Genomic DNA, 374,489 nt, shown 5'->3' on the forward strand with positions numbered 1-374,489 from the left:
AGGTTGTGGTCTCTTCCATGGCCAGTCCGTAGCCGCGGCGCAGGCTGTCTCCCACCCCCGCCAGCAACCCCTCACTGGGCAGCAGCATCAGCACCTCCTGGGGGAAGGGGGTGCTGGCCGCCAGGCTCTGAACCCCGACGAGCACGGCCGCCAGGCCAACACCGACACTCCAGAGGGGGAGACGCAACCCGTGCTCTGGGGAGGGTGGTGGCCCGCTTCCCAGTCCGCCAGTGGTCATGGCCCATACCGTCCAGCCCAGCGAGATTAGGTGCAGCTCCGTTCCTAGGCTTGATCTTCTCGTTGAGGGACGCATGCCAGGCCCCACCGTTCCACTGCAGGATTCGCATCTGGCCTCCCCAGCAGGGGCGTCGCGCCGCCGCCGCCTGATTGCTCTGCTGACCAGCTCCGGTCTGGGCTGCGCGGGGTTGGTGGGCCTGTTTCAGCCCGTGCCGGCGCTGGCCATTCCCCAGCAGGAGGCCATGAAGAAGCTGGCTGTGATCCCTGTGTTCGTGCTCACCGATTCCAAGGGAATCCCCCTGCCCCTGCAAAGGGACAAGGCCCTGGTGCTGCCCCTGTTCCTTGATCGGGGCAAAGCCGAGCAGGAATTGGCAGCCTTTCTCAAGGCCAACCCCACCATCAAGGCCGGGGTGCTGCCCATGCCCATGAACGTGGCCCTGGAGCGGGTGCAGGAGCTCAACAAGTCGCTGAAAGACCGCAAACTGCTTTCACCGGTGATTCCAGCTCCTTCCGACCTGAGCCAGGCTCGCATTCTGCTGGGCAAGCAGGGTCTTGATCAGAAAGCGATTCAAGAAGGTCTCTCCGTGCCGGTGTTCTTCACCACGCCACTGATCACCGTCAAGACGCCCCAGGGGGAACGCGGGCTCTTCTTCTTCGACTACGGCTCGTTACAGAAGGCTATGGCGGCTATTCCAGACCGCAACAAGCTCACCATTAAGGCCGCTGATCTCAGTGCAGTGATGGATCAGATCGTGAAACAGGCAAAGGACACCTACGCCTTTTACCCAACACCGGAGTACTTCCGCTTGGTGCAGCAACAGTCCAGAACCCAGGGGGCTGGCCCAGCTGGGGCTCCCCCGGCAGTGGCCCCACGCCGATGAAACCGATCATCGCTAAGGGGGGCTGACCACCTAGTCCGAGCTAGTCGTCCGAGTTGTCCTCCTGATCGGCCACCGGTTCGGCCTCCGGTTTGGCCTCCGGCAGCAGCTGGGTGAACAGGCCTCCGGCCAGGAGCACCGCAGCGATGGCCAGAGCCAGGGGCCGGTTCGCTTCAGAGCCTTCGCTGTTCCAGAGTGCCGCGCTGAGAAAAGCACCTCCAAGCAACAGGGTTGGGACCAGCACGATGCCTTTGGCAGTGCGATTCAAGCTCATGCTTGCCTGGGGTCGTCCTTGCTGGACGGGCAGCCTTGTGGGCGAATCAGTGACGGCAAGGGCTGGGCCAGGCCTGCGCTGATCAGACCTGAGCCCAGGTCATTGCCTCCCCGCAGCACCTGAACACGGGCGAGCAGCACACCATCTGCGGAGCCCAGGGGACGCAGGTTCACCCGGGTTCGGCGTGGCAGCTCCTGGCGCAGCCAGTCCTCAGCGGCCCTTGACTGCTCGGGGGTGACGCTGATGCAGCCCAGCTGAACCGGGTAGCTGCGGTTCTGATCGCCCACCTGGAGCAACACGCCACTGCGCACCTGCAGTACCTCAGCGGCAGCTGCCGGCAGGGCGGTCAGGGGGTCAAGCAGCAGGCCCAACACCAGGATCAAGGCAAGAAGCAGGGGAAGGGGACTCAGAGCTTGGCCCCGCAGCTGGGACAGAAGAGATGGGCACTTTCGGTGCTGAAGCCACAGGAGCCGCACTGGCGCGTGGTGTCGATCGCCAGCTCCGGATGGGTGGGAAGGCCCACCATCTGAGCATTGCTGGCGCCGGGGGGCACCATTGGATAGCAGTTTTCGTTGCGGCGTACACGCACGTCGATCAGGGCAGGACCTGGATGGGCCAGGGCCTCAGCCAGCTGCTCGCGGAAGCCGTCTCGCTCGCTGATTCCCACCCCTCTCACGCCGAAGGCCTCGGCCAGACGGGGGAAATCAGGCATGCCGCGGGTCATCTCCGAGGCGGAGTAACGCTCGCCGTAAAAGCTCTCCTGCCACTGCCTTACCATCCCCTGCCAGCCGTTGTTGAGGATCACCACCTTCACGGGCAGGTCGTACTGGGAGAGGGTGCCCAGTTCCTGGATGTTCATCAGGATGCTGGCGTCGCCGGCCACACAGATCACCTGGTCGTCCGGAAAGGCCACCTGCACGCCCATGGCCGCCGGGAGCCCGAAGCCCATGGTGCCGAGGCCGCTGCTGCTGATCCAGTGGCGTGGTGGATTGTTCAGGTACTGGGCGGCCCACATCTGGTGCTGGCCCACATCGGTGGTGACGAAGGCATCCGGAGCCAGATCGCGCAGGGCAAGCACCACCTCCTGGGGAGCGATGGCCCCTTCCGGGGTGGGGATCACCAGCGGGTAGTGGCGCTTCCAGCGGTTGATGCGCTCCAGCCAGGGACCAGTGCGACCGTGATCGGTCTCACCGGCCGAGGCCTCCAGCAGAGCCTCCAGGGCCAGACGCACATCAGAGACGATCGGTACGTCAGGCAGGCGGTTCTTACCCACCTCGGCCGCATCGATATCGATGTGGATGACCTGGGCACGGGGGGCGAAGCTGTCGAGCCGTCCGGTGACCCTGTCGTCGAAGCGGGCCCCCGCTGCGATCAGCAGGTCGCATTCGGTGACGGCGAAATTCGCATAGGCGGTGCCGTGCATCCCCAGCATGCCCACCGCCAGGGGATGGCGCTCATCGAAAGCCCCCTTACCCATCAAGGTGGTGGTGACCGGTAGCTGGAAGCGCTGAGCCAGAGCGATCAAAGAAGTGTGGGCGCCGGAGCTGATGGCGCCGCCACCGACGTAGAGAAGGGGGCGGCGCGCCTGGCGGATCAGCTCGATCGCCCGGGCGATCGCCTCAGGGGTGGGACCGCTGGGCAGCTGGTATCCCGGCGGGATGGCCGCTCCCGGCTCCACGGGGGTGTAGTCGAACTCCTCGAGCCCCACATCCTTGGGGACGTCGATCAGCACCGGACCAGGCCGGCCCGTGGAGGCGATCAGGAAGGCCTCGGCCACGATCCGGCCGATGTCTGCGGGGTCGCGCACCACCCAGGAATGCTTCACGATCGGCAGGGTGATGCCGAAGATGTCGGTTTCCTGGAAGGCGTCGGTGCCGATCGATGCGCGGGGCACCTGACCGGTGATCACCACCATGGGCACCGAATCCATCTGGGCTGTGGCGATGCCGGTGACCAGATTGGTGGCCCCGGGTCCAGATGTGCCGAAACAGACGCCGACCCTGCCGGTGGCCCGGGCGTAAGCATCAGCGGCGTGGGCGCCCCCCTGCTCGTGTCGGACCAGCACATGCTTGAGCCAGCCCCGACTCTCGGCCTTGTGCAGGGCGTCGTAGATGGGCAGAATCGCTCCGCCGGGGTAGCCGAACACGTCGGTGACTCCGTGGCGATGGAGCGCATCCATCAGGGCGTCGGCGCCGCTGAGCCTCCCGGGCACAGCTGGTGCAACAGCCTCAGCAGGCATCAGAATCTGATCCGCCGGGACAGGCGCTGCTGTGCTGGCCGAGGTGCTGACAGTTGTCGAAGTCACGGTGGTCACGGTCACTGTGGCGGGCAACACACGTAACGAAGACTGCCAGCGTAGGAGCTCAGTTCCGACCTTGGGAGAACTGTTGCGGGGACTGTGGCTTCAACCGCCGGCCGCGCACCATGGCGCGCAGGATCAGGCCCGGATCGAGCCAGGTGCCCCGGTAGCGGATTCCCCAGTGCAGGTGGGGGCCAGTGGTGCGCCCGCTCAGGCCCACATGACCGATCAGCTGACCGGCCCGCACCGTCTGGCCGGGGCGCAGCAGCACCGGGCCACTGGCGTAAACGCCGCCTCGCACCTCACCGGCCAGGTGGCAATACATGTGCTCATAGTCGCCAGAACGGATCACCACCCCCACGCCGCAGCCACCGTCATGGAAGACGTCCGCCACCCTGCCGCCCCACCAGTTGCGGATGGGGGAGCCCAGGGGAGCGGCGATGTCGAGGCCGGAATGCATCTCCCGGCCACCACCAGGCCCGTTGCGACGGCCGAAATGACTCGTGTAGCCAGCGAAGTGGACGATTGGAAACACCCCGCGCGCCCAGCGCAGATCCGAGCGGGCAGGCGGGATGAGCACCAGCGCCAGCTGCAGACCAATCAGCCCGGTCGCGATGCCTCGTCGTTTAGAGAAGGCCGAGGGCATGGAGCGGGCCACGTCCACTCAGGAGCTCCAGCAGGAAAGCAGAGAACCCGAGCATCGCCAGACGGCCATTCCAGACCTCGGAACTGTTGTTCCAGCCCCAGGCCCATTTGTCCTGGGGGTAGAGCTTCACCTGGGTAGCCAGGGCGGCAGCCTGATCCAGATTCACTTCGGGGCCTGCCTGAGCCTGTTGCACCAGATCGGCCAGGCCCTTGATGAACGTTGGATAGGTATCGAGGGCGGGCACGCGCACGAAATTTCTGATGCCGGCTTCCGTGGCGATTTCCCGGTATTCGATATCGATTTCCTCGAGGGTCTCGATGTGCTCGCTCACGAAGCTGATCGGCACCACCACCAACTCCTGGACCCCCTCCTCACCCAGCCGCACCAAGGCTTCATCGGTGTAGGGCTTGAGCCATTCCACAGGGCCCACCCGGCTCTGGTAGGCCAGGGTGTAGGGATTGCCATGGCCAAGCAGTTGCTCCAGCTTGGCCATCACCAGCCTGGAGCAGGCCTCGATCTCCTGCTGATAGGGGTCACCGGCATCCTCCACATAGCTCTTGGGCACGCCGTGGGCGCTGAAGAACACGTGGGCGGCGGCTGGTTCCTGGCAGCTGCGCACCCCAGCGGCGATCAGCTCCGCCATCGCCAGCACATAACCGGGATGGTCGTACCAGCTGCGGATGCAGCGGATCGGCAACTTGCTGAAGGCGGGATCGGCCTGGCGCAGGCGCTGCAGTTCACGGAAGCTCGAACCGCTGGTGCTGATCGAGAAGTGGGGATAGAGCGGCAGCACAACCACCTCATCCACGGCATCCGCCTTGATGTCGCCCACTGCCGATTCGGTGAATGGATGCCAGTAACGCATCGCCACATAGGTGGTGGCCTGCACGCCCCGCTGGCGCAGCTCACTCTGGAGCTCGCGTGCCTGCTGCTCGGTGATGCGGCGCAGGGGGGAGCCGCCGCCGATGGCGCGGTAGGCCTCCTTGGACTTGTTGCTGCGCAGGGTGCTGATCAACCAGGCCAGGGGTTTCTGCAGCAGGGGCGTGGGCAGCCTGATGATCTCCGGATCAGCGAAGAGGTTGTAAAGAAAGGGGCCAACATCTTCGATGCGCTCAGGCCCGCCGAGGTTCAGCAGCAAGACGCCGACCCTGGCCATAGCTGAACTGATCCACTGAGTGGTTCAGAGCGTAACCCTGCTGCTGCCCGCTGGCGGTAGCCCCAGCTGATCGATATCGTCGGCGCGCCCATCGCCGGCTCCAGTTCCTCTGACCCCATCCCTTGCCGCGATCGATGCGAAGCTGAGCCAGGAGAACGCCCGACTGGCGGCCAGCGGCCTGGCCCTGCGGCTGGAAAGGCGGGGGGGACGGCTTGCCCTGCGCGGTCCCCTGCCCTGCCCCCGGGGCGGTCCCCTGCGGGTGCAGCGCCTGAGTCTGGGACTGGAGGCCAGCCCGAGTGGCCTGATCCAGGCCAGGCGGGAACTGAAACGGGTTAACCAGGCCCTGCGCCAGCAACGCTTCGACTGGGGCGACTGGGGCCGGCCCTGCGCAGCGACATCGGCGCTGGAGCAGCTGAAGGCCTTCGAGCAGGCATTTTTCGCCGATCCCCGCCGTCGGCGCAATCCCGCCGGCAGCCGCACCACCTGGAGCGCCGCTTATCAGCCCTACCTGCGCAAGCTGCGCGACCGGCTGGAGCAGGGTGAGCGTCTGGACAGCGCGCAGCTGGTGGAAGTGCTGGAGGCTTACCCCCCCGCCAGCCGCAGCCGCCAGCAGTGCGGCACCGCCCTGGCGGCCCTGGCCCGGCATTTGGAGCTGCCCCTTCCCGATGACTGGCGCGAACGGGCCGCCGGCTATGGCCTGCACCAGGCCCAGTACCGGCGCCTGCCCAGCGATGCACAGTTACTGGAATGGGTGGAGCGCATTCCAAACCCCCGCTGGCGGCTGGTCTACGGCCTGATGGCCGCCTACGGCCTGCGCAACCACGAGGTGTTCTTCGCCGATCTCTCCGCTCTGGCCCCGGGAGGCGACCGGGTGATCCGGGTGCTGCCCACCACCAAGACCGGTGAGCATCAGGTCTGGCCCTTCCAGCCCGAATGGGTGGACCGTTTCGATCTGCCCATCCTCGGGGAGCACAATGACCGGCTACCTGCGGTCTGCACCGACCTGAGGCATACCACCCTGCAGCAGGTGGGCCGCCGCGTGGCGGAGCAGTTCCGCCGTTACGAGCTGCCGTGCACCCCCTACGACCTGCGCCATGCCTGGGCCGTGCGCACCATCCACATCGGCCTGCCCGACACGGTGGCGGCCCGGATGATGGGTCACTCGGTGGCGATCCACACCCGTACTTACCACCACTGGATCACCCGCCGGGACCAGCAGCAGGCGGTGGATGCGGCCCTGGCCCGCCAGCGGCTGACCCTCTGAGACGGCCTGCGCGCCAGAGTGGCCGGTGGTTGTCGAGTTCAGCGTCCATGTCCAACTCTGCTGCGGCCGACCCGCTCGACCAGGTGGCCGCTGAGCTCGGTCCCGGTGGGGACCTCGCCCCTGAGCGTGACGCCGAGGCCTACCGCCGCCGGATGCAACGCCGCCGGGAGGTGCAGCAGCAGCGGGTGGGTGAACGCAGCCTCGAAAAGGGGCTGGTCCTGGTGTTCACAGGCGATGGCAAGGGCAAGACCACGGCCGCCCTGGGGCTGGTGCTGCGCACCCTGGGTCACGGCGAGGGGGTGGCGGTGGTGCAGTTCATCAAGGGTGGCTGGCAGCCAGGGGAAGCCCGGGCTCTGCAGCTCTTCGGCGATGACCTGGCCTGGCATGCTCTCGGAGAGGGCTTCACCTGGGAGACCCAGGACCGGGAGCGGGACCGGCAGCTGGTACAGCAGGCCTGGCAACGCTCTCTGGTCTACCTGGCGGATCCCGCCCGCAAGCTGGTGGTGCTCGATGAGGTCAACGTGGCCCTCAAGCTGGGCTATCTAGAGCTGGATCAGGTACTTGAGGGCCTCGATCGCCGCCCGGAGCTCTCCCACGTGGCCCTCACGGGGCGGGGGGCGCCCCAGGGCCTGGTCGACCGTGCCGACCTCGTCACCGAGATGAAACTGGTGCGCCATCCCTTCCGTGAGCAGGGGGTGAAAGCCCAGGCCGGCATCGAATTCTGAACCGCGTGGCTGGCGCTTCTGTGCTTGCGAGCGCGGTTGCTACTGTGCCGCCGACTGTGTTCGCCGTGCGCTCAATTCCGATGGCTTACCAGCGCATTCTGCTCAAACTCAGTGGCGAGGCACTGATGGGGGAGCAGGGCTACGGCATCGATCCCGCCATCGTTCAGGCCATTGCGGCGGATGTTTCGGCTGTGGTGAACGCCGGCAAGGAACTCGCCATCGTGGTGGGGGGAGGCAATATCTTCAGAGGCCTCAAGGGTTCTTCAGCCGGCATGGACCGGGCCACCGCCGACTATGTGGGCATGTTGGCCACTGTGATGAACGCCATCACCCTTCAGGACGCCCTGGAGCGGGTGGGGGTGCCCACCCGGGTTCAGACCGCCATCGCCATGCAGGAGATCGCCGAGCCCTATATCCGGCGGCGCGCCATCCGTCATCTGGAGAAGGGCCGGGTGGTGGTGTTCGGCGCCGGCTGCGGTAATCCCTTCTTCACCACCGACACCACCGCCGCCCTGCGGGCAGCCGAGATCAACGCCGACGTGGTGCTCAAGGCCACCAAGGTGGACGGGGTGTATGACAAGGACCCGGCCCGCCACAGCGACGCCATCCGCTACGACCAGCTCACCTTCCAGGACGTCCTCAGCGGTGAGCTGGCCGTGATGGACAGCACCGCCATCGCGCTGTGCAAGGACAACGCCATCCCGATCGTGGTCTTCGACCTGTTCGGGCCTGGCAACATCGGACGGGCCATCGCCGGCGAGCCGATCGGCACCCGCATCGTTCCTGCCGGCTGACGCCGCATTATCCCCGCACCACCCATGGACCTCGACGCCAGCATGCGCAAGTCGCTGGAAGCCACCCAGCGCACCTTCAATACCATCCGCACCGGCCGGGCCAATCCTTCCCTGCTCGACAAGATCAGCATCGAGTACTACGGCTCCGAAACGCCCCTGCGCTCGGTGGCCAGCCTCTCCACCCCCGATTCCCAGACAATCCAGATCCAGCCATTCGACACCGCTGCGATGGCGGCCATCGAAAAAGCCATCTCCATGAGTGATCTGGGCCTCACTCCCAACAACGACGGCCGTCTGATCCGCATCAACATTCCTCCGCTGACGGCTGAGCGGCGCAAGGAGTTCTGCAAACTCGCCGCCCGCTATGCCGAAGACGGCAAAGTGGCCCTGCGCAACATCCGCCGCGAAGCGATCGACAAGGTGAAGAAGCAGGAAAAAGACGGGGAGCTCTCCGAAGATCAGAGCCGCGATGAACAGGAGAAGGTGCAGAAGCTCACCGACCGCTACATCGTTGAACTGGAGAAAAGCCTCGCAGACAAGGAAGCCGACATCCTCAAGGTGTGAGCGTGGCCAGCGCTGCCCCCCGGCCAGCCTGTGATGCCGACGTGGTCGTGGTGGGCGCCGGAGCGGCCGGGGCGGCAACCGCTTACCACCTCGCTGCGCGGGGCTGGCGCGTCAGGATCCTGGATGCTGGCAGCCTGCCGCGGCAGAAGCCCTGTGGCGGCGGTATGGCCGCCTCCGTGCAGCGCCTGTTCCCCTTCGATCTCAGTCCTGCCGTCGATCGGGTGATCACCAGGGTGCGTTTCACCTGGTGCCTGGAGGATCCCGTGATCGCCGACCTGCCTGGGGAGGCACCCTTCTGGATCGTGCGCCGTTCCCGCCTGGATCATCTTCTGGCGGAGCAGGCGGTGGGCTGTGGTGCCGATCTGCTCGAGGCCACGGCCGTGCAGAGAATCACACGGGAAGGTGATCACTGGCTCGTGCACAACTCAGCGGGCGGCTGGATCAGCTGCAGGGCGGTGGTGATCGCCGATGGGGCTCGCTCGGCCTTCGGCCAGCCGCTGGGCCTGGGGTCACTCCAGCCCCGCTACGCCTCCGCCGTTTCGGTGGAGGTGGATGCTGAAGTGCCTGAGCCCAACACGGCCCATTTCGAATTCGGCCTGGTGCGCCATGGCTTCAGCTGGATTTTCCCTCGCCAGGGTGGCCTCAGCATTGGGGTGGGCAGCTTCATCGGCCGCGAGCCCCTCGAGAGCGAGGCCGTGCTGGCTCGCTTGCTGCCCAGCTTCGGGCTGCCACCCGACAGCGGCGAACGGCGGGTGTCTCCCCTGCGGATCTGGGACGGGCATCACCGGCTCCACCACGATGCCGGCGCCCTGGTGGTCGGAGACGCGGCCTCCCTGGTGGATCCCTTTCTGGCGGAAGGACTGCGTCCCGCTCTACTCAGCGGCACCCGGGCCGCCGAAGCCCTCGACCGCTGGCTGGGCGGTGAGGCCGGCGCCCTGGCTGGCTACAGCGAGCGCATGCGCAGTGAATGGGGCCAGTCGATGGCCTGGGGACGACGCATCGCCCAGGTGTTCTACCGGTTACCCCGTGTTGGATATCAACTGGGGGTGAAGCGGCCCACCGCTCCGCGGCGCATCGCCCAGATTCTCTCCGGGGAGATGGGCTACGGCGACATCGCCCAGCGGGTGATCCGCCGACTGATGTTCAACCGCAGTCAGAGCTAGCGCAGGCAGTCCTTGAGTTGGCGCAGACGCTGGTCGATCGAACTCAGTAGCTCGATGGCGAACATCGGCGATTCCTGAACGGCGAACAGGAACTTTTCCCGGTTCATCACCAGGATCCTGCAGGGGCTGATGGCCCTGGCATTGCCAAAACGGCGGTGATCAGGGGTGACCAGCGCTCCTGCGCCGAAGACATCGCCTTCCTTGATCTCCTCATGGCCGGCATCACCGTTCCAGCTGAGTTGCACGCTGCCCTGCAGCAATCCGAACATGCAATCGCCGGATTCTCCGGCCTTGAAGATCAGATCACCTGGTTCATAGTCACGCACCTCGCCCTGGGTGGCCAGGGCACGCAGGGTGTCAAGAGCATTCATGGATCAGGCCTGGAAATGGGAGTCGTGCGGGCTGATCAGGCACCGGCGGCCGTAAGGGCCAGCGGGGCACCCAGGCCACCACGCACATCTTCGGGCACCAGCTTGCCGTCATGGTCGGTGTCGAGGGCATCGAAGACCGCATCGCTGCCCAGCCATTCCTCCCGGGTGATGCAGCCGTCGCCATCCATGTCGTTGAGCAGGAAGATCTCCTGGGCCGCGTGGGCGAAGGCGGCCTCCCCCTCCAGCTCGGCAAGGCGATGGGCCAGCTGGGCCTCGAGGGTCTCAATCGCCTTGCTGAAGCCGCGGATGCCCTCATCGAGCTTTTCGCTGGCCATCCGATCAGCCGCCATGGCGGCGGCGTAACCGGAGCTATCCAGGCTGAAGCGAGCCTCGGTAGGAGCAGGGTTGAGGGGATCGAGCTTGCGCGGCAGGGGCGCTTCGGTCTGACGAAGCTGATCGAGAAGCTTGGGAGAGATCGTGAGCAGATCGCAGCCGGCCAGCTCGATGATCTCCTCGATGTTGCGGAAACTGGCCCCCATCACTTCCGTGCGGTACCCGTAGGTTTTGTAGTAGTTGAAGATCTTGGTGACGGAGATCACACCGGGGTCCTCCGGCCCGGGATAGTGATCACGGCCGGTGTCTTGCTTGTACCAATCGAGGATGCGACCCACGAAGGGGGAGATCAGGGTTACGCCCGCCTCGGCGCAGGCCACAGCCTGGGTGAAGCTGAACAGCAGGGTGAGGTTGCAGTGGATGCCCTCCTTCTCCAGCGCTTCAGCGGCCTTGATGCCCTCCCAGGTGGAAGCGATCTTGATCAGCACCCGCTCTTTGCCGATACCGGCCTCGTGATACAGGCCAATCAATTTGCGGGCCTTCTCGATCGTGGCCTCTGTGTCGTAACTGAGCCTGGCATCCACCTCAGTGGACACCCGCCCTGGAACGATCTGAAGGATCTCCTTGCCGAAGGTGACGCAGATTTCATCAAGTGCTTCAAGCACCACCTCTTCGGCGGGCGCTGCGGACCCGATCACCTTTCTGGATGCCTTGAGGGATTCATCGATCAGTCCCTGATACAGCGGTATCTGGGCGGCCGCCAGGATCAGGGAGGGGTTGGTGGTGGCATCGCGGGGGGTGAACTGCTTGATCGCTTCCAGTTCACCGGTGTCAGCGACAACCACCGTCATGGCAGCGAGTTGATCGAGCAGGTTGGGCATGTCCCCATGCATCAGCATCTCTAAGGAGGCTAGCCAGGCTGAGCCGAGCCCAACCGGAGCGTCCTCAACCCCGCACCGTTGGCTGGCTTGCTTGCTTCTTGCCGGAGCTGGGGGGCACTTTCTCGAGCACGAGCAGAGCTTCGATGATCTCCTTGGCCGCCGGGACCGCCACGGTGGAGCCGTAGGCATTGCCCCCCTGGGGCTCATCCACCACCACCAGCACCACATAGCGGGGATCGTCGATCGGCAGATGGGCCACGAAGCTGGTGATCCGTGCCCCCGGGATATACACCCCGTTGAGGGCTTTCTGGGCGGTTCCGGTCTTGCCACCGATGCGGTAGCCCGGCACCTGAACACCCTTGCCACTGCCCTTGTCCACCACCGTTTCCAGCCAGGCCATCACCTGCTTGGTGACGGAGGGTTCCATAACCTGCAGGCCATTGGCGGCAGGAGCCTGGGCCAGGCTGTCGCCGGAGCGCAGGCCGCGGGTGATGTGGGGGCTCACCAGTCGCCCTCCATTGGCAATCATGGCGTGCAGCTGAAGCAGCTTCAGGGGTGTTAGCGAGAAGCCCTGGCCGAAGGCGGCCGTGGCCGGCTCGATCGGCTGGGTGGTGAACTGCTCGCGGGTCTTGAGCTCTCCAGCCACTGCTCCCGGCAGATCGGTGTCAGGAACGGTGTCGATGCCGATACGGCGCATCCACTCCCAGTAGGTGGAGGGTTTGACGAGGCGCATGGCCTGCACCATGGCCACATTGCTCGAAACCTGCAGAACAGTGGCGAAATCAAGAGTGCCGTTGGCCCGCCGGTCGTGGTTGAAGATCGGCCAGCCTCCGATCGTGAGCTGGCCCACGTCGTTGACGGTGCCGTTGGGCTGGATGGCCTTTTCCTGCAGGGCAATCGCCAGGTTGATCGGCTTGAAGGTGGAGCCGGGCTCATAGAGATCCTGCACCGACCACTCGCGGAACAGCCCGGGTGAGTACTTCCAGAACCGGTTCGGCTCATAGCTGGGACTGGAGGTGAGCGCCAGCATTTCGCCATTGCGCACATCCATCACCATGGCGGACCCGCGCTTGGCCTTCCACTGCTTCAGCTGTCTGGAGAGGGCCTGCTGGGCCACCCGCTGCAGACGGGCGTCGAGGGTCAGCTGCAGCCGCAGATCATCGGTGTAGAGAACACCGGACTGGAGACCGTCGGGCAGGGGCGTGCCGTCGGCGCCGCGGCGCATCTGACGGATGCTTTCCTGGCGGCGCAGGTCTTTGTCGCGGCTCTGCTCAAGGCCCGCCTGGGCGACCCGCTCAAGGTTTAGGAAGCCGACCACATTGGCGAACAGCTGACCCTGGGGATAGATGCGCTGGGGGTAGGGCTCGAGGTCAAGGCCACTGATGCCCAGTTCGCGCAGGCGACGAGCGGTTTCTGGATCGAGATCAGTGGCGAGTTTGACCCCGGATTTGCGGCCGTCGATCGTGCTCATCAGATCGGAGGCGGGCACCAGCAGCACCTTGGCGAGCTTCTGGGCCGTCTCGGAGCTGCTGCGGATCAGGTTGGGATCGTCACCGGGAAAGTTGAAGTAGCGGGGGTGGGCCCAGAGGGTGAAGCGTTCCTCGTCGATGGCCACCAAGCGGCCCTTGCGGTCGACGATCGGCCGGCGCTTGCCGATCGGCTTCGTCTTCTGGGTCTGGATCGCCCGGGCCCGCTGTTGCAGCCGGTCGCCCTCTTTCACCTGAAGCCAGGCCAGGCGTCCGGCCAGACCGACCAGGGCCAGGCAGAGGGTGAGATACACAGTGAGCAACCTGCCAGCTGGCACGGGTTGCAGCTGGATCACCCGACGCCGGCTGCTGCGCGGAGTCTCTGAATCAGTGGAGCTGGGTCCCCCTCGATGCAGGGGTATGGGGGGTGACCCAGTGGCCGAGCGACGCACCACCCTCAATACCCAGCCCGAACAATCTTGGGGTCGAGGCTGATCCGGCTGAGTTCCACACCGAGCGCGCGGGGATCAAGGGATTGGAGGTTGAACGGCTGGGGCTGAGAATGGCTTTGATGCTGGCCGGTACTGGAGTTTTGCTGGCTCTCCGATGCCCTGGCGCTGGGAGAGGGCAGATGGATCAGGCGCTGAAGGCTGGTCGGCACCAGCAGGCCGGGGCGCCTGGCCATCGCCAGGTGGTGTTGCTCCAGGACCGCCGTGGATTCCTGCAGGCGGTGTTCCAGCACCTGGGTCGACTCCAGCCGCTCAAAACTGCTGGTCCACTGTCCCTGCCAGTGCAGGGTGAGGACGGTGAGGCCAACCATCGAGAGGCCTAAGGCCACCAGCAGGCCATCAGAGGCCCTGTGCAGACCAGCCAGCCAGGGGGCCTGACGCACCACACGCCTGGCGGAGAAAGAGCCCTGGATCAGCTCCAGAGAACGGCGCCTGAAGAAGGGCTGGGGCGACGGAACGGCGACCACCGGAACCTGACGAATCTCCGCAAGTGAACCATGGGGCGCAAGGGGCAGCAAGCCAACGATCAGCGAGCCAGCAACAGCAGGTTGGCGAAGGTGAGTCCGTTCCAGAGAGCATGGAGCCCCACACAGGTGCTCAGGCGTCCACTACTGAGACGCAGCCAGCCCAGGCCCAGGCCGAGGGTGAACAGGGGAGGGAACTCTCCGAGGCTGAGGTGGGCGATGCCGAAAACTGCGCTGCTGAGCAACACCGCGGACAGGGGGCCGAGCTCCCGTCCCAGCACCGGCAGCAACACCCCCCGGAAGATGGTTTCCTCGAACAGGGGGGCCAGCACGATCGCCGTGAAGGCGAAACAGGCAAGGGTCAGGCCGTTACCGCTGCGCAGCACCAGCTCCAGCAGAGGATTGCTCCCGCCGATGTCGCTCCAGACGAGCTGCTGCAGCCAGCCGACCAACGCCACCAGGGGCAGCACGATCAGCAGATACTTCAGCGACTTGCGCAGGGCTGAACCAACCGGCCGCCAGCGGAACTGCAGCCAGCCCCCCTGCGGGGCCTCGCCCCTCGAGCGCAGCAGCCAGAAGAGCATCAGCAGCGGCGCGGCCATCAGGCCGAGGTACATGGCGAGAACCGTGACGCCATCAGCGAGGGGAGGCTTGATGGCCAGTGCGGAGAGAGTGGCCTGCAGCAGGGGGCTCAGCAGCACCGGCGTGAGGACTTCCCCCAGCAGCACGAACCCTCCGGCGATCAGCAGCACCACATCGATCACCCCCAGGTCGGGGCCGACCAGGCCAGGCAGCGGCTGTTGCTTGCCGCGCCAGCGCAGCCAGCCTTCCCGCAGAAGCAGCACCAGCCCAACCAGCAGGGCCAGGGCTGGCAGCAGGTTGATGCCCAGGAGCTGGAGCAGGGCGCGCCGCTCGGCAGCAGGCTCGCCGCAGTCGCTGCTGTTCGCCAGCACCTGGCAGCTCAGGCGCCGCACCAGCGGGTCCTCGAGCATGCCCAGCGCCTCGGCGGGCATGGTGCCGGCTTGGGGCAGCATCAGCAGCTGCTCGATCAGGGCCTGATCATCGGCGCTGGCAAGCAGTTGCAATTGCAGCAGCAGGGGGCGGGCGGCGGCCGGTTGTCCCTGGCGCAACTGCAGCAGCGCCCGCTCCAGCAGGCTGATCCTGGCCTCCCGTTCACCGGACGCCTGAGCGGCCGCTGAAGCCGTTGTGCTGTCGCCGCCCTCCTCTGCCTGCTGCTCCAGCTCAGCCAGCAACAGCCCTCCCGGGTCTTCGCCCACCAGGAGCGGCTGCAGCGAGGGCGGAATCGCCGGTGCTGCCAACGCACTCAGCTCCAGTTGCCGCCTGGAAAGGTCGTTACCCACCGATGGGCGCTCCAGACTCTCCAGCAGACCGTTGAGCCAGAGCAGCAGGCTCAGCAGCAGGCTGACCATGGCCAGCCCCACTTTCAGGGACCCGGCCCGTCCTCGCCCTGCTGTTGCCACCCCAACTCCTCGCACTGGCCCGATTCTCCCTTGAGCCCGACAGGCAGCCGTAAGCGGAAGCGGCGATGAGCCGTGCAGGAATCCCTCCCATACGATGACGGCGCTTCCAGCTCCAGACCCCGTGCCCCTCCGGCTCCTGCTCGTCCGCCATGGACTCAGCAGCTTCAACACCGAGCACCGCATCCAGGGCCGGGATGATCTCTCCTCCCTCACCGACGAGGGCCAACGCCAGGCCCGTCTCACTGGCGCAGCGCTGGCGGACCTTCGCCTCGATGCCGTCTACAGCTCCCCCCTGAGCCGTGCCGCCAACACAGCCGCCCAGCTGCTCGAAGCCCATGGGGGTGGGCTCGGCGCCGAGCTTGACGACGACCTGCTGGAGGTGGACCTGGCCCCCTGGTGCGGCCTGCTTGGAAGTGAGGTGAAAGAGCGCTTTCCCGAGGCCTACCGCCTGTGGAGGGAGGCTCCCGATCAGCTGGAGCTGGAACGCTCCGATGGCAGCAGATTCCGGCCGATTCCAGAGCTGATGGACCAGGCCCGCCGCTGGGTGGATCGCCTTGAGCGTGAGCATCTCGATCAGGCTGATCAGGCGGGAGACGATCTGAACACGGTGCTGGTGGTGGCCCACAGCGCCATCCTGCGCTGCCTGGTGCTGCAGTTGCTCGGGCTCCCCGCCAGCCGCTTCCAGGGACTGCGTCTCGATAATGCCTCCCTCTCGGTGTTCAACCTGCAGCGTCAGGCAAGCGGCGTGCAGGTGCAGATCGAATCGCTCAATGTCACCGCTCACCTGGGCACCCGACTGCCGCCCAAGGGACCAGGAGCACGCCTGCTGCTGGTGCGCCACGGCGAAACCGACTGGAACCGCCAGGGTCGCTTCCAGGGTCAGATCGATATTCCCCTCAACAGCACTGGTCTGGCCCAGGCACGCTCCGCTGCCGACTTCCTCAGCGCCGTGCCGATCCAGAAGGCCTTCACCAGCTCGATGGCCAGGCCCCGCCAGACCGCCGAAGCCATCCTCACCGCCCATCCCGAAGTGACGCTCCACAGCCAGGAGGGCCTGGTGGAGATCGGTCACGGCCGATGGGAGGGGCGCCTGGAGCAGGAGATCTCTCAGGAATGGGGGGAGTTGCTGCAGCAGTGGAAAGATGCGCCCCACACCGTGCAGATGCCAGAAGGTGAGAATCTGCAGCAGGTCTGGGACCGCTCGCTGGCGTGCTGGAGGGCTCTGGCTGCTGGTTTGGAGGCGGGGGAGACCGCCCTGGTGGTGGCCCATGACGCCGTCAACAAAACGATCCTCTGTGCCCTGCTGGGACTGACCCCAGCCGACATCTGGATGGTCAAGCAGGGCAACGGCGGGGTGAGTGTGATCGACTGGCCGCCGCCGGACAGTGCTGGCGGAACCCTGCCGGTGGTGACCTGCTTGAACCTCACAACCCACCTCGGTGGCGTGATCGACCGCACCGCTGCCGGCGCCCTCTGATGACTGCCCACCTGCTGCAGGATGTCCAGCTGCTGCAGGGGCCCGACCAGCCTCTCCTGCGCAGCGATGTGCTGCTCGAGCAGGGGGTGATCACGGCGATTGGCGCCGGGTCCTGGGACGGGGCGGCACGCCTGGGGCTCACTCCCCTGCCAGCTGGCTCCTGGCTGTTGGCGCCTGCCTTGGTGGATCCCCACAGCTTTCTGGAGGAACCCGAAGACGGCCGCGCCGAAACCCTTGAAAGCCTGGTCCGCTCAGCTGCGGCAGCTGGCTACGGCACCGTGGCTCTGCTGCCGCGGGCGCGCAACTGGCGTGATCGCCCCGAATGCCTGCGCCTGGCGGTTGAGCCCCCGTTCGAACTGTGCCTATGGGGGGGGTTCAGCCTCGGTGGTCGCGGCGAAGACCTCTCTGCCCACGCCGATCTGCTGGCCGCCGGTGCCATCGGACTGGCGGAGGAAGGGGAGCTGCCGCCTCTGCCCCTGCTGGAACGCGGGCTCAGCATCGGCGAATGCTCTGATCGCCCTGTGCTGCTGGCACCGCGGAACGCCAGTCTTGATCACGGTGGTTTCGTGCGCGAGGGGGTGGAAGCCCTGCGGGCCGGCTGGCCCATGGATCCGCCCCTCAGTGAAACCATCCCCCTGCAGAACCTGCTGGCCCTTGGGGCCTCCCTGCCCCAGGTGAGCCTGCGCCTGGCGAATCTCTCCACCGCCGCTGGTGTGAAACTGCTGCGGGCGGCCGATCCGGCGCCGATGGCCACGGTCTGCTGGTGGCATCTGGTGGCCGACAGCGGCAGCCTTGATCCGGTGGCTGAAGGCTGGCGGCTGGTGCCCTCGCTGGGCACTCCCGAAGACCGCCGTGCCCTGGTGGCGGCGCTTGCTGATGGGGTGATCAGCGCGGTGGCCGTCCACCATCAACCGCTTGATCCAGAAGAGCAACTGCTGCCTCTGGATCAGCGCCGGCCTGGTCTGGCGGGTCACCGCTACGTACTGCCGCTGTTGTGGCACCAGTTGGTGCGGGAGCAGGGCTGGAGCCCCGAAGCGCTCTGGCGCGCCCTGTGCTGGGGACCGGCCCGGCTGCTCGATCTGGAGGAACCAGGGCTCCAGTGCGGTTCAAGGCGCTGGATCCTCTTCGACCCGGAGCTGGAGTGGACCCCCAGTGACGATGGCTATGCCTCCTATGCCTCCAAGGCGGCCAACCAGCCCCTGGGGGGAGAGCAGCTCAGGGGGCGGGTATTGGCGACTGGGCTGCTGCCCCAGCTTTGGCTGGGTCCCCGCTGAGGGGATCCGGATCCCCAAGAGGGCCTGTGCGATCCAGTGGCCAGAAGCGGTAGAAGGCCCTGCCGATGATCTCCTTGTGGGGGAGGAAGGGACCACCGGGCCAGAAGCGTCCATCCCAGCTGTTGGCGCGGTTGTCGCCGAGGGCCAGCACGGCTCCAGGTGGCACCACGGTGTCGAGGGTGCGGCAGGGGCCGGTGCCCTGGCTGTCGATCGGGCAGAAGTTCTGGACGTAGGTCTCGCGGATGGTCTGGCCGTTGATGGTCAGCTGCCCGCGGGGGTTGACCACCACCCGGTCACCGGGGATCGCCACCACCCGTTTGATGTAGGCATCGCATGCCGGTTCCTGCAGGCCGGGGATCGAGCCGATCAGGGGCAGATTCACCAGCAGGCAGCCCAGGGGGCTGGGGCGTCGATTGGCCTGGAGGGCGGGATCGAAGTGGAAGGGGGAGTGGAAAACCACAATTTCGCCCCGCTGGGGGGCACGGCTGCGAAACGAGATTTTCTCCACCAGAAGGCGGTCCTGGATCTGCAGGCCGGGCAGCATGGAGCCAGACGGGATGAAGCGGGCCTCCAACAGAAACTGTCGGATCCCCAGAGCCACCGCCAGGGTGAGCAGCACACTGCGCCAGAAGGCCCAGGCGCTTTCCGTGCCGTGGACCGACTGCTGGTCTGGCTGAGGCCCCTTTTGCGGCTCGGGTTCAGGTGTCCCCGAAGGCGTGGTCGGTGATGGGGAGTCCTCGGCGATCAATGCTCTCCTGCTGGAGCCGGTCACCTTAGGGCTCCGGAGCCGGGCAATCCCCCTCTCTACCCTTGGTCGATCGACGCTGTTCTCCATGGTGCGGCCGCGCTGGCATCTGAGGTCCTCGACAGGCAGCAACCGCCTCGGGCAGCACTGGGATCAGTTCGTGGCCCTCTGGGCTGCCTTGAATCTGCTCTGGGTCTGCTTCGACATCACCTACGTGCCCCTGCGCACGTTCTGGCTGCAGCGCAACCTCTATCCCCTGCCATCGGCGCCACTGGTGCTGCGTCTCGGATTCCTGCCCGACATCACGCCCTTCTACGACCCGGTGAAGGGGATCGAACCCCACCGGGAGACCCAGGCCTATCTGAACGCCTTCGATCAGATGGACCGCGCCCTGCTGGCGGGTTTCCCAGCCAGCGACCTGCGCCGGCGACAGGTTGCGCTCACCGATCAGATGATCGATGACAACCCCTTCCTGTCTTCGGGTGGCTCCGGCACGCTGGAGAAGATCAAGAACCGCCTGCGCGAGCGCGCCGACCAGGACTCAGCCAAGCAATCGGCTGAGCTGCTGCTTGGAGACGACTGGCTGCGGCGCCAGCCCTGGATCGAGGAGCGACTCTTCTGGCAGCAGCAGGTGCTGCCGCTGGTGGCCACCAACTACTGGCGCTCGATCGATGAGAACGGACGTCCAACCGACCAGTTCTGGCGGATTGATCTGGTCATTTTCCAGAGCGTCTTCCTGGCGGACATCCTGCTGAGGGCAGCACGGCTGCGCCGCCGCCTGCCTGGCCTGAGCTGGGGGGATGCCCTGCTGCGGCGCTGGACCGATCTGCCCCTGCTGCTGCCGTTCTGGCGCTGGCTGCGCCTCATACCGGTGGTGGAAAGGCTTCAGACCAGTGGCCTGGTGAACATGGAGCCCCTGCGAGCCGTGATCAGCCGGGCGGTGGTGGCCCTCCTTGCCGTGGAACTGTTCGAGGTGCTGGCCCTGCAGCTCATGGACGGGGCCCAGGGGTTGATCCGCTCCCCTCAGTGGCCCCAGCGGATCCGCCGCCTGCGCAGCCATCAGAGCGTCTCGATCAATGACGAACGCGAGCTGGTCGAACTGTTGCGCATCTGGGGGCCCCTGCTGCTCAGCGAAGTGGGTCCTCGGCTGGCACCACAGTTCCAGGCCGTGCTGGCCCATGCCCTGCAGCAGACGCTTCAGACAATGGTGGTGCCACCGGGGCTGCGCCAGCTGCAACTGCTGATGCAGGTGGAGAAGCAACTGACCCAGCAGCTCGCCTCCGGCATGGTGGACAGCGTGATGGAGCTCTCACGGGGAGCCGGCGCAAGGATGCAGCGGCGCGACAACCGCCAGATCGATCTCCTGCGCGACTGTGTCGATCGCTTCTGGGACGAGCTGGCCGAAGCCCTCGAGAGTGGTCCGGTGCTGGAGCGCAGCCAGCAGCTGGTCTGTGCCCTGCTGGAGGAACTCAAGCTCACCTACCTGGCCCAGATCAACCGCACGGGCATCGATGCTCTGATCCGTGAGCTGGATCAGCTCACGGTGCCGCCGGCTACGGCAGCTGAGAACCAGCCGATGGGAGCAGAGGCTTCAGGGCCTGCTTCCACACCTCGGGATCAAAGCCCGTGAGCACCGCAACGCCTTCCGCCAGCAGTAGGGGTCGGCGGATCAACCTGCCGTCGGCGGCCAGGGCCGTGATGGCTTCGGAGGGAGACATCGCCTTGACATGGGCGGCGCCGAGGGCTCGGTAGCTGGCACCGCTGGTGTTGAACAGCCGGCGGGGATCAGGCAGGCCGGCCCAGACTTTCTCAAGCTGCTCCCGGGTTGGGGGAGAGAGGGTGATGTCCACCAGATCCACCTCAAGGCCCTCCTGTGCGAGCCATTTCAGGGCCCGGCGGCAGGTGGAGCACTTCGGGTAGCTGTACAGCCTTGGACGGCCTCCGCTGAAGGAAGCGTCCAGGCTCACTTCAGGCCGACAAGCGATTTCAGGGCGCCCACCAGGCTGTTGGAACCCTTGCCCACAGCGGCGTCCGGCCGGGTTCGGATGGTCACGTCGCCGTTGACGCTGGTGCGGCAGCTGAGGCGATAGTTGGCGGGGCGATCAGACAGGTAGACCTGCTCGACATCGCTGCGGGGCGAAAGGTTCTGGGCGCCCTCAAGGACTTCGACGACGCAGGTGCCGCACTGGCCAAGGCCACCGCAGTTGTTGAGGTTGTTCAGGCCCTTGTAGGGGTTGATGCCGGCATCAAGTGCCGCCTGGCGCAGGTTGGCCCCCTCGATGCAACCAACCTTCTGGTCTTCATTATCGAAGCGGATGGTGGGCACTGGTCGCAGCGGCTACTGGCGCGAACCAACTTACCGTCTGGCGGGTCTTGGACGACCAGCCTTGCAATGGATGTTGGCCCGGGCGCTGCGGCGTCGCTGCCTACGATCCAGCGGAGCGCGCACAGGTCCATGGCTGCAGCGAACAGCGGTGAACTCTCCGGGTACGACCTGGTGGTGCAGGGCCTGATCCCTGGTTACGCAAGCCTCGCCCGGCTCGGGGTGGCCCTGCTGGCGGCCTCCCCCCTGGCCGGCCAGCCAGGAGCTGAGGTGCTGGTGGCCGGTTGCGGCACCGGCGCCGAGCTGGTGGAGGCCATTGCCCAGCGCCCTGACTGGCGCCTGAGCGCGATCGATCCCTCCCAGGCGATGCTCAGCGCCGCCCAGCAGCGGCTTGGCACAGCGGCGGCAGGCCTCAACTGGCGGCAGAGCACCGTGGAAGACCTGGATCTGGAGGCCGGCTTCGATGGGGCGCTCTCGGTGCTGGTGCTGCAGGCCCTCCCCGATGACGGCAGCAAGCTGGCGTTTCTTTCAGCCCTGGCCCGCTGCCTCAGGCCTGGGGGCCAGCTGGTGCTGGTGGATCTGATGCGCCCCGCCCTTCCACTGCTGGAGGACCAGATGGCTGAGGCCTGGCTCGGTTTCCAGCGGGCCTCCCGGCTGGAGGCACCCCTTGAACTGCTCGAACCTCTCACGCACGGAGCCCATCCTGTGGGAGTGGCAAGGCTCACGGCCCTCGTGAACGCCGCTGGCTTCGGAGATCCGGCACGGGTGTTCCAGGCCCTCGATTACGAAGGCTTCCTGCTGCAGCGCTCCTCCTGATCGGCGCGGGCTGCCTGGATGCAGCGCTCCACCAGGGCAGGCACGGCAGGGGCGTCCTGCCAGCCGATGATCTCGACCGACCGCCCCTCCAGATTTTTGTAGGTGCGAAAAAACTCGGCCACGTCTTCGAGTTGATTGGCAGCGATCTGACGGATGCTGCGCAGGCCGCTCTGTCGGCAGTCGGCCTCGGGCACGCACAACAGCTTGCCGTCATGGGCGCCGCAGTCGATCATGTCGAGGTAGCCGATCGGGCGAGCAGTGATCAGGCAGCCGGCGAAGGTGGGCTCTTCCATGATCACCATTGCGTCGAGGGGAGCGCCGTCCTCGGCAAGGGTGTTGGGAACGAAGCCGTAGTCGAAGGGATAGCGGACCGAGGAATGCAGCACCCGATCGAGAGCCATCAGGCCGGCCGCACTGTTGTACTCGTATTTGTTACGGCTACCGGCGGGAATCTCCACCACCAGATTCACCAAGCCCAGGGATGGCGAGGGGGACAGGCTGCTGATGTCCACGGCTGATGGGTATGGAAAAGCGGGGATCAGTCCGGAAAGAGCCGCGCTCCAGCAGAACGGCAGCCACGGGAACGATCAGAGCAAGCAGGGCAATGATGGCCCCCAGCAGCGGTGATCCGGGATCCAGGAGTCCGTCTGGGCTGTAGGAATCATCTTTGGAACCTCCGCTGGCTGCGCTTGAACCCAGCCCTGACTCGGCAGGGGGAGGCGGGAGCAGGCTGGCCAGAGCGGCCGGTGCAGTGACTGAGGAGGTGACTGTGGAGTTGGAAATTGCGGTGGCCGTGGCCGGGCCGGTTCGTGGAGGTTCGGAATCCATGGATAGGGATGAGGGACCAGCTTCAGGGAGAAGTGTTGGAGCGGCACTCAGGCCGTTCAGAGCACTGGTCCTGGAAGCAGCAGCGGCCTGGCTGAAGGGAAGAACCACCCAACAGAAAGCCCGTTACCGGCTTCAATATGACACCTTCTGCATCCTTCTGCCCAAGCCGCTGACGAATCGCTCAGGCAGCGGGGCGTGACTGCTCCAACTGATCCCTCTTGGTGCTGAGAACCGCCGGTGCCTGATCCAGTCCCTGAAGGCTGAGCCGAATGGCCTGAAGTTCCTGAAGGATTGAGCTCAGCAGCTGTTGGGTAGCCGTGGATGGTGAATTGAGCACCTCGACGGTCACCTCCTTGATTCGCAGCACATCGCGGGCGAAACGGGCCACCTCATTGGGGTGAAACAGCAGTGCCTCCTTCTGATCAGTGCGGTATTCCGGGTTGAGCTTACGCGAGTTGAAGGCTGGGTTGAGGTTGCGGGGATCGGTGTTGGTGTAGCGGTAAACCGAAGCCCTTGAACGATTGAGGGCCTTCTGCACCTCGTCGATGCCGATCAGGCCTTCAGCCGATTCGGTGCTGGGATCGGGAAGGCCGGCAGGCCAGGACGGTGGCACGGTCGGTGGAAGCTCTCCGCTGGAGCCGGCCGTTGGTGCAACCATAAGACTTATCTTGGACGGCTGGGAATTCATGCCGACGCTAGCAGAGGAAGTCTGGGCAGCCAGATCGCTGCAGCGACCCGCCCGGTGGCGTGATTAAACCGGCCCAGGCCCCGGTCGGCAAGACCAGCCCCGGTTCCCGTCCGCCCTGAAAAACCCATGGCCTGTGCGGTGATAGGTTCCCGGGCTGCTCAAGCTGTGTCTTCCTTCCATGCGCGTCTCCCGCCTGATGCTGGTGACGCTGCGGGATGACCCGGCGGAAGCCGAGATCCCGTCCCACAAACTGCTGCTCCGTGGCGGCTATATGCGCCGGGTGGCCTCGGGTGTATACGCCTATCTGCCCCTGCTCTGGCGGGTACTGACCAAGATCTCGGCGATCGTGCGCCAGGAGATGGACGCTACCGGCGCCCTGGAAACCCTCCTCCCCGCCCTGCAGCCCGCCAGCCTCTGGGAACGCAGCGGCCGCTGGCAGGGCTATACCGCCGGGGAAGGGATCATGTTTCACCTGGTCGACCGCCAGGACCGCTCCATGGGGCTCGGTCCGACCCATGAAGAAGTGATCACGGCCCTGGCCGCCGACCTGCTCCGCTCCTATCGGCAACTGCCGGTAAGCCTTTACCAGATCCAGACCAAATTCAGGGATGAGATCCGGCCCCGCTTCGGCCTGATGCGCGGTCGCGAATTCATCATGAAGGATGCCTATTCCTTCCATGCCGACGAGGCCGATCTCAGGCTCACCTATCAGCGCATGGACGAGGCCTACCGCCGCATCTTCAGCCGCTGTGGCCTGCGCACCGTGGCAGTGGAGGCCGACAGCGGCGCCATCGGAGGCTCTGCCAGTCAGGAGTTCATGGTCACCGCCGATGCCGGAGAGGATCTGATCCTCAGCAGTGCGGATGGACGTTATGCCGCCAATCAGGAGCGGGCCTGCTCGTTGCCGGAGCCGGCGGTACCCATGGTCAGCGCCGGCTCCGGCGCGGTGGAACTCCACACCCCAGGGCAGCACAGCATCGAGGCCCTCTGCGCTGCCCATGGCTTCGAGCCCAGCCAGACGGTGAAGGTGCTGCTCCTGCTGGCCCGCTGCGCCGAAGCCAAACCACAGCCCGTTCTGGTGAGCCTGCGCGGCGATCAGCAGCTCAACCCCACCAAGCTGGCCAACGCCGTCAGCGCGTCGCTGGGGGAAGGGGCCGGGGCCCTTTTGGATCTGGAGCCGATCACGCCGGATCAGATCCGCTCCGAGGGGCTGCCTGACTGGCCTCTGGGCTGCCTGGGTCCGCATCTTGGCGATGAACTGCTGGCGGGAGCGCGCAGATGGCAAACCTCGTTTCTGCGCCTGGCGGATGGCACCGCAGCGGAGCTCGAAGCCTTCGTCTGCGGGGCCAACCGCCCGGACACACACCTGGTGGGAGCCCGCTGGTCGGAGCTGGCGGGCGGGCGGCCGAGCGTGGCCGACCTGCGCTCAGCCCAGCCGGGGGAGCGTTGCCTGCAGGACCCCAGCCAGCGGCTTGTGGCCAGCCGCGGCATCGAGGTGGGTCACATCTTCCAGCTCGGGCGCAAGTATTCCCAGGCCCTGGAGGCCAACTTCACCAATGAACAGGGTCTGGATGAGCCGTTGTGGATGGGCTGCTACGGCATCGGGGTGTCCCGGCTGGCCCAGGCGGCCGTTGAGCAGCACCACGATCACCTGGGCATTCGCTGGCCCGTGCCGATCGCTCCCTTCGAGGTGATCGTGGTGGTGGCCAGCGCCCAGGACCCCGTTCAGGTGGCTCTCGGGGAACAGCTTCACGACGAGCTCGAGCGGGCTGGACTTGAGGTGCTGCTCGATGACCGCGGCGAGCGGGCCGGGGTGAAGTTCAAGGATGCCGATCTGATCGGAATCCCCTGGCGGGTGGTAGTGGGGCGCGGTGCCGCCTCTGGCCAGGTGGAGCTGGTGGAGCGCGCAAGCGGAGCCAAGCGAGACGTGGCCGCCCAGGAGGTGGTGACACTGCTGCAGGAGCACATCGGCGCCGCACGCCTGGGACTGGCGACGGGGAGCTCGTAAGATCGGCCATCGACACGCAGAGACGCTGATGACTGTTGTCTGGAGGTCCTTCTTCCGTTCGACTGGGCCAGCCCTCAGCGCAGCTCTCCAGGCCTGCTGGGACAGGCTGTTCTCTCCGAGCTGGTGGAGCCGCACGCTGTCTCCCCTGCTGGCGATCGCGCTCGGGCTCAGCCTCACGCTCACCAGCTGCGGCAGTGCCAGCAACAGCCTCAGCGGTTCCTACGTCGAGGACACCATGACGGTGGCTGAATCCTTGCTGGGAACCATTGCCCTCAGCCAGGATGACCCGGCCCGCTCCGAAGCCGAAAGCGAAGCCCGCGTCCTGATCAACGACTACATGGCCCTTTACAGGCCGAAGGCCCGGGTGAACGGACTGCCCTCCTTCACCACCATGCAGACCGCCTTGAACTCCCTGGCCGGGCACTACACCAATTACGCCAACCGTCCCCTGCCTGACGCGCTCAAGAGCCGCCTGGAAAAAGAATTGAAAAAAGCCGAAACCACCGTTGTCCGGGGCACCTGATTTCCCTCAGGGTCGAGGGCCAGAAACTCTCCAGCGCCCAGCCAGCTTGCCTTCAGGCCCCAGGGCTTTGACGAAAGGGCTGGTCATCTGAGACTCTTGACCCTTGTGCTTAGAAGCGGCTACGGGCCGCTGTGTCCTTGGCCAATGTTGTCGTCATCGGTGCACAGTGGGGCGACGAGGGGAAAGGCAAGATCACCGATCTGCTGAGCCGATCCGCCGATGTGGTGGTTCGTTATCAGGGTGGAGTGAATGCCGGCCACACGATCGTGGTCGACGACAAGGTGCTGAAACTTCACCTCATTCCCTCCGGAATTCTCTACCCCGACACCATCTGTCTGATCGGTTCGGGCACGGTGGTCGACCCGCGCATCATGCTCGAAGAACTCGACATGCTCGGGGACTACGGCATCGACATTTCCGGACTGAAGCTGGCATCCACGGCTCACGTCACGATGCCCTACCACCGCCTGATCGATCTGGCGATGGAAGAGCGCCGCGGTGATCGGCGCATCGGCACCACCGGCCGGGGCATTGGTCCCACCTACGCCGACAAGTCAGACCGGAACGGCATCCGGGTGATCGACCTGCTGGATCCCGTGCGCCTGCGCGAGCGCCTGATGGGGCCACTGGCCGAAAAGAATCTGATCCTGGAGCGGATCTACGGCCTTGAGCCGCTTGATCCCGAGGTGGTGCTGACGGAATACCTCGCCTATGGCGAGCGTCTTGCCCCGCATGTGGTCGATTGCACCCGCACGATCCACCAGGCGGCCCGGGCCCGGCAGAACATCCTCTTCGAGGGCGCCCAGGGAACCCTGCTTGATCTCGACCACGGCACCTACCCCTACGTCACCTCATCGAATCCCGTCTCCGGCGGCGCCTGCATCGGCGCCGGCGTGGGCCCCACCCTGATCGACCGAGTCATCGGGGTGGCAAAGGCCTACACCACCCGGGTGGGAGAGGGTCCCTTCCCCACGGAACTGCAGGGCAGCATCAACGACCACCTCTGCGACCGGGGCGGGGAGTACGGCACCACCACGGGGCGCCGTCGCCGCTGCGGCTGGTTCGATGGGGTGATCGGTCGCTACGCCGTGGAGGTGAACGGACTGGATTGCCTGGCCATCACCAAGCTCGATGTGCTCGATGAACTCGATGAGATCCAGGTCGGCGTGGCCTATGAGCTCGATGGCGAACGCATCGATCACTTCCCCAGCAGCGCCGAGACCTTTGCCCGCTGCCGTCCGATCTTTCAGACCCTGCCTGGCTGGCAGTGCTCCACCGCCGAGTGCCGCGCCCTCGAGGATCTGCCCGCCGCCGCCATGGCCTACCTCCGGTTTCTGGCTGAGCTGATGGAAGTGCCGATCGCGATCGTCTCCCTCGGCGCCCAGCGTGATCAGACCATCGTCGTGGAGGATCCGATCCACGGACCCAAGCGCGCCCTGCTGAACGTATGACGATCCACGCCGACGGCCGATCCCTCGATGTGGTGGGCATCGGCAACGCGATCGTCGACGTGCTGGTCAGCTCCGACGACGCCTTCCTCGAGGAGCATGGACTGAACAAGGGCGGCATGGCCCTGGTGGATGCCGAGCAGGCCCAGAAGCTCTACGAAGCGGCCGGCCCTGGACTGGAAACTTCCGGAGGTTCGGCCGCCAACACCCTGGCGGGCCTGGCCCAGCTCGGCGCCCGGGCCGGGTTCATCGGCCGGGTGCGTGACGACCAGCTGGGGGCGATCTTCAGCCACGACATCCGCTCGGTGGGGGCTCGCTTCGAGACCCCGGCCGCCAGCACGGGTGCAGCCACCGCCCGTTGCCTGATCCTGGTCACCCCCGATGCCCAGCGCACGATGTGCACCTATCTGGGCGCCTCGGTGGACCTTGAACCAGCCGACCTGGACCTGGACCTGGTGCGCCAGGCAGGGATGCTTTACCTGGAGGGATACCTCTGGGATGGGGAGTCCGCCAAGCGGGCCTTCCTCGCCGCCGCTGATGTGATGCGTGCCGCCGGTGGCCAGGTGGCCCTCTCCCTCTCCGATGCCTTCTGCGTCGAGCGCCACCGGCAGAGCTTCCAGGAGCTGGTCGATGGCCACGTTGACGTGCTCTTCGCCAACGAAGCTGAGATCACCGCGCTGTACCAGTGCGATGGTTTCGAGGCGGCGATGGAGCAGGTTCGCGGTCGCTGCTCCATCGCCGTGCTCACGCGCGGTGCCCTGGGATCGGTGGTTCTCGGGAACGGGCAGGTGCATCGGATCGATCCCTGGGTGCTCGGCCCCCTGGTCGACACCACCGGAGCCGGTGATCTCTATGCATCCGGTTTCCTCTACGGACTCACCCGCGGGGAGACTCTGGAGCGCTGCGGCCAGCTGGGATCTCTCTGTGCCGGCCAGGTGATCACCCAGCTGGGGCCACGCCCGCGGGCCTCACTGCCCCAGTTGGTGGCCGAGCACCTGGGCTGATTCCGCTCCAGTGGGCTCTGGCCGTCCTACTTGTGCCAGCAACTCCTCCAGAGGCCACAGACCCGACTCAGGCAGCGGTTCGGCCGGTCGCCTGAGCAGCAGCAGCGTCAGCCCCAGCTCGGCGCAGAGCTGCTGCCAGAGCTGTTCAGTCGGGCCGCCCGACTGGCGGCAGAGCACCGCCGAGATGCCCCAGTGCTCCAGCAGAGCCCGCTCGATCGAACCGGCCGTGGACGCTGGTGGCCCCGTGCCGGGACGGTGGCAGGCAAGGGCACCCTCACCCAGTCCCGCCGCCAGGGCCTGCCGCAGGCTTGTCGGGTTGGGCAGGATGCGGGCGAAGCAGGCACTGGTCGTGGCCAGCGCCACGGCCCTCGCCAGATGGCGGGCGCCGATGGCCAGCAGCAATCGCTCGTCTGCCAGATCGATTCCGGCCAGATCCTCCAGCTGATCGAGCAGGATCAGCCTGGTCCCAGGCCGCTGGCGGACCGGCGGGCGCCGGAGGCGAAGCAGGGGTTGACCGCCGCGGGAGCAGACCGCCGCCAGATCGGCGCTGATCAGGGCGGCGAAGGGGTGGCTGGCATCAATCACCCAACGGAAAGGGGCAAGGGGAGCATCAAGCAGTTCGGCTTCGATCGCCCCGGGGCCGGCCAGTGCTCCCAGGCGACTCTGCAGCCGGGGGTGGGAGGGATAGGCCCGCAGAGCGTCCTCGCTCACAAGAGATATCTGCACACTCCAACCGGCGGCCAGCAGCCGGCTGACGATCAGCGGCCCTTCTCCGGTGCCGCCCAGCAGCCAGATCGATGGCCGCCGTCCTGGTGCAGCAGCGGCGTCCGCCGCCTCAGATCCGGCGATCAAGGGATGGCTCCGTGCATCAGGATGGGGCCCACTGTCGTCGAGGGGGTCGTGAACCACTGTTTGCTGGAGGTGGTGGTGCTCGAGGCACCCCAGGTGCGCTACACCCAGGACAACCAGACACCGGTGGCGGAGATGGCCGTCGAGCTCGACGGTCTCCGCCCAGATGATCCCCCGGGGCAACTGAAGGTGGTGGGCTGGGGCAATCTCGCCCAGGATCTTCAGAACCGGGTGCAGGTGGGACAGCGGCTGATGATCGAGGGCCGGCTGCGCATGAGCACCGTCTCCCGCGCCGATGGCACCAAGGAAAAGCGCGCCGAATTCACCCTCGCCCGCCTTCACCCCCTCACGGCCCAGGGTTCCGCTGCGGCTCCATCGTCGGCGCCTTCCATGGCTGCAGCGATGGCTCAGGGGGGTACGGCTCAAGCGACTGGATCCCAGGCCGCAGGCGCGCCGGTGCGCACGATTCCACGGCCAGCGCCTGCGGCGCCCCGGCCCGTCACTGCGGCACCGCGCCCTGCTGCCGCGGAGCCACCGCCTCCCACCTGGAACACCTCGCCGCTGGTGCCTGATCTGGCCGACGACGACGACGAAATCCCCTTCTGAGCAGATCCCCTTCCGAGGACTGGATCATCCCGGTTCGAGCCGCTGGCGAGCCTGGTCGAGCAGCTGACCGAGCTCCCGCTCCAGCGCAGCGAGATCCAGCCTCAGATCGGGCCAGCGGCCGCCATCGATCTGCTGCAGCAGCCAGAGGCGATCTTCGGCGAGCTGGTCCAGCAGCGTCAGGGTGCTGGGGTCGTTGAACGGGATCTCGGGGGTGGACGAAGGCGAAGCGGGATCGGCAGCGGGGCTGGGGTGATCCATGGCCGGAGGAACTCCTGGGCAACGATCGCCATCCTGGACCGCGCTGCAGGAAGATGGCGCCATGGAAGCACTCACATCGCCCGGCAGCCTGCTGACCATCCTCGGGGCGGCGCTCACCGTTATCGGCTCGATCGCCTACGTCACCGACAGCCCCAACATCAGCCTGGCGGGAGTGTTCTACGGCGTTCCGGTGCTGCTGGGAGGCCTGGCCCTGAAGTCGTCGGAGCTGCCTCCAGCTCAGCGGCTCACGCCGGCAGCGGAGCTGCGGCAGCTGCGCGAGCAACCCGAGAGCGAGCCCCTGCGCAAGCTTCTCAAAGACGTGACCCGCTGGCGTTATGGCCAGAAGGCCCACCTCGAGAGCTCCCTCGAAGCCCTCAAGCTCTGGAACGACGACGCCCCGCCGGAGCTGCTGAGCGTGGCCGAGCGCGAGGTGGAGGGCGGCTATGGCCTGGTGCTCCACTTCCGCTGCCATGGAGTTCCGCCGGAACGATGGCAGGCCAAGCAGGAGCGGCTGGGTCGCTTCTTCGGGCCTGGACTGCGCGCTGAGCTGCGCCTGATCTCAGCCACCGAGCTGGAACTGAGCCTGCTGCCCGGCGCTGATCTCGTCGAGTCCGCTCCAGCGGCCTGAGCCCCGGCCCCGGCGCTCTGCCGGTCCCCACGCCCACCCACTTACCTTCCCCTCTTGAGCCAGGACCCCGTCATCAGCGCTGAGGACACCCTGAGGGTGTCCGTGCTCAGTGAGGCGCTTCCTTATATCCAGCGCTTCGCCGGACGCCGCGTGGTGGTGAAGTACGGCGGAGCGGCGATGGTGCGTGAAGATCTGCGCGAGGCAGTCTTCCGCGACCTGGCTCTGCTGGCCTGCGTGGGGGTGCAGCCGGTGGTGGTACACGGCGGCGGACCGGAGATCAACCAGTGGCTGAAGAAGCTGGAAATCCCCGCCCAATTCCGTGATGGGCTGCGGGTCACCGACCTCGACACCATGGATGTGGTGGAAATGGTGCTTGTGGGTCGGGTCAACAAGCAGATCGTCAACGGTCTCAACCGGGTTGGCGGCCGTGCCGTGGGGCTCTCCGGCAGCGATGGGGCCCTGGTGGAGGCCCGCACCTGGGGGGAGGGTTCCCACGGACTGGTGGGAGAGGTGGCGGCGGTCAACCCCGATGTGCTCGCACCTCTGCTGCAGAGCGGCTACATCCCGGTGATCTCGAGTGTGGCTGCCGATCCCAGTGGCCAGGCTCACAACATCAATGCCGACACGGTGGCCGGGGAGCTTGCCGCTGCCCTTCAGGCCGAGAAGCTGATCCTGCTCACCGACACCCCGGGCATCCTGCAGGACCGGGAGGATCCCTCCAGCCTCTTGCGCCAGATCACCTTGCCCGAGGCCCGGGAGCTGATCCGCACCGGCGTCGTCAACGCGGGGATGACACCCAAGACTGAATGCTGCATCCGGGCCCTGGCCCAGGGGGTCGGCGCGGCCCACATCATCGATGGCCGAGTCCCCCATGCCCTGCTGCTGGAGGTGTTCACCGATGCCGGCGTCGGCACGATGGTGGTCGGCAGCAGCCGCGCCGCCGCCCGAGCGAGTGCCCAGCGGCGTGGCTGAGGATCCACTGGCCCCGGCTCGCGCCGCGCTCGAATGCGGTGAGTACGGCCGCTGCCTGCGCTTGCTGGAGCCGATCGTGGCGGCCCATGCCATCACGGTGCCCCTGGGCGGACGGGCCCGGATGCTGATGGCCACGGCGCTGATCGGCCAGGGGGAGTCTGAGCGGGCGGCCAGCTGTGTGCGCGGCCTCCAGGCCTGCGTTGATCCCGACCTGCGCCGGCAGGCCCGGGACCTCAGCTTGATTCTCGAGGCCCCCAGCCTCAAGCGGCCGGAGAACTGGTCCATCACCTTGCCGCCGATCGGCGGGGTGGAGTCGCTGCAGCAACGGGTGATGCCCCTGGCCCAGGCCCGCCCAGGCCGCGCCAGAGCGGAGTCAGCGCCACCGCCACCGGTGGGTCCAACCCGGGCTCCCCTGGGCTTTGCGATCGTCGTGCTGGCTGTGCTGCTGCTGCTCACGGGGCTGCTGGGGGGCTGCCTGCGCGTCGACACCGAGCTCAGCCTGCCGGCACCGGGTCGGCTCGAGCTCAGTCAGAGCCTCAGCAGCGTCAGCGGCAGTTGGATGCCCTGGCAGAGGCAGTTCGCCAGCACCCTCTCAGCCGACCCTGATCTCAGTCGCTTCAAGTTGTCCCTGGATCCGGATCGGGGCCGCCTCAGCCTCAGCAGCGGCGTGGTGTCGGCGGCGGAAGCCTCCGGCCTGTTGCAACGCCTGGCTCTCGATGCCGGCGCGCTCACGGGGCAGGCACTGCCTGCCCCGGTGCTGAGCCTGCAGGAGCGCAACTGGCTGCTCGGTGTTAGTCAGCAGCTCGGCTTCGAGCTCGACCTGCGCCAGGTTCAGCCCCTGCCGGGCCTGAGCTTCACCCTGAGGCTCCGCTCCCTGGGCGTCGGGACGGTGCGAATGGCCCAGCCGCTGGCCGTGGAGCCCCGGCCCGAAGGGCTGAACTGGCCCCTGCAGCTGGGGGCCATCAACCGGCTGGAGCTGAGCGCCTGGCGCTGGAGCCGCCTCGGCCTGGGCAGCCTGCTGATCGCCCTGTTGCTGGTGCTCAGCCTGGTGCTGCAGCGGTTGCGGCGGCAGGCTGGATTCGGCTGGCCTGAATTGCCCTCCCCGTAGGGATCCCCTCAGAGCTCGATCGGATCGGGATCAATCGAGAGGCTCACGCTGCGGGCCAGGCCGGCGCGCAGCTCGGCTTCTGGAGGCAGGGGCAGGTCGGCGCCGGCGGGGCCGTGCAGCAGCAGTTGCCAGCGGTAGCGGCCCGCCACCCGCGCCACCGCGGCAGGTGCGGGGCCGATCATCTGCCAGCCGGCCTGCTCCACCTGGGGCCGCAGCTGCTCGGCCAGGGCAGCTGCGGCCGTGGCTGTGGCCGCTCCGGATGGGCCAGCCAGACGCAGCAGACAGGCCCGGCTGAAGGGCACCAGCTGGGCCTGGCGGCGCAGCTGCAGTTCCGCCTCGAGAAAAATGTCGTAGCGGCCGTCGATCAGATGCTGGATCACGGGGTGATCCGGCAGGTAGGTCTGCACGATCACCTCCCCGGGACGCTCCCCCCTGCCGGCCCTGCCCGCCAGCTGCAGCAGCAGCTGCAGGCAGTGCTCCGAGGCCCGCAGATCAGGCCGGTGCAGGAGACCATCGGCTGCCAGCACCGCCGCCAGGGTGACCCGGGGCAGATCCATGCCCTTGGCCAGCATCTGGGTGCCCACGAGCACATCGGCCTCCCCGGCCGCGAAGCGTTGCAGCAGGCCTCGGTGCCCATCCCGGCCCCGGGTGCTGTCCCGGTCGAAGCGCAACAGGCGCAGACCCGAGAGTTCCTGCTCCAGCTGCTCCATCACCCGCTGGGTGCCGGCACCGAAGGGCTTGAAGGCGGTGGAACCGCAGGCCCCGCAGCGGGAGGTCAGGGGCTGGCGGTGGCCGCACCAGTGGCAGCGCAGGGTCTGACTGCCATCGCGCAGCCGGTGGACCGTGAGGGACACATCGCAGTGGGGGCACTGAACCACCTCACCGCAACTGCGGCAGCTCAGGAAACTGCTGTAGCCGCGGCGGGGCACCAGCACCACGGCCTGCTCCCCCCGCTCCTGGAGCCGCTCCATCCGCTCCATCAGGGCCCGGCTGATCAGGCGGCGGTGGCCCTCCGCCAGCTCCTGACGCAGGTCCACCACCCGCACCGGCGCTGGCTCCTGGCCACTGATGCGGCGGCTGAGGCGCAGCAGGCTGGCCGGCTGTTGGGGACGCCGGCAGGCCAGCCACGACTCCAGGGAGGGGGTGGCGCTTCCAAGCAGCAGCCTGGCGCCCGCGGCACGGCAGCGCAGGCGGGCCACCTCCCTGGCGTGGTAGCAGGGCATCGGACTGGCCTGCTTATAGGAACTGTCGTGCTCCTCATCCAGCACGATCAGGCCCAGGGGCGCCAGGGGCAGGAACACCGCCGAGCGAGTGCCCACGGCGATCAGCGGCTCAGTGGAGCCGGCCTGCAGACAGCGGCGCCAGGCGGCGATGCGCGCCCGCTCCGAGAGGCCGCTGTGGAACTCGAGGATGCGGCCGCCGAAGCGGGCACGGCAGCGGTCGAGCAACTGGGGGATCAGTCCGATCTCAGGAGTGAGGATCAGGGCACTGCGGCCGGAAGCCAGGCAGGCCGCCGCCGCCTGCAGATACACCTCCGTCTTGCCTGAGCCGGTCACTCCCCAGAGCAGGAACTCCTGGCCGCTGGATCCGGCGAGGATCTGCTCGAGGGCTGCCTGTTGCTCCGGATTCAGGGGGCGGGGTGACTCAAGCGGCCCGCCGGCCAGATCAGGAGACTGCTGGACGGCGCCTGGCTGAGGCGCACCGCCGCCAGAGAGCACCTGTCGGCTGCTGCGCAACCAGCCTTTGGCCACCAGGGCCTGCAGCAGGGAACGGCTGAAACCCCACGCCATGACCGTGCTCTGAGGAGCCGCCGAGCCGGGGCTTTCCCGCAGGCGATCGATCAGCTGGCATTGGCGGCTGGTGAGTGGCTGGGGGCTCTCCACCAGCTCCAACCAGAGCTGGGTACGCAGCTGGGGCTGGGCCCGTCCCGGCCGCTGTCCAAGCCAGCCTGGAGGCAAGGCTGTCTTGAGGGTTCGAAACAGGCTGGTGTGGCACTGACGGGACACCTCCTGCAGCAGCGCCTGCCAGTGGGGATCCACGGCTGCGGCCTGGTGAAGACCTTCCACGGACTGGATCACCGCTGGATCGAGATCAGCCGGAACCTCAGCCAGGGTGTCGACCACCAGGCCGATCTGGGGACGTCCCCTCAGACGCACGCCCACCAGATCCCCGACCGCCAGGCCAAGGGCCGGTGCTGCGGAGTAGGTGAAGATTCTCCCCTCCCGACCAGCCTCCACCCAGACCTGAACCCAGAGCGGGGGCAAGGACATCTCCAACACGGTCGAGATTCGCCTTGCAAACCCCATAGGGGTTTCTTAAGATAAAGGAGTTGAGCAGCTCAACTGGCTGCTGTCGGAACCAGGCAGAGTTCCGTCCAGTGGGAAGACCTGAAGTGCAGGCTGCTTGGAGACCCCCTCCAGCGCGCCTCCCGGTCTGCGAACACCCCTGACAGCACTGCCTGGCCTCCGGGTCGTTCCATGTCGTCAGGTCTTTGATTCCTCCGCTTCCACCCGGCGCCTGATGGGGCCTGTTTTTGATCCTGGTCGGCCAACGGCTTCACTGGGATGCTGAAGAAACGTTTTGTGTCGTGATGTTGTCATCACGCCAAATTGGCTTGGCTGAATTTCCGGCCTGAACTTGTCGGCCCAATTGTTTTCACTTGACCATTCCGTCACCCCGTCGCAGTCCCGCTATGAGCCCAGTCTCCGCCGCCAGCCCCAAGCCGGGCGTTCCTCAGATCCTGATGGTGGCCGCTCCATCGGGAGAGGAAGTGGCGGTGAAGCTCAAACCGAAGGCCAGCGCCGGCAAGGCCAAAGCCTCCCCCAAGTCATCCGCCAAGGCAAATGCCGACCTTGCTGCTCCTGACGCTGCTGACAAGGGCGAGGCCCTGACGGCAGCCAACACCGTCACCAGGACCCGCAAGCCCGCCGCGAAGACGGCTGCGAAGAGCACCACCGCCAAAGTCGGCTCAGCAGCCGCCAAGGCTGGCGCCACCAAAGCGAAAGCAACCACTGCCAAAGCGGCGGCCAAACCCAAGGCTGAAACAGTCAGTATCGACCTCAGCGCGGCAGCCGACGAGCTGCTCGAGGCAGCCGACGGTGCCAAGGACAAGAAGAGCTCCGCCAAGGAAAAGGCCCTGGCCAGCATCAAGGTGGGCCCGAAGGGGGTTTACACCGAAGATTCGATCCGGGTCTACCTGCAGGAGATCGGCCGGATTCGCCTGCTCCGCCCCGATGAGGAAATCGAGCTGGCGCGCAAGATCGCTGATCTGCTGCTGCTGGAGGAGCTGGCCACCCAGTTCGAGCAGGACAACGGCCACTATCCCGACAACAAGGAATGGGCCGTGCTGGTGGACATGCCACCGCTCAAATTCCGTCGGCGCCTGATGCTGGGCCGCCGTGCCAAGGAAAAGATGGTGCAGTCGAATCTGCGCCTGGTGGTTTCGATCGCCAAGAAGTACATGAACCGTGGACTCTCCTTCCAGGATCTGATTCAGGAAGGCAGCCTCGGCCTGATCCGCGCCGCTGAGAAGTTCGACCACGAGAAAGGCTACAAATTCTCCACCTACGCCACCTGGTGGATCCGTCAGGCGATCACCCGCGCCATCGCCGACCAGAGCCGCACGATCCGCCTGCCGGTGCACCTCTACGAAACGATCTCCCGCATCAAGAAAACCACCAAGGTGCTCTCCCAGGAGTTCGGCCGCAAGCCAACCGAGGAAGAGATCGCCGAGAGCATGGAGATGACGATCGAGAAGCTGCGCTTCATCGCCAAGTCAGCGCAGCTGCCCATTTCGCTGGAAACCCCGATCGGCAAGGAAGAAGATTCCCGTCTGGGCGACTTCATCGAAGCCGACATCGAGAATCCTGAGCAGGACGTGGCCAAGAATCTGCTGCGCGAAGATCTCGAAGGCGTGCTCGCCACCCTCAGCCCCCGCGAGCGGGATGTGCTGCGTCTGCGCTACGGCCTCGACGACGGCCGCATGAAGACCCTGGAGGAGATCGGGCAGATTTTTGATGTAACCCGCGAAAGAATCCGCCAGATCGAGGCCAAGGCCCTGCGCAAGCTGCGCCATCCCAACCGCAACGGTGTGCTCAAGGAGTACATCAAGTAGCCCCGATCTCCTGAGCCCTCGCTCCGTCGCTTTTCGGCCCTGAGCGAGGCGGTCCATACGGGCGGCTGCCCGTTACTTTGCCCTGTTCCTTGCCGGATGGCGTGTTGATCACTCAGGGATGGATGACCTGGCTGGAGCGCGATCAGCGCCGGCTCTGGCTGGTGAGCGGCCTCGGCTATCTGCTGTTGTGCTGGCTGGCGTTCTTTCAGAACCTGGGCAGCCTCAGTCTGATGGACAAGACCGAGGCCCTGTTCGTGGAGGTGGGCCGCCAGATGGTTGAGCGGGGGGACTGGATCACCCCGATCTGGAATGGCGAATACTTCTTCGATTACCCCGTCTGGGGGTATTGGATGGTGGCCCTCAGCTTCCGCCTCTTCGGTGTGAATGAGTGGGCCGCCCGTCTGCCGGTGGCCCTGGCGGCCAGTGCGGTGGTGCTGGCGGGTTTCTGCCTACTGTGGGTCAGCGCCTCTGCTGATGGGGGCCTGCGCCAGCGCTGGCAGAGGGCCGCCTTCGGTGCGGCCCTGCTGGCACTCAACCCCGGCTGGATCGGCTGGGGCCGCAGTTCCGTCACCGACATGTTCCTGGCCAGCGCCATCGCCCTGAGCCTGTTCGGTTTCTTCCTCAGCTACAGCCAGCCCGCAGGCAGCAGGGCCCGGCGCCTGGGTTTTGTGGCCATGCCTCTGTTCAGTGCCATCGCCGTACTGGCCAAGGGGCCGGTGGGCCTGGTGCTGCCGGGGCTGGTGGCTCTGGTGTTCCTGATCGCCCAGGGCCAGCTGATCGCCTATGTGCGGCGATTGCCGTTGCTGCCGGTCGTCGTGACCTTCCTGGTGGTTGTGCTGCCCTGGTATGTCCTGGCGGCCCAGGCCCATGGCATGGCCTTTCTGGGGGGATTCTTCGGGTTCAGCAACATCCAGCGGTTCACCTCGGTGCTCTATCGCCACGCCGGCCCCTGGCACTTCTATCTGCCCTGGGTGCTGCTGTTGCTGCTGCCCTGGTCGTTTCACCTGCCTGTGGCGCTGATGCGGCTGAGGTTCTGGAAGTTGAAGACCTGGCGCCGCCAGCCTCCCCAGGCCCAGTTGGCCCTCTTCTGCCTGGTCTGGTTCCTGGTGGTGCTGCTGTTCTTCTCCGCTGCCGCCACCAAGCTGGCCGGCTACATCCTGCCTCTGGTGCCGGCCACAGCCCTGCTGCTCGCCCTCTACTGGTTTCCGCTCGAGAGTGTCGCCCCTGAGGCCAGTGGCGGCAGCGAGCTGGTGGCTGCCCACCAGAGCGACCGGCCCCAGCGCTGGAGCGGCTGGGCAAATGCCCTGGTGTTCGCCGCCCTGGCCCCAGCCGCCGCCCTGGCCCCGCGCTGGGCTGCCACGGATCCGGCCTATCCCGGCTTTGCCAGCGCCCTCAGCCGCTCCGGCCTGCCCCTGCTGCTGGCAGTGATCCTGGCGGGAAGTGCCATCGGCCTGGTCGTCCTGCTGCTGCGTCCAGGCCGACCCAAATCTCTCTGGCTGCCGGATCTGGCCGCCATGCTGCTGCTGATGGCTTTGGTGGTGCCCCCCCTGGCACCGCTGATGGAAGCCCAGCGGCAGCGGCCGGTGCGGGAGCTGGCGGAGCGGGCCGGGCAGCTGGCAGCCCCCGGCGAAGCGCTCTGGGTGGTGGGCTACAAGCGCTACAGCGTGGTGTTCTACAGCGGCCGCGAGGCCATTTTCCTCGACAGCCCGGAAGGTGCCCGGGAGGAACTGAGGCAACCCCCGGCGCCTGGCTCAGCCGCCCGCAGCGTGCTGATCTTCGGAGAGGAATTCCGCCTCAGGGACCTGCCGGAGACCTTGCCTGGGGCCGAGCTGCTGGAGAGCCGTGCCGGCCACCAGCTCTGGCGTGTTCCGCGCACCAGCTGACGCGATGATCGGGCACCATGAGTGACCCAGAACACCAACGAACCGATCGGCTGATCACTTGATCCAAACCCAATCCCCGATTTTCTCCGCGCCGACCCTCACCGCAATCCGCCGCTGGTTCCGGTTGTTCGGCCCAGTGAGGCTGCTGCTCTGCGGCCTGGCGGCCCTGGTGGTGATCTGGATCGAGCAGGTGGTGCTGAGTCAGAAGGAGCCGGCGTTCGATGAGGCCGTACTGGCCTGGCTGGGAGATCGCATCCCCGAGAGCATGGGCCGCTTTCTGGTGATCGTGTATCAGGTGAGCGGCACCCGCTTCACGGCGATGCTGGTGCTGGCGGCCTTGATCTTCCTGTTGATCAAGCGGTCGTGGAACCAGTTGATCTGGGTCGCCATCGGCACCAGCGGCATCCTCCTGATCGTGGATCGCTGGTTGAAGCCCCAGTTCGATCGTGCCCGGCCCCTGGGCCGTCTGGTGGAGGTGATCGGCCGCAGTTTTCCCAGCGGCCATGCCGCCGGGGCGGTGGTCTTCTATTTCCTGATGTGCACGATCCTGGCGGAGCGTTACCCGCAGCTGCGCCGCCCACTGGTGCTGGGCTCCGCCCTCTGGGTGGGCCTGATCTGGGTGAGCACCCTCTATTGCCGTGTGCACTGGCTCACGGACATCATCGCGGGGGCAGCCGTGGGCTTCATCTGGCTGAGCATCTGCCTGACCAGCATGCGCTTCTGCGCTGAGCGTCAGAGTGGCTGAGCCCGAACCGGCCACCATGAACGCCAGCAGCAGCGCAACCTCCAGTGATCTCACCAGCCTGATGGGCCTGCGCAGCGCCCCCAGCCTGGATGCTGCCCAGCGTCAGTCCCTGGGCCAGGAGCTGAAGCAGCGCCTGGCCGCCTGCGACTGGTTCACGATCGGTGTGATGGCCCCATCGGCCCAGGCGGCCCTGGCCGCCATGCGGTCGTGCGAGGCCGCCCAGGGCTGGAGCCCGCTGCAGGGCGAGAGCGAGGAGCTTGTGGAAGGGCCCGTATTCCTCAAGGGGAATCAGCGCACGGGCCGCTTCCTGCTGCGGGCCGAGAGCGGTCTGGGGGAGGGGCTGCTGATCGGCGGCCAGAGCGACAGCAATCCGGAAGCCACCGGAACCTGGGGGCCCCTGCCCCTCGACTTTTTCGGCTGATCACGGTGCAGCCTGCGCTGGCCTTCAGCTGGCCGGCCGGTCCTTAGGCTTGACCGCTGTTCTACGGCCACGCGGCCGGGCTGAGGAATCGATTGATGGCTGGCACCACTCTGCGAATCGCCTCCCGCCGCAGCCAGCTGGCGATGGTGCAGACCCACTGGGTGCGCGATGAACTGACCCGGGCCCATCCGGACCTGGAGATCAGCATCGAAGCGATGGCAACCCAGGGCGACAAGATCCTGGATGTGGCTCTCGCCAAGATCGGCGACAAGGGCCTGTTCACCAAGGAACTGGAGGCCCAGATGCTGGTGGATCAGGCCGACATCGCCGTGCACAGTCTCAAGGACCTGCCCACCAACCTGCCCGAAGGCCTGATGCTCGGCTGCATCACCGAGCGTGAAGATCCCGCCGATGCACTGGTGCTGCACGAGCGCCATCGGGGCTGCAGCCTTGAGACCCTTCCTGAGGGCAGCGTGGTGGGCACCAGCTCACTGCGGCGTCTGGCCCAGCTGCGCCACCACTTCCCCCACTTCCAGTTCAAGGACGTGCGCGGCAATGTGATCACCCGCCTCGAGAAGCTCGATGCCGGCGGCTACGACTGCCTGATCCTGGCGGCCGCCGGCCTGGGACGCCTCGGCCTGGGCCACCGCATCGACGCCCTGATCGATCCCTCGATTTCGCTGCATGCGGTGGGCCAGGGGGCCCTGGGAATCGAATGCCGCCTTGGCGACAGCGCGGTTCTTGAGCAGATCAAGGTGCTGGAGCACACCCCCACCGCCCGTCGCTGTCTGGCGGAGCGGGCCTTCCTGCGGCAGCTCGAGGGCGGTTGCCAGGTGCCGATCGGTGTGAACAGCCGTTTCGAGGGTGAGGAACTGGTGCTCACGGGCATGGTGGCCAGCCTGGATGGTCTGCGCCTGATCCGGGATGAGGCGCGCGGCCCCCAGCAGGATCCCGAAGCGATCGGCATCAGCCTCGCCCAGCTGCTGCGCAGCCAGGGCGCTGGTGAAATTCTGGAGGAGATCTTTGCAGCGGTCAGGCCCGAAGCCTGAGGCAGGCTCCGCCGCACCACTGGAAGGTGATACGCGCGGGCTTCCCTATCAGTGGAGCCTGCTGGCATGGGCCGCGCTGGTGGGGATCCTCACCGGTGTGGCCGTGGTGGGCTTCCACTACCTGCTGGGATTCATCAACAATTTCCTGTTCGGCACCCTGGTGGAGTGGGTGCTCGATCTGGTGAGTTCTCAGCAGCTGGATCCCACCCCGGTGGAGGTGTTCAGCGCCCCTGATCCCGACTCCGGCACCCCCCTGAAGGCCCTGCTGCAGCTCGGTCTGGGCGGGGTTGGCTTTCTGCCACCGCCGCCACCGCCCCTGCCGGAGCCCACTCCCCTGCCGCCGATTGGACCCAGCGGCTGGCTGGCTTCATGGCCGGTGGTCATCGCCCCCCTGCTGGGCGGCGTGGCGGTGGGGTTGTTGCGCCAGGTGGGCCGCGATCTGGGCCCCAGCCTGCCCAGCCTGATGGCGATGGCCGACGGGGCGGCGCCTGCCCTGCCGCGTCTGCCGGGGCTGCGGCTGGTGGCCGCCTCCCTGAGCCTGGGCAGTGGCGCTTCTCTGGGACCCGAGGGGCCGAGCGTGGAGAGCGGCGGCAACCTTGGCCTGTGGGTGGCGCTGCGGGGACGACTGCCGCCCGAATCCCAGAAGGCTCTGGTGGCCGCGGGTGTGGCAGCGGGACTGGCCGCCGGCTTCAAGGCCCCGATCGCCGGGGTGTTCTTTGCCTTCGAAGGGGCCTACAGCGCCATTCCCGGGCGGCCCAGTCTGCGGGCGGTGCTGGTGGCAGCGGTGGCGTCTTCGCTGGTGACCCAGCTGTGCCTCGGTGATGAGCCGATCTTCCGCCTGCCGGTCTATGAGGTTCGATCACCGCTGGAGTTGCCGCTCTACCTGGGTCTGGGGCTGGTGGCCAGCCTGATGTCGTGGGCGTTGGTGAGTCTGCTGGCGGCCGGGCGCAGTGAGCCGGTGCAACAACGGTTTGCCCGTCTGCCCCTGTGGCTGCTCAATGGGCTCGGTGGCCTCGGAGTGGGTGTGATGGCCCTGGGCTTCCCCCAGGTGCTGGGAGTGGGCTACGACACGATCGAGGCCCTGCTCGGCAGCGAGGGGGGCGTGGCGCTCACCACACTGGCGGCCCTGCTGGTGGTGAAGCTGCTGGCCACGGGCCTCAGTAATGCCACGGGGTTCGTGGGCGGCGGCTTTGCACCCGCCCTGTTTCTCGGGGCCGTGCTCGGCAATCTCTACGGCCAGCTGCTGGGGGACAGCGGTTTCGGTCTGCCGGTGGCGGAGCCGCCGGCCTACGCCATGGTGGGCATGGCAGCCGTGCTTGCCGGCAGTGCCAGGGCGCCGCTGACGGCGTTGCTGTTGCTGTTCGAGCTCACCCACGACATTCGCATCGTGCTGCCGCTGATGGCAGCCACCGGCCTCAGTGCCGTGCTGGTGGAACGCTGGCAGGGACTGGCGGACCCGGGCATGCTGGGGCCGGATCCAGCCGAAGAGGAACGGAGACAAGGGCTGGCTGCCCTGCCTGTGATCGAGGCCCTTGAGGCGGAGGCCCCGCTGGTGCTCAAGGCCACCACCCCGGCCAGGGCGGCCCTGGGGCTGCTGATCGAAGCGCACGGCCACTGCCTGGTGGTGGAGCGCGACGGCTGGGTGATCGGTGTGGTGACCCTGATCGACCTGCAACGGGCGATCAGCGCCGGCCACGGGGTTGAAGGGTTGCCGCTGGAGGAGTGCCGCCGCTCGGATCTGCTCTGGCTGCCGGTTCAGGCGAACCTGGCCCAACTGGAGGACCAGCTGGTGCCCAATGGCCTGCGCCAGGTGCCGGTCTTCGATCTCGACGGTCCTGGACTGGCCCAGCTACCAGCCGGCTTGCCGAACAGCGGCTTGCCGGCTCATGCCCTGCTGGGCCTGGCCAGCCGTGATGGCATGGCCAGGGCCCTCGCCCGCAAGCTTCGGATCTGAGCTCAGCGCACCACCACCACTGGCGTTCCCACCTCCACCATCTCGAACAGCTTGCGCACATGCTCATGGAACATGCGCACGCAGCCATTCGTCACGGCGGCGCGGGAGCTCACGGTCCAGGCCCAGGCGTTGGGGGTGCCGTGAATGCCGAACTGATTGGGTCCCTTGGTCTTGAAGCCGATCCAGCGGTCGCCGAGGGGACCATTGGGGCCGAGCACGCCTTTCTTCTGGCCTGAGCTGGTGCTCACGTACTGAGGATTGATCACCTTGTTGGTGACATTGAAGGTGCCGGTGGGTGTGGGGGTGGCGGGATCACCGATCGCCACCGGCCAGGGGCCATAGACCTTGCCGTCGCGCTCGAGGCGGATCTCACGCTTGCCAAGGGCCAGCAGAATCCTGGAGTTGCTGACCGGAGCCGCCTGGGGGGCAACCGGAGCGCCGGCCGGAGCCGGGGAAGCAGCGGGGGGCGCAGGGGGCGGGTCGGCCTGGAGGACGGCTGCCGGGCTGCCGATCGCCGGCGGCGTGGTTACCGGCGGCGTGGTCGCCGGAACGTTGGGGATCGGGGCAGTGGGGGTGAGAATGCCACTGGCCAAAGCCGGGTACGACGCGGCGACCCCGAAGCCGGCCAGACCGGTGAGCAGGCCTGCAGCGAGTGCGGCGGCTGGGGCCTGCAGCAGACGGGAGTGGTTGGAGCGCATGCTGTAGATCGAGAGGCGGTGGATCGAGGCTGAGGAAAGGATCGACGAACGCACGGGGCGGTTCAGTTCACCAGTTTGGCGTCAATCTGCTCTAGATAGCGCGCCTCGCACTCCTTGATGATCCGAACAGCCTCCTGGGTGTTGAGAAAGCCATTGACTTTGCAGGTGCCGGGCTTCTTCAGATCCTTGTAGTGCTCCCAGTAGTACTGGGTTTCCTTGAGCCAGTGGGCGCCGAGCTGCTCGTAGCTGGTGATGTGATCCATGCGCTTGTCATCGGCCAGCACGGCGATCACCTTGTCGTCCACCTCACCGCCGTCGTCGAAGGTCATGATGCCGATGATTCGGGCCTCCACCAGGCTGCCGGGCACCAGGGGTTCGGTGACGCCCACGATCTCAATGTCGAGCGGATCGCCGTCCTCGTCCCAGGTGCGGGGGATACAGCCGTAGGCGAAGGGGTAGGAGAGCGAGGAGTAGCCCACCCGATCAAGCTTGAGATGGCCGGTTTCGGTGATCAGCTCGTACTTGTTGATGGTCATCGAGTTGAGCTCGACGATCGCATTCAGCCGCAGTTCCTCTTCATCGGCGAACGCGGGCAGCACATGCAGCAGGTTGAGCATGGTGCGGCTGGGGGCGTGGTCGATGTTCGCCATGGGGCGTCGCGAAGCGGCTGCGGCGGCATCTTACGGACGCCGGGCTGAGCGGAAGCCAGGCCCGACTCAACTGCTCTCCAGCAGCCGGTCGACCTTGCCGCTGAGGTAACGCAGGAATGGGCTGGCGCTCAGGGGCACCCCGGTGACCTGGGCCACCAGCTCCTCTCCATTGACGGAGCGGCCCAGGGGCCAGACGTTCTCACTCAGCCAGTGCTGAAGCCGCGATTCCTCGGCGGCGCCCACCGCCGACTCAATCGGTCCGAGCTGCTGCTCCATCGACTCGGCCAGCTGGGCACTGATCAGGTGGCCGAGGGCATACGAGGGGAAATAGCCGAACAGGCCTTCGGCCCAGTGGATGTCCTGCAGGCAACCTTCGGCATCCCGCTCCGGCCTGATCCCCAGCAGCTCGCCCATGCGCCGGTTCCAGAGCTCTGGCAGCTCCGACACCGGCAACCCCTGCTCCACCAGGGCCAGCTCCAGCTCGAAGCGGAGCACGATGTGCAGGCAATAGGTGAGCTCGTCGGCTTCCACCCGGATCAGCCCCGGCCGCATCGGGTTGAGCCCTCGCCAGAAGGAGTGGCTGCCGCCCCAGGGATCGCTGCCCAGTGCCCCGCTGAAGCGGCCATGCCAGCGACTGGCAAAGGCCTGGCTGCGCGCCACCCTGCACTCCCAGAACAACGACTGCGACTCATGCACCCCCATTGAGGTGGCCTCCCCCAGGGGCCAGGGGAAGTAGTGGTCGTCGCCGCGGGGGAGCCCCTGCTCATAGAGGGAGTGGCCCCATTCATGGGCGGTGGCCAGGAATGCTGAAAAGGGTTGATCCGGCACCACCCGGCTGGTGATGCGGTAGTCGGCCGGGCCCAGGGTGCAGGAGAAGGGATGGGCCGAGCGGGAGCGCTGGCAGCGGCTGGGGTCGTAGCCCCAGCTCTCGAGCAGCTCGGCGCAGAGGTTCTCCTGCAGCCCCTCCGGGATGGCGACGGCTGGGGCCGAGGGGCTGGACGCAGCAGCAGCAGCAGGGGATGAGACCAGCACCCGCTCCAGCAGCGGCGGGATCCCTTCGGAGAGGGGCTTGAACAGCTCCTGGAGACGGTCCTTGCTGACATCGGGCTCGAAGGGCTGGGCCAGGATCTCCCAGGGGCTGCGGCCGGCTGGCTCGATCGGCGCCAGCTGGGCGGCCTGCTCACGACGCAGCTGCAGGAGCTCCTCGAGCGCCGGCGCGAAGACCGCGAAGTCGTTGCTGCGCCGGGCTTCCTGCCAGACGGCATTGCCCCGGGACTGGGCTGCGGCAAGGCGGGCTACCAGCTGGGGATCCAGGCTGCGCTGCCGCTCCAGTTCCTGCCTCAGCAGCTGCAGATTCCGCCGGGTGGAGGCGGGGGCTGAGCGATCAACCTCGGCCTCGGCCGCTGCCACCAGCCCCGCGTAGGTCTCGCTGCACTGCCGCTCGTGCAGCTGGCTCGCCAGCAGGGACAGCTGCTGACCCCGCCAGTCAGCGCCCGCCGATGGCATCACTGTGTTCTGGTCGTAATAGAGCGCGCTGCTGATGGAACCCAGCAGCCGGGTCTGATGCAGATGCTCACGGAGGCGCACAAGCGCCTGACCCGGCTGGGGCATGGGACGGGAGCAGGGTGACGGCCCCAAGCATGGCGCCGAGCCTCAACCAGCCGCTGGCCTGAGCGTCTCCATGGCCTGCCGGCATGGCGTTGATGTTCTGGCCGGCCTCGGTAGTTTGTGCGTCGAGGGCCGTTGATCCAGGCCTGAGTGGCGGGCTCCATGCTGCTGGCCGAAATCCTGAGCAACCGCAGCCTCAGCGATGAATCGGCCGTGGTGGGCCTTTCCAAGGCGATCCAGCTCTCGGTGGCGCCGGTGTTCCTGCTCACCAGCATCACCGGCCTGCTGGGGATGTTCACCACGAGGCTGGCGCGGATCATCGACCGCACCCGCTTCATCCAGGAGGCGATGGAGCGCAGTGATCTGGCTCAGGCCAGGCGCCTGCGGGAAGCCCTTGAGGTGCAGCGCCGCCGCACCTTCCTGATCAACCGCGCCATCCTCTGCACCACCGTCACCGCCCTGCTGGTGTCAGGGGTGGTGGCGGTCATGTTCATCAGTGCCGTGGCCGCACTCGACCTGGCGGCCATCGTGGTGCCGGTGTTCGTGCTGGCGATGGCCGCGCTGATCGTGGGGCTGGTGCTGTTTCTGCTGGAAGTGCAGCTGGCCATCGGTCAGAACCCCCGCCGTTACTACTGAAAGCAAGGGGAAGAATGGACTCGGGCGGATTCATTGAGCGACAGGCGCAGTCGCGCCGGGAGGTGATGGCCATGCTGGAGAGCAGGAGCCTGATGGTGGTCAGCGGCCGCCGGCTGGTGATCTCTCTGCTCACCGGGGTGATCGCCGATCGCTGCCAGTGGTTCGGCTCCGCCACCAGTGAGTCTGAGGCGATGGAGCTGATGAGCGAGCGGCAGCCGCACTTGCTGTTCGTGACCCATCCTTTGCGGCCCGGCAGTGGCCTTGAGCTGGTTCGCCGTGCCAAGGCTCTGCACCCGAAGCTGCCCTGCCTGCTCTTGCTGGAAGAGGAATCCCCGCCGCTGGTGCGCGCCGCGATGGAAGTCCACTGCGACGGCATCTGTGCCGATCGGGGCGTGGGATTCGGCCATCTGGTGGCGGCCACCAGGGCCGTGCTCGGCGGCGGCTTCTACATGGACCCCCAGCTGAGGGATCTGCTCACCCAGGCCTGTCGCAGCAGCCATGCTCCGGCGGGGCCGGGCCTGAGTGAGCGGGAACAGGAAGTACTCGAGCTGGTGGTGCGGGGATATCAGAATCCCCAGATCGCATCCCGGTTGCACCTCTCGGTGGAAACGGTGCGCAGTCATCTGAAATCAGCGTTTCAGAAGCTGGGGGCCGCGGGACGCACCCAGGCGGCGGTGATGGCGGTCCGTCAGGGGCTGGTGAGCTGGCACCTGCATGAGCTGCCCTGATCGGAAACGGCTCACTTGCGCCGGCAGTAGCCACCGCCCACGTTCATCCAGCCGGAGGGGCAGGCCTCGCCGTTGCTGGGCGCCACCGAATAGGTGGTGACCCCGAGGGTGCTGCACTTGCCGTTGAACAGATCCACATAGCCGAGTGGACACATCTCCCTGAGCTTGGGCACCACCTTCTGGGCCTGGGCCGGGACCTCCATGGACGCGATCGTCAGCGGGATGGCGAGGCTCAGCAGCAGCAACCCATGAAGCCGGCGTGAGGGAGGCGGGGCAGGGGGCATCGGTGCGGGGCTGGAAACTCAGTACGAGCCTAGGTTTGATGGGCGTTCTGAGGGGTCCGGCGAGCGGCTGTCTCTGCAACAAGACGCGACTCAGATGCAACAGCCCTGCAACCCGCTGAACTCTTTTGCCCCCTTCAACCCTGATGCTGCGTCAGCACCTCGACCGGCTTGAGCTCACCACCGCTGGGGAGGGCTTCCATGACCTCACGGCCCGGCTCGGGACCTGCCTGGCGGCCACCGGCCTGCAGCTGGGGGTGTTGCACCTGAGCGTGCTTCACACAAGCTGCAGCCTTACCATCAACGAGAACGCCGATCCGCGGGTGCTGCTCGATCTGGCCGCCTATCTGAGGGCACTGGTGCCCGAGGAGGGCGTGCGTCCCATCAGCGGGGCAGGCCCCCTGCGCGCCTGGGTCCACGACGACGAAGGGGCCGATGACATGCCGGCCCACATCCGCACCGCCCTGACCGCCACCAGCCTCAGCCTGTCCTTCGAGCGGGGCCGGTTGCTGATCGGGACCTGGCAGGCGATTTACCTGTGGGAGCACCGTCGCCGCCCGCACCGGCGCCAGTTGTGCGCCCACTGGATCGGCAGTTGAGATCAGCACCAGCAGCTCGCTCCCAGCACTCCCATAGCTCCATCAGCACCGTCGACGCGTCGAGGTCATCGTGGGAGTGCACCACCAGGCTGCGCAGCTGCTCGGCGGAGCTGAGCGGTTCGGCCGTGCGCTGCTGGTCCAGCAGCACCGCCAGGTCGGCGTCACTGGGGTCGTCATCCAGGCGCTCTCGCCGCTCCAGCCGCCTTTGCAGCAGGGCCTGATCGGCCCGCACCTCCATCAGCAGGGGCACCGCCCCCAGGCGCCGGGCCAGCTGGGTGGCTCGCTGCCGGCTGCCGACCCTCAGATGGGTGGCATCGAGCAGCACCCATCGACCCTGCTGCAGGCTGGCCTCGGCGGCAGCGAGCAGGGCTTCTTCCGTGCGCTGGTGAGCCTCGGGGCTGTAGATCACGTGGCGCTGCTCGCCGCTGGGGCGCTGCAGGGGAGTCAGGCCGTACAGGCGCTTGCGGATCAGGTCGCTGCGCTGGTGGTCGGCCAGCAGCCAGGGGGCGAGGCGGGCGCCCAGGTGGCTCTTGCCGCTGCCGGACAGCCCATGGAGCAGGATCAGGGCCGGCGGCCCCAGGCCACTGCCGACGTAGGCCAGGGCCAGGCTCAGGTAGCAGCGCGCCATCGCCCTGGCGGCCTGGCGCTGCTGGGCGGGGATCTCCTGCTCGCCGCTGGTGGCCGCTTCCACCTTCGCTCTGACATGGGCGCGGTAGGAGCAGAAAAGCCTGAGCACAGCCGGCTCGATCGCCTGCCCATAGCCGGCCAGGAGGGCCTCGATGCGGTCGCCATGGCCGGCCGCCTGCAGGTCCATCACCAGAAAGGCCAGATCCGAGGCCCGATCCACCTGGCGCAGATCGGCGTTGAACTCCACCCCATCCACCACCGCCAGCTGCGGCTCCAGCAACACGTGCTCCAGGCGCAGATCACCGTGGCCATCCACCGCCTGCCCCGCCGCCAGCCGCTGGCGCAGGCGCAACCTGCAGCGGCGCAGGGCCAGGGCCAGGCCGCTCACCAGCAGCCCATGCACCCCTGGGGGAAACAGCTCCGGCACCGAGCGGCGGGTGGCGCGCACGTTGTTGCGCAGCACCGCCGCAAAACGCATCTCGGCGCCGAAGGCCAGCTCCGCTGCCAGGGGGTATTGATCGTGAAAACGGGCGATGAACTGCCCAAGTTGCTGGAGCTGCAGGTCGCTGACGCGATCGGCCGCGAGGTGAGCCGCGAGGGTGGCGCCGGCGGCGAAGCGGTGCATCACCACCACGTGCTCGCCCCCCTCCAGCTCCTCGCCGAGAGGAGAAAGACGCACCTCACCGCTGGTGAGCTGGAGCACGGCAGCCACACCGAGATAGAGATCAGGCGCCAGGCGGCTGTTGAGGCGCACCTCCTCGCGGCACCAGTGCAAACGCCGCTCGGCGCTGCCGTAGTCGAGCAGACCCCAGAAGCGCAGGGGCTTCTTGAGCTTGAAGGCGCGGCGGCTGGTGAGAAAGACCGCGCTGATGTGGGTCTGGATCAGCTCCACGCGGCGTTGATCGGCTGGCTCCTCCCCCCAGGCCTCGTCGGGGTAGGCCCCTGGACGGGAGAGAGCACGGATCAGGGCGGCCAGCTCCGGCGGCGTTGATGAGCCGGGCTCTGAGCCTGCTGAAAGATCGGGTGTAGCGGATGTCACATCAGGTGGAAGCAATTGAACGCAGGTCCGCCCGCGTGGCTCCGTACGTTGCCTGGACGACATCTCTTCGCCCGTGACCCAGCATCGCCCCCGCTGGCTCCGGTTCCGGGCACTCGCCCTTGGCGGGGCTCTGGGGCTGGCATTGCTGACCGGCTGCAGCAACGCCCGGAAATCTGAACAGGCCGGCGGCGAGGGCAGCGCCTCGACATCTGGCCAGGAGGTCAATGTCTATTCGGGGCGTCATTACAACACCGACAAGGAGCTCTACAAGCAGTTCACGGCCCAGACCGGCATCAGGGTGAACCTGCTGGAGGGGAAGGACGATGAACTGATCGTGCGCCTCAAGAATGAAGGGTCGGGCAGCCCCGCCGATGTGCTGGTGCTGGTGGATGCCGCCCGCATTCAGAGGGCCCGCCAGGAGGAGCTGTTCCAGCCGGTCCGCTCCGAGGCCCTCAACCGCGACGTGCCCGCCAACCTGCGCGATCCCGCCGGCAACTGGTTCGCCCTCACCCGCCGGGCCCGCCCGATCATGGTGAATCCGGCCCTGGTGGACCCGGCCAGCCTGGGAACCTACGCCGATCTGACCAGGCCGGAGCTGAGGGGCCAGCTCTGCCTGCGCAACCGCGCCAGTGTCTACAACCAGTCGCTGGTGGCCGACATCCTCCAGCAGAAGGGTGAGGCCGCCACCAGAACCTGGCTGCAGGGCCTGGTGGCCAACGTGAAACCACCCTTCTTCACCAGCGACACGCCGATGCTGCGGGCACTCGGCCGGGGTGAATGCGGCGTGACGGTCGCCAATCAGTACTACCTGGCGAGGATGCTCTCGGATGAGGCAAAGCCGGAGGACCGGGCCCTGGCGCAGACGATCAAGGTGGTGTTCCCCAGGCCCACCCACGTGAACATCACGGCGGCCGGTGTGACCCGCCATGCCCGCCACAAGGAGGCCGCCACCAAGCTGATTGAATTTCTTGCCTCCCCCAGCTCCGGCAAGGGCTACGCGGCCGCCAACAACGAATACCCCCTGCAGGGATTCGGGGATAACTCGATCCTCAACAGCTTCGGCCGTTTCGAGCCATCGCCGGTGAGTGCCGACCAGCTGGCCCGGGGTAACAGTGAGGCCAGTGCGCTGATGGTGGAAACAGGCTGGAAGTGACCCTGCTCGCCCCCAGGCCGCTTCCGCGCGTCACCCCCTCCAGCCGGCCGGTGCTCACCGCCGTGGTGGTGGTGATCGGCGTTTTCGCCCTGCTGCCGCTGGCGGCCCTGCTGCGCGACGCCGCCTTCCAGCCGGCCATGGCGGGGGGGCTGGGCCTGGGGTTCGATGGGGCCGAGCAGATCCGCGGCACCCTGGTGCTGGTGCTGGGGGAAGGGGTCTGCGGGGCGGTGCTGGGCACCGCCATCGGCTGGCTCACGGCCGCCTGCCGCTTCCCCGGCCGGCGCTGGCTGCGGATCGCCCAGCTGCTGCCTCTGGCCTTTCCGGCCTATCTGCTGGCCGCCAGCCTGATCGACTGGGGCAGCATGCATGGCCTGCGTATCCACGGCATGGGCTGGGCTGTGTTGCTGCTCAGCCTGGCCAACTACACCTATGTGTTCCTGCTGAGCACCGAGAGTTTCTCGATCACCGGTGGCCAGCTGCTGGAGGCCAGCCGCAGCCTGGGGGTGGGCCCCTGGCAGGCGTTCCGCCGCGTGGCCCTGCCGATCGCCCTGCCGGCGATCGGCGCCGGGGTGGCCCTGAGCGCGATGGAGGTGGTGAATGAGCTGGGCGCGGTGCGGCTGCTCGGGGTGCCCAGCCTCTCGGCAGGCATCCTCGATCGCTGGCAGGTGGAGGGCGATCCCCGCGGGGCGGCGCTGCTGTCGCTGATCGCGCTGGCGATCGTGGTGCTGCTGGTGGCCGCCGAGCGCTCCCTGCGCCAGCGCAGCCGCCGCTGGAATCTGGGCCATGCCAACGCGGAGGCCCAGGCCTATGTGCTCAGCGGCTGGCGCGCCCTGCTGGCCCAGCTGGTCGTAGCGCTGCCGCCCCTGCTGGCGCTGGCCATTCCCCTGGTGTGGGTGGCGGAGGGCTGGCGCAATCTGCTGCTGGAGCCGCTCGCTGAGCAGCTCACCCTGGCGGGGCGCAGCCTCGGTCTGGCCCTGGTGGCCACCCTGCTGACGGCGGTGGCGGCCTTGCTGCTGGCGATCATCCGGCGCTGGAGCCCCCAGCTGATGGTGCGCCAGCTCAGTTTTCTGGCGGGGATGGGCTACGCCGTTCCAGGCAGCGTCATGGCCCTGGGGCTGATGCTGATCGGGGGGCCGTGGGCACTCAGCCCGCTGCTGCTGCTGATCTGGGGCTACGGGGTGCGCTTCATGGCCGTGTCGAAGCAGGGCCTCGACGCCGGCCTGGAGCGCATTCCCCCCAGCATCGATGAATCGGCCACCAGCCTGGGCTGCAGCTGGACCCAGGTGCTAAGGCGGGTGCACCTGCCGCTGCTGCGCGGGCCGATGATGGTGGGGGCGCTGATGGTGTTCGTGGATGTGGTGAAGGAGCTGCCGCTGACGCTCTCCCTGCGACCGTTCGACTTCGACACCCTGGCCGTGCGCGTGTTCCAGTACGCCAGTGATGAGCGGGTGGGGGCGGCGATGGCGCCGGCCCTGGTGATCATGGCCCTGGGACTGGTGGCCTCACTTGCCCTGATTCCCACCCTCGAGAGCCGCGACTGAAACGCTGTTGCTGTTGCTGCTGCTGCAGCCGGCCTGCCGGCGCGGGGCGAGGCGGGCCAGGCGGTTGGCCTGCAGCGGATTGAAGTTGTCGTCGCTCACCAGAAGCAGGGTGGGACGACCATCTGGAAGGGGAGCCCCCAGGGCCAGTCCCTCCCAGTTGTCGGGGGGGAGACCGGCGGCCAGCAGGTCCCAGCGCGCCAGCGGCTCCTGCAGCGACCCCTCCGGCCCCGGCGGGGACAACTGCAGCAGCTGGGCCCACCAGCTGGCGGGCGGCTCGAAGCCCCGCACCAGACCCAGCAGCCCACCGCTCGTGGGAGCGAGCAACTCGGTGAGCCCCCAGTGGGGGGCGGGTAACAGCAGCCGCAGGGAACCCACGGGCCGGAAGCCCCCTGGTCCGTGCTCCAGCAGACGCAGCTGATCGGGGGGATCCTGCAGCAAGGGGCGCTCGGCCGCCAGCAGCAGGGTGAGGGGAGAGCCCGGCAGACTGGTGAGCGATTCGGGCCCTTGGTTGGCAGCCAGGCCCTGGCCGGGGGCGGCTCTCCAGGGCACAGGCAGAGGCAGGGCCTGGAGCAGGTGGCCGCTGCGGAAATCGAAGCGCAGCAGCTGGGCGGGGCGATCGGCGCTGCGGCGCTCCTCGGTCACGATCCAGAGGTCGTTTCCATCCAGCACCAGGCCCTCAGCATCGAGGGGGGCCGGGAAGGGTTCGCCTGTGGCGTTGCGCAGGGGCAGCCGCTCACCCAGGCGCAGGGGCCGCCGGCCAAGAGCTTCCAGATCCCAGATCGGAACCAGCTCGGGTTCTTCACGGTCGCTCAGCAGCCAGAGGCGCCCATCGCGGGGATCGCTGGCGATGGCGGAGAAGCCTCCGAGGCTGCGGCCATCGCGGCCCTTGGCAGGAAGCACGCCGTGGGCAACCAGCTCCCAGCCAGCCGAAAGCGGGCAAGGCAGCAGGGGAGGCGGCTGGCTCAGCGGCCGTGGCGGCGGTGGCGTGGGAAGGGGAATCAGGCGGCGGCCAGGGGGGCGGATTCCACCAGGGAGGGCGCCAGGCGCAGCCCGGGTTCACCAGCCGGGGCTTCCAGCAGCTCAGCCTGGCGGATCCTGGAGATCAGGCGGGTGGTGGTGACCCGAGTGGTGCCGATCAACTCACCGATGCGCTCGTGGGTAAGGCGGAAGGGCAGATCGCACCAGGGACCGCAACGGCGGCCGAGGCGGCGCACCAGCAGACCGAAGAGGGCATGCAGGCGCTGCTCGGCGGAGCCGAGATGGCGAATGCGCAGCAATTGCAGGGTCCATTCATTGACCGGATCGAAGCCGGTGCCGTCGCTGGCTTCGGCTTCGGAGCGGAAGCAGAGGGGGGTGAGGGCCTCCACGCAGACGCCTTCACTGCAGAGGCGGTCGGTGCGCAGCTGATCACCGGGCTGGAGGAAGGCCAGGGTCATGCCCTCGGTTTCCTCGCAGGGGCAGTAGACGCGGGCGATGCCTTCGAGCACCTGGATCGACGTGCCGCCGGGGCGCAGAGCGGGATCGAGCAGCACGGTCTGGCCGGCCGGCATCCGCACGCAGGAGAGGGGCTGATCGGGCAGGAAACGGAAGCTCACGGGACCGTCGCTATTGCGAATGACTCGCAATCTAAACAGCAAGCCTGCCCTTTTGCAATCGGTTCTCAATAACGAGCTTTGTTGCAAGCCCGGCCCCTTATCCCACCAGTCGCCGAAGGGTCATTGGCCTGTGCCATTTCACGCCCCCATCGGTGACCGTTGGGCCCGGTGCTCCAACGAGCTGGGCCCAGCCTTGGGATCGTTCTCGCACCTCAGCCATGCTCAGGCTCCACGGCGATCGCGCCACCCTGCTCGCTGCCCTCAGCGCCCAATGGGCCGACCACCAGCTGGGGCTGGTGAACCCGCCGCGGCTGGAGTCGCCGTTCAGGCGGATTCGCCGGCCGCGCAACGAGGACACAGGGCCCGCACGTTGAGCACGCACTCGATCAGACGAAAGCCATGGCTGCCGGCGGCCTGGCGGCCCTCGGCCAGCACCACGGCACTTTCGAATTCCTCGGTGCGACCGCAGCCCACACAGACCAGGTGGTGGTGATCGCGATGGGCGTCGCTGGCAAGCTCGAAGCGGCGGCCCCCTTCCGGCAATTCCAGTTCCCGCAGCAGCTCCATCGAGCTGAGCAGGCGCAGGGTGCGGTACACCGTTGCCAGGGAGACACGCTCCTCGGCCCGCAGCAGGCGTTGATGCACTTCCTCGGCACTGAGGTGGCTGCCTTCGCCGATGCGCTCGAACAGGGAAAGCACCTTCTGGCGCTGGGGGGTGAGCCGCTGGCCTCGCCCATGCAGGCTGGAGCGCAGTTCAGTGGCCGGGCCCGTGGAGGCCGGAAGGGCTGCTGCTGCCGGGCTGGATCGCGCCGTCGAAGCTTCCGGCAATCGGGATGGCACTGGATCACCCCGAACGTCAACGACACTGTAACCGCTGTTCTCAACAGGTACAGCAATTGCGAAGCGGAGAGGCGCCTCAGGCTTCGGCCTGGATTCCTGGCTTGATTCCTGGCTGGTTTCCTGGCCGGCGCGGCCGGTCGAGGGCCCCATCCAGCCGGGCGGTGAGAGCTGCCAGCAGATCAGCCGCCGTGACCACCAGGCGGTAGCTGAGCGCCACGGCCAGCAGCGGAGCTTCCGCCACCTGCCCGCCCAGCTGCAGCAGCAGCACCGCCTCGAACACCCCGAGGCCGCCGGGGGCGCCGGGCACCACGAGGCCCGCTGTCCAGGCCAGGGAGAAGCCCAGCAGCCAGCCGACCCAGGGCAGGGACAGCTGCTGATCGAAGGCCAGCACGCAGGCCGCAAACCCCCCGAAGCGCACCAGCACGAACAGCGCCAGCGCCAGCAGCGGCAGCAACGGGTAGCCGGGCAGCACGAAACCGGCTGATTCAGAGCTGGTTGTAGCCGCCGGCTCCGCTTCAGCGGACCGATCAGCCCGGGCCAGCTGGCGCTCGCGCGAGCGCTCGAGCCGCTGGAGCAGGGGCTGGAACCAGCGCGGCACCAGCAGCAGGAGGGGCAGCAGGCCCAGCAGGGGCCAGCCAGCCGTCCAGCCCACTGCCGCTGCGAGCGCCAGCGCCGCGCTGGCCGCCAGCAGCGGATCCAGCAGGGTGGCCGCCAGGGCCAGGGGGGTGGCCACCGAAGATTGAGGGCCAGCGAGCAGGCGCCCGTCCTGGCCGAGCAGGCGCACCCGCGCCGCCAGGTGCCAGATGCCGCCGGGCAGGTACTTCAGCAGGTTGGTGCTCAGGTAGGCGCGCACACTCAGGCCCCAGCGGGGCCTGAGCCGGAACCAGCGCAGGCATACAGCCCAGGCCAGTCCGTTGATCACCAGGCTGAGCAGGCTCAGCCCCACCCCGATCACCAGCCAGAGCCAGCCCTGGGGATCGAGGCGCTGGGCCAGCAGCTGCTCGCCGTTGCCCTTGAGGGCCGCCAGCAGGAAGCCCAGGCTCAGCAGCGTCACCCAGAGGCGTGCGCCACCCGGCAGAGGTGGCAGGGACGGCAGGGGCGGCAAGCGGGCGATCAGCGCCGACCACAGCTGCTGGGGGGACTTCATCAGCTGGTGGGGGGTTGAACCCAGGCATTGTCCCCGGCCGCGGCCTCTTCCACCACCTGGCGCACCTGGGCGAGGCTGAGGCCATGGCGGCGGGCGAGGGCCGCCAGGTCGTCGTGTTCGGCCTTGTAGCGACTGGGGCCGCCGGGAACCTCGGCCTGCTTGACCTGCACCACCCCCAGGCGGGTGCGGAGCGCACGGCTGGCGCGAGGCAGGGCCCAGCGCTGCTGCAGCTGCTCGCGCACCCCGAGGCTGCTGCCGTGGCGCCACCAGATCCGGCGCAGCTCACCGGCCTGATCCGGCCTGGCCAGCACGGTGAGCAGCACCCCCTGGCGGCCCTTCTTCATCTGGATGGCAGCGGTGAACACCTCGAGGGCGCCGGCAAGGCGCAGCTCCTCCACCAGGAAGGCCAGGTCCTCAGGGCTGGCGTCATCGATCTGGGCCTGCTGCTGCAGCACCGTTTCCAGCTGGGCACCTCCGGGAGACTCAGCTTCAGAGGCGGAGGCCCCAAGCCAGAGACGGAGCAGGTTGGGGCGATCCAGCACCCGGTGGCCCAGGCCGATCCCCACCTGCTGCGGCACCAGGCTGGGTGCCTGGCCAAAACGCTCAGCCCAGATGGCCATCAGGGCCAGGCCTGTGGGAGTGGTGAGCTCCCCCGGCGGGAACCCTTCGGCGCTCGCCAGGGGAATGGCGCCGCGCCGCGCCAGCTCCAGCACCGCCGGGGCCGGCAGGGGCAGCCGGCCATGGGCCGTGCTGACGCTGCCATGGCCGGCGGGCGGGGGAGCGCAGATCAGCTGCTCCACCTGAAAGTGCAGCAGGCCGGCGCAGACGCCCACCACATCCACCAGGGCATCGAGCGCCCCCACCTCATGGAAGTGCACCTGCTCGGGGGCGTGGCCGTGCACCGCCCCCTCAGCATCCGCCAGCAGGCTGAACACCGCCAGCACCCGCTCACGCAGGCGGGGCTCGAGGGCACTGGTGCTGATGGTCTGGCGCAGGCCGCCCCAGGAGCGGTGGGGAGGATCCGGCTCGAGCGTCTCGACCGTGAGCCGGCGCCCGCGCAGGCCGCCGCTGCGGCTGTCCTGGTGGTGCAGGCGGTAGCGGCCCTCCAGCCCGAGCAGCGCCAGGGGCTGGTGGATCACGGCCTCAGGCAGGCCCAGATCGAGCAGGGCCGCCAGGAGCATGTCGCCGGCCAGGCCGGTGGGGCAATCCAGAAAGGCCAGCACCATGGAGCTCAGGCGCTGGCGCGCAGCAAGCGGGGGGCCGCCAGCAGCAGGGCCTCGGCGCGGGCCTCCAGCTCGCTCTGGCGGCGGCGCAGCAGCTGCTCCACCTCGCGGCGGGCGCGCCGCTGCTCGCGCTGGGCGGTGTCGACATCGAAGCCGGAGAGCCCCCAGAGGCGCCCGAGCAGGGCCCGGTCGTCGGCGCCACCACGGGCCCGCTCGTAGAGAAGCCGCTCGGCGAGCATGCCGGCCTGCAGCACCCGGCTCCAGCGGCGCAGGTCTTCAGGGGGGAGCTTGGCGTGCTGGGGGGGCTCGAACTCAGTGCTGCCGCTGGCAGCGACGCCGGCCCGCAGGCAGGCCAGGCTGCCCACCAGCACCTGCTTAACCGCCAAGCCTTCCTGCTCTGCCACCAGGGCATGGCCGGCCTCGTGGATGGCGATGCGCCGCAGGCGGGAGAGCCCACCGGGGAGAGTTTCAGCCAGCAGGTGGCCGCCGCGGCCGCCGAAACGGGCCGAATCGACGGTGAGCCCCGTGAGTCCGCCGCCTGCGGCCAGGGCCACCAGCCAGGGAGAGAGACCCAGGGCGGGGCCCAACACCGCCAGCAGGGTGCCGCCCGCCACCACGGCACCGACGCGCAGGGCCTCGGAGGAGCCATCACCGCGCTGGGGCCGGGCTTCCATCTCAGTGGGCGGGACGGCTCACGGGCGTGCGGTGGCCGCCCCGTTCCGTGCGTCCCTTGCCACCGCGGCTGCCGCGCTGGGCCACCGGTCCGATCACCTCAAAGCGCTCCACCAGCAGGTTCTGGCCCTGACGGCGCAGGTCGAGGGCGACGAAGTGACGCAGATGCTCCAGGGGCACCTGGCCACTGAGGGGCAATTTGAACGGTTGGGGGCGGCTGCCATCGGGCCGGGGACGCTGGCGCACCTTCACCACCAGCTCGTTGGAGTCGGGGCGGGTGTAGATGAGCTCGCCCCGCACCGAGAAGTAGTCGTCGCCTTCGGGTAGAGCATCGGCTGGTGGCTCCGCTTCGACGCCTGGCAAGGCATCGGCATCAGCCTCGAGATCTGCATCAGCATCGGAATCCGGCTCGCTGAGGGTGCTGGGCTCCCACACGCCCACCATCTGCAGGTGGAGGGAGCCGGCTTCCCGGCAGCGCGGGTAGACCACCCAGAGGTGGGAGCGGTCGAGGTCGAGGTGGCGGCGCACCAGGCTGAGCACACGGCCCAGCACGACGGCATCGATCTCGCTGCCGTCTTCGGTGCGGATCAGCCCACGGGTGAGCTGCTCGGGGTCGGTGGGGACGTACTGACCACGCACCACGCCGATGGCCCGGTACTGCAGGGGTTCTGTGACCGGGGAAATGGGATGGTGACGCATCGTCGGTGAGGGCATCCATTGGCCCGGGCCGCAATCTAGCCAGGGCACCAGGGGCCAGACTTGCTGAGCCTGGTTCAGGATCGATGCCTTCCCGCCCCTCCACCGCCGCTCTGGGCTCCCGGCCACGGGCGTTGCTGGTGCTGGGTGCGGCGGTCCTGACGGCCCTTTCCCTGATGGCGGGGTGGTGGTTGGGGCAGCGCAGCCTGGGCAGCCGGCCGGTGGACCGCTCCCGGATCGAGCTGGAGAAGCAGGCGATCAGCCTGCGGGCGGAGGTTAGCCGGGGGCAGGCCAGCGAGGGTCAGCAGCAACGGCTGCTGCAGCTGCTGCTGGCCCTCGACAACAAGGCCGAGGCCACGGCCCTGCTGGAGCGCATGGCCGATCAACAGCCCGGGCGCTGGAGCCTGCGGCTGATGCTGGCGGAACTGCGCCGCGACCAGAAGGATCCCAGCGGCGCCGAGCGGGAGCTGCGCCAGCTGCTCAACTTCAAACCCGACCAGATCGAAGCGTTGCAGCTGATGGCGTTGCTGCAGCTGGAGCAGGGCCGGGGAGCGGAAGCCGAGGCCCTGCTCACCAAGGCCTACCAGAAAGCCAGCCGCGAGAAAGCCAGTGAGCAGGCATTGGGGCTGGGGCTGCTGCTGGCCGACCTGCAGCAGCGGCGGGGGCAGACCAAGGCCGCCGATGACCTCTACCGCAAGCTCGCGGCGGCCCACCCGCTCGACCCGCGGCCGGTGCTGGGCCAGGCCCTGCTGCGGCAGCAGCAGGGGCAGACCGCCCAGGCCCTGGAATTACTCGATCGAGCCCGGCGCCTGAATCCGAATAAGCCCGATCTGCGCCTCGATGACGTGGCGGCTGCGTGGGGACTGGAGCCGCTGCGGCGCATCAAGGGGCCGAAGTCAACTCCGTCTGACCAGTCGTCTCCGTCTGAGCAGCAGCCTGCAACTGAGCAGCCGCCTGAACCTAAGGAGCTGCCTGCGCCTCAAGGGCCCTGATGGCCTCATCGATGGCGTCACCGGGCTGGGTGGCGTTGTCGAGGGCACTGTTGCGCCGCAGCTTGTTCATCAGCTCGAGCGGATTCCCGGATTCGAGGATGCCGCTGCTGGGGCGGCCGGTGGGGCTGTTGTCGTAGATCTGCTGCTCCTGCACCGACTGCCCGAAGCTGGTGGACGACGACTGGGCCTGAGCCGGCGGGACGAACAGGGGAGCAGCCAGCAGGGCAAGGGCCGCAAGGGCCAGGGGACGGGCCATGGCAGGCGTGCGACGGGACAGGATGGTGACTTGATGCTAAGGGCCACCAGCGGTGGCTGAAAGTTGCGGCATGCAGATCGCCACCTGGAACGTCAATTCCGTGCGCAGCCGGCTGGAGCAGGTGGTGGCCTGGCTGGAGCGGGAAAGCCCGGAGGTGCTCTGCCTGCAGGAAACGAAGGTGGAAGACGGGGCCTTCCCGATGGAGGCCTTCGCGGCCCTGGGCTACAGCGGCGTGATCAGCGGCCAGAAGGCCTACAACGGCGTGGCGATCCTCAGCCGGCTGCCGCTCGAGGATGTGCGCGTCGGCTTCGACGCCCTGCTGGCCGATGAGGCGGCCCTGGCGCTGGCGGAGCAGAAGCGGGTGATCAGCGCCCGCATCGAAGGGGTGCGGGTGCTCAACCTCTACGTGCCCAATGGCTCATCGCTGAGTTCCGACAAGTACAGCTACAAACTGGAGTGGCTGGCCTGCCTGCGCCGCTACCTCGACGCCCAGGACAACGACGGCGACCCCCTCTGCATGGTGGGCGACTTCAACATCGCCCTCGAAGACCGCGACATCCACGACCCCAAGCGGCTCAGTGGCGGGATCATGGCCAGCGAGGCCGAGCGGCAGGCCCTGAGCCTGGCTCTCGATGGGCGGCTGGAGGATGTGTTCCGGGTCTTCGAGCCAGGATCGGGCCAGTGGAGCTGGTGGGACTACCGCAGCGGCGCCTGGGACCGCGACAGCGGCTGGCGCATCGACCACATCTATCTCTGTCAGGAACTGCGGGAGCGGGCCACCGGCTGCGTGATCCACAAGGCGGTGCGGGCCAATGAGAAACCCAGCGACCATGCGCCGGTGGTGGTGACCCTGCAGTGGCCGCCGGACCCGGACGCGGAAGGGGACGAGGACGACTGGGCTGGCTAGATAGCTGGAGTCGTCGGAATCGAGGCAATGAATCAGGGTGTGCGCTGGGGCCGGCGAGTCCAGCCCTCACCCTGGACCCAACCCCGGCTCTGGTCAAAACGGAGCAAGGCCTGACCGATGCTCCAGCCCGCCCAACTCATCAGCCCTGCCACGACGAAGGCGGTAACGATCAAGGTGGCCTTGAGCCGCGGCGGCATGCAGCTCAAACATGGTGGTGACAAGCCTAAGGGGTTCATCTCGTTAGCCTTGTGCGCATTGAGCCTCCCTGGCCTATGGAGCCGAACGAGCTGGAGGCGATGGAGGGGGCCGAGCCGGCCGAGCTCCGCGCCCTGGCCGCGTCGGTGGCCTCGTGGCAGGAGCTGGGCCAGCGCTACGGCGAGCGGCTGAAGGCGATCACGGCGGCCGGCGGCGGCTCAGCGCCTGCGCAGCGGGCCGAGGCGATCGATCTGCTGCTGAGCCTGGGGGATCTGGCGGGAGCCCGCGAGGCCGTGGTGAGCTGGCTGCTGGCCTGGATGCGGGAGATGCCCCGGCGGGGTGCGCCTGATCGGCTGGTGCAGCCCGAGCTGCTGCGCTGCCTGGCGGACCTGGTGGAGCGCAGCAGCGACCAGGGGCTGCTGACGGTGTTCTGGCAGGGCATGGAGCGGTTCGCCCCGCCCCTGCCCGCCGAGGGAGTGCTGCCCCTGCTGGGGGTGCCGGTGCTGAACCGGGTGGATCTGCTCGAAGCCCTGCTGGCCAGTCTCGATGTGCCGGTGGGGACGCTGGCGATCGTGGATAACAGCGGCGGCCGCTCGGACGCCGACGCCCGGGCACTGCGCCAGCGGCTTGACGCGCTCGAGCGTGAGGGCCATGCCGGCATCGGCCGGGTGCGGGTGGCGCGGGCCTTCGGCAACGGCGGTGTGGCGGCGGCCTGGAACCAGATCCTGCTGAGCTTTCCGGAAGCGGCCGTGGCCCTGATCGTCAACAACGATGTGGTGTTCGCGCCCGGGGTGCTGGCAGCGGCCCTGGGCCGGATCGATGCGGAGCGGGCCCAGTTCATGCCCCTGCTGCCGGCACCGGCCAGTTTTTCCGCCTTCCTGATAACCGCCCTGGCCTGGGACCGGGTGGGGCTGTTCGACGAGGGGTTCCATCCGGCCTATTGCGAAGATCTTGACTTCCAGGACCGCCTGCAGGCCTGCGCCGAGCTGGAATGGATTGTGGTAAAGGGCATCCAGCAGGCCATGGCGCCGCTCAATCCCACCCAGAGCGCCACGATCACCAGTGATCCGGCGCTGGCGGCCGCCAACCGGCGCAGCTTTCAGCTCAACCGGCTCTGGTACCTGTACCGGGGCCGGCCGCTGCAGCGGGGCAGCGGCCAGTGGCGCCGCCGCTGGTTGAGCCAATGGAGCTGAGTCAGTGGAGCTGCTGCAGTGGAGGTGATGAAGTGGAGGTGAGCCCGTGAACCTGATGCCCGCCAAGGGGGTGCTGGGCGTGGCCCGCCTGCTGATGGCAGCGCGTGGGTCGCGGCAGCAAGGCGACATCGACACGGCAGAGGCGGCCTATGAGGACATCCTGCAGGCCCGCCCGCATCTGGTGAGCCTCGAACTGGAACTGGCCGCGATGCGGCTGGAGCACGGCCGGCTCGACGCGGCGGTGCGGCAGCTGCGGCAGCGGCTCTCGTTCGCGCAGATCGGCAGCGACGAGGAACGCCTGCAGCTGGAGGCGCTGCTGCTGGAGGCCCTGTTGCGGCAGGAGCGCTGGGTGGAGGCGGAACCGCTGCTGCGGGCGCTCTGGTCCCGGGGCCAGGCCAGGCCCCATCATCTGCTCGCGCTGGCCCGGGGTCTCGAGGGCATCGGCCAGGACGACCAGGCCCTGGCGGTGCTGGGCACGGCTCTGGAAGGAGACGATCTGGACCCCGAGGCACGACTGGAGCTGCAACTGGAGCTGGCCCGGCGGCTGAGAAAGCTGGGCCGCCTTCAGAAAGCGATCGAGGCGATGGGCCTGGCGGTGCTGCTGGCTCCGGAGCGGCTGCCGCTGGCGATGGAGCTGTCGGAGATCCGTGCCCAGGCCCTGAGCGAGCGCGGGGAGGAGGCCCTGGCCCGCGAAGACTGGGCCGGGGCCCGGCGGGCATTCAGCTCCCTGCTGGAGCTTTGTCCCAATGACACCATCGCTCCGCAGCGGCTGGAGCTGCTGCAGAGCCTCGATCCAGCCAGTCTGCAGCCAAGGCAGCCAAGCTCCGAGCTGGAGCTGGACGATCAGCTGGGCTGGCGCCAGGAGGCTGCGGAGCGGCTGGATCAGTTCAGCCGGCTGCTGGATCGCCTGGAGGAGGCAGCGGCTCCTGAGGGCGAGCCGCCAGCTGAGCCTCCAGCTCCCTGATCCGCCGCTGCTGGGAGAGCAGGAGCGCTTCGGCGCGGGCCAACTGCTGCTCGGTGGCCTGCCAGAGGGGATCGGGCTGGGTCACGGCAGGGCTGGAGAGGGAGTCTCCATTTTCCCTGGTCCAGGCCGGCAAGGGCAGCTTCAGCAACTGGGCTCCATGGCGCTGAGCCCGGCCTGGTTCGAAGGCCGCGAGGCCCAGGTGCTCCACCAGAGAACGACGCAGCACGGGGCTGGCGCCATCGATCAGCACACCATCGACCCAGCAATGGCGAAAGGAGCGGATCACCAGGGCCAGCAGCGCCAGGGGTGGAGGGTCCGGCCAGAGGCTGAAGTCGATCAGCCAGAGCAGGTCGCCAAGTGCCTCGCCGCTGGAGGCCGCGATCTCCCACGGCACTGAGCCGCCGGGGAGCAGGGTGTCCCGCCAGCGGTCCCGTTCGGCTGGGGAACCCTCCAGCAGCAGGCTGAGGCGCACGGTTCCCGCCGGGCCCGGAACCAGCCGCTGGATCGATGCCCCCTCGGGCACTGTCCCTGCTGACCACGTGCCCAGGCTGTCGTCAGCCGCCCGGCTGGTCCCGCCTGTGCAGCGGAGCGGAGCAACATCACTGCAATCCAGCGCGTCCCAGCCCTGCTGCCGGGCCAGATCAAGCAGCCAGGGCCAGGCCAGAGCCGGGTCGGCCGCCAGTTCGGGGGCCAGGTGAGGCGGTGGCGCCCAGGCGCCATGGGGTAGCAACACCCAGGCTGGCCGGGAGGACGGATCGAGGCGTTCCTGGTCATCGGGGCCGGCGCGCCGCCAGGAGCGGCCCCAGACCAGCGCCGGCGTGTCCCGAGCCGCCAGCTCCGCCACCACCTCGAACCAGCCGTCGTCGGGCTCGGCGCCGGGATGGATCAGCAGCAGCGGGCTCGACGGGCAGCGGGCGCTGGCGAGGCGGAGGAGGTCGTCAAGGCGGGGCTGGTCGTCGGCGGTGGTGCGCAGATCAGGAACCAGCTGGTCGCCCGGGCCATCAGGCAGGCCCCATTCACCGAACAGCAGCAGATCGCCGCTGGTGGAGAGCCATCGCTGAGCCACCTGCGAGGCCTGGCCATGATCGTGGGCCAGGGACGGCGTAATCGGCACACAGACGCTGAAGGCAGGCACGGCAAGCTCCCTGCCACCAGAATGAACGAATATGTGGAAATGTGTGGGCGATCAGCCGCTGGCAACCGTGAAACCGCCACCCAAGCCCATCCGCTCCGGCGGGGGGATGCTGGGCCTCCTCGGAGGCGGCGGCCTGGTGCTGGGCCTGAGCGTTGCTCTGGTGGTGGGGCTTCAGCTGGGAGCCCTGCCCTGGAAATTCCGCCGGCAGATGTTCCAGCTGCAGGGGGCCATGGCCGGCGGGCTGGTGGGGTTCGTGGTGGGTTGGAGTGTGGGGAGAAGCCGGCGGGAGCCCGGATCCGATGACAGCTAAGCCGAGCCGTAGAGGAGTGTCAGTAGTGGTAGCGGCCCTGAAGAAACTCGACCCAGTCGGCCTTCACCAGATAGCGCAACGATTAAATCCGGCTGTTCGCCGGTCGGCGCCGCCAGCTCAGGGAGCGGCATGGTGGGCAAGTTTTAGGTTCGGGCTCGCTCAAGGGCGCTCAGCAGTCGCTCGGCATTGCGTGGTGAACGGAGCAGATGGGCCGTTTCGAGCAACCCTTCCAACTCGTCGGCGGCGACCAGTGCCAGGTCACCACCCTTGCGGCGACGCATCCAGCACCACATCCCGATCCTGAACCACCTGATCCATCAGGCTTTTGAGCTGTTTTCTGGCGGCACTGTATGTGGTTTCGATAGGCACGATCAAGGCTGTACAGACATGTTAGAAATCTTAGAGTGAGGATCGGGTCTGGCACCAGCTCAGCACAGGCATCTTCGGGCAGGCCAACTCATCTAGCTGGCATGAATGATGGCTGATGTAATGTGTACCTGCGGATGGAACCATTGTTCGGCATTAATGCTGTTCATGGTCTTCCATCCATAACGACCGATGCCGTTTCTTTTGACCCAGTGAGCATCAGGGTCCCTTTGCCGCATCAATTCCAAGTTGTCTGCCCATATTCTCTTGCGACTTACCCACTTGTAAGATGGATTCTATCATTAATCTCTCTTGGAGCTGCGGGCTTAGCAGCCATAACGGCCAGATATTAAATTATAATCTAACGCTTTAAGGGTCTGCATTTGCCCACAGAATACCCAAAACTGTATACCTCTATACAGATGAGGCCTTGCAGCAAGCGCTTAAAGGTCTTAACATAATGAAGGCATCCAGCAAAATCACTGTGACAACACAAGTATTTTTCCAATTCTATAGCCTTACAGGCAATGGCAATTCCCTAAAAATATCCAACAATCCTAGCTCTGGTCAAGTTATCGCAACCGATCCAGACGGTGGGACATTATCGCCTGGTGAGGCGGTTACAATCGGTGCTACTACATATTATTTTGTTAGTAGCTATGCAGGTGGATTTATCCTATCTGAGACACCCAATGGCACTCCCGCATTTCTGGCCACAAATACCACTTATGCCGCTAACTTCAATATTCCATCCGGCCAGACTTCACCAGATCCAGTCATCCTCTGCTTCCTAGCTGGCACACTGATTGACACCCCGGCAGGCCCCCAGCCGGTTGAGACTCTTCAGCCTGGCGATCTGGTGATCACCGCTTCGGGTGAGCGTCCGGTGAAGTTTGTCTCCCGCAACCGCTACTCTCTCGGGCTGCTCGAATCAGTGGATTCCCTCCCGGTGTGCATCCGCGCTGGTGCCCTTGGCGAGGGTCTTCCCCGCCGTGATCTCTTCGTCACCGGCAACCACGCGATCCTGATCGACGGCCATCTGGTTCACGCTTCGGCGCTGATCAACGGCAGCACCATCGTGCGCACCACGGTTGACGACTGGACCGCGGGTGAGCCGATCTCCTACTACAACGTAGAGATGGACGAGCACAGCATCATCCACGCAGAAGGCCAGCCCGTTGAGTCGTATGTTGACAACCTTCCCCGCAACAGCTGGGAAAACTACGAAGATTATCTCAAGCTCTATGGTGAAAATCAGCCGATCCAAGAAATGGATCTGCCCCGCGTGCGCTATACCCGCCAGCTGCCCGCTGCCCTGAAGCAGAAGTTAGTCCTCAGCGAGGAGCTAAAACTGGCTGCCGTCTGATCTAGATCTCACCTGAACAGGGATTCATCTTGAATTACAGCAAAGCCCCGGTGTCGAAAGATTCGGGGCTTTTTCTTTGGCCTTGTGCTGCTAAAGGCCTGACCGCTTAAAATTGCGGTAGCCGCTCCACAGACTGATCGGCGATTGTGGGGTTATCAAGATCCTTCACCGAGAGCTGCGGCTCCACCCCATCGGGAAGATCAGGCCACTCGATTCCCACACCGGGATCATCCCAAGCAATCCCCTGCTCGGATGGCGGGTGGTAATAGTCGGAGCAGAGGTAGCAGAAATCGGCCACCTCGCTGAGCACCAGGAAGCCATGGGCGAAGCCTGGCGGTACCCAGAGTTGGTGATGGCTAACGTCGTCGAGGATGGCGCCCACCCACTGGCCGAATGTGGCTGACCCGCGGCGCACATCCACCGCCACATCGAACACCGCGCCGCGGGAGCAGCGCACGAGCTTGCCCTGGGTCTGCACCAGCTGGTAGTGCAGGCCTCGCAGGACACCGCAGCGGGAGCGCGACTGGTTGTGCTGCACCAGCGGCGGAATGCCGGCCTCGTCGAGCACGGTCTGGCGGGCGGTTTCCACGAAGAAGCCGCGCTCATCGCCGAACACCTTCGGTTGAAAGAGCAGAACCTCGGGGATCGACTGGGGAATGATCTGCATCTCAGGCGAGGCGGGCGGCGTACTGGGAGTCGAGATAGCTGGCGTATTCCGCGGACAGCAGCGGTTGCCACCACTCGCGATGAGAGAGATACCACTGCACGGTGCGCCTGAGCCCCTCGTGCACCGTCACCTGGGGCTGCCAGCCGAGCTCCTCGCTGATCCGGGTGGCATCGATGGCATAGCGGCGGTCGTGGCCGGGGCGATCGGTCACGAAGCGGATCAGTTCGCGGCTGGGCCGAACCGGCAGCTCGGGTGCGAGTTCATCCATCAGGCCGCAGAGCATGCCCACCAGATCGAGGTTGGCCACTTCGTTGCAACCGCCGATGCAGTAGGTGCGACCGGGTTCGCCGGCCAGCAGGATGCGGTCGAGGGCGCGGCAGTGGTCCTCCACATACAGCCAGTCGCGCACGTTGGAGCCATCTCCGTAGACCGGGATGGGCCGGCCCAGCAGGATGTTGATCAGGGTGAGCGGGATCAGCTTTTCCGGGAAGTGATAGGGGCCGTAGTTGTTGGAGCAGTTGCTCACCAGCACCGGCAGGCCGTAGGTGTGCTGCCAGGCGCGGGCGAGGTGATCGCTGGCGGCCTTGCTGGCGGCGTAGGGGGAACGGGGGCTGTAGGGGGTGGTTTCGCAGAAGGGGGGATCGCTGGGCTCGAGGCTGCCGAACACCTCATCGGTGCTCACGTGCAGAAAACGCCAGTCCGTTGGTGATCCAGCCGCGAGCCAGTGGTCGCGGAAGGCCTCCAGCAGCGTGAAGGTGCCGTTGACGTTGGTGGCCAGGAAGGCACCGGGCCCCGTAATCGAGCGGTCCACGTGGGATTCGGCCGCCAGATGGGCCACATGGGTGATGGCGTGCTCCGCCAACAAAGCGTCCACCAGCGGGCGATCGCCGATGTCGCCGTGCACGAAACGGATGCGGCCCGAATCGATCAGCGGCTGGATCGTGGCCCGGTTGCCGGCATAGGTGAGGGCATCGAGCACCACGATCCGGTCACCTGGATGAGCAGCGGCCCAGTGGTGGGTGAGGTTTCCGGCGATGAAGCCGGCGCCGCCGGTGATCAGCAGATGACGGGTCATTTGGCGAGTGAGAGGGGAATGTTGGGGCTTTCGGGATTCACGTCCACGCTCTGCAATTGCGGGCGCAACACCAGATCCATGTCGTCAGTTAAAACGGGGCTCGGATCAGGCCCATGCGCGTAGGCAGTTGCGGAGATCCTCGCGCCAATCGGGCGGAGGGATGTCAAAGGCGGCACTGAATCGGCTGGTATCCATGCGGGAATTGGCAGGGCGCTGTGCTGGGGTGGGGTAGGCGCTGGTGGGGATCGGGGTGAGGTCCGGAGTACGTGCCAGCAAACCCAGCGCCATCGCCTCAGCAAAGATCGCCTCGGCAAAGCCGCACCAGCTCACGGCCGGTTCGCCGGCGTAGTGATAGGTGCCCCAGGGGAAGGGTTGCTCGGGATCCAGGGGTGAGCGGTTGGCGATGGCCGCTTCGGCCAGGCTGAGCCAGGTGATGGCGATGGCCTCGGCGCTGGTGGGGCCGCCGATCTGATCGGCCACCACGGACAGGGCCGGACGCTCGGCGCCCAGACGCAGCATCGTGCGCACGAAATTGGCGCCCTCCTCACCGAACACCCAGCTCACCCGCAGCAGCAGATGGGGGCCACCGGCGGCTCGCAGGGCCTCCTCGCCGGCCAGCTTGCTGGCGCCATACACGCCGAGAGGGCCGGTGGGATCGTCCTCCCGCCAGGGGCGCTCGCCGTCACCGGCGAAGACGTAGTCGGTGGAGAGGTGAAACAGGGGCAGGGAGCGGGCGGCGCAGGCGCGGGCCAGCACGCCCACGGCGGTGCCGTTGATGGCTGCCGCCAGCTCGGGTTCGCTCTCGGCCTTGTCGACAGCGGTGTAGGCGGCGGCATTCAGAACCAGAGCGGGCTGGTGTTGCTCGAGGAGTTGCTCAACGTTGGCGGCCAGCTCAGGGGCGGGGGCAGCCAGATCCAGCTCAGGCCGGGCGGCCAGCAGCAACGGATGCTTGGGCAGCAGGGAAGGGGCCAATCGCCGCAGGGCAGAGGCCACCTGGCCGGAGCGGCCGATCACAAGCACGGGGGAGGGGCTGGACATGGCGTCAGAGCCCCTCCTGGAGAAGGGCTTCGAGGTAAGCGCCATAGCCCGACTTGCGCAAGGGTGCTGCCAGAGCCGCGAGCTCATCGGCACTGATCCAGCCCTGGCGCCAGGCCACCTCCTCTGGGCAGCCAATTTTGAGCCCCTGCCGGTGCTCGAGGGTGCGGATGTAGCTGCCGGCCTCGTGGAGGGAATCACAGGTGCCCGTGTCGAGCCAGGCCATGCCACGGCCGAGCAGCTCCACTCGCAGGTCGCCGCGATCGAGGTAGAGCTGGTTGAGGGTGGTGATCTCCAGCTCACCTCGGGCCGAGGGCCTCACCAGGCGGGCCAGCTCCACCACATCTGGGTCATAGAAATAGAGGCCGGTGACGGCGTAGTTGGAGGCAGGCTGGAGGGGCTTCTCCTCCAGGGAAACCACCCGCTGATCGCCATCGAAACCCACCACGCCATAGCGCTGAGGGTCGGCAACGCGGTAAGCGAAGACGGAGGCCCCGGAGGGCTGGGCACTGGCGGCCTGGAGGTTGCGGGAGAGATCGCCGCCGTAGAAGAGGTTGTCACCGAGGATCAGAGCCGCTGAATGGCCGGCAAGAAACTCGGCGCCGATCAGGAAGGCCTGGGCGAGCCCGTCCGGGCTGGGCTGCTCGGCATAGGAGAGGGAAATCCCCCAGGCACTGCCATCCCCAAGCAGGGCGCGGAACTGTGGCAGATCGCGGGGGGTGGAAATGATCAGAATCTCATCGAGGCCCGCCAGCATCAGCGTGCTGAGTGGGTAGTAGATCATCGGTTTGTCGTACACCGGCAGGAGCTGCTTGCTCACGGCCTGAGTGATCGGGTGCAGCCTGGTGCCTGAGCCACCAGCCAGGATGATGCCCTTGCGCCTTGTGCTGGAGGCAGAGACGGAAAACATGCAGCTTGTGAAGGAGCGACGACCTTTTACCACGAAAGTGAAGGTGAGGCTGTGCTGCGAATCTTCAATGCCCCGCGCTGAGCCATCTTTTCCTGGATCAGACGCTTCGACTGTCCTCTGGAACCTCTGGGAGCCACCCAGCTGCCTTCGTTGACCTTGACGGGTGTCTGAAGGTGCATGCTCACTCTTCTGCTGAGCTCATGCTGGGTCAGGATTCGCACATCTGTAGGCGCAGGTAAATCGGGATTTGAGAGCGTATCGCCATAGAGGCGGCAAAAGCAGAGACTCAGGACACCGGGCCCAGTGATGAACCAGGGATTGCTGCCCTGGAGATCGAGGATGTTCCAAGCAGCCATTTCAAGTGCCATCTCAATCAGGGGATGACGTGGTGCCGCAGCGATGAAATTGTTGCCGATTGAGCCAATCTCCTCCTGATAGAGAACCAGGCTCACCCGATCTTCAACCAGAGGCGCAAGACTGTGCCTACAACGATCATCAGCGTCTGCATAAATACCGCCGAACGCATAAAGATAACTAAGACGGAACAGATCCGACTGCAACACCGGCGAATTCAAGCAGGAATAAGCCTCCTTAACCAAGTCCGATGAATGTTCAGCGATGAATTCACGAGCCGTACTGGCATCAAAAACTAGATGCTGATAGGATGGGTTGGCAAGGCGCCAGCTCTGCATGAGTGTACGCACACCATCGGGAACTTCACTGGAATTCCAGAACTGAAGAATCAAGCGTGGAATTTGCCGATCATCAGATCGTTCGAAGAACTTTTCAGAGACTTCAGCCGGCCCTCTCCAGCGACGGAGCTGGCCGGATAGGCGAGCTGCAACTAACAAAGAGATTGCAGCGGCCGAGCAATCCGGCTCCTCCAGAAGTAGCGAATGAAGAGGAGCGAGCCGCGATTGTGGAGGCTGCTTACTGATGTCTCTGATCCGAGAACTGGCAAACCGGTTCGTATGAAAGTGCTCCATCAGGCAGCGATGCAAGCCGTGGAAGGCCGTCTCGACCAAACGAGGATTCCCGCTGGCTTGCTTAGTGGCGCGAATCTTGTAAAAAAGAGCCTGAGCTTCCTCAAATCTCATCAGTAGAGTATAAAGTAAGCAAGCCCACTCAGCAGCCTGAAGATCCAGTGGCTCCTTGTCGAGAAGTGTTTCCAAAGGGAGGAGCGCCTCGTCATACAAGTACTGCGTCTTGAGCCAATGACTACGGCTCAGACAAGCCTGACGAATCTGCTCTGTGCTCACCGGATGGAGAGAGTCAAGCGCTTCAGCTGCTCTCCCATCCCCTGTGTTCATCAGCAGGGCGGCCCGCTGCAAGCGGGCATGGAAGCCAACAACAGGATCATGGGAGAGTCCGTCGGCGATGGCCAGAGCCGCTTCATAATCGCCGGCGCCGCGATAGAGGGTGACCTTCGAGAACTGAAGCCATGGTTGCGCGACGAGGCCCTGCACCTCACCGATACGGCGTTCAGCCTCCTGCAACATGTCAAGACCTTCCTCAAAAGCACCGATCTCTGCAAACAGGCTGGCCAAGGCAACAGCATGGTCTGGAGAGATGGGGTCCTTCTCAACGGCGGCCTTCAGCAGTTTGAGACTTTCGGGCAGATGACCCAGCTCACGCTCCACAACACCTCTGGCCTGGAGACCATGAGCAACCAGCACGGTGTCCTCTCCGGGATCAAAGGCATCAAGGGTTGAGAGGGCTTCAGCCAGTCGCCCCAACTGGCGCAACAGGCCGACATGGCGGAGTCGGTGCCAGGAGGTGCCGGCAGGCAGTCTGAGCAGGGAGCTGGAAACCACCAGGGCCTGCTCAAGCTCACCGAGGGCCTGGCAGAGGTCGATCCGGGCGGAGAGCAGCTCGGGGTCGTGGGGTTCGAGCTGGAGGGCGTCCGCCAGCACTTGCTCTGCCTCCTGGGTCTCCTGCGCCGCCACGAGGCACTGGCTGAGGGTGCGAAGCAGAGCGTGGTTCCCTGGCTGGCGTTCGATGGCCCGCCGGTACCAGGGAATGGCGGCGGCCTGGTTTCCCTGGCTGAGCCGGAGTTCGCCCATGCCAAGCACGGCAGCGAACTGGTCGGGCTGGCGCTCGAGGACGGCCTGCAGGATCCGCTCCGCTTTGGCATGGTCTCCCAGCTGGCGATGGCAGCGGGCAGTAGCGGCGAGCAAGTTGGCGTCCTCTGGGGCAAGGATCAGAGCCTGTTGGAACAGGTTGAGGGCAGCTGAAAACCTGCCATTGGCGTAGGCGACTTCTGCCGCCTGAATCTGGTCGGGCAAGGTCTCCGCGGGTGGCGCCGCCATCGGTGCCGCCTGGTGCCACGCTTGGCTCCGGGTCTTGAGGAGCTCCACTGCGCAACGAGCACCTAAGTGGCCGGGATCCAGCTCCAGCAGCTGTTGGTAGGTCTGGCGTGCCTGCTGGAGATCATCCCGCTGGAGCTTGGCCTCCGCCAGAGCCAGCAGAGCGGGAGATGAGGCGGGGTTCTGATCCAGCAACGCGGCGATCAGGGCATCGGCATGATCGCCCTGGCCATGCCGGCGGTGCAGCCGGGCTAGTGCGGCCACGAGAGTGTCGGCCTGGGGCATCCCCTGGTGGGCTCGTTGCAGTGCATCGAGGGCAAGCTCCCAGTTGCCGAGCCGTTCAGCTTCGTACGCCTCTTCGAGAGCCTGGTGGATGAGAACCCTGTGTGGCGTCATGGAGTCAATGGGGCTGAAACGGCAGCAAGAACATCACGATCAGATCGAGTGCAGAATCACCAACGGAATCACCACGGCATAGAGCAGCGACAACGGCCAGCCGAAACGCAGAAAATCCAGGAAGCGGTAGTTCCCCGGGGAATACACCATCAGGTTCGTCTGATAGCCGATCGGCGAAAGAAAGCTCTGGCTGGCGGCGAACACCACCACGTAGATGAACATCAGCGGGGGCTGCTGCAGGCCTTCGGCCAGCTTGGCCACCACCGGCAGCAGCAGCACCACGGTGGCGCCATTGCTGAGCAGTTCGGTGCCCACGAGGGTCACGGCATACACGGCCACCAGGGCGCCGTAGACCGGCCATCCCTCCAGGCGCACGAGCAGGGCATCGGCCGCCAGCTGGGCCAGGCCGCTCTGCTGCAGGGCCGCACTGAAGCTGAACAGGCCTCCCAGCAGCAGGTACACGTCCCAGCGGATGGCGCGCAGGGCGCTGCTGGCATCGAGGCAGCCGCTGATCACCAGCACCCCCACGCCCAGCAGCACCGCCGCCACCAGGGGCATGATCTGCAGGCCGGAGAGCAGCAGCACCGCCAGCATGGTGAGCACCGCCAGGCCCTTGCGGTGGGTAGTGGGCAGATCGCTCTCGAGTTCATCGAGCACCACCAGCTCGCTGTTCTCCTGCAGACCGCGGATGGAATCGAGGGGCGCCTGCACCAGCAGCAGGTCGCCTTCCTTGAGCGTGAGCCGCCCGAGCCGGTCCTGCAGGGTGGTGTTGGCGCGCTTCACGGCCAGCACGGTGGCGTTGAAGCGCTGGCGGAAGCGCAGGTCGCGCAGGGTGGAGCCGGCCAGCTGGGAGCCGGCGGGCAGCAGCACCTCGGTGAGGCGGATGCCTGAGGGCAGGCTGGAGACGCCAGCAGCATCGGGGGCTTCCAGCAGGGTGCCGGCCAGAGCAACCATCTGATCCTGCTGCAGGCGCAGCAGTTCACTGCGGCTGCAGCGCAGCAGCAGGCGGTCGGAGGCCTGAAGACGAAGCTCGGCCAGGGGCGGCTGCAGCTTCTGGCCACCGCGGTGCACCGCCAGCACATCCACGTCGAAGCGGCGCTGCAGGCGGCTGGCATGCAGGGTGCGATCGCAGAGGGGCGAGCGGGAGGGCAGCACCACCTCGGTGAGATAGCCCTGCCGGGTGAGCTCGGTCAGCGACGTGCCGCCGTCGTGGCCGCGATCGGGCAGGAAGCGGGCCGCCAGGAGCAGGTAGAGGCTGCCGATCAGCCACACCGGAATGCCGATGGCTGTGAAGGAGAACAGCTGGAATTCGCCGTAGCCGAGCTTGGCCGACACGTCGCTGGCCAGCAGGTTGGTGGAGGTGCCGATCAGGGTGAGGGTGCCGCCGGTGATCGTGGCGATCGAGAGGGGGATCAGCACCTTCGAGGGGCTGACGCCACGGCGCCGGCACCAGCCTTCAATCACCGGCAGCAGGATCGCCACGATGGGCGTGTTGGGAATCACCCCGGAGAGCGGGGCCACCACACCGGCCAGCAGGGCCACGAGCCGCTGGGGCGAGCGGATCCGTGGTGAGCCGAGCAGTTCGCGCAGGCGATCGAGGGCGCCGCTGTGCAGCAGGCCTTCGGAGAGCACGAACATGCCCAGCAGGGTGATCAGGGCCGGGCTGCCGAAACCGGCCAGGGCATCGCCGGCCTTGAGCACGCCGGTGGCGATCAGCAGCCCGGCGGCCACCAGGGCGACGATGTCAGGGGCGAGCCAGCCGCCCACGAACACCACGATCGCCGCCAGCAGCACCGCGAGGGTGATCCAGCCGGAGGGAGTGATCAAAACCAACACCGGCATGAGCGCAACCAGGATGCCAGCTAGCCCTGGACGCAGAGTGTCCGTGGTCACTGGAGTGAAGGCCAGCGAGCGCGTCACGCTCAAGCAGCTCTTGCGCAGCTATGTGGAGCAGGGGCTCGACCCAGCTTCCATTGCCCTCGAAAAGCCTTAACGGGAGACGCGACAACCGAATTGGCCCGAATCAGGAAGGGAAACGGATCGGGCTGAGCCGAGGAAACCGGCGCTTCGTCCTATGCCATGACCGTAGCGACGACAAGCTCGTAAGGACGCCTTACGACAAGGAGACATGCGGCCTAAGCTATGAGCAGTGACTGGTTTGCCACCGATGGAAGTCGCCACACTCACCGCCAAAGGACAGGTCACGGTGCCGAAGGCGGTGCGTGAGGCCCTGGGATTGCGGCAGGGCGACCAGCTCAGCTGGGAACTGGAGGATGGCTCGGTGCGCGTGCGGGCGGTGACGCCGTTGGATCTGGCCTATCTCCGGGGGCTGGAGAGCAGCCTTAGCGAATGGAGCAGCCCGGCGGATGAGGAGGCGTTCCGCGAACTGTGAGCGCCTTCGAGAGGTACACGGTGGTGCGAGTTCCGTTCCCATTCACTGATCGCCAGGCCCAGAAGCAGCGGCCGGCGTTGGTGCTCTCACAGCCCTGCTTTCAGCAAAGCTGTGGCCATCTGCTGCTGGCGATGATCACATCAGCGCGGCAATCCTCCTGGCCCCTCGATTGGCCCCTTGAAGATCTCAATGCCGCGGGCCTGCCCCAACCCTGCCTGGTGCGCTTCAAGCTGTTCACCATTGATGAGCGGCTGGTGTTGGGTGGCCTGGGCGCTCTGGCCGCCGCCGATTGCACCGGTGTGTCGGCCCAGCTGGGCAAGCTGCTGCCCTCCGGGACCTGAGCGATGCCACACCAACATTCTGCGATAGACATAGACATGCTCAGGATTCCGAAGGCTTGATCTCTTCTATCAATACGGCCGCCGCTTCACTCAGCTGGAGCCGGTTGCGGGAGGTGTCTGCGAGGATGAATCGGCACTGAGCAACAAGGCATCGAGCCTGGATTCGAGATCGGCGAGCCGCTTGTTCTCTGTCTCGAGCTGCGCTATCTCTTTCTCGAGCAGCTTCGTTCGCTTCTCGCTCTCGAGCTCTCGCCTCTCGCTCTCGAGCGCTCTGATCTGCGCATCGATCGTTGGATGCCAGTTTAACTTCGCCAACCAGCGCCGCCACGGCGGCAATGAGGACAGGAATTCCGATTTGCTGATTGACGTTGAAGCGGATCCCGAGGAGATCGACATGGCTGTAGGAGGTAAAGAACGTGATCAGAACGACCAGGCAGCCGCCGAAAAGGGATGCATAGCCGGCGCGATCGAGGAAGGGAAACGGATCGGGCTGACCCGAGGAAACCGGCGCTTCGTTCTCTCCCATGACCGTAGCGACACCAACCCCAAACCGATCAATGAATAGTACGCCAGTACCATTAGCCCGTGCATTCGTGGTTTCACGGAATAGCCACAAGCGCCATGTCGCGAGCGGGCACCGTGGGACGCGCTACCTGCGGCGCTTGCTTTTCACATCAGCCCCTGAGCAGTTCGCTGCTGTCTGCGCCGCCAACCAAGAGGCAGTGGCGATCTGGCAGACCTGAACTCCGGGCCGGGACCAAGGCTCTGCGGCAGCCTCCAGAATCAGGCCGTCCGGCACACCATATGTGGTGTCCTGCCGGGTCTCTGGGCTGATACGTTTCGGCAAACCATCCCCTGCACACTGCCACAGCCATTTCCGTCGCTGCTGCACTTGCGCTAGAGACGGCCTGCTGCAATGGTTCACCCACCAACAAGGCGCTGCGCTGATGCCGAAAACCGCTCTGATCACGGGCATCTCCGGGCAGGACGGCTCCTATCTGGCTGAGTTGCTGCTCGAGAAGGGCTATGTGGTGCACGGCATCAAACGGCGGGCCAGCAGCCTGAACACCCAGCGGATCGACCATCTGTATCAGGATCCCCACGAAAGCGATCCGCGCCTTGTTCTGCACTACGGGGATCTCACCGACAGCACCAATGTGATCCGCATCGTGCAGCAGGTGCAGCCCGATGAGATCTACAACCTCGGTGCCCAGAGCCACGTGGCGGTGAGCTTCGAGAGCCCGGAATACACCGCCAATTGCGATGCGCTGGGCACCCTGCGGATCCTGGAGGCGGTGCGCATCCTGGACCTCACTGACAAGACACGCATCTACCAGGCCAGTACCAGTGAGCTCTACGGGCTGGTGCAGGAAATCCCCCAGAAGGAAACCACCCCTTTCTATCCGCGCAGCCCCTATGGGGTGGCCAAACTCTATGCCTACTGGATCACGGTGAACTACCGCGAGGCCTATGGCATGTATGCCTGCAACGGCATCCTGTTCAACCACGAATCACCGCGGCGGGGCGAAACGTTCGTGACCCGCAAGATCACCCGCGGGCTGGCGCGCATCGATGCCGGCCTCGACGACTGCCTGTTCATGGGCAACATCGACTCCCTGCGCGACTGGGGCCACGCCCGCGACTACGTGGAGATGCAGTGGCGGATGCTCCAGCAGGAGAGTCCGGAGGACTTCGTTATCGCCACCGGCCGTCAGATGAGCGTGCGCCGCTTCATCGAGCTGGCAGCAGCTGAGCTGGGCTGGGGGGCGATCGAGTGGCAAGGCGAGGGGGTGGACGAGATCGGCAGGCGCAGCACCGGCGAGGTGGTGGTGCGCATCGACCCGCGCTACTTCCGGCCCGCCGAAGTGGAAACGCTGCTGGGCGATCCGAGCAATGCCCACACCAAACTGGGCTGGACACCCACCACCAGCCTCGGCGAGCTGGTGACCGAGATGGTGGCCCACGACAAGGAGGAGGCGCGCAAGGAGGCGCTGCTGCGCCTCAAGGGCTTCAAGGTGGTGGGCGGTCGTGAGTGAAAAGCTGATCACCCCAGAAGACCGCATATGGGTGGCCGGCCATCGCGGCATGGCGGGCAGCGCCATCTGCCGGTCGCTGCAGAGGGCTGGTTACGGAGATGCAGCGGCGGCGCGCGCTGCCGGGGGATCGCTGCTCACCCCCGGGCGAGAGGAGCTCGACCTGCTCGACGCGACGGCTGTGGAGGGCTGGTTTGCGACGCACCGGCCGACTGTGGTGGTGCTGGCGGCGGCGAAGGTGGGCGGCATCCATGCCAATGCGGCCTACCCGGCCGATTTTCTGCTCGACAACCTCAAGATCGAGACCCATGTGATCGAGAACGCCTGGCGGCACGGGGCGCGGCGGTTGCTGTTCCTGGGCAGCAGCTGCATCTATCCGAAGTTCGCGGCGCAGCCGATCCGTGAGGAAGCACTGCTCAGCGGCGCGCTGGAGCCCAGCAACGAGTGGTATGCGATCGCCAAGATCGCCGGCATCAAGCTTTGCGAGGCGTTGCGGCGCCAGCACGGCTTCGATGCCATCAGCCTGATGCCCACCAATCTGTATGGACCGGGCGACAACTACCACCCGGTCAACAGCCACGTGCTGCCGGCGCTGATCCGCCGCTTCCATGAAGCCACCGAACGTGGCGACAAATGTGTGAGTTGCTGGGGCACGGGCACGCCCCTGCGCGAGTTCCTGCACGTCGACGATCTGGGTGAGGCCTGCCTGTTCGCCCTGGAGCACTGGAACCCTGATGCCTCCGGCGCGCCCTGCGGGGATGGCGGCGAACCGCTGAGCTTCCTGAACGTGGGCACCGGAGTGGACCTCACCATCCGCGAGCTGGCGGAGTCGGTGGCGGCGGCCACGGGTTTTGCCGGCAGGATCGAGTGGGACAGCAGCAAACCCGACGGCACCCAGAAGAAACAGCTGGACGTGAGCCGGCTGGCAGCGCTGGGCTGGCGGGCGCGCATCCCCCTGGCCGAGGGGCTGGCCGCCACCGTGGCCGACTTCCGCGAGCGGCTGGCGAGCGGCGAGCTGCGGGCGGGGTGAATCGGCTCAATCCATATTGGTGAGCCCCTCCCAGCGCCTGAATCTGGCGCCAGCGCCGGCAGGGCTGTTCGGCTCGGCGGCCGAGGGGCGCACTCAGAGCTGCTTCAGCGGGCCATCGCCCTGTGGCCGGCGATCACTGCGACTGAGCAACAAGGCATCCAGCCTGGATTCGAGTGCGGCGAGCCGCTCGATCTCTTTCTCGAGCAATTTCGTTCGCTTCTCGCTCTCGAGCTCTCGCCTCTCGCTCTCGAGCGCGCTGATCTGCGCATCGATCGTTGGATGCCAGTTTAACTACCCCTTCGGAGAAGACTTCGTCTTCGTCAACCAGCGCCGCCACGGCGGCAAAGAGGACAGGAATTCCGATTTGCTGATTGACCGGGATGTGGATCCCCAGGAGATCAACATGGCTGTAAGAGGTGAAGAACGTGATCAGGCTCAGGCCAGCGCATCACGGATTGCGTCAACAAGCGCACGGGCATGGCAAAGAGCGTCGTCGCTTTGCAGACGACCGAAATGGTCCGTCACGACTTCCACCCCAGACCTGCTGGCCGAGGCAGGCGAAACAGGCCCATTCATGGTGCCCTGCCTTGGCGCTCACCAAGGCCTGGTCCAGATCGGCGTGCGCCTGGTGCAGCCAGTCGGCGGAACGGTTCAGGCCAGCCACTCCTGAGCTAGACCGTCGATGGCCTGAAACTCCGGATCTTTGTGCAGCAGGGTGGCGCCGCAGTGGAGAGCAGCCGCGGCGATCCAGGCATCCGCCAAGGACAGGGCATGGGTGGCCTTGATCTGCGCGGCAGAGATCAGGAGGGGCTCGCTGGCTTCCAGCCAGTCGATCGGTAGCGCCTGCAGCTGTTCGTAGGCCAGTCGGCCGGCCCGTTCACCCTCGTCCTTCCAGACTCGGTAGAGCACCTCCATGCGGGTGATGAAACAGGCCGTGCAGCGCACAGGGCCCACCAGGGCCTGCTCGACCTGATCGGCACCGGGCTCGTCATCTCGCAGGGTGAGCAAGGCCGACGTGTCGAGGCAGAACCGGGTCACCGCGCCTCCAGTGCAGCATCAGCCAGCCGATCGGCCAGCTGGCGCTGGGTGGAGCCCCCGAGCTTCCCCTGCCCCCGAAAGGCCTTCACGGGAGAGGCGGCAACAGGAATGACCCGAATCGAGCCGTCGGCCTCCACGAACCACTCCAGCCGCTGGGAGGGGCCGAGCGCGAAGCGCTCACGGATCGCTGCCGGGATCACGGTCTGACCGCGGGACGTGATCGTGCTTCTCATGGCCAGCAGCTTGAATTACAATTAAGTCTAATCAGTAATTCACTGGCGGCTGAACGGCCATCCGGAGCGACCCCCACCATGCCCGCCACGATCTACCTGCACTGGGCCGCCACGCCCTACACCTGGGTGCGCTCCGGCCTGTATCACACCATCATCAGTGGTGACGGGCGGCTGAATCGCCTGCACGCCTACAGCGTGGACCTGCCGGCCCACACCTGGCGGCGCAACAGCAATTCCGTGGCCCTCTCCTGCGCCTGCATGGGCGGCCAGCCCGATCCCTGGACGATGCCGCCCACCGAGGCGCAGCTCGAAGCGATGTGCCGCGAGGCGGCCCGGATCGCCGCCAGCTGGGGCTGGAGCGCGGGCGACATCTCGCTGCAGACGGTGATGACCCACGCCGAGGCCGCCTCCAACCGCGACGGCCAGTGGATGCATGACAACTACGGGCCAGTGATCTGGGGTGGCAGCGGCGAGCGCTGGGACTTCCTGCAGCTCAGCAGGAACGGACCACCCACCGGCGGCGATGAACTACGCCAGCGCATCCGCCGGTATCTGAGCGAACCGGAGGCGACCGCCTCAAGCCGGCTGGAGTTCCGCCGCGCCAGCACGATGCAGGCCCGCGGCCGGGAGCTGGCGGTGGAGATCGATGCCGGCGGCACCTCCTGGGCCCTGGCCGCCGAGTTGCTGGCGCTCTACGAGATCCCCTACGAATGGGAGGCCAGCCGCCGGCGGATCCTGATCGGCAGCCTCGATGTGGCACCCACGTTTCAGGACAACCAGGTGCAGCCCTCGGTGGGCTGGCCGCTGTTCGAGATGGGGCTGCAGCGGGGGGATGCGCCGTTGATCCTGCGGGGCATCGTGCGTGAGAACCGGGCCTGGTGCCGGGTGCTGGAATTCGCCGAGGAATTCGGGATCAGCGTGAGCTTCGAGCCGTTCAGGTTGTGGGAACGGCGGGGTGGGTGAGTCCGACGCAGCGCCCGCAGTTGCGGCTCAGGGCAACACCTTGTCTGCCAGCCGTTGCAGGCGTTGGTCAGCCGTGAGCAACACGGCCGCTTCCCGGCGGGCCAGGGCGAGGGCTTCAACCTGCACATGGCATCGAGCACAAAGGCCGTAGGCATCAGCGCTCCCGATCGGCACAGATCAGCGCTTCCGGCGACTGAGGCCACTGCAGCGCGGGCTGCTGTTGCCAGCGCTGTGCGATCCGCTCGAGGGCCTGCTGTCGCCGTTGCCGCGGATCACCACCAGCGAGGGCCTCCAGATCGGCCAGGGCCTGTTGGCTGAGGCTGCGCTTGTGGGCGCGGGCCCGGCGCTGAAGCAGGGTGTGCAGAGGTTCGGGAAGGTCGCGGATCTGCAGGGATGGCATGGATCGCGCATAACAGTGCCTTCTTCAACATACTGAGAAGTCATGCAAACTGCATGCCTCCATCAGGAGGCGCGAAGGGCAGAACAGCGGCAACAGCCGAGCCCTGCATGCGGGCCAGGCACCAATCGATGCGACCGCCGGACCGGACGGCATGAGGAGGTGGGGGAGGGTCGAGCACCGTCTGCTGATCGGCATCGACGCGATGTGCTGGACTGTGCCTCCTGATCGGCAGCCTCGATGTGGCACCCACGTTTCAGGACAACCAGGTGCAGCCCTCGGTGGGCTGGCCACTGTTCGAAATGGGGCTGCAGAGGGGGGATACGCCGAGGAATTCGGGATCAGCGTGAGCTTCGAGCCGTTCAGGTTGTGGAAACGGCGGGGTGGGTGACAGGGTCCGCTCGGTAGCTTCAGCGACCTATTTCGAAGGGATTGAGTAGTGGCACCTCAAACGTTTTGAAGTCCGCTCCATTGCGGGTCACCACGGTGAGGTGGTTCACCTTGGCGATGGCGGCGATCATCGCGTCTTCATAGAGGGTGTTGGATTGGCGATGCATCAGCCGGGCCCAGCAGCGAAAGGCTGATCCATCCATCGGCAAAACGTTGTAGCTGAGGCTCACCAGATCCAGCCAGGCTTCGAGCTCGCTGGCTTTGCATGGGTCCTGCTCACGGGTGAGCTCAATACCTGCCTGGATTTCGCCCAGGGTCACCGTGGCCAGATGCAGGTTGGCGTCGTCTACGCCATCGAGCCAGGCCAATACCGCGCCATGGGGGCGTGGTTTGCGCAACTCTGAAACCACGTTGGTGTCGAGGAGATACAACGCAGCACCTACAGGCTGATCAGCTCACGCCGCCGGGCCTTCCCCCGGGGCGGCACCAGGGCTTCGCTGCGTGCCGAGGGGGCCAGCAAGAGCTCTTTGAGGGAAGGGCGGGCCGCAGCCTCAAGGCGGCGCCACTCCTCAATCGGCACGAGCACGGCGGTTTCCGCCCCACGGCGAGACACCACCTGGGGCCCCTCCCGCACGCAGGCATCGAGGAGCTCACTGAACCGCGCCTTGGCGTGCTGCACCGGCCAGATCGCCATCCCTGCTCTTCCCTGAATAACCAGTCATCTGACTAGACGGTACTTGCTCCCGCTCACGGTTGGGGCTACCCAAGCCGCCCTGATCACCGACCCATGCGGCGCAACTGGCTGGCTGGCTGGATCAGGGCGTGGCTCGCCGCTGGGGCCTGCTTTCGGCCAGCATCGGCCAGCACGGCGCCAATCTGCTGATTGCCGCCACTGCAGCCAGTGCGTCAGCAGAGCAGTGCGTCAGCAGAGAAACAGATCAGGTCAGCGCTGCTCTGATCAGGTGATCAAATCAATCCACTCCACGTCGGCGATGCCGCGAAAATCGCTGTCCATGGTGTGCAGCCTGGCCTGGCGATCCCTGGCCGTGGCCAGGATGATGCTGTCTGCCATTGGCAGCTGCAGGGCATGACTGAGCTGGGCTGCCGCCAGCGCAAGCCGGCTGTCGAGATCCACCACCTGGCCGCGCTGCATCACGGCGGCCGCCTGAACGGCCTGAGCCTCCCCGTGTTCGCGCAGGACCCACTTGAACACTTCAAAGATGCTGATCGCGGGCACCACAAGGGAGCTTTCGTCTGCCATCAGGGCCAGGAAGCGCTCGGCCTGAACACCATTGGTGAACACCTCGATCCAGCCCGAGGAGTCCACCACCACCCGCGTGTGCGTCACAGGCGATCACCCTCGCGCTGGAAGGTGTTCTTGCCCTGCAGAAAACCGCGCAGAGCCTCTGGAGACTGGCTGGGCACAAGCTCGATGCGCCCCGGCAAGGCGATCACCTGAAGGGTCTGCCCAGCCCTGAGGCCGAACTGTTCGCGGACCCGCTTGGGAATCACGACCTGGAACTTGGGGGAAACGGTTGTGACATCCATCGCAAGGTCGTCATACCAACTGCAGATCGATCCTAGTCCGTTTTGCGGCAGCCACCGGATTCAGCAGAGCCGTGATGCCGTGAGTGACGGCCTGCAGGTCAGCTCGGATCGACTGAAATCCAGCCAGTCGGAGCAGGTTGAGGGCTGCCGACCGTAGCGATGGGCGTCCTCACGCAGCTGGGTGTCAAGGATCCAGTGCCAGCCCTCATCCAGGTGATGGCACGGCCGTGGCTGATCTCATGATCAGTTGCCACTAAAAGGATGTGGCATTTCCCCTGGAACTGGCTCCTGATCTGGCGATGCAGTGTTTTTGGTTCCCCTTGACGGTCAGGAGGAAGTCGGCCCCCTGCTCCTGGAGCTGCCCGTAAACGGTCTCTGGGTGTGGAGGGCATCCGCCTGGATCAGCACCCCTTCGAGATCCAGCTCCCCGAGCAGTTGCCGGAGCACCGCCCGCTCGTGGTTCTCACCAGTGGCGTAGCAAGGGCTTCGGGCGATGCCGACTGCAGGTGATGGAGAAGATCGACGCCGCGCATCTCGGGGAGTTCATGCACCGCTACCTCAGCCCAGGCTCGGTCGTCGTCAGCGACGCCTTGCAGTCCTACCCACTCGCGATTGCGGACACGTTCGGGCACAAGTCGTTCAACATGAAGCGCTCCGGCCTGCCGGCTCACGAACTACTGCATGGGGTGCTGCACCAGGTGGCGAGCCTGCTCAAGCGCTGGCTTGCCGATACCCACCAGTCCGGAGGCTCCGCCGAGCACCTGCAGGCCTACCTGGATGAGTTCACCTTCCGGTTCAACCGCCGTCATGCACGGGGTCGTAGGTTGCTGTTCCTTCGGCTCCTGGAGGGCGCCGTGCTTGCGCGGCCGACGCCGATGCGGGAACTGATCAATGTCCCGAACCCACACCCCGTCGCGATGCACCCACCGGAAGGGCCGAAGTGCCCCAAAAGCCTTGCGGCAGGCTTACTTGACCGCCCATAGCGAGCCGAAGACCAATCTGATCTACTGCCGACATCCGGATAGCCCATAAATAGAATAGAATCGCGAGGTAGGCTTATAGCGCTAAGTTCTCTCCGATAAGTTCATTGGGATACCTCACGAAATCAATATTCATCTTTTGCCTAACTCCGTCAAACTCTGCCTTGAGTCTATCATGTGATGGCGACGACCATTTAGTTCCGCCAATAAAACCATGTCTAGTTAGCTGAAGACAAAGAGAGTCGAAATCTAAGATTGCACGACCCCTGACAGTAACACTTGGCTCGCTGACGGGCACCCATAGTTCACTTACAGATGGTATGCCAAATGTCTTTTTCGCCCCGAATGACTGAAGCTGCCAATCAAAGGTTCCATGTTTCTTGCGTCTCCATATAATAAATGAGTCTTGATGTATATTGGCAACCAGAGCATAGAGATGCACTGCAGAACCCTCTGCGAAAATAAGTTTTTCTGCTGATCCATAAAGCTGCAATTGACTTTCGATTGAATGCTCTTGAGGATGCAGAATCGTATATCCCTCCTTGATGAGATTGTCTTGAATAGCTGCCTCCAGGACGATTCCACCCTCTCGACCGCCCAGTCTCGATCGTGCTACGTAAAGCTTCTTTGGCCCATTTATCGGATTAGTACAAAGATTGCCAACCATTTCTCTGACAAGGGGATGCCCATATATAAAGCCTTGATTTAAGTCGCCTAATTGACCTGGAACAGCCAGGAACTTAATCTTTGTGGGCTCTGTAATAATTCTGTAGCTATTGCGAGGAAGCAGAAGCGCTAGTGTCTCATTTACAAATTGCGCAACTGGCCGACTTCTCTCTCTCAGATAAAAGACAATGCAATCAGCCTTAGCAAGGTGTTGAGCAGCCCAAAGCCTTGTTAGGCTTTCTGCCATAAAATGACCAAAGTGTTCATTTTGCAGAAGCCCACCAAAGACAAAGGAACCTTCAAGATTCTGACGAACTTCTAATCGGTCAAGAGGTTGTGGCTGATTATCATATGATCCTTTAATCTGAAGGCCTAGACTACATATACTACCATCGCAATAGTGGACACCCCCATCGAAGAAGCCTCTTTTGGTGCCGATGGCAGGGGCAAGCGAAGTCAGTGGTGCGACATAACCATCATTGATAAATTCTATACTCGCGGAAGTATTATAAGTTACCATATCAATTACTGGATCGAGTTGGGGGTAAGATCAACAAATAATAATATTGTTTTCTTTGAGTTCATGTTCACTGTTGAGATGAGTCGCATGGTAACCAGTGCCGAGAATCAGACTTTTGCTACAGTTCTTTCAGAAGCTTCTCCAGCTTGCACCCATGAATATGTGAAGGGGCATATACACGGGCATGGCTGATTCAAAGTGTGTCACAGGCGCTTTGGGCCTGGCTGAAACCAGTTGACCACAGACGATCTGACATTTTCAGTAGTTCCAAAATAATCTAGGAGCGGATTAAGTTCAGGAAAGGCCTAGACAAATTGAGTCTGCTCGCTCTCTTTCAAGATTGAAAAGGTAGATGCTAAAGCTGTAAGTCTATCCGCCGGCTGAAGATCATTAGACGTGAGGAATTCGTGTAGAATCTTTGCCAAGCTAGTTCGGTTATGATCGAAGTGATTTGCTTCTGCCATGCTCCATTTAACAGACGCAAGTATGTCTTCCACCCCCATCTCCATGAATTCGTTGATGCCAATAGACTTGATTCCGGTAGTTGAGGCCAATTCCCTGGTTCGGTTGTCAATGTGGATGCAAAGTGACGGCCTGCCAGCTTGTACGCCAAGTGCAACGCCATGATACCTTGGTCCCAACACAAAATCATAGTGCTGCAGGAAGTCAATCCAGCTTATGGCATCATAAAAAGAATAGGCATTCTTGCGCATCCAGTGCCTGATGCTGACTAGATTGAATCTGCCACCATAAGCCCCTAAAATACTCTCAACTTTTGGGTTTAGTTCTTCCTTTATGATTCCACTTGCAAGTGATAGCATCACATCAGGGTGTTGAACAATGTAAGCGCCTCTGGTGTCATCGACAAGCGCAACCAGCCGTTCTTCAAGTTTACGGGATGCTACATGATAAGGATTTCCTGCGGCAGCCACAATTCGATGGCTTTCAGCTTCAATGTCGTAAGAAGCAATCGTGTTACCTAATCGCTGATCAGATGATATAAAGAGAGATGGGCATCCCGTGACAACCGAATCATAGCCTATGCTTTCTAAAACCTGTTGAGTATAGTGACCTCGAACGCCTATGTTTGGGCTTGTACTTGCCCTGAGAGACTTAACAGTACTCAGAAAAGTCTTGGTCCCTGAAGGAACATCTATGCTATCTTCGTAATTTGTAGTTTGGGCTCCAAGCCCGATTAAAGTTACTGGGAGTGACCATGCGTTCAAGATTTTTGCCCATCCACCGAGATCAACATGGGCTCCAATTTGGTTGGCACAACAGATGACGACATGGTCAAATTGCTTTTGAGCCTCAGTGGGGTTCATGCCCCAGCCTATTACCTGTTGACGATCAGCTATGGCAAGCTTTGCCCCAAGTACAAAAGCAACATTACCTGTATTGCCTCCAACTGCTGAACTGTACCGCGCAGTCGAACATTCCCATGCCTCAATGTCCTTGAATGAGGAGATGCCTGCTAAATTGTCGACAACTGCAAGTCTTTTTGGCATGCTTGGTACCTTTTAGAAGAAGTGGGTTCAGGAGTTAGCTGGAGAATCAAAAAAATGCTGAAGAGACTAATAGGTTTACAGTAATGCCATATCCTTGGTCGCCTCTTTATTTGCAAGAATCTTGCTGTAGATCGCGTTGTGCGAACTTGAGCAGGTTGTATGAGAAGATGGTGGGGGTATGGCATCAAGAAGTTCCTTGTGAGCCAATTGATTACCTACTGAAGAGGCTAGTAGTGTGGCAAGTGAGGTTGGGTTGGAAACCGCAAAGGTATTGCCACCTAAACCTGTAACTTTTTCGGCTGTTCCGCCAATATTGCTTGCAAGCACTGGCCGCCGATAAAATAGAGCTTCTTGGATAACTACTGGTGAGTTCTCCCACCAGATTGATGGCATCACCAGCCAGTCATTCTCAAGCATCAATGCCTCGATGTCCTGCTGCCGGTAGCTGCCCCGCAGGATAACTCGATCTTTCACTGCTTGATGAAGTGTGTAAAACTCATCTTGGAAGTCCTGCTGCTGGTGCTCCAGATTGGCGCCGTTAATGTTCACGATAAAATTCCTGACTCCCTGCTCCTGCAGCAGCGCCACCGCTTGTAGTAGAACCAACACGCCTTTGTAGCGGTTCAGCTGGCCGAAATAGCCAAAACGGTTCAGCTCCGCTGAATAGCTGGCAGAATACCCCTCGCGCTTGCTCTCGTCAAAGCTGGCCGGCAGCCCGTTTTCGATCATCACAAAATTTGGATGGTCGATCCCGCAGGCCCTGTATCGATCAATCAGAAACTGGCTCGGGCTCACCAATGCATCACAGCTCTCCAGAATCGTACGAATGTAGTGACTACGAAGAAACATCTCTTGGGGCGTATGCTCTGGGAAGCACAGCGAGCAGGCCAACGGTGTGGCTTTGTGGCATAGCTTCAGCTTGCCGGTGGTCACCATCTGTCCGTTGTGCATGCACAGGGCCAGATACTCGTGCAGAGTAACCACAATCTTGCTCTTCGGACTGATTGTCTGTAACAATGGAATCACATCGATTCCGAAGTGACTGTAGTGCTGCAGATGGATGATGTCTGGCTTGATGTGATCCAGCAGCCGTTGCAGACTGCGCTTCATCTCTCCGATCGCCACATTCTGAAAGCGGAACCATTCGCAGCTGGTGCCGATCAGGTACTCCCGGTCGGAGCCCTCCACATTCCGCAGTTCCCCATGGGCCAGCACCCCCTGGCTGGTGTGCATGGCCGCCAGAATCCAGCACTCCGTATCCGGCTGATCCTGCATGGCCCGGAACAGGGAAAAAGCAGCATTCTCGGCTCCACCCACCGAAAACTGCTCGTGCGCATGAATCAGATACAGAACTCGCATGGCTATCCCATCGCCTCCAGCCGTGATCGTTTTAGCAGCTCGATTGCGCCGCCCCAGCGTTCCTGCTGGGTCAACGCATTCAGCGCCACCACCTTGGTCTTGAGGAGATCGTTGCTCTCCCCGTGGCCCACGCTCTGCCTCTCCAGGTGGTAAAAGCTGGCCTCCAGATCCACCAGCACCGGCAGCCCCATCGCCCGGATCCGCAGGCAGAGATCACTGTCTTCGAAATCACCGATCACGAAGTCAGTGCTCAGCCCGCCCAGCTCCCGGAACAGCTCGGTGCTCAGCATCAGGCAGGCCGCAGTGGCGGCTTCCACTTCCTGCAGGCAGGCTCGCTCGTCCTCGGCAAAACCAAGATTCAACCCTTTCATCGGATGCTCGTTGAGCCACACATCACTGAGACAGCCGGGCAGATCATCCTGCCGCACAAACTCCATGCCGGCATGTTGAATGCCACCATTATCAAACAACAACCGTGCCCCCAGCGCTCCCACCATGCCGCGGTGCTGTTGGAAGGCACGCAGCAGGATCGCGAAACTTTCCTGCCGCTCGGGCAGCACATCGGAGTTCAGCAGCAGGAGCGTGTCGCCTCGCGCCTGCCGGCTGCCCACATTGTTGGCACCGGCATAGCCCAGGTTGGTGGCATTGATCACCGTTTCGAACGGCATCCGATAGAGCGTGTGGCAGCGTCTGGCCAGGGCTTCGAAGGTCTGCTTCAGGCGTGGATCATCGAGCACATAAATCAGTTGATAGCGCAGGGCTTCATCGCCTCCCCGGCGCAGCCAGGCATTGAACCAGTTCAGCTGGTATTCCATGAAATCGATCCGCCCGTAGAGGGGCACCACGATGCTCAGCTCCGGTTGCTCCGGCACTGGTCCGTAGCGCTTCAGCGTTGGAGGGCATTCCATCTTCCGGCGCAGCTGATCACTCCAGGCAGCCCGCAGCTTCACGGCCGCTTCAGGAGCCAGCAGCTCGCAGCGATCACTGAACAGCGTGTCCACCGAGTGCTTCATCTCTGCGGTGGTGAGCTCACTGCTCACCGGCTGACGCCGCACCAGAAACTGTTCTCCGTTGCGGAGCACCACGAACAGCTCCATGCCTTCACCATGTGAAGACACCATCCGTTCGTCTTCTCCCCGCACCAGGGTCAGCCTGAAGCCGGCTTCGTAGCCTGCGGAACATCCGCAACGTGCCATCTGATCCGCCAGGTCGGCCCGGGATTGGTACTTGGCGGTCCCCAGATTCAGCCGCTGAACGCGTGTGCCCTGGATCAGGCAGAGATGCTCGAGCTGATTCCCGGGATCGATGATCCAGCCCTGCAGGTTCTGTAGGGTTCCGCAGCTGCTGAGCTGAATGGCGTCGAGAGCCATGATGAAGCCGCTGCTCTCGCTCCGATCCGCGATATGGCTGAGTTGGTTGCGGGGATTCTCCTCCAACCACTGCAGGGTCGACAGCACCCGGCCCAGCAGATCAACTTCCGAGCTGATCGTGCTCTGCAAAGGGGATTGCCTCAACCCCTCCAGCGCCTCCAGCGCTTTCTCCCCTTCCCCACAAGCCAGATGCACCCAGGCCAATGAAAGCTTGGCGTGGAAGGCCACCTGCTCACGGGCCTCCTGCAGCGGGCTGGGGCCGTCCTCCTCGGCCACGGCGCCCGCATCGGCCAGGGCTTGCAGGGATTGACGGGTGTGCTCAATCTGTCCGAGCGAGGCTGCGCTGCGCAGACCATAGAGACTCGCCCAGGGGGCCAGTTCTGCTCCCTCCGGATGGTTGCTCACCTGCTCCAGCAGGGCGATGGCCACTCGATGCCGACTCTTCTCGTGGCACCAGTGGCCGAATTGGTAGAGCGAGAGGGGTTCGAGCTCGGCGCACCACTCCCCCACCAAGCTGTGATCAAGGCTGCGGACAGCGGCGTCATAGTTCTGCTCACGCACCTGCTCAAGCCAGTGGTTGCGGTGCTCCCGCAGGGCCGTGCCAAACCGCTCACTGCCGTGGCTGGCAAAGGAACGGCGCAGCGGCCGTGGCCGATCAAGATCGATCGTGGCAACTGCTCTTGGAGCAGGTCGTGCAGGAGGGGGCTTCAACCCATTGGTTGAGACCTGCGTCCTGGTTGGCGGCTGCTGGAGCGGTGGGGAGAGCGGCCCATTCGCCTCATTGGTGTTGGCCAGCAGCGCAGCCAGTGCCGACCAGATCGCGGTGTTGCGCGGATCTTGCAGCAGTTGATGTTGCAAGTGGGCGAGTTCAGAGCGGGTGTTCACCACTGGCATCAGCGTTGCGCCTCCAGCACCAGCACTCCGGGGATGTCATGCCCCAGCACCCCATGCTTCCAGCTGACGATGTGATGCACGGCTGAGGAGCGGAACCCTGCCTCGCTGAGCTGATCGAGCAGATCCCAGCCAGGAATCTGGAACACCACGGCTCCTTCCTCTGGTCGAAGGGGATCTCCATGGAAATCAGGCTCACCCAGAAACTGGATCCTGCCGCTGGCGGCCTCTCTCCTTGCCTTGGTAATGGTGGAAAACTGGCCCAGCGCCAGCGGGCAGGTGGCCACCAGCCGCCCCCCCGGGCGGAGCACCCGGGCGATTTCAGCCAGAGCCTTGGGCAAGTTCTCAATGTGCTCGAACACCTCGCTGGTGATCACAAGATCGAAACTCCGATCAGCGAAATTCAAAGCCTCAAGATTCTGATTAACAATGTCTCCCCAGACAGCCTCACCATCGGGCACTCCATCAAGAAATTCACTGAGGGTGATACCGGGAACCAGCTGCTTGAGGCGCAGGGCAAATCCAGAGATGGCTTCAGCCAGATAAATCGCTTGCTCCCTGAGTGTCTCAAGACCACCGAGGCAGTCCTCCAGCACAAGTAGAATCGCCCGATTGCGTGAAAGGCATCCCCTAGCATGCAATGACTCCCGATAGTTCGGAGCCAAAATACTGAGTTCCTCTGGTGTAATATGCTCTGCCGTGAGCGGCTCGATGATTCCCAGTTTTTGGATCACTTCGATGCAGGAAGGTACGTAGCCTGCCTGGCTCAGCAACTCGGGGATCAGGGGTTGAAATTGCTCGAATGCGGTGAATCGCTCATGCTGATGGTGCAATCTCAGGCAATGATCACTCGGGATAAAGCATGACGTGGACGCAGGGTTTGAGACAGCCACTGAAGCAACTTACAGCGATTGAGCAGAGGATGGGGGAACTGTACTCAGTATGGGGAGTCCAAAATCTGGAGAGACGCCCCATGTGCAGTGGCACTGCTGAATGCTTTCACCCGTGATCCTAAGGCGACGTAGTGCTTGTTACAGCAAGCATGTTCGCTGCTTGGATGCGGACCTGCCCCCCGTGTGTTAAGCAACACGAGGGATACTCGTCCCGTCCATCTGGTCGCACCCTTTCGCCTCCCGGCGCTGATCCCGATCCAGGCCGCTGAGGCCTGGCGCCGATCAGGCCTTGAGGCAGGCCTCCGCCGCGGAACGGTGAATCCACACCACATCAGCGCGCGCCAGGAACGGCAGGTCATCAGAGGCCTGGTTCGTGAAGCGGAACAGCTCATAGCCATAGCCGCGCAGCAAGGCATCCACCTGGACCCAGGGCTGCAGGAACGAAGCCGTGGGAGCTGTGCTCGATACGGAGCACTCCACCTGCACGAAGTCAACAGCACCGATGGCGAGCATGGGCTCGAATCCCCGCAGCACCTCCAGATCATGACCTTCGCAGTCGATCTTGAGGAAGTGGATCCTGTTGATGCCGTGACGTTGGCAGAAGCCGGCCCCGGTGCACAGAGGGACAGATTCGGTTGGTGGCCCGCCTATGGCCGGCTTGGTCTCAGCTGAGGGGGAAGCCATCACCAGATGGTTCACCGTCACATCCGGCTCTGCGGTGATCATGCCTTGGCCATCAGTGGAGCTGAGGGCCAGCCGGCTGATCAGCGTGCGTTCCTCACAAAAAATCGGGAATTTACTTAAATTGGTGTAGCACTCGGCATGGATAGAGGCCACTGGCTCGAACAAATAATAGTGAGCCTGCGGGTAGTGCTGCAGAAAGAGATAGGTGAACCAGCCGTGGTTGGCACCCACATCGAACACCACATCCATTGCTGCCATCGGCAGGCGCTCCTGGATGTAGGCGGCAATGCTGTCTTCCAGGTCAGAGCGGTGGAGAGCAACGGACATCAGGCCACCATGGCAGGTGCAGATTCATCAAGCCAAGTTTATTCTAACAGTGACAGCAAAATAGCCAGCAGAAACAGCTGCTTTCAGCACTCCGCAAACGTGGAGTTCCGCGCCGTCGTCAGCGCTGAGCCATCAGTTCGAGCACCTGATCCACCGTCACGGTCATGTCGGGATAGTTGGGGCCCTGATCGGTCACTTGCTCATCCCCCACCACGATGCTGTGATCAATGCCCAACCGGGAGCTGATCAGCGCAAAGGCCGGCGTGCCATTGCCTGCAGCCATCAGTTCCATGGCCCTGATCGGGGCCCGCTGCCGAAACATCAGCAGGGTGAAGGCCGCTCCATGGGGGCCGATCACCTGCTCGTGGCGGCTGATCAGCTGGGCCTGCTCGCGTACGGACAGTGTGCCGATCGACTCCACCACCTGCAGCCTCGGAGAGTGGCGTTGCAGCCGCTCGAGCAGCTCGGCCTCGTTCAGCACCCGCCTCCGGCTGCGACGGGCCAGGTACAGCACACTTCCCTCAGCTGCCTCCAGATCCCCTGGCAGGGCCAGCAGATCGCGCAGGAACGCCATCGCCCAGGCCGAACAGCGCTGCAAGGGATGCCGGTGCAGAGCCCGCCTCACATAGAACAGCCGCTTCACCCTCAGGCACTGGCCCGGCTCCAACCAGTGGAAGCGGTGTCCATGCAGTTCCTGCGCCATGGCCAGCAGCTCCTGCTGAAACCGCTGCCCGGGCTGACCCACCAGCACAGCCATGGCACGGCGGCAGTCGGCCGCCAGAGCCAGCAGGCTGAGCTCATCGCAGATGAAATGGCAGAAATTGCTGGGGTCGATGTCGCTGGTGGCCACGAACAGCTCGTCGAGCTCTCCCACCACTTGCTCCGCAGCAGGGTCGGCGAACGGGGCCCCCAGCAGAGGGGCGTAGGCGCTGCTTCCATCGGCCACCAGGCCGCCGTCCGTTCGGATCAGGTGAAACCCCATCCAGTTCTCGACGGTGGCGTTCTCCAGCAGGGCCACCTCCACCCGTGGTGGATCAAGCAGCACGGTTTCGGTGGCCAGCGGAAAATGCAGCCGCTCGGGCGTGGGGCAGCGCAGCCGGTAGCTCAGATCGATCGGGGTGCTGCGCACAAGCACGGTGGGCCCTGCCGCGGCAGCAGGCGCTGGTGCCAGACCCATCGCTTGGACGGCTTCGGCCGAGGCCTTGTCGGCTGCATCACCCCAGATGACCCCATCAAGCCCGTAGTGGTGATGGCAAGCCAGCAAACCTCCCAGCAAGTGCGCTCGACGATTCACAGGATCGCCGGCCGGCTGATCGGATCAGACCATTCTGCAACACAAGCATCTAGGGCTGCTCAGCCCAGCAGCTCCACCAGATCGTGTCTCGCCGCCAGTGCCAGGCCTCGGATACCGTGCCGCAGTTGCAGCTCAAGCAGCAGGGGCAACCGCAGGGGGCCGCAGCTGGCCACCACCCAGTCAATCGGCTGCTGCCTGTGCAGGCCAAGGATCTGATCCACCAGAGCGGCCAACGCCTCTTCGTAGCCAAGGCCAACGGGCGGCTCGAGCAGGTGCAGTGGCTCCCGTTTCAATCGCCGGCGCAGGCCATCCGCACCGTTCGTCACCACCACCACATGGCGCTCGGCCAGCAAGGCACTCAGCTGCGTCCGGGTTGGAGGCTCCACCAGCTCCGGCCTGCGGCCCGACCCCTCGCTGAGGGCCTGCAGCAGGGGAAGCACGAACCAGTCGGCGCTGTCGTCGGAGCTCCACAGCACCGCCTCGCCCCACAGGGCAGCCATCATCAAAGGTCCGAGCACCCCATCCGCCCAGCGGCGGCACACCTCCGCCGCAGGCAGGTCCCCAGTGCCAGCCCCGGGAAAGCCCGCCTCAAACAGGCGACCCAGACTTTCAACAGGGTCAGTCGGATCGAACCACCAGGCCGGGTTCCGGGGAAACGCCTCGCCCCCCTGGCGCAGGGTGCTCAGCCGGAGCAGCACCGGATCGATCACCGGCTCCTGCCTCACCAGAGCTCTCACGGCCGCCAGCTCCAGCGGTTCCAGCTCCACCAGCAACTTGAACGATGTCGGCTCGAGTGGGGGCAAGCTGCTGTGCTCCTGCCAGGGACTGCCCACTCCCGCATGGCGATGCCACACCGCGGCGGCATAGCGAAACCGAGCGAAGCACTCCGGCTCGAGCCCGGAGCCGGCGATCCAGAGCACGGACAGAGAACGGAGCATTCCCTCAAGAGCCGGCTCCAACAGGGGCTTCTGGGCAGTAGGCGCCCCGGCCAGAGAGTCCCGAACCCCGCTGAAAAAAGCGCTCACCACCCGGTCGAGGCCAGCCTCATCCCCGTCTGCAAGCCAGGGGTGGAGGTTCAGCTCCAGGCAGCCATCGCGCCAGGCCACGGCCTCCTCCCCCGGCAGCGCCACCAGGGCGAGCTGCCGCAGTAGCTGGCGAGCCCCGGCGGGGGGGCCATCCCGCCATAGCCGTGAGGCCGTGGCGGCCAGCTCGGAATTGGACGGCCGGCTGTGGTTCTCGGACCTGGCCACTGGGGCCGGAACCACAGCGCGAAGCGCCTCAACCTCAGCCAGCACCCAGGCGGGGCATGGATCCAGCAACACAGCCAGACGCTCGTGCAGCTCCAGGGAGGACGCCGCGGCTCGAGCCAGCAGATCCTGCGCCCAACCCGGCTCAGTCAGGAACGACTTCCAGAACGCAGCTCCGTCCTGCACCACCTGCTGCTCCAGCACCGGCAGCCAGTCCGGCGGGCTGACCGGCAGGTGCTGGTGATCAACAAGGATGCGACTCAGTTCCAGGCAGAGTTCAGCCCGCCGGGGCTGCTCCAGCGGCTGGGGGCTGTTCGTGTTCACCACCCCGTGGATCGCGATGGTCAGATCGTTCACGAGTTCCCCGTAGAAGCGGTGCAACTCGCCAGCGCGGTCGGAATCCCCGGGAGCCAGGCTGCCCAGCAGATCTCTCGCTCCCTTCTGCAACTCCAGCGCCGCACTCCAGTCACGCCGGCCGATGGCCTGCCGACTCCCCGTGAGGCTCTCGAGAAAGGTGGCTTCCGCCGCCACGGCTCAGCCCCCCAGCGCCATCCACTGATCAGCCTGTCGGTTCTCGGCCCTCCACCGGGGTACCTCCGGCAGATCCACCCCGAACAGGGCCGTCGTGGCAGCACCCATCGCCACGCCACGCACCCCGCAACGGGCCCGCAGCTCATCGAGCAGAGGTAAGCGGTACGCGCCACAATCGGCCAGCAACAACCCAAAGGGTTTGCGCTGGAACTCCCCCACCACCTGTTTGATCAGGCCGTCGAGACTGGCGCTGAAACCCCGATCCGGCCGCTGGGGATAGTGGCTCTCGGGCGCCGGCACGGCCCGCAGGCCATAGGGCGCAATCGTGCGGTCGAGAAACAACCGGAAGGCCCTGCCGCTGCGGTGCTGATTCAGGATCGCCTCGCTGTGGGGACCCACATAGAGCACTTCCTGCCCGGCCATCACGCGGTAGATCTCGAGGAGGTCAGGTCGTCCCGTGAGCTCCGGCACTCCGCCGGTTTCCGAGCAGAGGGCCTGTGCCACCGGCAGGAAGAAACTGGCGGTGGTCCCATCGCTGCTCCACAGCGCCGCACCGGCCAGGCAGCGGAATACCCCATCCGCCCAACGCACCAGACAGGCCATGTCCGCTCCAGCAGCGGCATAGAAGCCACAGTCGGTGTGCAATCGCTTCAGATTCTCCACCGGGTCCGCCGGACGGAACCACCAGTCGGGCGAACGCTGGTTCCAGAAGGCCACGTTGAGATGCTCCCTCCGCAGCCGCGCCAGGGCAGGTTCCAGCTGCTCACGCTCATACAGCACACCTTGCAGGGCTGCAAGCTCAACCGCATCCAGTTGCACCAGCAGATCGTGGCTGTCGAAGCGCGGGACCGGCAGCCCACTGGGGAGAAGCCGTGCCCCCAGTGAACCCGGTCCGGTGAGCCGGCTCCAGATCGGCAGCGCCTGGTTGATGCGGAAGAACAGCTCCTGGGGCAACTGCTCCCCCACGCGCCAGAGATGCCCCATCGATTCATAGAGGCTGACGATCGAATCGCGGACCCCAAGCTGGGCGGCACGCCCTGATGTCTCCCGCACGCGCACCGGCGCCAGAAAGGCCGCCATCACATCCTCCAGACGCTGCGGGTCTGCCGTGCCCAGAAATGGCCAGAGATTGAGCTCCAGGCGGCTCGAATCCCGACTCACCGGCCCGGCTTCCGGCACGCACACAAGCCCCAGCTGCAGCGACTGATCCGAACCCGCATGGCAATGGAGCCAGTCGTCCACTTCGGCGCTGATCTGCTCCGCCTCCCATGGCGGTGGCTCAGCCGCTGGCGGTGCCGGTAACGGCTGGTACCCCTCCACCCGCAGCGACTCGAAGCCGTTGAGGGTTTCCACGGGCCGAAACGCTTCGAAAACCTGATCGATTTCAGGGTCCGGATCCGGTTCCGGATCGGGTTCCGGATCGGCCACGGGGGTCACCCCAAGCTCCTGGCAGGCCAGGCTCACCCAATCCGGGCAGGGATCCAGTCGCGCCGCCAGACGGGCGAACAGCTCTCCGGCTCGGGCAGGCGCCTCGGCCTCCTGGCCGATGCGTTCCCGCCAGAACATCGCTCCGTCCTGAAGGAAGTAGGTGTGCAGGAGGTGCAACCAGTCGGGGGAGCGGATCGGCAGCTTCAGCTGCCGATCAAGAATCCGTGCCATCCACCAGCACAACCGGGCGCGCTGGGGCTGGGGGGGAGGCGTGGCTGTGGTCTGGCTGTTGACGACTGAATGGAGGGCAGCCGCCAGGCCCTGAACCACCTCCCCATAGGGTGCCCAGAAAGCAACGGCCTGGCCCGATGGCAGCCTGCCCAGCCCAGCCATCTGCCGCTCCAGCTCCTCGCAGCGTTCCAGGGCGAGTGTCCAGTCTTCCTCGGCCTGGGCATCAAGAACGCTGGTGTGGCAGGCTCCGAGCGAGGCAATCAGCTGATGAAACTGCTCCTCTGAGGTCGGAGGGAGGCTCTGCACCACGTTGAGGCTCCCTCGTGCGTCGTCGATGTCCGGGAAACCGTAATCAACCCATTCTGGGGGAACCACCCCGATCAGGGAGGTGAAACACGTCACCGCGCCAAAACCGGGTTGCCTCTACGTTGATGCCGCTCTTCCCCCTCGAGCGAGACACCGCCCCCGTGCAGACCGTTCTGCCCCCAGCGCTGCAGGCTCGTGCCCGTGCCTCGTCCGTGGGCACCTTCGAGGGTCTGACCAGCAACGGAAGCCTCAGCGGCTGGGCCTGTTCCCTGCCCCTGTCACCGGATGGCAACCCCCTGGCCGTTCAGCTGCAGATGGAGGATTTGCTCAATCCAGGGCAGATCACGCTTCTGGGTGAGGTGTTGGCCCAGCTTCCCCGCCCGGATCTGGAGGAGCAAGGGCTGGGTCACGCCTGTGGGTTCCTGCTGCAGGGCCCGCTCGTTGTCACTCTTCCCCCACGGACCACGGGCAGCGTGCTCCGGGCCTACGCCCGCACCGCCCATGGGTTGGAGGAACTCTCCGGCAGCCCGCTGCGCCTCGATGCCGACCGTTATCAACAGCTCGAGAGCCTGTGCCATGCAGCCCAGCAACTGCCGGCAGGGTTCAGGCCCCTCGAAGGTCCCTTCCTCAGTGGCTGGGCACCCCCCGAGAGCGAACTCCTGCTGAGGATCGATGGGGAAGCCCTGCCGCCGGTGCACTCCACCGGCAAAGGCCATTTCATGCTGCCCCTGCCACCGGCCTGTTGTGATGGCCGCGCCCATCACATCGCCCTGCACCACAGCGACGGCACGCTGCTGGCCGAAACCATCGAGCTCACCCCATTCCAGCTCACCCCCTGGCCCTCCCTGCTGGAACATGGGCGGGCTCCCTTTCCCAAGGGTCTCGATCCCCTGGCCCAGGAGCACCACCGCAGCCTCACCACCTGGCTGCACTGGGCCGATGCCGAAGGCACCCCATTGCCCTCTGATCTGCCCCTGCTCCAGCGAATTCTCAGTGCGGCGATCAAACCACCAGCCAATGCCGCCCCCCACCAGGAAGCGGGGCCGGATGGCAGTCCCATCACCCGGCAACCGATTCAGCTGGTCCTGAGCTCCGAGCCCCGCGTCTCGATCGTGGTGCCGGTTCACAATCAGTACGCCGTCACCCGCCGCTGTCTGGCGGCCGTTGCCTACGCCCCCACCCGGGTGCCGTTCGAGCTGATCGTGGTCGACGACGGCTCCAGCGATGGAACCTCTGAAGCCCTGGCCCAGGAAGCCCCGGGCGTTCAGGTCATTCGCCACGACTACGCCCGTGGATTCAACCAGGCCTGCCACAGCGGTGTGGCCGCGGCTCGGGGTGAGTTCGTGGTGCTGCTCAACAACGACACCGAACCCTGCTGCCGCTGGCTGGAAGAACTGCTCGATCCCTTTGAGCGCTGGAGCGATACCGGCATGACCGGCGCCCAGCTGATCTATCCCGATGGCAGGCTGCAGGAGGCCGGTGGAATCGTCTGGGGTAACGGCGAACCGTGGAACTACGGCCGGGGGCGTAATCCCCACCATCCCGGGGTTTCCTACACCCGTCAGGTCGACTACGTGAGCGGCGCCGCCCTGGCGATCCGGCGCGAGATCTGGAGCCGCCTCGGTGGATTCAGCCCTGAGTTCTCACCCGCTTACTACGAAGACACCGATCTGGCCTTCAAGGTGCGTGAGGCCGGCTATGTGGTCCGCTATGCGCCACTCGCCAAGGTGATCCACCACGAGGGCCTCAGCTGCGGCACCGACACCAACCCTGAAACCAGTGAAGGGTTGAAGCGCTTCCAGACCCTGCATGCGCCCCAATTCCAGCGCAAGTGGGAGCATGCCTTCACCGGCTCAAGGGAGCCGAGCTTTGAAGCCGCCGAGATCATCAAGGACCGCGGTGTCGTCGGGCGTGCCCTGTTCCTCGATCACGGCACCCCAAGGCCGGATCGCGATGCCGGCAGCCATGCGGCGCTGATGGAAATGGAACTGGTGCAGTCGCTCGGCTACAAAATCACCTTTCTGCCAGCCAACCTGGCCTGGCTCGGCAGCTACAGCGAAGACCTGCAACGCCGTGGCATCGAAATGATTCACGCGCCCTTTGTGCTCTCGCTGGAGAGTTTCCTGATTGAGAGGGGACACGAGTTTGATCTTGTCTATCTCACTCGCTACACAACAGTGCGCGACAGCCTGGCACTCTTGCGTGACCACGCCCGCAAAGCCAAACTCATCTTCTGCAACGCCGATCTCCACTACCTGCGCGAACTGCGCCAGCTCCAGATGTCCGGCTTGGTCGGCGAGCAAGCCCAGCAGGCCCTGGCGTCCGTGCGCGTCACCCGCCAACAGGAACTCGACGCCATGGCGGCCGTGGATCTCACCCTCACCTACAGCGAAGTGGAGCAGGCGGTGATTGCCGCCGAGAGCCTCGGCCAGGCCACCACGGCCCTCTGCCCATGGGTGGTGAACACCCTGGACGAACCCGCTCCTCTGCACACGCGATCCGGAATCGCCTTCCTGGGCAGCTACCAGCACCCCCCCAACCGCGACGCAGTCGAATCCTTTCTTGCAGAGATCTGGCCAACCCTGCTGGAGCGTCATGGTGATCTGGAGCTCCATCTCTACGGCAGTGGCCTCAGTGGTGAGCTGCAAGACGCCTGGTGCCAGCTGCCTGGTGTGCGGGTCCATGGCTGGGTGGTCAACGCCTCGGTGGTGTATCAGAACCATCGGGTCTTCATTGCTCCACTGCGAGCCGGTGCGGGGATCAAGGGCAAGGTGATCGCTGCCCTGGCCCACGGCATCCCTCAGGTGCTCAGCCCCGTGGCGGCAGAGGCCACGGGACTGCGCCATGGCTCCGAAGTGTTCATCGCCCACGATCGGGATGCCTGGTGCGATGCGATCACCAATCTGATCAGCGACGATCAGCTCTGGCAGCGCTGCAGTGCCACGGCCCTCAGCTATGCCCGCAGCAAATACTCTCGCGAGCGGGGCCGTGGGCTGATGGCCACCGCCCTGGAGCGGCTTGCACTGCCGTTGACGCGATGACCACCACACTCTCAGGTGTCACCCAACCAGCGGTGATCGCCATTGCCTCCGGTCGTCCGCTGCTTTCAGTGGAAGAAACCAACCGGATCCTCCGCCAGCAGGGTGTAGCCCTGGCCCTCGCCCAGGGTGTCGTGCTTGATCTCGTCGCCCGCAGCGTGATGATGCAACCCGATGAGGAGAACGCCCTGATGCGCGCCTATCTCGAAGGCGAAGGCATCAGCAGTGACGAAGCCCTCGAGGGCTGGCTGCGCCGCAAAGGCTGGTCCCTCGACGACCTTCGTTACTTCGCCACCAAGGCCGAACGGGTGAGGCGGTACAGCCACAACAGTTATGGCCCCGAGGCCGAGATTCGCTTTCTCGATCGCAAGCTCGATCTCGATCAGGTCACTTACTCGCTCATGCGTGTCTCCGATGGCGATCTCGCTGAGGAGCTTTACTGCCAGCTCAAGGAAGAAGGTGCTGATTTCGCCACATTGGTGGCCGCCCATGCCGAGGGAAGTGAAAGGGTGACCCGCGGCTTGATCGGCCCGGTGGCCATCAGTGCTGGCCATCCTGCCGTGGCAGAAAAACTACGGGTCGGAAGCCCAGGCCAGCTCTGGCCACCATTCAAAGTGGCCGAATTGTGGCTGTTGGTGCGGCTCGAACAACGCTTCCCTGCTCAACTCGATCAGGACATGCGCTCCGAGATGGTCAATGAGCTTTTCCAGATCTGGTTCAAGGAACAGGTGAACCTGTTGATGGCTGGTGAGCCGCTGATGCCCCTGATCCCTGATCTCAACGCCACCGATCGATGACCGCCTCCACCTCGAGTATTCCCGGCCACCGCGACAGTGGTCTGATCGGCCGTTTCAAACCCTTTGATCGCCTTCCCACCGAGGTGGCCGCCGCCGTGGAGCCCTTGCTTGAGGCAAGGAGGTATCGCCTCGGGCAAACGCTCCTGCGCCCGGATGTGATGCCCGAGGGAGTGCACTTGCTGCGCAGCGGCAGCCTGCGCAACCTGGCCACCAATCCACTCAACGGAGAGCTCCACACGATCGCTCGCCTCGAACCGGGTGACAGCGCCGGATGGTGTTCGTTGCTGCGCAACGACCCCTGCGAGCATCTGCGCGCCTCCTCGGAAGTGGAGACCCTCTTCCTGCCGGCCAGCGTGTTCAAGGAGCTGATCGCCAGCCACGAATCCCTGCGTGCTGGCCTCCAGAACAAGCTTCCCGCCGCTGAATTGCATCGCCTGCTCACCGTCCTCGCGGCCCAGGATCCAACCTGGCTGGCCCTTCTGCGCAGCTGGCCCACCATCCTCAGCCAGGCCACGGTGCGCAGCCTGGCTCCCGGCAGCGCAGGCCCCCTCGACCTCCCCGACCACAGACGCTGGTTCGTCAGCAGTGGTGCCCCGCTGGGTCAGGCCTGGAGCCCACAGGCCCCGGCTCCGGCTCCAGCAACCGGAACCGCCTGGTTGCGGCTGATCGGATTGCCCACGCAGGCCAGCCAGCCAGCGTTCACCACAACCAGCACCGACCACCACCACACCGGCGGCTCGCCAAGCCCCGGGCCAGCAGCGGAGTCCTCCGCCCAGTCGCTCCAGGTGGGCAGCCAGCTGGTGACAAGCGAACCCGCTGCTGTAACCGCCCCCAGCTATGCCCCATCTCCAGACCCTGCCCAGCCCCGGGCTCAGGGCCGCAGCGAAGAATTAAGGCTGAGCCGTGCCACCGGCCCCCGCGATGGCCCGATCGCCATCTGCCAGGCCATCGCCCATTACTTCGGCGTGCCGGTGAATCGCGACGCCCTGGTGGATCTGGTGGAGGGAATCCTGCAACGTCAGGGGCAGCTCAATCTGATCAACCTCGGCCAGGTTCTCGATTTCCTGGGCCTGCGCGTCGTGCTCACCGAACTGCCCGCAGACCGTCTGCAGCGGGCCCCGGTGCCCGCCGTGCTGTTCTCCCAGGGGCACTTCGCCATCCTCGAAGGTGTCGACGACGACGGCCGCCTGCGCCTGCTGGAGCCCGAACTCGGCCCCTTGCTGATCCCGCCCCAGCAGCTGGCATCCGGCCCCGGCGGCCTGGTGGAGCTGTTGCTGCTGCAGCGCAAAGCCGATGCCAAGGAAGAGAACTTCAGCTGGAGCTGGTTCCTGCCCTTCCTGCGGGAGCACAGGCGCCAGCTGGTGGAAGTGCTGGCGCTCTCATTCGTGATCAATCTGCTCGCCCTGGCCCAGCCCCTGGGCCTGCAGGTACTGATCGATCAGGTGTTGCGGCAGCGCAGCTTGAATGCGCTGCTCACGATCTGCTTCGTGCTGCTGCTGGCTGCCCTGGTGGGATCGATTCTCAAGGTGTTGCGCAGCTACATCTTCACCGACACCGCCAACAGGGTGGATCAGGACACCAAGACCACCATCCTCGATCAGCTGGTGCGCCTGCCCCAGGGCTTCTTTGATGCCCGGCCGGTGGGGCAGGTGATGTTCTACTTCAACCAGCTCGACAAGATCCGCGACTTTCTGCTCGGCAGCAGCCTCACCACGGTGGTGGATCTGTTGTTCAGTTTTCTCTACCTGTTCATTCTCTTCGCGATCAGCATCCCGCTCACCATCACCACCCTGGCCACCCTGCCCTTGATGCTGGCCCTCACCCTGATCAGCAATCCCCTGGTGCGCAAGCAGATCAATCGCAGCAACGGTGCCTCGGTGAAAACCTATTCCTACCTCAACGAGTCGATCGGCGGCATCCAGACGATCAAATCCCAGAATGCCGAACTCAAAACCCGCTGGGAGTTCCAGAACCGCTATTCCCGGTACATCGGCGAAGATTTCAAACTCAAGATCACCAGTGAATCAATCAACAACCTCGCCGGCTTCATCAACGAACTGAATACCCTAGTTGTCATCGGTGTTGGCATCTTCCTGGTGATGCAGAACGAGCTCACCCTCGGTGGTTTCATCGCCTTTCGCATCCTCAGCGGCTACATCACCCGCCCCCTGGTGGGCCTCACTCAAACCTGGATCAAGCTGCAGAACACCACCGCCTCCCTCAAGATGGTGGCCGATGTGGTCGATCGCAACACCGAGCAGACGCCTGCGGAGGCGCTCAACATCCCCATGCCCCCCCTGGTGGGCAAGGTGGAATTCCTTGAAGTCAGCTTCCGCTTTGCCGATGATGGCCCGTTGATTCTTCAGGAGGTGAACCTGGAGATTCCCGCCGGCTCCTTCGTCGGCATGGTGGGCGGCTCCGGCAGCGGCAAAAGCACCCTGCTCAAACAGCTTCCCCGCTTCTACCGTCCGCTGTCGGGCAAAGTGCTGATCGATGATCTCGACATCAACAAAGTGGAGCTCTATTCGCTCCGCCGCCAGATTGGTGTGGTTCCCCAGGACAGCGTTCTCTTCGATGGCACCGTTCGCGAGAACCTGCTGCTGGTCAAACCCGATGCCACCGCCGACGAGATGATCCGGGCTGCTCGCATCGCCTGCGCTCACGACTTCATCATGGATCTTCCCAAGGGTTACAACTCCGACGTGGGCGAGCGCGGTGCCGGACTTTCCGGCGGCCAGCGCCAGCGCCTGGCCCTGGCCCGGGCGGTGCTGCAGAACCCGCGCATGCTCATCCTCGATGAGGCCACCAGCGCCCTCGATGCGCGCACCGAACGCCAGGTGTGCATCAACCTGTTCGAGGCCTTCCGCGGCCGCACGGTCTTCTTCATCACCCACCGGCTCTCCACGATTCAGCCGGCCGACTGCATCGTGCTGATGGATCGGGGCGCCGTGATGGAGACCGGCACCCACCGCGAATTGATGAAACGCCAGGGCTGGTATTACGCCCTTCACCAGAGTCAGACCCAGGAAGGAGGATTGTGATGACGGAGCCCAAGCCAGACCAACAGACCGGCACCTCCCTGGTCGATGTCTACGAACGGATCCTCAATCGTCTGCGCTCTCCCCGCGGCCGTCGTCGTTCCACAGGGAATGGCTTCGAGCAGGTGGTGCCCGTGAAGGTGGATCTGGTCGGAGATCCCAGCACCTCTCCGGCGGCCAGCAGCAGCAGCGGTAATGGCAATGGCAGCGGCAGCACGCCTGTCGTCTCCCATCCCTTCCTCACCTCCAGCTCCAGCGCTCCGGCCGGCACTGCCGCAGCCACCAGCGCCCTGGTCTCCGTTTCCGACTGGAGCTTCAACCAGCCCGTGCTGCTGAAGAAGAGTCCGCGGGCCTCCAGCCTGATCGTCTGGACGGCCGTGGGTGGTCTCAGTGCCTTCGGCATCTGGGCCGTGCTCGCACCACTCGGAGAAACCATCGCCGTGCAGGGCAAACTGCAGCCCGGCAGCAAGGTCAAAGCGGTGCAGGCCCCGGTGGCTGGAGTGATCGAAACCGTCTTGGTCAAAGATGGCCAGAGCGTGGAAGAGGGAGATGTGCTGATCCGCTACGACCTGCGCGATGCCACCAGCAAACTGACCGCCGCCGAAGCGATCCGCGCCAAACTTCTCAGTGAGAACCAGATCCTGGCCGCCTCCCTGGGCGATTCCTCAGCCTCAGGTCTGAGCGAGAACCAACAGCGGCAGCTCGACAATCAGGCCGATGATCTGCGCAGCCGGCGACGCCAGGCTGAAGAACAATTGAAGGCCAGCGAAGTTAAAATCGAAGGGCTTCGCACCAGCCTGGCCACAGCTGAGAACATCGCCCAGCGCTACGACGGCCTCTCCAGAAGCGGTGCCGTCAGCGAAGTGCAGGCCCTGGAGAATCGCAACAGGGCCAACGAATTGCGCACCCAACTGGCCACGGAGGAACGCACGGCCGAAGCCTTCAGGGCCGCGCTGGTTGGGGCCGAGGCGGCTCCGGGGGCTGATCTGCGCAGCCGCATCGAACTGAATTTACGCCAGCTCGCTGATCTCGACGGCCAGATCCGCCAGGCACGCCTTCAGCTGCAGTACAGCGTCCTGCGGGCACCGAAGGCCGGCGCCATCTTCGACATCGACATCTCGCAGGGTTCTGTGGTGGAAGCCACCCAGACCCTGCTGAGGGTGGTGCCTGCCGATGCACTGGAGGCCAAGGTCTTCATTCCCAACAACGCCATTGGCTACATCACCCCAGGCCAGCGGGCCGATCTTTCGCTGGAAACCTTCCCCTCCACTGACTTCGGCACCATCCCCGGCAAGGTGAAGAGCATTGGCTCCGATGCCCTCACCACCGAAGAGATGGCGCAGACCCTCAGAACCGATACCAAGGGTCTCTTTTATCCAGCCGTGCTCACCTTGGATCAGCAAACGCTGCCCGGGATGAAAACACCGATTCAGCTCAAGCCCGGCATGGCGCTCACTGCCGATATCAAACTGCGCCAACGCAGCGTGATCAGCCTCTTCACCGGTTTCTTTGGTGATAAACGTCGTGATCTTGAGCGGTTGCGCTGATGCCGAAGCGCAGATCAAAGCCAGCGCCTGCAGACTGGTCGCGCTATCTACCTCCTGAGAAACGCCGCAAGGTTGTCGTGCAGGTATGGCTGCACAGATTCCGCTCCCGCATGCGGCAGAGGAGCGTTCTGCTTCTGTTCATGCTGCTGGCTTATCTGGCCATCTGCCTGGGTCTGGCGCTGTGGGGAGTGCAAACCATCGGTCTGCTTGCACTCACCCCGCTGCTGCTCACACCGCTGGTTGCCTATCTGGCCTACTGGCTGGTTTGGCGGGAGTTTCATGAGTGAATCAGATTCACTCATGAATCAGAGACAGAGACAGAGGCCGATTTCTCAACTGGAAGCCGGCAGATATCTCAACTGGAAGCCGATCGAGTCTTCAACGTGGTCAGCTCCTTCACCAACCAGGATGGCAGGGACCGCTCAACTCCAGCCACGTTCACCTTGCTGGGGGGGTAATACATCAAGGCAGCCACCAGGGCATTGAGCGCCCTGGCATGGCTCAGTTCTGAAACGATCAGCCCCAACTGGCGACGGGCCGCTTCCTCTTCGGGGGGCAGGGGCTCCCGGCAAAATCCTGAGGCGATCAGGTTCTGGGTGAGCTGCCCGAACGGGGTGCGGTAGAGCGCTTCGAGTTGGGGGGTATCCACATCCAGCCACACCTGGGCCACCTGACGCCGCAGACCCGAGAGTTCCTGCTTGAGCTCGGCGTCGCCTGGATCAATGGCGTAGAGGTTGATCAATCCACTCATCCGTCCCAGGAATTCGTTGTTCTGAATCAATGCCATGCCCGCCTCGCCCCGCAGCTCGCCCAGCACCGGCAGGGTCTGATTCGAAGGGCGAGGGGCTGGCTGGGCCTCCGAGGGGGCCAGCAGAGCAGGGCCCGCTGACGATGCCGGCTGGCGTGAGGCCGCTTGCTGCCTCAGGGTGTCCAGCAGCTGGGGATCACAGCGCTCGGCATAATCCCGCTGCAACCATTCCGGCACCTGACGCAGCGGATCAGCCACCCGCATGGCGTTGAGGTCGTAATAGGGAAGCACCGCCAGCAGCAGATTGGTGGTTTCGTGACTGCCGAACGCCTTGAGCAGCTTCTGGGACAGCGCTGCCTTCCAGCGCTCGTCGTCGGCATTCAGGGGCAGGGCCGGCAGGACGCCGCTGAGCATCAGCCGATAGGCCTGGCCGATCGGGCCGGCGTAGAGCGTTTCCAGCTGATCCAGCGGCGCCGAGAGCCAGAAACGGGTGAAGCACATGCGTGCCGCCTGGGCGTCTTCGAGCGCCTGCTGATTCGGCGCCTGCTGCAGCTGGCTGAAAATGGCCTGCAGACGCCGCACCGACCAGGCCACCACCGGCACCGGCAGCAGCTCCTCGTCCTGGGCGAGGGTGTTCACCAGCCGGTTCACCACGGGGGCCGCTGGCACCGCAGGCGGGGCGATCGCACCGACGTGGTGATCGGACCCATGGCCATTGTTGCGGCCGAGCAGGCGGCGAAGGAAAGGCATGGACCGGCGAAATCACGGGATGTTGGGCGGACTTTACCGATTCCGGACAAGATTCCTTTGTCGCGAAGGCTGCCGCAGCGGATGCAGATCCTCTTCATCCACCAGGCCTTTCCGGCACAGTTCAGCAGCTTCGTGGCTGACCTGATCAGCCGGGGCCATGAGGTGCATGGCATCGGTGCCTCCCCGGGCCGAGCGAGTCCTGAGGGTTGCCGCCATCACCTCTATGACGACCCCAGGCCCGAAGACCTGCCTGACGGCCTCAGTGATCCACAGCTGGAAGTCAGCCTGATCCGCGCCGAACGGGTGGCTGAACTAGGCCAGACCCTCAGCCATCAGGGAGTCAAGCCCGATGTGGTGGTGGTCCACAGCGGCTGGGGAGAGGGTCTCTACCTGCGTGATCTCTGGCCAGACGCTCTGCTGCTGGCCTATCCCGAGCTCTATGGCCAACCCGCCCTCCTCCAGCTCGACGATCCCGATGCGCCCCCGCCCACAGACCAGCGCCTGCGCCTGCTGAGGCGCCAGAACCTGCTGGCCCTGGCGGCCCTGGCGGACGCCGACGCGCTCTGGACCCCCACCCTGTTCCAGCGCAACAGCTTTCCCGCACCCTGGCGAGGCCGGCTGCAGGTGATCCATGAAGGAGTCGACACCCGACGCAACGCTCCCCAGCCGGGTCGCCGCATCCAGGCGCGCCACGACCTGGAGCTGGGCTCAGACGATCTCGTGCTCACCTTTGTGAGCCGCAGCCTCGAGCCCCTGCGGGGCTTCTGTCGTTTCATGCGTTCTCTGCCGCCCCTGCTGCAGGCCCACCCACGCCTGCAGGTGGTGGTGGTGGGCGGCGACGGCCACAGTTACAGCCCCCCCAGCCCCCATCCGCTCGGCTATCTCGGCGAGATGCGCGAGCAACTGGGCTCCAGCCTTGATCCCGACCGCTTCCACGCCCTGGGACTGCTGGAACCCGAGCAACTCACGGCCCTGCTCCAGGTGACCACGGTGCATGCCTACCTCTCCCACCCCTACGTGCTCTCCTGGAGCCTGCTGGAGGCCATGGCCTGCGCCGCTGTGGTGGTTGGTTCCGACACCGCCCCTGTGCGAGAGGTGATCCAGCACCAACAAAATGGCCTGCTGGCTCCGCTTCACGATCTCGACAGGCTGGTGGCCACGATCGATGGCGTGCTGCGCGATCCGCCCGCCCACCGTCATCTCGGCACAGCGGCCCGTCAAACGATTCTGAGCCGTTTTCGCCACGACAAAGGCCAACGCAGCTTCCACGACTGGCTGATCAGCCTGCGTCTGCTCCAAACTGCCCGTGGTAAGCCCTGAGCAGGCCATCAATCGCCTGCCGCCAGGATCCCGTGCTGGGTTGGCGAAACAAGCGCAGGCTCGGATACCAGGGGCTGTCACTGCGGTCCCGCAACCAACGTGGATCGGCGCTCCAGGGCAGCAACACCCAGCCCGGCGCGCCCATCGCACCCACCAGGTGGGCCATGGCGGTATCCACGCTGATCACCAGGTCGAGCTGGGCCACCACCCGGGCAGTGGCGGCGAAATCTCCCAGGCCAAGACGGGGTAATGGCAACGGGAACCCCAGCGCCGCCGCCTGCTGCTCATCGTTGCCGTACTGCAGGGAGATCAGCTGGGCTCCGGCCTGCTGCAACCCCTCGAGCAACTGCAGCAGCGCGGCCGGCGGCAGGGATCGTTTGCGGTATTCCCTGTGGGTGAAGGGATCGTCGATCTTGCGACCCGACGCCCACACCAGCCCGACACGGGGTGCGGCTGGATGGCTGGTTGCCTCAGTGGAATCGGTTGCTGGAAGCAACACCGCCCCGCCGCGCCCGCTAGCATCACCCCAGAGCGGGGAGTGCAACGCAAACCGGTTGGAACCTTCACCCATGCAGGGGACGGGCAGGGGTGCCCCGCCCAGCTGGTGGGGCAGGCTCATCAACGGTCCGTGCGGCACGCCGTGGTCAGCCGTCTGGAGGACTTCGGCTTTGGCCAGCACCCGCGGAGGCGTATCCAGCCAGGCCAGCCCCTCCGAGAGCAGGCGCACCAGGTTGGCTTCCACAGCCACGGTGATCGGGGTGCTGCGGCATCCAAGCGCCTCCGCCTGGCGGTCGCGGCGATCGGCAAGGGCCGGCAGCCAGCGCAGGTATTGGAGCGTGTCGCCGTAACCCTGCTCGCTCCACACCACCAGATCAGCAGCAGGATCCAGAGCGTCGAGGCTCAGATGCCCCCCCCACCAGGGCCCTGGCAGAAACGGGGTCCAATCCGAGAGCAGGCGTCGGTCTTCCGCATCGAGGTAGGCCTCCCCGTAGCGCTCCAGCCCGATCAGCACCTGGCTGCGACCCCAGCGCGCCTGGGGGCCATCGGCCTGGGCGTAATGGCCTTCGGCAGCCTCGAACTCACGCAGGTCCAGACAGCAATGGCCCAGGCCGCAGAGCACCAGCGGATGGCTCGCTTCCAGCTGCAGGGCACGGCCATAACAACGAAGGGCTGCAGCGGGCAGGTCGGCCTGCCATAGGGCATGCCCCTGGTTGATCAGAGGCCTTGGATCAGCCGGGTGCTGGGCCTGGAGCTGGGCATAGGCAGCAGCGGCACCGATCCAGTCATGGCGCAGCTCACAACGGCGAGCCTGCTGCAGCGGGCCCTGTCGGGAACCATCAGTGGCGCGCTGAACCAAGACTCCTCGCCTGAAGGCATGGACAGTAGCGAGCGGGAAATTGGATGTCTGAGAACCCCGACGAAACCGAGCCGAGGCCAGAGCAATTGTTTGATAAGTAGTCCTTATCTTGTTTGTAAACTGTATTAAGCTGGCTAGGTCAAAATCGATGGCGGAGGGGAAGTTTCGTCGCTGGCGCTACATGAATGCCAAAACCATGTGGCTTCCACTACATACAAGTCCCAGAGCTTGCGTCGGCAGTCTCAAAGCTGAAGTCCAGAAGAATTCCTGGACAGAAGCTCGCACAGGATTTGTCTGCTAAGTTTTCGCCACGGCTCCAAGGGAGTTGGCTGCTTCTTCGCATTCCGCTGATGCTTCAAACGGCTTGATTCAACTCTCCCTTCTCAATTAATAATCAAATCAATTCACTCACAACCAAATTAAGCCATGGCTGCTACCACCACCACCCTCTCTGGGAGTTATCTTGACAACTGGGAAGACTTCAAGGAAATATTCACCTCAAGTCTCGACCCGGACGGCGATGGGAGAATTGGCTCCGGCAACAGAGGCCAAAGGGTTCAGCAAGTTGAAAGGCGCTTGGATCGTCTTGATCAATTCTTCAACGACAACCTTGGCGCAGAACTTGAAATCTTCGGACCGGGAGTCCCTTCCCGCGAGGATTTCATCAAAGCCGTCGATCCCGATGGTGATGGCACTGTAGGAACCGGTGGCTCAGGAGGGCGTGCCCAGTCGGTAGACAGGGCACTCAGAATTTATGACAACGCATTCAGCCAGTTCAATCGGAATTCTCCAGCAGGTTCGAGTGCAAGCAGTGCAACTCTTTTTGGTGCTCCAGAATCGATCGGGCTGGGCGTTGAAGCCACCACCTCCAAGGGTCCGAAAGGAAAAGATGCTGTGATCTTTGGTGGCGCTGAGCCAACCTCCAGATTCTCCGATCTGGTCGGTTCCGAGCCCCAGGTTCTCTCGTCTCCCGACATTCTCGACATCGGTGGCCAGACCGAAATCGTCGATCCTTTCGCCAACGACCCGGATCAGATCGATCTGTTCAAGAACAAGGGCTGAGTCATTCCATTCCTTTCAGACTCAGTTGCATGCCCCCTGCCGGAGAACTCCGGCAGGGGGTTTTTTCTGGCCTCAGATCAGCGCCGGATTCAGACCAGCACCGGCAACCGTGCCGGTTCGGCCTGCTGAAAGCGCAGCCGCGGCGGCTCCGCTGCAGCCTCCACGTCCACCGCGATCGTGCTGCCCTCGGGGAAGGTGCCGGCCAGGATCGCCTTGGCGATCGGGGTTTCCAGCTGGCGCTGGATCGCCCGCTTCAGCGGCCGGGCGCCATACACCGGGTCGTAGCCCACGCCGGCCAGCCAGTCGAGCGCTTCGCCGTTCAGCTCCAGGCCCAGCTTGCGGTCTTCGAGGCGCTGGCGCAGCCGCTGCACCTGCAGCTCCACGATCTGGCGCAGTTCCTCCTGCCTGAGCGAGTGGAAGATGATCGATTCATCCAGCCGGTTGAGGAACTCGGGCCGGAAGTGGCCGCGCAGGGCCTCATTCACCCGCCGCTCCATCTCGCCGTGGCGGGCGGGATCGCCGGCCAGATCGAGGATCGAGGCGCTGCCGATGTTGCTGGTGAGGATCAGCACCGTATTGGTGAAATCCACCGTGCGGCCCTGCCCGTCGGTGACGCGGCCGTCATCGAGGATCTGCAGCATCACGTTGAACACATCGGGGTGGGCCTTCTCCACCTCGTCGAACAGGATCACCGCATAGGGCCGGCGCCGCACCGCTTCGGTCAGCTGGCCGCCCTCCTCGTAGCCCACATAGCCCGGAGGCGCTCCGATCAGGCGGCTCACGGCGTGCTTCTCCATGTATTCGCTCATGTCGATGCGCACCATGGCGTCGTCGCTGTCGAACAGCTGGGCGGCCAGGGCCTTGGAGAGCTCCGTCTTGCCCACACCCGTGGGGCCAAGGAACAGGAACGAAGCAATCGGCCGGTTGGGATCGCTGAGCCCGGCGCGCGAACGCTGGATCGCATCAGCCACGGCTGTCACCGCCTGCTCCTGACCGATCACGCGGGTGTGCAGCTCATCTTCGAGATGCAGCAGTTTCTCCATCTCGCTCTGCACCAGCCGGCTCACGGGGATGCCGGTCCACTTGGCGATCACCTCGGCGATGTCGTCCTCCGTCACCTCCTCGCGCAGCAGCGTTTTTTCGCCGTCGCCGGCGTTGAGCTCGGCCTCCTTGGCCGCCAGCTTCTTGTTCAGCTCCGCCAGGGTGCCGTATTCCAGCTCGGCGGCCTTGTTGAGGTCGTACTGGCGCTTGGCCTGCTCCACCTGCAGCTGCACCTGCTCGATCTCCTCCTTGATGGCGCTGAGTTCATCGATCGCCCCTTTCTCCTGCTGCCACTGGGCATTGAGGGTGCTCTGCTGCTCACTCAGGTCGGCCAGCTCCTTCTCCAGGCGCTCCAGCCGGTCTTTGCTGGCGGAATCGGATTCACGCCCCAGCGAAAGTTTCTCCATCTCCAGTTGCAGGATGCGGCGGTCGAGTTCATCGATCGCCTCCGGCTTGGAGGTGATCACCATCTTCAGCCGCGCCGCTGATTCATCCATCAGGTCGATCGCCTTATCCGGCAGGAAGCGATCGGCGATGTAGCGGCTGGAGAGCACCGCCGCCGCCACCAGGGCGTTGTCGGCGATGCGCACACCGTGGTGCACCTCGTAGCGCTCCTTGAGGCCGCGCAGGATCGAGATCGTGTCTTCCACCGTGGGCTGATCCACGAACACCTGCTGGAAGCGCCGCTCCAGCGCGGGATCCTTCTCGATGTGCTGGCGGTGCTCATCGAGGGTGGTGGCACCGATGCAGCGCAGTTCGCCGCGGGCCAGCATCGGCTTGAGCAGGTTGCTGGCATCCATCGAGCCGCCGGCGGCGCCGGCCCCCACCACCGTGTGGATCTCGTCGATGAACAGCACGATCTGACCTTCGCTTTCGGTCACCTCCTTGAGCACGGCCTTGAGCCGCTCCTCGAATTCACCGCGATACTTCGCCCCGGCGATCAGGGCGCCCATGTCGAGGGCGATCAGCTGGCGGTTCTGCAGGGCCTGGGGCACATCCCCGTTCACGATCCGCTGGGCCAGGCCCTCAACGATCGCGGTCTTGCCCACGCCGGGTTCACCGATCAGCACCGGATTGTTCTTGGTGCGGCGCGAGAGGATCTGGATCGTGCGGCGGATCTCCTCATCCCGGCCGATCACCGGATCGAGCTTGCCGTCCTTGGCGGCCTGGGTGAGATCGCGGCCGTACTTCTCCAGGGATTCGTAGGTGCCTTCGGGGTTCTGGTCAGTCACGCTCTGGTTGCCACGCACGGCCTTCACGGCATCTTTGAGTTTGTCAGCGTTGGTGCCGGCCTGGGAGAGCAGCTGCTTGCCGCAGCGGTCATCGATCGCCAGGGCCAGCAGCAGGTGCTCGATCGAGATGAAGCTGTCGCCGTAGCTGGCCTTGAGCTGCTCGGCCTGATCGAGCACGCTGTTGAGCCCCTTGCCCAGAAACACGTTCTCGGGCGCCGCGCCCAGGCTCGGCTGGCGTGAGAGGAAGGCCTCCACCGCCTGGCTCAGAGCCGCCACATCCACGCCGGCCTTCTCGAGAATGCGGCTGGCGAGTCCGGGCTGGCTGAGCAGGCTGGCGAACAGGTGCTCACTCTCCAGTTGCTGCTGCCGGCGCTGCTGGGCCAGCTGCTGGGCGGCCACGATGGCTCCCCAGGCCTTCTCCGTGAATGCTTCGGCGGTGGGATGCATGCCTGTTCTCCTCTCTGATCAGATCTGAATCGACGCTATGAACAACTGGCCGGCCAGCACAGGATGGGCAGGCCGAAACAATTGGCGAATCAACCGAACGGCGCCGGCCGGGCCTGTCCTTAACTTCACTCCCATGCCTCACCCCTGCTCGATGCCCATGCCGATGCCGATGACCAGGCCCCTTGCCGCGCTGGCGGCCCTCTCCCTGCTGGGCGCGGGCCTGGCCCCCGGCGCTGCAGCCGCCAGTTGCACCTATCTGCCGGCCGTGGGGGGAGGCACCAGCGTCAGCAAGTCGATCCAGTTGAACGGCCCCCTGGTGTTTCCCTTCGGCCGCACCAACTTCAACACCGATTTCACGGTGAGCCGGGCCTACTCCAGCTACAAGGTGAACTTCAAATCCACCTCCACCGAGCGTGGGCCCTATCCCATTCAGGCCTATCTCAAGTTCAGCGACGGCACCAACCTGCAGGTGGTGAATGAAACCCTGGATGCCCCGCCGGGCCTGTTTCGCCAGTTCGGCCCCTTCTACCCTCCTGCCGGCAAACTCGTCAGCCAGGTGAATGTCAAGGTGGGCTCGGGCTACAACGCCAACGCCACCGGCTTCAGTTACACGATTTCAGTGTTCGGCTGCCGCTGACACCGGGCCGCAAGCAGATCAGCAGCTGACCCGGATCAGAGTCACAGGTCCAGGTTCGGCAGCGCCCGCGGGCAAAGCCTGAGCGGACAGCCATCGGCGCCGTACAGCGCATCCGCCGCTGAAAGACAACCGCCGGCGTTCTTGCGCTGAACCTGCTGCGGCTCGATCCGCAGCGGCTGCAGAACCGAGTCCTTCAGCGGCACCAAACGCTTGCAGGCGGCACGCGGCGGCCATGGCGTGGTGGAAAGGGGCGGTACCGCCAGGGGCTGGGGCTGGGCGGAAACGGCGGCGCCGAGCATCAGGGGCAGCACTGCCAGGCAAGCCCCCCATCCGTGCAGTTGCCGTGCAGTTGCCATGATGTCGCCACGTCAGGCCACGGGACCAGAGTAGGGATGAGCAACGAGGAGAGGGAGGCCCTGGTGCTGCGCCTGGCGCAGGAATCCCGCGACTTCGAGGGCACCAGCAGGGATCCGGAGCGCAATTGCTGGCTGGTGGTGCACCGTCATGCCCACGGCGTGCTGCCCAGCGAGTACGACATCCGCGACGTCCCCGAAGACCTCTACCTCGAGGTGCTCTCCAGGCGCCGTTCGCTCAGCTGAGCCCTCCGTCCGGTCACTGAGCCCAGCAGATCGGCCACAGGGGCAATCCTGGATTGGTCCAGGAACCTGGAGGCAGCTTCCGCCGCACTGGCCTGCTCCAGGTCGGCCCACTCGATCGGGTAACCCAAGGTTCTGGCGCGCTCGATCAGCCGCTGCCAGGGCCGCTCCTGATCTGTCAGCCGCAGCAGGGCCCTCAGCCTCGGTTGCCGCTCGGCGTCGGCCACCAGCCGCCGCAGCTGCTCCATCGACATAGCCACCGTCGCGTCGGTCGAACCCAGCCTCGCCTTGCCCAGCGGGATTGACCAGCGAGCGAACACAAACCACAAAAAAACCACCCCTGGGCAGGGGTGGTGAATGGAAACCAGAGCTGAAGGACCTTGATCAGGCCCAGCCCTTGGCAGCCATTTCCTCGATGTAGGAGGCCACATCGGCGATGTCGGTTTCGCTGAGCTTGCCACCGAAGGCAGGCATGGCGTTCTTGCCGTTGGTGACCTGATAGGCGATGGCCGATTCGTGGTCACTGCTGTAGTTGGCCAGATAGGCCTCGAGCGCTTCGGCCTTGAGCGTGCGCTCGGCGTTCACCACATTGCCGCCGCCCATGTGGCAGGCGGCGCAGTTGGCAGAGAAGATCTGCCCGCCATGGGCGGCGTCGGCGGCGAAGCTGGGAGCGGCTCCCAGCAGCAGGGCCAGGCAGACGGCGAAGAATGAAAGCAGGCGACGCATCAGGGAGGCGAGCAATGGAGCGGGCAACCCGTCAAAAATAGAGTCCCAGAGCCGGCCGAGCGCCGGCTGCGGGAGTGGATGAAACAATCTCGTCACTGAGCACCAGGTGCCTCACTCCACGATCACCTTGCCCACCATGCCGGCACCGCGGTGGGGCTCACACCAGTAGTCGTAGCTGCCGGCCTGATCAAAGGTTTCATCCCAGCTTTCACCCGGCGCAAAGGCCAGGTCGGTGTGGCTGAGTTCATCGTGGCCATCGAAGACGGCGTTGTGGGGGGCCAGCTTGTTGTTCACGAAGCGGACAGTGTCCCCCTTGCTGATCGTGATCACGCTGGGCTCGAAAGCCAGCATGCCGGCGTCGGTGCCGAGCTTCACCTCAACGGTGGCGGCCTCAGCCGGCAGGACCGAACTGAAGCTCACCAGCACCAGCAGCGCCCCGAGCAGGGCAGAAGCGGCCATGGCCTGAATCAGACGCGCCGCGGAGGCCTGCAGAGCTTGGACCATCAGGTTTTCCTAACACTGATGAAACTTTAAGACGTCTTCAGATAGCCCCGCGGTGGGGCAGCCCCGCCAGCTCGAACACCGCCTCCAGTGAAGGGGCATGGCTCACCAGCTCGAAGCGCTCCGGCGGGCTCACCGGCTCATGAACGAAATGGCGCTGGCGGATGCTGAAGCGATCCCAGGCGTTCACCTCGATCGGCAGTACGCGGATCAGGGCTTCAATCCACCAGCCGTTCAGCGACAGCCCCAGCGGCGGCCTCCAGCTGCGGCGCCAGCGGCAGAGGCGGCTCACCGTGTCATCGACCGTGACCGCCGGTTGCCCCAGCACCAGCCGGCGCACCGGCCCCTGATTCGGCTCTGGATTGGGCTGGTGAGGGTTCAGGGCCAGATGGGCGCAGACCAGGGCGATGTCGGCGGCATGGATGAAGTGGAAGCTGGCCTCGGCCCGCAGCCACTTCGCCAGCCACAGCCAGCGCACCGCCTCCTTCAGGCCCGCCGTGAGATAGCTGGTGGGGTGGGAATCGCCAGGTCCCACGGAGCCGCCGAACACCAGCGTGGGGAAGACCGCCACGATCCGCTCGGCCAGGGGATGGCTCTCCAGTTGCTGCAGGCAGAGGGCCTTGGTCTGGATGTACTCGGTGCCGTAGGCAGCCGCTTCCGGCAGCAGCTGCAGCTGGCGATCGAGAATGCTGGCGGTGGAGAAATAGATGATCTGCTCCAGCCGCTCGGGATCGAGCCGGCTCAGCAGCTCCTTGACGGCCACCACGTTCACCTGCTGGGCTCGCTCCGGGTCTCCCCAGGCGGTGGCGGTGTGGATCACCCGGGTGGCCGAGGCGATCTCTGCGGCGTGGGGCGCCTGATCACGCAGATCGCCCACCAGCAGGGTGATGCGCGGATGCTGCCTGGGCACGGCCGTGAGCTTGGCGGGATCCCGCAGCCAGAGCAGCAGCTCGGCATCGGAGCTGGCCAGCAGCTGCTCGGCGATGGCCTGACCGACGCAGCCGCTCGCTCCGGTGATCAGGATGCGGGCCGGACGGCCGTTGCCGCTAAGGAGGCCGCTCTGAGGACCGCTCAAACAGCTGCACCCAGCAGCTCGTTCACCGACTTGCCGGCCTCGAAGAACACCCGGGCGTTCTCCTCGGGCGTGCCCGGCAGAATCCCATGGCCGAGGTTGAGGATGTGGCGGCGGCCCCTGGCCTTGAGCACGGTGTCGACGATGCGCTCGCGGATCGCCTGCGGGGTGCCGAAGAGCAGACCGGGATCCACATTGCCCTGCACCCCGAGGTGCTGGGGCAGGCGGGCGCAGCCGTCGGCCATGTCCACGGTCCAGTCGAGCGAGATGAAATCAACGCCGGTGGTGGCCATCCGCTCCAGCACACCGGCGCTGCCGGAGATGTAGAGAATCAGCGGGGTGTCGGGGTGCTTCGCTTTCACCTGATCCACCACCCGTTTCTGATACGGAGCGGCGAACACGTCGTAGTCGATCGGGCTGAGCTGACCGGCCCAGGAATCGAACAGCTGCACCACCTGGGCACCGCTCTCGATCTGATAGCTCACGTAGGCGGCGATCGAATCGGCCAGATGGGCCAGCAGGCGATGCAGCAGCGCCGGCTCCTGGAACGCCATCGCCTTGATCACGGCGTAGTTCTTGCTGCTCCTGCCCTCCACCGCATAGGCGGCAAGGGTCCATGGGGCACCCACGAAGCCCAGCACCGCCGCCTCGTTGCCCACGCTCTGGCGCAGCCGGCCCAGCACCTCGCCCACGAACGGAAGCGAAGCCGCCGCATCCAGGGGCCGCAGCGCCTCCACCTGGGCCAGGCTGCGGATCGGCGGATCGATGATCGGCCCCTTGCTCTCGATGATGTCGAAATCAATCCCCATTCCCGGCAGGGGCGTGAGGATGTCGGAGAAGAGAATCACCCCATCGGGTTGAAAGGCCCGATAGGGCTGCATCGAAATCTCATAGGAGAGATCGGGCTGCTCCGAGCGCTCCCGGAAGCCGGGATGTCGGTCGCGCAAGTCGCGGTAGACCTTCATGTAGCGCCCGGCCTGGCGCATCATCCAGACCGGTGGACGCTCCACCTGCTCACCTCGGGCGGCGCGCAGCAGCAGGGGGAGCGAGTCGGCCATGGGTGAAGGGAATGCCAGGGGCGAACCTACCCGAGAGCCCCACCCGTTTCGGCGGCTTCGTCACAGAGGGCCTGGCTGCGAACGGGGTCGAGCTTCAGCACCAGCACGCCCAGGGGCGGCAGGCAGAGGTCGAGCGACTGGTCGTAGCCATGGACCGCCCACTCCTCGCTGAATTTGCCCCCCAGGTTGCCGAGGTTGCTGCCGCCGTAGCGGCTGCTGTCGGTGTTGAAGACTTCGGCGTAGTAGCCCTCCATCGGCACCCCAATCCTGTAGTGGGAGTGGCTCTGGGGCGTGAAGTTGGCCACCACCACCACACAGCTGCCGGTGCGGCTCTCGCGGCGCATGAAGCTGATCACCGAATGGCGGCTGTCGCTGCAATCGATCCACTGGAAGCCGTAGTGGTCGAAATCGTCCCTCCACAGGGCCGGCTCCTCGCGGTAGAAGCGATTGAGGTCGTCGACCAGGTTGCGCAGTCCCTGGTGGGCCTCGAACTCCAGCAGGTCCCACTGCAGATCGCCCCAGACGTTCCATTCGGAACGCTGGCCGAACTCCATGCCCATGAAGATCGTCTTCTTGCCCGGGTGGGTCCACATGTAGGCAAGCAGGGCACGCACATTCGCGAACTTCTGCCAGTCGTCACCAGGCATCTTGTGCAACAGATGGCTCTTGCCATGCACCACCTCGTCGTGGCTGAGTGCCAGCATGAAGTTCTCGGTGTAGTGATACATGATCGAGAAGCTGACATTGTTCTGGTGGAACTGGCGGAACCAGGGATCCAGCTCGAAGTAATCGAGCATGTCGTGCATCCAGCCCATGTTCCACTTGAGGTTGAAGCCCAGGCCACCCATGTCGGTGGGCTTGGTGACCATCGGCCAGGTGGTGGATTCCTCGGCGATCGAGAGGGCACCCGGGAAGTGATGGAACAGCACCGAATTGGCCTGCTGCAGGAAGCGCACCGCCTCGAGGTTTTCGCGGCCGCCGTGCTCGTTGGCCAGCCATTCGCCCTCGGGGCGCAGGTAGTCGCGGTAGAGCATCGAGGCCACCGCATCCACCCGGATGCCGTCGATGTGGAACTCCTCGAACCAGAACACCAGGTTGGCCACGAGGAAGTTGCGCACCTCGTTGCGGCTGTAGTTGAAGATCAGCGTGCCCCACTCCTTGTGCTCGCCGATGCGGGGATCGGCATGCTCATAGAGGTGGCAACCATCGAAGAACGCCAGGCCGTGGCTGTCCTTGGGGAAATGGCCAGGCACCCAGTCGAGGATCACCCCGAGACCTTCGGCGTGGCAGCGATCCACGAAGGCACGGAATTCATCCGGCGGGCCGAAGCGGCTGGTGGGGGCGTAGAAGCCCGTCACCTGATAACCCCAGGAGCCATCGAAGGGATGCTCGGCGATCGGCATCAGCTCCAGATGGGTGAATCCCCGCTCCTTCACATAGGGGATCAGCCGGTCGGCCAGCTCGGGATAGGTGAGCAGGCGCGCGCCGGGTTTGAGGTCGGCGGCCGCCACGGGCGGTCTGGGGCTGCCATCGGCCTCGATGTAGGGCTGGTCGGTCGGGCCATGCATCCAGCTGCCCAGATGCAACTCATAAACCGAGATCGGCTGATCGAGGGGATCGCGGCTGTCACGCTCCGCCAGCCAGGCCTGGTCGCCCCAGCGGTACTGACCCAGCTGGGCGACCACCGAGCCGGTCTGGGGGCGGATCTCGTGCTGGAAGCCGTAGGGATCCGCCTTCTGATAGCAGTGGCCCTCGGGCGAGCGCACCTCATATTTGTAGATGGTTCCGGTGCTCAGCCCGGGCACGAACAGTTCCCAGATCCCCCCGATGCGCAGCTGCATCGGGTGATGGCGGCCATCCCAGCTGTTGAAACCACCAAGCAGCGCCACGCTGCGGGCATTGGGAGCCCAGAGCGCGAACTGCACGCCGGCGATGCCCTCGCGCTCACAGGGGTGGGCGCCGAGACGGCGCCAGATGTGATGGTGGTTCCCCTCGGCGAAGAGATGGCGGTCGAGCTCCCCCATCCACTCCTCACGGAAGGCCCAGGGGTCGTGCTGCTGGTGCTCGATGCCCCCCCGCTGCACCCGGTACTCGTAGCGGCGGCCCGGGTCCTCGCCCAGCTCGACTTCAAAGATCCAGGGGTGGTTGGGCGTGGCCATCGGCAGGGCGCGGCCATCGAGCACCAGGTCCACCTGGCTTGCCTCCGGCATCCAGGCCCGGACCACCCAGCCATCGCCATGGGGATGGGGTCCGAGCACGGCAAACGGATGGTCGTGCCGGCAGTCCTGAAGCCTCTGGCCGTCTTGGACCATCCATTCGAGGCTGGTGGAGGGCATCGAGCATCGGCACGCGGAACGGGAGCTTAGGCCGGCCGATCCTGGGGCCCCATCGCTCAGGGCAAGGGGGTGCCGGGCTGGGCGGGATCTTCAGGGAAATCGACGCCGATGATGTGTCCCTCGGGATCAAGGATCACGAAGAGGTTGTCGGTGACCCTCTGGAACTGGGTGGTGACGAGCACCAGCTGCTGGGGTCCCCCTTCACTGGCCACCACGGTCGAGCGCAGGCGCTGGAATGTACCGGTGAGTTTTTCGAGATTCTTCCAGCGGTTGAGCAGATCCTGGGGAGTGATCTCGTCCTGAAGACTCCGGATCAGCAGGCTGCGGGCATCCACCACCCGGCCCTGGCTGAGGGCCGTGATGAAGTTGGTGGCGATCTGCTTGATCGGCTTGTCGTGCTGATCGAGTTCCCAGCCCAGCAGACGACCCCGGCCATCGAGCACCAGCACCAGGGGCCGGCTGCCGCTGGTTCCCCTCAGCTCAGCCTCCACCGTGCTGTCATCCACCCCCGTCGACACCTCGGTGATGCGGCTGCCGAGGATGGTCCCCTGCTGCTGCAGGCGCTCCCGCACCCGCTCAACCGTGGTCAGCTTCTGCAGATCAGGAGCCAGCAGCTCATACACGGCCTGACTGTCCTGGCGCTTGAGGGCATCGAGCAACACCTGCCCGGCTGCTCTGGCCTGGGCGGGCTGCAGCGCGGAGGTGGCCAGTGCACCGCCTCCATGCAGTCCGCAGGCCAGGGCCATCGCCAGCAGAGGGACGCGCAGGTTCACGGAGGTGCGGGCGTTGAGGTCGGCTCAGTCTGCCGGAGAATCAAACGGCCGCAGGCGCAGCCAGGCCTCAGTCAGCTGCAGTTCCAGGGTGATCACCCGGTGGCCGGGGCCCACCGGTCCCAGGGGGGCCTCGCCGCTGCCGGGGTTCACGCACACCTGGGGCCAGGCCGCTGCCGCCAGCGACAGCCGCAGCTGCTCGCCGGGAGCCAGGCTGGCCACCAGGGGCTGCAGGTTCAGGCGCCAGCGCTGACGGCGGCGGCAGTGGGGGCCAAGCGCCCGGAGCACCCCGGTGCTCAGCTGCCAGACACTGCCCTGGCGGATCACCGAGAGGGCGCCACAGAGATCGAAACCGTCCTGGTCAGCGCTGAGTTCCAGCTCCAGTTCCGCTCGCCCCGCCAGCAGCAGCGGCTCGGCCAGGGGCGTGGTGGTGAAGCAGGCCACATCGGCGCGGGCATCGAGATCGGTGCGGTCCACCAGGCCGGCATCGAGGCCCAGATGGCCACCCCGGCCGGGGACCGGCCGCCAGGGGTCATGCACCAGCCAGACGACACCGCCGCCCTCGCCGCCAGCGAGCAGGCGGCCCTCGCCGGCATCGATCGCGGCCAGCCCTTCGCTGCGCAGGACCCACTGGCGCGGCTCAGCGCAGCCAGCCGCCAGGTCCCGCCATGTGCCAGCGCCGAGATCCGCCACCGCTTCGCGCCGATGGGCCTCCAGGCCGTGCCTGTCCCGCAGGTGCCGGTCAAAGAAGGCCAGCTGCAGGCGATCGATGCCTCCGCCCCAGTTCAGATGACTCCAGGCGCCGATCCGCAGCCAGGGATCGGCGCCGGCGGCCTGGGCGCGGGCCCGCAGATCCAGCACCCCGCCCAGGTGGGGATCGTGCCAGCCACCCACCAGCAGCATCGGCTGGCGCAACAGACCCTCCGGCGGCTGATGGCGCCTCCAGCCAGCGGGGCTGGCGGGATCCAGCCGCAACCAGCCCAGCCCCATCCCGCCTGGATCGTGCTGCTCCAGCAGCGCCAGGCCATCGCGCAGGAACGTGCCCCCCTCCAGGCTCAGGCGCAGGCGACGCCAGGCGTTCTCATCCCCGGCGCGGCGCATCTTTTCAGCCGCCAGCTGCAGCGCCCAGCCCAGGCCCAGGGCCCACCAGTGGGCGCCCCCCTCGCTGGCCCAGTGCAGCCGCTCATCCAGGCCCGCCATCGCCGGAGCCAGGGCATCGGGCAGGGGGCTGCCGGGGCTCAGCAGCAGTTGTGTGAGTCCCTGATAGGAAAAGCCGTAGGTCCCCACCCGGCCGTTGACGTAGGCAAGGCTGCGCACCCAGGCCAGGGCCACGGCGCCATCGGCCGCCTCCTGGGCAAAGCCCCTGAACTCGCCTGTGGAATCACCCCGGCCGCGCACGTCCTGCACGGCCACCGCATAGCCCTGGCTGGCGTACCAGCGCGGATGGGCATAGGTCACGGTGGAGGCGATGGCCCGCCCGTAGGGCTGGCGCATCAGCAGCAGCGGCCAGCGTCCGGGCCGCGTCGGTTTCCAGACCCTGGTCGCCAGCCGCACCCCGTCGGGGCAGGGCATCCACTCCTCGAGAAGCTCGGTTTCCAGCGCAGCGACTCAGCGCACGTCAGGGCAGTGAAGCCCGACCACATAGGTGGTGAGAATCTCGGCGTCGGTGGAGCTCAGCCCCTGGCTCCGGGCCACCATGGCGACCGCTTCCGGCGAATTGGAACTGACGCCGCGGCTGTTGAGCTGGCGCAGATCGGCGCAGATCCTTTTGGCCAGCTGCGGGTTCTGCTTGACCGACTCCAGCAGCGGTGAGGCCGCCTGGAGGGGGGTGAGCGGCAGACCGGCACCGATCAGACCGGCCAGAGCAGCCACGGCGAGCTGACGGAGTAAGGGCAAGCGTTGACGTGGATGAGAGAAAAGGGAGAAAACAGGCAAGGACCGTCCACCGCAGGGGTGATCCATCCATTTGACGGTCTCCGTGAGACCGGTTGGAGCAGTCCTGGTCAGTTTGGTGGGCGACCGGTGGCCCGCCGTGCCGCGGCGATCCAGGCGCGCACCTGGGTGGCATCGGGCGACGGCAGCGCGGATCCGGTCAAAGAGCGCTGCAGCCGGCCCAGCTGGCGCAACAGTTGCTGGGGCGATGCCTCGGCCAGCCCGGCCGAACTGGCGATGCCCGCATAGAGGAGCAGAGCGGCCTGCTCAGGCGCCAGACCGAGCTCACTGATCAGGCGTGCCTGGCCCCGCAGCTTGATCAGTCGCTGCTCCGAAGCGCCGCAGCGGGCCAGGCGCCGCAGGGCCAGATCGCTCTGGGCGGCCAGCGCCGGCCAGTCCTTCAGGCCGGCCAGGCTCAGCTGGCTCTGCTCAGCGCTGAAGTGGGAGGGAAGAACCAGCATCAACGCAGCACCTTCACCGCGCCGTCATCGAGGCTGCGGGTGGCCTCCGCCAGCACCACCGGCCGACTGACGCCGGCCCCGGCTGACTCGACCCGCCGCAGGCGCACATGCACCAGCCCATCGGCGCTGCTGCGGCCGCTGCTGCGCAGGTTGAGGGCCAGCTGCTCCACCGTGGGGGCATAGGCCTCGGCAGGAAGATCAGCCGTCGCAGCGGCGATCACCAGGTTGCTGCCGTTGTCGAACACCACCGGCACGGTCACAGCCCCCTCCACCTGGGTGCGTGGCGAGTAGCTGATGGCGAAGGCCAGACAGGAGAGCGAGAGCAGGGCCGTGAAGCTGGTGACACCCACCAGCCGGAAGCGGAAGCCCCAGCCCATGACGAAGGCCAGCACCATCCACACCGCCAGCGCGCCGCTGGCGGCCCCCAGCCAGAGCCCGGCTTTGAGCGACAGCGGATCGACGGGCATGACGGCTGGAGCAACAGGGGGAACCCCTTTATATTGCGGCGACCTCAGGCGGTGACAGCGACGAGCCGATGGGGTCCCCGCCTTCGCCTGAAACGGGAACCCAGTCCCGGAGTCGCCGCCAACGACTGCTGCTGGCTGCCGCCCTCGGGGGAAGCGCAGGTCTGGCGGGAGCCTGGTGGGGGTCCGATCACCTGGCTCGCCGGGTCTACGACAGCTGGCGGCCAAGGCTGCAGGTGCTGATCGGACGGGGGCTGGGCCACCCAGTCCAGCTCGGTCCCTACAAAGGCCTCAGACCCTGGGGGCTGAGCATCGGCCCCAGCCGTGTCCTGAGCGGACCTGCCGAGCGCTCCAACCTGCGCCTCGACGGGATTGGGGTGAACCTGGATCCCCTGGCCAGCCTGGTGGAGCGGGCGCCTGTGCTGGAGCTGCGGCCCAGGGGCGCCCAGCTCAGCCTGATCCCCAACGCCCAGGGGCAGCTCTGGGTGTTCGGGCCGGCTGGAGACAAGCCCCCGCCCAGACTCACTCTCAAGATCCTGCTGGAGCAGCCCGCCCGCCTGCAGCTGGGCTCCAGCGCTCTCGACCTGAAGCTGCAGGGCAGAGCCGGGGTGAGGATCCACAACCGCAGCGTCGACTGGCGCGCCACCGCCAGGGAAAGGGCCGGCAACGGCCGCGCCCTGGCGCGCGGCTCGGCCAACTGGCGCAGTGGCGCGGTGAAGCTCGGCCTCGACCTGCGGCGCTGGGACCTGGCGCCGCTGGTCTCCTTCATTCCCCGTGGCCGTCCTCCGCGCCAGCAGTCGCTGAAGGGAACCGCCGACGGCCGTCTGGAGCTGGATCGCCGCCGTGGCAGCACCAGCTGCCGGGGTTCGCTGCGCATCGGGCAGTTGGAGCTGCGGGATCCGCTGTTGCCGGCGCCGCTTCAGGCCAGACGCCTGACCGTTGGCTGCCGCGGGCAGGAGATCCAGCTGGAGGGGGATCCCTGGCAGATGGCGAACTGGCGCGGCACGGTCAAGGGCTCCCTGGTACCTGGAAGCCGCTTCGATCTGCGCTTCAGCGCCAGCGATCCCCAGCGCGGCGACCGGCTCGGCCTGGGGGTGAGCGGGCCCTGGCGCCAGCCGCTGCTGGCACTCGATGGCCACATCCCCCTCGGCAAGGGCACCCCCACCAGCCCCCAACCGCTCAAACTCAACGCCCTGATCCGCTCCGACTGGCGCAGCAGCCTCCAGTTGCGGCTCGACAGCCTGCGCCTGCGCTCCGGCCGCTCCGAGATCACGGCCAAGGGTCAGATCTGGCCCCAGCTCGACGTGCGCAGCGAGCGGCTGCGGCTCCATCCCTCCCTCTGGCAGCCGGCCGGAGCCGCGGCCCAGGCCCTGCTGGGTAGCAGCTCCTGGCTGGATGGCGGCCTGCTCCTGGCTGGAACCCTGCGGCAGCCGACCCTGAGCGCCAGCTTTCAGAGGCAGGGGAGCACCCTGCTCAACGTCCAGGCCAGTGCGGGGCCGAGCGACAGCCGGGCTGGTCCCCTCGGCCGCATTCAGGCGCGGCTGACGGCCCCCTCCGGTCTGCGCCTGCAGGACACCCTGCTGCTGGGTGCCGCCAGCGCCGATCTGGCCTGGTCCGATGACCAGCTGCGGCTGCTCCGTTTCGAGAGTCCGGAACTCAGCGGCGATGGCAGCCTTCCGCTGCGCTGGCAGCGCCGGCGGGGCCTGGTGGCAGGCGATCTGGGCCTGAACCTGGAGCTCAGGCCCTACGCCCTGGCCCGGCTCGGCCCCCTGCTGGGAAGCACGCTCCAGGGAGATCTCAGCGCCAGGGGCCGCCTCAGTGGCCCCCTGGCAGCCCTGCGCCCCGACTTCTGGCTGTCGGTGCGTCAGCCCGGTGGCGGCCCCCTGCAACTGCTGGAAACCTGGGAAGGTCGGCTCACCGCCCGCAGCGGCGGTGGCGGCGATCTGGCCATGACGGCATTGGCCCCGGCCCAGCAGGGCAGCCTGACGGCCCGGCTGAACCGGTCCTGGCTGCCCAGCCAGGTGGAGCTGCGCCGCCAGCAAGGGGTTCTGAGCTTCAGCGGCGATGCGCGCCGCTACCGCTGGCAGGCGAGCCGCTTTCCCCTCGTGGGCCTGCAGCTCGCCGTTGGTGGTTCCTCCAGGCCCAGGGCCCTCGACGGACTGCTCAGCGGCAAGGGAATTCTCGATCTCCAGCCCCTGGCGATGGAGGGCAGCGTGGCCGTGGAGCGTCCCCTGCTGCTGGGGGTGCGCGGACAGCGGCTCACCGCCTCAGGCCGCTATACGGCAGGCCAGTTCAACTTCAAGGGAGAGCTCACGCCCCTGGCCGGTGGAACGGTGGCCCTCAGCGCCGATGGCGAACGCAAGGGCCGCCTGCGCAGCCGCATCGAGGGGCGAGGACTGCCGCTGCAACTCTTCCAGGAGCTGGCCCAGGCACTCACGATCTGGAGGGGCGGCAGCCCCCTGGCCAGGGGGAAGGCCAGCGACCTGGGCACCCTCGTGATCGACACCCTGGGCGGCACGATCGATGGCCAGCTTCAGGCTCTGCGCGCGGCCCAGGCCCGGCTGGCGGACTTCCGTGGCCCCACCACAGCCGGATCACGGACACGGCTCGAGGACCTGCGCGGTCTGGTGGATCTCGACATCAGCCTGGCCGGCCCCGATCTGGAACGCCTCAACCTGGATCTGGGCGCCAAGGGCCACCTCTGGCTGCGGGCCGATGACCGCGACGAGGCCCTGCGGCTCGATCCTTTCCAGGTGCGGCTGGAAGGACCGATCCGGGGCGGGAAGGGGAGCTTCAGCCTCGAGAACCTTCCTCTGGCCCTGCTGGCCCTGGCCACGCCAGTACCCAGCAGCCTGCGGGGGGGGCTCAATCTGGAGGGCTCCTACCAGCTGGGATCGGCCTCGCGCAAGAGCGCCTTCAGCACCAGCCTGAGCCTGATCGACGCCAGCCTGAACGGGATTCCGCTGCGGCTCGAGGACGCCACGGTGAGCCTGGATGGGGATGCCCTGGCTCTGTCTGCCGCCCTCAGCAGTGAAGGGGCCGACAGCCGCGTCGCCCTCAGCGGCACCGTCCCTCTCGATCCCACTCAGGAGGGGTTGAAGCTGAGGCTCTCCAGCCGCGGCGACGGCCTGCGCTTCATCAGCACCCTGGTGGGGCGTGGGCTGGAGTGGCGCAAAGGCAGCGCCGATCTGGAGCTGCTGATGCGGGGCAGCCTGCTCAAGCCGCTGGCCAATGGCTTCCTGCGCTTCCGCGATGGCGAACTGGTGGTGGCCGGTCAGGAGATCAGCCAGCTCCAGGCCACGGTGCTGTTCGATTTCGAGGAGCTGCTGGTGCAGGAATTCAAGGCCCGCATGGGCAGCCAGGGGGAACTCGATGGCAGCGGCGGCCTCGGGCTGTTCCGCGACATTCCCCAGCGCCAACCCCTCAACCTCACTGTCAAGGACGCCCGGATCAAGGCGCCCCGCCTCAACGCCCTCACCAATGGCAGCCTGGCCCTGCGCGGCAGCCTGCTGCAGCCGCTGCTCAGTGGCGAGCTGAGCCTGAGCAGAGGCACGATCAACGGCCAGCCCGGCACCCTGGCCCAGGCGGATGAGAACGGCGTCATCCAGCCGAAGCAGGCCCGGCGGCTGGTGGAGGAGTCGTGGAACTTCGAGAAGCCCCTGCTGCTGCTGGGGCCGGAGGTGGAGAGCGACACTGCCCTGGACCTGCGCGATTCGATCCCCCGGGTCCCCCTGCTGCGCCTGAGCAATCTGCGCCTCAAGCTCGGCCCCGATCTGGAGGTGGTGGTGCCGCCGGTGGCCAGCTTCAAGACGGGCGGCACCCTGACCCTCAACGGCCGCATCGACCCCAGCCTCAGCGCCAGCGGCGTGGTGCGGCTGCTCGGTGGTCGTCTGAGCCTGTTCACCACCAACTTCACCCTCGATCCCGACGCCCCCAACGTGGCGGTCTTCACACCGAGCCTCGGCCTGATCCCCTACGTGGACATCGCCCTGCGCACCCGGGTCTCGAACACGCTCAAGGTGGGCCAGGGCCGCGAAGCCTTCAACGACTTCGACCTGCGTGGTGGTTACACCCCGCTCGATCAGCTCAACCTGGTCAGGGTGGTGGTGACCGTCAGCGGCCCTGCCGATCGGATCGCCGAATCGCTCACCATCCGCAGCTCCCCTCCCCTGCCGGAGGAGCGGCTGGTGGCCCTGATCGGCGGCAATTCCCTGGCCGGACTGAGCGGCGGCAACGCCACGGCGGCCCTGGCCACGGTCTTCGGCCAGTCGCTGCTCTCACCCCTGGTGGGAACCCTGAGCAACGTCTTCGGCCAGCGGGTGAGCTTCTCCCTGTTCCCCACCTTCTTCTCCCCCTCCGTGAACGAGGTGGGCAGCAACGCCTCGGGCTCCCGCCGGGAGTCGCGGCGCGCGCCGGCCCAGCTGGTGCTGGGCTCGGAGCTGGGCCTCGACATCACCGAGCGCTTCAACTTCTCCGTGCTGGCGGCCCCGAACCGCACCGATATCCCTCCCCAGCTCACCCTGCGCTACCAGGCCAGTGACACCCTGGGCCTGCAGGGATCCTTCGACACCGAAGGGCGCTGGCAGGGCCAGCTGCAGTTGTTCTTCCGCTTCTGAAGGAGCCCACTCAAGGATGGAACTGATCGGCGTGGATCTGGGGGGCACCGCCATCAAGCTCGGCCGCTTCGATGCCAGCGGCGCCTGCCTGGCCGAACTGGAATGCCCCACCCCCCGGCCAGCCCTGCCCGGTGCGGTCTGCACGGCACTGGTGGAGGCGATCACGGCCGTGGACCCTGCTGGCCTGGCCGGTCGGGTTGGGATCGGCCTGCCCGGACCGATGGACCGCAGCGGCCGGGTTGCACGGGTCTCGATCAACCTGCCCGGCTGGCACAACGTTCCCCTGGCCGACTGGCTGGAGCCCCAGCTGGACCGACGGGTCGTCCTGGCCAACGACGCCAACTGCGCCCTGCTGGGGGAGGCCTGGCTGGGCGCGGCCCGCGGCCGGAGCGACGTGCTGCTGCTCACCCTGGGCACGGGCGTGGGCGGCGCGGCCCTGCTGGGAGGCCAGCTGTTCACCGGCCGCGACGGAGCGGCGATCGAGCCCGGTCTGATCGGCGTGGATCCGGACGGTCCGCCCTGCCGCAGCGGCAACCGGGGCTCGCTCGAGCAGTTCTGCAGCATCACGGGGCTGGGGCGGCTGAGCCCGCTGGACCCGGCCGAGCTCTGCCGCCGCGCCGAATCCGGGGATGGCGAGGCGCAGGCAGTGTGGGAGCGCTACGGCCGCTGGCTGGGCATCGGCCTCAGTTCGCTGCTCTATGTGCTCACACCGGAGCTTGTGTTGATCGGCGGCGGCCTCAGTGCCGCCAGCGACCACTTCCTGCCGGCGGTGTGGCGGGAGGTGGAGGAGCGGGTGCTGCCGGAGAGCCGCCAGGGCCTGGAGATTCGCCGCTGCGCCCTCGGAAACGGCGCCGGACGGCTGGGGGCCGTGCGGCTGGCCATAGATGCTCTACCGGCCTGAGCCAGCTCGGTGCTGCTGGAACAGCCGGTGCGGCTGAAATGATGGGTCGATGGCTTCCATTCCATCCGGCGTCCCCGATCCCAGTCCCGAGCTGCTCAGCCGGGCCGGCGCCGTTCGCCGTGCCGCCATGGCCCTGGGCCAGGCCTCGGATGATCAGCGGCGCCAGGCCCTGAGCGCCATGGCCCAGGCTCTGGAGCAGGACACCGGCACGATCGTGGCCGCCAACGCTGCCGACCTGGAAGCGGCGGCGGCCGAGCAGCTGGCACCGGCCCTGGTGGCGCGCCTCAGGCTCGACGCCGCGAAGCTGTCAGGCGCCATCGATGGAGTCCGCCAGCTGGCGGACCTGCCCGATCCGGTCGGCCGCCGCCAGCTCCGCACCGAACTGGATCAGGGCCTGGTGCTCGAGCGGATCACGGTGCCCCTGGGGGTGGTGGGGGTGATCTTCGAGGCGCGCCCCGATGCCCTGATCCAGATCGCGGCCCTGGCGATCCGCTCCGGTAACGGTGCCCTGCTCAAGGGAGGGCGCGAGGCCAGCCGCAGCTGCGCGGCGATCTTCGCGACCCTGCAGCATGGCCTGGCGGCAAGCGCAGTGGATCCGGCTGCCCTCGCCCTGCTCACCACCCGCCAGGAGAGCCTGGGACTGCTCAAGCTCGATGGCCTGGTGGATCTGATCATCCCCAGGGGCTCGAACGAGCTGGTGCGCTTCATCCAGGACCACACCCGCATTCCCGTGCTTGGCCATGCCGATGGGGTCTGCCACCTGCTGGTCGACCGCGCCGCGGATCCCGACCAGGCCCTGCGCCTGGCCATCGACAGCAAGACCCAGTACCCGGCTGCCTGCAACGCGATCGAAACCCTGCTGGTGCATCGCGAGGCGGCTGCCGCCTTCCTGCCGCTGGCCATCGCCGCCTTCGCCGCTGCGGCGGTGGAACTGCGGGGCTGCCCCTTGGCCTGTGAGCTGGGGGTGGCCATTGCAGCCAGCGACGACGACTGGGGCCGGGAATTCTCCGATCGGATCCTGGCGGTGAAAGTGGTGGCCAGCCTCGAGGAGGCCCTGGAGCACATCGCCCGTCACGGCTCCCGCCACACCGACGCCATCTGCACGAACGATCCCGAGGCGGCCCGGCGCTTCCTCGCCGCCGTCGACAGCGCCGGGGTATTCCTCAACTGTTCCACCCGCTTCGCCGATGGCTTCCGCTACGGCTTCGGCGCCGAAGTGGGCATCAGCACCCAGACCCTGCCACCGCGTGGGCCGGTGGGGCTGGAGGGGCTGGTCACATATCGCTATCACCTGCGCGGTGAAGGCCACATCGTGGCCGACTACGCCAGCGGCAAGAGCCGATTCACGCACCGCCGCCTGCCCCTATGAGCCCTCCGGCCAAGCCACTGCACCCATCCCTGCCCGGCCGTGAGGCGATCCATGTGCAAGGGCTGCGGCTCTGGGCGCACGTGGGTGTGCTGGAGCAGGAAAGGGACCTGGGCCAATGGTTCGAGCTTGCCTTCAGCCTCTTCCACGACCTGGGCCCCGCAGGCCGAAGCGATGATCTGGCCCTCAGCCTTGATTACGGCCTGGCGATCCAGGCCCTGCAGGAGCAGGCGCGACTGGTCCGCTGTCTCACCCTCGAGCACTACGCCGAGCGGATCATGGAGCGGATCGAGCAGCTCTACGGGCCCGTGACCCAGCGCGTGATCCTGACCAAATGCGCAGCCCCGGTGAGCGGCTTCAGCGGCCTGGTGCAGGTGGAGCGCTGGCGCCATGCGCCCGCGGCAGGCTGAGCCGATGACCGTCCCGCCTCTGGTGCTGGTGCATGGGCTCTGGGATTCGCCCCGCCTGTTCCGGCGCCTTGAGCAGCACCTGGCGGGAGCCCGCGATCCGCTGCTGGTTCCCCACCTGAGTCACCGGCTCGGTGCCACCCCCCTGCTGGACCTGGCAGAGCGGCTGGGGAAGGCCATCGAAGCAAGGTTCGGAGCCGAGGAACCGATCGATCTGCTCGGCTTCTCGATGGGCGGGGTGATCGCCCGTTGCTGGTTGCAGCTGCTCAGCGGCGAGAAGCGCACCCGTCGCTTCATCAGCGTGGCCAGCCCGCAGCAGGGCACGCTCACGGCCCAGCCCTGGCCGGCGTTCCTGCTGGGGGGAATCGCAGACATGAAACCAGGCAGTCCGCTGCTGCGCCGACTCAACGATGATCCCAACGCCCTGGCCGGGGTGGAGTGCCTGAGCCTCTATACCCCCACCGACCAGGTGGTGGTGCCTGGCTGGAAGGCGGTCCTGCCATTCGGGCCGGCCAGGCCCCTGCCGGTTTGGCTGCACCAGAACGTGCTCAGCGCGCCGGCGTCGCTGGAGGTGATACATCGCGAATTGCTCCGCCCCTGACCACCTCCAGCAGCACTGATCAGGCCGCCACCAGACCCGAGTGGCGGATCAGGGCCTCCGGCGAGGGAGCCCGGCCGCGGAAGGCCTCAAACACCTCGGCGGGGCTGCGGCTGCCGCCGAGGCTGAGCACCGTGTCGCGGAAACGGCGGCCCGTGCTCTGAACAGCTGGCTCATTCCCCAGACCCACCTCCTCGAAGGCGCTGAAGGCGTCGGCGCTGAGCACCTCGGCCCACTTGTAGGAGTAGTAGCCGGCGGAGTAGCCCCCCGCGAAGATGTGGCTGAAGGCGCAGAGGAAGCAGTCTTCCGGGATGGGGGGCAGCACCGTGGTGGTGCGGGCGATCTGCCTGCGCAGATCCTCGGGGCTCTGGCCCGAGGCGGGAGTCCAGGCGCTGTGCAGGCGCAGGTCGACCAGGGCGAAATGCACCTGGCGCAGGGTGGCGCTGCCGCCCATGAAGGTGCGCGCCGCCAGCAGCTTGGCGAACTCCGCCTCGGGCAGGGGCTCACCGGTCTGCCAGTGATGGGCCATGCCCAGCAGCGTGGCCCGGTCGTAGCACCAGTTCTCCATGAACTGGCTCGGCAGTTCCACCGCGTCCCACTCCACATGGTTGATGCCCGCCGCCTGAGGCCGCTCCACGGTGGTGAGCATGTGCTGGAGCCCGTGTCCGAATTCATGGAAGAGCGTCTCCACCTCCTCGAAGGTCATCAGGCTGGGGGTCTCACCCACCGGCGGGCTCTGGTTGCAGATCAGGTAGGCCACCGGCAGCACCGGATCTCCAGCGGCATCAATGGAGCGACCGAGGCAATCGTCCATCCAGGCTCCACCACGCTTGCTGCCGGGGCGGCTGTAGGGATCGAGGTAGAACCCGGCGATGGGCTGCCCGCTGCCGGCATCGAAGACCCGGAAGAAGTGGACATCGTCATGCCAGACCGGTGCCTCGCCATCGGCGGCTTCGATGCGGATGCCGAACAGGCGGCCGCAGAGGGCGAACAGGCCATCGAGCACCCGCGGCAGGGGGAACCAGGGGCGCAGGGCCTCACCATGCAGATCGAAGCTCTCGCGGCGCAGCACCTCGGCCCAGAAGCTCACATCCCAGGGTTTGAGCTCGCTGGCTTCAGGGGCGCCCTGGCGCTCGGCGCAGGCGGCCAGGGCCTGCAGCTCCCGTTCCGCAGCCGGGTAGGAGGCCGCGCGCAGATCCTCCAGCAGGCGTTCCACCGCGTCCACAGACTCCGCCATCTTCGAAGCCAGGCTCACCTCGGCCCAGTTGGCGTAACCCAGCCGCACGGCCTGCTCGCGCTTGATGGTGAGGATGCGCTCGATCAGGGGACGGTTGTCGAGATCACCGGTTGAGGCACGGCTCACCTGGGCCTTGTACAGCCGCTCGCGCAGGTCGCGGCGGCGGCTGTATTTGAGAAAGGGCATGGCCCGGGGTATGTCCAGCCCCAGCAGCCAGGGACCGGCCTCGGCGCTGGCCTGGCTGCCATCGGGCCCGTTCAGCCCCGCCTCCCGCGCCGCCTGGGCCAGCAGCTGGCGCAGGCTTTCAGGCAGTCCCTCCACCTCGTCCGGCGTGTTCAGGGCCAGGGTCCAGCCGTTGGTGGCATCGAGCACGTGGTTGCCGAAGCGGGTGGCGAGCTGGGCGAGCTCCTCACTGGCGGCATTGAAGGCCGCCTGGACCTCCCCCTCCAAGGCCACGCCCCGCAGCTGCATCTCCAGCAGTTCGGCCGCGAGGATCCTCTCCTGGGTGGCATCGAGGGGCAGGCGGCCAGCATTGTGCTGCTCCTGGAGCTGCTCCAGGGCCCGGTACACAGTGCGGCTCTGGCCGGCGCGATTGCCGAAGGCCACCACGGCCCCTTGCTGACTCTGGTGCGCCTCCCGCAGCTCGGGGCTGTTGCAGACGCCATTGAGATGGGTGACCACACCCCAGCTCCAGCGCAGGCGCTCCCCCAGCCGCTGGAGAGGATCCATCACCTCCGCCCAGCCAAGGGGTTCATCCGAGGCCAGGGCCAGCTCCAGGCGCTGCTCCAGCTCGCTCAGGCCGGCATTGAGCTCGTCGAGCAGGCCAGGGATCTGCTGGCTCACCTGCTCGGGAGTGATGGCCAAGAAGTCGGGAAGGCCTTCGCCGCGTAGCAGAGGGGGCGCAAGCAGGGAGGCGCTCATGGACGTGAACCGCGTCAATGGGCCCATTCCAGCGGATCAGCGCCACTGAGGCGGTTCAACCGAGAGCGGAAATCCGCCCGATCGCCATCACGCTGGGGTTGCTGAGCCCTTCCGCCAGGGCGGTTGTGGTGGCCCCATAAAAGTCGATCGCCAGGCGGGGCCAGAAGCCGATCGCCAGGGTGGGCACCAGCAGGCAGAGGCCGATCACCAGCTCCCTGGGCTTCATGTCGCCCACCACAGCCAGCGCCGGAATCCTGGGTCCGAAGAACACCCTGCGGCAGAGCGAGAGCAGGTAGACGGGTGTGAGCACAAGGCCGATCGCCGCCAGCACGATCGTGACCACTCGAAAGGGCACGGTGAAACCATCGTTGGCGGTGATTCCCAGGAAGACGGTGATCTCGCTGATGAAGCCGCTCATGCCAGGCAGAGCCAGGGAGGCGAGCGAACTGGCCAGGAAGAAGGCGAAGGTGATCGGCAGCGCCTTGGCCAGCCCCCCCATGTTCGGGATCGAGAGGGTCTTGGTGCGCTCGTAGAACACCCCCGTCACGAAGAACATTGAGGCGGCGATCAGTCCGTGGCTGATCATCTGCAGCATCGCCCCGCTCATGCCGAGGCTGTCGATGGCACCGATGCCGAGCAACACAAAGCCCATGTGACTCACCGAGCTGCAGGCGATCCTGCGTTTGACGTTGTCCTGGGCAAAGGCATTCAGTGCCCCATAGATGATGTTGACGATGCCCAGCACCACCAGGGCCGGCGCCAGCTGGACATGGGCATCTGGGAGCATCTGCACGTTGAAGCGCAGCAGGGCATAGCCGCCCATCTTCAGCAGCACCCCCGCCAGCAACATCGACACCGGGGCATTGGCCTCACCATGGGCATCGGGCAGCCAGGTGTGCAGGGGGAACATCGGCAACTTCACCCCGAAGCCGATCAGGAAACCCAGATAACAGAGCAGTCCGAAACTGCCGCCATAGGAGCGCTGGCTGAGTTCCTGCAGGTTGAGGGTGAAGCCATCGCCGCCCAGGGCCAGGGCCAGACCGCTGATCAGGATCAGCAGCGAGGCGGTGGCGGTGTAGAGAATGAATTTGGTGGCGGCGTACTGGCGCTGGCTTCCGCCCCAGATCGCGATCAGCAGGTAGACCGGTACCAGCTCCAGTTCCCAGGCCAGGAAGAAGAGCAGAAAGTCCTGGGACAGAAACACCAGCGACTGGGCCGAGGCCTGCAGCAGCAGCAGGCCGAAATAGAGCTGGGTCTTGCGGTTCACGTTCCAGCTGGCCGCCACCGCCAGCAGGGTGACCAGTCCGCTGAGCACCACCAGGGGGGCCGAGAGGCCATCAGCTCCGAGCGACCACTCCAGACCGAGCAGGGGGACCCAGGGCACCCGCTCCACCAGCTGCAGGCCGCTCAGTCCACCGTCAAAACGCTGGCTGAACACCCACATCATCAACAGCAGGTCGGCCAGCAGCACCACCAGGGCGATGGTGCGGGGCGCGCGTGGATCAGTGCCGTCGCCGGGGAGCAGCGGCATCAGCAGGGCGCCTGCCGCCGGCAACAGGGCGATCAGGCTGAGCCAGGGAAAGGAAGCAGGCAGGCCGGACGCAACTGTGAGGGGCAGAGTGGCGTCCATTCGAGACTGCGGAAGGGTCGGTTGTAGCCGGATGAACCGGCTTTCGGGCACTGAATGTATCAGTTAGGTAGTTGTACTCACGAGCACCTGCTCAGGGGCGGTCGGGGAGGTCGTGCCAGCGGCTGCCGCTCACCTGCACCCGCAGTACTTCGGCCCGGGAGGCGACCCCCTCCCGCTCCCAGGCCGACACCATCGCCCGGCTCACGGCAGGGGCATGGTCGGCGCTGGCCAGAGCCAGCAGGCTCGGCCCGGCGCCACTGATCACGCAGCCCCAGGCTCCGGCGTCGAGAGCCGCCTGGCGCACCTGGCGTCCCCCCTGGATCAACCCCCAGCGGTAGGGCTCATGCAGCCGGTCGTGCATGCCGTCGGCGATCAGATCGCCATTGCCGGTGCGCAGACCCTGCAGCAGCAGGGTGAGCGAGCCCAGGTTGACAACGGCGTCGGCAATCGGAATCAGCTTGGGCATCACCCGCCTTGCCTCGCTGGTGGAGAGCCGGATGGCCGGAATCACCACCACCGCCTTGACACTCTCCTGCCATTCACAGCGCACCACCCGCCAACGGTGCGAGGCCGCCCGGGCGGTCATGCAGAGACCACCCAGCAGCGAAGGAACGACATTGTCGGGATGCCCCTCGATGTCGATGGCCAGCTCCAGCAGTTTCTCCTTGCTCAGGGGTTCCCCCACCAAAGCGTTGGCGCCGATCAGGCCGGCCACGATCGCCGTGGCGCTGCTGCCCAGACCGCGGGCCGGGGGAACTGCGAGCCGCACCCGGGCCTCGAGCGCCACCGGCTGCTGGCCCGCCTCCTTCCACACCCGCTGGGCCGAGCGGTAGACGAGGTTGTCCGGTCCACCGCGCAGGTGAGCTCCCTCGCTGCCTTCAATCAGCAGATCGAAGCGTTCACCGTCACCCTCGATGCAGCGCAGCTCGAAGCGGTTGTTCAGCTCCAGGGCCGCCCCGAGGCAATCGAATCCTGGACCCAGGTTGGCGGTGGTCGCCGGCACATCAACCTGTACACCCTGCCCGATGCGGGGCCTCACCATCACAACCTTTCTGCTCGGGTCAGTGTCCCATCCGCCCGTCCAGTCTCAGTCCAGCAGCATCCGCGCCCTGCAGGCGGCACTGAAGAGGCCGGCCTCTGGATCGATCAGGGCCCGCAGCGGGATCTGCTGCAGCACCGGGGTCAGCCGGCCCTTGGCCGCCAAGGGGCCGAGAAAGGCCTGGGAGCGCAGCTGGGGCAGCAGCTTGGCGGCGGTGCCACCCCCCAGCCAGAGCCCACCGCGGCACAGGCTCTGCAGGGCCAGATCCCCCGCCACGCAGCCGTAGGCACCCAGCCAGAGATCGAGAGCCGCAGCGGCGGTTGGATCGCCACTGGCGGCAGCGGCGGCCACCAGTGCCGGCAGATCGGGGCGTTCCGCCTCCCCGCGGAGCTCGGCCAGGGCCCAGGCCCCTGCCGCCTCCGCCAGCCCATGGGGAGCGCCGGACCCGGCCTCGTGCAGGAACCAGCGGAAGACATGGCCCAGGCCGGTGCCACTGACGATCCGCTCGATCGAGACCCGCTCCAGAGACAGATCGTGCTGCAGCCACTGCTTCAGCCGCCACTCCCGCTCCAGCCGCGGCGCGAATTCAGCATGGGCAGCCTCACTGGCCAGCGCGATCAGGCCCTGGGCTCCGGGCACTCCGATGGCCACGCCAAGGCCCGTGCCCGCCCCGAGGATCGCCAGGGGTCCTGGCTGGGCCACTCCTTCTCTCACCACCGCCTGCTGGTGCTCCCCCAGGTGCGGCAGCCCGTAAATCAACACGGCGAAGTCGTTGACCAGCTCCAGGCGCCTGAGTCCGCACTCGTCCGTCAGCTGCCGTTCGTTCAGCTCCCAGGGCAGGTTGGTCAGGCGCACCAGGCCGTCCTGCACCGGCCCGGCAATCGCCAGACAGCCATGACTGGGGGCCTCGGATCCGGCTGGGCCGCCGGCGAGGAACTGGCGTACCAGGGCCGGGAAGTCGTCCCAGGCGGCGGAGACGAAGCGCTCACAGCGGAGCTGCACCAGCCCTCCCGCCTCCAGCCGGTAGGTGGCCAGCAGGGTCTTGGTGCCACCGATGTCGCCAGCCAGCAGGGTGGTCAAGATGCCGTCGCCGGCTCCAGGACAAGGCCGGCCCCACGGGTCTCGCCGGCGGATCGGGCCGCGGCCACCAGGTTCGCGACCGCCACGCTGCCGAGGTCACCGTCGCGGCGGGAGCGGAGGCTGACGCTGCCCAGCTCCGCCTCCTTGGCGCCGATCACAGCCAGCACGGGAATCTTCTGCTGCTCCCCCTGGCGAATCAACTTGCCGAGGCGTTCGCCACTGCGATCGATGACGGCACGCACACCCGCGGAGCGGAGCTGGGCCAGCACCTCTTCTGCATAGGGAATCACCTCATCGGTTACCGGCAGCAAACGCACCTGCTCGGGGGCAAGCCAGAAGGGGAAATCGCCGGCATAGTTCTCGACCATGATCCCGAAGAACCGCTCCAGCGATCCGAAGATGGCCCGGTGAATCATGATCGGCCGCTGGCGGCTGCCATCGGCCGCCACATATTGGAGATCGAAGCGCTCGGGCAGGTTGAAGTCGAGCTGGATCGTGGAGCACTGCCACATCCTGCCGATGGCGTCCTCGATCTTGATGTCGATCTTGGGTCCGTAGAACGCTCCGCCACCCTCATCCACCTTGTAGGGCCAGCCCTTGCGCTCGAGTGCCTCAATCAGGCCAGCGGTGGCCAGCTCCCAGACAGCATCCTCACCGATCGACTTCTCCGGACGGGTGGAGAGATTCACCTCATAGGTGTGAAAGTCGAAGCTGGAGAGGATCGTTTCAGTGAGGTTGAGCACTCCGAGAATCTCATCGCCGATCTGCTCGGGCAGGCAGAAGATGTGGGCGTCGTCCTGGGTGAAGCCGCGCACGCGCATCAGCCCGTGCATCACGCCCGGGCGCTCGTAGCGGTAGACCGTGCCCAGCTCGGCCCAGCGGATCGGCAGCTCGCGGTAGGAGCGCAGGGTGCTGGCATAGGTGAGCACGTGGAACGGGCAGTTCATCGGCTTGAGCTGATACTGACGCTCATCCACCTCCATCGGCCCGAACATGCTCTCGCTGTAGAAGTCGAGGTGGCCTGAGGTTTTCCACAGGCTCAGGTCGGCCACGTGTGGGGTGTAAAGCAGGTCGTAGCCAGCCGCGAAGTGGGCCTGGCGCCAGTAATCCTCAATCAGCAGGCGCATGCGGGCGCCGCGGGGATGCCAGAACACCAGACCAGCGCCGGCCTCATCTTCGATCGAGAACAGCTGCAGGTCGGTGCCGAGGCGGCGGTGATCGCGGCGCAGTGCTTCCTGCTTGCGGTGCTTGTATTCCGCCAGCTGCTCCGGCGTCTGCCAGGCGGTGCCGTAGATGCGCTGCAGCTGTGCCCTGTTTTCATCGCCGCGCCAGTAGGCCCCGGCCACGCTCTCCAGTTCGAAGGCTTTGGGATTCAGTTCGCTGGTGTTGGCCACGTGGGGCCCGGCGCAGAGGTCCCACCATTCCTCGCCCAGGGTGTAAAGGGTGATCGGCTCCTGGATCCCCGCCAGGATCTCGAGTTTGTAGGGCTCGTTCTGCGACCTGATGCGCGCCTCAGCTTCCTCTCGGCTCACCTCGAGGCGTTGCAGCGGCAGCTTGCGGGCAATGATCTTGCCCATCTCCTTCTTGATCGCCTTGAGATCGGCCTCCGTGAAGGGGTCGGGATTGTCGAAGTCGTAGTAGAAGCCGGTCTCGGTCCAGGGGCCGATCGTGACCTGGGCACTGGGGAAGAGCTTCTGCACCGCCATGGCCAGCACGTGGCTCATGGAATGGCGAATCCGCAGCAGCTCCGGGCTCTCGCTCGTGCGCGGCAGGCGCATCCGGGTGACTTCGCCTGCCGGGAGCGTCGACGGAGATGGGGACACGGAATCGGGCCAGGCCAGGGTCGATCCTACGCATCGGTTTCAGCCCTGCCGCCCGATCAATTCCTAAGGTTGGCTGGTGAGTGATCTTCCCTCCACACCGGATGCGACCCCCATGCCGGCCGCTGCGGGCGAGCTGCTCGACCAGCTGCTGGGCTCGCTGCTGCTGGATTTCGACTTCTGGTTCGATCGGGGGCTGCTGTTGCTCCAGCACTGCCCGGAGAACGTGCTCGGCGCCGGCGAGCAGGAGGCTCTCGCCCAGCGCCTGGTCGATGCCCGCAAGGAGCTGATTGCCGCCAGGACCCTGCGCTCAGCCGCCCCGGTGAGCATGGCCCTCGACATGCAGGCCATGGCTCCCTGGCACCGCCTGGTGCTGAACGTCTGGACCCTGTCGGCGGAACTGCGCCAGGCCGGTGTGGTGCTGCCTGAGCTGCCTAGAGCGACCCAACCTTGAAACGACCAGCAGCCCCTGGGATTCGCCAGCAGCGGCGTCAGGTGGCACCCGGCTACCTGCTCTGGGCCCTCGGCCTCTTCGGGGTCTGCGGCCTGCAGCGCTTCTATGCCCGCAAACCCCTGAGCGGCACGCTCTGGTTGCTCACCTTCGGCCTCTGCTACATCGGTCAGCTGGTGGATCTGTTCCTGATCCCGGAGCTGGTGGATCAGGCCAACCAGCCGCTCCAGCTCCAGGAAGCGCTGGAGGCCCTGGAGGCCGGCGACCCCACGAATGCCCTGCCGCCGCTGGACCGCCAGTTGCTGGCCCTGGCCAGACGTGCCGGGGCCGCTGGCTTCACTTACAACGATGCCCTGCTGGAGTGTCAGCTTTCCCGTGACACCCCGCGTGAACGGGTGCGCGAAGAAATTGAGCGCCTTCTCCACGACGATCTGCTCGACGTGGGCAACGACGAACGGGGCCGGGTGGTCTACCGGGAGCCCTGATCAGACGAGCTGGCCGTCAGCCAGTCGCAGAGTCGGCTGCTTGAGCTGCTCGTTGAAGAAGCGGCGCAGCTGGCCGGCCGCCTTGACCGGTTGGCCGTAGGCACTGCCGCCGTGGTGCAAGGGGAAGGACGCCCATTCACCAGCCAGGCGCGCCATCGCCTCATCACAGAGCTGGCCCCTGTCAATCGCCGCCAGGGCGCCACGCTGATCAGCCAGATAGAGGGCTGCCTGGTCCTGGTTGGCGGGCCCGAAGCCGCGCAGACCGAGACGGCGACTGGCCGCCTCCCAGGTGGCTGGCAGCATCTGGTATGCCCCGGCGGCGGCACTGGCGTAGCGCTTCACCACCACTGTGTCGGGGTGACGCTCCAGGGAGGACACCAGCTCGCCGCCGTAGAGGGTGCGGTAGCCATCGGGGGAACCATTCGCCCAGGTGCCCTCGGCGTAGCGGATCGTGGCCAGCAGGGCCCGCCGTTGGCGGGTGAGGGGATAGCGAACTGCAGTCGGGGCAGGTGCACGGACCGTGACAGTTGGAGCTGCAGGACGCGGTTGCGCAGCTGTTGCCGGCTTGGAGGCAAGCGGAGGGGGTGTGGGCAGCGTCGGCGGAACGGCAGCCAGAGCAGCGCCATAGCGGCTGGAGATCAGCGAAGGCAGGACCAGCAGCAGAGCGGTGCTGCCGAGGGCCTGGATGGTTCCGCGGGGTGCTGATGTTCCCTTACCAACCATGCCGTATCAAATTCTTAAAGTTTGCAAAATTGTGATGGTTGAAACACCTATCCGGCGCCGACTGCCTGGCGGGCTGGACAAATGGGGCGCTGCCGTGCTTTTCAATCCACCCGCGAGGTCATCACGCGCCGAAGCAGGCGCCAGCACAGGTGCCCCCATTACTTCAGCTACCACACCCGCCTGGATCGACAAGCCCCCGCCGACGGCTTGAATGATCAGTGCCACTGATCCAGTTCAGGGCAGTGATCAGCGTGCCGGCAGAAATCCCATCGCCGTGCGCACCCGCTCCAGAGATGCCTCGGCCACCGCGCTGGCACGCTCCCGACCACTGCGCAGGACCTGATCGAGGTAGCCCGGCTCGGCGAGGATCTCGTCGTAGCGCTCCTGCAGGGGACGAAGGGCCTCCACGGCCGCCTCGGCCAGCAGGGGTTTGAACTGGCCCCAGCCCATCTGGGCGCACTGCCGTGCAGCGGCCTCTCGGCCCACCCCACTCAGCAGCGCATACAGCCCCAGCAGATTGTCTGCCTCAGGCCGCTCGGGGTTGCCGAACTCCAACCCCATCACCGGATCGGTCTTGGCCCGTTTGATCTTGCGGGTGATCAACTCGGGGGGATCGAGCAGGTTGATGCGAGAACCCTCATTGGGGTCGCTCTTGCTCATCTTGCTGCGACCATCCACCAGGCTCATCACCCGGGCCCCTTCAGCCAGGATCAATGGCTCCGGCACCTTCAGCAGCGGCCGCTCTTCGGGTGCGAAGCGGGCGTTGATCCGTTGCTGGGCGATGTCGCGGGCCAGCTCCAGATGCTGCTTCTGGTCTTCGCCCACCGGCACCAGATCGGCGTCGTAGAGAAGGATGTCCGCCGCCATCAGCACGGGGTAATCCAGCAGACCCACTGAAACGTTCTCCCCCTGCTTGCGCGCCTTCTCCTTGAACTGGATCATCCGCTCCAGCCAGTTCAGAGGCGTGACGCAGTTCAGCAGCCAGGTGAGCTCACTGTGGGCCGCGACCTGGCTCTGCACAAAGACACTGGAGAGCTCAGGATCGATGCCGCTGGCCAGGTAAAGCGCAGCGGTGCGGCGCGTGTTCTCCGCCAGCTGCGCCGGATCGTGGGGAACGGTGATGGCATGTAGATCCACCACACAGAAAAACGTGTCGTGGTCGTGCTGAAGGCTGACCCAGTTGCGGATGGCTCCGAGCCAGTTGCCCAGGTGCAGTGCACCGGTGGGTTGGACACCGGAGAGAACCCTGGGCCTGCCGCTCACGGTTGCGTCTCAGCCGTTTCGGCGGGAGGAACGGACGGATCCGGGCTGTCCTGACTGACGACCTCGGCCTGGCTGGTGGCCTGCTCCGGTTCCGAGATCACCACCTCGAGGGCCTGTTCAGAAGGCTCGGCAGCCTCCGCGGCAACGAGCTCGGGGGCCTCGGCCTCCACCTCGGGGGCAGGGGCCTGGGGACGGCTGGGCCGCGCGAAGGGATCCGGACGGCTGGAGCGACGCTCACCACGACCCTCAGCAGGGGCACGCCGGGCCCGTTGCCCGTCGCGGGGGGCTGCCTCGTTTCGGGGAGCACCGCCCTGGGAACGGTGCTCCGCCAGCAGGGCATCCAGTTGACCCTGCTCCAGCAGCTGGGCCACGGTGCGGATCGAGAAACCGAGGGCCGCCACGGTGGAGCGAAGCTGGAAGGCCTCCTGAACGGCCTGGGCAGCCCTCAGCTCGTTGTCGCTCAGGCGGATGCGAAAGCCTCCGGCCTCCCGCTCACGGCCGCCGCCACCACCGCCACCGCCGCCGCGGCCGGTCTCGATGCGCCGGGCACGGGCGGGCTGGTCCTGCTCAGGCTGGGGCACTGCTGCTGTGTTCTCGTCGGCCATCGCCGGAGCCTTCAATCAGGGGGCAAGTGTGCCGCATCAACGGTTCATGGGGCCATCAGCCAGAGCATTCGGTGGGCTTCGGCGCTGCCGGAGCGGGCGAGAACCAGCAACGGCAACGGCCTTGGGCCGGACATGGCGAAAGCGTGCCGGTAACGGTCGAGAAAGGCGAGGTAGGCCTGCAGGGTCCAGCCGTGGTGGCCCCGCTCCTGGGCCTGCCAGTGGCGTTTCAGGGCCAGCCGGCAGGCCTCCTCACCGAACTCGCGCCAACAGTGGGCCTCAGCCGCCGCCGGGCTCAGGCCATCCCGGCAACAGCGGCGGAAGGCCTCCAGCTCGGGGGCCGCAGCCGTGCAATCCGGCGGCAACTCCGCCGCCAGCCGCTCCACCGCCAGCGCCTCAAGCCGCAACCAGCAGCGATCCAGGAGCAGCACCGGCAGACCCCCGTGCCAGTGCCGCTCCAGTTGCTGCAGCTGCAGAAACCGGGCCAGCTCCTGCTCCAGCCGGGGGGTGAGCATCAGACTGGCGGCCGGGGCCGTTTTAACCATGGCAAGGCCGCTCGACCTGACCAGTCTGGGGGTGATCCGGGCGGCCTGGGCAGGAGTGGGCGGCTGAGCTAGAGAGGCACTGCTTCGGCAGCGCCGCACCAACCTTGACAACCCCAGCCGACTCCACCGCTGCCGCCAGCTCCGCTGCCGGAGACCAGTCGCGGAGCTGGCGGCCTGGGATGCCCTGGATGCCGGCCGCCCTGGTGCTGGCCGGCGGTCTGCTTCTGGGCGACAGCCTGCACGGCAGTGTTTCCGGTGCCGTGGTGGTTGCCGCGGCGGCTGGGGGCCTGTGGTGGCTCAGCCGTGGCAAGGCCACGATCCAACCCAGGCTTCCCTCCAGCTGGAGCGGCTGGATCGAGCGCTGCGACGGGCTGCTGAATCAGTTTGAGCAGCTCCAGCCCACGCAGAACGATCCGGCGGCCGCCGCCGAACAGGAGAGCCGGCGGCTGCAGCTGCAGCAGCTGCGCGAACGTCAGCCGCGACAGCGGCTGCAGGTGGGTCTGGCCGGGGTCTCTCTGCCGCCACAGAGCCTGCAGCCTGAGCTGATCCGTGCACTCAAGGCCCCCCTGCCCCTCTGCCTGCACTGGGGCCATCCACTGCCGAGCCACAGCCCCGACTGGAGCTGGCCCCTGCTGTTCCAGCAGTGCGACCTGCTGCTCATTCACCTGGAGACCCCCCTTAGAGCGGCGGATCTGCGCTGGCTCGAATCCCTGCCCAGGGGCCAGGCCGTGTTCTTGCTGGTGGCGCGCCCCGGCCCAGGACCACAGCCGGATCTCGAGCAGGAGTTGCGCGCCCAGCTGCCCGCGACACTCGCCAATCAGGTCATCCTCTGGAGCGGCGAGGAGAACCAACTCAGCCGTGCTCTTGAACCCTGCAGCCGGATGCTGCGCGCCAGCGGCAGGGCCATGTTGCTGCAGACCGAACTGCGCTGCCTCGAGAGCCTGCACGGCGACTGGCAAGCCAGGCTGGAAGTTCTACGCCGGGGGCGTCTCGATGGCCTGGTGAGACGCACCCAGTGGCTGGTGGCCGGCGGGGTGTTCGCGGCCCCCATGCCCAGCGTCGATGTGCTGGTGCTGGCGGTGGCCAATGGACTGATGCTCAAGGAAATGGCCGAGCTCTGGGATTGCCCCTGGCAACTGGCTCAGTTGCGCGAGGCCGCGACCGAGCTGGCCAAGGCGGCCCTGGCCCTGGGAGTGACGGAGTGGACCAGCCAGGCCTTGCTCTCGGCCATGCGCCTGGAGGGCACCACCTGGCTGGTGGGGGGGGCGCTGCAGGCCCTTAGCGCCGCCTATCTCACCCGTGTGGTGGCCCATGCCATGGCCGACGTGCTCGCCCTCTCCTGCGGTGTGCCCGAAATGGATCTGCAGGTTCTGCGGCAGCAGGCCCCCCTGCTGGTGGCCAGGGCCGCGGAAGCTGAGCGGCTCGACTGGATGGGGTTCCTCAGCCAGGGGCAGACCTGGTGGCGCAGCCAGGCGAGCCGGGGACTGGAAGCAGCAGGCTGAAGCCCGCAATTAAAATATCTTCATGAAGTCTTGATGAAGATGTTCATGAAGTTCTTTTTAAGCGGGAAACGTTTCAAGGCTTTCGCTGGCCAGATGGAAGGCTTTGCTTAACGTCAATGGGTGCCCATAACGGCCAGTCCCAGAATCAGCGCCCTGAGCCTGATCTGGAACTGATCACCTGGGTTAATCCATCCCGTCCTCATTCCTCCAATGACCACGGCCGTTCGCAGCGGACGCGCTGGCAACTGGGAAAACTTCTGTCAGTGGGTCACCTCCACCGATAACCGCATTTATGTCGGTTGGTTCGGTGTGCTGATGATCCCCTGCCTCCTGGCAGCCACCATCTGCTTCATCATTGCCTTCATCGCCGCTCCCCCCGTCGACATCGATGGCATCAGGGAGCCCGTCGCAGGATCATTCCTGTATGGCAACAACATCATCTCCGGCGCCGTTGTTCCTTCCAGCAACGCCATCGGCCTGCACTTCTACCCGATCTGGGAAGCCGCCAGCCTCGACGAGTGGCTCTACAACGGCGGGCCCTACCAGCTGGTGGTCTTCCACTTCCTGATCGGCATCTCCTGCTACATGGGCCGCCAGTGGGAACTCTCCTACCGCCTCGGCATGCGTCCCTGGATCTGCGTGGCCTATTCGGCACCCCTCTCGGCCGCGTTCGCCGTGTTCCTGATCTACCCCTTCGGTCAGGGCTCCTTCTCCGACGGCATGCCCCTCGGCATCTCCGGCACCTTCAACTTCATGCTGGTGTTCCAGGCTGAGCACAACATCCTGATGCACCCATTCCACATGCTGGGTGTGGCTGGAGTGTTCGGCGGCTCCCTGTTCTCCGCCATGCACGGTTCACTTGTCACCAGCTCCCTGGTGCGTGAAACCACCGAGAGCGAGAGCCAGAACTACGGCTACAAGTTCGGCCAGGAGGAAGAGACCTACAACATCGTGGCTGCCCACGGTTACTTCGGTCGCCTGATCTTCCAGTACGCCTCCTTCAACAACAGCCGCAGCCTGCACTTCTTCCTGGCTGCATGGCCGGTTGTCGGCATCTGGTTCACCTCCCTGGGCGTGAGCACGATGGCCTTCAACCTGAACGGCTTCAACTTCAACCAATCGATCCTGGATTCCCAGGGCCGGGTGCTCAACACCTGGGCCGACGTGCTCAACCGGGCCAACCTCGGGTTCGAGGTGATGCACGAGCGCAACGCCCACAACTTCCCGCTGGATCTGGCTGCCAGCGAGATCGTGCCCCTGGCGCTGACCGCCCCCTCCATCGGCTGATCCCAGCTCAGCCCCAAGGGGCCACAGCCAGAATCAGCTCAGCCCCTGCCACCGGCGGGGGTTTTTTGTTGCAGATGCTCTGATCGCTGTGCCGTTTCTGCGACCGACGTTTCTGCGATCGGCGTTTCTGCGATCGGCGTTTCTGCAATCGAAGTGACTGAGATCGACCTGACTGCGATCGCCGCTGCTGCATCCGTGGCTTGTAGATTTGCATCTTGATGAGCAGGGTCTTTGGTCGCTCGGATCGGCGCTGACGGAAGGGCCAAAAGCCGGCATCGTTCCTATGGGTCTCTGGTCCTGCTGGTCGCAGCCACGGTGCTGGCAGCCCTGACCAGTTGCCGCGGCACAGGCCCCGGGGCCTCCTCCCCCAGCACCGGCGCGGACCAGGACCGTCCCCTGGTGATCACCACCTTCACCGTGCTGGCCGACATGGCCAGCAACGTGGCCGGCGATCACCTGCGGGTGGAATCAATCACCAAGCAGGGGGTGGAGATCCACGGCTACGAGCCCACCCCCGGCGATCTGCGCCGGGTCGAGGGGGCCATCCTTCTGCTGGAGAACGGCCTGAACCTGGAGCGCTGGAGCGATCGCTTCCTGGCAGGGATGCCAGAACTGAAACGAGCCACCCTCACCGCTGGGATCACCCCCCTGCCGATCACAGAGGATGCCTATCGGGGAAAACCCAATCCCCATGCCTGGATGTCCCCCCGCCTCGCAGAGATCTACGTGGAGAACATCCGCCAGGCCTTCAGCCAGCTCGATCCGGCCAACGCCGAGGATTACCGCCGCCGCGCCGAGGCCTACCGCGGCCAGCTGAGGGCCCTCGACCAGGAGTTGCGTCGGGAACTGGCCACGATCCCGCCGCCCAGGCGGGTGCTGGCCAGTTGCGAGGGGGCCTTCACCTACCTGGCAAAGGACTACGGCCTCGATGAGGCCTACCTCTGGCCGGTGAACTCCGAATCCCAGGTCACCCCCCAGCGGATGGCGCGGCTGATCGCCACCGTGCGCCAGCGTCAGGTGCCGGCGGTGTTCTGCGAGAGCACTGTCAGCGACAAGGTGCAGCGCCAGGTGGCCGAGCAGACGGGCGCCCGCTTCGGTGGTGTGTTCTACGTCGATTCGCTCTCCTCGCCCCAGGGAGAAGCGCCGACCCTGCTGCAGCTGCAGCGCCACAACGTCCGCACCCTGATCCAGGGCCTGAAGGGAGGGAGCTGAACCCATGGCCACCCACCCGGATCTGGCCCCCAACGCCGAGCGCATCCGCGTCAGCCACCTCTGTGTGAGCTACCACGGGGTCGTGGCCCTGCATGAGGTGTCCCTGCGGGTGAATGCCGGCAGCATCTGTGGCCTGGTGGGTACCAACGGCGCCGGCAAATCAACCCTGTTCAAGGCGCTGATGGGCTTTGTGCGGCCCTCCCAGGGGGAAATCAGCATCAATGGCCTGCCGTTGCGCCAGGCGCTGCGCCGCCAGGCGGTGGCCTACGTGCCCCAGATGGAGAGTGTGGACTGGAACTTCCCGATCCACGTGGCCAACGTGGTGATGATGGGTCGCTACGGCGGCATGAACCTGCTGCGCATTCCCGGCCGTGACGACCACCGGGCCGTGCGTGAGAGCCTCGAGCGGGTGGAGCTCTGGCCCCTGCGCCATCGTCAGATCGGTGAACTCTCCGGCGGTCAGCGCAAGCGGGCCTTCCTGGCGCGGGCCCTGGCCCAGGGTGCATCCGTGCTGCTGCTCGATGAACCTTTCGCCGGCGTCGACATCCGCACGGAGCGGCTGATGATCGAACTGTTCCAGCAGTTCCGCGCCGAGGGCCGCAGTCTGCTGATCTCCACCCACGACCTCTCCCATGTCACTGGCTTCTGTGATGAGGTGGTGCTGATCAACAAGACGGTCCTGGCCTACGGCGACACCTCCGAGGTGTTCACCGAGGAGAACCTGGCCCGTACCTTCGGCGGCAGCCCGGCGCAGTTGCTCACCAGCCCTGGCCTCGAGCCGCGCCCTGAACCGGGAAGCGAACCCTGGAGGAGCGAGCCCTGATGGATCCCCTGCTCTGGCTGCTGGAGCCCCTGCGCCACGACTTCATGGTGCGGGCCCTGCTGGTGAGTGCGCTGGTGGCTGGCGTCTGCGGGCTGCTCTCCTGCTTCATGACCCTCAAGGGCTGGGCCCTGATGGGGGATGCGGTGTCGCACGCGGTGATGCCGGGCGTGGTGATCGCCTATGCGCTCAACCTGCCTTTCGCCCTGGGCGCCTTTGTCTTCGGGGTGGGCTCGGTGGCGGCGATCGGCTACATCAAGCAGATGACCCGGATCAAGGAAGACACGGTGATCGGGCTGGTGTTCACGGGATTCTTCGCGCTCGGCCTCACCCTGGTCTCGAAGGTGCGCAGCACCTTCGACCTCACCCACATCCTCTTCGGCAACGTGCTGGGGATCAGCGGCGAGGACATCCGTCAGACGGTGTTGATCAGCCTGCTGGTGCTGCTGGTTCTGCTGCTGTTCCGGCGCGATCTGATCCTGTTCTGCTTCGACCCCACCCACGCCCGCTCGATCGGCGTGAACACCGGCTTCCTCCACTACCTGCTGCTCTCGGCTCTCTCCCTGGCGGCGGTGGCCGGACTGCAGACCGTGGGCATCATCCTGGTGGTGGCGATGCTGGTGACACCTGGAGCCACCGCCTACCTGCTCACCGACCGCTTTGACCGCATGACCTGGATCGCGATCGGCTCGGCGATTCTCTCCAGTGTGCTGGGCATCTACTGGAGTTACTGGATGGATGCCTCCACAGCCGGCTGCATCGTGCTGGTGCAGACAGGGCTGTTTCTGCTCAGTTTCCTGTTCGCACCACGGCACGGCCTGCTGGCCCAGCAGCGTCGTTGACAGCTGTGGAGCAGCCAAGGCCCAGCCAGAGCTGGCCCTGGTGGCCCCTGCTGCCCCTCTACCCCTACGGCCGCCGTCGCACCCTGGTGCGCACGCTCATTCCCGGGCAGGTGTGGAGTTTCGAGCAGCTGCAGGGAATTTTCTACGTGGCCGTGCCGATCCGGATGACGGTGCTGCGCCTGCGCAAGGGGCTGCTGCTTTACGCGCCGGTGCCCCCCACCGAAGAGCTGCTGGGGGAGCTGCGGGCCCTGGAGCGGCTCCACGGAGCGGTGCGCACGATCGTGCTGCCCACCAGCTCGGGCCTGGAGCACAAGCTGCCGGTGCCGGCCATGGCGCGGGCCTTTCCCGAAGCCGAGGTCTGGGTGAGTCCGCAGCAGTGGAGCTTTCCGCTGCCGCTGCCGCTGCCATGGCTGGGGTTTCCCCGCTCCCGTACCCGGGTGCTGTTTGCGGATGGGGTGCCCCATGGGGAGGAGCTCAGCTGGCATCCCCTCGGCCCCCTCCACCTGGGGACCGGCACCTTCATGGAGGTGGCCTGTCTGCACCAGTTCAGCGGAGCCCTGCTGGTCACCGACGCCCTGGTGGCGATCCCACCGGCGCCGCCCCAGCTGTTCGAGGCCGATCCCACACCGCTGCTCTTCCATGGCCGCGACCGAGGCGACCAGCCGTTGATCGACACCCCCGAGCAACGGCGGCGAGGCTGGTGGCGGATGGTGCTGTTCGCCTCCTACCTGCGCCCCGGTTCGGTGCAGGTTCCAGGTCTGAGGGAGGTGCTCAGCCAGGCGTGGCAACCGGGTCTGCGCCAGTCCAGGTCCTATTTCGGCCTGTACCCCTTTCGCTGGTCGCCAGGCTGGGAGGCGGAGTTCAAGGCTCTGCTGGGCTCCCGCGGCGAAGCCCGGTTACAGGTGGCACCGGTGCTGGAACGGCTGGTGTTCCCCCGCTGCCAGGAAGCCTTGCTCAGCTGGCTGGAGAGCCTCGCCGAGCTGGAGCCGCTGCGCTGGCTGGTGCCTGCCCATTACGACGCCCCAGTGGCCTGCTCCAAAGATGATCTGCTGAGCCTGGCCAAAAGCATTCGGCAACGACCATGGGCCAGCTCCGATGGTTCCTGGGCCTACCTGGCGAGCATCGATAGAACCCTGCTGCGCTGGGGCGTGGTGCCCAGCGAGCCAGGAGGCTGATCAGGGCCGATGCCTGATCCGCGAAACCGAGGCTCAGAGCTTGAGTTCACCCGGATCGGCATCCAGACCACCCTCGCCGAAGAGGGTGGTTTCCAGCTCCATCCGCTGCTCCATCTGGCGCAGGAAGTAGCCTGTCATCATCGCGGAAGCAAGCAGACCAGCGAGGTTGTCGCGGCTGGTCTGAATCTTCACTTCAAACTGCTCACCGGGGAGCATCCCCAGCAATCCCTGAACGTTGTGGCGAATGATGTCCTGGATGTCACCGCTGGCGGAGCGAGCGACCCGCTGAAGCACATCGGGTGACTGGTCCTGCAGGTATTGAATCAGGGAATTCCCGCTGATCGATTCGCTGTCGGTGGTCAGGAACTCCGGGTTGAACATGCCCCTCCGGCGTGATCCGTTTCTGGAGATGCACCTTAACGCAAGGTTTCAGATCATCCCCGGCCGGCCATGGGTGGGAACCGTATCGGGCCGAGTTGGCGCAGGGGCCAGTAACGGAACACGGCGGTGCCGATCACATGGTCGACCGGCAGGGGTCCCCAGAGGTGGGAGTCGAGACTGGCATTGCGGTTATCACCCATCACCAGCAGGTGGCCTGGCGGAACGGTGAGGGGTGGGAACTCATAGTTGATGGGCTCAAGCCGCCATGGTTCGCTCACCACCGCGCCATTGCGCAACAGTTCACCAGCGGCCACCTCGATCACATCACCAGGCACCCCGACCACCCGTTTGATCAGGGCGGCCCGGGGGTCGTAGCCGGCGGCGAGCAGGGGATCGGGCGGGCGAAACACCACGATCGCTCCGAGCGGCAGAACCTGAGCCAGCCGGGGCCTGAGCTTCTCCACCAGGATCCGGTCCTCCAGCTGGAGGGTGGGGAGCATGGAGCCGGAGGGGATCCAGCGGGGCTCCATCACCTGCCAGCGCAGCAGCAGGGCCAGCCCCACCCAGAGCAACAGGGGAATCAGCTGGCGGGCCATCCCCCAGCGGCGGCTGGCGGCGGCTGGGGTCGGTGCCGAAGGGGCTGGAGCGGGATTGGGCATGATCGCTCCATCCTGAAGCGGCGACGGACCCAGTGAGCCAGGAGCTGCCCCCCCTGCAGGGGGATCGGGCTGAGGCCAACCTCAGGGCGGCGGTGTACCTGCTGCTGGAGTTGACGGCCCTTGGCATGGAGCGGGTCGTGCTCTGCCCGGGAAGCCGCTCAGGGCCGCTGGCAGCAGCGGCAGGGCTGCTGCTGCCAGGGGGCCTGAAGCTGCACACGGCCATCGATGAGCGCTCGGCGGGGTTCTTTGCCCTCGGCCTGGCCAGGGCCGAGGGCAAACCGGCCGTGGTGATCACCACCTCCGGCACCGCCGTGGCCAACCTGCTGCCAGCGGTGGTGGAGGCCGACAGGGGCGCCATTCCGCTGCTGCTGCTCAGCGCCGACCGTCCGCAGCGTCTAAAGAACTGCGGCGCCAACCAGACCGTGAATCAGGAGGACTTCCTCGCCCCCTGCTGCCGCTGGTTCGCCCAGGCTGACAGCCGCGGTCTGGCCGCGATGGACCGGGCTGCCCTTCAGGCCCTGGCCAGGCGGGCCAACCGGATGACCCTGGCCGCTCCGATGGGTCCGGTGCACCTGAATCTGCCCTTCGAGGAGCCACTCCATGCCGGGGCGGAAGCCCTGCAGCGCCTGGCCCATGAGCTTGCCGCCATGGGTGGGTGCCCAGCCGGACGTAGCCCTCGTTCCAGTCGGGAGCATGAAGCCGGCGCTGACCTGCTCGGGCTGGATCCCGACCTACCCGGCGTGATCGTGGCGGGGCCCTGGCGGGGCAGTCCTGGACAGTGGCCCGCCTTTGCCGCGGCGCTGGGGCGCTGGCAACGACGCTGTGGCTGGCCGCTGCTGGCGGATGGGCTCTCCGGCCTGCGGGGTCAGGCCGGGCTGGAGCTGGTGGCCGGCTATGACCTGATCCTGGAGAATCCCGACCCCGCTCTGGTGCCCCCCCAGATGCTGAGGCTGGGGCCCCTGCCCGCCAGCCGACGGCTGCAGCGCTGGCTGGAGAGCTGTGGGGGCCATCAGGTGCTGATCAGCGAAGGGGATCCGCGCCCGCTCGATCCCCTGGGCACGGTCCAGGCCAGCCGCAGTGACGGACTCTCGGCCTGGTGCTCTGCCCTGCCGGCCACCTGCTGGCAGGCAGGGCAGACCGCCAAGGCCAACCAGGCCTTTCTGGCCAGCTGGCAAGCCGCCGAGAGCCGCACCCAGACCTGGTTGAACGCCCAGCTGACGCACAAGGCGGCCGGCAGCCGACCCGATGAACCCAGCCTGGCCAGGGCTCTCAGCCAGCTGTTGCCGTCAGGCCTGGCCGTGATGCTGGCCAGCAGCAGCCCCGTGCGCGACTGGGAGAGTTTTGCCGATCCCGGCGGCCCTGCCAGACCCGTGTATGGCTTCCGGGGGGCCTCCGGCATCGATGGCACGCTCTCCCTGGCGGCCGGGCTGGCGGAGAGCCTCGGTGAGCTGGTGCTGCTCTGCGGCGACCTGGCCCTGCTCCACGACGCCAATGGCTGGCTCTGGCACCACCAACTGCGGGGCAGACTCACGGTCGTGCTGATCGAGAACGGCGGCGGCGGCATCTTCGAGCAACTGCCGATCCGGGCCCCAGCTTCCCTGGATTTCGAGCGCCTCTTCGCCATGGGTCAGCCCCTGGACCACACCGTCCTGGCCTCCGCCCACGGGGTGCCCTCTCGCCGGATCGGGTCTCTGGCAGAGCTGGGCGACGCCCTGGCCTGGGCCCTTGAGCAGCCGGTGGCCCTGCTGGAGGTGAGGACCGATCGACAGGCGGATGCTCTGCTGCGCCAGCGCTTGCGTCAGGACGCCCCCGCCCGCGGCTCAGAATGAATCCCCTTCAGCCCCCGCCGCGATGAGCGTCGAGTCGACACCGGACGTTGCCACGGGCTCCGGACCGGTTCTGCCGGGGAGGAACCTGGTGAGATGGCACTCGGCCGCCCAGTACGAGGACATCCGCTTCGATCGGTGTGAGGAGGGGATTGCCCGGATTGCCATCAACCGTCCGGCCAAGCGCAACGCCTTCCGTCCACGCACGGTGGTGGAGCTCTACGACGCCTTCAGCCGGGTGCGCGACGACCCGCGGGTGGGGGCGGTGTTGTTCACCGGCGTGGGACCTGCGGCCGACGGGGGCTATGCCTTCTGCTCCGGCGGCGACCAGAGCGTGCGCGGCGATGGCGGCTACCTCGATGAAAGCGGCCTGCCGCGGCTGAACGTGCTCGATCTGCAGCGCCAGATCCGTTCCCTGCCCAAGGTGGTGATCGCCCTGGTGGCGGGCTATGCCATCGGCGGCGGCCAGGTGCTGCATCTGCTCTGCGACCTCAGCCTGGCTGCGGAAAACGCCGTGTTCGGCCAGACGGGCCCCCGGGTGGGGAGCTTCGATGGCGGCTTCGGCGCCGGCTACCTGGCCAGGCTGGTCGGCCAGCGCAAGGCCCGGGAGATCTGGTTCCTCTGCCGCCGCTACAACGCTGAAGAGGCCCTGGCCATGGGGCTGGTGAACGCAGTGGTGCCGCTGCAGGAACTGGAGGCAGAGGGGGTGCGCTGGGCCCGGGAAGTGATGCAGCACAGCCCCACGGCGATTCGCTGCCTGAAGGCCTCCTTCAACGCCGAAACCGATGGCCTGGCCGGCATCCAGGAGCTGGCGGGCCAGGCCACCCATCTTTTCTACCGAACAGCAGAGGGTCAGGAAGGTCGCAATGCCTTTCTGGAGAAGCGGGACCCCGATTTCAGCGATGCCCCCTGGTTGCCCTGACGCCACTGCAGGTCATCGCCTGCTGAAGCTCAAGGCACCACCGGCCTGCTGGTTGAGATGCTGCAGCAATGGGCCTTTGATCGCCTCAGACTGGCCAGATGATGGCCAACCACCATGGGTCGGCCTGAGTACAACAAAGTGTGCTGCAGATCCCGGCCTGGAGCAATCTCAGGCCCAGCGAATCCGGCGTTCCTGCGCCTGTGAATCATCCAGAATCGTCACGAGTTTTTCGCGAGCGGCCGTTCATGGCACGACTCCGGGATTCATGGCCTTCCACTGACAGGCTGCTCAGGAGCCATTTCGATAACGTAGGTGTCAAGAGCATTTCAACGTTCACCTGGCCGTGCCTCCCCGCTTCCTGTTCCCCCTGGTGACCCTGCTGGTTGGTGGAGGCCTGCTCGCACCAGCCGGTGCCCTGGCCGAGGTGCAGCAGCCCAAGTCCTCGACACCCAGGCCATGGCATCCCCCGATCACGCTCCCCCATACCCCGGCTATACAGCCTCTGCCCCAGAGCCCAACCCCGCAGCAACGCCAGGCGCTGCCCAAGCCAGAACCAGACGCCGCAGTGGCAATTGCCTCGCCGCTGCCTGAGCGCAGCCTGGTGCTTCACCGCGGCAAGCGGCAGGTGGTGGTGGTGGAGAACGGCCGTGAACTGCGCCGGTTCCCTGTGGGTGTGGGCATGCCCGGCTGGGAAACCCCCCTGGGCCGCTTCCAGGTGATCGAGATGGCGCCCGATCCGGCCTGGAAGCACCCTGTGAGCGGCAAGATCTACCCCCCCGGCCCGAACAATCCCCTGGGTAGCCGCTGGATCGGCTTCCACCGCGACTGCGCCGGCAAGCGCGGTTTCAACGGTCAGCAGCACCTGGAAGTGAAGGGCTGCGTCAGTGCCGGCTTCCACGGCACACCCCAGCGGGAGAGCATCGGTCAGGCGGTCTCCCACGGCTGCGTTCGCATGTACGACGAGAACGTGCGCGACCTCTTCGAGCTCGTGCGCATGGGCATGGTGGTGACGGTGCTTCCCTGATCCCCTGGGCTGCAGCCAGGCTGGCCCAGCGGGGCAGCAAACGTAGAGTTCGGCCCTCCCCTGGGTTCTTCCCATGCGCGTGTTATTCGCCGCCGCCGAGTGCGCCCCGATGATCAAGGTGGGGGGCATGGGCGATGTGGTGGGGTCCCTGCCGCCGGCAGTGGCGGCACTTGGCCATGACGTGCGCACGATCATGCCGGGCTACAGCAAGCTCTGGAGCCGCCTGGAGATCCCCAGAGAGCCGGTCTGGCGAGGACAGGCGATGGGCAACGACTTTGCCGTTTACGAAACCCGCCATCCCAGCAATGGGCTGCCGCTCTATCTGGTCGGCCATCCGGTGTTCGATCCGGAGCGCATCTACGGCGGAGAAGATGAGGATTGGCGCTTCACATTCTTCGCTAATGCCGCCGCCGAATTCGCCTGGAACCACTGGAAACCGGAGGTGTTTCACTGCCATGACTGGCACACCGGCATGATCCCGGTCTGGATGCACCAGGACCCCGAGATCAGCACGGTCTTCACCATCCACAACCTTGAATACCAGGGTCCCTGGCGCTGGAAGCTCGAGCGCATGACCTGGATCCCCTGGTACATGCAGGGGGATCACACCATGGCCGCCGCCCTGCTCTATGCCGATCGGGTCAACGCCGTTTCCCCCACCTATGCCCAGGAAATCCGCACGCCCGAATACGGCGAACGCCTCGATGGCCTGCTGAATTTCATCAGCGGCAAGTTGCGGGGCATCCTCAACGGCATCGACACCGAAGCCTGGAACCCGGCCACCGACAGCCTTCTGCCCGCCTGCTACAGCACCACCGACATGGCCCCGAGGGCAACCAACAAACGGGTGCTGCAGGAGCGCATGGGGCTGGGGGTCAGCCCCAACACCTATCTGATGGGAATGGTGAGCCGCCTGGTGGACCAGAAGGGGGTGGATCTGCTGCTGCAGGTGGCCGACCGGGTACTGGCCTATTCCGACAGCCAGATCGTGGTGCTGGGCACAGGCGACCGCAACTACGAATCGGGCCTGTGGCAGATGGCCTCCCGCCATCCCGGCCGCTTCTCCGTCTTCCTCACCTACGACGACGCCCTGGCACGTCTGATCTACGCCGGTGCCGATGCCTTCCTGATGCCCAGCCGATTCGAGCCCTGCGGCATCAGCCAGATGCTGGCGATGCGCTACGGCTGCATCCCGGTCGTGCGCAAGGTGGGCGGCCTGGTCGACACCGTCCAGCCCCATGTGCCAGCCGACCACAGCGGCACCGGCTTCTGCTTCGATCGCTATGAGCCGGTCGACTTCTACACCGCGATCGTGCGCTCCTGGGAGGCCTACCGCCACAGCCACAGCTGGCGGGAACTGCAGTTGCGCGCCATGGCCGTCGACCACAGCTGGACCCGCTCAGCCCTGGAGTACGACGCCATGTATCGCGATGTGCGTGGGGTGAAGCAGCCCACCCCCTCAGCCGCCGATGTGGAGCAGTTCTCCCTCGGCCAGGATGCCGATCCCAGCCTCGTCCAGACCGGCGGCTCTGCCAAGACGGCTGCAGCCGCGAATTCGGTTGCAGCAGTGACATCGGCTGAAACCGAGGCCCAACCCCGCAGGCCAGAAGGGAGCGGTGGTCCCCGCAATCCCTTCTCCGCCCTCCTGCGCCGCAGCCAGAGCTGAGCGTGGAACGCTCCGGCTCCGAGCTGCCGGTCGTTTACGAAAGCCCCTGGCGGGCACTGGGGCGGGATCTGCGCGCCGTGGCCGCCAGCTGCGCTCTGGCCCTGAGGCGGATCTGGCGGCGCCAGTGGCAGGGGGATCTGCCCACGCCACAGTTCTGGCCCCGGCGCCAGGCAACCCTGTTCTGGCCTGCCGCGCTGCTGCTGGCTCTACTCCTGCTGGCGCTGGCGGGGAGATTCGCGATTGGGCAGCGGCACCCACTGCTCGCTGAAAGGCCGGTGGAGATGGATGGGTCAGGGCCATCAGCATCGGTTGTATCGCCTCCGTTATCGATTGATCCGGCCGTTGACCCGGCACAGGCCCCGGAGGCCCCGGTTGAAGCCAAAGAAGACCGCCGGGAGCCGAGGGAGACAGTTGGCACCTCTCCTGAGCCGGTGCCCCCGCCTCAGGCAACCCCCAGCGCCAGCGAAACCCCGATCCAGTTACCGCCGGGATTCAGTGATGAATCGGGGCTGGTGCTGGCGGCTCCCACAGGCGGCCGCGGCGGCGGCGTGCTGAGGCTGCGGATCTCAGAGGCCTTCAATTCCCTCCCGGAGAGCGAGCGGCAAGGGCTGGCGCAGCAGTGGTGGCAGCAGTCCCTTGACCTGGGCTACGAGCAATTGCGGCTGCTCGACACCAGTGACGCAGAACTGGGCCGGAATGCCGTCGTGGGCGGGGGCATGATTCTGCTCGATTGATCCGATGCGGGCGGAAGCGATGCGGCTGGCGAACCTGGTGGAGCTGTGGGGAAAGCCGATCGAAGCGGCTCCCGCCGATCCGGCGGCGAGCTTCAGCCGCATCGGCACCGACAGCCGTGAGCTGGAGCCCGGCTGCCTGTTCGTGCCGCTGGTGGGGGAGCGCTTTGATGGCCATCGCTTCCTGGAGGCGGCTCTGGAGCAGGGGGCGCTGGCCGCCCTGGCCCAGCGAGACCGCCTCAGCGCCGAGCAGGCCGAAGCCCTGGTGGGCGCGAGAGGAGGACGGATCTGGCTGGTGGACGACACCCAGGCGGCTTACCAGGAGCTGGGGCGTCTCTGGCGCCGCCAGGGCAGCGCTCCGGTGATCGCCGTGACCGGCTCAGCCGGCAAGACCACCACCCGCGAGCTGATCCGCGCCGTGCTGGCCCCCCTCGGTCCGGTGCTCGCGAGTGTGGGCAACGAAAACAACGACATCGGCGTGCCGCTCACCCTGCTCAAGGCCGGCGGGGAGCATCGGGCCGTGGTGGTGGAGATGGGCATGCGCGGTCTGGGGGAGATCGAGCGGCTGAGCCGCTGTGCCGAGCCCGACATCAGCGTGATCACCAACATCGGCACGGCCCACATCGGCCGGCTGGGCAGCCGCGAGGCGATCGCCACGGCCAAGTGCGAGATCGTCTCGGCTCTGCGCTCCGATGGGCTGGTGGTGATCCCGGCCGGTGACCCCCTGCTCGAGACCAGCCTCGCCGCCGTCTGGAGCGGCCGGGTGATCCGCGTTGCCCTCCACGACGACCCGCCGGGGCCAGAGCCTGCCCAGGTGCTTGGCCGGATCCAGGCCGGCGCCGACGGCGAGCGCCTCATCTGGGGACTGGCGGAGCCGGGGGCGGCGGAGCACAGCACCGAGTTGCCCTTACCGGGCCGCCACAATGCCCGCAACCTGCTGCTTGCCCTGGCCGTGGCCAGCGAGCTGGGGGTGGATCCACTGCAGCTGCGCCGCCTGGAAGTGGCCCTGCCGGGCGGGCGCAGCCGGCGAATCAGCCTGGGGGGGATCGAGGTGCTCGATGAGACCTACAACGCCTCCCCCGAAGCGATGCTGGCGGCGCTGGATCTGCTGGCGGCCCAGCCGGGCCGGCGCTTCGCGGCGCTGGGCACCATGCTCGAGCTGGGGGAGCAGAGCAGCGAGCTGCACCGCCGGGTGGGAGAGCGGGCCAGGGCCCTCGGGCTCGATGGCCTGGTGATCGTGGCGAGCGGAACCGAAGGGGAGGCCCTGCTGGCGGGGGCCTCCGGCCTGCCGCTTCTGGAGCGGCTCGATTCGCCCGCCGAAGCCGCCCGGACGCTGCTGGGCTGGCTGGAGGATGGCGACCACCTGCTGCTCAAGGCCAGCCGTGGGGTGGCCCTGGAGCGCCTGCTGCCGCTGCTGGAGCGAGGCCTCAGCCCTGCGGCGGGATCCAGTCGGCCTTGATCAACTGACGGGCGCGGCCCAGGGCCAGGGCCCCAGCCGGCACGTCGCGGGTGAGGGTGGAGCCTGCCCCCACGGTGACGCCGGCACCCAGGACGATCGGTGCCACCAGCACCGAATTGGCGCCGGTCTTGCTGCCGGCGCCGATCACAGTGCGGTGCTTGCGCACGCCGTCGAAGTTGGCAGTGATCGTGCCCGCCCCCACATTCACCTCCGCCCCCAGATCAGCGTCACCGAGGTAGCTGAGGTGGTTGGCCTTGCAGCCCGAGGCCAGATGGCTGTTCTTGACCTCCACGAAATTGCCGATGCGGCAGCCGCTCTCCAGCCGCGCACCCGCGCGGAGCTGGGCGAAGGGACCCACCACGCAACCCCCGGCCACACTCACATCGCGCAGCACGGAGTAGAGCACCTCCACGCCGTCCTCGAGCTGGCTGTCCTCGATCAGGCAACCGGGGCCGATGCGGCAGCCACTGCCGATGCTGGTGCTGCCCCGGAAATGGCACTGGGGCTCCACCAGCACATCCCGGCCGAAGCGGGTGCCCTCACTGAGGGTGCAGCTGGCTGGATCCACGAAGCTCACCCCCTCCGCCATCCAGTGGCAGCGGAGCCGTTCCTGCAGGACCGCCTCACACTGGGCGAGCTGCAGGCGGTCGTTGATGCCGGCGATTTCGGCTGAGTCCGCCACCTCCACGTGCACGGCGGGGCTGAGCAGCGCCACGGTGTCGGTGAGGTAAAGCTCCCCCTGGTCGTTGTCGGTGCTCAGCTTCGGCAGCACCTCGGCCAGGGCGCGCCAGTTGAAGCAATAGATCCCGGCGTTGGTGAGATCGTTGCGGCGCTGCTCCTCGCTGCAGTCGCGGTGCTCGACGATCGCCTCCACCTGGCCCTGGTCATCGGTGAACACCCGGCCATACCCACTGGGATCAGCCAGCCGCGCCGTGAGCAGGCTCACCGCGGCCCCGGCGGCCCGGTGCCGCTCCAGCAGCGCCTCCAGAGTGGCGGGCCGCAGCAGAGGCACATCGCCATTGAGCACCAGCAGTTCCCCCTCGAAGTCCGCCAGAGGTTCCAGCAGTTGCTGCACGGCATGGCCCGTGCCGTTCTGCGGTTGCTGCAACACGAACTCCAGACCCTCCAGGCCGGCCAGGACGGAGCGCACCCGTTCGGCCTGGTGACCCACGATCAACACCTGCCTCTGGGGATCGAGGTGGCGACAGCTGGCCAGCACCCGCTCCACCAGGGTGACCCCTGCCAGAGACTGCAGCACCTTGGGCAGATCGCTCTTCATCCGGGTGCCCTTTCCAGCGGCCAGCACGGCAACGGCGAGCATCGGCGGATCAAGGCGGCTGGGCACGGAATCTACCGGCCTCCTCTGTGCAGTCCCCAGCGCCGCCGCCAGGCACTGGACGGCTCCGCCCCGCTGAGGGCCTGGGCCCTCTGGCGATCGGCCAGGATCACGCCGCTTTCTGCCTGTCCCCCGGGGTCGCGGTAGGGCTCGCCGGCCCGGCTGGCCAGGTGCTCCCGCTCCATCAGCGAAAGGGGACGCCACCAGGGCGAGGACATCTCCAGCGCCTGGGCGGCCACCGTGCCATGGCTCCAGACCTGAACGGCACCGGCTTGGACAGCGGCTGCGGCTGCGTCGGAGCGCAGCGCCGCCAGCCGCAGGCCAGCCTCCACCAGGCTGCGGCGTGGGGCGGCGGCCGAGCAGTAGGTGAGCAGACGCCCCCGGGGGGCCAGCAGCGCAACCAGCGCAGCCAGGAACTCCTGGCTCCAGAGCTGGGGGCAATGGCGCGGCGAGAAGGCATCGAGCATCACCAGATCGCAGCGCCCCGCGGCCTGCGCCAGCACCCCCCTGATCTCCTCACGTGCATCACCCCAGCGCATCTCCCCCCGGCCGTGGGGGCTCAGCCAGTGGCTCGTGTCCCGCAGCTGCTGGAGCAGATCCAACCCGAGCGCTGGCTGCCACTGCCGGCGGAAGGAGGGCTCAGCCAGGGCCAGGGCCAGGGGGGCCGGGTCGATCTCCAGGCCGAACCAGCGCAGGCGAAGCCCCAGGGGGACCGCAGCTTCGAGCAGGGCGGCGCTGTTGGTGCCCAGCCCCACGCAGACATCCACCACCAGGAGCTCCTCCCCGGCGCTGAAGCGCTCCAGCTGGGCCGGCTGCACATAGGTGCGCCGCGCCTCGAGCAGGGCGCCACTGCGGCAGTGAAACCCCTCGTCGAACTCAGCGCTGTGCAGGCTGAAACTGCCGTCCTCGGTGACGCGGGGGCTGAGATGGTCCGCCAGCGGAACCCCGGGGTTCACCCAGCCTGACCGCCTGGGTCGGCCTGCAGGCGCGCCAGATCCTCCCAGAAGCCCGGATAGGAGACAGCCGCCGCCTCGCTGCGGTGCAGCCGGGTGGTGCCGCCGGCCACCTGGGCCGCCACCCCCAGGCTCATGGCCACCCGGTGATCGGTTTCGCTGTCGACCTCGGCGCCATGGAGCGGGCGGCCACCCTCGATCACCAGGCCGTCAGCGGTCTCCTCCAGGCTTGCTCCCAGCAGCCTCAGCTGGCGGGCCATCACGGCCAGACGGTCCGTTTCCTTGACGCGCAGTTCCTCTGCATCACGGATTCGGCTCACCCCCTCGGCGCAACAGGCCGCCACCGCCAGGATCGGGATCTCATCCACCAGCCGAGGGATGAGATCGCCACCGATCTCGAACGCCTTCAGCGGGCCATGGCTGACGCGCACATCCCCCACCGGCTCACCGGCCACATCGCGCGGATTGAGCACCTCCAGCCTGGCTTCCATCTGCTCCAGCACCTCGAGGATGCCGGTGCGGGTGGGGTTGAGGCCCACGTTCTCCACGAGGATCTCGGCCCCGGGGGTGATGGCGGCTGCCACCAGCCAGAAGGCCGCCGAGCTGATGTCTCCCGGCACCACCACCGGCAGGCCGCGCAGGCTGGCCCCGGGATGAAGACAGATCATGCGACCCATTTCGCCACCGACCTCGAGATCGGCACCAAAGGCACGCAGCATGCGCTCACTGTGATCACGGGAGCGGGCCGGCTCGATCACGGTGGTGGAGCCGCTGGCCGTGAGAGCTGCCAGCAGCAGGGCCGATTTCACCTGGGCCGAGGCCACAGGGGTACCGATCACGGCGCCATGGAGCTGGCTGCCTTCGATCGCCAGCGGAGCGAGGTTGCCGCCCGCCCGTCCGCGGATCAGCGCGCCCATGCCGGCCAGGGGCTGGCCGACCCGGGCCATGGGCCGACCGCGCAGGGAGGCATCGCCATTGAGCACGAAATGACGGCCGGTGCGGCCTGCCAGCAGCCCCAGCATGAGGCGCATGGTGGTGCCGGAATTGCCGCAGTCGAGCACGTCATCGGGCTCCATCAGGCCATCGAGGCCGACCCCATGCACCAGCACCGGTTCGCCGACATGGATCGGGCTGATCGTGACCCCCATGGCCCGCAGGCAGGCCGCCGTGCTGAGGGGATCCTCGGCGGGCAGCAGACCCTCGATACGGGTCTCGCCTTCGGCGATGGCGCCGAAGAGCAGGGCCCGGTGGGAAATCGATTTGTCACCCGGCACCCGCACCGTGCCGCGCAGGCTGCGCCCCCGGCCGGCGCCGGCGGTGGAGCCCAGGGTCAGGGGGCTACCGGAGGCGGGGGCGACGGCCATGCGATCGGAAGTGGGATGGAACGGGAATCGGGGAGCCTAGGGCTGAGCTTCTTCTGGAAACTCCGCTTCTTCTGGAAACACCGGCGACTGGGAGCCATGGAGCCGATCACCGGCATCCCCCAGGCCGGGAACGATTCGAAAGGCCTCATCCAGCTCGGGATCGATGCAGGCGGTGTACACCGTGAGATCCGGGAAGCGCTTGCCTAGGGCCCCCAGCCCGGGACTGGCCGCCAGGGCCGTGATCACCCTCAGGCGCTGCCCGCTCACTCCCAGGCCCTCCAGGCGCTCCAGCACCTGAATCAGGCTGCCGCCGGTGGCCAGCATCGGGTCGAAGACCATCACCCCCACCCGCTCGCCGATGCGCTCCGGCAGCGTGTCGAGGTAGCAGTGGGCTTCGCCCGTGTGCTCATCCCGCACCAGACCGACATGGGCCACCCGGGCGGAGGGCAACACCGTCTGGGCACCGGCCCAGAGCCCCAGCCCTGCGCGCAGCACCGGCACGGCCAGCACCGGCACCGACGGGTCCACCACCATCCCCTCCGTGACGGCCAGGGGGGTCTGTACCTGCAGGGATCGCTGGGGCAACCAGTCGCGCACAGCTTCGTAGGTGAGCCAGCGGCCCAGCTCGGTCATGGCGGTGGCGAACAGCGGCGAGGGGGTCTCCTGATCCCGCAGCACGGTCAGCCAGTGGGCGATCAGGGGATGGGGTGGAACAACCACCCGCAACGACATGGTCATGTGCCATAGCTTGAGCTGTCACGCTACGTGCGCTTTGCCGTCTGCTCTTCGGGTTTCAAGGCCCCACCCGTCTCGTCGGCGCCGCGTCCTCCGGCGTTGGTTTTCGCTGCTTGCGGGCCTGATCATGCTGGTGGGCAGCTCGCTGCTCGTTGGGGTGGGGAGTGCCTCGGCGATCACAGCACCCGAGCTGCGGGGCCAGCGGTCACTGCAGGATCTGCAGCCCGACATGCACGGCCGTGACCTGCACCAGGAGGAGTTCCTCAAAGCCTCGATGAGCGGCTTCGACCTCAGCGGCAGCGATCTGCGCGGGGCCGTCTTCAACTCCAGCGACCTCACCAACAGCAATCTGAGCGGGGCCAACCTCGAAGACGCCGTGGCCTTCGCCACCCGCTTCGACGGGGCCGATCTGAGCGGAGCCGTGCTGCGTAACGCCATGCTCATGCAGAGCCGCTTCACGGGCGCACAGATCGAGGGAGCGGATTTCAGCGACGCTGTCCTGGACCTCTCCCAGCTCAAGGCCCTCTGTTCCCGCGCTGATGGCGTCAACCCCACCACTGGGGCCTCCACGGTGGAAAGCCTGGGCTGCCGGTAGCATCTGAATCCGGTTCCGGTGGGGATCAGCCACCGGGGGCAAGGGGGAAAGTCCGGTGCAAATCCGGCGCTGTCCCGCAGCTGTGCAGCCCGTGCTCCGGTCAATCGCCGACGCACGAGCCAGTCAGAACACCCGCCGGTTCTCCCTCTTGTGCCGGCGCGGACCGGATTTCCAGACCATGACCTCCCTCTCAGGGGATCCGGCTCGGCTGCGGCAGCCAGCACGGCCACCCCAGCACGCTCACCGACCTACCCAATCCACCTCTGCCACCTCCGGCTCCCGGCGCATCACTGCAGGACCCATCGCTCTGCTGGGACTGGTGCCTCTGCTTTTGGTTTCGTTGTTGGCGGCTCCGGCCTCGGCCCACCATCTGATGGAGGTGTTCGGGCTGAGGGAAGGGGCCATGGCCGGTTTCCTCAGTGGACTCGGCCATCCCCTGCTCGGTCCTGACCATCTGCTGTTTCTGCTCAGCCTGGGGTTGGTGGGGCTGCAGCAACCGCTGCGCTGGGTGATTGCCCTGCTGACGATCGGCCTGGGCTCCACCGCCCTCGGCCTGGTGCTGCCGGTGCTGCCCGGCAGCGAGCTGCTGGTGGCCCTTTCGCTCGTGGCAACCGGTCTGGTGGTGCTCGGCCGCTGGCCCAGCTGGATCCTGCTGCCCGCCATCGCCCTGCACGGCAGTGTCCTGAGCCAGCCGGTGCTCGGCTGGTCGATCTCGGCCCAGATGGTTTACCTGCTTGGTCTGCTGCTCAGCCAGGGCGCTCTGCTGATCACGGCCGTCACCCTGGTGCGCTCCTGGGCCCGGCGGCTTCAAGCCGCCAACCTGCGCTTGCTGGCGGGGCTGCTGATCGGTATCGGCGCCACGTTCGCCTGGACCCAGCTGGTGCCCTGACGATGGAAGTTCCAACCGCAGCCCCGCTGGCGCGGCTCGCCAACCGGAGGCTGCCAGTCACCGTCGTGACTGGATTTCTGGGTGCCGGCAAGACCACTCTGCTGCGCCATCTGCTGCTCAACAGCGGCCAGCGCCTGGCGGTGCTGGTGAATGAGTTCGGCGAAGTGGGCATTGATGGAGCCCTGTTGCGCAGCTGCGGCTTCTGCCCCGAAGACGAGCTGGAGGGTCGGCTGGTGGAGCTGGCCAATGGCTGCCTCTGCTGCACCGTCCAGGACGAGTTCCTGCCCACCATGCAGATCCTGCTGGCCCAGGCCGATCGCCTCGACGGCATCGTGGTCGAAACCAGCGGTCTGGCCCTGCCCGAACCGCTGGTCCAGGCCTTTCAGTGGCCCGAGATCCGCACCCGCACCCGCGTCAATGGCGTGGTGGCGGTGGTCGATGGCGAAGCCCTCGCCCAGGGCAGCGTGGTGGGCGATCCGGCGGCCCTGGAACGCCAGCGGGCGGCGGACCCCAGCCTCGACCATCTCAGCGACCTCGAAGATCTCTTCCGCGACCAGCTGGCGGCGGCCGATCTGGTGCTGATGAGCCGGGCCGATCGACTCGATGCCTCCCAGAGCGCGGACGTCCAGCGACAGCTGGCTCCGCTCTGCCGCCGCGGAGTGCAGGTGCTGCCCATGGTCCGTGGCGAGGTGCCTGCCGAGCTGATGCTGGGCCTGGAGAGGATTGAGCCGGCCGGGGCACTCCACGACGATCATCACGGCCATGGCGATGACCACGACCACGGAGATGCCCACAGCCATGTGCCGATGCAGTCACTGGCTCTGAAGCTGCCCGGCCACTTCGACCGCCAGATCCTGGAACGCCTGTTGATCGAGCAGATCGTGGAGCAGGTCATTCTGCGGCTCAAGGGCTGGTTGCACCAGAGCGGCAAGCCAAGACCCCTGCAGATTCAGGCGGTCGGTCCACGGCTCGACAGCTGGTACGACCGTCAGCCCCTCGAGCCCAGCGCCGCAGCAAACCCTGGCCTGGAGCTGGTGGTGCTGGGCCTGCGCCTCGACAAAGACCGGCTGGAGCAGGTCCTGGGCAGCGCGGCCCTCAGCCCACTGGCCTGACACGGCCCTCAATCCAGCGGGAAGGCCCCCTTGGCACAGATCCCGTCCCAGCAGAGGGCATGGTCCTCCTGCCAGCGGCCGCTCACCGACTGCCAGGGACCGCTGGAACGACGCATCTCAACGGTGCCTCGCCCGTCGTGGCGGAACACGACCCGAAGACCATCGAGGTCGATCTGCCAACGCTCCCCCACCGCTTGCACCGTCATCACGCAGGGGTGCCAGGGTCCGTCCTCGAGGCGACATTCGACCTTGTAGGCGGGTGGCTCGGCCCCCAGCGCCTGTCGCGAGAACCAGCCAAGCCCTGCCACCAGGGCTGCCGCCATGGTCAGCACCGCGACGGCTGACAAGGGCCGACGCCCAGACCATGCCAGGAATGGGCCGTGCATGGCTGGGGTCTCCTCCGTCTCACCCTTTCAAGCTGGATCTGGCCCTGGCGAAGGGGGAACATGGGCTGCCAAGATTTAACAAACGCCCCGGCTGCCTGGTGCCCCGCTTTCACGCCCGTGTGCTGGTCTCCCTGAGGCCCTCGGTTCTGGATCCAGCCGGTGAGGCCACCCGCGCCGCCACCAGCCGCCTGGGGGTGGAGGGGGTCAGCCGCCTGCGCATCGGCAAGGCAGTGGAGCTGGAGATCGAAGCTCCCGATGCCGACACCGCCCGCTCGCGAGTGGAGTTGCTCAGCGACCGGCTGCTGGCCAATCCCGTGATCGAGAACTGGGAACTGGAGCTCAGCGAGATCGCCGCCAACGGAGCGGACCTCTCGGCATGACGATCGGTGTGGTGGTCTTCCCCGGCTCCAACTGCGACCGGGACGTGGGCTGGGCAGCCGAGGGCTGCCTGGGAATTCCGACCCGCTTCCTCTGGCATGAGGAGCGCGACCTGAACGGCCTGGATGCCGTGGTGTTGCCTGGCGGCTTCAGCTATGGCGACTACCTCCGCTGCGGCGCGATCGCCCGTTTCGCTCCTGTGCTGGAGGAAGTGGCGGAGTTTGCCGCCAGGGGTGGCCCGGTGCTGGGGATCTGCAATGGCTTTCAGATGCTCACCGAACTCGGCCTGCTCCCCGGTGCCCTGACCCGCAACAGCCGCCTCCACTTCATCTGTGAACCAACCGCCCTGACGGTGAGCCCTGGCAGCTGCCTCTGGCTCTCCGGCTACGGGGAGGACGAAGAGATCAAGCTGCCGATTGCCCATGGCGAAGGGCGCTATCAGTGCGAGCCGTCCACCCTCGAGGCCATGGAGCAGTCCGGCCAGGTGGTCCTGCGCTACCAGAACAATCCCAACGGCTCCGTGGGCGATGTGGCTGGGTTGGCTAATCCGGCTGGAAACGTGCTCGGACTGATGCCCCACCCGGAGCGGGCCTGCGACCCCCGCACCGGCGGGCTCGATGGTCAGCGCCTGTTCGCCAGCCTGCTGGGCTGAACGCTCCCCCATCAGCGCGCAAAAAAGGGGGCCAGTGGCCCCCTTCGCTGCATCCGGTGCCCGAAGGCCGATTGATCAGTTGACCGCGGCGAAGAACTCCTTGCTGCCGACGGGGTCAGGGTTCATGGTCTTCTCACCCGGCGTCCAGTTGGCGGGGCAGACCTCATCGGGGTTGGCCTTGACATGCTGGAAGGCCTGCAGAACCCGCAGGGTCTCATCAACGTTGCGGCCCACCGCCAGGTTGTTGATGGTGGCGTGCTGAATCACACCTTCAGGATCGATGATGAACAGGCCGCGCAGGGCCACGCCGGCGTCTTCATCAAGCACGTTGTAGGCGGAAGCGATCTCTTTCTTGAGGTCGGCCACCAGGGGATAGGCGATGTCGCCGATGCCACCCTGCTTCCGATCCGTCTGGATCCAGGCCAGGTGGGAGAACTGGCTGTCCACCGACACGCCCAGCACCTCGGTGTTGCGGCTGGCGAAATCGCTGTAACGGTCGCTGAAGGCGGTGATCTCCGTGGGGCAGACGAAGGTGAAATCAAGCGGGTAGAAGAACAGCACCACGTACTTGCCGCGGTACTGGGAGAGGGTGACCGTCTGGAACTCCTGATCCACCACTGCGGTGGCTGTGAATTCAGGGGCCTGCAGACCGACGAGCCGGGACATGCTTGAAAAGTGGGTGACGAACGGGAAAGCAGGGAACTCAGTCCGAACTCGGACCGACTACCACTTGCGACCGCAACAATTTATCACGGAACCCTGGCAAGAGTGGCCCTTACGATGAAGGAGGCGACGACGGCTGATGCCCCGCCCCCGTTCCACAGCCTTGACCTGATGTCCTGGGACCCTGTCCTGCTTCGCAAATACAACAACACCGGCCACTTCCGCCTGCTCAACCAGCTGCGCAGCGAGCTCAAAACCAGCCCCCTCAACCGTGAGGAACCCGGCGACAGCGACGGAGGCGGTCGTTCACGCACCGGCACCCTGGTGCGTGCCGTGGATGTGCGCCCCCAGGTCTATGGCCGTGCCCGGCGCTATGCGGGTCCGGCGCCGGCTCCCAACCTGCCTCCGGCCAGCGCCGGCTCAGAAGGGGGCTCTGCCTCCGTCAGCTTCCGCGAGCGCCTTAACGCCATCGAGATGCGCTGACCCGAACAAACCCGATGGACCTCAATTTGACGCCAGAAATGGCTCGGGGGAGACTTGAACTCCCGACCTTGGGGTTATGAATCCCACGCTCTAACCAGCTGAGCTACCGAGCCCGGTTGTAAGGACTTTAAACGATCGACCTCCCTCTCCCGACCGGGGAAGGGGGAGGTGGCAAGGATGGAGATCAGGCCCTGCCGGGGAGGAATTGAAGCGGATTGACGGCGCCACGGCCAGCGGGGTGGATCTCGAAGTGGAGGTGGGGACCTGTGCTGCGGCCGGTGCTGCCCATCGCCGCGATCTGGGTGCCCTGGGAGACCTGCTGTCCCACCCGCACCAGCACCCGACTGTTGTGACCGTAGAGCGACTTGCTGCCGTCAGGGTGCTGGATCTCCACCAGGTAGCCGTAGCCGCCGTCGTGCCAGCCGGCGTAGGACACCTGACCACCCTGGGCCGCCACAATCGGCGTACCCACATTGCTGGCGATGTCGATGCCCTTGTGCATCCGTCCCCAGCGCCAGCCGTAGCCCGAGCTGAACACGCCGCGGGCTGGCCAGATCCAACCACTGCCGAGCTGGGAAGGAGTCGTTCGCTGATCACCCGGGCGGTTGAAACCGGGAAGCTCGGGCCAGCTCAGACCACCGCTGCCCGTGGGCTTGAGTCCGAGCACCATGCGCGAGCGGGGGGCAGCAGCCCTGGACACACGGATCTGGCTTCCTTCCACCAGGCGAGCCGCTTCAAGCCCAGGATTCAGCCGCAGCAGATCCTGGATGCTGAGCTTGTAACGCTGGGCAAGCTTCACCAGGTTGTCGCCGAAACGCACTACGCCGGTGCTCTCCAGCGGGGGGGGCTCAGAGCGGGGAGCCGAGCGGCGCAGCTCACTGGTGTCGAGGGAGGCAAGCTGTTTGGCCGTCGAAGCTTTGTAGGACGGGAGGACCACCCAGTCGCCCCGGCTGAAGGCGTGATCTTCATTGACGTCGTTGAGCTTGGCCAGGGGGGTTTCCTGAATCCGCAACTGGCTGGCCAGCTCCTCGAGGCTGATGTCGTCGCGGGTGCGGACCCAGAGCTTGTCGCGGAACGAGCTCGGCAACGAGGCCAGCAGTTGGGGTTCGCCGATTGGAGGCAGAGCCGCCATCGATGGATCGGACTCCAGCCGCTCGGGCATCGATTCGAAACCGGGCCGGCGCGCGTCGGCGATGCCTGGGATGGCGCCGACAGCCACGAGGGAGAGAACCGGCATGGTTCCCAGCAGCGGCAAGATCAGATGCGAAGGCTTCATGCAGAAATTCACCCGTTGGACAAGGCCCGGTGGAGAAGCCACCATCCCCGAGCCGCGCCGAGGGTAGCGGCATGAACCATCGGGCACAAGCCTCTGGGGTCAGCCAATGGATCGTCATGGACGATCCAGGAAGCGGCTGATCGCTCAAACACCAGTCTCCAACTGGCGCAAGGCCTCGAACAAGACCACGGCCACCGAGACCGAGAGATTCAAGCTGCGCACCCCTCCACCGTGTCGAACCGAGCCGGCCATCGGGATCGTCAGCCGCAGTTCGGCCAGCTCCAGCAGCTCCGGCGGTAGACCGTCGCTCTCCCGCCCGAACAGCAGCCAGTCGTCGCTGCGGAAGCTGCATTGGTGGTAAGGCTGATCGGCCTGGCTGCTCAACGCCAGCAGCCGCCCTCCACGCCGCTGCTGCTCGGCTCGGAGGGCCTCGAACCCCGGATGGAGGTGCAAGTGCACCCAGGGCCAGTAGTCGAGCCCCGCACGCTTGAGCTGGCGGTCGTCGAGGCTGAAGCCAAGGGGTTCGATCAGGTGCAGCTCCGCCCCGGTGGCCGCACAGGTGCGGGCCACATTGCCGGTGTTGGGGGGTATCTGGGGCTGGAAGAGCACCACCCGGGGAAGGTCGCTCACGATTCCGGCACCGGCTGGCTGAGGGCATGCAGATCCAGGGCGCGGCCCTGGATCACCAGCCAGCTGGCCTGGGCCAGGGGCTGCAACCGCTGCTGCAGCCCCCCCAGCCGATCCCGGAAACGGCCGCCGATCACGGTGGGAGGCACCACCCCCCAGCCGGTCTCCTCCGTCACGATCAGCTGAGGCGCGCAACAGCTCATCAGCGCCTCCAGCAGGCCCAGCTGCCGTCGCTCCCAGGCATCGGCGGTGAGATCGAGGTGATGGGCAAGCCAGGTGCCGAGGGAATCGATCAGCAGGTGGTGGTCGGCGGGGGCACGCCCCAGGGCCGACTCCAGCTCCCCCTCCACCTCCCAGGTGGCCCAGTGACCGGGTCGCCGGCGCCGGTGCAATTGCAGGCGCTGCTGCCAGGCCGGATCATCCACAGCAACAGCTCCGGTGGCGATATAAAGCACCGGTCGGCCACTGTTGGCGACCAGATGCTCGGCCCAGCGGCTCTTGCCACTGCGACTGGGCCCACTCACCAGGGTGAGCCCGGCCCCGGCACGTTGCTCAACCACCCCCATTCATGTTGCGCAGAGTGGCCACCGAAGATGGCGAAACACGGTTGAGATAACGGAAGATCCAATACTTGAAAATCGTTGCAAGGATCACCGGAAATGTGGCTATGAACAAGAGAATGAAATTCTCCCGTTGCGGCAATCCCAGGTGATTGGCCACACCATCGAGCAGAACAGTCCAGCCCTCTGGGCTATGAAAGCCAACAAAGATATCGGTGAACAGGATGATGGCAAAAGCTTTGGCACTGTCGCTCAGTCCATAAACCAGCTCATCAAGGAACCCGCGCAGCACGCGGATTTCCTCCTGCCCGAAGACACAGACCAGAACGAAGCCCGCCATGGCAAACAGATCGGAGAGCACGTTCTTGATGGCGCGGGTGCTCTGACTGTCCGCTTCCTGTTTGAGCTCTTCGGCCCGGAGCGCAAGCGCCTGGTGCAGCTCCTCATTGGTCGGCAGGACAGAGCCCTTGAGCAGGGCGGCGAACTCGATCTCGGCCTTGTAGATCCGCAGTTTCTCCACAGCCGCCTCCTCCAGCTGTGGCTTGGTGTAACTCAGAAAAGGCACATCGGGCGCAAAGCGATCCACCAGGGGGGAGATCACGAAGGAGCGGCTGGCCTGCTGCATCAACAGCGGCACCAGCACCAGCAACAGCAGGACGCGCAGAGACACAAGCGTGGTGTCGCGGCGGCGGCGAAAGCCCGCCACCACGGTGGCCTCGGCTTCCGGATCCAGCTGCTGGCGTACCCGCTCGACGGCACCCATCAGGCTGCGGGGCAGCAGTTCGGGGCTGCGACTGAGGCTGGCCGAACCTGAACGCGAGCTGTAGCGGGCTTCGACGGACTCGATCAGCTGCAGCTGCCGCTGTTGCTGTGAATCCAGTTCATGGCGGCGGGGCTTGAGCTCCTCGAGGCTCTCGCGGCAGAGCTGCAGGGCCGCCCGGAACCGGCGCAACATCTGGTTGCGGACCTGCCGGGGCACGCTCAGCTCCAGGTCCGTGCGGACGGGCCGATCGGCGAAGAACTCGATCTCGATGCTCTGGATCAGCAGGGCGGCCTCATAGGCGCGTTCAAGCTGCTGAACAAGATCGCTGGAGCGTGCCTTGCCGAAAGTACCCATCCAGTCGCGCAGGGCCATCGGTGATCAGCGGGAGAAAACCCACCAGGTGAGCATCGGCACGATCGTGCCCACCACCAGCAGCACGATCACCCACTGGAAGCCTTTGCTGTTGGCCGTCTCCTCCCGGCTGGGGATGTTGCTCACCACGGGGGCGGCAGTCTCTTCAAGGGGCGGTCCAGGATCTTCTCCGCCCTGGAGCACCGTTCCCAGACGATCCAAGGCATTGAGGGAGGCCTGACGGTAGCGGCCCCCCAGCCGCAGCGGAACCGCCATGGTGCTGTCGGCGGTGTCGCGCAGAAGCGAGGCCGGCAGCTGCTCCAGCAGCTCGGGGCTGGCCACCACCGCAGCGGTGTTGGTCTGGGCATCGATCAACAGCAGCAGCGAAACACCGGAGCCGGGCTCGGAGGCCGACCACGACTCCAGGGCCTGCTGGCCGAGGGCATCTAGTTCGAGGCCGTAGTCAAGGCGGGGAACGGTTAGCAATCGCGCCTGGACGTGATCGCTCTCCAGGTCGGCCAGGCGGCGCTCCAGCTCCGCCGAGCTGGCGCGGCTGAACAACCCGGCGGTGTCGATCAGATGCTGCGAGCCTGGCGGCGTGGGCAGGTCACGGATCCCCACCGCCCAGACAGCGGGAGCCGCAGCCAGGAGGGAGATCACCAGCACGGTGATCACGGCCATCAATCGGGGCAAAAGTTGCACGGGCAGCGGAGGACGGATCGTTGCCCCACAGTTTGCCTTCAGCTGGCCAGACTGTCGCGGTTGACGGCCTCAATAGCCGCGGGGATCTGTCCAGGCCTGCCTCCGCTCAGCCAGCAATGTCGCCTGGGAGTGGCCAGGCTGGCAGTCCGAATCCGTGTCAGCGTTCACGCTGAACATCAGCCGTCCCGTGTCGACCATGCCCACCCCGGCCCGTTTCACTCTGGCGGCAGGGTTGCTGGGGCTGGGGCTCTGCCTGCTCAATCAGCTCACCGCTGCAGAGCTGAACCCCGCCCTGGAGCGCGCCGGGGTGCTGGCCAGCCTGATGGCGGTGGGGCTGATGCTGGTGGCCGTGCTCTGGACCCGGGCCGTGCCGCTCACCCCGGAGCGGGTGGAGCTGCAGGGGAAGCAGGGGCTGGAGCTGGATTCCCTGCTGCCCCAGGAGCTGGGGCTGGAGCTGGCCTGGGGCAGCCGCCTGCTGCTCACCGCCACCCCGGCCGCCAGTCTGCTGATCCACTGGAGGGGCAAGACCCTGCTGCGGCGGGGTCTGCTGGGGACCAGCACCTTCGAGCCGGGGGAGATCTGCCGTCGGTCCACCAGCACCGCCCGGGCCATCTCCCTTGTCAACCTGAAGCTCTACCCAGGCCGCGACGAGTTCCGCTGCCTACCGGAGGGAACGCCCGCTGTGCTGGTGCAACCCATCGGCAGTGAGGGCTGGCTGCTGGCTGGCGGCTGGTCGCCGCGCTGCTTCAGCCGCGGCGACGAGCTCTGGGTCGAGGGCTGGGCCGAGAAGCTCAGAACGTCACTGGAGCAGGCGGGCGTTTTTCCTTCGACGGAGGAGGCACCTTCAGCTCCGAGCGCACCCTTCCCCCCGGGGTCATGAACTCAGCCTGGCCCTTGGCTCCGACCTTTCCGAACAGCTGCTCGCTGCGGGTGATCTGCTGGTTCTGATCACGCTCGAGCTGAACGTCCCCCCGGGCTTCGATGGCCTGGTTGTCCCAGCGCCAGAGGCATTCCCTGGCCTGGAGACGCTCGCCGGGCTGGCGCAGGCGGCAACCGCTGGGGATGATCGCCGTTTTCTCGTTCAGAACCAGCCGCAGCGAGTCGCCGGCCACGTGCAGCTGATCGACCACGCCGGTGAAGGGCAGGGCCGTGCTGAGCACCTGCTCCTTGGAGTTCCAGCGGGTGCGCTGGGCATCCAGCACCGCCTTCCGGGAGGGATCGACGAAGCGCACCGGCGCCAGGAGATCCACCACCTCCTCGCGAGTGTTCCCTTCCAGCGCCGAACCGGTGACGGTCTGGACGGTGCCCTTCTCAGCGGCGGGGCGCCGCTCACCCTTCACCGGACCCGCCGCCACCAGGGCACCCGTGTCAGCCAGCCAGTCGGCCTTGCTGGCGCGCAGATCGAGCTCCGGCTGCTGCAGGCGGGTCTTGCCGCGCAACTCCAGTTTGTCCTTGTCGAGCAGGAACTTGGCCGTGGTGGCACTCAGGCGGCTCCGGCCTTCCTTGAGCAGGGGCTTCCCCTCGATCTCCATCACCTGCCGACTTGGCGTCCAACGCACCCGATCACCGGTGATCAGCGAGCCCCTGGGACCGAGCACCAGGATGCGTACCTTGCCTTCCAGCTGTATCACCTCGCCGTCATTGATCACCAGGCCGCTGGTGGCCTCCACCTTGTAGCGGGGCTTGCCGGCGGCGTAGATCACCCCGCGGGGTTGGGTGGCGCGGGCGACCCGCCGCTGCAGGTCGTAACGGGCCTGGGGGCTGGTGAGCTCCCAGGCCGGACGACCCTTGCCATCCTGCTGGCGCAGGTTGAGCGAACGGAACACGAAGGGTTGAGGTTCCTTGGGTTTGCTGGCCTTGCGCTCGCAGCCCAGCAAGGCCACCAGCGGCAGTCCGAGAATCAGGGCAGCTGCCAACACGGCCCTCACAGCGAGCCATCCAGTTCAAGGCGGGCCATCACCGGTTCCGGCTCAGGCAGGAGGGTGCCCGCCACCAGAGCACCCCAGCTCAGACGCTCCTGCCAGGGGACCTGCGCGCCAGTGGGGCTGCTCTGGCCTCCAGGCGCGGCACCACTGGGCGCCGGTGGCTGATTCAGCTGAAGCAGCATGCGCGCGGAGAGGTCGGGGAGGATCGGAGCCAGCAGCAGCGCCACGTGCCTGGCTGCCTCCAGCACCGCGTAGAGGTCGTCGGCCACCTGCTGCCGCTGGCCCTCCTGCTTCATCCGGCTCCAGGGTGCCTGGTCGTTGAGGTAGCCATTGGCGCTGATGGCTAGCTGCAGAGCCGCGGCGGCTGCCTGGCGGAAATCCAGCCGCTCCATGCCATCGATCACCTGCTCGCGCGCCACCAGGGCCGCCTGGGCCAGCGGATGGCTGCTGCCCACGTCCTCACTGGGAAAAGGAATCGCCTGATCGAACCAGCGGCGGGCCATCGAGGAGGTGCGGTTGAGCAGGTTGCCGATCGTGTTGGCCAGGTCATTGTTGACCAGGTCGCTGAAGCGCTGCTGCTGCACATCGCCATCCTCGCCGAAGGGGATGTCGCGCAGCAGATACCAGCGCACGGCATCGGGGCCGCAGCGCTCCAGCAGCTCCCCCGGATCGAGCACATTGCCCAGGGATTTGCCCATCTTCTGCCCCTCCCGGGTGAGAAAGCCATGGCCGAACACCCGCTCCGGCAGCTCCAGCCCTGCCGAGAGCAGCATCGCCGGCCAGTAGACCGCATGGAAGCGCAGGATGTCCTTGCCGATCACGTGGATGCTCGCCGGCCAGCCCCGCTGACTCAGCAGAGCCAGGTCGGGCGGATCGCCAGGCTCCAGCAGGGCCGTCAGGTAGCCGAGCAGGGCGTCAAACCAGACGTAAAAGGTGTGGCCCTCATGGCCAGGCACCGGGATGCCCCAGGGCAGGTCCAGTCGGGACATGGAAAAGTCGCGCAGCCCCTGGGCCACGAAGTTCTCCACTTCCCGTCGGCGACTGGCTGGAGCGATGAAACCGGGTCGCTGGATCAGCTCCTCGATTGCCTGCTGGTAGCGGGAGAGCCGAAAGAAGAGATTGAGCTCGTCACGCCATTCCAGCGGCCGCTGGTGGGTACTGCACTGGGGCGCGCGGGCCTCAGGCGGATCGTCCTTGAATTCCTCGCAGGCCACGCAGTACCAGCCCCGCTGGCGCCCTTCCACCACGTCGCCGGCCGCTTCGACCCGCCGGTAAAACTGCTCCACCAGCAGGCGGTGACGGGGCTCGGTGGTGCGGATGAAGCGGTCGTGGCTGATCTGCCAGCGCTGCCACAGGTCGCGGTATTGATCGCTCACCTGGTCGCAGTGGGCCTGGGGGGTGAGCCCGGCCGCCTCGGCGGTGCGCTGGATCTTGAGGCCGTGCTCGTCACAGCCCGTGATGAACAGCACCGGCCGACCCATCAACCGCTGAAAGCGGGCCAGGGCATCACAGGCGAGCGTGGTGTAGGCGCTGCCGAGATGGGGCTTGTCGTTGACGTAATAAAGCGGAGTGGTGAGGGTGTAAGTCATCGGCGGTGGTGAAGGGCCCGCTGCGCCGCCAGAGCGACCCTGCGCCGGGGACGGATCCTACCGAGTGCCACTCCCAGACCCTCCCCGGGGCAGCGGCGGACCGGTACCTCGGCACAATCGGGGTCGCGAAGTCAGCCACCCAGATGGGAGCACGAGAGGATCAGGCGGCCGTGGTGGTCTGGGGTGGCGGCAGCGGCGGAGTGGCCGCTGCCCTCCAGGCTGCCCGGGGCGGCGCCGACACCCTCCTGCTCACGCCAGGGCCCTGGCTGGGGGGCATGGTGAGTGCGGCGGGGGTCTGCGCTCCGGATGGGAACGAACTCAGCCCCTGGCAGAGCGGGCTCTGGGGAGCGCTGCTGCGAGCCCTGCAGCGGCAGGAGCCCGAAGGTCTCGACCAGAACTGGGTGAGCTGTTTCGGCTGGCGGCCCGCCAGCGCCGAGCGGGTGCTGCGTGGCTGGGTGGACGCCGAGCCCCGGCTGCGCTGGTGGAGCGGCTGCCGGCTGCAGCAGCTGGAGCGCTCCGGCCCCCGGCTCACGGCCCTGGTTCTGGAGCACCGGGGTGAGCTGGTGCGGCTGGCCCTGCAGCTCGCCATCGACGGCAGCGATCGCGGAGATCTGCTGCCCCTGGCGGAGGCACCCTTTCGCCTGGGCTGGGAGGCCAGCGACGACTGGAATGAACCCAGCGCCCCCAGTCGCGAACGATTGGAGCACGATCCCTTTTTCCAGCTCCAGCCGGTGCAGTCCCCCACCTGGGTGGTGCTGGCGCAGGAGTCGGACGGGCCCTGCCCTGCAGTTGGCACCCCAGCTCCCCCGTTCGAGCGGGCCACCCAGACATTCGGCCTGGAGCGCACCCTCAGTTACGGCCGCCTGCCCGGGGGCTTGGTGATGCTCAACTGGCCGCTGCATGGCAACGACTGGCACGACGGCCTGGAGCGGGCTTTCAGCGCCGATCCCGGCGACCAGGCGGAGCTGGAACAAGCCATGCAGCAGCACAGCCTGGCGTTTCTGGCCGCGCTGCGGGAGGCATCCGGCGGTTGGCTGCAGCCGGCCCGTGTGTTCCCTGAGACCGCCGGGGGCGGCTCTGAGCTGGCAGGCCCCTCAGCCCTGGCCCTGATGCCCTACTGGCGGGAAGGGCGGCGAATGGTGGGCCACAGCCTGGTGCTGGAGCAGGATCTGCTTCCCCTGATCCCGGCCGGCACCAAGGGCAGCTCCGACGACAACGGGGCCTGGATCGGGCCGATCCCTGTCGATGGAGAGGGCCGCTGCAGCGCCATTGCCGTGGGCAACTACGCCAACGATCACCACTACCCCGGCGAAGACTGGCCCCTGGCCGCCAAGAGCTGCCGCTGGGGTGGCCGCTGGAGCGGCACGCCGTTCATGGTTCCCTACGGGGCGCTGGTGAGCGCCGATCTCGACAATCTGCTGGCGGCCGACAAGGCCATCAGCTGCAGTCACATGGCCAACGGCGCCACCCGGCTGCAGCCGCTGATCCTCAACATCGGCCAGGCCGCCGGGGCAGCGGCGGCCCTCTGCGTCGCCTCCGGCACGGCGGCGGCCACCCTCGACGTGCGGCTTCTGCAGGAGGCACTGATCAGCGACCCGGTGGCCCCGGCCGGGCCGATGCCCCTCTGGGACACCCCCTGGCACCATCCCGACTGGAAGCAGCGCCAGCGCCGTGCTCTGCAGGATCCCGGGCGGCTGCAGCCACGGGGAAACCTGGCAGCCAGCCAACCGCCCAGTCCCTTCCATGCGCCGGAAGAACCCCATGAAGAAGCCTTCGCCGGCACCCTGGTGCCTGATGGAGCCGGGGGATACACCCTCATGGGCGATGGTCGCCCCTGGCCGCTGATCACCCTGGAGCCGGGTCTGCACCATTGGCTGCGTCGGCAGGAAGCTGCGCGGCCAGTGCGCTTGATCGGTGTGGCCAATCCCTGGGGTCCCTGGCTGAGGGTGTCGCGGCTGGAGGCGGGATCGGCGCCGCCCTAACGGGCCTCCAGCCGCAGCAGATCGGAGAGGGAATCCACCTGCTGGACCTGAACGGTGAGCGCATCCCCTGGCTGGCACGACTCAGGAGCGCGCACGGCCTGATCCATCGCCAGGGCCTCCAAGTGCACCAGGGCCAGGCGGTCCTGGGGCCGGAGCCAGCGCAGGAAGATCGCCTGCCAGCGCTCACCCCGGTGCTGCTCGAACCAGACCTGCTGCCAGTGGCGCTGGTCCTCTCGGCTGATCTGGATCCCCTCGCGAATCACCGGATCAAGCTCTTTGAGCAGCTCCTCCATCTGGGTCGCCTCGAGGGGCTCCTGACCGGCCAGGCTGGCGGCCAGCTGCCGCTGGGCCACCAGATCGGCGTAGCGACGAATCGGCGAGGTGACCTGCACATAAGCCGGCAACCCCAGGCTGAAATGGGGGCTGACCGCTGCGCTCGTACTGCCGCGGCTGAGGCAGCGGCGCAGGGCCGCGTGGCGGACGGGACCATCCGGAAGGGCCTGGAGTTCACTCTCGGGCGGCAACTCACTCACCGGCTGGCCACGGAACGGCATGGCCAGGCCCAGCTCGGCGGCATGGGAGGCCACCACCGAACCCGTGAGGATCATCGCTTCCGCCACCAGGGCCCGCGCCGGCGAGGGATCGGTGATCTCCAGTTCGGCGTGGTCGCCCTTGCAGCGGATCCGTCCTTCGCTCTGCTCCATCGAGAGAGCCCCCTGGGCCTCACGCCAGCGGCGGCGGCGCTCGAGCAGGCGCTGCAGCTGGGCGAGGTCAGGTTCCTCGGGCGGGGCCAGATCGATCAGGGCATCGCCATCGTTGTAGGTGAGGCGGTATGTAGGGCGAATCCAGCTGCGCACGAGCTCATGGCGGGCCACGCTGCCGTCGTCGGCCAGCTCCATCGCACAGCTCCAGGCGGCGCAGCGCTGCCCCTGGCGCAGGCTGAAGGGACCCACCGCCAGGGGCAAGGGGAACATCGGCACCACCCCGGAAGCGAGATAGAGGCTGGAGGCCCGTCGTCTGGCCTCCAGATCGAGGGGGGTGCCGCTCGCCACCAGCCGCCCCGGATCGGCGATGTGAACCCACAGCCGCCAGCCGCCGCCAGCCAGCGACTCCAGCGCAACGGCGTCATCAATCTCCTCGGTGTCGGCGTCATCGATGGTGTAGCTCCGCAGGGCGGTGAGATCCCGGCGGCTCTCATCTCCGGGCAGCTCCAGCTCGGCCTGGGCCAGCAGCCTCTCGGCCTCCTCCAGCAGGGCTGAATCAAACCCCTGCTCCCAGACGCTGCTGCGCAGGGAAGGGAGGGCATGGGGCTGCCACTGGCCCAGGTCAACCAGCAGGCGGCGCACCGGACCGGGTTCGATGGCGCAGTGGGCCGCCTGCAGACAGCGGCGCAGCTCCGGATCGGGCAGATCATCGATCTCGCCGCCGGCGAAGGCCAGCAACTGCTGCAGCTGCCTGGTCTGGGCTGGATCGAGCTCTGCAGGATTCAGGGGGGTGCGCTGCCGCAGCAGGTCGTGCCACTGCTGCAGGCGCCGCTCCTCCAGCACCTGACGGTACCGATCGTGGCGAAGCTGGCGCAGATCGTGCAGCGAACGGGGGTGCACCCTGCCCTGACGCCAGCGGAACAAGTGCTGCTCGCCCTGTTGCAGCCAGCACCAGCAGGCGGCCCGCACAGCCGGACTGTCTGAGCCCGCCACCAGCTCGGTGAATTCGTCAAGGCCGATCCCCTCCTCAGGGGGTGCCTCCACAAGCAGAAGCCATGCCGCCCCTAGATCACGGCGGCCGGGTGATGCAGCCGCCAAGGCGGATGGCACCAGCTGCCAGGGCGGCTGCTCCAGCCGTGTCGGCGGCTCGTGGACCCCTGGCAAGGCAGCCAGCAGATCGATCTGTCGCATCGGGATGGTCTGGGACTTGCCTTCCCAGCCGGTCCTGAGGCGGGCACGGCTGCCAGTTATGGCCTCGATCAGGGCAAGTTCAGGCCCTTTCGAGCCGATCAGACCGACCAGATCTCCCGGTTGCAAATGCCGTGCTCCGCAAGGGCAGGGGAAGGGCCGCTCAGCCTTCGGGGTTCACGAAGGGGAGCAGCGCCACAATCCGGGCCCGCTTGACGGAGTTGGTGAGATCTCGCTGCTGCTTGGCGGTGAGACCTGAGAGTCGACGAGGAAGGATCTTGCCGCGCTCGGTGATGAACTTCTTGAGCAGATCGACGTCCTTGTAGTCGATCGGATCACCGGGCTTGATCGGTGAAAGGCGCTTCTTGAAAAAGGAACTGGACATGGGTTGGCGGAAACGGACGGGGAACGGAAGGGCGAGCTGCTGGGGTCAGTGCCGAGGGCTATGACCCTGTGACCTCACTTGATCTCTTTGTGGACCGTGCTCTTGTTGCAGTGAGGGCAGAATTTCTTCAGCTCCAGCCGTTCGGTGGTGTTGCGGCGATTCTTCTGGGAGGTGTACCGGGACACCCCAGGAGAGCGCTTGGCGGGATTGGACCGGCATTCGGTGCACTCGAGAGTGATCACGATCCGGACGCCCTTGTTCTTGGCCATAGGAAGGACGTGCGCCGCTTGATGCGAGGCGTAATGACAATCCGACACCTTACCCCGCCGTGCTCCGGCATTCCGATCCTTAGGATCTGGGCGTTGATTGATGCAGGCGGATGCGGGTCTCGCTCCAGTGGTTGCGGGAACTTGTCTCCTGTGATGAACCGGTTCAGGAGCTCGCCGAGCGCCTCTCTATCGCCGGCTTCGAGGTGGAGGCGATCGACGACCTCGCCAGCCAGGCCGAGGGCGTGGTCGTCGGCTATGTAGAAGACAGGCAGCCCCACCCCGATGCCGACCGGCTGAGCGTCTGTCAGCTGCGGGTAAGCCCTCCGGGCTCAGATCAACCGCTGCTCCAGGTGGTCTGCGGGGCCGCCAACGTGCGCGCCGGAATCCATGTGCCCGTGGCCCTGGTGGGGGCCCACCTAAGTGCGGTGGATCTGACCATCCAGGCCAGCGAACTTCGGGGCGTGGCCAGCACGGGAATGATCTGCTCCCTCAAGGAGCTGGGTCTGGCCGACAGCTCCGATGGCATCGCTGTGCTTGATGAGCTGCTGGAGACAGTGCCCCCGCTGGGAGCCCCGGTGGCGGCAGCCCTCGGCCTCGACGACCAGGTGCTGGAGCTGGCGATCACAGCCAACCGCCCCGATGGCCTCTCGATGCTGGGCATCGCCCGCGAAGTGGCCGCCCTGACCGGCGGCCAGCTCAGCCTGCCCCCCGCCGCGCCGGTGATCCCCGCCGAGCCGCTGCCGGTGGAGCCGGCCAGCGCGGCGGCGATCGAAACCGGCGGCCTGTTCAGCCTCACTGCCCTCACAGGAGTGCGTGTGGAGCCCTCCCCTGCCTGGCTGCAACGTCGCCTGGAGCGGGCCGGCCTGCGGCCGATCAACAACGTGGTCGACATCACCAACCTGGTGATGCTGGAAACAGGTCAGCCCCTGCATGCCTTCGACCAGGGCCGACTGGCGGTGCTGGGGGGGCGTCCGGCCAATGCAGCGGCCGATTCGGTGGCAGATCCGGCGGACCTCGGGCTGCGCTCCGCCCATGCAGCTGAGGCCTTTGAGGCCCTTGATGGCTCCAGCCATCAACTCAGCCCCGAAGCGCTGGTGGTGACCTACGCCAACCAGCCGATCGCCCTGGCCGGGGTGATCGGCGGTGCCGGAACGGCTGTGCAACCAGACACCGAGACCCTGTGGCTGGAGGCGGCGATGTTCAGCGCCGAGGCCGTCCGCCGCAGTGCCCGCAGCGTGGGCCTGCGCACCGACGCCAGCGCCCGCTTCGAGAAAGGACTCCCGCTCGAAGTCACCCTGTTGGCCGCCGACCGGGCCGTGCAGCTGCTCCAGAACCTGGCGGGCGCCCGGGTGCAGGGCCGCTGGCTGCACCAGCGGCCCCATCAGCCGGCCGATCCCATGCGCCTGCGCCGCGATGCCCTGCACAACCTGCTCGGTCCGGTGCTGGTCGACGGCCAGGAAGAAGATCTGGCCGAAGGCCGCATCGAGCAGACCCTCACCGCCCTGGGCTGCAACCTGCAGGCCGATGAAGAGGGCTGGCTGGTGACGGTGCCCCCGTCACGATCGATGGACCTCACCAGAGAGGTGGATCTGATCGAAGAGGTGGCCAGGCTCGTGGGCTACGACCACTTCGCCAGCCACCTGCCCGACCCGATCGAACCGGGCGGACTCGAGGCCGGCCAGCAGGCGGAGCGGTGGCTGAGGCAAGCGCTCTGTCACGCCGGGCTGCAGGAAACCTGTGCCTTCTCGCTGGTGCCTGCCCAGGGTTTGGTTGAGCATTCGCCAAGGCTGGGGCTCACCAATCCCCTTCTAACCGACTACGGCCATCTGCGCGACAGCCTGCTGGATGAATTGCTGCTGGCAGCTCGCCGGAACCTGCAGGCCTCGATGCCCGGTTTCTGGGCCTTCGAGATCGGCCGTGTCTTCCAGATCGAGTCGGACAGCCTGATCGAGCGCAGCGAGCTGGCCGGAGTGCTCTGCGGCGAGCGGCGCTCGGAACTCTGGAGCAGCGCCGGCAAGGGGCGCAGCCCCGACTACTTCGAAGCCCGTGGTGTTCTGCAGCAGGCCCTGGCCACCTTGAAGATTCCCTGCGAGGACCGCGCCACCAGCCACCATCCCCTGCTCCACCCCGGTCGGGCCGCCGAGCTGCTGGTGGAGGGCCGGGTGGCCGGTTGGTTCGGACAACTCCATCCTGAGCGGGCGGAGGCCCTTGATCTGCCGGAGGCCACCCACCTGTTCCAGCTCGCTCTGATACCGCTGCTCAGCGCCGCAACCCGGCGCAACCGCTGGCAGCCAGCCTTCGCTCCCTTCGCCACCGTGCCGGCCTCCGAGCGCGACCTGGCCCTGGTGGTGCCCGACAGCGTCACCGCCGCCCAGCTGCTGAGCGCGATCCGCAAGGCGGGCAAACCCCTGTTGGAATCAGCGGAACTGATCGATCGCTACCAGGGCAGCCAGGTGGAGGCGGGGAACGCCAGCCAGGCATTCCGGCTGCGCTACCGCGACGCCCGCCGCACTCTCACCGAGTCGGAGGTGGAGCAGGCCCACACGAAGATCCTGGGCGCCCTTCAGAAGCAGTTCGGAGCCGCCAGGCGTTCCTAGGGCTGGTCCTTCCACTCCACTGCACCACTGCACCCCGATGGCTCAGTCAGCGGGGGTTTCCCAGGTGCGTTCCAGCACGGCGAGGGCCTCCACGTGCTGGGTCTGGGGAAAGAAGTCGATCGGCTGAACCCGCAGGAGACGCAGGGTTCCCGGGGCCGTGAGCCTGGCCAGGTCGCGCGCCAGGGTGGCCGGGTTGCAGCTCAGGTAAGCCACCCGCTCGGGCGGTGCGGCCAGGATCGCTTCGCAGACCCGCTCCGGCAAACCCTTGCGGGGCGGATCGAGCAGTAGCCCGTGGGCTCCCTCCAGGGCTTCGGGCAGGGCCAGAGCCACATCAGCGGCCTCAAGGGTCAGACCATTGAGCCCGTTGAGTCCGGCGTTGAGCCGGGCCTGCTCCACGCTGGAGGGGTGCTGCTCCAGGCCCAGCACCCGAGCACCGGCGGCGGCCAGGGGCAGGCTGAACGTGCCGATCCCGCAGTAGGCATCGACGAGGCGGCGGCCAGGGGCAGGGAGTAGGGCCTCGATCAGCAGGGGCACCAGGCGCTCGGCCTGGGCGGTGTGCACCTGGAAGAAGGTGTCGGGACCGATCCGGAGCTCGAGGCCCGCAAAGCTGTCGTTCAGCCAGGGACGACCGGCAATCTCCAGGGTGCGCGGTCCCATCAGAGTGTTGGTGGGCAGGGGCTGGATGTTGAGGCCGACGCCAACCAGCTCAGGCCAGCGCTCCATCCAGATTTCCGCCATGGCCGCCAGGTCGGGCAGGTCACTGTGGCTGCTGATCAGAGTGAGCAGCACCTCACCGCTGTGGTGCCCGACTCGCAGGGCCAGGTGGCGAAGGCCGCCGCCCTCAGTCAGATCCACATCCACAGGCCAGTCGCTCTGCTCCAGATCGCGCTTGAGCGGAGCGATCAGGCAATCGATGCGGGGATCGAGAACCGGGCAGCGGTTCATGTTCACGATCCGGTGGGTGCCGCTGCGGTAGAAACCCGCCCGCAATTGCCCATCGGGACAGCGCTCCAGGGGGATCGTGGTGCGGTTGCGATACCCCAGGGGGGTGGCTGAGGCCAGGATGGGCTCCACCTCAAGAGTCTGACCGCCGATGCGGCGCAGGGCCTGCTGGACCAGTTCCTGCTTCCAGGCCAGCTGGGCCTGATCGCTGAGGTGCTGCACGCCGCAACCACCGCAGTCGGAGGCAAGGATGCAGGGGGGCTGACGCCGCTCAGGGGCATCGTTGTGCCGCTCGAGCGGATGGGCCACCAGATGGCGCTGGGCCTTGTGGTGCACCCGGGCACGCACCCGCTCCCCCGGTAAGGCATCGGGCACGAAGACCACCAGGTCGGGAGCCGTCTCCTCATCGGAGGCGATGCGCGCCACACCCTGGCCGTGATGGTTGAGACCGGAAATGCACAGATCCAGGTCCGTTCCTGGGACCGGCAAGGGAAGTCCCATCGGGATCGGAGCGCTTTGGACGTTGAGCAAACCCTAGATGCAAAGGGGCGTTACATCTGAAGACGTCCTCCGGCAAGGGGGTTCCCGGATCGATAAAGTGATCTGGCGCCTGGTGTCCTCGATGAGCGTCGTTCGGGATCTGATCCTCCAAGCCGATGATCAGCTGCGGTATCCCAGCGGCGGAGAGCTCCGCTCGATGGCGCAGTACCTCTCTGGCGGTCCCCAGCGCATTCGCGTGGCCAGGGCCTTGACGGAGAACGAGAAAAAGATTGTCGACGAGGCCGCGCGCCTCCTTTTCTCCCGCAAGCCCGAGTACGTGGCCCAGGGAGGCAATGCCTACGGCCAGAAGCAGCGGGCCCAGTGCCTGCGTGATTTCAGCTGGTATCTGCGCCTGGTCACCTACGGCGTACTGGCTGGTAGCACCGAGAAGATCCAGGAGATCGGCCTCAACGGGGCCCGTGAGATGTACAACAGCCTCGGTGTGCCCATGGCCGGCATGGTCGAGAGCATGCGAGCCTTGAAGGAAGCTTCCCTGGCCCTGCTCGGCACCGATGACGCCGCCAGCGCTTCCCCTTACTTCGACTACCTGATCCAGGGTATGCAGACCCCTCTCTGAGCCTGGGGGCAGCAGCATCTTTTTTTTCAAGGGCTTTCCGACGCCCGACTAAAACGTTCAAGGTCAGTCAGTCGATTTGGCCTGACTTCTTAATGATGGGCACCCATTCACCCCAGGGGATGCAGTCACCCTTGGGGATACAGGTCATAGCCCCTCATTCATGGAGTGCGATCGGGCTGTGCGAGATCCACCAGTCATGCCAGGAGTCTCACCATGGTCTAAGCATGAGTCTTGATCTTGGGCTCTTATGAGACGCCAGGGATTGGCTTCAGCGCCCTGCTGATGTCAGCCCCAGGAGATCGAACATCACAACCAGCCCCTGCCGACCCTCCCGCAAACCCTCATCGCTCCATTGAGAACTATCTAGGTCGTCTCAGCATTGACCAGAACCAAGCCCCAGAGCGGGACGCATACAAGATCATCACGACTGGTCCAACAGGATGGACCTGCCGCCAGGAGCGTCCTCTGAACGGCAACCGCTTAACCAGACCCCGCAGCCAAAGCAATTTTCAGCGGGGGAGCAGGAGGTCACTCATGAAATTCATCCGTGTCGCAATTCAAGACCTATTCTGCGTCCTGAACTGGACAAACAAGTCCATACCGAGACCAAGGACTGGTCTGATCCTGCTTCTCACTCGAGATCATCCAGAAGGAGGCTGAGCTCGGGCTTGGCTCGTCTCGAAAGGCGTGATTTCAGCATCGCCCCAGGAAGCAGGGCACTGTTCATGCAGCCAGAATCGATGGCGTACCTGTGTCTACAGCAGGTACGCAGAAAGATTGAAGCTGGCTATGACTGGCTTTTCAGCAGTTCCACAGGCCCTGGACTTCGTGTCCAAGCGCAGCTGGACAGGCACTGCTGCCGAAAAGAAAAGAACACCCCGCCCAAGCGCCTGATGCCCTGGTGGCGCTCAGGAGGAGATTGAGCAACCACAAAACAGAATGCGATCGAGCGATCACCAAGCCGAAGAGCGGAATCCTCGATCTCGCCAACACTCCTGGAAGCAGCTCGCATTTCTCATCCGAGACGATTACAGAGACTCATATAGAGTCTTAGCTGAGATGCTCGCGAGAGCTTTGGCGCCCCGTTCAGGCCGGCCGGCGGTAGAGCTCCTTGAGCAATTGATAGGCCTCATTGAGGCGGCGCATCGCGTCGGCGCTGCCTCCTGAATCGGGGTGGTGGCTCATGGCCTGCTCGCGGTAGGCCTCACGGATCTGGTTGAGACTGAGCTGGTGGCCCGGGGCCGTCGGCAGGGCCAGCACCTTCAACGCGCCATGCAACGTCATCGTGTGCTCCAGGCTCTGGAAGGAAGTTCCCTGACGTCGACGGCGGAAGCGATGCACGAAGCGACGGATCAGGGTGGGGATCCGCAACGTGAGTGTGCCGGTGCTGAAGGGATCCTCAAGCAAGCCAGCGGCCACGATCACCCGGTTGAACCTGGGCGGTCCAGGCGACCACCCACTCACGAAGCCACTGATCCACTGTTCCATCAAGGTCCAGGTGAACGGCCTCCCCTCCGATTGATCCGACTGAGCCCAGATATCGCGGGCCAGCCAGAGCATGGCCGCCTCCAACACCGCCTCGTTTGCGGCCGTGCCGTAGAGGCTGAGCCAATGCTCATCAACAGCAACCAACGCCTGATCCAGTTCAGGAGCATCCACTGAGGGCAGCGGTTCTCGGGCAGTGGCAGGCGGTGGATGCAGGCTGCGTCTCAGCCTCGCCGACGACTGACGCACGAAGCCGGGCAGATCAATGCCGGCCGAACCCGCGACGTCACGGGGCTGCTTGGGCAGCGCGCGACTGGGAGATCTGGCCAACAGCTGGAGTGAGGGCTGATCTGAAAACTGAGGCTCTCCATCCCCTGCATCAAGTGTGAGCAGCTCGGCCGCCTGCTCGGTGACCAGCACCAGGGCCCGGCAGCCATCCAGCTCCTCTTCAACCCCGGCCTCATCCTCCTCTCTCTCCTCCTCCAGAGCGTCGGCGTTGGGGAAGAGATCGTCCAGCAGGCGCTCAAGCAGAGCCCCGCGGCTGCGGTGACCCAGCTGTCTGCACAGCTCATCGATCTGCTCCACCTGGGCGACGGGGAGGATCAGCTGAATTCTCTGGCGATCCGCCTTCGTGTCGTCGGGGGGCACGGCAACCTGTTCAGGTCGGGCTAACGGCTCATCAACTGCCTGAGAAAGCGTTGCTGGACCTTGGCGGCCTCGTTGTAGCGATTCCGCAGCGTCTGAGTCTCCTGGGGGGAGGCCGGAGTGGATGTGCCCATGGGCACCTCCGCCACGGTGGATGAGCCTGCAGGCGTTTGGTTCAGCAGCCTCAGCGGTGGCAGCGGCGGCAACCAGGCAGGCACAATCGCGGGCCGCGGCAGCGGTGGGGGCGGTGTGGGCCGGGCGCTGGCGGGCTTGGCAGGTCGACGGACAGGAGCAGTCGGAGCGGGGGTGATGGTCTGGGCAGGGCGGGCTGCGGCGGCTGGAGCCGCAGGCCTCTGACCGCCAGCGACCGCCGGCGGGGCCGCCGCTGGAGTGGTCTTGCGCTTGGCTGCTGCTGCCGCCTCGGCAGCAGCAGCTCGGGCGATCTCAACCTGGCGTTCCCGCTCGCGCAGCTGGGCGAGCTGATAGGCAGGCACGACGCTGAGCAGATGACCCGGGGTGGCATCAGCCGGGTAGACCATGCTCACCTTGACGCGGTTGTTGACACCGGGGCGAAGGTTCAACGAACTCAGGGAGAGGCTTTCACCGGAGCGCATGCCCACATGAACTTCGCGATAGCCCTCGTCGGTTTCGATCCCGATCGATCCGCGAAACGCGGTGAACTGACGACCATTGGCTGTGGGATGGCTGAAAACCAGGTCATGGAAGCCTGAGCCCTTCAGATTCATCTCGACATCGAAGCGCACGCCGTATGTGCCCACGTTGTCGAGAGAGGAATCGACCATGCGGCTGGCCAGGGGATTCACCTGGATATCCCTGGTGCCGAAATGGTGGCGATTGGTGCTGGTAAAGGGCACATGCAGAGGGCCCTGGTTGAGATCGTGGTTGATGCTGGCCTGGAAGGCATCGCCGAGGGCCACCCCACCGACCCTGGAAAACACCTGGCGATTCTGGATCTTGGGGAGCATGCTCAGATAGATCCGGCCTGGAGCCAGTACACCCTGGTCGAGAACAGCCAACAGATCGGAGTCGGTACGTGGATCCTCAGCGGCCACAACCGCCATCTGGAAAGGACCATCACTGCGGCCGCTGAGCAGGCCGTTGGCAATGCCACGGGCGGGAAGCCGGGTGTGGAACAGAACGGCCCGGCTGTTGGCTGGAATCGTGAATCGTTCGGGCAGCTTGGGATCAAGCTGATTGCGCAGCATGATCACAGCTGTGGCATCGCCAGGCCCTGTATTCCAGGGCCTCGGACCCAGGGGCTTGACCCCCATCAGGTGATTCGCCAGATAGGGCGCCTCGAAACTGTTGCGCACAGCGCCACGGTCGAAGCGGAGCGTGACCGGCCTGGAGCCGGGATTCATCACGATCGTGGCCAGGGTGAGCTGCCCACGCACCAGGCCGTAGCCGAGGCGGGTGGCATCTTCGGGGTAATACTTGTGATGCATGTGCAACCCGAATTCACCGTTGAAAGTGAATTCGGTGTTGCTGAGTCTCTGACCGGTTTCCCTGGCCACTGCTGATCCGGGGGCCGTGTTCACCAGGATGCCCGGGCCGAACACCTCTTCCGGCTGGTTGGAGTGCAGCACCGGTACGGCGTTGAAACGCCCCTGCAGAGGGCGCGCTGCCTGCCCTGCCATCAGCTGCACGTATGAGGCCCTAGCAGCAGGTGCCTCCAGAACCGCGCCGGCCCCGGACAGGGTGGCTATCGCAGCGAGACCAATGGGACCAAATCTTCTCACTCTGATTCTCTGCTGGGACGGTGTTTCGGTTTTGCGGTGGCATCTTCCGCAGCCGCTGGGCCAGGACCCTTGACTGGGGCGAGGTCTCGCAGGCACCTGCTCCGTGGCCCCATCGAGGAGGAGACGGCGCATATGGGGTGGACCGCTCGCTAGAACCGTCCTTACACGTGACATTTTCTCATGTTTCCTCCCCTGCCCTGCTTTGGTGGTTCAGGCTGCGACCCCGAAACCAGCCGCCGTCAGCATCAGGAGCGCAAGATGCGCATGCTCACCTACTGGCGGGACGGGGTCGAGCGGCAACTGGCGGCGGTGAATGCCGCGATCAGCACGCTGGAGAAACAGATCGCCCGCGATGCATCCCCGGATCAGGGCTGAAGCTCAGGCTCTCCCCTTCCATCCGTTGCCTCAAGGTATCCAGCGCTCGAGCGAGCAAGCGATGCACCGTCATCGGGCTCACCTGCATCTTGCGGGCCGTGCCCCTGAGGCTCTGGCCCGCAAGCACCACCTCCTGGACGGCGGTGCGTTGGCGCAGCTCCAACTGGGCCAGCAGCGCCATGATCCGATCACCAGCGTCCCCTTCCCCGGGACCTTCCTCCGTTTCAGGCTCGGTGGCGGCGATCCGCTCCTCCTCCCCGTCCAGGCTGGTGAGTTTTCCCAGCTGGCGAAGTTGCTCGAAGCGCTGCCACTGGGCCTCACTCAAGCCCAGCAGCCGCCTCAGGCTGGAGTTGGCCAGGGGCTCCGTGCGGCGGCTGCCTTCGGCGCTTCCGCCGGCCTGGTTCTGCTGCAGCCGGCGCAGGCGGTCCTCCAGCTCCCGCTGTCGCCGGGGGAGCCTGATCACAGGCGCCTGATCACGTAGGTAGTGCAGGATCGCCCCGCGGATGTGATGGCGGGCAAAGGCCTCGAACGGGGTGCCCTGATCGCTCTGGAACAACTCGGCTGCCCTGAGCAGGCCCAGCAGGCCCACCTGAGTGAGATCGTCGCGGCCCTCGCGGCACAGGGAGCTGTAGTGATGGGCGATCGGTCGCACCAGTTCCAGGTGCCTGGCCACTCGGTCGTTGCGCTGGCGCAGACGCCGGCTCAAGCCAGAGCGGCTGGGGCGGGATTGAACAAGGGATGCGCTGGTCATCGGAATCGAGAAAGGTGGATGTAGTTGGAGTTGGAGCCAGATCAAGGAGCCACGACCTCGGGTCGCTGCCCCTTTCCAGATACGGACCAGCCAGCAGGTCTCGGCAACCGTGAAACCACGGAATGGCCCGTTCGGTGGGTTCATGCCGTGTTGATCCGATCCGTCCCGAGCCGATTCGCTCGAGCAAGCTTTCGATCGCAGGTCTCAGCCTCTCGCCGCCGCCGCCTGGAGCAGGGCCCAGGGGCCCTCACGTTGCAACCAGGCCAGATCTGAGCCTTCACTCAGCAGCAGGTAGCCGGCAAACCCCAGAGCATTGACGCTGAAGCCCGCCACATGCTCCCGTTCCCGCCGCACCGTCAGGAACCAGTGGTCACTGAACATCAGGTTGTAAGGATGGCGAGGTCTGGGGTCGCAGGCGGGTTCGCCCAGACCGAGGGCCAGGGCATGGGCGTGGTAGGTGGCAGCCAGAGCTTGGGCTCCTTCGCCGGGCCTGCGGGGGCTGAGTCTGTAGGCCCAGGGCCAGGGTCCATCCGCTCCGGCCAACTGGGCTCGCAGCAGCCCATCCAGTGGGCAGGCCACCTGGTCGCCGTGGCGCGGCAGCAGCTGGAGGTGGCGGTGGGGCTGGCTTGCCCCGGCCTCGGCACAGCTGTTGAAGAACCAGAGCCCGCCGGTGTCGGCATCGACCTTGGCGACCGCTGCCCAGTCGCCGTCCTCGAGCCAGCCTGACTGGGGCTCATAGGCCTGGGTGATCAGCAGGACATGGCCCGCCTGGACGGGGTACTTGTTCAGCAGCACCAGATGGCTGTGTCCCAGCAGGCGCACCTGCAGCGGCGAATCCCAGGGGCGGAAAGGATTGGGCTTGGGACCCTGAGCCCGCAGGTGCTTCGGGGTGGCGGAGAGCAGGCGGCGCAGCTGAAAAGGTTCCCAGCCCTGGGGGGGGATCAGCTCCGTCTCCAGCGGAACGAGACTGCCGCTCTTGAGAGCATGACGGCCACGCTCGAGCGCCTCGACCCAGATGCTCTCAGTTCGCTCCACCGATCTGCAATCGTGCCAGGGACGCCCCCTGGTAGTAGTGACCAAGGATCTGGTTGTAGCGCTGGCCCTGAATGGCCAGTTGCTGGGCACCCTCCTGGCTCATGCTTGCTCCCAGATGTCCATGGGCCTCCAGGGTGATCTGGGAATTGGCCGCGTAGAGGCTCTCAACGATGCCCCCCTGGTAACTGAGGATGAGGCCATTGGTGCGCTCGGTGGCCTCCCTGGTGCGGGCCGTGACCGACTCCAGCCCCCGGTAGGCCTGCCAGCGGGTCGTGTCCCCCAGATGCCAGTAGCGGTTGGCGGGCCGGGCCAGATGGGCCAGGGCGTAGGAGCGGGCCGCCACCGCCTGGGCCTTGAGCGCCTCCATCGACCAGGAACTGGGCATTTCTGCCCCCACCACCGAGGCGATGTAGCGCTCCAGCGGCAGGTGGTTGATCGGGGTGATGCCGCTTCCCTCCCGCAGCAGGCGCAGGCGGCCCTCATAGGGCAGACCATTGACCAGCAAGGCCTGGCCGCCGGCGCTCTCCAACCAGAGATCAGCGCTGCCCTGGCTGCTCCAGTCCACAGATTCACCGGGACCGCCGCGGAGCAGCACCCGGCCATCGCCGTCCAGCAGCTGCCAGGGGCCCCTGGCAGAAAGTGTGGGCCGACCGGCCTGGCGCAGCAGGGCCACCCGCGCCTCCAGGGGAACGGGGCGCCCAGCGGCCGGCTCCGCCAGGGCCAGGTCTCCGCTGGGGGCCATGCCGGAAGAGGGAGGGGGGATGGCCGCGTCGGCGCGGCGCGCCTGGATCTCCTCCAGCTGCCGCGCCTCTGACTGACGGTCGGGGTCGTCGGCAGCCGTGGCCGGCAACAGAGCCTCCATAACCTTGGCGTCGAGGCTGGAGCGGGGCTCGGTGAACGCCTGCTGGGCCAGGAAGCCAAGGCCCAGCGCCACCACGCTCAGAGGCGCGGTCACGAGAACACGGTTCAGCCCTGGCCGGGCAGACAGCAGCTCCAGTCCTCGGCTTCTCCAGCCTCGACACCAGCGCTCAAGCGGCCATCCCACAGCAGTTGACCCGAACCCGACAGGCGGATCATGCCTGAAGACAGCCGTTCGCACACCATTCCGCCGCCCTGGGGGGATGGTTGCCAGCCAACCACCCGCTCGCGGCGCAGCTGATCACACCACCACGGGGCCACCAGGGCATGGGCGGATCCAGTGACCGGATCTTCGCTTATGCCGAGGCCCGGTGCCAGGAAACGCAATTGGTAGTCGGCTGGAAACCCCTGCACCGTGGGGGAATGGCCGCTGGCCGCCACCGCCTGCATCAGCACCAGGCCCTGGCGCACTTCTCCGCGCAGCTCCTGAGCGAGAGAGTCCCCATCCAGGCCAGCCAGGTCCAGCTCCGGCGGCAACAGCGCCACCCAGTAGCCCAGGGCCGAACGCCAGCCGCGAACCGGCTTCACCCCCAGCAACCGATCCAGCTCAGCGGGCAGGGGCGAGGGCTCAAGGCCTGCTGAGGGGAGGACCAGCTGGGCACGGCCCGCAGCGGACTCGCTCAGGCTCACCAGCAGCGGTCCTGAGCGGCTGTGCAGGCGGATCGAGGTACCTCGCGCCAGCAGGCCCCAGTGGCCGAGAGCCAGGGCGGAGGCCAGGGTGGCGTGGCCACAGAGCGGCACTTCACAGCGCGGCGTGAACCAGCGCAGGGCCCACTCTCCCGCGGGCTCAGCCCCAGGCCCGAGGCTGCTGAGGGGCAGCAGGAACGCGGTCTCCGACTGGCGGAGCTGGCCGGCCACCGCCTGCATCCAGGCAGCCGGGGCTGGCTGCTCCAGGGCCACGACCGCGGCACCGTTGCCCTGGAGCGGTCGCTCGGCGAAAGCCGTGATCAGGACGGCGGGCAGGGTGCTGTCGCTCATCGTTCCTCAGCCTTGAGATCCCGCTCCATCAGCGCGCGCACGGCCTCATGGGGGGTGATGCGCCCCTCGATCAGGGCCACCACCTGGGCGCAGATCGGCAAGCGGGCTCCACCCCGCTCCGCCAGGGCCAGGGCGGCGACGGCCGTTGATGGGCCCTCCACCGTGGCATCGATGGCAAGGATCGCCTCCTCGGCACTGAGTCCATCCGCCAGGTGCAGACCGAAGCGATAGTTGCGGCTGAGACGACTGTTCGCTGTGGCCAGCAGATCTCCCAGCCCGGCAAGCCCATAGAGGGTGTCGGGAACTCCGCCCAGCTGCTGGCTGAGGCGGCCCATCTCCGCCAGACCCCTGGTGAGCAGGGAGGCCTTGGCGTTGGCTCCCAGGCCCAACCCATCACAGACACCGGCCGCCACGGCCATGACGTTCTTGAGAGCACCCGAGAGCTCGGTGCCGATCGGATCGGTGTTTGTGTAAAGCCGCAGTTGGTCGCTGCTGAGGCCCTGCTGCAGCGACTGGGCCAGATCAGAGTGACGTGAAGCCAGCACACTGGCCGCAGGCAGCCCCCTCTCGAGCTCGCCAGCCAGGTTGGGGCCACTCAGCACCAGGCTGGAGAGGCTGGGAATCGAGCGCTGCCAGAGCTGGGAGGCGGTGAGGTGGTACTGAAGGTTCAGGCCCTTCGTGCAACTGATCAGGGGCAACCCCGAGGGCCACCGGGGGGAGAGCCTCTGGGACAGCTCCGGCACGCCGGCCATGGCGATGGCGCAGAGGACCACGTCCTGGTCCGCCAGCAGGTCAGCGGGATCACCGCCATCGCGGCGCGACCAGCTGCTGAGCTGGTGGCCACCCTGCTGGAACACCCGGCCAAGGGCTCGGCCCCAAGCGCCTTGCCCGAAGATGCCAATGCGCAGTGCCATCTCACCATGATGGGACATTCCTCTTTCGCCCCTTTCCATGTCGATGCCAGCTCAGGGAGCTGGAGCCTCTGAAGGCGCCCAGGGGCTCTTCCACTGGCGGGGGGATGCCCTGGTGGTGGGCGGCGGCGGCATCGGCCAGGCGTTGCTCCAGGCTCTGGCGCAACGGGCCCCTGCCCTGCGGCTGTGGGCCACCAGCCGGCGGCCGTGGCCGGCGGGGAGAGTGGTGCCGCCCGAACGGGTCCTGGGCCTCGATCTCACGGACGACTCCAGCCTTGGGGCATGCGCCAGGAGGCTGCGGGAGGAGGAGGTGCAGCTGCGGCTGGTGATCAACACCGCCGGCCTGCTCCACGACGGTGACCTGCAACCGGAGAAGCGGCTGCAGCAGCTCCAGCGCAGCTCCCTGGAGCGCCTGTTCAGCGTGAATGCCTATGGCCCGGCGCTGCTGGCCCGATCCCTGGAACCCCTGCTGCCCCGCCAGGAGCCAGTGCACTTCGCCAGCCTCTCAGCCCGGGTGGGCAGCATCGGCGACAACCAGCTGGGTGGTTGGTATGGCTACCGGGCCGCGAAAGCGGCCCAGAACCAGCTGCTGCGCTGTCTGGCCCTGGAGTGGGAGCGCCGTCTGCCCCTGGCCTGCGTGAGCCTGCTGCATCCGGGCACCACCGCCACGGCGCTCTCCGAACCCTTTCGCCGTTCAGTGCCGGCGGAGCGGCTGTTCAAGCCTGAGCGGGCCGCCAACCAGCTGCTCGATGTGATCGCAGCCCAGGGGCCCGGCCACTCCGGCCGCTTCCTGGCCTGGGACGGGACGACGATTCCCTGGTGAGGCTGGGGCCTCAGGCCTGGGGGGAGGGGGAGTGGGCGAATGACTGCAGCAGCTCCAGGGGGATCAGCTCCAGGCTGGAGGCCTCAGTTGCCTCCAGCCGCACCGGCGGTGCCACGCCGTCGTCGTGGGCCTCCAGCCAGCGGGCGGCACATACACACCAGTGGTCGCCGGCTTTGAGGCCTGCAAAGCCGTAGGCGGGCCTGGGGGTGCTGAGGTCGTTGCCCTGGGAGAGGGAATAGCGCAGAAACAGATCGGTGATGACGCAACAGACCGTGTGCCGGCCGTGGTCGGAGGGATCGGTGCGGCAGTGGCCATCGCGGAACCAGCCGGTCATCGGCTCACAACCACAGACCACCAGAGGCTGCCCCAGCACATTCAGCGACAACGGGCTGGGGGCTGTCGACGATTGATCCACGCAAAATCCCAGGCATGAACCCCGAGTCTGACCAGCGGCGGGCACGAAATCCAGCGGAGAGGTTGACGGATTCGGGGGGGCAGGCGTTAAAGCTCATTGAGCTGTGGTGTTGGAAGGCCTCCTTCTGCCGCCCTTCCGCCTTGCCTTCAACACCTTCATGAGCTGGGATTACGCCGAAGACGCTGCCTTCATGGCCCTGTTTGACGCCTTCAAGGAAAGCGGTGAAACCTCCGCCATGGAATTTCTGGCCCATGGGGAGGGGGCCTTCCACTTCCAGGAACTCACCCAGAACGCCGCTGGAGAGGGCATTGATCTGAGCGACTCCAATGACCTGGAGGCCTTCCAGCAGGACGTGATCGACAGCCTTGAATCGCTCTGAGCCTCAGCCGTAGAAGAAATCGATCTCCTTGGCCTTGAGGCCCTCCCAGCCGGCGGCCTTGAGCCTGGCATCGAGGCTGGCCTGGTCCAGATGCTTGGAGCCGGTCTTCACCACCCGGTTGCGCATCGACTTGCGCACGCCGCTGCGGGCTCGCTGAGCCTCCAGCGCCATCACCTCGTTGTAGAGGCTGAGCATTTCGGCAGGGATGGGGCTTCCATCGAGATCGAGGCCGGCGGCGATCGCCGCATCGACACCATCAGGACCGGCAATGGCCATGGCAGAACAGGCAGAGACCAACTCAGCCTGCCACCGCCCCGGCAGCCCTGGAGCCGGTGGAATCAGGCGCTGAAATAGCGGGCACGGCTATGAACAGCCACCAGGGCGGTGGTGCTCTGCTCGGGATCGAGCTGGTCGCTCTCATCCATGGTCAAGCCGATACGACCGGCATCGAGCCAGGTCAGCTGCTGGCGGGAATCGGCCACGTTGGGGCAGGCCGGATAGCCAAAGGAATAGCGGCTGCCGCGGTAGCGCTGAGCCAGCACATCACGCAGGACCGACGGTTCCTCGGCCGCAAAGCCCAGCTCCCGTCTGATGCGGGCATGGGTCCACTCCGCCAGCGCCTCGGCCATCTGAACGCCCAGCCCGTGGAAATAGAGATAGTCGGTGTAGCGATCGGCGGCGAAAAGCTCCCGTGCATAGACGCTGGCCCGCTCGCCCATGGTCACCGCCTGCATCGGCAGCACATCACTGGGCCCGCCTTCACTGAGATCTCGGAAAAAATCGGCGATGCAGTAGCGATTGCCGCCCCGCTGACGCGGCAGCTCGAAGCGCCCGAGAACCCGCTTGCTGCCATCGGGGTCGAACACCACAATGGCATTGCCGTCACGGCCGCATGGGTAGTAGCCATAGGCGACGCGGGGGGTGAGCAGGACCTCCTGCCGGCAGCGCTCGATCCAGCGCTGCAAGACGGGCTCGGCTGTCTCAACCAGCATCGCCTCATAGGCCTGACGGCTCTGCTCCTGGCTCTTGCGGAGCTGCCACTGGCCGGCAAACAGGGCGTTGCGATCCAGATAGGCAAACACCTCATCGAGGGGGATCTCGCTCTCCTGAATCAGGCAACTGCCCAGGAAGGGGGGTTGCACGGCGGGCTCCTCCGGAACCACCTCGGATCGATGGCTGGTGACTTCCAGGTGGCTGGTGGCGTCAGGAGCGATGGCTGCCTCTGAAGTGGCAGCAGCCCCGTCTGCTGGGGAATCAGCAGCTGTGGCCTGATCAGGCTCGTCGATCCGTTCCGCCGCCGGCACAGGCTCGGGTTCGACCTCCTCCAAGCCGAGCCCCGCCGGAGCACCAGCGAGGAAGCCAAGGCGGTCATCCCACTGGCTGGTCTTGCGGGCCTCCGAAAGCGCATCCATGAAGCGCAGATCGGCAAAGGCATCGCGGCCATAGATCACCTGGCCGTTGTAAACCGAGCGGCAGTCCTTCTGCACGAAGCGGGGGGTAAGTGCCGCCCCACCGAGGATCACTGGAACGGTGATGCCAGCCTCATTGAAGGCCTGCAGATTGTCCTTCATGAAAGCTGTCGATTTCACCAACAGACCGCTCATCGCGATGCAGTCTGCCTGGTGAAGATGCTGGGCCTCAATGATCGCCTCTACCCCCTGCTTGATGCCAAGATTGATCACCTCATAGCCGTTGTTGGTCAGGATGATATCAACCAGGTTCTTGCCAATGTCGTGCACATCGCCCTTGACGGTGGCGATCAGGAACTTGGCCTTGGCACTGCTGACTCCATCTACCTTCTCCATATGCGGCTCAAGAAAAGCCACTGCCGCCTTCATCGTTTCGGCGCTCTGAAGCACGAAGGGGAGTTGCATCTGACCGGAGCCAAAAAGCTCCCCCACCACCTTCATGCCATCAAGCAGAAAGGTGTTGATGATCTGCAGCGGCGGGTGGCTGGCCATGGCCTCCTCAAGTGCCGGCTCTAGCCCGATGCGTTCGCCATCGATGATGTGCTGACGCAGGCGCTCCTCCACGGGCAGATCGGCCAGGCTCGGACCCGATGCCCTTGCCTCTTTCGCACTCACCCCCTCGAACAGTCCGGTGAGCACGGTGAGGGGGTCGTAGATGCAGATCGCCCCTGCCGCCTCCGATTCGAAACGGCGGCGATCGTTGATCAGATCACGGCAGACCTGCTGATGCTCCTCGGTGATCTTGGCGAGGGGAAGGATCTTGGCGGGGCTGACGATGGCGGCATCCAGGCCCGCCTCGCAGCAATCGTGCAGGAAGACGGAATTGAGCACGATCCGAGCCGCCGGAGAGAGCCCGAAGCTCACATTGCTCACTCCCAGCACCACATGAACGCCCGGCAGATGGGCGCGAATCAGGCGGATGGCCTCGATCGTGGCGACGGCATTGCGCCGGTCCTCCTCAATGCCTGTGGAGATGGGCAGAGCCAGGGGGTCGTAGAAGATTTCATGGGCTGGGATTCCATACTCAACGGCATCGCGGTAGGCCCGCTGGGCGATGCAGAACTTGCGCTCCGCTGTGCGGGCCATTCCCTCCTCATCAATGGTGCCCACCACCACCCCAGCGCCATAGCGGCGGGCCAGCTCCAGCACCTTGAAGAAGCGCTCATCGCCATCCTCGTAGTTGGTGGAATTGAGAATGCACTTGCCACCAGCCACCTTCAGGCCGGCCTCCATCTTCTGCCACTCGGTTGAATCCAGCATCAGTGGCAGATTCACATTGGTGACCAGGCGACTGACCAGATCGTGCATGTCCTTCTCGCCGTCGCGACCGACATAGTCGACGTTGACATCGAGCACATGGGCATTTTCCTTGATCTGGCCGCGAGCCAGGGCCACCAGACCGTCCCAGTCTTCGTCGTTGAGCAGATCACGCACCTTCCTGGAGCCGCTGGCATTGAGCCGTTCGCCGATGATCAGGAACGAATTGTCCTGGTGATAAGGAGTGATGCCGTAGATCGAGGCCGCCGCCGGCTCCCACTGCAGAGCAGGACGCGCCAGCCGTTGCTCCGGCAGCCGCACGGGCCGGGGGCTGGGGTGCAGATGCGCAGCCAGATCGGCCAGTGCTGCGATATGGCTGGGGGTGGTGCCGCAGCAGCCGCCGATCACCTGCACCCCCAGATCCTCGACGAAGTGAAGCAGCTGCATCCGCAGCTCCAGGGGTGTAAGCCGGTAGTGAGCCACCCCACCCACATTCTCCGGCAGTCCGGCGTTGGGAATGCAGCTGATCACAAACGGACTGTGCTCACTCAGGTAGCGGATGTGAGCCTTCATCTGCTCTGGACCGGTGGCGCAATTGAGGCCGAGCACATCGATCGGGAAGGGCTCCAGAATCGAGACGACTGCGGCGATGTCGGAGCCCACCAGCATCGTGCCTGTGGTCTCCATCGTGACCGAGACCATCAACGGCCGACGCTGGCCGGCGGCCTCAAAGGCCTCCTCCAGTCCCTGGAGCGCCGCCTTGATCTGCAGCACGTCCTGACAGGTCTCGACGATGAACAGATCGACATCACCCGCCAGCAGCCCCGCCGCCTGCTCACGGAAGGAAGCCTTCATCGTGTCGAAATCGATATGGCCCAGGGTGGGCAACTTCGTGGTGGGGCCCATGGAGCCCGCCACGAACCGAGGCTTGGCGGGGGTGCTGTAGCGATCGGCCATCTCGCGGGCCAGCTCGGCGGCCCGTTGGTTGAGGGCGAAAGCCTGATCCTCCAGCCCGTATTCCGCCAGCACGATCGAGGCCGCGCCGAAGGTGTCGGTTTCGATCACATCGCAGCCCGCCTCAAGAAACTGACGGTGCACGGCCTGCACGGCATCAGGGCGGGTGAAGACCAGGTTCTCGTTGCAGCCTTCGAGGGCGGCGCCACCGAAGTCCTCGGCGCTCAGATCCATCTGCTGCAGCGAGGTACCGGTCGCGCCATCGAACACGACCACGGGCCGATCAGGGCCGTGCAGGTGGTCCAGAAAGCCGACCCTGCCGGTTCCTGTCCTTGCCGCCGCCGCCCCGCCAACCAGTGCCGTCATCGCGTGATCGTGCCAGTGACCACTCTAGAAATCAGTCGCGCAGGCGGATGCGGGTGACCCAGTGGTCGTAGCTGGGGTCCTTGCCCATGGTGATCTGGGTGAGCCGCTCCCGCAGCAGCTCCATCACAGGGCGCTCCGTGGGCAGATCGGTGGTCTCGACCCGCCGCACAGGGGTCACCCGTGCCGCAGTGCCGCTGAGAAACACCTCGTCGGCCACGAACAGCTCGGTCTTGTCGACCGCCCGCTCGATCACAGGGATGTCGAGGGCACGGGCCAGCTCCAGGATGCTGGCTCGGGTGATGCCCTCCAGGATGTCCTGATCAACGCCCGGGGTGATCAGCACGCCCTCACGAACGATGAAGAGGTTCATGCCACTGGCCTCACTGACCTTGCCGCGGCTGTTGAGCAGCAGGGCCTCATCGAATCCGCTCTTCACCGCCTCCGTCTTGGCCAGGGAGCTGGTGATGTAAGCGCCGCTGATCTTGCCGCGCAGGGGCAGGGAGCGGTCCTCCTGGCGGGTCCAGCTGCTGACGCGGCAGCTGACTCCATCGGGGGAGAGATAGTCGCCCAGCTCGATGCCATAGATCAGGAAGTCGGTCTCGATGTCGTGCAGACGCGGCGCGATGCCGAGATCACTGGTGTAGACGAACGGCCGCAGGTAGATCGGGGTGGTCGGACGGTTGGCCTGCAGAAAGGCGTCGATGGCGCTGAGAATCGTGCTCTCTTCCAGCTCAGCCAGCAGCAGTCGAGCGCTCTGGCTCAGTCGACGGGCGTGGCGGTCGGCGCGGAACAGCAGAATTTCGCCAGGATCGGAAGGGTTGGGCAGGGCCCGCATCCCCCCGAAGGCGCCGGTGCCGTAATGCAGCGCGTGGGTGGCCACCGAGAGGGTGGCCTCGGCGAACGGAACGCATCCGCCCTGGAACCAGGCGTAGGGGAGAAATTTCTGCATGCGGAGAAGCTTGGCTAGGGGGAGGAGCGGCCGGCTCCGCACCGTGGACGGGCCACGATCTTCTCACCGTCAGGACCGAGGATGGGCCGATGCATCGGCTTGCGGCAGTTCCCGGCGCCACCGGCGACACGGATGGTCCCCTCTATGTGGAGCAGCCGTCGGCTCCCCTGTTGCTGCTCAGCAGCGCCGACACCGACCTGAGCGCCCTCGCGGGCCTGCTGCGCGACGAGCCGGCCCTGCTCAGCCAGGAGGTGCGCGGCCTCAATCTCGCGGCCCTGGATCACCCCGCCGTGATTGACCACTATCTGGCCACCAGCCTGGGGGACACCCGGCTGGTGCTGGTGCGCCTGCTGGGGGGCCGGGGCCACTGGAGCTATGGACTCGAGCAGCTGCGCCGCTGGGCCAACTTCCCAGGCCGCCAGCTGGTGGTGGTGGCCGGCACCAGCGAAGACGAGAACGACCTGGCGAGCCTGGGCACTGTGGATCAGGCCCTGGCCCTGGCATGCGGCCGCTGCCTGCGGGAAGGGGGGCGCGCCAACCTGCGCCGGGTGCTGCTCAGCCTCGGCGCCCTGCTGGTGGGGGAGCAGCCCGAGCCGCCGCTGACCCAGCCCCTGCCCGATCCGGCACCCTACGACTGGCGGGCGGATCCCGGACCCCGGGTCGGCCTGGTGCTCTACCGCGCCCTGCTGCAGGCAGGCGACACCGCCCTGGCCGAGGCCACCCTGAGCGCCCTGCGCCGGCGCGGACTCTGCCCCAGGGCCCTGTGGGTGAGCGGCCTGCGCGATGGAGCGGTGCAACGCGGTGTGGCCGACCTGCTGGGGCGCGAAGGGGTGCAGGCGGTGCTCTGCACCACCTCCTTCGCCTCGGTGCAGTTCGAAGAGGCGGGCCTCGGCGCACCGCTCTGGGAGGCCCTGAACGTTCCGGTGCTGCAGCTGCTCTGCAGCAGCTGCAGCCGAGACCGCTGGCAGAGCAGCAGCATCGGCCTCAGCCCGCTCGATCTGAGCCTGCAGGTGGCGCTGCCGGAGCTGGATGGCCGCCTCACCACCCGGGTGGGGGCGTTCAAGGAGGCCGCCGACCGGGCCGATGAGCGGCTCACCACCGCTCTGCACCGTTACGAGCCGGATCCCGAGCGCCTCGACTGGATCGCCCAGCTGGTCCAGGCCTGGGTGAGCTTGCGCGGCACTCCCCCGGCCCAGCGGCGCCTGTCGCTGGTGCTTGCCAATTACCCCACCCGTAACAGCCGCCTGGCCAATGGCGTGGGTCTTGACACGCCCGCGAGTGCGGCGGCCATGCTGCACTGGCTGGCCGCCGCCGGCTACGACCTCGGCAAAGAGGAGGGGCTGCCTCAGGATGGCCAGGAGCTGATCCGTCGTTTGCTGGCGGGCCGCAGCAACGATGCCGAGAGCAGCCACCGGCCGCCCCTCGACCACCTGCCCCTGGCCACCTACGAGCTCTGGTATGGCGGGCTGCCGCAGCCGGGACGGGATCTGATCGAGCGGCGCTGGGGTTCCCCCGACAAGGACGGCGGACTGGAGCGCACCGCCAGCGGAGCCGGTTTCCCGATCCGAGGTCTGCGTTTCGGCCGCACCCATGTGCTGATCCAGCCGGAGCGGGGCTACGACCGCGACCCCAGCCTCAGCTACCACAGCCCCGATCTGCCCCCCACCCACGCCTATCTGGCCCAGTACCTCTGGTTGCGGGAGGTGGAGGGATCTCAGCTGGTGGTGCATGTGGGCAAGCACGGCAACCTGGAGTGGTTGCCGGGCAAGGGGCTGGGTCTCTCGAGCCAGTGTTTTCCCGAGTGGGCCCTGGGGCCGATGCCCCACCTCTATCCCTTCATCGTCAACGATCCCGGCGAAGGCTCCCAGGCCAAGCGCCGAGCCCAGGCCGTGATCCTCGACCATCTCACCCCGCCCCTGGGGCGTGCGGGGTTGCACGGGCCGCTCCAGACGCTTGAGGCCCTGCTGGATGAGTACTGGGAAGCCTGCCAACTGGGCAGCGGGCGGGTGGCACCCCTGCGCCAGCGCCTGGCCGAGACCCTCGAGACCCTGGAGCTGCCCCTGGAGGCCTGTGATCTGGAGAGCCGTATCGATCGCGCCGACGGCTACCTCTGTGAGCTCAAGGAGGCCCAGATCCGCACGGGCCTGCACATCTACGGCCACTTGCCCTCCCCGGAGCCGCTGCTGGAGCTGCTGCTCTGCCTGGCGCGGCCACCGCTCGCAGAGGGGCCAGGACTGACCCAGGCCCTGGCGAAGGATCTGGGACTGACGTTCGATCCCTGGGCAGATCCGGAAGACGAGCCCCTGGATCCGGCCGACCGGCAGCTGCTGCTGACAGCCCTGGCCGCAGGCGGAGCCACGCCCACAGCGACAACTCCTGGCGGGACAACGACGGAGTCGGCCCAGGCCTGCCGCCGGATCGGTGATGGCGTGGCCCTGCTGGAGGCGTGGGCGCTTCAACTGCTGCGACCCCTGCTGGTGCCGCCAGTTGAGGCGTTGCTGGAGTCCAGGCCGACTCCCATGGTCGAGGCACAGCCCTGCGGCGCCGTCACCCGCTCGGTACTGGAAAGGGTGCGCGGCGACCTGATCCCACGGCTGCTGCGTTGCGGTGAGGCGGAGCGAGAAGCCTTTCTCGCAGGCGTGGCGGGGGAGCGCATCGCCGCCGGTCCCTCCGGGGCACCCACCCGCGGCCGTCCCGATCTCCTCCCCACCGGCCGCAACTTCTACAGCGTCGATCTGCGCGGACTGCCCAGCGAAGCTGCCTGGGACCTCGGACGGCGCAGCGCCGAGTTGCTGCTGGAGCTGCACCTGCAGGAGGAAGGTGAAGATCTGCGCCACCTGGCCCTCTCGGTCTGGGGGACAGCAACGATGCGCAACGGCGGTGAAGACATCGCCCAGGCTCTGGCCTTGATGGGGGTGCGGCCGGTATGGGACGGGCCTACCCGGCGGATGGTGGATTTGGAGGTGATCCCGCTGTCCCTGCTGGGGCGCCCCAGGGTGGATGTGACCCTGCGCATCTCCGGCCTGTTCCGGGATGCCTTCCCCCAGCTGGTGAGCTGGGTCAACCGGGCCACGGCCCTGGTGGCGGGTCTGCAGGAGGCGGAATCGGATAATCCCCTGGCGGCGGCGCTGATGCGCGAAGGTCACTGCGCCAGGGTCTATGGCTCAGCGCCGGGGGCCTATGGGGCAGGACTGCAGGGCCTGATCGACAGCGGCCAGTGGGAGGAGCGCAGCGATCTGGGCGAGGCCTACCTCAACTGGAGCAGCTGGCGTTATGAGGGCAGCGGTGAGGCGATCGCCGATCGCGGCGGGCTGGAGCAACGGCTGCGCCAGGTTCAGGTGGTGCTGCACAACCAGGACAACCGAGAGCATGACCTGCTCGATTCCGACGACTACTACCAGTTCCAGGGGGGGCTGAGCGCCGCCACGGAGCGTGTGCGCGGTTCAGCACCAGCCCTCTGGTTCGGAGATCATTCCCGCAGCCAGCGGCCCCGCCTGCATCGCCTGGAGCGGGAACTCGACAAGGTGCTGCGCTCGCGGGTGCTAAACCCCCGCTGGATCGAGGGGATGCGCGCCCATGGCTACAAGGGTGGCTTCGAGCTGGCGGCCAGCCTCGATTACCTCTTCGCCTACGACGCCAGCACCGGTCGCGTGCCGGACTGGAGCTACGGCGCCATCTGCGACACCTGGCTGGGAGATGAAACCCTGCTGGACTTCCTGCGCCAGGCCAATCCCTGGGCCCTGCGTGACATGGCCGAGCGGCTGCTGGAAGCCCACAACCGCCAGCTTTGGGAGTCTGCAAGACCTCAGCAACTGGAGCTTCTCAGGCAGTTGGTGCTCAGTAGTGAAAGCCTGGTGGAGGGCTGATCAGGAGTTGATCTCCTTGGCCATGTCCTTGAAAGCATCAATGGTGCCGGGCCTGGCCTGCTGCAGGCTGCTGCCAGGCTGCCCATCGGAAGTGCCCCCCGCAGCCTTACGGGCAGCTGGTGCTGCACCGCCAGCGGCGTTGACTCCACCCACGGCAGCTCCCCTGAGGCGCTTGCTCAGCTCCGCCGCGCTCAACTTCTCGGCAAAGGTTTTCTTGACCGGCTTGGGCACACCACCGGTGAGGTTGGTGTTGATGGCCTTCGTCTCGGTGCCGGGCAGGCCCGTGCTGGCCTTCTCGAGCCGAGCCGCCATCGAATCCACCTCCTGGATCATTTCCTTGTCGCCAGGATTGTCGGCATTTCCAGGGAAGGTGTGGCGGATCTTGTTCGAACGCCGCATGAAGTTCACATCACCCAGGCTGCTCGAAGCGTCTGGATCGAGGTAGAAGCTCTCTTCCTGCTTGGCCTTCGCCGGTTTGGCCTTGGGGGCTTTGGAGGAGAAGGCTCCTTCGGAGCGGTTGCCGAGCAGACGATCGAACAGACCCATGGTCAGGGAACGGAAACCTGTAGATGAGCCTAACGGCCGCCAAGCCCCAGGCCATGGGTATCAGTACCGCAACTCCTCAGCAATCCCAGCCGATTCAGCTGGGCCGCGATCGCGTCGCACACCAGCTCTGAGGGGCGCCATGACTCCCCTTGCTCGTAGTCGTAGTAAGCCTCAGCGCCATCGAAGCCCAGTTCCGCCGAGGCCGTGATCAGCAGGTGGTAGGGGAGGCGGTAACGGGCGGGGTGGGCCAGCAGGGCCAGTCCGCCAGCGGCATGGATCGCCCGGCGCACGGCCTCGGCCCGGAGCGCCGGACCCACCACAGCACTGCCCTCAAGGTAAGGGGCAAGGGCGGCATGGCCAGGCTCGAAGCCAAGCCCGAGCACGTGGACCAGACAACCCTCCAGCAGGCAGCTGATCTCCACGCCGCTCCAGAGGGTGGGAACCGTCCAACCCCTCTCCCGGTGCTGGGCCAGCCGTCGTTGCAGGGGCTCGTAGGCAGCCGCGCTGTGGTGATCGGTCACGGCGAAATGCTCGAGACCCAGATCAACCGCCTGGTCAGCCAACCATTCCGGCTGGAGGCTGCCGTCGCTGCAGGTGGTGTGGCAGTGAAAATTCAGCCGCCCTGGGCAACAGGAGGCATCCACCCCCTGCAGGACAGGCACCAGCGGATGATCAGGCGCCACCGGCGAGGGCCTCCTGTTCGACGCGAATGCGGCGCCAACGGGCATAGAACTGAATCGAGCCGGCCATCGCCACCACCAGGGCCACCAGGAACCAGGTGGCCGCGCCGGTGGGGAACTGCCCCTTGAAAACCACCAGCATCACCACCAGCACCAGCATCAGGGTGGGAAGCTCGTTTAGGGCCCGCAGTTGCCGCCCGCTCCAGTTGCAGCTTCCCTGGCGCAGCTGACCCATCAGGCGATAGCAGAACCAGTGATAGGCCAGCAGAGCCAGCACCACGGCCAGCTTGGCGTGCATCCAGCCCTGCTTCAGCCAGATGGGCTGGGCGACCAGCAAGCCCACCGCCATGGCCACAGCAACCACCATGCCCGGGGTGGTGATGATGTTGGCCAGCCGCCGCTCCATCAGGGTGTATTGCTGCTGGAAGGCGCTGCGCAGGGGCTCCTCCAGAGCCTCGGCTTCCACGTGATAGATGAACAGCCTCACGAGGTAGAACAGCCCGGCGAACCACACCACCACCCCCACGATGTGCAGGGTTTTGAACCAGAGATAGGCCTCCGGTGGCAGGGCCGGCAGCGTCATCGGGGCAAGCAACAGGATTTTCACAAGTTAGGGGAGTTGTTCCCCTCATCCCACCGCCAGCGGTTCGACGTCCGACTCTCCTTCCGCCATCTCCTCTGGATCGCCGGGATGGAAATAGCTCCACACCTGCCGGGCCAGGGCTGGGCCTACGCCAGGAGCGGCGGCGATCTGCTCGGGGCTGGCGAGCTGAATGGCATCGATCGAGCGGAAGTGGCCCAGCAGATCCTTCACCCGCTTCGGGCCCAGGCCGGGGATCTCCGAGAGACGGGAGCGTTTCATCCGCTCCCCTCGCTGCTGGCGGTGGAAACTGACCGCAAAGCGGTGGGCCTCATCGCGCAGCCGACGCAGCAGCCGCAGACCGAGCTGATCGGGCTCACTCTCCAGCGGCTGACTGGCCCCCGGCAGAAACACCTCCTCGCGCTGCTTGGCCAGCGAACACACCACCAGCTCTTCGTGCAGATCCAGCTCGCGCAGGGCCTCCATCACCGCTGAGAGCTGGCCCTTGCCGCCATCGATCATCACCAGATCCGGCCAGTCCCCCAGACCGCCGGTGTGCAGGGCGCTGTCGCCGCTGCGCCGCAGCTCGGCCAGGTCGCCCCCCTCGGCCTTCGCCTGTGACCAGCGGCGGAACCGCCTCCGCATGATCTCCGCCATCGCCATGAAGTCGTCGGAGTGGCCAGCGCTGATGCTGCTGCTCTGGATCCGGTACTTGCGGTAATGCTGCTTGGCGGGCAGCCCATCGACGAACACCACCTGGGAGGCCACCGCGTCACTTCCCTGGATGTGGCTGATGTCGTACCCCTCGATGCGTCGGGGCGGCTGGGGGAGGTCAAGCAGCTGGGCGAGGTCCTCGGTGGCCAGCTGATGCTGCTCGGCACTGCGCTGGGCACGGCTGAGCTCGAATGCGGCGTTGCGCTCCACCAGCTCGATCAATTCGGCCTTCTGCTGCCGCTGAGGGTGCGCCACCCGCACCATGCGACCACGGCGCTCGCTCAGCCACTCCTGCACCAGCTGCTGGCGGGGCAGGGGGTGCTGTACCAGCACCTCGGGTGGGATCTCCACCGGCTCCACCTGGCTGTAGTGCTCCTCCAGCACCCGCTGCAGGATCTCCCCCGGAGCGGCGATGCTGGCGTCAGCGGTGTAACCGAGTCGCCCCACCAGTTTGCCGGCGCGCATCTGGAACAGCTGCACCGCCGCCAGTCGCTGATCAGAGGCCAGGGCCAGCACATCTCTCGACACCGAGGCGTCGGGCAGGGTCATCTTCTGCTCGGCCGTGAGCTGCTCGAGCCCTTGCAGCTGGTCACGCACCCGGGCCGCGGCCTCGAAATCCTCGCGCTCGGCGTAACGCTGCATCTGGGCACTCAGCAGGTCCAGCAGCTCATCGCTGCGGCCCTGGAACACCATCGCCACCTTGCGCAGGGTCTGCTGATAGGCCTCCGAGCTGATCTTCTCCTGGCACACTCCCGGGCAGCGGCCGATGTCGAAATTGAGGCAGGTGCGGTCGCGGTAAAGGGGCTGGGGCCTCTGACGCAGGGGAAACACACGCTTCACCAGGAAGAACGTGCGGCGCAGCAGACCCACATCGACGTAGGGACCGTAAAAGCGATCGAGCGGGCTGCGCAGGCGCCGTCGCCGGGTGATGAAGATGCGTGGGTAGGGCTCACTCCAGGTGATGCAGAGATAGGGATATTTCTTGTCGTCCTTGAGCAGCACGTTGAAGTGCGGCTGGTGGGCCTTGATCAGGTTGGATTCGAGCGCCAGCGCCTCTGCTTCGCTGTCGGTCACGATGAATTCGATCTCGCAGACCTGCCGCACCATCAGGCTGATGCGCGGGCTCAGATCATGGGAGTCGCGGAAGTAGCTGCGCACACGGCTGCGCAGACTCTTCGACTTGCCGATGTAGAGGATGCGGTCCTCGGCGTCGCGCATCAGGTAACAGCCCGGCTCAGCGGGCAGCTCCTTGAGGCGCAGGCTGAGGCGATCGGAATCACTCAGGAGGGGCTGGGCGATGCGGCCCATGGCAGCTGGATCCTGGGCCCGGTTCAGCCTCCGTACTGCCAGCCGGTTGGTCCCAATTCCAGGGCCGCTCCATCACGGTGCAACACGGCGGTCTTCACTTCGGCCACGAACACCGTGTGATCGCCATGGGCCACCTCACCCACCAACTCGCATTCGACGGCTCCGAGAGCCGCCTCTAGGATCGGCAGACCCAGTGGTCCCAGGCTGTAGGGAGCAGCATCGAAGCGGCCGCCGATGCCGTTCTGGGGCTTGAAGAACACGGCGGCCAGATCCTTCTGATCGGCCGCGAGCACGTTCAGAGAAAAGCGCCGGGTGCGCTGAATGATGCCGTTGCTGGTCGAATCGGCCCGCACGGCCACCACCACCAGAGGTGGTTCGAAGGAACCCTGGGTGACCCAGCTGGCGGTGAAGCCGTTGATGGTGTCGCCCTCGGCTACCCCGCAGATGAACAGGCCGTGGGGAATCTTGCGCAACAGCGTCTTCTTGGCGGCGGCATCGAGGCCGCCGCTGGCTGCGCTGGGGGGAGCATCGGTGGCCATCAAGGTGTCGCGATCGATACCCCGACTTTAGGCAGCGTGATCAGCGGTGGCGGCGCCATCCATAGGATCCGCGCCATCGCTTCCCTACGGGGGGCTCCATGACCAAGCGCCCATGAAGGCCCTCTATCCCGGCAGTTTCGATCCGCTCACCCTGGGCCATCTGGACCTGATCGAGCGGGCCGAACGGCTGTTTGGAAGCCTCGTGGTGGCGGTGCTGCAAAACCCGAGCAAGCAGGCCAGCTTCCCCCTGGAACAACGTCTCAACCAGATCCGCCAGGCCACATCCCACCTGGAGCGGGTGGAGGTGAGCAGCTTTGACGGCCTCACCGTGGACTTCGCCCGGAGCTGCGACTCAGCGGTGATCCTGCGCGGGCTGCGGGCGATGAGCGATTTTGAATTCGAGCTTCAGATCGCCCACACCAACCGCAGCCTGGCTGCGGAGGTGGAAACCCTGTTTCTGGTCACCGCCGCTCACCACAGCTTTCTGAGCAGCAGCGTGGTCAAGGAGGTGGCCCGCTTCGGTGGGAATGTGCGCCACATGGTGCCGCCGGGAGTGGCGGATGACCTCGCCAGGCTCTTTAATCGGTAATCCCCTGCCCCGTTGAGATGGCCGACACACGGATCAGCGTGCTGGATCAGATCGACCAGCTCGAAGAAATCGTGCTGGAGGGCAGCCGCATTCCGTTCAGTGGTGGCCGCCTCGTCAATGAACAGGACGCCATCGAGCTGATGGACGCGGTGCGGGAGGCCATGCCCGCCCAGCTCGACCAGGCCGAGGAGCTGCTGCGTCAGCGGGAAAGCTTCATCGCCCAGGCCCGCCAGCAGGCGGAGGAGATCATCAACCGGGCCCGTCAGGAGCGGGAACAGCTGATCAATTCCGCCGCCGTGCGCCAGGAGGCCGAGCGCCAGGTCGCCGAACTGCGAGAGCAGGCCCGCCAGCAGTGCGAGCAACTGCTGCTCTCGGCCCGCCAGCAGGTGGCCCAGACCGAACAGGAGCACCAGACCCGCCTGGCCCAGACCGAGCAGCAGTTCAGCAGCCGCCGCCAGCAGCTGGAGCAGGAGGCCATGCAGCGGCGCCAGCAGCTCGACCAGGACTTCGTGGAAATGAAGCGCCAGCTGAGTGAGCAGCACGAGCGCTCACGCCAGCAGAGCCTGCAGGAACTGGAGAAGATCCGTCAGGAGGGTCTGCGCATCCAGCGCGAAAGCCAGAGTGAGGCTGAGCGGCTGCACAACGATGCCCTGCAGTTCCGCCAGCAGACCCAGCAACAGTGCGAAGCGCTGATCAGCCGCACCCGCCAGGAGGCAACCACGGTGCAGGACGGAGCCAACCGCTACGCCGAGCAGGTCCTGACTGAACTCGAGGGACGGCTGGGCGAGCTGAGCAAGGTGGTGCTCGCCGGCCGCCGCGAACTGGTCCGCATCCAGAGCACCGAGGTGTCGGCCTCAGCCGAGAGGCCCAGCACGGCCCAGGCTCCCACCGGTGAGCCTGCGGCCGTGCCGATCAGCCGCGCCAGGCGCGCGGCCTCACGCCTCAGGCAGGTGGCTGGCAGAGGCTGATGTTCTGCACCTGGCGGAGCACTGCACCGATCATGGTGTTGGGTGCTCCAGCCCCGTTCGAGATCAGGCTCACGTAACGGGGGCCATCACTTGTGTTGAGAACCCCACTGATCGAGCGCACACCCGTAAGGGTGCCGGTCTTGCCGCGGAAACGCCCCTCCAGGCTGGTGCCCTTGTACAGGTTGCGGAGCGTGCCCCGCTGTCCGGCCACCGCCATCGAGGCCATGTAATAGCCGGAATAGGGGTGCTGACCCATGTTGAGCAGCAGGGCGGTGAGGAAGCGGCTGGTGAGACGATTGGCCCGATCGAGGCCGCTGCCATCGGCCACCCGGACCCCTTGCAGGGGCAACCCCCGTTCAGCCAGCCACTGCATCTGGGCCTGACGACTGACGGCCAGGTCCCAGCTGCCACTGGCCTGGCGCAACAACACTTCGGCGGTGAAATTGTGGCTTTCGCTGTTGGCCAGGCTGAGCAGGTTATGCATCGGAGCCGAAGGCTCCTCGTGGATCAGCACGGCATCCCGGGAGATGGGTGCATCGGAGGAAACCACGCTCAGCTCTACGGCTTTGCCCCCCTGGCGGACCAGTTCCCGGTTGAGCAGCGTGCGCAGCCGTGAGGTGGGGTTGGCCACTGCCATGTCGATGGCGTTGCTCGTGAGCGCCAGCCTGGTGATCGGCGCGCCATAGGCCTCTGCCCGATCTCCGGGATGCCAGCCCTGGGGCCACCAGGCCTGGGGAGGCAACTCGGCGAGCTGCAGCCTCACCAGGCTGGGAGGAGCACCGTCAGCGCCGCCGGATCCCAGGGCCAGCTTGGCGAAACGCTGCAGCTGGGGCAGAGCCAGGTCGGGATCCCCTTCACCGGTGAGCCGCAGGGTGCCGTCGGAGAGTCGCCAGAGACGGGTGGTGAGGCGGTAGTCGGGGCCGAGGCGATCGAGGGCGAACGCTGTGCTCAACAGCTTCTGATTGGATGCGGGCACCCGCGGCTGCAGCCCGTTCACATCCGCCAGCAGGCGACCACTGCCATCCGCCACCGACACGCTCCAGCGACCGGCTTCCGGTCCCAGGCTGGCCTGAACGCGCTGCTGCAGGGCGGGGCAGCTCACCTGGCTCTGGAGCCGCGGCAGGCCGGCAGCCGCAGGTGAACCGGGCAGGCGGGCCAGGGGATCGGCGGCCAGCACCGGCAGACCAGGCACCAGGCTGAGTCCCAGGGCGAGGCCTGCGGCCAGGGGCCGCTGGAGTCGGGATGTTTGGGGTTGCGACATGATCACCATCTCAGGATTGTCCAAGGAGAAGACCGCTCACGGAGCCGTTGAGGCGATAGTTGCGCCCCTCCAGTTCCACCGGGGCGCCGATCTTGAGGTTCTGGTTACCGAAGACCACCCCGCCATCGGTCTTGCGGCCCTGGCCCTGGAGAACGAAGCGAGCATCGAGCGAACCCACCAGGGCCTGGTTTGGATCCTCTGCGGTGACGACACGGCCGTCAGGCTGGAGGGCCACCAATCTGCGCTGCAGCCTTTGCAGGTCTTTGAGCTTGACGGTGCCGTGAGGCTGGTTGCGGATCACGATGCTCACCTTCCCCTCCTCCCGAGCAGCAGCGATCAAGCCTTCGGGATCCGCCGAAGGAACGCCTCGCACGTCGACGATCACGGTGACTGGCTGCATCGCCCCAGTGGCAGTGGCTACAGCTCCACTGAGCTTCGGGCTCCAGATCACACCACCGATGGCCAGCAGCACGGCGGCTCCGGCTCCGATGTCAACCAACCCCCAGCGGGAAGGGCCGCTCGGTGCCGCGGGGGTGGACTCGGGGGGCATGGACAAGGGGCAGACGTGCAACTTTACGGAGAGTTCCCCGCTCCGGCCAGGGGGGAGCGGGGAACTCTCCGGCGCCAGGAACCCTCCGGTCTCAGTTGTTCAGGCTGCCGATGAAGCGGTCCAGGGCTCGCAGACCAGCCACCACGTCTGGGCCCTGCTCGGTACTGAGGGCCTCCACCTGCTGCTCCGCATCGGGCTTCTGATCGAAACTGGCCGCCGGGCGGTAGCCATCCGGATCCAGGCGGTAGAGCTGCCAGGGCCCGGGAAAGGCGAAACGAAGGGCACCACTCTCGAGCGGAAGCAGGGCATAGGCCGCTCGCCAGGTGGCCAGGAATCCCCGCCGCCGTTCCCGGGCGACGCTGCCGATGCCCACGGCGGCATCCTCAAGGCGTCCATTCAGCAGCACCACAGCGCCGCGGTGGGCCTGGCAGAGCCGCTCCACCTCCTCGTACTCGGCTTGGGCGGGCTCCGCCAGCACCAGCAGGTCCCCGGCGGAGGGATCACTTTCCTGCTCCTGACGCCGCAGCTGATCGCCGAGGGAGCCCAGCTGGGGTGCCAGATCCGGTGCATCGCGGCGGGCCAGCGCGGCGGCCCCGGCATCGGGGAAGAGCAGGCGCACCGGACGCTCTGCAGGATTCAGGGACGCCAACAGCCTCAAGGCCAGGGGCAGCAGCTTGAGGCCCTCGAAGCGCAGCTCCATGGTCCAGCGACCGCTGGGGCTTTCCACCAAGGCCTGCATAAGGGCCTCACGGGCCTCAACTTCGGCTCTGCGCAGATCGGCAGGAAGCACGCGAAACCTCAGCGAAGCCCAGTGACCCTACCCAAGCTGTCCCGCCGCCACGGCCTCACGGGCCCGCTCGAAGCGCTCTGGCACCGACTCAAGCTGCTCCTGGCACAGCCAGGGGCCGAGGCTCAGGCGCAGGCCGCTGGCGGCCAGCTCGGGCTCATAGCCCATGGCCTGCAGCACAGGGCTGCCGCCGGCTCGCCCTCCCTGGCAGGCACTGCCGCTGCTGACAGCCAGCCCCTGGCGCCAGAGCGCGTGCACCAGGCGACGACCCGACAGGGGGCGTCCAGCCCTGTCCCGCACCACCACACTGAGGTGGTGGGGCAGTCGCTGCAATGGGCAGCCAGTCAGCTCGACACCGCCCAGGGCCAGCAGGACCTGCAGCAGGCGGTCACGCCAGGGCTCAAGCGGATCATGGCCGGCGTGCAGCTCCAGCCGCTGCTGCGCGAGCTGGAGAGCCTGGGCGAATCCAGCCGCCAGGACCACCGGCTCGGTGCCGGAGCGCAGCCCCCCCTCCTGGCCGCCGCCCGCGATCATCGGCCGCAGCTCCAGGCCAGGGCGGGCCAGCAGGGCGCCGATTCCCCGAGGCCCCTGCAGCTTGTGGGCGGTGAAGGTGAGCAGATCCAGCGGCATCGACGCGAAATTGATGGGTCGATGGCCCACCACCTGCACGGCGTCGCTGTGCAGGATCACACCGGCCTGGCGGCAGCGCTCACCGATCGCCTGCAGGGGCTGCAGCGTGCCCACCTCGCTCTGGCCCCAGATCACCGAAACCAGCCGGGTGGGCGGCTCCAGCAGGGCCTCAAGCCGATCCAGCCGCAGCCGGCCCAGGTGATCCACCGGAAGGCGCTCCAGCGTCCAGCCGCCGCCGATCAAGCGCTCGGCGGCGGCGGCCACCGCCGGATGCTCCACGGACGAGATCAGCAGGCGACCGGGCGGCATGGCCGCGGCGGCTCCCAGCAGGGCCAGGTGGGCTGCCTCGGTGCCTCCGGAACAGAAGGTGAGCTGCCCGGCCTCAGCACCGAGCTGGGCGGCGACCGCCCGGCGGCTGCGCTCAAGGCTGTCCGCCGCCGCCAGGCCATAGCCATGGAGGCTGGAAGGATTGGCCCAGGCGGTTCGACTGGTGGCGGCCATCGCCTCGAGCACCTCCTCGGCAGGAGGGGCACCGGCCGAGGCATCGAGGTAGAGCTGCTGCGCTCCCCTGCCGGAGGGCCCGGCCGACGTCACTCGGCCGCGCGATCGGAGCCGGCGCAGTCGCGGCTGAAGCGTGCCTGGGTGCGGGTCTCGAGCGACTGAGCCGCCAGGGAAACCAGATCATCGAGGGAGCGGCTCTCCAGCAACTCCTCCACCCGACGGCGTGCCTCAGCGCTGGGACAATTGTCTGGCCGCTGGCAGCCTTGCATGCAGTCAGTGGCGCAGTTGATGTCTTCCAGCTCCGCCGGTCGCGACGGCTGCGACGGCTGTGACGATTCCGGCGTGATGGCCGGCTCAACGACACTGGCCGGTGGCGGCGCCAGCACCCCGTCGAACACCGGTTCGGCGGGCCCAGTCATGAACAGATGGTTCGAACCGGACTCCCAGTCGATCCAGAGCGAGCCGCCGGGAAGATCCAGCCGGGCCGAGCGGGCGCTCAGGCCCAGGCGGTGGCAGGCCACCAGGGTGGCGCAGGCTCCGGTGCCACAGGCCAGGGTGGGACCGGCGCCGCGTTCCCAGACGCGCATCACCAGGTGATCGGGGCTGAGCGCTTGCACGAAATGCACGTTGGTGCGGGCCGGGAAGGCGGGATGCACCTCCAGCAGGGGTCCGAACCGTTCCAGATCCACCGCCTCCACCTCCTCCACCGGGATCACCAGATGGGGATTGCCCATGCCGGCCGCCGCCGCCCCGAAGCTGACCCCCTCCACCTCCAGCTCCCCCTGGGGCAGCCCCGCCGCACCGATCGCCAGGGTGGTGGGCACCTGCTCGGGCACCAGGAACGGCTCACCCATGTCGACGCGCACCGTGCCATCGGCGAGCAATTCCGGCACCATCGGGCCGGCCATGGTCTCCACCTGCCAGGTCCTCCCCGGTTGATCGCCGTCGCTGTCGGCCAGGAAACGGGCCAGGCAGCGGATGCCGTTACCGCACATCTCCGCTTCGCTGCCGTCGGCATTGAAGATGCGCATGCGCAGCTCCCCATCTCCCTCGGGCGGCAGCGCAAGGATCACCCCATCGCCGCCCACCCCGAAGCGGCGATCGCAGATCCAGCGCACCCGCTCCGGGTCGAGACCGAACAGTTCCTGGGGATCGGCAGCCTCGCGCCCATCTACCAGCAGAAAATCATTGCCCAGCCCCTGGTACTTGCTGAATGCCAGCACGGCCCCATTCCCGATTCACATACCCTGAATCCTATGGAGACTCACAACCTGGATCCGAGCCTGCCCGGGGTGCGCCTTCTCCAGAACTGGGTCCGCCGGCGCACCCCCTTGCGGGTGCGATTCCCCGGCGGTGAGCAGCTTGAAGGCTGCCTCGACTGGCAGGATCCCGAGTTTCTGGCCCTCCGTCCTGCCGACGCCCAACAGCCCGTACTGATCCGCCGTTCCGCTCTGGAGACCATTCAGGCTCTGGAGTGAGCGTGCCTGTGCGACCCCTGGGGGGTGTGGCACGATCACAGCCACGCACTCAACGGCTGATGCGAACCGGCCGACTCCGGAACATGGCCGAGTCCGATACCCGATCCAGCACAGGCGCCAGCCCGGACAGCAGCCGCTATCACCCCGACGCGATCGAAGCCGACTGGCAGCGGCGCTGGCAGGAGCAGGGACTCCACCAGACACCCGAACCAGGCGACAACGGCGAGAACAACGGCAGCGGCGACACGTTCTATGCCCTCTCGATGTTCCCCTATCCCTCGGGGAACCTGCACATGGGCCATGTGCGCAACTACGTGATCACCGATGTGATCGCCAGGGTGCAGCGGCTGCGGGGCCGCAGGGTGCTCCATCCGATGGGCTGGGACGCCTTCGGTCTGCCGGCGGAGAATGCCGCGATCGAACGGGGTGTGGATCCGGGCGACTGGACCGACGCCAACATCGCCCAGATGCGCGCCCAGCTGCAGCGCCTCGGCCTCTCGATCGACTGGGACCGGGAGGTGGCGACCTGCCACGCCGACTATTACCGCTGGACCCAGTGGCTGTTCCTCCAGTTCCACGAGGCGGGCCTGGCCTATCGCAAGGAAGCGACGGTCAACTGGGATCCGATCGATCAGACGGTGCTGGCCAATGAGCAGGTGGATGGCGAGGGACGCTCCTGGCGATCCGGGGCCAAGGTGGAGAAGCGACAGCTGCGCCAGTGGTTCCTGCGCATCACCGACTACGCCGACGCCCTGCTCGACGACCTCGATCAGCTCGATGGCTGGCCGGAGCGGGTGCGCACGATGCAATCAAACTGGATCGGTCGCTCAACGGGGGCCCAGCTGCGCTTCCCGATCGTTGCGCCGGCGGCGGCAGACAGCGCAGCCGGCAGGGAGGAGTCGATCACGGTCTTCACCACCCGCCCCGACACCGTCTACGGGGTGAGCTACCTGGTGCTGGCCCCGGAAAACCCCTTGGTGGCCAGCCTCACCGCCCCTGACCAGCGCCTGGCGGTGGAGGCCTTCTGTGATCTGGTGAGCAGCCAGAGCGAGCAGGAACGCACCGCCGAAGACCAACCCAAACGAGGGGTGCCCCTGGGGGCAACCGCACGCAACCCCTTCAACGGTGAGACGATCCCCATCTGGATCGCCGATTACGTCCTGGCCGACTACGGCACCGGCGCCGTGATGGGCGTGCCGGCCCACGACCAGCGGGATTTCGTCTTCGCCCGCCAGTACGAGCTTCCTGTGAAGCGGGTGATCGTGCCCGAGGGTGCCCAGGAGGAGGCCTACGACGGCGGCGCCTGGACGGCGGGGGGATGCCTGGTGCATTCCGGGCCCTTCGATGGCCTTGATTCCGCCGAAGCCCGCGCCGGGATCGTGGCCCTGGCCGAGGCGGAAGGCTGGGGTGAGGGCAAGGTGAGCTACCGCCTGCGCGACTGGCTGATCTCCCGCCAGCGCTACTGGGGTTGTCCCATTCCCATGATCCACTGCGAGAGCTGCGGTGTGGTGCCGGTGCCGGCGGAGCAGTTGCCGGTGGAGCTGCCCAGGGATCTGGCCTTCAGCGGCAAGGGCGGCTCACCCCTGAACCAGCTGGAGAGCTGGGTGAACGTGGCTTGCCCCTGCTGCGGCCAGGCCGCCCGGCGGGAGACCGACACGATGGATACCTTCATCTGCTCATCGTGGTACTACCTGCGCTACAGCGATCCCCACAACACCCGCCTGCCCTTCGAGCGGAGTGCGGCGGACCGCTGGTTGCCCGTGGACCAGTACGTGGGCGGCATCGAGCACGCAATCCTGCACCTGCTCTATTCCCGCTTCTTCACCAAGGTGCTGCGCGACCGGGGCCTGCTCGGCTTCGATGAACCGTTCAAACGCCTGCTGACCCAGGGGATGGTGCAGGCCATCACCTACAAGAATCCCCAGACCGGCCGATACGTGGCCCCGGCCGATGTGGCCGATCCAGCCGATCCCCGCGATCCGATCGATGGCGAGCGGCTCGACACCTTCTACGAGAAGATGTCCAAGTCGAAGTACAACGGCGTCGATCCGGCTGAGGTGATCGATCGTTACGGGGCCGACACCGCCCGCATGTTCATTCTCTTCAAGGCGCCGCCGGAGAAGGACCTCGAGTGGGACGACGCCGATGTGGAAGGGCAGTTCCGCTTCCTGCAGCGCCTGTGGCGGCTGGTGGACGGGGCGGTCGCCCGCGGACTCCGCCTGCCCAATCCCCCTGGCAGCCCCGCAGAGGCCAGCTCACGGGCGGAGCAGGAGCTGCGCCGGGCCGTTCACGGCGCCATCGCCGCCATTGAAGACGACCTCTCCCCAGGCCATTACCAGTTCAACACCGCTGTCTCGGAGCTGATGAAGCTCAGCAATGCCATGGCGGCCCAGCTGGAGCTGGCGAGCGAGCCCGTGGCCATCGAAGCCCTCAACGCCCTGGTGATCCTGCTGGCCCCCTTCGCTCCCCACCTTGCCGAGGAGCTCTGGCAGCGGCTGGGTGGGGCGGGCAGCGTGCATCGCCAGCGCTGGCCCGTGGCCGATCCCGCCGCCCTGATCCAGGACACTGTGCCGCTGGTGATCCAGGTGAAGGGCAAGGTGCGGGGCCAGCTGGAGGTGCCTGCCGATGCCGATGCCGCCACCCTGGAGCAACTGGCTCTCGAGAGCGACATCGCCCTCAAGTGGCTCGAAGGCCAGCCCCCCCGCCGCGTGATCGTGGTGCCCGGCAAGCTCGTGAACCTGGTGCCCTAACCCCGAGGCAGCAGGGCCGCCGCGTGGTGCCGAAGGTGGTCGTCGATGAAGCTGGCGATGAAGAAATAGCTGTGGTCGTAGCCGCTCTGGCGCCTCAGCTGCAGCGGATGACCAACGGCTCGCGCGGCCTCCTCCAGGTCATCCGGTCGCAGCTGACTCTCCAGGAAGGGGTCGTCGAGCCCCTGGTCGACCAGCAGCGGCAGCCGCTCCGGCGCCGAAGCAATCAGGTCGCAGGCATCCCAGGCGCTCCAGCGGGAGCGATCAGGACCGAGGTAGCGGCTGAAGGCCTTCTCACCCCAGGGGCAGCGGCTGGGGTGGCTGATCGGCGCAAAGGCCGAGACGGAACGGTAGAGGCCGGGATTGCGCAGGGCACAGACGAGGGCGCCGTGCCCCCCCATCGAGTGGCCACTGACGCCGCGGCGTCCGTTTAGGGGCAGCTCCCTCTCCAGCAGGGCCGGCAACTCCTCCACCACGTAGTCGTGCATGCGGTAGTGGCGCGCCCATGGAACCTCACTGGCATTGAGGTAGAAACCGGCCCCGTGGCCGAAATCCCAGGCACCGTCAGGATCGCCCGGCACCTCGGGGCCGCGGGGGCTGGTGTCGGGGGCAATCAGGGCAAGGCCGAGGCTGGCGGCCAGGCGATGGGCCCCGGCCTTCTGCATGAAGTTCTCGTCGGTGCAGGTGAGGCCGGAGAGCCAGTACAGCGCCGGCACCGTTGCTCCGCTGAGAGCCTGGGGCGGCAGATACACCGCCAGAGTCATCGCACAGTCGAGCACCTCCGACTGGTGCCGGTAACGCCGGTGGCTCCCCGCAAAGCTGCGGTTCTCACTCAGGGGTATGAGCACGGGGTGGGGCCTCAGGGGTTGAAGTGGATCACCGAGCGGATGCTCTCGCCCGCGTGCATCAGATCGAAGGCCCTGTTGATCTCATCCAGGGGCATGGTGTGGGTGATGAAGGTATCAAGCGGGATCTCACCGCTCTGGAAGCGCTCCACGTAGCCAGGCAGTTCCGTGCGGCCGCGCACGCCGCCAAAGGCCGAGCCACGCCATACACGGCCCGTCACCAGCTGAAAGGGGCGGGTGGCGATCTCCTGGCCGGCACCAGCCACGCCGATGATCGTGGATTCACCCCAGCCCTTGTGGCAACACTCCAGGGCCGCCCGCATCACCTGAACATTGCCGATGCACTCGAAGGAATAGTCGACACCGCCATCGGTGAGATCGATCACCACCTCCTGGATCGGGGCATCAAAGGCGCTGGGGTCGAGGCAATCGCTGGCACCGAGCTGGCGGGCGATGGCGAACTTTTCAGGGTTGGTGTCGATACCGATGATGCGGCTGGCGCCGGCCATCACCGCTCCGATGATCACCGCCAGACCGATGCCGCCCAGTCCGAAGACGGCCACCGTGCTGCCGGGTTGCACCTTGGCGGTATTGAGCACCGCGCCGATGCCGGTGGTGACGCCGCAGCCCAGCAGGCACACCTTCTCGAGCGGTGCCTCCTTGCTGATCCTGGCCACGGCGATCTCGGGCACCACGGTGTACTCCGAGAAAGTGGAGGTGCCCATGTAGTGGTGGATCAGGCGGCCGGCGCTGGAGAAGCGGCTGCTGCCGTCGGGCATCAGACCCCGGCCCTGGGTGGCGCGGATCGCCTGACAGAGGTTGGTCTTGCCGGAGAGACAGAAGCTGCAGGCCCGGCATTCCGGCGTGTAGAGCGGAATCACGTGATCCCCCACCGCCACGGAGGTCACACCTGCCCCAAGCTCCTCGACGATGGCTCCGCCCTCATGGCCCAGCACGGCGGGGAAGAGACCCTCGGGGTCCTGCCCGGAGAGGGTGAAGGCATCGGTATGGCACACCCCGCTGGCCACCACCCGCAGGAGCACTTCACCGGCTGCCGGCGGCGCCACCTCGATCTCGGTGATCTCCAGGGGCTTGCCGGCCGCCCAGGCCACTGCAGCGCGTGAACGGATCATGGGGCCGCAAAGCAGCGGAACCTAGCAATGGTGATTGGTCCAGCTGAAGGGGCTCACATCGTCCGGAACACAAGGCCGGCCGGATCGCCCCAGTCACCCTCGGCGCTGTAGCCGCGGGCGTTGCCGCACAGGTGGCGCAGGATCCAGAAGGCAGCCTCCGGGCTGGGGAGCTGCAGATCTTCCTGGATCGCCTCCAGAGAGCGGGGGTGCCCATCCGCAAGCAACGCCTCCAGCCGACCCTGAAGCTCCAGGATCGTGGCGGCGGCCTTCTTGCCGGCCTCCACCCCGGGCTGGTCGTAGGCATTGACGTTCACCAGCTCGGCGTAGAGACCCACGGCCCGCTCGAACAGGGCGACCAGCGCCCCCAGGCTGCGGGCATCGAAGCGGCGCAGGCTGATCGAAAGGCTCTGGCGGCCTCCTTCGCTGAGAGCGGAGCGAGTGCCCTGCAGGAAGCCATCCAGGAAGTCGCCCGGGTACTCGCCGGCAATGGGAGCCACATCAGCTGGATCGTCGAGGGCTTCGATGAAGGTGACGAAGAAGTTGTCGACGCCGTCGCGGAGCTGCTGAACGTAGGCGTGCTGATCGGTGGAACCCTTGTTGCCGTACACGGCAATCCCTTGGTGCACCTGGCGGCCATCCCGATCAAGCCGCTTGCCCAGCGACTCCATCACCAGCTGCTGCAGGTAACGGCTGAACACCTCCAGCCGGTCTCGATAAGGAAGCACCACCATGTCGCGTCCTCCAGCTCCGCCACCGGCCACATGCCAGGCGGCGGCCATCAGCGCCGCGGGGTTCTCGAGCAGGTTGGCCACGCGAGTGGCCGCATCCATGCGGGCCGCCCCTTCGAGGAAGCCGTGGAGATCGGCGCCGATCAGGGCTGCCGGCAGCAGGCCCACGGCACTGGTGATGCTGGTGCGGCCCCCCACCCAATCGAACATGTCGAAGCGGGCCAGCCAGCCCTCAGCCTCGGCCCGCTGGTCCAGCTGGGAGCCCACCATGGTGACCGCGACGGCCTGCTGGGCCCAGGTTCCGCCGAGGGCCTCGAGGCGGGCACGGGCCTGCTCCATGCCCAGGCGCGGTTCAGGCGTGCCCCCCGACTTGCTCACCACCACCACCAGGGTGGTGCGCAGCCGCTCGCCCAGGGCGGCGAGGGTGCGGCTCATTCCCTGGGGATCGACGTTGTCGAAGAAGTGGAACGGCAGTCCCACCCCCTCTTTTTTGAGGGCGCGCAGGATCAACAGCGGCCCCAGACCTGACCCGCCGATGCCGATCCAGAGCACATCGGTGAAGGGCATGCCCGACGGCGCCTGCAAAGCGCCGCCGACCACCTGCTGGCCGAAGACATCAATCCGCTCCACCTCCGCCTTGATGTGGGCAGCCGCCGCCGGATCAGGCGCCAACTCCGGGGCACGCAGCCAGTAGTGACCAACCTGACGCCCCTCATCGGGGTTGGCGATCGCGCCGGCCTCGAGAGCCTGCATGGCCGTGAAAGCACGAACGAAAGCCGGCTGCAGGTTGTCCAGATGGGCCTGGTTGAGCGCCATCCGGCTGGCATCGACCCAGAGGCCCAGGCCGTCGTGATGCCAGAGCAGGGCGCAGAAGCGCTGCCACTGCACCTGGGGCTCATGGATGCTGAAATCCGGAAGCGTCGTCATGCGGGCGGGTTTCACGAATCGGCTGCCGAGGCTGAACTTATCCGTGGAAGGGCCCCCGAGGAGGCACAGGGGTGCCATGCCACACCGAAGTCCGCCAGATCCGCTTGTTTGGTATGGACGGAAACACAAACGACCCCAGAAGCTGGGACGTCCAAATCAAGCCGCGTTAATCTTCAAGAAATATTCATTTCGGCGGATTTCCTTGACCACAAGCCCTGAGATGGCTTCGTTCTCCCCAAAGGGTGGACCGAAACGCTGGGCTGTTTCCCTGGCCGCCGCTCTTTCGCTGCTGAGCCTTGCCTCAGGCTCCCCCCAGCCCATCCTCTCCAGCGCCTCCCTGCTCACCGAGCCCGGCTTGACCGCCAGCCTCAGCACAGACAGCAGTGACCCGGACGCCTTCACCAGTGAAGGCCAGCGTCCTGATCCAATCGATTTCACTCCTGAGGAACTGAAGGAGCTGCAACGCCGCTTCGGGGTGCACGGACCCCAGGCCCCTCTCGCCCAGCTGTTCACCCGTGGCCTCGATCAACTCACGCCCCTGAGGGCCCTCACCGTCGAGCGGCTTGCGGAGCTGCGGCCCACGATCCTGCAGGAGAGCCGCCGCCACCAGATCAACCCGATGCTGGTGGCAGCGGTGCTGTTCGATGAAATTCAGCACGCCAAACCCGGCGAGGACCTGCCCCTGGCCGCCCAGTCGGGCTTGTTCAGTACCCACGGACCCGCCCAGCTCGGTATCGGCGAACTGATCCATCAGGGTCTGCTCCCCGCCGATCCCACGGCCGATCAGATCCAGGCGGCGCGGCTGGAGCTGCTCGATCCGAACCGCAACGTCACCTTGCTGGTGGGCAAGTTCGCCCGTCTGATCCGCGAACTGGGCCTGCCCACCAACCGCCAGCTGCAGGCCAGCCGCAGCCCCCGCGATGCCAAGGCCCTGGCCACCCTTGCCTACCTGCACAACGGCAAACTCGATTACCCCGCCCGGATCCTGAGCTACATGCAGGACCCCGAGCTGCATGGCCTGATCTACTCGGAGCGGAAGCCCCAGCTCTCACCCCTGATCTGAAGCGTTCGCTTCAGCAGAGCTGTCCGAGAGCCCCCAGCCGGCTCTGGAGAGCAGCCCAGTTGAAACTGCGTGGATCTGCCCGCTCTCCACCCAGATCCACATGGCGGTGGGTGGTGATGTGAGTGGCAGGAATCGGAAAGCGACGCATCCAGTCGCTGAGCACCAGGGCCAGGGCGTCGTACTGCTTGCTGCTGTAGCCGCTGTGTCCAGGATCGTTGTCTTCCCCATCCAGGGGGGTTTCCAGAGCGATGTGAAGGGCGAAGTTGTTGATCGACCCCCCCACTTTGGGGTTGGTGACCACCCAGCGGCCGTTGAAGGCGGAATTACCCGCCCCGAAGGCCCGTTGGCTGGGATCGAGCACATCGATCACCTGACCATCGAGGCCAATCAGGGTGTGATAACTCACCTGATCCTCATCCCTGGGGTGTGGAGTCTGGAAAGTGCGCAGGGCTGAGCCGATGCCGTACACGGTTTCATGCAGAACCACCAGCTGGGGAGTGGGATCGATCGGATGGCCGAAGGCATCGCGCTCGAAGCGCACCCCGTAGTTGCTGGGGTCGATCGACAGACGCCTTCGGCGCACGGGCAACTCCGCGAGCTCCCCCTCCAGCCGCAGCCGCAGCCGTGGCTGCAGGTCGACACACTGGCGGCCCAGGGGACTGACCCATGCCGGCCGTGGTGGCGGCAGGGGCGCTGGCCGGCGGGCAGGCGGTTCACGCGAGGGGGTGGGCTGGGTGACCTGCTCGAGCAGTTGGAGCAGCGATGGGCGGCTTGCGGCTTCCGAGCTGGCGGTGAGGTCACGGGCCAGCCAGCCCAGGCCGGCCAGCCCCAGGATCGCTGCTCCGCTCAGAAGACCCAGGGCCAGAGGGTTGGCCCGCAGGCGCTGCACAAGGGTGTTCAACATGGCACCAAAGCAAGCCACTGGCGGCGGCGCTCCAATGCCTCGGGGGCAGCGGCGGGATCCTCCAGCAGCCGCCAACGCTCGACCGCCGGAGCCGAGGCGGTGATGGCAAGGGTGCGCAGACGCCCCCTACGGCTGATGGTGATCGCCTGACGCTGTCCGGCCTGCAGCAACGGAGCCAGGTCCTCGAGCTTGCGCAGACGCAGACCCTCAAGGGCGATCAGCTCATCACCCACCACCAGGCCGGCCTCCTGGGAGGGTCCACCGCGCACCACACGAACCACCTCCAGGGTGCCTCCCTGGAGCGACGCCGTCAGCCCGACGTGGGGGGACGGGGCCAGCTGAGGCTCCAGCATCAGCCCCACATCCTGGAGGTAGGCGGGCAGATCGGGATCCTCAAAGCCATCCAGCCAGGCCGGAAAGCGTTCGGCCAGACCAGGCGAGCGTGCGCAGAAGGCCTCCAGCAGGTCCTGCTCCCGGTATCCCCGCCCCCAGCGGCCCAGGCGGGCCCAGAGATCACGCAGCACCTGGGCAAGACACGAACCCGAGCGGCGCAACTCCAGATCGAGCACCAACGCAAGGATCGCTCCCTTGAGGTAATAGCTGATCTGGTTGTCGTCGCTGTTGGCCTCACGCCGGTAGAGCTTCACCCAGGCCTCCTGTGCACTCTGGCGCAGGCTCTGGCCAGCCAGACGGCCCGGGGAGAGCAGGAAGCGGCTGAGATCGCTGCCGAAATCGTGCAACACGTCTTCTTCGCTCGATAGACCAGCCAGGTGGGGCAGGAGCTGGTCGAAATAGCTGGTGACCCCTTCGGCGAACCACAGACCAGGCACGATCACGGGCTTGTCGTAGTCGATCGGGCAAAGGGCCGCGGGCCTGAGCCGGCGCACATTCCACTGATGGAGATACTCATGAGCCACCAGTTGCAGCAGCTGGCGGTAACCCTCAGGCTTGAGCAGGGCCTGGCGGCCGAACTGCAGGACCGTGGAGCTGTCGTGCTCCAGGCCGCCATAGCCCTGATCGAGCAGATGCAGCACGAACAGGTAAGCGGGAGCTGCAGCAGGGGCGGGCTCGCCCATCAGCCGGCAGCAGGCCTGACACACGGCAGCCACGTCCTGCAGCAGTGTGGGGTGGGCCTTGAGCAGACTGTCTGGAGCAACGTCGGCAGGCGCGGTGGCATCCCAGCAGACCCAGCGATGGGGCACCCCGGCCACGCTGAACCTGTGCTCACGGTGGGGCCCCGCTTCCACCGGAGTGTCCACCAGCTGATCGAAGTCGACCGCCAGCCAGGATCCATCGGCCTGAAGCGGCAAGGGAACAAAGGCCTGCCAGCCAGCCGGCAGCCGCAGGCTGAGCCGGTGGGAAGACCAGCGTTCCCCCTCCACCTGCAGCGCTAGGGCCGCAAGGGCCAGAAAGCCGTGGTCGCCATCAAGGTGACAGGTGCGCACGCTCAGATCAGCGGCCAGCACCTTGTAGCGGATCTCGATCGGCTCCAGGGACGGCAGCTCCAGCCGCCAGCCGGCGGGATCACTGCGGCTCGGCCGCAGGCTCTGCGTTCCCTGGCGGATCTCCAGGGCTTCGAGGTGGCGGACGTAGTCGCGGATCAGGTAGGAACCCGGGGTCCAGGCGGGCAGCCGCAGGCGCAGCACAGGAGTGGCCGGTGTGCAGCGGAGGCTGACGTGGACCAGGTGGCTGTGGGGTTGGCCCAGATCCAGAGAGAGGTCAACCACCCGTACTTCAGGACACCAGTTCGATCGTGGCCATCGGCAGCTCAAGAGCAGCGTCCTGCAGGGCAAGCCGGGCGGCATAGCCACGGGTTAGCCGGCCCAGAAACGTCTGCAGAGGACGGGAGCGGCTCAGACGCTGCAGATCCCCGAGCAGGGCCAGGCTGCCGTCGGCCTGGCGGCTCCAACCGATCCACTGTTCACCGGCGAAGCGAACCTTGAGATCCACCGGTGTGCTCTCCCCGGCAAAGCCTTCAAGAACTCCGGCTCGGATCGGATCACAGCCGAGGTCAACCAGGGACGCTGCCAGCAGATCCAGATCACGGATCACCGTTGGCAGGATGGAGAGATGGGACAAGACGCCAATGCCCGCTTCAGCAGACCCTAGCGATCCGCCCGGTTGTGTCCAGTGGCCGTTGGCACAGCCCTGGCCCCCCCAGGCCGTCGAGCTGCGGCTTGGGGTGATGGCCTCCGGGGAGGGCTCGAACTTCGAAGCACTGGTGGCTGCCTGCCGCCAGGGTCCCCTTCGGGGCAGGGTGCTCCAGCTGGTGGTCAACAATCCAGGCTGCGGCGCCCAGGCGCGGGCCGATCGGCTGGGGATCCCTTGCGCCCTGGTGGATCACCGCCGGCACCAAAGCCGTGAAGAGCTTGATCGCGCGCTGATCGAGACCTTCAGCGCCACCGGCGTCGATCTGGTGGTGATGGCCGGCTGGATGCGGATCGTCACCCCGCGCCTGATCGGCGCCTTCCCCTCGCGTCTGATCAACATCCACCCATCGCTGCTGCCCAGCTTCCGGGGCCTCGATGCCGTTGGCCAGGCCCTCGCTGCTGGGGTCACCCTCAGCGGCTGCACCGCCCATCTGGTCACCGAGGACCTCGACGGAGGGCCGATTCTGGCCCAGGCCACCGTTCCGGTGCTCCCCGGCGACGACCGCGACAGCCTGGCCTCGCGTATTCACCAGCAGGAGCACCGCCTGCTGCCCCTGGCGGTGGCCATCGCCGCCGCCAGGCTCACGGATAGAACGGCAGCAGCGGCAGACCCATGGCTGACGGCAGTCCGGCCATCAGATTGAGACACTGCACCCCCTGTCCCGCCTGGCCCTTGACCAGGTTGTCGACGGCGCTCATCAGGATCAGCTGGCCTGTGCGACGGTCGACCTGGACCGAAAGCAGAGCCCGGTTGGTCTGGCGAGTCCATTTGGTGGAGGGGTAGACGCCGACCGGCAGCACTTCCACACAGGGGCTGTGGCGGTAGGCGGCCTGAAGCACGGTGGTGCAGTCTTCGGCGGTCAGGCCCGGATCCCGCAACCGGCCGTAGACCGTGGCCAGAAGACCCCGCACCATCGGCATCAGGTGAGGGGTGAACTGCAGCTGGATCGGCTGCCCCGCCACCTGGCTGGCGGTCTGCTCGATCTCGCTGGTATGGCGGTGCCCCACCACGCCATAGGGAGCAACGGCCTCGGCCGCCTCAGCCAGCAGCAGGTTCTCCTTGGCGGCGCGACCACCGCCGGAGGTGCCCGTCTTGGCATCGATGATGATGCCGCTGCGATCGATCAGACCCTGCTTGAGGAAGGGCAGCAGCGGCAGCAGGCTGGCGGTGGGGAAGCAGCCTGGAGCCGCCACCAGCCGCGCGGTGGCTACACGCGTCTCCTCCCACTCCACCAGGCCATAGACCGCCTCCGCACATAGCGCTTCATCGTGACGCTCAAACCGTTCGGCCTCGCTGGAGTACACCTCCTTCCACTGGGCCAGGGAGCGGTAGCGGTAATCGGCGGAGAGATCCACCACCTTCACCCCCAGCTTCAGCAGGGCGGGCACCAGCTGGGAGGCCAGCCCACTGGGAAGGCTGAGCACGGCGAAGTCCGCCTCGGCGGCGATGGCTTCGGGGTCGGGGGCCCGCACCACTGGATTGCCCTTCAGGGGCAGAAAGGGAACAAGTTCACTCCAGGCGCGGCCAGCACTGCGTTCGCCTCCCAGGTAGCTGACCACGAATTCGGGGTGGTGCTGAAGCAGTCGCAGGGTCTGAAGGCCGCCGTAGCCGCTGGCGCCGATCACCGCGACGCGCCGGGCTGCTGTGGGGCTGACCATGCCGGAGGATCTGGGGCGATGATCGTACCGGTCCCCCGCTCACGTTGAACCCGCAACTGATAGAGAATGATCGATACTTGGTCCAGCTGTTCTGACTGTTCGCTCCGAGCGTTCCGCTCCCCTCGCCGGCGCCTCTGACGCCCCTCCACACCCGGATCAGGGCCACGACCCGATCCACTTCGATTCGATCGCCGATGCTCTTGCCGGCATCCGCAACGGCGAGATGATCGTCGTCGTCGATGATGAAAATCGTGAAAATGAAGGTGATCTGATCTGCGCGGCCCAGTTCGCCACGCCCGAGCAGATCAACTTCATGGCGACAGAAGCCCGTGGCCTGATCTGCCTGGCGATGGAAGGCGAGCGACTCGACGCGCTCGAGCTGCCCCTGATGGTCGACCGCAACACCGACAGCAACCAGACCGCCTTCACTGTCAGTGTTGATGCCGGGCCCGAAAACGGGGTGAGCACGGGCATCAGTGCCGACGACCGAGCCCGCACCATTCAGGTGGCGATCCATCCCGCCAGCCGCCCTTCAGACCTGCGCCGGCCGGGCCACATCTTCCCGCTGCGGGCTCGCCAGGGCGGCGTGCTCAAACGCGCCGGTCATACCGAGGCGGCCGTCGATCTCTCTCGTCTCTCCGGGCTCTACCCAGCGGGTGTGATCTGCGAGATCCAGAACCCCGATGGCTCGATGGCCCGCCTGCCCCAACTGGCGCGCTACGCACGGCGCCATGGCCTGCGCCTGATCAGCATCGCCGACCTGATCAGCTACCGACTCGGAACTGAGCGATTCGTGCGCCGCCAGGCCGAAGCCCAGATGCCGAGCGCCTTCGGACAGTTCCGGGCGATCGGGTACCGAAATGAGCTCGACGACAGCGAGCATGTGGCGATCGTCAAGGGGCGCCCCGAGCTGGCCAGCGGACCGGTGCTGGTGCGCGTGCACTCGGAATGCCTTACCGGCGACGCTTTCGGCTCCCTGCGCTGCGATTGCCGGCCCCAGCTGGAGGCGGCCCTGCGCATGATCGAAGCCGCCGGCGAGGGGGTGGTGGTGTATCTGCGCCAGGAGGGCAGGGGCATCGGCCTGATCAACAAGCTCAGGGCCTACAGCCTTCAGGATGGCGGTCTCGACACCGTCGAGGCCAATGAGCGCCTCGGCTTTCCCGCCGACCTGCGCAACTACGGCGTCGGGGCTCAGATCCTCAGTGACCTGGGTGTTCATCATCTGCGCCTGATAACCAACAACCCCCGCAAGATCGCCGGCCTCGGCGGCTACGGGCTGCAGGTGGAAGACCGGGTGCCGCTGGTGATGGAACCGGGCCAGCACAACGCCGCCTACCTACTAACCAAGAAGACCAAACTCGGCCATCTGATGCACGGCGGCCCGGACCGGGATCACACCGGGGCGGGAGGTCCCACGGCGGTGCTCTCCTGGAGCGGCACGACGGTGGCGCCGGAGCAGGCGGAAGCAGAGCACTGGCCCCAGCTGCGGCAGTGGGCCAGCGAGCGGGGTCTTGAGTTGCGGCGGGAGGAACACCCCCGCCTGCTGGCCCTGCTGGGGCAGCCGCAGCTAGCGCTGCTGCTCGCCCAGCAGGCCGGAGGGGACCAGCCCCTGGCCGAGGCTGATCTGCTCTCAGCCCTGACCTTGATGGCTGGCTGGGCCACCACCCGGGCGGTGAGCCTGCTGCTGACCCCCGATGCCCAGCGCAGCGCCCACCCCAGCGCCACCCTGGAGCCCGATAGCCGGCCGTTGCAGGAGCTCACTCAGGTGAGTCCCAAGCTTGTGGCAACTCCTGGGGCTTTCGTGCGCTGGGTCTGAGCTGGGTCTGAGCACCGAGCCGGGGCAGCCACCCTCAGGGCAGGATCGTCACTTTCGTGATGCGGGTGCCCTTGCGGATCGCCAGCACCACGTCCACGTTGCTGGCCTGGCCAAACACGGTGTGGACCCCATCAAGGTGGGGCTGGGCGTCATGGCAGAGGAAGAACTGGCTGCCACCGGTGTTCTTGCCGGCATGGGCCATCGAGAAAGTTCCCGCCAGGTGCTTACGGCTGTTTATCTCGCAGGGAATCATGTAGCCGGGGCCGCCGGTGCCGGGCATGCCGCTGGCGCCAGCGCGGGTGTTGGGACAACCTCCCTGGGCCATGAAGCCATCGATGACACGGTGAAAGGCCAGGCCGTCATAGAAGCCCGATTCGGCCAGCTTGACGAAGTTCGCGACGGTGCCGGGCGCGTCGGTGTCGAACAACTCGAGTTCCAGCGTGCCTGCCTCGGTCTCCATCAAAGCTTTGGTCATGGGGCTCAGAGCAAAGGCGGAGTGTATCGACTCTCGGGTAGAACAGTCCCCAGTCCTGCACCGGGCTTTCCCCTCCGTCGGTCCCCCCCATGAGCCCCACCGCCGCTGCCACGAGCCAGGGCCTCGACCTGAGCCACGCACGCCTGGGAGTACTCGGTGGCAGCGGGCTCTATGCCATCCAGGGGCTCGAGGACGTCCGTGAACTCACGGTGGAAACACCCTTCGGACCACCCTCGGACAGCCTCCGGCTCGGGAGGATCGGTGGGCTGGAGGTGGTGTTCCTGGCCCGCCACGGGCGCCACCACAATCACCTGCCCACGGAGGTGCCCTACCGGGCCAACCTCTGGGCCCTGCGTTCGCTGGGAGTGCGCTGGATCCTCTCCTGCTCCGCCGTGGGATCCCTTCAGGATCCGCTGCGGCCCCTTGACATGGTGGTGCCGGATCAGTTCATCGACCGCACCCACTCCAGGCCCGTGAGCTTTTTCGGCGGCGGGGCGGTGGCCCATGTGGGCATCGCCGATCCGTTCTGCCCAAGCCTCAGCCGGCTGTTGGCCGATGTGGCTGAAAGCCTGATGCCAGCGGGCCGCCAGCTGCACCGCCGCGGCACATACCTCTGCATGGAGGGTCCGGCCTTCTCCACCCGGGCTGAATCGAATCTCTACCGAAGCTGGGGCTGCTCGGTGATCGGCATGACCAACCACAGCGAAGCCCGCCTGGCACGCGAAGCCGAGATGGCCTACGCCACCCTGGCCATGGTCACCGACTACGACTGCTGGCACGAGGATCACGCCTCGGTGACGGTGGATCTGGTGATCGAGAATCTGCACGCCAACGCGGCCCTTGCCCAGCAGATCGTGGCTGTGGCAGCGGAGCGGATCGATGCCCAACGACCACTCAGCAGCTCCCACAGCGCACTGCGGGATGCGCTGATGACCCCGAAAGAGCAGGTTCCAGCTGACACCCGCCGCAAGCTCGACCTGTTTACTTCCCCCTACTGGGGGGCCTTCGAGCCGGCCGCAGCAGCTCAGGCCAGCTGAGCGCCGAGTTGCTCCAGGGCCTGCCTCACCTGACCGTCGTGGGCGCCCAGGGCCTCATCGGCCTGCTCGGCGCTCAGTCCGGCGGCAGCCATCACCAGCGCCCGTTTGACCGAGCCTCCGGCGGCGGCAAGCAGCGCTGGACCCTGCTCCCGCTCCACCCCGGCCAGGTCCTTGAGGATGCGGAGGGCGCGGTCTTCCAGCTTGCTGTTGGTGACGGCCACATCAACCATGCGGTTGCCGTACACCTTGCCCAGCCGCACCATCACCCCGGTTGAGATGATGTTGAGGGCCATCTTGGTGGCCGTGCCGGCCTTGAGACGGGTGGAGCCGGTGAGCAGTTCCGCCCCGGTGACCAGCCGGATGTCGATGGCGCAGGGCATCGGCGCCTGCTCGCTCGGCACACAGGCCATGGCGATCGCCAGGGCACCGATGGCGCGGGCATGCTCCAGGCCACCGAGCACGTACGGGGTGGTGCCGCCGGCGGCGATGCCCACCAGGGCGTCGCCGGGAGAGAAACCTCGCTCGATCAGATCATGGCGTCCGGCTTCGCGCAGGTCTTCGAGCCCTTCGGAACTGCGTAACAGGGCCGGCGCGCCACCGGCGAGCACGCCCTGAACAAGCTCCGGTGGGGTGCAGAAGGTGGGAGGACACTCGGCAGCATCGAGCACGCCGAGGCGTCCGGAGGTGCCGGCACCGAGGTAGAAGAGCCGGCCGCCGGAGCGCAGGCGATCGCTGATGGCCTCCACCGCCTCGGCCAGGGCCGGTGCCGCCGCCTCCATGGCCAGCAGCGCCTTCTCATCTTCCCGGCAGAATAGATCCACCAGTTCACTGGAGCTGAGCTGGTCGAGGCTGGCGCTGGCGGGGTTGGCCTGCTCGGTGAGCAGATGGCCACGGTCGACGCAGGTCACAACAAGCCCTCCAGACGGCGGCGGAAGGCTTCGAGCTCGGCACGTTCGGGGCTGCTGCCGTCGCCGCTGTCCTGGGGAGCGACAGAACGGGAGGGCTCGTCCTTCCAGTGGGTCAGATCCATATTCCGCTCCGGCGGGGCGATCAGCAGGCGCTCCTCGGGGGAGCTGGGCAGGAAGCCGGAGGGCACGAAGCGGGCTTCGTAGCCTGCCTGGCCGCAGAACAGCTCCATCTCCTCCCGTTCGATCGCCTCCACGCTGGGGACGGGGAAATCCTGGGCCTCAAGCAGGCCCGCATACCGCTCGGCATCGTCCCGTTCCTCGAACAGCAGCACCACGGTGCGGCCATTCAGCTCGAGGGAGTGAATGCCTTCGTTGTCGGTGCCTGCTTCGAACAGCAGCACATGGACGGGCATGAAGCTAACCAATCCCAGCCGCTAAGTGTCCCATTGATTGTGGCCTGCAGCGGAGGGCCTCTCAACCATCGCTGGACAATTCCTCCAGCCGTCTGTAGAGCGCCGCTTCAGCGTCGCTGAGCTGCTCGGGCAGGACGATGCGCAGCTCCACCAGCTGATCGCCCCGCCGCTCCTCCAGGCTGAGACCCAGGCCTCGCAGGCGCAGCAGCCGGCCACTGGAGGAGCAGGGGGGCACCGTGAGCTGCACCCGACCCTCCAGGGTGGGAACAACCACCTTGCAGCCAAGGGCTGCTTCAGCTGGCGAAAGCTCAAGGTCGTAGAGCACCCGCAGGCCGTCGATGCGCAGGCCATCGGGACGCCGCACCCGCAGCTGCAGGAAATGATCAGCCCCGCCCGGTGCGACACCGGCCAGACGCAGGCGCCAGCCATCACCCGCCAGGGGAGGTGTCCAGAGCTCCACCGCCAGGCCACCGGGAAGCTCCAGCTCCAGCCGGGTGCCGGCGAGGGCCTGCTCCGGGCTGAGATCCACCACCGTCTCCAGGTCGCTGGCGGCCTGCACCGGCGACGGTGGCGGCGGGGCGTGGGTCACCTCGACCCGCGGGTCCTGCCGCGGCTGGAACGGTTCGGCTCGTTCCTGCTCAAGGTCGGGCTCAGGCTGCCTGCGTTGATCCGGGCGTGACTGGCGACCGAACAGAGCTTCGAGATAGTCGTTGAAATCGGGGAAGCCCGTGGCGAAGGGGTCGGCAGCCTCGGACCGCAGCGAGCCCGGATCCCGCCCCGATTCCCAGGCCTGGCGACGGCGTGGATCCGAGAGAACGGCATAGGCCTCGTTGACCCGCTTGAAGCGCTCCTCGGCCACGGGATCGTTGCCGTTGAGATCCGGGTGCCAACGGCGTGCCTGCGCGCGGAAGCCGCGCTTGAGAGCCGCGGCGTCGGACCCCGGGCTCAGCCCGAGGACCGCCCAGTGGTCATCGCCGACCGTGGCGGTGGTGCTCCGGCTCACCGTCCTCAGTCCTCAGCCCAGGGATCGTCGGCCCTGGGACGTCTGCGCCCCTCCGAGGGCCATTCGCCGCCGCTGCGGCGGGAGGGTGCCGGACCGGCAGCTGGTTCATAGCGATCAGTCCGCGGGGACTCCGGACGAGCGGGCTCGAGCCTGGAGCGCTCCAGCCGAGGAGTCTGATACGAGGAATAGCCGTCTTCCTGGTTGCCGCCGTAACGGGATGGTGGTGCCCAGGGATCCCCTCCCCAGCGCTCGGAGGGTCCGGGCCGGGAGCGGTCCCAGTCGTCCCAGTCGTCCTCATCGGAGAACAGGTCGTCCTTGATCGAGCCCAGGGTGTTCTTTAGGCCCTGCAGGGGGCCTGATTCGGTCTTGCGTTCGCTGATCAGACGGCGGTTGAGACCGTAGAGAGCCTCCTGCAACTGGCTGACAGCCAGGTCGAGTTCCGCCGGATCGGCGTCATCGAGCAGCACCTGCACCTCGCGCAGGGCCATCTCCACGGAACGCTGCTGCCGCTCCGCGCCATAGGGACCGAGCTCGAGGGCGGCATCCCGCAGGCGACGCTCCGCCTGGGCCACCAGGGTCTGGGCCCTGTTGAGCCGATCCACCGCCACCCGCTTGCGCCTGTCCTCGGCGGACTTGCGCTGGGCCTCCTCCAGCAGCGCCTGAATCTCCTGTTCACTGAGGTTGGAGCCCCCCTGAATGCTGACGCTCTGCTGTCGTCCTGTGGTGCGGTCGGTGGCTGACACCTGCAGCAGGCCGTTGGCATCGATGTCGAGTGACACCTGCACCTGGGGCACACCCCGTGGAGCAGGAGGAATCCCAGAGAGCCGGAAACGCCCCAGCGATTTGTTGTCCATGGCCATCTGGCGTTCCCCCTGGAGCACGTGGATCTCCACAGCCGACTGGTTGGCCTCGGAGGTGCTGAAAACATCCGAGCGGCGCACGGGAATTGCCGTGTTGCGGGGAATCAGCACCTTCATCACCCCGCCGATCGTCTCCAGACCAAGGGAGAGGGGGGTGACGTCGTTGAGCATCAGATCGCGCAGATCGCCCGTGAGGATGCCGGCCTGGACCGCCGCACCAATGGCAACCACCTCATCGGGATTGACCGACTGGCAGGGTTCGCGCGGAATCAGGGTGCGCACCATCTCCTGAACCATCGGCATGCGGGTGCTGCCGCCCACCAGCACCACATCGTCGATGTCATCTGCCGTGAAACCGGAATCACGCAGGGCCCGTTGCACGGGACGCAACAGACGATCGAGCAGGTCGGGGCAGAGGGACTCGAAGGTGCGCCGCTCCAGGCTGGTTTCGATGTGCAGGGGGCCATCGGGACCGGTGGCGATGAACGGCAGCGAGATCGGGGTGGTGGTGACGCCGGAGAGCTCCTGCTTGGCCTTTTCCGCCGCCTCGCTGAGCCGCTGCAGGGCCTGGCGATCCCGGCGCAGATCAATCTGATGACGGGCCTCGAAAGCCTCCGCCAGCCAGTCGACGATGCGCAGATCCCAGTCGTTACCGCCCAGCTGGGTGTCACCGCTGGTGGCCTTCACATCGAAAACGCCATTGGCGATGCGCAGCACCGACACATCGAAGGTGCCGCCGCCCAGATCGAACACCAGCACCCGTTTGACTGCACTGCGGTCGAAGCCGTAGGCCAGAGCGGCGGCTGTGGGCTCATTCAGGATCCGCTCGACCGTGAGTCCCGCCAGGCGGCCGGCGTCTCGGGTGGCCTGGCGCTGGGCATCATTGAAATAGGCCGGCACGGTGATCACCGCCGCTTCCACCGCTTCGCCCAGGTAGGTGGCTGCGTCGTCGACCAGTTTGCGCAGGATGCTGGCCAGCAACTCCTCGGGGGCATATTCCCTTTCGGTGATGGGGCAGACGATGCGCACATTGCCCTGGTCGTTGGCCCGCACCGTGTAGGGCACCGCCAGGCTGCCGTCGTCGAGTTCATCCCAACTGCGGCCGACGAAGCGCTTGAGGTTGGCAAAGGTGTTGCGGGGGTTGAGCACCAGCTGGCGGCGGGCGAGCTGACCCACCAGCAGCTCCTGATCACGGCTGAAGCCCACCACCGAGGGTGTGGTGCGGCCCCCTTCGGCATTGGCGATCACCTGGGGCCGACCGCCCTCCAGCACCGCCACCACCGAATTGGTGGTGCCCAGGTCAATGCCCACGATCCGGCCCATGCATCCCCAAAGCGAAGCCCCAAACTACCGGCTCCTGGCCAGAAGCCTGAGCGCTGGCAGCGCCCTAAGACGCTGACGACGGGCCGGTGTTAAGGCGTTCTTAGTGGTCGCGGACCTGGATTGCAACCTAAGTTCTGCCGATGGTTGGCCATTGCGGGCAACTCGTCTCCTCTTACGTAGCTACATGGTGATCCGATCTGAATCGGGCCAGGATCAGTTCACACTGCGGAACCGCCCCAGGTCTGAGCGCACCATCGATGTCGGATTCAAGCTGCTCACGATTGTGCTGGCGTCCCTGGTGGCCGTGGTGCTGCTCTCCATCTTCCTGACGGTGTTCAACGGAGCCCAGGAGGCGATGGCCAGCTTCGGCCTGTCCTTCCTGGTCACCTCAGGCTGGGATCCGGTCAACAGCCAATATGGAGCCTTCACCGCTATTTACGGCACACTCGTAACTTCGCTGTTGGCCTTGCTCATCGCCGTGCCGATTTCACTGGGCACGGCGATCTTCATCACCGAAAATCTGATTCCGCGCAACCTGCGCGAAGTGATTGGAATGATGGTGGAACTGCTGGCGGCGATCCCTTCCGTGGTGCTGGGTCTTTGGGCCATCTTCGTGATGGAGCCCCTGCTCAGGCCGTTCCTTCAATTCCTGTACCAGAGCCTGGGCTGGTTTCCGCTGTTCTCAAGTCCCCCCCAAGGCCCCGGCGTAGCGCCAGCCGTGTTGATACTCGTCGTGATGATCCTGCCGATCATGACCGCCATTTCCCGCGATGCTCTCAACCAGGTCCCGATGGAACTGCGTCAGGGAGCTTATGGCGTGGGCAGCACGCGCTGGATCGCCATCTTCAACGTGATCCTGCCCGCTGCCATCTCCTCGATCATCGGCGGAGTGATGCTGGCCCTGGGTCGTGCCATGGGTGAAACCATGGCCGTGACCATGATCATCGGAAATTCGAACAACTTCAGCTGGTCGCTGCTGGCACCGGGGAACACCATCTCCGCCATGCTCGCAAACCAGTTCGGTGAGGCCGATGGGATCCAGGTGTCGGCCCTGCTCTATGCAGCTCTGATTCTTATGGTCCTCACCTTTGCCGTGAACATCCTCGCCCAGTGGATCGTCGGCAAGTTCAGCCTGAAGTACAACTGAGCAGTTCACCATGACCTTTGCCACACCGGCTCTACCGTCGCGCTCGCTCCACTTCAATCCGCAGCTGAAGCGCAACCGCACCGACAAGCTCTTCACCTCCATAGCAGCGCTGTTCAGCGTGATCGCTGTTCTGCCCCTTCTTCTGGTGTTGGTCTATGTGCTGATCCAGGGGGGCAAGCTGATCAGCGTCAGCCTGTTCACCCAACTCCCACCAGCACCTGGCCTCGAAGGCGGCGGCATCGCCAACGCCATCATCGGCACCTTCGTGGTCACACTGGTGGCCTCCCTGATAGCCATTCCAGTAGGCGTGGGCGGAGGGATTTTCCTGGCCGAGTACTCCAGCAGCGGCTGGTTCGCCCAGTTCATTCGCGTCGGCAACGACATCCTGGCCGGAGTGCCCTCGATCATCTGCGGCGTGTTCGTCTACAGCGCGATCGTGGCCACACGGCTGTTTTTCGGTCAGTCCTATTCAGCCTTGGCCGGTGGCATTGCCCTGGCAGTGCTGATGCTGCCCACCGTGATCAAAACCACCGATGAAGCCCTGAAGCTGGTGCCGCAGGAACTGAGCTGGGGAGCAATTGGGGTCGGTGCATCGAAGTTCGTGACGATCACCAGGATCACCCTGCCCAGCGCGTTCACTCCGATCGCCACCGGGGTGGTGCTGGCCATTGCAAGAGCCGCCGGTGAAACAGCCCCACTGATCTTCACAGCTCTGTTCTCGCCCTTCTGGCCGGAGGGTCTGCTCAACCCGATCGCATCGATGTCGGTGTTGATCTTCAACTTCGCGATCATGCCCTACGAAGCCCAGAACTCTTTGGCTTGGGCCGCCTCGTTCGTGCTTGTGATGCTTATTCTTGGCGCCAATCTCCTGGCCCGCTTCATTCGCAGGTTCGCCTCCAGCTAGCCACCATCCGCCCGGATCAGCCCACCACCACCCAACGAGCTATGACCAGCACCATGAAGCCAGCCAGCACCAGCTCCACCCTGCCCAGTTGCCTCAGCCTGGAGAACGTCACCATCAGTTACGGCAGCTTTGAAGCCGTGCGGGATGTCTACATGGAGATTCCACGCAACAAGGTGACCGCCTTCATCGGCCCTTCCGGCTGCGGCAAGTCAACCGTTCTTCGGGCCCTCAACCGTATGAACGACCTGATTGAGGGCTGCAGCCTGCGCGGTCGCGTGGTTTTCGATGGGCAGGACATGTATGCCCGCGAGGTGGATCCGGTGGAGGTGCGGCGCCGCATCGGCATGGTGTTCCAGAAGCCCAACCCCTTCCCCAAGAGCATCTACGAAAACATCGCCTTCGGTGCCCGGATCAACGGCTACAAAGGCGACATGGATGAGCTGGTGGAGCGCTCCCTGCGGAAGGCCGCCATCTGGGATGAAACCAAGGACAAACTCAAGGAGAGTGGCAATGCACTCTCAGGTGGCCAGCAGCAGCGGCTCTGCATCGCCCGTGCCATCGCAGTTGAACCGGAAGTGATCCTGATGGATGAACCCTGCTCGGCTCTCGATCCGATCTCCACCCTCAAGATCGAGGAGATGATGCATGAGCTCAAGAAGAGCTTCACCATCGTGATCGTGACCCACAACATGCAACAGGCCGTGCGGGTTTCGGACTACACCGCCTTCTTCAATGCCGAAGCGGTGGAAGGTGGCAGCGGCAAGATTGGTTACCTGGTGGAGTTCAACGACACCGAGCGCATCTTCAACTCCCCGGTGCAGCAGGCCACCCAGGACTATGTCACCGGTCGCTTCGGCTGAATTCCGCCGGACACCCTGCTGGCGGATTGGGATTGGTGGTTCAAGGTCTCACAGATTCAGGGGCGAATCGAGACACAAAAAAGCCGGCTGCTAGGGCCGGCTTTTTTTTGGAAGCGGAGAGGGAGGGATTCGAACCCTCGATAGAGTTGCCCCTATACAGCATTTCCAGTGCTGCGCCTTCGACCACTCGGCCACCTCTCCAGGGGCTGTCATGGGGCAGATGGCAATGTAGCAGTCAGCCCCAAGGCTCAAGGCCCATCCGATGACAAGAACCTTTCCGATCACGGTCCACTGGAGGCAGGAACAACAGGTGATCCGACTGGAGGTCCCTGAAGGGGAGTACATCCTGCGCAGTTTCGAAGCCCAGGGGCAACCTCTGCCGTTCAGCTGCCGCAACGGCTGCTGCACCACCTGTGCCGTACGGGTGATCGACGGTGAAATCGATCAGCAGGAAGCCCTGGGGCTGTCCCAGGATCTGCGCCGGCAGGGCTATGGCCTGCTCTGCGTGGCCCGGGCCACCGGGCCCCTGGAGGTGGAAACCCAGGACGAGGACGAGGTTTACGAGCTTCAGTTCGGCCGCTACTTCGGCCGGGGACGGGTGACGCGGGGCCTGCCCCTTGAGGAGGAATGATGACCTCCGCCCCACCGACCTATCCCCAGCCCGTGCAAACCCTTTCTGGGCAGGCCCTGCTCGATTCAGCCCTGGAGCGCTCCGAGCTCGAGCAGCTGGCTGAGGTGGCCCGGGAGGCCGCCTCAGCCGGTGCCCATGTGCTGGCCCAACATTTCGGCCGGCTGGAATCGATCCGCGAAAAGGGTCGTGCTGGAGATCTGGTCACAGAGGCCGATGTGGCGGCGGAGCAGGCGGTGCTGGCCGTGCTCGAAGCCAGCACACCCCAGCTGGGTGTGCTGGCGGAGGAAAGCGGACGCCGCAACACCGGGTCGGATCTGGAATGGTGCGTGGATCCCCTCGATGGCACCACCAACTACGCCCACGGCTATCCCTTCTTCGCCACCTCGATCGGACTCACCTGGAAGGGCGCTCCGTTACTGGGCGCCATCAGCGTGCCGGTTCTTGAGGAGCATTACTGGGCCGCCCCCGGGCTGGGGGCCTGGTGCAACGACCGTCCGCTGCAGGTGAGTGGCTGCAGCGACCTCGCCGCTTCTCTCCTGGTGACAGGCTTCGCCTACGACCGCCAGAGCCAGCCGGACACCAACTACAGCGAGTTCTGCTGGTTCACCCATCGCACCCGCGGGGTTCGCCGCGGCGGGGCGGCGGCGGTGGATCTCGCCTTTGTCGCCGCCGGCCGGCTCGATGGCTACTGGGAGCGGGGCCTTTCCCCCTGGGACCTGGCCGCGGGTGTGGTGCTGGTGGAGCAGGCGGGCGGTGTGGTCAGCCGCTACGACGGCCGTCCCGCCTCCCTGGCAGAGGGCCGGCTGATCGCCTGCACTCCTGGCCTGCAGGCGGCCCTGATCGAGGGCCTCGGCCACTGCCGCCCTCTGCCAGGCCACCTGTTCGGGGCTCCGCAACTCAACCCCTAGCCCCCCGTCACAGGGGGAAACCCACACCCGCCTATGGGTGTGCGGCCGCTCCATAGGATCCAGCCTCTCCCGTTCCCTGCCCCTCCGCCCCCATGGCCCTGCAACCCGCCGCCGGCGCCAGGGATCTCCATCCCCGCCAGGTGGACCGCAACCGCCAGCTCTGCCAGCAGCTGGCGGCGGTGTACCGGCTCTGGGGCTACCAGGAGGTGGCACCGCCGATGGTGGAGCGGCTAGAGACCCTCGAGGCGGGTGGCGGCATTTCCGAGAGGGAGGTGGCGCGCCTCACTGCCGAGGAACCGCTGGGGCTCCGCCCGGAGCTGACCGCTTCGATCGCCCGGGCCGCCTGCACCCGCCTGGCCGATCGCCCCCGTCCCCTGAGGCTGTGGGCCGAGGGCAGCACCTTTCGCACTTTCACCGGCGACGGCGGCGGGCAGCGCCTGAGCGAACGGCTCCAGAGCGGGGTCGAGTTACTGGGGGTCCGCTCCGCGGCGGCGGACGCCGAGCTGATGGCCCTGCTGCTGGCCTGCAGCGAAACCCTTGGCCTTCAGGCCAGCCATCAGCCCCGGCTGCTGGTGGGCCACCACGGAGTGCTCTCCGCCCTGCTCCAAGACCTTTCCGAAGACCATCGCTCCAGCGCGCGCCAGGCCCTCTCGAACTTCGATCCCCTGGCGATCGCCCGCCTTCCCCTGCCCCAGGACCAGATCGATCGGCTCCAGCAGCTGATGCGCCTGCGCGGTGAACCGACGGCGGTGCTCGCCCAGTTGCGTCGCCATCTGGGCGATAGCCCCCTGATCGATGAGCTGGCGGGATCCCTGGAGATCGTGGCGCCCACTGCCTCCAGGCTTGGCATCGGCCTGCAGCTGGATCCCAGCTTCCAGCCCCATTTCGATCTCTATGACGGCATTGTGCTCAAGCTGGTCTGCCTCGGGGCAGAGGCGCCGGTGGAGATCGCCAGCGGCGGTCGCTACGACGCATTGGTGGGGCGCTTCGGGGCCGAGGCCAGCGAGGCGGCCGGAGTGGGCTTCGGCTTCTCGATCGAGGACATCCGCGATCTGCTGTTCAGACCCGGCGCCCGCGACCCGGCAAGCCGGCCGGTGCTGGTGGCCTACAGCCAGCGTTCAAGCCTGGCCGCCGCTCTGGGGGCCCTCGCCTGCAGGCACCGGCAGGGCCAGAAGGCCGAACTGCTCCCCGATGCCTGCCCAGGCCGGGACGAGGCCGAAGCGGCTGCCCAGCGCCGCGGTTGCTCAGCTCTGGAATGGCTCGACTGAAACCACCGTCAGCCATGGCGTCGCCGGGGTATTGATTTCTAAGATCTTGGTTTGCAGCACTCCTCAGCCATGGCCCACAGCATCGTCACCGACATCTGTGAAGGCGTGGCCGATTGCGTCGATGCCTGTCCTGTGGCCTGCATTCACCCCGGCCAGGGAGCCAACACCAAGGGAACCGCCTTTTATTGGATCGATTTCGACACCTGCATCGACTGCGGCATCTGTCTGCAGGTCTGTCCCGTGAGCGGCGCGATCCTGCCTGAAGAGCGCGCTGATCTTCAGCGCTCCGCCTGAACCTGCAGGTTCGGAGACCCCTCCCGGCAGTGGCTTGAACCCGGTGAAGGGCTGAGCCTATGGTCGGCGCAGATCTCTACAAGCTGACGGAATCATGGCGGTGCTGGAACAGGGTCAGATTCAGATCCACACCGAGAACATCTTCCCGATCATCAAGAAGGCCGTCTATTCAGGCCATGAGGTGTTCCTCAGGGAGCTGGTCAGTAATGCGGTGGATGCCATCAGCAAACGCCGCATGGCCGCCATGGCGGGCGACTGCGACGAAGGATCCGAAGGACTGGTGAGCATCAGGATTGACCGTGAGGCGAAAACACTCACCATCAGCGATAACGGCATCGGCATGAGTGCCGATGAGGTGAAGCGCTATATCAACCAGGTGGCCTTTTCCAGCGCTGAAGACTTTCTGGAGAAGTACAAGCGCGAAGACGATGCGATCATCGGCCATTTCGGCCTCGGCTTCTACTCCAGTTTCATGGTGGCCGAGCGGGTCGAGCTGATCAGCCTCAGTGCCAGCCCAGGGGCAGAAGCGGTGCGCTGGAGCTGTGATGGCTCGCCCAACTTCAGTCTTGAATCCGGTGAACGCGCCGAACCCGGTACCGATGTGATCCTCCATCTGCAGGAGGAGGAGCTGGAGTACATCGAGCCGGCCCGCATTCGCTCCCTGATCACCACCTACTGCGACTTCCTGCCGGTGGCCGTGAAGCTGGAGGGCGAAACGGTGAACAAGCGCGAGGCGCCCTGGCGCAAAAACCCGCGGGAGCTGAGTGACGACGATTACATCGCCCTCTACCGCTATCTCTACCCGTTCCAGGGCGATCCCCTCCTCTGGGTGCACCTGAACACCGACTATCCCTACACCCTGCAGGGCATCCTCTATTTCCCAAGACTCACTGGTCGGGCCGACTGGGAGAAAGGCGAGATCCGTCTCTACAGCAACCAGGTCTTCGTGAGCGACTCGATCAAGGAGGTGGTGCCCCGCTATCTGCTGCCTCTGCGCGGGGTGATCGACTCCCCCGACATCCCCCTCAACGTGAGCCGCAGCGCGCTGCAGACGGATCGGCGTGTGCGCTCGATCGGTGGCTTCGTGGCCAAGAAGGTGGGGGACCGGCTGAAGGAGCTGCACCGCGATGAGCCCGCCCGCTATGCCGAGATCTGGGAGGGAATTGCCCCATTCATCAAGATCGGCGCCATGGAGGACGAGAAGTTCGCCGATCAGGTGGCCGAGCTGATCCTGTTCGGCACCACCGCCGCCGCCGCGGAGGCTGACCCCATCGCCGCTGGAGACAAGGCCTACACCACCCTCAGCGGCTACCGCAGCCGTCTCGGTGAGGCTGATCAGAAGCGCATCCTCTACTGCACCGATGAAGCGTCCCAGGCCGGCCCCCTGGCGCTGTGGCAAGGAGAGGGGGCGGAAGTGCTCCTGGCCGACACCCTGATCGATGCCCAGTTCATCCCCTGGCTGGAGGCCCGCCACGGGGAGCTCAGCTTCCGCAGGGTCGACGCCGAACTGGATGACAGCCTGCGCGAGCAGGAGAGCGAGTTGGTGGATGCCGAAGGCAAGGACAGCTCCGAGCAGCTGCGGGAGCTGTTCAAGACCGCCCTAGGCGATGAACGCATCACCATCCAGGTGCAGGCCCTGAAAGGGGAGAACGCTCCTGCGGCCCTGATCCTGTTGCCCGAGCAGATGCGGCGCCTCAACGATATGGGAGCCCTGATGGAGCAGCGATTGCCGGGGCTCCCCGACCATCACGTGCTGCTGGTGAACCGCCGGCATCCGCTGGTGGAGGGGCTGCTCAAGCTCGCGGCCGGCTCGGTGATCACCGCCGCAGGTGGGGCGTCACCCAGTCAGCAGCTGGCCAGCGATCTCAGCCGCCATCTCCACGACATGGCTCGTCTCGCCGTGGGGGGACTGGAGCCCAACCAGCTGGCAGGCTTCCAGCAGCGCAGTGCCGAACTGATGGGCCGCCTGATGGAGCGGGGCCTCGGCTGATTCGGCGCGATGTCGGGCCACCCCATTTGTTAAGGTGGCCCCTTGGCAATATCCAGTTTCACTGGAGCCTGCCAGTCCCTTGCGTATCGGTTGCCTTCATGTCACGGGTTTGTCAGCTCACCGGCAAGCGCGCCAACAACGGCATGGCTGTCAGCCATTCCCACGTGCGCACCAAGAAACTCCAACAGGTGAACCTGCAGGAACGCCGGCTCTGGTGGGCGGAGGGCAACCGCTGGGTGAAGCTGAGGGTCGCCACCAGCACCCTGCGCACGATCCAGAAAAAAGGTCTTGGCGCCTATGCCCGCGAACTGGGCATCAACCTGGCCAAGATCTGATTCTCCTCTGAAGTCCGCACCCCGTGAACCGCCGCCAACTCCTGGAAGGAGCGCTAGTTCACGCCGGTGCGGTCCTTTTGGTTCCTGGCCTGGTGGCTCCCCTGCTCGGCTGGCCCCTCAAAGCCGGCGCGCTGGGTGGAATACTGCCGCCCCTTGATCGGCCTGCGCCCGATTTTTGCCTGCCTGGATTCGGCCCTGATCTCGACCCATCCGGCAGCCTTTCTCTCAGCGACCTGAAGGGCAGATGGCTTGCGCTTTACTTCTATCCCAAGGATTTCACCGGCGGCTGCACCCTTGAAGCGCGCGGTTTTCAGCGTGATCTGGAGCAGTTCCATCGGCTTGGTGCCCAGGTTGTTGGTGTCAGCGCTGATGACGTTGCTGACCATGCCTCTTTCTGTGACAGCGAAGGGTTGGTTTTCCCCCTGCTCTCCGACCCCGGCGGGGCAGTCAGCCAGCGCTACGGATCCTGGATCGCCCCCTTCTCACAGCGGCACACCTTTCTGATCGACCCGAAGGGGGTGCTCAGGGCCCGCTGGGTTGCGGTCCGCCCCCAGGGCCACAGCCGGGAGGTGCTCGATGAACTCTCCCGTCTCCAGGCCTGATCGGCTTCTGAGGGGAGCAGGGCAGGGCAGCCAATGTTTCCAATTGCCAACAGCGTTGTTGACGTAACAGACGTTCAACGTTGAGGGTGAACCCATCTTTCTCTGAGTTCCGTGCCGGATATCACTGCTCTGATCGCTACAACGGTCGTTCCATTCCTGTTCAAGTTGGTGGGGGCGGTAGCCCTCTGGATCGTTGGTGGCTGGTTGATCCAGTTCGCCATGAAGCTGACCCGGGGGGCACTGCGTACCAGCAGCCTCGATGCCACGGTGATCTCCTACCTGCTGAACATCCTCGGCGCCGTGCTGAGGGTGATCCTGGTGGTGGCCATCCTCGGCTTCTTCGGGATTGAAACAGCCAGTTTCGCCGCTCTGCTGGCCGGCGCCGGCGTGGCGATCGGGGCGGCCTGGAGCGGCATGCTCGGCAACTTCGCAGCCGGGGTTTTCCTGCAGGTGTTCCGTCCGTTCAGCGTCGGCGATTTCATCACGGCTGCAGGCGTCACCGGCACTGTGGAAGAGATCGGCATGTTCGTGACCTCCATGCTGGCTCCCGACAACGTGCGCAACATCGTGCCCAACGGCAAGCTGTTCGGCGACACCATCCAGAACTATTCCGTGCATGACTTCCGCCGGGTGGAACTGGTGGCCCAGCTCGACAACAGCGCCGATGTGGCCAAGGCAATCAGCCTGCTCAAAGCAGGGCTGGCCACGGTACCCAATCAGTTCAAAGGCATGCCTGGCGATGTGGAAGTGCTGGAGTTCAGCGAGCGCGGTCCGAAGCTGGCCGTCCGGCCCTACACCCACACCTCCAACTACTGGCAGGTCTATTTCGACACCAACCGCATGATCGTCGACGTGCTTGGGGCCAACGGCTTCCCAGTGCCGCGCATTCCGGTGGCGATGGCCTCAGCTGCTGCCGGTGCTCTGAACTGAAGCGAGTTCAGCGGCCCAGCCAGCGCCTCAGCAACTCGCCGTGGACGGCCGTGTCCCGGCGCAGTCCCTCCACCTTCTGCGGCTGGGGGGGCTGATCCAGCTGCTGAAGCCAGTCCCGCTCAAGGTTGCGGGAATCCTGGTGCTCGTCCAGATCGACACAGGAGCAATCCAGGGAGTCAGCGGCGGCGCGCACCTTGGGGTCGTAGCTGAGGGCTGTCAGGGGTGCACCGGCCAGTGCCGCCACGATCAGCCCGTGCAGCCGCATCGAGAGCACCAGTGCGGAGCCGCAGAAGATCTCCATCGCCTCCTCGGGCGTGGCAACGAGCTCTTCCCGGCTGCGTCGGTAGAGCCGCTGGGGGACAAGCCCCTGGTCCTGCAATGCGGCGAGCAGGCCCCGGTCCTGATCCCGGTGAAACGGCAGCCAGATCACCTCCCGATCCGCAGCGGACGCCACAGCGTCGAGGGCCTCCAGCAGGGGCTTCCAGCGCGCGCCCTCCAACAGCTGGGTGGGCCGCCAGCAGAGCACCAGGGGGCCACCTTGACCATGCCAGGGCCTTGTCGCCAACGACCAGACTGGATCACTGCCAAGCTGGCCTGGCCTTCCCCAGGCAGCGGCCAGGCCCGCTGATCCCGGATCCCGCCAACTGCTGGCCTGCACCAGGGTCAGCAGTCGCCGGACCAGCAGGCGGCTGCGGCGCCGGCGCAAAGGCCCCAGTCCCTGACCCCAGAGCAACACAGGCTTTCCCTGCAGTCGTGCCGAGATGATCAGGGCGGCGTAATAGAGGAGGCTGCGGAAGCTGGTGGCGTCCTGAAGCAGACTGCCGCCCCCCAGCACAAGGGCATCACATCGGTCGAGAGCACGGCGCACCGTCGCGAAATCCCTCCGCGCACAGGTGCGTACCCCCAGGCGCTGTTCCACCTCCCCCTGATCGAAGGCGGTCACGAGCGGATCACAGCCCTCGGGCAACTGAGCCAGCAGGGCGCTGAGCAGGGCATCGTCGCCCAGGTTGTGCTCGCCGTAGTAGCCGCAGAGCAGCGGTCGAACCCTCTTGCCCTCTGGTGCCACCAACTCCCGATCCAACCTGCGGTGAGGCTACGAGAACATGGACTGGGCGCCCAGGCTTAAGGGGTGCCGAGACCAATCCCCCCAGGCAGTAGCCAGAGCGTTTACTTGCTGTTACAGTTTGCGCAACACCGCTTCACATTCGATGTCCAGCTCTGATTCCCGCTTCGGTTTCGTCTCCTTCGCCGAAACCTGGAATGGCCGCCTTGCCATGCTCGGATTCGTGATCGGCCTTGCCACAGAGCTTCTCACCGGTCAAGGCATCCTCGGCCAGATCGGCCTGGGCTGAAGCCCACTCACCGGCATCACCTCAGACCCGCCCGTTCTCACGGACGGGTTTTTTGTTGGGCTGGACCGAGCCAGCACCGGTTGCCTTGAACACCAGGCAAAGCACTGAATCACGGCTCACCCCCATCGTCCCCTGACGCACCCTGCTGCAGGCCAGATGGGAGGCCTGTGGATTGCCATAGGCGATGCGTCGGTGCTGCGCTGACCTCCACCACTCCAGGGCGACCCGCTCCGACGTCCAGTAGTCAGAACGGGCAGGACAGGCCAGCACCTCCCCCAGCAACCTCCAGCCGGCAGGAAGGATCAGTCGCTCAAACGGCGAAGGGATGCCGAGCACACCGCCATGGGAACAGCCACCAGCAGCCTCCATGGCAGTGCGCTGCTCGACGGCATAGATCTCCACAGCCCGTTGAAGCTCTGCAGGCACACTGCGATAGCTGGGGCCCACAAGGGTCCGCCGCCGAAGGCTGACAGCCTCCACCGTCTCGTGGTCGTGGGCAGCCGCCTGGCCCGATGGTCTGACGACACCCGCTTCAGCCGACACGCTCATCGATCCATGGCTCAGTGCCAGCACCCCTGAGAAGCCAGCCAGCAGGTTGAGCCTGAGGCAATGGCGGTGTGGCCCCATGGCTCAAGGACATCGATACCGAATGATGCCGCTTCGGGATACACGTCGTGACGACTCTCCGCACGAGCTCTGGGTTCCGTACATTGCGGTTCAACCTGGGTGCCGGGCGCCATGCATGCCCTTTCACTGCCCACCTGGTGGATCCATGTGGCCTCGGTGCTGGAGTGGGTCCTGGCGATGGCGGCCGTGGTCCACTGGGGTGAGCGGCGCGGCGAAACGGAATGGCGCTGGCTGGCCCTGGCCATGCTGCCGGCGCTGGTGAGCGCCATGGCCGCCTGCACCTGGCATCTGTTCGACAACCCCCGGGAGCTCCAGGGTCTTGTGGTCTTCCAGGCCGGCACCACCTTGCTGGGCAACGTGGCCCTGGCAGCGGCAGCCTGGACGCTGCTACCCGAAAGGAGCCGGTCATGAGTGTCCTGAGGGTTCTGGCGTCAGTTGATCCCGGCCCCCTGTTCGTGCTGTCGCTGCTGCCCTATCTGGCTTTCCTGCGCTGGGCAGGAGCCAGCGGGCGTTTCCCGCCCCTGGCCCTGCGCGGGTTCCAGTTCACCCTGGTGTTCGTGGCCGTCACGATCGGCGCGGCTGTGGTGGCGGAGCAGCGCTTCGGCCAGCAACTGGCCGATGTGGACCCCCTCCATGGAGGGGCAGAGGTCTTCCTGACGGTGGCCAACCTGCTGGTGCTCTGGGGCTTCAGCCCCGGCGAGAAGGAGCCATCCGGTCCGGAGCCCTGAAGCGGAAGTCTGGGCCTGAGCAGTGAACAAGTCTTAAGCGCGGGTGAACTGTCGGCGGTTCCCCCGCAGGATGGGGCGTCAGTTTTAGATCGTCCATGATCACTCCTCTTCTCGCCATGGCGCCCGCCTCGCTGACCTGGTCGCCGAAGGTGGCGTTGGTGATGATCGTCTGCAACGTGATCGCCATTGGCATCGGCAAGGCCACCATCAAGTACCCCTCCGAGGGTGCCCAGTTGCCCAACTCCCAGTTCTTCGGTGGCCTGAGCCACGCATCCCTGCTGGCCACCACCAGCCTGGGGCACATCTTCGGCATCGGCGCCATCCAGGGCCTGGCCTCCCGCGGCGTGCTCTGAAGCCCAGGCCCAAGTCTGGGTCTCGGGTCTCGGGTCTGAACTTCACAGGCCCGAGCCGAGCATCAAAGCATTCACCAGCAGAGGGCGGGCCGCACACCCGCCCTTTGTGCTGAGCTTGAATCCAGCAGCGGCCTGAGCCTGTGCCGCGATTCAGACCACAGCCGGCTGGCGTTGAATCCCAAGCAGGGGGAAGCGCTGCAGGATGCGGTCGGCCATCTGGGGCGCAGTGAGCCCAAGGGCTTTCTTGCTCTGATCCGGGCTGGCATGGTCCACCAGCTGATCGGGGATGCCGATGCGGAACACGGGCACCATCAACTCGTGGTCGTTGAGAGATTCGACCACCGCCGCTCCAAACCCTCCGGGAAGGGCGCCTTCCTCCATCGTCACCACCCGGCCGATGCGGCGGGCCAGGGGCAGGATCAGGCTTTCATCGAGGGGGCGCAGGAAGCGGGCATTCACCACCGCGGCCCTGATGCCCTGCTCCTGCAGCAGACCGGCCGTGGCCATGGCCGGCGCCACCATGGCGCCGTAGGCAACGATCAAGAGATCATCGCCATCGGCCAGCTGCTCACCGTGGCCGATCTCCAGAGGTTCCCAGCCCTCTTCCATCAAGGGCACCCCTTCGCCTTCGCCGCGAGGGAAGCGGATGGCACAGGGACCGTCGTGGCCGATCGAGGTGACCAGCATCCGCTGCAGCTCCGCTTCGTCCTTGGGGGCCATCACCGTGAAATTGGGCACAGCCCGCAGGTAACTGATGTCGTACTGGCCCTGGTGGGTGGGACCATCAGCGCCCACGATTCCGGCCCGATCGAGCACGAAGGTGACCGGCAGTTTCTGGATGCCGACGTCGTGGATGAGCTGGTCGTAAGCACGCTGGAGAAAGGTGCTGTAAATCGCCACGACCGGCTTGAGCCCAGCCGTGGCCATGCCCGCCGCCATGGTGACGGCATGTTGCTCAGCGATGCCCACATCGAAATACTGCTTGGGCAGGGCCTTCTCGAGCAGATCGAGGCCGGTGCCGGTGGCCATGGCCGCCGTGATCCCCACCACAGTGGGGTCCTGTTCACAGATGCGGACCAGGGTCTGGCCGAAGACCTTGCTGTAGCTGGGGGGTTTCGGCTTGCTGGAGGGAAAGGCCTTGCCGGTCTTGAGGTCGAAGGCCGACTGGGCGTGGTACGCCACCTGATCGGCCTCAGCGTAGGGATAGCCCTTGCCTTTGGTCGTGGCCACATGGACCAGCACCGGACCTTCGCAGCGGTGGGCGGCTGTGAAGGTGCGCACCATCTCGGCGATGTCGTGGCCGTCGATCGGACCCATGTAGGTGAAGCCCAGCTCCTCGAACACGGCGCCCACCTTTGGCACCGCCAGCCGGCGCATGCTCTCCTTGAGCCGCTCGAGCTCGGGCGGAAGCTCCCCGTGCATGAAGGGCAGGTGCTTGAAGGCTTCCTCAGCGCTGCCGGAGAGGAACTGCAGCGGCGGGCTCAGCCGCATGCGGTTCAGGTAGGTGGAGAGGGCGCCCACCGGGGGTGAGATCGACATGTCGTTGTCGTTGAGCACCACCAGCAACGGGGTTTTGGGAAGGTGCCCGGCGTGGTTGATCGCCTCGAGCGCCATGCCACCGGTGAGGGCACCATCGCCGATCACCGCAACGCATTTGAACTCCTCACCGCGGCGGTCGCGAGCCAGGGCCATGCCCAGGGCCGCCGAAATGCTGGTGGAGGCGTGACCTGCCCCGAAGTGATCGAAGCCGCACTCGCTCCGTTTGAGGTAGCCCGCCACTCCGCCCTGCTGGCGCAGTGTGTGGAACTGGTGGTAGCGCCCCGTGACCAGCTTGTGGGGGTAGGCCTGGTGGCCCACGTCCCAGACAACCCGGTCCTGGTCGAGGTCGAGGGTCTGGTAGAGGGCCAGGGTGAGTTCCACCACACCCAGCCCTGGCCCGAGATGGCCTCCGCTGGTGGACACCACCTCCAGATGCTTCTCACGAATCTGACGAGCTATGGCTTCTAGCTCGCCGATGCTGAGGCCATGCAGCTGGTTGGGATGGCTCAGCTCGCTGAGATGCATACCCTGATCAGTTCTGAGAATTCAATCTACGGCCTGCCTCAGGAGGAATGGGGGCAACGGTCACCTTTCCTGAGGCCGGCAGTTCTGCTGACCGGCAGACTGGAGCCATGGACGACATACTGCAGCGCATCCTGCGGGCAAGGGTCTACGACGTGGCGATCGAGTCGCCACTCGATCCAGCCCCCAACCTGTCGCGGCGGCTAGGCAACACCGTGCTGCTCAAGCGCGAGGACCTACAGCCGGTGTTCTCCTTCAAGCTGCGCGGGGCCTACAACCGCATGGCCCAGCTCACGCCGCTTGAACTGAAGCGTGGTGTGATCGCGGCCAGCGCCGGCAACCACGCTCAGGGAGTGGCCCTGGCTGCCGAGAGGCTGGGCTGTCACGCCGTGATCGTGATGCCGCTCACCACACCCGCCATGAAAGTGCGTGCCGTGGCCGACCGCGGTGCCGAGGTGGTCCTGCACGGAGACACCTACGACGAGGCTTGCCTGCGGGCCAGGAGCCTGGAGCAGGAGCGGGGCCTCACCTTCATCCATCCCTTCGACGATCCCGAGGTGATCGCCGGCCAGGGCACCGTTGGCCTGGAGATCATGCGCCAGTGCTCGGCTCCACCCGATGTCATCTATGTGGCGGTGGGCGGCGGCGGGCTGATCGCCGGTATCGCCGCCTTCATCAAGACCGTCTGGCCGCAGGTGGAGGTGATCGGTGTCGAGCCCGTGGATGCCGATGCCATGACCCGCTCCCTGGCGGCAGGCCGTCGGGTGAGCCTGGAGCAGGTGGGTCTGTTCGCCGATGGGGTGGCCGTTCGCCAGGTAGGGGTGCACACCTTCGCCCTGGCTCAGCGCTACGTGGATGCCATGGTCACGGTGGACACCGATGAGATCTGCGCGGCGATCAAGGACGTCTTCGAGGACACCCGCTCGATCCTCGAGCCGGCAGGCGCGCTGGCGGTGGCCGGCATGAAGGCCGATGTGCAGCGGCGAGGGCTGAAGCAGCGCACCTTGGTGGCCGTGGCCTGCGGCGCCAACATGAATTTCGATCGTCTGCGCTTCGTGGCCGAGAGAGCCGAGCTCGGGGAGGAGCGCGAAGCGATGCTGGCGGTTGAGATTCCCGAGCGCCCCGGCAGCCTGCGCGAACTCTGTGAGCTGCTGGGCTCCCGCAGCCTGACTGAATTCAGCTACCGGATGGCAGATCACCGCCTGGCCCACATTTTTCTGGGGGTGCAGATCGACGGGCACCGGGACACCAAGGCGTTGATCGGCCAGCTCAGCGCCGGCGGCTTCCCCTGCCTTGACCTCAGCAACAACGAGCTGGCCAAGCTCCACCTGCGCCACATGGTGGGAGGGCGCCTGCCTGAAGCGGCCTGCCACGGCGGCGGGGCCCCGCCGAGGGAACTGCTTTACCGCTTCGAATTTCCAGAGCGGCCGGGCGCACTGATGGCCTTCGTCAATGCCCTCCACCCCAACTGGTCGATCAGCATCTTCCATTACCGCAACCAGGGGGCCGACGTGGGCCGCATCGTGGTGGGGGTGCAGGTGGAGGAGCAGGATTCCAGCGCCTGGGAGCTCTTCCTCTCAGGCCTCGGCTACCGCCACTGGGACGAGACCCAGAATCCTGCTTACCGGTTGTTCCTCGGCCCTGCCAGCCAGCCGGTACCGGCCCTTGCCTGAGCCGCCTCGGCTGAGCTGCGGTACGGTGCGGCCAACGATGGGCCGGCTGAGAGCATGTCCAGCGCGTCTCTATCCTTGCCTGCCCGGCTTGAGGCCATCCTGTACCTCAAGGGCCGCCCACTCAACCTGGGCGAGCTCGCCGAGATCGCCTCGATCGGCCTGAGTGAGCCCATCGAACGCGACGCCGTCGAACTGGCCCTGATCACCCTGATGGCGGATTACGCCCACCGGGACACGGCCCTGGAAATCCGTCAGGAGGGTCAGCGTTTCAGCCTGCAGCTGCGCGACAGTCACGCCGATCTGGTTCAGACGCTGCTGCCGGTGGACCTCTCCACCGCCACCCTGCGAACCCTGGCGACTGTGGCACTCAAGCGGCGCATTTTGCAGTCGGATCTGGTGGAGCTGCGCGGATCGGGCGCCTACGACCACATCAAGGAACTGCTGGCCCAGGACTTCATCGAGCGACGGCGCCAGAGCGACGGCCGCTCCTTCTGGATCAGCCTCAGCGACAAGTTCCACCGCACCTTCGCCGTCACCCAGGTGACTGAGGCTGCCCCCGCCCCTGACGAAAGGGCGAAGGGCAACGAGGCTGCATAGAGTCGGTGTCGATTCGCTTCAGGCCTTGCCCATGATGATCCTGAGCCAGATCCTGGCTGTGCTGGCGCAGACTCTCAGCATCTACAGCCTGGTGCTGTTGGTGCGGGTGCTGCTGAGCTGGTTCCCCAACCTCGACTGGAGCAACCCGGTGCTGAGCACGGTGAGCTCGATCACCGACCCCTACCTGAACGCCTTTCGCGGTCTGATCCCCCCCCTTGGCGGTCTTGACCTCTCGGCAATCATCGCCTTCATTACCCTCAGCCTGGTTCAGGGACTTCTGGGCAACCTCAGCGGATCCCTGATGGGAGGTTTCGGATACTGAAGCGCTGAGACCTGCGGCCGGCTAGGGACGATCGAGCAGGGCCTGCTCGAGGGGCAGTAGCTCATCATCCACACCGGCCCGCACCCGCACAGGGGCGTTGAACCCCCTTGCCTTGGCATGGCTGACCTGAAGGGGCCCAGGGGTTCCGGCCGGCACCGCCAGGCGCAAGGCAAAGCTCGATTCTCCGGGGGGAATGTCACCGATCGAGCCCACCCGGGTCCGGTTCTGCAGCACCGGCTCACCGCTGCTGTCACTGATCACCGCGAACAGATCGGTGTCGATCACCGGCTGGGAACGGGGATTGTTCACGGTTCCGCGCAGGGCGTAGCAACTGGCCCCGCTCGGGCGCTTCAGCTCCGGCTGGGAGCCCGGGTCAGCCGTCGGGCAGGGCTCCAGGCTGATCTCAGTCACAGCCAGATCAAGTGCCCAGGCTGGCGCAGCGGGGGCCAGCAGCAGCAACAGCGCCAGCAGCAGGGCCAGCGCCTTGGGCAGGGGCGATGGACGAGGGCCAGAACGGGGCATGGGGGACCTGGGGCTCAAGGGATTCAACGGGTGGCTCTGAGTGGCCCAGGTTGGCTCTGAGCGGCTCTGGATGGCTCTGGCTGGGAAGCAGGGGGAGTCGGCCGCCGGAGCAGCCCTCAGCGGTGATCGCCGCTACCTCCAAGCGTCTGACGCCTGGCCCGTCCCGCCAGTTTGGTCAGATTGGCCTGGGCAACGTCGTCGAGTTCCAGTCCCAGTTCACTGGCCAGCTGGGCGACATACCAAAGCACGTCGCCGAGTTCCAGGGCCAGATCCTCCACCAGCTGGGGCTCGAACACCCCGCCGCGATCCCTGAGCACCTTCTTGACCTTGTCGGCCACTTCACCGGCCTCACCGCAGAGTCCGAGGGTGGGATAAATCGGATTTGCACCTACGTCGGGGTAGCGGGCTGTGCTGCGGGCCTGGAGCTGGTAGTCGTTCAGATCCATGGGTTCCGCACCATCGGCGGCAGGAGAGGGGCGGGACCGGATGGTAGTTTCCGCCTGAACCTTCGGCTCTTCCGATGGCGCAGCCCGATCTGTCGCGTCGCACCAAGATCGTGGCAACGATCGGTCCAGCCACGGAGTCCCCCCAGCGACTGCGGGACCTGATCCAGGCGGGGGCCACCACGTTCCGACTCAATTTTTCCCACGGGGACCACTCCGAACATGCCGCCCGGATCGCCACGATCCGTCAGGTGGCCCACGAGCTGGGCATCCATGTGGGCATCCTTCAGGATCTCCAGGGCCCGAAGATCCGCCTCGGCCGCTTCGAGGGTGGTCCGATCACCCTGGCCAACGGCGACCCCTTCGCCCTCACCTCCCGGCCGGTGAGCTGCGACCAGTCGATCGCCACGATCACCTACGAGCGCCTGGCCGATGAGGTGACCGCCGGCAGCCGCATCCTTCTCGACGATGGCCGTGTCGAGATGGTGGTCAAGTCGGTGGACATCCCCGAGCAGACCCTGCACTGCACCGTGGTGGTGGGCGGTGTGCTCTCCAACAACAAGGGGGTGAACTTCCCTGACGTTCAGCTCTCGATCCGTGCGCTCACCACCAAGGACCGGGAAGACCTCAGCTTCGGCCTCCAGCAGGAGGTCGACTGGGTCGCCCTGAGCTTCGTGCGCAACCCCTCCGACATGCAGGAGATCCGTGAGCTGATCAGCTCCCAGGGGTACAGCACCCCGGTGATCGCCAAGATCGAGAAGTTCGAGGCGATCGATCAGATCGACGCGATACTGCCCCTCTGCGATGGGGTGATGGTGGCCCGGGGCGACCTGGGCGTGGAGATGCCGGCTGAAGAGGTTCCGCTGCTGCAGAAGGAACTGATCCGCAAGGCCAACACCCTGGGCATCCCGATCATCACGGCCACCCAGATGCTCGACAGCATGGCCAGCTGCCCCCGCCCCACCCGGGCCGAGGTGAGCGATGTGGCCAACGCCATCCTTGATGGCACCGACGCGGTGATGCTCTCCAACGAGACCGCGGTGGGTGATTACCCGGTGGAGGCGGTGGAAACGATGGCGCGCATCGCCCGCCGGATCGAGCGCGACTACCCCCGCCGGGCCGTGGACAGCCACATGGCTTCCACCATCCCCAACGCCATCAGCCAGGCGGTGAGCACGATCGCCCGTCAGTTGCAGGCCGCCGCCATCCTTCCCCTCACCAAGAGCGGGGCCACCGCCCGCAATGTCAGCAAGTTCCGCCCCTCCACCACGATCCTGGCGATCACCAATGAGGTGAGGGTGGCCCGCCAGCTGCAGCTGGTCTGGGGGGTGAATCCCCTGCTGATCGGTGATCAGCAGTCGACCACCAGCACCTTCACCCTGGCCATGGGCGTGGCCCAGGAACGGGGGCTGCTCAAGGAGGGCGATCTCGTGGTTCAGACCGCCGGCACTCTCTCGGGCGTGAGCGGCTCCACCGATCTGGTCAAGGTGGGTATCGTCTCAGCCGTGCTGGGCCGGGGCCTGGGCATCGGCAATGGTTCGGTCAGCGGACGCGTGCGCGTGGCCACCACCGCAGATGAGGCGGCGCGGCTGGAGAGCGGCGAGATCCTGGTGGTACGCGAGACCAGTGCTGGATACCTCGATGCCATCCGCAAGGCCAAGGGCGTGATTGCTGAAGAGGCCGGCTGCGACAGCCATGCGGCCGTGATCGCCCAGCGACTGGGGGTGCCGGTGATCGTGGGGGTGGCCAATGCCACAACCGATCTGCGCCTGGGCGAATTCGTGACCCTGGAAGTGCGTGAGGGGGTGGTGCACCGCGGCGCCCGCAACCACACCCAGGCCGATCGCAGCGAAACCATCGTCTGATCAATGCCGCCAGCGGTGGCGGCTGCTGGCCATGATGCGGCTCTGAATGCTGCTCGCGGCAATGGCCTCGAAACTGCCACTGGCGGAAACCGTCGGCATGGCTCTCAACACCCTCAAAGCCAACCGGCTGCGCAGCCTGCTGACAATGCTGGGCATCGTGATCGGCAATGCCTCGGTGATCACCCTGGTGGGGGTGGGCAAGGGGGCCCAGAACCTGGCGGAAGGCCAGCTGAACACCCTTGGGGCCAACGTCCTCTTCGTGGTACCCGGCAACAACGACACCCGCCGCCAGGGGATCGAAAATCCGCGCACTTTGGTGCTGGAGGACGCTGAGGCGATCGTCGAGCAGGTGCCGAGTGTGCGTCGGGTCGCCCCCCAGATCACGATCAACGCGGTGGTTCAGTCGGGGGGCAACAGCTCCAACGCCTCGGTTTCGGGCATCACGCCGGAGTTTCTGCCGGTGCGGCGCTTCGAGATCGCCCAGGGGCGGTTCTTCAGCCAGGACGACATCAAGGGAGCGCGCAACGTGGCCGTGATCGGCCCGGATCTCAAACAGAAGCTGATGCCCTCAGGCTCCGCCATCGGCCAGACCCTGCGTATCCGCGATCAATCCTTCGAGGTGATCGGCGTAACGGCCCCCAAGGGCGCCGCATTCGGCACCAACCAGGACGAAGCTGCCTACATCCCACTCTCGACGATGGTCAGCAAGCTGAGCGGCCGTGACCCCACTTACGGCGTGGTGCTGACCTTCATCAGCGCTGAAGCCCGCGACGAGGCCAGCACCAGTGCCGCCAAGTTTCAGATCACCAACCTGCTGCGCCAGCGCCACCGCATCCTCAGAGAAGACGATTTCGCCGTGCGCTCCCAACAGGACGCCCTTTCGATCGTGGGCACGATCACCGGTGGACTGACCTTGATGCTGGGGGCAATCGGTGGGGTCTCGCTGCTGGTGGGCGGCATCGGCATCATGAACATCATGCTGGTGTCGGTGAGCGAGCGCACCCAGGAGATCGGCCTGCGCAAGGCGGTGGGTGCCCGCAGCGGCGATGTGCTGTTGCAGTTTCTGGTGGAATCCCTCGTGCTCGCCAGCCTCGGTGGCCTGATCGGCAGCGCCGTGGGCCTGGGCACGGTGGCGGCAGTGAGCCGCTTCACCCCTCTGCCCGCCGCCATCGACAGCGGCAGTGTGCTCTTCACCGTGGGGCTGTCTGGATCGATCGGCCTGTTCTTCGGGGTGGTGCCGGCTCGTCGAGCCGCCCGGCTGGATCCGATCGTGGCCCTGCGCAGCCTCTGAGGCCAGCGGCTGCAACTTCAGAGTGGCACCCCGCTCTTATCAAGAAAACCTTAAGAAAGCTGAACGGTGCTGTCCGTGACCAAAGGCCCGCGTGGATGGTGGCTTGATGGTTGAATCCCGACGAAACCCCTCCCTTGGCCCTGCTCTCCTGCGGCTATCGCAACTCCAGCGACCGTATGGTGATTCTGCGCTCCTGCGGGCCTGGAGAGTTCTACCTGGAGCGGGTGATTTTTCCGTTTGAGCTTCTCAGTTTCCAGGCCCCCAAGGGTGCTGAGCTGGAAATCTGGACCCATGGCCTGGGTGGTCCTGAACTGCTGGAAACCCTCCCAAGCGCTGAGCTTCTGATCGAGCCTGAGCTCGAGGCCAGCGAGGGCAGCGATGATCCCGCCTGGCTGAGCATCCGCTGAAGCTCTGTCACCAGAGAGCACGGCTCGGGGCAACCATGACAAGCTGAAATCAAGGGCGCGGCGGCCGGGAACCCTCGGCCGAGGTTTGCGCGCTTTACACTTGTTAAAAATCCCTCTCAGCCATGAATCAGCGCTGGCGTCTGTTCGCTCTCTGGCTGCTCCCGATCGGAGTGGCTCTTTTTCTCGGCTGGCAGGTGCTGGGGAATGGCGGCGCCAGCCGGTTCACCCCTGAAGGTCGCACCGACACGGTGGCTCCGCGCAACGCGGCAGTGGCGCGGATGAGCTATGGCCGCTTCCTCGACTACATCGAGGCCGGGCGTGTCACTGCGGTCGACATCTTCGATGGGGGTCGCAGCGCCGTGATTGAAGCTGTGGATCCCGACCTGGACAATCGCGTGCAGCGCCTGCGGGTAGACCTGCCCGGCCTGGCTCCCGAGCTGATCAACAACCTCAAGACCCAGGGCATCAGTTTCGACATCCACCCCCCTCGCAGCACCCCTCCGGCTCTGGGAATCCTTGGAAATCTGCTCTTTCCCCTGCTGCTGATCGGCTCACTGATCTTTCTGGCGCGCCGTTCCTCCTCAATGCCCGGCGGTCCTGGCCAGGCGATGCAGTTCGGCAAGACCAAGGCCCGCTTCGCCATGGAGGCAGAAACCGGTGTCATGTTCGATGACGTGGCCGGAGTGGAAGAGGCCAAGGAAGACCTGGAGGAAGTGGTCACCTTCCTGAAGCAGCCGGAGCGATTCACGTCCGTTGGCGCCAAGATCCCCAAAGGTGTGCTGTTGGTGGGCCCTCCGGGTACCGGCAAGACCCTGCTGGCAAAAGCAATCGCTGGCGAGGCCGGTGTTCCCTTCTTCTCCCTCTCCGGTTCGGAATTCGTGGAGATGTTCGTGGGCGTCGGCGCCAGCCGTGTGCGCGACCTGTTCAAACGGGCAAAGGAAAACAGCCCTTGCCTGATCTTCATCGATGAAATCGATGCGGTCGGGCGTCAGCGTGGGGCCGGCATCGGGGGGGGGAACGACGAGCGGGAGCAGACCCTCAACCAGCTGCTCACTGAGATGGACGGCTTCGAGGGCAACAGTGGCATCATCATCATCGCGGCCACCAATCGCCCCGATGTGCTCGATTCGGCCCTGATGCGTCCGGGTCGCTTCGATCGCCAGGTGAGCGTTGATGCCCCTGACATCAAAGGCCGCCTCTCGATTCTCAAGGTTCACTCCCGCAACAAGAAGCTTGCTGAGGATGTGTCCCTCGAAGCAGTCGCTCGCCGTACCCCTGGATTCACCGGGGCCGATCTGGCCAACCTGCTCAACGAAGCGGCCATCCTCACCGCCCGGCGCCGCAAGGAGGCCACCACGCTGGCTGAGATTGATGACGCCGTTGATCGCGTGATCGCCGGCATGGAGGGCAAACCCCTGACCGATGGCCGCAGCAAGCGCCTGATTGCTTACCACGAAGTTGGTCACGCCCTGGTGGGCACCTTGGTGAAGGATCACGATCCTGTCCAGAAGGTCACCCTCGTCCCCCGCGGCCAGGCCCAGGGACTGACCTGGTTCGCCCCAGATGAGGAGCAGATGCTGGTGAGCCGATCCCAGCTCAAGGCCCGCATCATGGGAGCCCTTGGCGGACGGGTTGCGGAGGACGTGGTGTTCGGGCACGCCGAGGTCACCACCGGAGCAGGTGGTGACATTCAGCAGGTGGCGAGCATGGCCCGCCAGATGGTGACCCGTTTCGGCATGAGTGATCTGGGACCGGTCTCACTGGAGGCAGGGAATCAGGAGGTGTTCCTTGGACGCGACCTGATGACCCGCAGCGACGTCTCCGATTCCATCTCCCGCCGCATTGATGAACAGATCCGCAGCATTGTCGACCTTTGCTATCGCGACACCCAGGCGTTGGTGGCCAGCCACCGTGATTGCATGGATCGCCTGGTCGAGATGCTGATCGAGAAAGAAACCCTCGATGGCGATGAATTCCGTGCCGTGGTGGCCGAGTTCACAACGATCCCTGAGAAAGACCGCTTCTCCCCCCTGCTGCCTGCCGCCTGATCCAGGCAAGCCAGAACAAGGGGGGTATGGCAGGGGCAAGTTCTTAACCGAAGCTTGTCCCGCCAGACTCAAACAGTGCTTAGCATGGATCGCCACGCGTTCCCATCTTGAGCAGCACCCGCTCTCCAATGGAGTCGTTCAGCGGCTACCACGGCGATGATTGGAGTCCGCAGCGGCTGGCATTCCACCAGAACCTTGAGCGTTTCGCCGATCGCGTTGGGCTGATCGTCGGACTTCAGAGCAACGGCAAGCTCAATCAGGATCAGGCGTACGATGAAATTCGTTCGCTCTGGAAAGAGCTTAAGGGCAGCAAGAATGGTCTTAAGATTTCCGATCAGGATTGAACATCATCTAGCCACTTCCAGCCCTAGACCGACGCTTATGCCTCGAGGACAAAAGCAAATTGCACGTTAAAATGCTATATTATAGATAAGTTTTTGGTCGTGATGATTTAAGGCTTTAACTCTTGGCAGCCTTCACTATGGTCAGTTCAGGCATGATCAGGCCGACGGATCCAGATTTAACATGCCTGATTGACTCAGGCTGACTGACTCGAACTCACGGATTCAGACTGGACGAACGGATCGCTTATCAATCACTTTGTCAATCAACCCGTAACTCACGGCCTCTGCGGGTGACATGAAGAAGTCACGATCAGTGTCGAGCTGGATGCGGTCCAGGGGTTGACCTGTTCGGTCAGCAAGTTCCCTGTTCAGCTTGTCCTTGAGGAAGAGAATCTCATCAGCCTGAATGCGTATGTCGCTGGCTTGGCCACGAGCACCGCCCAGAGGCTGGTGAATCATGATCCGAGAATGGTGCAGGCTGCTGCGCTTACCCTTGGCTCCTGCAGTGAGCAAAAATGCACCCATGCTGGCGGCAAGCCCCACACAGACGGTCTGCACGTCAGGCTTGATGTGCTGCATCGTATCGAAGATGCCAAGGCCGTCATAGACGGATCCACCAGGGGAATTGATGTAGAGAAAAATATCTTTCTCAGGATCCTCAGACTCCAGAAAAAGCAGTTGGGCAACCACTCGATTGGCCGATTCTGACGTGACGGGCTCGCCCAGAAAGATGATCCGCTCACGCAGGAGCCTGGAATAGATATCAAAGGCGCGCTCACCCCGGCCCGAATCCTCAATCACGATCGGGATCATCGGCAATGGCAGAGCAACTCCAACGATCCTACCGAGGACGGTGCACCACCCGCCCGATCGGCTCGGGGGGGTGCAGCGCTAAGGTCCAGGCATTCGAGCGGATGAGTGTGAGCGCCTGCCTCACCGTTGCTGACAGCAAGCGTGCCTTCCACGCAGCATTTCCCCATGTGATCGGTCCCCTGTACCGGCGCATGGTCGATGAGCTGCTCGTCGAGTTGCATCTGCTCAGCCGGCAGAGTGGATTCCGCAGCGACGGCCTGTTCGCGGTGGGGCTTACCCAGGTCTTTGATGGCTTCTCCAAGGGCTACCGCCCCCCGGAACAGAGTGAACCCCTGTTTGTCGCCCTCTGCGCCTCCTCGGGCTTCGATGCCCAGCAGATTCGCGCCCAACACGCCGCTGCCGTGGCGGCAGTGGGAGAGCACAGCCTGGACGAGGTGAAGCATTGGCTGGCCCAGCGGGGCAAGGGAGCTCCTGAGCCGATTGCTGGAGTGCTTGCCGGAATCGACAGGTCCGATTTCCACTACTCGCGCCTGTTCGCCGTTGGACTGCTCAGCCTGCTGCAGCGGGCCCGCGGTGCCGAATCCATGGAGCCCCAGGCTCTCAGGGAAGCCGCCCATGAGATCGGTGAATCCATGGGTCTGATGAAGGAGCGGGTCGACAAGGACCTGACCCTCTACGCAAGCAACCTCCAGAAGATGGCCCAGGCCGTCGAGCTGATGGAGGAGACCCTGGCCGCCGAACGGCGTCGAAGAGAACGTCAGGCCCAGGGGACCAAGGTCACCCCTGCAGCCAACAGCGCTGGCGAAACCGTGAGCAACACCGACAACGAAACCAACGTGATGCCCGAATCAAGCCCTCCCGCCTCGCCCCAGGGGGGCTGAGTCTGAGGGCGATTGGCGACTGGCCGATTCAATTGGCAGGTCAGCCGTTAGCTCAACGGCCGCTGGTCTTTTCAGGGCCTGACGTCTTGTGAGCCTGACTGGCTTTCTGGTGCCGCAGATGGGGCCTGAGCTGGTTTGGTCGTGGCAGCGGCTGGCGCTTTGGGAGCAGCCAGCCTCAAGGACCCCCACAGCCACGACAAACCCGCATCGCCTCCAGGGGAAGCTCCCGGCTTGGACGCTGCCGCTGGAGCCGACAGGAGCTCCAGCTGGGTGGAGCGCCGGACCACCGCCGGCAGATCCGGGGGCAGCAAGCCAAGGGCGGCGAGAGATTCTGGCCTGGCCCGCAGGCTGAGCCCACCGCCCGCCGGTGGTCTGGCCGGGGCAAAACGCTCAGCCCCGGGCAGACCTGCGCCAAGCACGAACAGCAACTCCGGGGCGCCACCAGCAGTCGGCACCACCCAGCGCCAGCCTCCCAGGGGGGTACCGTCATCGCGCAGCCAGAGGCTGCTGGCCAATTTGGCCCGACCAGCGGTGGCCGCAGCTGAATTCCCTGCTGCATTCTCTGGCCGGGAAGGAGATAGCTGGTCGCTCAGGCCCTGGCGCTCAAGAGCCTGGCCCAGGGCCGACAACCAGCGGGTCCAGCCGGAGCGCTCCTGACCCACCGCCAGCTGCAACTCCAGGGAAGCCTGAAAGGGGCCCTTGGGCTGGGGTCTGAGCCGGAGGAGGAATGGAGTGTTCTGGAGACGCTCCAGGGCAGCCTGGTCAAGGCCGTAACGATCCATCAGCGGTTGCCGGATCACGGCATTGCTGAGCAGGGCATCGAGGAGCAGGTCAAGCCGAGCCCCGGCCACCTCCAGCAACAGATCGGGCGGCAGGGGCTCACGGCGTGGGCTCGGCACCGGTGGCAGAGATGGGGCTGGAGCCACCGAATCGGGCTTGGCGCTGGCCTCCCCCTGCCAGCTGAGGCCGTCGGCCTCGGCGCTGACCGTGAGGCAGCCCTGCTGGAAGCGCTGCAGCAGCGGGGCCAGATCGCCGGAGATCTGAGCAAGGGCGAGCTTGGTCCAGACCACGGCCTGGCGGCTGCGCAGCAGATTGACGCAACGTTGCTCCAGACCACGGGGCGTACGGGCGGTACGGCGCAGTTGCTGCTGGAGCGTCTGGTACGAAAGGGGATCGGGAGCGATCACGACCAGATCGTCCACCCGCACGGCACGGCCAGGCAGGGGAGCACTGGCCTGGGGGCCGAACAAGCGGGCCGGCACCACAAGATGGGCCGAGCCTTCCCGTCCCCAGAACTGCCACCAGGTCCCCCGCTGGCGTGCCCAGAGCTGTGTGGCCGACTCAGCGCCCAGCCGTTCCTGCCAGAGCAGGGGCACCGGCCTGGCGTCCCCCGACTGAAAACTCTGAACCAGGGTGGCCATCCCCACCACCCGCTCCAGCCCCTCGGCGTTGGAGCGGGGAAAGCGGTGCAACTGGCTGGCCGGAGTCAGCACCAGCAGGGTGATCAGCGCCGAGGTGATCGGCAAGGGGCCCAGACGGGGAGCAGGCGGCAGACCCTTCCAGCGCGGCAGGGTGAGCGTCATGGTGGAGGAGGCTTCATTGCGAAAAGCGTGGTTCGTCATCGAACCGAACGGTCCTGGCGACCAACGGCTGCCTCCAGAGGCTGGCTCCTTCAAGGGCACGTCTCACCCGACTGGGCTGATGGTTCAAGACCCGGAATCCCAGCAGCAGCGGGGAGTGAGCGCTGGGCACCACTCTTTCGCTGCAGTCAACCTGGTCGCACCCACCCCGGGGGAAGCCACAAACATTTGAGTGCCCGGGGCTGCGCAGGGTCAAATTGAAGTTGGTCGCGGATCACTTGGTCTGCAGCCAGGAGCACCTGCCCCTTAGGGCTTGCCCTCACTCTGGCTCGGACTTGGATGCTGCTTGGGTCTGTTGCGAGGATGGATCCGTGGCCAATAACACGTCAACGTCGCCCAGACGACATACGAGCTGAAGACTGTCGTGGTGACTGCTTGGCCCGGCGGCGGTCGCGCCATTCAACGACGGAGAGGTAGATCACCCCGCCTGTCACGAAAACCAGCAAAATTGTGGCTGTCAACGCCAGGACATTGGTGCTGGAGAGGGGAAAGTCAGGCATCCGGGTGAGGAGTGGGCCCTGGGTCGATCAGAAATTGATCGTGCCGTCGCCATTGCGTCCCCAGACCACCATGGCGATCGAGAAGCTGAACAGTGCAGCCAGGGAAGCCCAGGCGAGGGAGATGAGCATGGGGTCGCCCAAGCAACGGTTGTGCAGAGTTTACCTAGTGTGGGGTCGACTCAGACCCCGCTCAACGATGGCAGCCTCGGGAGTTCAGACGATCCCGGCCGGAATCCGGCAACGGCAACGCTATCCAAATCTTCGGATAGTTGTTCTCGACGACGACGTCAACACGTTTCAACACGTGGTGAACTGCCTCGTGCGCTACCTGCCGGGCATGGGACCAGACCGTGCCTGGGAGCTGGCTCATCAAATCGACTCCGTGGGATCGGCCGTCGTCTGGAGCGGACCCCAGGAGCAGGCTGAGCTCTACCACCAGCAACTCAGTCAGGAGGGCTTGACGATGGCGCCTCTGGAGCGGGACTGATCACGCCATGGAGATCAGCGATGCTCGCGTCAGGGCCAGCGAGGAACAGCTTGTGCCTCACCGGCTTAACGGGCCTGCCTAGGGTTTGCGACCGGAGAGAAAGACCCATGGGCCGGGTGGTGATCACCCACAGCACCTACGTGGAGGGGCTGATCCCGGTACTCAAAGTTCTGGCTCAGGACGAGGGCATCGACACGATCACCCCGGCCGTGATCAGTCGCGTCAAGGGACACAGCCCTCGCCTGCGACTGCGGGTGTCGGTTCCGATCAACGGGGGGTACAAGCTGCTGGCCCGCCGCGGCAGCACCGCCCAGGAAGTGTTCGTGCTGACCAACTGGCCAAAGGAGAAGCTCCAGGAACGCCTGGAGCTTCTCTGTCTCAAGGGTTGAAAAGGGGTGAACCGCCGTGCCGTCTTGCCCCAGTGTTCGACCTGGTAGTACCAGAGGGGTGATCAAAGTGGGGCTTCGTTTCCGGCAACGAGGCCGGTGTACGTCACCGTCACGACAGACCACCCACGTCGAAGAGGGAGTCAGATCAGAAAACTGTGAAAGGCAGTCACCAACACAGCAGTCCTCGCAAACTCTAAGGGGTACGAGCCGGTGGGAGTGGCCAGATCGCCCGTACCTCAGCCAATCGCAGTGATGCCTCACGGACCCGCTCGGCCGCACCTGAGGCCTTGAGCTCCACTGTGAGGTGACCCAGCTTGCGCCCGGGCCGGGCCAGACGTTTGCCGTACCAGTGCAAATGGACATCGGCAAGGGCCTCCAGGGCCTGGCGTTGCCTGGCGTAGGCCGCGGTGGAGGTCTCGAAACCAAGCAGGTTCACCATCAACGCGCCGCGCATGGTCATGGAGGTGTCCCCCAGGGGCTCTCCCGAGACAATGCGCACCTGCTGGGCGAACTGACTGGTGAGACACGCTTCGATGGTGTAGTGGCCGGAGTTGTGGGTCCTCGGCGCCAGCTCATTGATCAGCAGCCCCGAGGGTCCGTAGAAGAATTCGATCGACAGCACTCCCACGTAATTGAGGGCGGCCAGCAGCGAGGCCGCCACATTGCGGGCGCGGGCCTCCACCGCCTGGCTGGCGGCAGCGGGGGCGAGCACCCAGTCGCAGACCTGATCGTGCTGGTGCGTCTCCACCAAGGGGTAGCACTGAACTGCGCCGAAATGATCGCGGCAGGCCACCAACGCCAACTCCTGCTCGAAAGCCACGAACTCCTCCAGTAGCCACAGGCTTGGATCCACCGCCTCGATCAGGGCCTCCAGCTCCGCCTGACTGCGGATCACCCGGGTGCCGCGCCCGTCGTAGCCACCCCGCACAGCCTTTGCCATCAACGGAAAGTCGAACCCGGCCGGGAGCCGGGGCGGCTGGGGCAGAGCCGGCTCCGCCGCTTCGCCGGCGCCGTCACGGACCCCGGCCAGAGCAGGATCACCCTGCTCTGCTGGGGCCGGGGCCGGGGGAGTGAGCATCTGCTCCAGCGGGAACCAGCGCGGCGAGGGCAGGCGCAACCGCTCCAGCAGCTGGCGTTGGCGGCGCTTGCAGACCAGATCCGCCAGGGAATCGAGCCGGGGAATGAACACCACGCCCTCCTGCTCGAGCGGAGCGAGGGAGTCGAGATCGAGCCATTCGTTTTCGAAACTGATCGCAGATGTCCTCTGGGCCAGGCTGCGGGTGGCCGCCAGATCGTCCAGCGCTGCCCGCACCACGCTGGTGGCCAGCCGTGCGGCCGGATCGGAGAGTTCCGGGGTCTGCACATGGAGCTCAACTCCCTGCTCCCGTGCCGCCGCCGCCAGCATCCAGGCCAGTTGGCCGCCCCCCACCACGCCGATACTGCCGCCCATCGCTGACCTCACGGACCACACGGCACCGGGCCGCGCGCCAATTCAGCAGCTTGCCACTCCCCTGACCATCAGCCTTGACTCCCTCAGCTGAAGCCCTTCTCGCCCGCGACCAGGAAGCGCAGCAGGCTGAAGATCATCACGATCAGGAACAGGGCCAGACCCACCGTGCAGGCATAGCTGATGTCCAGCTCCGAGAAGGCCTGGTCGTAGACGTAATAGACGATGGTGCGGGTGGAATCGGCCGGCCCCCCCTGGGTCATCAGATACACCTCCTCGAACACCTTGGTGGCGGCGATGGCTGAGATCACCCCCACCAGAGTGAGGTAGGGCCGGAGCAGCGGCAGGGTGATGTCGAGATGTCGCCGCCAGCCCTCGCTGCCATCAAGGGCGGCGGCTTCGTAGAGCTCCGGGGAGATGCCCTGCAGGCCCGATAGAAAGATCACCATGTAATACCCCAGGCCCTTCCAGAGGGTCACCAGCATCACGGCAGGCAGTGCCAGCCAGGGGGTGGTGAGAAAGCCGATCGGCGTGAAGGCGTCCCCCAGCCAGGCGGCCAGCCAACCGTTGACCAGGCCGTTCTCGGCATAGAGCCAGCGGAAGGCGATGGCCGCCACCACGATCGACACCAGCACCGGCGTATAGAAGGCGGCTCGGAAGAGATGGATGCCGGGCAACTGGCGATTCACCAGCACGGCCAGGGTGAGGGAGCCGAGCACGATCGGTGGGACCACCCCAACCAGATAGAGGAAGGTGGTACCCAGCACCTGCAGGAACACCGGGTCGGCAAGCAGCCGCCGGATGTTGGCCAGACCGACGAAGCGCAGCGGTTCGCTCACATCCAGGCCGGTGGCAGTGAAACTGATCACCAGGGCCATCGCGGCCGGGATCAGCACAGAAACACTCAGCAGCAGCAGCGCCGGAGCCAGAAAGCCCCAGGCCGTGGCGCTGCGGCCCACCCTGATTCCCAGGCGGTGGGACGAAGGCGAAGCAGCGGGGGAACCATCCATGGGGCCATTGTGGGACGCACCATGACGAGTTTCACGGCCGTGCAGACCAGCTTCGGCGGCAGCGACCCGCTGCGGGTGCTGCGCGAGGTGTTCGGCTACGACCACTTCCGTGGTCCGCAGCAGGCGATCGTGCACCACGTGATCGCCGGCGGCTCCGGTCTGGTGCTGATGCCCACCGGTGGCGGCAAATCGCTCTGCTATCAGGTGCCGGCCCTCTGCCGAGAGGGACTGGCGGTGGTGGTGTCGCCCCTGATCGCTCTGATGGACGACCAGGTCCAGTCCCTGCGCCAGGCCGGGGTGCGGGCGGCGGCGCTGCACTCCGGCCTGGCGGCTGAGGCGTCCAGCGCCCTCTGGCGCAACCTTCTGCGCGACGAGCTGGATCTGCTCTACGTCTCACCGGAGCGGCTGCTGAACGGAGGTCTGCTGGAGCGGCTGCAGGAGAGGCCCCTGGCCCTGTTCGCCATTGATGAGGCCCACTGCGTCTCCCAGTGGGGCCACGACTTCCGCCCCGAGTATCTGCAGCTGGAGGCCCTGGCCCTGCGCTTTCCGCAGGTTCCCCGGCTGGCCCTCACCGCCACCGCAGACCCCCGTACCCGCAGCGAGATCATCCAGCGCCTGGCCCTCGAGCAGGGACGGGTGTTCCTGGCCAGCTTCGATCGGCCCAACATCCGCTACCTGCTGAGGCCGAAGCTGGAGGCCAAGGAACAGCTGCTGGCCTTCCTGGAGGAGTTCCGGGGCGACGCAGGCATTGTCTACGCCCGCTCCCGCAGCCGCGTCGACCGCTTCGCTGCCCTGCTTCAGGCCTCCGGCCACGATGCGGTGGCGTACCACGCCGGAATGGACGCCGGCCAGCGCTCCAGAGCCCTCAGCCGCTTCCGCAACGACAGTGGCGTCGTGGTGGTGGCCACGATCGCCTTCGGCATGGGTATCGACAAACCCGATGTGCGCTTCGTCGCCCATCTGGATCTGCCCAAGAGCCTGGAGGCCTACTACCAGGAAACCGGCCGGGGAGGGCGAGACGGCCTGCCGGCCACGGCCTGGATGGTGCACGGGCCAGGGGATGTACCCCAGCTGCGGCGCTTCATCGAGGACTCCGACGCCGAGGCCGCCCAGAAGCGGATCGAGCACGGCAAGCTCGATGCGCTTCTGGGCTTCACCGAAGCGCCGGGCTGCCGCCGCCAGGTGCTGCTGGCCCATCTGGGCGAAGTGCTGGCCGACCCCTGCGGGAATTGCGACCGCTGCCTCGAGCCCCAGGTGCTGGAGGACCGGACCGTGGCCGCCCAGAAGGCGCTCTCAGCGGTGTTCCGCACCGGCCAGCGCTTCGGGGCCGCCCATCTCACTGACGTTCTGCTGGGCGCCGACACCGCCCGGGTGCGCTCCCTGGGCCACCAGGATCTGAGTGTGTACGGCGTCGGCAAGGAGCTGGCCCGCGAGCAGTGGCGCACCCTGCTGCGGCAGCTCACCAGCCAGGGATGGCTGGAGCCGGTACCCGATGGCCGCGGCGGGCTGCGCTGGGGGGAGGAGACCCGGGTGCGTGCGCTGCTGCGGGGCGAGCTGACCCTGGAGCTGCCCGCCACGCCGGCGCGCCAGGAGCGCAGGCCGGCCATTGCGGCTGCTGCCGGGGCTTATGCGGAGGCCGAACCGGAACTGGTGGCGGCCCTCAAGACGTGGCGCCGGGAGCAGGCCCTGGAACAGGGGGTGCCCCCCTATGTGGTGTTCCACGACCGCACCCTGGTGGAGCTGGCGGCGCGGCGTCCGGCCGAGCTGAACGACCTGGCACAGGTGAGTGGCATCGGCGCGGCCAAGCTGGAGCGCTACGGCGAGGCGGTGCTGGCGGTGATCAAGGGATGGGGAGCCCAGACCTAGCCTGGCGAATGAGTCCGCCGTGTCGGCCCCGGTGATGATCCCCGCGCTTTCGATCGAGTCCACCGGGGCCGCCGGCCCAACGGCAACCGCCGGAGCAGCCGGTGCTGTCAACCCCATCCACACGATCGAGGTGGCCCTCAGCAGCCAGCCTTACCCCGTGGTGATCGGCGCGGGCAGCCTCGATCAGCTCGGCGCCCAGATCCGCTCCAGGGGAATGGCGGCAGCCACCAAGGTGCTGGTGGTGACCAACCCGGTGGTGGAGGGCTTCTACGGCCTCAGGGTGCTCGAGAGCCTGCGCCAGGCGGAGCTGGATCCCAGCCTGCTGGTGCTGGATGCGGGGGAAGATCAGAAAACACCCGCCAGTGTGGCTCTGATCCATGACGTGGCCCAGGCCCGGCGGCTGGAGCGGAGCTCCCTGATCGTGGCCCTCGGCGGCGGGGTGATCGGCGACATGGCGGGATTTGCCGCCGCCACCTGGCTGCGCGGCATCGCGGTGGTGCAGGTCCCCACCACCCTGCTGGCGATGGTGGATGCCTCGATCGGCGGCAAGACCGGGGTGAACCACCCCGGCGGCAAGAACCTGATCGGGTCCTTCCACCAGCCACTGCTGGTGCTGATCGATCCAAGCACCCTGGCCACACTGCCGGAGCGGGAATTCCGAGCGGGCATGGCCGAGGTGATCAAGTACGGCGTGATCGGTGATCCCCAGCTGTTCAGCGAGCTTGAAGCCGCCGAAGACCTCTCCAGCCTCAAGTCGGTGGGCGACACCCTGCTGCCCTGGCTGCTGGAGCGATCCGCCGCAGCCAAGGCTCGCGTGGTGGCCGCCGATGAGCGCGAAGGTGGCCTGCGCGCCATCCTCAACTACGGCCACACCCTTGGCCACGTGGTGGAGACCCTCTGTGGCTACGGCACTTACCTCCATGGCGAAGCAGTGGCGCTGGGGATGGTGGCGGCCGGCGACCTGGCGGTGGCCATGGGCCTCTGGAGCCCGGCCGATCAGCAGCGGCAGTGTGACCTGATCGCCAAGGCCGGCCTCCCCTTGCAGCTGCCGCCCCTTGAACCAGAAGCCGTGCTGCGCACCCTCCTGAGCGACAAGAAAGTGAAAAGCGGCCAGGTGCGCTTCGTGCTGCCCAGCGAGATCGGCAAGGTGCAGATCCACAACGACGTGGGGGCTGATCTGATCCGTGAGGTGCTCAGCTCAGGCAGCCCCAGGCCAGAGTGAACAGGCGCCTTCGTCCTCGCTCTCCAGGGGGGCCATGCTGGGGAGCCATCGCGCTCGGCCCGCCCGCCATGTCCCAGGAGCAACTCAGGGCCTTCCTCGCCAGGGTTCAGGACGATGGCGAACTCAGGCGGCAGGTGCTGGGTGCCTCCACCGCCGATGACGTGGCCAGGATCGCCGCCTCCCTGGGCTTCGATGTCTCCGGAGACGAACTGCTGCGGGCCTCCGGCAAGCGCATCGGCAGGGTGACGATCACCAAGCAGGACATGCCAGGCGAGTACAACTGACGGCTGTTCTGTTGTTGGAATCCGGATAAATAATTGGTTCGGGATTTGATGATGAATCCAGATGCAAAGATGGTGCTGGATCGGCATGTCACGATGACGATGCCTTCGGGCAGGGGCCTGGGGTGGTGGTTCACTCTGGGCCCTTCCACCTATCAGCCGCTCCGGCGGCGCCCCAGGCCAGGGACGCTGATCAGAGGCGCAGCAGCAGGCCATCGCGCCTGTGGAAGTCGGCTTCATCGCCGGGATGGGTAAGGGCCCAGTAGCTGAGCTGCCCTTGGCGTTGCTCGATCACCGCACACACTCCGACCTCAAGGCATGCTTTTGCGGCGCGAAGGTCGTCAGGCAGCGGCCAGGCCAGAGCCAGCTCGATCGACCCGGGCACAGACTTGAATTCGAAGGGCAACGCCTGCAGGCAGGGCTCGTTCTCCATCCCCTGGCGGTAGCTGCTGAAGCGGTAGACGTTCCAGTGGCCAGTGGGCGAAAGGTTCACTTCCCTGTACACCGGCTCACCTGCCGCCGCGATGAACAGCTCGAAACAGGTGCTGCGCCAGAGATCATCCCGGCGCTCGGGCCGTGATGAGGGCGCAGCCAGCACCACCGACGCGAGATCACCGACCAGGCGCATGGCCAGCTCCAGGGTCCCCGCCCGCCGCCGGATCTGTCCCGTCAGCTCCAGGCCAGTTCCAGGGCCGGCAGGGCCGGAGACAATCGGGCCTGCCGGTTCACCTTCAGGCTGGAAGGGATGCAGGACAAACGACTGCCAGGCCACCTCAGGGTGCTCTGGGCAGGGTGCCTTCATCGGATCGCGGCCACGACGGCCTCGATCGCAGCCTGCTGTTGCTCGATGCTCTCGGTGAGCTGGAACTGAACCCGTGCCCGCAGCAGGTTATGGCCTCTGTATCGGGTCTTGAAGTAGACATCCCCAGCAAGATGATCTGTCAAAAAGCGCAAGCCCAGCTCAAAACTGATCAATCGGATCGCCACTACGATGTGGTCATAGTCAGCGGGAGTGAGAAAGGAGCTGGCCACGCTGCCATAGCCCCCAAGCAAGGCCTCGCAGAGGCCCACATCGAAGTGCACCGCCCTCCAGTCAGCTGTCTCCTCTCCCAGGGGATTGCAGGCTGAGCGCAGGCAGTCACCGATGTCGTAGTGCACCAGCCCGGGTTTGACGGTGTCGAGATCGACGAGGGCGACAGCCTGGTCTCCCTCCAGATCGAGCATGACGTTGTTGATCTTGGGATCGCCATGGATCGGGCGCTGGCGCAGGATTCCAGCGGCTTTGGCCTGCTCAAGCACGGGCACCAGGGAGCGTCGCTGCTCAACGAAGGCCAGACAGTCGCTGATCTCAGGATCACGGGAGGGTTCCTGCTGGCCGCACACCTGATCAAACTGGTTCAGGTAGGTGGGGGTGATGTGGAACCCCTCCAGGGTGTCGGCCAGGCTCTCAACGGGCAGATCACTGATCAACCGGTGAAACATGCCCAGGCCGAATCCGATTTCACGGGCATGGCCGCTGTGGCCGATCCGCTCCAGCGATTGGGCCCGCTCCACGTAGCCCAGGGCCCGCCAGAAGCTGGGGCCTTCCCACACCCAGGGGCGGCCGTCAGCGCGGGCCTGGAACACCCGAGGCACCTCCCAGCGTCGCCCGGCCAGCTCGCTTGGGGCCTCACGCAGCCGTCTGGCCACATGATCGCTGAAGGTCACCAGGTTGGCCATCACCAGTTCGGGACTGGCGAAGACCTGGGTGTTCACCCGTTGCAGCACAGCGGCGGGGCGGGGAGGATCCCCCAGCCGCACCAGATAGGTGTCGTTGACGTTGCCGTGCCCCAGGGGTTCGATCCCGCTGATATGGCCGCCCAGATCGAAGCGCTCCGCAACCGCCCGGAGTACCAAGGCGTGCTCGTCGCTGGGAAGCGTCGAATCACTCATCGGCGGGGATGAGCACGGTGGTCTGCAGGCTGTCGGTGCCGAGATGGTCGGTGATCACCCAGATGCACAGCCCCTGCCCCAGGTTGTAGACACTGCGCAGCCGGCCGCACTGGTGGTAGGCCGCCAGCGTGTTGGCCCTGGCATCACGGGCATCCACCTCGCCCCAGTCGCCGCGGCGATGGCGGGCCACCAGGCGCTGCAGCGTTTCCAGATCCAGCCATTCCCGCACCTGCGGGCAGACGTGCACGGGACCGAGCACCAAACGTGCGCTCATCTGGTCAGTCCACCACAGCACCAGCGGCTACGGCTCCAGCAGATCCTCAAGGGCGGCCTGAGTCGGCGGCGGATGCCCCCGCCAGACTCGGCATCACCGCGCTGATCTGACCCACCCCGAGGGCCAGCACCAGAAAGCACACCACCAGAGCGGTGAGGCTGCTCAACGACACCGCCAGGGACTCGGCCTCGCCCGGCGACGAGGTCTTCACCACCACTGCCATTGGCATGCCTGCGATCCCAGGGGCCACTCTGATCCCGAAGTCGAGGCCGAGGGTCAAACCGACAAGCTCCTTCATTCCAGCGGGTTATGGGCGGCTCAGCCATCGCCAACTCAGCCACCACGGTTGGCCGCAGGCGGAGCGCTGGACGGGAAGCGCTGGAGATAGAGGGCCACCGGAATCGGTTTGGTCTGGGAGTAGCCCACGGGCAGCCAGAGATCACCTGCGTTGGAGGCGAAGTGGATTTCCCAGTGGTAAAGGCCGGTGTAAGCAGCGGGATCCTCGCGCAGCAGGGCGGCGTAATGGAGAACGGCCTTGCCGTAATAGTCGCTGTTGTTATACCCCCAGAGCCCCTTGCGAATGTCCTTCAGCCCACCTCGGCGCACCAGGTAACGAGCGGCAGCATGGATGGCGTCATGGGGGTCGCGGATGTTCCCCTTGCCGACGCCTTGCTGCGCCCAGGTTGTGGGCAGGAACTGCATCGGCCCGCGGGCGTCAGCCACCGACACCCCATCGATGCGGCCCATTCCCGTTTCCACCAGATTGACTGCTGCCAGCACTTCCCAGTCGATGCCGGTGGCTGTAGCCGCGCTGCGGTAGTAGCGCAGCAGATTCTCCGCCGGCTCCGGCGCCACGATCCGCCAGGCCGGCAGGGTGGCACTCCCCGGGCCGCGACGGCGCATGGAGAGGAAGGCCCGGCGGGCCCCCAGGTGATGGTCGAGCACCGCTTGCCAGCGGGGGGGAAGGCGCCGCCGCACTTCCTGGGCCTGGACCTCTCGCTCCGCCAGCACCCGAAGAATCACCTGGTGCTGGTGGCCCAGGGCAGGCAACGATTCAGAAGAGGTTTCAGGCGAGCGCAGGGCTTCTTCGAGCGACACCAGCAGCTCTGCCACGACCTGGGGATCGCTGGGTACGAGCGGATAGTGGCGACCATCGGCCGCCAGGGGCAGGCTCGGGTCAGAGGGCAGCAGCACCATGACTGGAGCCGGGGGGGGCTCTGGGGCTGAAGCGGGCGGAGAGGGCGCCTCGACGGCCGCCAGGACGGGCCCCGGCAATCGCGGCGCGAACGCCGCGTGGGCGCCGATCACAAGCAACGGCAGACCCGCCAGAGCGAGCAGAGACCAACGACGGTGGGGAGCTGTCATGGCGGTAACCGGTGGCTGGTCGCAGGCAGGACGTTATCGGTGTAGGCGTTGATCTGAGTCGCTCAGTCGATCTGACTCGCTCAGGGGGAGACCCCCAGCAGGGTGCCGATCAGGGCTGTGGCCCCCATCGCCAGCGCCCCCCAGACGGTGACTCGCAGGATGGCTGTCTTCAGCTTTGCGCCACCAGCCTGGGCGGAGACCCCACCCAGGACGCCCAGGAACAGCAGCGAAGTGAACGAGACCCCCACCACGATCCGGGAGGCGGGAAGCAGGGAAGCCGTGACCAGGGGCAGCGCCGCGCCGATCGAGAACATTGCCGCCGAGGCGAGGGCCGCCTGCACCGGCCGGGCTGCCAGAGCATCGGTGATGCCGAGCTCATCGCGGGCATGGGCGCCGAGGGCATCGTGGCTGGTGAGCTGCAGCGCCACCTCATGGGCCAGCTCTGGCTCCAGACCCCGATGCACGTAGATGCCGGTGAGCTCGGCCAGCTCCGCCGCCGCGTCATCAACGAGTTCCTGACGCTCCCGGGCCAGGTCGGCCTGCTCGGTGTCGGCCTGGGAACTGACCGAAACGTATTCACCGGCCGCCATCGACATCGCTCCGGCCACCAGTCCCGCTGCTCCGGAGAGCATGATCGCGGCGTGGTCGGCCTCAGCCGCCGCCACCCCCACCAGCAGGCTGGCGGTGGAGACGATGCCGTCATTGGCCCCGAGCACGGCAGCACGCAGCCAGCCCACCCGGGACGTGCGGTGCTGCTCCTGATGGTGCCCCCCATGGCCGTGGAGCCGGCCTTCTCGTTGATTTACCACGGGTTTCGCCGCCGGAGCCAAGGGGAGACCGCACCACGGCCAAGGTCTCATTGTGATCCTTCCGGCGTCACCATCTCTGTCAACTGGATGCCGAGGTGTAGTAGCGCAGGGCATGGCGCCACAAGCCACGGCTGAGACCCAGGGACACCATCGCCATCCCCAGGCTCGCCAGCATCCAGGGGATGGTGGCGCGACCCAGGATCGCTTCCGCCGGAACAGTGGTGAGGAAGGCCACCGGCAACACCAGGGTGAACAGGGTGCGCAGGGCAGGGGGATAGGCGCTGACAGGAAAGCGGCCGGCCACCAACGTGCTGCGCAGCACCTCGGTGGCATTCCAGACCTTCACGAACCAGATACTGGTGGCCGCCAGCACGAACCAGAGGCTGTAGAGGATCAGGGCGCTGCACAGCAACAGCAGGGTGGTGCCCAGCAGGGTGAGAAGCGATGGGTTGGCCCCCGCTCGTCTCGCCGCCAGCACAATCAGCGCCAGTCCCGCCAGCACTCCTGGCAGGCCCCAGGGGGAGAAACTCCGGGCCGAGAGCCAGAACTGACTGTCGATCGGCTTGAGCAAGACGAAATCGAGGCTGCCGGTGCGCACATGGTTCACGATCGCCCCCAGGTTGGGCTGGAGCAGGGTGCTGGTGAAGCCGTCGAGCAGGGTGTAGATCCCCAGCACCACCAGGGCCTCGTCCCAGCTCCAGCCGCCAAGGCCATGGCCCCGGCCATAGAACAAGGCCAACACCACCACGCTGCCAGCCAGGTTGCCCAGCACCGAGAGCAGCTCGATCAGCGCATTGGCCGGATACTCCAGCTCGATCGCCAGCGACGACGACCAGAACTCCCGCAGGGAGCGCAGATAACGGCCCATCAGGCCCCCATCGCCGCATAGCGCCGCAGTCCGGCGCGCCAGAGCAGCAGGTAGAGGGGAAGGAGCAGGGCCATCCAGGCGGCCAAGGTCGCCAGGCCCCCCAGCAGATCCACCTCGCCGCCGGAGAGCAGCCGGGCCGGAAAGTCGACCATCGAAGGAAAGGGAGTGGCCGCAGCCAGACGGCGCAATCCGGGGGGAAACGCCTCGAGCGGCGCCACCAGCCCGGAGAGGAACAGGTACGGGATCAGCAGCAGGCGATCCAGGGCCGCCGCTCGCTCGCTCCAGAAGCAGGCCATGGTGATCACCGACTGCAACAGGAAGCGCAGCAGAAAGGCCAGGTGGATCACCAGCAAGCCCAGCAACCAGGTGGAGGGCGGCGGCCAGCCGCTTGCTCCCGCCCCAAGCAGCCAGACCGCCAGCACGATCGCCAGCACGAAGGGCACCCGGGTGGCCTGCTCGGCGATGTGGGCAGCCAGATAGCGCCAGAAGGGATGGAGCGGTTGCAGCAAGTAGGGGGAGAGGCGCCCCTGCAGAGCGTCCTCCTCGAAGACATGGATCACCCACACCACAGTGAACTGACGCACGACGAAGGCCGCCAGGAAATAGCGGCTCAGCTCCGCCGGGCTGAGGCTGAGATCAGCGGCCGCAGCGGCACCGCTCCAGAGGGCCAGCATGATCAGGGGCAGGAGGCCGGAGAGGGCCCAGAGCGCGATCTCGGCGCGGTACTCGAGCATGTAGGCGTACTGAACCGAGAGCAGCACCCGCGCCAGCCGCAGCGTCCGGTTCATGCCACCGCTCCCTCACGGAAGAGGCGGCCGATGATCTCCTCAACCGGCGGATCATTGACCTCAAGATCGAGCACCGGAAAGGTCAAGAGCAACCGGGAGATGGTTCCCGTGAGCTGATCCCTTGACACCAGCAGCCGCACCCGGTGGCCCGCCAGAGATTCGAGTTCGCCGAAACCACGGAAGGCCTCCGGCGGATAGACCGCCCCAAGATCGCAGCAGACTTCCCGGTAGGGAGCGAGCTGCTGGGTCAGCTCCTGCAGGCTGCCGTCGTAGAAGAGCTGGCCCTGATGAATCAGTAGCACCCTCTGGCAGAGCGCAGTGATGTCGCCCATGTAGTGGCTGGTGAGCAGCACCGTGGCGCCGGTGCGACGGTTGTAATCGGCGAGGAACTCACGCACCCGCACCTGGGCATTCACATCCAGCCCGAGGGTGGGTTCATCGAGAAAAAGCACGGAGGGGCGATGCAGCAGCGCTGCCAGCAACTCCGCCTTCATGCGCTGGCCGAGAGAGAGCTTGCGTACCGGCCGGCGCAGCTCCTCCCCCAGCTCCAGCATCTCGGCCAGTTCGTCGATGCGGCGGCGCGCTTCGGCCTCACTGATGCCATACACCGCCGCATTGACCCGCAGGGAATCGAGCGGAGGCAGATCCCAGATCAGCTGCTGCTTCTGGCCCATCACCAGGGTGATCGTGCGCAGAAACGCCGCCTGGCGGCGAAAGGGCCTGTAACCGGCCACCTCCACCTCCCCGGCACTGGGCTCGATCAGGCCGGTGAGCATCTTGAGGGTGGTGGTCTTGCCGGCGCCATTGGCGCCCAGGAAGCCCACCACCTCGCCGGACTCGATCGTGAAGCTGACGTCTTTTACGGCCGGGATGTCCTTCAGCCGGCGGGCGAAGAAATGGCGCAGGGTTCCTCCCAGACCCGGCTGCTTGTCAGCCACCCGGAAGCATTTACCAAGCCCGCGGGCACGGATGATCGCCATCTCAGAGCGGTCCCCAGCGACGGGCGGTTGCCATATCGCCGTCGCTCAATCCTCTCCCTCGTCTTCCAGCAGCAGGGAATGAAAAGCGGTGTAGAGATCGGCGTGCTCCGCCGCCAGGCTGGGGTCAGCCCTGGGGGGAGTGCTGCGGCCGGGGCCTGATCGCCGGCTGGGCTGGCTGGCTGGGCTGGCGGCCTGGCCGGCCTGAGCGCGCCGCTCACTTCCCTGCTGGGCCGAACGGCTTGCCTCGAGGCCGCGCAGACGCTCCATCAGGTGGGGCGGAACGTTGCCGTCTGGGCTCACCTGCATCAGCTCGCGGAAGAGCTGCTCAGGGTCACGCTCCAGCTCCACCTGGTGGCGTTGCTCACTGGCCCTGGGCCTGGCACTGGCAGGCGGCACCGGTGCAGGCAGGGGCTGGGGCAGCTGCCGGCCCAGCTGGCGGAGGCGCTCGAGGCTGTGGGCGTCGAAGCTCATGGCAGCAGGGGCTTTGGGGTCAGGAACAGCCGAGGGTGTCGCGGGTGGCACGGCCCGTGACGGGGTTGGTGCCGCTGGCGATGGCACACAGGGACGTGAGCACATCCGCGCGCAGGGGCACGTTGGTGAAATCTGCCCCCTCGATCGCCACGTTCACAAACTTGGTGTTGAACGCAAATGCATCCTCCAGCACGGCATCGCGCAGGTCGGTGCCTTCAAGCACCGCCGAATCCAGGGTGGCCTCGCGCAGGTCGACACCATGCATGTCGGCATCCTGAAGCTTGGCGCCAAACAGGCTGGCATTGCGCAGATCGGAACCGGAGAGATTGGCGTCGCGCAGGTTGGTGAGATTGAACGTGACGCCCCGCAGGTCGGCGTCGTGGAAATCAGCGCCGATCAGCACCTGTTTGGCGTAGTCCATCGCGGCAGTGGCCGGAGCAGCCTGCAGCAACAACAGCAGCGCCAGCAGGCCGCAGCCCATCCAGGCCACCAAGCCCGAGACCAGGGAACGCAGCGAGGCAGCCATGACATGGACGAGACAGCAAGGGAACCCTAGGAAAAGCCGGTGACCAGACCCTTGCTCCAGAGCAGAACGCAACGCGCCAGAAGCCGCAGCGCCCTGCCTGGAGTCTGGGCTGAGCAGCGCGCCTGGCGACTGCTGCGACAGCGGGGCTGGCGGCTCCTCGCCAGCCGCTGGCGTTGCCGCTGGGGGGAGCTGGACCTGGTGGTGACCAAGCCTGGCCGACTGCTGCTGGTGGAGGTGAAGGGCCGCCGCCGCTGCGGCGCCGATGGCTGGGGGGTGGCCGCCCTTGGAGCGATCAAGCGGCGGCGGCTGGCCAGGGCCCTGAGTTGCTGGCTGGCCGAGCACCCGGAGCAGGCCCAGCTGCCTCTGGAAGTGGTCTGTGCCCTGGTCCCCCTGCCGCCAGCGGGCGGTGCGGTGCGCTGGCTGCGGCTCGAAGCACTCACCGCAGCTCAGGGGAACGGCTGAGAACTCGCTGGCCCATGCAGCGGCAGAATGACTCCCTGTCAGAGACCTGCCGGCTGATCTGTTGGCTGATTTATTGGCCGATCTGCTGGCTGATCTGCTGGAGGACCAGTGCGCTGCTCGATTGGCGGCTGGCTGAACTCCACTGTGCAGCGGTAGCGGAAGTTGCCAATGCCCACAGTCATCTCCTGACAGCGGTGCCGGCCCGGTATGGCCCCCTTCGGCACCAGTTGCCGGGCCCGCTGAAGCGCATTGCCCCTATCCCAGACCGAGTCAGCGCTGACGCTGCCGGAGCGGGCCGGCGCCAGCCCAACCAGGCAGGGCAGAACGGCGGCCAAACAGCCCAGCCACCACGGCAACCACCGAACCAGGAGAGAGCTAGAGCTGGGGAAGCGGACGGGGCGGATCGAAGGACTGATGAGAACGGGTGCCATCGCAGCCGGGCAGGTCTGTGAGCCAGAGATAGCCAGAGATCAGCCGCCCGGCCGGGCAATCTGGAAGGCCCGCCAGTCATGCCCATGTCCTTCGGGGGCCATCACACCCGCAAGCGCTTCGGTCAGCACTGGCTGACCGACGGCAGCGTGCTGGAGCGGATCGTGGCGGCAGCGGAACTGCAGCCGGGAGAGCGGGTGCTGGAGGTGGGCCCGGGCCGCGGAGCCCTCACGGAACGGCTCCTGGCCACATCACTGGCAGAGCTCCATGCCATCGAACTCGACCGGGACCTGGTGGCCGGCCTGCGCCACCAGTTCGCTGACGACAAACGCTTCCAACTGCTGGAGGGTGACGTGTTGCGCCTGGATCTACCAACGACGGAGAAGGTGGTGGCCAACATCCCGTACAACATCACCGGTCCGTTGCTGGAGCGGCTGGTCGGCCGGCTTGACCGCCCCCTGGCCAGTCCCTATCGGCGGCTGGTGCTACTCGTGCAGCAGGAAGTGGGCGAGCGCATCCGGGCGGTGGCCGGCAGCAGCGCCTTCAGCGCCCTGAGCGTGCGCCTCCAACTGCTGGCGCACTGCCGCTCGGTCTGCGCTGTGCCACCCCGCTGCTTCCAGCCGCCACCGCGGGTGATGTCGGAGGTGATCGTGCTCGATCCCCTGCCGCCATCCGAGCAGCTGGATCCGGAGCAGGCCGGGCGGCTCGAAGGCCTGCTCAAGCGATGCTTCGCAGCCCGTCGCAAGATGCTGAGGAACAGTCTGGCCGGGCTCTGGCCCGAAGGGGAGCTGAGCGAGCGGGCCCAGCGGGCTGGGGTCTCCCTCCAGCAGCGGCCCCAGGAGCTCTCCCCCCAGCGCTGGGTGGAGCTGACCCGCCAGCTGTACCTCTCGCCACAGAGCCCACGTGAGTCGATCTCACCCATCCCCGATCCAACCGCCCATGGTTGACCCGTTCTCAGCGGACACCCGCTCGGCCCCCCTGCTGGTGGAGGCTCCGGCCAAGATCAACCTGCATCTGGAAGTGCTCGGGCTGAGGACCGATGGCTTCCATGAGCTGGCAATGGTTATGCAGAGCCTCGATCTGGCCGATCGCCTGGCCATCGAGCCCCGAAGCGATGGGGCGATCGTGCTGCGCTGCCACGACAGCACCCTTCCCACCGACGGGAGCAACCTGGTGGTGCGGGCCGCCCAGCTGCTCAGGCAGCACACCGGCCGACCGGAGCTTGGGGCCACGATCGAGTTGGAGAAGCGCATTCCGATCGGCGCCGGCCTGGCCGGCGGCTCCAGCGACGCAGCCGCTGCCCTGCTGGGCCTGAACCGGCTCTGGGGGCTCCAGCTCGGCGACTGCACCCTGCAGCAGCTGGCGGCGGAGCTGGGTTCGGATGTGCCCTTCACCCTCTCCGGCGGCACCCAGCTCTGCTTCGGCCGGGGTGAAATCCTCGAGCCGGTGCCCCTGTCCGACGCAGGTCCGCGCGCCCTGGGACCCCAGGGGCCCGAAGAGCTGGGGGTGCTGCTGATCAAGGACCCGGCCGCCAGTGTCTCCACTCCATGGGCCTATGGCCGTTGCCGTGAGCTGCGGGGAGACTTCTATCTCGAATGCGAGAGCGACTTCGAACAACGGCGGCAGAGCCTGCGCGATGGAGCGCTGCTGGCCGCTCTGCATGGGGAGAGAGCCCTGCCGCATCTGCGCAACGACCTGCAGGCGGTGGTGGAGCCGGAGCAGCAGAGCGTGCGAACGGGGCTGGCCCTGCTGCGCCAGGCGATCGATCCCCTGGCGGTGGCGATGAGCGGGTCAGGGCCCAGCCTGTTCGCCCTCTTCGCTGGACTGGCGCGGGCCGAGGCAGCCCGTGACCAGCTCAGGGATCTCCTCGCCGATGGAGGATTCGAGGTCTGGTGCTGCCGCTGCCGCAGCATGGGGGTGAGGATCGTGCAACCAGACCAGGCCCCATGAGTACTCCGGAGCCAACAGAGTCCCAGCCAGGCGCCCCGCGCAAGGGACCACTCAGTTTCCTCTCCGGCGCCCTCACCAGTGGGCTGCTGGCCTGGGTCTGCCTGGGCCTGAGCGTGCGGGTGGTGGATTGGTACAGCCTGCATCCGCCGCACTACAGCAAGGCCTTTGCCCAGAGCATCGGCACGGCCATGAAGACGCTGGTGGTGGGCATGAGTTTTCTGGCCACCTTCACCTTTGCCTTCGTCGCCCTGGGGCTGAGCCTTGTCTTCATTCGCAGCTTGCTGCCGGTTGAAAAGGGCGAGGCTTCCTAAGCTGACAAAGAGCCTGACAAAGCCATGACTCCCCACGACCTCGGCCTGCTGGCCCTGTTGCTCTCTCCTGGCATGCTGCTCTCGGTGCTGTTGCTGGCCACCTTCGCCGCCGGGGGCTGAGCCCGATCACCAACCGCCGGGAGCCGACGCCTGAGATAAGTTGGCCGCTCCACCGGCACTCGCCGGGTTCGCACACCGTCCGTGGCCGAGACCCTTCTCTTCAACGCCTTGCGCGACGCCATCGACGAGGAGATGGCCCGCGATCCCTACGTGTGTGTGTTCGGGGAGGACGTCGGCCAGTACGGAGGGTCCTACAAAGTCACCAAGGACCTCTACGAGAAGTACGGCGAACTGAGGGTGCTCGACACCCCTATTGCCGAGAACAGTTTCACCGGCATGGCCGTCGGTGCCGCGATGACGGGCCTGCGCCCGATCGTGGAGGGCATGAACATGGGTTTCCTGCTGCTCGCCTTCAACCAGATCTCCAACAACATGGGAATGCTGCGCTACACCAGCGGCGGCAACTACACAATTCCCACCGTGGTGCGCGGTCCCGGTGGTGTGGGGCGTCAGCTGGGGGCTGAGCACAGCCAGCGGCTTGAGGCTTATTTCCACGCCGTGCCGGGCATCAAGATCGTGGCGGTGAGTACCCCGACGAACGCCAAGGGCCTGATGAAGGCCGCCATCCGCGACAACAACCCAGTGCTGTTCTTCGAGCACGTGCTCCTCTACAACCTGAGCGAGAAGATTCCAGAGGGGGATTACATCTGCTCCCTCGACCAGGCGGAGGTGGTGCAGGAAGGCACGGACGTGACGATCCTCACCTATTCACGGATGCGCTACCACTGCCTCAAGGCGGTGGAGCAGCTGGAGGCAGATGGTGTGAGTGTGGAACTGATCGATCTGATCAGCCTTAAACCGTTCGACATGGACACCATCACCCGCTCGATTCGCAAGACCCACAAGGTGCTGGTGGTTGAGGAGTGCATGAAAACCGGCGGCATCGGCGCCGAATTGCTGGCCCTGATCACCGAGCACTGCTTCGATGATCTCGACGCCCGGCCCGTACGCCTGTCCAGCCAGGACATCCCCACTCCCTACAACGGCGCCCTCGAGAATCTGACGATCATCCAGCCCCACCAGATCGTCGCGGCGGCCCGCCAGCTCAAGGCAGGCAAGATCTGAAATGGCACGCCAGCAGGGGTTGTTTGCCCTGATCCTGGCCCTGGCGATCGCAGCCGGGGCCGTTCTTTTCAGCTTCCCCCTGCAGCTCGGTCTCGATCTGCGAGGCGGCAGCCAGCTCACCCTGCAGGTACTGCCGGCGGGCGCCATCAAAACGGTGAAGCGAGAGCAGCTGGAGGCCGTCAAGGAGGTGCTCGACCGTCGCGTCAACGGTCTGGGCGTGGCCGAATCCACCCTCCAGACCATCGGTGAGGACCAACTGGTGCTGCAGCTTCCGGGCGAGCAGGATCCCACCCGGGCCGCCAAGGTGTTCGGCACCACCGCTCTGCTCGAATTCCGCGCCCAGAAGCCCGGCACCGAGCAGGAGATGCAGGGGCTGCTGCGGCTCAAACGCCAGGCCCAGTCCGTGCTCGACCTCAGTCGGCGGCGCACCCCAGCGGATCCGGCTGAGCCCGTGGCCCCAGACCAGCCATCGGCTCCGGCCCCCAGCTTCCCCGCCGAGGATCTGGCCAAGGCCTTGCGGGAGCTCGGGGTGGCTGTGCCGGCAGGGGCCGGTGAAACCGAGCAGATCGAAGCCCTGCTCGATGAAGTGAACAAACGGGTGGTGGCCCTCTACGAGCCGGCTCTGCTCTCCGGCAAAGACCTGGTCAGCGCCGGCAGACAACAGCAGCAGACCGGCACCGGCTGGGACGTGACCCTGAACTTCAACCGCCAGGGAGGCGAGGCCTTCGCCAAGCTCACCCAGTCGATCGCCGGCAGCAACCGCCTGCTCGGCATCGTTCTCGATGGCCGCTCGATCAGCGAAGCCTCTGTGAGCCAGGAGTTCGCTGCGGCCGGTATCACCGGGGGGGCCGCCAGCATCACCGGCAACTTCACGGCCGAAGAAGCCCGCGACCTGGAGGTGCAACTGCGGGGCGGCTCACTGCCACTTCCTGTGAGGATCATCGAGGTGCGCACCGTCGGCCCCCTGCTGGGGGCTGAAAACATCCGCACCAGCCTGGTGGCCGCCCTTGCGGGCCTGGCACTGGTGGCAGTGTTCATGGTGGTGGTCTACCGGCTGCCAGGGGCTGTGGCCGTGTTGGCCCTCAGCCTCTACGCCCTTTTCAACCTGGCCAGCTACGCCCTGATCCCCGTGACCCTCACCCTGCCGGGCATCGCGGGCTTCATCCTCTCTATCGGTATGGCGGTGGACGCCAATGTGCTGATCTTCGAGCGGGTGAAGGAGGAGCTGCGCTCGGGCAACACCCTGATCCGCTCAATCGACACTGGCTTCTCCCTGGCCTTTTCCTCAATCCTCGATGGCCATGTCACCGGCCTGATCAGCTGCATTGCCCTTTTTGCACTCGGAACTGGCCTGGTCAAAGGCTTTGCCGTCACCCTCGGCATCGGTCTGCTGCTGAGCCTGTTCACCGCCCTTTCCTGCACCCGCGTCCTACTGCGCCTGATGATGAGTTACCCCGCCCTGCGGCGCCCCAGCTACTTCCTGCCCAGTCACCAGCTGCCCTCGACAGCCGCCTGAGCACCCATGACTTCCTCCCCGTCGGGATCGTCAGCATTGCCGCCGATCCAGTATTTCCGGATTACGCGCCACAGGCGCATCGCCTGGTGGGGTTCACTGGCGGCCTGTGTGATCAGCCTGGTCGGCATCAGCCTCTCCTGGCTGAACCCCGCCATCGGCGCTCCGCTCAAGCCTGGCCTCGATTTCACCGGTGGCACCCGCATCCAGCTGGAGCGGGCCTGCGAGCCCAGCTGCTCGGGGATCACTGTGCCCCAGGTGGCTGAACAGCTTGAAAGCCTGAAGCTTCCCAGCGATGAAGGCACCGCAGCTCCAGCCCTGCGGGGGGCACCCGTGCAGGTTCTGGATCAGGGCCGCTCGATCGAGCTGCGCCTGCCCAGCCTGAGTGCTGTTCAGGGGACTGCCCTGATCGGCCAGCTGGCCACCAGCCTGGGCCCCTTCAAGGATGGCGGCACGTCTGTGGACACCATCGGACCCACCCTCGGGGCCCAGCTGCTGCGCAGCAGCCTCATCTCGCTGCTGCTCAGCTTTGCTGCCATCGCCTTTTACATCACCTTCCGCTACGACAAGGTCTTCGCCTTTCTGGCGATCCTCTGCCTGGCCCACGATGTGCTGATCACCACCGGGCTGTTCGCCTGGCTCGGCCTGCTGCTGGGAATCGAGGTGGACTCCCTCTTCGCCGTGGCCCTGATCACGGTCGCCGGCTATTCAGTCAATGACACCGTGGTGGTGTTCGACCGGATCCGGGAGCAGAAAGAAAGTCTTGGGGCCTTCCCCTTCAGTGATCAGGTGGATGTGGCCGTCGATGCCACCTTGACCCGATCGATCTACACCTCGCTCACCACCCTGCTGCCCCTGCTCGGCATCCTCTTCTTCGGGGGCAGCAGTCTGTTCTGGTTTTCCGTGGCCCTCACAGTCGGCATCAGTGTCGGCAGCTGGTCGAGCATCGGTGTGGCCCCCACCCTGCTGCCCCTGCTCAGCGGCAAGGGCTTCGTGGGATCAGCTCCAGAGGATGGGGCGGCCCCTGCCGGCGCAGCTTGATGCGGCGCCTCCCGCCGCTCATCCCCGTGCTGCTTGTTCTGTTGGCCCTGGGCGATCTCAGGGCGGAACTGCGGCTGCTGGCCGACCATTTCACATGGTCGGCCATGCTCACGGCGATTCAGCAGCACCCTCTGGCCGTATCGGTGCTGCTGCTCACCCCCAGCCTGATCAGGCACTACCGCTGATCAGGTCCAGCGGTCCATCACCTGCTCCACCAGCACCCGCTGGAAGATCACCTGCAGCACCACCACCAGCGGCAGCCCCAGCAGCACCCCCGGCAGCCCCAGCAGGGCACCAAGGCTCAGCTGAGCCATGAGGGCCACAGTGGGCAGGAGGTTGACCGTGCGGCTGAGCAGCAGCGGGGTGAGCACGAAGGCTTCGATGTTCTGCAGCAGCAGGCGCAAGATCAGCACCTGCGCCACCTTGGCTGGAGAGATCAGCAGGGCCACCGCCAGGGGCAGGGCCGTTGCCACCGTCGGGCCGATCGTCGGCACGAAGGTGAGCAGCCCGCAGACCAGTCCACTCAGCAGGGCGAGGGGCACCCGCAGCAGTGCCAGTCCCGCCCAGGTGAGCAGGAACACCGCCACCGCCGAGATGGTCATCCCCGCCAGCCAGCCGCCTAGGGCATCGCGCGATTCCCGCAACAGCGAGCGCATCTGCTCACGCCAGAACTGGGGAGTGGCAGCCAGCACCAGCCGCTGGTGGTGCCTGGGATCCAGGGCCAAGAGGATGGCCAGCAGCACCATCAGCAGAATCTGGATCGTTGAATTCGCAGCTCCCCCCGCCACTCCCAGCAGCTGGGTGCCCAGGGGCTGCAGCTTGTCCCAGGTGGCCAGCTCAAGCAACCGCTCCTCGAAGCTGCGAAACGCCATGGAGCCGCCGGCCAGATCCCCGAGGCGCTCCAGCAACACCGGCAGCAGCTGGGTGAACTGATTGGCCTGCTGCAGAAGCTCGGGCAGCAACAGCTCCGAGACCTTCCAGCCCACCACCACCAGGGTCACGATCACCAGGGCCACGGCGCTGGGGCGGTTCAAGGGCAGCCGGCGGCGCAGCAGGCTCACCGGCACATCCAGCGCCACCGCCAGCACCACGGCCCCGAAGAGCACCAGCAGCACCCAGCGCAGCTCCCACACCAGCAGGGCAAGCAGCACAAGGGCGAGGGTCCCCAGCAGGGCACGGCCGTTCACGGGGACAAGCGCTGGCGTTTCCAGGGATCCAGAATGTCGTGGATGACCACCTCCCGCACTATCACCTGCACGCACACCGCCATCGGCAAGGCCAGCAACAGGCCCAGCGGTCCGAAGATCACGGTGAACAGGAACTGGGCGGTGAGGGTGAGGCCGGGCAGCAGCCGAAGCTTGGCGTGCATCACCGACGGGGTGATCACATAGCTCTCCAGGTGCTGGACCACCACATAAAGACCCAGAACGGCAAGGGCCTTCCAGGGGGCGTCGAGCAGGGCCACCGACATCGGGAAGATCGTGCTCAGGGTGGGCCCCACATTGGGGATCACATTGAGCAGACCAGCCAGCAGGGCATTGGCCACCACCAGCTTCACCCCAAGCAGCGACAGACCGATGCCCGCCAGCAGAGCCACGCAGACCGAGCTGATCGCCACCCCCACCATCCAGTCGCTCAGGGCCGCTCCGCAGAGGTCGAGCACCTGGCGCAGACGCCGGCGATAGAAGGAGGGGGCCAGCAGCACCAGCACATCGCGATAGCCGGTGGGCTGGACCGCCAGCATCAGGGTCACCGCCAGGACGAACACCAGTTGCAGGGTGCCGGTGCCCAGGTTGCTCGCCAGGCCCAGCAGCCGCAGGGCACCGCCGCCCAGGCCACCGGCCAACACATCGGGGCTGGGGCCCCTGGCCGGCCAGAGCTGCTGCAGCCACTCCAGCGAGCCGTCATGGCGACCCCAGAGGATCCGGCTCACATTGGTCAGCGTCCGACGGGCAAGGCCGATCAGCACATCCGCCGCATCGGGGAGCTTGGCCAGCAGCTCGGCGAACTGCTCCACGAAAGGTGGAATCAGCACCGCACCACCCACCACCAGAACCAGGGCCACCGTCCCCAGGCTGATGGTGAGGGCGAGGGGCCTGGAGCAGCCCAGCCGCGCACGCACCGCCCCCACCAGGGTGCAGATCGCCAAGGACAGCACCACCGCGGCAAAGAGCTGCAGCAGTAACCCCCGCAGACTCCAAAGCAATGCGACGGCAGCGATGATCGCCGCCAGGCCCAGCCACTGGCCGAATTTCAAACCTCTGTGGGCCCGCCCTCAGCGGCCGGATCGGGGCTGGCCTGATCGGTCTCTGAATCGCCATCCTTATCGGCAAAACCAAGGCCATGGCCGGCGGCGTAGCGCTCGGCGAAGCGCATGAACCGGTCGAAATCCAGCTCCGTCTTCCAGGTGTAAGTGGCCTCAAGGGCGCTGGGTTTGCCGTTCACGAACCGGGCCTTCACCTCCCTGGTCACCAGCTCGCCCTCCTCGTCGAGCAGGAACATCCCAGTGATGTCGCCCATCGTTTCAGGAGCAAGCGCCTGGGGTTGCTCAAACACGAAGAGGGCCTGCCCGGTTCGTCCATCACGGGAGCGGGTCAGCCGGATATCGGGAACCACGGGTTCGTCCATCCCGCGAAAGAACTGAATGGCCGTCATCGGGGTGGGGCAAAGCCAGATCCTAAGCAGACCCTCCGATTGCGCCTTCACAGTTCACATGGTGTTGATCCAGGAGCCAGGTGGCAGAGCGCTCCTCGTCCCAGTCATGGAGATCGAGGGAGTGATGGAGAGCGCCTGGCTCAGGTCGTTGGCGCTGACGCTCCAGCTCGTGGTCGTAGCAGCGGTCGTAGTAGTCGAGCATCCAGCGACAGGCCTCGCTCCAGTCGCTTCGCTCAATCGCCGCCAGGGCCGCCTGGGTGCGGACCGGTCCCAGCCGCCGGGCGATTCTGCGGGTGGCCTCCGCCAGCGCCTCAGGCTCCTGAACCCCGTAGACCGCCACCAGTCGGCGCAGCCGCTCGCCCAGGGGCCGGCGGATCTCCAGAACCGGCGCGCTCTGCATCTGCCGCCAGAGACTCGCCGGGATGCGGCAGCGCCCCACCTGGGCACTTTCCGCCTCCAGCCAGATCGCACCGGCCCCTGCGCAGCTGACAAGGGCCGCCGCCAGACGGTTCTCATAGTGCTCGTTGCTGGGCTGGGGCGGCAGCCCGAGACCGCCGAAGCTGCTGCCGCGGTGGTGGGCCAGTCCCTCGAGGTCGACCACCGCCACCCCGCGGCGGGCCAGCTCCAGCAGCAGGTCGGTCTTGCCGGTGCCCGTGCGCCCGCCCAGCAGCATCAGCGGCCAGGAGTGCTCGAACCTGGCCAGAACCCAACGGCGGTAGGCCTTGTACCCTCCCTCAAGGAGCTGCACCGACAATCCCAGGGTTTCGGCCAGCCAGCCGACGCTGGCGGAGCGCATGCCGCCTCGCCAGCAATGGATACGCAGGGGCCCACCGATGGCGGCCTGATGGTGGGCGAGCAGACCCTCGCCCAGGGCCGAAAGCTTCGGACCAACCAGCGCCAGTCCAGCTTGAACCGCCTGCTGGGAGCCCCGCTGCTTGAAGGTCAATCCGACCTCGGCCCTCTCGAGGTCGCTGAACAGGGGAAGATTGCGGGCTCCGGGTATGTGACCCTGGGCGAACTCGGCCGGGCTGCGCACATCCAGCACCACTCCCCCGCCCGCCAGGAAGGGGTCGATCGCCAACCACGACGCCATGGCGCCCCACCCCCCTTGGACCTTGCCTGACATAGTGGGCCCACGCCGGCCCGGCTCAGGCCCGCCGAACTTCATGCTTTCCGGTCCACCCGCTTCCGCCACGGCCAGCGCCGAACAGCTGCTGGAGCGCTTCAGCTCCAGCTCCCCACGCCAGCGGCGCAGCCTGCTCCCCCAGATCGAGGCCCGATCCCAGGAGCTTCGTCCCCTGCTTTTGAAGGCCCTCCGCGGCCACGATCCCGACGGAGACGACTGGATCGCCGGCCTCTGGGTTCAGATGCTGTTGGCCGAAGACGACAACCACAGTCAGGCCCTGCTTGAGGAACATCCCGGCGGTTGGCTGAACCTTGCCAGTGGTGACGGCATCGCCTATGGCCCGCTGCAGGAGGCCCTGGCCCAGCGCTCCTTCGAGCTGGCGGATCGCATCACCAGCGAGGTGCTGCGGCAACTGGCCGGTTCAGAAGCGGTCCGCCGCGGCTACGTCTATTACAGCGAGGTGGCCCCCATGCCCAGCCTCGATCTGACCAGCCTCGATCGGCTCTGGGTCTGCTACTCGAGGGGCCGCTTCGGTTTTTCGGTCCAGGGGAGGCTGCTGAGGGCCTGCAACGGCCGCTGGGACCAGCTCTGGCCCAGGCTGGGCTGGAAGAGTGAGGGCACGTGGACCCGTTACCCCAGTGGCTTCCAGTGGAACCTGGAGGCGCCGGAAGGACACATGCCACTGATCAACCAGTTGCGCGGGGTGCGGCTGATGGATGCCCTGCTCAATCATCCAGCTTTGCAACACCGAATCAGCACCGGCTGAGCCTGGGGTGCCCTGGAGCGTTAGGGTCAAATTCAGCCATGGTTGGTGTGGATGCTTCGGCGCCTGATCAGTCCGCTGAAGTGGACCGACTTCATCACTCCCTCCACCCTTCAGTTAGCACCCCTGCTGGAACTGCTGCTGGAGCCGATGGCCACGGCTTCCAACCTGGCGGAGCTGCAGCTTGGCCTGCAGGAGGCTCTGGTCAACGCGGTGAAGCATGGAAACGGCGGTGACCCGCGCAAATGCCTGCGGATCCGGCGCATCCTCTCGCCCAACTGGGTGATCTGGCAGATCCAGGATGAGGGATGCGGAGTCCCTGCCTGCTCACGCTCCGGCGTCCTGCCCGAGCGCAGCGATGCCTGTTGCGGGCGGGGCTTCTTCCTGATTCATCACTGCTTTGATGACGTGCGCTGGAGCGAGCGCGGTAATCGCCTGCAACTGGCGGCCCAGCGGCACCGCTGCTGAGAAAGAGGCTGCTTCAGTGGCCGTGGCTGGGGCAACCGGGATCGCGCAGATCCCCTTTCAACCAGGCCAGACCGTGCTCCACCAGTTCGATCGCCCGCTCCTGGGCGTCACCCTCGAGGCGGTGGGGCGGGCTGTCCTCGGCGAGAAGGTGCACCAGGGCCGCCGCCAGCTGCTCAGCCGCCCGTCTGGGCTTGTGACCCTTGTGGGCATGCCAGTCGCGACCATCGATGGCCAGAAGCCTCTGCAGCTCCTCGGCCAGCTCACGGCTGGTGGGCGGCCAGTCCTGGGGGGATCCGCTCCGCATGGCGGCAGCAGGAGCTGAAGGAAGCGGCACTGGACGAAAGACATCGTGGAGAGTCATCCTGACGCGATGGCACTTCATTCGCGGCGTCAACCGCGGCGCCGATCCTCCCGTTTGCTCAACCGCCCATGCAGCCGCCGCTCCGGCTGGCTGCATGGTCTCTCCACCCTGCTGGCCGTTGCGGGTCAGGGGGAGCGGCTGGCAGCCCAGGAGCGGTCCAGCCCTGGGGATCTCTCCAGCTCCGATCGGCGGCTGAGCCAGCGGCTTGAGCTGGGTCAACGACTGCTTGATCCCTTGCCGGCGCCCCTGCGGGGCAGCCGCTGGCAGGACCAGGTGCTCTGGCGGGCCCTGCGCTGGGGCGGGGGCGGGCTGATCCTCGCCTGGTGGCTGTTGCGCTAGGCGGCCAGCAACAGGCCGGGGGTCTCCCCGATCACCTCCACGAGATAGGGACTGCCCTCGGCGAAAAGACCACCGCTGGCGAAAAGGACGTCCTTGGTGGGAGTCGGCAGCGGGGGCTGAAGCAGCTGGCCGCGTCGCCAGGCGTGATACATCGAGCGGCGGTGGCGGTCTTCCTGAAGTACGAGCCTGTCGGCACCCAGGCTCGGACTCTCGCCCTCCAGCAGGGGGGTACGCAGGCGGACCCCATAGCCATGGGCTTCGATCTGGACAAGTCCCTCCATCAGAACCGTCTGAAAGGACCAGCCCTGCAACCAGCGCAGATGAAACGGATTGGACATCACAGCAAAGCACCCAGGTGCAGCGAAAATCTATTCACGTTTCTCAGGAGATGCCGCGATCGGACGAACGCTGTGCTTCAGCCCTGACGCAGCTCAGACCAGAGGCTTGGTGGCGGACCAGACCCGGGTCATGAAATGGGACTGGGCGCTGATCCCACCGAAGCCAGCCTGAGCCAGGCGCGCCTGGATGTCGTCGGAGATGTAATCGCGGTAGTAGGGCTCATGGAAGGCCCGACGGAAATTCTCGAGCACCGTGGAGAACTCAGGGGAATCAGCCAACTGGATCGAGTCGGCCAGCACCAGCACACCGCCTGGCTCAATCACCCGGAAACATTCCCGCAGGACGTTCTGGCGGGCTTCGGCGGGAAGCTCATGGAAGAGGAACACACAGCTCACCGCCTGGAAGGTGCTGTCAGCGAAGGGCAGGGCCTCGGCATTGCCCTGCACCAGCTGGGGCAACTCCCCCGGTAACTGGCTGAGGCAACGGTTGGCTTCGCGCAGGTAGGACGCTGAGAGGTCGAGGCCCACCAGCTGGATCTCCCCGAGACCACCGCGCAGCTGGCGCAGGGTGCGGCCGGTGCCGGTTGCCACATCCAGAAGACGCAGCTGGCCGGGTGAGCGCTGGGCGAAGGCCCGCAGCCCCCGCTTGAGGGGGGCGATCAGGCGGCGACGCATGGCATCGGCGCTGCCGTTGAACAGGATTTCGACCTGGAGGTCGTAAAGCGCAGCGGAATGGTCGCTCAGGTAGCCATCGGTCTGATGGTGGAAGTTCTGCAGGTAATAGGAGGGGTAGTCCTCGGGGCGTACATCCCTGGGCAGATCCCGCACCTTGCGCTGGGTGCGGCGGTTCCACTGACGGGGGGTGTCCAACCAGACCAGGGGGTAACGGGCCGCCCAGTCGAGCCAAGGGGCATCGAAGAGGAGGGAGGGGGGATAAAGGCCGCTCTCAGCCTCCTGCCAGTCGGTCTCCAGCAGCCTGTCCATGGAGGTCTTGAGTGCCATGGTCATCTGCGCAGGTACTGGCACCGTCTGGGGGACACCCTGGGGATCGACCAGACGCATCAGCCGGCCACCGAGCTCTTTGTGGGCCAGGCCCATGATCGTCTTGCCCTGCTGAAGGGCCTGGTAAGCGAACTTGCTGACGGTGTCGGGCATGGGGTGCCGGTGGAGAAGCGGCGATCTAAGACCTCCATTTCAGCCGATCCACCTGGCAGCTGCGAGGCACCACCGGGGGGATCCGCCTTCTCCAAACCGCGCGCCAGCTCGGTTCAGCCGTCGTAGTAGAGCGTGAACTCGTGGGGATGGGGTCGCTGCTGCAGCTGCTGCACCTCGTCTGTCTTCAGCGCGATCCAGGTGCGGATGAAGTCCTCGCTGAACACCTTCCCGGCCAGCAGATACTCGTGGTCGGCCTCGAGAGCCGCCAGTACCCCGTCGAGGGAAGCGGGCACCGTGGCGATCGGCTCCAGATCCTCTGGGGGCAACTCGAACAGGTCGAGATCCATCCCGTCGCCCGGGTCGATCTGCTGACGGATGCCGTCCAGACCCGCCATCAGCATGGCGGAGAAAGCCAGGTAGGGATTGGCCATGGCGTCGCCGCAGCGGAACTCGAGTCGCTTGGCCCGGGGGTTATCGCCGCTGAGAGGAATGCGCACAGCCGCGGAGCGGTTGCCCTGGGAATAGACCAGATTCACCGGCGCCTCGAAGCCCGGCACCAGGCGCTTGTAGCTGTTGGTCGTGGGGTTGGTGAAGGCCAGCAAGCTGGGGGCATGGAGCAGCAGTCCGCCGATGTACCAGCGGGCCGTCTGGGACAGATCCGCGTAGGTGCCGAGTCCGAAAAACAACGGTTGACCGTCCCTCCAGAGGCTCTGGTGCACGTGCATGCCGCTGCCGTTGTCAGCGAACACCGGTTTGGGCATGAAGGTGGCGGTGCGTCCGTATTTCCGGGCGACGTTGCGCACCACATACTTGTAGATCATCACGTTGTCGGCAGCGCTGATCAGCTCGGCGAACCTGATGCCCAGCTCCTGCTGGCCAGCGGCCGCCACCTCGTGGTGATGCTTCTCGATCGGCACTCCCAGCTGAGCCATGGTCAGCAGCATCTCGCTGCGGATGTCATGAAAGGTGTCACTGGGCGGGACGGGGAAATAACCCTCCTTCGAGTTCATCTTGTAAGCAAGATTGCCGCCCTCCTCCAGCCGGCCGCTGTTCCAGGGAGCTTCGATCGAATCGACGCTGTAGAAGCAGCCGCCCTCGCTGGAGCCGTAGCGCACGTCCTCGAACAGGAAGAACTCCAGTTCGGGTCCGAAGTAGGCAGTGTCGGCCAGGCCTGAGCCGGCCAGGTGCGCCAGGGCCCGCTGGGCCAGCGACCGGGGGCAACGCCCATAGGCCTCGCCGCTGCGGGGCTCCTGAATCGAGCAGATCAGGCTGAGGGTTTTGTGGCGAAGGAAGGGATCAATCCAGGCCGTGGCCGGATCGGGAACCATCGCCATGTCCGATTCATTGATCGCTTTCCAGCCCCGGATCGAGGAGCCATCGAAGGCCAGGCCCGTCTGAAACGACTGCTCATCAAGCAGGTCGGCGCAGACGGTGAGGTGCTGCCACTTGCCATGGAGATCGGCAAACTTGAGATCGATCAGCTCAAGGCCCTCATCCTTGATCCGGCGAAGCACGTCCTGGGCTGAGTTGGCCATGGGGCAGGGGATGGCGGAGGGGTGGAAGGCTGGCAGCAGCCAGAGGGGGCCGTCGGAATCGATGCTTAGGCCGGTCCAACAGGCCTTTCGTGTCCGTTGTAACCCTCGAACCTCTCCGGGCCGTGGGGGAGCTGCCGGGCCAAGCTGAGTAACCGTTTCTGTCAGATTGGCCAGATCCCATGGCTGGACAGGGATCTGGCCAGACTCGGATGCTAGTTTCCGCTCCAGGTGAGACGATCTCGACGTCATGCGCGATGCCATCACCGGTCTGATCGGCCGGTATGACCAGCTGGGGCGCTACCTCGATCGCGATGCGATCGACAGCATCGCCACCTACCACTCCCAGGCTGAAGTCAGGCTGGCAGCGGTGGAACTGATCAATCGGGAAGCCACGGAGATCGTTCGCGATGCCAGTCGTCGCCTGTTCGAGCAGGACCCGGAACTGCTGCTCCCTGGCGGCAACGCTTACACCACCCGCCGGCTGTCTGCCTGCCTGCGGGATATGGATTATTTCCTGCGCTACGCCAGTTACGCGCTCGTGGCAGGCGACCCCACCATCCTCAACGAGCGCGTTCTCAATGGCCTCGACGACACCTACAAGAGCCTGGGGGTCCCCACCGGTCCCACAGTGCGAAGCATTGTCCTGTTAGGCGAAGTGCTGGCAGAGCGGCTGTCGGAAGCGGGGCTGGAGCCTGGGAATCTGATCAACGCTCCGTTCGAGCACATGGCCCGCGGTCTGGCCGACACCAATCTGAGGGCCAGCTGAGGGCCGTTGGCTCACTGCTTAGGCTGATGTTCATCGATCCTTAGTTGCGCCGCAGGTCTTGGTCACCCTGTCTTCCTCCCCTTCCATCTCCACGGCAGCCTCCGTGAGTGATCGCCATCGCCTGCGTCTGGGGCCGATCGCCACTCCGGACCGGCTTCTGCTCGGTCCAGGGCCGTCCAACGCTCACCCCACGGTGCTGCAGGCCCTCGCCCGTACCCCGATCGGCCACCTCGATCCCCTCTACATCGAACTGATGGGGGAGGTGCAGGAGCTGCTGCGCTACGCCTGGCAGACAGAGAACCGTCTCACCATTCCCATGAGCGGCACGGGCAGCGCCGCCATGGAGGCCACTCTGGCCAACACCGTGGAGCCAGGCGACAAGGTGCTGGTGGCGGTGAAGGGCTACTTCGGACTGCGCCTCGTCGACATGGCCGAGCGCTACCGGGCCGAGGTGGCCACGATCGAGCGGCCCTGGGGCGAAGCCTTCACGCTCGAAGAGATTGAGCAGGCTCTGGCCAGCCACCGGCCGGCGATCCTGGCGATGGTTCATGCCGAAACCTCCACAGGCGTCTGCCAGCCAATGGAGGGGATCGGCGAGCTCTGCCGCCGCTACGACTGCCTGCTGCTGCTCGACACAGTCACCTCACTCGGGGCTGTGCCCCTCCACCTTGACGCCTGGGGTGTGGACCTGGCCTACAGCTGCAGCCAGAAAGGTCTGAGCTGCCCTCCAGGCCTCGGCCCCTTCACCATGGGGGAGCGGGCTGAAGCCAAGCTGGCGGCCCGGACAGGCAAGGTGCCCAACTGGTATCTGGATGTCTCCCTGCTCAACCAGTACTGGGGCAGCAACCGGGTGTACCACCACACCGCACCGGTGAACATGAACTTCGGCATGCGCGAAGCCCTGCGGCTGCTCGCCGAAGAGGGCCTGGAGAAGGCCTGGAGCCGACACCGCAGCAACGCGGAGCGCCTCTGGGAGGGCCTGGAGCGCCTTGGCCTCGAGCTGCACGTGCCTGAGCACCTGCGCCTGCCCACCCTCACCACGGTGCGCATTCCCGAGGGCATCGATGGCAAAGCCTTCTCCCTTCACCTGCTCAACACCCACGGCATCGAGGTGGGTGGTGGCCTGGGCGCCCTGGCTGGCAAGGTCTGGCGTATCGGCCTGATGGGTTACAACAGCCAGCCTGAGAACGTCGACCTGCTGCTCAACCTGCTCGAGACGGAACTTCCCGCCTTCCGTCAGTCAGCGCCGGTCGCCTCGATCGCCTGAGCTCGCCTCCGGCGTCTGAACCAGCTTTCCAGCAGCTCTCTGGCCTCCTGCTCCCTCACACCCGCCATCACCTCCATGTGGTGATGCGCGCTTGGGTCCGCCGCCAGGTTCAGACAGCCACCCAGGGCTCCACGCTTGGCATCGCCAGCGGCGAAGACCACCCGACCCATACGGGCCTGGATCAGGGCTCCGGCGCACATGGGGCAGGGCTCCAGGGTCACCAGCAGGCTGCAGGCGTTGAATCGCCAGTCTTGAATCAGGCGCGCTGCCTGGCTGAGCGCCACCAGCTCGGCATGGCCCAGGGGGTCCTGCTGGGATTGACGCCGGTTCGTTCCCCAGCCCAGAGCATGGCCAGCGCCATCGAGAACGACTGCCGCCACGGGGATCTCACCGGCCTCGCCAGCCCGCTGCGCCATCCGCAGCAACCGCTTCATCCAGAGCCGCTGGCAGCTGAGCGGCAGGGGGGCAGGGGAGCGCATAGGCAGCGGGGGGAGGGTGAAGCGGCGCACAGAACACCGAGACTGACAGCCAGCCACCAGATCCGAGGTCATCCCTGAACGGCCTGCAGCTCTCGTCGGCGGAGCTGCAAGCCCGACTTGCTCCCGTTACACGAGACAATGATTCCCCCGACCGCCTTGCCCTTGGCCGTCACGCCACACCAGGAGCGGGCGCTCGATCCCCTTCCCTTCGCCTCACCGGGCGTCTTCGACGCGAATCTGGAGGCGTTCCTGCAGGACGCCTCCCATCAGCTCTGCCGCTGGCTGGGCTCGGCTGTGAGCCGTCCGCCCCTGCCGGGCCTGAGCCTGCTGCCTGCCGTGGAGCCGGAACTTTCGGGACTGGGAGCGCAGAGGCTGCTCGCCGATCTGCACCTGGTGATGGAGGGGGCCTACAACCCGAACCATCCCGGCGCCCTGGCCCACCTCGATCCCCCACCTCTGAGCGCCTCGCTGGTTGGGGACCTGATCTGCGCTGGGCTGAACAACAATCTGTTGGCTGAGGAGCTCTCCCCGTCGCTCAGCAGGCTGGAGCGGAGCCTGTGCGGCTGGTTGGCCCGGCGGCTGGGCCTGGGGGACCGGGCCGGTGGGGTGCCGGCCAGCGGCGGCAGCCTCAGCAATCTGATGGCCCTGGTCACAGCCCGGGAAAGCCGCGGCCTGCGCGGCGCCCCCAAGGCCGTTGTGCTGTGCGGCCTCGACAGCCACACGTCGCTGGAGAAGGCGGCGATGGTGATGGGCCTTCCAGGCTCTGCCCTTCACCGCCTGCCGCTCGATGACTACGGCCGCCTCCAGCCGGAACTGGTGGGCGAATGCCTGCAGACACTCAGCGCCGCCGGCATCCCCGTGATTGCGCTGGTGGCAACGGCTGGCACCACCGTTCGCGGGGCCGTGGATCCCCTGGTGGAACTCGCCGCCCTCTGCCGCTGCCACGACATCTGGCTGCACGTCGATGCGGCGATCGGCGGAGTGCTTGGTCTGAGTGAGCGCCACCGCCAGCGGGTGGAGGGTCTGGGGCTGGCGGATTCGATCACGATCAACCCCCAGAAGCTGCTGGGGATCACCAAGACCTCCTCCCTGTTGCTGCTGGCTGATCCCTCCGCCCTGGAGCGAAGCTTCGCCACGGGTCTGCCCTACATGGAGCTCAGCCGCGAAGGTGGCCATGGAGGGGAGTGCGGCCTGCAGGGCAGCCGCAGTGCAGAGATTCTCAAGCTTTGGCTTGGCTTGCGCCAGCTGGGCCTCGATGGGATCGATGCCGTGATCGAGGGGGCGATTCAGCGGCGCCGCCGCCTTCAGCAGCTGTTGGATGAGGCACATGGCACCGGCGAGCTCGCCCTGCTCAGCGGCCCCCTGCACCTGCTGGCCTTCCGGCCCCGCCAGCTCGATGCCACCGGCTGCGAGCAGTGGTCGCAGCACTGCCGCCAGCAGCTGCTGGCCCACGACCTGATGCTCTCCCGACCCCGATACCAGGGGAAACACCACCTCAAGGCAGTGCTGGGCAATCCCCACACCCAGGAAGACCATCTGCAGCGACTCGCCGCGGTGGTCCACCAGTCGCTGCGGTCCGGGGATCTGACCTGAAACCTGGGCCTCCGGTACCAGGCAGGATGCCAGCGGGAGTTACAGACTTTCAGGAGTGAGCAGTCATCGTGAACCCACTACAGCCATGGGCGATCAACAGCTGTGAACCATCAACAGCGATGAGAGATCTCCAGAGATGAGCGATCAACAGCCATGAGCGAGCCTCAGCCTCAGTCAAATCCTCGCGGACGCTGGGTGGCGATTGTCACCGGCGCCCTGTCGATACTGATCGGGGTGCTGTATCTCGGCCTGATCACGGTGCTCGACGCCCGCGGTCCCCTCCAGCCCCCTCCCCCCGAGGCCCTGGGCGTGGTGGCAACTGCCGGTCCCGCCGGCGCTGCAGAGGCTCCACCACACGGCGCAGGGCCACCTCCAGAAAACCGCGCAACGCCCCCTCCCTCCGGTTGAGGTCGTACTGGCGGCGCACCACCTCCTGCAGCCCCCCATCGCCCCAGTCCTGCCCCTGCTCGAAGTACGTGAGGAAGCTGAGGCCCGCGATCCGCGTCAACCAGGCGGCACTCACCCCCTGCACCGCCTTGCTGACCACCAGTGCCGGCAGGTTCAGGCTCAGGGCGGTGGTGATCAATCCCAGCCCCCCCTTGATCACCCCCAGACCCGCCAGGGTGCGTCCCACCGAGAGAGCCAGATCCTGGCCGGCCTCCCGCGTCAGAGTCACCCCGTAGGCCCGGCCCAGCTCCACCACCATCTGAGCGTTCACGGCGGCGGTGCCGAGCAGATCCACCACAGGCAGGGGGTTCACCACCAGCACCCCGGCGCCGATCCACATGTAGCGATCGACAATGGCCTCTCCGTCCTGGCGCCGCTGGCGCGAGAGCAGGGCACGGCTGGCGTCGCTGAGACGCTGGCTCTGCAGCAGGATGTTATCGGCGATCAGCTCCTCGCCGTCCTGGTGCAGCACTTCCGAGAGACGGCGCAGCAGGGCGTCGACTTCAGGAGCAGGCTGCAACGGTCGCCCGCCGGGCCTGGGGATCGACTGGGGCGCCGCGGCGGCGGGGATCACGTCCTCGGCAGGGATCCTGCCAGCACAGCGCTGGCGCAGCAGGGCCAGCAGGCGCCGCTCCTCCTCCTCGCCGCGCAGATCGCATTTATTCAGCACCAGCACCAGCCGCTTACCGAGGCTGGCGAGGGCTTCGAAGACGTGGAACTCCGCGGCGCGCAGATCGCCATCCACCACCAGCACCAGCAGATCGGCACGGGCCGCCTGCCGGCGGGCCTCCCGCTCACGCTCCTGACCGTCGAGGCCGGATTCGAGAATGCCAGGTGTATCGACCAGTTGCAGGCCCCGCTGCAAGCCCTTCAGACGCAACCGGTAGGTCTGACAGGTGGTGGTGGAGCCCATCGCGGCCCCCACATCCCCCACCACCTGCTGGAGCAGGGCACGGATCAGGGAGGTCTTGCCGGCGGAGCCACTGCCGAAAATCACCAGCACCAGATCGCCGCGGGCGAGCTCCGCCTCCACCCGGTCACGCTCCTGTCTCAGGGCTTCGCGCGCCACCTCATCGCGTACCCGCTCAAGCACCGGATCGATGGAGCGCAACTGCTGGCCAGCTGCCTCCTGGCGGCTGCTGGGGGCAGGGAGGGGCTTGCTGCCGGGGCCGGCGACTGGCCTGGGGTTGCGCCAGGCCAGCAGCCAGGGCCAGGCCAGGCGCAGCAGCAGCACAGCGCCGCCACCCAGCACCAGCACCAGCAGCGGGCCCACCAGGGCCGGTGGCAGCAGGTAGCTGAGCTGCCACACCAGGTTGTTGAAGGCCTGCAGCAGCAGTGAAAGGGCCACGATCACGGCCAGGGCCACCGCCACCCACATCCAGATCCGCAGGCGTGGCATCAGGGCTTCGCCGCTTTGGTGCCACGGCTCGGGGTGGCCTGGCGCATGATGTCGCCCCAGAGGCCGGCGGCCAGGGCGCTGCTGCTGCGGGTGGGGCTGTTGTCGTCGTTGCCCAGCCAGATGCCCATCACCCAGTGGCGGCTGGGCTCATAGCCGATGAACAGGAGATCCCTGGCCCCGTTGGTGGTGCCGGTCTTGCCCCCTTCCTCCCCGCCGAGGTAGGCCGCACCGCCGGTGCCGGAGCGCACCACGGCCTGGAGCAGCCCCTGCATGCTGCGGGCCACCTCGGGCTTGATCACGCTGCGGCCTGCCTGGATGGCCCGGTTCGGCTGATCGCCCTTGTTGCGCAACTGGCGGCAGCGTTCGCTCTCGAGGCCCGCGCAGGTTTCGGCGTCGGTGAGGCGGCGGATGGTGCTGGGGGCATGCCAGACCCCGCCATTGGCCACAGCCCCATAGGCGGCGGTGAGCTCGATCAGCCGCGCCTCGCTCTGGCCGAGGGTCAGGCCTGGCACGGGGTTGAGGCTGGAGCTGATGCCCAGATCCTGGGCCTGCTGCACCACCGCCTCCAGCCCCACCCGCCGAGCCAGGCGCAGGGCGGCGGTATTACTGCTGATGGCGAAGGCCTGACGCAGGCTGAGGCTGCCGCCGCAGCCGCTTGAGAACGACTGGCCGCGCCAGCTCAGGGGACTGCAACTGATGAAGTCGCCGGGCCTGGAGCCCCGTTGCAGGGCCGCCAGGTAGGTGAAGAACTTGAAGGTGCTGCCTGGCTGCCGCAGGGCCTGACTGGCCCGGTTGTACTGGCTGGTGCGGTAATCGCGCCCACCGGCGATGGCGATCACACCGCCGTTGCGGCTGTCCAGCAGCACCACAGCCCCCTCGCTCACACCCAGGGCGGCGGCAGCGGCCAGGCGACGGCGCAGCTGCCCCTCCACCACTTCCTGTACCGGCGGATCCAGGTGGGTCTCCACAAGGAAATTCCCCTCCGCCGCCACATCCACCCCCAGCAGCCGCTCCAGGTCGAGACGAACCTGATCTGTGTAGTAGGGCGCAGGGCGCCGGCTGCCCCTGCGACAGGCCTGACTCCCCAGCTGAATGGGGCTGCGGCGGGAGCGGCGGGCCCGGTCAACGCTGATGCGGCCGCTGTCGGCCATCTTCAGCAACACGACATTTCGGGCCTCCAGGGCCGCCTGGGGGTTGATGCAGGGATCGTGGCCGTTGGGAGAAGGGAGCAAACCCACCAGCAGGGCCGCCTCCTCCAGGCTGAGCCTGGCCGCCGGCTTGGCGAAGTAATAGCGGGCGGCGTCCTCGAAGCCCCAGCCCACTCCCAGGTACACCCGATTCAGGTAGCTCAACAGCAGGTCGCCCTTGCTGAAGCGGGCCTCCAGTTGCAGGGCCACCAGCAGTTCCCGCCACTTGCGGATCAGCGTTTCACCCTGGCCCACCTGATCCGGATAGAGGCTGCGGGCCAGCTGCTGGGTGAGGGTGCTGCCCCCCTCCAGCACCCGTCCGCCGAGCACGTTGGTGGCCAGAGCCCGGGCGGTGCCGATCGGATCCACGCCGGGATGCCACCAGAAGCGGCTGTCCTCACTGGCGAGCAGGGCATCCACCAGGACCGGCGGGAAATCGGATAGGGCGTCGTTTTCGCGGTGTTCGCTCGATTCGGCGGAACTGATGGGCCGGTTCAACCGGTCATAGAGAGCGAGTGGACCCCGCACCGGCGCCAGGCTGCCCCGCACCGGCGTCCACACAGCGGCCAGAGCGAGGAGGAGCAGGCCACCCGAACCGAGCCCCGCCAGCACCATGGTCAGGCCGCGGGCCAGCCGCAGTCCCCGGGGCATGGGCTTGCGCTCGAACACCAGTTCCGGCAACCCCGGCTCCTCGGGGGGGCCGAAGCGCACCACATCACCATCGCGCAGCAGCAGTTCCCGAATCCGCTGACCGCGCCAGAACAGCCCGTTGGTGGAGCCGATGTCACGGATCAGCCAGTCGTGGCCCACTGGTTCGAGCCAAGCGTGCTGCTTGCTGACAGCAGAGTGATCCAGGCTCAGCTCGAGGCCAGGATCGCGGCCGATTCGGACCAGCCGGCCGTGGAGCTTCATCCGGCGGGGAGCGTGGCCGCTCAGATGGATCTCAACCTGAGCGGATACCGGGCTCTCCAGCTCCACCAGCCCCCGCTTCAGGCCCTCAACGGCGCTCACGGGGACGTCCCTCCCACAGATCGAGGATCAGGCAGACCACCGCCACATTGATCGCGACATCGGCAAGGTTGAACACCGGGAACTGGACGGGCACCAACTCGAGGAAATCGACCACACCACCGATCCGCCAGCGGTCGATGCCATTGCCCACGGCTCCGCCCAGCAATGATCCGAGTCCCAGCCACTGCCAGCGCGGTAACGATGGGTGGCGCTGGATCCACACCACCAGCAGCAGCGCCACCACCAGGCTCACCACACCCAGCCAGACGGCCTGGCCGCTGAGCAGGCTGAAAGCAGCACCGGTGTTGAACACCAGCCGCAGACGCAGGAGCCCCGGAATCAGCGGTTCCGCCCGGCCCGAGGACAGAGCGGCCGAGGCCCACGCCTTGCTGAGCTGGTCGAGCACCACCACCAACCCCGCCACGGTCCAGGCGAGGCGACGACTGGAGCCCACGCCTGCGCTCATGGCTCCACCAGCAGGAGGCGGCGCAAGGGCCAGGCCAGCACAGCCACCCCGCAGCAAAGCAACAGCTGGGGCAGCAGGGGGCCGAGGCTGTAGGCGACCAGCAAGTCTGGCAGTCCAGCCGCCCAGCGGCCCGCCAGGGCCCCGAGCAGCAGGTTGGCGATGCCGCAGAGCTGAATCACCGCCAACCCCAAGCAGGCAGCTCCCAGCAGCCGCAGCAGCTCGCCCATCCCCTCCTGGCGGGCCAGCCGACCACTCACCCAGGCTGCCGGCATGAAGCCGGCCAGGTAGCCGAAGCCCGGATCCAGCAGGTAGGCCATTCCACCGCCGGAATGGAAAACCGGCAGCATCAGCAGTCCGAGGCTGAGATAGGCCACCGCCGCCAGCAGGGCCGGCCTGGGGCCGCAGACCAGGGCCGTGAGCAACAGCGCCGGCACCTGGGCGGTTACGGGGAGATCGAACAGGCGCAGACCTCCGCCGGCCAGTGGCAGGGGAATGGCGGCCTGGATCAGACCTCCCATGATGATCAGCAGCAGCCCCACGAGGGCCCCACTCCAGTTGGCTAAGGCCCGCAAACGAAGGGTGATTGGCTGGCTCCATCCTGCTGTAGTGGATGCCAGCTGAACAGCGGTGGCGATGAGCTTCCCCGATCTGACCACCGATCAACCAGGTGAGCCCATGGCTCAGCCGCCGAATGATCAGCCGAACCATGGGCGAACGGATCAGCCTTCCGAAGCTGCCGCTGAGCCCGAAGCACCGGCGTTCAGCGTGGGTGACTGGGTTCGGATCACGACCCGACTCACTTACCTCAAAACCGCCGATCCGATGCCGATGCTGCGACCTCCCGATCTGGTCGATGGAGATGAAGCCGGCCAGGTGATGGCTCTCAGGGCGATCAACCTCCTGGCGGTGCGCTTCCGGCGCGGCACCTTCCTGCTGAGTGCCGATCAGCTCAGCGCCTGCACCCCCGAGGGGCAGCCCAAGGGGTGAGTGCCCCAGACCTTCCCGGCGGCCCGCAGGGCCCGGGGCGGTCCGCAGAGGCTCAGGCTTGGACGGCTCAGCAGCTGGCGGGCCACGACATGGAGCATGGCGGGGTCGAAGCTTCCAGCCCGCTCCAGCGCCTCATCGGCGTAGGACCAATCCAGGCCATGGCCCAGCACCATCGCCTGGCGATCGGCAATCTGGCCGCAGGTCTGCCGGCCGGCCGCGGAGGCGCCGCGGAATTTGGCGATGGCCAGGGCCAGTTCCTCCTCGCTCAGGGGCTGATCCAGCAGCCGCTGCCACTCAGACAGCAACTCCGTGGTGGCCTCAACGGCCCGCTCAGCAGAACTGGAGAGGTGGAACACGAAGGGGGCGGCGCCACAGCGGGCCGGGGCGTGGACGCCCACGTCGTAGGCCAGGCCGTGATCTTCCCGCAGGGCAACGAACAACCGGCTCGACATGCCCACTCCCAGGTGGCATTGCAGCAAGCGCAGGGCCAGGGAGCGGGGATCGGCCAGGGGGACCGTGGCGGTCCCGAGCATCAGCACCAGCTGCTCGGTGTCCTGCTCCTCCAGCACCAGAGCCGGCTCGTTCTCCGCCTCCTGCCCACTCAGCAGCGACGGAGTTCGGCAGTTCCAGGCAGGGCTGCCAGGGGGCTGAAGCAACTTGATCAGGCCCTTGGGTGGCCGGCCCACCAGCACCAGGGCCGCCCCGTGCCCCCCCAGGGCTCCTGCAGCATCAACCAGCTGGGGACGATCAAGCCCGGCCAGCTCCGCCTCCACGCCCAGAGGGTCGTGGCCATAGGGACCCTGGCCGTAAAGGTGGGAACGCAGCTGATCGTGGGCCTGCTGGAACGGGTCCTCACGCAGGCGTCCGAGGGTCTGCAGATTGAGTTGCCTCTCGAGGCTGATCTGGTCAGGATCGAGCCAGGGGGACTGCACCATGACCCCAAGTAAAGGCAGCAGGGCCGCGGCGTCGTCGCTGGCGCACTTCAGACTGATCACCAGGGCATCTTCGCTGGCTTCGCAGCGCAATTCATCGCCGAGGCCCTCCACCAGATCAGCCAGTTGATCGCCGCTGAGGTCGCCGCAGCCCCGGCTGAGCAGTCCTGCCAGCAGCTGGGCCCGGCCGCGCTGGCCGGGCGGATCGGCCGCGCTGCCACCACGGATCCAGAGCCTGGCGGAAAGGATCGCCGGCCCTGCTCGGCGCAGCACCGAGACCGGGCAGCCCCCTGGCAGCTCGAAGCGCTCGGGCTGGGGAAGGGGAGGAAGGGGGGTGGAGCGGCTCATGCGGGCAGGGCCAGCAGGCGACAGGCGCGCTCGGGCGCCAGCAGTGGCAGCAGCTCAGCACCGAGGCGCTCCACGCTCCAGCGCTGCAGCAGCTCCAGGGGATGGCTCAGCGGTTGCAGACGCCCCCAGAGGCACTGGTGACCGATCAGACCCGCCACCGACGACGCCGACTCCAGGCCGAAGCGATATCCATTGGCCACCAGACGCCGGGCGCGCTCCAGCTCACTCTCGGGGGGAGGTGTGCAGCAGATCTCCTGCCAGACCACCGCGATCTGCTTCTCCACTGCCGCCACCTGCTCCGGAGCGCAGACCGCCTCGAGCAGGGCCAGGCTGCCGGATTCGAGCACATTCAGATCCAGATCGATGCTCTCCACCAGGCGCAGTTCTTCGCGCAACCGCTGCACCAGGCGACTGCGGCGCCCCTCGGCCAGCAGGCTGGTGAGCAGATCGGCGCCAGCCACCGCTTCCAGATCGGCGGCGGCGGGAAGCTGCCAGGCCATCAGCAGGCGGGCCGCCTCCAGACGGGGCAGCTCCAGTTCATGAAAACCGGGGCGCAGCTCCAGGGCTACCCCTGGCGGCGGTGCCGTGGCCTGGGAATCAAGACCGGCCAGGGCACTGCTCGCCAGCAGAGTCTCGATCGGCAGCTGATCGATGGCACCGGCCAGGGCCAGGCTGCAGCGCCGAGGCCGGTAGGCGTTGTTGTGAAAGGAGGCCATCCCCTCTGGGGTCTGGGCCTTGAGTGCCCTGCGGTCCCCCAGGATCGGCCTGCCATAGGGGTGCCCTGGACAGGCCAGGGCTAGCAGGCGCTGGAAGGCCACCTCCTCGGGCTGATCCTCACTCTGGGCAAGCTCTTCGAGCACCACCTTGCGCTCCATCCGGAAATCGCCGGGATCGAGACGCGGCTTGAGCACCAGATCGAGCAGCAACTCCAGGGCTTCGGTCACCGCCTCCGCTGGCACGAGCACGTGGTAATGCACGTCGTCGAAACCCGTGGCCGCATTGCTGCTGCCACCCAACGACTCGATGCGGCGATCGAAATGCCCCGCCTCCAGGCATTCACTGCCCTTGAAGACCATGTGCTCCAGGAAATGGGCCATCCCCTCCTGACCGGGCTCTTCACCGGCGCTGCCGGCCTGGCACCAGAAGTCGAGGCAGACCAGAGGGGCCTGCTCCTGGCGCAGACTCACCACCTCCACGCCATTGGCGAGGCGCAGCAGGCAGGGATCCTCGAAGCTGTCGGCAGCCTGGAGCGGCGGCGGGAGGGGAAGGGGCAACGGCTGGGCCGAACGGGCGTGGCAGGATCAACATTCTGCTGGCCGAGGCTGCCCCCGTGACCTCAACCGTCCCCGCCCCCAGCCCCGACCAGCGCCCCGCCGCCTCTGGCCTGCATCCCCTCGTGGATGCCCTGGCCGAAACGATCCGCAGCAGCTGGAGAACCCTGCCGGGGCTTGCTCCCCTGGCCATCGACCAGGATCTCGAGGCGATCAGCGGCAGCCTCGACGGCGAAAAGCTGTTCATTCACAACGAGCTGCGCCGCTGCCGCGGCCTGCGCAAACTCCATCTGGAAACCGCCCGGCTGGGCGCAGGTCTGCAGATCCTGCACTGCGTGTTCTTCCCGGATCCCCGCTACGACCTGCCCGTCTTCGGCGCCGACATCGTGGCAGGACCTGCTGGAGTTTCGGCCGCCATCGCTGATCTTTCCCCCACGGGAGGGGTGCTGGCGGCCGGGATCGCTTCCGATCTGGCCGCCCTGCCGCGGCGCCCTTACAGCCAGCCGCGGGAGCTGCCGGCCTGGGGGACGATCTTCTCCCCCTTCGTGCGCTTCGTGCGGCCGGTGACCGATGAGGAGGAAGGCTGGTTCCTGGAGGAGGTGGCCGGGCTGCTGGCGGTGATGGCCAAGGCAGTGGCCAGCACGCCGGAGCAGGCTGTCGACGACCCCGCTACGGTTTTCCGGTATCACGGCCAACTCTCGTATTGCCAGCAGCAGAAACGGAACGACAAAACCCGCCGCGTGCTGGAGAAGGCGTTCAATCCGAGCTGGGCGGATCGCTACATCGAGAAGCTCCTGTTCGACGATCCCCCCTCGCCCGCATGAGCGGCCTGCCGCTGCGAACTGTGCTGATCGGCGCCGCTGCCCTGCTGGTTGTAGCCGGGACGATCACCCTGATCAGCCGTAGCCAGCAGGGCGCCAAACCGGAGGCCGAGCCCCAGACCGTTGCCCAACCCAGGACGCTGGAAGCGGTCTCGGCCCTGGGACGCCTTGAGCCCGCCGGTGACATCCGCAAGCTGGCCGCACCGATCACCGGCATCGGTGGCAGCCCCCGGATCACCGAGCTGTTGGTGGAGGAGGGTCAGCGGGTGCAGGCGGGCCAGTTGCTGGCGACCTTCGACACCGGTCCCGCCCTTCAGGCCCAGCGGCGGCTGCTCCAGAGCCGCATCGCCAACCTCACCGACCAGGTGACCCTGCTGGGGAGGGAAATCTCCCGCTACCGCCAACTGGCCAAAGCTGGTGCCACCCCTGCCGCCGACCTCGAAAGCCGCGAACTCACCCTGGTGGAGCTCAAGGGCAATCTGCGCGAAGCCCAGGACGAACTGGTCAAGACAGAGGCCGATCTGGTGAACACGGAGTTGCGGGCTCCGTTCAGCGGCACCGTGCTGAAGCTGATATCGCGGGTGGGCGAGCGCCCCGGCGATGACGGAATCCTCGAGCTGGGTGCCAGCGACCAGATGGAGGTGCTCGCCGAGGTGTACGAGAGCGACATCAACCGCCTGCGACTGGGCCAGCGGGCCAGTGTCACCAGCGAGAACGGGGGCTTCAGCGGCACCCTCAACGGTCGGGTGATCAGGATCAGCCCCCAGGTGCGCCAGCGTGATGTGCTCTCCACCGACCCCACCGGTGATGCCGATGCCCGCATTGTGGAAGTGCGGCTCGCCCTGGATCCGGCCGACATCCCCCGGATCAGCACTCGCGCCGGACTCAAGACCGTGATTCGCTTCGAGCCATGAGAGCTTGGCCCGGTCTGGCGGCGATCTGGAGCCAACGCCGGATTCCCCTGGCCTGGCTGCTGCTCACCCGGCAACCGGCCCGGCTGGCGGTGGCCCTGGCGGGCATCAGTTTCGCCGGGATCCTGATGTTCATGCAGTTCGGCTTCCGTGACGGGCTGTTCGACGCCAGCGTCACGGTGCACAAGCTGTTCGACGCCGACCTGGTGCTGCTCAGCCCCCGCTCCAGCAGTTCGGTGAGCATGGCCGGCTTTCCCCGCCGGCGTCTGGTCCAGACCCTGGCCGATCCCGACGTGGCCGGCATCACGCCGGTGCACTGGAATCTGGTGATCTGGCGGAATCCCAAAGATCTCAGCACCCGTTCGATCCTGGCCCTGGGCTTCGAGCCTGGGGATCCCCTGTTCACAGACCCCGGCTTAACTCCCAAGGCCAGGGTGCTCAACCAGCGGGGCCGGGTGCTCTTCGATGAACTCTCCCGGCCCGAGTTCGGTCCGGTGGCGGAATGGTTCCGGGCGGGCCGAACGGTGGAGAGCGAAATCGGTGGCAAGCGAGTGCGTGTCGGCGGCCTGGTGGCACTAGGGGTGTCGTTCGGGGCCGACGGCAACATCCTCACCAGCAGCGAGACCTACCTGCAACTGCTTCCAAACACGCCCACCGGCAGCATCGAAGTGGGCCTCATCCGCCTGCGACCGGGGGCGGATCCCGCCTTGGTGATGAAGCGCCTCAAGGACTCCCTGCCCAAGGACGTGAATGTATTCACCAAACAGGGCTTCATGGACTTCGAGAAGGACTACTGGCGCAGCAGCACGGCCATCGGCTTCATCTTCACCCTCGGTGCCGCCATGGGCTTCATTGTCGGCTGCGTGATCGTTTACCAGATCCTCTACAGCGATGTGAGTGATCACCTGCCGGAATACGCCACTTTGATGGCGATGGGGTACCGCCTCTCCACCCTGCTGGGGGTCGTGGCCCGGGAGGGATTGCTGCTGGCACTGCTCGGCTACCTGCCGGCCTACGCAGCCGGCCAGGGCCTTTACGCGCTGGTGCGATCAGCGACCAGGCTCCCGGTGTACATGGACATGCCCCGGGCCGTCCTGGTGTTCAGTCTGATCCTGGTGATGTGCATGGGTTCGGCCGGCATGGCGATGCGCCGTCTCGGGGATGCCGACCCCGCCGAGATCTTCTGAACGCTGCCCCAGCCGTGCCGCCATGACAACCTCCCCCTCGTCCCTTCAAGCCCACTCTGCCCCGGCTGGTTCCCCGCCGCCGATGGTCGAGGTGGAAGGTCTCTGCCACTGGTATGGAGCCGGCGAGATGCGCCGCCAGGTTCTCCAGCAGGTGAGCCTGACCATCCAGCCCGGGGAGGTGGTGCTGCTCACTGGCCCCTCGGGTTGCGGCAAGACCACCCTGCTCACCCTCGTGGGAGCCCTGCGCCAGGTACAGCAGGGCCAGGTGCGGGTGCTGGGCCAGCACCTGAACGACTCCAGCAGGAAGCAGCGTCAGCAACTGCGGCGGCGCATCGGCATGATCTTTCAGGGACACAACCTGCTGCGCTGCCTCAGCGCCGAGCAGAACGTGCAGATGGGCTCCGACCTCCTGCCCAACCTCAGCTACCGGGCCCGGCGCGATCAGGCGCGCGAGTGGCTGCGGGCTGTCGGCCTCGGCGACCATCTCGACAAATTGCCCCACGGGCTCTCCGGAGGCCAGAAGCAACGGGTGGCTATCGCCCGGGCCCTGGCGGCCCACCCCCGCCTGCTGCTGGCCGATGAACCCACCGCTGCGCTCGACAAGCAGAGCGGCCGCGAGGTGGTGGATCTGCTCAAGCGCCTCGCTCGGGAGCAGCACTGCGCGGTGCTGATGGTGACCCACGACCCCCGCATCCTTGATGTGGCCGACCGGCTTGTGCAGATGGAGGACGGCCGCCTGATGGCCGCCCGGGTGCCTGAGCCGGAACCTGCGGCCTGAGGGCCTAAGGGTCAAGGTTGGTAGGGTGGAAGATCATCCCAACGAGCCCGAAGCAGTTCATGGCGAAACGCAGGAACCTCAAGAAAGAAAAGCAGGAGCGCAACCGCTCCTACGCCCGCAAGTTCAAGAAGCGCAAGCTCCGCAACGACGGCCGTGGTGAAGGGGCCGGCAACGGCGTCACCGGTACCGCCAACAACGGCGGCGCCGCCGACTGAGCCAGGAGCCGGTGCGCTCACCAGCTCCCGCAGCCAAGCCATGTTCCCCAGCGTCGTCATCCCCACCTACAACCGCCGGCCGATCCTGGAGAAGGCACTGCTGGCGCTGGAGGATCAGCAGCTGGAGCCTCCCCTCGAGGGCTACGAAGTGGTTGTGGTCGATGACGGCTCCACAGACGGCACCGCGGAGTGGCTGCGGCAGGAGGCGGGGCGGTTCCCCCATGTGCGCCTGATCGAGCAGGACCATGGCGGACCCGCCGAAGGCCGCAACCGCGGCGTTGACCACGCCCGCGGTGATGTGATCGTCTTCATCGACAGCGATCTGGTGGTCACCGGCACTTTTCTGCTGGAGCATGCCCGGTCCTTGGCAGCCCGCTGGCAAAGCAGCGGCAACCGGCTCTGTTTCACCTACGGGGCTGTGATCAACACGGCCAATTTCGAGGACCCCACCAGCGAACCTCACAAGCTGAGCGATCACTCCTGGGCCTACTTCGCCACCGGCAACGTGGCGATCGATCGCCAGCTGCTGGAACGCTCCGGCCTGTTCGACACCGGCTTCCGCCTCTACGGCTGGGAGGACCTGGAGCTGGGGGAACGGCTGCGCCGCCTGGGGGTGGAGTTGGTGCGCTGTCCGGCGGCAGTGGGGTACCACTGGCATCCCGCCCTGAGCCTGGAGCAACTGCCGGACCTGGTGCGGATCGAGCAGGAGCGGGCCCGCATGGGGCTGGTGTTCTACCGGAAGCACCCCACCCGGCGAGTGCGCTTCATCATTCAGTTCACCTGGTGGCACCGCCTGCTCTGGGAGCTGCTCACAGTCGGGGGTCTGGTGAACGAGCGCACGCTCCGGCCGCTGCTGGCCTGGCTGATCCGTCATGGCCAGAACGCTCTTGCCATGGAGCTGCTGCGTTTGCCGCTCAACCGCCTGGGAGTGCGCGCCCTGTTCCGCGAAGCCCGCGCCGAGGGCCTTCGCTGACCGTTTGGTAGCTTGGATTGTCCTTAATAAACCGCACACCTGTCCGTTTCGGGTGCTCAGTCGGCACCGGTGGTCCCTTTCAGGGTCATCACGTCTGATCCCTGGCAGGTGGAGGCGAACCCGAAACCCTTCCCAACCATGGCTGTTGTCACCCTCTCCGAGATGATGGAGGCTGGGGCCCACTTCGGGCACCAGACGCGTCGCTGGAATCCCAAGATGTCGCGCTACATCTACTGCGCGCGCAATGGGGTTCATATCATCGATCTAGTGCAGACCGCCGTCTGCATGAACAACGCCTACAAGTGGACTCGCAATGCCTCCCGCAGTGGCAAGCGTTTTCTCTTCGTTGGCACCAAGAAACAGGCCTCCGAGGTGATCGCCATCGAGGCCACCCGCTGCGGAGCCGCCTATGTGAACCAGCGCTGGCTGGGCGGCATGCTCACCAACTGGAGCACGATGCGTGCCCGCATCGACCGCCTCAAGGATCTCGAGCGAATGGAGAGCTCCGGCGCCATCGCCATGCGACCGAAGAAGGAAGCTGCCGTGCTGCGCCGGGAGCTGGAGCGGCTGCAGAAGTACCTCGGAGGCCTCAAGTCGATGCGCCGTCTGCCCGATGTGGTGGTACTAGTTGACCAGCGCCGGGAGAACAACGCCGTGCTCGAGTGCCGCAAGCTCGACATCCCCCTGGTGTCGATGCTCGACACCAATTGCGACCCTGACCTGGCTGACGTGCCCATTCCCTGCAACGACGACGCAGTTCGCTCCGTCCAGTTGGTGCTTGGCAGGCTCGCCGACGCGATCAACGAAGGTCGCCACGGCAGTCAGGAGCAACGCGCCGACGAAGACGAGGCCTGAAGCCAGTCGAGACCCTGAACTCAGGCCCTGGCCTGAGTTTGCGCTGGGGTTCCAAGCTGTCTGGAACCCCTGAATCACTCCCCCCCAACCCTTCCCCTTTCCTAACTCCTCCCATGGCTGAGATCTCAGCGAAGCTCGTCAAGGAACTGCGCGAGAAAACAGGCGCCGGCATGATGGATTGCAAAAAGGCGCTCGGGGAATCCGCCGGCGACATGGGCAAGGCCGCCGAGTGGCTGCGCCAGAAGGGAATTGCCACCGCCGAGAAGAAAGCCGGCCGCACGGCTGCTGAAGGCGCCATCGGCAGTTACATCCATACCGGTGCAAGGGTTGGCGTGCTGGTGGAAGTGAACTGCGAAACCGACTTCGTCGCCCGCGGTGAGATCTTCCAGGAGCTGTTGCGCAATGTGGCGATGCAGATCGCCGCCTGCCCCAACGTCGAATACGTCAGCACCGAGGAGATTCCCGCCTCGATCGCCGATCGCGAGAAGCAGATCGAGATGGGTCGTGACGACCTGGCTGGCAAACCCGACAAGATGAAGGAGAAAATCGTCGAGGGTCGCATCGGCAAACGCCTCAAGGAACTCGCTCTGCTGGAGCAGCCTTTCATCAAGGACAGCTCGATCACCGTGGCTGAACTGGTCAAGCAGGTGGCCGGCAAGATCGGCGAGAACATTCAGGTGCGTCGCTTCACCCGATACACCCTCGGTGAGGGCATCGAGGTGGAGCAGGCCGACTTCGCCGCCGAGGTGGCCGCCATCACCGGCAAGGCGGCCTGAGCTCAGCGCCCCTGGCGTCCCCCTTCCGTCCCCCCGCTTCAGCCGATTGGAGACCAGCGCCAGCGCGTTGTCAGAAGCCCACGGGCACCTGGAGCGGATCCGCCGGCGTCTGGGGGAGGGTCATCGGGATCTGTATCACGACCTGGCCCTCTACCTGCAGGTGTTGCGCGACGGTCTGCTTGAGGCCGTTCAGCAGGCCGTCTTCCATGTGGCCACCCAGGTGGTACCCGAGCGTTATCAGCAACTGAACGATCGCCAGCGCCAGGAGCTGCCCCGGCGTCTCGAGCAACTGGTGCAGCGTTGCGGCTGCCTGCTGACCCTGGAGCAGCTGCTGGTCCTGGCGCGCCAGGTCCAGAATGAACAGAGGCGCCAGGGTCAGCAGCATCAACGGCGCCTGGCCCGGGCCCTGGCACAGATGTCCGCCGGAGCTGACGAGGGCCAATCAGAGGGTGACTGGGACGAGCGTGAGGAAGCTGAGGGCTCGATCCGGCTGGATCTGAACCTGCCTCTCTCCGCCGAGCTGTTCTCCGGTGGCATCCCTGCCTTAGCCGGCCTAGCAGGCCTCGTGGAGCCCACATCGAAACAGATCGCTGGCGAAAAGCGCCACGACGAGGGCGAAGGGGAGGACCGCCTTGACGAAGACTTCGACATTGAGGGGGGAGACGACGAGGCAGAAGAGGACGACGACCTGGAGGGCTCAGGCCTGGAAGGACTGGCTGGACTGGAGGGATTGGAGGGACTGGAGCCGTTTGAAGCCGAGGAGGCTGTTACTGCTGAAGCTGAGGCCGACGATCCCACTGACATCCTGCGGGCCCTGCTGGTGATGGCCGTGCCCCCGGAACGCCGCTCCCAGGTTCAGGATCCTGATCAGCCGCGTCCAGACACTTCAACCAGACCGCAACCGCAGAGGTCGAATGACGCCGATCGGAATCAGGGCCTGGTGCCCCAGCAGCCGGAGGAGCTGCTGGAGTGGTGGAAGGCGCTTGACCAGGCACTGCAGCGGCGTCTGCGCAACCTCTCCCACGCCATCAATCTGGATCTGATCAAGCTGGGGCTCACCCGCAGCCTGCTGCCACTGAACCTGCTCGATGCTGTGCTGCAGGGAGACCTGGAAGCCCTGCCAGCCCCGGCCAACCTGCTGAAGATTCAATTGCCCTTCAGCAGCCCCGACATGCCCATCCAGGTGCAGGCCCTGGGGGTGCTGCTGCGCACCAGCGACCTCGAGTACGAACAGCCCCGTCTGCGCACCTGCCGCAGGCGCCTGGAGCAGCGCCGCGCCAGCGTACGCAAAATGGCTCAGCAGTACCGCCACTGGCAGCGGCGGGCCCGGGCCCTTGAAGCGGAAGAACAGTGGATGCAGGACAGCCAATCCACCCCCGAGAGCCCAGCCTGAACCATGGGCGCTGGATCACCACCCTGCAGCAGGCGTTGCAGCTGGAGGTGGACCGTGGGTTCGAGAACCTGCAGGGCCGCCGAGAACGGTTCAGCCTCTTTCTGGAGCGCCAGTGCCGCCAACCCCCGGAGGAGCTGATCCGCCGGGTGCCGGAGGCGGAGCCAGCACTGATCGCCCTGGCCGAGCTTTTCGCCTGCTACGACGCGTTGCCGCTGGCCCATCGCCAATCGTTGCTGCGGCGATGCCGGGAGCGACTGCACAGCCTGCGCCAGAGCCTGGATCCACCCCGGCCGCCCGGTCCTCCGAGGCTGAAGCTGGCTCCCCAGGCGCCGGCCCCCGGTGGCGCTCGTTCGGGAGCCCACAGAACGGCAAGCCCCATCCAACCCGACACTCCCCTGGCCGAGGTGCCGGGAATCGGACCGAAAACCGCCACGCGGCTGGCGGGGTTGGGGTTGCTGCTGGCTCGCGACCTGCTGCGTCACTATCCGCGCGACTACCTCGATTACGCCAATCTGGTGCGCATCCAGGAACTGGTGCCTGGCAGCACAGCCACGATCGTGGCCACGGTGCAGCGCTCCCATGCCTTCGCCAGCCCGCGCAACCCCCGGCTGGTGATCCTGGAACTTCAGCTCCGCGACATCACCGGACGGCTGCGGCTCAGCAAGTTCTTCGCCGGCAAACGCTTCAGCTCACCAGGTTGGCTCAAGGCCCAGCAACGCCAGTTCCCGCCAGGGTGCAGCGTGGCCGCCAGTGGCCTGGTGCGCCAGACCCCCTACGGCCCCACCCTGCAGGATCCCCTGCTGGAGGTGCTCGACTCCCCCGGGACCCAGGTGCGCTCGCGCCAGATCGGACGACTGGTGCCGGTCTATGCCCTCACCGAAGGTCTCGGCGCCGAACGTCTGCGCCAGGCCATCCAGACCGTGCTGAGCGCCGCAGACCACTGGAGCGATCCCCTGCCGGCTGCCCTGCGGCGGCAGGAGGGCCTGCTGGATCGATCCACCGCCTGGCGAGGGCTGCACGATCCCGCCGATCACGACGACCTCAGGGCCAGTCGCCACCGGCTGGTCTTCGATGAATTCCTGCTGCTCCAGCTCAGCCTGCTGCAGAGGCGAGGGCAGCTGGCGCGGCGGCCGGCACGGCCCCTGCGACTGCCGAAGGGGCAGAACAACCTGATGGCCTCCTTTCTGGAGTTGCTGCCCTTCCAGCTCACCGAGGCCCAACGGCGGGTGCTGGCCGACATTCAGGCCGATCTGGAGCAGGAGCAGCCGATGGCCCGCCTGCTGCAGGGAGATGTGGGCAGCGGCAAGACCGTGGTGGCGATCGCGGCCCTGCTGGTGGCCATCGAAGCCGGCTGCCAGGGGGCCCTGATGGCCCCCACGGAGGTGCTGGCCGAGCAGCATGCGCGCAAAATGGGGGAGTGGCTCAGCCAGCTACACGTGAGCACGGCCCTGCTGACGGGATCCACCCCGGCGGGGCGGCGGCGCCAGCTGCTCCAGGACCTGGCCAACGGCCAGCTGCAGCTCCTGGTAGGCACCCATGCCCTGCTGGAGGATCCGGTGGCCTTCGCCCGCCTGGGGCTGGTGGTGGTGGATGAGCAGCACCGCTTCGGCGTGCGCCAGCGTGACCGACTGATGGGCAAGGGCCTGCAGCCCCACCTGCTGACCATGACCGCCACCCCGATTCCGCGCACCCTGGCCCTCTCGGTGCACGGCGACCTGGAGGTGAGTCAGATCGACGGCCTGCCACCGGGGCGCACTCCTATCCGCACCCGCCTGCTGCGCGGCGGCCAGCGTCAGGAGGCCTACGAGCTGATCCGCGAGGAGGTGGCCCGGGGCCAGCGGGCCTATGTGGTGCTCCCCCTGGTGGAGGAGTCGGAGAACCTTGACCTGCGCTCGGCGGTGGCCGTCCACCAGCAATTGCAGCAGGAGGTGTTCCCGGACCTGCGCGTGGGCCTGCTGCACGGGCGGATGCCGAGCCCCCGCAAGCAGGAAGCGATCAATGCCTTCGCCAGCGGCTGCTGCGATGTGCTGGTGTCCACCACGGTGGTGGAGGTGGGCGTCGACGTGCCGGAGGCCAGCGTGATGGTGATCGAGCACGCCGAGCGTTTCGGGCTGGCGCAGTTGCATCAGCTGCGGGGCCGGGTGGGGCGTGGAGCGGCTGCCTCCCATTGCCTGCTGATCAACGATGGCAGGGCCGGGCAGGCCCAGCAGCGGCTGGAGCTGCTGGTGCGCTCCAGCGATGGCTTCGAGATCGCCGAGATGGATCTGCAGCTGCGGGGGCCAGGGCAGGTGCTGGGAACCCGCCAGTCGGGCCTGCCCGACCTGGCCCTGGCAAGCCTCAGCGACGACGGGGAGGTGCTGGAGCAGGCCCGGGCGCTGGCAAGGCGGCTGCTTGAGCACGATCCCGAGCTGGAGAGCCATCCGGGCCTGCGCCAGGCACTGCTCGAGCAGCGGCAGCGGCAGGTGGAGGCCGGCAGCTTGAATTGAACCCTCCGTCTTCCCCGCGCGTGAGCCCCAGCCTGCCCAGACCCTGGAGCCCGATTCCCATCCAGGACACAGCCGAACCGCTGATCCCCCTGCCGAGGCAGCTGCTGCGCCTTGAGCCCCACCCCTACACGTCGCTGGGGGCGCCCTACGGCGCCGGCTGCAGCCCCTTCCAGCTGCGCAGCGGTGTGGTGGAACGCCTGCTGGTGGCCCAGGGCGAGCTGAAGCGCGGGCACGGTGATTGGTGCCTGGCGATCTTCGATGGCTGGAGGCCCGTGCGGGTGCAGCAGTTCATGGTGGAGCACACGATCGCCAGCGAATGCCGCCGGCTGGGAGTGGACCCCCGGCAGAGCGGGCCCGAGCTGGAGGCGGTGACGGCGGAGGTGGGCCGCTTCTGGGCCCCCCCCAGCCTGGATCCGGCGACACCGCCGCCCCACAGCACCGGCGGAGCGGTGGATCTCACCCTGGCGACCTCATGGGGCGAACCGCTTGATCTGGGCGGGGAGATCGATGCGATCGGAGCTGTCTCGGAGCCCGATCACTACGACCCGGCGCGGAGATCGCAACGCCTGGATGGCGGCGGGGTGTCAAGGGCGCTCGAGCTGGAGTGGCACCGGCGGCGCGGCCTGTTGCGCGAGGTGATGGCAGCAGCCGGATTCGCCCAGCACCCCAACGAGTGGTGGCACTTCAGCCACGGCGACCAGCTCTGGGCCTGGCGGCAGGGAGCGGCGGCCGCGATCTATGGCGGCTGGGATCCGGGCAGGGGCTGACGCTGCAGCTCCCGCCAGATGCGATCGGCTTCCTCCCGGCTGATCCTGTTCTCGTTGGCGCAGCGCTTCAAGCTGGCCTCGCCCAGTTCCAGCTGCATCTGACGCAGACGTTGCAGCACCTGCGGGGGTTGATCCGCGAATTGCAGCAGCTGGTTCCGGTAAGCCTTGAGCAGGTGCTCCGCCCGGCAGGTGTCGCCATCGGGCTGATAGATCTTGACTGGCGTCTTCGGGGGTGGCGCCATCGTGCGGGCCCCCAGTGGGGATCCCCAGGGGCTGAGCGCCACCATGGCCAGGCTGGCGGAGCCCAGCAGCAGGCTGGCAAGACAGGACCGCACAGGAGCCGTCATCAGCTCTCGGAAGGGAGCAGCGCCTGAATCCGCTCAGCGCCAAGGCTGGAGACGAACTGGCCGAAACTCCGGCGCCCGCCATTGCTCTTCCAGCTCAGCAGCAGGGGCTCCAGGGTGGTCTCCAGATCCACAAGGGGCATGCGCTCCAGGTACGGAGCCGCCAGCTGGGTGAGGTTGGGGGTGCCGCCCAGCCAGAGCTGGTACTGCTCCACGCCGCTGCCCACCAGTCCCACTTCGGCCATGTAAGGCCTGGCGCAGCCATTCGGGCAACCAGTCATCCTCACCAGCAGCGGCCGCTCGATGCCGAGCCGTACCAGCAGGGCCTCCAGGCGCTCGAGCACCGCCGGCAGAATTCGCTCCGATTCGGTGATCGCCAGACCGCAGGTGGGCAGGGCCGGGCAGGCGATGGCATGGCGCGCCAGCAAAGACGGTGCTTCCGGCGTCGCGAAGCCGAGTGCCGCCAGGGCCTGCTTCACACTGCTGCGCTGAGAGGTCCCGATCGAGCAGAGCAGCAGGTCCTGGTTGGGGGTGAGCCGCACCTCCAGCTGGTAGGTCTCGACCAGGCGCCGCAGGCCGCGCTTGCGCTCACCCTCGAGCCGGCCACAGAGCAGGGGGAGCCCTACGAACCAGAGCCCAAGGTTCTGGCGGTGCCAACCCAGATAGTCGTCCAGGCGAGGCTTAGGTTCTGCCCGCAGGGGCTTGATCGGCGCCTCCAGGTAACGGCCGAGCTCCTGGCGGAACCAGTCGACCCCGCGGTCCTGGATCAGATATTTCATGCGGGCATGGCGCCGCTGCTCCCGGTCGCCGTAGTCGCGCTGGAGGGCCACGATTGCCTGCACCAGATCAAGCACATGCTCAGCCTCCACGTAGCCGAGGGGATCGGCTGTGCGAGCGAAGGTTTCGTCCTTGTTGTGGGTACGGCCCATACCACCGCCCACATAGACGTTGCAGCCACGCAGACGGCCGGAGGGGTCGGTGAAGGCCACCAGGCCAATGTCCTGGGTGAGCAGATCAACAGAGTTGTCGCCCGGCACGGTGACGGCCACCTTGAACTTGCGGGGAAGATAGGAGCCTCCGTAGAGCGGCTCGTTGGGGTCTCCGCTGAATCCAGCCCCCTGCAGCTGCCGCTGACGCGCGCGCTTCACTGCTGCTGCGGGCTTGAAGCGGTAGCTGTGGTCGCCATCCACCCAGAGATCCAGATACGACCCCTCAGCCGCCAGAGGGGCGATCAGGTCGGCGATCTCATCGGCCAGACGCCTGGCGGCGGGATAGCCCCCCTTCTCGAAGGGTGCGGCCGGGGCCATCACGTTGCGGTTGATGTCACCACAGGCGGCGAGGGTGGAGCCCATCGAGCGCACGATCGTGCCGATCACCTCACGGATGTCGGCCTTGGCGATGCCATGCATCTGGAAGGCCTGGCGGGTGGTGACGCGCAGGGTGCCATTGCCGAGCCGATCGGCGAGATCGTCCATGGCCAGATACAGGGGCACCGGAATGCGGCCAGCCGGGCTGCGCAGGCGCAGCATCATCTGCCAGTCCTTCTCCTGGCCCTTCTGGCGGTTGTCGCGGTTGTCCTGCTGGTAACTGCCATGGAACTTGAGGATCTGAACGGCCCCATCGGTGAAGAAGGGCTTGTCGTTCTCCAGTTCGGTGGCCAGTGGCTCCTTGAGGTAATCGCTGGCTGCCTTCAGCCTCTCGAATTTGCTGGGGGGCTTGATTGCACTGCCGTTGGTGGCCGGAGAGGATCGAGAGGCTGCATCCGCAGCGTCGGTTTCAACCTTGGTGCGGCCGGATCCCGACGACTTGACTTGACGTTCGGGGGTGAGAGTCACGGCAGAGGCACCAGCGTCATTCGAAGGTAGCGAAGCAGGGTGAGGCTGACGGGCTTTCAATACAGTCACAGGCTGCTGAGCTGTGCGAGTGGCCACGTTCCTGCTTGAAATCGGAACCGAAGAACTGCCGGCCGATTTCGCGCGCCTGGCCCTGCCGCAACTGGAACAGCAGGTGCGACACGACCTGGCCGCCCAGCGCCTGCCCCATGGCCTGGTGGAGGCCACCGGCACACCGCGGCGTCTGGTGGTGCGCGTCGCCGATCTGCCCCTGCGCCAGCAGGACCTGGCTGAGGAACGCAAGGGCCCCCCGGGGGCACAGGCATTCATCGACGGGCAACCGGGGCCGGCCGCCATCGGGTTCGCCAACCGCTGTGGCGTCGATCCAGCCAGCCTTGAGCTGAGGGACACCCCCAAGGGCCCCTTCGTTTTCGCCCGCATCCTGCAGCCGGGCCGACCCAGCGAAGAGGTGCTGGCGGAGCGCATCCCGGCCTGGATCACCGCCCTGCAGGGGAGACGCTTCATGCGCTGGGGCGAGGGGGAGCTGCGTTTCAGCCGCCCGATTCGCTGGCTGGTGGCCCTGCTTGATCAGCAGGTGATTCCCGTGGTGCTGGAGGGCAGTGATCCCTTGATAAGCAGCGGCCGGATCAGCCGTGGCCACCGGTTGTCGGAGGACACCCTCACCATCCCCGACGCCAGCCTTCACAGCGAGCTGCTGGCTGAAGCCGGTGTGCTGGTGGAACGCCAGCAGCGGGCCATCTGGATCCGCCAGCAGGTGCTCGCGGCTGCCAGCGCCGCCCAGGCACGGCCTGATTTCCCCGAAGAACTTTTCGAGGAACTGGTGGATCTGGTGGAAAGTCCCAGCCTGATCGAGGGTTCCGTGGAGAAGCGTTTCCTCGACCTGCCGCCGGAGGTGCTGAGCACGGTGATGCGCAGCCACCAGCGCTACGTGCCCCTGCGCCGCCTGGAAGCGGCGGCGGATCCCCTGGCCCTGTCGGCCCAGGCCAGCCTGCTGCCCAGATTCATCTGTGTGGGCAACGGCTTGCCGGAAGCAGTCGCCACGGTGCGGCGTGGCAATGAGCGGGTGCTCAAGGCCCGTCTGGCCGATGCGGAGTTCTTTCTCCAGGCCGACCGCGCCATCAGCTGCGAGGAACGGCGGGAGCGGCTCGGGAGTGTAACCTTCGCCGAAGGGCTGGGCAGCTTGCTCGATCGCAGTGATCGCCTGTACTGGCTGAGCGATCTGCTGCTGCAGCAACTCTCACTGACACCGGAACATCAGGAGGCGGCCTTGCGGGCCGCGCATCTGTGCAAGCACGATCTGGTCAGTCAGATGGTGGGGGAATTCCCCGAACTGCAGGGGGTGATGGGAGCCAAGTACGCCCTGGCGGAGGGGGAATCCAGGGCCACGGCCCTGGCTGTGCTGGAGCACTACCTGCCGCGGGGAGCCGGAGATCTGCCACCCAGCTCCGATGCCGGGGCGGTGGTGGCCCTGGCTGAGCGCCTGGAGCTGCTGCTGAGCATCTATGCCAAGGGAGAGCGGCCAAGCGGATCGTCAGATCCCTATGCCCTGCGCCGGGCCGGCAACGGCGTACTGCAAATACTTTGGGAGCGAGGCTGGTCGCTGGATCTGATCAACCTGCTGAAGCAGGCCAGCGCCCGCTGGGCCCAGCTGTTGCCCGATCTGCAGCTCGAGGCCCCCTCACTCGCCCGCGAGCTGGTGGAAGCCCTGCGCCTGCGCATGGTCTCCCTGTTCGATGAAGAAGGCTTCGACACAGACCTGGTCCAGGCCGTGGCCGGGAATGGGGTGCCAGCCGAGCGACTGCTGGGTGATCCGATCGACGCACGCAAGCGCCTGGCCCTGCTGGCCCAGCTCCGCATGGACGGCCAGCTGGCACCTGTACAGGCCGTTGTTCAGCGGGCGGCGCGGCTGGCGGTGAAAGGGGATCTGCCGACCGGCATGTTCAGCCCAGGAGAGGTGGTGGATCCTGGGCTGTTCAGCTCCCCCAGCGAAAAGGGCATGTTGCAGGTGCTGATGGAGCTGGTGCCGATCCTGGCTGTTGACGACGGGGAAACCCGATACCGCCTGCTGGCCAACAAGCTGGCGGAGGGGTCTGAGGCTCTCTCTGCCTTCTTCGATGGCGCCAGCAGTGTGATGGTTATGTGCGACGACCTGGCAGTGCGCCGCAACCGCCTGAACATGCTGGCGGTACTGCGCAACCAGGCCAGCGCACTGGCCGATTTCAGCAAGCTGAGCAGCTGAGGTTGGACAGCCTCAGCTGCTCAGCTCTTGGCCGTCAGCGCGGGCTCCCGCTCCTCACTGACCTGAGGGTCGGCGACCACGGGCCTGGCCAAAGGCTTGCGCCTGGCTTGGCCCACTCCCTGCTGCTGCTCTGATTCCTGGGCCAGGCTGGCCAGCCAGGCTTCCATTTCTTCGGGGCTGCGCACCACGCTGGGCACAGGCTTATACGACTGAGGGGCCAGGGCATTGCCGCGCAGCACGGCACCGAGGGTGAGCAGGGTGAGCTTGATCTGCTGCCAGGGGTTCATCATGACCACCCGCTTGTAGAGATAGCTGTCGAAGGTGAGCCGTTGCACGTCCTTGTCGTCACACATCTCGACGAAGGCTTCGCGGGCCGCATCGTTGCGATAAAAGATGTTCTGAAGGATTTCCAGCACCTTGTAGGTGGCGCCGTACTGCTTGTCCCACTTACGTATGTAGACCTTAAGGTCAGCTTCGCTGGGAATCTTGGCTCCGGAGGCACTGGCAGCAACGATCTGCTCAGCACACATACGGCCGCTCTTGGCGGCGAAGTAGATCCCTTCACCTGAACTCTTGGTGACGTAGCCGGCGGCATCTCCCACCAAGGCCATGCGGCCCACGACACGACGGGGCCGCGGATGCTCGGGAATCGGGTGGGCCTCCACCTTGATCACTTCACCGTGCAGCAGACGGGCACTGGCCCGCTTACGGATGCCCTTCTGCAGGCTTTTGATCAGAGCCTGATTCTTCTGCATCGTTCCCGTACCCACTGCCACGTGGTCGTACTTGGGGAAGACCCATGCATAGAAATCGGGGGAGACATCGGTGCCGACATACATTTCCGCCAGATCCTCGTAGTAGCTCATCTCCTCCTTGGGCAGGCGTATGCGCTCCTGGAAAGCGATAGCCACGTTGTAATCACCAGCGTCCATGGCCTTGGCCACCCGGCTGTTGGCACCATCGGCACCGACGATCAGATCCACCTCAAGGCTCTTGATCTCGCCGGTAGGGCCACCGCCGGAGTAGTCGGCGTACTGGAGGGTGTAAGGACCCTGACGGGCAGAGCCGGTGTCGATCGACTGAACCAGACCATTGACCAGATGGGCACCGAGCTCGGCGGCACGGTTGCGCAGGAAACCATCAAGGATTTCCCGGCGGCACATGCCGATGTATTCGTCCTCGTTTTCAAGATGGATATCCACCTCACGATTGGAGGGGGAAATCATGCGCATGTTGCGAACCTTGCGATCGATGATCGACTCTGGAAGATCGAATTCATCGACCATGCAGAGCGGAATCGCACCACCGCAGGGCTTGGCATTGTCAAGCTTGCGCTCGAAGAGCCAGGTTTCGATTCCTGCCTTCGCTAGCACTTCGGCTGCGCAGGAACCGCTCGGGCCGCCACCCACCACTGCGACTCGCAACATCTTGAAACCTGCTCCGCGGGAATGATCCTTGAGCGCGAAGCTAACACCCACGCTCGGCGTGATGTTGATCAAGCCAGGGCTGACATCTACGATTGTGACGAAGTTTGTTACGAGGTTGCGTGCCACCGCGAAGGCCGCAGCGCCTGAAGCGCAGCGAACAGCGCGAGGATCTGCCGGTGGCGCGCCGCACCCTGCCCGAGGCCCGTGGCCGAAGGAGCCTGCTCAAGCCTGTGGCCACCACGACCGTCGTACTGCTGATGTTGACGGCAGGCGGGGTGCTGCTCTTCCTCCAGCCCCTGAGGCTCTGGCTGGCGCCACCACCGGTGCCTGGTCTGGAGGCGCGCCAGAGCCCCGACGGTCGCCTGCTGGGTCACTTTCCCTATCCAGAAGCGGCCGCCAGCAGCCTGGAAGCGGTGGCCCCTGGCCTGAAGCTGAGACCGGAGGCTGCCAGAGCCCTGCTGGCCATGCAGCGCGCCGCCACCGCCGAGGGCGTCGACCTGCGGCTGCTCAGCGCCTTTCGCTCGATCGAACTGCAGAAGGGCATCTTCTTTGATGTCAAAGCCGAGCGGAACCAAAGCGCCCAGGAACGTGCCGAGGTGAGTGCGCCGCCCGGGTTTTCAGAGCACAGCACCGGCTATGCGGTCGATCTGGGCGACGGCGCCGCCCCCCAGAGCCATCTGAGCGAAGGGTTCGATCGCACCGCCGCCTTCCGCTGGCTTGAGGCCAATGCCAATCGCTTCCACTACCAGCTGTCCTTTCCCAGGGGAAACAGCCAGGGGGTGAGCTACGAGCCCTGGCACTGGCGCTACGAGGGATCGCTGGAGGCCTTGCGCCTGTTCGAGCCGGCCCGTCAGCTGGGCCGTTGAACCAGTTGAGCCTTTGGCTTCAAGGAGGTGCTGGGATAAGATGATGGATTGTTGCAACCGGTTTCGGTTGCTGCGGACAAGATTAAGAGAGAGAATCCTGTATGAGCGCCAATCAGAGCGCACCGATCCGCAACATCGCGATCATTGCCCACGTTGACCACGGCAAGACCACCCTGGTGGATGCCCTGCTTCAGCAATCGGGCATCTTCCGCGAAGGGGAGGCCGTGCCCACCTGCGTGATGGACTCCAACGACCTGGAACGCGAACGCGGCATCACGATTCTCTCCAAGAACACCGCCGTCGACTACGCCGGCATCCGCATCAACATCGTCGACACCCCTGGCCACGCTGACTTCGGCGGAGAAGTGGAGCGGGTGCTGGGCATGGTCGATGGGGCGCTGCTGATCGTGGACGCCAACGAGGGGCCGATGCCCCAGACCCGTTTCGTGCTCAAGAAAGCCCTCGAGCAGGGTCTGCGCCCGATCGTGTTCGTCAACAAGATCGACCGGGCACGGGTGGACCCAGAGCAGGCCGTGGACAAGGTGCTCGACCTGTTCCTGGAGCTGGGAGCCGACGACGACCAGTGTGATTTCACCTACCTCTTCGGCAGCGGCATGGGCGGTTACGCCAAGCCCGACATGGCCACGGAGAGTGAAACGATGAAGCCGCTCTTCGACGCCATCCTGCGCCATGTGCCGCCACCGGTCGGGGATCCCGAGAAGCCGCTGCAGCTGCAGGTAACCACCCTCGATTATTCGGACTTCCTCGGCCGGATCATGATCGGCCGGATCCACAACGGCACGATCAAGGCCGGCCAGAGTGCGGCGCTGATTCGAGACGACGGCAGCATCAAGCGTGGCCGCATCAGCAAGTTGCTGGGCTTCGAAGGTCTGGCCAGGGTGGAGATCGCCGAGGCGCGCGCCGGTGACCTGGTGGCAGTGGCCGGTTTCGATGAGGTGAACATCGGCGAGACCATCGCCTGCCCCGATCACCCCGAAGCCCTGCCGCTGATCCGGGTGGATGAACCCACCCTCCAGATGACCTTTGTGGTCAACGATTCTCCCTTCGCCGGCAAGGAAGGCAAGTTCGTCACCAGTCGCCAGCTGCGTGATCGCCTGCAGAAGGAGCTGCTCACCAACGTGGCCCTGCGGGTCGAGGACACCGATTCCCCAGACCGCTTCGCCGTCAGCGGCCGTGGTGAACTCCACCTCGGCATCCTGATCGAGACCATGCGCCGGGAAGGCTTCGAATTTCAGGTGTCCCAGCCCCAGGTGATCTTCCGCACCATCGATGGCACCCCCTGCGAACCAGTGGAAACCCTGGTGATGGATGTCCCCGAAGATGCTGTCGGCAGCTGCATCGAGAAGCTGGGGATGCGCAAGGGCGAGATGCAGAACATGGAAACCGGCAGTGATGGCCGCACCCAGCTGGAGTTCGTCGTTCCGGCGCGGGGCCTGATCGGCTTCCGTGGAGAGTTCGTGCGGGCCACCCGGGGGGAGGGGATCATGAGCCACTCCTTCTTTGAGTACCGCCCGATGCAGGGCGATTTCGACGCTCGCCGCAACGGGGTCCTGATTGCCTTCGAGGAGGGCACAGCCACCTTCTATGCCCTCAAGGGTGCCGAAGACCGTGGCCAGTTCTTCATCACTCCCGGCACCAAGGTATACAAGGGCATGATCGTCGGCGAGCACAACCGACCGCCCGACCTTGAACTCAACGTTTGCAAGGCAAAGCAGGTCACCAACATCCGCTCGGCTGGTGCTGAGGTGCTCGACACCCTGCAGTCGCCGATCCAGATGACCCTGGAGCGAGCCCTGGAATACATCGGACCTGATGAGATGCTCGAGGTGACGCCGGAATCGATCAGGCTGCGCAAACTGCCTGCGAAAAAGCCCGCCAAGCGTTGAGCGAGGCCCTGGAGGACGACCCCCGCTTCCGGCAGGCGGTCGTTCTCTTCAATGCCGGTCAGTGGTACGCCTGCCACGACGTGCTTGAAGAGCTCTGGCATGAAACCCTGGGGCCGGATCGGACCGTGCTCCAGGGCATCCTTCAGATCGCCGTGGCCCATCTCCATCTCGAACGCGGCAATCAGCGCGGCGCCACGATGCTTCTGGGGGAAGGGTTGGGCCGTCTGGCCCGCAGCGGCTCTGAGGCCCTCGGTCTCGACCTCGACCACCTGTGCGAGGCCAGCACCGCTCGATTGCGCTGTCTGCAGGCTGGCAGTGACCCGGCCGCACTGCCCCTGCCCAGCCTGCGGCCGCAGCCTTGAGCGTCCGCCCTGCCGCTGGGCTACCGGCATCGGCCCGTAGATTGCCCACTTCAACTGAGTTCGCGTCCCCCATTGCCGTTGAGATGCTGATCACTGTCCGGCTGAGCACTCTCCTGATGAGCCCTGTCCAGCTGAATCCCATCCAGTGGTCTGAGTCCCTGCGATGGCGACGTCCAAAGCTGGCTTTGACGGCCCTGAGCGCCATCGTTCTGGTGCTGGGTTCAGCGGTGATCGGCCGCGCCCAGCCGATCCAGCCCCAGCCCGGGGGACAGGTCGGCCCGGCCCTTGATCAGGTGCCGGCGGCGCCTGCCCCGGCACCCACCGGCCAGGTCACGATCGAATCCGACCGCCAGCAGGCCGACAACGTCACAGGCATCATCACCGCCACTGGCAACGTCAGGATCGTCTACCCCGATCGCCGGGTGGTGGCCACCTCTCGCCAGGCTCAGTACTTCACCCGAGAGGGGATGATCCTGCTCACTGGCGATGTGGATGTGATCCAGGAGGATGGCAACCTGCTCCGTGCCGACCGGGTGACGTATCTGGTGGAGCAGGAGCGGGCCCTGGCCCAGCCACTGGAAGGCCAACAGGTTTTCAGCAAGCTGTTGATCCAGACCAAACCCCAGATCCAGCAGTCGCCTGGACCGCAGCAGCAACCCCCCACCCTGCCGCTTCGATGAGTCTCTCCCTGGAGAGCGTGGCCCTGAGCCTGGGCGGCCGGCCCCTGGTGAAGGAGGTGAGCCTGCAGCTCGAGCCCGGAGAGGTGGTGGGCCTGCTTGGGCCCAACGGGGCAGGCAAGACCACCACCTTCAACCTGGTGACGGGCCTGCTCAGGCCCGACAGGGGTCAGGTGCTTCTGGATGGACACCGGGTTGAAGGACTGCCGATGCCCAAGCGGGCACGGCTGGGCATCGGCTATCTGCCCCAGGAAGCCAGTGTGTTCCGGCAGCTCACCGCTCGTGAGAATCTCCAGCTGGCCCTGCAACAGAGCGGCACCCCGGTGCGGCTGCGGCGCCAACGCTTGGAGCAGTTGATCGAGGAATTCCATCTCAGCAAGTTCCAGCACCGCCGTGGCTACCAGCTCTCAGGTGGCGAGCGCCGGCGCTGCGAGGTGGCCAGGGCTCTGGCTGTGGGCCGCGAGGGGCCGCGTTATCTGTTGCTTGATGAACCCTTCGCGGGCGTTGATCCCCTGGCGGTGGCTGATCTGCAGGCTCTGATCGGCAGCCTGCGCCTGCGGGGCATGGGCCTGCTGATCACCGACCACAACGTGCGCGAGACCCTGGCCATCACTGATCGCGCCTACATCCTCACCGAGGGGAGCATTCTTGCCTCGGGCCCCTCCTCCGAGGTGGCCAGCGACCCCCTGGTGCGGCGTCACTATCTGGGCGAGGGTTTTCAATTGTGAGCGCGTCCACCAAGGCCCAGTCCAAGCCAGTGGTTCAACGCCTGCTCCGGCCAGTCACGCTGTCCTGGCAGCGGTTGCCGCTGATGGATCGCTGGCTCACGGGCGAGCTGCTGGGACCACTGCTCTTCGGTGTCGCCGCCTTCACCGCGGTGTCGCTCTCGGTGGGAGTGGTCTTCGAGCTGGTGAGGCGTGTCGCTGAATCGGGTCTGCCGTTGCTCACGGCCCTGCAGGTGCTTGGCCTGCGGATGCCCGGCTTCCTGGTGCTCTCTTTTCCAATGGCCACCTTGATGGCCACCCTGCTGGCGTACAGCACCCTCTCCAGCAACAGCGAACTGATCGCCCTGCGCAGCGTGGGGGTGAGCACCTGGCGCATGGTGTTGCCGGCATTGATCGTGGCGGTGCTGATGAGCCTGCTCACCTTCATGTTCAACGACCTGATCGTTCCGAGCGCCAACCTGGAAGCATCCAACACTTTGAACCAGGCCCTGGGCAAGGCGATCGCGGCGGAGAAGGGAAGCAACATCATCTATTCGCGCTTCAGCCGACGCCCCAGCAAGCTGGACGAAAGCGGTAGCGAGCGCTATCTCTCCCAACTCTTCTACTCACGACAGTTCAAGGATGGGGAGATGGAGGAAGTCACGGTCCTTGATTTCAGCAGCCCCAGCGGAACTCAGATCCTCAAGGCCAAAAAGGGCATCTGGAACGAGGGGGCGGGAATGTGGGAATTCCTCGACGGGCAGATCGTGCTTGTCGGCGACAGTGAAAACACCACTTCAGCCAAGTTCGATCGCTATCTATACCCACTTGACCAGGGGCCCCTCAAGCTGGCGGCACTGCCCAAGGATGCGGCCGCCATGTCGGTATCGCAGGCGATGCGGGCTGAAACTCTGCTGCGGGAAGCCGGGGATCAGAAGGAAGCGCGGCGGATGAGGGTGCGCATCCAGGAGAAGTTCGCCTTCCCGGCCATCTGCCTGGTGTTTGGACTGATCGGCAGCAGCCTGGGGGTCAGACCCAACGCACGCACCAGCCGCAGCCAGGGGTTCGGCATCAGCGTGCTGCTGATTTTTTCCTACTATCTGATGTCTTTCATCTTCAGCTCCCTGGGGGTGAAGGGAACGCTCGGCCCCCTGCTCGCGGCCTGGTCGCCAGTGCTGATCGGGTTGTTGCTGGGCCTGCTCCTGTTACGCCAGGCCAGCCGCTGAGCCAGGCCTGCAGGCAGACTGGTGCGCAGATCCGCCCCGCCAAGAGCGTGCTTCTGTGAACGATCCGGTTCTCTCCCTCGGCCTGCTGGCCTTCGCGCTGCTGCTGGTGGCGCTGCCTCTTGCCTTCTGGGGCCTAAGCGGCGGTCGCTCCAGCAGCCCCGTGCGCCTGTTGGTGGCGGCCGCCAATCTCAGCCTCACGGCCCAGCTGACCCTGCGCTGGTGGGAGTCGGGCCATTTCCCGATCAGCAATCTCTACGAATCCCTCTGCTTCCTGGCCTGGGCCTGCACCCTCACCCAGCTGCTGGTGGAGCGCTCATGGCCCAGTCCGCTGGTATCTGCGGCGGCCACACCCATGGGCCTGGGCTGCCTGGCCTTCGCCAGCTTCGCCCTGCCCGATCGGCTGCAGGAGGCCTCACCCTTGGTCCCCGCCCTCCGCTCCAGCTGGCTGGTGATGCACGTGAGCGTGATCATGGTGAGCTATGCCGCGCTCCTGGTGGGATCGCTGCTCTCAGTCGCTGTGCTGTTCACCGATCGCGGCAAGGACCTGCAACTGCGCAGCAGCTCCATCGGCAGCGGCGGCTACCGACAGGCCCAGCTGGCTGGAGAAGCCGGCGACCTGAGCCTGAGCAGCGTGTCGATCGGCGTGAGTGAGCAGCTCGACAGCCTCAGCTACCGCACGATCACCGTGGGCTTCCTGCTTCTTTCGGTGGGCCTGGTGAGCGGTGCGGTCTGGGCCAACGAAGCCTGGGGCAGCTGGTGGAGCTGGGATCCCAAGGAAACCTGGGCCTTGATCTGCTGGCTGGTCTACGCCGCCTATCTGCACAGCCGCCTGAGCCGGGGCTGGCAGGGTCGCCGTCCCGCCCTGGTGGCGGCGGCTGGCCTTGTTGTGATCGTGGTCTGCTACATCGGCGTGAACCTGCTGGGCATCGGCCTGCACAGCTACGGCTGGTTCCTGGGCGCCTGACGCCGGGCCGGGGGAATCGAGCCCAAAACCGATCCCCCTTGCCTAGCGCCCGACAGACTTGCCGAACAGCCGTGTTCCGTCCCCCCGCTCAGACCAGCACGGCCTCTGGCCGGCGGCTGTGGCGAATGCCCTCGATCGCGGCGCGGTAGTCCGGGGCATTGAACACGGCCGAGCCAGCGACGATGGCATTGGCGCCGGCTTCCACCACCTGCCAGGTGTTGTTGGCCTTGAGGCCCCCATCCACTTCGATCCAGGGATCCAGTCCCCGTTCGTCACACATCCGGCGCAGGCGGCGGACCTTTTCCACGGCCGAGGGGATGAAGCTCTGTCCGCCGAAACCGGGGTTGACGCTCATGATCAACACCAGATCGCAGAGCTCGAGGCAGTACTCGAGGGTGTCCAGGGAAGTGCCGGGGTTGAGCACCGCGCCGGCTTTCTTGCCGAGGTCCTTGATCTGACCGAGATTGCGGTGCAGGTGGGGGCAGGCTTCCACCTGCACGTAGATGTGGTCGGCACCGGCCTTGGCGAAATCGCCCACATAGCGCTCCGGCTCCACGATCATCAGGTGGACATCCAGGGGCTTGCTGGTGACGGGGCGCAGGGCCTCGACGATCAGCGGGCCGATGGTGATGTTCGGAACGAAACGGCCATCCATGACGTCGACATGGATCCAGTCGGCTCCAGCCTCGTCAACGGCCCTGACCTCATCACCGAGGCGGGCAAAATCAGCGGAAAGGATCGACGGGGCGATCACCAGAGGCTTCGTGCTCATGGTTGGGGCCACCGGGGGCAAAGGGAGCCCGCTGATTGTAGGAACGCACGGAGGGGGGTCTCGCACGGCGCTGATACAGTGACGCCCGCTTCTTGTCGGAAAGACCTTGCCGCAGCTGGTCTGCCTGTCTTTCTGCTGACGCCTTCATTCTCCCCCTGCCGGACCGTCGTGGATCGCACCCTCATTCAGGAATTGCTCGAAGTCGTCGAGCAGGCCGCCATCGCCTCTGCCCACCTCACAGGGCTGGGCAAAAAGGATGAGGCTGATGCCGCCGCCGTTGAAGCGATGCGCATCCGAATGGGCTCCATCGCCATGCAGGGCCGGATCGTGATCGGCGAGGGAGAGAGAGATGAAGCGCCGATGCTCTACATCGGCGAGGAAGTGGGCAGCGGCACCGGCCCCGGCGTCGATTTCGCCGTGGATCCCTGCGAAGGGACCAACCTCTGCGCCAATGCCCAGGACGGTTCGATGGCAGTGCTCGCCGCCTCCGACCGCGGCGGCCTCTTCAACGCTCCCGACTTCTACATGAAGAAGCTGGCGGCACCCCCGGCCGCCAAGGGCAAGGTGGACATCCGCAAGAGCGCGACCGAGAACATCGCCATTCTGAGCGAATGCCTGGGCATGCCCGCCAGCGACCTGACGATCGTGGTGATGGACCGCGCCCGCCACAAGGACCTGATCGCCGAGATCCGCGCCACCGGCGCCCGGGTCAAGCCGATCAGCGACGGTGACGTGCAGGCCGCGATCGCCTGTGGCTTCGCCGGCACCGGCACCCACTGCCTGATGGGCATCGGAGCTGCCCCCGAAGGTGTGATCTCCGCGGCGGCCCTGCGCTGCCTCGGCGCCCATTTCCAGGGCCAGCTGGTTTACGACCCCGCCATCGCCCAGACCAGCGAGTGGGCCGACTACACCAAGGAAGGCAACATCGAGCGGCTGAACTCGATGGGCATCACCGACATCGACAAGGTGTACGAAGCCGAGGAGCTCGCCTCCGGTGAGAACGTGGTCTTCGCCGGCAGCGGCATCACCCCGGGCCTGCTGTTCAAGGGTGTGGTGTTCGAGCGAGACTGCACCCGCACCAGCAGCCTGATCATCAGTTCGCTCGACTCCTCGGCCCGCTTCACCGACACGATCCACATCAAGCCCGGCGCCCAAAGCGTCGCCCTGCGCTGAGCACCCTCCCATGCACATCGCCGTCGTCGGCCTCAGCCACCGCACGGCTCCGGTCGAGATCCGGGAGCGACTGAGCATCCCCGAGCAGACGATGGAGGAATCCCTCCAGAACCTGCGCGGGGACTCCCAGGTGCTCGAGGCCTCCATCCTCAGCACCTGCAACCGGCTCGAGATCTACACGCTTCTGCGCAGCCCCGAACAGGGCATCCATGCCGTCGGCAGCTTCCTGAGCCAGCACTCCGGGCTCGACTTCGGCGAGCTCACACCCCATCTCTTCACCTACCACCACGAGGACGCGGTGGCCCACCTGTTGCGGGTGGCCGCCGGCCTCGACAGCCTCGTGCTGGGAGAAGGTCAGATCCTGTCCCAGGTGAAGAAGATGGTGCGGCTGGGCCAGGAACACGGCTCAATCGGACCGATCCTCAATCGCCTGCTCAACCAGGCGGTGAGCACCGGCAAACGGGTGCGCAGCGAAACCAACCTCGGCACCGGTGCGGTCTCGATCAGCTCCGCCGCCGTGGAGCTGGCCCAGCTCAAGGTGGGCCAGGCCCGTGGCCTCGACGAACTGGTGCCGCTTGATCAGGAGCAGGTGGCGGTGGTGGGGGCCGGGCGCATGGCCCGGCTGCTACTGCAGCACCTGCAGGCCAAGGGCTGCCGCGGCCTTGTGCTGCTCAACCGCACGGCAGAGCGGGCCGAGGCCCTGGCCGCTGATTTCCCTGAGTTCCCCGTCCAGTGCCGCCCGCTGAGCGACCTGGACCACTGCCTGAGCACCTGCTCACTGGTGTTCACCAGCACAGGGGCCGAGGAGCCGATCATCGACGCCGAACGGCTCGGCCGCCTGAACCGGCGTTCCTCCCTGATGCTCATCGACATCGGCGTTCCGCGCAACATCAGCGCCGACGTGCGGGAGCTCGGCGGCGTCGACGCCTTTGACGTCGACGATCTCCAGGAAGTTGTGACCCGCAACCAGGAAGCCCGCCGCGACATCGCGGCCGAGGCCGAAGGGCTGCTGCAGGAGGAGGCCCGGCAGTTCCTGGAGTGGTGGGACGGGCTGGAGGCGGTTCCCACCCTCAACCGCCTGCGCCAGCAGCTGGAGGAGATCCGCGAGCAGGAGCTGCAGAAGGCCCTCAGCCGCATGGGGCCCGACCTCTCCGTGCGGGAACGCAAAGTGGTGGAAGCCCTGAGCAAGGGCATCATCAACAAGATCCTGCACAGTCCGGTCACCAATCTGCGGGCGCCCCAGCCCCGCCAGCAACGCCATCAGGCGATGCAGGTGCTGCATCAGCTGTTTGCCCTCGACGCAGAGGGCGAGGCGACTTGATGTCGCCAGGGCTACAGCGGTTAGCCACAGTTTTGTGCTCAGGCCTGGCGTTCAGGCGTCTGGAGGCACCTGATCCGGTACGGTGCTCGCACGCTGACAGCAGCAGTCCCGGAGGGCATTGATGAAGAGGGTTCTGGCGATCATTCTTGGCGGCGGCGCCGGCACCCGGCTTTATCCCCTCACCAAGATGCGGGCCAAGCCGGCTGTACCGCTGGCAGGGAAGTATCGCCTGATAGATATCCCCATCAGCAACTGCATCAACTCGGGGATCAACAAGATCTACGTGCTCACGCAGTTCAACAGCGCCTCGCTGAATCGCCACCTCACCCAGAGTTACAACCTGTCCGCCGGCTTCGGGCAGGGGTTCGTTGAAGTGCTGGCGGCCCAGCAGACCCCCGACAGTCCCACCTGGTTCGAGGGCACAGCCGATGCCGTGCGCAAGTACCAGTGGTTGTTCCAGGAATGGGATGTGGATCAGTATCTGATCCTCTCCGGTGATCAGCTCTACCGGATGGATTACAGCCGTTTCGTGGATCACCACATCCAGTCCGGCGCTGATCTGACGGTGGGGGCCCTGCCGGTGGATGGGGAGCAGGCCGAGGGTTTCGGACTGATGCGCACCGATCTCGATGGCCGTATTCGTGAATTCTCCGAAAAGCCCAAGGGTGAGGCCCTTGAGGCCATGAAGGTGGACACAGCCCGCCTCGGGCTGGCGGAAGCCGAGGCAGCCCGACGGCCCTACCTGGCCTCAATGGGCATTTATGTCTTCAGCCGGGACACACTCTTCGATCTGCTGGCGCAGAACCCCGGCTCCACCGATTTCGGCAAGGAGATCATTCCCACTGCCCTGGGTCAGGGTGACAATCTCAGGGCCTACCTCTTCGACGACTACTGGGAGGACATCGGCACGATCGGGGCCTTCTACGAAGCCAACCTGGCTCTGACCGACCAACCGAGGCCGGCCTTCTCCTTCTACGACGAGAAGTTCCCGATCTACACCCGTCCACGCTACCTGCCTCCCAGCAAATTGCTGGATGCCCAGGTCACCCAGTCGATCATCGGTGAGGGCTCCCTGCTGCAGGACTGCAGCATTCACCACTGTGTGCTCGGCGTGCGCTCCCGCATCGAAGGCGAAGTGGTGCTGCAGGACACCCTGGTGATGGGCGCCGACTTCTTCGAATCCAGCGAGGAGCGGGCCGTGCTGCGCGAACGGGGCGGCATTCCGGTTGGAGTGGGCCGCGGCACGACAGTGCGCCGGGCGATCCTCGACAAGAATGTGCGGATCGGGCGCAACGTCACGATCGTGAACAAGGATCGGGTCGAGGAGGCCGACCGGCCCGAGCTGGGCTTCTACATCCGCAACGGCATCGTGGTGGTGGAAAAGAACGCCACCATCGCCGACGGCACTGTGATCTGAGCCAGCGGCTGAGCCTGCCGATCTGAGCGCTTGCTGACACAGGGGCCAGGCCAACGGCGTTCGGGCAGGCTCAAGGCCACACTGAACCGGAACGGCCTGCACGCCAACTTCTCATGAGCAAAGCACACTTCGGCCTGATCGGCCTCGGAGTGATGGGCGAGAACCTGGTCCTCAACGCTGAACGCAACGGGTACTCCAGCGTCGTCTTCAACCGCACCTACGCCAAGACCGAAGACTTTCTGAATGGCCGGGCCGCCGGGCTGAACATCATCGGTGCCCATACCCTCGAGGAGTTCGTCGGGGCCCTGGAGCGACCCCGCCGCATCCTGATGATGATCAAGGCGGGAGCACCGATCGACGCCATGATCGCCCAGATCTCACCCCTGCTCGAGGATGGTGACCTGCTGATCGACGGCGGCAACTCCCTCTACACCGACACCGAGCGGCGGGTGAAGGAGCTGGAGAGCCAGAGCTTCGGCTACATCGGCATGGGCGTCTCCGGCGGCGCCAAGGGAGCACTGGAGGGGCCGAGCATGATGCCCGGCGGCACCAAGGCCGCCTATGACGCCATCGAGGGCCTGGTGTGCAAGATGGCCGCCCAGGTGGAGGACGGCCCCTGCGTCACCTACATCGGCCCTGGCGGTGCCGGCCATTTCGTCAAGACCGTGCACAACGGAATCGAGTACGGGATCGAGCAGATCCTGGTCGAGGCCTACGACCTGATGAAGCGCTGCGCCGGCATGGATGGCCTGGCCATGGCCCAGGTTTTCGACGGCTGGAACCAACTGGAGGAGCTCTCCTCCTACCTGGTCGAAATCACCGAAGTGTGCCTGCGCACCAGGGATCCCGAGGATGGCGGAGATCTGGTGGAGAAGATCCTCGATGTGGCCGGCCAGAAGGGCACCGGACTCTGGACCGTGGTCAGTGCCCTTGAAATGGGTGTGCCGGTGCCCACCATCTATGCGGCGCTCAATGGCCGGGTGATGAGCTCCCTGCACAGCGAGCGCCAGGCGGCGGCAGCTGTGATCGCCGCGCCTGAGGCGGCGGCGGTCGAGCTGGGTGAACCCTCCGAAGGCATGCCAGCCCTGCGCGATGCCATCACCCTGGCGTGTATTGCCAGCTATGCCCAGGGCATGGCCCTGATGGTGGAAGCCTCGGCCCTGCATGAGTACGACCTCAACCTCTCCGCAATCGCCCAGATCTGGAAGGGGGGCTGCATCATTCGCGCCAAGCTGCTGCAGCGCATCCAGAACGCCTACGACGCCAACCCGGAGCTGACCAACCTGATGGTCGACCCCTGGTTCGCCGAACAGGTGAACGCGCGCCTCGCCGGCCTGCGTCAGGTGGTGGCCGGGGCAGCCCTGGCCGGCATCCCCGTGCCCTGCCTGAGCAGCACCCTCGATTACATCGACAGCTACCGCACGGCGCGGCTGCCCCAGAACCTGCTCCAGGCGATGCGCGACTGCTTCGGAGCCCACACCTACCAACGGGTGGACCGCGAGGGCAGCTTCCACACCGAGTGGCTGTGATGCGCAGCCAGCCGCCGGCCACCTACAGGATCGAAGTTGCCGCCGATGGCGGCGAGCTGGCCCGGCGCACCGCCGAGACCATCGCCGCCTGCATCGATCTGGCCCTGGCCCAGCGGGACCGGGCTCAGATCGCCCTCGCCGGGGGCGGCACACCTGCCGCCGCTTACCGGCTGCTGGCGCGGGAGCGGCTGCCCTGGCAGCGGGTTGATGTGCTCCTGGGTGATGAACGCTGGGTGGCAGCCGACGACCCCTCCAGCAACGCCCTGATGCTGCACCAGACCCTTCTGGCGGAGGCCCCGGGCTCCGAGGCGCGCTTCCATCCGGTACCCACCGACCTGGAGAGCCCGGAAGCCAGCGCCGCCGCCTACGCCGCCATGGTGGCCAGGCTCTGCCCCGGCGATCCACCGATCTTCGATCTGGTGCTGCTGGGTCTTGGGGAGGACGGCCACACGGCCTCCCTCTTTCCAGGAACCCCGGCCACTGCGGTGACCGATCGGGAGGCCACGGTGAGCGAAGGCAAAGGGCTTCCCCGGGTCACCCTCACCGCCCCGGTGCTGAGCGCGGCGCGCCAGGTGCTGTTCCTCGTGAGCGGGGCGGGCAAGCAACAGGCCCTGCGGCGCCTGCTGGATCCCGATGAATCACCCGAGCGCACGCCCGCCCGGCTGGTGTGCCCCCGCCAACCGGTGCTGATCCTCGCCGATGCCGACGCTGCGGCAGGCTTGGATGAGTGATCGAGCTGGCCCTGATGGTTGCACCCCTGCTGGTGGTGAGCGGTGATGGATTCAGCGGCTGGCTGGCCCTCAACGACACGATCATGGGCGGAAGCAGCAGCGGTGCCTGCCGCAGCGGATCGTCCGGACTGGTGTTTGAGGCGGAGGTGATCGAAGCCGGTGGCGGCTTCGTGAGCTGCCGCTCTCCCCTTTTCTCTCCACCCCTTGACCTGAGTGCCTACCGGGCGCTCCAGTTCGACCTGCGCGGCGACGGGCGCCGCTACAAGCTGGCCGTGGCCTGCGCCGATGGGGTGGCTGGCCTCACCGAACTGATACCGGGGGGGCTGCGCTGGGTGAGCGAATTCGCCACCAACCCGGATGGTCCCACCACGGTGGAGATCCCCTTCGAGCAACTGAAGGCCTCAGTGCGGGCCCAGCCCATGTCGCTGCCCCTGCTGCGCTTCGATCCCAGCCGGATCACGCGGCTGCAGATCCTGCATTCGAAGTTCGGCGACGATGGCCGACCCAACCCCGGCTTCCGCGCCGGTGCCCTGCGCCTCGACGTGGAAGCGATCCGGGCCGTTCCCTGACGTGAGCGAGCTACTGAGACGGGTGGCCGCTGCAGCTGATCTCTGCCTGAAACCCCATCGGCATGCGGTGGTGATCAGCTCTGGACAGCCTGAGCTGATCTCAGCGGGTCATGACACGGATCCCGACGCCGAGCCGGGCCAGGAGGATTGCAGCCTGCGGCTGCTCTGCCGCCGAGCCGATGGCGAACGGTCGGAGCTTGACGACATCGAGCTGGAGATCTACCGCAGCGGAGACGATCTGCACCTGATGCTGAGCTGGCCCGAGCAACCGGACCAACCCATGCTGTGGCAAGGCCACCATCCGGTCTGGATGGATGGTGACAGCGGCCAGAGATGCGAGCGACCACCCGCAGGGGCGGCACTGGAGGCACTGGCCCGGCGGCTGCGGGCTTTGCTCAGCCCTGATCGGTGACCGCCCCCAGGCTGCTGCTGCTGACCAGGCGGGCGTACTTGCCCAGCACTCCGGTGCGGTAGCGGGGCTCGGGTGCCGCCCAGGCAGCTCGGCGGCGCTCCAGCTCGGCCGGATCCACATTGAGCTGAATCAGCAGCTGATCGGCATCGACAGTGATGCTGTCGCCCTCCTGCACCAGGGCGATGGTGCCGCCCACGGCGGCCTCCGGGGCCACATGGCCCACCACCAGCCCGTAGGAGCCGCCACTGAAACGACCATCGGTGATCAGCGCCACCGATTCCCCCAGCCCCTGGCCCACGATCGCGGCCGTGGGCGAGAGCATCTCGCGCATGCCAGGGCCACCCACAGGGCCCTCGTAACGCACCACCACCACGTCGCCGGCATGGACCCCACCGGCGAGGATGGCCTCCAGGGCGCTCTCCTCGCTCTCGAACACCCGGGCCGGACCTGTGATCACCGGGGTCTTGACGCCGCTGATCTTGGCGACAGCCCCCTCTTCGGCCAGGTTTCCCCTGAGGATCGCCAGGTGCCCCTTGGCATAGAGAGGATTGGAGAGGGGCCGGATCACCTCCTGATCGGCCGGCGGCACGCTGGGGACATCCGCCAGCACCTGCTTGAGCGTGAGGCCCTCGATGGTGCGGCAGTCGCCGTGCAGAAGACCGGCATCGAGCAGCAGCTTCATCACCTGGGGGATGCCACCGGCCCGGTGCAGATCCACCGTCACGAAGCGGCCGCTGGGCTTGAGGTCGCAGATCACCGGCACCCGCTGCCGGATGGTTTCGAAATCATTGATCGTGAGCGGCACCTCGGCGGTACGCGCAATCGCCAGCAGGTGCAGCACCGAGTTGGTGGAGCCCCCCACCGCCATGATCACGCTGATCGCATTCTCGATCGCCTCACGGGTGATCAGATCGCGGGGGCGGATGTTCGCCTCGATGGCCCTCACCAGCACCTCGGCCGAGCGAGCGGCGCTTTCGGCCTTCTCCGGATCCTCGGCCGCCATGGTGGAGCTGTACGGCAGGCTCAGGCCCATGGCCTCGAAGGCAGAGCTCATCGTGTTGGCGGTGAACATGCCGCCGCAGCTGCCGGCGCCGGGGCAGGCGTTCTTCTCGATCGCCAGCAATTCCTCCTCATCGATGCGGCCCCCGGAGAACTGACCCACCGCCTCGAAGGCACTCACCACGGTGAGGTCGCAGGGGCCCAGCCGGCCAGGCTTGATCGTGCCGCCGTACACGAAGATCGCCGGGATGTTCATGCGGGCCATGGCGAGCATGGCGCCGGGCATGTTCTTGTCGCAGCCGCCGATCGCCAGCAGGCCATCCATGCTCTGGGCATTGCAGGCGGTTTCGATCGAATCGGCGATCACCTCCCGCGACACCAGGGAATACTTCATGCCCTCAGTGCCCATCGAAATACCGTCGCTGACGGTGATCGTGCCGAACATCTGGGGCATGGCCCCCGCCAGGCGGGCGGCCTCCTCGGCGCAGCGAGCCAGATCGTTCAGGCCGATATTGCAAGGGGTGATCGTGCTGTAGCCGTTGGCGATGCCGATGATCGGCTTGTTGAAATCACCGTCGCCGAAGCCAACCGCCCGCAACATGGCCCGGTTGGGAGAACGCTGAACGCCTGCAGTAATGGCGGCGGAACGGAGCATGAACCCTTCTGTGGCACCGCAAGCAACCTACCGAGGCGTGCTGCCAGTCCTGAGGCTTCGGGGATCAGGGTTCAGCTGTCAGGGTTCGGGGCTGAGGGTCTCTAGCTGACGGCGCACATCTTCGATCGCCCGGTTCAGCTCGTTCACCTTGTGTTGCAGCTGCCGCTCCAGCAACGGCCGCCGCTCGCCGTCGTCTCCCTCACGGGAGCCTCCCTGCAGGCGCGAGAGAGTGAGGCTGCGCCGCTGACGCTGGGCCAGGCGGCGGCGCTCGGCTTCAGCCAGCAACCACCAGGCCAGGCCTGCGGCACCGATCACCGCCCCGGCGACGGCACTGGCCAGGATGGGACTGGCGGGGGATCCGCGTTCGGCCATGGGTTTCTGGTCCTCCCAACCCCTGTTGAGGGAAGCCTAGAGCCGCTCCGCTATCCGAAGAGCATTGGCGATCACGGTGAGGCCTGGCGACACCATCGGGCAGCTGGGGAAGACACTGGCATCGGCAATGGTGAGGTTGACCAGGCCGTGGACGCGTCCGTCGCGATCGACCACTGAGAAGGCTGGATCATCGCCCATGCGGCAAGTGCCGCAGGCGTGGCCGATCACCGCCAGGGGCGCCTCGCCACGGGGGTAGAAGGGGGCCGGGCGCACCTGGGGGGTGAGCGGATCGGCGTCCACCGTTTTGAGCACGGAGAGCCAGCGGTAAACTAGGCGGTCGTGGGCCTCGAGGTTGTTGGCCAGGTACTGGATGCTCAGGCGCTCCCCTCGCAGCTCGATGCGGTTGTCGGGATCGGGCAGAACCGGACTCATCGCCCACCAGCAGATCGAGCGCACGGCCAGCTGCTCCAGGGCGGCGTTGGGGAGCAGCCGGGTGACGAGCGAGAGCACGGGAGGCGACTCGGCGAATTGGGCGTCCTGCAGCACCCCGCCACCGGTTTCGATGTGGCCGAGCGGAAAGCTGACGTTCTGATCGCCCCAGACGTAGTCGTTGACCCCGAGGCTGCGGGGGAAGCAGCCGCCATGGGTTTCGCGGGCCAGTTGGAGGATGGCGGTGAGCTGGGGTTTCATCAAGTTGCGGCCCACCTGGCCCGAACCGTTGGCCAGGCCATCGGGGTGAAGCTCACTGCGGGATCGCAGCAGCAGCGCTGGCGTGTTGACCGCACCGGCGGCCAGCACCACCTGATCGCCGCGGAACAGCCAGAGCTGGCCAGCGATCTCGGCTTCCACTCCCTTCACCTCACGGCCGCTGGGATCCACGTGCAGCTGGGTGACCCGGGCGTTGCTGATCAGGCGGGTGCCCGGATACTCGAGGGCCGGCTGAACCCCGAACAGTTCGGCGTCACCGCTGGGATCCTCCACCACCTCCGACCAGCTCAGCGGCAGGTCATAGGGATGGCTTCCCTGGCGCTCCAGCCCCTGGCGCAGGTGCTCGAACAGGGGATCCAGCGGCAGGGGCTGATGGGGATAGGGGCCACTGCGAGGGGGCTCATTCGGGTCGAGGCCGCCTCGGCCATGGACCCGGTAGAGAGCTTCGGCCCGTTCGTACCAGGGGGCCAGTTCGCCGTAGGTGAGGGGCCAGGCAGGGGCCACCCCCTCCTGCAGGGGCAGGCCTTCGAACTCACGCGGCCACATCCGCTCGAGCACACCGCCCCAGATCTTGGTGTTACCACCCAGGGCGTAGATGGTCTGGGGGTTGAAGGGATCGCCGTCAGGTCCGAACCAGGCCTCACCGGGGTGGTAGCGGTTCTCGCGGAACAGATCCACGCTGGCCACATTCTGATCGGCCAGGTCCATGGCCCCTCCGCGCTCCAGCAGCAGCACCGAGCGGCCCTTGGCCGCGAGGGCACCGGCCAGGCTGCCGCCACCGGCGCCGGAACCGATAACGATCACATCATGGTGCTGGTCGTCGAAAATCATGACCAGGCGTAGAGCAGAAGAAAGAGCAGCACCCAGATCACATCCACGAAGTGCCAGAACAGGGAGGTGGCTATCACCCCCTGCTCACCGGCGGCGTAGTTGGCAGGGCGGAAGGAGCGCTGCAGCATCAGGGCCATCAGCAGGATGCCGCTGAGCACATGCAGGCCATGGAAGCCGGTGAGCAGGTAGAAGCAACTGCCAAAACTGCCGCTGGTGATTCCGAAGTCAAGCGAGCGCCATTCGATCGCCTGGCCGTAGAGGAACACCGCCCCCATGGCCATGCTCAGCAGCCAGAAGGCACGGAATCCCCAGAGCTGACCCCTGGAGAGGAAGTGCTCGGCCAGAGCCACCGTGCCGCTGCTCGAAACCAGCACCACGGTGTACAGCAAGGGGGTGCGCCACTCCAGCCCCTCCACCCCTGGCGGCAGCCATTGCAGGGCGGAGAGCTTCAGGACCGCATAGCCGCTGAAGAACGCCAGGAAGATGACGCTCTCGGAGCAGAGAAAGATGATGAAGCCGGTGAGGCTGTAGTTGGCGTGCACCGCTTCATGGCCCTCAGGGGAAGGAGCAGCGGCATCAAGTGGAGGGCTGATGGTCATGGTTCAGGCCTGCAGAAGGGCGCGCTCGATCTCATCCTGGTGTTCCACAAGAGGTCGGCCGGTGCCATAGCCGTATGGACCGCTGATCACCGTGGGCACATGATCCTCGAAATTCTCAGCGGGCGGCGGTGAGGGCAGCAGCCACTCCAGGCCGATGGCATTCCAGGGATTGGCAGGGGACTTGGCGCCACGCACCCAGGAACTGACCAGGTTGAGCAGGAAGGGAATGATCGACACCCCCAGCAGGAATGCACCGAGGCTGGCGATCACATTCCAGAAGGCGAACTCAGGGTCATAGGAGGACACTCTGCGCGGCATGCCCATCAGGCCAAGGGGATGCATCGGAAAGAAATTGAGGTTGGTGCCGATAAAGGTAAGCAGAAAGTGAAGCTTACCCAGGCCTTCGTAGTACATATGGCCTGTGAACTTAGGGAACCAGTGATAAATGGCCGCATAGACACCCATGGTGGCTGCGCCGTAGATCACGTAGTGAAAATGACCAACCACGAAATAGGTGTTATTGACATGAATATCGACTGGCACGGTGGCAAGCATGATGCCGGTCACACCGGCAAAGACGAAGTTGAACAATCCGCCGAGGGCAAACAGCATCGCCGTGTTCAGCCGCAACTTGCCTCCCCACAGCGTGGCCAGCCAGGCAAACACCTTGATGCCGGTGGGCACCGCGATCAACATCGTGGTGACCATGAAGGCATCGCGCATCCACTGCGGCACGCCGCTGGGGAACATGTGGTGCACCCACACGATCAGGCTGAGCCCCACGATCACCAGTGAGGCGCCGGCCACGAAGGGATAGCCGAACAGAGGCTTGCGTGCATAGACCGGAAACAGCTCCGAGAACACCCCGAACACCGGCAGGATGATCACGTACACCGCTGGATGGGAATAAAACCAGAAGAAGTGCTGATAAAGCACCGGATCACCGCCCCCCTCGGGTCGGTAGAACGAGGTACCAACCACAAGATCGAAAAGCAACATCACCGCACCACCCGTGAGAGCGGGCAGGCCGATCAGCTGAATCGTCTGGGCTGAGAAGGCGGTCCAGCAGAAGATCGGCATCCTTGTGAGGGTCATCCCTGGAGCGCGCATGCGCAGGATCGTGGTCACGAAGTTGACCGCGCCCATGATCGAGGAAATGCCAGAAAGAGCAACCGCCAGGATCCAGAGGGCTTCGCCATTGATCAGATGGCCCAGTGGATTCTGCAGACTCACCGGCGGGTAGGACCACCAGCCTGACGAAGCCGGACCGCCTGGCACCAGGAAACTGGCCATCAGGATCACCCCGAACACCGGCACCAGCCAGAACGCTGCGGCATTCAGCTTGGGGAAGGCCATGTCGGGGGCGCCGATCATGCAAGGGATCAGCAGGTTGTTGAGCCCGTTTAGCACCGGGAAGATGAACAGGAAGAGCATGATCGTCCCGTGCATCGTGTAGAGCCCGTTGTACACGGTGCGATCGACCAGATCCGCCTCAGGTGTGATCAGTTCACCGCGCATGATCATCGCCAGCAGACCGCCCACCAGCAGGAAGAAGAGAGCGGTGGCGATGTACTGGATACCGATCACCTTGGCGTCGGTGTTGAAACTGAAAAAGCGCTTCCAGTTGTCCGGAGCACCGGGCACCGGATGGGGGGCCCGCAGGATGCGCGATTCGACGCCGGCAGTGGAGGTCATGGGATCAGCCGTCGTGGGGAAGGGTGTTGGAGCCGGGCACATTCACAAGCGGCGGCGGCGCCGGCTCGATGGTGGCGTAGCCGCTGGGGCGTTCGCCGCTGAGCTGCTGGGCGTATTCGCGGGCCGCATCGCTGAGGCCAGGCTGGAGCGGCAGACGGGAGGCGCGCCGCAGCCACTCCTGGTAGGCCTCTTCGCTCTCCACCACGACATCGGCCTGGTTGGCGGCGAACCAGGTGCCGCTGTACTCGGAGTCGCGCAGGCGGTAGCGCCCAGGGCGGGTTGCCGTGAGAAACAGGGTGATCGAACGTCCAGGGATCACCTGCTGCTTGAGGCGGAAGGCCGGCACATAGAAGCCATGGATCACGTCTTCGCTCTCCAGTTGCAGGCCGAGGCGGCGGTCGAGCGGCAGGTGCAGCTCAGTTGACGACACCCCGGCCACCGGGTAGCGGAACTCCCACGACCATTGCCGGGCGATCACCTGAACCTCCCCGCCGGGCAGAGGAGTGGCAGGCGCGGAGTTTGCCGTGGCTGGGCCATGGGCATGGTCCATGGGACCGATCAGGCCGATCTCCCTGTTCACCTGGATCGTGTAGGCGGCGATCGCCATCACCAGCACCAGGGGGATCACGGTCCAGACGATCTCGAGGGTGGTGTTGCCCTCGATCGGCTCCGCATCGCTCATGTCGTACTTCTCAGCCCGGTTGAAGAGCACAACCCAGACCATCACCGAGACCACGCCCACGAAGACGAAGGTGGCGACGGCCGTCTCGAAGCCGAAGAGGCCATCCACCAGAGGGGCAGCCGAGGAGGCAGACACCGGCAACCAACGGGGCACCTGAGCCCCCATCCAGACACTCAGCAGGGTGAGCAGCACCAACCAGACGGCAAGACCGATCAGCCGGGGCAGGGGAAAGCGCTGAGGGGTGGTGGTCATGGCAGGGCCTCCCGCAGGCTGGCGCCTTCGCCCAGCAGCTGGCTTGCCGTGACGTGCACACCGAACTCCACACCCAGCTGGGCACCGAGGGTGCCGTGCCAGGCCATCAGGGCAAACACAATCAGACCAACCAACAAGTAGACCCACTGCACCTGGCGGCCCATCTCACGACGCCAGCGGAAGCGCTGGAGTCCCCGCCAGAGGGTCATCAACACGATCGCAAACAGCAGGCCCACGCCCACGGCCCCATGCCAGAGCATGGTGGCTGTGCTGCCCATGGCGAAGCTGCTGGTGACACCGGGGAGCGGATCGGCCAGCTGCATCTCCACGAAACCTGCCGCCACCGTGAAGAAGCTGATCAGGCAGCAGGCAAGGAGGTTGTACCAGCCCACATCGTGAAGGCCGGAACGGGTGACCGGCAGGGCCAGGAAGCGGAACAGGCGCCGCTCGAAGGGGAAGAGCGCTCCAGCGATATCGAAGGCGATGGCAATCACGAACAGACCGATCGTGAGATGCACCAGGTTGGGGTGGATCGGCAGCCGGTAGGGCAGATCGTTGGCTCCAAGCTCCATCACACCAGACCTGCTCGCATCGCCTCCACCACCTTGACGGTGTGGAGGCCATAGACCCAGATCAACTGGTTGCCCAGCACCACCTGCACCACCACCAGGGCACTGAGCAGGCTGCCAGCCCCGAGAAAGGCCAGAGGCAGCTGCAGGGGATCACGGCTGCGGATCACGTAGCGCCAGGCGGTGAGCACCGAGAGAACTCCGGCCAGCACCCAGCCGAGGGTGCTGTGCAGGTTGAGGATGTCGCGGGAGGCGCCGTAGGGGTTGGCCAACCCTGCCTCCACCTGGCCGAAGATGATCGCGATGAAGATCGCCACCGTGGCGAAGAGCAGGTTCCAGAAGCTCACTTCGTACAGAGAAGGCTTGCCTGCCAGACGGCCGATCAGATCGAAGACGAAGGCGATCAGGGCCATCGCAATCACGAAATGGACCACGATCGGATGGATCGTATCGACCCAGGGGAGGTTGCGATCGTTGAGGGGAGGAAGGAGCTCGAACATGGGTGCACGCCCCTCGTGCCAGTGAATCCAGCTTCGGAGGCCGCACTCAGCGTGAGTGGCCATGGTCAGGAAATCCGGTTCTGACCCGCCGGATCGGCTCTGGTCTCGCTCAACTCCGGCGATTGACCAGCCAGGCGGCCCCCAGCAGGGCCGCGAGCACCAGGCTGATCTCGATCAGACCGCCGCTCCACATCCACTCCTGGAAGGTGAAGTCGGCCAGCAGCGCTGGACTGGGTGCAGGGGCAGACAGCAGGGGCACGGACCGGAGGCTCGGGGACGCCCCAGTTTCACTCGCCCGCCAGGGCCGCTTCCGCCCGCCGCGGATCCACCGCCCCAAGAGTTCCTCCGCCGGGGAGGGCTTCCAGCGAGTGGGCTGCCCCCATGGCCGGAGTAAGCCTCCAGCGGTGACCCATCGCCTCCAGCAGCCTGAGGGTGTCAGGGCTGACGCCCTCCTCCACCGCCAGCTCATCGGGCCAGTGCTGGCTGTGGATCCGGCTGGCAGCCACCGCGGAGGCCAGGTTCAGGCCGTGCTCGAGCCGGTTGAGCAGCACCTGCAGCACCGTGGTGATGATGCGGCTGCCACCGGGGCTGCCGGTGGCCAGCAGCGGGCCACCCTCGGGGCTGAGCACCAGGGTGGGCGCCATCGAGCTCAGCGGTTGCTTGCGCGGCTCGATCGCATTGGCATTCCCCTGCACCAGGCCGAAGGCATTGGCCGCCCCCGGCCGGGCCGTGAAGTCATCCATTTCGTTGTTGAGCAGGAAGCCGGCCCCCGGCACGCTCACACCGTTGCCGTAGGGGAAGTTGAGGGTGGTGGTGGTGGCCACCATGGTGCCTTCACGGTCGATGACCGAGAGATGGGTGGTGTTGGGGTGTTCAGCGGCGCGCCCCCCGGACGGGGGATCGAGCTCGCGTGCCGGCCGGTGGCGGCTGCGGCGGATCGTGCGGCGCAGCTCATCCGCATAGGCCTGGCTCAGTAACCGCTCCAGGGGCATCGCCACGAAGCGGGGATCCCCCAGCCAGCGGTTGCGGTCGCGGTAGGCCAGGTTCATCGCCTCCGCCATCGGATGCAGGGCAGCGGCGCTGTTGGGCCCCAGGGCCGCCAGATCAAAGCCGTTCAGGATGTTGAGCAGCTGGATCAGGGTGACGCCGCCGGAGCTGGGCGGGGGCATGGCGATCACGGGATGCCCACGCCAGGCGCCCACCAGGGGGGGCTGAAGACGGGCCCGGTAGCTGCTCAGATCCTCAGCGCTGATCAGGCCTCCCCGCCGGCGCATCAATGCCACCAGCTTCTGGGCCACCGGCCCCTGATAGAAGCCTTTGTCTCCCTCGGCGGCGATCTGCCGCAGGGTGGCCGCCAGCTGGGGTTGACGCAGGCGCTCGCCAGGCCGGTAGGGCTTCCCTCCGGGACGGAAGAACAGGCGCATCGACTCAGGATCAGCCCGCAACAGCGGTGCGGCGGCCTCCAGGGAATCGGCCAGGGCCTTGCTCACCACCACCCCCTCATCCGCCAGACGAATCGAGGGGGCGACCAGACGACCCAGGGGCAGGCGGCCGTAGTGGCGGTGGGCCAGCAGCAGCCCTGCCACCGTGCCGGGCACCCCCGTGCTGAGCAGGCTGCGGGTGGCCTTGTGGCGATCCACCGCACCGGAGGCATCGAGCAGCAGATCGGGCCCGGCCGCCAGAGGAGCACTCTCCCGGAAGTTGATCGTCACCGCCCGGCCCTTGCCCACCCGCACCTCCTGGGGCTGAAGCGGCCGTCCTCGCCTGAGCCGCTCCGGCTGCCAGAGCACAAGGAAGCCGCCGCCGCCCAGGTTTCCCGCCTGGGGATGGGTGACCGCCAGGGCAAAGGAGCTGGCCACCGCCGCATCGACGGCATTGCCCCCCTGCCGCAGCACATCACGCCCCACCCGGGACGCCTCCAGCTCCTGGCTGGCCACCATGCCCCCGGCCGACCAGAGCGGCTGGAAGCGCTGACTGGCCTCCTGAAGCACATTCGCTGCTGCCGCCAGCGGCAGCAGGCCGAAAGCCGCCAGCGGCAGGAGGGCCCATCCAACCGCCCTCAGCGGCAGCAGCCCTTTGGGAAGGCGGAGTTCAGGGACCGCCATAGCCACCACCTCCGGGGGTCTCGATCACGAGGGCCTCGCCGGCCGCCAGCGCCAGCTCCACAGATCCGCCCAGCTCCAGTTCGCTGCCATCGGCTCGGATCAGCCGGTTGCGGCCCAGCGCCCCAGCGCCACCGCCGGCCAGCCCGAACGGGGCCACCTCGCGGGAGCCGGAGAGAATCGCCGCAGTCATCGGCTCGAGGAAGCGGATCCGGCGCATCACCCCGTCACCGCCCCGCCAGCGGCCCACGCCGCCGCTGCCGCGCCGCAGGCCAAAGGCCTCCAGCCGCACCGGAAAGCGCTCCTCGAGAATTTCCGGGTCGGTGAGGCGTGAGTTGGTCATGTGGCTCTGCACCGCCGAAGCACCTGCAAAACCCTGGCCATCGAGACCGCGACCGGCGCCGCAGCCGCCGCAGATCGTTTCGTAGTACTGATGGCGCTGGTTGCCGAAGCAGAGATTGTTCATGGTGCCCTGGGCAGCAGCCATCACCCCCAGGGCGGCGAAGAGAGCGTTGGCGATCGCCTGCGACGTTTCGACGTTGCCGGCCACCACCGCAGCCGTCGGGCTCGGATGCAGCAGGCAACCCGGGGGCACCACCAGCTCAAGAGGCCTGAAACAGCCGGCATTGAGGGGCACCGACTCACCCACCAGGCAGCGGAACACGTAGAGCACCACCGCCCGGGTGATCGCCAGGGGAGCGTTGCGGTTGCCCCTGTCCTGGGGGGAGGTGCCCGTGAAATCGATCACAGCGCGGCGGGCGGGGTGATCGATGCACACGGTCACCTGGATGCGCAGGCCGCCATCGAGGGGGAGGCTGAAGGCGCCGGGCTCGAGCCGATCGATCACCCGCCGCACCGCTTCGGCTCCGTTGTCCTGCACGTGGCCCATGAAGGCGGTCAGCCGCTGGAGCCCCTCCCGCCGGGCCAGGTCCACCAGCAACTGGGCACCGAGCTGATTTGCGGCCACCTGGGCCTGCAGATCAGCCAGCAACTGCTCCGGGTTGCGGACGGGATGGGGACCGGACGCGAGTCGCCGCTGCCAGTCAGCGATGAGCAGCACGCCATCACGCAGCAGGGGCACGTTGTCGAGCAGGAGGCCTTCGTCCGCAAGGCAGCGGCTGAATGGGGGCATTGAGCCGGGGGTGATGCCGCCCACATCGGCATGGTGGCCCCGGGAGGCAACGAACCCAGCAGGGCTGGGCAGTGGTTCTGAGCCGGTTGTCGGGCTGATCCCTTCCCGGGGCACGAACACCGGTGTGATCACCGTGAGATCGGGAAGGTGGGTGCCGCCGTTGGCGGGGTCATTGGAGACGATCGCGTCGCCGGGCTTCAGGGGAGGGCGCTCTCCCCGCCGCACCGCCGAGAGCAGGCTTTCCACGCTGGCCCCCATCGAGCCGAGATGCACCGGGATATGGGGGGCGTTGGCCACCAGTTGCCCCTGGCAATCGAAGAGGGCACAGGAGAAATCAAGGCGCTCGCGGATGTTCACCGATCTGGCGCTCTGCTGCAGGCGCACACCCATCTGCTCGGCGATGGCACTGAAGCGGTGATTGAACAACTCCAGGCTCACGGGATCCACCGCTGCCCCCAGCTGCGCTGGTCGGTCTGCCTGCGGCCCATGACTGAGCAGCAGGCAGCCGTCGGGGCGGCACTCGGCCAGCCAGCCCGGCGCCAACCAGATGGTGCCGGTGGTCTCCACCACCAGGGCCGGCCCGTCGAGCCGCTCTCCAGACTTCAGGGCATCGCGGCGGTGCAGCGGAACGGATCGCCAGGCACCACCGCAGTGGAGCTGGATCAGCCGTTCCTCGGCGGCCGGAGATGCTCGATCAACTCGATCAAGGGGAAATGGTGAGCCGATCTCGGCCGCAACAGACTGCCCCGGGGCCACCACCTCCACCAGCAGCCACTCCACCACCAGCTCGGAATCTTCGGGTCGGTGGCCAAAACGGCGCTCATGGTCGAGCTCGAACTGCTGCCGCAGCAACCGGGCCTCCTGCAGCGGCAGGGTGAGCGTCCGCTCACTTGCACCGAGCCTCACCCCCACACTCACGTCGGCTCGGGCTTCGGCAGTCAGGGCCTGCCGGCCCCGCTTGAGCAGGGCGCGGGACTGCAGCTGGAGCTGCTCCACCAGAGCCTGATCCAGGGGAAGGCGCACCAGCTCCTGCAGCAGCAGTCGCTGGTCGGCCAGACCGATGCCATAGGCCGAGAACACCCCGGCCAGGGGATGGAGCAGCACCCGGGCCATGCCCAGCCGCTCAGCCAGGGCACAGGCGTGCTGGCCGCCTGCGCCACCAAAGCAGATCAGCGTGGCGCCGCGCACATCGTGGCCCCGCTGGATCGAGATGCGCCGGATCGCCTCTGCCATCCGCTCGATGGCGATCGCCAGGGCCCCTTCCGCCAGGTCCTCGGCCGTGGTGGAAACTCCGCTGGCCTGGCTGACCAGCTCCGCCAGCTGCTGAAACCCCCGCCGTACCACCGCCGCATCGGGCCCCTGATCGCGGCCTGGCCCGAAGACCGCCGGGAACGCCTCCGGCTGGAGGCGGCCCAGCAGCAGATTGGCGTCGGTGATCGTGAGCGGTCCGCCCCGGCGGTAGCAGGCCGGCCCGGGATCGGCCCCGGCTGAGCTGGGCCCCACCTGCAGGCGCTGGCCATCGAAGTGCAGCAGCGAACCACCACCGGCCGCCACGGTGTGGATCGGCAGCATCTCAGCCTGCAGGCTGAGACCGGCGATCTCCGTCTCCTGGCGGCGCTCCCAGCCAGGGGACGGCCCGCCGGCCTCTACATGGAAGACATCGGTGGAAGTGCCACCCATGTCGAAGCCGACGATGGGCGTGCTCCCTGCCGCCAGCCGTACCGCCGCCACCATGCCGCCGGCGGGGCCGGAGAGAATGGTGTCCTTGGCCTTGAGCAGCTCAGGTGCCACCAGGCCACCGCTCGACTGCATCACCCGCAGGCGGCAGTGGGGTCCGAGTTCGCAGCGCAGCTGATCCAGATACTCCGCCAGAGCGGGCGCAACCGTGGCCTCCACCACAGCCGTCTGGGCCCGGGGCACCAGCCGGGGCCTCCGGCCCACCTGGTGGGAGAGCACCACCGGTTCGAAGCCGAACGGCGCCAGCCACTCAGCCAGCTGGAGTTCATGGCGTGGATGGCGGGCGCTGTGCAGCAAGGCCACGGCGCAGCTGCTGAGGCCGTCGCTGCGGGCATCCGCCAGGGCACGCTCCAGGGTTGCATCGAGAACCAGAGGCGTGATCTCCGTGCCATCGGCCGCCAGACGCCCCTCAACCTCCAGCACCCGCCGGTACCGCGGGGCCGGCCGCTGGACGTGGAGGGCAAACAGATCGGGCCGGTGCTGGTCGTCGATCCAGGCGGCATCGGCAAAACCTCTGCTGATCAGCAACAGGGTGGGGGCACCCCGGTCTTCGAGCAGGGTATTGGTGGCCACCGTGGTGCCGATCCGCACCTCGCTGACCGCGCCGGACGGGATCGGTTGGCCGGGAGCCAGAGCCAGCAGCTCACGCATGACCGCCACTGCCGGATCCCCCGCCAACTCAGGCTGCCGCGACAGCACCTTGCGCACCACGAGCTCTCCGATCGGGGAGCGGCCCACGAGATCGGTGAAGGTGCCGCCCCGATCAATCCAGAAGCTCCAGCCCGGCTGAGTGCTCTCCGCTGCGTTCACACGGGGGGCTCAGCGGTAGTTCTCGAACTGGAGCGGCACGTCCAGGTCTTCGGCCCGCAGCAGCTGGATCACCTGCTGGAGGTCGTCCTTGTTCTTGCCGGTGACGCGCAGGCTCTCACCCTGGATCGCCACGGTGACCTTCTTGATCTGATCGCGCACGGTCTTGCTGAGCTTCTTGGCCAGCTCCTGGCTCAGGCCCTTGCGCAGCTTCACCACCTGCTGAATGCGGCTGCCGCCCACGGGCTCGGGGGTCTGGAAGTCGAAGATCTTCAGGGAGAGCTCCCGCTTGGTGGCCTTCTGGCGCAGCACGTCGGCCACCGCCTCCAGGGTCATGTCGCTGGCGGTGGTGATGGTGATGCTCTCGTCATCCAGCTCGATCTCGGTCTTCGAGTCCTTGAGGTCGTAGCGCTGACCCACCTCGCGCCGGACCTGGTCCAGGGCGTTCACCAGCTCCTGGCGGTCGAAATCGGAGACCACATCGAAGGAGTAGGTATCGGCCATGGGCGGCGCCGGACGGTTGAAGTTCGCCTAATCCTAGAAAAGGGGTCCCGCGCCCCCACGACGATGCCCTCTGTCCTGACCGCCGCGGCCCCTGCCCTGGCCTGGTCCCTGCTGCTCTCGGGGGCGGTGGTGATCCTCAGCCTGGTGCCCCTGGGGGCTGGGCGTGCCAGCGCCGATTTCACCCCGGCCGATCTGGCCGCGCCACGGGCGATGTTCGAGCGGCTGCCGGCCTGGGGGAAGCGGGCCAGCTGGGCGCACCAGAACAGCTTCGAGGCCTTCAGCCTGCATGCGCCGGCATGTCTGCTCGCTCTGCAGGCGGGGGCCGGCGGAAGCCTGCTGGTGGCGGCGGCCCTGCTGCAACCGCTGCTGCGCCTGGCCTACATCGGCGCCTACGTGGCAAATGTGCCACTGCTGCGCTCGCTCTGCTGGGCCGGTGCCCTGCTCTGCACGGCAACTCTTTACCTGGAGGGCCTCAGGGCCGTGCTGGCGCACTGAGAAGGGGAGCCCTTAACCCTTCTGCAGACCCCGCAGGGCAGCCAGCAACGCCGCCGGGCTCTGGGGATCCACCATCAGCACACTGCCACCGGGGGCCTTGCCCAGCTCCTCACCCATCGCCATCCAGTCCTGGGCCAGCAGCAGCCGCAGAGCCTCCGAACCAGACGGGCTGGCATCGATCAGGCGAGCCAGTTCAGCCGCGGCCCGGCCCCTGGCCATGGCCAGCATCTCCTGCTGCTTGGCCTGGGCTTCGGCATCGAGGAGGAGAGCCTCCTGCTGGGCCTTGGCATCAAGCACCAGGGCCTCGGCGCGGCCTTTGGCCGCATTCACCTCCGACTCCCGCAGGCCTTCCGAGCGCAGCACGGCCGCCCGCTTCTCGCGCTCGGCCGTCATCTGCTGCTCCATCGCCTGCTGAACGCCCTGGGAGGGCATGATGTCGCGCAACTCCACCCGGGTCACTTTCACGCCCCAGGGATCGGTGGCCTGATCTAGCTCCTTCAGCAGCATCTCGTTGACGTCCTGGCGGGTGGTGAAAGTCTGATCGAGATCGAGCTTGCCCATCTCGGCGCGGATCTGGGTAAGCACCAGATTCACCATCGCCGCCTGCAGATCATCGACGGCGTAATGGGCCTTGGCATGCTCCAGCAGCTGCCAGTACACCACCGCATCCACGGTGATCGAAACGTTGTCGCGGGTGATGCACTGCTGGGGAGGGATGTCGAGCACCCGCTCCTTCATCGACTGGTTGCTGACCACCCGCTCCAGGCCCGGCAGCACGAAGGACAGGCCGGGCTGGAGTTCGCGGTCGTAGCGGCCGAGCCGCTCCACCAGCAGGGAGCGGCCACCGCTGGTGACCTTCACCCCGCTGGCACCGAGCACGGCCAGCAGCACCAGGGCGGGGATGGACAACAGACCTTCCATGGCAGCAGTCGCGGCGGAACGCTCAGGAGAACAGCGGCCCAGGCAGAGCCAGGCTCACCCTAGGAAGGCCCCCGCCGCAGACTGGAAGGATCTGAGCGCTTGTGATGCAACCCCTGATCTGGCTTGCAGGTGGCGGGGTTCTGCTCCTGCTGGAGCTGCTGTTCCCCAGCGTGGACGGGTTCCTGATCGGCGGGGTGGCGGCGCTGCTGCTCTCGGCCGTCACGGCCCTGCTGCCCCTGGCCGCCCCCCTGCAGTTGATCCTGTTCAGCCTGCTCTTCCTGGGGGGCTACGCCGGGCTGAGGCGCTGGTCGCTGCGGGGGCGGCCCACGCCCAGTGCCCTCAGTGAGCCCGGCAGCGAGCGCGCCGAGGTGATCCAGCCCTTCGACGGGCAGGGCCGCGGGCGGGTGCGCTGGCAAGGGCAGAGCTGGGCCGCCGACCTGCTCGAGAGCGGCAGCGAGCAGGGACCCAGGGAGGGGGAGGAGGTGACCGTGCTGCGGCGGCAGGGGACTCGCCTGCAGGTGCTGGCTGTCCTCAGTCGAAGAACATCAGGCTGACCACCTTGTTCATGTCCTCGGCGGTGCGGCAGCTGGAGAGGAGGGTTTCGCTGTCGTGGAAGGCGTAGCAGATCAGTTGGTCGCAGCGGCCGATGATCTCCTGGTTGCAGAGGCTGCTGGCCATCGGCAGGGGCAACTCGTCGTGCTCGGGCTTCTCGACCAGATGCAGCACCCGCTCCATCTGCTCGCGGCTTTCGCTCGACTGGCGATCAAGGCTCTGGGGCAGCAGAACGGTGAGCCGAGCCGGATCGACGCTCAGCACGCCGCGGATCACCGCCGCGTTGACCCCCTGGGAGCCGGAAGTGATCAGGTTGTGACCCTCCTGGGCCAGGGAGCGGGCCACCAGCTCCACCAGGTGAATCGAGACGGCGGGAACGTGGCGGCTGCCGAGGATGGCGATGCGGCGCTTGCCGCGATCCTGAAGCAGGGCCAGCTCCTGGGCCAGTGTGTCAATCCGGTCGAGGGCCGGCAGATCAAGGGACCGGGTCACCTCGTGAATGCATCCGATCGGCCGAAACTAGCAGCGCCCTTGCGGGGCCCATGCTTCAGGCCTTCAGCACCAGGCCCAGGCGCTCGAACAGACGATCGAAGCAGCAGTGCTCCTCCACCAGGCGGATGGCGTAACTGGCCTTGACTGTCTCGTGCAGGCGCACATGGCCGAAGGCGCGCTCAATCACCTCCACCGTGGTCAGCGTGTCCTGCTCCACCTTGAGGATCGGCACCTCCAGCTCCTCAGCTCGACTGATCAGCTGGGGCAGAGGTTCCCCCGCCCCCGTGAGGATGAGGCATTGGGTGGAGGCCTCCAGGGCCGCCAGCTGGATGTCGGTGCGGTCAGCACCCGTGACCACCGCCATGTTGCGGCGACGGCGGAAAAACTCCATGGCGGAGTTGACGTTCATCGCTCCGATCGAGAGAGTTTCAACCAGCAGATCGAGCCGCTCGGGGCAGCAGAGCACCCGGGCTTCCAGGCGATCGACCAGCTCCTCGACAGTGACGCTGCGCAGCAGCGGGCTGCGGGGCATGACGCCGAACACGGGCAGCCCCAGCTGCTCCAGGGCGGGCACCACCTCGGCCTGCAGGCGATCCACCGCATCGGGATCGACGGCGTTGAGCACTACCCCAGCCAGGCGCTCCTGCAGCAGGTTGCGGGCCGCCAGCAGGGGATCGACACTGCGGCTGTCCTCCCAGAGATGGACCAGCACCACGGGTGCTTCAAGCCCCTTGGCCAGCTGGGGCAGGCTGAGGCCATAGAGCAAACCCTCGCTGAGGGTACCCGTGCCCTCGAGCAGGGTGAGGCCATCGGGGTAGGCATCCAGCTGCTCCCGCAGGCGGGAGAATCCCTCTCCGGGCTCCAGGTTGCCGCGCAGCAGCCGCTCCTGGGCTGTGGCAGCCTCCAGCAGGTGCAGGGATGGCAGCAAGTGCTCGTCAGGCAGGCCGAGGATGCTGCCAACGAAGCGGACATCGTCGTCGAGGCATGCCTGGGAGGGAGGGGTCTCGCCCTGCCGGGGAGGGCGCACGCTGGTGGCCAGGGGCTTGCCGTAGCGGACGGAGAGTCCCTGTTTCGCCAGGGTCCGGGTCAGGCCGAGCACCAGGGCTGACTTGCCGCTGAAAGGATCACAGGATCCGATCAGCAAGGTGCTGCTCATGGCATGACCTCTGGGGTTGGCGCTGGCTGGTCAATCTAGGCGCCGGAGGTCTGGGGAGATTCCCCGAGCAGGAGCCAGCGCCAGAAGGCCTCCGGCAGATCGAGCTGGGGGTCACCGAATGCCTGGGGCTGCCGGTGCTCGAGCAGGTCCATCAGCCAGCGCACCAGCTGATAGGTGGGCAGATCGAAGCTGTAGCCCAGTTCGGCTGTTGCCGGGAAGCTCAGCTCACAGTGACTGGTTTCCTGGGGAGCCAGCCCCGCCCGCCAGCGCAGCAGGAACGGATGCTCCCCGTCGGGGCGCAAGCGCCGAATTCCCTCGATCTCGCCGATGGCCAGCTGGTCGAGGGCCTGGATCAGCCAGGCTTCCCGCAGCACGCCATCGCAGTAGGGGGCGTAGAGGGCCACCTGGCCGGGATCATGGCTGGGGGTGGCTCCGAAGAACGACAGAAGGCCCAAGGGAGGAGCGGTGGAGACGGCCGGAAAAAGAACGGGGAACCGCCGCGAGTGAGTGGACGTTGGCCAGGGAGCCGGGTTGGCCGGGGAGCCGGCCCGAGACCCGATCGCGGATGATTCCAAAGGAAAGAATGGCCCATGACGGACATCGCCGTGCCAGGTCAAGCCGCTTCAGCCCCACCGCTGCCGCTCCCCTTTCGGCCGGCACTCCTGCCCCTGCGGGGCAGAACCGTGGCAGTGACCGGAGCCAGCGGGGCCCTGGGCACATCCCTGCTGCGCGCCCTGCATGGCCATGGGGCCGAGCTGATCGCCCTCACCACCGCCTCTGAGCCGGTGGCTCTGCACGACTGGGAAGGCAGGGCGATCTCCCTGCGCAACGTGGTGTGGTGCTGCGGCCAGGAGCAGCAGCTGGAGTCCACTCTGTGCGACGTCGACATCCTGGTGATCAACCACGGGGTCAATGTGTATGGCGACCGCAGCGCCGCAGCGATCGAACGCAGCCTGGAGGTGAACGCCCTCAGCGCCTGGCGCCTGCTGGAGCTGTTCCTGGGCCTGGAGGAACGGCCTGCTGGAACCCCCTGCCGGGAAGTGTGGGTGAACACCTCGGAGGCGGAACTGCTGCCGGCCCTCAGCCCGCTCTATGAGATCAGCAAGCGGCTGCTGGGCCAGTTGCTCAGCCTGCGGGCCCTCGACCAGCGAGGCGAGAATTCCTGCAGGATCCGGCGGCTGGTGCTCGGACCGTTCCGCTCTTCCCTCAATCCTTACGGCGTGATGGGCGCCGACTTTGTGGCGGGCCAGGTGATCGCCCAGGCACGCAGGGGCTTCGGCCTGATCATCGTGACCCCAAATCCGATCACGGTGGTGCTCGTGCCCCTGCAGATGGGGCTTAGGCACGTCTACGGCCGACTGTTCAGCCGGGCTGCTGCCTGAGTGGCCGCGCTGCCGGCTGAGGGCCGCGATGCTGGCCTTGGCTCAGAAGTCGCGGTCGGTGAGGATCTCGCAACCATCGGAGCCGACCACGATCGTGTGCTCCCACTGGGCTGAGAGCGATCCGTCGACCGTCACGACCGTCCAGCGATCGCGCAGGGTGCGGCACTCCTTGCTGCCGGCATTGAGGATCGGCTCCACCGCCAGGGTCATGCCGGCGCGGAGCTTGAGGTTGGGCAGGTCGTTGGTGCGGAAGTTGAACACCGACGGCTCCTCGTGCAGATTGCGGCCCACGCCATGGCCGGTGTAGTCCTCGACCACGCTGTAGCCATGGGCCTCGACGTGGTCCTGCACGGCGCCGGCGATGTCGAGCAGGGTGTTGCCGGCCTTGATCTGGGCGAGACCACTCATCAACGCTTCCTGGGCCACGCGGCTGAGGCGGTTGGCGTCCTCGGAGCATTCGCCCACGCAGATGCTGACGCAACTGTCGCCGTGGTAGCCCTCGAAGTAGGCGCCCGTGTCGATCTTGACCAGGTCTCCGGCCTTGATCACCTGTTTGGCGCTGGGGATGCCATGGACCACCTGGTTATTGATGCTGGCGCAGATGCTGGCCGGAAAGCCGTGGTAGCCCTTGAAGCTGGGGGTGGCCCCCATGGCGCGGATGCGTTCTTCGGCGTGGCGGTCGAGATCGGCGGTGGTCATCCCCGGAGCGGCCATCTCCATGATTTCGCGCAGCACCGTGGCGACGATCCGGCTGGCCTGGCGCATCACCTGGATCTCACGGGCCGATTTGATCTCGACGCCCCGCCGTCCCTTCTGGATGCGCGGGCCGGTGCTGGTGGTGGCGCTGGCGGCCTTGGTGGTGGAGGCCTTGGTTGAGGGGCCCGCCAGCAGGTCAGCAAAAATATTCATCGACGGGGCCCGGGCAATCCAGGATTCAAGCTATCAACTTTCCTCATCGATGCTGTCGACCATGCAGGTCCTGGCCCGACTGCGCCGCTGGCACGCCCTGATCGGGCCGGTTGTGGTCCTGCCACTGCTGATCACGGTCAGCAGCGGCATGGGCTACCGGCTGCTGCGCGACTGGGGCGGCCTCAGCCGCGACCAGGTGCATGGGCTGATGGTGCTGCACGAAGGTGAATGGCTCGGCCCGGTCGGTGAAACCTTTTACGTCGCTCTCAACGGCCTGGGGCTGCTCTGGATGCTGTTCACCGGCACGGGCCTGGCGCTGCAGGGGTGGAGTCGGCGGCGGGGGCGGCCGGAGCGGAAGGAGAGCGCTGGGGAGGGGGGAACATGAGCCGTTACAGTGGTTGTTTGGCTGGGCGATCGCATTTCTGGGATGGCCGCGGACAAGAACGACAGCGCCGAACTGATGGCGGAACTGAAGGACGACATCGACATGGATCAGACGAGCGTGGATGAGACCGGCACAGCCGAGACCGCGGCCCCAACGGCCGTGGCCGAGAAGCCCGCCGTGACACCGGCTCGCACCGGCAAGCTCAGCGCCCAGGACCTGATCAAGGCCTTCGAAGCCGAGCAGCTCAAGAGCGATCTGCCCGAGATCTACGTGGGCGACACCGTGCGCGTGGGCGTGCGCATCAGCGAGGGCAACAAGGAACGCATCCAGCCCTACGAAGGTGTGGTCATCGCGAAGCGCCACGGCGGGCTGAACGAAACGATCACCGTGCGTCGGATCTTCCAGGGCGTTGGGGTTGAGCGGGTCTTCCTGCTGCACAGCCCTCAGGTCGCCAACGTCAAGGTGGAGCGTCGCGGTAAAGTGAGGCGTGCAAAGCTCTTCTACCTGCGCGATCGTGTGGGGAAAGCAACCCGCGTGAAGCAACGCTTCGATCGCTGAAGCTTCATCGCTCAATTGCCCATGCCGGTGCCGCCTCGCGTCCCGGTCGAAGGGGCATCGTCATGCGCCGTTAGTTCAGTTGGTAGAACGCAGGTCTCCAAAACCTGATGTCGGGGGTTCAAGTCCTCCACGGCGCGCTCGATGCCCTTTCCTGCTCTTTCGTGGTTCCGGACATGGAGTTGGATTTACAACCCGGTGATGTGGTCAAGGTGCTCGAATCCGCTGCCCTTGGCTGGGTGCGGGCGCGGGTCATCCGGGTCAAGTCCGGCGGTCGCGTGGTCGTTCAGAGCGACCAGGGCCGTGAATTCACAGCAAGAGGCAACCAGGTTCGTCTGATCGAACCCGCCGGTTTCCGACCGTGATCACTGCCGCTGTCTCCGCCAGTTGACGGCGGGGCCAGCGGCAGTGGATACTTCCCTTGTCGCCACCACGACACCAGAAGCCAGGTCCGGCAAGGGTTTTCAACCCTTCTCGCCTCTCATTTGGGACTGTAGTTCAACCGGTTAGAGCACCGCCCTGTCACGGCGGAAGTTGCGGGTTCGAATCCCGTCAGTCCCGTTTCAATCTTTATGAGCTTCTGCCAGTGACCGTTCGGGTTCGTCTGGCTCCCAGCCCCACGGGAACCCTGCACATCGGCACCGCCCGCACTGCGGTGTTCAACTGGCTGTTCGCCCGCCATCACGGCGGGGAGTTTTTACTGAGAATCGAGGACACCGACCGGGAGCGCTCCAGGCCGGAGTTCACGGCCGACATCCTCGATGGCCTGGCCTGGCTCGGCCTGGGCTGGGACGCGGAGCCCGTGATCCAGAGCGAGCGGATCGAAGCCCACCGCGCCGCCATCAACCAGCTGCTGGAGGCGGGTCTGGCCTACCGCTGTTACGCATCGGAAGCCGAACTGGAGCAGATGCGCGAGCGGCAGAAGGCAAGCGGCTCCGCTCCCCGCTACGACAACCGGCACCGCAATCTGACGCCTGAGCAGGAGCAGGCCTTCCGCTCCGAAGGTCGTGAAGCGGTGGTGCGCTTCCGCATCGACGACGGGGCCACGATCTGCTGGAACGATCTGGTGCGCGGGGAGATGCGCTGGAGCGGCAGCGATCTGGGCGGCGACATGGTGATTGCCCGGCGGGCGCCGGCCGATCAGGTCGGTGACCCGCTCTACAACCTGGTGGTGGTGGTCGACGATGCCGCCATGGCCATCAGCCATGTGATTCGCGGCGAGGACCACATCGCCAACACCGCCAAGCAGCTGCTGCTCTACGAGGCCCTCGGCCTGCCCCTGCCCGTCTTCGCGCACACACCCCTGATCCTCAACCAGGAGGGCCGCAAGCTCTCCAAGCGTGATGGGGTCACCTCGGTGGGTGAGTTCCGGGCCATGGGCTACACAGCCGAGGCACTGGTGAACTACATGACCCTGCTGGGCTGGTCACCGCCGGAAGGCATGGGCGAGCGCTTCACGCTCAAGGAGGCCGCTGAAGTGTTCAGCTTCGATCGGGTCAACCGGGCCGGTGCCCGCTTCGACTGGGACAAGCTCAACTGGCTCAATGCCCAGGTGCTGCATGACCTGAGCGCCGCCGAGCTGCGCCAGGCACTGGTTCCCCTCTGGCGCGCCGAGGGCTGGCAGGCCCCGGGCAGCGATGAGTCAGGCGCTGGCAGCCGCGAGGCCTGGGAACTGGAGCTGGCCGAACTGCTCGGCCCCTCCCTGACCACCCTGCGTGATGGCATGGAGCAGGCCCGCCCCTTCTTCGAGCGCCCCGAGCTCGACGCTGGCGCCAGCCAGCAACTGGACGCCGATGGGGCCACCGCTGCCCTGACGGCCCTGCTCGGGCAGCTCGACGAGAACGGCAGCCTCAGCGCTGAGCAAGCCCAGGAACTGCTCGCCGGCGCAGCCGCGGCGGCGGCAGTGAAGAAGGGTGTGCTGATGAAAAGCCTGAGGGCCGCCCTGCTGGGCAGCCTGAAGGGACCGGATCTGATCACCACCTGGCGCCTGCTGCACGCCAGCGGCGAAGACCGGGCGCGGCTGATGCTGGCCGTTGCTCAGGGCTGAACCTCCTCCAGGGGCATGAGCGCGCCGGGCTCGCTCGACTCGTCTGACTCGCCGCCCTCGCTGGTCTCGCTGAGGCGCAGGCCCAGCAGGCCCGCCAGGGGAGCCGCGGTGAAACCCTGCAGACCCACGGTCATCAGGATCGTGAGGAACACCAGCCCCTGCAGAGCTCCAGCACCCTCCACGCCGGCTTCATAGAGGCGCAGGGCGAACAGGCTGGCCACAGCGGCGGTGACGATCCCGCGTGGGGCCAGCCAGCTCAGCAGCACCTTCTGGCCGCCGCTGAGGGGCAGGCCGAAGGTGGCCAGCTGCATGGCCACGGGCCGCACCACCACCATCAGCGTCAGCACACAGGCCACCCCTCCCCAGCCCAGCGGGCTGAGGTCAGCCCAGGCCACATCGGCGGCCAATAGGGGAAACAGGATGCTGATCGCCAACTGGGCCAGCTGGCTGATCAGGTCGTCGAGCATGGCGGCTTCGGTGTCAGCGAAGCGGCCCACCAGCACCCCGGCGATCACGGCAGCTGGCAAGCCCGATTCAGGCATCAGCACCTCACAGCCCGTGAACATCAGAAACATCACCCCCAGGGTGAGCTGCAAGCGCAGACCGCTCTCCGGGTCGACCGGCAGGCGCCGGAGCAGCACCGCCAGCAGCAGACCGCTGACGGCACCGACGCCCACACCGAAACCCAGCCGTTGCAGCAATTCCAGGGCGAGATCCTGCCAGTCGTAGCGGTCGCTGATCACCAGTTCCAGCAGCAGCAGGGCCAGCACGGCACCGATCGGCTCCAGCACCAGTCCTTCCCCTTCCAGCACATCGCCCAGGGGGGGAGCCAGGCGCATCTGCTGCAGCAGAGGGGTGACCACAGTGGGGCCGGTGCCCAGCACGATGGCGCTGTAGACCGCAGCCAGCGGCCAGCTCAGACCCGCCAGCAAATGGGCCGCCAGCAGGCCGGCGGGGAGGGCCAGCAGCATTCGCACGATCACGATTCGCAGCACCGCCAGCCGGGCGGTCCTGCCACGAAGACTCAGCTTGAGCCCCCCGTCGAACAGCACCAGGCTCACCAGCAGCCCCACGATGGTTTCGAGGCCACTGCCCAGGGCCAGGGGATCCACCAGCCCCAGGCCCGAGCGGCCGATCAACAGGCCGGAGGCCAGCAGCAGCACCACTGACGGCAAGCCCGTGAGCAAAGAGGTCAGCTGGGCCAGCGCCCCGGAGAACACGGTGATCCCCCAGAGCAACTGGAGCCTCTCGGGGGCATCAGTCATGGCTCGATTCAACCACCGCCCACTCAGTCGTCGAGGGCAGTGAACTTGGGCTCCACACGGATCCCGATCACGCTGCTGGGGCGCACCACCAGGTATTCCCCGTCGAGATCGCTGATCGGCACATTCACGAAGGTCTCGGACGCTCCGGCGTTGAGCACATCCCGGTACCACTGCTGGAAGGCTTCGAGCGTGGCGAAATGCACCACCTCACTGTGGCCTCCGGCCAGGAGCAGGTGGACGGCATAACGGCGGGGTTGACGGGCCATGGCGCTGCTGACCGGCGCTTCTCACAATGCCTGAAAGCGACCGGTCCCCATCGGCGGGACGCTTCGATGGCAGGCTGTGGCCACCACGCCAGCATGGACACCGAGGAGCGCATGGCTGAGGCACCGATGCTGCTGCTCGTGGATGGCCATTCCCTGGCCTTCCGCAGCTTTTATGCCTTCGCCAAAGGTGGTGAGGGGGGGCTGGCCACCAAGGAGGGGGTGCCCACCAGCGTCACCTACGGATTTCTCAAGGCCCTGCTGGACAATGTCAAAGGCTTGACCCCCCAGGGGGTGGTGGTGGCCTTCGACACGGCCGAACCCACCTTCCGCCACGAGGCCGACGCCAGCTACAAGGCCCACCGGGATGTGGCCCCGGAGCACTTCTTCACCGATCTGGCCAACCTCCAGGAGATCCTCTCGGGGGCCATGGATCTCCCCCTGTGCATGGCCCCCGGCTACGAAGCCGACGACGTGCTCGGCACCCTGGCCAACCGGGCCGCCGACGCGGGCTGGCGGGTGCGGATCCTCTCGGGCGATCGGGATCTGTTCCAGCTGGTCGACGACGAGCGCGATATCGCCGTGATGTACATGGGCGGCGGCCCCTACGCCAAGAACGCCGGCCCGGTGACGATCCGCCGGCAGGACGTGGTGGCCAAGCTCGGGGTGACGCCGGAGGAGGTGGTGGATCTCAAGGCCCTCACCGGTGATGCCAGCGACAACATCCCCGGTGTCAAAGGTGTGGGCCCCAAGACCGCCATCACCCTGCTGAAGGCCCACACCAACCTCGACGGCATCTACGCGGCCCTGGAACAGCAGAAGGGAGCCCTCAAAGCGAGGCTCGAAACCGACCGGGAGAACGCCTACCGCTCGCGCATGCTGGCGGAGATTCTGATCGACATCCCCCTGCCGGCGCAGCCCCGGCTGCAGCTCGGCGACGTGGACGGAGCGGCCTTGGCCCAACGGCTGGAGGAACTGGAACTGCACAGCCTGGTCAGGCAGCTGGCGGCCTTCGAGCGGGCGTTCTCCGCCGATCACCAGGCCCAGGGATCTCAGGCTTCGGCCAGGAGCAGCCCAACGTCGGCGCCATCTGAAGCTGACAGCACAGTTGCAACAGCTCCTGGCACGGTTGATCGGATTACCGCGGCCTCCCCGCAGCCAAGCTCCAGCCCAGAAGGCGTTCCGCCAGCCCTGGAGCCGGAGATCATCAAGAGCCCAGAGCAACTCACCGCCCTGCTGGAGCGGCTGATGGCGGCCACCGATCCTGCCCGGCCGATCGCCCTCGACACCGAGACCACCTCGTTGAACCCTTTCCAGGCCCAGCTGGTGGGGGTGGGGCTGTGCTGGGGCGAGGGCAGCGGCGATCTGGCCTACATCCCGGTGGGCCACCAGCCGCCGCCAGCAGCTGCCAGCACCGATCTGCTCACACCTGCAGACGCCGCGGCCCCACCCATCCAGCAGTTGCCCCTCGACCAAGTGTTGATGGCGCTGGCCCCCTGGCTGGCGAGCATCGCTCACCCCAAGACCCTGCAGAACGCCAAGTACGACCGCCTGATCCTGCTGCGTCACGGCCTGAACCTGGACGGTGTGGTGATGGACACCCTGCTGGCGGATTACCTGCGCGATGCCAACGCCAGACACGGGCTGGAGGTGCTGGCCGAGCGCAATTTCGGCTTCACGCCGACGAGCTTCACCGAGCTGGTGGCCAAGGGGGAAAGCTTCGCGGCGGTGCCGATCGAAGCCGCCGCCCGCTATTGCGCCATGGATGTGCACCTCACCTGGCGGCTGACACCGCTGCTGCGTGGCCAGCTGCAGCAGCTGGGGGAGGCACTGCTAGAGCTGCTCGATCAGGTGGAACTGCCGCTGGAGCCGGTGCTGGCCCGGATGGAGGCCACCGGCATCCGCATCGACAAGCCCTATCTGGCGACCCTGAGCGAGGAACTGGCGGGCACCCTGGCCAGCCTGGAGACCGGAGCCAGGCAGGCGGCCGGCGTCGATTTCAACCTGGCATCACCCAAGCAGCTGGGCGAGCTGCTGTTCGACACGCTCGGGCTCGATCGCAAGAAATCGCGCAAGACAAAAACGGGCTGGAGCACCGATGCCACCGTGCTCGAAAAACTTGAGGCCGACCATCCGGTGGTGCCGCTGGTGCTGGAGCACCGCACCCTGAGCAAGCTCAAGAGCACCTACGTGGATGCGCTGCCAGCCCTGGTGGAGCCGGAAACCGGCCGCGTCCACACCGATTTCAACCAGGCGGTGACCGCCACCGGCCGGCTCTCCAGCAGCCATCCGAACCTGCAGAACATCCCCATCCGCACGGAGTTCAGCCGCCGCATCCGCAAGGCCTTCCTGCCCCAGGAGGGCTGGCAGCTGATCAGCGCCGACTACTCCCAGATCGAGTTGCGCATCCTCACCCATCTCTCGGGCGAGGAGGTGCTGGTGGAGGCCTACGCCAACGGCGACGACGTGCACGCCCTCACCGCCCGGCTGCTGCTCGACAAAACCGAGGTGACGCCTGAAGAGCGGCGCCTGGGCAAGACGATCAACTTCGGTGTGATCTACGGCATGGGCGCCCAGCGCTTCGCCCGGGAAGCCGGGGTGAGCCAGGCCGAGGCCAAGGAGTTTCTGAGCCGCTACAAGGAGCGCTACCCCAGGGTGTTCGCCTTTCTGGAGCTGCAGGAGCGACTGGCCCTCAGCCGCGGCTACGTGGAGACGATCCTGGGGCGGCGGCGCCCGTTCGCCTTCGATCCGGGCGGCCTGGGACGGCTGAAGGGCAAGCCGCCGGAGGAGATCGAGCTGGAGGTGGCCCGCCGCGCCGGGATGGAGGGCCAGCAGCTGCGGGCGGCGGCCAATGCCCCGATCCAGGGCTCATCGGCCGACATCATCAAGCTGGCGATGGTGCGGCTCGATCAGGAACTGCACACCCAGGACCTGCCGGCCCGGCTGCTGCTGCAGGTGCACGACGAACTGGTGCTGGAGGCGGCCCCCGAAGCCCTCGAACCCGTGCTGGCGACGGTGAAGCGGGTGATGGAGAACGCCATTCGCCTCAGCGTCCCCCTGGTGGTGGACACCGGCTGGGGCGCAAACTGGATGGAGACGAAGTGATCAATCAGGCAGTCAGACCGGTTCAGTCCAGCCAGGATTGACTGGTATGACGTGCCTGAGCACACCAGGTCTTGATGCTGTCCTCAATGACGTCCTCAATGCCGTCCTCGGTGCCAGATGTGCGCCCTGAGCCTGAGTCACCACCTCGTAACCGCCGGCCGCGCAAGAGGGAACTGTTCTGCCCGGCCCACCCCGATCAACGGCTGATGGGCCAGGGCAAGAAGTTTTTCCTGCACCTGCTCAGCCCCGAAGATCTCAAGCAGCGGGGCATGACCGACAAGAAAGCCCGGCTGGTGATCCAGGCCTATCCGGTGCTGGTGCTCAGCAACGAGTGGCTGGAGGAACTCTTCTGCGCCGACTGCGGTGGCAGCCGCTGGTGCCACGTGATCCGCCACGACCGGGTGCTGCATACCGTTCGCTGGGCGCCACGTGAGCTGTGGGAGCAGGTGGCCCATGTGGATCCAGTGGTGGCGAATCCCAGCGTGAGTGAGTTCAGTCGGCGGGAGGCAGGGCGGCAGCGGAGGACCCGCGGCGATGGCAAAGCCTGGTTCGATTGACTATCGGACCAGCTCGATTCCTCCCTGCGGCGCGGAGATGGGTCGGTACTCGGCAACAATCTGCTGGAGCATCTCGCGCAGCCGCTGCCCATCCCTGGATTCGAGGGCCCGGTCCAGGTCCTGCAGGAGCAGTTCAAGCCGTTCGGCCGGAATGAACTGCTCACGGGCCTTGCGGATCAGGGGATGGGCCGTTGGCAGGTCGCTCTCCTGGATCAGCAGCTCCTCGTAGAGCTTTTCGCCGGGACGGAGGCCGGTGAAGACGATGGGGATCTCACCATCCGGGTGGTCGTCGTCGCGAACGCTGCAGCCCGAGAGGCGGATCATCTGGCGGGCCAGATCGAGGATGGGCACCGGGTCCCCCATGTCGAGCACGAACACTTCGCCACCGCAGGCCATGCCGCTGGCCTGAAGCACCAGCTCCACCGCCTCGGGAATGGTCATGAAGAAGCGGGTGATCTCGGGATGGGTCACGGTGACGGGGCCCCCGGCGGCGATCTGCCTGCGGAACAAGGGCACCACGGATCCTGAGGAACCGAGCACGTTGCCGAAACGCACCATCGAGCAGATCGGCCCAGGTCTGCTGGCGGCCGCCTGCAGCAGCAGTTCACAGACACGCTTGCTGGCGCCCATCACGTTGGTGGGACGGACGGCCTTGTCGGTTGAGATCAGGGTGAAGCGCTCCAATCCGCAGGCGAAGGCCACCTCAAGGGCGACGCGGGTACCACCCACGTTGTTGGCCACGCCGGCGCAGGCATTGGCCTCAAGCAGGGGGACGTGCTTGTAGGCGGCGGCATGAAAGAGCACCTGAACGCCGTGCTCGCGGCAGAGGGCCTCCAGAGACGATCTATCGCTGACGTCGCCAAGAACGGCGACGGGAGCAGGCAGGATCTCATCGCTCTGGGACCGGAGCGTTTGCAGATCGCGGTCAAGTTCGTAGAGGGCCACTTCGCTGCGCTCGAGCAGGAGCAACCCACTGGGACCGAGGCGCATGATCTGGCGGCAGAGTTCCGAACCGATCGAGCCCCCGGCACCCGTCACCAGCACCACCTTCCCGGTCACGCTGGCCCGCAGCAACTCACGGTCGGCCTGGCTGGCCTCCCGGCCAAGCAGATCCTCGATCATGACGGGGCGAAGGTCGCTCACCACCTGCTCCCCTGCCACGATGCGGGCCAGCGAAGGGATCGCCAGCACCGAGAGGCCGGCAGCGCTGAAGTGTTCCACCAGTTCCAGACGGCGATGGCGGGAAGCGGAGGGCACGGCCAGCAACACCTGCCGGATCCCGTGGCGCTCGATCAGCTTGATCAGGGCAGACGGAGGCTCGATGGGCAACCCATCCAGACGACGTCCCCAGAGGGACGGATCGTCATCGAGCACGGCCACCAGCTCGTAGCGGCTCTGATAGCGCAGATCAGCCAGAAGCTGCGCCGCCGCCTGCCCGGCACCGAACACGAGGGTGGGCACCGGTAATGCCTCGGCCACACCTCGCGGTATTCGTTCAGGTTGCAGAGAGGATCGCGCCAGCCAGAGCCGCAGCAGGTCGCGCAGCACGATCCGGCTGGAGATGGCCCCGCCCGAGAAGATCACCCAGAACAGAATCCAGAAACTGCGGAACGGCGGTTCCAGCTGGCCACCGAGGGTGGACACCAGCAGCAGCAGCAGCACCATCAGCCCACTGCGGGGCAGGAGGCCGTACAGGGAGTTGCTGCCGGAATAACGGGTGAGGCCCTGGTACCAGCCACTGAGCCAGAGGACGACGAGGCCGATCCCCAGAGCCCAGGGCAGGAGATGCAGATTGAGAAGCAAGAGGGAGGGGCGCGGGTCTCCAAGCCGCAGCACGAAGGCAAGCCAGAAACTCGCCGCGATCAACAGGCCATCCAGCGCCAGCAGGGCCAGGCGACGAAGCAGAACCGGGGAGCGGGGGCGGCTCACGGCAGGCTCTCCCAGAGGCAGGTGTTGGCGCGGTAAGGGCGCAGACCCGCCAGCCAGGCGATCCGGCCGAGCCGATCGGGACGCTGCTGGGCCATCCAGGCCTGCCAGGCCGCTTCAGTGGGGAGCACAGCCAGCGGCACACCCCTGGCATCGAGAACCACACAGCGGCCCCGCCCCCCCGACCCCAGCAGGGCCCCTCCAATCGTCTCAACGGGCATCGAGACGCCGGTGCCGCTGCTGGGGAGGGTCAGCAGCCTCAGCCGGATCGGAGGATCGCCCCCGGCAGCACCCGCCGGCGCATAGTCGGCCGCCGCCAGCAGGGTGAGACCGGCTGGGGGCTCACCGTGATCGGCGGCCGCCGGGCGAGGCAGATAGACACGACCGCTGCGCTCAAGCTGTTCGGGAAAGGCGGGCCTGGGCCCAGCGCCCGGTGCCCGGACCCAGGTTTCGAGCGACAGCACCACGCCCCAGGCCGTGAGGAGATAAACAGCCCAACGCGGCCAGTGCTCCGCTGCGCGTCTGCTCAGGACGGAGGAAAGACCGTTCATGGATGGCGGTTCTCAGCGGCGCCGGGCACTTCGAGGAAACGGGCCTGGCGCAAGGCCAGCTCCTGCACCGCCACCCAGACCAAACAGACCAGCGACATGGCCAGCAAGGAGAAGAGATTGGAGCCCAGGCCGTCGTGCCAGAAGTCGAAGCTGCGCCATTGCGCCAGGCCCGTGAGGCCAGGAGTGACATCGGTGTAGGCAAGCAGCACGATGCGCACTGTGTTGACCATGAAGGACACCACCAGGGCCGCGGCTGCGAGGATGAGACCCGCCCGCCAGGACGATGGACGACTGTGACTCGGACCCCGGCTTGGCGGCGGCAGCAGGATCACAAGCACCACAGCAGCCGCAAGGCAGAGCGCCATCGTGTTGATGCCGGTGCAGCTGGAGCCGACGAGCATGTTTCGCTCCGGCAGAACGATCAGATGGCCATCGGCAAAGGCCTGGCGGCCGAGTGCCCAGAGCAAGAGGGAGGACACTCGCGCCGTGACGGTTGCGATCGGGCCATCGGGAAGGAAGCGGTTGATCAGAACCTGGGCTGGCAGCAAGGATCCGATCAACATCAGTTTGCCGAGGACGGCCGAGCGCCAGGGGATGCCACTGAGCAGAGCAAGCCCGGCGAGGGCGGCCAGGGGAAGCAGGTGAAGAAGTGGGTCGTAGAGACGCCCCACGCGACTGAGCACAAGCAGGGACCACAACAGCAGGAGGAGCCCTGCCAAGAGGCTGGCTCTCGAGAGTCTGGAGAGGGGAAGCGACGATCCCTGCTCCTCCCACTCCAGCAGCAGCAGGGCTCCGGCCAGCCAGGAGAGGCTGGCCATGATCGCAAAGGCCGCGAAATCCGCCCGCACCAGCAGGGTGAGCTGGCTGGCGGCCAGCGACACCAGCAGCGTGAGCCGGGCCCAGCCCTCGCCGTTGGCGCGGATCATTCGTCCTGCAACTCGACCTCAGCCGCCCAACGGGCCTGGCGAGCTTGCCGCACCCGCTCAACGGTGGCCAGGAGCGAGCGCGGCCAGATCAGGAACGCTCCGAGATAGTAGAAGGCATAGATCAGCGCCATGACGCTGAGCCTCGCCATCTGGCGAGCCAGCTGCCCGGCCGCATTGGAGCGGGCCGTCTGGCTCTGGCGGCGCACGTTGGTCTCCACCCTGGCGAGCAGCCGATCCACCTGCTGCCGCAGCTCCGGCAGGGGGCTGTTCCGATCGAGGAGAGTGCCCTCCTGCTGCAGGGCCTGCAGGATCTGGGGCTGGCGAGCCACAAGCCCGCGGAGCCTCTCCACGCTGATCTCCCCGTCCACCTGCTGTCGGAACTGACGCAGGTTGTCGAGCGAGGTGCGCACCTGTCCATCCAGGGCAGCCACACCAGTGCGACTGAGCTGCTGACCCACCCCGAAGATCGCCACGGCGGTGATGAGATACAGGAGCGCCACGAGGCGGAGCAACGGCCGCAGCCAACGGGCCAGCTGGCACTCCCAGAGAGCCGGCAGGGCATCACCACTGAGCCCAAAGAAGAGAAAGAGCACCGCCACAGCCGGCAGGGAGGAGCGCTCGAGCAGTTCGTTGAGGAAAGCCAGGGTGCGCTGCGCGTCGGCGAAGGGCAGGGGGACCAGCGCCGTGAGTGTGCTGGCGATGAACACCAGGACAAGGGTGTAAGCGCAGAGGCGACCCAGGCTGCGAACCCGACGATGACTGAAGTCGTCCTGCAGCTCGATCGTCATGGTGGCCTGTGAGAAGGAGGGAGGTTAAGCCCCAGGTTGGCTGGCGGAGCGTGGGAATTCTCATACACTCCTGGGAAAGTGCGCCTGCCATGGCTTCGATTACCACCGAACCGGCTTCGGCCCCTCCAGGTCCCTACGCGCTGGTTCCCCCCGCCGCGCCGGCCGACGAGGGCGGTGTGGGCCTCAAAGGGCTGGTGCGGGTGCTGCAGCGAAGGCGCGGGATCTTTCTGCTCACCACCATCACCGTGACCGCGATCGCTGGTCTTTACACGGTCTACAGGCGCGTTCAGAGCCCCGTGTTCCTGGGGGGTTTCAGCCTGCTGATCGCCGATCCGATCAGCGACACCACAGCGGGCGGCAGCGGTGAAGCGGCTGGCGGCGCGATCGCCTCGGTGGCCCGCAACGTGAGCCGCAACGATGTGCCCACCCTGATCCGGGTACTGGAAAGCCCGGTGGTGCTGGAACCGGTTTTTTCCGACCTTCAGCGTCGCTTCCCTGAACAGACCCTGCCGAGGGTGAGCGTCAGCCTGGTATCAGCGGATCCCACCCAGAAGAATCCGATCCTGGCCTCCGGTGTTCTGGCGGTGCAGGCCAGGGGCGGCAGTCCGGATCTGGTGAACGAAACCCTGCGGCTCACCGAGAAGACCTACCTCAACTGGGCCCTGCAACAACGCCGCGAGAAGCTGACTGAAGGAGTGAAGTTCCTCGACCAGCAAGCGCCGGAGCTGCAGGCCCGCAGCTCGGCGCTCCAGGGCGAACTCGAGCGTTTCCGGACCAGCAACAACGTGCTGGCCCCAGAAGCAGAGGCTGCCGCGGTGCGCAGCCAAGCCGAAGAACTGCGCCGGAGCCTGGAGAGCCAACTGGCGGAGCGCCGTCGTCTCCAGCAGGTGCGCGCCGATGTGGCCTCCGGCAAACTGACGGCCCGCACGTTCACCAGCACCGCCGGCGACGGCGGCACCAGCGAATCAGCCCGCTCCAGCACGAGCGTGACCCTCGACGTTCCCAACCAACCCCTGCTCACCGAGCTCACCCGGCTGGAAGGCGAGATCGCTGAAGCGCGCTCCACCTACACCGCCGAATCTCCTTACCTGCGCAACCTGATCTCCGCCCGCGACCAGCTCAAGCCTGCTCTGCAGCGCAAGGAACTGGAAGCAGTGGATGCCACGCTGCAGCAACTCGATGGATCGATTTCCGCACTGCGCTCCCAGATCGGCGGCACCGACGACCGCTTCCGCAGCCAGCCGGCCCTGCTGCGCCAATACGAAGACCTTCAGAAAAAACTGGAGATCGCGCAGGGAAACCTGGCCAGCTACCTGAGCACGCGTGACCAGTTCCAGTTGGAGATCGCCCAGAACAACGTGCCCTGGAAGGTGATCAGCCCAGCAGCGGTGAATCCCACACCGGTGGAACCCCGTCTTGGCCGTGGGCTCTTGCAGGGCCTGCTGCTTGGCTTGGTGGCCGGCGGCGGAGTGGCCCTGCTGCGCGACCGGCTTGATCATGTGTTCCACACCCCTGGCGAAGTGCGCGACGAGCTCAAGGTCCCGCTGCTGGGCCACATCCCTTACATCTCGTTCTTCGAGGGAGTACGGCGCGACAAGCGCTTCCTGCTCAAGGACCTGGATGCCCAGCAGAGCGGCATCGCCGGCTACCAGCGCTTCACTTATCAGGAAGCCTTTCGTAACCTCTATACCAGCCTGCGCTTCCTCAACAGCGACCGTCCCGTGAAATCGGTGGCGGTAAGCAGTTCGGTGCCGTCAGAAGGCAAGAGCCTTTTGATCGTACTGCTGGCAAAAACACTCAGCGAACTGGGCAAACGGGTGCTGCTGGTGGATGCGGACCTGCGTCAGCCTCAGGTGCACCACCGCCTAGGTCTGAACAACCTCAGCGGCCTCTCCAACCTGCTCACCGAAGAGGGCGCCGATTGGCGGTCGCTTCTGCAGACGGTGCCGGATCATGAGAGCTGGCAGGTGCTGACGGCCGGCAGACGTGTGCCGGATCCGCCGCGCCTGCTCAGTTCCGAGCGAATGGGGCATCTAGTGACGGAAATCGCCGAGTCCGGCGTCTACGACCTGATCCTTTATGACACACCACCAGCCCTGGGTCTCGCCGATGCCTCCCTGCTGGCGGAAAACCTAGACGGCATGCTCTTGGTGGTCGGTCTGAACAAAGTAGACCGGCAACTGCCGGCCCAAGCCATCGAGCGGATCAAGTCCGCCGGGGCCCCTCTGCTGGGGATTGTCACCAACGCACGAATCGATGCTGGCGGCAAGAGCGGTATCTACGGGTACGCGAAGTATGGCTATGGGAGTTACACCGATGGTGCTACCGCTTTGGATCCCAGCACGGCTTACAACTACTACAGCGCAGCGGAAAGCGTGCCATCTTCGTCACCGGGAGGACTGGCAGCCATAATTCCCAACCGTCAGAACATCAAGCGATGGAAGAAGAGTCTGAACAACTGGCTCAACTAGGAGTTTTGCTCATTTATTCTGGATACACGCTTGATCGTCTGACGCAATCTTATGGGCACCTCGAAAAATCCACGCCACGCCCTGACAGCTTGTTAGATATGACATAGAATCCACTCAGCTCAGTACAGCTGAATGGGACAGCGTGGATTCTGGGATGAGGAGAAGCGCATCCACAGACTTCAGAAGAAGAGGCCTACGTTAGCCACCTTATCTGAGGCGATTCCCTGGGAGGCCTTCAGGCCATTGCTGGAGCAAGGTTACAGCCATGAACGCAAGAGCAATGCAGGCAGGAAGCGGATTGATCCACTCATCCTCTTCAAGATGCTAGTGCTGCAGCAGCTGTTCAATCTCAGCGATGAGGAGCTGGAATTCCAGG

The 374,489-nt window shown here is 66.3% G+C and carries 371 protein-coding genes, 4 tRNA genes, 1 other RNA gene and 1 riboswitch (1 of these 377 running past the window's edge); of the genes, 177 read left to right on the plus strand and 199 right to left on the minus strand.

Annotated elements, in window-relative coordinates; all coding sequences use genetic code 11:
- Nucleotides 1-238: the start of a histidine kinase gene (locus KBY77_RS00815; protein ID WP_255101722.1), read on the minus strand. Its footprint begins 956 nt before the window's first position; 238 of the gene's 1,194 nt are visible here — the first part of the coding sequence; the start codon lies at nucleotides 236-238; its stop codon lies off the left edge, out of view.
- Nucleotides 239-311: 73 nt separating this feature from the next.
- Here KBY77_RS00815 and KBY77_RS00820 point away from each other — a divergent pair, with 73 nt between their 5' ends.
- Nucleotides 312-1,118 (plus strand): Tic22 family protein, encoded by an 807-nt coding sequence (locus KBY77_RS00820; protein ID WP_255101723.1) that lies wholly within the window; start codon nucleotides 312-314, stop codon nucleotides 1,116-1,118.
- A 40-nt stretch (nucleotides 1,119-1,158) separates the two neighbouring features.
- On the opposite strand, the gene KBY77_RS00825 is transcribed toward KBY77_RS00820, so the two are convergent.
- The 5 genes from KBY77_RS00825 to hemH form a co-directional block, all read right to left on the minus strand.
- Nucleotides 1,159-1,359: a GIVxVP protein gene (locus tag KBY77_RS00825; protein ID WP_315856448.1), complete on the minus strand. Its 201-nt coding sequence runs from the start codon at nucleotides 1,357-1,359 to the stop codon at nucleotides 1,159-1,161.
- A gap of 26 nt (nucleotides 1,360-1,385) precedes the next feature.
- Entirely contained in the window at nucleotides 1,386-1,772 is a 387-nt protein-coding gene (locus tag KBY77_RS00830) for a hypothetical protein (protein WP_255101725.1), read from the minus strand.
- Between the two features lie 23 nt (nucleotides 1,773-1,795).
- The gene (gene ilvB / locus KBY77_RS00835; RefSeq protein WP_255101726.1) at nucleotides 1,796-3,628 is read right to left on the minus strand and encodes a biosynthetic-type acetolactate synthase large subunit; all 1,833 of its coding nucleotides are present in this window, start codon (nucleotides 3,626-3,628) and stop codon (nucleotides 1,796-1,798) included.
- A 124-nt stretch (nucleotides 3,629-3,752) separates the two neighbouring features.
- The gene (locus tag KBY77_RS00840; protein ID WP_255101727.1) at nucleotides 3,753-4,346 is read right to left on the minus strand and encodes a M23 family metallopeptidase; all 594 of its coding nucleotides are present in this window, start codon (nucleotides 4,344-4,346) and stop codon (nucleotides 3,753-3,755) included.
- Nucleotides 4,315-5,490 carry a ferrochelatase gene (gene hemH, locus KBY77_RS00845; protein ID WP_255101728.1) on the minus strand — a complete coding sequence of 392 codons (1,176 nt, stop codon included), beginning with the start codon at nucleotides 5,488-5,490 and terminating at the stop codon, nucleotides 4,315-4,317. Before hemH ends, KBY77_RS00840 begins: the two co-directional genes overlap by 32 nt.
- Before the next feature lie 142 nt (nucleotides 5,491-5,632).
- On the opposite strand from hemH, the gene KBY77_RS00850 reads away from it, so the two are divergent.
- From KBY77_RS00850 to KBY77_RS00870, 5 genes are all read left to right on the plus strand, one after another.
- Nucleotides 5,633-6,754 carry a site-specific integrase gene (locus KBY77_RS00850; RefSeq protein ID WP_255102045.1) on the plus strand — a complete coding sequence of 374 codons (1,122 nt, stop codon included), beginning with the start codon at nucleotides 5,633-5,635 and terminating at the stop codon, nucleotides 6,752-6,754.
- Between the two features lie 47 nt (nucleotides 6,755-6,801).
- Complete coding sequence (cobO, locus tag KBY77_RS00855) at nucleotides 6,802-7,479, plus strand: cob(I)yrinic acid a,c-diamide adenosyltransferase (protein ID WP_094554529.1); 678 nt, start codon at nucleotides 6,802-6,804, stop codon at nucleotides 7,477-7,479.
- Nucleotides 7,480-7,559: 80 nt separating this feature from the next.
- Nucleotides 7,560-8,273 (plus strand): UMP kinase, encoded by a 714-nt coding sequence (pyrH, locus tag KBY77_RS00860; RefSeq protein WP_255102046.1) that lies wholly within the window; start codon nucleotides 7,560-7,562, stop codon nucleotides 8,271-8,273.
- 24 nt (nucleotides 8,274-8,297) lie between these two features.
- Nucleotides 8,298-8,837: a ribosome recycling factor gene (gene frr, locus KBY77_RS00865; protein WP_255101729.1), complete on the plus strand. Its 540-nt coding sequence runs from the start codon at nucleotides 8,298-8,300 to the stop codon at nucleotides 8,835-8,837.
- A gap of 2 nt (nucleotides 8,838-8,839) precedes the next feature.
- The gene (locus tag KBY77_RS00870) at nucleotides 8,840-10,000 is read left to right on the plus strand and encodes an NAD(P)/FAD-dependent oxidoreductase (RefSeq protein WP_255101730.1); all 1,161 of its coding nucleotides are present in this window, start codon (nucleotides 8,840-8,842) and stop codon (nucleotides 9,998-10,000) included.
- On the opposite strand, the gene KBY77_RS00875 is transcribed toward KBY77_RS00870, so the two are convergent.
- From KBY77_RS00875 to KBY77_RS00895, 5 genes are all read right to left on the minus strand, one after another.
- Nucleotides 9,997-10,371, minus strand: coding sequence for a Crp/Fnr family transcriptional regulator (locus tag KBY77_RS00875; protein WP_255093220.1), 375 nt, complete (start codon nucleotides 10,369-10,371; stop codon nucleotides 9,997-9,999). The two genes, KBY77_RS00870 and KBY77_RS00875, sit on opposite strands and share 4 nt — an antisense overlap.
- A gap of 35 nt (nucleotides 10,372-10,406) precedes the next feature.
- Complete coding sequence (locus tag KBY77_RS00880) at nucleotides 10,407-11,585, minus strand: transaldolase (protein WP_255101731.1); 1,179 nt, start codon at nucleotides 11,583-11,585, stop codon at nucleotides 10,407-10,409.
- Nucleotides 11,586-11,649: 64 nt separating this feature from the next.
- On the minus strand, nucleotides 11,650-13,473 hold the full coding sequence (locus KBY77_RS00885; RefSeq protein WP_399212073.1) for a peptidoglycan D,D-transpeptidase FtsI family protein: 1,824 nt from the start codon (nucleotides 13,471-13,473) through the stop codon (nucleotides 11,650-11,652).
- 35 nt (nucleotides 13,474-13,508) lie between these two features.
- Entirely contained in the window at nucleotides 13,509-14,078 is a 570-nt protein-coding gene (locus tag KBY77_RS00890; protein ID WP_255101732.1) for a hypothetical protein, read from the minus strand.
- Nucleotides 14,079-14,086: 8 nt separating this feature from the next.
- The gene (locus KBY77_RS00895) at nucleotides 14,087-15,454 is read right to left on the minus strand and encodes a CPBP family intramembrane glutamic endopeptidase (protein ID WP_255101733.1); all 1,368 of its coding nucleotides are present in this window, start codon (nucleotides 15,452-15,454) and stop codon (nucleotides 14,087-14,089) included.
- Between the two features lie 172 nt (nucleotides 15,455-15,626).
- On the opposite strand from KBY77_RS00895, the gene KBY77_RS00900 reads away from it, so the two are divergent.
- On the plus strand, nucleotides 15,627-16,982 hold the full coding sequence (locus tag KBY77_RS00900) for a histidine phosphatase family protein (RefSeq protein ID WP_255101734.1): 1,356 nt from the start codon (nucleotides 15,627-15,629) through the stop codon (nucleotides 16,980-16,982).
- Nucleotides 16,982-18,256 carry a dihydroorotase gene (locus KBY77_RS00905; protein ID WP_255101735.1) on the plus strand — a complete coding sequence of 425 codons (1,275 nt, stop codon included), beginning with the start codon at nucleotides 16,982-16,984 and terminating at the stop codon, nucleotides 18,254-18,256. Before KBY77_RS00900 ends, KBY77_RS00905 begins: the two co-directional genes overlap by 1 nt.
- On the opposite strand, the gene lepB (KBY77_RS00910) is transcribed toward KBY77_RS00905, so the two are convergent.
- Complete coding sequence (lepB, locus tag KBY77_RS00910; protein ID WP_255102048.1) at nucleotides 18,198-18,875, minus strand: signal peptidase I; 678 nt, start codon at nucleotides 18,873-18,875, stop codon at nucleotides 18,198-18,200. The genes KBY77_RS00905 and lepB (KBY77_RS00910) overlap by 59 nt on opposite strands.
- 214 nt (nucleotides 18,876-19,089) lie before the next feature.
- On the opposite strand from lepB (KBY77_RS00910), the gene KBY77_RS00915 reads away from it, so the two are divergent.
- The gene (locus tag KBY77_RS00915) at nucleotides 19,090-20,631 is read left to right on the plus strand and encodes a hypothetical protein (protein ID WP_255101736.1); all 1,542 of its coding nucleotides are present in this window, start codon (nucleotides 19,090-19,092) and stop codon (nucleotides 20,629-20,631) included.
- On the opposite strand, the gene KBY77_RS00920 is transcribed toward KBY77_RS00915, so the two are convergent.
- Both KBY77_RS00920 and KBY77_RS00925 read right to left on the minus strand, forming a co-directional pair.
- Nucleotides 20,555-20,968, minus strand: a complete 414-nt coding sequence (locus KBY77_RS00920) for a Spx/MgsR family RNA polymerase-binding regulatory protein (protein ID WP_255101737.1) — start codon at nucleotides 20,966-20,968, stop codon at nucleotides 20,555-20,557. The genes KBY77_RS00915 and KBY77_RS00920 overlap by 77 nt on opposite strands.
- Complete coding sequence (locus tag KBY77_RS00925; protein ID WP_255101738.1) at nucleotides 20,965-21,327, minus strand: 2Fe-2S iron-sulfur cluster-binding protein; 363 nt, start codon at nucleotides 21,325-21,327, stop codon at nucleotides 20,965-20,967. The genes KBY77_RS00920 and KBY77_RS00925 overlap by 4 nt, the downstream gene beginning before the upstream one ends.
- 129 nt (nucleotides 21,328-21,456) lie before the next feature.
- Between KBY77_RS00925 and KBY77_RS00930 the strand changes: the two genes are divergently transcribed.
- The gene (locus tag KBY77_RS00930; protein WP_255101739.1) at nucleotides 21,457-22,140 is read left to right on the plus strand and encodes a class I SAM-dependent methyltransferase; all 684 of its coding nucleotides are present in this window, start codon (nucleotides 21,457-21,459) and stop codon (nucleotides 22,138-22,140) included.
- On the opposite strand, the gene KBY77_RS00935 is transcribed toward KBY77_RS00930, so the two are convergent.
- Nucleotides 22,107-22,652 (minus strand): inorganic diphosphatase, encoded by a 546-nt coding sequence (locus tag KBY77_RS00935; protein ID WP_255101740.1) that lies wholly within the window; start codon nucleotides 22,650-22,652, stop codon nucleotides 22,107-22,109. The two genes, KBY77_RS00930 and KBY77_RS00935, sit on opposite strands and share 34 nt — an antisense overlap.
- A gap of 497 nt (nucleotides 22,653-23,149) precedes the next feature.
- Entirely contained in the window at nucleotides 23,150-23,626 is a 477-nt protein-coding gene (locus tag KBY77_RS00940; protein ID WP_255101741.1) for a hypothetical protein, read from the minus strand.
- A gap of 208 nt (nucleotides 23,627-23,834) precedes the next feature.
- On the opposite strand from KBY77_RS00940, the gene KBY77_RS00945 reads away from it, so the two are divergent.
- The 4 genes from KBY77_RS00945 (at nucleotide 23,835) to KBY77_RS00960 (ending at nucleotide 28,639) form a co-directional block, all read left to right on the plus strand.
- Nucleotides 23,835-25,664 carry a proline--tRNA ligase gene (locus KBY77_RS00945; protein ID WP_255101742.1) on the plus strand — a complete coding sequence of 610 codons (1,830 nt, stop codon included), beginning with the start codon at nucleotides 23,835-23,837 and terminating at the stop codon, nucleotides 25,662-25,664.
- 28 nt (nucleotides 25,665-25,692) lie between these two features.
- Nucleotides 25,693-26,187 (plus strand): photosystem II protein Psb27, encoded by a 495-nt coding sequence (psb27, locus tag KBY77_RS00950; protein WP_255101743.1) that lies wholly within the window; start codon nucleotides 25,693-25,695, stop codon nucleotides 26,185-26,187.
- 137 nt (nucleotides 26,188-26,324) lie between these two features.
- Nucleotides 26,325-27,638, plus strand: coding sequence for an adenylosuccinate synthase (locus KBY77_RS00955; RefSeq protein ID WP_255101744.1), 1,314 nt, complete (start codon nucleotides 26,325-26,327; stop codon nucleotides 27,636-27,638).
- Nucleotides 27,635-28,639 (plus strand): adenosine kinase, encoded by a 1,005-nt coding sequence (locus KBY77_RS00960; protein WP_255101745.1) that lies wholly within the window; start codon nucleotides 27,635-27,637, stop codon nucleotides 28,637-28,639. The genes KBY77_RS00955 and KBY77_RS00960 overlap by 4 nt, the downstream gene beginning before the upstream one ends.
- Here KBY77_RS00960 and KBY77_RS00965 read toward each other — a convergent pair.
- Complete coding sequence (locus tag KBY77_RS00965) at nucleotides 28,604-29,491, minus strand: precorrin-6A/cobalt-precorrin-6A reductase (protein WP_255101746.1); 888 nt, start codon at nucleotides 29,489-29,491, stop codon at nucleotides 28,604-28,606. The genes KBY77_RS00960 and KBY77_RS00965 overlap by 36 nt on opposite strands.
- 48 nt (nucleotides 29,492-29,539) lie before the next feature.
- Here KBY77_RS00965 and KBY77_RS00970 point away from each other — a divergent pair, with 48 nt between their 5' ends.
- Nucleotides 29,540-30,094, plus strand: coding sequence for a single-stranded DNA-binding protein (locus tag KBY77_RS00970; RefSeq protein WP_255101747.1), 555 nt, complete (start codon nucleotides 29,540-29,542; stop codon nucleotides 30,092-30,094).
- A gap of 24 nt (nucleotides 30,095-30,118) precedes the next feature.
- Here the strand turns inward: KBY77_RS00970 and KBY77_RS00975 are convergent, their stop codons facing one another.
- Entirely contained in the window at nucleotides 30,119-30,352 is a 234-nt protein-coding gene (locus tag KBY77_RS00975; protein ID WP_255101748.1) for a hypothetical protein, read from the minus strand.
- Nucleotides 30,353-30,413: 61 nt separating this feature from the next.
- On the opposite strand from KBY77_RS00975, the gene KBY77_RS00980 reads away from it, so the two are divergent.
- The 3 genes from KBY77_RS00980 to KBY77_RS00990 are packed head-to-tail and all read left to right on the plus strand — an operon-like array spanning nucleotide 30,414 to nucleotide 33,060.
- Nucleotides 30,414-30,980, plus strand: coding sequence for a DUF2854 domain-containing protein (locus KBY77_RS00980; RefSeq protein WP_255101749.1), 567 nt, complete (start codon nucleotides 30,414-30,416; stop codon nucleotides 30,978-30,980).
- A 54-nt stretch (nucleotides 30,981-31,034) separates the two neighbouring features.
- Nucleotides 31,035-31,952, plus strand: coding sequence for an acetylglutamate kinase (argB, locus tag KBY77_RS00985; RefSeq protein ID WP_255101750.1), 918 nt, complete (start codon nucleotides 31,035-31,037; stop codon nucleotides 31,950-31,952).
- Complete coding sequence (locus tag KBY77_RS00990) at nucleotides 31,879-33,060, plus strand: DUF3153 domain-containing protein (RefSeq protein WP_255101751.1); 1,182 nt, start codon at nucleotides 31,879-31,881, stop codon at nucleotides 33,058-33,060. The genes argB and KBY77_RS00990 overlap by 74 nt, the downstream gene beginning before the upstream one ends.
- Nucleotides 33,061-33,068: 8 nt before the next feature.
- Here KBY77_RS00990 and priA read toward each other — a convergent pair whose 3' ends face one another.
- Nucleotides 33,069-35,330: a primosomal protein N' gene (gene priA / locus KBY77_RS00995; protein WP_255101752.1), complete on the minus strand. Its 2,262-nt coding sequence runs from the start codon at nucleotides 35,328-35,330 to the stop codon at nucleotides 33,069-33,071.
- Between the two features lie 422 nt (nucleotides 35,331-35,752).
- Here priA and rpoD point away from each other — a divergent pair, with 422 nt between their 5' ends.
- From rpoD to KBY77_RS01025, 6 genes are all read left to right on the plus strand, one after another.
- Nucleotides 35,753-37,174 (plus strand): RNA polymerase sigma factor RpoD, encoded by a 1,422-nt coding sequence (gene rpoD, locus KBY77_RS01000; protein WP_255101753.1) that lies wholly within the window; start codon nucleotides 35,753-35,755, stop codon nucleotides 37,172-37,174.
- Between the two features lie 122 nt (nucleotides 37,175-37,296).
- Nucleotides 37,297-39,057 carry a glycosyltransferase family 39 protein gene (locus KBY77_RS01005; protein ID WP_255101754.1) on the plus strand — a complete coding sequence of 587 codons (1,761 nt, stop codon included), beginning with the start codon at nucleotides 37,297-37,299 and terminating at the stop codon, nucleotides 39,055-39,057.
- A 58-nt stretch (nucleotides 39,058-39,115) separates the two neighbouring features.
- Nucleotides 39,116-39,802 (plus strand): phosphatase PAP2 family protein, encoded by a 687-nt coding sequence (locus tag KBY77_RS01010; protein ID WP_255101755.1) that lies wholly within the window; start codon nucleotides 39,116-39,118, stop codon nucleotides 39,800-39,802.
- Complete coding sequence (locus KBY77_RS01015; protein ID WP_255101756.1) at nucleotides 39,795-40,223, plus strand: DUF1824 family protein; 429 nt, start codon at nucleotides 39,795-39,797, stop codon at nucleotides 40,221-40,223. The genes KBY77_RS01010 and KBY77_RS01015 overlap by 8 nt, the downstream gene beginning before the upstream one ends.
- Before the next feature lie 95 nt (nucleotides 40,224-40,318).
- On the plus strand, nucleotides 40,319-41,272 hold the full coding sequence (gene hemC, locus KBY77_RS01020; protein WP_255101757.1) for a hydroxymethylbilane synthase: 954 nt from the start codon (nucleotides 40,319-40,321) through the stop codon (nucleotides 41,270-41,272).
- Nucleotides 41,247-43,226: a chloride channel protein gene (locus tag KBY77_RS01025; protein WP_399211948.1), complete on the plus strand. Its 1,980-nt coding sequence runs from the start codon at nucleotides 41,247-41,249 to the stop codon at nucleotides 43,224-43,226. Before hemC ends, KBY77_RS01025 begins: the two co-directional genes overlap by 26 nt.
- A 2-nt stretch (nucleotides 43,227-43,228) precedes the next feature.
- Here the strand turns inward: KBY77_RS01025 and KBY77_RS01030 are convergent, their stop codons facing one another.
- The 3 genes from KBY77_RS01030 to KBY77_RS01040 all read right to left on the minus strand — a co-directional run bounded on the left by KBY77_RS01030 (nucleotide 43,229) and on the right by KBY77_RS01040 (nucleotide 46,185).
- Nucleotides 43,229-43,978, minus strand: a complete 750-nt coding sequence (locus KBY77_RS01030; protein WP_255101759.1) for a L,D-transpeptidase — start codon at nucleotides 43,976-43,978, stop codon at nucleotides 43,229-43,231.
- Between the two features lie 8 nt (nucleotides 43,979-43,986).
- Nucleotides 43,987-44,574 carry an inorganic diphosphatase gene (locus KBY77_RS01035; protein ID WP_094554552.1) on the minus strand — a complete coding sequence of 196 codons (588 nt, stop codon included), beginning with the start codon at nucleotides 44,572-44,574 and terminating at the stop codon, nucleotides 43,987-43,989.
- A gap of 66 nt (nucleotides 44,575-44,640) precedes the next feature.
- Complete coding sequence (locus KBY77_RS01040; protein WP_255101760.1) at nucleotides 44,641-46,185, minus strand: carboxypeptidase M32; 1,545 nt, start codon at nucleotides 46,183-46,185, stop codon at nucleotides 44,641-44,643.
- A gap of 159 nt (nucleotides 46,186-46,344) precedes the next feature.
- On the opposite strand from KBY77_RS01040, the gene KBY77_RS01045 reads away from it, so the two are divergent.
- Together KBY77_RS01045 and KBY77_RS01050 are read left to right on the plus strand one after the other, a co-directional pair.
- Nucleotides 46,345-46,818 carry a DUF2721 domain-containing protein gene (locus KBY77_RS01045; protein ID WP_255101761.1) on the plus strand — a complete coding sequence of 158 codons (474 nt, stop codon included), beginning with the start codon at nucleotides 46,345-46,347 and terminating at the stop codon, nucleotides 46,816-46,818.
- A 14-nt stretch (nucleotides 46,819-46,832) separates the two neighbouring features.
- A complete protein-coding gene (locus tag KBY77_RS01050; RefSeq protein ID WP_255101762.1) occupies nucleotides 46,833-47,546 on the plus strand; it encodes a response regulator transcription factor in 714 nt (237 codons plus the stop codon).
- An 11-nt stretch (nucleotides 47,547-47,557) separates the two neighbouring features.
- Here KBY77_RS01050 and KBY77_RS01055 read toward each other — a convergent pair whose 3' ends face one another.
- Nucleotides 47,558-47,830, minus strand: coding sequence for a hypothetical protein (locus KBY77_RS01055; RefSeq protein ID WP_255101763.1), 273 nt, complete (start codon nucleotides 47,828-47,830; stop codon nucleotides 47,558-47,560).
- A 143-nt stretch (nucleotides 47,831-47,973) separates the two neighbouring features.
- Between KBY77_RS01055 and KBY77_RS01060 the strand changes: the two genes are divergently transcribed.
- Nucleotides 47,974-48,426: a secondary thiamine-phosphate synthase enzyme YjbQ gene (locus tag KBY77_RS01060; protein ID WP_255101764.1), complete on the plus strand. Its 453-nt coding sequence runs from the start codon at nucleotides 47,974-47,976 to the stop codon at nucleotides 48,424-48,426.
- Here the strand turns inward: KBY77_RS01060 and KBY77_RS16585 are convergent.
- Entirely contained in the window at nucleotides 48,308-50,092 is a 1,785-nt protein-coding gene (locus tag KBY77_RS16585) for a bifunctional aminoglycoside phosphotransferase/ATP-binding protein (protein WP_255101765.1), read from the minus strand. The two genes, KBY77_RS01060 and KBY77_RS16585, sit on opposite strands and share 119 nt — an antisense overlap.
- Before the next feature lie 73 nt (nucleotides 50,093-50,165).
- Between KBY77_RS16585 and KBY77_RS01070 the strand changes: the two genes are divergently transcribed.
- Nucleotides 50,166-51,245 carry an extracellular solute-binding protein gene (locus tag KBY77_RS01070; protein ID WP_255101766.1) on the plus strand — a complete coding sequence of 360 codons (1,080 nt, stop codon included), beginning with the start codon at nucleotides 50,166-50,168 and terminating at the stop codon, nucleotides 51,243-51,245.
- The gene (locus KBY77_RS01075; protein WP_255101767.1) at nucleotides 51,242-52,786 is read left to right on the plus strand and encodes an iron ABC transporter permease; all 1,545 of its coding nucleotides are present in this window, start codon (nucleotides 51,242-51,244) and stop codon (nucleotides 52,784-52,786) included. The genes KBY77_RS01070 and KBY77_RS01075 overlap by 4 nt, the downstream gene beginning before the upstream one ends.
- Here KBY77_RS01075 and KBY77_RS01080 read toward each other — a convergent pair.
- The 7 genes from KBY77_RS01080 to KBY77_RS01110 all read right to left on the minus strand — a co-directional run bounded on the left by KBY77_RS01080 (nucleotide 52,748) and on the right by KBY77_RS01110 (nucleotide 58,962).
- On the minus strand, nucleotides 52,748-53,686 hold the full coding sequence (locus tag KBY77_RS01080) for an esterase-like activity of phytase family protein (RefSeq protein WP_255101768.1): 939 nt from the start codon (nucleotides 53,684-53,686) through the stop codon (nucleotides 52,748-52,750). The genes KBY77_RS01075 and KBY77_RS01080 overlap by 39 nt on opposite strands.
- A 98-nt stretch (nucleotides 53,687-53,784) precedes the next feature.
- Complete coding sequence (locus KBY77_RS01085) at nucleotides 53,785-54,381, minus strand: helix-turn-helix domain-containing protein (RefSeq protein ID WP_255101769.1); 597 nt, start codon at nucleotides 54,379-54,381, stop codon at nucleotides 53,785-53,787.
- A gap of 324 nt (nucleotides 54,382-54,705) precedes the next feature.
- Nucleotides 54,706-55,134, minus strand: coding sequence for a Fur family transcriptional regulator (locus KBY77_RS01090; RefSeq protein WP_255102049.1), 429 nt, complete (start codon nucleotides 55,132-55,134; stop codon nucleotides 54,706-54,708).
- Nucleotides 55,135-55,297: 163 nt separating this feature from the next.
- A complete protein-coding gene (locus KBY77_RS01095; protein ID WP_255101770.1) occupies nucleotides 55,298-56,368 on the minus strand; it encodes a lysylphosphatidylglycerol synthase domain-containing protein in 1,071 nt (356 codons plus the stop codon).
- Nucleotides 56,368-57,594 carry a nickel pincer cofactor biosynthesis protein LarC gene (larC, locus tag KBY77_RS01100; RefSeq protein WP_255101771.1) on the minus strand — a complete coding sequence of 409 codons (1,227 nt, stop codon included), beginning with the start codon at nucleotides 57,592-57,594 and terminating at the stop codon, nucleotides 56,368-56,370. Before larC ends, KBY77_RS01095 begins: the two co-directional genes overlap by 1 nt.
- Nucleotides 57,595-57,599: 5 nt before the next feature.
- Nucleotides 57,600-58,265, minus strand: a complete 666-nt coding sequence (locus KBY77_RS01105; RefSeq protein WP_255101772.1) for a hypothetical protein — start codon at nucleotides 58,263-58,265, stop codon at nucleotides 57,600-57,602.
- A gap of 1 nt (nucleotide 58,266) precedes the next feature.
- Complete coding sequence (locus tag KBY77_RS01110; protein ID WP_255101773.1) at nucleotides 58,267-58,962, minus strand: hypothetical protein; 696 nt, start codon at nucleotides 58,960-58,962, stop codon at nucleotides 58,267-58,269.
- An 83-nt stretch (nucleotides 58,963-59,045) separates the two neighbouring features.
- Here KBY77_RS01110 and KBY77_RS01115 point away from each other — a divergent pair, with 83 nt between their 5' ends.
- Nucleotides 59,046-59,951: a lipopolysaccharide assembly protein LapB gene (locus tag KBY77_RS01115; RefSeq protein WP_255101774.1), complete on the plus strand. Its 906-nt coding sequence runs from the start codon at nucleotides 59,046-59,048 to the stop codon at nucleotides 59,949-59,951.
- Here KBY77_RS01115 and KBY77_RS01120 read toward each other — a convergent pair.
- The gene (locus tag KBY77_RS01120; protein WP_255101775.1) at nucleotides 59,920-60,207 is read right to left on the minus strand and encodes a hypothetical protein; all 288 of its coding nucleotides are present in this window, start codon (nucleotides 60,205-60,207) and stop codon (nucleotides 59,920-59,922) included. The two genes, KBY77_RS01115 and KBY77_RS01120, sit on opposite strands and share 32 nt — an antisense overlap.
- A gap of 70 nt (nucleotides 60,208-60,277) precedes the next feature.
- On the opposite strand from KBY77_RS01120, the gene xth reads away from it, so the two are divergent.
- The 3 genes from xth (at nucleotide 60,278) to KBY77_RS01135 (ending at nucleotide 63,466) form a co-directional block, all read left to right on the plus strand.
- A complete protein-coding gene (xth, locus tag KBY77_RS01125; RefSeq protein WP_255101776.1) occupies nucleotides 60,278-61,114 on the plus strand; it encodes an exodeoxyribonuclease III in 837 nt (278 codons plus the stop codon).
- Between the two features lie 272 nt (nucleotides 61,115-61,386).
- Complete coding sequence (locus tag KBY77_RS01130) at nucleotides 61,387-62,502, plus strand: hypothetical protein (RefSeq protein WP_255101777.1); 1,116 nt, start codon at nucleotides 61,387-61,389, stop codon at nucleotides 62,500-62,502.
- A 46-nt stretch (nucleotides 62,503-62,548) separates the two neighbouring features.
- Nucleotides 62,549-63,466, plus strand: a complete 918-nt coding sequence (locus tag KBY77_RS01135) for a tetratricopeptide repeat protein (protein ID WP_399211957.1) — start codon at nucleotides 62,549-62,551, stop codon at nucleotides 63,464-63,466.
- Here KBY77_RS01135 and KBY77_RS01140 read toward each other — a convergent pair.
- Nucleotides 63,390-64,601: a hypothetical protein gene (locus KBY77_RS01140; RefSeq protein ID WP_255101778.1), complete on the minus strand. Its 1,212-nt coding sequence runs from the start codon at nucleotides 64,599-64,601 to the stop codon at nucleotides 63,390-63,392. The two genes, KBY77_RS01135 and KBY77_RS01140, sit on opposite strands and share 77 nt — an antisense overlap.
- 43 nt (nucleotides 64,602-64,644) lie before the next feature.
- Between KBY77_RS01140 and KBY77_RS01145 the strand changes: the two genes are divergently transcribed.
- Nucleotides 64,645-64,911, plus strand: a complete 267-nt coding sequence (locus KBY77_RS01145; RefSeq protein ID WP_255101779.1) for a hypothetical protein — start codon at nucleotides 64,645-64,647, stop codon at nucleotides 64,909-64,911.
- Between the two features lie 143 nt (nucleotides 64,912-65,054).
- Here the strand turns inward: KBY77_RS01145 and KBY77_RS01150 are convergent, their stop codons facing one another.
- A complete protein-coding gene (locus KBY77_RS01150; protein ID WP_255101780.1) occupies nucleotides 65,055-65,192 on the minus strand; it encodes a type II toxin-antitoxin system Phd/YefM family antitoxin in 138 nt (45 codons plus the stop codon).
- Between the two features lie 545 nt (nucleotides 65,193-65,737).
- On the opposite strand from KBY77_RS01150, the gene KBY77_RS01155 reads away from it, so the two are divergent.
- Nucleotides 65,738-66,643 carry a Hint domain-containing protein gene (locus KBY77_RS01155; protein WP_255101781.1) on the plus strand — a complete coding sequence of 302 codons (906 nt, stop codon included), beginning with the start codon at nucleotides 65,738-65,740 and terminating at the stop codon, nucleotides 66,641-66,643.
- A 106-nt stretch (nucleotides 66,644-66,749) separates the two neighbouring features.
- On the opposite strand, the gene rfbC is transcribed toward KBY77_RS01155, so the two are convergent.
- The 6 genes from rfbC to KBY77_RS01185 form a co-directional block, all read right to left on the minus strand.
- A complete protein-coding gene (gene rfbC, locus KBY77_RS01160) occupies nucleotides 66,750-67,310 on the minus strand; it encodes a dTDP-4-dehydrorhamnose 3,5-epimerase (protein ID WP_255101782.1) in 561 nt (186 codons plus the stop codon).
- Between the two features lies 1 nt (nucleotide 67,311).
- Entirely contained in the window at nucleotides 67,312-68,385 is a 1,074-nt protein-coding gene (gene rfbB / locus KBY77_RS01165; protein ID WP_255101783.1) for a dTDP-glucose 4,6-dehydratase, read from the minus strand.
- 105 nt (nucleotides 68,386-68,490) lie between these two features.
- Complete coding sequence (rfbD, locus tag KBY77_RS01170) at nucleotides 68,491-69,423, minus strand: dTDP-4-dehydrorhamnose reductase (RefSeq protein ID WP_255101784.1); 933 nt, start codon at nucleotides 69,421-69,423, stop codon at nucleotides 68,491-68,493.
- A 4-nt stretch (nucleotides 69,424-69,427) separates the two neighbouring features.
- On the minus strand, nucleotides 69,428-70,330 hold the full coding sequence (gene rfbA / locus KBY77_RS01175) for a glucose-1-phosphate thymidylyltransferase RfbA (protein WP_255101785.1): 903 nt from the start codon (nucleotides 70,328-70,330) through the stop codon (nucleotides 69,428-69,430).
- A 26-nt stretch (nucleotides 70,331-70,356) separates the two neighbouring features.
- On the minus strand, nucleotides 70,357-72,921 hold the full coding sequence (locus tag KBY77_RS01180; protein ID WP_255101786.1) for a tetratricopeptide repeat protein: 2,565 nt from the start codon (nucleotides 72,919-72,921) through the stop codon (nucleotides 70,357-70,359).
- 150 nt (nucleotides 72,922-73,071) lie between these two features.
- Nucleotides 73,072-74,874, minus strand: coding sequence for an SLC13 family permease (locus KBY77_RS01185; protein ID WP_315856449.1), 1,803 nt, complete (start codon nucleotides 74,872-74,874; stop codon nucleotides 73,072-73,074).
- A gap of 325 nt (nucleotides 74,875-75,199) precedes the next feature.
- Here KBY77_RS01185 and KBY77_RS01190 point away from each other — a divergent pair, with 325 nt between their 5' ends.
- Both KBY77_RS01190 and KBY77_RS01195 read left to right on the plus strand, forming a co-directional pair.
- The gene (locus KBY77_RS01190; RefSeq protein WP_197163608.1) at nucleotides 75,200-75,424 is read left to right on the plus strand and encodes an AbrB/MazE/SpoVT family DNA-binding domain-containing protein; all 225 of its coding nucleotides are present in this window, start codon (nucleotides 75,200-75,202) and stop codon (nucleotides 75,422-75,424) included.
- A gap of 20 nt (nucleotides 75,425-75,444) precedes the next feature.
- Entirely contained in the window at nucleotides 75,445-75,765 is a 321-nt protein-coding gene (locus KBY77_RS01195) for a type II toxin-antitoxin system PemK/MazF family toxin (RefSeq protein WP_399212076.1), read from the plus strand.
- A 40-nt stretch (nucleotides 75,766-75,805) separates the two neighbouring features.
- On the opposite strand, the gene KBY77_RS01200 is transcribed toward KBY77_RS01195, so the two are convergent.
- On the minus strand, nucleotides 75,806-76,291 hold the full coding sequence (locus KBY77_RS01200; RefSeq protein ID WP_255101788.1) for a hypothetical protein: 486 nt from the start codon (nucleotides 76,289-76,291) through the stop codon (nucleotides 75,806-75,808).
- A gap of 421 nt (nucleotides 76,292-76,712) precedes the next feature.
- Here KBY77_RS01200 and gmd point away from each other — a divergent pair, with 421 nt between their 5' ends.
- From gmd to KBY77_RS01215, 3 genes are read left to right on the plus strand one after another with little or no spacing between them, the layout of a single operon-like run.
- Entirely contained in the window at nucleotides 76,713-77,801 is a 1,089-nt protein-coding gene (gene gmd, locus KBY77_RS01205) for a GDP-mannose 4,6-dehydratase (protein WP_255101789.1), read from the plus strand.
- The gene (locus tag KBY77_RS01210) at nucleotides 77,794-78,828 is read left to right on the plus strand and encodes a GDP-L-fucose synthase (RefSeq protein ID WP_255101790.1); all 1,035 of its coding nucleotides are present in this window, start codon (nucleotides 77,794-77,796) and stop codon (nucleotides 78,826-78,828) included. Before gmd ends, KBY77_RS01210 begins: the two co-directional genes overlap by 8 nt.
- A 16-nt stretch (nucleotides 78,829-78,844) precedes the next feature.
- Complete coding sequence (locus tag KBY77_RS01215; RefSeq protein ID WP_255101791.1) at nucleotides 78,845-79,498, plus strand: hypothetical protein; 654 nt, start codon at nucleotides 78,845-78,847, stop codon at nucleotides 79,496-79,498.
- Here the strand turns inward: KBY77_RS01215 and KBY77_RS01220 are convergent.
- Complete coding sequence (locus KBY77_RS01220; RefSeq protein WP_197163589.1) at nucleotides 79,480-79,866, minus strand: PIN domain-containing protein; 387 nt, start codon at nucleotides 79,864-79,866, stop codon at nucleotides 79,480-79,482. The genes KBY77_RS01215 and KBY77_RS01220 overlap by 19 nt on opposite strands.
- Entirely contained in the window at nucleotides 79,863-80,099 is a 237-nt protein-coding gene (locus KBY77_RS01225; protein ID WP_255101792.1) for an AbrB/MazE/SpoVT family DNA-binding domain-containing protein, read from the minus strand. Before KBY77_RS01225 ends, KBY77_RS01220 begins: the two co-directional genes overlap by 4 nt.
- 78 nt (nucleotides 80,100-80,177) lie before the next feature.
- On the opposite strand from KBY77_RS01225, the gene KBY77_RS01230 reads away from it, so the two are divergent.
- On the plus strand, nucleotides 80,178-81,062 hold the full coding sequence (locus tag KBY77_RS01230; RefSeq protein ID WP_255101793.1) for an N-acetylmuramoyl-L-alanine amidase: 885 nt from the start codon (nucleotides 80,178-80,180) through the stop codon (nucleotides 81,060-81,062).
- Between the two features lie 154 nt (nucleotides 81,063-81,216).
- On the opposite strand, the gene KBY77_RS01235 is transcribed toward KBY77_RS01230, so the two are convergent.
- The 5 genes from KBY77_RS01235 to KBY77_RS01260 all read right to left on the minus strand — a co-directional run bounded on the left by KBY77_RS01235 (nucleotide 81,217) and on the right by KBY77_RS01260 (nucleotide 83,397).
- Nucleotides 81,217-81,462: a FitA-like ribbon-helix-helix domain-containing protein gene (locus tag KBY77_RS01235; protein ID WP_255101794.1), complete on the minus strand. Its 246-nt coding sequence runs from the start codon at nucleotides 81,460-81,462 to the stop codon at nucleotides 81,217-81,219.
- A 407-nt stretch (nucleotides 81,463-81,869) separates the two neighbouring features.
- Nucleotides 81,870-82,280: a type II toxin-antitoxin system VapC family toxin gene (locus tag KBY77_RS01245; protein WP_255101795.1), complete on the minus strand. Its 411-nt coding sequence runs from the start codon at nucleotides 82,278-82,280 to the stop codon at nucleotides 81,870-81,872.
- 8 nt (nucleotides 82,281-82,288) lie between these two features.
- Complete coding sequence (locus tag KBY77_RS01250) at nucleotides 82,289-82,543, minus strand: type II toxin-antitoxin system Phd/YefM family antitoxin (RefSeq protein WP_197163567.1); 255 nt, start codon at nucleotides 82,541-82,543, stop codon at nucleotides 82,289-82,291.
- 264 nt (nucleotides 82,544-82,807) lie between these two features.
- Nucleotides 82,808-83,197: a type II toxin-antitoxin system VapC family toxin gene (locus tag KBY77_RS01255; protein WP_255101796.1), complete on the minus strand. Its 390-nt coding sequence runs from the start codon at nucleotides 83,195-83,197 to the stop codon at nucleotides 82,808-82,810.
- Nucleotides 83,194-83,397 (minus strand): AbrB/MazE/SpoVT family DNA-binding domain-containing protein, encoded by a 204-nt coding sequence (locus KBY77_RS01260; RefSeq protein ID WP_197163563.1) that lies wholly within the window; start codon nucleotides 83,395-83,397, stop codon nucleotides 83,194-83,196. The genes KBY77_RS01255 and KBY77_RS01260 overlap by 4 nt, the downstream gene beginning before the upstream one ends.
- A gap of 381 nt (nucleotides 83,398-83,778) precedes the next feature.
- Between KBY77_RS01260 and KBY77_RS01265 the strand changes: the two genes are divergently transcribed.
- Nucleotides 83,779-83,907 (plus strand): hypothetical protein, encoded by a 129-nt coding sequence (locus KBY77_RS01265; RefSeq protein WP_255101797.1) that lies wholly within the window; start codon nucleotides 83,779-83,781, stop codon nucleotides 83,905-83,907.
- Nucleotides 83,907-84,380 (plus strand): transposase, encoded by a 474-nt coding sequence (locus tag KBY77_RS01270; RefSeq protein ID WP_255101798.1) that lies wholly within the window; start codon nucleotides 83,907-83,909, stop codon nucleotides 84,378-84,380. The genes KBY77_RS01265 and KBY77_RS01270 overlap by 1 nt, the downstream gene beginning before the upstream one ends.
- Nucleotides 84,381-84,453: 73 nt before the next feature.
- Here the strand turns inward: KBY77_RS01270 and KBY77_RS01275 are convergent, their stop codons facing one another.
- From KBY77_RS01275 to KBY77_RS01315, 9 genes are all read right to left on the minus strand, one after another.
- On the minus strand, nucleotides 84,454-85,563 hold the full coding sequence (locus KBY77_RS01275; protein WP_255101799.1) for a glycosyltransferase 61 family protein: 1,110 nt from the start codon (nucleotides 85,561-85,563) through the stop codon (nucleotides 84,454-84,456).
- 305 nt (nucleotides 85,564-85,868) lie between these two features.
- Nucleotides 85,869-87,071 carry a polysaccharide pyruvyl transferase family protein gene (locus tag KBY77_RS01280; RefSeq protein WP_255101800.1) on the minus strand — a complete coding sequence of 401 codons (1,203 nt, stop codon included), beginning with the start codon at nucleotides 87,069-87,071 and terminating at the stop codon, nucleotides 85,869-85,871.
- A gap of 75 nt (nucleotides 87,072-87,146) precedes the next feature.
- Nucleotides 87,147-88,430, minus strand: a complete 1,284-nt coding sequence (locus tag KBY77_RS01285; RefSeq protein ID WP_255101801.1) for a glycosyltransferase — start codon at nucleotides 88,428-88,430, stop codon at nucleotides 87,147-87,149.
- 2 nt (nucleotides 88,431-88,432) lie between these two features.
- Nucleotides 88,433-90,685, minus strand: a complete 2,253-nt coding sequence (locus tag KBY77_RS16590) for a glycosyltransferase (RefSeq protein ID WP_255101802.1) — start codon at nucleotides 90,683-90,685, stop codon at nucleotides 88,433-88,435.
- A gap of 8 nt (nucleotides 90,686-90,693) precedes the next feature.
- Nucleotides 90,694-91,287 carry a methyltransferase domain-containing protein gene (locus tag KBY77_RS01295; protein ID WP_255101803.1) on the minus strand — a complete coding sequence of 198 codons (594 nt, stop codon included), beginning with the start codon at nucleotides 91,285-91,287 and terminating at the stop codon, nucleotides 90,694-90,696.
- A 579-nt stretch (nucleotides 91,288-91,866) separates the two neighbouring features.
- A complete protein-coding gene (locus KBY77_RS01300) occupies nucleotides 91,867-92,595 on the minus strand; it encodes an FkbM family methyltransferase (protein ID WP_255101804.1) in 729 nt (242 codons plus the stop codon).
- A 118-nt stretch (nucleotides 92,596-92,713) separates the two neighbouring features.
- Complete coding sequence (locus tag KBY77_RS01305) at nucleotides 92,714-93,871, minus strand: DUF563 domain-containing protein (protein ID WP_255101805.1); 1,158 nt, start codon at nucleotides 93,869-93,871, stop codon at nucleotides 92,714-92,716.
- A 77-nt stretch (nucleotides 93,872-93,948) separates the two neighbouring features.
- On the minus strand, nucleotides 93,949-95,667 hold the full coding sequence (locus KBY77_RS01310; protein ID WP_255101806.1) for a hypothetical protein: 1,719 nt from the start codon (nucleotides 95,665-95,667) through the stop codon (nucleotides 93,949-93,951).
- Between the two features lie 3 nt (nucleotides 95,668-95,670).
- Nucleotides 95,671-97,728, minus strand: a complete 2,058-nt coding sequence (locus tag KBY77_RS01315; protein ID WP_255101807.1) for a hypothetical protein — start codon at nucleotides 97,726-97,728, stop codon at nucleotides 95,671-95,673.
- Between the two features lie 29 nt (nucleotides 97,729-97,757).
- On the opposite strand from KBY77_RS01315, the gene KBY77_RS01320 reads away from it, so the two are divergent.
- The 5 genes from KBY77_RS01320 to KBY77_RS01340 all read left to right on the plus strand — a co-directional run bounded on the left by KBY77_RS01320 (nucleotide 97,758) and on the right by KBY77_RS01340 (nucleotide 106,339).
- Nucleotides 97,758-100,673 (plus strand): glycosyltransferase, encoded by a 2,916-nt coding sequence (locus KBY77_RS01320; RefSeq protein WP_255101808.1) that lies wholly within the window; start codon nucleotides 97,758-97,760, stop codon nucleotides 100,671-100,673.
- Nucleotides 100,670-101,467, plus strand: a complete 798-nt coding sequence (locus KBY77_RS01325; RefSeq protein ID WP_255101809.1) for a peptidylprolyl isomerase — start codon at nucleotides 100,670-100,672, stop codon at nucleotides 101,465-101,467. Before KBY77_RS01320 ends, KBY77_RS01325 begins: the two co-directional genes overlap by 4 nt.
- A complete protein-coding gene (locus KBY77_RS01330) occupies nucleotides 101,464-104,508 on the plus strand; it encodes an ABC transporter transmembrane domain-containing protein (protein ID WP_255101810.1) in 3,045 nt (1,014 codons plus the stop codon). Before KBY77_RS01325 ends, KBY77_RS01330 begins: the two co-directional genes overlap by 4 nt.
- Nucleotides 104,508-106,052 (plus strand): HlyD family efflux transporter periplasmic adaptor subunit, encoded by a 1,545-nt coding sequence (locus tag KBY77_RS01335; protein ID WP_255101811.1) that lies wholly within the window; start codon nucleotides 104,508-104,510, stop codon nucleotides 106,050-106,052. Before KBY77_RS01330 ends, KBY77_RS01335 begins: the two co-directional genes overlap by 1 nt.
- Nucleotides 106,053-106,192: 140 nt before the next feature.
- The gene (locus KBY77_RS01340; protein WP_255101812.1) at nucleotides 106,193-106,339 is read left to right on the plus strand and encodes a hypothetical protein; all 147 of its coding nucleotides are present in this window, start codon (nucleotides 106,193-106,195) and stop codon (nucleotides 106,337-106,339) included.
- A gap of 68 nt (nucleotides 106,340-106,407) precedes the next feature.
- Here KBY77_RS01340 and KBY77_RS01345 read toward each other — a convergent pair whose 3' ends face one another.
- A complete protein-coding gene (locus tag KBY77_RS01345; protein ID WP_255101813.1) occupies nucleotides 106,408-107,550 on the minus strand; it encodes a hypothetical protein in 1,143 nt (380 codons plus the stop codon).
- 81 nt (nucleotides 107,551-107,631) lie between these two features.
- On the opposite strand from KBY77_RS01345, the gene KBY77_RS01350 reads away from it, so the two are divergent.
- Nucleotides 107,632-108,870 carry a glycosyltransferase gene (locus KBY77_RS01350; RefSeq protein WP_255101814.1) on the plus strand — a complete coding sequence of 413 codons (1,239 nt, stop codon included), beginning with the start codon at nucleotides 107,632-107,634 and terminating at the stop codon, nucleotides 108,868-108,870.
- On the opposite strand, the gene KBY77_RS01355 is transcribed toward KBY77_RS01350, so the two are convergent.
- Complete coding sequence (locus tag KBY77_RS01355; RefSeq protein ID WP_255101815.1) at nucleotides 108,830-110,227, minus strand: tetratricopeptide repeat protein; 1,398 nt, start codon at nucleotides 110,225-110,227, stop codon at nucleotides 108,830-108,832. The genes KBY77_RS01350 and KBY77_RS01355 overlap by 41 nt on opposite strands.
- Before the next feature lie 426 nt (nucleotides 110,228-110,653).
- On the opposite strand from KBY77_RS01355, the gene KBY77_RS01360 reads away from it, so the two are divergent.
- Entirely contained in the window at nucleotides 110,654-111,289 is a 636-nt protein-coding gene (locus tag KBY77_RS01360) for a hypothetical protein (protein ID WP_255101816.1), read from the plus strand.
- Nucleotides 111,290-111,378: 89 nt separating this feature from the next.
- Here the strand turns inward: KBY77_RS01360 and clpB are convergent, their stop codons facing one another.
- The gene (clpB, locus tag KBY77_RS01365; RefSeq protein WP_255101817.1) at nucleotides 111,379-114,009 is read right to left on the minus strand and encodes an ATP-dependent chaperone ClpB; all 2,631 of its coding nucleotides are present in this window, start codon (nucleotides 114,007-114,009) and stop codon (nucleotides 111,379-111,381) included.
- Between the two features lie 169 nt (nucleotides 114,010-114,178).
- Between clpB and KBY77_RS01370 the strand changes: the two genes are divergently transcribed.
- Nucleotides 114,179-114,646 carry a hypothetical protein gene (locus KBY77_RS01370; RefSeq protein ID WP_255101818.1) on the plus strand — a complete coding sequence of 156 codons (468 nt, stop codon included), beginning with the start codon at nucleotides 114,179-114,181 and terminating at the stop codon, nucleotides 114,644-114,646.
- A gap of 41 nt (nucleotides 114,647-114,687) precedes the next feature.
- Here the strand turns inward: KBY77_RS01370 and KBY77_RS01375 are convergent, their stop codons facing one another.
- Nucleotides 114,688-115,002 (minus strand): hypothetical protein, encoded by a 315-nt coding sequence (locus tag KBY77_RS01375; RefSeq protein ID WP_255101819.1) that lies wholly within the window; start codon nucleotides 115,000-115,002, stop codon nucleotides 114,688-114,690.
- Between the two features lie 36 nt (nucleotides 115,003-115,038).
- Between KBY77_RS01375 and KBY77_RS01380 the strand changes: the two genes are divergently transcribed.
- Nucleotides 115,039-115,245 (plus strand): hypothetical protein, encoded by a 207-nt coding sequence (locus tag KBY77_RS01380; RefSeq protein WP_255101820.1) that lies wholly within the window; start codon nucleotides 115,039-115,041, stop codon nucleotides 115,243-115,245.
- On the opposite strand, the gene KBY77_RS01385 is transcribed toward KBY77_RS01380, so the two are convergent.
- From KBY77_RS01385 to KBY77_RS01435, 11 genes are all read right to left on the minus strand, one after another.
- Nucleotides 115,206-115,490, minus strand: a complete 285-nt coding sequence (locus KBY77_RS01385; RefSeq protein ID WP_255101821.1) for a hypothetical protein — start codon at nucleotides 115,488-115,490, stop codon at nucleotides 115,206-115,208. The two genes, KBY77_RS01380 and KBY77_RS01385, sit on opposite strands and share 40 nt — an antisense overlap.
- A 136-nt stretch (nucleotides 115,491-115,626) precedes the next feature.
- Complete coding sequence (locus tag KBY77_RS01390; RefSeq protein WP_255092748.1) at nucleotides 115,627-115,968, minus strand: c-type cytochrome; 342 nt, start codon at nucleotides 115,966-115,968, stop codon at nucleotides 115,627-115,629.
- A 111-nt stretch (nucleotides 115,969-116,079) separates the two neighbouring features.
- The gene (gene petE / locus KBY77_RS01395) at nucleotides 116,080-116,427 is read right to left on the minus strand and encodes a plastocyanin (RefSeq protein ID WP_399212078.1); all 348 of its coding nucleotides are present in this window, start codon (nucleotides 116,425-116,427) and stop codon (nucleotides 116,080-116,082) included.
- Between the two features lie 82 nt (nucleotides 116,428-116,509).
- Nucleotides 116,510-117,544, minus strand: coding sequence for an NAD(P)-dependent oxidoreductase (locus KBY77_RS01400; protein WP_255101823.1), 1,035 nt, complete (start codon nucleotides 117,542-117,544; stop codon nucleotides 116,510-116,512).
- Nucleotides 117,541-118,599: a uroporphyrinogen decarboxylase gene (gene hemE, locus KBY77_RS01405; RefSeq protein ID WP_255101824.1), complete on the minus strand. Its 1,059-nt coding sequence runs from the start codon at nucleotides 118,597-118,599 to the stop codon at nucleotides 117,541-117,543. The genes KBY77_RS01400 and hemE overlap by 4 nt, the downstream gene beginning before the upstream one ends.
- A 26-nt stretch (nucleotides 118,600-118,625) precedes the next feature.
- Nucleotides 118,626-120,935, minus strand: coding sequence for a 1,4-alpha-glucan branching protein GlgB (gene glgB, locus KBY77_RS01410; RefSeq protein WP_255101825.1), 2,310 nt, complete (start codon nucleotides 120,933-120,935; stop codon nucleotides 118,626-118,628).
- Nucleotides 120,936-120,991: 56 nt separating this feature from the next.
- The gene (locus KBY77_RS01415) at nucleotides 120,992-121,708 is read right to left on the minus strand and encodes a DUF3887 domain-containing protein (protein ID WP_255101826.1); all 717 of its coding nucleotides are present in this window, start codon (nucleotides 121,706-121,708) and stop codon (nucleotides 120,992-120,994) included.
- Between the two features lie 24 nt (nucleotides 121,709-121,732).
- On the minus strand, nucleotides 121,733-123,277 hold the full coding sequence (locus tag KBY77_RS01420; RefSeq protein WP_255101827.1) for a CocE/NonD family hydrolase: 1,545 nt from the start codon (nucleotides 123,275-123,277) through the stop codon (nucleotides 121,733-121,735).
- 36 nt (nucleotides 123,278-123,313) lie between these two features.
- Nucleotides 123,314-123,577: a hypothetical protein gene (locus KBY77_RS01425; RefSeq protein WP_255101828.1), complete on the minus strand. Its 264-nt coding sequence runs from the start codon at nucleotides 123,575-123,577 to the stop codon at nucleotides 123,314-123,316.
- Between the two features lie 131 nt (nucleotides 123,578-123,708).
- Complete coding sequence (locus KBY77_RS01430) at nucleotides 123,709-124,098, minus strand: DUF4332 domain-containing protein (RefSeq protein ID WP_255101829.1); 390 nt, start codon at nucleotides 124,096-124,098, stop codon at nucleotides 123,709-123,711.
- Nucleotides 124,098-124,565 carry a Ycf51 family protein gene (locus KBY77_RS01435; RefSeq protein ID WP_255101830.1) on the minus strand — a complete coding sequence of 156 codons (468 nt, stop codon included), beginning with the start codon at nucleotides 124,563-124,565 and terminating at the stop codon, nucleotides 124,098-124,100. Before KBY77_RS01435 ends, KBY77_RS01430 begins: the two co-directional genes overlap by 1 nt.
- Before the next feature lie 68 nt (nucleotides 124,566-124,633).
- Here KBY77_RS01435 and KBY77_RS01440 point away from each other — a divergent pair, with 68 nt between their 5' ends.
- From KBY77_RS01440 to KBY77_RS01460, 5 genes are read left to right on the plus strand one after another with little or no spacing between them, the layout of a single operon-like run.
- Nucleotides 124,634-129,178, plus strand: a complete 4,545-nt coding sequence (locus KBY77_RS01440) for a translocation/assembly module TamB domain-containing protein (protein WP_255101831.1) — start codon at nucleotides 124,634-124,636, stop codon at nucleotides 129,176-129,178.
- A 16-nt stretch (nucleotides 129,179-129,194) separates the two neighbouring features.
- Nucleotides 129,195-130,079, plus strand: coding sequence for an ROK family protein (locus KBY77_RS01445; RefSeq protein WP_255101832.1), 885 nt, complete (start codon nucleotides 129,195-129,197; stop codon nucleotides 130,077-130,079).
- 49 nt (nucleotides 130,080-130,128) lie between these two features.
- Entirely contained in the window at nucleotides 130,129-131,448 is a 1,320-nt protein-coding gene (locus KBY77_RS01450) for a glutamate-5-semialdehyde dehydrogenase (RefSeq protein WP_255101833.1), read from the plus strand.
- Nucleotides 131,445-131,855, plus strand: coding sequence for a dihydroneopterin aldolase (locus KBY77_RS01455; RefSeq protein ID WP_255101834.1), 411 nt, complete (start codon nucleotides 131,445-131,447; stop codon nucleotides 131,853-131,855). Before KBY77_RS01450 ends, KBY77_RS01455 begins: the two co-directional genes overlap by 4 nt.
- A 4-nt stretch (nucleotides 131,856-131,859) precedes the next feature.
- Complete coding sequence (locus KBY77_RS01460) at nucleotides 131,860-132,453, plus strand: alpha/beta fold hydrolase (RefSeq protein WP_255101835.1); 594 nt, start codon at nucleotides 131,860-131,862, stop codon at nucleotides 132,451-132,453.
- 19 nt (nucleotides 132,454-132,472) lie between these two features.
- Here KBY77_RS01460 and KBY77_RS01465 read toward each other — a convergent pair whose 3' ends face one another.
- From KBY77_RS01465 to thrS, 5 genes are all read right to left on the minus strand, one after another.
- A complete protein-coding gene (locus tag KBY77_RS01465) occupies nucleotides 132,473-134,608 on the minus strand; it encodes a M3 family metallopeptidase (RefSeq protein ID WP_255101836.1) in 2,136 nt (711 codons plus the stop codon).
- Between the two features lie 55 nt (nucleotides 134,609-134,663).
- A complete protein-coding gene (locus KBY77_RS01470) occupies nucleotides 134,664-136,238 on the minus strand; it encodes an NAD(P)H-quinone oxidoreductase subunit 4 (protein ID WP_255101837.1) in 1,575 nt (524 codons plus the stop codon).
- Between the two features lie 91 nt (nucleotides 136,239-136,329).
- Nucleotides 136,330-137,280 (minus strand): homoserine kinase, encoded by a 951-nt coding sequence (gene thrB / locus KBY77_RS01475; protein WP_255101838.1) that lies wholly within the window; start codon nucleotides 137,278-137,280, stop codon nucleotides 136,330-136,332.
- Between the two features lie 45 nt (nucleotides 137,281-137,325).
- The gene (locus tag KBY77_RS01480; protein ID WP_255101839.1) at nucleotides 137,326-138,357 is read right to left on the minus strand and encodes a glucokinase; all 1,032 of its coding nucleotides are present in this window, start codon (nucleotides 138,355-138,357) and stop codon (nucleotides 137,326-137,328) included.
- On the minus strand, nucleotides 138,354-140,135 hold the full coding sequence (gene thrS, locus KBY77_RS01485) for a threonine--tRNA ligase (protein ID WP_255102052.1): 1,782 nt from the start codon (nucleotides 140,133-140,135) through the stop codon (nucleotides 138,354-138,356). The genes KBY77_RS01480 and thrS overlap by 4 nt, the downstream gene beginning before the upstream one ends.
- 157 nt (nucleotides 140,136-140,292) lie before the next feature.
- On the opposite strand from thrS, the gene KBY77_RS01490 reads away from it, so the two are divergent.
- The gene (locus tag KBY77_RS01490) at nucleotides 140,293-140,631 is read left to right on the plus strand and encodes a DUF2605 family protein (RefSeq protein ID WP_255101840.1); all 339 of its coding nucleotides are present in this window, start codon (nucleotides 140,293-140,295) and stop codon (nucleotides 140,629-140,631) included.
- The gene (locus KBY77_RS01495; RefSeq protein ID WP_255101841.1) at nucleotides 140,628-141,113 is read left to right on the plus strand and encodes a TM2 domain-containing protein; all 486 of its coding nucleotides are present in this window, start codon (nucleotides 140,628-140,630) and stop codon (nucleotides 141,111-141,113) included. Before KBY77_RS01490 ends, KBY77_RS01495 begins: the two co-directional genes overlap by 4 nt.
- On the opposite strand, the gene KBY77_RS01500 is transcribed toward KBY77_RS01495, so the two are convergent.
- The 4 genes from KBY77_RS01500 to KBY77_RS01515 all read right to left on the minus strand — a co-directional run bounded on the left by KBY77_RS01500 (nucleotide 141,114) and on the right by KBY77_RS01515 (nucleotide 144,246).
- Nucleotides 141,114-141,836, minus strand: coding sequence for a glycoside hydrolase family 104 protein (locus tag KBY77_RS01500; protein ID WP_255101842.1), 723 nt, complete (start codon nucleotides 141,834-141,836; stop codon nucleotides 141,114-141,116). It lies immediately after the preceding gene.
- A 246-nt stretch (nucleotides 141,837-142,082) separates the two neighbouring features.
- The gene (trpS, locus tag KBY77_RS01505) at nucleotides 142,083-143,099 is read right to left on the minus strand and encodes a tryptophan--tRNA ligase (protein ID WP_255101843.1); all 1,017 of its coding nucleotides are present in this window, start codon (nucleotides 143,097-143,099) and stop codon (nucleotides 142,083-142,085) included.
- Nucleotides 143,096-143,704: a hypothetical protein gene (locus KBY77_RS01510; protein WP_255101844.1), complete on the minus strand. Its 609-nt coding sequence runs from the start codon at nucleotides 143,702-143,704 to the stop codon at nucleotides 143,096-143,098. The genes trpS and KBY77_RS01510 overlap by 4 nt, the downstream gene beginning before the upstream one ends.
- Before the next feature lie 44 nt (nucleotides 143,705-143,748).
- Nucleotides 143,749-144,246 carry a hypothetical protein gene (locus KBY77_RS01515; protein WP_255101845.1) on the minus strand — a complete coding sequence of 166 codons (498 nt, stop codon included), beginning with the start codon at nucleotides 144,244-144,246 and terminating at the stop codon, nucleotides 143,749-143,751.
- A 104-nt stretch (nucleotides 144,247-144,350) separates the two neighbouring features.
- On the opposite strand from KBY77_RS01515, the gene KBY77_RS01520 reads away from it, so the two are divergent.
- The 6 genes from KBY77_RS01520 to KBY77_RS01545 all read left to right on the plus strand — a co-directional run bounded on the left by KBY77_RS01520 (nucleotide 144,351) and on the right by KBY77_RS01545 (nucleotide 151,084).
- On the plus strand, nucleotides 144,351-145,748 hold the full coding sequence (locus KBY77_RS01520) for a YcjF family protein (RefSeq protein ID WP_255101846.1): 1,398 nt from the start codon (nucleotides 144,351-144,353) through the stop codon (nucleotides 145,746-145,748).
- Nucleotides 145,749-145,958: 210 nt separating this feature from the next.
- On the plus strand, nucleotides 145,959-147,035 hold the full coding sequence (psbA, locus tag KBY77_RS01525) for a photosystem II q(b) protein (RefSeq protein WP_255101847.1): 1,077 nt from the start codon (nucleotides 145,959-145,961) through the stop codon (nucleotides 147,033-147,035).
- 315 nt (nucleotides 147,036-147,350) lie between these two features.
- Nucleotides 147,351-148,247, plus strand: coding sequence for a metal ABC transporter substrate-binding protein (locus KBY77_RS01530; RefSeq protein ID WP_255101848.1), 897 nt, complete (start codon nucleotides 147,351-147,353; stop codon nucleotides 148,245-148,247).
- A 4-nt stretch (nucleotides 148,248-148,251) separates the two neighbouring features.
- Complete coding sequence (locus KBY77_RS01535) at nucleotides 148,252-149,070, plus strand: metal ABC transporter ATP-binding protein (protein ID WP_255101849.1); 819 nt, start codon at nucleotides 148,252-148,254, stop codon at nucleotides 149,068-149,070.
- Entirely contained in the window at nucleotides 149,070-149,909 is an 840-nt protein-coding gene (locus KBY77_RS01540; protein WP_255101850.1) for a metal ABC transporter permease, read from the plus strand. Before KBY77_RS01535 ends, KBY77_RS01540 begins: the two co-directional genes overlap by 1 nt.
- The gene (locus tag KBY77_RS01545) at nucleotides 149,906-151,084 is read left to right on the plus strand and encodes a DUF4336 domain-containing protein (protein WP_255101851.1); all 1,179 of its coding nucleotides are present in this window, start codon (nucleotides 149,906-149,908) and stop codon (nucleotides 151,082-151,084) included. Before KBY77_RS01540 ends, KBY77_RS01545 begins: the two co-directional genes overlap by 4 nt.
- 33 nt (nucleotides 151,085-151,117) lie before the next feature.
- Here KBY77_RS01545 and KBY77_RS01550 read toward each other — a convergent pair whose 3' ends face one another.
- Complete coding sequence (locus tag KBY77_RS01550) at nucleotides 151,118-151,465, minus strand: DUF760 domain-containing protein (protein WP_255101852.1); 348 nt, start codon at nucleotides 151,463-151,465, stop codon at nucleotides 151,118-151,120.
- 53 nt (nucleotides 151,466-151,518) lie between these two features.
- Nucleotides 151,519-152,124 carry a signal peptidase I gene (lepB, locus tag KBY77_RS01555; protein ID WP_399211985.1) on the minus strand — a complete coding sequence of 202 codons (606 nt, stop codon included), beginning with the start codon at nucleotides 152,122-152,124 and terminating at the stop codon, nucleotides 151,519-151,521.
- A gap of 32 nt (nucleotides 152,125-152,156) precedes the next feature.
- On the opposite strand from lepB (KBY77_RS01555), the gene menD reads away from it, so the two are divergent.
- From menD to murF, 6 genes are all read left to right on the plus strand, one after another.
- Nucleotides 152,157-153,953 carry a 2-succinyl-5-enolpyruvyl-6-hydroxy-3-cyclohexene-1-carboxylic-acid synthase gene (gene menD, locus KBY77_RS01560; protein ID WP_315856450.1) on the plus strand — a complete coding sequence of 599 codons (1,797 nt, stop codon included), beginning with the start codon at nucleotides 152,157-152,159 and terminating at the stop codon, nucleotides 153,951-153,953.
- A gap of 22 nt (nucleotides 153,954-153,975) precedes the next feature.
- Complete coding sequence (gene menB / locus KBY77_RS01565; RefSeq protein WP_255101853.1) at nucleotides 153,976-154,872, plus strand: 1,4-dihydroxy-2-naphthoyl-CoA synthase; 897 nt, start codon at nucleotides 153,976-153,978, stop codon at nucleotides 154,870-154,872.
- Nucleotides 154,873-155,215: 343 nt separating this feature from the next.
- Entirely contained in the window at nucleotides 155,216-155,896 is a 681-nt protein-coding gene (locus KBY77_RS01570; RefSeq protein ID WP_255101854.1) for a L,D-transpeptidase family protein, read from the plus strand.
- 73 nt (nucleotides 155,897-155,969) lie between these two features.
- Entirely contained in the window at nucleotides 155,970-157,562 is a 1,593-nt protein-coding gene (glgA, locus tag KBY77_RS01575) for a glycogen synthase GlgA (RefSeq protein ID WP_255101855.1), read from the plus strand.
- Nucleotides 157,563-157,564: 2 nt separating this feature from the next.
- A complete protein-coding gene (locus KBY77_RS01580; RefSeq protein ID WP_255101856.1) occupies nucleotides 157,565-158,296 on the plus strand; it encodes a hypothetical protein in 732 nt (243 codons plus the stop codon).
- Between the two features lie 4 nt (nucleotides 158,297-158,300).
- Nucleotides 158,301-159,752 (plus strand): UDP-N-acetylmuramoyl-tripeptide--D-alanyl-D-alanine ligase, encoded by a 1,452-nt coding sequence (gene murF / locus KBY77_RS01585; protein ID WP_255101857.1) that lies wholly within the window; start codon nucleotides 158,301-158,303, stop codon nucleotides 159,750-159,752.
- On the opposite strand, the gene glmU is transcribed toward murF, so the two are convergent.
- Genes glmU through upp form a run of 4 tightly spaced genes read right to left on the minus strand, consistent with a single transcriptional unit; the run spans nucleotide 159,721 to nucleotide 164,143 of the window.
- Nucleotides 159,721-161,073 (minus strand): bifunctional UDP-N-acetylglucosamine diphosphorylase/glucosamine-1-phosphate N-acetyltransferase GlmU, encoded by a 1,353-nt coding sequence (glmU, locus tag KBY77_RS01590; RefSeq protein WP_255102055.1) that lies wholly within the window; start codon nucleotides 161,071-161,073, stop codon nucleotides 159,721-159,723. The genes murF and glmU overlap by 32 nt on opposite strands.
- A 29-nt stretch (nucleotides 161,074-161,102) precedes the next feature.
- Nucleotides 161,103-162,044 (minus strand): MnmC family methyltransferase, encoded by a 942-nt coding sequence (locus KBY77_RS01595; RefSeq protein WP_255101858.1) that lies wholly within the window; start codon nucleotides 162,042-162,044, stop codon nucleotides 161,103-161,105.
- Nucleotides 162,041-163,405 (minus strand): 3-phosphoshikimate 1-carboxyvinyltransferase, encoded by a 1,365-nt coding sequence (gene aroA / locus KBY77_RS01600; RefSeq protein ID WP_255101859.1) that lies wholly within the window; start codon nucleotides 163,403-163,405, stop codon nucleotides 162,041-162,043. Before aroA ends, KBY77_RS01595 begins: the two co-directional genes overlap by 4 nt.
- Nucleotides 163,406-163,441: 36 nt before the next feature.
- Nucleotides 163,442-164,143 (minus strand): uracil phosphoribosyltransferase, encoded by a 702-nt coding sequence (gene upp, locus KBY77_RS01605; RefSeq protein ID WP_255101860.1) that lies wholly within the window; start codon nucleotides 164,141-164,143, stop codon nucleotides 163,442-163,444.
- Nucleotides 164,144-164,267: 124 nt separating this feature from the next.
- Here upp and KBY77_RS01610 point away from each other — a divergent pair, with 124 nt between their 5' ends.
- The 3 genes from KBY77_RS01610 to cobW all read left to right on the plus strand — a co-directional run bounded on the left by KBY77_RS01610 (nucleotide 164,268) and on the right by cobW (nucleotide 166,736).
- Nucleotides 164,268-164,735, plus strand: a complete 468-nt coding sequence (locus KBY77_RS01610) for a pentapeptide repeat-containing protein (protein WP_255101861.1) — start codon at nucleotides 164,268-164,270, stop codon at nucleotides 164,733-164,735.
- Nucleotides 164,729-164,890, plus strand: a riboswitch (cobalamin riboswitch). It overlaps the preceding gene by 7 nt.
- A gap of 23 nt (nucleotides 164,891-164,913) precedes the next feature.
- Nucleotides 164,914-165,624 carry a HupE/UreJ family protein gene (locus KBY77_RS01615; protein WP_255101862.1) on the plus strand — a complete coding sequence of 237 codons (711 nt, stop codon included), beginning with the start codon at nucleotides 164,914-164,916 and terminating at the stop codon, nucleotides 165,622-165,624.
- A gap of 2 nt (nucleotides 165,625-165,626) precedes the next feature.
- On the plus strand, nucleotides 165,627-166,736 hold the full coding sequence (cobW, locus tag KBY77_RS01620; protein WP_255101863.1) for a cobalamin biosynthesis protein CobW: 1,110 nt from the start codon (nucleotides 165,627-165,629) through the stop codon (nucleotides 166,734-166,736).
- 8 nt (nucleotides 166,737-166,744) lie between these two features.
- On the opposite strand, the gene KBY77_RS01625 is transcribed toward cobW, so the two are convergent.
- On the minus strand, nucleotides 166,745-167,083 hold the full coding sequence (locus KBY77_RS01625; RefSeq protein WP_255101864.1) for a hypothetical protein: 339 nt from the start codon (nucleotides 167,081-167,083) through the stop codon (nucleotides 166,745-166,747).
- Between the two features lie 137 nt (nucleotides 167,084-167,220).
- Here KBY77_RS01625 and purS point away from each other — a divergent pair, with 137 nt between their 5' ends.
- Both purS and purQ read left to right on the plus strand, forming a co-directional pair.
- On the plus strand, nucleotides 167,221-167,502 hold the full coding sequence (gene purS, locus KBY77_RS01630; RefSeq protein ID WP_255101865.1) for a phosphoribosylformylglycinamidine synthase subunit PurS: 282 nt from the start codon (nucleotides 167,221-167,223) through the stop codon (nucleotides 167,500-167,502).
- Complete coding sequence (gene purQ / locus KBY77_RS01635; RefSeq protein ID WP_255101866.1) at nucleotides 167,499-168,152, plus strand: phosphoribosylformylglycinamidine synthase subunit PurQ; 654 nt, start codon at nucleotides 167,499-167,501, stop codon at nucleotides 168,150-168,152. Before purS ends, purQ begins: the two co-directional genes overlap by 4 nt.
- A gap of 75 nt (nucleotides 168,153-168,227) precedes the next feature.
- Here the strand turns inward: purQ and KBY77_RS01640 are convergent, their stop codons facing one another.
- Nucleotides 168,228-168,818: a peroxiredoxin gene (locus KBY77_RS01640; RefSeq protein ID WP_255101867.1), complete on the minus strand. Its 591-nt coding sequence runs from the start codon at nucleotides 168,816-168,818 to the stop codon at nucleotides 168,228-168,230.
- Between the two features lie 168 nt (nucleotides 168,819-168,986).
- Between KBY77_RS01640 and KBY77_RS01645 the strand changes: the two genes are divergently transcribed.
- Entirely contained in the window at nucleotides 168,987-169,298 is a 312-nt protein-coding gene (locus KBY77_RS01645) for a hypothetical protein (RefSeq protein WP_255101868.1), read from the plus strand.
- A gap of 39 nt (nucleotides 169,299-169,337) precedes the next feature.
- Here the strand turns inward: KBY77_RS01645 and KBY77_RS01650 are convergent.
- From KBY77_RS01650 to psb32, 6 genes are all read right to left on the minus strand, one after another.
- A tRNA-Met gene (locus KBY77_RS01650) sits at nucleotides 169,338-169,411 on the minus strand.
- A gap of 71 nt (nucleotides 169,412-169,482) precedes the next feature.
- A complete protein-coding gene (locus tag KBY77_RS01655; RefSeq protein WP_255101869.1) occupies nucleotides 169,483-170,535 on the minus strand; it encodes a peptidoglycan DD-metalloendopeptidase family protein in 1,053 nt (350 codons plus the stop codon).
- A gap of 183 nt (nucleotides 170,536-170,718) precedes the next feature.
- A complete protein-coding gene (locus tag KBY77_RS01660; protein ID WP_255101870.1) occupies nucleotides 170,719-171,204 on the minus strand; it encodes a tRNA (cytidine(34)-2'-O)-methyltransferase in 486 nt (161 codons plus the stop codon).
- A complete protein-coding gene (gene cobU, locus KBY77_RS01665) occupies nucleotides 171,201-171,767 on the minus strand; it encodes a bifunctional adenosylcobinamide kinase/adenosylcobinamide-phosphate guanylyltransferase (RefSeq protein ID WP_255101871.1) in 567 nt (188 codons plus the stop codon). The genes KBY77_RS01660 and cobU overlap by 4 nt, the downstream gene beginning before the upstream one ends.
- Nucleotides 171,754-172,896 (minus strand): proton extrusion protein PcxA, encoded by a 1,143-nt coding sequence (gene pxcA, locus KBY77_RS01670; protein ID WP_255101872.1) that lies wholly within the window; start codon nucleotides 172,894-172,896, stop codon nucleotides 171,754-171,756. The genes cobU and pxcA overlap by 14 nt, the downstream gene beginning before the upstream one ends.
- Nucleotides 172,897-172,902: 6 nt before the next feature.
- Nucleotides 172,903-173,556, minus strand: a complete 654-nt coding sequence (gene psb32, locus KBY77_RS01675) for a photosystem II repair protein Psb32 (protein ID WP_255101873.1) — start codon at nucleotides 173,554-173,556, stop codon at nucleotides 172,903-172,905.
- Nucleotides 173,557-173,773: 217 nt separating this feature from the next.
- Between psb32 and KBY77_RS01680 the strand changes: the two genes are divergently transcribed.
- Complete coding sequence (locus KBY77_RS01680; RefSeq protein WP_255101874.1) at nucleotides 173,774-174,457, plus strand: cofactor assembly of complex C subunit B; 684 nt, start codon at nucleotides 173,774-173,776, stop codon at nucleotides 174,455-174,457.
- On the opposite strand, the gene lptC is transcribed toward KBY77_RS01680, so the two are convergent.
- Nucleotides 174,369-175,493 (minus strand): LPS export ABC transporter periplasmic protein LptC, encoded by a 1,125-nt coding sequence (lptC, locus tag KBY77_RS01685; RefSeq protein ID WP_255101875.1) that lies wholly within the window; start codon nucleotides 175,491-175,493, stop codon nucleotides 174,369-174,371. The two genes, KBY77_RS01680 and lptC, sit on opposite strands and share 89 nt — an antisense overlap.
- A gap of 8 nt (nucleotides 175,494-175,501) precedes the next feature.
- Nucleotides 175,502-177,091: a methionine--tRNA ligase gene (metG, locus tag KBY77_RS01690; protein ID WP_255101876.1), complete on the minus strand. Its 1,590-nt coding sequence runs from the start codon at nucleotides 177,089-177,091 to the stop codon at nucleotides 175,502-175,504.
- Between the two features lie 143 nt (nucleotides 177,092-177,234).
- Here metG and KBY77_RS01695 point away from each other — a divergent pair, with 143 nt between their 5' ends.
- On the plus strand, nucleotides 177,235-179,073 hold the full coding sequence (locus KBY77_RS01695; protein ID WP_255101877.1) for an FAD-dependent oxidoreductase: 1,839 nt from the start codon (nucleotides 177,235-177,237) through the stop codon (nucleotides 179,071-179,073).
- Here KBY77_RS01695 and KBY77_RS01700 read toward each other — a convergent pair.
- The 3 genes from KBY77_RS01700 to rpmG form a co-directional block, all read right to left on the minus strand.
- Nucleotides 179,070-181,094 (minus strand): ribonuclease catalytic domain-containing protein, encoded by a 2,025-nt coding sequence (locus KBY77_RS01700; RefSeq protein ID WP_255101878.1) that lies wholly within the window; start codon nucleotides 181,092-181,094, stop codon nucleotides 179,070-179,072. The genes KBY77_RS01695 and KBY77_RS01700 overlap by 4 nt on opposite strands.
- Nucleotides 181,095-181,128: 34 nt before the next feature.
- On the minus strand, nucleotides 181,129-181,350 hold the full coding sequence (gene rpsR / locus KBY77_RS01705) for a 30S ribosomal protein S18 (protein ID WP_094553902.1): 222 nt from the start codon (nucleotides 181,348-181,350) through the stop codon (nucleotides 181,129-181,131).
- A gap of 74 nt (nucleotides 181,351-181,424) precedes the next feature.
- Nucleotides 181,425-181,619: a 50S ribosomal protein L33 gene (gene rpmG, locus KBY77_RS01710; protein ID WP_006171446.1), complete on the minus strand. Its 195-nt coding sequence runs from the start codon at nucleotides 181,617-181,619 to the stop codon at nucleotides 181,425-181,427.
- Between the two features lie 110 nt (nucleotides 181,620-181,729).
- Between rpmG and pheT the strand changes: the two genes are divergently transcribed.
- Complete coding sequence (gene pheT, locus KBY77_RS01715) at nucleotides 181,730-184,216, plus strand: phenylalanine--tRNA ligase subunit beta (protein WP_255101879.1); 2,487 nt, start codon at nucleotides 181,730-181,732, stop codon at nucleotides 184,214-184,216.
- A gap of 42 nt (nucleotides 184,217-184,258) precedes the next feature.
- On the opposite strand, the gene rlmD is transcribed toward pheT, so the two are convergent.
- Nucleotides 184,259-185,659 carry a 23S rRNA (uracil(1939)-C(5))-methyltransferase RlmD gene (gene rlmD, locus KBY77_RS01720; protein WP_255101880.1) on the minus strand — a complete coding sequence of 467 codons (1,401 nt, stop codon included), beginning with the start codon at nucleotides 185,657-185,659 and terminating at the stop codon, nucleotides 184,259-184,261.
- A gap of 121 nt (nucleotides 185,660-185,780) precedes the next feature.
- On the opposite strand from rlmD, the gene apcD reads away from it, so the two are divergent.
- Nucleotides 185,781-186,275, plus strand: a complete 495-nt coding sequence (gene apcD, locus KBY77_RS01725) for an allophycocyanin subunit alpha-B (RefSeq protein WP_255101881.1) — start codon at nucleotides 185,781-185,783, stop codon at nucleotides 186,273-186,275.
- Between the two features lie 1,086 nt (nucleotides 186,276-187,361).
- On the opposite strand, the gene KBY77_RS01730 is transcribed toward apcD, so the two are convergent.
- Both KBY77_RS01730 and KBY77_RS01735 read right to left on the minus strand, forming a co-directional pair.
- Nucleotides 187,362-188,408: a J domain-containing protein gene (locus tag KBY77_RS01730; RefSeq protein WP_255101882.1), complete on the minus strand. Its 1,047-nt coding sequence runs from the start codon at nucleotides 188,406-188,408 to the stop codon at nucleotides 187,362-187,364.
- A 20-nt stretch (nucleotides 188,409-188,428) separates the two neighbouring features.
- Nucleotides 188,429-190,063, minus strand: a complete 1,635-nt coding sequence (locus tag KBY77_RS01735) for a DUF3370 family protein (RefSeq protein ID WP_255101883.1) — start codon at nucleotides 190,061-190,063, stop codon at nucleotides 188,429-188,431.
- Between the two features lie 282 nt (nucleotides 190,064-190,345).
- Between KBY77_RS01735 and KBY77_RS01740 the strand changes: the two genes are divergently transcribed.
- Nucleotides 190,346-190,540: a sigma factor SigF gene (locus KBY77_RS01740; protein ID WP_255092686.1), complete on the plus strand. Its 195-nt coding sequence runs from the start codon at nucleotides 190,346-190,348 to the stop codon at nucleotides 190,538-190,540.
- Here the strand turns inward: KBY77_RS01740 and KBY77_RS01745 are convergent.
- The 5 genes from KBY77_RS01745 to KBY77_RS01765 form a co-directional block, all read right to left on the minus strand.
- On the minus strand, nucleotides 190,488-191,246 hold the full coding sequence (locus KBY77_RS01745) for a sigma-70 family RNA polymerase sigma factor (RefSeq protein ID WP_255101884.1): 759 nt from the start codon (nucleotides 191,244-191,246) through the stop codon (nucleotides 190,488-190,490). The two genes, KBY77_RS01740 and KBY77_RS01745, sit on opposite strands and share 53 nt — an antisense overlap.
- 249 nt (nucleotides 191,247-191,495) lie before the next feature.
- Entirely contained in the window at nucleotides 191,496-192,326 is an 831-nt protein-coding gene (locus KBY77_RS01750; RefSeq protein WP_255101885.1) for an ATP adenylyltransferase, read from the minus strand.
- A complete protein-coding gene (locus KBY77_RS01755) occupies nucleotides 192,313-193,281 on the minus strand; it encodes a SpoIID/LytB domain-containing protein (RefSeq protein ID WP_255101886.1) in 969 nt (322 codons plus the stop codon). Before KBY77_RS01755 ends, KBY77_RS01750 begins: the two co-directional genes overlap by 14 nt.
- Before the next feature lie 11 nt (nucleotides 193,282-193,292).
- Nucleotides 193,293-194,222 (minus strand): PhzF family phenazine biosynthesis protein, encoded by a 930-nt coding sequence (locus tag KBY77_RS01760; protein ID WP_255101887.1) that lies wholly within the window; start codon nucleotides 194,220-194,222, stop codon nucleotides 193,293-193,295.
- On the minus strand, nucleotides 194,219-195,136 hold the full coding sequence (locus tag KBY77_RS01765) for an NAD(P)H-dependent glycerol-3-phosphate dehydrogenase (protein ID WP_255101888.1): 918 nt from the start codon (nucleotides 195,134-195,136) through the stop codon (nucleotides 194,219-194,221). The genes KBY77_RS01760 and KBY77_RS01765 overlap by 4 nt, the downstream gene beginning before the upstream one ends.
- 43 nt (nucleotides 195,137-195,179) lie before the next feature.
- On the opposite strand from KBY77_RS01765, the gene KBY77_RS01770 reads away from it, so the two are divergent.
- Nucleotides 195,180-195,956, plus strand: a complete 777-nt coding sequence (locus KBY77_RS01770) for an SDR family NAD(P)-dependent oxidoreductase (protein ID WP_255102056.1) — start codon at nucleotides 195,180-195,182, stop codon at nucleotides 195,954-195,956.
- Nucleotides 195,957-195,966: 10 nt separating this feature from the next.
- On the opposite strand, the gene KBY77_RS01775 is transcribed toward KBY77_RS01770, so the two are convergent.
- Nucleotides 195,967-196,341 carry a DUF2237 family protein gene (locus KBY77_RS01775; RefSeq protein ID WP_255101889.1) on the minus strand — a complete coding sequence of 125 codons (375 nt, stop codon included), beginning with the start codon at nucleotides 196,339-196,341 and terminating at the stop codon, nucleotides 195,967-195,969.
- A 187-nt stretch (nucleotides 196,342-196,528) separates the two neighbouring features.
- Between KBY77_RS01775 and KBY77_RS01780 the strand changes: the two genes are divergently transcribed.
- Nucleotides 196,529-196,750: a hypothetical protein gene (locus tag KBY77_RS01780; protein ID WP_255102057.1), complete on the plus strand. Its 222-nt coding sequence runs from the start codon at nucleotides 196,529-196,531 to the stop codon at nucleotides 196,748-196,750.
- A gap of 3 nt (nucleotides 196,751-196,753) precedes the next feature.
- Here the strand turns inward: KBY77_RS01780 and KBY77_RS01785 are convergent, their stop codons facing one another.
- The 3 genes from KBY77_RS01785 to KBY77_RS01795 form a co-directional block, all read right to left on the minus strand.
- On the minus strand, nucleotides 196,754-197,026 hold the full coding sequence (locus tag KBY77_RS01785; protein ID WP_255101890.1) for a DUF4090 family protein: 273 nt from the start codon (nucleotides 197,024-197,026) through the stop codon (nucleotides 196,754-196,756).
- Nucleotides 197,027-197,088: 62 nt separating this feature from the next.
- Entirely contained in the window at nucleotides 197,089-200,796 is a 3,708-nt protein-coding gene (gene metH / locus KBY77_RS01790; protein WP_255101891.1) for a methionine synthase, read from the minus strand.
- A 31-nt stretch (nucleotides 200,797-200,827) separates the two neighbouring features.
- Nucleotides 200,828-201,745, minus strand: coding sequence for a branched-chain amino acid transaminase (locus KBY77_RS01795; protein WP_094553915.1), 918 nt, complete (start codon nucleotides 201,743-201,745; stop codon nucleotides 200,828-200,830).
- Between the two features lie 89 nt (nucleotides 201,746-201,834).
- On the opposite strand from KBY77_RS01795, the gene cobN reads away from it, so the two are divergent.
- Nucleotides 201,835-205,611 (plus strand): cobaltochelatase subunit CobN, encoded by a 3,777-nt coding sequence (cobN, locus tag KBY77_RS01800; protein ID WP_255101892.1) that lies wholly within the window; start codon nucleotides 201,835-201,837, stop codon nucleotides 205,609-205,611.
- On the opposite strand, the gene KBY77_RS01805 is transcribed toward cobN, so the two are convergent.
- From KBY77_RS01805 to KBY77_RS01825, 5 genes are read right to left on the minus strand one after another with little or no spacing between them, the layout of a single operon-like run.
- Nucleotides 205,612-206,157 carry a hypothetical protein gene (locus KBY77_RS01805; protein WP_255101893.1) on the minus strand — a complete coding sequence of 182 codons (546 nt, stop codon included), beginning with the start codon at nucleotides 206,155-206,157 and terminating at the stop codon, nucleotides 205,612-205,614.
- A 29-nt stretch (nucleotides 206,158-206,186) separates the two neighbouring features.
- On the minus strand, nucleotides 206,187-206,885 hold the full coding sequence (locus KBY77_RS01810; protein ID WP_255101894.1) for a PHP domain-containing protein: 699 nt from the start codon (nucleotides 206,883-206,885) through the stop codon (nucleotides 206,187-206,189).
- A complete protein-coding gene (gene hemJ / locus KBY77_RS01815; protein WP_255101895.1) occupies nucleotides 206,830-207,420 on the minus strand; it encodes a protoporphyrinogen oxidase HemJ in 591 nt (196 codons plus the stop codon). Before hemJ ends, KBY77_RS01810 begins: the two co-directional genes overlap by 56 nt.
- A gap of 45 nt (nucleotides 207,421-207,465) precedes the next feature.
- Nucleotides 207,466-209,439 (minus strand): excinuclease ABC subunit UvrC, encoded by a 1,974-nt coding sequence (gene uvrC / locus KBY77_RS01820; protein WP_255101896.1) that lies wholly within the window; start codon nucleotides 209,437-209,439, stop codon nucleotides 207,466-207,468.
- A 23-nt stretch (nucleotides 209,440-209,462) separates the two neighbouring features.
- Nucleotides 209,463-209,978 (minus strand): flavin reductase family protein, encoded by a 516-nt coding sequence (locus tag KBY77_RS01825; protein ID WP_094553920.1) that lies wholly within the window; start codon nucleotides 209,976-209,978, stop codon nucleotides 209,463-209,465.
- A gap of 112 nt (nucleotides 209,979-210,090) precedes the next feature.
- On the opposite strand from KBY77_RS01825, the gene coaD reads away from it, so the two are divergent.
- Both coaD and KBY77_RS01835 read left to right on the plus strand, forming a co-directional pair.
- Nucleotides 210,091-210,567 carry a pantetheine-phosphate adenylyltransferase gene (gene coaD / locus KBY77_RS01830; protein WP_255092672.1) on the plus strand — a complete coding sequence of 159 codons (477 nt, stop codon included), beginning with the start codon at nucleotides 210,091-210,093 and terminating at the stop codon, nucleotides 210,565-210,567.
- 17 nt (nucleotides 210,568-210,584) lie between these two features.
- Nucleotides 210,585-211,535, plus strand: a complete 951-nt coding sequence (locus KBY77_RS01835; RefSeq protein ID WP_255101897.1) for a hypothetical protein — start codon at nucleotides 210,585-210,587, stop codon at nucleotides 211,533-211,535.
- On the opposite strand, the gene dacB is transcribed toward KBY77_RS01835, so the two are convergent.
- From dacB to dapF, 5 genes are all read right to left on the minus strand, one after another.
- Complete coding sequence (dacB, locus tag KBY77_RS01840; protein WP_255102058.1) at nucleotides 211,510-212,805, minus strand: D-alanyl-D-alanine carboxypeptidase/D-alanyl-D-alanine-endopeptidase; 1,296 nt, start codon at nucleotides 212,803-212,805, stop codon at nucleotides 211,510-211,512. The two genes, KBY77_RS01835 and dacB, sit on opposite strands and share 26 nt — an antisense overlap.
- A gap of 1 nt (nucleotide 212,806) precedes the next feature.
- Entirely contained in the window at nucleotides 212,807-213,346 is a 540-nt protein-coding gene (locus tag KBY77_RS01845; protein ID WP_255101898.1) for a DUF4330 domain-containing protein, read from the minus strand.
- A 91-nt stretch (nucleotides 213,347-213,437) separates the two neighbouring features.
- The gene (locus KBY77_RS01850) at nucleotides 213,438-214,136 is read right to left on the minus strand and encodes a DUF1995 family protein (RefSeq protein ID WP_255101899.1); all 699 of its coding nucleotides are present in this window, start codon (nucleotides 214,134-214,136) and stop codon (nucleotides 213,438-213,440) included.
- Between the two features lie 27 nt (nucleotides 214,137-214,163).
- Nucleotides 214,164-215,357 carry a cysteine desulfurase family protein gene (locus KBY77_RS01855; RefSeq protein ID WP_255101900.1) on the minus strand — a complete coding sequence of 398 codons (1,194 nt, stop codon included), beginning with the start codon at nucleotides 215,355-215,357 and terminating at the stop codon, nucleotides 214,164-214,166.
- On the minus strand, nucleotides 215,354-216,487 hold the full coding sequence (gene dapF, locus KBY77_RS01860; protein WP_255101901.1) for a diaminopimelate epimerase: 1,134 nt from the start codon (nucleotides 216,485-216,487) through the stop codon (nucleotides 215,354-215,356). The genes KBY77_RS01855 and dapF overlap by 4 nt, the downstream gene beginning before the upstream one ends.
- A gap of 33 nt (nucleotides 216,488-216,520) precedes the next feature.
- On the opposite strand from dapF, the gene KBY77_RS01865 reads away from it, so the two are divergent.
- Together KBY77_RS01865 and leuS are read left to right on the plus strand one after the other, a co-directional pair.
- Complete coding sequence (locus KBY77_RS01865; RefSeq protein WP_094553928.1) at nucleotides 216,521-216,742, plus strand: Hfq-related RNA-binding protein; 222 nt, start codon at nucleotides 216,521-216,523, stop codon at nucleotides 216,740-216,742.
- An 83-nt stretch (nucleotides 216,743-216,825) separates the two neighbouring features.
- Nucleotides 216,826-219,492 (plus strand): leucine--tRNA ligase, encoded by a 2,667-nt coding sequence (leuS, locus tag KBY77_RS01870; RefSeq protein ID WP_255101902.1) that lies wholly within the window; start codon nucleotides 216,826-216,828, stop codon nucleotides 219,490-219,492.
- Here leuS and fghA read toward each other — a convergent pair.
- Genes fghA through KBY77_RS01885 form a run of 3 tightly spaced genes read right to left on the minus strand, consistent with a single transcriptional unit; the run spans nucleotide 219,489 to nucleotide 223,122 of the window.
- Nucleotides 219,489-220,337, minus strand: coding sequence for an S-formylglutathione hydrolase (gene fghA / locus KBY77_RS01875; protein WP_255101903.1), 849 nt, complete (start codon nucleotides 220,335-220,337; stop codon nucleotides 219,489-219,491). The two genes, leuS and fghA, sit on opposite strands and share 4 nt — an antisense overlap.
- 11 nt (nucleotides 220,338-220,348) lie before the next feature.
- Nucleotides 220,349-221,467, minus strand: coding sequence for an S-(hydroxymethyl)glutathione dehydrogenase/class III alcohol dehydrogenase (locus KBY77_RS01880; protein WP_261351136.1), 1,119 nt, complete (start codon nucleotides 221,465-221,467; stop codon nucleotides 220,349-220,351).
- A gap of 53 nt (nucleotides 221,468-221,520) precedes the next feature.
- The gene (locus tag KBY77_RS01885; protein ID WP_255101904.1) at nucleotides 221,521-223,122 is read right to left on the minus strand and encodes a glucose-6-phosphate isomerase; all 1,602 of its coding nucleotides are present in this window, start codon (nucleotides 223,120-223,122) and stop codon (nucleotides 221,521-221,523) included.
- A 220-nt stretch (nucleotides 223,123-223,342) separates the two neighbouring features.
- On the opposite strand from KBY77_RS01885, the gene KBY77_RS01890 reads away from it, so the two are divergent.
- The gene (locus KBY77_RS01890) at nucleotides 223,343-224,185 is read left to right on the plus strand and encodes a helicase DnaB (RefSeq protein WP_255101905.1); all 843 of its coding nucleotides are present in this window, start codon (nucleotides 223,343-223,345) and stop codon (nucleotides 224,183-224,185) included.
- A gap of 10 nt (nucleotides 224,186-224,195) precedes the next feature.
- Here the strand turns inward: KBY77_RS01890 and KBY77_RS01895 are convergent, their stop codons facing one another.
- From KBY77_RS01895 to KBY77_RS01905, 3 genes are read right to left on the minus strand one after another with little or no spacing between them, the layout of a single operon-like run.
- A complete protein-coding gene (locus KBY77_RS01895; protein WP_255101906.1) occupies nucleotides 224,196-225,089 on the minus strand; it encodes an N-acetylmuramoyl-L-alanine amidase in 894 nt (297 codons plus the stop codon).
- Nucleotides 225,083-226,816, minus strand: coding sequence for a M61 family metallopeptidase (locus KBY77_RS01900; RefSeq protein ID WP_255101907.1), 1,734 nt, complete (start codon nucleotides 226,814-226,816; stop codon nucleotides 225,083-225,085). The genes KBY77_RS01895 and KBY77_RS01900 overlap by 7 nt, the downstream gene beginning before the upstream one ends.
- A 7-nt stretch (nucleotides 226,817-226,823) precedes the next feature.
- Entirely contained in the window at nucleotides 226,824-227,168 is a 345-nt protein-coding gene (locus tag KBY77_RS01905) for a DUF1257 domain-containing protein (RefSeq protein WP_255101908.1), read from the minus strand.
- Between the two features lie 7 nt (nucleotides 227,169-227,175).
- Between KBY77_RS01905 and purN the strand changes: the two genes are divergently transcribed.
- A complete protein-coding gene (purN, locus tag KBY77_RS01910) occupies nucleotides 227,176-227,883 on the plus strand; it encodes a phosphoribosylglycinamide formyltransferase (protein WP_399212007.1) in 708 nt (235 codons plus the stop codon).
- On the opposite strand, the gene argC is transcribed toward purN, so the two are convergent.
- Complete coding sequence (gene argC / locus KBY77_RS01915) at nucleotides 227,822-228,898, minus strand: N-acetyl-gamma-glutamyl-phosphate reductase (protein WP_255101909.1); 1,077 nt, start codon at nucleotides 228,896-228,898, stop codon at nucleotides 227,822-227,824. The genes purN and argC overlap by 62 nt on opposite strands.
- A 223-nt stretch (nucleotides 228,899-229,121) precedes the next feature.
- On the opposite strand from argC, the gene ribBA reads away from it, so the two are divergent.
- Complete coding sequence (gene ribBA / locus KBY77_RS01920; RefSeq protein WP_399212009.1) at nucleotides 229,122-230,714, plus strand: bifunctional 3,4-dihydroxy-2-butanone-4-phosphate synthase/GTP cyclohydrolase II; 1,593 nt, start codon at nucleotides 229,122-229,124, stop codon at nucleotides 230,712-230,714.
- A gap of 34 nt (nucleotides 230,715-230,748) precedes the next feature.
- On the opposite strand, the gene KBY77_RS01925 is transcribed toward ribBA, so the two are convergent.
- Complete coding sequence (locus tag KBY77_RS01925; protein ID WP_255101910.1) at nucleotides 230,749-231,189, minus strand: peptidylprolyl isomerase; 441 nt, start codon at nucleotides 231,187-231,189, stop codon at nucleotides 230,749-230,751.
- Nucleotides 231,190-231,278: 89 nt separating this feature from the next.
- Between KBY77_RS01925 and mtnP the strand changes: the two genes are divergently transcribed.
- The gene (gene mtnP / locus KBY77_RS01930) at nucleotides 231,279-232,226 is read left to right on the plus strand and encodes an S-methyl-5'-thioadenosine phosphorylase (protein ID WP_255101911.1); all 948 of its coding nucleotides are present in this window, start codon (nucleotides 231,279-231,281) and stop codon (nucleotides 232,224-232,226) included.
- Here mtnP and murQ read toward each other — a convergent pair.
- The 4 genes from murQ to dnaK form a co-directional block, all read right to left on the minus strand.
- Nucleotides 232,214-233,134 carry an N-acetylmuramic acid 6-phosphate etherase gene (gene murQ / locus KBY77_RS01935; protein WP_255101912.1) on the minus strand — a complete coding sequence of 307 codons (921 nt, stop codon included), beginning with the start codon at nucleotides 233,132-233,134 and terminating at the stop codon, nucleotides 232,214-232,216. The two genes, mtnP and murQ, sit on opposite strands and share 13 nt — an antisense overlap.
- Entirely contained in the window at nucleotides 233,131-233,547 is a 417-nt protein-coding gene (locus tag KBY77_RS01940) for a DUF3110 domain-containing protein (RefSeq protein ID WP_094554130.1), read from the minus strand. The genes murQ and KBY77_RS01940 overlap by 4 nt, the downstream gene beginning before the upstream one ends.
- A gap of 61 nt (nucleotides 233,548-233,608) precedes the next feature.
- Entirely contained in the window at nucleotides 233,609-234,550 is a 942-nt protein-coding gene (locus tag KBY77_RS01945; RefSeq protein WP_255101913.1) for a DnaJ C-terminal domain-containing protein, read from the minus strand.
- Between the two features lie 5 nt (nucleotides 234,551-234,555).
- Nucleotides 234,556-236,733, minus strand: coding sequence for a molecular chaperone DnaK (gene dnaK, locus KBY77_RS01950; RefSeq protein ID WP_255101914.1), 2,178 nt, complete (start codon nucleotides 236,731-236,733; stop codon nucleotides 234,556-234,558).
- 184 nt (nucleotides 236,734-236,917) lie between these two features.
- Here dnaK and pstC point away from each other — a divergent pair, with 184 nt between their 5' ends.
- From pstC to pstB, 3 genes are read left to right on the plus strand one after another with little or no spacing between them, the layout of a single operon-like run.
- Nucleotides 236,918-237,880 carry a phosphate ABC transporter permease subunit PstC gene (gene pstC / locus KBY77_RS01955; RefSeq protein ID WP_255101915.1) on the plus strand — a complete coding sequence of 321 codons (963 nt, stop codon included), beginning with the start codon at nucleotides 236,918-236,920 and terminating at the stop codon, nucleotides 237,878-237,880.
- Nucleotides 237,881-237,890: 10 nt separating this feature from the next.
- Nucleotides 237,891-238,784, plus strand: coding sequence for a phosphate ABC transporter permease PstA (pstA, locus tag KBY77_RS01960; protein WP_255101916.1), 894 nt, complete (start codon nucleotides 237,891-237,893; stop codon nucleotides 238,782-238,784).
- A 41-nt stretch (nucleotides 238,785-238,825) separates the two neighbouring features.
- Complete coding sequence (gene pstB, locus KBY77_RS01965; protein WP_255101917.1) at nucleotides 238,826-239,644, plus strand: phosphate ABC transporter ATP-binding protein PstB; 819 nt, start codon at nucleotides 238,826-238,828, stop codon at nucleotides 239,642-239,644.
- 114 nt (nucleotides 239,645-239,758) lie between these two features.
- Here pstB and KBY77_RS01970 read toward each other — a convergent pair.
- Nucleotides 239,759-239,845, minus strand: a tRNA-Ser gene (locus KBY77_RS01970).
- Nucleotides 239,846-239,906: 61 nt separating this feature from the next.
- Between KBY77_RS01970 and KBY77_RS01975 the strand changes: the two genes are divergently transcribed.
- From KBY77_RS01975 to KBY77_RS02010, 8 genes are all read left to right on the plus strand, one after another.
- The gene (locus tag KBY77_RS01975; RefSeq protein ID WP_255101918.1) at nucleotides 239,907-240,275 is read left to right on the plus strand and encodes a 2Fe-2S iron-sulfur cluster-binding protein; all 369 of its coding nucleotides are present in this window, start codon (nucleotides 239,907-239,909) and stop codon (nucleotides 240,273-240,275) included.
- 32 nt (nucleotides 240,276-240,307) lie between these two features.
- Nucleotides 240,308-241,183, plus strand: a complete 876-nt coding sequence (locus KBY77_RS01980) for an inositol monophosphatase family protein (RefSeq protein ID WP_255101919.1) — start codon at nucleotides 240,308-240,310, stop codon at nucleotides 241,181-241,183.
- Between the two features lie 92 nt (nucleotides 241,184-241,275).
- A complete protein-coding gene (locus KBY77_RS01985) occupies nucleotides 241,276-242,451 on the plus strand; it encodes an ATP phosphoribosyltransferase regulatory subunit (RefSeq protein ID WP_255101920.1) in 1,176 nt (391 codons plus the stop codon).
- A 69-nt stretch (nucleotides 242,452-242,520) separates the two neighbouring features.
- A complete protein-coding gene (locus KBY77_RS01990; protein WP_255101921.1) occupies nucleotides 242,521-242,745 on the plus strand; it encodes a ferredoxin family protein in 225 nt (74 codons plus the stop codon).
- 94 nt (nucleotides 242,746-242,839) lie between these two features.
- Complete coding sequence (htpG, locus tag KBY77_RS01995) at nucleotides 242,840-244,735, plus strand: molecular chaperone HtpG (protein WP_255101922.1); 1,896 nt, start codon at nucleotides 242,840-242,842, stop codon at nucleotides 244,733-244,735.
- Between the two features lie 98 nt (nucleotides 244,736-244,833).
- Nucleotides 244,834-245,070: a 50S ribosomal protein L28 gene (gene rpmB / locus KBY77_RS02000; protein WP_094553967.1), complete on the plus strand. Its 237-nt coding sequence runs from the start codon at nucleotides 244,834-244,836 to the stop codon at nucleotides 245,068-245,070.
- A gap of 92 nt (nucleotides 245,071-245,162) precedes the next feature.
- Nucleotides 245,163-245,672 carry a peroxiredoxin gene (locus KBY77_RS02005; protein WP_399212016.1) on the plus strand — a complete coding sequence of 170 codons (510 nt, stop codon included), beginning with the start codon at nucleotides 245,163-245,165 and terminating at the stop codon, nucleotides 245,670-245,672.
- 111 nt (nucleotides 245,673-245,783) lie between these two features.
- Entirely contained in the window at nucleotides 245,784-246,602 is an 819-nt protein-coding gene (locus KBY77_RS02010; RefSeq protein ID WP_255101924.1) for a mechanosensitive ion channel family protein, read from the plus strand.
- 7 nt (nucleotides 246,603-246,609) lie between these two features.
- Here the strand turns inward: KBY77_RS02010 and csaB are convergent, their stop codons facing one another.
- On the minus strand, nucleotides 246,610-247,683 hold the full coding sequence (gene csaB, locus KBY77_RS02015) for a polysaccharide pyruvyl transferase CsaB (RefSeq protein ID WP_255101925.1): 1,074 nt from the start codon (nucleotides 247,681-247,683) through the stop codon (nucleotides 246,610-246,612).
- A 127-nt stretch (nucleotides 247,684-247,810) separates the two neighbouring features.
- Between csaB and KBY77_RS02020 the strand changes: the two genes are divergently transcribed.
- The gene (locus KBY77_RS02020; RefSeq protein ID WP_006171518.1) at nucleotides 247,811-247,954 is read left to right on the plus strand and encodes a chlorophyll a/b-binding protein; all 144 of its coding nucleotides are present in this window, start codon (nucleotides 247,811-247,813) and stop codon (nucleotides 247,952-247,954) included.
- A 21-nt stretch (nucleotides 247,955-247,975) separates the two neighbouring features.
- On the opposite strand, the gene KBY77_RS02025 is transcribed toward KBY77_RS02020, so the two are convergent.
- A complete protein-coding gene (locus KBY77_RS02025; protein WP_255101926.1) occupies nucleotides 247,976-248,581 on the minus strand; it encodes a hypothetical protein in 606 nt (201 codons plus the stop codon).
- Nucleotides 248,582-248,692: 111 nt separating this feature from the next.
- Between KBY77_RS02025 and KBY77_RS02030 the strand changes: the two genes are divergently transcribed.
- The 3 genes from KBY77_RS02030 to psaK all read left to right on the plus strand — a co-directional run bounded on the left by KBY77_RS02030 (nucleotide 248,693) and on the right by psaK (nucleotide 249,662).
- The gene (locus tag KBY77_RS02030) at nucleotides 248,693-248,992 is read left to right on the plus strand and encodes a DUF2499 domain-containing protein (protein WP_255101927.1); all 300 of its coding nucleotides are present in this window, start codon (nucleotides 248,693-248,695) and stop codon (nucleotides 248,990-248,992) included.
- Nucleotides 248,989-249,309 (plus strand): DUF3593 domain-containing protein, encoded by a 321-nt coding sequence (locus tag KBY77_RS02035; protein ID WP_255101928.1) that lies wholly within the window; start codon nucleotides 248,989-248,991, stop codon nucleotides 249,307-249,309. The genes KBY77_RS02030 and KBY77_RS02035 overlap by 4 nt, the downstream gene beginning before the upstream one ends.
- A gap of 95 nt (nucleotides 249,310-249,404) precedes the next feature.
- Nucleotides 249,405-249,662: a photosystem I reaction center subunit PsaK gene (gene psaK, locus KBY77_RS02040; RefSeq protein ID WP_094553974.1), complete on the plus strand. Its 258-nt coding sequence runs from the start codon at nucleotides 249,405-249,407 to the stop codon at nucleotides 249,660-249,662.
- Nucleotides 249,663-249,812: 150 nt separating this feature from the next.
- On the opposite strand, the gene dxs is transcribed toward psaK, so the two are convergent.
- Nucleotides 249,813-251,726 carry a 1-deoxy-D-xylulose-5-phosphate synthase gene (gene dxs, locus KBY77_RS02045; protein WP_255101929.1) on the minus strand — a complete coding sequence of 638 codons (1,914 nt, stop codon included), beginning with the start codon at nucleotides 251,724-251,726 and terminating at the stop codon, nucleotides 249,813-249,815.
- 107 nt (nucleotides 251,727-251,833) lie between these two features.
- On the opposite strand from dxs, the gene ilvA reads away from it, so the two are divergent.
- From ilvA to KBY77_RS02060, 3 genes are read left to right on the plus strand one after another with little or no spacing between them, the layout of a single operon-like run.
- Nucleotides 251,834-253,396, plus strand: coding sequence for a threonine ammonia-lyase, biosynthetic (gene ilvA, locus KBY77_RS02050; protein WP_255101930.1), 1,563 nt, complete (start codon nucleotides 251,834-251,836; stop codon nucleotides 253,394-253,396).
- Between the two features lie 54 nt (nucleotides 253,397-253,450).
- Entirely contained in the window at nucleotides 253,451-253,993 is a 543-nt protein-coding gene (gene scpB, locus KBY77_RS02055; protein WP_255101931.1) for an SMC-Scp complex subunit ScpB, read from the plus strand.
- A 31-nt stretch (nucleotides 253,994-254,024) separates the two neighbouring features.
- On the plus strand, nucleotides 254,025-254,315 hold the full coding sequence (locus KBY77_RS02060; RefSeq protein WP_255092906.1) for a YggT family protein: 291 nt from the start codon (nucleotides 254,025-254,027) through the stop codon (nucleotides 254,313-254,315).
- Nucleotides 254,316-254,336: 21 nt separating this feature from the next.
- On the opposite strand, the gene KBY77_RS02065 is transcribed toward KBY77_RS02060, so the two are convergent.
- Nucleotides 254,337-254,837 carry a hypothetical protein gene (locus KBY77_RS02065; protein WP_255101932.1) on the minus strand — a complete coding sequence of 167 codons (501 nt, stop codon included), beginning with the start codon at nucleotides 254,835-254,837 and terminating at the stop codon, nucleotides 254,337-254,339.
- Between the two features lie 116 nt (nucleotides 254,838-254,953).
- On the minus strand, nucleotides 254,954-255,283 hold the full coding sequence (locus tag KBY77_RS02070; protein WP_255101933.1) for a nucleoside triphosphate pyrophosphohydrolase family protein: 330 nt from the start codon (nucleotides 255,281-255,283) through the stop codon (nucleotides 254,954-254,956).
- 74 nt (nucleotides 255,284-255,357) lie between these two features.
- Here KBY77_RS02070 and pyk point away from each other — a divergent pair, with 74 nt between their 5' ends.
- From pyk to KBY77_RS02095, 5 genes are all read left to right on the plus strand, one after another.
- Complete coding sequence (gene pyk / locus KBY77_RS02075) at nucleotides 255,358-257,145, plus strand: pyruvate kinase (protein WP_255101934.1); 1,788 nt, start codon at nucleotides 255,358-255,360, stop codon at nucleotides 257,143-257,145.
- A 61-nt stretch (nucleotides 257,146-257,206) separates the two neighbouring features.
- The gene (locus tag KBY77_RS02080; RefSeq protein WP_255102062.1) at nucleotides 257,207-258,436 is read left to right on the plus strand and encodes an ABC transporter permease; all 1,230 of its coding nucleotides are present in this window, start codon (nucleotides 257,207-257,209) and stop codon (nucleotides 258,434-258,436) included.
- Between the two features lie 134 nt (nucleotides 258,437-258,570).
- A complete protein-coding gene (locus KBY77_RS02085) occupies nucleotides 258,571-258,843 on the plus strand; it encodes a DUF1830 domain-containing protein (protein ID WP_255101935.1) in 273 nt (90 codons plus the stop codon).
- A gap of 122 nt (nucleotides 258,844-258,965) precedes the next feature.
- A complete protein-coding gene (ftsH, locus tag KBY77_RS02090) occupies nucleotides 258,966-260,891 on the plus strand; it encodes an ATP-dependent zinc metalloprotease FtsH (protein ID WP_255092811.1) in 1,926 nt (641 codons plus the stop codon).
- Nucleotides 260,892-260,998: 107 nt separating this feature from the next.
- On the plus strand, nucleotides 260,999-261,235 hold the full coding sequence (locus KBY77_RS02095) for a hypothetical protein (protein ID WP_315856451.1): 237 nt from the start codon (nucleotides 260,999-261,001) through the stop codon (nucleotides 261,233-261,235).
- Between the two features lie 222 nt (nucleotides 261,236-261,457).
- Here the strand turns inward: KBY77_RS02095 and clpP are convergent, their stop codons facing one another.
- Nucleotides 261,458-262,048 carry an ATP-dependent Clp endopeptidase proteolytic subunit ClpP gene (clpP, locus tag KBY77_RS02100; protein ID WP_094553983.1) on the minus strand — a complete coding sequence of 197 codons (591 nt, stop codon included), beginning with the start codon at nucleotides 262,046-262,048 and terminating at the stop codon, nucleotides 261,458-261,460.
- A 107-nt stretch (nucleotides 262,049-262,155) separates the two neighbouring features.
- On the opposite strand from clpP, the gene psb29 reads away from it, so the two are divergent.
- On the plus strand, nucleotides 262,156-262,929 hold the full coding sequence (gene psb29 / locus KBY77_RS02105; RefSeq protein WP_255102064.1) for a photosystem II biogenesis protein Psp29: 774 nt from the start codon (nucleotides 262,156-262,158) through the stop codon (nucleotides 262,927-262,929).
- 71 nt (nucleotides 262,930-263,000) lie between these two features.
- Here psb29 and KBY77_RS02110 read toward each other — a convergent pair whose 3' ends face one another.
- Both KBY77_RS02110 and petN read right to left on the minus strand, forming a co-directional pair.
- Nucleotides 263,001-264,551, minus strand: a complete 1,551-nt coding sequence (locus KBY77_RS02110) for a hypothetical protein (protein WP_255101936.1) — start codon at nucleotides 264,549-264,551, stop codon at nucleotides 263,001-263,003.
- A gap of 545 nt (nucleotides 264,552-265,096) precedes the next feature.
- Entirely contained in the window at nucleotides 265,097-265,198 is a 102-nt protein-coding gene (gene petN / locus KBY77_RS02115) for a cytochrome b6-f complex subunit PetN (RefSeq protein WP_255092813.1), read from the minus strand.
- Nucleotides 265,199-265,265: 67 nt separating this feature from the next.
- Between petN and clpS the strand changes: the two genes are divergently transcribed.
- Both clpS and KBY77_RS02125 read left to right on the plus strand, forming a co-directional pair.
- The gene (gene clpS / locus KBY77_RS02120) at nucleotides 265,266-265,556 is read left to right on the plus strand and encodes an ATP-dependent Clp protease adapter ClpS (RefSeq protein WP_255101937.1); all 291 of its coding nucleotides are present in this window, start codon (nucleotides 265,266-265,268) and stop codon (nucleotides 265,554-265,556) included.
- Between the two features lie 107 nt (nucleotides 265,557-265,663).
- Entirely contained in the window at nucleotides 265,664-265,945 is a 282-nt protein-coding gene (locus tag KBY77_RS02125; protein ID WP_255101938.1) for a DUF2103 domain-containing protein, read from the plus strand.
- A 4-nt stretch (nucleotides 265,946-265,949) separates the two neighbouring features.
- Here the strand turns inward: KBY77_RS02125 and ssrS are convergent.
- The 3 genes from ssrS to KBY77_RS02140 form a co-directional block, all read right to left on the minus strand.
- A non-coding RNA gene (gene ssrS, locus KBY77_RS02130) (6S RNA) lies at nucleotides 265,950-266,132 on the minus strand.
- 6 nt (nucleotides 266,133-266,138) lie between these two features.
- Nucleotides 266,139-267,395, minus strand: a complete 1,257-nt coding sequence (locus KBY77_RS02135; protein WP_255101939.1) for a 5-(carboxyamino)imidazole ribonucleotide synthase — start codon at nucleotides 267,393-267,395, stop codon at nucleotides 266,139-266,141.
- A gap of 83 nt (nucleotides 267,396-267,478) precedes the next feature.
- Nucleotides 267,479-268,402, minus strand: coding sequence for a carbohydrate ABC transporter permease (locus KBY77_RS02140; RefSeq protein ID WP_255101940.1), 924 nt, complete (start codon nucleotides 268,400-268,402; stop codon nucleotides 267,479-267,481).
- A gap of 21 nt (nucleotides 268,403-268,423) precedes the next feature.
- On the opposite strand from KBY77_RS02140, the gene recQ reads away from it, so the two are divergent.
- The 3 genes from recQ to KBY77_RS02155 all read left to right on the plus strand — a co-directional run bounded on the left by recQ (nucleotide 268,424) and on the right by KBY77_RS02155 (nucleotide 271,774).
- Nucleotides 268,424-270,268: a DNA helicase RecQ gene (gene recQ / locus KBY77_RS02145; RefSeq protein WP_255101941.1), complete on the plus strand. Its 1,845-nt coding sequence runs from the start codon at nucleotides 268,424-268,426 to the stop codon at nucleotides 270,266-270,268.
- 34 nt (nucleotides 270,269-270,302) lie between these two features.
- The gene (gene aroB, locus KBY77_RS02150) at nucleotides 270,303-271,490 is read left to right on the plus strand and encodes a 3-dehydroquinate synthase (RefSeq protein WP_255101942.1); all 1,188 of its coding nucleotides are present in this window, start codon (nucleotides 270,303-270,305) and stop codon (nucleotides 271,488-271,490) included.
- A gap of 68 nt (nucleotides 271,491-271,558) precedes the next feature.
- Nucleotides 271,559-271,774: a Nif11-like leader peptide family natural product precursor gene (locus tag KBY77_RS02155; protein WP_255092820.1), complete on the plus strand. Its 216-nt coding sequence runs from the start codon at nucleotides 271,559-271,561 to the stop codon at nucleotides 271,772-271,774.
- 190 nt (nucleotides 271,775-271,964) lie between these two features.
- Here KBY77_RS02155 and KBY77_RS02160 read toward each other — a convergent pair whose 3' ends face one another.
- The 11 genes from KBY77_RS02160 to KBY77_RS02210 all read right to left on the minus strand — a co-directional run bounded on the left by KBY77_RS02160 (nucleotide 271,965) and on the right by KBY77_RS02210 (nucleotide 279,784).
- Nucleotides 271,965-272,573 (minus strand): DOMON-like domain-containing protein, encoded by a 609-nt coding sequence (locus KBY77_RS02160; protein WP_255101943.1) that lies wholly within the window; start codon nucleotides 272,571-272,573, stop codon nucleotides 271,965-271,967.
- Entirely contained in the window at nucleotides 272,570-273,703 is a 1,134-nt protein-coding gene (locus KBY77_RS02165) for a phosphotransferase enzyme family protein (RefSeq protein ID WP_255101944.1), read from the minus strand. The genes KBY77_RS02160 and KBY77_RS02165 overlap by 4 nt, the downstream gene beginning before the upstream one ends.
- Nucleotides 273,696-273,977 carry a hypothetical protein gene (locus KBY77_RS02170; protein ID WP_006171565.1) on the minus strand — a complete coding sequence of 94 codons (282 nt, stop codon included), beginning with the start codon at nucleotides 273,975-273,977 and terminating at the stop codon, nucleotides 273,696-273,698. Before KBY77_RS02170 ends, KBY77_RS02165 begins: the two co-directional genes overlap by 8 nt.
- Nucleotides 273,978-274,023: 46 nt before the next feature.
- Nucleotides 274,024-274,275, minus strand: a complete 252-nt coding sequence (locus KBY77_RS02175) for a hypothetical protein (RefSeq protein ID WP_255101945.1) — start codon at nucleotides 274,273-274,275, stop codon at nucleotides 274,024-274,026.
- Between the two features lie 35 nt (nucleotides 274,276-274,310).
- A complete protein-coding gene (locus KBY77_RS02180; protein ID WP_255101946.1) occupies nucleotides 274,311-275,342 on the minus strand; it encodes a lytic transglycosylase domain-containing protein in 1,032 nt (343 codons plus the stop codon).
- Nucleotides 275,343-275,422: 80 nt separating this feature from the next.
- The gene (locus KBY77_RS02185; RefSeq protein ID WP_255101947.1) at nucleotides 275,423-276,151 is read right to left on the minus strand and encodes a VIT family protein; all 729 of its coding nucleotides are present in this window, start codon (nucleotides 276,149-276,151) and stop codon (nucleotides 275,423-275,425) included.
- A 79-nt stretch (nucleotides 276,152-276,230) separates the two neighbouring features.
- Nucleotides 276,231-277,019, minus strand: a complete 789-nt coding sequence (locus tag KBY77_RS02190; protein WP_255101948.1) for an ABC transporter permease — start codon at nucleotides 277,017-277,019, stop codon at nucleotides 276,231-276,233.
- On the minus strand, nucleotides 277,019-277,807 hold the full coding sequence (locus tag KBY77_RS02195) for an ABC-2 family transporter protein (RefSeq protein WP_255101949.1): 789 nt from the start codon (nucleotides 277,805-277,807) through the stop codon (nucleotides 277,019-277,021). The genes KBY77_RS02190 and KBY77_RS02195 overlap by 1 nt, the downstream gene beginning before the upstream one ends.
- On the minus strand, nucleotides 277,804-278,781 hold the full coding sequence (locus KBY77_RS02200; RefSeq protein WP_399212083.1) for an ATP-binding cassette domain-containing protein: 978 nt from the start codon (nucleotides 278,779-278,781) through the stop codon (nucleotides 277,804-277,806). Before KBY77_RS02200 ends, KBY77_RS02195 begins: the two co-directional genes overlap by 4 nt.
- Nucleotides 278,782-278,832: 51 nt before the next feature.
- Nucleotides 278,833-279,258, minus strand: a complete 426-nt coding sequence (locus tag KBY77_RS02205; RefSeq protein WP_255101951.1) for a hypothetical protein — start codon at nucleotides 279,256-279,258, stop codon at nucleotides 278,833-278,835.
- A gap of 19 nt (nucleotides 279,259-279,277) precedes the next feature.
- Nucleotides 279,278-279,784 carry a pentapeptide repeat-containing protein gene (locus KBY77_RS02210; RefSeq protein ID WP_255101952.1) on the minus strand — a complete coding sequence of 169 codons (507 nt, stop codon included), beginning with the start codon at nucleotides 279,782-279,784 and terminating at the stop codon, nucleotides 279,278-279,280.
- A 39-nt stretch (nucleotides 279,785-279,823) separates the two neighbouring features.
- Here KBY77_RS02210 and KBY77_RS02215 point away from each other — a divergent pair, with 39 nt between their 5' ends.
- The 8 genes from KBY77_RS02215 to KBY77_RS02250 all read left to right on the plus strand — a co-directional run bounded on the left by KBY77_RS02215 (nucleotide 279,824) and on the right by KBY77_RS02250 (nucleotide 286,860).
- The gene (locus KBY77_RS02215) at nucleotides 279,824-280,246 is read left to right on the plus strand and encodes a YraN family protein (protein ID WP_255101953.1); all 423 of its coding nucleotides are present in this window, start codon (nucleotides 279,824-279,826) and stop codon (nucleotides 280,244-280,246) included.
- 515 nt (nucleotides 280,247-280,761) lie between these two features.
- The gene (gene rsmA / locus KBY77_RS02220; protein WP_255102065.1) at nucleotides 280,762-281,622 is read left to right on the plus strand and encodes a 16S rRNA (adenine(1518)-N(6)/adenine(1519)-N(6))-dimethyltransferase RsmA; all 861 of its coding nucleotides are present in this window, start codon (nucleotides 280,762-280,764) and stop codon (nucleotides 281,620-281,622) included.
- Nucleotides 281,615-282,625: a 4-(cytidine 5'-diphospho)-2-C-methyl-D-erythritol kinase gene (gene ispE / locus KBY77_RS02225; RefSeq protein WP_255101954.1), complete on the plus strand. Its 1,011-nt coding sequence runs from the start codon at nucleotides 281,615-281,617 to the stop codon at nucleotides 282,623-282,625. Before rsmA ends, ispE begins: the two co-directional genes overlap by 8 nt.
- On the plus strand, nucleotides 282,622-282,936 hold the full coding sequence (locus KBY77_RS02230) for a DUF3082 domain-containing protein (protein ID WP_255101955.1): 315 nt from the start codon (nucleotides 282,622-282,624) through the stop codon (nucleotides 282,934-282,936). The genes ispE and KBY77_RS02230 overlap by 4 nt, the downstream gene beginning before the upstream one ends.
- Before the next feature lie 201 nt (nucleotides 282,937-283,137).
- Nucleotides 283,138-284,121 carry a pyruvate dehydrogenase complex E1 component subunit beta gene (locus KBY77_RS02235; protein WP_255101956.1) on the plus strand — a complete coding sequence of 328 codons (984 nt, stop codon included), beginning with the start codon at nucleotides 283,138-283,140 and terminating at the stop codon, nucleotides 284,119-284,121.
- A gap of 1 nt (nucleotide 284,122) precedes the next feature.
- Nucleotides 284,123-285,637 carry a protein translocase subunit SecD gene (secD, locus tag KBY77_RS02240; protein ID WP_255101957.1) on the plus strand — a complete coding sequence of 505 codons (1,515 nt, stop codon included), beginning with the start codon at nucleotides 284,123-284,125 and terminating at the stop codon, nucleotides 285,635-285,637.
- A gap of 6 nt (nucleotides 285,638-285,643) precedes the next feature.
- Entirely contained in the window at nucleotides 285,644-286,675 is a 1,032-nt protein-coding gene (gene secF / locus KBY77_RS02245; protein ID WP_255101958.1) for a protein translocase subunit SecF, read from the plus strand.
- On the plus strand, nucleotides 286,675-286,860 hold the full coding sequence (locus KBY77_RS02250; RefSeq protein ID WP_255101959.1) for a hypothetical protein: 186 nt from the start codon (nucleotides 286,675-286,677) through the stop codon (nucleotides 286,858-286,860). Before secF ends, KBY77_RS02250 begins: the two co-directional genes overlap by 1 nt.
- On the opposite strand, the gene KBY77_RS02255 is transcribed toward KBY77_RS02250, so the two are convergent.
- From KBY77_RS02255 to mnmH, 4 genes are read right to left on the minus strand one after another with little or no spacing between them, the layout of a single operon-like run.
- Nucleotides 286,861-287,862, minus strand: coding sequence for an AI-2E family transporter (locus KBY77_RS02255; protein WP_255101960.1), 1,002 nt, complete (start codon nucleotides 287,860-287,862; stop codon nucleotides 286,861-286,863). It abuts the gene before it with no gap.
- Nucleotides 287,859-288,932: an AI-2E family transporter gene (locus KBY77_RS02260; protein WP_255101961.1), complete on the minus strand. Its 1,074-nt coding sequence runs from the start codon at nucleotides 288,930-288,932 to the stop codon at nucleotides 287,859-287,861. Before KBY77_RS02260 ends, KBY77_RS02255 begins: the two co-directional genes overlap by 4 nt.
- The gene (gene psb28 / locus KBY77_RS02265; protein WP_255101962.1) at nucleotides 288,929-289,330 is read right to left on the minus strand and encodes a photosystem II reaction center protein Psb28; all 402 of its coding nucleotides are present in this window, start codon (nucleotides 289,328-289,330) and stop codon (nucleotides 288,929-288,931) included. Before psb28 ends, KBY77_RS02260 begins: the two co-directional genes overlap by 4 nt.
- Before the next feature lie 22 nt (nucleotides 289,331-289,352).
- A complete protein-coding gene (gene mnmH / locus KBY77_RS02270) occupies nucleotides 289,353-290,423 on the minus strand; it encodes a tRNA 2-selenouridine(34) synthase MnmH (protein ID WP_255101963.1) in 1,071 nt (356 codons plus the stop codon).
- A 73-nt stretch (nucleotides 290,424-290,496) separates the two neighbouring features.
- On the opposite strand from mnmH, the gene KBY77_RS02275 reads away from it, so the two are divergent.
- Nucleotides 290,497-291,222 (plus strand): GUN4 domain-containing protein, encoded by a 726-nt coding sequence (locus KBY77_RS02275; protein ID WP_255101964.1) that lies wholly within the window; start codon nucleotides 290,497-290,499, stop codon nucleotides 291,220-291,222.
- Nucleotides 291,223-291,273: 51 nt separating this feature from the next.
- Entirely contained in the window at nucleotides 291,274-291,687 is a 414-nt protein-coding gene (locus tag KBY77_RS02280; RefSeq protein ID WP_255101965.1) for an ATP-binding protein, read from the plus strand.
- A 13-nt stretch (nucleotides 291,688-291,700) separates the two neighbouring features.
- Here KBY77_RS02280 and KBY77_RS02285 read toward each other — a convergent pair whose 3' ends face one another.
- On the minus strand, nucleotides 291,701-291,991 hold the full coding sequence (locus KBY77_RS02285) for a DUF6439 family protein (RefSeq protein ID WP_255101966.1): 291 nt from the start codon (nucleotides 291,989-291,991) through the stop codon (nucleotides 291,701-291,703).
- 66 nt (nucleotides 291,992-292,057) lie between these two features.
- On the opposite strand from KBY77_RS02285, the gene KBY77_RS02290 reads away from it, so the two are divergent.
- The gene (locus tag KBY77_RS02290; protein ID WP_255101967.1) at nucleotides 292,058-292,387 is read left to right on the plus strand and encodes a hypothetical protein; all 330 of its coding nucleotides are present in this window, start codon (nucleotides 292,058-292,060) and stop codon (nucleotides 292,385-292,387) included.
- Here KBY77_RS02290 and KBY77_RS02295 read toward each other — a convergent pair.
- From KBY77_RS02295 to glnA, 3 genes are all read right to left on the minus strand, one after another.
- Entirely contained in the window at nucleotides 292,384-292,725 is a 342-nt protein-coding gene (locus KBY77_RS02295; RefSeq protein WP_255101968.1) for a copper-binding protein, read from the minus strand. The genes KBY77_RS02290 and KBY77_RS02295 overlap by 4 nt on opposite strands.
- A 93-nt stretch (nucleotides 292,726-292,818) precedes the next feature.
- On the minus strand, nucleotides 292,819-293,880 hold the full coding sequence (locus tag KBY77_RS02300) for a class I SAM-dependent methyltransferase (RefSeq protein WP_255101969.1): 1,062 nt from the start codon (nucleotides 293,878-293,880) through the stop codon (nucleotides 292,819-292,821).
- 113 nt (nucleotides 293,881-293,993) lie between these two features.
- Nucleotides 293,994-295,415 (minus strand): type I glutamate--ammonia ligase, encoded by a 1,422-nt coding sequence (glnA, locus tag KBY77_RS02305; RefSeq protein ID WP_255101970.1) that lies wholly within the window; start codon nucleotides 295,413-295,415, stop codon nucleotides 293,994-293,996.
- Between the two features lie 247 nt (nucleotides 295,416-295,662).
- On the opposite strand from glnA, the gene KBY77_RS02310 reads away from it, so the two are divergent.
- The gene (locus KBY77_RS02310; protein WP_255101971.1) at nucleotides 295,663-296,181 is read left to right on the plus strand and encodes an allophycocyanin subunit beta; all 519 of its coding nucleotides are present in this window, start codon (nucleotides 295,663-295,665) and stop codon (nucleotides 296,179-296,181) included.
- A 58-nt stretch (nucleotides 296,182-296,239) separates the two neighbouring features.
- Nucleotides 296,240-297,448 (plus strand): alanine--glyoxylate aminotransferase family protein, encoded by a 1,209-nt coding sequence (locus tag KBY77_RS02315; RefSeq protein WP_261351142.1) that lies wholly within the window; start codon nucleotides 296,240-296,242, stop codon nucleotides 297,446-297,448.
- Here the strand turns inward: KBY77_RS02315 and KBY77_RS02320 are convergent.
- Nucleotides 297,418-297,927, minus strand: a complete 510-nt coding sequence (locus tag KBY77_RS02320) for a nucleoside deaminase (protein WP_255101972.1) — start codon at nucleotides 297,925-297,927, stop codon at nucleotides 297,418-297,420. The two genes, KBY77_RS02315 and KBY77_RS02320, sit on opposite strands and share 31 nt — an antisense overlap.
- A 138-nt stretch (nucleotides 297,928-298,065) precedes the next feature.
- Here KBY77_RS02320 and KBY77_RS02325 point away from each other — a divergent pair, with 138 nt between their 5' ends.
- Nucleotides 298,066-299,520: a pyridoxal-dependent decarboxylase gene (locus KBY77_RS02325; RefSeq protein ID WP_255101973.1), complete on the plus strand. Its 1,455-nt coding sequence runs from the start codon at nucleotides 298,066-298,068 to the stop codon at nucleotides 299,518-299,520.
- A gap of 253 nt (nucleotides 299,521-299,773) precedes the next feature.
- On the opposite strand, the gene KBY77_RS02330 is transcribed toward KBY77_RS02325, so the two are convergent.
- From KBY77_RS02330 to KBY77_RS02345, 4 genes are read right to left on the minus strand one after another with little or no spacing between them, the layout of a single operon-like run.
- Nucleotides 299,774-301,366 (minus strand): YcjF family protein, encoded by a 1,593-nt coding sequence (locus tag KBY77_RS02330; RefSeq protein WP_255101974.1) that lies wholly within the window; start codon nucleotides 301,364-301,366, stop codon nucleotides 299,774-299,776.
- The gene (locus KBY77_RS02335) at nucleotides 301,366-303,564 is read right to left on the minus strand and encodes a transglycosylase domain-containing protein (RefSeq protein WP_255101975.1); all 2,199 of its coding nucleotides are present in this window, start codon (nucleotides 303,562-303,564) and stop codon (nucleotides 301,366-301,368) included. The genes KBY77_RS02330 and KBY77_RS02335 overlap by 1 nt, the downstream gene beginning before the upstream one ends.
- Nucleotides 303,551-304,030 carry a signal peptidase II gene (gene lspA / locus KBY77_RS02340; RefSeq protein ID WP_255101976.1) on the minus strand — a complete coding sequence of 160 codons (480 nt, stop codon included), beginning with the start codon at nucleotides 304,028-304,030 and terminating at the stop codon, nucleotides 303,551-303,553. The genes KBY77_RS02335 and lspA overlap by 14 nt, the downstream gene beginning before the upstream one ends.
- Nucleotides 304,027-304,602 (minus strand): biotin transporter BioY, encoded by a 576-nt coding sequence (locus KBY77_RS02345; protein WP_255101977.1) that lies wholly within the window; start codon nucleotides 304,600-304,602, stop codon nucleotides 304,027-304,029. Before KBY77_RS02345 ends, lspA begins: the two co-directional genes overlap by 4 nt.
- A gap of 61 nt (nucleotides 304,603-304,663) precedes the next feature.
- On the opposite strand from KBY77_RS02345, the gene KBY77_RS16595 reads away from it, so the two are divergent.
- The gene (locus KBY77_RS16595) at nucleotides 304,664-305,017 is read left to right on the plus strand and encodes an NAD(P)H dehydrogenase assembly family protein (protein WP_315856452.1); all 354 of its coding nucleotides are present in this window, start codon (nucleotides 304,664-304,666) and stop codon (nucleotides 305,015-305,017) included.
- On the opposite strand, the gene KBY77_RS02355 is transcribed toward KBY77_RS16595, so the two are convergent.
- Together KBY77_RS02355 and KBY77_RS02360 are read right to left on the minus strand one after the other, a co-directional pair.
- A complete protein-coding gene (locus KBY77_RS02355) occupies nucleotides 304,975-306,297 on the minus strand; it encodes a pitrilysin family protein (protein WP_255101978.1) in 1,323 nt (440 codons plus the stop codon). The genes KBY77_RS16595 and KBY77_RS02355 overlap by 43 nt on opposite strands.
- Entirely contained in the window at nucleotides 306,294-307,571 is a 1,278-nt protein-coding gene (locus KBY77_RS02360; RefSeq protein ID WP_255101979.1) for a pitrilysin family protein, read from the minus strand. Before KBY77_RS02360 ends, KBY77_RS02355 begins: the two co-directional genes overlap by 4 nt.
- Before the next feature lie 56 nt (nucleotides 307,572-307,627).
- Between KBY77_RS02360 and KBY77_RS02365 the strand changes: the two genes are divergently transcribed.
- The 11 genes from KBY77_RS02365 (at nucleotide 307,628) to KBY77_RS02415 (ending at nucleotide 318,730) form a co-directional block, all read left to right on the plus strand.
- Entirely contained in the window at nucleotides 307,628-308,392 is a 765-nt protein-coding gene (locus KBY77_RS02365; protein WP_255101980.1) for a phycocyanobilin:ferredoxin oxidoreductase, read from the plus strand.
- Complete coding sequence (locus KBY77_RS02370; protein WP_255101981.1) at nucleotides 308,389-309,303, plus strand: HlyD family efflux transporter periplasmic adaptor subunit; 915 nt, start codon at nucleotides 308,389-308,391, stop codon at nucleotides 309,301-309,303. The genes KBY77_RS02365 and KBY77_RS02370 overlap by 4 nt, the downstream gene beginning before the upstream one ends.
- Nucleotides 309,300-310,487 (plus strand): ABC transporter permease DevC, encoded by a 1,188-nt coding sequence (gene devC, locus KBY77_RS02375; protein ID WP_255101982.1) that lies wholly within the window; start codon nucleotides 309,300-309,302, stop codon nucleotides 310,485-310,487. Before KBY77_RS02370 ends, devC begins: the two co-directional genes overlap by 4 nt.
- Nucleotides 310,488-310,569: 82 nt before the next feature.
- Nucleotides 310,570-311,265, plus strand: a complete 696-nt coding sequence (locus tag KBY77_RS02380; protein WP_094554034.1) for a DevA family ABC transporter ATP-binding protein — start codon at nucleotides 310,570-310,572, stop codon at nucleotides 311,263-311,265.
- A gap of 59 nt (nucleotides 311,266-311,324) precedes the next feature.
- On the plus strand, nucleotides 311,325-311,480 hold the full coding sequence (locus KBY77_RS02385) for a hypothetical protein (protein ID WP_011129965.1): 156 nt from the start codon (nucleotides 311,325-311,327) through the stop codon (nucleotides 311,478-311,480).
- 40 nt (nucleotides 311,481-311,520) lie between these two features.
- Nucleotides 311,521-312,453 carry a glycosyltransferase family 2 protein gene (locus KBY77_RS02390; RefSeq protein WP_255101983.1) on the plus strand — a complete coding sequence of 311 codons (933 nt, stop codon included), beginning with the start codon at nucleotides 311,521-311,523 and terminating at the stop codon, nucleotides 312,451-312,453.
- A 138-nt stretch (nucleotides 312,454-312,591) separates the two neighbouring features.
- A complete protein-coding gene (rpsB, locus tag KBY77_RS02395; RefSeq protein ID WP_255101984.1) occupies nucleotides 312,592-313,308 on the plus strand; it encodes a 30S ribosomal protein S2 in 717 nt (238 codons plus the stop codon).
- 113 nt (nucleotides 313,309-313,421) lie between these two features.
- Complete coding sequence (tsf, locus tag KBY77_RS02400) at nucleotides 313,422-314,084, plus strand: translation elongation factor Ts (protein WP_094554036.1); 663 nt, start codon at nucleotides 313,422-313,424, stop codon at nucleotides 314,082-314,084.
- Between the two features lie 67 nt (nucleotides 314,085-314,151).
- Entirely contained in the window at nucleotides 314,152-315,477 is a 1,326-nt protein-coding gene (locus KBY77_RS02405) for a hypothetical protein (protein WP_255101985.1), read from the plus strand.
- On the plus strand, nucleotides 315,435-317,963 hold the full coding sequence (gene recG / locus KBY77_RS02410) for an ATP-dependent DNA helicase RecG (RefSeq protein WP_255101986.1): 2,529 nt from the start codon (nucleotides 315,435-315,437) through the stop codon (nucleotides 317,961-317,963). The genes KBY77_RS02405 and recG overlap by 43 nt, the downstream gene beginning before the upstream one ends.
- Before the next feature lie 20 nt (nucleotides 317,964-317,983).
- Nucleotides 317,984-318,730, plus strand: a complete 747-nt coding sequence (locus KBY77_RS02415; protein WP_255101987.1) for a M15 family metallopeptidase — start codon at nucleotides 317,984-317,986, stop codon at nucleotides 318,728-318,730.
- Here the strand turns inward: KBY77_RS02415 and KBY77_RS02420 are convergent.
- On the minus strand, nucleotides 318,700-319,077 hold the full coding sequence (locus KBY77_RS02420; RefSeq protein ID WP_255101988.1) for a hypothetical protein: 378 nt from the start codon (nucleotides 319,075-319,077) through the stop codon (nucleotides 318,700-318,702). The genes KBY77_RS02415 and KBY77_RS02420 overlap by 31 nt on opposite strands.
- Entirely contained in the window at nucleotides 319,077-320,909 is a 1,833-nt protein-coding gene (gene sir / locus KBY77_RS02425; RefSeq protein WP_399212042.1) for a sulfite reductase, ferredoxin dependent, read from the minus strand. The genes KBY77_RS02420 and sir overlap by 1 nt, the downstream gene beginning before the upstream one ends.
- A gap of 88 nt (nucleotides 320,910-320,997) precedes the next feature.
- Between sir and glyS the strand changes: the two genes are divergently transcribed.
- Nucleotides 320,998-323,166, plus strand: a complete 2,169-nt coding sequence (glyS, locus tag KBY77_RS02430; protein WP_255101989.1) for a glycine--tRNA ligase subunit beta — start codon at nucleotides 320,998-321,000, stop codon at nucleotides 323,164-323,166.
- Between the two features lie 20 nt (nucleotides 323,167-323,186).
- On the opposite strand, the gene chlP is transcribed toward glyS, so the two are convergent.
- On the minus strand, nucleotides 323,187-324,593 hold the full coding sequence (chlP, locus tag KBY77_RS02435) for a geranylgeranyl reductase (RefSeq protein WP_255101990.1): 1,407 nt from the start codon (nucleotides 324,591-324,593) through the stop codon (nucleotides 323,187-323,189).
- A 119-nt stretch (nucleotides 324,594-324,712) separates the two neighbouring features.
- Here chlP and KBY77_RS02440 point away from each other — a divergent pair, with 119 nt between their 5' ends.
- The 7 genes from KBY77_RS02440 (at nucleotide 324,713) to ccsB (ending at nucleotide 331,299) form a co-directional block, all read left to right on the plus strand.
- Entirely contained in the window at nucleotides 324,713-325,459 is a 747-nt protein-coding gene (locus tag KBY77_RS02440) for a M15 family metallopeptidase (RefSeq protein ID WP_255101991.1), read from the plus strand.
- A 101-nt stretch (nucleotides 325,460-325,560) separates the two neighbouring features.
- Nucleotides 325,561-327,366, plus strand: coding sequence for a translational GTPase TypA (gene typA, locus KBY77_RS02445; protein WP_255101992.1), 1,806 nt, complete (start codon nucleotides 325,561-325,563; stop codon nucleotides 327,364-327,366).
- The gene (locus KBY77_RS02450) at nucleotides 327,363-327,728 is read left to right on the plus strand and encodes a DUF309 domain-containing protein (protein ID WP_255101993.1); all 366 of its coding nucleotides are present in this window, start codon (nucleotides 327,363-327,365) and stop codon (nucleotides 327,726-327,728) included. Before typA ends, KBY77_RS02450 begins: the two co-directional genes overlap by 4 nt.
- Nucleotides 327,729-327,844: 116 nt before the next feature.
- Complete coding sequence (locus KBY77_RS02455) at nucleotides 327,845-328,408, plus strand: LPS-assembly protein LptD (RefSeq protein WP_399212045.1); 564 nt, start codon at nucleotides 327,845-327,847, stop codon at nucleotides 328,406-328,408.
- Nucleotides 328,405-329,133, plus strand: coding sequence for an LPS export ABC transporter ATP-binding protein (lptB, locus tag KBY77_RS02460; protein ID WP_255101994.1), 729 nt, complete (start codon nucleotides 328,405-328,407; stop codon nucleotides 329,131-329,133). The genes KBY77_RS02455 and lptB overlap by 4 nt, the downstream gene beginning before the upstream one ends.
- Nucleotides 329,130-330,335, plus strand: coding sequence for an LptF/LptG family permease (locus tag KBY77_RS02465; RefSeq protein ID WP_255101995.1), 1,206 nt, complete (start codon nucleotides 329,130-329,132; stop codon nucleotides 330,333-330,335). Before lptB ends, KBY77_RS02465 begins: the two co-directional genes overlap by 4 nt.
- A 55-nt stretch (nucleotides 330,336-330,390) precedes the next feature.
- Nucleotides 330,391-331,299 (plus strand): c-type cytochrome biogenesis protein CcsB, encoded by a 909-nt coding sequence (ccsB, locus tag KBY77_RS02470; protein WP_255101996.1) that lies wholly within the window; start codon nucleotides 330,391-330,393, stop codon nucleotides 331,297-331,299.
- An 88-nt stretch (nucleotides 331,300-331,387) separates the two neighbouring features.
- Here the strand turns inward: ccsB and rpe are convergent, their stop codons facing one another.
- Nucleotides 331,388-332,071 carry a ribulose-phosphate 3-epimerase gene (gene rpe / locus KBY77_RS02475; RefSeq protein ID WP_255101997.1) on the minus strand — a complete coding sequence of 228 codons (684 nt, stop codon included), beginning with the start codon at nucleotides 332,069-332,071 and terminating at the stop codon, nucleotides 331,388-331,390.
- Between the two features lie 168 nt (nucleotides 332,072-332,239).
- Here rpe and glpX point away from each other — a divergent pair, with 168 nt between their 5' ends.
- The 7 genes from glpX to KBY77_RS02510 all read left to right on the plus strand — a co-directional run bounded on the left by glpX (nucleotide 332,240) and on the right by KBY77_RS02510 (nucleotide 339,223).
- Complete coding sequence (gene glpX / locus KBY77_RS02480) at nucleotides 332,240-333,244, plus strand: class II fructose-bisphosphatase (protein ID WP_255101998.1); 1,005 nt, start codon at nucleotides 332,240-332,242, stop codon at nucleotides 333,242-333,244.
- Nucleotides 333,245-333,254: 10 nt separating this feature from the next.
- Nucleotides 333,255-334,565, plus strand: coding sequence for a glutamyl-tRNA reductase (locus tag KBY77_RS02485; protein WP_255101999.1), 1,311 nt, complete (start codon nucleotides 333,255-333,257; stop codon nucleotides 334,563-334,565).
- A gap of 121 nt (nucleotides 334,566-334,686) precedes the next feature.
- Nucleotides 334,687-335,982 carry a glucose-1-phosphate adenylyltransferase gene (locus tag KBY77_RS02490; RefSeq protein WP_255102000.1) on the plus strand — a complete coding sequence of 432 codons (1,296 nt, stop codon included), beginning with the start codon at nucleotides 334,687-334,689 and terminating at the stop codon, nucleotides 335,980-335,982.
- 113 nt (nucleotides 335,983-336,095) lie between these two features.
- Entirely contained in the window at nucleotides 336,096-337,511 is a 1,416-nt protein-coding gene (gene gndA / locus KBY77_RS02495; protein WP_255102001.1) for an NADP-dependent phosphogluconate dehydrogenase, read from the plus strand.
- Complete coding sequence (pgl, locus tag KBY77_RS02500; RefSeq protein WP_255102070.1) at nucleotides 337,511-338,242, plus strand: 6-phosphogluconolactonase; 732 nt, start codon at nucleotides 337,511-337,513, stop codon at nucleotides 338,240-338,242. Before gndA ends, pgl begins: the two co-directional genes overlap by 1 nt.
- A 14-nt stretch (nucleotides 338,243-338,256) precedes the next feature.
- Nucleotides 338,257-338,811: a CIA30 family protein gene (locus KBY77_RS02505; protein WP_255102002.1), complete on the plus strand. Its 555-nt coding sequence runs from the start codon at nucleotides 338,257-338,259 to the stop codon at nucleotides 338,809-338,811.
- A 1-nt stretch (nucleotide 338,812) separates the two neighbouring features.
- Entirely contained in the window at nucleotides 338,813-339,223 is a 411-nt protein-coding gene (locus tag KBY77_RS02510; protein ID WP_255111850.1) for a hypothetical protein, read from the plus strand.
- On the opposite strand, the gene ilvD is transcribed toward KBY77_RS02510, so the two are convergent.
- The 12 genes from ilvD to KBY77_RS02570 all read right to left on the minus strand — a co-directional run bounded on the left by ilvD (nucleotide 339,207) and on the right by KBY77_RS02570 (nucleotide 353,367).
- Nucleotides 339,207-340,877: a dihydroxy-acid dehydratase gene (ilvD, locus tag KBY77_RS02515; protein ID WP_255102003.1), complete on the minus strand. Its 1,671-nt coding sequence runs from the start codon at nucleotides 340,875-340,877 to the stop codon at nucleotides 339,207-339,209. The genes KBY77_RS02510 and ilvD overlap by 17 nt on opposite strands.
- Nucleotides 340,878-340,955: 78 nt before the next feature.
- On the minus strand, nucleotides 340,956-341,249 hold the full coding sequence (locus KBY77_RS02520) for a hypothetical protein (protein ID WP_255102004.1): 294 nt from the start codon (nucleotides 341,247-341,249) through the stop codon (nucleotides 340,956-340,958).
- A 36-nt stretch (nucleotides 341,250-341,285) separates the two neighbouring features.
- Nucleotides 341,286-342,788, minus strand: coding sequence for a GMC oxidoreductase (locus KBY77_RS02525; protein WP_255102005.1), 1,503 nt, complete (start codon nucleotides 342,786-342,788; stop codon nucleotides 341,286-341,288).
- Nucleotides 342,785-343,387 carry a heme-copper oxidase subunit III gene (locus KBY77_RS02530; RefSeq protein ID WP_255102006.1) on the minus strand — a complete coding sequence of 201 codons (603 nt, stop codon included), beginning with the start codon at nucleotides 343,385-343,387 and terminating at the stop codon, nucleotides 342,785-342,787. Before KBY77_RS02530 ends, KBY77_RS02525 begins: the two co-directional genes overlap by 4 nt.
- A gap of 3 nt (nucleotides 343,388-343,390) precedes the next feature.
- On the minus strand, nucleotides 343,391-345,082 hold the full coding sequence (locus tag KBY77_RS02535) for a cbb3-type cytochrome c oxidase subunit I (protein WP_255102007.1): 1,692 nt from the start codon (nucleotides 345,080-345,082) through the stop codon (nucleotides 343,391-343,393).
- A 4-nt stretch (nucleotides 345,083-345,086) separates the two neighbouring features.
- Nucleotides 345,087-346,016, minus strand: coding sequence for a cytochrome c oxidase subunit II (locus KBY77_RS02540; RefSeq protein WP_255102008.1), 930 nt, complete (start codon nucleotides 346,014-346,016; stop codon nucleotides 345,087-345,089).
- Nucleotides 346,013-346,588, minus strand: coding sequence for a DUF2231 domain-containing protein (locus KBY77_RS02545; RefSeq protein ID WP_255102009.1), 576 nt, complete (start codon nucleotides 346,586-346,588; stop codon nucleotides 346,013-346,015). Before KBY77_RS02545 ends, KBY77_RS02540 begins: the two co-directional genes overlap by 4 nt.
- Nucleotides 346,588-347,085: a DUF2231 domain-containing protein gene (locus tag KBY77_RS02550; protein ID WP_255102010.1), complete on the minus strand. Its 498-nt coding sequence runs from the start codon at nucleotides 347,083-347,085 to the stop codon at nucleotides 346,588-346,590. Before KBY77_RS02550 ends, KBY77_RS02545 begins: the two co-directional genes overlap by 1 nt.
- 109 nt (nucleotides 347,086-347,194) lie before the next feature.
- Nucleotides 347,195-347,344, minus strand: a complete 150-nt coding sequence (locus KBY77_RS02555; protein ID WP_255102011.1) for a hypothetical protein — start codon at nucleotides 347,342-347,344, stop codon at nucleotides 347,195-347,197.
- Between the two features lie 28 nt (nucleotides 347,345-347,372).
- Complete coding sequence (ggt, locus tag KBY77_RS02560) at nucleotides 347,373-349,190, minus strand: gamma-glutamyltransferase (RefSeq protein WP_255102012.1); 1,818 nt, start codon at nucleotides 349,188-349,190, stop codon at nucleotides 347,373-347,375.
- Nucleotides 349,177-352,866, minus strand: coding sequence for a hydantoinase B/oxoprolinase family protein (locus KBY77_RS02565; RefSeq protein WP_255102013.1), 3,690 nt, complete (start codon nucleotides 352,864-352,866; stop codon nucleotides 349,177-349,179). Before KBY77_RS02565 ends, ggt begins: the two co-directional genes overlap by 14 nt.
- 9 nt (nucleotides 352,867-352,875) lie before the next feature.
- Entirely contained in the window at nucleotides 352,876-353,367 is a 492-nt protein-coding gene (locus KBY77_RS02570; RefSeq protein WP_255102014.1) for a YajQ family cyclic di-GMP-binding protein, read from the minus strand.
- Nucleotides 353,368-353,430: 63 nt separating this feature from the next.
- Here KBY77_RS02570 and KBY77_RS02575 point away from each other — a divergent pair, with 63 nt between their 5' ends.
- Nucleotides 353,431-353,862, plus strand: a complete 432-nt coding sequence (locus KBY77_RS02575) for an MAPEG family protein (protein ID WP_255102015.1) — start codon at nucleotides 353,431-353,433, stop codon at nucleotides 353,860-353,862.
- Between the two features lie 12 nt (nucleotides 353,863-353,874).
- On the opposite strand, the gene KBY77_RS02580 is transcribed toward KBY77_RS02575, so the two are convergent.
- A complete protein-coding gene (locus tag KBY77_RS02580) occupies nucleotides 353,875-354,783 on the minus strand; it encodes an SPFH domain-containing protein (RefSeq protein ID WP_255102016.1) in 909 nt (302 codons plus the stop codon).
- 104 nt (nucleotides 354,784-354,887) lie between these two features.
- Here KBY77_RS02580 and KBY77_RS02585 point away from each other — a divergent pair, with 104 nt between their 5' ends.
- Nucleotides 354,888-355,337 carry an NfeD family protein gene (locus KBY77_RS02585; protein ID WP_255102017.1) on the plus strand — a complete coding sequence of 150 codons (450 nt, stop codon included), beginning with the start codon at nucleotides 354,888-354,890 and terminating at the stop codon, nucleotides 355,335-355,337.
- On the opposite strand, the gene KBY77_RS02590 is transcribed toward KBY77_RS02585, so the two are convergent.
- From KBY77_RS02590 to ebsA, 3 genes are read right to left on the minus strand one after another with little or no spacing between them, the layout of a single operon-like run.
- On the minus strand, nucleotides 355,315-355,827 hold the full coding sequence (locus KBY77_RS02590) for a DNA-protecting protein DprA (protein WP_255102018.1): 513 nt from the start codon (nucleotides 355,825-355,827) through the stop codon (nucleotides 355,315-355,317). The two genes, KBY77_RS02585 and KBY77_RS02590, sit on opposite strands and share 23 nt — an antisense overlap.
- A gap of 55 nt (nucleotides 355,828-355,882) precedes the next feature.
- On the minus strand, nucleotides 355,883-356,983 hold the full coding sequence (locus tag KBY77_RS02595) for a phosphotransacetylase family protein (protein WP_255102019.1): 1,101 nt from the start codon (nucleotides 356,981-356,983) through the stop codon (nucleotides 355,883-355,885).
- Between the two features lie 35 nt (nucleotides 356,984-357,018).
- On the minus strand, nucleotides 357,019-357,438 hold the full coding sequence (gene ebsA / locus KBY77_RS02600; RefSeq protein WP_255102020.1) for a type IV pilus biogenesis protein EbsA: 420 nt from the start codon (nucleotides 357,436-357,438) through the stop codon (nucleotides 357,019-357,021).
- Between the two features lie 135 nt (nucleotides 357,439-357,573).
- Between ebsA and KBY77_RS02605 the strand changes: the two genes are divergently transcribed.
- Nucleotides 357,574-358,365 (plus strand): NAD-dependent epimerase/dehydratase family protein, encoded by a 792-nt coding sequence (locus KBY77_RS02605; RefSeq protein WP_261351234.1) that lies wholly within the window; start codon nucleotides 357,574-357,576, stop codon nucleotides 358,363-358,365.
- 42 nt (nucleotides 358,366-358,407) lie between these two features.
- Here the strand turns inward: KBY77_RS02605 and map are convergent, their stop codons facing one another.
- The gene (gene map, locus KBY77_RS02610; RefSeq protein ID WP_255102021.1) at nucleotides 358,408-359,274 is read right to left on the minus strand and encodes a type I methionyl aminopeptidase; all 867 of its coding nucleotides are present in this window, start codon (nucleotides 359,272-359,274) and stop codon (nucleotides 358,408-358,410) included.
- A gap of 49 nt (nucleotides 359,275-359,323) precedes the next feature.
- On the opposite strand from map, the gene KBY77_RS02615 reads away from it, so the two are divergent.
- The 6 genes from KBY77_RS02615 (at nucleotide 359,324) to gltX (ending at nucleotide 362,261) form a co-directional block, all read left to right on the plus strand.
- Nucleotides 359,324-359,659, plus strand: a complete 336-nt coding sequence (locus KBY77_RS02615; RefSeq protein WP_255102022.1) for a peptidase — start codon at nucleotides 359,324-359,326, stop codon at nucleotides 359,657-359,659.
- Nucleotides 359,660-359,701: 42 nt separating this feature from the next.
- Entirely contained in the window at nucleotides 359,702-360,217 is a 516-nt protein-coding gene (rplS, locus tag KBY77_RS02620) for a 50S ribosomal protein L19 (protein WP_255102023.1), read from the plus strand.
- Between the two features lie 64 nt (nucleotides 360,218-360,281).
- Nucleotides 360,282-360,354 (plus strand) — tRNA-Trp (locus KBY77_RS02625).
- Between the two features lie 36 nt (nucleotides 360,355-360,390).
- The gene (locus KBY77_RS02630) at nucleotides 360,391-360,579 is read left to right on the plus strand and encodes a hyperconserved protein Hcp (RefSeq protein WP_006043540.1); all 189 of its coding nucleotides are present in this window, start codon (nucleotides 360,391-360,393) and stop codon (nucleotides 360,577-360,579) included.
- A gap of 122 nt (nucleotides 360,580-360,701) precedes the next feature.
- A tRNA-Asp gene (locus KBY77_RS02635) sits at nucleotides 360,702-360,775 on the plus strand.
- 25 nt (nucleotides 360,776-360,800) lie between these two features.
- Nucleotides 360,801-362,261: a glutamate--tRNA ligase gene (gene gltX, locus KBY77_RS02640; RefSeq protein WP_255102024.1), complete on the plus strand. Its 1,461-nt coding sequence runs from the start codon at nucleotides 360,801-360,803 to the stop codon at nucleotides 362,259-362,261.
- On the opposite strand, the gene KBY77_RS02645 is transcribed toward gltX, so the two are convergent.
- Together KBY77_RS02645 and KBY77_RS02650 are read right to left on the minus strand one after the other, a co-directional pair.
- A complete protein-coding gene (locus KBY77_RS02645; protein ID WP_255102025.1) occupies nucleotides 362,252-363,526 on the minus strand; it encodes a sodium:proton antiporter in 1,275 nt (424 codons plus the stop codon). The genes gltX and KBY77_RS02645 overlap by 10 nt on opposite strands.
- Nucleotides 363,527-363,549: 23 nt before the next feature.
- Nucleotides 363,550-363,792, minus strand: coding sequence for a hypothetical protein (locus KBY77_RS02650; protein ID WP_255102026.1), 243 nt, complete (start codon nucleotides 363,790-363,792; stop codon nucleotides 363,550-363,552).
- Nucleotides 363,793-363,885: 93 nt separating this feature from the next.
- Here KBY77_RS02650 and polA point away from each other — a divergent pair, with 93 nt between their 5' ends.
- Together polA and KBY77_RS02660 are read left to right on the plus strand one after the other, a co-directional pair.
- On the plus strand, nucleotides 363,886-366,894 hold the full coding sequence (gene polA, locus KBY77_RS02655; protein WP_399212059.1) for a DNA polymerase I: 3,009 nt from the start codon (nucleotides 363,886-363,888) through the stop codon (nucleotides 366,892-366,894).
- A 98-nt stretch (nucleotides 366,895-366,992) separates the two neighbouring features.
- The gene (locus KBY77_RS02660) at nucleotides 366,993-367,451 is read left to right on the plus strand and encodes a hypothetical protein (protein ID WP_255102027.1); all 459 of its coding nucleotides are present in this window, start codon (nucleotides 366,993-366,995) and stop codon (nucleotides 367,449-367,451) included.
- Here the strand turns inward: KBY77_RS02660 and KBY77_RS02665 are convergent, their stop codons facing one another.
- The 4 genes from KBY77_RS02665 to KBY77_RS02680 are packed head-to-tail and all read right to left on the minus strand — an operon-like array spanning nucleotide 367,452 to nucleotide 371,642.
- The gene (locus KBY77_RS02665) at nucleotides 367,452-369,380 is read right to left on the minus strand and encodes a nucleoside-diphosphate sugar epimerase/dehydratase (protein WP_255102028.1); all 1,929 of its coding nucleotides are present in this window, start codon (nucleotides 369,378-369,380) and stop codon (nucleotides 367,452-367,454) included.
- On the minus strand, nucleotides 369,377-369,928 hold the full coding sequence (locus KBY77_RS02670; RefSeq protein WP_255102029.1) for a hypothetical protein: 552 nt from the start codon (nucleotides 369,926-369,928) through the stop codon (nucleotides 369,377-369,379). The genes KBY77_RS02665 and KBY77_RS02670 overlap by 4 nt, the downstream gene beginning before the upstream one ends.
- Nucleotides 369,925-370,854: an archaeosortase/exosortase family protein gene (locus KBY77_RS02675; protein ID WP_255102030.1), complete on the minus strand. Its 930-nt coding sequence runs from the start codon at nucleotides 370,852-370,854 to the stop codon at nucleotides 369,925-369,927. Before KBY77_RS02675 ends, KBY77_RS02670 begins: the two co-directional genes overlap by 4 nt.
- Nucleotides 370,851-371,642, minus strand: coding sequence for an HpsJ family protein (locus KBY77_RS02680; RefSeq protein ID WP_255102031.1), 792 nt, complete (start codon nucleotides 371,640-371,642; stop codon nucleotides 370,851-370,853). The genes KBY77_RS02675 and KBY77_RS02680 overlap by 4 nt, the downstream gene beginning before the upstream one ends.
- Nucleotides 371,643-373,005: 1,363 nt before the next feature.
- Between KBY77_RS02680 and KBY77_RS16720 the strand changes: the two genes are divergently transcribed.
- The 3 genes from KBY77_RS16720 to KBY77_RS02690 all read left to right on the plus strand — a co-directional run.
- Nucleotides 373,006-373,137, plus strand: coding sequence for an MYXO-CTERM sorting domain-containing protein (locus KBY77_RS16720; protein WP_399212086.1), 132 nt, complete (start codon nucleotides 373,006-373,008; stop codon nucleotides 373,135-373,137).
- A 25-nt stretch (nucleotides 373,138-373,162) separates the two neighbouring features.
- Nucleotides 373,163-374,113, plus strand: coding sequence for a tyrosine-protein kinase family protein (locus KBY77_RS16725; protein WP_399212088.1), 951 nt, complete (start codon nucleotides 373,163-373,165; stop codon nucleotides 374,111-374,113).
- A 132-nt stretch (nucleotides 374,114-374,245) separates the two neighbouring features.
- Nucleotides 374,246-374,489: transposase (locus KBY77_RS02690; protein WP_255102033.1), on the plus strand; the 244-nt coding region annotated here is incomplete at its 3' end.

This window comes from Synechococcus sp. Cruz-7E5, from assembly GCF_024345995.1.
Taxonomy (GTDB): domain Bacteria; phylum Cyanobacteriota; class Cyanobacteriia; order PCC-6307; family Cyanobiaceae; genus Regnicoccus_A.

Coding starts and splice junctions, on each gene's coding strand:
- KBY77_RS00820 (WP_255101723.1), top strand. CDS start 312: ATGCCAGGCCCCACCGTTCCACTGCAGGATTCGCATCTGGCCTCCCCA.
- ilvB (WP_255101726.1), bottom strand. CDS start 3,628: ATGCCTGCTGAGGCTGTTGCACCAGCTGTGCCCGGGAGGCTCAGCGGC.
- hemH (WP_255101728.1), bottom strand. CDS start 5,490: ATGGCCAGGGTCGGCGTCTTGCTGCTGAACCTCGGCGGGCCTGAGCGC.
- cobO (WP_094554529.1), top strand. CDS start 6,802: ATGTCCAACTCTGCTGCGGCCGACCCGCTCGACCAGGTGGCCGCTGAG.
- pyrH (WP_255102046.1), top strand. CDS start 7,560: ATGGCTTACCAGCGCATTCTGCTCAAACTCAGTGGCGAGGCACTGATG.
- frr (WP_255101729.1), top strand. CDS start 8,298: ATGGACCTCGACGCCAGCATGCGCAAGTCGCTGGAAGCCACCCAGCGC.
- KBY77_RS00875 (WP_255093220.1), bottom strand. CDS start 10,371: ATGAATGCTCTTGACACCCTGCGTGCCCTGGCCACCCAGGGCGAGGTG.
- KBY77_RS00880 (WP_255101731.1), bottom strand. CDS start 11,585: ATGCCCAACCTGCTCGATCAACTCGCTGCCATGACGGTGGTTGTCGCT.
- KBY77_RS00895 (WP_255101733.1), bottom strand. CDS start 15,454: ATGGTCAGCCTGCTGCTGAGCCTGCTGCTCTGGCTCAACGGTCTGCTG.
- KBY77_RS00905 (WP_255101735.1), top strand. CDS start 16,982: ATGACTGCCCACCTGCTGCAGGATGTCCAGCTGCTGCAGGGGCCCGAC.
- KBY77_RS00915 (WP_255101736.1), top strand. CDS start 19,090: ATGGTGCGGCCGCGCTGGCATCTGAGGTCCTCGACAGGCAGCAACCGC.
- KBY77_RS00930 (WP_255101739.1), top strand. CDS start 21,457: ATGGCTGCAGCGAACAGCGGTGAACTCTCCGGGTACGACCTGGTGGTG.
- KBY77_RS00940 (WP_255101741.1), bottom strand. CDS start 23,626: ATGGTTGCACCAACGGCCGGCTCCAGCGGAGAGCTTCCACCGACCGTG.
- KBY77_RS00945 (WP_255101742.1), top strand. CDS start 23,835: ATGCGCGTCTCCCGCCTGATGCTGGTGACGCTGCGGGATGACCCGGCG.
- psb27 (WP_255101743.1), top strand. CDS start 25,693: ATGACTGTTGTCTGGAGGTCCTTCTTCCGTTCGACTGGGCCAGCCCTC.
- KBY77_RS00960 (WP_255101745.1), top strand. CDS start 27,635: ATGACGATCCACGCCGACGGCCGATCCCTCGATGTGGTGGGCATCGGC.
- KBY77_RS00975 (WP_255101748.1), bottom strand. CDS start 30,352: ATGGATCACCCCAGCCCCGCTGCCGATCCCGCTTCGCCTTCGTCCACC.
- KBY77_RS00980 (WP_255101749.1), top strand. CDS start 30,414: ATGGAAGCACTCACATCGCCCGGCAGCCTGCTGACCATCCTCGGGGCG.
- KBY77_RS00990 (WP_255101751.1), top strand. CDS start 31,879: ATGCCGGCGTCGGCACGATGGTGGTCGGCAGCAGCCGCGCCGCCGCCC.
- priA (WP_255101752.1), bottom strand. CDS start 35,330: ATGTCCTTGCCCCCGCTCTGGGTTCAGGTCTGGGTGGAGGCTGGTCGG.
- rpoD (WP_255101753.1), top strand. CDS start 35,753: ATGAGCCCAGTCTCCGCCGCCAGCCCCAAGCCGGGCGTTCCTCAGATC.
- KBY77_RS01005 (WP_255101754.1), top strand. CDS start 37,297: ATGACCTGGCTGGAGCGCGATCAGCGCCGGCTCTGGCTGGTGAGCGGC.
- hemC (WP_255101757.1), top strand. CDS start 40,319: ATGGCTGGCACCACTCTGCGAATCGCCTCCCGCCGCAGCCAGCTGGCG.
- KBY77_RS01035 (WP_094554552.1), bottom strand. CDS start 44,574: ATGGCGAACATCGACCACGCCCCCAGCCGCACCATGCTCAACCTGCTG.
- KBY77_RS01040 (WP_255101760.1), bottom strand. CDS start 46,185: ATGCCCCAGCCGGGTCAGGCGCTTGTGCGCCTCCGTGAGCATCTGCAT.
- KBY77_RS01045 (WP_255101761.1), top strand. CDS start 46,345: ATGCTGCTGGCCGAAATCCTGAGCAACCGCAGCCTCAGCGATGAATCG.
- KBY77_RS01050 (WP_255101762.1), top strand. CDS start 46,833: ATGGACTCGGGCGGATTCATTGAGCGACAGGCGCAGTCGCGCCGGGAG.
- KBY77_RS01055 (WP_255101763.1), bottom strand. CDS start 47,830: ATGCCCCCTGCCCCGCCTCCCTCACGCCGGCTTCATGGGTTGCTGCTG.
- KBY77_RS01060 (WP_255101764.1), top strand. CDS start 47,974: ATGCTGCGTCAGCACCTCGACCGGCTTGAGCTCACCACCGCTGGGGAG.
- KBY77_RS01095 (WP_255101770.1), bottom strand. CDS start 56,368: ATGAAGTCCCCCCAGCAGCTGTGGTCGGCGCTGATCGCCCGCTTGCCG.
- larC (WP_255101771.1), bottom strand. CDS start 57,594: ATGGTGCTGGCCTTTCTGGATTGCCCCACCGGCCTGGCCGGCGACATG.
- KBY77_RS01105 (WP_255101772.1), bottom strand. CDS start 58,265: ATGGAAGCCCGGCCCCAGCGCGGTGATGGCTCCTCCGAGGCCCTGCGC.
- KBY77_RS01110 (WP_255101773.1), bottom strand. CDS start 58,962: ATGCGTCACCATCCCATTTCCCCGGTCACAGAACCCCTGCAGTACCGG.
- KBY77_RS01115 (WP_255101774.1), top strand. CDS start 59,046: ATGCCTTCCCGCCCCTCCACCGCCGCTCTGGGCTCCCGGCCACGGGCG.
- KBY77_RS01120 (WP_255101775.1), bottom strand. CDS start 60,207: ATGGCCCGTCCCCTGGCCCTTGCGGCCCTTGCCCTGCTGGCTGCTCCC.
- xth (WP_255101776.1), top strand. CDS start 60,278: ATGCAGATCGCCACCTGGAACGTCAATTCCGTGCGCAGCCGGCTGGAG.
- KBY77_RS01130 (WP_255101777.1), top strand. CDS start 61,387: ATGGAGCCGAACGAGCTGGAGGCGATGGAGGGGGCCGAGCCGGCCGAG.
- KBY77_RS01150 (WP_255101780.1), bottom strand. CDS start 65,192: ATGCGTCGCCGCAAGGGTGGTGACCTGGCACTGGTCGCCGCCGACGAG.
- KBY77_RS01155 (WP_255101781.1), top strand. CDS start 65,738: ATGAAGGCATCCAGCAAAATCACTGTGACAACACAAGTATTTTTCCAA.
- rfbC (WP_255101782.1), bottom strand. CDS start 67,310: ATGCAGATCATTCCCCAGTCGATCCCCGAGGTTCTGCTCTTTCAACCG.
- rfbB (WP_255101783.1), bottom strand. CDS start 68,385: ATGACCCGTCATCTGCTGATCACCGGCGGCGCCGGCTTCATCGCCGGA.
- rfbD (WP_255101784.1), bottom strand. CDS start 69,423: ATGTCCAGCCCCTCCCCCGTGCTTGTGATCGGCCGCTCCGGCCAGGTG.
- rfbA (WP_255101785.1), bottom strand. CDS start 70,330: ATGTTTTCCGTCTCTGCCTCCAGCACAAGGCGCAAGGGCATCATCCTG.
- KBY77_RS01180 (WP_255101786.1), bottom strand. CDS start 72,921: ATGCCCCAGGCCGACACTCTCGTGGCCGCACTAGCCCGGCTGCACCGC.
- KBY77_RS01185 (WP_315856449.1), bottom strand. CDS start 74,874: ATGCCGGTGTTGGTTTTGATCACTCCCTCCGGCTGGATCACCCTCGCG.
- KBY77_RS01190 (WP_197163608.1), top strand. CDS start 75,200: ATGGAAGTCGCCACACTCACCGCCAAAGGACAGGTCACGGTGCCGAAG.
- KBY77_RS01200 (WP_255101788.1), bottom strand. CDS start 76,291: ATGGGAGAGAACGAAGCGCCGGTTTCCTCGGGTCAGCCCGATCCGTTT.
- gmd (WP_255101789.1), top strand. CDS start 76,713: ATGCCGAAAACCGCTCTGATCACGGGCATCTCCGGGCAGGACGGCTCC.
- KBY77_RS01225 (WP_255101792.1), bottom strand. CDS start 80,099: ATGAGAAGCACGATCACGTCCCGCGGTCAGACCGTGATCCCGGCAGCG.
- KBY77_RS01230 (WP_255101793.1), top strand. CDS start 80,178: ATGCCCGCCACGATCTACCTGCACTGGGCCGCCACGCCCTACACCTGG.
- KBY77_RS01235 (WP_255101794.1), bottom strand. CDS start 81,462: ATGCCATCCCTGCAGATCCGCGACCTTCCCGAACCTCTGCACACCCTG.
- KBY77_RS01250 (WP_197163567.1), bottom strand. CDS start 82,543: ATGGCGATCTGGCCGGTGCAGCACGCCAAGGCGCGGTTCAGTGAGCTC.
- KBY77_RS01260 (WP_197163563.1), bottom strand. CDS start 83,397: ATGGATGTCACAACCGTTTCCCCCAAGTTCCAGGTCGTGATTCCCAAG.
- KBY77_RS01270 (WP_255101798.1), top strand. CDS start 83,907: ATGGAGAAGATCGACGCCGCGCATCTCGGGGAGTTCATGCACCGCTAC.
- KBY77_RS01275 (WP_255101799.1), bottom strand. CDS start 85,563: ATGGTAACTTATAATACTTCCGCGAGTATAGAATTTATCAATGATGGT.
- KBY77_RS01280 (WP_255101800.1), bottom strand. CDS start 87,071: ATGCCAAAAAGACTTGCAGTTGTCGACAATTTAGCAGGCATCTCCTCA.
- KBY77_RS01285 (WP_255101801.1), bottom strand. CDS start 88,430: ATGCGAGTTCTGTATCTGATTCATGCGCACGAGCAGTTTTCGGTGGGT.
- KBY77_RS01300 (WP_255101804.1), bottom strand. CDS start 92,595: ATGTCCGTTGCTCTCCACCGCTCTGACCTGGAAGACAGCATTGCCGCC.
- KBY77_RS01320 (WP_255101808.1), top strand. CDS start 97,758: ATGCCGCTCTTCCCCCTCGAGCGAGACACCGCCCCCGTGCAGACCGTT.
- KBY77_RS01325 (WP_255101809.1), top strand. CDS start 100,670: ATGACCACCACACTCTCAGGTGTCACCCAACCAGCGGTGATCGCCATT.
- KBY77_RS01330 (WP_255101810.1), top strand. CDS start 101,464: ATGACCGCCTCCACCTCGAGTATTCCCGGCCACCGCGACAGTGGTCTG.
- KBY77_RS01335 (WP_255101811.1), top strand. CDS start 104,508: ATGACGGAGCCCAAGCCAGACCAACAGACCGGCACCTCCCTGGTCGAT.
- KBY77_RS01340 (WP_255101812.1), top strand. CDS start 106,193: ATGCTGCTGGCTTATCTGGCCATCTGCCTGGGTCTGGCGCTGTGGGGA.
- KBY77_RS01345 (WP_255101813.1), bottom strand. CDS start 107,550: ATGCCTTTCCTTCGCCGCCTGCTCGGCCGCAACAATGGCCATGGGTCC.
- KBY77_RS01350 (WP_255101814.1), top strand. CDS start 107,632: ATGCAGATCCTCTTCATCCACCAGGCCTTTCCGGCACAGTTCAGCAGC.
- KBY77_RS01360 (WP_255101816.1), top strand. CDS start 110,654: ATGGCTGCTACCACCACCACCCTCTCTGGGAGTTATCTTGACAACTGG.
- clpB (WP_255101817.1), bottom strand. CDS start 114,009: ATGCATCCCACCGCCGAAGCATTCACGGAGAAGGCCTGGGGAGCCATC.
- KBY77_RS01370 (WP_255101818.1), top strand. CDS start 114,179: ATGACCAGGCCCCTTGCCGCGCTGGCGGCCCTCTCCCTGCTGGGCGCG.
- KBY77_RS01375 (WP_255101819.1), bottom strand. CDS start 115,002: ATGGCAACTGCACGGCAACTGCACGGATGGGGGGCTTGCCTGGCAGTG.
- KBY77_RS01380 (WP_255101820.1), top strand. CDS start 115,039: ATGAGCAACGAGGAGAGGGAGGCCCTGGTGCTGCGCCTGGCGCAGGAA.
- KBY77_RS01385 (WP_255101821.1), bottom strand. CDS start 115,490: ATGGAGCAGCTGCGGCGGCTGGTGGCCGACGCCGAGCGGCAACCGAGG.
- KBY77_RS01390 (WP_255092748.1), bottom strand. CDS start 115,968: ATGCGTCGCCTGCTTTCATTCTTCGCCGTCTGCCTGGCCCTGCTGCTG.
- petE (WP_399212078.1), bottom strand. CDS start 116,427: ATGGCCGCTTCTGCCCTGCTCGGGGCGCTGCTGGTGCTGGTGAGCTTC.
- hemE (WP_255101824.1), bottom strand. CDS start 118,599: ATGGCCGACTCGCTCCCCCTGCTGCTGCGCGCCGCCCGAGGTGAGCAG.
- glgB (WP_255101825.1), bottom strand. CDS start 120,935: ATGCCCTCCACCAGCCTCGAATGGATGGTCCAAGACGGCCAGAGGCTT.
- KBY77_RS01420 (WP_255101827.1), bottom strand. CDS start 123,277: ATGCCCTGCCCCGACGGGGTGCGGCTGGCGACCAGGGTCTGGAAACCG.
- KBY77_RS01430 (WP_255101829.1), bottom strand. CDS start 124,098: ATGCTGGTTCTTCCCTCCCACTTCAGCGCTGAGCAGAGCCAGCTGAGC.
- KBY77_RS01435 (WP_255101830.1), bottom strand. CDS start 124,565: ATGCCCGTCGATCCGCTGTCGCTCAAAGCCGGGCTCTGGCTGGGGGCC.
- KBY77_RS01440 (WP_255101831.1), top strand. CDS start 124,634: ATGGGGTCCCCGCCTTCGCCTGAAACGGGAACCCAGTCCCGGAGTCGC.
- KBY77_RS01445 (WP_255101832.1), top strand. CDS start 129,195: ATGGAACTGATCGGCGTGGATCTGGGGGGCACCGCCATCAAGCTCGGC.
- KBY77_RS01450 (WP_255101833.1), top strand. CDS start 130,129: ATGGCTTCCATTCCATCCGGCGTCCCCGATCCCAGTCCCGAGCTGCTC.
- KBY77_RS01455 (WP_255101834.1), top strand. CDS start 131,445: ATGAGCCCTCCGGCCAAGCCACTGCACCCATCCCTGCCCGGCCGTGAG.
- KBY77_RS01460 (WP_255101835.1), top strand. CDS start 131,860: ATGACCGTCCCGCCTCTGGTGCTGGTGCATGGGCTCTGGGATTCGCCC.
- KBY77_RS01465 (WP_255101836.1), bottom strand. CDS start 134,608: ATGAGCGCCTCCCTGCTTGCGCCCCCTCTGCTACGCGGCGAAGGCCTT.
- KBY77_RS01470 (WP_255101837.1), bottom strand. CDS start 136,238: ATGGACGCCACTCTGCCCCTCACAGTTGCGTCCGGCCTGCCTGCTTCC.
- thrB (WP_255101838.1), bottom strand. CDS start 137,280: ATGGTGAGGCCCCGCATCGGGCAGGGTGTACAGGTTGATGTGCCGGCG.
- thrS (WP_255102052.1), bottom strand. CDS start 140,135: ATGCGCCTGCCGCGCACGAGCGAGAGCCCGGAGCTGCTGCGGATTCGC.
- KBY77_RS01490 (WP_255101840.1), top strand. CDS start 140,293: ATGCCGGCCGCTGCGGGCGAGCTGCTCGACCAGCTGCTGGGCTCGCTG.
- KBY77_RS01500 (WP_255101842.1), bottom strand. CDS start 141,836: ATGGTTGGTAAGGGAACATCAGCACCCCGCGGAACCATCCAGGCCCTC.
- KBY77_RS01510 (WP_255101844.1), bottom strand. CDS start 143,704: ATGGCCGACGAGAACACAGCAGCAGTGCCCCAGCCTGAGCAGGACCAG.
- KBY77_RS01515 (WP_255101845.1), bottom strand. CDS start 144,246: ATGGTTAAAACGGCCCCGGCCGCCAGTCTGATGCTCACCCCCCGGCTG.
- psbA (WP_255101847.1), top strand. CDS start 145,959: ATGACCACGGCCGTTCGCAGCGGACGCGCTGGCAACTGGGAAAACTTC.
- KBY77_RS01535 (WP_255101849.1), top strand. CDS start 148,252: ATGGCCACCCACCCGGATCTGGCCCCCAACGCCGAGCGCATCCGCGTC.
- KBY77_RS01540 (WP_255101850.1), top strand. CDS start 149,070: ATGGATCCCCTGCTCTGGCTGCTGGAGCCCCTGCGCCACGACTTCATG.
- KBY77_RS01550 (WP_255101852.1), bottom strand. CDS start 151,465: ATGTTCAACCCGGAGTTCCTGACCACCGACAGCGAATCGATCAGCGGG.
- lepB (WP_399211985.1), bottom strand. CDS start 152,124: ATGCCCAATCCCGCTCCAGCCCCTTCGGCACCGACCCCAGCCGCCGCC.
- menB (WP_255101853.1), top strand. CDS start 153,976: ATGAGCGTCGAGTCGACACCGGACGTTGCCACGGGCTCCGGACCGGTT.
- glgA (WP_255101855.1), top strand. CDS start 155,970: ATGCGCGTGTTATTCGCCGCCGCCGAGTGCGCCCCGATGATCAAGGTG.
- murF (WP_255101857.1), top strand. CDS start 158,301: ATGCGGGCGGAAGCGATGCGGCTGGCGAACCTGGTGGAGCTGTGGGGA.
- glmU (WP_255102055.1), bottom strand. CDS start 161,073: ATGCTCGCCGTTGCCGTGCTGGCCGCTGGAAAGGGCACCCGGATGAAG.
- aroA (WP_255101859.1), bottom strand. CDS start 163,405: ATGGCCGTCGCCCCCGCCTCCGGTAGCCCCCTGACCCTGGGCTCCACC.
- upp (WP_255101860.1), bottom strand. CDS start 164,143: ATGACCATGTCGTTGCGGGTGGTTGTTCCACCCCATCCCCTGATCGCC.
- KBY77_RS01610 (WP_255101861.1), top strand. CDS start 164,268: ATGCTGGTGGGCAGCTCGCTGCTCGTTGGGGTGGGGAGTGCCTCGGCG.
- KBY77_RS01615 (WP_255101862.1), top strand. CDS start 164,914: ATGACCTCCCTCTCAGGGGATCCGGCTCGGCTGCGGCAGCCAGCACGG.
- cobW (WP_255101863.1), top strand. CDS start 165,627: ATGGAAGTTCCAACCGCAGCCCCGCTGGCGCGGCTCGCCAACCGGAGG.
- purQ (WP_255101866.1), top strand. CDS start 167,499: ATGACGATCGGTGTGGTGGTCTTCCCCGGCTCCAACTGCGACCGGGAC.
- KBY77_RS01640 (WP_255101867.1), bottom strand. CDS start 168,818: ATGTCCCGGCTCGTCGGTCTGCAGGCCCCTGAATTCACAGCCACCGCA.
- KBY77_RS01645 (WP_255101868.1), top strand. CDS start 168,987: ATGTCCTGGGACCCTGTCCTGCTTCGCAAATACAACAACACCGGCCAC.
- KBY77_RS01655 (WP_255101869.1), bottom strand. CDS start 170,535: ATGCCGGTTCTCTCCCTCGTGGCTGTCGGCGCCATCCCAGGCATCGCC.
- cobU (WP_255101871.1), bottom strand. CDS start 171,767: ATGGGGGTGGTTGAGCAACGTGCCGGGGCCGGGCTCACCCTGGTGAGT.
- pxcA (WP_255101872.1), bottom strand. CDS start 172,896: ATGGCCCTGCGCGACTGGATGGGTACTTTCGGCAAGGCACGCTCCAGC.
- psb32 (WP_255101873.1), bottom strand. CDS start 173,556: ATGGCCGTGATCACCGTGCTGGTGATCTCCCTCCTGGCTGCGGCTCCC.
- KBY77_RS01680 (WP_255101874.1), top strand. CDS start 173,774: ATGCCCACCCCGGCCCGTTTCACTCTGGCGGCAGGGTTGCTGGGGCTG.
- metG (WP_255101876.1), bottom strand. CDS start 177,091: ATGACTTACACCCTCACCACTCCGCTTTATTACGTCAACGACAAGCCC.
- KBY77_RS01695 (WP_255101877.1), top strand. CDS start 177,235: ATGGGAGCACGAGAGGATCAGGCGGCCGTGGTGGTCTGGGGTGGCGGC.
- rpsR (WP_094553902.1), bottom strand. CDS start 181,350: ATGTCCAGTTCCTTTTTCAAGAAGCGCCTTTCACCGATCAAGCCCGGT.
- rpmG (WP_006171446.1), bottom strand. CDS start 181,619: ATGGCCAAGAACAAGGGCGTCCGGATCGTGATCACTCTCGAGTGCACC.
- pheT (WP_255101879.1), top strand. CDS start 181,730: ATGCGGGTCTCGCTCCAGTGGTTGCGGGAACTTGTCTCCTGTGATGAA.
- rlmD (WP_255101880.1), bottom strand. CDS start 185,659: ATGGGACTTCCCTTGCCGGTCCCAGGAACGGACCTGGATCTGTGCATT.
- apcD (WP_255101881.1), top strand. CDS start 185,781: ATGAGCGTCGTTCGGGATCTGATCCTCCAAGCCGATGATCAGCTGCGG.
- KBY77_RS01735 (WP_255101883.1), bottom strand. CDS start 190,063: ATGGCAGGGCAGGCAGCGCGCCCTCTGCAGGGGCGTTTCAACGCCGTA.
- KBY77_RS01740 (WP_255092686.1), top strand. CDS start 190,346: ATGTTTCCTCCCCTGCCCTGCTTTGGTGGTTCAGGCTGCGACCCCGAA.
- KBY77_RS01760 (WP_255101887.1), bottom strand. CDS start 194,222: ATGAGCGACAGCACCCTGCCCGCCGTCCTGATCACGGCTTTCGCCGAG.
- KBY77_RS01765 (WP_255101888.1), bottom strand. CDS start 195,136: ATGGCACTGCGCATTGGCATCTTCGGGCAAGGCGCTTGGGGCCGAGCC.
- KBY77_RS01770 (WP_255102056.1), top strand. CDS start 195,180: ATGCCAGCTCAGGGAGCTGGAGCCTCTGAAGGCGCCCAGGGGCTCTTC.
- KBY77_RS01780 (WP_255102057.1), top strand. CDS start 196,529: ATGAGCTGGGATTACGCCGAAGACGCTGCCTTCATGGCCCTGTTTGAC.
- KBY77_RS01785 (WP_255101890.1), bottom strand. CDS start 197,026: ATGGCCATTGCCGGTCCTGATGGTGTCGATGCGGCGATCGCCGCCGGC.
- metH (WP_255101891.1), bottom strand. CDS start 200,796: ATGACGGCACTGGTTGGCGGGGCGGCGGCGGCAAGGACAGGAACCGGC.
- KBY77_RS01795 (WP_094553915.1), bottom strand. CDS start 201,745: ATGCAGAAATTTCTCCCCTACGCCTGGTTCCAGGGCGGATGCGTTCCG.
- cobN (WP_255101892.1), top strand. CDS start 201,835: ATGCATCGGCTTGCGGCAGTTCCCGGCGCCACCGGCGACACGGATGGT.
- KBY77_RS01805 (WP_255101893.1), bottom strand. CDS start 206,157: ATGGGTCTGTTCGATCGTCTGCTCGGCAACCGCTCCGAAGGAGCCTTC.
- KBY77_RS01810 (WP_255101894.1), bottom strand. CDS start 206,885: ATGCCCGTTGGCGCCGCATTCGCGTCGAACAGGAGGCCCTCGCCGGTG.
- hemJ (WP_255101895.1), bottom strand. CDS start 207,420: ATGACGCTGCCGGCCCTGCCACCGGAGGCCTATCTCTGGTTCAAAACC.
- uvrC (WP_255101896.1), bottom strand. CDS start 209,439: ATGGGCCGCATCGCCCAGCCCCTCCTGAGTGATTCCGATCGCCTCAGC.
- KBY77_RS01825 (WP_094553920.1), bottom strand. CDS start 209,978: ATGGCCACCGATGCTCCCCCCAGCGCAGCCAGCGGCGGCCTCGATGCC.
- coaD (WP_255092672.1), top strand. CDS start 210,091: ATGAAGGCCCTCTATCCCGGCAGTTTCGATCCGCTCACCCTGGGCCAT.
- KBY77_RS01835 (WP_255101897.1), top strand. CDS start 210,585: ATGGCCGACACACGGATCAGCGTGCTGGATCAGATCGACCAGCTCGAA.
- dacB (WP_255102058.1), bottom strand. CDS start 212,805: ATGGTGATCATGTCGCAACCCCAAACATCCCGACTCCAGCGGCCCCTG.
- KBY77_RS01845 (WP_255101898.1), bottom strand. CDS start 213,346: ATGCCCCCCGAGTCCACCCCCGCGGCACCGAGCGGCCCTTCCCGCTGG.
- KBY77_RS01865 (WP_094553928.1), top strand. CDS start 216,521: ATGGAGACTCACAACCTGGATCCGAGCCTGCCCGGGGTGCGCCTTCTC.
- leuS (WP_255101902.1), top strand. CDS start 216,826: ATGGCCGAGTCCGATACCCGATCCAGCACAGGCGCCAGCCCGGACAGC.
- KBY77_RS01880 (WP_261351136.1), bottom strand. CDS start 221,467: ATGATCCGTTCACGCGCTGCAGTGGCCTGGGCGGCCGGCAAGCCCCTG.
- KBY77_RS01885 (WP_255101904.1), bottom strand. CDS start 223,122: ATGACGACGCTTCCGGATTTCAGCATCCATGAGCCCCAGGTGCAGTGG.
- KBY77_RS01890 (WP_255101905.1), top strand. CDS start 223,343: ATGGCTTCGTTCTCCCCAAAGGGTGGACCGAAACGCTGGGCTGTTTCC.
- KBY77_RS01895 (WP_255101906.1), bottom strand. CDS start 225,089: ATGTTGAACACCCTTGTGCAGCGCCTGCGGGCCAACCCTCTGGCCCTG.
- purN (WP_399212007.1), top strand. CDS start 227,176: ATGCCCGCTTCAGCAGACCCTAGCGATCCGCCCGGTTGTGTCCAGTGG.
- argC (WP_255101909.1), bottom strand. CDS start 228,898: ATGGTCAGCCCCACAGCAGCCCGGCGCGTCGCGGTGATCGGCGCCAGC.
- ribBA (WP_399212009.1), top strand. CDS start 229,122: ATGATCGTCGTCGTCGATGATGAAAATCGTGAAAATGAAGGTGATCTG.
- KBY77_RS01925 (WP_255101910.1), bottom strand. CDS start 231,189: ATGACCAAAGCTTTGATGGAGACCGAGGCAGGCACGCTGGAACTCGAG.
- mtnP (WP_255101911.1), top strand. CDS start 231,279: ATGAGCCCCACCGCCGCTGCCACGAGCCAGGGCCTCGACCTGAGCCAC.
- KBY77_RS01940 (WP_094554130.1), bottom strand. CDS start 233,547: ATGCCCGTCCATGTGCTGCTGTTCGAAGCAGGCACCGACAACGAAGGC.
- dnaK (WP_255101914.1), bottom strand. CDS start 236,733: ATGGGCCGGATCGTGGGCATTGACCTGGGCACCACCAATTCGGTGGTG.
- pstC (WP_255101915.1), top strand. CDS start 236,918: ATGGTGATCCGATCTGAATCGGGCCAGGATCAGTTCACACTGCGGAAC.
- pstA (WP_255101916.1), top strand. CDS start 237,891: ATGACCTTTGCCACACCGGCTCTACCGTCGCGCTCGCTCCACTTCAAT.
- pstB (WP_255101917.1), top strand. CDS start 238,826: ATGACCAGCACCATGAAGCCAGCCAGCACCAGCTCCACCCTGCCCAGT.
- KBY77_RS01975 (WP_255101918.1), top strand. CDS start 239,907: ATGACAAGAACCTTTCCGATCACGGTCCACTGGAGGCAGGAACAACAG.
- KBY77_RS01985 (WP_255101920.1), top strand. CDS start 241,276: ATGGCCCTGCAACCCGCCGCCGGCGCCAGGGATCTCCATCCCCGCCAG.
- KBY77_RS01990 (WP_255101921.1), top strand. CDS start 242,521: ATGGCCCACAGCATCGTCACCGACATCTGTGAAGGCGTGGCCGATTGC.
- htpG (WP_255101922.1), top strand. CDS start 242,840: ATGGCGGTGCTGGAACAGGGTCAGATTCAGATCCACACCGAGAACATC.
- rpmB (WP_094553967.1), top strand. CDS start 244,834: ATGTCACGGGTTTGTCAGCTCACCGGCAAGCGCGCCAACAACGGCATG.
- KBY77_RS02020 (WP_006171518.1), top strand. CDS start 247,811: ATGTCCAGCTCTGATTCCCGCTTCGGTTTCGTCTCCTTCGCCGAAACC.
- KBY77_RS02025 (WP_255101926.1), bottom strand. CDS start 248,581: ATGGGGCCACACCGCCATTGCCTCAGGCTCAACCTGCTGGCTGGCTTC.
- KBY77_RS02030 (WP_255101927.1), top strand. CDS start 248,693: ATGCATGCCCTTTCACTGCCCACCTGGTGGATCCATGTGGCCTCGGTG.
- KBY77_RS02035 (WP_255101928.1), top strand. CDS start 248,989: ATGAGTGTCCTGAGGGTTCTGGCGTCAGTTGATCCCGGCCCCCTGTTC.
- psaK (WP_094553974.1), top strand. CDS start 249,405: ATGATCACTCCTCTTCTCGCCATGGCGCCCGCCTCGCTGACCTGGTCG.
- dxs (WP_255101929.1), bottom strand. CDS start 251,726: ATGCATCTCAGCGAGCTGAGCCATCCCAACCAGCTGCATGGCCTCAGC.
- ilvA (WP_255101930.1), top strand. CDS start 251,834: ATGGACGACATACTGCAGCGCATCCTGCGGGCAAGGGTCTACGACGTG.
- scpB (WP_255101931.1), top strand. CDS start 253,451: ATGTCCAGCGCGTCTCTATCCTTGCCTGCCCGGCTTGAGGCCATCCTG.
- KBY77_RS02060 (WP_255092906.1), top strand. CDS start 254,025: ATGATGATCCTGAGCCAGATCCTGGCTGTGCTGGCGCAGACTCTCAGC.
- KBY77_RS02065 (WP_255101932.1), bottom strand. CDS start 254,837: ATGCCCCGTTCTGGCCCTCGTCCATCGCCCCTGCCCAAGGCGCTGGCC.
- KBY77_RS02070 (WP_255101933.1), bottom strand. CDS start 255,283: ATGGATCTGAACGACTACCAGCTCCAGGCCCGCAGCACAGCCCGCTAC.
- pyk (WP_255101934.1), top strand. CDS start 255,358: ATGGCGCAGCCCGATCTGTCGCGTCGCACCAAGATCGTGGCAACGATC.
- KBY77_RS02080 (WP_255102062.1), top strand. CDS start 257,207: ATGGCCTCGAAACTGCCACTGGCGGAAACCGTCGGCATGGCTCTCAAC.
- ftsH (WP_255092811.1), top strand. CDS start 258,966: ATGAATCAGCGCTGGCGTCTGTTCGCTCTCTGGCTGCTCCCGATCGGA.
- clpP (WP_094553983.1), bottom strand. CDS start 262,048: ATGATCCCGATCGTGATTGAGGATTCGGGCCGGGGTGAGCGCGCCTTT.
- KBY77_RS02110 (WP_255101936.1), bottom strand. CDS start 264,551: ATGACGAACCACGCTTTTCGCAATGAAGCCTCCTCCACCATGACGCTC.
- petN (WP_255092813.1), bottom strand. CDS start 265,198: ATGCTCATCTCCCTCGCCTGGGCTTCCCTGGCTGCACTGTTCAGCTTC.
- clpS (WP_255101937.1), top strand. CDS start 265,266: ATGGCAGCCTCGGGAGTTCAGACGATCCCGGCCGGAATCCGGCAACGG.
- KBY77_RS02125 (WP_255101938.1), top strand. CDS start 265,664: ATGGGCCGGGTGGTGATCACCCACAGCACCTACGTGGAGGGGCTGATC.
- KBY77_RS02135 (WP_255101939.1), bottom strand. CDS start 267,395: ATGGGCGGCAGTATCGGCGTGGTGGGGGGCGGCCAACTGGCCTGGATG.
- KBY77_RS02140 (WP_255101940.1), bottom strand. CDS start 268,402: ATGGATGGTTCCCCCGCTGCTTCGCCTTCGTCCCACCGCCTGGGAATC.
- recQ (WP_255101941.1), top strand. CDS start 268,424: ATGACGAGTTTCACGGCCGTGCAGACCAGCTTCGGCGGCAGCGACCCG.
- aroB (WP_255101942.1), top strand. CDS start 270,303: ATGATCCCCGCGCTTTCGATCGAGTCCACCGGGGCCGCCGGCCCAACG.
- KBY77_RS02155 (WP_255092820.1), top strand. CDS start 271,559: ATGTCCCAGGAGCAACTCAGGGCCTTCCTCGCCAGGGTTCAGGACGAT.
- KBY77_RS02160 (WP_255101943.1), bottom strand. CDS start 272,573: ATGAAGGCACCCTGCCCAGAGCACCCTGAGGTGGCCTGGCAGTCGTTT.
- KBY77_RS02165 (WP_255101944.1), bottom strand. CDS start 273,703: ATGAGTGATTCGACGCTTCCCAGCGACGAGCACGCCTTGGTACTCCGG.
- KBY77_RS02170 (WP_006171565.1), bottom strand. CDS start 273,977: ATGAGCGCACGTTTGGTGCTCGGTCCCGTGCACGTCTGCCCGCAGGTG.
- KBY77_RS02175 (WP_255101945.1), bottom strand. CDS start 274,275: ATGAAGGAGCTTGTCGGTTTGACCCTCGGCCTCGACTTCGGGATCAGA.
- KBY77_RS02180 (WP_255101946.1), bottom strand. CDS start 275,342: ATGACAGCTCCCCACCGTCGTTGGTCTCTGCTCGCTCTGGCGGGTCTG.
- KBY77_RS02190 (WP_255101948.1), bottom strand. CDS start 277,019: ATGGGCCGTTATCTGCGCTCCCTGCGGGAGTTCTGGTCGTCGTCGCTG.
- KBY77_RS02195 (WP_255101949.1), bottom strand. CDS start 277,807: ATGAACCGGACGCTGCGGCTGGCGCGGGTGCTGCTCTCGGTTCAGTAC.
- KBY77_RS02205 (WP_255101951.1), bottom strand. CDS start 279,258: ATGAGCTTCGACGCCCACAGCCTCGAGCGCCTCCGCCAGCTGGGCCGG.
- KBY77_RS02210 (WP_255101952.1), bottom strand. CDS start 279,784: ATGGCTGCCTCGCTGCGTTCCCTGGTCTCGGGCTTGGTGGCCTGGATG.
- rsmA (WP_255102065.1), top strand. CDS start 280,762: ATGTCCTTCGGGGGCCATCACACCCGCAAGCGCTTCGGTCAGCACTGG.
- ispE (WP_255101954.1), top strand. CDS start 281,615: ATGGTTGACCCGTTCTCAGCGGACACCCGCTCGGCCCCCCTGCTGGTG.
- KBY77_RS02230 (WP_255101955.1), top strand. CDS start 282,622: ATGAGTACTCCGGAGCCAACAGAGTCCCAGCCAGGCGCCCCGCGCAAG.
- secD (WP_255101957.1), top strand. CDS start 284,123: ATGGCACGCCAGCAGGGGTTGTTTGCCCTGATCCTGGCCCTGGCGATC.
- secF (WP_255101958.1), top strand. CDS start 285,644: ATGACTTCCTCCCCGTCGGGATCGTCAGCATTGCCGCCGATCCAGTAT.
- KBY77_RS02250 (WP_255101959.1), top strand. CDS start 286,675: ATGCGGCGCCTCCCGCCGCTCATCCCCGTGCTGCTTGTTCTGTTGGCC.
- psb28 (WP_255101962.1), bottom strand. CDS start 289,330: ATGACGGCCATTCAGTTCTTTCGCGGGATGGACGAACCCGTGGTTCCC.
- mnmH (WP_255101963.1), bottom strand. CDS start 290,423: ATGGCGTCGTGGTTGGCGATCGACCCCTTCCTGGCGGGCGGGGGAGTG.
- KBY77_RS02275 (WP_255101964.1), top strand. CDS start 290,497: ATGCTTTCCGGTCCACCCGCTTCCGCCACGGCCAGCGCCGAACAGCTG.
- KBY77_RS02280 (WP_255101965.1), top strand. CDS start 291,274: ATGCTTCGGCGCCTGATCAGTCCGCTGAAGTGGACCGACTTCATCACT.
- KBY77_RS02285 (WP_255101966.1), bottom strand. CDS start 291,991: ATGCGGAGCGGATCCCCCCAGGACTGGCCGCCCACCAGCCGTGAGCTG.
- KBY77_RS02290 (WP_255101967.1), top strand. CDS start 292,058: ATGGCACTTCATTCGCGGCGTCAACCGCGGCGCCGATCCTCCCGTTTG.
- KBY77_RS02295 (WP_255101968.1), bottom strand. CDS start 292,725: ATGTCCAATCCGTTTCATCTGCGCTGGTTGCAGGGCTGGTCCTTTCAG.
- KBY77_RS02300 (WP_255101969.1), bottom strand. CDS start 293,880: ATGCCCGACACCGTCAGCAAGTTCGCTTACCAGGCCCTTCAGCAGGGC.
- glnA (WP_255101970.1), bottom strand. CDS start 295,415: ATGGCCAACTCAGCCCAGGACGTGCTTCGCCGGATCAAGGATGAGGGC.
- KBY77_RS02310 (WP_255101971.1), top strand. CDS start 295,663: ATGCGCGATGCCATCACCGGTCTGATCGGCCGGTATGACCAGCTGGGG.
- KBY77_RS02320 (WP_255101972.1), bottom strand. CDS start 297,927: ATGCGCTCCCCTGCCCCCCTGCCGCTCAGCTGCCAGCGGCTCTGGATG.
- KBY77_RS02325 (WP_255101973.1), top strand. CDS start 298,066: ATGATTCCCCCGACCGCCTTGCCCTTGGCCGTCACGCCACACCAGGAG.
- KBY77_RS02330 (WP_255101974.1), bottom strand. CDS start 301,366: ATGCCACGCCTGCGGATCTGGATGTGGGTGGCGGTGGCCCTGGCCGTG.
- lspA (WP_255101976.1), bottom strand. CDS start 304,030: ATGAGCGCAGGCGTGGGCTCCAGTCGTCGCCTCGCCTGGACCGTGGCG.
- KBY77_RS16595 (WP_315856452.1), top strand. CDS start 304,664: ATGAGCTTCCCCGATCTGACCACCGATCAACCAGGTGAGCCCATGGCT.
- KBY77_RS02355 (WP_255101978.1), bottom strand. CDS start 306,297: ATGAGCCGCTCCACCCCCCTTCCTCCCCTTCCCCAGCCCGAGCGCTTC.
- KBY77_RS02370 (WP_255101981.1), top strand. CDS start 308,389: ATGAGCGGCCTGCCGCTGCGAACTGTGCTGATCGGCGCCGCTGCCCTG.
- devC (WP_255101982.1), top strand. CDS start 309,300: ATGAGAGCTTGGCCCGGTCTGGCGGCGATCTGGAGCCAACGCCGGATT.
- KBY77_RS02380 (WP_094554034.1), top strand. CDS start 310,570: ATGGTCGAGGTGGAAGGTCTCTGCCACTGGTATGGAGCCGGCGAGATG.
- KBY77_RS02385 (WP_011129965.1), top strand. CDS start 311,325: ATGGCGAAACGCAGGAACCTCAAGAAAGAAAAGCAGGAGCGCAACCGC.
- KBY77_RS02390 (WP_255101983.1), top strand. CDS start 311,521: ATGTTCCCCAGCGTCGTCATCCCCACCTACAACCGCCGGCCGATCCTG.
- rpsB (WP_255101984.1), top strand. CDS start 312,592: ATGGCTGTTGTCACCCTCTCCGAGATGATGGAGGCTGGGGCCCACTTC.
- tsf (WP_094554036.1), top strand. CDS start 313,422: ATGGCTGAGATCTCAGCGAAGCTCGTCAAGGAACTGCGCGAGAAAACA.
- KBY77_RS02420 (WP_255101988.1), bottom strand. CDS start 319,077: ATGACGGCTCCTGTGCGGTCCTGTCTTGCCAGCCTGCTGCTGGGCTCC.
- chlP (WP_255101990.1), bottom strand. CDS start 324,593: ATGTTGCGAGTCGCAGTGGTGGGTGGCGGCCCGAGCGGTTCCTGCGCA.
- typA (WP_255101992.1), top strand. CDS start 325,561: ATGAGCGCCAATCAGAGCGCACCGATCCGCAACATCGCGATCATTGCC.
- KBY77_RS02455 (WP_399212045.1), top strand. CDS start 327,845: ATGAGCCCTGTCCAGCTGAATCCCATCCAGTGGTCTGAGTCCCTGCGA.
- lptB (WP_255101994.1), top strand. CDS start 328,405: ATGAGTCTCTCCCTGGAGAGCGTGGCCCTGAGCCTGGGCGGCCGGCCC.
- rpe (WP_255101997.1), bottom strand. CDS start 332,071: ATGAGCACGAAGCCTCTGGTGATCGCCCCGTCGATCCTTTCCGCTGAT.
- KBY77_RS02485 (WP_255101999.1), top strand. CDS start 333,255: ATGCACATCGCCGTCGTCGGCCTCAGCCACCGCACGGCTCCGGTCGAG.
- KBY77_RS02490 (WP_255102000.1), top strand. CDS start 334,687: ATGAAGAGGGTTCTGGCGATCATTCTTGGCGGCGGCGCCGGCACCCGG.
- gndA (WP_255102001.1), top strand. CDS start 336,096: ATGAGCAAAGCACACTTCGGCCTGATCGGCCTCGGAGTGATGGGCGAG.
- pgl (WP_255102070.1), top strand. CDS start 337,511: ATGCGCAGCCAGCCGCCGGCCACCTACAGGATCGAAGTTGCCGCCGAT.
- KBY77_RS02505 (WP_255102002.1), top strand. CDS start 338,257: ATGGTTGCACCCCTGCTGGTGGTGAGCGGTGATGGATTCAGCGGCTGG.
- ilvD (WP_255102003.1), bottom strand. CDS start 340,877: ATGCTCCGTTCCGCCGCCATTACTGCAGGCGTTCAGCGTTCTCCCAAC.
- KBY77_RS02520 (WP_255102004.1), bottom strand. CDS start 341,249: ATGGCCGAACGCGGATCCCCCGCCAGTCCCATCCTGGCCAGTGCCGTC.
- KBY77_RS02525 (WP_255102005.1), bottom strand. CDS start 342,788: ATGATTTTCGACGACCAGCACCATGATGTGATCGTTATCGGTTCCGGC.
- KBY77_RS02530 (WP_255102006.1), bottom strand. CDS start 343,387: ATGACCATCAGCCCTCCACTTGATGCCGCTGCTCCTTCCCCTGAGGGC.
- KBY77_RS02535 (WP_255102007.1), bottom strand. CDS start 345,082: ATGACCTCCACTGCCGGCGTCGAATCGCGCATCCTGCGGGCCCCCCAT.
- KBY77_RS02540 (WP_255102008.1), bottom strand. CDS start 346,016: ATGACCACCACCCCTCAGCGCTTTCCCCTGCCCCGGCTGATCGGTCTT.
- KBY77_RS02545 (WP_255102009.1), bottom strand. CDS start 346,588: ATGGAGCTTGGAGCCAACGATCTGCCCTACCGGCTGCCGATCCACCCC.
- KBY77_RS02550 (WP_255102010.1), bottom strand. CDS start 347,085: ATGTTCGAGCTCCTTCCTCCCCTCAACGATCGCAACCTCCCCTGGGTC.
- ggt (WP_255102012.1), bottom strand. CDS start 349,190: ATGGCGGTCCCTGAACTCCGCCTTCCCAAAGGGCTGCTGCCGCTGAGG.
- KBY77_RS02570 (WP_255102014.1), bottom strand. CDS start 353,367: ATGGCCGATACCTACTCCTTCGATGTGGTCTCCGATTTCGACCGCCAG.
- KBY77_RS02575 (WP_255102015.1), top strand. CDS start 353,431: ATGCCCTCTGTCCTGACCGCCGCGGCCCCTGCCCTGGCCTGGTCCCTG.
- KBY77_RS02580 (WP_255102016.1), bottom strand. CDS start 354,783: ATGGAAGGTCTGTTGTCCATCCCCGCCCTGGTGCTGCTGGCCGTGCTC.
- KBY77_RS02585 (WP_255102017.1), top strand. CDS start 354,888: ATGCAACCCCTGATCTGGCTTGCAGGTGGCGGGGTTCTGCTCCTGCTG.
- KBY77_RS02595 (WP_255102019.1), bottom strand. CDS start 356,983: ATGAGCAGCACCTTGCTGATCGGATCCTGTGATCCTTTCAGCGGCAAG.
- KBY77_RS02605 (WP_261351234.1), top strand. CDS start 357,574: ATGACGGACATCGCCGTGCCAGGTCAAGCCGCTTCAGCCCCACCGCTG.
- map (WP_255102021.1), bottom strand. CDS start 359,274: ATGAATATTTTTGCTGACCTGCTGGCGGGCCCCTCAACCAAGGCCTCC.
- KBY77_RS02615 (WP_255102022.1), top strand. CDS start 359,324: ATGCTGTCGACCATGCAGGTCCTGGCCCGACTGCGCCGCTGGCACGCC.
- rplS (WP_255102023.1), top strand. CDS start 359,702: ATGGCCGCGGACAAGAACGACAGCGCCGAACTGATGGCGGAACTGAAG.
- KBY77_RS02630 (WP_006043540.1), top strand. CDS start 360,391: ATGGAGTTGGATTTACAACCCGGTGATGTGGTCAAGGTGCTCGAATCC.
- KBY77_RS02645 (WP_255102025.1), bottom strand. CDS start 363,526: ATGACTGATGCCCCCGAGAGGCTCCAGTTGCTCTGGGGGATCACCGTG.
- KBY77_RS02650 (WP_255102026.1), bottom strand. CDS start 363,792: ATGGCCCGTCAACCCCGCCGTTATGCCGTCCACCTGCTCCTGGCCGGA.
- polA (WP_399212059.1), top strand. CDS start 363,886: ATGGACACCGAGGAGCGCATGGCTGAGGCACCGATGCTGCTGCTCGTG.
- KBY77_RS02660 (WP_255102027.1), top strand. CDS start 366,993: ATGCCGTCCTCGGTGCCAGATGTGCGCCCTGAGCCTGAGTCACCACCT.
- KBY77_RS02670 (WP_255102029.1), bottom strand. CDS start 369,928: ATGAACGGTCTTTCCTCCGTCCTGAGCAGACGCGCAGCGGAGCACTGG.
- KBY77_RS02675 (WP_255102030.1), bottom strand. CDS start 370,854: ATGATCCGCGCCAACGGCGAGGGCTGGGCCCGGCTCACGCTGCTGGTG.
- KBY77_RS02680 (WP_255102031.1), bottom strand. CDS start 371,642: ATGACGATCGAGCTGCAGGACGACTTCAGTCATCGTCGGGTTCGCAGC.